This window comes from Pedobacter sp. MC2016-15 (genome assembly GCF_026239695.1).
Lineage (GTDB): Bacteria > Bacteroidota > Bacteroidia > Sphingobacteriales > Sphingobacteriaceae > Pedobacter.
The window spans coordinates 115,344-460,006 of record NZ_JAPIVS010000005.1; the positions used below are offsets into that span (position 1 = coordinate 115,344).

Sequence of the window (344,663 nt, forward strand, 5' to 3'; positions counted from 1 at the left end):
ACTTCATTCTGATCCCGTGAAGCACAAACCGGTTGCTTGCTTTTTTTTCCAGTTCTCTCTGTGAGGAGATGAACAGGTCACTTATTAATCTTTCATAGTTTGGAAAGTCCTTATATTTAATTTTGACACTGTCTGTCGTGTAAAATGTATTGACCTTTATCGCTGAATCTAATCTCGCAAAAAGGACCTGTACCGTGTCATTTTTAATATCAGGTTTTCTCGCCATTAATGTCATCGTGAGTGTTTTAAAAAGGGTGTCTTTTTTTAGGTTCTGATGAGAAACACTGTCCCTAACCTTAACCTTGATTTTGATATCCTTTTTATAACAGATAGTTTCTATAAAAAACTGCTTACCATTCATAGGAATGCTGGTTCGGAGGCTGATACTTTTTCCATTCAGATGCTGTGCCTGCAATCTGTACGAAGCAAACACAAGAAAAAATGCTAAAACAACGTATTTCATAACGGCAAGATTAATTTTCTTAAGGTAATCATTTTTTTCATAGATTTAGCACTAAGCATAGCAGTCCCAAATAAACCTGTTAAGCCTAAACCTTATGACCACGAAACCAAATGAAATTACTCACAGGCCCGCGGACTCACTATCAATTGATCAGATCATTGAACTCAACCCCCGCTTCAGCCGACGTGAAATGTTGGGGTTAACAGGCCTCGCCGGCATTGCCGCCCTCAATGGCCTGGGCTCCGAAACTTTCGCACAAAATCCACAACGAAAACCCCGCATAGCCTGCCTGGTCAGTTATTGGGGTGCACCAAGGTCGCATGCCGACTGGATCATCACCAAACTCCTTGACGGCTACTGGTGGGAGGGAGCACATACTCCTTCGCGCGTCGAAGTAGTATCCATTTACATCCATCAGCTGCCTGAAAGCGGGCTGGGGCAGAAGATTGCCAAGGCTAAGAACATTCCGATCTTCAAAACCGCGGGCGAAGCCGTCACCATGGGCGGCAAAGAACTCGCTGTCGATGGCGTTGTGATCGTTGCAGAACATGGCGAATACCCTACCAACCTCAAGGGGCAGTGGATGTTGCCACGATGGTGGATTTACCAGCAGGTAGTCCGCGTTTTCGAGCAGAGCAAGCGCTCAGTGCCGGTGTTCAATGATAAACACCTCTCTTACAGCTGGGATGAAGCCAAGTGGATGTTTGATAAATCCAGGGAACTGAATTTCCCCTTAACCGGAGGTTCTTCCATTCCCACTTTCTACCGTACGCCAGATGTAGAACTCGAAATCGATACGCCTCTCAACACCTCAATCGTTGTTGGCGATACCGCCGATGAGGGGGCGCTGTTTCATTGTGTAGACGTCCTGCAGTCGCTCGTAGAACGCCGGAAAGGGGGCGAAACGGGTGTAAAATCCGTTCAGTGTATACATGGACCAGAAACCTGGACCTGGGCAGAAAGTAACCCATGGGCTACTAAGCTGCTGGAATCTGTAAGGAAAAAGTTTGATCTCAAAGCTGGGCACTTTCAGGATAATAAAGCGCCAAATGTATGTATAGTAGAATATAATGATGGTACAAAAGCTGCAGTCTTCTCGGGTAAAGGAGTAGGATGGACCTTCGCAGGAGAGATTCAGGGAAAGAAAGATCCAACCATTATCTCTATCCTGGGATGGCCGGGCCCTTTCGCACAGTACCATGCCTCCAACTCGCAGCCGCACTGGATTACAGAAATGATGGTCAGCAAGAAGGAGCCATTTAATGCTGAGCGACTGTTATTGTCGACCGGCATTGTGTCTTTCAACATGGAATCCAACTGGGAGAACGGCAAATACTCAGCTGTAGGGCGCCGTATAGAGACGCCTTTCATGAACATGAGCTACCGATCTACACGCGGGGCACAGTTCAGCACGGGACAACGTCCGCCGAATACGCCTTATATCCGCGGATTCGAGATCTAAAACCTTTTATACATCAATGAACCACAATTTAATGAAACGCAGAGACTTAATCAAAAGCTTAACTATATTACCACTGGCCGGAAAATTTTTCCCGGTACAATCCCTTTCAGCCGCACCGCTCCCACAATTTAGCCGCCCGCCTTTTGCAGAAGACAAACCCATGCCTGCAATCCATCGCAATGCTTTTGTGATGGACGGACATGTACATGTGATGACGCGCGAGCTGCTGATGAAAACTGATATCGGTCAGCGTTATACCGATGGCAACGTAGATCTGCCAAGGGCGAAGGAAGGCGGCGTAGATGCGATGTTTTTCTCAGTTTACACCCCTGAACACTATTATCCCGGAAGGTTTGAAACAAAAAATACCTTCCGCGTGATCAACCTCGCGCTGGATCAGATCAAAAAGAATCACGCATCAATTGAGCTGGCACTGACGGCTTCAGATATTCAAAGAATCAATAAAAAAGGTAAAATAGCTGCATTCCTGGATCTTGAAGGTGGTTACGATCTGGAGGGGGATATCGATTTGCTGCGGGCTATGTACCGCCTGGGACTGAGATCAATGCAGCTCACCGCACACAACGTGACCAACGCTTTTATTGATGCCTGTAATGATATCAGCTACTGGGGTGGAATCAATGACCTCGGAAAAAAGATCATCAAAGAAATGAACGATCTTGGAATGGTCATTAATGTTGCGCATGCATCCAATGAGGCCATCCTGCAAACTGTCGGGGTCAGTAAACACCCCGTGATTTATAGTCATGGCGGATTTTACAGTATCGTTAACCATCCCCGCTGCATCAGCGATGAAGCCGCAAAAGCCATCGCCGCGAAAGGGGGGGTAATAGGAATCCATTTCGGTAGTCTTTTTAATAATCCAAAATACTGGGAATGGCAGAAACCTCCTGCAACTACCAAACCAACCGTCCCTAAAGGAACAAAACCCGCCTCTTTGGTGCCCAAACCCAATACGCTGACCATCGAAGATGCAGACAGAGAACTGGCAAAAGAGGTGCCTCTGAATTTCAGGGGAACGATTCCCGAAGAATACTGGATGCATGTTGATCAGCTGGCAAAAGTGATCGACTATGGGGTGAAGCTGGTAGGGGAAGACCATATGGCACTGGGTTCTGACCTCGACGGCGGACCAGAACTGCCGCACGAAATCAAGGACATCAGTGATTATCCTCAACTCACGATAGCCATGCAGAAACTGGGGTACAGCGATCTGAGGATCAGAAAGATTCTTGGTCTAAACTGGTTACGTGTGATTAAGCAGGTCACTGAAGGAAAAGGGTAAGACCAAAAATGCCTGGATAAAATAATAAAAGATAAACTTGTCTTTTATTATTTTATCTCTTATGTTTGTTGTATCAAAGTGCAGCGCGCGCGTTTTGTTCATTAAATAAAGGATAAAAAGGTATTAATATACTATTATGACAAACGAACAGAAAACAATCATAACGGCCACAGTTCCGGTTCTAAAGGAAAACGGATTATTATTGACTAAACATTTCTACACCAGGATGTTTACACATCACCCGGAACTGAAAAACTTGTTCAATATGGGGAACCAGAAAACCGGAAAACAGCAAACGGCTTTGGCAATGGCCGTGCTGGCCTATGCAGAAAATATCGCCAATCCGATGGTATTGCTGCCGGTGGTCGACCGTATCGGGCATAAACATGTAAGCCTGGATATTCGTCCTGAACAATACCAGATCGTGGGCCGTCATCTGATTGCATCGATCGGGGAGGTACTGGGCGAAGCGGCAACGCCGGCAATCCTGGATGCATGGACCCAGGCATATAACCAGCTGGCTGCCTTGATGAGTGGCCACGAAGCAGGACTGTACAGTAAACAGGTCTCTCATGAAGGCTGGACTGGCTGGCGCCCCTTCATTGTAAAGCGCAAAGTTGAGGAATCATCGGAGATTACTTCGTTTTATCTGTACCCCGCTGACGGCGGAAAAGTGCCCAAACATCTGCCCGGACAATTCATCAGCCTCAGGACTTTCCTTCCAGAATTACAACTCAACCAGATCCGCCAGTATAGTTTGTCCAGTAAACCGGATGACAACTATTACAGGATCTCGGTGAAACGGGAGTCAGGAACTGAACTAAATACGGATGGAATGATCAGCAACCGGCTGCATGACCATATCCAGGTTGGTGATCTGGTGGATTTGACTACACCTTCAGGGAATTTCACGCTGCCAGAAGATATCAATGGACCTGTAACTTTCCTCAGCGGTGGCGTAGGGCAGACACCTCTGATCAGTATGCTGTCAGACCTGCTGGAAAAAGGGACAGGACATCCCGTAACCTGGTTGCATGGCTGTCGCGGCGAGTCTGTACATGCTTTTAAGGATCAGATAGATCAGTATGCAGAAGTTCACGAAAACTTTAACCATCAGGTGTTTTACAGTCAGGCAGATGCTGCCCACCGCGATGCGGGCATCAGAGAGGGATACCTTGATATTGATGAGCTTCTGCATCTGGAATTTGATCCCGAAGGGCATTACTTTATCTGCGGGCCAACCGGTTTCATCACCAAACAGTACAATGATCTGGTCAGGGCAGGCATCAATAAATGCAATATCCATTTTGAAGAATTCGGACCACAAACCTTAGCCGTTGGTTAGTGGAGCTGTAACCTCAATGTGTCTTTTGATACATTGAGGTTTACTGTGATTTATCTCAACTTATTAATTGATAATCTTAAGATTTCTACTGCTTGCTCCAGCTGCTTTTCCTCTTGTGATGCAAAGCCGAATCTCAAAGCATTATACTTTGCCCTGCTTCCCTCGGCATAAACGCTTCCTGTAAACTTTAAGCCCATTGGCGCCGCCTTTCCAATTACTTTGGCCAGTGGCAAATCAGCCTTGAATTTCAGCCAAAGAGCCATACCTCCGCCGGGTCTCGTAAATTTCAGGGCATCGCCCAATTCTGAACTGAGTATATCCGATAAATGGTGACAGCGACCCCGGTAAAGCTTGTTTGCCTTTTGAATCAACCTTGTCAGATCTCCATTCTCCACCAAACCAGATACCACCTGTTCCGTGAAGACATCACCTCTTAAATCTATGAGCATTCTTTTTTTTGCCGCGGCATGGATGAATTTCTCCGGAGCAACCATATACCCCAGCCTGAAAGGCGTGCCAAGAACTTTAGTCAATGATCCTATATAGATAATGTTGCCTTCATGATCACCACTGGCCAATGGCAGATATGGATCATACTGGAACTGAAAATCATAATCGTAATCATCTTCAATTACGGCTAATTGATAAGCTTTAATTAACCTGAGTAAATGCGTTCTCCGCTCCTTGCTCATGGTGACGGTAGTGGGGTGATGATGGTGCGGAATTACATAGAGTAGTTTTACCCTGTGTTTGCTCAGCAGATCTTCCAGAGTATCCGTACACATCCCATGATCATCTACCGGAACGCGGATCAGCTCTGCGCCAAAATGTTCAAATATGGTGTTTGCGAAAAAGTAACTGGGCTCGCTGACAATGACTTTATCTCCAGGTTTGATGATCAGCGAGGCTGCCACAAAGATGGCCATCTGGGCACCTCTTGTGGTTAACAGGTTTTCCATACGGATATCAAGTCCGCGTGTCTGGTTCAGAAACCCGCACAGGGCAGTTCTGAAGTCGGGAGATCCTTTCATGTCCCAGCCTGAGGCCATACTTTTTAGGGCATGTTCATCCAGTGCCCTTTTATACAGATTGCTCATTGCGCCTGCCGGCAGTAATGAAATATCAGGGAAACCATCATCAATTACCAGGTCTGTCTTTAAGACATTTGATAAAGGGGAAATGATATCCTGAAGCTGATCAAACTGAAAGCCGGGCTCAGTTTCATAAGCAGCCTTGCGGTTGGTATTAAAGGATCTTGGCTTCACTACCGGCAGTTGCGGTGACACCAGATAACCTTTGCGCGGTACGCTGATGATCCAGTCTTCAGCAATCAGCAGTTCATATGCAGCGACAGCTGTTTTTCTATGCAAGTCCAGATCAAATGCCAGCGACCGTGTACTTGGAATCCCTGTGCCGGGTAAAAGCTTCCCTTCCTGTATCAATTTGATGAGCTGTGCTGCAATCTGTTTGAATACAGCTACATGACTGCTTTTATCAATGAATAAGAGGTTTTTATAAGGAAGCATTTCAACAGATATTATCAATCAAATATATAAATATGAGCTGGACTATCAATTTAAAATTATCTGGTACCTCAAAGCGGCTTTCATGAGGGATACCTTTGTTCTGTTAATAGAAAATGATATGAAAAACTCTGCTTCCATGGCCCAACTCCTCCTGCGTTTTTCCTTAGGGATTGGGTTTTTATTACCAGTACTGGACCGCATCGGTGCTTTCGGCCCTGCAGGTACGCCAAATATTTTCTGGGGCAACTGGACAAACTTTGTGGCCTACACACATCAGTTGATGCCATATATCAGCCTGGGGCTGGCATGGTACTTTGCTTTCGCTGCTTCGGCTCTGGAAGTAATCATTGGTCTGCTGCTGATTGTAGGGTACAAAGTCAGATATGCTGCCTGCGGAAGTTTCGCACTCACGCTCATCTTTGCGTTGAGTATGATGTTCTTTCTCCATTTCCGCGCGCCATTCAGCTACTCTGTTTTTGTAGTGAGTTTTTCCAGTTTGCTGCTGGCATCCTTTCCGGATTACCGCTGGAGTCTGGATGATTCTTTCAAATGATAACGATCAAAATTAATTGACATGGCAAACGATATGAATTTAATAGAAGCCACCACAAGAGCACAAATAGCTTATTGCAAAAATGTACTCTTTGATTTCAGAACCAATCTGGATGAATCTACTTACATCGATCTTGTAATGAACATGATCAAAGATGAACGTTTCAAGCTGGTGTATATACTTGCTGATGATGGCTCCAAAGCTGCGGCGTTTATCGGTTACAGGGTTTTACACACTTTACGTACAGGCTGGATGATTTACGTGGATGATCTTTACTCCGATCCCACACACAGGGGCAGGGGGTATGCGGCAGCCTTGTTAAATTATGTAGATCAGGATGCTAAAAAGCAGGGAATAATTTCCGTTCATCTCGATAGCGGTTACATGCTGCACACTGCACACCGGTTGTACCTAAACCAGGGTTATGTGCTTGCATGTAACCACTTTGCGAAAACTTTCAACCGGTAATTTTCAGTGACTGGATAAGGTCGTCCTGATAGGTGAAATGAAAGCTGAGTATAGCAGGACTTCCCGGGAAAGTCCCTGAGACTTCAGCTTTTAATACTGATTCGTTTTCACCGTCTTTATAGCTTACCGGCTTCATCAATGACTGATAATTTTGGTTTGAATGTTCAATCCATTTTTGGATTTCGGCGTTGCCACTATGGTGGTGTCCTTCGTCAAATACAAGGGCTGTTTCTGAGAAACAATCTGCGTAAGCCTTTGCGTTATAATTATTTTGTGCTTTAACTAATTCAGTAACTACTTTTGGTAAGTTCATAATGTTGATTTTAAATTGTTTAAAGGTTTAAGTCAAATTTCTGAAGTACCTTGAATAGTTACAAGTAGGGTAATACGATTCAGATAGGGAGAAGTTTTTCCGTATAGATTGAAACAGGAAATTTGATGACTGTAACTTGCAGTATGTAATTCCTACTTTGGGAGGTGTTTAAGTTAATTGAAAATAGTGTATTTTTGTATTAGGATACCAAAAAGATATGAAGTTATTGGAGAAATACCAGACGGAGATAGACAAGATGTGCAGACTGTACAATGTAAATCAACTTTTTGCATTTGGTTCTGTTTTGACCGACAACTTTAATGATTCCAGCGATGTTGACCTTATTGTTAATTTTAACATCATCAAGATTGAGGATTACGTTTCGAACTATTACAATTTCAAGTATTCACTTGAATCAATTTTGCAACGTCCTGTAGATTTACTCGAAAGTAAAGCCTTAAAAAATCCATATTTTATCAAATCAGTTGATAACCAGAAGCAATTGATCTATGGATGACAAAATCAACGTTTGGTTGTATGATATCTTAAATTCAATTCTGGAGATCGAAAGTTTTTTCTTGGAAGAGATCATTGAATTTGAATTATACGAAAGGGATCTAAAAACAAAGAGAGCGGTAGAACGTAATATAGAGATTATAGGTGAAGCTATGACTCGTATACTACGTGTTGAGCCAGATATTGCACTAACAAATACAAGACAGATCGTCGATACCCGCAACAGGATTATCCATGGTTATGATACAGTTTCAGATGAAATTATCTGGTCCATCGTATTTCAACATCTTCCACTTCTAAAATCAGAAATTGAGAATTTATTAGGTGAGTGATTAATAGCTTTAGTCGTCAAAAGTTAAATCCTCTATATTTGAGCATTTTACTGCTATCGATGTAAAATAAAAATTTTAATATGGTGCTGATAGAAACTGAGCGTTTGTATTTCAGGGAGATTTTTGAAAGTGACGACGCTGATATGCTCGAGCTGGATTCAGATCCTGAGGTCCATCAATATTTAGGAAAGCAGCCGATATCAAATATTATACAAGCCCGGGCGCAGATACAATTCATCAGGAAACAATATGCAGAAAATGGTATTGGCAGATTAGCGATCATCGAAAAAGATACAGATAACTTTGTGGGATGGGGTGGCTTCAAGCTGATCACCAATAAAGTTAATGGTCATCAGAACTATCATGATCTTGGATATAGGTTGATCAAACGATACTGGGGTAAGGGTTACGCTACGGAATCTGCTAAAGCAGCTATTGAATATGGATTTAGTAAAATAAATCTCTCAGAAATTTATGCGATTGCTGATATCAATAACTTGCAGTCCAAAAAGGTCCTAGAGAAATGTGGGTTCATATGTGCCGATGTCTTTGATTATGAAGCCCTGCCACATTATTGGTTTGAGTTAAAGAAGCGATTTCAAACTCTCCATAATTTCTCTTATTTTTAATACTAATTTACGAGTTCAAATGACACTTAAATCCCTGGTACGCAACCGATCTGTCTTTCTGTATGGAGCATCATTGGCTGTTCTGCTGATGTTTTTGAAAGTGCTGGAATGGCGGATGCTCCTGATCAGCCATGCCTATGAATTATATGCCGGGGCAATTGCCATACTTTTCACAGGCCTGGGAATGTGGTTAGCTCATAAATTGACACACCCTAGGCCCAAAACCGTAATAATAGAAAAAGAAATTTTTGTTAAAACCGATTATTTTGTATTTAATCACGCCGAAGTTGCCCGACTTCGTCTCAGTAATCGCGAACTGGAAGTGTTGCAATTAATGGGAGATGGATTGAGTAACCTCCAGATTGCCGATCGGCTATTCTTATCACTGAATACGATCAAAACACATTCATCAAAAATATTTGGAAAGCTCGAAGTGCAGCGACGAACACAGGCGGTTGAAAAAGCACGAAAACTAAGTATCATTCTTTAGCATTATAGGGCTTTTTTTAAAAATCACCCTAAAGTATGAGCCGGGTTATCTGCTTATCACTCAAATTTGTCCTCTGGATTTAAACAAAGAACTTATGAAAAAACTTGTAATCGTCTACGGCTTGATATCTGGTATATGTGTAGCCAGCTTCATGTCTTTCTCAATCGCATTCTGCTACTCCAAAAACTCGTTTGATGGAAGTATGTTCCTGGGCTACACCGCGATGCTGCTGTCGTTCTCAATCATCTTTGTAGGTGTAAAAAATTACCGCGACAAACATAACAATGGCGTCATTAGTTTCGGGAGAGCATTTCTAATGTCATTGTATATGGCACTGATCGCGTCAACGCTCTATGTTGCGGGATGGATGATCGCTTACTACAACTTCTTTCCTGATTTCATAGAAAAGTTAGCAGCTTATCAATTAAGTCCCTCCAGGATCAGTCAGATGCGCCCCGCTGAAGTCGCTGCTATCCGCGGGCAAATGGAAACTTTCAAAGACTGGTACTCTTCACCCGTTGGCGTAGCAGGGGCGACATATATGGAAATTTTGCCCGTAGGAATTCTTGTGTCATTGATAACTGCCCTGATACTGAAGAAACGCGCTTCTTAATTAGTGCTGTAGTTTCAGGCATCTTTGACTGGTATTACAGAAACACTCGTCCGACAGTAGTCCGACTTTAGTCCGACATTTTGCTATAAATCTCGGACTTTTCACGTATCAATAATTTTTACCTCATGTACTCATCCAGACCCAACATACCATAAGGCCCGATCAACATAAATGACACCGCAAAATCACACTAAGCCGATCAGCTTTTTAAATTTTCATCGGAAATAAGCCCATTGTAATCCAACATATAAATGTGATTTTTCATTTTGAGATAAATATCCTTTTTATCATGATTATCTTTGTATACACTTAAAAATCAGTATTATGGCCAGAAGAGAAGGTAATTTTTTAAAAGGCGTAGTAGGTAAAGTAGTATTAAAGGTGGTAAGAGGTAAGCAACATGTTGTGCCAAAGCCTGAACGCGGAGCAGTGAAGCAGACTGTGGCAACAAAAGCTGCGGCGACAGTCTTTGGCAAAGCTTCATCATTGGGAGCCGGCATACGGGAAATTTTTGAAATTAATAATGGATCATATTTTGATTCTACGGTTAATTCAAGACTGGTCAGCGTCATTCGCGATATCCTGACCAAGTGTGAGAACCCTGTAACCAAAGCAATGAAGTTCACAACCACGAATTTCAAAAGTTTGTCAGGCTTCGATTTCAATAAGGAGGCGCTGATGGAAAAACACCTGAGGTTTAAGCCAGGGGTAAAGACGAAAGACGGCGTGATGCAAGTCGCCTTTGACAATTTATCTGTCGGCAGTCAGTTTAAGTTTCCGGCAAAAACGTTCAAATGTGTTGTGAGTTTAAGCCTGGCAGTTTTTAATCTCAAGGAAGGATTGTTATTTAATCAGGTCAGCACACAGCACTTCGAGGTCGACAAAAACATGAAAACTGTACCCGCACAAACTTTCAGTTTTGACCTCCCGGCAGGTTGTCTCTGTTTGGTGAGAATGTCACTTGAATTTTTTGTAGCAGGAAAATCAACCTGGAAACACGTCACTGCTGCAAATGCAAACCCATCCACGATCTGTGCAGCCGTCATTACTCCCGGAGTATTGAAGAAAGCTGAACCCCGGTACTGGCTTTCCAGAGAAAATTTCAAAATGGCGTAATGATGCAGGGTGCCAGCCAAATGGCACCCTGTATGCCAATATCCCACAACTGAGGGGAATAATGCGCCAAATGTCCCTGTTTATCAGTTGCGTAACACTTATATTTATGCTGCTACTATCTACCTGACAGCATGGATCTACTTAACGACTCTCTCTTCAAAGCCCTGTTTGATACAGCCGTTCCCCGTGTGATTTTAAAAGCTGATGTGCCCAACTTCACCATTCTGGCCTACAATAAAGCTTATGAGCTGGCTACATATAACAACGGAAATGATATCAGAGGCAAGACCTTGTGGGAAGTTTATGATCCTGAACTTGCCGTAGGTGAAGGCGCTGTCAAGCTACCCGAGGCACTCACACGCGCAGTGATCAACCGGGAAACGGTATATATGCCACCGTTCCACTACAACATCCCTTCGGCGGAGCCCGGACAGATGGAAACCTCCTGGTGGGAACTGGAGATCATCTATATTCCGGCTTCCGGCAACGCAGAAGCATGTCTGCTTACCACCACCTATAACATCACTGAAAGAATTGTCAGCAGACAGAATGAGAGCAATGCCCTCGAACGTGAAATGGAGATGGGTAAGGAACTCGCTGTCATTAACGAAGAACTTTCCGCTGCCAATGAAGAGCTCAATTCTGCAAACGAGGAGATCACGGTGGCCAATGAGGAACTGTCCAACACCATTGCAGAGCTAGCCTTTCTCAACGATGAACTGGGGATGATGAACGAAGAACTCATGCATACCCAGCTCAACCTCAAAACACTCTATTCAGAGCTGGAGCAACGGGTGGAAGAACGCACGCATGAACTTGCGGAGAGTGAACAGCAGTTCAGGCAGCTTGCAGACTCCATCATACAGATGGTCTGGATAACGGACGAAAATGGAATCCCGATTTACTATAACCAGCGGTGGGAAGATTTTGCAGGTCATCTGGATCCTGAACAGGGTGAAGCCGACTGGTACCGGGTTTTTCATCCCGATGATGCGGACAGGGTCAGGGAGGTCTGGCTGCGCTCTCTGGAAACAGGTGATCCTTATGAGCTGGAATACAGGCTGAAAAATCTTAAGGGAGAGTTTATCTGGATCCTCGGTCGTGCGGCACCCTTCCGGGATAAAGATGGTAAGATCATCCGCTGGTTTGGCACCTGTACAGATATCCAGGAAATGAAAATGGCAGAAGCTAAAAAGGACGACTTCATCAGTATCGCCAGTCATGAGCTCAAAACTCCTGTAACAAGTCTCAAAGCGTCACTGCAACTGCTCAATAAGTATAAGAATAGCGACGAGAAAAAGATCATACCTGCACTGGTAGATCAGGCCTGCAGAAGTTCTGACAGGGTAAGCCGCCTGATTGACGACCTCCTCAATGTGGGTAAGCTTAACCAGGGGCAGCTGAACCTCAGTAAAAAATGGTTTAAACTATCGGGGCTCATTGAAGAATGCTGCGGTTATGTGCAGCTTGCTGGTGAGAACAAAATCTCCATCAGTGGCCATACAGAAGTAGAGGTTTTTGCCGATGCGGGACGTATCGATCAGGTACTGGTAAATTTCATCAATAACGCCGTAAAATATTCAGGTACCTGCCAGGATATCCAGGTAATGATAGAAAAACAAGAGCATACCGTGCGGGTTTCTGTAGTTGATCAGGGGCAGGGGATACCCAAAGAAAAATTGCCACATCTGTTCGACCGCTATTATAAAGTTGATGAAGCGGGGGCACAGTATTCCGGTCTAGGACTGGGCCTTTATATCAGTGCTGAAATCATCAGGAAACATGAGGGTGAGATCGGTGTGAGCAGTGAACTGGATAAGGGCAGTACTTTCTGGTTTACCCTACCGATCCAATAGGTCATTTCAACATATAATCTTCTGGTTTTAACGATTAAAAAGTTATTCTTCCAAACTAGGATATAGCTTTATATCACCATCAGGTTTACTCCTTTTGGCTCTGGATATATTGTGCTTAATGTTCACTAACAAAACCTCTAAAAAATGGAAACTACAACAATTGATGCAGGTTACCAAGTACAGAATTATGCCACGGACGACCATCTGTCGCCTCAGGTACGTGAATTTCTCAAAGGATTAAATTCCGGTGGCCCCACGGTCGAGTCGCTGCCCCCGCTCGAAGCGCGGAAGGTATTGGAAGGTGCACAGGCCAGTGTTACGTTCGACTATTCCGCAGTAACAGAATCTGAAAAAACGATTACTGCCGATGGCTTCGATATCGTGCTGAATATCATGCGCCCTAAAGATGCGAAGGGCGTATTGCCTGTCTTCATCTTTATTCATGGCGGCGGCTGGATCCTCGGTGATTACCCTACACACAGGCGAATGGTGCTTGATCTGGTCAATAACTCAGGCCTCTGCGGTGTCTTTATTAATTACACCCGTACTCCCGATGCGGCTTTCCCGAGAGCAATTGAGGAAATTTATGCTGCTACAAAATGGGTAGCAGAGCATGGTGCTGAGATTGAGGTAGATGGCTCACGTCTCGGCGTAATCGGTAACAGTGTAGGGGGGAACATGACGGCGGTAACCTGCCTGAAGGCGAAGGAGAAAGGTGGACCGGACATCAAAGCTGCAGTAATGATGTGGCCGATTGTGGATGCTGATTTTACTACAGCGTCGTACCAGAAATATGGTGCCGACAGGTTCCTGACTACCCCGCTGATGAAATGGATGTATGATATGTATATCCCGGAACCACAAAATCGTTCCGATATCTATGCCTCTCCGTTACAAGCTACTGTTGAACAGCTCAAAGGTCTGCCGCCAACGCTGATCCAGGTGGCTGAGAACGACGTGCTCTGCGATGAAGGTGAAGCCTACGGCCGGAAGCTGCTGGAGGCGGGGGTTGAAGCTACTACAGTCCGCTACAATGGTGTGATCCATGATTTTGGCCTGCTCAACGGTCTTGCCCATATCCCGCAAACCAAAGATCTGTTTATACAGGCAGCAGCACAACTATCTAAGTACCTCAAATAGGTTAGTATAAAAACAGGTGTGTTTTAAATGCCCTCATCAAAAATGATTGAGGGCATTTTTATGTTTTAAAAGCTTAAATCTACTTTTTGAAAGGCTGTATTTTTGACCATGTTAAACTGTGCAATAACCATTCAAAGGGACCTGATTTGAAATGCCGGAGCCATATCGTGCTAAAAAGCAGCTGAAAGATCCAGATAAAAACAAGTACTTCATAAATCTGGTACCGTTCAATATTGCCAAACCATCCAAAGGCAAGAAATATCCCCGGTGTAATCAGGCCCTGCAGGAGATAGGTACTCAATGACATTTTTCCCAGTGGGATGAAGAGATCAAAAAGCGCTGTCAGTGATGGTATCTTGTAGAGCAATAGAAGCAGACTCAGATAAGCCATCGTTTGCGCAATGCGTCTGATCTGGTAGAGATCTGCAAAGCTTCCTTTGGCAATCTCAATTTCGTTGAACCTGGATACATATCTCAGATTCAAATCGAAAAATGCAATCAGCAATGCAATCGTAAGACCTGCTACAGCAATGGTCACATATATTCGGGTGGGGGCAAGTCCCAGTATAAAACCATTTTTGCAGAGGGCCATGCCGATCAGGAAGAGTGGTAGGATATCCCACCATGCATAATAGCCACTTATAGGATAGTCCCTTTCAAACTCCCAGCAGTAAGCCACCAGCGCAGGGTAGCTGGCCTGTGTGAGAAATTCGACTTCCTTTTTTGCATCGCTGGCTATAGTTCTTTCATCATGCTGTTCCCGGAACTGTAACCAGATATCCAGATCTTTTTTTTGCGTTATGCTGAGCGCTTTTCCTGCACTGTACTGACGTTCGAGCTGTTCTCCCTTGCTGATGAACTCCTTCTTTTGACGGAGAATTGATGTTTCGTGAAAAACTCCGTAAAGTAGCATCAGGGAAGCCGCAAAAATTAAAATCCTGGCAGAAAGATTCCGTATGGGATAGAGTACCAGAGCGAAGAGGGCATAGGCACAGAGAATATCTCCCGGCCACAGGAAGACGTAAGCGTTGATAAACCCAAATACAAACAACCAAAACAATCGCTTGTAATAAATCAGGGCGGGGTTTTGTACATTGTTCCGGCTCGAAAAACGTTGCATGAACAGCAGGAAGCTGGCACCAAAAACTAAAGAAAGCAAGCCGCGCATGGGCCCCTCAAACAAGCCCATCTCTACTACCCAGCTCAGCAGGTTTGCTCCTGTGATGGATTGTTCCAGATTCATACTTTTCCAGTAAACCGTTGGCTGCGCCTGGCTCAGTACATTGGTGATGGTAATCCCAAGAACTGCCATGCCTCTTAAGACATCGATGAAATTTATTCTGTTTCCGGATGATGCAACTGGCGGATAGGGTAAATTTGTAGCTGACATTTTCTATGCTGTGTATAAAGCAAATGTAGAGGGCAGAAACATGGTTCTAAATCCCCTTTATCGGTGAAAATATTCTGGATGCATAGATATCAGTATATATCAATATCAGTAGCTTTTCTGCTAAAAGGAAACAGCATCCAATTTTATTTTTTTTATTCTTTTATAAAAAATAAAGCAGAAATTCGAATCAATAATGCATTGATAATCATGCTGAAATCGCTCCCGAAAAGAAAGACTACATGGCTGAATTATCTGGATAAGTTAAAGGATAATCCGGGCCAGGAACTGAAAATGCAGCTCATCCATTTTCAGGGATTCTTCAGGATCAACCGCTTCGCTAATTCGTTTTTCAAACACTGTACGCCTTTTGTATATCTGCTGGATTACAGGAGGAGCGAATACATCAGGATGTCTGAAAGTTTTGCAGGTTATCCCTCAAAAGCTTTTGTCAATGGCGGTATCGGACATATGCTCGATATCTATCATCCGGACCATCTCAAATTATTTGATGAAGACATTTTTCCGGAGAGACTGCGTATTTTATCAGCTATCTCAGCAGCTGATCACAGCAATTATCTTTTTACGTATAACCTGTGCCTGCGCAATGATAAAGGGAAGTACGAGAATTTCCTGCAGCGCAATTGCTTCTTTTCGGATTCTCTGGGCAACCCGCTGCTGAGCATGGGCATACTCACACCCCTGAATGATCACAGGGTAGGAACAAGGATCGTACAGACGGTAGACCGTATCAGCATGAACGGGTTGGTAGAACAACGGGTGATCGACCGGGCTGTCTTTCACCTGAATGATGAAGATAAGCTATTCTCCAAGCGGGAGAAGGAGATTCTTCAGTGGATGGCTGACGGCTTCAGCAGCAAGATGATCGCCGGAAAGCTCCACATCAGTGAACATACGGTCAACAATCACCGGCGGAGTATGCAGGACAAAAGTAATATGCCAAATGCAATTGCTCTGGTCAGTTTTGCGATCAGAAAAGAGATTATTTAATAGCAAAAGATATATAAAGTAATTTTCTAATTTCTAGGATTATAGACATTTCATGACTATTTTAGACGCTATAAATCACCCTAACCGTTTTCTGCTATTGCGCTCCATTTTATCCGTCATATACAAGCATTTAAGATTTTTCGAGGAGTTGCTAAATTCCCTTTCTGTTGCCGTACTGCTGCTTGTAATCATGTATTTCTGGTCTAACCTGCCATTGAACTTTATCATGGAGGAAACCTTCACGAAGTTCACCGTGAAAGTTGCCGATAAACTCGACCGACGCTCTTCAGCACCATATGGAATGGATGATGTGATGTTTATCAATGTGTCGCACAGCAGTGCCATTGTAGATGACCCGGAAGGTACACATGTGATTGCCGACAGGCGAAAGCTGGATACGCTGATGCAGGTTCTGCACAGGTACAGCAGCCCGGAACAGATCATTGTGTGCGACCTGTATTTTGATATCCCATCGGCAAATGATTATAAACTGCAGTCCTCAATGTCGCAGTTGCCCAATCTGCTTTCGGCCGTAAAAACAAATTGGTATGGCGAAATCACCCCTAACATCCTTCGTGCAGGCACCAGTGGTACCACTGGTTTCAGACCCCCGCGGGTACCATTTATGATCTTTTCCAACTCGATGGTGAAGTTCCACCTCACGGACCACAATTGTGTGAAGACTATTCCTGTGCAGATGTATGAGCGGGTAAACAAACAAAAGGCCTCATGTCTTGGAGATGCTTTGCAGATTGGGGGCGACTGGTTTTTTAATACGATTCTGATCAATGAAGAACTCAGCCGCGGCATACCCAAAGCTGTATATGAAGATCAGGTGGTAACGATACAAAATGTGATTAATGGGGTCAGGGAAAACAACGAAGAGTATGTTTCGCATCTTAAAAAGAGCAAATTTATTATGATCGGCAGTTATGACACTGATATCCATCATACCACCTTTGGGGATAAGCCGGGTACAATGATACTTTTTGATATCTTTTTATCATTGCAGCAAAAGGAAAATGCCATCACTGCGGGCTGGTTGCTGCTCACAGTAACCTTCCTCACCATGCTGATCTATAACCGTTATTACCACTTCAATTTCCTGAAAAAATATATGATCTGGCTGGATGAAAGAACTACCGTCCTGGGCTTCAAAGCCCTGCCGGCGATCGACTGGATTCTTTTTTACCTGATGATCTTGTGTTCCGCGGTGTTCTTCCATGTCTATCTCGAAGCCGTTGCCGGGATTTTTTTCCTCGCCGTATTTGCATGGACACGTATTTACATGAAAGCACGTTATGTGAAGCTGCAGCAATTCAAAAGAAGTGGCAGAAGATGGAGTGCGAGGGCACTGTTCAGTTTTCTGTTTATTAAACCCGGATTTAAGAACTAAAAGCGATAACATTTATAGATGTAGCAGAGGGTTTCTGATCTTTGGATCATAAATGTTTGAGAAAAAGCAAACAAATGGAGAATAATCCTTGTTTACAGTTTTAGTTTAACCATTAGACAAGGCTCCTCCAGTTTGATTGCTAGTTTACAGCTAGTTCAAGATCTTTTTACGCTCTCATTCCTATATGTATTCGTGATTTCTCCCGCGGCATTAAGCATTTATTTCGCGTAAATGGGTTTTGCAACAAAGATGCAGAAGTTGTACTGGCATCCTCCTTGTCAACCCTGAATGGTGAAACACGCAAAATAAATCGTTTTCCGTTTAAATTTTGCAATAAAATATCGCTGCTCTTATGATTACCAAGGTTAGAAAAATTCCGATACTCAGATATGCTTTGATAGTTTCCCTGATAGTGGTACTATTTATCAGCGCTTTCTACCTGTATATTTATTACAGAAGGGCTGAGAACGTTCGGTACAATGTCCATCAGATGATTTTGGCACGTGAAAGTGCCTCTATGATTGACAATTGCCTGATCAGTCTGTACAGCGCGGAAAATAACAGCAGGCTCTATAGTCTCACTTCAGATATCAAATATTTCAATCAGTTTTCTGCGGATATCAAATTTGTAGACCAGATCATCATCCAACTGAACCTGAAAGGTCAGCCCGTACAGGCCGACAGTAACCTCAAACATCTCATCATTGAGAAAACGGAGAAAACAACTGATTATACAAAACTCAAGTTATTATCTGATAGTCTGCTGGGCTCTGCCGGAAAGCTCAATATCATCATGGATCAGGCAGCAGCGGTTCCGGTGAAAGTTCCGGTGGTAAGAAAATATGTGAGCACGGTAAAGATTGATACCATCAAATCAAAGCCCAAACCCAAAAAGAAGTTCTTTAAACGTTTGCTTGATTCCTTCTCTTCAAAAAAATCCGATGAGGAATCACAGCAGGCACAGTTGCGTTCGCGTACTATCGTCAGGAAGAGAATAGCTACCAAGGTGGAGAGCACGACGATCATTCCCCGGGAGGCTACCGCTGCACGCAGACATTTCCAGGAAATTTCTGAGGCAAACAATCAGCTCAAAGACTCGGAAAAAGAAATTTTAAAGATCAATACGAGCCTGATCAACCAGATTATCAGTCACCTTAAAGCCTACAAACTCGCTGAAGAACAGTATATCGCCGATGGCAAAACCGAACTGAACAACAGTCTGCGTGATGTGATTTTCAGATTTAAAAGTTTATCAGGGGTCACCTTCATCTGTCTGATCGCGATGGTGATTGTGATCTTATATAATATCTGGAAGATCTTCAGAAATGAAGAGGAAATTATCAGTTACAGCCAGGATGCCGAACAATATGCGCAGTCTAAAAGTGCCTTCCTCGCAAGCATGAGTCACGAAATCCGCACACCGCTCAACTCAGTAATCGGCTTTTCCGAACAACTGGGCCAGAGTCAGCTCAATGAAACACAGCGGGAGCAACTTCAGGCCATCAGCAGTTCTTCACGCCTGCTGCTGGATGTGGTAAACGAAATCCTGGATTTCTCCAAATTCGAAACGGGGAAGATGAGTTTTGACAGTGCAGCATTCATGCCTCAGCACACGCTGGAAGAGGTATTTATCAGCTTGAGACCTCAGGCGGAAAGCAAAGGCATAAAAATAGAAAAAGAGCTGGACCTCGATGTGGATACTTGTTTCACGGGTGATGCTTTCAGGCTGAAACAGGTGGTACTTAACCTGATGAGTAATGCCATTAAGTTTACCACTGATGGAAAGGTTACGCTCAGAGCCCATGTCAGCAAAGGTCAGCAAGGTATGAAAGTGCTGCATGTTTCTGTTAAAGATAGCGGCCTGGGTATCAGCAAGGAGAATATTCCCTTAATTTTCGGAGAGTTTGCACAGATTGATTCTGCCCAGAAGCAGGCTTCACAGAAAGGTACCGGACTGGGGCTGGCGATCTCCAAAAAAATTGTCGAGCTGCAGGGTGGTTCCATTTCGGTGACGAGTGAGCTGAAGAAAGGTTCGGTTTTTAGTTTTCAGATTCCTTTTGAAACGGCAGACTTGTCCGCCTGCAAGAAAAAGAGCATACCGGACAACTTCCTGGCAGAGGAAATTTTACTGGGCAAACATATCCTGGTGGCTGAAGACAACCGCCTAAATGTATTGCTGTTAAGTACGATCCTGAAAAAATGGAAGGTTACCTACGATATCGCTGAAGATGGTGTACAGGCTTTATCGCTCTTTGCATCCCGCGACTATGACCTGGTGCTTACCGATATTGAAATGCCGGAAATGGGTGGGGTAGAGCTGGCCCGTAAAATCAGGAATTACGACCACATCGGCAAATCTCTGACACCTGTACTGGCACTGACAGCGAATGCTTTGAAAGAAGACCGCGACAATTACATGAAAGCAGGGATGAATGGTGTGATCCTGAAACCCTTTTCGGAACAGAATCTTCTGGATACGATTACTGATGCATTGAAAGATCCCTTGCTGGAAACGGAAAAGCTGTAAAGACAAAAACCTTTTCTGGCTTTCAGGGCTTTATTAGATAAATCTTTCATCATGAGTTTATCAAAGTATAATGCCAAGCGCGATTTTAATAAAACGGCAGAACCCAAAGCCGGAAAAAGCAAGGACAAAAATTCTTTGCTCTTTGTGATCCAAAAGCACGATGCCTCACGTTTACATTACGATTTCAGACTGGAGATGGATGGCGTGCTCAAAAGCTGGGCCGTGCCAAAAGGGCCTTCTACAGATCCGAAGATGAAGCGACTGGCCATGATGGTGGAGGATCATCCCTATGACTACCGTAGTTTTGAAGGCATTATTCCCAAAGGGGAATATGGTGGGGGCACAGTGATCGTCTGGGATGAAGGAACATACGAGCCTTTAGAAGAAATCAAGGGGAAGAAAGCCCAGGAAAAACATCTGCTGAAGCAGCTGGAATCAGGTTCGCTGAAGATTAAACTTCATGGCAAAAAGCTCGAAGGGGAGTTTGCCTTTGTCAAAACAAAGGGGATGGGCGAAAATGCCTGGCTGCTGATCAAGCATAATGATGAGTTTGCATCAAAGAAAGATATCACTAAACAGGGAGATTCCGTATTAACGGGGAAAACAATAGAAGAGGTGGAGAAGAGCAGTAATGCAGTCTGGAAAGACGGGCATGAGGAGAAAATCAATAAAAAGACAGCACCCGCTGCTGCAAAGAAGAAAGCGGCTCCGGCAAAAAAAAAAGCAGTATCGAAAAAAAATCCTGATGCTGAACAGCCTGCAGATACTGCTGCAGCATTAAAGAAAATAAAAAAATCCAATATCCCGATAGGCATGAAGCCGATGCTGGCCACGCTTGCCTCTGAGCCATTTGATGACCCGGGCTGGACCTACGAAGTGAAATGGGACGGTTATCGTGCGCTGGCCTTTGTGAAAAAAGGCGATGTACAGTTATTGTCGCGCAACAACAAGAGTTTTAATGATAAATTTTACCCGATTTATGACCTGCTGAAAACCTGGAAGCTCAACGCCGTGTTTGACGGAGAGATCCTGGTGCTGAATGAAAAGGGGATTTCCAACTTCGGCGATCTCCAGAACTGGCGCAGTGAGGCGGATGGCGACCTGGTGTTTTATGTGTTCGACCTGCTCTGGTATGAAGGCAAAAGCCTGATGGAGCTGCCTTTGTCGCAACGTCAATCCATACTGAAAGAGGTACTTCCGATTGATGATGACAGCGTCCGGCTGAGTAAGGTTTTTGAAGCCAGTGGTATAGAGTTTTTCGAAGCCGCAAAAAAAATGGGACTTGAGGGGATCATGGCTAAGAAAACTGACAGTCTTTATGCTGCCGATTCACGTTCCAGGGAATGGCTGAAGATAAAAATTAATAAACGCCAGGAAGTGGTTATCGCAGGTTTTACAAAAAATGAAGATACTTCTAAAAAGTTCAGTTCATTGCTGCTGGGGGTATACGAAAAGGGTAAGCTGCAATATGTGGGAAAGGTAGGAACTGGCTTTTCTGATGCACTGCAAAAAGAAATGATCGCACAGTTTAAGCCGCTGATTGTAGATAAGAGTCCTTTTGAAACGCTGCCTGATGTAAACAAACCTTCAAGATTCCGTCCCAACCCTCCAAAGGCGCAGGCCACATGGCTGAAGCCAGAACTGGTATGTGAGGTTGCTTACACAGAAATAACCAGTGATGGTGTGTTCCGCCATCCTTCATTTCAGGGTATGAGGATCGACAAAAATCCCAAAGAAGTGACCAGGGAAAAGGCGGTCCCTACAGTTGAAGTGGTTGAGGAAGTGGAGGCAGGATTTGAAGATGCTGCAGATGATATGGTAAAGCCTGCAAAAGATAAGAATAAGAAAACGCTGCTCAATCCCACAGATGAAACCCAGGTGAGGAAGGTAAAGGGACATGAGCTCAAGTTTACACATCTGAGCAAAATCTACTGGCCGGAAGATAAGGTGTCCAAGCGTGATATGTTCAATTACTATTATCAGATCGCTGAATATATGATTCCATATATCAAAGACCGGCCGATGTCACTGAACCGCTTTCCCAATGGCATCCATGGGGCTAGCTTTTATCAGAAAGATGTGAAAGGTAAGGCGCCCGACTGGGCAAAGACTTTTCCCTATACCAATGGGGAGGGAGAAAAGAAAGAGTATCTGGTGGGGACGGATGAGGCAAGCCTGCTCTGGATGGCCTCTTTGGGCTGTATAGAGATGAACCCCTGGTTCAGCCGCGTGCAATCAGAAGACAACCCGGATTACTGCGTGATTGATCTTGATCCTGATAAAAACACTTTTGATGAGGTGATAGTAGCAGCCCTTGAAGTAAAGAAAGTGCTGGATGCATTGGATGTGCCCAGCTTTTGCAAAACCTCGGGCTCCACGGGAATGCATATCTATATTCCGATGGGAGCTAAGTACAATTATGATCAGTCACAGTTGTTTGCCAAAATCATTGTGAATCTCGTGCATGAGCAGTTACCGGATTTTACAACACTGGAACGGACAATTGCAAACCGGCATGGAAAAATGTACCTGGATTTCCTGCAAAACCGCCCCGGGGCTACTATCGCCGGCCCTTACTCCTTACGCCCGAAAGTTGGTGCCACGGTATCGATGCCACTGCATTGGGATGAAGTTAAAAAGGGATTGAAAATGAAAGATTTTACGATACACAACGCTGTGGAGCGGGTAAGAGCCGAAGGGGATCTTTTTAAAGGGGTATTGGGAAAAGGAATTGATCTGGAGAAAACGATCAAAAAGTCTAAAAGTATCTTTGGATAAATGATAATTTTGATAAAAAAATGTCTGACCTGAATATCAAAAGATATTGAGGTCAGACATTTTCGTAAGCCTCACTAATAAGTAGGCTCGTCATAAATCCTTCTTTCTGCAATGAAATCGTCCTTCATGCGTTTGGCTTCATCAGCCCATTTAGGCGCATTTTCCTTCAGATCATCAACAAGTGATTTGCCATTGATATCCTTTTTGGTAACGTACTTAATTGCGCCATAAACTGCTGCGCCAATTATTGCTGTCTTTAACAATCCCATAGTTATATCGTTTTGTGATTTAGTGAATAACAGTATAACGCTGAAAATGTTCAGTTTATTTCTTTAACTTCTTTACAAGCATGTTAAAGTCGTATCCAAACACAGGAACGCGCTTCCACTTTCCTTCTTTAAATTCATAGGAGCCGCCATTGAAAACTCCAATGGCAAAACCCGGGTTAGGGCCGCTCAGGGTTTCCAACCATTCTATCGTCACCAGCAGATCTTTTTTAACCTCGATATGAAAAGGTTCAAGATCTACGCTCACGCGGTTTTTACCTGTTGGTATTGCACCGATAATATCCTTTTTTACATAATTTTCACCAGAGAGGATACCATTAAATTCATATACATTTACCTTGAATTTCAGACTTTCTTTACTCCTGTTATCAACTCCAAAAGAAAGGTTAATTAATTCTACAGGTTTGCTTCCGGCGCTCATTTTGATTCCCAGCTGATTGCCCTTGATCACACTGATAGTACTATTGGAAGAGCCGTTTCTCGCCTTATTGCCAATGACTTTGGTTTTTTCCTGAGCATGGAGGACACCGGCAGAGAGGAATAGAATTAAGAAAGAACAGAAGAGTGGTTTTAATACTGAGTTAGTTTTGATCATTTGGTTTGAGCTTTATGTTGAGTTTTGTTAAGATGACGATATCATGTGGATAAAGGTTGCAAAGAAATTACGAAATGTCAATACTAAATCACTTAATAACGATATATCGTGAGATAATGTGACATGTTACCGGCGTAATCAATTGATAATTAGTTGATTAATGATATGGCACAAAACTTGTCTTTAGAGTTATCAAATTATATCTTATGAATTGCCTCATCGTTGACGATAACCCCATTGCCAGGGCAACCTTGTGCGAACTGGCTTCACAATTGCAAACCATCAGCATCTGTGCCGAGTGCGCCAATGCGATGGATGCTTTCAATTACCTGCAGGAAAAACCAGTCGACCTGATCTTTCTGGACATTGAAATGCCTGGTATGAGCGGACTGGAATTGATCCGCAACCTTGGTCAGCTTCAGCCTGTCATCATCTTCACAACTTCCAAGAAAGATTATGCCGTTGAAGCTTTTGAACTCGATGTTGCCGACTACCTCGTGAAGCCATTGCGACCGGCGAGGTTTATCCAGGCCATCAACAGGGCAAATGAGATTCTGGCTTCCAAAAAAATGGAATCCAGACCCGGCAGCGATGAATATATTTTTATCAGAGATACCAATGTAGTGAGGCGATTGAAACTGGATGATATACTTTTTGCAGAAGCTATGGGCGACTATGTGAAATTATATACACAGGAGAAGCTGTATGCCATTCACACCAAACTTAAAACCGTTGAAGAGCGATTGCCCTCCTGTAACTTCCTGAGAGTGCACCGTTCCTATATCGTTGCACTTAATAAGATCGATGCTTTCCAGGACGGGGCCTTAAAAATTGGCAGTAAATTTCTGCCCGTGACGGACACCTACAGAAAGATATTAAATGAGCGTATGAATATACTTTAACTTTTCCCCTGTATGACCAAGTACCTGGATAAAATGAACCTTAAACAGTTTATTGCACTGATCACCATCCTGTTTGTGACAGTTATAATATTACTTGCCCTGGTTCAGTACCAATCATCCGCCAACATCTTAATTCTTCTGCTTATCATGCTGATCAGCGCTACCCAGTACTGGTTAACTATTGTCCGTCTCAAGCGAAAAAACAAATTGATAGCATTGCTGGATGCCTCGGAGAAGAAGTCGATCAAGGCCGCTTTGATCAAGGAGAACTTTATGGCCAACATGAGCCACGAAATCCGTACGCCCCTAAACGCGATCCTCGGTTTTACCAATCTGCTCAGCATGCGCAAGCTGGAAGCCGAACCTAAAGAATTTGTACATTCTATCCAGAAGGCGGGAGAAAACCTGCTGGCTATTATCAATGATATCCTGGACCTCTCCAAAATTGAGGCAGGCATGATGCGTATAGAAAAAACTCCCTTTAGTGTGAGGGGGCTCTTTCATTCCGTAAAAACGTTGTTTTGCGAACGCATCAGGGAAAAGCGGCTGGAAATTAAACTGGAGATTGATGAAGATGTGCCGGATACGCTGATCGGGGATGCTACACGGCTTACACAGATCCTGGTCAACCTGATCGGCAATGCCGTAAAGTTCACAGAAAAGGGCTTTGTATTGGTCAGGGTATATAACCTGAAGATTAATCAGGACCGAATTGAACTGGGATGTTCGGTCTGCGATACAGGCATCGGTATATCAAAAGATAAGATAGGAGGGATATTCGAACGCTTTCACCAGGCAGAAGAATCTACCACACGCAATTATGGTGGCACCGGCCTCGGACTGGCGATCGTCAAGGACCTGCTGTTGTTATTAAATGGCAGTATAGAGGTGGAGAGTGCCCCCGGAAAAGGAACCGCCTTTCATTTCTCCATTCCCTATGTCGTGTCATCATCACAGGTAAACGAGACTGAACCTGCAGCAGAATTTGTACTGGAAAGTTATCCTACAGGCATCATCAATCTGCTGGTGGTTGATGATAATCAGATGAACCAGAATCTGATGAGATATCTGCTGAAAGGCTGGAACTTATCTTTTGATATTGCAGGAAATGGCTTGCAGGCACTGGCATTGTTAAATGAGAAGAAGTACGATGTAGTATTAATGGATATCCAGATGCCCGGCATGGATGGTTATGCCACTACCCAGCGTATCCGGACGCAGCTCAGGCTGGATGTTCCGATTATTGCCATGACTGCTCATGCATTGGCCGGGGAGCGCGAAAAATGCCTGAGCTTTGGAATGAACGACTACCTGTCGAAACCGATCAATGAGCGGCAGTTGTACAGTTATATTTCAAAATTTGCGGCATTGCATCAGGAAAATAAAATTGTTGATCCCGTTCAGGCAGCGCCGGAGGTGGTTTATGCGTATATCGATCTGAGCTACATGAAAGAGATCAGCAAAGGAAACATTCAGTATGAACTACAGGTGACGGCCCAGTTCCTGGAACTGATACCAAAAGCTATTGCAGGTATTGATGAAGCAGTGCTGAATCATCATCCCGCTGCAATCAGAGCGATTGCCCATGAGCTGAAAACCAGTATTTCCATTATGGGCATGACCGATGAGATGGAGCTGATCCTGGATCAGCTGGAGTACAGCGAGGGGGAGCAGCAAATGGTGATGAACATCAGCCTGCTCAAAAAGTACTGTAGCCTGGCTCTGAAAGAAGCAGCGCATTATTACGATTTGTTAAAACATAAAAACTCTGAATTATGATCGTTACCCCAAAAAAACACAGAAGCCCGGAGCAGCGTGTCACGCTGATCACGATGTGGCTTGCAGCTGCCGGCGCGGTAATTCTGCAGCTCTTCAGTTTGATGTACTAAGTAAATTATGTAAAAACTGATCATAATTATGTAATCTGAACAGCAGCTCAACGCGTATTTTTGCTGTATCAATTAGATCATTATGAAAATATTAGTTTTAGCATTGGCCCTTGTAACGGGCATATTTACACAAACTGTATCCGCACAGGAAAACCATAAAGAATCACTGCTCAGCGCATATTATGGTATCAAGAACGCATTGGTGAACGCTGATTCAGCTTCCGCATCTGCAAAAGCCGGAGAATTGATGAGTCAGCTTAAAGCTGCAGAAATCAGGGAAAATAAAGAAAATCTGCTTTCAGCTGCGGCTAAGATTGCCGAAAATAAGGATCTTGTGAAGCAAAGAGAGGCTTTCGCAGGTCTGTCTGCAGACTTTTTTAAACTCGCACAGACCGCAAAACTATCAGCACAACCTGTCTACTATCAATATTGCCCGATGAAGAAAAGCTACTGGCTTTCAGCAAGCAAGGATATCAAAAATCCATATTATGGCAAGCAGATGCTGACCTGCGGCAGGGTAGAAGAGACGATCGAATAAGCATTCCAGCAGATTCAAAAATAAAATTAAAAAAAAATAGTTATTTTCTGAACACCATTCAGTATGTTTGCACTGTACATTTTCATATAGGGATTTGCTGCAAACATACATGGGAATATCTGAAAGAAAAGAACGCGAAAAACTGGACAAGAAACAGCTGATCAGATCTGCTGCCATGAAGATGTTCCTGGAGGATGGGTATGCAAAAACTTCCATCCGTAAAATCGCTGATGCTATTGAATACAGTCCGGGTACCATCTATTTGTATTACAAAGACAAGGATGAGTTACTTTATGATGTGCAGCATGATGCCTTCAATCAACTGCTCGAAGCTTTCAAAACCAAGGCTAAACACAAGGATCCTGTGAAAAGGCTGATGCAGATCGGACAGACCTACGTGTCTTTCGGGCTGCAGAACCCTGAACTGTACGACCTCATGTTTATCATCCGCGCACCTACCAATGTAGATGAGGAATTGCATAAAGATAATGGAGAGCCTACCTTTGATTATCTGGTAGACTGTCTGAAAGAGTGTATCGATAAGGATCTGCTAAGGATGAATGATGTGCAGTTATGTGCATTGCAAACCTGGTCGGTGGCTCATGGACTGGTTTCGCTCGATCTCCGCTGCCGCCTGAAAGTGATGTCTGCCGATATAGATAAATCCAAAGTATTAAACAGTGCGATTGAATCTTACGTAAAACTATTGATAAAATAGTTTTTTTTGTAACATTACTGAACACTGTTTAGTCTATATACAGAGTTAATAAAAATCAATGAAAATAGAAGAAATTACCCCTTTTTTTGCCTTAATACTAAACACTGTTTATTATGTACACATCATTTATTAAAGTATCCCTGTTGCTGCTTGGCATCTCCGGCCTTGCTGCCCCCGCTGCCTCGGGGCAGTCGGCCCCCGGCCAGCTGGACGGCTACATCGCCACTGCTTTTGCCAGCAACCAGGGATTAAAACAGCAGCAGTTTGATCTGGATAAGTCGCTGGCTGCATTGAAAGAGGCCCAGGCCATGTATCTGCCCACCGTAAGTGTACTGGGCAGCTATACAAAATCTTCGGGCGGACGAACCATTGACGTGCCCCTTGGAGATCTGCTCAACCCTGCCTACACGGCACTGAACCAGCTGACGGGAGCTAGCTTTCCACAGCTGCAGAATGAAGCTTTCCTGCTGAATCCCGACAATTTCTATGACGCGAAAGTGCGTACCTCATTGCCACTGATCAATGCAGAGATCCGGTACAACAAGCTCATTAAACAGGAGATGATCAGCAGTCAGCAGGCCGCAGTAAATGTCTACAAGAGGGCATTGGTTAAGGACATCAAAACTGCCTACTACCGCTATTACCAGGCACTGCAGGGAGTAGGGGTGTACAACAGTGCCCTGCTGCTGATCAAAGAAAATATCCGCGTCAACGAAAGCATGCTGCGTAATGGATTGCGTAACGGAACTGCCCTGCTGCGCTCACAAACAGAGCAGGAAAAAACTACTGCTGCACTCGTACAGGCACAGCGTAACACACAAAACGCGCGTTCCTATTTCAATTTCCTTCTCAACCGCCCCTTAACTGATACGATCTATACGGAGAACGTTGTGAAAGATGTCCTGCTAAACGATCCTGATACTTTGGCAGGAGTGAAGGGACGTGAAGAGCTCAAACAGCTGGAAAGCATCAGGCAGGTGTATACCCTGAATGAGAAGATGCAGAAATCCGGGTTTATCCCAAAACTAAACACCTTCATCGATCTGGGCTCACAGGGTTTCGACTGGAATGTGAACAGCAAAACCCGCTACTACCTCTGGGGTGTCAACCTGCAATGGGATGTATTTACCGGAGGACAACGCAAGTACCGCGCACAGCAGTCGCGCGCCAATGTAAATGCCGCTGCGGCACAGCTCGACCAGACCCAGCAGTCGCTGCTACTGCAACTGGAGCAGTCGTACAACAACTACCAGTCGGCCAGAGTGGCCTACAAAAGCGCTGGTTCTCAACTCAGCTTCGCCCTCAAATATTACAACGACCAGCTCAAGGCTTACCGCGCCGGGCAGCTGCTGTACCTGGAACTGATTGACGCCGAGAATCAGCTCACCGGGGCAAGGCTCCAGCTGGCAGATGCCCAGGCAAACCTGCAAATCACTTTAGCCGAGCTGGAACGCGGTCAGGCTACTTATCCAATCCATAACCCAAACTAATATTCTTATGAAAAATCTGATATACTTAAGCCTTGCGCTGTGCCTGCCACTGCTCAATTCCTGCAGCGGTCCTGCAGAGTCTGCAAACACCATCTCCGATACTATTCCTGTACAGGTAATGGTGCTGCAGCAACAAAATAACCGCAGTTCTATGGCTGTCTCCGGACAGTTTACTACTGATGATGAGGTCATGCTTTCCTTTAAAACAGGTGGCATCATCAGCAGCCTGCATGTGAAAGAAGGCGACCGTGTTAAGAAGGGGCAGTTGCTGGCAACGCTCAATCCTACAGAGATCAATGCGCAGGTTCAGCAGGCAAAACTTTCTGTTGAGAAAGCACAACGCGATTATCAGCGCAGCCAGAACCTGTACAAAGATAGCGTAGCTACGCTGGAACAATTGCAGAACAGCAAGACCATGCTGCAGCAAAGTCAGGAGCAACTGCGGATGGCTACTTTTAACCGTCAGTACTCAGAGATCCATGCGCCGGAGGATGGCTTTATCCTGAGTAAACTTGCCAATGCCGGACAACAGGTTACTGCCGGCACACCGATCCTGAAGACCAATGGTGCAGCCTCGGGAAAATGGATGCTGAGAGTAGGGATCAGCGACTATGAATGGGCTACGCTGCAGCTGAACGATAAAGCGGAGATCCAGACTTCTTCCTTACCGGGCCAAATCTTTGAAGGGCGCCTCAGCAGGAAATCGGAGGGTGTTGATGCTGCTACAGGAACCTTTTCTGCCGATATTGTTTTCAGTGGTAAAAAACCTGATGCGATCGCTGCCGGGATGTTCGGAAAAGCCATCATCAAACCCTCAGCACTGAGCACAGGCAGCAGCAGCTGGCAAATTCCTTACGAAGCCCTGCTGGACGGAAATGGTAGCAACGGGTATGTATTTGTGACGAACGACCGCAAAACTGCGAAAAAGCTCAAAGTGACAATAGGTGCTATTGATAAAAACACCGTCACCATCACGCATGGTCTCGAAGATGCCACTGCATTAATTATTTCCGGATCAGCTTACCTGACCGATCAAAGTCCCATTACTGTCAAATCATCTAAAACTGCTGCCCAATGAAGATCTCAGATTACGCCGTAAAAAACGGCCAGTTTACCCTGGTGATTTTTGTGATGATCATCGTATTGGGGATCACCACCATGCTCAATATCCCGCGCTCAGAAGACCCGGAGATGCATGCCCCGTTCTTCTCGGTAATCATCAGCTATCCCGGCACCAGTCCCAGGGATATTGAAGACCGTGTGGTTACACCGCTGGAGAAAACCATATCCGGTTTAGATGACGTGAAGAGGCTGCGTACCAATATAGCCAATGGTGTAGCCGTAATCCGTGTGGAATATGATTACAGCAGTAACGTAGATTCCAAATACCAGGAGATCGTCCGTGAGGTAAACAGCAAGCGGCCGGAGCTGCCTGCAGATATTGCCGCTATAGAAATCCAGAAGCAGCAGCCTTCAGATGTGAATGTGATGCAGGTGGCACTGGTGTCAGAAAATGCGGCACGCAGCAAGCTGCAGCATTACGCGGAAAGGCTGCAGGATGAGCTCGAAAAAGTTCCTTCACTGAAGCAGGTCAACATTTTTGGGTTACCCGGGCAGCAGGTACGGGTAGAGCTTGACCTGGAGAAAATGGCACAGATGCACCTGCCGGTGAGTGCCATCGTCAACAGTCTGCAAAGCGAGATGGCCAGCATCCCTGGAGGAAGTATTGATGCCGGTAAAAAGACCTTCAATGTGAAGTCGAACGATTACAGAACGCTGGATGCCGTAAATAATACCATCGTTTATTCTGCCGGTGGTAAGAATATAGCGCTGAAAAACATTGCCCGTGTATATTATGGCTATGGTGAGGAGCAGTATATCGCCCGCCTGAACGGCCACCGCTGCGTATTTGTGGTGGCTGCCCAGAAGGAAAAAGAGAACATCAGCAAAACACAGCTGGCCTACAAGGAGGTGCTGGCAAAATTTAAAAAGCAGCTGCCTTCAAATATCGAACTGACACAGAATTTTGATCAGGCAGATAATGTGAACAGGCGACTGACGGGTCTGGGCCATGATTTTATCATCGCTATCCTGCTGGTGGCTGTTACACTGCTTCCGCTGGGTTTCCGTCCGGCACTGATCGTGATGATATCTATCCCACTGTCGCTGGCCATCGGCATCGTCTTACTGCAGTTGTTTGGCTTTAACCTGAACCAGCTGAGCATCGTCGGACTGGTCGTAGCACTCGGCTTGCTGGTAGATGACAGCATTGTGGTGGTGGAGAATATCGAGCGCTGGATGCTCGAAGGGCATAGCAGGCTGGAGGCCACCCTCAAAGCCACCAAACAGATCGGTATGGCCGTTGTGGGCTGTACAGTGGTGCTGATCATCGCCTTTATGCCGCTGGTATTTTTACCTGAAGGTTCAGGAGATTTTATCAGATGTTTGCCGCTGGCAGTAATTTTCTGCGTGCTGGCTTCGATGTTTGTCTCCCTGACCATCATTCCATTTTTATCCAGTCGCCTTCTGAAGAACCATGTTGGCAACCCTGAGGGTAATTTCCTGATGAGGGGATTAAAAAGGATGATCCATGGCAGCTATGCGCAATTACTCGATAAAGCACTGAAAAGGCCATGGCTGACAATTGGTGTTGCGGCAGTACTTTTTTCAGGATCAATTTATCTCTTTGGAGTAATCGGGTTCAGCTTGTTCCCCGCTTCAGAGAAACCACAGTTCCTGATCAATATCACCACTCCCAGCCAGTCGAACCTGCCATATACGGATACCATCACGAGGGCGATAGAGAAGGAGCTGAAAAAGGAGCCTCTGATCAAATATTATGCAGCCAACGTAGGAAAAGGAAACCCGCGTATCTACTATAATGTCATCCCTGAGAATAACCGCGACGATTTTGCACAGCTCTTTGTGCAGCTCGATGAAGATACCAAACCGGATGAAAAACTGGCGCTGATCCAGAAACTGCAGCATCGCTGGGCGCACTATCCCGGGGCAAAAGTAGAAGTGAAGAACTTTGAACAGGGACCTCCGGTAATTGCTCCGGTAGAAGTACGGCTGTTTGGCGAAAACCTGGATACCTTGCGTACGCTGTCGCTAAAGGTAGAGCAGATGCTCCAGAAAACTCCCGGGACGATGTATATCAACAACCCCGTGAAGCTGCTCAAAAGCGATATCCGCATTGCAGTAAATAAGGATAAAGCACAGCAATTGGGTGTTTCCTCGGTGAATATCGACCAGATTGCAAGGCTTGCTGTAGTGGGACTCAATATGGGAACGTATTACAACAATGATAATAAATATGGATATACGGTGCTGCTCACGCGAATGAAGGAAGGGCGACCAAACCTGGATGCTTTTCGCAACCTCTATGTAAATAATGCGCAGGGGAATGCCCTGCCACTGAGCCAGCTGGCAGAGCTGAAGCTGGAAGCCTCACCTGCGCTCATCAACCACCAGGAGAAAAAACGCGTGGTATCTGTACAGGCCAATCTGCGTGAAGGGTACCTGGCCAGCCGTGTGATTCCGGATGTGATCAGTAAAATGGATAAAATGAAGCTGCCTGACGGCTATAGCTATGAAATGGGCGGAGAACTGGAATCTCAAAACAATTCCTTTGGCGGTTTCATGAGCATTATCCTGGTGACGGTATTTATGTTTATCGCTGTCCTTGTGCTGCTGTTCAAGACTTTCAAAAGTACGCTGATCATTCTGTCTGTGATACCTTTAGGTATTGTAGGCGCTGCAGTAGCACTTTGGATCACAGGAAACTCACTATCGTTTATTGCTGTCGTGGGACTGATTGCGCTGGCAGGGATAGAGGTGAAGAACACGATTTTGCTTGTAGATTTTACCAACCAGCTGCGTAAACAGGGCATGAGCCTGCAGGATGCGATCCGAGAAGCTGGGGAAGTGAGGTTTTTACCCATTGTACTTACTTCGCTGACAGCAATCGGAGGATTGATTCCCATCGCAGTATCTACCAACCCGCTCATCGCCCCGCTGGCCATCGTACTGATCGGCGGCCTGATTAGTTCTACCTTGTTATCAAGGATTGTGACACCGATTATTTATGAGCTGATACCGCCTGCGGTAACGCCTGATGAATAGCTGCTTAACCGCCCGGATAGAAGTCCGGGCGGTTAAATTATGATTGCTGACTTTGAGTCGACTGGCGTAAAACATCTTCTGCTTTTCTGAGATTGATGCGCATTTCTATGTTATCCATCACGATATGGGCCATATGTTGCAGCATATCCTTTTCTTTATCCGTAAATTTTCTCTTTTCGAAGCCCATTACGCAGATTGTGCCAATGCAAAATCCGTCGTGGGTAATGAGCGGGGCGCCTGCATAGAATTTAAACCCAATTTCTGCTGCAAGCATTGAATTGGAAAGGAAACAGGGATCTGCACATGGCAGGGTTTCAAATACGGTAACCTCTTTACTCAGGATCGCCAGGGAGCATAAACTGGAACCTCGCGGTGTGAAACTCTGGGCACCCTCGATGTCCATACTGGTTTTAACGAATACCTCTTCGGTATCTACGAAGTTGATGAGCGCAATCGGAACATTAAAAAAAAGGGCAGCCAGATTGGAAATATTATCAAAAGATTTTTCAGGAGCAGTACCTATAATATGATAACGTCTCAGCGCTTCTACACGCTGCTGGTCATTTTCAGGAATTGTCATGTTTCCGAGATTTGTTTCCATGGAACTCAGTTTGCATTTCAGCTGGATTGCTGATTTCATATATGTGTGTCAACATATATACGGGAAAACTACACAAACCAGATGAAAACCATAACAATCATTTCATTCATTCTGATTATCAATATCTTCCCTCAATATTATGAGTAATGTCATTGATTGAAGCCATTATCTGGTGTACTTCGTTGTTATCATCAAAAATTGGCACATAGCTGATATTCAGGATCATGTCTCGGGAGCCTGAGATACTGTTCACGGTGATTTTGATTTCTGATAAGGTTGCCGTTTTGCGTGTATCAAAAATCTGGCGCAGGACATCGGTAGATGCGATCGAGTCAAAGTCAGGATAGAGATCAAATAAGGATTTTCCAAGGACTTCAGCGGCTGTTTTGCCCATGATCTCGCACATGGGCTGGTTCACTGTTTCTACAATGAGTTCCCTGCCGCCATAGATTGCCATTCCCGTTGCAGAGTTCATCACCATAGTTTCCAGTTGCAATTTGTGATTCTGTAAGACCTGGCGTGCCTTCATTTCCTCTGTCACTTCGGTTGCCACGATCATAATACTGCTGGTCATACCCTCGTCATCCTGCAGGGGTTGATAAACAAAGTTAAAGTACACATCTTCCAGATGACCATTGCGGATCAGCAACACGCATACTTCTTCCCCGTAATAAGGGACACTGGTAGTGAAAACCTGATCCAGTATCTGCAAAAATGCCTGTCCCTCCAGTTCCGGCAAAGCCTCCTTCAGCGGTTTACCTATCACTGCTTCACTTTTTCCCCACACTTCAAGAATCCTTGGGTTGGCCAGTTCTACAATGAGTTCTCTGCCTCGCAGAATGCCAATCGCCATAGGTGCATTGGCAATGAGAGATTCGTTATTAAAATTCTGCTGAGCAATACGTGCCGCATCCAATACCTTCTTTTCGGCGTCAAATATTCCGCGCAGCCGCAGCTCGATCTCGTCCATCACGATCCTTGCGAGTCCCTTGAGCATCAAGGTTTCCTTTTCGGTAAAGGTTCTGGCGTCGCGGCCGATTACGCAGATGGTACCTATCGTAAATCCATCATAGGTGATTAGCGGAGCGCCGGCATAAAATTTAAATCCCATCTCTGCCACAAGAAGTGGGTCGGCCAGCAGATGCTGATCCATCTTTGGAATATCCTCAACAACAGTAACTTCGTCCTTACCCAGCGCCATGGCACAAATACTATTGCTCCGTGGACTGTTGCGAATCTCCTCAACACCCATATTGGATTTCAAAAAGACGTTTTCTGTATCAATAAAAGAAATCAGAGATACCGGAAGATCAAATATTTGAGTAGCTAATCTGGCGATGTTATCAAATGATTGCTCGGGAGGAGTATTGAGAATCTGATAACGTTTTAGTGCCTCAACACGACGATTATCGTCTGCTGAAAGATTACCTGCTGCCAACTTATTTTCCATTTGTCTCATTTAGAAGCATCGGCTCTACAACCAATAGCTATTGTGCGGGGAATAAGATAGTTAATAATATTTCTGAATATTCAGACGTAACCAAATTAAAACGCTTTTTTTAACTAAAAGGCTGGAATTGTAATCTTGGGATGAATAAATTTCGGTCCATACAGGTCTTAACTGTCGATAGTGAGGGTAAAACAGGTCTGCTCATCGGTAGAAGTTACACTCAATTCTCCATGATGGGCACGGGCGATTTCTGAAGCAATGTACAGCCCCAGTCCGAGTCCGTCCTTACTGTTTTCTTCAGGTCCCCGGGAGAAGGGCTGAAACAGACGGGCCATTTTGGTATCGGGGATTTTCTCACCACAGTTGGCTACAGAAAGATTAAGTTTGCCATTCTGGCTCAGCAGTTTCACCGTCACCGGTTCATCGGCTTTGCCATAAGTAAGTGCATTCCCGAGGATATTTGAAAACAGCTGAGCAATCCGTACGGCATCACATTTTACTGGTTCCCTGAGTTTAAATTCGATGTCAATGCTGCGGTTTGGCCATATTGCTTTGAGCTCAGTAATCACCTGTGCCAGGGTAGCCTCCAGGGCTGCGTTTTCTTTGATATTCAGCGTAATGCCTTCTCCAAGGCGTCCACGGGCGAAATCCAGTACATTTTCAATCAGTCCTGTGATACGGAAAGAACTGTCCTGAATGATATTTGCCAGTCGCAATGCACGGTCGTCCAGCGGCATCCTTAACAGCAACTGAGCGCTATTCCTTATGGCACCAACAGGGTTGCGAAGATCATGACCAAGGATAGCAATAAACTGATCTCTCAGTTCAGAAGTTTTTTGCTCTTCAATCAGATCAATGGTAGTCAGTTCAATCTGTTCCAGGGCATTGAGGTGAAAGGCGATCAGATCCGCAAATAATTTGAACATCCCCAGAGTTTCGGGAGTATTGAGTAAGGCAGGGTTAGGATCTATTGCGCAAAGCGTACCAAAGAACCGGTTGCCGCTGAGGGTAATTGGTGTAGAGATATAACTTTGAAAACCATAGAGCAGGGGAGTATGATGATGCGCATATACTTTGTCAGTTGCCACATGATCAATCACTACTGTTTGCTTATTCTGCTCAATTTCCTGGCAGATGGTGGTACTGATATCAAGTTCACCACCTGGAATTAGTCCGAAGTTGATGTTGTCTTTTACCGCACATGCCACCCACCTTTTTTCAGTGACCCGGGCTACCGCTGCAAAGCCCATACCGGTAATCCGGCAGATCACTTCCAGGATGCTATCCACTGCGGGAATCTTTTTAAACACTTCTACTTCTGCCTGCAAAGTGGCTTCGGCATTATCTAACATGTATTGTCCTCTAAAATATTTACTGCAATTTAATCATAATAGTACCTTAAACAAGAAATAAAGTTCATTACACAGTCATAACAATGTACGTAAATCCGATTAGCTCAGTTCTGCGTAAGTAGTATGAATATCTACTATCTGTTTATGAGCATTGGAAAAGAAAAAGTGAAATTAGAAAAGCTATTGGTCTCAGTAGCGAGTGTAAAAAACATAGATGAACTTAACCTGGAAATTGTCAATGAAGGATACCGTGAATATGCGGTCATCATCAAAAATTTATACAACAAGCAACCTAATATTTTTGGGAACCTTTACAATTACGATTTGAAGGAAATCAAAGAGAATAAAAAGTTTACGAAAGAAAGTTACACGGCTAAAGCTAAACAAACCAACTTTACGGCATATCGCGACTCAGTGGTGGAGGCTATTGAGAGAACCATGGAATATATTACCAGTTACGTTCAGTAACCATAATGTAGCAGCTGTAATCAGCTGTATTTTATAATAGAATATAGTCAGTAATATATTCTATCGCACTTTCGATGGCATGATGAAGCGCATCTTTGTACGCCTCAAAATGTACTTTTTGTGCTTCATCTGCAAAATCTTCCGTCACATTTTTCTTATTACTCCTGATTTCAGCAAGATCATAATTGTACAGGTTAGCAAACACATTAGGATTATTTTTGAATAAAACCCTGATGACTTTGGTATACTCGATAAAACCTTCATTTACGATCAGGAGATTCGCTTCATTAAAGCTATCAATTTCTGATAATGAGGATAAAATCCTGGTCAGTTTAATTTTTTCTTTACTTGATGCCATAGATGAATCTAATGTAATACAATTTACTGAATTTTTTGCCAGCGGTTAACCAACTCATTGAGTTCATCGCGGTCAAAAGGTTTCCTGAGATAGCCATCGGCACCTGCTTCTGCGGCTTTACTCTCAATTCCCAGCAGTGCAGACATCATCACAATCGGGATGTGAGAAGTTTCTTTTTTTGCTTTCAGCATTTTGCAGGCATCACTACCTTTTTCGTTGCCGAGCAATTCATCCAGCAGAATTAAATCGGGTTGAAGAGTGACTATATCTTTAGTAATTTCCAAATCCGATGCATGGATAACTTCATGACCTTCTTCGGTTAACAGGAGATAGACAATGTATAAAATTTCTGCATCGTCTTCAATCACCACTATTTTTAATCCCATAATTTAAATTTGGTTAATGACACCTTAGTGTTTAAACAACAATAACACCTTTGAAAAAGTTCCGCATTTTTATACTTATTTGTGTAACGGTCATTTTTCTGTGGTTTTCTTCTGGTATTTCTTTAGTCTCAGTGCTTTCAATTCTTCCAGATCTTTACTGAGATCAGTGATCAGATCTTTCAGCAAGGCTACATTGTGATCGTCCTGGTTTAGCAACCGGAGCGACTCTGCTCCAGGGAGGTCAAACTGTCGTTTCAGGATCAGGGGTATTTTAAAACTTTTTGCAGTAAAAGCACAGGCATAAGAGTATAGGCAGGAGATATATTCGCTGAGCGCACGTTCGTAGTATGCTGTCAGCCTTTTATAACTTTTAGATTTTTTAAATAGCAGAAGGTATGGCCGGAATCGCGTTGACTGAGCAACGATATAGGGATCAGCCAGTTCCTCCTCTTCATCGATTCCCCATCTCAGGGAAAGTTCACGTTTAGCGTTGATCAGTTTCAGAGTCGCACTGTAAAGGTTAAGCACAAAGGGGTCGCCGGTTTCCAAAAAAAAGTCCAGGTTATCGATATGTGGTGCCCAGGCGTCACTGAATTCTTTCTGATGCGATTTCATTGAACGCTTAAATGTCAGGTAATACATATACTCATACAGGTCTGAGTGCATATAAGTGATGATTACACCCAAACCCCTGATAGAAAGATTTAAGTCGAAGGGATCATTCCTGGAAACTTTCATACGATCATAATTAGTAGCTGGTGTTGTGTCTATTAGTTAAATATAGTGCTAGGTAATGAAACAAATAGTTCGACATTAAAGTTATCCAATTTAATAATTCAATAAAATTAAATTTTACCTTTTATCAGATGAACGAAGCGCTTACGCCCCTTTCCGATCTTAAACTTTATATGTTATTACTGGGGTCTAAAGCCCCGCAGAGAAATGTTGAACAGCATGACTATTACTTCGGCATTGCGCGCTCATTAAAAGAGCTTGTTCCGGAAATTAAGGCCTTCTGGCCCGAAGCAGGAAACAGCATTCATATCGATGGATGGCGCGAAGTGAATAGTGTAGAAGGATATCAGATCAAGGCAGTACTCCGGGAAAACGAAGACGATGCCACAGGAAAAAGTCTGTTTTTTATCAACCTGGGTGGTTATCAGCAGAACATCCTGGAGGAGCAGCATTATATCGTACTAACGGTGCAGGACGACCGTGCGCAGGCTACACAACACGCGAAGAAAACTGTGTTTTTTAAAACCAATAGTATCAAAGGCGCAAATTCACATATCGATGAAAAGTATGGCGTGGATGTAGATGATATCTATAAAATCGAAGAAATCCTGAGTGCTTCGCAAAAGGCAAGGTTTCAGCTGACGATCAGTCCGGCGGCCGACTTGCCTGCAGACGCGGTCCACCTGGGATATTTTAAGCTGGATAAGTTGTAAGTTTTGGGCAAAACCAAATACATTATCAGTTGTTACAGCCTGCAATTACACACTCATCATTATTTTACATCCATTGAAAAACAAAATTCGGATAGCAATTCTTGGCGGTGGTCCAAGTGGATTGTTTATGTTTAAAAGATTCGTAGACGCAAATAGTACCGATTATGCAATAGACATTTTCGAAAGGAAAAACAATCTCGGTGCTGGCATGCCCTATAGCCTTGAGGGGGCCAATGACGAACATATCACCAATGTATCAGGCAATGAAATACCTGAACTCGTAACCAGTATTGCCGAATGGATCAAAACTGTACATCCGGATACGCTGAGACATTTTCATATCGATCCGCATGATTTTAACGATTATAAGGTTCTTCCACGATTGCTCTTTGGTCAGTATTTGACGTCACAGTTCAACCTGTTAAAGCAAAAAGCTGCAAAGGCAGGTATAGCTACCCATATACATTTCAATAGTCCGGTGACAGATATCATTGATCATCCACAACGGGGAAAGGTAGCGGTGGAGATCGCCGGACAGGAACGATTTGAATACGATCATGTGATCGTGTGTACAGGGCACAACTGGCCGGTCCATCATGAAGGTAAGGTCTCCGGATATTTTGATTCGCCTTATCCGCCCTCCAAATTAGCTTTCCATGTCAATCATCCTGTAGCCATCAAAGGATCGTCGCTTACCGCAATAGATGCCATCAGGACATTGACGCGCTATAACGGATCATTTCGCAGGAACGATGAAGGTTTACTTTCCTATCATGTTGCTGATGACAGCAGTGGTTTCAAACTGGTGATGCATTCCAGAAATGGGATGCTGCCGGCGGTGAGGTTTCATCTGGAAGACTCCCATCTGGGGAAAGAAACCGTTTTGAGCAAAGAAGAGGTAGACAAACAGCGCGAAGCTAATGATGGATTTCTGTCATTGGATTACGTTTTTGAGAAGAACTTTAAGGATCACCTGATCGATAAAGAGCCTGAATTTTATGCCAGGATAAAGGATATGAAGATGGAGGCTTTTGTGGAGCTGATGATGGACCTTCGTGAACGCCTCGATCCTTTCCAGCTGTTGCGGGCGGAGTATGCAGAAGCTGAAAAGTCTATCAAAAGAAAAGAGTCGGTCTACTGGAAGGAGATGCTGGGCGTATTGAGTTTTGCGATGAATTACCCGGCAAAGTATTTTTCAGCTGAAGATATGCAAAGATTGCAGAAGGTGCTGATGCCACTGATCTCCATCGTGATTGCTTTTGCACCGCAAAGTTCTGTGGAACAATTGCTCGCTTTGCATGCCGCAGGCGTATTGGAGATGGTATCTGTGGGAGATGACAGCCATATCGAAGTCAATCCTGAGGGCGGAATTGTTTATCATTATACCGATGAAAATGGCGCAAGCCATGCGGATGCTTACCAGACTTTTGTCGATGCCGTTGGTCAGCCACACCTTTCATTTCAGGAGCTCCCATATGAGGGCTTGCTTGCAGGAAAGACGGTTAGCCCGGCGCGGTTGCTGTTTCAGGATCCTTTACAGGGAGAGAAAGCGCTGGAGAATGGTGATGAGCATGTGGAGCGCGATCAGAAGGGTAACTATTACCTGAAAGTTTCAGGAATAAGTATCAATGATCATTTCCAGGCCCTGGATGAATACAATGCACTGAATGAAAGGATTTATGTCATGGCTGTTCCGTATATAGGAGGTTTTAATCCGGATTACTCGGGATTGGATTTTTGTGAAGCGGCTTCTGCAACGATTATTAAAAGTATACTCCAAACCACGGTATACAGTAGGGTAGCGGGTAGGTTGTAGTAAAAAGTATACACTTTTATTCACGCGCACCGGATTTTCTAATTGTCATAAAATGCTGTCTCAATGCTGATAAACAATGTTCAGACTGAAATTTATACCCCTAATGGTTGTGTGGCTTTATTATTACTCATGGTGTGTATCTATCAATTATAAAACAAAACAAATGAGAGCTACAATTACAAAATCGGCATTGGTACTATCCCTGGTAGGGTTATCAACGTCATTATTTGCTCAGGATATGAATTCTGACACCACTAAACGTTTCGATAAAAAAGAATTCCGTACCTGGTCGATCGGACTGAACGGCGGTATGTTAACACACTATACACCTTTCAATGGGAGCAGCAACGGAGATTTCCGCACACCACAGGAGAGCTGGGGTTACGGCGGTTATATCAAGAAACAAATCCTTCCGGGATTTGGTATCCAGGCAGACTTCCTTGCAGGTAAGGTAAAAGGCTTCAGAGCTAATTCATTGCCTTCACCAACACCAGCACAAGAGGCCAGCAGCTTCGAAACAAAAATCGACTGGTCGGCAGCAGTAAGTGCAAATTTCACTATCGCTAATCTGAGCTTAAACCAGAAACGTAACTTCCTTTCACCGTACGTAACTGCCGGTGCGGGTTACATGTCGTCCAGCGCCAATGTACAAAACACACCAGCGGGAGCAAGTACAGGATATAACGAAAACTGGTTTATTCCAGTTGGAGCAGGTTTCAAACTGGGTGTATCCAAAGGTGTAAACATCGATTTAGGATATACAGTGAACTTCATGAGAACAAACAACTTTGACGGTGTTCGCAGCGCAGCAAATGATAAGTTTTCTTATGCACACGCTGGTGTGGAGATCGCCCTGGGTAAAAAAGGAACTTCACAGTTACAGAACTATAGCGCTGTTGCCGCTATCCGCGAGGAAAGTGCAGCTGAAAGTGCTGAGTTAAGAAGAGCATTGTCAACTTCTGAGCAGAACAGACTGAGAGATCAGGAACAATATGCTAAAGATATGGGCGATGACGATATGGACGGTGTAGCTAACAAATTCGACAAATGCCCTGGCACTCCTGCAAATACAGTTGTTGATGGAGCAGGTTGTCCTCTGGTAGCGCCTAAACCTGTGATCAGGGAAAAAGTGATCATCACAGAATCGGATCGTAAAGTAGTAAGCGAAGCGATCAAAAACCTGGAGTTCGACCTGGGTAAATCTACGATCAAAGCGAGTTCATACACTACATTAAACAGAGTTGCCGCTTTATTGGTGGAGAAAAACTTCAGCCTGAAATTAGCAGGACACACAGATAATACTGGTTCTATGGCCTTAAACTTAAGCTTATCAAAAGACAGAGCTGAAGCGGTTAAATCTTACCTGGTTTCTCAGGGAGCTAACGCCTCACGTGTTGAAGCTACAGGTTACGGACCAAACCAGCCGATTGCTACCAACAAAACAGCAGCCGGACGTCAGAAAAACAGAAGGGTAGAATTTACGCTTTATTAATCAATAACACACACTATCATTAAAGCCTGCAAATCCTGCAGGCTTTAATTTTATACGGCTATATTTATATCTTAATATTATCCTCACGCTCATGGATTTAAAACTACAAAAAAATCTGCCCTTTCATCTCAAGCTGTCATCAATCCTGATCAGTCTGGTGATCCTGGTTTACATCACCATCGTTGCCAAAGAGATTCTTTCACCATTGATTTTTTCCTGTCTATTTTCCATTTTATTGCTGCCTCTGGCTACATTTCTGGAAAACAAATTGAAGCTCCCACGAAGTGCAGCTTCTATGATTTCGATAATCCTGCTCTTAACCGGGATCGGCCTGGTATTGTATGTAATCGGATCGCAGATGAGCGAACTGGCCAAGGACTGGCCACAGTTTCAGGAGCAATTGCTGAAGACGATCAATAGCCTGCAGGACTGGATTGCAACTACTTTTCATGTTAATGCGGATAAACAGCTCACCTATGTGCATTCTGCTACCAGCAAGGTCATGGCTTCAGGCACTACAGTTCTTGGTGCTACATTATTGTCTTTATCAGGATTGATGTTATTCTTTGTCTTTACTTTTATCTATACCTTCTTTTTCCTGCTTTACCGCAGGCTGATCATGAAATTCCTGGTTTCGGTATTTCTGGATGAAAATAAAGAAGTGGTACATGAGATTATCGAACGCGTACAGTATATGATCCGGAAATATATCATCGGATTGCTCATTGAAGCGGCAATTGTATCGCTGGCGGTTTGTTTGGCTTTCTGGGTATTGGGTATCAAATATGCAGTGCTGCTCGGACTCATAACAGGCTTGTTCAATATTATTCCTTACATCGGTATTTTTTCTGCACTTGTCATCAGCGTTCTGGTTACTTTTGCTACGGCCACAGTGTTCTCTAAGGTGATCCTGGTGATTGTTGTGCTGATTGTGGTGCATCTGATCGACAGTAATATCTTACTGCCTGTGGTGGTGGGCTCAAAGGTGCGGATCAATGCACTGGTAACTGTACTGGGAGTAATCATCGGAGAAATGATCTGGGGTATACCGGGGATGTTCCTGTCTATACCTGTGATCGCAGTGCTGAAGATTATTTTCGACAGGGTAGAGGGGCTCGAAGCCTGGGGAATTATCCTCGGTGATGAGGAGCTGAAACAGAACAAGCTGGCCACAAGACTTACAGCAAAAAGGAAACAATAAGGCATATCAATGAATTTTAAAGAGATCGTCCAGCATATCGCAGCTGTACCTGAGGCATCATTTAAAGCTTTAGAGAAATTTACGACGCAGGTGACCTTACCAAAAGGTCATCTGCTGTTTAAAGCGGGGCAGATCAACAACAATATTTACATGATCAGCAGCGGTATCTCCAGGGCTTATGTAGATCTGGAGTCTACAGAGCTCACTTTCGCCTTCTGGGGACCAGGAAAGGTCTTGCTCTCCATACAAAGTTATGTAGCAGGAACTGCGGGTTATGAGACCATTGAATTGCTGGAAGATTGTGTACTCTATCAGTTCAAAAAAGCGGACCTCGAAGAATTGTATGCCAAAGATATCCATCTGGCAAACTGGGGCAGGAAGCTCGCAGATCAGTCGTTCGTAGATACGGAGCGGCAGCTGATTGCCAAACAGTTCAAAACAACAGCAGAGCGGTACGATGATTTTCAGCGGGATTATCCCGAACTGATGAACAGGGTTAAACTGAAACATATTGCCTCTTACCTGGGCATGACCCAGGTGACGCTGAGCCGCATCAGGGCAAAAAAGTAGTATCTGTTATTAAGATACTACTTTTAAACCTATTACAGACCCTACCAGCGTAGCGATAAAAAACAGGCGCGCCATAGAAAGGGGTTCATTAAAGAAATAAGCACCAACGATTACTGTTCCTGCGGCGCCCAGGCCAGTCCATACCGCATAAGCTGTGCCTAAGGGAATGGTTCGTGTCGCCATGTTAATCAGGTAGAAGCTCAGTGAGATACAGGCAATAAAGGCAGCAGTCCATTTATGATTGGTAAAGTTGTTTGACATCTTCATTGAGGTGGTAAAGCCCACTTCAAACAGGCCGGCGATAATTAAGAAAATCCAGTTCATATCTATTTTATTTGAACACAAAGGTATCCGGCTGCCGCCTGAAAAAACTTTACCAATGTTAAAAAATAATTGTACTCTGCTGGTGTATTAAATAAGTCAGAAAATGTCAATTCAGAACTACCAGAGAAATTTTGAGTGAGATTTGCGTTACTAACCGACAGACTATTAGAGAAATTTTGCTGCTTAAAGCTGATTTTTTACCTTTCTTTGTGCGGAATATATTACCTTCCTTTCAATATACGCATCATATACTATGTCATCATTGCAAACATCACCAAATAATACAGAAACCCCTTTAAAAACATTACCCAAAACTCCATCCGGAATCAATGGTCTTGATCAGATCACGATGGGAGGTTTGCCTACAGGCAGACCGACACTAATCTGTGGTAGCACTGGTTGCGGAAAAACTTTATTTTCCTTAGAATTTTTGATTAGAGGAGCTCAGGAGTTTGATGAGCCCGGCGTTTTTATGGCTTTTGAAGAGAAGCCACAGGAACTTGCCATGAACGTTGCCTCGCTCGGTTTTGATCTTGAAAAACTACAGGCTGAGAAAAAGATCAAGGTTGACTATGTACATATTGACCGAAGTGAGATTGAGGAGACAGGGGAGTATGATCTGGAAGGTTTGTTTATTCGTTTAGGCTATGCAATTGATACTATCGGCGCAAAACGCGTTGTGCTGGATACTATTGAAAATTTATTTGCTGGCTTGACCGATGAGGGTATTTTGCGTGCCGAAATTCGCAGACTCTTTGGCTGGTTAAAAGAAAAGGGTGTAACGGCGATCATCACTGGAGAACAGGGAGAAAAAACATTGACCAGACAGGGCCTGGAAGAGTATGTTTCTGATTGCGTAATTTTGTTGGATCACCGGATCATTAACCAAATCTCGACACGCCGGTTAAGAATAGTAAAATACCGGGGTACTGTTCATGGCACAAATGAATATCCTTTCCTTATTGATGAGGAGGGGATATCAGTGCTACCGGTAACCTCGCTTCAATTAGATAAGCCTGTCTCTTCCACAACGATACCTACAGGAATACCAGCACTGAACGAGATGTTCAGTGGAGGCGGATTTTACCGAGGCAGTAGCGTGCTTGTATCCGGCACAGCTGGCACTGGTAAAACCAGTGTGTCTGCCAGTTTTGTAAACCAAGCCTGTCTGGATGGACACAAATCTTTGTTTTTCGCTTTTGAGGAATCTCCTCAGCAAATTATCAGGAATATGCGTTCCATAGGCATGGACCTTCAAAGTCATATCGATGCCGGTTTGCTGCAGTTTTATGCCTCAAGGCCAACACTTTATGGATTGGAGATGCATCTTGTAGCCATACATAAGGCGATTAAAAAATTTAAGCCGCAGGTGGTTGTACTGGACCCTATTACCAATCTAATCACTATCGGATCAGTAAGTGAAGTGAAAGCTATGTTGGTACGTTTGATTGACTTCTTACAGGAAGAACAAATAACAGTGATGTTTACTGCATTGACACTTAACAATATTGTTAACGAGCAAACAGATGAAGGAGTATCTTCACTGGTTGATGCCTGGATACTGATAAAAGATATTGAGATGAACGGCGAACGCAATAAAGGTTTATATGTGATGAAATCACGCGGTATGCGCCACTCTAATCAAGTACGTGAGTTTGTGATAGGAGAAGACGGACTTGATCTTCTTGATGTTTATCTTGGACCTGATGGCATTCTTACGGGATCTGCCAGGGAAGCGCATAAATTGGAAGAGCAAACAGGCGAAATGATCTACACTAGTGCAATTAGCAGGAAGGACCGTGAACTGGAGCGCAAACGGAAAGTTTTAGAGAGCAAAATTGATAGCTTAAAAGCCGAATTTGAATCAATCGAAGAAGAGCTGAATAAAGTTTACACCGAAGAAGAGATAAAAAGAGATATTACCAATCAGACGCGAAAAAAAATTACAAACTTGCGCAGTACCACCACGCCGTCTGCAGGTGAACAATCGTAGACCATACATGAAAGAACAATACGAACTCAGATTATATATAGCGGGAAAAACGCAAAAATCAGTTACGGCCCTAAATAACCTAAAGAAATATTGTGAAGAACATTTGCAGGATCAATATGTTATAGAAGTAATAGACCTTCTGGTAAATCCTCAGCTCGCTGAAGGAGACCAGATTTTTGCAGTGCCTACACTCGTAAAAAAAGTGCCGGAACCAGTTAGAAAGATCATTGGCGACTTATCAAATGAAGAGAAAGTACTAGTGGGATTAAACATACGCCCTAAACAAGCACAATAAGACTTTCAATGAACGATAAGGATCATGACGTAACCAACCTGGAGATAGAAGAAAATTCTATTCTTCACTTACAATTATTTGTTGCAGGTACATCGTCTTTGTCGGTCCGCGCAATTAATAATTTAAATGTTATTCTCGCCGAAAACCTGGAAGGGCAATATGAACTTGATATCATTGACGTGTATCAGCAGCCACAGATTGCTTTGCAGGAGGATATTACTGCAGTACCCATGCTCGTAAAGAAATTTCCATCGCCCAATAGAAAATTGATTGGTGATATGTCAAATAAAGCTAAGGTATTACGTGGTTTGGGAATTAAATAATACTCAGAGGTGTTAAACGCAGATAAATCAAAAGAGGAATTGCTGTATTTATTACAGGAGGCAGAATATCGGCTTGAGGAAGCGAATGATACGATAGAAGCTATACGTTCAGGGGAGATAGATGCGCTGATCGTGAGAAACGATGATGGTCATTCAATTTTTACCTTACAGGCGGCTGATCGATCGTTCAGGATTTTTATTGAGCAGATGTCCGAAGGTGCAGTTACACTCAATCATTCAGGTATTATCCTCTACGCCAATTCCAGCTTCGCCGATATTACTGGTCTTGCACTGGAGAAAATTATCGGACAACCTTTTCAGCGCTTCATTCCAGACTCAGCGCAGCAGAATTGGCTAATCATAATGAATGATGCATGGGAGCACCATATTAAACTGGAGTTAATTATTTATTCAGGCGACAAGAAACAGATACCAGTACTTTTATCACTGAAAAGATTAGAATTGACTGAAGGTTTGTGCATGAGTGTTATCATCACTAATCTTTCAGAACAACAGGAAAATCAAAGACTATTACAGGAAAAGAATGATTTACTGATTGAAGCTCAAAATGCCGCCAATCATCTCAATGCTACCCTTGAACGAACTGTAGAAGAAAGAACCCGGGCATTAACAATAAATATTGCTGAAAAGGTTCAGGTTGAAAAGAACCTCCGGACAAATGAAGAACGGCTGACGCAGATTCTGGAAACCATGGCTGAAGGAGTCGTGATTGTTAATCGCGACAGGCAGACTACGTATGCAAATCCGATGGCCAAAAAAATCATGGCAATAAGTATGAATGCGGCCAATGAATATGTGCAGGCCCCGTGGAAAATTTGCTGGGTAAATGGCGATGCTCTTCCGGCTGACGAATACCCTACTGTAGTGACTATGCGAACCGGTAGCCCGGTGTACGATTACGAAATTGCTGTACTGCCCGATGATGCCGAGCGCTTTTACATTTCAATAAATGCGGCACCATTACGGGACTCAGAAGGCAAAATCAGTGGTGCGATCGCAACTTTCATGGATGTTACTAATCGCAGGAAAGCAATCCAGCAGAAAGATGATTTTATCAGTGTTGCCAGTCATGAACTGAGAACACCAGTTACTTCATTGCAAGCGTCATTGCAGTTAATGCAGAAAATGCGTGACCGTCTTGATTCACCAATAGTTCCTAAATTGATACAGCAGGCGAATAAAAGTATGGATAAAATGAGGGCGCTCATCGATGATCTCTTGAATGCTACCAATATGACAGAGGGGCAGCTCCACCTTAAGAGACAGTGGATTAACTTACGCGATTTGATAGAGGATTGTTGCCAGGAAATTAGATCTGATGATTCATTTGACATCCAGATCGTGTGCGAACCAGATGTTAAAATTTTTGCTGATGAACACAAAATTGAGCAAGTATTGGTAAACTTTATCGGTAATGCTGCCAAGTATGCACCTGAGTCAAAAGAAATAAAAATTTGTATTACTCAGGATCCAGAATTAACAAAGGTCTCTGTTATTGATGAGGGACCGGGCATTCCTCCCGCCAAAATACCGTATCTGTTTGAACGATATTATCGTGTTGATAATGATGGTAGTCAGTATTCTGGACTTGGACTAGGTCTCTACATCTGCTCCCAAATTATTTATAAACACGGCGGAGATATTGGTGTAGAAAGCGAACTGGGCAGGGGCAGTACCTTTTGGTTCAGCCTCCCTGCTGACAAGACTACATAGCTCTCTACGGGTTGCCACGGGCCGGCCATTTGCCGCTCACACTGGTATCTGGTTTTTTGCCATCTGCATCTGTTCCGGGTGATACCATCCTATCTCCGGTGCCTACACTTTTTTCTGGTTCTGAACTTGGCGCATAATTACCTGTGCCGGGTGTACCAGTATTGGTACCGCTTAAACTGCCGGTTCCTGAACCTTGTCCATCACCAGTTTGACTTTCTTTCTTTTCTTCCATAATTCTTTCTGAGGTAATTAGGGTGTCATTTTGATTATAGTGCGCCTTGGGTTTGTCTGAAGAGCAACCCAGCATAATTGCAACTGTCGATATGCTGTAGATTAAGGTTTTTAATGTCATACAATTTGAGTTAATGAACAACAGCATAACCTAGAATTTCAGAATTTTGTTTGAAGACGTGCAAATTTCATTATTATTGAGAGTAAATAAAATCTCTCAAACAGATAAATTTATGAATACTTTTACGACTTTAAGGTTTGGGTCCTATATTTGAACTAAATTTATAGGTATGCTGACTACTCTAACTATTATCGCCTGCGGCTTTTTTTTAGCCCATCTTGTACTACTGCTTTCCTCATTTCCAAAATTTCAGCTTGCGCCAATTAGATATTTCTATTCTCATCTTACCTTATGGATCACGGGCATAATTGTTTTTGCTATGGCGGTTTCATACAGTGGTGACGGTCAGTCGTCTTTTCTGGATTATTTTGACAGCACATTCAAAAGAGCGATGATTTTAGTTTTTACGGTCGTACTTTCTACTCTGGCTCATTTTGTTGTGAAGTTATTAATCGTACCAGCACTCCGCAAAATGAGATAGTATTCGTCGTCATCGAATAGTACACTGTTTCAAGCTACCCAAGGGTGGCTTTTTTTATGCTGTAATGGTTTGCGAATTATAGAACATTTTAAGGATTAACATGTTCTACGGTCACATCTATACAACCATCTACTTTATGATAACAAATCTAAACTCAGATCCTGAGCTACGCTTTAGGGAATCAGCGCAGTCTGCTTTGCGATTATCAGTAATTGTGCCTGCAAAAAACGAAGCTGAATATATCAGCAGCACGCTGGATGCTTTGCGTCTGCAATGTGATGAACTGGGAAACCCCGTGTCATATGATCTGTATGAGGTCCTCGTACTGGCAAACAACTGTTCAGATGAAACCTATGAAATCTGTAAGCAGTATCAGATCAAATATCCGCGTTTCAGGATGTATGTCCAATGCATGGAAATTCCACAACCTATTGCTCATATAGGCACTGTAAGGCGCTTGCTGATGGATGCAGCATATCACCGTTTGGTCAGTGTTGCTGGCGAAAGGGGGATTATTGTCTCTACGGATGCAGACAGTGAAGTAGATCCATACTGGGTTCATCACATTCTTGCAGAAATGGACAAAGGTGTGGATGTTGTGGGTGGAAGGATTTTGCCGCGCGATACGCCGGCATTATCAAAAATACATCACCTCCGGGATGTTACCTACAGATTTTTACGCTCCAAACTGGAGTCTGAACTTGATCCATGTGCTTTAAATCCCTGGCCAAGACATTTTCAGTGTTATGGGCCAAGCCTTGCTGTCACCTGCGAAATGTATGAGAAGGCAGGTAAACTACCCATGATTCCCTTTTTAGAAGATGAAGAGTTTCGAAAAGCACTGAAGCGTGTGGATGCAAGAATCAGGCATTCTCCAAAAGTGCGCATCTATACTTCATCAAGGCTGGAGGGCAGAGTTGGATTTGGCTTCTCGGTGCAGCTGCAGCAATGGAGCGATATGAGTCTCAAAGCAGAACAGCAATGCGTAGAGTCGCTGGAGACAGTTACTTTTCAACTGAGCCTCAAAAATGAGCTGCGTAAATTATGGACTGCTGTAAGGGAGGGCAGAGAGGTGATCATAGAGCTAAAATCCATTGCCTTTAAAATTCATTTCAATGCGGATGATTTATATTCGATTATTCGCCATGGTGTTTATTTTGAACCTGTTTGGGAGCAAATCTATGATAACGTTGTTCAAAAAAGCCCGGCATTACTCCATGTTGAGCCTATCTCCGAGGCAATTCAAAGGTTACGTCAGTATTTTTCATTCAGTGGTCATGCGGAAATTCCTGCAGCTTTAGAAAAACAGACTCCAATAGCTGTGTAATATGGGCATATCAATATTAACATTAGTGAAGGGGAGGGAGAAAGCAATGGAGAATATGATCAATGGATTGGTCAGAAGCAGCAAATTACCTGACGAACTAATCATCATTCTGATCAATGAACAACTACGGAGGCTGCCTGAAACCCCTTTCCCGGTAAGGCAGATCATCATGAGTACAAAAATGGATCTACCTCTTGCGGCTGCACGAAACCTGGCTGCCCGGCATGCTGCGGGATCATTGTTGATCTTCCTTGATGTGGATTGTATTCCTGCTACGGATCTCATTGCCCAATACCATGCGCATCAACAGGAAGGTATTCTCATCAATGGAGAGGTAAGGTATCTGAGTAAAGACGCTGCTTCGCAACCACAAATGCTGGATGAACTTGATCAGCTGAGTGAGCCCGATCCTGTAAGATCAGATATGAACCAGCTGCCACATGAACTTTTTTGGTCGCTGAATTTTGCCTGTACTTCTGAAGATTATCATGTGATAGGTGGATTTGATGAAGATTACACTGGCTATGGAGCTGAAGATACAGATTTCGCATTTATGGCACGCAAAGCTGAAATTCAGATGTTAAAGATTCCTGCAATAGCTTATCACCAATATCATGACAGCTATTCGCCGCCGCTTAACCATTTTAGGGATATCGTGGCTAATGCGCGGACCTTCTTTTCCAAATGGGGAACATGGCCGATGGAGGGTTGGTTGTATATGTTTGCCGATATGGGACTGATCAGATACGATCATCAGCAACTTGTAATCATACGCGAACCTCAGGAATCTGAGATCCTGCAGGCAAAAAAATAATTTATTAGCACACTACCTTATGAAAATCGGCATCATTGCACACCTGAAACATCCTATAACAGCACCTTTCGCTGGAGGACTTGAGGTTTTTACCTATCAGATTACTACTGCTTTGCAGTCGAGAGGGCACGAAGTTATACTTTTTGCCAGTTCGGGCTCGGCACCTCTGCTACCACTACAGCCTATCCTTTCTGACGAAGCATACGACAAAAATACTGGCTTCAGAATAAAGAGGAAGGATTTACCCTCAGAATATATCGCAGAACATCATGCCTATTTTGGTTTGATGATGAACATTGATGACTACGGGTTAGATGTGATTTTTAATAACAGTCTGCATTATATTCCTATCACCATGGCGGGAACCGTAAACACTCCAATGGTTACAGTGCTGCATACACCCCCTTTCTATGAACTGGAAATGGCTATTGCAGCTGCTAAACCAAATCCCCGGATCGACTTTGTAACGGTTTCCGCGAAAAATGCGCAAAACTGGAGTAAATACGTTGATGATTGTGCTGTAATCAGCAATGGCATTTCAGTGGCAGAATGGGAGTTTTATGAGGAAAGTACTGAAGAAAGTTATGCCTTCTGGTTTGGCAGAATCCATCCTGATAAAGGTTTGCACCTGGCAATTGTTGCGGCACGCAAGGCAGGCATCAGGCTCCGCATCGCAGGTGGCATTGCGGATCAAAAGTATTATGATAAAGAAATTACTCCGCTTCTGGGAGAAGATACGGAGTTACTTGGCTTGCTGGATCAAAAAGAGCTGAACCGGGAAATTGGGCAGGCCATCGTCTGCCTGATCACTCCCTGCTGGGAAGAACCATTCGGATTGGTAGTGGCTGAGGCCATGGCATGCGGAACGCCAGTCGCTGGCTTCAGGATAGGTGCTTTACCGGAGTTGATTACTAATGAAACTGGTATTCTAACAGATTTTGGGGATACCGATGGCCTCGCAGAGGCGATCAAATATGCAACACAACTCAACCGGAAAACAGTACGGGATTATGCAGATTCTCATTTTAGCGATGAACAAATGATCAGTGCTTACGAACAATTACTGGAAAAATCCAGTTTAAAGAAAAGAACATTTAGATACGCCATATGACGCAACAGACAAACACCATACATCAAAATGAGACATTTAGTCTGGAGCAATTTGAACAGGTACTTCATGATATTGCAGAAAGAGCATCTGCCTGCGATCAAAGTCCCGATGGCCCGCGCACAGAATTCCGATGGCTGAGGGCATGCGGAGCATTACAGCTGGTACTGCCAGGTAACCTGCTCGACTTTAACCATCCCAATACGCCTTTGCTGCTCAAGCTGCTGCGGGATGTTGGAAAAGCGAACCTCAGTGTAGGACGAATTTTTGAGGGACATATTAATACGCTTTACCTTATCCATCTCTATGCTACAAAAAGACAGCGCGAACAATGGTACGCCGGGGTCATTGAGCATGGTCATCTTTTTGGTATCTGGAACACTCAGGATCAGGATGTGCTGACCTTCGAGGAAAACGAGCATATCATGGAGCTCAAAGGTTCTAAAACATTCTGTTCAGGTGCAACGCTGGTAAACAGGGCGCTCATTACCGGAAACATTAATAATGATGATCGCCAGGGATGGCAGATGGCAATCATCGATATGGATCATATTTCTCCATCACGTATAGATCTTGAAAGCTGGAAACCGTTGGGTATGAAAGCATCCGGGAGTTACAAGGTTGATTTCAGCGGTTATCATCCCGATGATGCTGAACTGCTGGGGCAACCGGGAATCTACTTAAACCAGCCTTATTTTAATGCCGGTGCAATCCGCTTTGCCGCGGTGCATTTAGGCGGGGCAGAAGCGGTATCGCAGGCTACGCTTGCTTATCTGGCAGAGTTGGGCCGCACAGATGACCCCTTCCAAAAGCTGCGGATTTCAGAAATGATGTCGGCTGTTATCAACGGCAGACTCTGGATGGAGCAGGCGGGGAGATATTTTGACTCCTGGGTTGATGAAGGCGGGCATGATGATGATCTGATCGCATTTGCCAATATGACCCGTGTAAACATAGAAGAGATCTGCCTGAAGGTGATGGATATCAGTAATCGCTGTGTGGGTGCGAGAGGGCTGATGGAGCAATATGAACTGGGACGTATTTTCCGCGACCTTACCTTTTACCTCCGCCAACCAGCACCAGACGCAACAAGAATAAAAATAGCCGAATTTTTCATCAGTCAACCCGCTGCCTTCAATGAAAAATCTTTTTGATAAGAATACGTTCTGGGAGCAGGCTATACCTGCTGATCCGGATTTTCTCCAGAATGTACGAAGCTGCCTGATTATGGCACCGCATCCTGATGATGAATCGCTGGGATGTGCCGGATTGATTGCTACTTTACAAGCGCAGGGAACTGCTGTAAATGTTATCCTGACTACTGATGGCAGTCGTTCACATCCTAACTCCTTGAAATTTCCTGCCTCTGTGCTGGCAACGCTTCGCTTATCAGAAATGAACCAGGCGATGGAACTGCTCGGCTTAGAGACGCAGCATTTGAGATATTACGAAGCACAGGATGCCAGTATGCCTGCCAAAGGGATGCCTGGTTTTGATGAACTATTGATGCGTTTAACAGAGGATTTGAAAGATCTGCAGCCAGACCTGATACTGGTACCCTATGAGCTTGATCCGCATTGCGATCACAGGGCTACATGGCAGCTCCTGATAGCGGCATTGGAAAAAGCTAAAATCCGGCGACCGCGAATATGGGAATACCCGATATGGCTCTATGAACATGCGGCAGCAGAGGATATTCCGGAACTGGAAACAGGAGAACTGCTGGTGCTTGATATCAGTGAATATGCGAGCTTAAAGGAAGAGTGTATCCATGCCCATCAATCGCAAACCACCCGTTTGATAGACGATGATCCCAAAGGGTTTATCCTCCTGCCGCAGGTCATTTCCAACTTCACCAAAGGCAGGGAATACTTTATGGAAAGGAAACGGATCAATCCTTCGGATACGCTGCATCAACAGTATTTTGAAAACATGTATCATGACAATAAGGACCCATGGGGTTTTGAAACCAGCAGTTATGAGCGGGAAAAATATACAGCTACAATAGGGGCTATCCCTGCCGGACAATATGCCCGTGCTTTGGAACTGGGTTGCTCCATAGGAGTTTTAACTGCGATGCTTGCCGAACGATGTGAACATTTATTGTCGATGGATATCAGCGAAACTGCACTCGCACAGGCTCGGCAGCGTTTGTCGGGCAGCTCAAATGTAGAGTTCTTACATGGGGGTATTCCAGGTGATTTTCCTGCGGGCAACTTTGATCTGATCATCATGAGTGAAGTAGGATATTACCTTTCTTCAGGCGATTTGAAACGCACGAGAGACCTGATCCTGCAGGCACTGGCTCCGAAAGGGCTACTTATTCTGGTGCACTGGACACATTTTGTCGCCGATTATCCGCTGACCGGTGATGAAGTGCATGAACTATTTAGTACAATTGGTCTGACCAACATACATGCAAACCGTACGGCCGACTACCGTATCGATGTTTACCAAAATTCCTGATATGTCATTTACCATTGCTTTTTATGTGCATCATCACGGATCAGGTCATCTCATGCGCTGTCTGCAAATTGCGTCTGCCTTAAAAGGCTATCGGATTATCTTTATGGGGACTGGATTGCAGCACGTTGATCCTTCCATTGAGGTGATCGATCTTCCCTCAGACCTTCCTGAGGGTAATGAGCAGGATGATATCAGTAGCATGCTGCCTGATTCTTTTCATTATGCACCTACCGGACTCAAAGGCATCAGAGACCGTACAGTAATCATGACTTCAGTGTTTCAACGTTCGTACCCGATGTTGCTGATAGTGGATGTATCTGTGGAAGTGACTTTGCTGGCGCGTTTGTGCGGTATCCCAACTATCGTGATGAGGCAACATGGTATTCGTACAGACCTGCCTCATCTGCTGGCCTACCAGAGTGCAGAGCTGTTGCTTGCACCTTTTTCAGATAGTTTGTATCGCGGAGCAAAAGACTGGGCTTATAAGAAAACGCTGTTTTCCGGTGGCTTTTCAAGACTTGACGGTCTTTCGGGATCTGGTGAAGAGCGTAGGGGGCATGTTGGGATTTTAATTGGAGCGGGAGGTACGTCAATCGATATTCAACTAATTGAAAAAATAGCAGTTCAGGCTGAGGGATATACATTTCATGTTCTGGGTTGTAGGGCAGAACACTCTTCGGTTGCCAATATACACTGGCATGGTAAAGTGGAAAACCCGTTGACGATACTCAGTGATTGCGGGCTGCTTTTAGGAAACACGGGGCATAATACCGTGATGGAGGTGGCCGCACTGAATAAGCGCTTTATCGGGATACCCGAAGAAAGATCCTTTGCTGAACAGGAGGAAAAAGCTGCGGCGATTGCTGAGCGCTCAGGTATAAGGATCATTCAGCCCGAAGATTTGGCTGGGCAGGACTGGAAAAACGTTTTTGATGAACTTTCTGCTGAACAAGCGGACTGGAATGGCGTAATTGATGAAGACGCTTTATCCAATATCGCGCAGGCGATTATCAAAACAGGAACCACACTGTTCAATAATCAGCTGCTGCGATAGGAATTATTTTAACCGTTAACTACCTCGCCACCATTAACATGGATGACTTGTCCAGTGATAAAAGATGAATCCTCTGATGCCAGGAATACATATGCGGGTCCGAGTTCTGATGGCTGCCCGGCACGTTTCATGGCAGTTTCAGTTCCAAATTCCTTGATCTTTTTCTCATCAAATGTTGCTACAATCAGCGGTGTCCATACCGGTCCGGGAGCTACAGCATTGACACGTATTTTTTTTTCCGCCAGGTTGGTAGCCAATGAGCGTGTGAAACTGGTGATCGCTCCTTTGGTTGATGAATAATCGATGAGGTTTGGTGAGGAGCGGTAAGCTGTCACCGATGTGGAGTTAATGATCGTATCTCCCTCGCCCATATGTTCCAGTGCCTCGTTGGCAAAATGGAAATAGGCAAATATATTGGTGCGGAAGGTGAGATCCAGCTGTTTCTCATCGATAGCCTTAGGATCCTTTTGCGGGAACTGCATACCGGCATTATTGACAAGTATGTTGAGCTTTCCAAATTTCTTTACGGTACCGGCTACTGCTTTTTTACAGAATGCAGCCTTGCTGACATCACCTTTGATCAGGAGGCATGCTCGGCCTTCAGCCTCAATCAGCCTTTTTGTTTCTTCAGCATCCACATCTTCATTGAGGTAGACAATTGCTACATCGGCTCCCTCACGGGCAAAATGAATACTTGCGGCACGGCCGATACCAGAATCACCTCCGGTTACCAGGGCAACCTTGCCGGCTAGTTTCTCAGCACCCTTATAGCTGCTTTTGATATACTCCGGTGCGGGATTCATTTCCGCTTCTATCCCTGGTTGCTTGTTCTGTTTTGCTGGGGTTTTTGCCATGATATTCTGTTTTTATAGGTTTGATTGGTATAACCCTGCTGAAATGATATTGTTTATAGTTATTTGATCCGCTGTTCCGGGCTTCTCCGAAACATTACAAATTGCGAAACGTTATTAAGTACATAACCAAACCAGATACGATGAAAGATCTCGCTAGCCGTTTCCCGCAAAATCCTCTGCTATTACCAAAAGATGTGAGCCCCAGTGCTGAAGGTTTACAGGTGATCTGTCTGCTCAATCCCGGAGTATTCCGCTTTGAAGGAAAAACCTGGTTACTGGTGCGTGTTGCTGAAAGTGTGAAACAGGTTGAGGATTGGGCTTTTATACCCACATTGAATGACGAGGGGAAACTGGAAATTCTCGAAGTACCTTTGAATGACCCGGATTTAATCGCGACAGATCCGCGTATTTTTAATTATAAAGGACTGGATTATCTGAGCACTGTGTCGCATCTGCGACTGATGAGCAGTAAGGACGGCGTCAACTTTACAGAGGAAGAGGAGTACCCGGGCTTGTTTGGAACAGGTAAACTGGAGCGTTACGGGATTGAAGATTGCCGGGTTACTTTCCTCGAAGAGCAGTACTTGCTGACATATACTGCGGTGTCTGACAGCGGGGTCGCAGTAGGCTTACGGACAACGCGCGACTGGAAGATCTTTGAGCGCAAAGGTCTGATGCTGCCACCTCACAACAAAGATGTCTGCATCTTTGAGGAGAAGATCAACGGCAAATACTATGCGTTGCACCGTCCAAGTAGTAAGGATCTGGGAGGGAATTACATCTGGCTTGCAGAATCGCCTGATCTGTTGCATTGGGGTAATCATAAATGTATCGTAAAAACCAGGGCCGGCTTGTGGGACAGTGCCAGGGTTGGAGCAGGTGCGGCTCCCATTAAAACTGAGCAAGGCTGGCTGGAGATCTATCACGGTGCTACAGCAGAAAACAGGTACTGCCTTGGTGCCTTTCTCATGGATCTTGATAATCCTTCAATAGTAAAAGCGCGAACGGTTGAACCTATTATGGTGCCCACAGAAACGTATGAGCTGAGTGGTTTCTTTGGTTTTGTAGTCTTCACCAATGGACATATTGTCGATGGTGATCAGCTGACCATATACTACGGTGCGGCGGATGAATTTGTCTGTGGGGCGACCTTTTCAATCAGCGAAATCATGTCGACGCTGGATTATACAAGCTCCAACTTATAGTCCTCAAAGTTCTACAAAAATTTATTTTATAAAAAACAATCAGGTAGGGCTGATGTTGTTACCGTACAAAACCTATAAAGAAAAACATTATGGCAACTACAGGAACCGGAGTATTAAACGACCTAATTGAAATTAACAACGACAGAGTAGCTGGATTTGAAAAAGCTATTGCTGATATCAAAGATGAGAACATTGATCTGAAAACTTTATTTCAGGGATACGCAGAACAAAGCCGTAAAAACGGACAGGAACTGGCAGCACTTGTTGGTGCAGTAGACGAAGTTGAAACTGGAAACAGTGTTAGCGGAACTTTACACCGTGCATGGATTGATGTGAAAGCATTATTTGGCGGAAGCGACCGCGCAAGCATCTTATCAGAAGCTGAGCGTGGCGAGGATGCCATCAAAAAAGCATACAAAGATGCTTTGGCAAGCGGAGAACTAGCTCCAAATGCTGTGGATACCGTAAGTAGCCAGGCATCAGAGATTAATGCTGCGCATGATCAGATCAAAGCTTTGCGCGATACTGCAAAAGCATAATACAAAACACACCGTTTGGAAGGCCGCAATGTGCGGCCTTTTTTTTTGGAATAACTTTTTCCTGATTTGGTTAAATATCCTTCTTTTCGCGAATTTACGATATATTGTGGAATAAGAAGATGGAGTTTTGTTGTAAGGTGCTGTAAATTAGTGATATGTGGGTTGGTGTGCTTTTTGAAAGCTGGGACCTAATCTTAAAATCATAAATTATGGAAGCCAAAATTGGAATCAATGCAGAAAACCTTGCTGCGGTAGCACATTCATTAAGTACAATCCTCGCAGACGAGTATGTCTTGTATACAAAAACCAGAAAAGCACACTGGAATGTCGAAGGACCATACTTTTATAACAAACACAAATTCTTTGAGGAGCAATATACCAAGCTTGAAGAGATTGTCGACGAGGTGGCAGAGCGTATCCGCAAACTTGGCCATTATGCTCCGGCATCGCTGAAGCAATTCCTGGAGCTGACGCATTTAACCGAAGATGACCGTGGTAAAAATGACGCCCTGACTTACATTGAAATATTGCTGGCAGACCACGAAAGTATTCTGATCCACCTCAGAGAAAACATCAATAATTATGTGTCTGCTCTCAAAGACGCCGGAACCAGCGATTACATCACAGGCCTGATGGAAAAACATGAGACAATGGCCTGGATGTTAAGGGCGCATTTATCATAAAACATTTATAGCGGCAGCTTTGGTATTGAAAAATAAAATAACTTTACGGAAGCCGCCGCCTTAAATCTTATCTTTTATGATCAAAAAAATAGTCAGTCCAAAAAATGTATTACTGCTAACTATCCTGATATGCTCATCACTCCTGAGCAGCGCCCAGTCGGGCACTACTGACAAAGCCACAAAACTAAATGAACTGCAGCAGAAATTTGTGGATCTGCGATTCGGCATGTTTATTCACTACAATATCCCTACCTATGCGAATGCCGACTGGCCTGATCCGGATGCATCTCCAAAATTATTCAACCCCAAAAAACTAAATGCTGATCAATGGGCAAAGGCAGCTAAATCTGCCAACATGAGCTACGGCTGCCTCACCACAAAACACCATAGCGGTTTCTGCATCTGGGATACCAAAAGCACTGACTACAATGTGATGAACAGCTCCTATGGCAAAGATATAGTCAAGCAGTTTACGGACGCTTTTCGTGCCAATGGTTTGAAAGTTATGCTCTATTATTCCATCCTGGATACCCATCACAAGCTAAGGCCCAACCAGATTACCCCCAAACATATTGATATGATCAGGCAGCAGATTACCGAACTTTTAACCCGGTATGGCAAAATTGAAGCCCTGATTATTGATGGTTGGGATGCTCCCTGGTCGAGGATTTCTTATGATGATGTGCCATTTGAAGATATTTACACCCTGATTAAAACGTTGCAGCCCGATTGTCTGGTGATGGACCTGAACGGCGCAAAGTATCCCGCTGAAGGACTGTATTACACTGACATCAAGACCTATGAGATGGGCGCCGGACAAAGGATGAGCAAAGATAGTAAGGTGATGCCTTCGCTTGCCTGTTTACCCATTAATACCTCCTGGTTCTGGAAAACCGATTTCCCTGAAGTACCTGTCAGAAAACCCCAGGAAATTGTAGAAAACCTGATCAAACCCTTAAATGTCGCCAGCTGCAATTTTATTTTAAATGTAGCACCCAACCGCGATGGTTTGATTGATGATAATGCTGTCCAATCACTGAAAGAAGTGGGTAAACTATGGAAGAATGAGGGGCCGGTAGCTATTTTGCCTCCTTTGGCTTTACCTGTCATCTCCAGTAATCTGGCGATCAATCAGGCCGCTAATTCCAGCTGGAGCGATGATATGGATATTATGGATTTTGCCAACGATGATAACTATAAATCTTCCTGGAAATCAAGTAAGTCTGTTGAGGAGCCATGGTATGAGGTAGATTTTGTCAAAGAAAAAGATATCAATATGATTGTCGTGGCCGAACAGAAATCTAACATTGATACTTACGTACTGGAGTATTGGAATGGTGCGGCCTGGAAAAAGGTATTTGAAGGGACAAATGAAGACCGGATAAAAATCCACCGCTTTGACCGCATCTGGACGAGTAAAGTGCGCATGAGAATCAGCCATTCCAAAGAGGTGGCTTCCATTGCTGAATTTCAGGTTTTCAATGAACGAAGGTCATAAGTTGAGTATGTTAAATTTTTAAATTCATCGCTCAATACATAGCAGTCTTTTAAATATATCAGTAAATCTGGTAGATGAAACCGTATTTTGTATCAATAAATAAATCTAAGATGTCTAAACTCAAGTATCTCAATTGGGCACTGGGGCTCATTTTAATGATGGCTACTGAAAGTATCAGTGCACAAAGTAAAAGCTTAAAAAGTGCTGCTGAGAAACCTGTACCGCCTCGCGCATCCCCGGATATGATCGTGCGTATTTCGGAGATTGAAATAGTCGCTGAACATCTTCAAGAATACAAGGCTATCCTGAAAGAAGAATCAGCAGAATCAATGAAAATTGAACCCGGAGTAATCTCCTTATTTGCAATGTATCAGAAAGAAAACCCTCTTCAAGTTAGAATATTGGAGATCTACGCCAACAAGGAGGCTTACCAGTCGCACTTGAAAACACCACATTTCCTGCATTATAAAACAGCTACACAGAAAATGGTCAAATCTCTCAAGCTGGTAGATATGACGGGCTTTGATACGAATACAATGCCGGGTATCTTTAAGAAACTAAATTGAAATCCAAGATTAGCCTGCAGCTGCTAATTTTTGCGCAGGCTGCCTTACCGAAAAGATAGTCTGTAAGGCAACTGAGGCCATTACAAACAGCAATCCGATGTAAAAGGAAATGTTAAGCTCCTTGCTTTCATTGAAAAACAAAAAGGCAAGGATGATAGAATATACAGGTTCAAGATTGAAACTTAAGTTGACTGTAAAAGCTGGTATTCGCTTTAAAGATTCAGCAAAAAGAACATATAAGCCAACAGTACAAACTGAAGCGAGGACAATCAGAGAAATGATATCTTTAACACCAGGAATAACGGTGCTCACAGGAAAATAGTGAAGGTATAGCGGAAGAAATAATCCTAAAACCACCGTGCCCGCAATCATCTGATAATAATTGATGAGCCTGCTGTCATATTTCTTCACCAGGCGCTCATTATAGATAGTGTATAGCGCAGCAAAGACAGACGAAATCATGCCTAATGTAATACCCAGCTGATAGGAGGAATCAAAATGAAAGATCAACGCAATTCCAAAAAGGGTTAAACAGCTGAGCAGAAGCTCTGTAACATTAAACTTCCGCCGGTTGATCAGCGGACTAAAAATGGCAGTAAAGAAACTGGTCAGGCAGTAGCAGACCACACCGATCGAGATATTTGAATACTTGATGCTGGCATAAAAGAAAAGCCAGTGAATGGTGATAAAAAGACCCACCTTGCCGATGTTAAACTTCTCCTTTGACGGAATATTAGTGCTGACTTTAAATACTTTTAATACCAGCAACAACATGAGTGAAGAGAAAAGCACCCTGTACCAAACCAAAAGTCCTTCGTTCAGGGATATGAGCTTGCCAAAGATGCCAGTGAACCCAGCGATAATAACCGCGACATGTAATAATAAATATGATCTTTTCATGGAAATCACAAACATAATAATTACAAGTAAGCTACTGGGTTTTCTGACTCATTTATTTGTAATATTGTTGGATAGAAGAATTTTACGATGAACAGATCCGATACACCAAAAGCAACTAATGAAGAAATCCGGGACAGGTTTGATAATGATGTTGAGCGCTTCTCCAACCTTGAAACCGGTCAGCTAACCACCATTGATGCTCAGGTAACGATGGAGTTATGTACTGAGGCAGCTAAATTTGCCAATCCGGATGCCAAAAATCTCCTGGATATTGGATGTGGTGCGGGTAATTACACGCTCAAAATGCTCAGTAAGATACCCAATCTCAATTGTACCTTAAATGATTTGAGCGCGCCAATGCTGGAACGGGCAAAGGAGAGGGTTTCTTCTGCGACCCAAGGCGAAATTATAACTATACATGATGATATGCGTAATCTCGATCTCCGGGATCATCATTATGACATCGTTCTGGCTGCTGCTACTTTTCATCATCTACGCACTGATGCCGACTGGGACCATATGTTTGCCAAGGTTTACAAAGCGTTAAAACCTGGGGGCAGCATTTGGATTTCAGACCTGATTACCCATGAATCTGAAATTGTGAACTCTCTGTTCCATGAAAAATATGGAGCATACCTTGAAACCCTTGGCGGCAAAGAGTATAGTCAGAAAGTGTTCGACTATATTGAATATGAGGATACTCCACGATCCATAAATTATCAGCTGGATCTCTTAAAGAAAGTAGGATTCAGTGCTACCGATATCCTTCATAAAAATTCATACTTTGCTGCTTTTGGTGCGATAAAATAGTGCTATAGAGTGCCTAAAACAACTACATCCTCGTCCTTGTTGATCGCCGGAGTTCCGATGATTAACAGGATCAGGCCATCTTCCTGCGCATAAAACTTTTCCACGGTTTCACCAAAGTAATTTGTGGTGTAGCCGAGTTGCATTCCTTTTTTTACATGCTCACGAGCTTTTTTTAGCGCGTAGAATATGCCGGTTTGTTTGGAGCTGTAATACATTCTTCCTTTAATCATAACGGGTGCTTGTTGTTGCACCTCAGCATGCTCATCTGGCATAAACTTCAGGTGCTTCAGCATGTTCAAAACACTGCTTTCTACTTTTTTCACCGGTGCTTCTTCCACCATTCCCAATCGTCCGCATTCTATATCTGCAGCGGGAATCCCCCGTTTGAAGGCTTCGGCTGTGCAGTATAAAGCTGGTTCATTTTTGTTCATGTAGTTTTTGCCGTCTGTATCGAAAGTCACTACATAGTCGAATCCCATGGACACGGCCATCTCTTTTCCGGTCTTGGAAATCGCAGGCATTGAGCTATTTGAATAGTAAGCGCCATAGGCTGTTAAATCCTCAGGTGCATCTCCCGAATGCGTATCAAGGAAATAGTCAGATTTGACAATGATATTTTTTGTGATATAATCAGCTACGCGTTCAGTGATCGTGCCGTTCGCTGATCCTGGAAATACTCTGTTCAGGTTTTTACGGTCTGCCGGACTGATATAAGGTGATCTTCCTCTAAAGCTTTCCATGTTTGCGATCTGAACCAAAATGATTACACCGCTCAGGTTCTTCGGATCAATGGAGCTGATCAACTTTTGCGCAGCTAAAATAGGAGCGTATTCATATCCATGGACACCGGCAGTAATTCCTAATGTTTTTCCTTTCTTCAGGCCATTGAAAACCGTTACAGGGATGATAGTTGTATCCTTTCCGGAAACAATTGGAATGGTAAAATGCTGTTTAGTGCCCGGTTTGATTTGCCTACCATCAAATTGATAACTGGATTGAGCGAAGGTATTTTGTAAAGAACAAATCAGGAGCAGTAGAGGGCACAGAATTTTTAGCATTTTGAAAAATTTATGAGCGCAAAACTAGTATTTCAGAATACTGCGGCAGTTTATAAAATTGGAAATGGCATTTCTGTGGCATTATGAGGAGTTTGTTCATAAACCTTTGTATATGGCACTTTGTTGATAAAAGAGATGTAATAGCAGGTTACATTTACACCTAAAATTGTATATGGCTGATTTAAAAACAATTCTTCATATAGATTACCCGATAGTGCAGGCGCCAATGCTGGGAGTGACTACACCTGCAATGGTGGCAGCAGTATCCAACGCAGGTGCCCTTGGTTCATTGCCCCTTGGGGGCTTATCAAGTGATAAAGCACGAGAACTGATCAGACAGACAAAAGCGCTGACAGATCGTCCATTTGCAGTCAATCTCTTTGCGCATGCTCCTGCTAAAGAAGTAAACAGGGGTGACATTGCCATAATGCAGGAATTTCTTCAGGAGCTTTGCCTGGAATTTAATTTCCCATTCGAGGCTCAAAACCCTGACACCTTCCAATTCCATTACTATCAGGAATTGATTGATGTGCTTTTGGAAGAGAATGTGCCTATAGTCAGCTCCACTTTTGGCGTTTTAAATGAAGGAATAACCGCTGCATTTAAACAAAAGGGAGTGGTCTTAATTGGTACAGCTACATCTGTCGCGGAGGCCAAAGTATTGGAGCAAGCCGGAGCAGATATCATCACCGTGCAGGGCATCGAGGCAGGTGGACACAGAGGAAGCTTTCTATCAGAAGATACTACACCGCAGGTCGGGCTTTTTTCGCTTTTACCACAAGTTGCCGATGCAGTAGACTTACCACTACTTGCTGCGGGTGGGATTTATGATTCGCGAACTGTAAAATCAGCATTTGCGCTGGGAGCTGCAGGTATACAGGTAGGAAGTATGTTTATTGCTGCAGATGAAAGCGCAGCAAGTAATGCTTATAAAGAAGCTGTGTTAAATGCTCATGATACCTCGACAGTGCTTACGCAAGCCTTTTCCGGAAGATGGGCACGCGGTATTGAAAATGAATTTATGCGAAGAATGGACGCAAAAGGTATTACAATCCCTTACTACACCATTCAAAATCAACTCATGAGTTCGATAAGAGCCTATGCACAAAAAAACAACCTGCCTGATTTTGTAGCCATGTGGGCAGGTCAGTCTGCGGGCAAAAGTGCCCGCGCGAGCAGCCGGGATATTACAACCAAATTGATAAGAATGTTGCCGCCTAACTGATAAAAGCTATCAGCTAAGTTATAAATGATAATCTCTGATAATTAATAAATTGTATACAAATTATAGATATGAACCCGACATCATTCAAATAATGATTATGCCTGGAGGCAATAATTATTTGAATGATCAAAGGCTCCATCTGACAACTAAAAATCAATAAATAAATAGATGAACAAGATAGCAATTTACGGTTTTGGCCGCATCGGCCGACAGTTATTAAGAATCGCACTTGACAAAGGATTATTTACTCCGGAGGCTGTGGCTGATGTGAAGGATCTGAAGACACTCGCCGCTCTGTTTTCTGTAGACACTAATTATGGGCGCTGGCCCGGAAGCGTTGATACATCTACATCGGGTTTTGTTCTCAATGGGAATGAGATCGCTTATGTAGATTCCTCAAAAGGTATACCTGACTGGGGTAAAATGGGGGTAGATCTTGTTGTCGATTGCTCAGGAAGGGCGACAAAACGCGAAGGCGCACAGGCCCATATTGATCAGGGTGCCAGCTATGTGCTGGTGAGTGCTCCAAGTAAATCGCTGAACGATTGTGATGCGGTACTACTGAAAGGAATTAATCTGGAGCAATTTGACGCCTCCTCACATCACATCATCAGTATGGGGAGTTGCACTACCAATGCGCTGGCTGTACCGATCAAGGTGATCAGAGAGGAATTCGGGATAGAATACGGGCTTTTTTCAACAGTTCACTCTTACACGAACTCACAATCGCTGACAGATCAGCCGATGGGGGATATTCGGGACTCCTGGGCAGCAGCAGAAAACATCATCCCTTCATCATCTGGCGCCGCAAAAGCATTACAATTTATCTGGAGCGATCTGAAAGTGACCGGCAAAGCGTACCGGGTGCCTACAAGGACTGGAAGTATCGCTGAGCTAAACCTCATCACTACCAAACCCTGTACAGTAGAGGAAGTCAACAATGCCTTCAGGAAAGCTGCTTCAGACTCAGCATTAGCAGGGGTTATAGATGTTCTGGAAGACCAGTGGACATCGGCCAGGATTGTTGCCGACCCGCATTCATCAATAATCGATCTCAACCTTACAGCCAAACAAGGGGATCTATTGTCTATCGCCACTTGGTATGATAATGAGTGGGGCTTTAGTAACCGTCTGGCTGAGGTCGCGCAATATATTGCCTCAAGAATTTAACTTTTCAAGGTCAGCGGGATGTCCGTTGACCTTTCCTGCTCATTGGGAGTTTTTACAACATGAAACTAAAGAACCTTATTTTACGATCACAGCGCAACTAGGGAATCCTGATAGATTGTGATTAAGAGATTGTCGATTGCTAATGCCTTTTGGACGATTTGTGCTTTTAATACCAGATTGGAAAGTTATACTTGCTTTCTAGATCACAGAGATGAAAAATATTTTTAATCCATCACGACGAAAATTTATCAGCACCATGGCATTAGCAGGAGCAAGCACTGCGCTTCTAACTCATCCCTTAGCTGCCTGGACATTTGAAGATATAGACCCACGAGTTGCCGGTATTGTTGCGAACACATTCGGTATTGACACGCATAATCACATTGATGTTCCTCTGGTAAAGTCTGAGGTACCCGGTCAGGATATCAAACTTGCTGAGGCAATGAAAACATCCGGCCTATCTGCTATTTGTATGACCTTTGCTGTCGACTATCAACGTCTGGATACACCTGGACAGGCTTACGAAAGGTTTTTGAACGGACTGACGTCCATGGACCAGCAATTGAAAAACAGTGGAATCCACCGTACCTTAAACATGAAGGAAATGCTTGCAGCTCATCGAAAACATCAGCCGACAGTAATACAGGCTGTTGAAGGTGCTCATTTTCTGGAAGGAAACCTGGATCGTATGCAGGTGGCCTATGACCGTGGCTTAAGGGTACTGACCTTATTACATGATAGTGATGCTTCTGTACCATTGGGGGATGTATTTACCAATCCGGTTCGCTATAATGGTTTGACTGAATTTGGTGCAGAAGTGATCAGGGAATGCAACAGACTTGGAATTGTTGTAGACCTGTCACATGGCAATGAAGATATGGTAAGCGCTGCGCTCAAAATTGCAACGAAGCCAGTGCTGGTCTCTCATACAGGATTAAACTCCCGTACCGTTAACAATCCGATGATGGCGAAGATGATGGCCCCGCGATTAATCAGTAAGCAACATGCGCAATTTGTCGCCAGCACCGGTGGTGTAATTGGTGTCTGGACACATTTGGCAGATTCAGCACTTGCATATGCTGAGAATATCCGGGCGATGGTGGATGCAGTGGGAATCGACCATGTGTGCATAGGAACGGATACGAAGCTCACCAGATCTTCCGGCAGGCCGGGGGAAAAAGGTTCCAATCAGCAATGGCCGGAGCAAAAATCAGGGTTTTATTACACAGTAGTGGAAGCGATGCTCAAAACCGGCTTCAATGCAGAAGAAATAGGGAAAGTAGGAGGTGGCAATTTCTGCCGGGTTTTTAAAGAGGCAACTGCTGCATCCAAAAGTTAAAATAAATTGATCCTATATATTTCATAGTTTTGCGGAAATATTGATGGTTTACTGATGATATGGTGGATCATTTTATAAGATCAATTAATGAAAAGAATAACTGTATTTTGTGGTTCCAGCTTTGGAACTGAAAAGGAATATGAAGCTCAGGCTTATTTATTGGGAAAAACGTTTGCAGAAAAAGGAATTACCCTTATTTATGGTGGTGCCAATGTTGGTTTGATGGGGGCTGTTGCAAATGGCACTCTGGAAAATAATGGTGAAGTTATTGGTGTGTTACCACATTTTCTCCAGAACAAAGAAATCGCCCATCAGGGATTATCAGAGTTAATTCTGGTTGAGACCATGCATGAGCGTAAAACAAAAATGAATGATCTGACGGATGGCGTGATTACCTTGCCTGGAGGTTTCGGAACTTTAGAAGAATTTTTTGAAATGCTTACCTGGGCGCAACTTGGTTTACACAAGAAGCCAATCGGGATTTTAAACATCAATGGTTTTTATGATGAGTTGATTGCTTTGGTAGAGACCATGGTGAAAAAAGGATTTCTCAAAGCCGTAAACCAGAGTATGTTGCTGGTGAGTGACAACATCGATGATTTACTTTCAAAGATGGCAAGCTACGAAGCCCCGGCTGTTGGTAAATGGATAAATAAGGACGAAGTATAAGCTAGAATCTAGCTTCCGGCTGTAGGTTCTTGATTAAACTGAATCTTAAAGTACAAAAGAGCTGTCAATATGTACAGCTCTTTTGCTTTTATTATAGCGCTAGATCTCTTCGGACAGAATAATTTGTTCTGCTATTTTGAGTAAATAAACGCTGAGGTCCGTTTCTGATACAGGTTCCCGACTGATCCATAACTCTACGAAGACTTGCTGCACAATCGACTCTGTCATTGTGATTGACAAAGTACATTCATAAACTACATTATAAAGCATCTTCCAGTTTTTAATGTAGATGAAGTCGAAAGCTGAACGGTCATTTTGTCTGACGGCACAAATCAGCTCGAGGTCGGTCATATCAGAGTTGTACATATGATTAAATTTATAAATAAATCAATGACTGTATAGGACTAGTAAAGTGGAACAAAATTATAAGGTAAAACTTACTTTGACCTGTACATTATTTACAGGAATTTTTTCTTTACCAAAACTCATCCCCGTATTATCCTGCGCTTCATAATTGCTTTTAACATTTCCGGATATATGGTCGATTGACAATCCAATTGCTTTTCTTCGGACCGTCAGCCCAAAAGATTTTTGAAATCCAAAAGCAATTCTATTTTTGACAGATTCTGCATCAAAGCTGTCGTCCCCGCTGGTCTCATTTGTAAATGAAAAGGATCTGCTTGTTCCATTATTAGTATTTTCAGCATAGCTAAAGTCAAAGTATCTCGCCGTCGGAGCAATTTGCGCTCTCAAGTCAATCACTAATTTTTCAATCGGATTGACAGATAAGACTGGTCCAAGTTTGCCAGAAATCGCAGCTGCGATTTTTGTTCCATCAATGGAAAATTCCGGAGATCCCGTAGCATTCTTACCATACGTTGTCCATTTGTCCATTTTGTTGTAAGTTAAGGAGATGTACGTCCAGTCAAGCCCAAAATTAACAAGTTTTTTGGTGTCCTTTTTCATAAAATAAAATACTCGTCCGGATTCGAAAACAAAACCAGAGCCTGCGCCATAGTTTCCTTTGAAAATGTTTTCTTTAGGAGATAGTGATTGGTTTAGCTCATTTCCAAGTCTGTTTATTCCCAGCCGGAAATAACCAGAACGAAAGGTCTTTAGGTCCTGAGCTTTTGATGAAATTGTAAACAGGGAAAGGGTAATGAACAAGATTACATTAATCTGAATTTTGAGGGCAGTAATTTCTTTTGAAGATTGCATTGTTTTGAGAGTTTGTTTTATGGAAATATATTTGGTGGTTGGTTTTATACACTTAACTAGTCCGATATTATTGGGTTATTTGTTATAAGAAAAATAGACGTTTATGACGAAACGAATAATTATATGTAATTCAGTTAGTTATAAACTAAATCGATTAATTTAGGTCGGGAATTTGACCGGAGATTTTAGAAAGGCAGCATCTGTATTCTAAACTTATAATGTAGAAACCCTATCCTTTCATGGATTTCTGGAAATACAGATAGGTTGCTCATTGTATTTCAAACATTAGGGCAAGCTACAAAGGATGAGCTGTAGGTAGATAGATAAGAAAGGACGAAGTATAAAACTATTGTTTAGCTCGTCATGTATTTTGATGAAATGAGTAATAATAAAGTTCGGTCAGATTTTGCCTCAATGTAATTTTCCTCCAGCAACTTGCTAACCTGCGAATTTTTAATTTTAACAGCGGCCATCTGGAGAATCTGAAAAGAAGCCATTTCCACACTTTCAATATTTTGCAAATAAAAGATGATGGATAAATCCTGAAGTTCCGGTTCACCAGACTGTTCTTCAATCGCTTCGTAAGCGTCATTGATGAGACCTGTCAGGCCATGTATACTTCCTGTGTTAACTTCGGCATCCAACAGTGTATAGATCATTTGCATCCTTGCAATCTGCTTCTGGATATTCTCTGTCGTTTCTGCAATTGCGTTTTTCAGATCCGGAAATTCTGCCTGAAATACCATTGAAGGGAGTTTTGAAAGGAGGTGCATCTTGGCAGCATAAATGCGGTCGAGATGTGTCACAAAGAATTTTTGCAGCCCTTCTGAACTTAAATTGATACGATCCCACGAATTTGGTCTGCCAGTTTTTTCAGCCATAATATTAATTTGTTGAATGTAGCAATTTGTTTACTCTATTTACAAGTGTTCCAATATCAAATGGCTTGTTTATGAAATCATCCGCTTTACATTCACTTGCAATCATCGCCAGATCGTATTCTGCTGATAACAGCACTACTGGGATTTGTCCTGTCTCTGAATCTGCTTTGAGCTCCCGACAAATTTCTGCACCGCTTTTCGGTGATCCCACGATTCTGATGTCCATAAGAATCAAATCTGGATGTATTATATTTACCTCATCAAGTGTTGTGCCTGTTGAGTTTATTACTGTCTGAAATCCCTCGTCGGTCAAAATGATCTTAAGAATGGCCAGGATGTTTGGATCGTCTTCAATAATTAAGATCTTTTTTGTCATAGGTTATTTTTTAATAAATCATGTGATCATGATCTACAGTTTTTTATGTTTTCATAACAACTCTGAAATATCGATGCCGTAGACCTGATGAAACAGTGTTTTAAAATGGGCGGTAGAAGTATATCCTGCAATAGCGGCAATCTCACTGATTGTCCGGTATTTACCATATGAAATAGCTTCCCATGCTAAATGCAGGCGTATAGTTCTTACCAGTTTATTAGGCGTTGTTCCAAGAATCCTTTGTACCTGTCTGAACAATTGTCGTTGACTACAAGCCATATCTGAACTTAACTTCTTCAGGCTGATATCCTGGACTGCGGCATATTGTCGTACCAGCATCTCAAATCTATTTAACCAAAGCTGGTCCTTTTGATCTACGGCTGAACTAGAGCCAATCCACTTCAGATTAGAGTCGTCTGGACTGAGTACAGGTAAGATGATATCGATATCTGCAGCAAACATTTTCATCTGCTCGGTATTGAGCTGAGAGATGATCTCTGCTACACGATCCACACCATTTGTTTTTTTGATGGATGTTACGTTTTTCGCAATCGCGAAAATCAGATTGTCACGTTCAACTGGCACTGCAGTCCAAAACAACCAAACTGTGGATTTATCCTTCGCAATAAATCTGTTTTCAAAACTTAGTACCGTTTCTCCTCTGCGCAGTCTTTCTGCTGTTTTTGCAGCTAATTCACGATCACCGGGGTGAATAAATGTGTCAACAGGTGAATTGAGCAGTTCAGATGTCGGATAACCAAGTGTAGTAGCTACTGCCGGGTTAATTTTTTTAAAGTATCCATCAAACCCTACGATGCATATCAGGTCGGGTGATAATTCAAAAAAATATTCCAGGTCGAACTGGTCGTCTCGTGTTTTCGTTCTCATCTGGATCGGTGGTTCAGGGCCCATTTTCTTCATTAGCAAAAACGGCAAATTAGTGTTATTGTTTCGAAACTGATACCCTGCAACGTATTTTGGCAAGTTTGGGAAAGATTAGGCAATTTCGCTCTCTATCCTTCTGCCGGGAGTCTCAATTATATACCGTAACACTTATAGGTGTTCTCGAAAAAATCCTGTAACTCATGTCCCGGTTTTTTACATGAAGGCTATTTTGGAATGCTGTTTAGTTCATACAGGGCTGAGCTGCTATCGTTGAAATAGTGTGAGATTGTATGAAATTCTCCTGCCACTTTCAGAAAAAAATATGCGAGATGTAAACGAATGTTTAAAGGTGATAGTTCCTGTTGGCAACATCGTGCCTAATAGAAACAGCTGCCTCCTTAACTGCAATATCGGCAATATTAACACCCATTTCTGTAAGCTATATCAAATCTTGGCACAAAAACATGAGCACACATTGATCCTCACAGCTGATTTAGATGGTGCTCCATATGCTGTATATAATCCAGGATTAAAAACTCGAGCGTCAGGGGATCACCATTTCCAGTGTAAACAATTTCGGTGCTGTAAGATACTTAAATATCTCACAAGTGATCGAAAGTCAACTACTTAAATCTTATGCTATTTTTAGATGCTTAAGAAACACATCTGATGTAGAAGTTTCTGGTAAAAATAATAGACTTTTAGTACTAAGCTCCAGATCTCTCTTGAGTTTCTGCAGGATTTTGATTGAGCGGAGACCGGCGTAAATGTAACCCGACACAGTACCGATTAGAAAAAAGTGCCTTCTGATCAAATATTGATTTAAGAGCTCATTGTATTCAGAATATATTTTGCTGTATTCTGGACTATCGTTACAGGCAAGTTGTAGACGGTCCTCAAAAGCTATGAGCTGAGGATCATCTTTATGGGTTTTGTAAAGATATAATGCATGAAAAATATTGAGCGAACTCAGATTATTTTTCATTTTCGAAATGGATGAATCCAGATATAGAAACATCCAATCATCACTGCTTACGAAACCATTAATCGCCTGATCACGTAGTTTGTATTTTAAACGGGACAGAAGTATTTCGAACTTTCTGTTGTTGTAAATTCGATATTGTTGTAATGCGTAATGTATGATGAATGCAAATAAAAAAGTGATAATGTAATTCATGGTAATCCTTTAGTAGATTTCAATTTTTTGATAATTAATCTTTCGTGGTATATTTCAATTTCCGTCCTGAGGCGTTCAATTTCTGCTTTGTCCATGGCTCTGAGAGTTAGAAAAGTGAACCATTGTATAATGTAAATGATCGTTGAGAATATTAAGGTTACAATCGTTAATGATTGTAAATGGGAGTTATTTTTTAAAAGTATCCATTTATCGATCATCTCAGCTTTTTGTAGATCACTGGAAAAGCTATATGTACCTCCAACTATCGAAATAATAATAAATCCTGGCAAGCCTATTCTGGAGATAATGTCCGTGCCTAAAAGAATAAATCCTGAGAAGGGATCATGGACCCGCTTTCTGTTATGTGACTTATTTGCTTTATGAGGTCTAATATTCGACATTCGCTTACATTAAACTCAAATATACAAAATTACATATTTAAGAAACAAATTAATTTAATAAGATTATTTAGTTCTTCAAGTATTACACTGTTTGCTGTAAATCTTGCTTTGGAGAACTGATCTCAGATCATGACGCACCTCTGTTAAACCCAATAGTCTCCCGGTAATTCTGAGGCGAGATATCCGTTTTACTTTTAAAAACCCTGCTAAAATAATACTCATCCTCATATCCAAGCTCCCAGGCAATGGCCTTTACAGTTTTTCCTGTCAGGTACAATTCCCTTTTTGCTTCAACAATAATCCGCTCAGTGATCAGGTCTGAAAGCGTTTTATTAAAATGGCTTTTCGTCATCCTCGTGAGGGCTACCGGTGTCACATTCAATAGATCAGCATAATCACTTGCTGAATGTTTTAACCTGAAATTCTCCTCAATCGCATTCCTCAGATTCTGTATCATCAGCCGCTGCTTTCCGCTGAGTTCATCTGTTTCCTGAATAGACTGCTGGGCAACCTTTATCCTCGTGGCCTGCACCAGCAGAATTTTCATGTAGGAGACGATCACTTCATCAGATCTCAGTTCGTCCCTTTTCAACTCATCCACAATCTGACTGACGTTAAACAAAAGACTTTTCCTTGCACTTTCTTCGAGTTGGATAAACGGTTCATCATAGATATTGTTAAACAAAATACCATTGCAGGCAATCTCTTTATGGTGCCTGTAGATGCAAAAGAAATCGTGGTGGAACTGTATGCAAACCCCTGTAAGCACTCCTTTTGTCTTCAGCATGAATGGCTGATAGGGGTAAAATGCAAACATCGTATTTTCGCCGAAATGATATTCAGTAAGATCAACCTTAGCCAATCCTTCACCTGCATTGATAATGATCAGAGTGAAATAATTATTGCGTTGCATGTGATCAAAATAGCTGTCATTGTCAAACTCAAAAACTTTGAAAGACAAATTCCCATTCTGCTGGTTTACAAGTGTATAAACAGATTGTGATAACATGATTATTATTTATTTAAGGTCGCTGAAAATTGTGAATTGAGTAGATTACACTCTTCCAGGCAGATGCCCCCTGTGATCATTGGTTTGCTGCCCCATTTGGGAACATCCTCTGTAGAGAGAAGACTGAACTGTGATGTTAGTCCGCCAATATAAGGCACTGCCGTCCCGTAAACTATCTCCGGGATCCTGTGGTGTCTGATCATGTAGGAGCACATGATGCAAGGTTCATGCGTTGTAAACATATAGGCTTCATGTAAATGATCAGCATATCCATTACCTATTGCCGACCTGATCGCCAGAATTTCTGCATGATTAGTAATGTCGCCCGTAGATTTACCTGATTCTATCCCTGTTCCAATGATATTTCCGTCAAGCACCAGTATCGCGCCCACAGGTGGATTGCCAGCTGCAAGCGCCATGTTGGCAAGGCTCAGGCATTGGTGCATATAATATTCAGCTTCCTTGTGCATAGTTTTATAATTCAATCTCCATATCTGATAAAGGTCTTGCGCAGCAAATAAAGATTTTACCGTCCAATGGCTCCATAAAAGGCTCCGGATCATACTCATAATCACCAGTAACAAGTTTTGTTTCGCAGGTACCACAGGTTCCCATCCTGCAATTATTGGGAGGAGTTAATCCTACCGATTCACACAACTCCAGTACGCTGCCTTTACTTTGATCCCAGATTATGGTCATATCTGATTTGAGCAGCTTTATTGTGTGCGTCAGATTCCCCTCAGCAATATGATCATTGGCCGTAGCAAAATACTCATTATATCTCTGAGAATCATCAGCGCTCTGTTGTTTCATTTCGCCCGGCAAATTCTCAGGATTTGTCTTATCGTCATTTTTATCTATTGATAACATTTTGTTAAGGATTAAATGGTGAATACTCTAAAAAGCTCCATCCTACACGATGATGTTCAAGCGTATGTATCCAGCGTGCAGGTTTGAATAGCCAGAAACGGCCGGTACCTTTGGTTCTAAGCAGGTCATCCTCAGCGTTCTGATCAAAAAGCAAACTCGCAGTACCAGTCAGCTGCAGCGTCTCTCTTTTTTCAAAGTCAATAAAGAGCAGTCCCACTTTAGGATTCTGCAGTACATTGCCGAAGGTATTGAAGAAGCTGGCACCCGGGTAATCCGGTATCTTCAAAACACCATCCTCATCTACCTGCAGAAAACCAGGATTACCACCGCGGTGTGAAACATCCAGATGTCCGTCTTCTCCTGCGCTGGCTACGAAGAAAGTATCAGTATCCCTGATCCAACTGATCATCACCTCGGTAAGCCCAACACCTTCGCTAGTCCCCGATTGTGTTTTTTCAAAATATTCAGGCATGGAGATGACCCTGCGCTGGATATATTTAGGGCAATTGGGATAAGACTGATCCACGCTAAGCTCGATCTTTGATCCCTCCATAGTAACACTTCCGTTAACCCTCAGTCTTTTACGGGAGTCCAGTTCAATAAAGAGGCTGCCGATCTGGTTGTCCGTACTGATGTTCCCGTAAAAGATATCATCGGGATTACTCACCAGCTTTTCCCTGTCGAAAACCACCAGTGCAGGATCTGCGACTTTCACAAAGCCAAAGTTGCCAATCAGGATTGATGCCCACAGTTCGCCTTCCTGATTTCTGCTGCCCACGACTGCCATGGGTTGCTTTTCTACAAAATTGATGGCCCCCTTAACAATGAAGGGAGTAACGAGCTTCTTGTTCTGATCGGCTATCTCTGCTTCGCCGACACGCTTCTGGATTTCAAGCTCACCATCGTGATACACATTTTCCATATGTTATGAATAAATCACCGCCTCCCGGAAAGAGAGAACGGTGATAAGTAAAGACTAAAAAATAAGGACATCGTAGCCGTCTTTCCTTAGGTTAAGGAAACTTGGGAGACCGGCAGTTCCGGGAACCTTGTTGTCATCCAGATGGTCATATCCGGAGATATCAGCCCCAAATACGGCGGCACATCCTGTAGAAATTCCTTCTACCTTATCTTTTACTTCGAGGAAAAGACCGTGCACAGGGTGATCTGATTTCTCCAGCTGCTCCGGCCATCTGGTTCCGGTGCCCTGGAAGATGATTTTCACCTCTTCAGCTGCATGTTTGAAGTCGTACGCTGCTGCCAGTGCATTAAATACTCTTCCGAGTGCTTCTTCTGAGCCTGCTTTGGGATCAGAAAGAATGACGATTGCTGTTTTACTCATGTTTATCGATTTATTTACAGTACAAAGATGGGCCGCCCGGGACTGGCAGAGAATGGAGATTTTTTACAATTTGATGGATGAATTAGCGATCAGATTTGTCCATGGGATAGTTTGATTTGTCCATTCCCGGTCGAGGGCTGATGATGCATATTTACCGTATGACGAAGGATCTCCATTGCAGCACAATAATAAAAGACAATCCTGATGTATTATCCTGGAATGAGGATATTTATATGTTCCATTACCGGCAGTTGCATGAAATAGAAAAAGCCAACATGTGCGTGCATATGAACCTCGTCAGTATCGTTGTTCATGGAACAAAGGAAATCCTGGATCAGGGGAGTAAGCTGATAGTACCAGCAGGGTCAGGCTAATTTATGAAAAAGGGCTGCTACCTCGTTACAGATAAAGTAGATCCGGATAGGGGATATGAATCGATTATTATATTTTTTTCAGATGCCTGGCTGCGTACGCAGGTAGATAGTATATTGGCTTGTTCCAGCGGTGCTACATCAGAAACAATGCAATCCACTGTGGTATGCAGGTAAAGAGAAATATAAATAATTTATTTTCTTTATTGTTTAATTAAATCTTTGTGATTACATTTGTGATGTTAAAATAAACTGTATATGAGTAATTGTTAAATAATATATTAATTTTGTAACATCTCAAAATATTTGAGGTGTTCTACTAAGAACCTCGTGTAAGCAAATGTGGAAATTTACAGGATACGAGCGGTAAGTAGAGCACCGGGTTGCCTATATTTGCATATATAGGTCCGGCGCAGCTTATTGTAGGATCCGAATAGTTTACTATTCCCCGATTTCCACCGGGAAGCTTACACTACAAGAACTGTTGCCGGACCTATGTTTTTTAAGGCCTTCTTTCATTTCTTGTACAATGGTTCTATTGAAAAATAAGTCAATAGCATCCAAATGAAAAAGAAGAAATTCAGTACCGCCAGCAGTGACCACTTTCCTTCCAGCTACAGCCAGATCAGCGTGAAGCCGCCTGATTGATCCATCCTTTTTTGCCTTTTTTTCTAAAGTTACGCTAACGATGAAATACTCGTAATGGCCGCGCTTTGTCCAAAATGTCCAATTACCAACCCTAAACCAAAATCATTCAAAACCTTAAACAAATGAAAAGAGAATTCACACAAAAAGAACACTTTGACGACTTTATCGAAGTTCTTGCAGAGCGATTTGAGCCTTTATACATTTACTGTTTTGGCACTGCCGCACAATCAAACAAAAAAACGGGATGTTTTATTGATCATGTTGATGAAGAAACTAACCGCTATTTTTTATTGATGATCACTGAAAGCTCAACCAGAATTGAGCATGAGGTGCAAAATTATGTCAATGACCATTTTCATCATGGTACGATCACTGCGTTGGTACACGGCAAAGAAACATTGATCGAAGCTGTGAGGGCCAATAGCAAGTTCTTTATCACAGTTGCCAACAATGCTGAACTCATATACAGCAAGGATTCAACGATCAAATCCTTTCAGGTCCCTGCCTTTATTCCGACACAAGCGGCAATTAAAGCCAAAAAACATCACAATCACCGGCAGATGCTCGCAACCGGTTTTTTGGAAAGTGCGCTTGAATGTATTCACAAGGGAAAGCATAACCTGGCAGCTTTTATGTTACATCAGGTGGTTGAACAAAGCTGTATTGCGCTGATCAGGGTTCATCTGGCTTACCGATCTGATATACACAACCTGTACCGCCTGCTCCGTCTATGCGATAGCTTTTCTCCCGCTATCTCTGGCTTCTTCCTGGACGAAAGCGAAGAGGGCAGGAGGCTGTTTGATATCCTGGCTAAAAGTTATTCCGGTGCCAGATACAAAGACGATTTTTGCGTAGGTCCGGCAGATGCGACGAGGATGTATTATCAGGTCGCTGCCTTTCTAAGACTTACAACAGCATTGTGCAATGATAAAATCGAGTCGCTGGCTATAGAAGCAGAGGTGTACAAACAACTGCAAAAAGAAAGAGAGGTAGTTTATGGATAGTTTTTTCAGTCTGCCATTTAAACCAGGGACAAGGATACTCACTTTAAATACTTTAGACCAACACTCCAAATTCAGGAAACCAGAACGGGGTTATATGCCCATCCACGACCGGGAGATATCTTTTGCCAATGAGCTGCTAACCGTGGGGGTGAAAATTTATGATGAACCCGAAGAAAAGGTTTATATCAAAGTAACTGAGCATGCACTCCTGGTCAGTTGCAGTGTGGATACCGACGAAAGCTATTTGAGTCGTTACGCTTACTTTGCCTTAACGGAGATGATGGATTCTATGAAGCAATGTAACTTTGACCAGTGGTTCTGGCCGGGATGTTTTGACCCGGCAACAGGGAAATCCAAGTTTCTTTCGATTGCGAGAATGGGTAAGATCGTGTTCTGCCGCTTAAAACTTGCATACCGTGGCCTGGTCAAACCGGGACATACGTTTCCAATTTTATCTGATGAAGATGCCATTCCACGGAGCGCCTCTGCGGTGATCCATGAGCGTATTCCCGCCGATGGTGATCCGATAGTTGGATTCTCGCTGGCATACCGAGATTTAGGAAAACGTTATGATGAACATGTGCCCTTTGTGGTTCCCTATCTCGGCATCGCCAACAAAGCAAAAACTGTAATCATAGGATTTCACAAGTATATCTCAAGTGAAGAAGATCTTTTCCTGCAGGACCTCAGCGATGAACAGCGGCAGCTGGTAGATATCTGCCTCGATATGAGACAGCAATCAAGAGTGAGATACATCAGTTCTTATGATAATATCGGGGAGATCGAAGAAAAACGGCAGTACAACAGCCAGATTTTAAAATATGTATTTGCACTGTGGCAGCAGGCAATGCCCTTACTGGCGGGCAGGTTGTTTACGCACTACCAGTACAGCTACGGCATGCGGCGTCTGAAGGGCAAGCCCTACCGGGACAGGCTGTCCAAATGTGTATTCCGGAATGAATCGCCGGAACTGTGTTTTGTATGGAAAGATTTCGGGGATCACTATAAGCTTGAGCTGCGGTTCAAGATCGATAAACAGATTTGGATGCCCTCTTATGAGTTCAATGTAATCTTCCTGGCTAATACACAAAAGAACCCGAGAACATTTTACCTGCTCAGAAGTTATATGGACTCAGTTTTAGTAAGTTATTTTCATGAGGATAAGTTTCAGCTGGTGATTCTTAAGGAGCATTATGAGGGGAGGGTTCAGGAGTTTGTAGAGGGGCTGCGCAGCAGGTATAAGTTTGTGGAGAGGTAGATATACTTAGAAGTCGGCACTGCTTTTAGTGGCAGTGCTGAACTTTCATTTTAAAAGTATTGGTTAACTATGGGTAGGTTATTGTTTTTTTATTTAAGATTTTGTTAAGAAATCTCTTTCTTAAAAATTAATTTTAATTTGTTATTTAAATTTCAAAGCAGGTAAATATGACATTTCCAATCTATCAAATACAGCCCCAAAGCATCTCTGAAACAGGAATTAAATATTTTTTTATCAGTAAAGGGCCTAATGATGTTGTTAAAGCAGTAGAGTACTTCTACTTTGCCGACTACAATGGCAGAAAAGTGTACAATTTAGGATTGGGAGACTATAATATAGCTACTGACAAAATTGATGATAAAAATTGTACTGATAATGGGGATGCATACCATGTATTTAATACGGTATTAAGTACTGTACCAGAATTTTTTAATTCTTTTGCTGATGCGGCAGTGATGGTTACAGGAAGCGATAGCTCTGACGAATTTGAACAAGGATGCAGACAGACATGTAGAAGAAAAAACTGCAATAGTATATGTAGAAAAAAGCATCAGAGAATCAGAACATACTGTTCATATGTTAGCAGAGAATACGATTCTTTACTTAAGGAATTTGAATTTTATGGAGGAATTCAAACTCGGGATGGTACTGTAATTGAGCGTTTTATCAAAAATAAACTTTATGAATCCGTACTTTTAATTAAGAAATAATTATTAATTTTGAAATATGAAAACTAAAGAAAAAGATGTAGAGCAAATGGTTCAGATTACTGAATCAGGGTTGTTGTCTTTGGTTGCAAGTAAATTAAAAGACAGATTACTCTTCCCTGAAAAAGTAGAAGAGGCAAAAAAAATCTTTACCAAGATTAAATTTAGTGAATTATAAATTATAAGAGGGTCTACAAGATCCTTTTATAGTTTATTGAGAGATTTAATGCTTTCAAAGCTATCATACGATCCTGTTTTCCAGAAGTGTTAAACACCTTGAAATCTTTAGCAATATTTCAATGAGGAGTTTAATAATATGATTAGCCCATCAAACTTATTCTTAGAATTGCTTCATCTTCTCACGTAACTAATATAATCTGTATTAATCGGCTCAATACCACTCCCCCTCAATTCCGTGGGAATCTGTGCCGGGTGATATGTGCCATGATTCAGCACATGAATGAGTATATCATAACGGGAATTATGAAAAGTTTTACCTGTAGAATTTTTATACTCAATAATCGCTGATTGCTGTTCTGCAGATAGGGGTATCTGCTGTTCCAGCAGGGGGGAAGCTTCATTATGCATCATTGTACAGGTTGCTAAAGTATGCTCGTCCCAGGCACCATATAATTGAGGCGTACCCGCAAGCCTGCTTAACCACACACTTTGTGTATTTACAATATGGCTGAAAAGTCGCAGACATTCCGGGGGCAGGATCGCAGACTGCTCTGTAAATAAATGAATAAGCGCCTGATTGGCCCAATTATTATACTGCCAGAGTTTATTTAGGGTATCCATATAGATATGACTTTACTTCCACAACTTACAACATGCCTAAGAAGCTAGTTCGATTGGTATCTCAAACCAGAACTCAGAACCCTCGCCAATATCACTGATCACACCAATCTTACCCTGATGTCTTTCAATGATCTGTGCAGAGATGTATAAGCCCAGGCCAAGTCCCGAGAAATGGTTGGAGCTTTCTTCAACCCTGAAAAAACGATCGAATATAAACTCTGCCTTGTCGTTAGGAATGCCAATTCCCTGATCTTTAACAGATATACGCACATTGCCGGCGCCAGTCTTCTTCGCTTCAATAAACAGTTGCTTCCCGTCTGGTGCATACTTAAGGCCATTGGAGATAAAGTTAGAAATCACCTGTTCAATCCGATGGCGGTCTCCGTTAACAGTCAGGTCTTCTATATCAGTAATGATTTCCTGATGAGTAAGGTTGCTTTGCACACCATCTATAGAGTCCTGCAGCACTTCTCTGATGTTAAATTCAGACATCGTAAAGGTCATTTTTCCCGCTTGTATCTTGGTGACGTCCAACAAATCATCTACGAGCGCAGTAAGTTTGCCCACTTGTTTGTTCGCTTTGTCGATAAAGCTGAAAATATTATCAAACTTCCTTTGCTCAGCCATTTTTAGCGCAAACTGTAAAAAGCCCTTGATACTTGTAACAGGCGTTTTCAACTCATGACTTGCGATACTCATAAATTCATCCTTTTTACTCATTAGCGCTTTCGTAGTAATCTGGGCGGTGATCAGATCAGTAACCTCGAAGCCAAAGAAAGATACACCGTCAATCTGACCTTCGGACGAATACACAGGATTCAGGATCAAGTCAAACCATGCCTCCTGCGCCTCAGCATGTTCAGTTGCTGGTCGCGTAAATTTATAGCTGTTTGCCACCAGCGTTTCGCCGGTACGCACTACCTGTTCTTCCAGGGCGATCAGTTCAGGAGATTCGAACTGGGAACCATGACCTAAAGTTTTCTTGCCGATGTATACCCGGCCGCCATCAAACTGCTCAAATGCTTCGTTTACGAACTCATAAACCAGGTCTTTGCCTCTTCTGATGCTGATCAATGCCGGGGCTTTTTTGAATATGCTATGGAACTCATCCTGCTGTCTCTTTATCAGGTGCTGCAGTTCATCACGTTTTTTATCACTTTCTTTTTGGGTAGTGATATCAATAATGTATGTTACGGCATCTTCCGGCACGTCATCATCCAGTATTGCTGAACCAATCATTACATCTACAGCATGACCATCTTTATGATAATACTGCTTTTCAAATGGTGGGCAATAGCCCTGTGTACGCAGTAATTCTGCCGAAGCGGCACTTGCTGCCATTGCCTCCGGAGGGGTAATATCTTTCCAGCTGATTGCGCCATTCTCAAAATCTTCAACGGTGTAGCCCAGCATTTCAAGAAAAATGCCATTCGCATTTTCGATCCTGCCGGTAACAACATTGGAGAAGATCATCCCGATCACATTGGAATCGAATATCTTACGGAATTTCCTTTCTGAAGAGTTTAGTTTATCCTGGGCAGCGATCAATTGAGAAATATCCAGCATTGAGCCTACCATACGGTAAGGAACAGCATTCTCATCAAAGAGAATACTACCTCTGTCCAGGATAGTAGCATAGCTGCCATCAGCCTTTTTCAACCGGTACTGGCAGGTCCACTGTTGTTCTCCCTTATTGATCGCATTATTTACACTTTCCTGAACCCGTTTGAGATCTTCGGGGTGAATAATTGTAAAGGCAAAGGAAATACTTCTCTTTTCTGGTTTATCCTCGTATCCGAAGATAGTTTTAAAACTGGCGCTGCGCCATATCGTATTGTCCGATAAATCCCAATCCCAGATCGTATCATTCGTAGCCTGTGAAACGAGGTTAAATCTGCTTTCGCTTTCCGATAGGAGGAGGGTGCGTTCTTCGATTTTTTGTTCCAGCTCAGAATTCAGCTGCTTTAGATTCTCGCGTGTACCCAGCAGCTCATTATAGTTATGCTTTAACTTCTCCTGTGCAGACTTTTGTTTAGTGATGTTTGTGATCGTAGCGGCGAAACCGTCAGACATTTTAACGGCCACAATTTCTACCCATACTTTCTCATAGAGCTTATACTCTACCTGGAACGAATTTCCCTTTTCAACTACTGCCCTGTAAGCCTCCAGAAGATTTCCTCCCGAAATTTCCGGGATATCCTTGATGATGGATGCCCCGGTCAGTTCTTCTGCATTTTTCCTTAACAGGGTACCTGCAGATTCATTGAAAGTGATACATTCAAAATCTGTGATCACATTCTGTTTGTTTCGTACCGATTTAAAGGCCATGACGCCATTTAAGCTGGCATTAAAAACACCTGTGATAATATTATTTAATTCGGTGAGCTGAGAAATGTTGACGAAGGTGATTACTACGCCATCTACCTTGCCGTCTTTTTTAACGTAAGGCATAATCCGCATCAGGCTCGTATCACCATTTTTTATTCTGACCTCTTTCTCAACTGCGACACCATCATCCAAAACCTGTTGTATATCACTGTTGAGATCAGTTCCCTGTAAGTTGTTGGATATCTGCTGAATTGATCTGCCAATATCAGCGATAATCAGGTTCACCATCCCCACGGCTGCGGTATTGAATTTACGGATATAAAGACTGGAATCTACAAATACCTGTCCGATGTCTGTACTACGGAAATAATTATCCAGGTCGTCATTCAGGTCGATCAGTTCACTGATTTTAACCTGATGCTCAGTATTGAGGGTGTGTAATTCTTCATTGAGCGATTGCAATTCTTCGTTGCTCGACTGCAGTTCCTCATTAGCAGACAGCAGTTCTTCGTTTGTGGATTGCAATTCTTCATTGGTGGTTTCCATTTCCTCAGTTGCCAGCTGCAGGCTATTTCTGGCCTCATTGAGTTCGGCTTCGAGCTCAAACACATAGTCGCTTGTTGTTTGGTCAAGATGCATTTCTCCAAAAGTACGTTCTTCCTTCTCATAAGAACCTTCAGGGGTACTTTCACCAAAGACTACGAGCGTCAATCCGATGCCATTATCCTCTTCAGGAGGTTGCACAGAGATCTTCACATAGAATACTTCGTTGTTCTCTTCAAACCTTACCCTTCTTAAATGCACAGTAGTATTGCTGTTCCATGCTTTCCTGATGGCAGTATTCAACAGAACTGATACCTGTTTGGGTACCATCTTTAAAACATTCAACTCAATCTTGTCGCTAGGTAGTGACAGATATTTCCGGTAGTTACCTATCGCGTCCTGCATGATGTAAGATTTATCAATATATACACCAGCATAGGCAAGTTCACGGGTAAGGAAGCTGTTGAATCCTTTTTCTATGGGGCTCATCGCAAACTCTGTCGACTTGCCTTTGCTTTTATCTGGCTGGCCGGATGTTCTTGAACCGGTATTGTAGGTATTATAAGACGCATAGTTGAGCACGCCGGTCTTCCTGAAGAACTTCAACTTTCCTGAGATCTCTGTAAAGCCCTCCTTCAGAGGGGCTACCGATTCGCTGGAACCAAGAAATAATAGTCCCCCGGGGATCAGCGAGAAGTGAAAAGTTGAAAGAATTTTTTCCTGCAATATGATATTCACGTAGATTAACATATTACGGCAGGTTACAATATCATTTTTGATAAAGGGAGGAGATTTCGTAACATCATGTTTGGCAAAAACAATCATCTTACGTACTTCGGGGATGACGCTGTAATATTTGCCATCTTGTGTGATATACTCCTTAAAAAAGCTGTCCGGAATTTCTTTTTTTATGCTGAGCGGATACTGATTTTTTGCAGCAATATCGATGCTTTTATCGTCTATATCCGTCGCGAAAATCTTTACATCAACCTTTTTACCAGATTTCTTTAAGCAGTCTTGTGCGATAATCGCGATAGTATATGCCTCCTGACCAGTGCTGCAGGCGCAGACCCACATTCTGATGCTATCTCCATCTGATTTGCGGTCAAGGATTTCTTTAAACTGGGTACTGAACATCTCAAAGGCATCTGTATCACGGAAAAATCGGGTTACTCCAATCAGGAAGTCCTGACTAAGTATGGCCAGCTCTTTTTCATCTTTCCTGAGTAAGGAAACGTAATCACCAAAGTTTTGCATATTGTTCTCATTCATTCGTCTGCCGATACGCCGAATGATTGTTGGTGTTTTATACAGATTAAAGTTATTCCCTGATAAGCCATGCACCAGCCCAAATAGTTCCTCCAGCAGCTTCTCGTCTATCTTTCCATCCTGCAGAACGCTGAGTGGCTCTTCATTGGCATAGCTAAAAAGCTCCTGACTCATTTCTGCAGGGGAGAGGATGAAATCTGCACAACCTGTGGCAATTGCACTGTTGGGCATCCCGTCAAATTTCGCCGTCGCAGGATCCTGAACAATGACCATACCCCCATGATCTTTTATTTTTTGTATTCCTTTTGTACCGTCGGTGCCGGTTCCGGAAAGGATGATCGCTATGGCTTTATCTTTTTTGTCTTCAGCAAGCGTAAAGAGAAAATGGTCAATTGCAGAATTGGGAACTTTATGCTGTGTCTTGTCAGCTAGTTTTAATCTCCCGTTTTTAACGGTCAGTAATTTGTCATTAGGGATAATATATACACAGTTTTGCTGTATAGCCATGTGATTTTCGGCTTCGAAAACCTTCATGTGTGTATGTTTGCCTACCAGTTCCACCAGTAAGCTTTTATGTTCAGAAGATAGATGCTGAATGACAACAAATGAGAAACTCGCATTTGCAGGCATATTGTCAAAAAATAGATGAATGGCTTCCAAACCTCCAGCGGAGGCACCAATTGCAACTATATAATTGTCGTATCTTTTTGCTTTATTTACCGTTTTGCTTTCGGTCATTCTACAGTATTAATTGAATGTCTGATCCGCGTCAAACTGGTATAAAAAATTCTTAAATGATTCGGCAATGGCAAGCTCCGCTTCAGTCCAGACTTTTGACTGCCCGAAAATGGTTTGCTGCCATAGTTTGAATGAGTTCCGCGGATGATATTTAATTCCATCCTTTTCGAAATTCACCGCTTCGTTGGGATTACCTCCCCAACTGATATCTTTGATCCGTTCAGGTCTGAAGCCGATTACAAAATCACCTTTATGACTATTAATTGGAATAATGACTACGCCACTGGCAATATTCTGATAGTGACGGGCATCATCGTAAACTTCTCCAAACTCATGACTTGAAAAAACCGTGCCGAGCGATTTACTATTGGCCCAAAGCAACATGTTTTCAATTTCATCCTGTTCAGGTACAATGCCATGGGATACTATATCGCCATTTATGCTAACGGAGAACCCATCTAAATCAAGTAAACTGAGGAATTGCTTTCCTTCATCTTCCATCAGGCCTTTGGCCATATCTCCCTTAGAAAATATGCATTGAATGATATCTGCTTTTATATCTGAGAGTCTGCCTGATTCTATCAGGGCTTCCTGCTTGATAATTGCCGCGATCCGGTACGAAATTTCGATGCTCAGCCACTCGAAAATGGACCTGTTTTCAAGACTCAGGTAGTTGGGAGTGATATGATGGCAGGAGATCAGGCCCCATAGTTTTCCTTCAACCATCACCCTGATAGACATCGATGCTGCGACATGCATATTTGCCATATATTCGAGGTGAACAGCTGCCACGCTACGTAAATTGCAGTCTGATAAATCTATAAATCCACCAGCAATCGGGTTGATCACTGGATACAGGCGGTGGGTGATGTAATCTTTATTTGGTATTAACCTGAAAGGATTTTTTACGTAAAGATCTCTGGCTTGTTTGGGAACATCTGAGGCAGGAAATGTCTGTCCCAGATAGCTTTCTAAAGTGCCTTCAATTTCTTCAGCAATTACTTCGCCATTCCAATGTTCATCAAAGCGGTACATACGGATGCCATCAAATCCTGCAATGCGACGTATCTCGTGGATACTGGCTTCACATACTTCCTGCAGGCTTTTTGTATTTTCAATACTGGCAATAAAAGATCTTACCTCCTGAAAGACTTCTGAAAACACACGTTCAGGAACTTCATCATCTTTCTCGATTTCCAATATCACCATATCTTCTTTGATATGGCATAACAAGGTTACAGGTACTGGTGTCGCCTTGGTGACGAAACTTGATTTAAAGGGTACTCTGTTTCTGATGCCTTTATCAAATTCAGCCTTTAATGCATCGAATGCGTGTTCGGGAATACAATTTGAAAAGTGCAGCCCGATTAGCTCTTCAACAGGATTTGAATATAATTCGCTTATATTTTCGCTTGCCTGTATGATGTTCAAGCTGTTGATATCCAGCACGATCAGGTAGCCGTAATCCTGGATGGAGTTTGTTTTATGAATGGCAAGCTTGCCACAAAAAGTAGCATCGAAATTAGTGTTTACGCTCATCGAAATAGAATTACTTTTAATGCTGGCACTCAGGATTACAAGTTATACACGATCCTTTAAACATAATGTTGATGGACTATGTTTGATAAAAGTAGTAAATTATTGAACAAAAAGTCTTTTGCCATAGCATTCTTACAATGGCCGATATTCCGGAAAGTAAATATTACACTGAGTTTCAGTTATCAATGATTTTGAATGGTTTTGTGGTACAACTATCGGGGGTGATTTTGTAAAGTAGTATTAATAAAATAAAATACTCAAACCAGGCATGGTCTCTAAGCCTTCTGGATGAGTTCTGGATGTGCTAATGATGCCTTCGAGGCAGTTTTGTTTGTTAACTTGTCCATTGTTTATGTGTTGATATTATACATATATAACAGTGATAACGGAAAACTGCCCGAGCTTAGGTTGTGACTAATTGAACATTTGTTAGCACAATGTGGAACTATACTTTGATCGCGATTGCATTAATGAATAAATCCACCCCAGATATAGCCGTCGAATATTTTCACTGGGTGCCTGCCAATCACATTGTACTGATCTATACTTAGATTTTGAGCCAGGTTTGAAACAGTTTTTAAATCGCTCTCAGTGGCAGTTTCCTTGACTTCAAAACATGCTTCCTTATTTAGGATAAAATCGATCTCTTTGCCGGTTTTGAGCTGGAAATAAGAAATAGATCCTTTGTGGAGTAATTGATTAAATACTGCATTTTCAAACATGGCTCCGCTACCAGCATCTGCTGAGATTGATGCAATACCATTATCCAGAAAATAGATCTTTCTTGCTTTAGTGATTTCACGATCAGGGCTATTCGATAATACAGGGATGGTCCTTATCAAATAGCTTTGCTCTAATAAATCCAGGTAATTTTCTATGATTATACGCGAAATACCCATCATATTCGCAAGTTTTGAAATATCGAGTTTCGTCCCTATTCTTAAAGATAATAATTTTATTAATTTATAAAGATTGGCAGGATCCCGAATATCTGACAGCAGAGCGATATCGAAGTTGATGTAAGAACTGATGATATCTTGAATCATATCTTTTTTATCAGCTATTGTCGTAGACAAAACTACTTCAGGAAATCCTCCATAGTTGATATATGTTTCGTAGTAGTCCTTTAAACGTCCGTATTCTGCTTTACTAAAAATACCAGCCTGAGACAAAGGAATTTCAGAAAATGAGATTCCATTAAAGGCAAGTAATTCAGAAAAGCTAAGAGGATAGACCTCGAAAATTTTCTTCCTTCCAGCCAATGATTCAGAGAACATATTTTTCATATAATAGGCACTGGAACCTGTAATGATAAATTTGATATCATAAGTGTCATAAAGATATTTTAATACACTTGGTAAATTCTTAACCAACTGAATCTCGTCTATTCCAATTAATACTTTCTCGCTAAAATCAGCTCCTCTCTGGCTGAGAGCATAGACGATAGATTCATAGTTTTCTTCGGAAAATAACGACCGGTTATCCATCCGCTCAAGATCAAAGTAAAACTGCTGTTTGATTTTGGAATCTTCCATCAGCTGTTTTACCAAAGTTGTTTTACCGGTGCGCCGCATTCCTGTCAATACAGTAATTTGCTTCTTTGAAAGGTGGTCTGATAAAGACTTGTATATGAATCTGCTGTGAAACTCCATAGCTATGAAAATTTATTATAGTCAAATTTAGCATTACTATTTTTAATTAACAAATGTAAAATAGTAGTACTAGTTTCATCTTAATTATTAAAATAGTTATTTTTATGCTTGATTTACAGACTCAGATGAAATAGAATGGTACGTACACAAAAAATCCCCCGATGATTGTCGGGGGATTTGAGGGCATAGAAATAGACTTATAAACTAAACATATTCTTTTTGTTGCCCGATATCGGATAACTTTTATCCTTCCAGACAAAGTTTCCCGAAACATCTGCAGGTAGCTGAATCTCAATATTCCATTTTTTACCGTTTTGACGATACGATACGGAGAGTGGCCCTTTGGGATGCGGTATCGTACCACTGGCATTGCTGAGTTTTCCTAATGCCGGTTCAATCTTCACTTTTGAAAATCCGGGTCCGTCCGTTTCTATACCCAGTACGATACGATATAGCTCAATATTTGGACTTGCGCCCCAGGCGTGGCAATCTGAGCGCGTGGTTTTGGTGTCACTAATCTCTGCCCAGGTGCTGAGTCCGCTTTTGATATGATCACGCCACACATCCAACTGATCCAGGTAGCGATCTGCATAACCCACTTTTTTTAGCGCCAGCATCTGATAATATCTGAAATAAATGGTAGTTTGCGCCAGTGATTTATCTGATAACACGCGGTCCATCAGCTCCCGCGATTGTTTTTCAGGTACCAGATCTGTAAGTATAGCAAGCACATTTGTATGCTGCGAATACAAATCACGGGTATCCACATCCGCAAAAAGCCCCTTTTGCTCAGACCAGTATTTTTTCTTAATCGTAGTTTTCAGCTGGCTGATTTTTTCCTGATATTTAGTGTCTATAGCAGGTACTCCAAGTTCCTTTTCGAGGCTGGCAGCAACCTGGTAAGCCCATAACAACTGTAAATCCATCATGGCGCTCCCGCCTGCCTGGCCTTTCGGGGGAACGCCAAAATTCCAGCCCTTGTTGTTAGACCAATCGGTAAAATTCCAGTAAGGCATTTCTCCCAGAGATCCGTCTGCTTGCTGGTAGGTTTCAAAAAACGCAACTACTTGTCTTACACCAGGGAGCAAGCTCCTGACAAACTGCTCATCGCCTCTGTACATCCAGTAATCATGCACCATGCCTATCCACCAAAGCGAAAAGGGTGGGATCTGCTGATCATAATTGGTAGGGTAGCGACTCAAGGTTATTCCCTCGGCCATCCGCGAATTGTCGAACTGCTGCAAGGCTTGCCTCAGCAGTCGGTCGTCACCACTATTATACAATGATACCAAGCCCTGGATGCGTGTATCACCGATATATTGCAGTCGCTCGTAGTAGGGGCAATCCATATAAGTTTCCATTGCGCAAAGTTTCGCCGTACGCCATCCAATAGTTAACATCGTGTCCAGAATGGAGTCGCTGGCCTTGAATGAGGCATTGTAGTCGAAAGGATATTCTGCTTTAACAGCGTGAAAATCAGTGATCTCCAGCGGCTGATCTTTTGTTTGAACCGATAGCTTCAGGTATCGGAATGTCCTGTACCAGAGCGGTGTATAAGAAATTGGGTTCCCTGAAGCGATCAGTCCGTCCTGAAAGCCCCTGAATCGTCTTCCTTCAATCTCATCACGCTGACCTTTCTGATTGGCTTCGTCGTAAAGCGCTTCTGCATAGGCAAGATGTACTACCGCATTTTTGCCCTTATTGAGCAGCAGTACCGGATAAGCATTGGTCAGTACTTTCTGGTCTATCAGCCACTCTACCTTTGTATTTGCAGGGATGATAAAAGTACTTTTCTTTTGCAGGGAATTTTCCTTGACAACAAGTCCGCTACTTTTTCGGATGGTAGCGAAGCGAATGGGTTCCATTCGCATAGGAGGGATAGTCCGCGGAACAAGAAAACGTCCCGGTTGATTAAAAACCGACCATTTTGTTTGTCCATGACTGCCTTCTGTTGCGGCTTTCCAAGTGTCTTTACTGACTAAATCCCTGGCATTCCAGTCCGCAGTATATTTGGAAAAATCCACCATTTCTGCCGGACCGATATCTGTACCGCGGCTCCAGCTTGCGACAGCATTATATCCTTCATTTCTGCATGATAACCAGCTGGAATCAGTATTCAGGCCGTATGATTTTTCCAGATTGTCTTCCTGGATGATGAACCCTGTTTCATAAGAAAGATGGGCCATCGCCCGCCTTCCCCCGGAGTTCCAGACTTCTGCCGTCACATAGTTTTTTCCGGCCTTCAGGAAAGGGGCAATATTTAGGGTTTCAAACTGCCAGTGGCGCAGATCTGCAGCTGCTGGTCCGTGACTTACCCAGGTACCATTCACATACAGACGGTACCTGCTGTCAGCCGAGACATGAATCCAGAGGCTGTCGGGCACAGACTGAAGAGAGATCTCTTTTCTGAAATGAAATACAGCTAACTCGCTCCGGTCGTTTGCAGGATGGCTGATCCAGCGGGCAGGCCAGCTTTTTCGCAGCAGCACCGGATTAACCGGTACTGGCGATTGAGCAGCATATATTGATTGTATGGTTAACATACATACGAACAGGTAATAACATATTTTCCGCATATCTTTTGACATTTATAATTATAATTTAATACCTATTCAAGTAACAAGACTTCTCTTCTCGGGTACTGAAATAATGGACGAATTGTGGAGTATCCTGCCGCTGGAATAAAGCTTTTGGATGCCTTCTCTCTTACAGCATGTGCTTTCATCACATTTTCTGCCTGTCCTGTTCTTAATAGATCAAGCCAGCGATGGTTTTCAAAGGCCAGTTCAATCTGACGCTCATGCCATACTGCGGTTCTGAATGCCTCTTGGGTAGTGACATTTTGCGCCGTTAAAGCTGGCAGACCAGCCCTGCTGCGAACCCGGTTCAATAATTCAAAAGCCTGACCACCGGTTACATAGCCTATCTCATTCAAAGATTCTGCTGCCATCAACAAGGCGTCGGCAAAGCGGTATACCGGAAAGTTATCATTGGTTTGATACCGGACTGCATGGGGGCTTTTATATTTGATAATATAGGGAACCACCTGCCTGGTTACAGGATCTGTAAAAGTTCTGCTGATCGATTTGTCCAGACGCTGGTCGCCCGCTTCATACTGCGCAATCAGGTCTGCGGTGGGAATATTCCAGCCTGAGTCGGCACCCGTATACAGCGCAAACCCTGTGATGCTCGTTCCCGCGTTGTATGGAGCAAAAGTATACATGAAGTTACTGGACATGGAATAGGGTCCTTCCAGGAATTGGACCTCAAAGATAGACTCCACAGAGTTTTTTGCCGTAGAATTAAAGTTATCCGAGTAATTGGCGTTTAGAGCCCTTCCCGACTGCAAAATCAGGTTGAGCTGTTCCATCGCAGGGTTAAACTGTTTCTGAACCATGTACACCTTGGCCAATAACATGCGGGCGGCAACACTGGTCACCCTTCCCAGGTCATTAGCTGAAGTATACCTTTGTGGCAGATTCTCAATCGCCATTTTAGCATCCTTGATGATCGCATCATAAACTTCATTCACAGGTCTTCTTTTAGCCTGGGCAAAAGCATCACTTGTGGATGAGATTTCGCTGAGCACCAAAGGCAGCTCCCCAAAGAGCTGTACCAGGTTAAAGTAATAGTAGGCACGCAGGAAACTCGCCTGACCGATAATCTGTTTTGCAGCGTTCTCATCATTGATCTTATCCGGTGCATACCGGTTGATGATCACATTACATCTTCCTATACCGATGAAAGAATTGGAAAAGAAAGAGTATACAAAGGAATTATCGTCAAGCTCCAGGAACTGATCGATTTGTTCCCTTCCCAACGCGGATCGGTCTCCGGTGTTGTATTGAAATGCCGTGTTGTCTGATCTCATTTCTCCCAGTTGCCAGAAGGAATCCGTAAATACTGGTCGCAGGGGAGCGTATGCGCCATTCACTGCCTGCACAAAGTCCTCCTTAGTTTTAAAGAAGTTCTTTGCATTCTGCAAGTATTCGGGATCTGTATTCAGATATTCTTTCTGACAGGATACAGTTAAGCTGGCCAGGAAGATGAGTATATATTTGATTTTCGATGTATTCATGTTTAAATAATTTGTTTGCGTTAAATGCCGAAATTGACACCAAAGGTATAAGTAGCCGCTACCGGATAAGCAGTGAAATTCACGCCAGGGGCCAGCGAGTTGGATCCTGAAAAACTCACTTCGGGATTGCCGCCTTTATACGAGGTAATAAAAAGTACATTTTGCCCGCTGCAGTATACCCGCATCGACCTGCTGAATGAAGTCTTGAAATTGTAGCCCAGGGTGACATTGCGTAAAGAAAGGTATGAACCATTTTTAACCCAGTGAGAAGGGCGGAAATCACGCGCCAGATTCGTGTTTGATACCGTTGTTGGCAAAATTCCTGCTCCCGGTTGCTCCGGAGAACGGTAGCGGTCCATCACCTCGCGCTCCACGTTGAACACCCCGTCCAGGTTGGTCGTAAACTGTTTATACTGATCCAGGATCTGTGCACCATAAGAGCCGCTGATCAATACCGAAAGGTCAAAACTTTTATAATTAAACCTGTTAGTCATCCCGAAAATAAAGTCGGGATGCGGATTTCCTATCACCGTCTGGTCATTGGCATCAATCACACCATTGCCATCCACGTCTTTGTAACGCACCGTACCAACCACCTGACCATTGATATGCGGATAGCGTTGCAGTTCTTCCTGTGTCATAAATAACCCTTCAGATACATAGCCATAGAATAAGCCCATCGGCTGACCTACCATGGTGATGTTTGTTCCGCCTGCACCGGCAACTCCTGTGATGATTCTCTGCTTGCTTCCGATATCCAGGACTTTATTCCTGTTAAATGAAATATTGAAATCTGTTTCCCATTTCAGGATGCCCTGGGTATTTTTAGAGTTTAATGAAAATTCCCAGCCCCTGTTCCTCACGTTTCCAAGGTTGGTAATACCCTGACTAAATCCTGAGCTGATCGGGATGTCAATAGTCTGCAGCATCTGCTGTGTATTACGTGTATAATATTCCGCTGTAAAATTCAGACGCCCCTTGAATAAACTCAGGTCCATTCCCACATCCAGCTGCCGCGATGATTCCCAGCCCAGGCTTTGGTTGGCCAGGGAGTTGAGGATCACACCATTGGCCAGCGTGTTTCCAAAGGCATAATTACTGGCTGCGATCAATGGGATTGCGGTATAATTTCCGATGGCATTATTACCTGCTATACCATAACTACCACGCAGTTTCAGGTCGTCCAGCTGAGGTATTTTAGGGAAGAACTTTTCCTCTGATAAGCGCCAGCCGATGGAACCGGAAGGGAACGTTCCCCATCTGTTATTGGTCCCAAATCTTGAAGAACCGTCCCGGCGTACCGTACCCGAAAGGATGTATTTGTCTTTAAACGTGTAATTTACACGAGCCAGGTAGGAGAGAAGTTTCCATTTCTGCACTTCGCCGCCCGGCGTTACCAGCGTTGCCGCATTGATGGTTTCTATGGCATCATTTGGATATTGCGTGCCGATGATGGAATTGCGGTCTGCCCGTTCCTGCTGCATCGTATAACCTGCCAATGCGGTTACATGGTGATCCTTCCAGCTTTTTACATAAGTGACAGTATTCTCATTGAGCCAGTTCAGCAGGACGCTGGAATCAAACTGTCCCCGTGCAGGTTGTGGTGGTGGATTGCGAAAGGCACCCACGTAGGAAGGCTGGAATACATCGAACTTCCCATCCTGCCAGTCGACATTAAAAGAGGTCTTTACAGATAACTCGGGGAGGATCTGCCAGTTGAGGAAGGTGTTCACCAGTGCCCTTACATTTTTAGACTGCCTTTTGGTATTGAGCAGTACATTCAGTGGGTTGGAATTTGCAAAAGCGTCAGGTGAAGTAACGATAGGATTGAAGCTGCCATCCGCTAAGCGTACCTGAGACACTGGAGTAGTGAGAAGAGCCTGAGTCAGCACACCCGTTTCAAAATGTCCTTCCGAATCTGATAGCTTTCTTAGTGTATAACTCGGAGCCAGGTTCAGGCCGAGTGTCAGGTTTTTTGCCAAAGTAGTTTCCAGGTTCATACGGAGTGAGTACCTTTCAAATCCTGTATTACGAACCACGCCCTGCTGGTTAAAATATCCTCCCGAAGCCATGATCCTGGTTTTATCTGTACCATTGGTCACCGTAACATTATAGTTCTGCATCGGCGCATTGCGCGTGAGCTCATCCAGCCAGTCGACACCCTTTCCCAGTGCTGCCGGATTTCGGTATAACTCAGGTACATCATTAATATTGAAGGGCTTATTGTTAAAGCGTGCCAGGTCTTGCCTGTGCTCTACACGCCATGTAGCAAATTCTTCTGCGCTCATCATATCCAGTGTCCTCGAATCCGGGATATGCTGCAAACCTGTGTAAAAAGAAAAGTCGACCGTTGATTTACCGCTTTTCCCTTTCTTGGTGGTGATCAGGATTACACCGTTGGCGCCCCTTGAACCATAAATGGCGGAGGACGCAGCATCCTTCAGCACGCTGATGTTTTCAATATCATCAGGATTCAGCGTACTCAGCGGATTCTGGAACTTATCGTAACTATTGTTGATAGGAAAACCATCAACGACATACAGGGGGTCGTCACCGGCCCCAATGGAGCCTGCGCCGCGCACACGGATCACCATTCCGCCACCCGGAGTTCCCGAGGCCTGGTTTACCTGCACGCCAGCCATTTGTCCGGATAGTTTCTGATCGATACTTGTTACCGGCAGATCTTTGATCACACTTTGGTTAATCGTAGATACCGCACCGATAACATTCCTTCGCGTTTCACTGCCATAGCCTACAACAACGACTTCATTCAACGCAGATATGTCTTGTTTGAGGACAATGCTGAAGTTTCTCTCCGCGCCCACAGCCACTTCCTGTCGCTGAAATCCGAGATACGTGAATACCAGGGTAGCATTTGATGGCACCTTCAGGGAGAATTTACCATTGCCATCTGTTCGTGTACCCACATTTACATTGGTAAGCACCGTTACAGAAACACTGGGAATAGGTTTTCCATCTATATCGTTGACCTGTCCCTGTACAGTTATCTCCTGACTGGGCGCAGATCTGGAACTGGTTTTCTCACGGATAACAATCGTGCGGTCCTGCTGATAAATAATATCAAAATCAGCATCGTTCAGGATCGCGTTCATGAGCTCCGGAACGCTGCAGTCCTTTCGTTTGATGGTGACAGGAGGGATTTTGGCGAGGATGGCGCCCTCACTGATGAAGTTGTATCCGGTTTGTTTGGTAATCTGCAGAAACACCTGCCGGATGGGCATGTCCTTAACCTTTAGCGTCACTTTACTTTGCGCAAAGCTGCCAGCGTTGGACTGGAATGTCGTGATTAATATTATTGCAAGTATAGCTTTTATCATAAATAAGCTTTTGAAAAGGCCATAGAGGCTTATGCCGCTAAAAGCGGCGTATTTTTTATACATTTGGTTAAGATTTATTTGTTAGTCAAAATTTGGCTAGTCATTGTTGGGGGGTATCCTGCAAGAGCCCTCCCAAATCTGCCGGAAGTGCTAGTAACACTTCCGGTTTCATTTTATCTCTAGGTGTAGCTGATTCTAATCTTTATCCTCCTTTCTTTATGATTTTTATCTGATAGAATGTCAAACTGAACTTTGCCTGTTTTTTCTAAATTCTGTAAGAGAAACTTCAGGGATTTGCTGCGGGAATAGATTCCGAAAAACTCTACAGACTTGGCTTTGCCGGCATATTCCAGGTCTACATCATACCATCGTGCTACCTGATCCATGATCGCTGGCAGAGGTTGGTTGTTAAATAAGAAATAGCCTTCCTTCCATGCTGTAACCTCTTCCAGGTCCACGGTTTTTACATTTACAGCTCCAGCAGCGCTCACTGCAGCCTGCTCACCTGGTTTAAGGATTTGTTCATGCTGCTGTAATGGTCCCGATGCTTTGCCGATTTTTACGACCCCACGTACCAATGTTGTAAAAGCGTGTTTTTGCTGAGGGTATGCCTGTATATTGAAAGCTGTTCCCAATACCTTTACGTCATGGTTTTCTGTGTGGACAATGAATGGAAGTTTCTGTTTCTGATTGAGGTCTTTATGTTTGATATCAAAAAAACCTTCTCCGCTTAGTGCCACGCGCCGTTCAGACTTTGAAAATATGTCTGGAAAACTGAGTGAACTTGAGGCATTTAGCGTAACAAGCGATCCGTCCGGCAGTGTTACTTTATATTCTCCTCCACGTGGTGTGCGTATAATGTTGCCGCTGAGCTGCGTATAACTGGGAATTGCAGAGTTTATGTTATTACCTATAACTATCCAGCCTTGTTGTTTTTTCCTGATTGTTAGGTTGCCAGCATTTACAATTTCATTGTTAACTAATTTTTCCAGATCGATCTTTATTCCATTGTCCAGGATCAAAACAGCGTTGTCCTTGCCGGGCGGGACATCCGCAATCCGAGTGTAGGTTTGAGCTGTATTGACTTTGCTATCTTTTGTTCTGGTTTGGAAAAACTGTATGGAAAAAAATACGGCGATCACTGCGGCAGCAGCATAGGCATACCAATTTCCTGATTTACGATTCTTTGTTTTAGGGTGCTTTAATACAGCTTGTTGCAGTCGTTCGATGCTGTCAGCAGATAAGGAATCAGCTGAATTTTCCTGGTTGTTCCATGATTGATCGATCATCGTGGCGAACAAATCCTCATCTTCCAGGTAAGTCATCAACTCCTCCCATTCTTCGGGAGTGCAGCGATTATCGCGATAGCGGCTATACAAATACTTTATTCTGTCGTTCATTGGTCTGCGCAGGGCTTTGATAGACATGATGCTATCATTTGCTGATTATATACATGACCCATCCCGGAACCAACAGGAGTAATGGAAAAGAATATTTTTTTTTAGAAAAATATGAAATGGGAGTAAAGCAGTGCCAAAGCGATTTCTGTATGGGCCTTCATATACTTCCTGATGAAGCGCAAGGCCAGTTGCATGTGAGTTTTTACGGTTAGCTTTGAGAGGGAGAGATGCGCAGCTGCTTCTTCATACTTTTTACCTTCTACATGACATAGCTGATACACGGCTTCCTGCTGTGGAGAAAGTTTTCGCACAGCCTCGTCCAGTAATCTGCTGGTCTCATTAAACAAAATTGAATCTTCTGTATTCCGGTCTTCCAATTTGTGATGAACTTGAAGATATAAGTTCCTGCGCTCCTCAATCTGCAGGCTTCGCCATACTTTTAAGGTTTGGTTTCTGGTGGTTACACGCAGGTATGCTCCAAATGAATCAATCTGATTGAGGTGCTCATGTTGCCAGATCTTTAGAAAAACCGTGAATACGATTTCTTCAGCTAATTCGTGAGATTTGATAATTTTTAAGGCGTTTGTATAAACTTGCGCCTGATACCTGTTTAATAAGACGCTGAAAGCAGTTTTATTACCTTCACTTATACGGCTCAGAAGATCCTTATCATCGGATAACATATAGTTCAGGGGCTTATTGCTCAAGGTTGAAATGGTATTTGGTTAGGTTGTACTTAGGTAACCGAAAATAAATCTTTCTTTGAAATTCGGCATCCTGTACTATCCTGCCCTGGTTCTCTGATTTTTTGAATATATGAGTGATTTTTATTTTGTTCGTATCTCGTTCGTATCTCGTTGTTTGTTGGTATAAGCCTGGGAGATTTTTCCCTTATGGTTGGTGTATAGTTGCTATATCCATTTGATAAAGCAACTATATACCAACTATAAGGAGCGGATAAGGCAACATATACCAGTATACGAGCAATACACGACCAATACCTAAGCAACTTGAACCTAATAAGATGATCAGCAAGGCCAGATCCATACTTATTATAATTAGCATTATTGTTGTTCTTAGTTTTAATCACTATCTTTGAGTGAGATAACGATTTTAGTTATGGCAATATCAAAAGCATTAAGAACTAGATTATCTGGTGCGACCGGTAAACAAAATCAACTTGAAAAGGTTGATAGTGCGAGGGTAATCAGTGCTGCTTTCATGGGAATTTCAAATGTAATACCATCCAATCCAAAATTAAAGCCGTTCAGCACTAAAACTGAGAGTGATGAGACTTCAAAAGTGATCATACTTAAGGTGAATCCAAGTTTAAATAAACTTACAACAGATCCTTTGAATCCTAAAGCTTTACAAGCCAAGAGTATGTTTGCGAATTACCGCAAAAATAATTAAGCCTCTTTTCAGGTGAATATCAATGCGTTGTAATTAGTTCCAGCCTGAAAGGCTTCTCTGAGTGTAAGATCTTCATTATCATCTATTATTAAACCCTCAAGATCGAACATTTTTGTAAGAACGTCTAGATGCTTATTTATGCCCATCTGATATTTTCTGGAGCGGGCAACCGTGCTGCCTCTAAAATAGATCTTCCGTGTAGGAAACTCGTCACTATATATTTTTGCAATGTGAGCCACAGTTTCCAGAACCATATCCATATCACCATTTTTTGATTCTGTATCAAAATCTTCAGTCCCATCTGGTGCTACAGTACAAAGAGCTAAGTTATATAGCTGTTCCTCTTCATCAATTAGATCAAACAGCGCCCTTTTCTTCAGGGTGGTCTTACCCACACTTTCAAAATCGAAGACCCGAAAATCGCTGGATGTTTCTAAATTTAGATAGGAATTTATGGACATGGCCTAAATGTATTTATACTGATAACTTACTACTTACTTCGTTGAATTATTTCGCCTTGGGTTCCAGGCGAACGAATAGCATAAAAACAAAACGTCGGTTTTTGAGATTCTGGTCACCGTCAATAGCGAAAAATGGTAATTAATCAGAATATTTTAAATTTGTTCCTTTAAATTAAAACCTTTTAATTTAATTAGTTTCTGATTTAGCTATTTTTAGTGGTGTGCATAGATACGTATTCTTCATTTAGTATACTTTGTTGTGTGAAAGTAGATATCTACATTTGTGTAGATGGAGGATTACTTGTTGTAGAAGGTTGTTCTGAATCAAAGGTTATTATGACCGAGTACATTGAATAGATTCCAGCTAAATGACTTACTACTGGATCAAGAGAAGAATCATCTGTGGATAGCGGTCAATAATGTAGGAATCATCAGATATGATCTTACCTCAACAATAACAAAACGATCGCCACTGAACTAAAACTATAAAAGCAAATCACGCTCACATGAAACACAAATTTAAATTATCCCTATTTCCTGAGTCGACGTTCACCATTACAACGTCTATCTGGACTGGCAAAATGAAGCTTTTTAAAGATGATATTAAGTTGGAGCAGTCAAAGGATCCAGGTAAACCATATCTTATCCCGACTGAGGATGGACAGTACATCAAAGCCTTTCGGAACAGATCTTTCGCCAACTTAACACCGGGCTTGATCATCAACGATCAGGTGATCCAGGTTGTTGAAAAGCTAAAATGGTATCAGTATACTATGGCCATTGTACCATTATTACTTTGTTTGATAGGCGGCGCGATAGGGGGATTGATTGGAGGGCTCTGTGCATACTTAGTGCTATACATTTTTATGAAAGAGCAAGATAATGCTATCGCATACGTTAAAGCAATAATTCCTATAGCGGTGTCTTATGTATTATATTTCTTTGCAGCATTAGAATTCATGAAATTAATACAATAATCTGCTTTCAATTCAAATTTCTAATCAGTCAAAAGGTTATTACAGTAATGTTAAATCTTTAAAAAAAACCATGTCAACTGATATCAGGAATAACCCACAAAATAGGCCTTGCTGTACCTTGTAAAGGCGTTTCTTAGGCATTGCTAAGGCCTTGGTTAGGGGTTGGATAGCCCCTTGGCCTAAACAACACCTAAAAAACGCCTTTCCAGTGCCTTTAAAGCCCCTTTTTTGCCCAAAAGAAAGACCGATCAGTGATACCGCAAAAATCACTCTGCCCAAGTCTTCACCGACACAATCCCCCGGTTCATCGTCACATTTCTTCGATCAAAAAAAATCCAGAGATCTTCATATCACAACAACAAAGATCATGGAAAGAAAGAAATTTTTAAGAAGCCTGCTGATTGGCGCAATGGCAGGGCCCGCAGTCCTGGCAGCCTGCAGCAAAGATGAGGAAACAACAGTTACAGATCCATCGGGGACAGGCACCGTCACCAGTACCGGAAGCAGCTCTTCGTCATGTACGGTAGCACCTACAGAAACCGAAGGTCCGTTTCCTACAAAAGTAGCTGCCTCTTACAGCAGAAGCGACATCACCGATGGACGTACAGGTTACAAAATGACTGCAAAAATCACCATCAACAGCAGCTGTGTGCCCCTGGCTGGAGCGATCGTTGATATCTGGCACTGCGATGCCGAAGGCAATTACTCCGAATATGGAGGCTCCGGGATGCAGTCCACCAATTACCAGTCAGTACATTTCCTGAGAGGCCGCCAGGTAACAGATGCCAATGGAATCGTCAACTTTACCAGTATCTTTCCCGGATGGTACTCCGGCAGGGCAACCCATATACACGTACATGTTTACAGCTCCAATGGTAACTCACTGAAAGTAACTCAAATTGCTTTCCCTGAGGGATCAGGTACAGCGGTAGCACTGGTTAACGGTTATAAAAAAGGCATGACGGGGTATACTTATAATGCAAATGATAACGTCTTCAGTGATGACATGCTGAAGATTGAAGTCGCCACTGTCAGTGGAAGCCTGACTGATGGGTTCGCACTCGAAATGAAAATTAACGCCGCTTAATATGACCACCTTACCAGCACGCATATTCCTGGCTGAGCAGCTGGGAAGACGATTCTTCGCCGGGGAAACAGATTCCTTTGGCCCCCTGCAGTCTTTGCGGAACGAGTTCCTGGCAGCAAAGGATGAAATCAACCTGGAGGCTCCGGCAGATTCGACGATGATTCTAATCCCTGTAACAGGGGATCTTATCTACAAAGATAATCGCGACAACATGGAGAAGGAGCTGATGGTAGGGCAGGTCGCTACCATCAGCTCTGCCAGCTCATTGAACATCACAATCGCCAATCCATATGATGAAGAAGGCATCAATTTTATCATACTCTCACTCGCACATCAGCTGAGCCCTGAGGATTATCTTTTCAATATCGTTGATTTTGAGTTGTCTGAGAGCAATGGCAGTATGCTAAAAATCATGTCCTCAAATATTGCTCATCTCTGGATGGGGATGTTTCAGGGCCGGCATGAAACAACTCATCATCTTACAGGAAAACGCTGCTTTTACTACGTGCTGTCCGGTGCTTTTGAAGTGCAGGAGCGGCTCCTTCATGCGAATGACGGACTCGCCCTATGGGATATCACTGAAACAGAAATGGAAGCATTAAGTAATAATGCCGTACTGCTTGCTTTAGAATTACCTTATATTTGATGATGATCAGTATCAAAAGATCTTTGGCATTGCTGCACCTTATCGCCTGGTTGATATTTCTGACCATTCCCGTGATCTTTATGACCCAAAACGGCAGATCTGATATCTTCCAGATTGCCACTTCATCCAGGTACCTGTTGTTCAGCAGTATCTACATCTTTGTTTTCTACCTGCATACAGAAATCCTGGTCCCAAAGCTCTTCCTGCAGCAAAAATATACCGCCTACTGGCTGGCGCTGCTGCTGCTGCTTTTTGCTATTGTTTTAATCAAACCTTTTGATCAGCTGGTGTCTCAGAACAGAATGGATAATCGCCCCCAGCCACATGAGATGCCTCCGCCTCCGCCGCCCGGGAGAAGTCATTTTGAAGGCCTGCCCCGACCAGGCATTGAAAGGGCAATTCCTGGCAGATTCCCGGCGATGCAATTGGATATCACCGCGATCTTTATTTTTGTCATGATGATAGGCCTGGGATCAGCCATGCGCTCAATGAAGCAGTGGCAACTATCAGAAAAGCGCGCCCTTCTTGCTGAAGCCGAAAAAGCCACGGCAGAGTTATCATTTCTAAAAGCACAGATCAATCCTCACTTTTTGTATAACACACTGAATAATATTTATACCCTTTGCATCACAGGCAGCGAACATGCTGCGGAAAGTGTGATGAAGTTATCAAAGATCATGCGTTATGTGACGGATGAATCGGAGGCCGACTTTGTACCGCTGCAGGATGAGATCGACTGCATCAGCAATTATATCTCCTTGCAGCAACTACGATTGGGCAAAAAAGTTACCTTGAATTACACCATAGCAGGAGATGTTGCCAACCGCCTCATCACACCCCTTGTATTCATGACTTTCATTGAAAACGCCTTCAAGTACGGACTGAGCAATCATCAGGAAACACAAATCGATATCTCCATCACTATGGAAAAATCCAGGGTCATTCTCCTGACACAGAATCCTGTTTTCGCAGACAGAGCGGCAAAAGAAAGAAGGGGTATAGGCATTGCAAACACAAAAAAACGTCTGGAATATTTATATCCCGGTTCTCATGACCTTCAGATCAGTTCTGATAATGGAATTTTCAAGGTCGCTCTGATTCTCGAAGATAAATGATATCTTTAGGTAAGCAGAAGAGGTTAGATGATATTAAAATGTATTGCAATTGATGATGAACCGCTTGCACTGGAGCTGATCAGAACATACGCCAGTCGTGTGCCCGGCATCAACCTCGTGGAGACATTTGAAGATGCTATTTCAGCGATCGAGTATTTGAAAAAGTTCCCTGTTGACCTCCTGTTTCTGGATATCAATATGCCGGATATTTCAGGTGTTGATCTCGCAAAGGCATTGCTGAACAAACCTATGATCATCTTCAGTACTGCCTACAGGCAGTTTGCCTATGAAGGTTTCCAGCTGGAAGCGGTCGATTATCTGCTGAAGCCTATTGATTTTGATACTTTCCTCAAAGCGGTAGATAAGGCTGTAGCTTATAAAAATTATACTGATCATAAAGAAGTAACGTCTGAGAGCTCTTTCATCTATGTACATTCAGAATACCGCCTCATCAAAATCATACTCAGTGAAATAGAATATCTGGAAAGTATGGAAGATTATGTGAAAATCCATCATGGTAAGGAAAAGCCTACGCTAACGCTGATGACCCTCAAAAAGATCACGCAAATGCTGCCTGAAGAACAGTTTACCAGGATCCACCGCAGCTATGTCATCAATACGCGAAAAATTAAAGCGATACAGCACAAGAAAGTACAATTAATTAACGTTCAGCTCCCTATTGGGGATAGCTACGCCTCCCAGTTGAATTTCAGATAATTTACAGGGGCAAAGTGAACCAGAAGGTACTACCTTCTCCAACGGTACTTTCCACGCCGATTTTACCGCCATGTTTCTCAATGATTTTTTTGCAGATATACAATCCCAGGCCAAGCCCGTTGTATACTTTCTCAGTCTGATCAACCCTGTAGTATCGGTCAAACAGATTTGGGAGGATATGTTCGTTGATACCTGGACCGAAATCGGTTACGGAAACCTTTGCAAAGCCTTCAACTGAACCAACCTGCATGTGAATTTCCTTTGATTCTGATGCGTATTTTATCGCATTGTTCACAAAGTTAACCACCACCTGGTCAATTCTGTGTTCATCAGCATATACAAATAGTTCCTGATCTCCCTTCAGTATCAATTCATATTTCCCTTCCAGTCTGACGTGGCTGCAAGACATAGCCATCATGTCATGAAGGTTAAAGCGTGTGCGCTCCAGACTAAGCTGCTCACCGGTCAGACGACCGATGTTTAATAGTTCGCCCACGAGGTAATTCATTTTATTTACGCTTTTGCTGGACTGCTCAATCAGTTTGATATGCATGTCAGAAAAGGGCTTGTCTTTGATCCTCTCCAGCAATTGGAGCGAAGCTTTGAGGGAAGTAATAGGTGTTTTTAACTCGTGACTGGCAACGCTGAGGAAATCATCCTTGCGCTGCTCGTAAAGCTTCGCCTCCGTAATGTCCAGCGTCATACCCACCATCCTGTCGGCCTTGCCATTTTCATCATATCTCGGGCGCCCGTGTGCCTGTATCCAATGTACAGAACCATCACGCCAGCGGATCGGATACTCAGTTTTGTATACCCCGTTGGTGGCCATCGCCTCTCTGACTAATCCACGCACACGTTCATGGTGCTCCGGGAACATTGCGGCAAACAAGTCCGCATAAGTGAATTCCTCATCGGGTTCATAGCCATAGTTGCGTTTAAACTGCGCAGTGCTCTGCATTACTCCTGTAGCGATCGCGACCTCTGTTGATCCAAGTTTACTGGCATCAAGGGCGATTTCCAGTCTGGTATTCAGTTCGTCAACAGCTTTACGTGCAAGAACCTGGTATGTAATGTCATTTGCAACAATAAGGATGGAGTCGGTGTTGCCATCATTGCTTTTTACGGGCTGATACACAAAGTCGAGATAACGGTCGGTAAGCTCCCCGCCAACATTAAGCGTTGCCTTAAGTTCTTTACCGAAGAATGGAATTCCGGTGTCAAAAACCTCCTGCAGGATGGGAATAAACTGCTGGCCATTCAGTTCAGGTAAGGCTTTTTCAAGTGTTTTACCAAGAACCGAACTGTCCTTGCCCCAGATCTCCAGTACCTTTTTATTGACTACTTCTATATTGAATTCACGCCCCTGCAGCGAGGCCATAGCAACCGGTGCCTGCTCGATTAGCGAACGGAACCGCTCCTCACTTTTCATCAGATCCTGATTCAGCAGTTGGAGCTGCTCCTGAGTACTCAGCAATTCTTCATTCGTCACCTGAAACTCTTCGTTTAATACGGCTAGATTCTCATTGGAGGTTAGATATTCCTCATTCAAAGCATGGAGGTCCTCATTAGCCGTCTGGAATTCCTCATTTAAGGCTGTCAGTTCTTCCATCAATTTCTGCTCAGCGATAGATTTCTCTTCAGCAAGTTTCAATGCACGCATACGTTGTGAAACCTCGAAAGCTGTATGGAGAATATATTTGGTTTTACCATCCTCATCCAGGATGGCCTTGTATTCAAAATCAAAGTAAAACAGGCGCAACCTGCCTTCTACCTGCAACGTTGCAGGCTGATCCCTGGCAATAAACGTTTCCCCTGATCTCCATACCTGCTGTAAGATGCCGTAGAATGGCTGATCAATCAGTTCTGGAAGAGCATCTTTAAAAGAATTGCCGATCACCGTTTTATCCCTGCCCCAAAGTGCGAGCATCGCTGCATTGGCACTGAGTATCGTTATAGTATCATTAGCATATACGGCAGTTGCATTAGGCGATTGAAAGAGCACTTCCAGTAGCTCTTCTGCCTTGATAAAATCTGGTGCATTCATATTTAGGATAGAAAGCTGCAAATATAAACCACGATGCAGCAAATCCCTAATGAAAAGCTTCTTATAGAGGCAAAGAGAGTGAAAATTATTTGAACAAACAGGTCAACTACCATTTTAAAGATATTTACAGTACTTTCGCCCTAATTTTTGAAGTTTAAGTCATCCTGAGCCTGTCATATCCATGCTGAAAGCAGAAAATCTAACCAAGAAATTTGGAAACCATACCGCCCTGGACCAGCTGAATCTGGAAATAAAAAAGGGTGAAGTGTTTTGTCTTCTGGGCTCCAATGGAGCAGGTAAGTCGACCACCATCAATATCTTCCTTGGGTTTATACCTGCAAGCAGCGGCCATGCTTTTATCGACGGACAGGAAGTTACGCTGAACAATCATGCCACAAGGGATCTTGTTGCTTACATCCCTGAAGTGGTTAACCTGTACGCTACCTTGTCAGGAATGGAAAACCTGGAGTTTTTCAGCGGTCTTTCGGGTTACAACTATTCCAAAGAGGAACTCAGCCATTTCATGGAAACTGCAGGTTTGCAGCGCTCTGCCATCCATAAACGTGTGTCATCGTATTCCAAAGGGATGAGGCAGAAGGTTGGCATCGCCATAGCACTGGTGAAAAAAGCAAAGGCCTTGTTCCTGGATGAACCTACCTCGGGCCTGGATCCTCATGCCAGCTCCGAGTTTTCGCAGATCATCATGAACCTGAGTGAACAGGGCGTAAGTACCCTCATGGCGACGCACGATTTGCTGATGGCGAAGAACCTGGGTACAAGAATCGGCATTATGCACCAGGGTGCTTTAAAACACAACCTTTTATCAGATGAAGTATCTCACGCCGACCTGACGAGACTATACATTGATATCGTAAAACAGCATATATAGATGACTGGTCTGATACTTAAAAAAGAATTAAAGGAGCTCTTCCGTACTTCCAAAGTGATGTGGATGCTGGGAGGGATAATTGTACTGATGGCATTGGCTTTATACAATGGTACTTCCTATTATCAAACGCATAGCCATCTGATCAGGGAATCACAGCAGGTAACCTATCAGCAGTTTATCTCCCAGGGGGATAAAAACCCGCATCTGGGTGCCCATTTCGGTTTTTACGCCTATAAACCTACGGCTGATATGGCGATGATAGAAAATGGTATCGAAGATTATACCGGGAACTCCTTTTATCTGGAACCGCACAAAAGGGGGGTGGTGAGATTTAAGGAAATCAGCGATGCTACGGGGCTGAGAAGTTTCGGCTTCCTGAATATCGGTTTCTTCACAGAATTTATCCTGCCGCTTTTTATCTTTCTGATCTGCCACAATATCTTTTCCAAAGAATGGGAGAATGGTACGATCAAAATGCTGCTGAGTTCCAAGGCCAACCCGCGACAAATTTTTATGGGAAAGTTATTCGCCTGCCTCTCCCTGGTGATGGGGATTGTAGTGCTGATCGCTGCCGCCTCCTTCATCCTGTTTATCTCAGAAACTGAAACTGTGGGTTTTATCAGCAGAGTGCTGCCTGCTTATGCCTGTTATCTTGCGGGCCTGATACTATTTTCCACCATGATGACTACCATTGGCGTAAGTGTGTCACTGCTGACCAGAACTGCGAATCTCTCACTCATCATCCTGTCCGGTTTCTGGCTCATCGGTGTTTTCCTGTTGCCAAGGTTAGCAGGAGAGTTATCAAAGAATATCCATCCCTCAACCACCTCACTTGAATTTGAGAACAACACCTTTAATGAGAAACAGTATGGTGTAGGAGATGAGGGACATAAAGATGTCCGCCGTGAGGCTTTATTACAGAGGACCATGGCGCAGTATCAGGTGAAAAGGATTGAAGATCTGCCTGTTTTTTTTATTCCCATCACGATAGAGTTTTTTGAAGATTCTGATGGCCAGGTCATGGACAGGGCTTATCAGGCGGTTGACGACAATGAGGCAAAACAGGACCGGCTGGTATTGAACAGCGCCTGGCTGACGCCATTTCTCGCTTTCAGGGATTTCTCTATGCGCATTACAGCCACAGATATGAAAACCCATAACGACTTTGCCAGCAAAGCTGAAGCACACAGACGCAAGATAGGGGTCATCGTTGATGATTTCTATCAGAAAAACACCGTCGCCGGCAATGCCTTCTGGAAAACCGTACCGCAGTTCTCTTATACTGCACCAGGCATTGGCTGGCGCATTTCGAATGCTACAGATTCTATTTTTATCCTTCTGGGCTGGACAGTATTTGCCACAGGTCTGATGGTTTACGCATACCGAAAAATGACTGTTTAAAGATGAGACTACCACTGATCAATATATTATTCAGGCATGAACTCAAAATCCTGTCGCGCAACAGGGTACTGCTTTCATTATCAGCGCTGATTATCTTTATCCTGGTTTCGGCGCTATGGATTGGCAGCAGCATGCTACGCAAACAGGAGCAGACGATCATAAAAATCAGTCAGTCTGAAAAAGAGAGTCTGGATAGCTTGAAAACGCGGATCAAGCGTATTGAGGCTCATCAAATGGTGTATCCCGGGTTTATATGGGACGATCCCACATTTGCCTACAATACCGCCAGAAACGAAGGACCAAATTATGCGGTTAAAAAACCCTTCCCGCTGCAGGTGCTCAGTATCGGTCAGAGTGATGTGCAGCCATTTTACTACAAAGTATACATCAATAAAAAACAATACCTGACCTATGAGTCGGAGATAGAAAACAGCTTTTTGCAATTTATCGGCAATTTCGACTTTGCTTTTGTGGTGATTTATCTTTTTCCCCTGCTGATCATTGTATTTAGTTACAATGTGTTGTCAGCTGAAAAGGAGCAGGGAACCTGGGTATTGCTGAAGACCAGTAACCAGTCCATCGCGCAGATGATGATCTGCCGGATGGGTATCCGCTACCTGTTATTTACCAGCTTCTTCTGGCTGATCGTGATCCCCGTGCTGATGATTACTATCGGCGGTGATGCTCTCTTTACCGTAAACTGGACCTGGATCATGGCAGAAGTGTCACTGTATTTTGCCTTCTGGTTTGCATTGGCATTGCTGGTAAACAGTTTTTCCATGACATCAAATGTAAACGCGATGGTGCTGATCTTTATCTGGTTGTTCACAGGAATTATCATTCCCAATCTTTTACAGATCGGTCTGAACAAAGTATATCCGATACCGAGCCGGATTGATATGCTGACAGCAGAGAGGGATGCCATCAATGCTTATTTCGAGAAAGATGGTCAGGATCTGACTAAAGAGGTATTCAGCAGTCCGAAGTCGATGATCAGACAGGCTTCTGTAGTTACGCCGGGCATGGTATATGGCTATGGGGTGATTGTTTACAAAAGCCAGGAAATCAAGGACCAGGCTACAGCTGTGGCTGAAGAAAAACTGTACGGGCAAATCCGGAAACAGCAGGAAGGCATCAGGCAATTGCAGTTGTTGAGTCCGGCATTGATGATGCAGGAGCGCTTATCTGCGCTTGCAGGTAGCCATTGGTACCAGTTTAACCAGTTTAGTATGGACACTGACAGATTCAGGAAGAAAACGCAGGAATTCTACTATCCAAAAATGGCTGATGAAAATACCTATCGTACATTCAGTATTGCTGATGCAGATGCGATACCTAAATTTAATGCGAAAGACTACCACGACTTTTCATGGTTAAAGATCTGGCAGAGTTTTCTGATCTACCTGGGGATTATCATTTTGCTGCTGGTATCTGGATACAGGCGATTGCTGGAAGCCAGAAAGTAATCTAACTTTCTGCTGCGGTATAGGCGATGATGACAACTGCGCCCAGGAGAATAAATGCTCCGGCAGCTATACTGCCGCCAACAGCGAGAAAATGCCATGGGGTATGTTGCCGTTTATAACGTTTGTAAGCTTCCACGCGGTAGGCCTCCACATATACAGAATCCTGAAGCAGAACAGGGTTTTTGATGTCAGCGGTATCTGGTTTGAAATAATCTGAAGTATGGTTGAGTTTAAGACGGTATTTTTTCCAGATCGCATTGTCGAGCCTGGAATGTTTTGCGTCAGCACGTGCAGCTTTGACCATGCTGCGGTTGTGCTCTTTCTGCTTACAAAAAGATTCTGATATGAAAAGGAAAATTAAAAGAAAAAGAATGCCTGTCTTTAACATTTTATCAAAATATTGCGGAGAACAAGATACTTATTCTCCGCAATACGAAGAAGTTTAACCTACTAAAACTTCTTCGGCGGCAATCGACTGTATTTGTTGTTCTGTGTACGTAAACCTGCCTGTATTGGCAATGAATACATCTTTTTGTTCCAGCAGATCTTTATTGGCCAGCAGCGATTTTAAACTCACACTGCCAATAACATATTTGTAATCGTTTCTTGAGAAACGCTCCACGATATTTTCAACCTTCAGTTTGTCCAGCGTGTACTCATGTGTGTATCTCAGATAAACCTCAATATTTACATTGTCGGTATGAATTAAGCCGTTGTGCTGGTGGTATTTTTTATACTCATAACGGTATCCATATCTCAGCGCTGCAATGTCTGACAGTACAGCCGCACCTGTAGGGTGGCCACCGGCACCTTTCCCAAAGAAAAACTGCTTATCAGCAAATGCGGCCTGAACGGTAACGCCATTGTATTCGTTTTCTACATTGAACAGGAAATCATCAGACTTCACAAACTTTGGCAACACATAGGTAACCACCTGTTTCGTGCTGATCTTGCGTGCCGTAGGTACCAGTTTAATCTTGAAGTTCTTTTCTCTTGCATACTGGATATCATGTTCCGAGAGGTTCTGGATACCTACATTCAGGATCTTCTCAGGATTGATAAACAAACCATAGGCATGTGCCGTAGCGATAGCAAGTTTAAACTTGGGATCATAACCTCCCACATCCATAATCGGATCAGTTTCTGCAAAGCCCAGGTCCTGCGCCTGCTTCAGCGCCTCATCATAAGGCATGTTTTCATTAAATATTTTCGAAAGGATATAGTTGGATGAACCGTTGAAAATACCGCTGATACCATGCAGCAACTCATTGTCGTAATACTCCTCCAGGTTACGGATGATCGGGATACTACCGCATACCGCGCCTTCATACAATAGCGAAGTGTTATATTTTTCCTGTAACTCCACCAGTTCTTCGAGGTGGTTGGCAATCATCTTTTTATTGGCAGAAACGACGTGTTTACCATTGATCAGCGCTTTCTTTGTGATTTGGAAAGCTGCATCCGCATCGTCAATCAGCTCCACAATCGTATTGATCTCCTCATTGTTCAGGATCTCATCATGATCTGTCGTAAAGAGGTTAGCGTCAAGGCTCCGTTTCTTATCTGGGTTTTTGATGGCAATCTTGATGATCTCCAGGTTCAGGTCCTGACCACGGATAATATCGTGCAGTCCCTGTCCAACCACTCCAAAACCAAATATTCCAATTTTAAGTTTCTTACTCATTATGCTATTTTATGCAGTTTAACAATTTTTTTATTTGCGCTTTCCTTCAGGAAGGTCCCGATAATGTTGGTCAGGATATCCGTTTCGATCAGGAAGCCGTCATGGCCATAGGCCGATTTGATGCTGTGGAACTCAGCTCCAGGAATATGTTTTCCCAGAAATTCCTGTTCATTGATAGGGAAGAGGAAGTCGTTCTCAATCCCGATCACCAGCGTATTTGCTTTGATCTCTTTCAGTGCATCCACTACGCTTTTTCTTCCGCGGCCCACATTGTGGCTGTCCATGGCCTTGGTGAGGTACCAGTAGCTATAGGCATTAAACCTTTTGCATAACTTCTCGCCCTGGTATTTCTGGTAAGAAGCTGCGCGGAAATCGCCGGTTTTGTCATTTACACTCTCCACCTGTGTGGCGTTGTAAGCCTCGTAGGTACGGTAAGAAAGCAGGGCAATACTTCTTGCTGCCTGCAGACCCTTCATGCCGCCATCTGCCTGCTGGTTAAAGAAACTGCGGTCGGCAGTAATGGCCAGACGCTGACTCTCATTGAAGGCAATCCCCCAGGGAGTTTGAAATGCGTTGCAGGCTACCAGAATCAGATTATCAATTGCGATCTGATTGGAAATTGCCCATTCAGCAGCTTGTTGTCCACCCAGAGAACCACCAATCAGCACTTTCAGTTTGCTGATGCCCAGATGATCTGCCAGCAGCTGGTGTGCCTGTGCAAGATCACGGATGGTAAATTCCGGAAAAGAAAGATAGAAAGGATTTCCTGTCACCGGATCAACATCCAGCGGACTCGTACTGCCATAGTGCGATCCTAAAACATTGGCACAGATGATAAAGTGCTCCTCAGGATTGAACAAATAATTGACACCGAAGAGACCCTTCCACCAGTCGGCCACATCTGCATTAGCGGTTAAAGCATGGCAAGCCCAGATCACATTATCCTTTTTGGCATTGAGTTTACCATAGGTATGATAGGCGATACGCAATTCGCGCAGCTTTTTCCCGTTTTCTAATTTAAATGATTTTTTGTGATGGTATACGGCTGTTGATGACATTAGGTTATTCTGGTATGTAGAGTACAGAAAGTTGCAACTCTGCTGAGCGCTCTTCCTGCTGAATGATACAATGGATGATGATTGCTTAGTTATGGCAACAGCACATACAGGCGAAAGCTGCTGTGTGTAACATGACCTGATTCTCTACGCTGGTTAGCGATTGTTTTGTTTGTGTTTTCATTTGTCTAAATTTATCTTTCCAGAAAGCAATACGCTAACTGGTCAGGAATTGGCACCTTCTCCATAAGGGAGGGTTGCCAGTGGGTCACAGAGCCTGTCTCTCGCCACTTCTTTATAAATCAAACCTGTAAAATGCCGGGGTTGACTCGAAAAGCTTTCGCTTTATGTCCACAAATGTAAGGCAACTCTTTTTATTTTCAAAATATTATTCGGAAATTTTGATATAATATTGTATATGAGAATATTAACTCTTTTACTTTTTGATGTTGTGCTGCCTTTTTCTTTCATAAATTTCAAAAGACTGATCTGATCGCCTGATGGGCTCCTCTGATTTTCCGGAAAATACCATCTATAGTTATAGAAGTATGAATGACAAAATTTAATTCTGTGAGGCCTGACCTGACAAGTCAACACCTGAAACATTTTCCGGACAAAATGCACTTATTCCTGAGATCTCTCATCTGATGGCATTACTGAAGTTAATTTTCAGATCCTGTGCCGCAATAGTTTAGGATATAACAGGATTTGCCAGTACCATTTTTGGCAGGATTTATGTAAGTTGTAAAATCAAAAAAGACTTTTATGAAAAGAATATTAGTAATAGCAGCCATTTTATGCAGTTCATTGATGGTTTTACAAAGTTGCTCCAGCACAAAGAGTTCTTCTGCCAGTACAAACCTGAGAAGGGGAGCAGTAACAGGTAACTGGGTTTTAAACGACGTAACCTTTGAAGGTGTCCCTGCATCAAATGTGAGATCGCTGTTTAGCGAAGCTTCGTACAAATGTTTTATCGGAAGTACCTGGAGACTGACAAACAGCGGAAATGGTAGTTATACTTTACCAGGAACTGCAGATTGCCCTGCAAGAACACAAGACATTTTCTGGTCGGTAAGCACTGCTGATGAAACCTTCCAGTTTAAAAAACTAAATGAAGGCGACAAAGCGAAAAATGTTGCTGATGGTTACAGATTGATTCTGGCTTCAACATCCGGAGATCAGCTGATCCTGAAATCTCCTGTTGAGTACGGAAACGGACCAGCTAATATCGTTTTAAACTTTACTAAAGCTGCAAAATAGCAGCTCAGGAGCTAATCTCGATAGGGATAGTACATCTATATATATAAGGCCTGCCTTCAGAAATCCTGGAGGCAGCTTTTTTTTACAGGCAAAATTCTGTATTTTAATAAAATTAATACGAATAGGGAATAAATTTAATCCCATGTTCAAGTATTTCATTCTATGGCAAAAATTTCCATTATTGGTAGCGGTTTTTCTGGTTTGGCGGCCTGTTGTTTTGCAGCAAAAGAGGGACATCAGGTAACTGTCTTCGAAAAAAATAGCGCTATAGGTGGTAGAGCAAGGGTTTACAGCGCCGAAGGCTTTACGTTTGACATGGGCCCCAGCTGGTATTGGATGCCCGATGTGTTTGAAAACTTTTTCGCCGCCTTTGGTAAATCTGCTTCAGATTATTACGAACTGAAACAGTTGGATCCCGGCTTTCAGATGATCTTTGGCCAGGAGGATGTCATTGAAATACCTGCCAGCATGAACGAGCTGGAACAGATCTTCGAATCTATTGAGCCCGGCAGCGCCGTCGCCCTGCGCAAATTTCTGAAAGAGGCTTTGTTTAAGTATGAAGTCGGCATGAAAGACCTGGTGTACAAACCAGCTTTCTCCTGGATGGAATATGCAAATATGGATGTCGTAAAGGGCATGCTGAATGCCAATCTCTTCAGTTCTGTCAGCTCTTATGTGGGCAAATATTTTAAAGATAAACGTTTGGTAGCACTGATGGAATTCCCTGTGCTCTTTCTCGGAGCGATGGCGAATAAGATTCCGGCGCTCTACACAATGATGAACTACTCTGCTCTTGTACAGGGAACATTTTACCCTGTGGGCGGTATGTGCAAAATTGTGGAAGGAATGAAAGACCTGGCTGTCTCCTTAGGTGTAGAATTTAAAACCGGCATTCAGGTTGATCATATTGAAGTTTCAGGTGGCAGGGTCTCAGGCTTGAGAACAGGTGCCGGACTTTTTCCTGCCGACGGACTGATCGCGGCAGCAGATTATCACCATGTAGAACAGCATTTGCTGGATGCAGCCTACAGGAATTACGATGAAAAATATTGGGATAAAAAGACTTTTGCACCTTCCTGTCTGATCTTTTATGTGGGAGTAAGCAAAAAACTGAATAAACTGCTACACCATAACTTGTTTTTTGATGCTGATTTTGAACAGCATGCACATGATATTTACAGTACCCCGCAATGGCCGGAAAATCCGCTGTTCTACGTCTGTTGTCCTTCAAAAACTGACCCCGGAGTAGCTCCCGAAGGGATGGAAAATGTCTTTATCCTGGTGCCGGTGGCTGCAGGACTAAAAGACGATGAAGAAACCCGGGAGGGATATTTTGACGGAATTATCAAAAGAATGGAAAGTTTTTGTGGCGAAAGCTTTAAGGAACAGATTGTTTATAAAAAGAACTATTGCATTAACGATTTTACAGAAGATTATAACGCTTATAAAGGAAATGCCTACGGACTGGCGAACACACTCATGCAAACTGCAGTTTTAAAACCCTCCCTGAAGAACAAAAAGGTGAAAAACATGTTCTATGCAGGACAACTTACTGTGCCCGGACCGGGCGTTCCACCGGCACTGATCTCTGGTCAGGTAGCTGCAAATGAATTGGAGAAGTATTTTAAGAACACACAATTATGAAAGAACTCTTCGATCAGATATCTATAGCGTCCAGCACGATAGTGACTAAAACTTACAGCACCAGCTTTTCGCTGGGCATCCGCTGTCTGAATAAAAAGTTCCACAACGCCATTTATAGTATATATGGTTTTGTCCGTCTTGCAGATGAGATCGTGGATTCTTTTCATGGCTATGACAAGCAGGAGCTGCTGGCTGACTTTAAGACCGGAACCTACAGGGCTATAGAGCAGGGGATCAGTTTGAACCCTATCCTCAACAGCTTTCAGCAGGTGGTCAATGACTATGGTATCGAACGCGAGCTGACCGACTGCTTTCTGGCGAGTATGGAAATGGATCTCGACCAGACTGCACATTGTGAAGATTCCTATGAAACATATATTCTGGGTTCGGCAGAAGTGGTAGGCCTGATGTGTCTGCGGGTATTTACAGAAAATAACAGAGAGCTCTATCAACAACTGAAACCTGCTGCCATGAAACTTGGTGCGGCCTTTCAGAAGGTGAATTTCCTGAGGGATCTGAAGAATGACTATGAAGTGCTGGGAAGGGTTTACTTTCCGCAGGTTGATCTTTCCGTGTTTTCAGAGAAGGAAAAAAAGGAGATTGAACAGGATATTGAGGCCGACTTTGTTGCGGCATTAGCTGGAATTAAGGAGCTGCCGCGCAGTTCGAGGTTTGGGGTATATGTAGCATACATCTATTATAAAAGCCTCTTCAATAAGATTAAATCTGTATCTTCTGTAAATGTCATGTCTGAACGTATCCGTATTCCTAACGCCAAAAAACTGGGTCTTCTGGCAGGATCGTACGTCAAACATAGCTTTGGAATGATATGAGGTTAGTTTTGTTGATGCTGCTGTCCTTTTATACTTCCGTTCCTGAACTTAATGCCTGCCGCAAACTTTTGGATCAGTCGCTCGCAGATGAGAAGGCTGCAAATGTATTTTATTCGCAGCTCAAAAATATTAAACAGACAGATACACCGGTAATGGTGGGTTTTCAGGCGATGTCTGAGTTTATGCTCTGCAAACATATGATAAACCCGGTAAGCCGTGTCAGGCATTTTAACCGTGGAAAGAAACTCCTGGAATCAGCCCTGCAGAGGGACCCAGACGCTGCCGAACTACATTATTTCAGGTTAACTACGCAGAGCAATGTTCCCTCGCTGCTGAGGTACAGTTCAAATATCAAAGCCGACAAAAATTTCCTGATCAGTTACCTGAAAAATGAGCAGGCACACGCAGATCACGAATTATATAAAAGAATAAAAAACTATCTTTTGATCAATCCATACTGCAGTGCAGAAGAGAAAAACCTGATCAAAACATTATAAATACTGATAGAATATTGAATATGACTGAATACGTTTCACTGGTTGATGAACAGGATAATGAAATAGGGGTAATGGAAAAGCTGCAGGCACACCAGGAAGCTTTATTACACCGGGCGATCTCGGTGTTTATCTTTAATGACAGGAAAGAACTGCTCCTGCAGCAAAGGGCAGCGGAAAAATACCACTCTCCTTTATTATGGACCAACACCTGTTGCTCACATCCCCGGCCGGGGGAGGTGGTGATAGAAGCGGCCAACAGGAGGCTGATGGAAGAGATGAGAATGGCCTGTAATTTGACGTATGAGTTTAGCTTTACCTACAAGGCAGTTTTGACAGAGGAACTGACGGAGCATGAGTTCGACCATGTGTTTTTTGGCGAAAGCAATGAGACGCCTGTGCCAAATCCTGCTGAGGTGGCCGACTGGAAGTACATGGCCCTGGATGATATCGAAGCCGATATGGAGGAAAATCCGGGTGTGTATACAAGCTGGTTCAAATTAATGTTGGATAAAATAAAGAGTGTGAGAAATGACCATACTGATTAATATAGGAATTGTACTGATTACTTTTTGCCTGATGGAATGTGTAACCTGGTTAACACATAAGTATATTATGCATGGTCTGCTTTGGGTATTGCACGATGATCACCACAACAAATCGCCAAATTTCTTTGAGAAGAACGATTACTTCTTTGTGATCTTTGCCTGCATCTCCATGGGATTTTTCCTGCTGGGTACATTCATCGCGGGACTTAACTTTCTCTTTTATATCGGCGTGGGTATCACCTTATACGGACTGGCGTATTTTATGGTGCACGACATCCTGATCCATCAGCGCTTTAAATTGTTCAGCAGGACGAATAATTTCTATTTTCGTGCATTGCGCAAAGCCCACAAGGTGCACCACAAGCATCTGGGAAAAGAAGAGGGAGAGTGTTTCGGAATGCTGTTTGTGCCGTTAAAGTACTTCAGAGAGGCACTGAGGACTTCAAAATAGTCTACCCGACGCCAGCTTTGACATAAGTCTGACAGCTTAACAGGGCTGTTACGCAGCTATCTATTGATTTTATCTTACTTTTGATCTTTAATCAAACCTATGGATACCAAGCAAAAGTTGACTTTTATATTGAATGATGCCGGTCTGGCTCAGGAATTAAAAGATATCGCGTTAAAAGTCCAGCATAAAGAGAGAATTACATTTGATGAGGGTGTTTACTTATACGAACATGCCGAACTGGGTTTTCTCGGCGTCTTAGCCAACTATATCAGAGAAGTAAAACACGGTGACAGAACTTACTTTAATCGTAACTTTCATATTGAGCCTACCAACGTTTGTGTCTATACCTGCAATTTCTGCTCTTACTCGCGCCTGATCAAAAATAAGGAAGAGGGATGGGAAATGAGTGTGGATCAGATGATAGATTCATTGAAGAAATACGATGATGAGCCTGTTACTGAAGTACATATCACCGGTGGTGTGGTGCCTAAGCAAAATCTGGATTTCTATGCGGAGTTCTTCAGAAGAACTAAAGCTCACCGCCCCGGGCTTCATATCAAGGCGTTGACGCCTGTAGAATACTATTACATCTTCAAAAAAGCTAAGCTGAGTCATTATGACGGGATGAAATATATGCAGGAGGCTGGTCTGGATTCTATGCCGGGTGGGGGTGCAGAGATTTTTCATCCCGAAGTAAGGGAGAAGATCGCGAACGACAAATGTAACGCTGAACAATGGCTGGACATCCACGAGCAGGCGCATAAACTGGGTATGCGTACCAACGCAACGATGTTATATGGCCATATCGAGCAGTTCTGGCATCGCGTAGACCATATGGAAAGGCTGCGTCAGCTACAGGATAAAACGGGTGGTTTTCAGGCTTTCATTCCATTGAAATTCCGTAATCAGAATAACCAGATGGACCATGTGCCTGAGGTTTCTGTGATTGAGGATCTGAGGAACTATGCGATTGCGAGGATATATATGGATAACTTTGACCATATCAAAGCATACTGGGCAATGATCAGCAGACAAACGGCACAACTATCACTGAATTTTGGTGTGGATGATATCGATGGTACGCTTGACGATACCACGAAGATCTATTCTATGGCTGGTGCAGAAGAGCAAACGCCGGGTATGAGTACCAAAGATCTGGTAGAGCTGATCAAAAAGGTGAAACGCCAGCCCATAGAAAGAGATACGTTATACAATGTAGTTACCGATTATACTGATTTTGTATTTGAAGAAGATGTAAAACCACAGTTTTATAAGTTGCCGGTCATCAATTAATTAATGGATAAGGAATTATATATCATCCGTCATGGAGAGACGGATCTGAATAAACAGGGAATTATACAGGGCCGTGGTATCGACAGTGATCTGAATGATACCGGCAGGGCACAGGCTGCTGCGTTTTATAACTTATACAAAGATCTCCCTTTTGATAAAGTTTATACTTCAGCACTCAAACGTACACAACAGACTGTTCAGCAATTTATTGACGCAGGTCTTCCCTGGGAGAAACACCCTGAGCTGGACGAGCTGGCCTGGGGCGAATGGGAAGGGACTCAAACGAGTGAGCATACCATTGGTGCTTTCAAAGACATGACGGAGAAATGGCAGGCGGGCGACTTTGATGCGCATTTTGAAGGTGGCGAAAGCCCTAACGATGTGGCGCTGAGGTTGAAGGAGATCATCGAAGTGATCAAAAGCAGACCTGAGGAAAAACTAATCCTGGTATGTATGCATGGCCGCGCATTGCGTTTGCTGATGTGTCTTTTCAGTGGCAGGCCACTGTCGGCGATGTACGATTTCCCGCACCAGAATACCGGACTTTACAGAGTAAGTTTAACAGCTGATCTCTTCACGATCACTGATTCAAACAATACCGATCATTTAAATGGATAAGATTAAAATTTCTGCCGTTGCCTATACCAATACCAAGGCATTCATTTACGGCATTGAAAGTTCTGCAGTAGCAGAAAAGATAGATTTAAGCCTGGATATACCGGCGGATTGCGCTGCAAAGGTGATTGACGGATCGGTAGATATGGGATTGATGCCTGTGGCGGGGATTCCATTTGTCAGTAACGCACATATCATTTCTGATTACTGCATTGGCTCTGTAGGTGCTGTAAACTCGGTGTTTATATTTAGCAATGTGCCTGCAGCGGAAATCAAAACGCTGAAGCTCGACCCGCAATCAAGGACTTCCAATAACCTGGCGCAGGTGTTGCTGAAGTTCTATTTCAAAACAGAGTTTACCGTTACTACCGATCAGGATGCCGAAACTGATGCCATCGTATTGATTGGCGACAGGACTTTCGGTAAAAAGGATGATTATAACTTTGCCTATGATATGGGGGAGGAGTGGATGAACTTTACGGGATTACCATTCGTATACGCAGCCTGGGTTGCCAACAGGGAAATTCCGGAAGCTTTTGTTACGGAGTTTAATGCAGCGCTGAAAATGGGGCTGGCAAACCGTGCAGCTGTCTTGCAAACGCTGCCTCAGCATCCTCAGTTTGATCTTGAAGATTACCTGATGAACAAACTGGATTTTGAGCTGACTGATAAAAAGCGTGAGGCTCTGGCTTTGTTTTTAAGTTATATCAAACAACTGTAGCCTCGGTCTGAATGCTGCTTAGGTCATATTAGGCGGGGATAAGTACCCCCGCTTCGAGGATCGAAATCGCTTCTTCTGCCAGTTCATCGGTTAATCCGATCATGGAACTTGTCATCACCAAATTCTTTTTTAATTCTTGAGGTAGTGCATTCAGAGATTTATCATCATCAATGATCACAAGATTTTCATCAGAATGATCAGTTGAAGTGTACCAGCTTAAAATTTCATCTTTCCGGCTTAGATTCTGCTCATTTTTTGGCAGACGGTCAATGTCAGCTATAACTATACCTCTTCGGATAAAAATATCTTTCCATTCAGCAATGCTGTAACTTGCCTTATGGGATGTTGTTAAAATGATGGATGCGTGTGTATGATCAATTATTTTCTGCAGCGCCTGGATTGATTTCGGACTGAACACAGGAAATCCGTCCCGAAGAAATTCAGGCTTTTTCCAGGATTGCACAGGAACCATTACACCGTCTATATCCAATAACACATTCATCAATACAAATTTAAAAATTATTTCTAATAAGATATTATTCTCTTTAAAGTTTCTAGATCTACATCGTTATACGCTGCATCTTGCTTATTGAGATAACTAATTCTTAAAGGCGTATCCCAATCATTGTCATCAAACTCCACATTGTGCCATTCATATGCCCGTGTAGCATGACTCTTAAGTCCTGGCACTGATATGATACCAAAGTCCGTGATGAGTGACGATACATATCGATGATGCCCGTCTATAATCAGGTTGTCACATACTTTAATGTCTTCAAATTTGATTCCGTATCTCATTTTTTTACACATGCGACTTATTATAGGGGTACACAATTTGGTCTGAGTAGCCCTCAGATCAAATTCTTTTTTCTGTATAAATTGTCTGATATAAGTACTGTTAATCTGTTCCAATAGATTTTATATGAGGTTTAAATTTTTAAATTAATTTATCTACTGTCTGCAAACGTAATTCTGTTGGATTTAAAAGTCAATAATCAATTAATTTAATTTATATTAACAACAAGATAAGGGGGCTATTGATGGCTTCAGAGCTTGTTCTTGTTGCTTAAAAATCTCTATTTTTCAAAAAAAAGCCCAAAGCTTAACCAGAGGTAGTATATTTACATTTTTGTAACGTAATATATATTTTGGCTAAAGAAAAGACTAAGGAAACACCGTTAATGGGTCAGTACAATACGATTAAGGCGAAATATCCTGGCGCATTGTTATTGTTTAGAGTAGGTGATTTTTATGAGACTTTTGGAGCAGATGCGATCAAAACCTCTCAGATACTTGGCATTACACTTACCAGGCGCGCCAATGGCTCCGACAACAGCGAGCTCGCCGGTTTCCCGCATCACTCTCTGGATACTTACCTCTCCAAACTCGTGCGCGCAGGTCAGCGTGTAGCGATATGCGACCAGCTGGAAGATCCTAAAACGACCAAAACTATCGTAAAAAGAGGTGTAACTGAACTGGTTACTCCCGGTGTAGCAACCGGTGATAACATCCTCAACCAGAAATCGAACAATTACCTTGCTGCTGTATACTTTGATAAATCATCCATAGGTGTATCATTTGTTGATATCTCTACCGGTGAGTTTCACGTAGCGCAGGGAAATGCAGAATATATTGATAAGCTCCTGCTTGGTTTTAAACCTACGGAGGTGGTTTTTCAAAAGAGCAAGCGCCAGCAGTTTGTAGAGCAGTTTGGTGATAAATTTTACACGTATGCATTGGACGACTGGGCTTTTACCAGCGACTATGCCAATGAAATATTGAATAAACACTTCGAAGTCAGTTCTTTAAAAGGCTTCGGTGTAGATAAGCTGCAATCCGGTATTGTTGCAGCAGGTATCGTGCTCCATTATCTCAATGAAACGGAGCACCGCAACCTCAAACATATCTCTTCTATCTCGAGGCTGGAAGAAGATAATTATATGTGGCTCGACCGCTTTACGGTGCGTAACCTGGAGCTGGTGAGCTCTGCCAACGAGAATGCCATGACGCTTTTCAACGTGCTCGATCAGACTTCGACGCCGATGGGAGCAAGGATGCTGCACAAATGGATCGTGATGCCACTAAAGGAACTGAAACCTATACAGGAACGTCTGGGTGTGGTAGAGTTTATGGTGAAACACGAGGATCTCATGAGCAACTTCCTCACGCATATCAAACAGATAGGCGATCTGGAAAGGCTGATCTCTAAAGTGGGAATGCAGAAATGCGGCCCGCGAGAGCTCTGCCAGCTTAAGAAATCGCTGTACTCTATTGAAGAAATAAAAAACATTGCCCTAAATACCAATAACCCTTATCTGAAGCAACTGGCTGATCAGCTTGACCCTTGTCTCAGCATCCGCGAACAGCTGGAACGCGAGCTCCAGCAGGACCCGCCGGCTTTGCTGCTGAAAGGAAATGTGATTGCTGACGGTATTGATGAAGAACTGGATAAACTCCGTGCCATCTCGGTGGGGGGTAAAGATTACCTTGTAGAGCTCCAGAAACGGGAGGCAGCCAATACTGGCATCCCTTCATTGAAGATATCTTTTAATAATGTATTCGGTTATTACCTGGAGGTAACGCATACACATAAAGATAAAGTGCCTGCCGAATGGACGCGTAAACAGACGCTGGTAAACGCAGAGCGATACATCACTCCGGAGTTAAAGGAATACGAGGAGCAGATTCTTGGGGCAGAAGATAAGATCCAGATGATTGAGGTCCGCATGTACGAGGCCCTGGTAAAACAGGTGGCAGCCTATATGCGCCCGATACAGCTAAACGCTTACCTTACAGCGCAGCTGGATGTACTGCTGTGTTTTGCCCAGCTTGCCATCAGCAACCACTATGTGAAACCTGAACTGGATCGCTCTAAAGTACTTGACATCAAGGGTGGAAGACATCCTGTGATTGAAAAGCGTCTTGCCACTGGTGATGAGTATATCACCAATGATGTATATCTTGATAACGACAGCCAGCAGATTATTATCATTACTGGTCCGAACATGTCGGGTAAGTCGGCCATACTCAGACAAACAGCCCTCATCGTACTGATGGGGCAGATGGGTTCTTTTGTGCCCGCCAAAGCTGCCACATTTGGCCTGGTAGATAAAATATTCACCCGTGTGGGGGCCTCAGACAACCTTTCATCGGGAGAAAGTACCTTCATGGTGGAGATGAATGAAACCGCCAGCATCCTGAATAATATATCCGACCGCAGTCTGATTTTGCTGGACGAAATCGGTCGGGGAACGAGTACTTATGATGGTATCTCCATTGCCTGGGCTATCGCAGAATTTCTGCATACACATCCTTCGGCAAGGCCGAAAACCCTGTTTGCTACGCATTACCACGAGTTGAATGAACTTGCTGCAACAATGCCGCGGATCAGGAACTTCAATGTCTCTGTGAAAGAGATGTCCAATAAAGTGATTTTCCTCCGTAAACTGATCCCTGGTGGTAGTGAACATAGCTTTGGTATCCATGTGGCCAAGATGGCCGGGATGCCTCCAAAGCTCATCAGCCGCGCCAATGAAATCCTGAAGAAACTGGAAATTGACAGAACGGAAGGTCAGAGTATCAAAGATAGTATCAAGAAGGTACAGAACCAGGCCTATCAGCTGCATATGTTTGCCGTGGATGACCCTGTGCTGGTCCAGATCAGAGATATGCTCAACAACCTCGATGTGAATGTGCTGACGCCGGTAGAAGCATTGCTGAAACTGGATGAAATCCAAAGATTGATCAAACAATAATATGAATATACTTAACCTGCGCCGCCAAGACTCTCTCCACCTTGTGATCACCATGGCCGCGCTGGTCTTTCTATCTTCCTGCGGGAGCAGAAGGCCGGCCAGCTACAGCAACAGCACTAAAGCCGCAAAGGCTGCAGAAGCAATGGCTGATCTGAAAAGCAAATCATTGTATAAGTTTATTACCGACTGGACGGGTGTCCGTTATAAATTGGGAGGATTGGACAAAAGGGGCATAGATTGTTCAGGATTTGCCTTACTTTTGAACAGGGAGATTTACGGACTGGAACTCCCAAGGCGATCGAGAGATCAGGCAGAGGTAATCAAAGACAAAAACCCGGGACAACTAAAGGAAGGAGATCTGGTGTTTTTCTCGTTTGGAGGCAATGAGATAGACCATGTGGGCGTTTATTTGAATCATGGATTCTTTGTACATGCGTCGACAACACGAGGAGTAATTGTGGATGATATGAGCCTGCCCGCTTACCAGAATGTCCTGAAAAAAGCAGGTCCGGTAAAAAATTAAGTGATTTAAAAGACCATGAAACCGAAGCACGAGATTTCTTTCTGGACTAAATATAAAAAATTTGCTACAACCGAAATATTGATGTATCTTATTATGATCATAGGTATAGGGTTAGGGATTATTTTTCTGAGCTAAGTACAAAACCGACAACAAAAAATTGAAATTATAATGAAGTTAAATTTAATCCGCCCTCTTGCATTTTTTGATCTGGAAACCACCGGTGTCAATGTAGGCGCTGACCGCATTGTTGAAATTGCAATCTTAAAGGCCATGCCAGACGGAACTGAAGTGGTGAAAACTATGCGCATTCATCCTGAAATGCCTATTCCCCTGCAATCTTCACTGATCCACGGGATTTATGATGAGCATATCGCTGAAGCCCCGAAATTTTCTGAGGTAGCGGCAGAACTGGCCGAATTTATCGGCGATGCTGACCTTGCCGGATATAACTCCAACCGTTTTGATATCCCTGTGCTGCTGGAAGAATTCCTGCGCGCAGGTGTAGATTTTGATATGAGCGACAGGAAGTTTGTAGATGTACAAAATATCTTCCACCAGATGGAGCAGCGTACCCTGCGTGCAGCATACAAGTTCTATTGTGATAAAGATATTATCAATGCACACTCTGCAGAAGCTGATATCACAGCAACCTATCATGTATTGCTGGCACAGCTGGAGCGTTATGAAAATGCAGACTTTGAGGACAAACAGGGTAACATTACGCAGCCGGTAAAAAATGATGTACATGCCTTGCATACCTTTACAAATATGAATAAACCGGTAGACTTTGCCGGCAGAATGGTATTCAATGATAATGGAGAAGAAGTATTCAACTTCGGAAAACATAAAAACCGTTCTGTAGAATCTGTTTTTGATTCGGAGCCAAGTTATTATGCCTGGATGAAACAGGGTGATTTCCCGTTGTATACAAAAAAGAAACTGGAAGAGATCTGGTTGAGATGGAACAAAAAGAAAGATTTGGCAAGGGCTGCAAAACATCAGACACCAAAACCTGCGGAAGCTGCGAGATCTAATGAAGGGGTAAAACATGCAGACCATGTGAAGTCGGCCGAAAATGCCAAATCAGGCGATGGCGCTAAGGGTGCTGAAAATAAAAATTCCGGTCAGCCGAGGAAATCATTCCAGCAGCAGCCGAAAAAAGAAAAACCTGCCGTTGAAGTTACTTCTGACATGCTGGAGCAGCTAAAAATGAAATTTGGAAAGTAATCTATTTTAATGAATAAATTGATATTAGTCAGCCTCATCAGTACGATGGGGCTGTCTGCATTTGGACAACAATCATTACCTGTACCCGCGACTGTGCAGCAGGCCTATACTAAAGGAACAAGGGATATCAGCGGCAGACCGGGAGCAAAATACTGGCAGAACACGGCCGATTATGACCTGAAGGTTAGTTTCGATCCCTCAACACGTATCTTAAAAGGTACGGTTGCCATCAGTTATAAAAACCAGAGCCCGGATGTGCTGAAGGAACTCTGGTTTAAGCTTTATCCAAACTTGTATAAAAAAGGTGTTCCCAGAACTTCAAAGATCGCAGAGAAGGACCAGAATGAGGGAGTAGTGATCAGTGCGATGGAACTGAATGGCAAAACTATTGATGCCTCAGCGATCAACATCGATGGTACAAACATGCATACTGCGATTACACCACTGGCACCGGGAGCCACCGCAAAATTGAATATCAGCTACCAGTATACGGTAAACAAAGGTTCCCATACCAGAACGGGACAGGTAGATGAAGGAGCATTTTTCATTGCTTACTTCTTCCCGAGGATCGCTGTGTACGATGACATTGACGGATGGAACAAGTTTCCGTATCTGGGTGATGCCGAGTTCTACAACGACTTCTGTAACTTCAAGGCAGCTGTAACGGTGCCGGGCGACTATGTCCTTTGGGCTACGGGCGACCTCACGAATACTAAAAGTGTGTTCAACCCTGCAATTGCCGGCAAGATTGCGCTCGCTGAGAAGGTGGATTCTGTAGTGAATGTGATCAGCCCTGCCGATCTGGCTTCAGGAAAGATAACCTCAGGAAAGGGTAGCCAGACCTGGAAATTTGAAGCGGAAAACGTGACGGACTTTGTATTTGCCCTCAGCAACCACTACCTCTGGAAATCCAGCAGCCTGGTGGTAGACCCAAAGACAAACAGAAGAACACGCGTAGATGCAGCGTTTAATGCCAGCCATAAGGACTATTATGAAGTGATCGACTTCGCGCGGAAGACTGTAGAGGCCATGAGTTACCAATTCCCTAAATGGCCTTTCCCATACCAGCATGAGACTGTTTTTGATGGCTTAGACCAGATGGAATACCCAATGATGGTGAATGACAACCCCACATCGAAACGTGAGGATGCCATTACGCTGACCGACCATGAGATTTTCCATACGATGTTCCCCTTTTATATGGGCATCAATGAAACCAAATACGGATGGATGGATGAAGGCTGGGCCACGATAGGGGAATGGACGATCTCTCCAATGATTGATTCTTCAATTGTGGATGACTACGGAATCTCCGCTACTTCAATATCATCGGGTACCAGCAGTGATACCCCTATCATGACACTCACCCCGGATCTGAAGGGCGTAGCATCTTTCACCAATTCTTATCCCAAACCAGGTTTGGGTTATCTCTATATCAAAGATTATCTCGGCGACGAGCTCTTTACCAAAGCATTACATCACTATATTGAGCAGTGGCATGGTAAACATCCAATGCCTTTTGACTTCTTCTACAGTATGAACGAAGGTGCCGGCAAAAATATGGACTGGTTCTGGAAACGCTGGTTTTTTGAGGGCGGCGTGAATGATCTTGGTTTGGTATCCGCTGAGAAAACTGGCGGAGGTTATACCATAAAGGTAGAAAATAAGGGAGGCAGACCGCTGCCGGTAGACCTGAACCTGACCTATTCAGATAACAGTACACAAAAACTACACCAGTCGGTAGGTGTCTGGGAATTGGGAGAAAAAGTGATATCAGTTCCTTTAACCACCACAAAGAAACTGAAACGCATTACTTTGGGCAGCTCGCATGTGCCTGATAAGTTTGATAACAATAACTTTCTGAACGTCAGATAAACCTTATTCTCCTGGTTGACCCGGAAGCTGTTTGATAAAATCAATATTCCGGGTCAGCCCTTTAAATTTTGTACGTTTCACGGCTGAGTTCTTAAATATCTTTGAGAACACCTCCTCAGTAATATCCAGCCAGTCTTCCCTTTTCATTTGCAGCAGATTTTCATTAGGCTGGAAAGCTGGTTCCGTATGCGGGGCAGAAAACCTGTTCCAGGGACATACATCCTGGCAAATATCACAGCCAAACATCCAGTTGTCCATCTTCTGGTCAAAACTTTTGGGGATCTCCTCCCGTAGTTCAATGGTGAGATAAGAGATACACTTGTTTGCATCAATAATAAATGGAGATAGAATGGCATCCGTGGGGCATGCATCGATGCACTTCGTACAGGTACCACAATGGTCGGTGGCGAAAGGTTCGTCATAACTCAGGTCCAGATCGATGATCAGCTCTGCCAGGAAAAAAAAAGAGCCGCTTTTTTTACTGATGATATTGCTGTTTTTTCCTACCCATCCAATGCCCGCACGTTTCGCCCAGGCACGGTCCAGCACCGGCGCCGAATCTACAAAGGCCCTGCCGCTCACTTCACCAATATGCTCATTGATGAAATTGAGTAACTGGAAAAGTTTGTCCTTGATCACTGTATGGTAATCTGCACCATATGCGTATTTGGAGATCTTTGGTGCATTGGGATCGGCCTGCTGCTCTGCAGGAAAATAGTTGAGCGTGAGCGAGATGACCGATTTGGCGTCGTCTACCAGCAGCCGGGGATCCAGGCGTTTGTCAAAATGGTTCTCCATATAAGCCATCTGACCGTGGTGACTGTTTTTGAGCCATTTCTCCAGTCGGGGCGCCTCTTCTTCCAGGAAATCTGCTTTGGCAATACCGCATTGCATAAAACCCAGGCGAAGTGCTTCGTCTTTGATCAGCTGGCTGTATTTTGCGGCATTGTTGTACATCTTAGCTGCAAAGGTAAGCTTTCGTTTGAAAACCTTTTGCGGATAGTTTTGTTATCTGAATGTAACCACAATCTAAATTTTATGGAAAATACAGATCCCAAACACTCGGAAAACCCTGATGGGAACGCAAAACCGGTAGAACATGATTATGCAAAGCATGAACAGGACCCGGGGCCCTCGCCCCAGGCTGTAAATGAAGACAATGACAAAGGTGCCGGACCAACAATGAAATGGATCATTCCGATCCTGATTATTATCCTTGCCATATTGTACTGGATATTCTTCAAAGACCGACCATCAACAAACTAATAATGATCAAGAAACAAAAAAGCCAGCTTTAGCTGGCTTTTTTTTATTTCAATAGTTTTACCTGGTATAAATCTCTCCGTCGGTCCTTCAGGATCTTTACCGTACCAAAATGGTGCAGCTCATCCAGCAGGTGCAAGTCAACATCCACCACCAGCATCATTTCTGTATTTGGCGTAGTCTCTGCCTTTACTGCATTGGTAGGGAAGGCAAAGTCGGAAGGCGTGAAAACGGCCGACTGTGCGAATTGGATATCCATGTTGTTTACCTTAGGCAGGTTACCCACACATCCGGCAATTGCCACATAACATTCGTTCTCTATCGCACGTGCCTGTGCACATCTGCGCACGCGTGTATATCCATTTTGTGTATCCGTTAAGAAAGGCACAAAGAGAATCTGCATCCCCTGATCGGCATAAAGCCTGCTCAGCTCAGGAAACTCCACGTCATAGCAGATCAGGATTCCGATTTTACCGCAGTCGGTATCAAATACCTTAAGTTTATCGCCACCCACCATACCGTAGTATTTCTGCTCATTCGGCGTAATATGTATCTTTCTGTATTCTTCAGTTTTTCCGCTCCTGTGGCACAGATAGGTAGCATTGTACAATTTATTGTTTTCCAGGATCGGCATACTGCCTGATATGATATTCACATTGTAAGAAACAGCATATTCCTGGATCTTCTCTACAATTTCTGCAGTCAGTTCGGCAAGCTTGCGCATCGCCTCCATTTCAGGCAGGTGATTATAGGGTTGAAGCAGAGGTGTGTTGAACAATTCCGGGAACATCAGGAAGTCCGACTTATAGCCACTCACTGCATCTACGAAAAATTCTACCTGCTCATAAAAAGCCTCCATATCCGGGAACAATCGCATCTGCCATTGCACCAATCCAATGCGGATGGTCTTTGCTGAGCGTGCCGAGGCATCCACTCCCTGGTAGTAAATGTTGTTCCATTCGATCAGGGTAGCAAATTCCTTAGATTCGTGATCTCCCGGCAGGTAGTTTTTTAATACTTTACGTACGTGGAAATCATTGGAAATCTGGAAGGTTAGCGTAGGGTCATAAAGCTCTTTGGCTTTCACTTTGTCAATATATTGACGCGGACTCAGTGTTTCTGCATGCGAATGGTATCCCGGGATGCGACCACCTGCGATGATACTTTTTAAGTTCAGACTCTCGCAAAGCTCTTTCCTTGCTTCGTATAACCTGCGGCCCAGACGCAGTCCGCGGTATTCCGGTGAAACAAAGATCTCGATCCCGTACAGCGTATCACCATTAGCATCATGTGTAGAAAAAGTATATTTTCCGGTGATCATTTCATAAGTATGTTTATCACCATACTCATCATAATCTACTATTATAGACAGCGAGCAGGCTACCACCTTATCATCAACAGCAATACACAACTGACCTTCGGGAAAAAGCTTCAGTAGCTTAGCGATCGTTTGCCTGCTCCATATTTGTCCCCCCAGCGTATCGTAAGCCTGTTCCATCGACTCTTTCAGGTCGGCGTAATCCTCAAGAGTTAGTTTTCTTGTTTCAATATTCATTGTAAGCGTTATTTTTTTATGGATGGTGCAGAGATCGTGCCCGGATGTCTGAAAGCGCTAAAAAAGACGTCCTGACTGTGCCGCAAAGGACCTGCCCAAATGTTTGTAGGCCGCTTCCGTCACTTCTCTACCACGTGAAGTACGCATCATATAACCCTCCTGGATCAGGAAAGGCTCATACACCTCTTCAATGGTACCTTCATCTTCGCCCACTGCCGTGGCAATCGTTTTAAGACCTACAGGACCACCCTTAAACTTGTCGATGATCGTCAATAGAATCTTATTGTCCATCTCATCCAGTCCGTGCTCATCTACATTCAATGCCGTAAGCGCATACTTTGCAATTGCCGTATCAATCGTTCCATTGCCTTTGATCTGCGCGAAATCACGTGTACGTCGCAGCAGGGCATTCGCAATCCTCGGCGTACCGCGGCTTCGGCGGGCAATCTCATAGGCCCCTTCTTCCGTAATCGGCGTTTTCAGGATCTGTGAGGATCGCAGCACGATCGTCGTCAGCAGTTTCGCATCATAGTAAGCCAGACGCGAGTTAATACCAAACCTGGCACGCAAGGGAGCAGTCAGTAATCCTGAGCGCGTAGTAGCGCCAACCAGTGTAAAAGGATTTAACGTAATCTGCACGGAGCGGGCATTGGGGCCACTCTCCAGCATGATATCTATTTTGAAGTCCTCCATGGCAGAATACAGATATTCTTCTACCAGCGGACTCAAACGGTGTATCTCATCAATAAAAAGGATATCTCCCGTTTCCAGACCTGTCAGCAATCCTGCCAGATCTCCGGGTTTATCCAGCACAGGACCGGAAGTAACTTTAATACCTACACCCATTTCGTTGGCCACGATGTAGGAGAGCGTAGTTTTACCCAATCCCGGGGGGCCATGAAGCAGCACATGATCTAAAGGTTCGCCACGCAGTTTTGCGGCCTTCACAAAGATCTTCAGGTTTTCCATGATCTTTTCCTGACCTGTAAAATCCTCAAATGCCTGTGGACGCAAGACTTTCTCTATATCCCTTTCTGCAGGGCTCAGGCTTTCTGAAGAAGGATCAAGGTTTTCGTTCATGATGTAAAGTTAAGATAAAAACTTTGCTGCCGGGAGGGCATCTTTGCTGCCATTGGAATAATCGTAAAACCCTTCACCCGATTTTATGCCTTTTTTACCCGCCATCACCATATTTACCAGCAGAGGGCAAGGCGCATACTTCGGATTCCCAAAGCCTTTGTGCAGCACATTCAGTATCGCCAGGCAGACATCCAGTCCGATGAAATCCGCCAGCTGCAGTGGCCCCATCGGGTGAGCCATCCCCAGCTTCATCACCGTATCGATCTCCGCAACCCCGGCAACCCCTTCAAATAAACTGAAGATCGCCTCGTTGATCATCGGCATCAGGATACGGTTGGCAATAAAGCCCGGATAATCATTCACCTCTACCGGTTCCTTGCCCAGTTTACGCGAAAGCTCCATGACATCTGCCGTAGTTTCATCTGATGTCGCATACCCGCGGATTACCTCCACCAGTTTCATCACCGGTACAGGGTTCATGAAGTGCATCCCGATCACCTTTTGGCCCCTGCAGGTTACCGCGGCAATCTGTGTAATAGAAATGGACGAGGTATTGCTGGCCAGAATCGCCGAAGGCTTGCAGTAGGTGTCCAGCTCACGGAAGATCTTCAGTTTGAGCTCCAGGTTTTCTGTAGCTGCCTCTACCACCAGATCTGCCATTGAAACGCCGTCCTTCAGCTCCGTGTAGCTATGGATGCGTGCCAGTATATCCGTTTTTTCTTCTTCCGTCAGTACACCCTTAGCTACCTGACGGTCAATATTTTTAGCAATAGTGTTTAATCCTTTGTTCAGGCTTTCCTGGCATATATCCACCAGGTTCACCTGATAGCCAAACTGGGCGAAGGTATGGGCAATGCCATTACCCATCGTTCCAGAACCGATGACTGCAATTGTATTCATTTTATATCTCTTTCTATGGTGCAAGTCTGTTGATGTTCCACACGCCATTCTCCTGCGTATAGGTAATCCTGTCGTGCAGGCGGCTGGAGCGTCCCTGCCAGAACTCGATGTGCGAGGGCTTCAGGATATAGCCTCCCCAGTGCTCAGGACGCGGAACTTCCTTATCGGCATAGGCCGATGTAAGCTCCTCTACGCGGTTTTCCAGCACCTCGCGGTCCGGTATCACTGCACTTTGGGGAGAAGCCTTGGCGCCGATCTGGCTGCCCTTGGGGCGGGAGTGAAAATAAGCAGTAGATTCTTCAGCAGACACCTTGGTGATCGTCCCCTCAATGCGCACCTGGCGTTCCAGTTCTGCCCAGAAGAATACCATCGCTGCCTGTGGATTCTCCTCCAGCTGGCGTCCCTTGTTGCTGGCATAGTTAGTGTAAAAAACAAAGCCATTGTCGTCAAAGCCTTTGAGCAATAATATACGTGCCGTGGGCTTGCCCGACAAATCCGCCGTGGCCAGCGTCATCACATTTGGCTCATACAATTGTGCCTCCAGGGCCTCTTTAAACCAATGCCCAAACTGCGCTACCGGGTTTTGGTCAACATCCGCCTCTGCGAGTTGTGCAGAGCGGTAATCTTGTCTCAAATTTTGAATACTTTCTTTAGTCAGCTCCATCTGACAAAAATAGGTTTTAGTTTTTTTAAAATTATCAGTAATTTTCGGAATGATAAGTCGACTGGCACCTTCAGCAGGGAAACTGCTTATTTCTGAACCATTTCTGAATGATCCTAATTTTGCAAGGTCTGTAGTTTTACTGACGGAGCACAGTGAAACCGGCACCCTCGGCTTCGTAGTCAACCATCCAAGCCTCCTGATGGTGGATGATCTGATCGCAGATTTCGGTGGCAAAAACTTTCCGGTATTCTATGGTGGCCCCGTAGCAACGGACACGATTCATTTCATCCACCGTTGTCCCGACAGGATCACTGATGGTGAAGAAATCAGCAAGGGCATCTACTGGGGCGGCAATTTTGAAACACTGAAAACGCTGATCGGGCAGGGGGAAGTGTCTAATGAAGAGCTGAAATTCTTTGTAGGTTATTCCGGATGGGGAGAGCAGCAGCTGCAGGATGAAATCGAAGCGAATACCTGGATTGTGTCAGATCAATACGATTCTGATATGCTGTTCTCTGCCGATGAGGAGCAGTTATGGAAGGATGTGATCATCCATCTGGGTCCAAAATACGCCCACATCAGTAATTTCCCGCAAAACCCCAACTTAAATTAGTCATAGTACTCGGATTGGAATTGGAATTGAAGCAGGAAAAGGTATTGGAATGGGTTAAGCACCCTGCATAGGATAACCTTTTCAAAAAAAACAAAACTCCTTTATCGATGCCTTATGCTGTTCTTCAGCAGCATACAGCATCGATAAAGGAGTTTGTTTTTTTAAACGTAGTTGCTAGTTAAATATTAAGAAGCGGAATAATTAACCCTCCAGCGTAGCTGCTGACTCTTCAACAGCTTGTCTCAGCTGATCTTTATACTCCTGCATCTGAGCTGCAAGTGATGAATCTGCTGTAGAAAGTATCTGTACCGCCAGTAACCCTGCATTCTTAGCTGCATTCAGTGCAACAGTTGCTACAGGTATCCCATTTGGCATCTGCAAAATTGACAAGATAGAATCCCATCCGTCAATAGAATTGGATGACTTTACAGGAACTCCAATAACAGGAACTACTGTAATTGAAGCTACCATGCCCGGCAAATGCGCTGCGCCACCTGCGCCAGCAATAATTACTTTTATCCCTCTGCCAGCAGCTTCTTTAGCATAGGTAAACATTCTCTCTGGCGTGCGGTGTGCAGATACCACCGTCATTTCAAATTCTACTCCAAATCCTTTTAAAATATCAGCCGCGTCGTTCATGATATGTAAATCAGACTTGCTGCCCATAATTATTCCTACTTTCACGCTCATTAAGATATTACTTTTAGTGTTTCTTTGATATAGTTTGCTTTTTCAATAGCCGCTTCACGGTTCTGGTCAACGATTGTAACGTGTCCCATTTTTCTGAAAGGCTTCGTATATTTCTTGCCATAGAGATGTACGTAGACCCCCTCAAGTGCCAGAATCTTCTCCATACCCTGGTATTTTGCCACCCCTTCATGACCTTTCTCACCCAGCAGGTTAATCATTACTGCATTGCTGATCGAACGCGTATCGCCCAATGGCAAGTTAAAGATCGAGCGAAGATGCTGACCAAACTGTGAAACATAATTACCCTCGATCGACTGGTGCCCGCTGTTATGCGGTCTTGGTGCCAGCTCATTTACCAGTATCTCACCATTCCTCGTAATAAACATCTCCACTGCAAGCAGTCCCGTGATGTTCAGGGCAGCAGCAATATTTTTCGCGATCGTCTCGGCACGCTCCTGGATATGATCCGGATAGGTAGAAGGAGAGATCAGGAACTCTACCAGGTTAGCCTCTGCATTAAACTCCATCTCTACGAGTGGGAAAGTCTTCACCTCACCATTTGAGTTCCTTGAAACGATCACCGCAATTTCTTTTTCAAAATCCACGATCTCCTCAATCAGGCAGTGACTTTCAAAAGCACCCTCAAGATCTGCCGCAGAGTTGATCCTCATCACGCCCTTGCCATCATAACCATCCCTGCGCTGTTTCAGCATATAAGGAAATGGAATATGTGAAGTTAGCATATCTTCTTTAGTATTTGCCAGCTGGAAAGGAGCTGTAGGAATATCATTTTCCTTGAAGAACTGTTTCTGAACACCCTTATCCTGGATCAGCCTGATCACCCGCGACTGCGGATATACCAGTTTGCCCTCTTTTTCCAGTTGTTCCAGCGCTTCAATGTTAACTTTTTCAATTTCAATTGTAATTACATCAGCTTTTTTACCGAATTTATAAACTGTATCGTAGTCGGTAATTGAACCACACTCAAAGTAATTCGCAATGTGTTTACAGGGAGCGTCAGTATCAGGATCCAGAACCAGTGTAGTCAGGTTATAATTAATAGCTTCCTGAATTAACATTCTGCCTAATTGTCCCCCGCCTAAGATCCCCAATTTTGAATCACTTATTTGTTTTGCCATATCGATATGAAAAAGTTATGCTTATTTTGCACAAAAATAACAATATAAACGGATTTGATGGATGCAGATGCTATAATAATTGGTGCAGGGGCCTGTGGATTGATGTGTGCGGTGCAGGCCGGATACCTTGGAAAGAAGGTAGTTATACTCGAAAAAGCGAGTAAAGCAGGTGCCAAAATATTAATCTCAGGAGGAGGAAGATGCAATTATACCAATTTGCTTGCCAGTGATGAACAGTTCATTTCCGGGAACAAACATTTTACTAAATCCGCTTTCACACAGTGGACAGTTGCCGATACCATCAGTTTTTTTGAAACTTATGGTATTGAGGGCAGGGAAAAAACCCTGGGACAACTCTTTCCTGCCGACAAGAATGCTAAAGCTATTGTAGATATGTTTACAGCGCTGTGTCACGATCTTGGGCAGGAGATCAAATGCGATACAGATGTTACTGATATCGTCAAAGGCGATGAAAGTTATACCGTCGTTTATCAGCGTGCAGGAAAAGCATATTCCTTGAAAGCAGCAAAGGTAGTCATCGCTACCGGCGGACTCCCGATTCCCAAGATGGGCGCCAGCGATTTCGCCCTGCGTTTTGCAAGGAAACACGGACTCAACATTGTGGAGACCGCACCTGCACTCGTGCCACTTACCATTACCGGAAAAGATGAAGACTGGTATGCACAGCTCTCCGGCAATTCTGTATTTGTAGAAATCAGCAATGACAGAATCTCCTTTGAGGAAAACATCCTCTTTACACACTGGGGCCTCAGCGGACCTGCAGTGCTGCAGATCTCCTCTTACTGGCGTGCCGGCGAAAGCATCAATATTAACCTGCTGCCCCATGAAGAGATAGCCCTGCTGATAGAAGAGGAGAGAGCCGCCAATGGGAAAACCCTCCTCTCAACCTTGCTGAACAGATACTACCCCAAGAAATTTACCGATGCCCTCGGCAAATTCCTGCCCCTGGCTAAGACCGTAGCTTCCCTGACCAAATCTGAAATGGAAACAATCCATTCTACCATACATTTGTTTAAGGTAAAACCTGCGGGCGATAAGGGATATGACAAGGCCGAAGTGATGCGCGGCGGCATAGACACCGCAGAGCTGTCGTCAAAGACCCTGGAAGCAAAAAAACTTCCCGGACTCTATTTTGGCGGTGAGTGTGTAGATATAACCGGCTGGCTTGGGGGGTATAACTTCCAGTGGGCCTGGGCTTGTGGTTTTGTCATTGCGCAGGGCATATAATATGAACGAAACAGAGATCTTAAAACATTACTGGGGCTTCAGCTCCTTCAGACCCTTGCAGGAAGATATCATCAGCTCCGTCATGAACGGGCAGGATACCCTTGCGCTGCTGCCAACCGGCGGCGGGAAATCCCTGTGTTTTCAGGTGCCCGCATTGGCGAAGGAGGGCATCTGTATTGTAGTTTCCCCATTGATTGCCCTTATGAAAGACCAGGTGGAGAACCTCAAAGCCAAAGGCATCAACGCCGTGGCCATTTATGCGGGCATGGGCAAGCGCGAGATCGATATCCTGCTGGACAACTGCATCTATGGACCTGTCAAGTTTCTGTATTTATCCCCCGAACGACTCCTGTCAGATCTCGTGAGAACACGGATTTCCTACATGAATGTCAACCTCATCGCCATCGATGAAGCACACTGTATCTCCCAGTGGGGATATGATTTCAGACCCCCATACCTTCAGATCAGCTCATTAAGAGAAATCCATCCCGATGTGCCATTCATTGCACTTACCGCTACTGCTACCGCTTTCGTCAGACAAGATATACAAGAGAAGCTCGAGCTTAAAGATCCAAAGGTATTTGTGCAGAGCTTTGCACGTAAAAACTTAAGTTATGTCGTTTTTGATCTCGAGGATAAGTACAAAAAACTCATCGGGATCATCAATAATGTGAAAGGCAGCGGATTGGTGTACGTACGTAACAGGAGGGAAACCTCTGAAGTTGCCCTGTTTTTGAAGAGGAATAATATTTCGGCAGATTTTTATCACGCCGGACTCGATAAAGACGAGCGCTCCCGCAAGCAGGCCGGGTGGAAGGAGAATAAGATCCGCGTCATGGTGGCCACCAATGCATTTGGTATGGGCATCGACAAACCCGATGTGCGTTTTGTGGTGCATTTGGATTTACCGGAAAGCCTTGAGGCTTACTATCAGGAGGCCGGACGTGCCGGGAGAGACGGACGCCGTTCTTATGCCGTGCTGCTCGCCAATCAATCTGATCAGATCGCCCTTAAAGCTAAGTATACTGATAGTTTCCCTTCGGTGGAGGAGATCAGGAAAACCTATCACTACCTAGGTTCCTACTTTCAGCTCGCCTACGGTGCCGGTGCGGGTGTCAGCTTCAGCTTCGACCTCGCCGATTTCTGCAAGCGTTATCAGCTCGGCGTGATCAAAACCATTGGCGCACTTAAATTTCTGGAGCATGATGGCTATCTCACTTTGTCAGAAAATATATTCCTGCCCTCAAGGCTCATGTTCACCGCCGGCAATGAAGATGTATATCGCTTTCAGATCGAAAACTCAGGCTACGATCCCCTGATCAAAACAGTTTTAAGATCCTATGGCGGGATGTTCGACCATTTTGCACCCATCAGCGAGAGCGACATCGCCAAAAGGCTGGGCATCTCTTTCAATGATGTCGTGCGGCAACTGGGTACGTTGCAGGAGCAGGGACTGCTCTCATACCTCCAGCAAAGTGACCAGCCACAGCTACAATACCTGATGGCCCGGGTAGACCAGCTGCACCTCGATACCGATGTAAAGTACATCGAACTGCGCCGGAAGATCCAGGCGGAGCAGATCAGCGCCGTCCTGGCTTATGCAGGCACGCCGGTATGCCGCAGTATTCAACTGCTGGCTTATTTTGATGAGCCCAACGCCGATAAATGTGGGGTTTGTGATGTCTGTCTGGCGGAGAAGAAAGCAGAGGACCTGGCAGAGCTGAGCGACAAAATAGATTTTGAAATCGCTACCCTGCTGCAGACCGGATTAAGGCCCCTGGATGAGCTAGTTCAGGAAGTAAAGACGGGTAGCGATCAGGAAAAGCTGAACCGCATACGCGAACTGCTTGATGCAGGTAAAATTAAAACTGATGGCAAAAACTATTATCTTTGATTTAATGTTCCTTCAAATATGAGAAAAACAAACCTACTCTACTTATTAGTTCTTCCCGTACTTTTTACGGCATGTAACTCCAAATGTGTTGAAGATCTCGGTATTCATTCTACCAGAGAGACTACAGTGAAACCTTTTGATGAAATTAAGCTGAGCGGCCCTATCAGGCTGGTGATGCGTCAGGACAGCAGCTTTAAAGTAAACGTTCAGGCAGACTCTGCGGTCATAGACCTCGTAAAAGTAAATGTAAGCGGACATGAGCTGGAACTAAAACTGGATGCCAAACAGTATTGCGGTAAGGACTCGATCATTATCAGTGCCGGTATCGGGGATCTCAAAAAACTTAAAGCTGATGGCGCAGGCCATATCTATACTTCTTCCCTCATCAACGTGAATGAGCTGGAAATGAACTTATCCGGTGCAACGTCGCTGATGATGCAGATGAATGCCGGAAAACTGAGCACCACTACAGATGGTACAGCAAACCTGGCACTATCCGGACAGGCAAGTGTCTACACCCTGAAAAGTAAGGGTGCGGTAGACCTTACCGCCTTTGATTTTGTAACAGGTCTTTCTGATGTCAATGTCGAAGGGGTAGCCAGGCTAAAGATCAACGTGCTAAACGAACTCAAGATCAACAGCACAGGTTCGGCAACGATCAGTTACAAAGGAAATCCTAAAGTAAATGAGAAAAAAACAGGTACATATAAACTGGAGAAAGTTAATTAAACCCATATTTCTTCTGCATCAATGGAACCTAAAAATGACAAAAAGCTAATTCGTTCATGGGCATTTTTCGACTGGGCAAATTCGGCTTATAACCTGGTTATTACCTCCACGATATTTCCGGCATATTATACCATAATTACTTCAGATAAAAACGATCAGACGATTGACTATGTGAATTTTATGGGTTTCAGATTTATCAACTCTGTACTCTATAACTATGCCCTGGCTTTTGCCTTTCTTGTCATTGCAGTATTGTCGCCCATCCTGTCCTCCATAGCAGATACCAGGGGCAACAAGAAGCTGTTTATGCAGATCTTCACCTATATCGGATCGCTGGCCTGCTGCGGGCTTTACATTTTTGAAATTGATACCCTGCAGATCAGTATCGTGCTGTTTATGCTGGCCGCCTTAGGTTACTGGGGCAGTCTCGTATTTTACAATGCCTACCTGCCTGAGATCGCTAGCCTTGAAACACAGGACAGCGTAAGCGCCAAGGGATATGCTTACGGATATATCGGAAGTATCATCCTGCAGCTGATCTGTTTTGTATTTGTATTTTTCCCCGGCATCTTTGGTTTATCGGGCGAAGCCCAGGCATCACGTCTTTCCTTTCTGCTGGTAGGAATCTGGTGGATGCTGTTCGCCCAGATCCCTTTCAGGAACCTGCCCAATGGCAAGCCGGATCCGCAGAAAGCCAAAGCGAACTGGCTTACCGGTGGTTTTGCGGAGTTAAAGAAAGTATGGAGGCAACTGCAGCATATGCCTTATCTTAAGCGATTTCTGACGGCATTTTTCTTTTACTCGATGGGGGTGCAGACCGTCATGCTTGTTGCCACCATTTTTGGTGAGAAACAACTGCATCTGCCCACCTCCAAACTGATTGCAACGATCTTACTGCTCCAGTTTGTCGCCATACCGGGAGCCATGCTGATGTCATGGTTATCCCGCAGATATTTCGGTAATGTCAAAGTACTGATTGGCGTTGTGATCATCTGGATCGGCTGCTGTGCCGGAGCCTATTTTACCACTACAGAAATGCAGTTTTATGCACTCGCCGCAACAGTTGGCCTGATTATGGGAGGGATACAATCTTTGTCCCGCTCTACCTACTCCAAGTTTTTACCGCAGGAGAGTCAGGACCATACGTCCTTTTTCAGTTTCTACGATGTGACGGAGAAAGTAGCATTGGTGATCGGGATGTTCAGTTTTGGCTATATCGAAGAATTTACGGGCAGCATGCAAAACTCGCTGATTGCCCTGGCTTCGTTTTTTGTCATAGGACTCCTATTTTTGGTGCTGCTGCGCAAAGTAGAGCCTGGTACGGTGGCGGCGCCGTCCAACAACTAAATACAAAAATTATTAGATGAAAGTAGACTTATTTATCCCTTGTTTTGTCGATCAGTTATATCCTGAAACCGCATTCAGCACCATCAAACTTTTAGAAAAGGCAGGATGTGAGGTCAGCTATAACCCTGGTCAGACCTGCTGCGGTCAGCCGGCTTACAATGCCGGGTACTGGGAGCAGGCCAAAGAAACGGGAAATAAATTTCTGAACGACTTCTCCGGATCCGATTATATCGTTGCGCCTTCTGCCTCCTGCGTAGGAATGGTGAAAAATGGCTATAACGATTTATTTACGAACTCCATGGTACATAACAAATGCAGGACCCTGCAGGGCAATATCTTTGAACTCTCAGACTTCCTGATCAACGTGCTGAAGAAAGATTACTTCGGCGCTGAGCTGGAAGGCAAGGCTGTGTACCACGACTCCTGCAGCGGTCTGCGCGAATGCAAGATCAGGGAGGAGCCGCGACTGCTGCTGGAAAAGGTTCACGGACTGGAGATGCTGGAAATGAAGGATACGGATATGTGCTGTGGTTTTGGCGGTACCTTTGCGGTGAAGTTTGATGCCATTTCATCGGCAATGGCGGAGCAGAAAGTGAACCATGCCCTGGATCAGGATGCCGACTATATCATCTCGACCGACTTGTCCTGCCTGATGCATTTGCAGGGCTATATCGACAAAAATAATCTCTCTGTAAAAACCATGCACCTTGCCGATGTACTGGCAAACGGATGGCTGGAAAGTACCGAGTATTAAAACAAGTTATCCACATCCTTCGGCAACTTTTGAGCGCCTGCGTTTTTAACTCAATATTCTTTTTTCGAGTGGGTTGCGAAACGCGGGAACTTAAGCATAACTATTTTTTTGTGTCTGCAGGTAAACAATCTGTCACAATCCGGGGCTTCTTTTCCACTGGTGTTGATAACATTTAGAATCATTCCACGTCAGAATTTGCATTTTTGATCTCCGCCAAAACAGGTCGGCAAGACCGCTGCTTGGCACATTTTAAATCTTCTAACATGAGCACAAAAAGAATCATCAAATTCGAAAAAGACGATTGCAATCCATGCAACATGGTTTCAGAATACCTTGACAGAAAAGGTGTTGTCTACGAAACAATAAATCCATTCAACCAGCCGGAGCTGGCGATGCAGTTCAGAGTACGTTCCGTTCCTACGGTAATCCTGGTAGAGCAGGAGCAGGAGCTGCAACGCGTGATTGGCTTCAAACCAGAGGAATTATCGGCATTGCTGGCCAGTTAAGCATTCAAAGTAGCTGAAGCCAATGACCTGGATTTATTACGACAGTAAAACGGGGAACGTAGAGCGTTTTGTGAACCGGTTAAAGCTGCAGCGCGACTGGCGCGTGCAGAAGATCGGTGATTCTTTCCAGCCGGAGTTTGCCGGGCACCTGATCACTTATACCACAGGCTTTGGGGAAGTACCGCTTTCAACGCAGCGTTTTCTTGAAGAGAACAGCAGCATGATCAAGTCGGTCACCTCAAGCGGCAACAAAAACTGGGGTCCCAACTACGCAATGGCAGCAACAAAGATCTCTGCACAGTTTAACCTGCCGGTGCTGATGCAGTTTGAGCTCTCGGGCACAATGGCAGACATTCAACAATTTATTGACAATATAGAGGGCTGATAGATATGGTAACTAAAAAATGGATCTTGTTGAACAACGAGATCATGGTAAAAAACGACGACGAATTTAGCCTTCACAAAGATAAAGAAGCTGTACGTTCGTACTTTCTTGACTTTGTAAACAAAAACACGGTTTTCTTTTATACGCTGAAAGAAAAAATCGACTACCTGATTGAGCAGGAATATTATATCGACTTCTACCAGTGGTATACTTTTGAGCAGATGCAGGAAGTGTATGACTCGGTGTACGCCAAGAAATTCAGGTTCCAGTCGTTCATGAGTGCATTCAAATTCTTCCAGAGTTATGCACTGAGGGACGACAGCGGGGAGAAATTCCTGGAGCGTTATGAAGACCGCGTAGTAGCGGTATCATTGTTCCTGGCCAGGGGCGATGTAAAACAGGCGCTGGAGTACGCAGAGATGCTGATCAACCAGGAATACCAGCCGGCAACACCAACGTTCCTTAACTCAGGTAAGAAACGCTCAGGTGAGCTGGTATCATGTTTTCTGGATGAGATCGGGGATAACCTGAACGGTATCGGCTATGCAATTGACTCGGCAATGAAACTTTCTTCTATCGGAGGAGGTGTATCTTTCAACCTGTCGAAAATCCGCGCCAGAGGTGAATCGATCAAGGATGTTGAAGGCCGCGCAGGTGGTGTGCTGCCAATCATGAAAATCCTGGAAGATACTTTCTCCTATGCCAACCAGCTGGGCCAGCGTCCGGGAGCAGGTGCGGTATACCTGAACGTATTCCATACGGATATTGAGGAGTTCCTGGATTGTAAAAAGATCAACGTGGATGAGAAAGTAAGGATCAAATCGCTCTCCATCGGTGTTGTGGTACCTGATAAGTTCATGGAACTGGCCGAAAAGGACGAAGCTTGCTACCTGTTCCATCCACATACGGTATTAAAGCAATACGGCAAATACCTGGATGAAATGGATATGGACGAGATGTACGAAGAGCTCGTGACCAATCCGGCAGTGAAAAAGAAAAAAGTGAATGCCAGACACCTGATGGTGAAAATTGCGCAGACACAAAAGGAAAGTGGATATCCTTACCTGTTCTTCAAAGGGAATGCAAACAGGGGACATGCATTAAAAGATCTTGGTAATGTGAAGTTCTCTAACCTGTGTACCGAGATTATGCAGATTTCGGATGTTTCTGATATCGAGATCTATGGTACTGAAGATAAAATCCGTTACGGTATCTCCTGCAACCTGGGGTCACTGAACATTGCTACGGTAATGGACAACAAGAGGATCAAAGAAGCGGTGAAAACCGCAATGCGCTCGCTGACTATCGTTTCTGATATCACCAACATTGCAATGGTGCCTTCGGTACAAAAAGCAAACAAAGAGCTGCATAGCGTTGGTCTGGGTGCCATGAACCTGCACGGTTTCCTCGCCAAAAACTTCATCATGTATGAAAGTAAAGAGGCGCTGGATTTCTGTAATGTGTTCTTTATGATGGTGAATTTCTACTCACTGCAGAGCTCTATGGAGATTGCCAGGGAGAGAAAAGAAACTTTTGTAGGATTTGAGTCTTCTGAGTATGCAAACGGGAATTACTTTAACCAGTACATCACTAAGGACATCGTTCCTGTAAATGATAAAATCGCTGCCTTGTTCGAAGGTGTGGAGATCCCTACGGCGGCCGACTGGACGCAACTGATGAATGATGTGAAAGAACATGGTGTTTTCCATGCTTACAGGCTGGCTATCGCACCAAACCAATCTACATCGTACATCATGAACGCAACGGCTTCTGTAATGCCTGTAGTGGATGTAATTGAGGTAAGGGAGTACGGCGACAGTACCACATATTACCCGATGCCATACCTGGATAACGATAATTACTTCTTCTATAAATCGGCCTATGATATGGACCAGAAGAATGTTCTGCGCCTGATCTCAGTGATTCAGAAACACGTTGACCAGGGGATTTCGACGATCCTGCATACGAATACGAAAGATACTACGCGTGATATTGCCAAGTACTACATTTATGCGCATAAAATGGGATTAAAATCCCTGTATTATACCCGTACACGTAAAGCAGGAATTGATGAATGTGTGTCTTGTTCAGTGTAAACCAATAAATTAAGAAAAACGATGAGCAATTATAAAGCGGTAAACTGGAATACACCTGAGAATGATTACGCCGGCATGTTCTGGGAGCAGAACTTACGCCAGTTCTGGGTGGATACAGAATATATACCTTCAAAAGATATTGATATCTGGAAAACTCTGGCTCCGGAAATCCAGGAAGCATACAAGAGGGCATTGGGAGGGCTGACGCTGCTGGATACGCTGCAAAGCCATACTGGTATGCCGAAGTTGCTGGACCATATTGACGGTCTGCAGAACAAGGCGGTATTGTCTTTCATGTGTATGATGGAGGCTATCCATGCCAAATCTTACTCTACGATCTTTACTACGGTGGCAACTACAGCGGAGATCAATGAGCTGTTTGAATGGGTAGAGAACAATAAGCTGCTGCAATTTAAGGCTGCTACGATTGATAAATATTACAGAAAGCTGGATGCAGATAAGGTGAGCAATGAGACGCTTTTCATGGGTCTTGCAGCGTCAGTGCTGCTGGAGACTTTCCTTTTCTACAGTGGCTTCTTTATGCCGCTGTGGTTATCAGGGCAGGGGCAGATGGTGGCGAGTGCTGATATCATCAAAAAGATCGTGGCAGACGAATCTATCCATGGGGTATTCGTAGGGCTTCTTGCGCAGGATGTTTACAAAAAACTTCCGAATCCGGAAAAGAGCAAAGCTGAACTGGTAGAGCTGTTGATGGAGCTTTACGAAAATGAGTTGAAGTATACTGATGAGTTGTATACTGAAATAGGGCTTACAGCTGACGTGAAGGAGTATATCCGTTATAACGCCAACAAGGCGATGATGAACTTAGGTTTTGAAGAGATATTTGAGGTGAAAGCTATTAACTCAATTGTATTGAATGGCTTAAATGGTGAAACTACTCAGCATGATTTCTTCTCCAAGAAATCTACGAACTATGAGAAGAGTACGGAGGTGATCTATCTGAGGGATGAAGATTTCCAGATGGATGCAGATCCGGTATTCTAAAAAAATACTGCTTTTAAAGCCCGCCTGAGTAAATCAGGCGGGCTTTTTGTTTAGAAAACAGCTTCAAATAAGGGCCAAAATACCCCTGACATTATTATTGTAATTGATTACATTTGTTTCATATACAAATATTTAATGCGCTTTCTACTGGGTTTCCTTTTATGTCTGATTACGTTTACCTCGCAGAGCGAAGTGATAGTGATTGGGAAAAAATTGCCTTATGAGAGCCTTGGAAAATCTGTAACATACTTCAGGGATCAGCAGGGAAAGCTGACATTGCAGGAGATCATCTCGGCAGACCGGAATCATCAATTCTCCAAATCCAAAGCAGATGTTTTAAATTTCGGTAATTCCAAAGACGCCTGCTGGATAAAAATCTCTTATAGCAATCCGGTTGGGGATGCGGCGCATCTGGTTATTGATAACTCCAATATTGAGGAGATAGATTACTATGCAGAAGCTACACCGGGCAAATTTGCGCATATCCATACGGGTAGTATTGCGCCGATAGATCCTCGTGTGGTCACCGGGAGTAAGTATATTTTTAATTTACCTGAAGATGTACAAGGTGATCAGGTACAGGTAGTTTATCTTCGTCTAAAAAGCAATAATATATTGCTGGCACCGGTCAAGATCGGGCTTTCACAACATCTGATCTCAGGAATCGACCGCATTGACAGGTTTGAATCTATCACGATTGGCATTCTGCTGGCGCTGTTTCTTTTCAATGTTTCAGTGTATATCAAATCCAGGGATCTGACTTATCTTTTTTACAGTGTACGCATTCTGGCGCTGGTGACTTACCTGGTATGTTATTTCCTTGGCTACGCATATCTGCTGGGTCCTGATGCACGGTATTGGATCAATACGCATCCGCATGTTTTTCTGGGCATAGGCTCTCTTGCGGGAATTGCTTTTTCCTACAGGTTCCTCACTGTGGAGGTTACGCTGCCCTGGGCTGCTAAATGGCTTTATCTGCTTGGGGCAGGTTGGGTTTTTCTCAGTGTTGTTTCGCTGCTGGGCTATAAAAGTCTGGGTTCTGATATCTCACAGCTGCTTTCGCCGGTAACGATCATCGGTTTATGGGGACTGGGACTCTGGGCTTACCTGAAAGGGTATAAGCTTGCGATGTATTTTGTGGTTTCCTGGTCCTTTGTCTGTATCAGTACAATTGGACTGGTGCTGAGTCTGGCAGGCATCATTCCCTATTACGATAACTTCCTGCATTTTGTACCGCTGGGCTTTATCTTTGAGTTGCTGATGCTTTCGCTGGCTCTGGGCGACAGGTTGAAGGAGATGAAGAAGCTGCGTCTGCAGGAACATGGAGACAAACTGAGGGTGCAGGAGGAGAACTTGTATCTGATCAGCAGCCAGAATGAGCGTCTGGAGCGGATTGTAGAGTCGCGGACACGTGCACTGAAAAAAATGGTGCAGTCGCTCGAAGCAGCAAATGCGGATAAAACACGGATATTTTCGATTATAGCGCATGACCTCAGAAGTCCGTTTAATAGCCTGATCAGTCTGTTTTCTCTGAATGATATGGATCTGCTGACTTTCGAGGATGTGAAGATGCTGCTGAATGACAGCAGGAAGAATATTGATAACATCCACAATACGCTGAATAACCTCTTATACTGGGCGCAGAGCCAGATGAAAGGGATTACTACTGCACCTTCGAGGTTTAACATCAGGGCGATGGTAGAGGACCTGATTATGGTGTATCAGCCACTGATCAACAAAAAGGATATCAGGATTGACCTGGTGGTGGATGACGATTCGGATGTTTATGCCGACCTCAATCAGATCAACCTGGTCGTGCGAAACCTGATAGATAATGCAATTAAGTTCACACCGCTGGGATACTATATCCGGATCAGAATATGGGGCAGTGTCAATCATATCTTTATCGATATCTGTAATCCTGTGACGGATGTGATGAATATCGACAGGTTCGTCAGTAAGGAACATCATGAACCTTCTTATGGCACTTCCAATGAGCGTGGGGTAGGACTTGGACTACACCTTTGCCGCGACTTTGTAGCCAAAAACAAAGGGGTGCTGAAGGTAAGCAAGGAGGAGGAATGTGTAGTGCTGCGCTTCAACCTGCCAAAATTCGAAGATGAATCTCCTTCAGCAGTGCAAGTGCAGCACATGGAAGAGGTTTAAGGCTATTTCTTATTGAACATCCTGCTGAGGTTGGGCTTGATTCCGATCGTCAAAGGAACGGCGTTAAATGGTCTTCCTCCAACATCTCCAAGGCCATGCATGAAGCTGGATTCCAGAAATAGGTTTGCACCTCCAAGATTGAATTCTACACCGGCTCCGGGTTCTATGATTCCCATGTGGTTTGTCTTGTTGTTAAGAAGGACGGTATTAGTCGCCTGGTCGACTGCAACCCTTGGTGTGAGTATAAATCCTCCGCCACCATTAACGAAGCCGTAGAAGGCCACTTTTCCAATGATTCTTCTGTAGCCAAGTCCGACAGTGAGTAAATAGGTGGTTGATCTGCCTTTATCAAGCTTGTAATTAAACTCGGGATCGGTATCCAGATCATCATAGCCAAATACGTGGAGGCTGAACTTAGGGTAGAGGAAGATTCCGCCTTTACCATTTCCCTGACCGAGGCCAATGTTGGCCCCAATGGTGGTAGAGAATTTTGGTCGCATAAAATCACTGGCTGATCCCATAGGGAAGGAAAATCCAAAGCCGCTCATGGAGTAAAATTTGTCGATGCGCGGAGGAAGATCTTGACTGAAGGAATGGGTAGAAAACGTCAGAAGGAGGAGGGCACTTAGCAGAATACGGAGGTAGATTTTCATGTATAGAGTTAGGGTGTGGTCTTACAACACCATGTTTGTATTTATGTTTAAATTGATGTACTTCTTAGCCGTTTAAGGTGGATTTTTTTGTAGTTTAGCTTTGTCTTCAGCTTCTTAACTCTGGAGGGTATAATTGTAAAAACAGAATTATATTTGGCATTTTTAGAGTTCGGAATTTAATTCTGTGTGTACATTTAAATTATTGATATTCTGATATCTAAATATATTGAGATAAACTATTGATTTCTTTAAGCCCTCCTTCAGGATTGCTTTTTATGTCTAAATGCAGAATAAAATTCTGATTGAGTTATTTATATGCTTTATTACAGTGTTTTATATATCTCAATTCAATTAATACTGCTGTCTCTTGTAAGCGGCGGAAAAATCGGTTCTCATGCCCTTGAATTTTTCTACAACGGTAGCGATAAACTCTTCGTCGAGGATCTGAAATATTTCATTTACGCCTCCTCCACTCAGGTCGAGCTCAGACAATTTGTAACTTTGCTCCAGGCTTCCCTGTTCAAATTTGATGATGTATTTTTGGTTCATATTGAACAGGGTGATCTTGCATTCAGGGTGTGGCAGTTCGGCTATAACTCTCATAAATATGGAATCTGTTTTTTGGATGATAAATGGCCAAATCTAACAATATTACGCATGGTTTACACCGATGTATAATCAATTACTTAATTTTAGCATTTTAAGTTTATCTATAACCATGGCTGAAGATTTAGTAATTATAAAAAGTGAAAGTAAGGAGCAGCAATACCAATCACTGTTGCCGCAGATTGAAGGATTGCTGACCGGAGAAGATGATCTGATCGCTAACCTGGCAAATGTTGCTGCCGCGCTGAAAGAGCAGTTTGGCTGGCTTTGGATTGGTTTTTACCTGGTCAAACAGGATGAGTTGGTTCTGGGGCCATTTCAGGGGCCTGTGGCCTGTACCAGGATCAGGAAAGGTAAGGGTGTGTGTGGTGCAGCATGGTTGGAAGCTAAAACTTTTATTGTGCCGGATGTGGAGGAGTTTCCGGGGCACATTGCATGTAGTTCTGCATCGAGATCAGAGATTGTGTTGCCGCTCATTAAGGATGGGGAAGTTGTAGGGGTGTTGGATGCGGATAGCGCGGATCTCTCAGCCTTTGATGAGGTAGATCAGGAGTACCTTACAAAAATTATTGCCCTGATTAGCTTGTAGGCATTACAAACAAATCTCTCAGGCGTATGTTTATTAGGGAAATCTATAAGCATATGAAAAACGAGAAAAACATCGAAATATTAAAAAGTAAAATCGAAGACGTAAGGATCTGTCTGTTTACTACTGTTAGCGACAAGGATGAATTTTCCAGTCGCCCGATGGCTACAGCAAAAGTTGAAGAGGATGGTAGTATCTGGTTCTTTACCAATGAGTATTCATTAAAGTCTAAAGAGATTTCTAAGGAGAATCAGGTTATACTAGGCTACAGTGATCCTTCTTCCAATACCTATGTCGCGGTTAATGGGGTGGCTGAATTGGTAGATGACCGTGTGAGAAAGGAAGCCTATTTCTCGGCTCCTGTCAAAGCCTGGTTTCCTGATGGTATTGATGATCCGAGACTGATATTGATTAAAGTTACGCCGGAGACGGCAGAGTATTGGGATGGTACTTCATCAAAGATTGTACTTGCGTTTAGTTTGTTAAAAGCTATCGTTACCGGTGATCAGCCTGATGCAGGAACGCATGATAAGATAAATTTTTAATCACTTAAACTGATCTACATTCCTTAAGCTGACCAACGCTTCTTTGGTAGATCAGACTCTTTAAGCTATCCAAAGCTGCGCAAAAAAAGAGCCCTGCCTTATTGATGCTGTATGTTGCTGAAGCGCAACATAAGGCAATCAATAAGGCAAGGCTCTTTTTTTAGTTTGTCCTGTAGCAGGGTGGCTTTGCAGGGCTTACTTTGAAAATTCCTTGTCAAGGAATTTATAACGAGCTGTATTGCTTTCTGTTTCTGCTTTTGTATTAATGTCCAGGTTGATGTAATTTGTCTGATTTCCAGTGTTGATCTCCGGCCAGTTAGGTAATCCCTTTGCATTTGGGTTGCCGGTTTTTACGAAGTTAGCGAAGTAACCCAGCATCGTATCCGAGACCTTCTGATCATCTGCGGTCCAGGCATACACCTTGTTACGGTGGAGATTTCCGAGCGCGTATTCAATTTCAAAGGCGTGAGGCGCCCCTTTTGGGATGATAGGTTTTTGGGTGTCGGCACCTTCTTTTCCCTTCGTGAATCCCCCTGCCAGACCCGGCACAGCGCCCTTCATACTTTCGGTCATTGCAGGTTTTGATTTTGAGAAGAGGTATCTGTATACAGGTTTATTGCCGGTTTTACGATGGAGGTCGGCCCATTTCCAGGTACTGTACACAATAAAGCGGTCGCTCGACAGAGCCGTTGCCGATTCCACAACCTCTTCATCTGTTTTGCCGGGATACAGTTGCATCACCTCTGAGCTCTTCTCCTTGTATAGGTCCTGGATAGCTTTGGTATAGTTTTCGGGGGTTGGTGCAGCGTTTTTAAGCACCCCCTGGTAGGATATTTCGGCAGAGTTCCAGCCTGCAAGCAAGGGTACCTGTGCCTGTTTGCCAGCTTCGAATGTTTTTACCGGCAGCTCCGGGAAGAAATAACCATCAACAGTCGTTGTGGCACCACCCATGTTGTTCTTGTAGGCCACATCAAGGAGTTCGGTTGCCGGGATTTTGCGGAGAGCGTCCAGTGAGTTTGCCCCGATTTTTGCTGCAAATGCTTCGCCCTTGCTTTCTCCTTCGGCTTTCATTACTGGTGCCAATGTAGGATAGATAGCGGCGCCACTTTCACCGATGGCACCCGCAAAAAGACCCTTGCTTAAAGGAGATGCCATCTGGGCAAATACAGAAATAGATCCTGCAGATTCACCTGCAATCGTTACGCGCGAAGGGTCACCTCCAAAGGCCGCAATGTTTTGCTGCACCCATTTCAGCGCAGCATTTTGGTCCATGTAGCCATAGTTGCCGGAGGACTGATGTGCTGATTCCTTGCTGAGCTCAGGATGGGAGAAGAAGCCGAAAATCCCGAGACGGTAGTTTACGGTTAAGGCCACAATGCCTTTTTTGGCCATGCTTTCCCCGTCGTAACGCGGTTCAGATCCGTCGCCCGCAATCAATCCGCCGCCATAAAAATAAACCAGTACCGGGAGGCGCTCCTTGCCGGTTTTCGCTGGGGTCCATACGTTCAGGTAAAGGCAGTCCTCGCTGCTGCTTTCAGCCCTGAAGCCCATGTCGCCGAAAACGGGTTTCTGCATGCCCTTGTTGCCAAACTGATCCGCTTTGCGGATGCCTGTCCAATTTTGCACAGGTTGAGGTTCTTTCCACCTCAGGTCGCCCACTGGTGGCGCTGCGAAAGGAATACCCTTGTAGACACTGATGCCTGATCCTTCGGCGCTGCCTTCAAGGATGCCATTCGCTGTAGTGACGCGTACGGGCTTTGCTGTCTGCGCATTTGTGCGCAGGGAGATAGTTGTGCAGCATAAAGCCAGCACGATGGCTATAGTTTTTTTCATAAGTACGATATAGAAGCTGTTAAGATTTTCCCAGTGCAATGATCTCTTTGCCTTCGATGACCCTTCTGGCGGTGCCGAGATTGACCGTCTTGATCATTGCCCGACCCAATTCATTCATTTTAGCAAAGCCCTGCGGGTATAGGGCACGCCCAAGTGGGAACATCCAGGAGATGTATTTGTAGAAGGAATGTGTTTTAGTGAGGTTAGGTGTAGGCAGGATAAAGCCTGGTCTGAAAGCGTATACCTGTTTGAATGGCAGTTTCATCAGGTCATTTTCTGTTTTTCCCTTTACTCTGGCCCAGTGCATGCGGCTTTTTTCAGTACTGTCGGTGCCCGCTCCGGAGACATAACAAAAGGTCATTTCCGGGTTCAGGCGGCTCAGGGTATGGGCAATGTGCATGGTGAGGGTATAGGTGATATGGTAATATTTGTCTTTATCAATTCCGTTGGAGCTGATTCCCAGACAAAAGAAGCAGGCATTAAAACCTTTCAGCTGTGATTCAATCGTAGAGAAGTCGTAAAAATCATCATGGATAATTTCTGTTAATTTAGGGTGGCTGATACCCAGGGGCTTTCTGTTGATGATGGTTACAGCCTCAACTTCAGGAGCCAGCAGACATTGATGGAGAACGCCTTCCCCAACCATACCTGTGGTACCTGTAATTATTGCTTTGATAGGAGTAGTCATGATGTTTGTCTTTGTACTAATATACTTTTATTATATGCCCTTATCAAATTTGTATGTAACTATATCAATAGATGAATAATAAATGGAGGCGAAAATTTATATTCGGTTGAAAATCAAAAAACCTTAACAAAAATTATCTACATGTCTTTATTTTCTGCTCAAATACGATCCAGGCTGCCGCTGTTGATCGTGTTCTCTCTATTATTGCCCTTTCAAAGGAGCGCCGCACAGCAGCCCTTTCAGTTTGAAAAGGGTCTGGTTGTTGGAAATGCGTACCACTATGGTCGTGAAGCATTGTATACGGATCAGCTTGCCTGGACGATGTACAATGGCAAACTCAATACGCCGCAGGAAGGTGCAGAATTTGGTAAAGATGAAAAGGGTCAGTCACTGCAGTGGAAGCTGTCTGTGGCTGATACAAAGAAACGCTTCATCAACATGGGCAGCCGGAATGCCTACCTGTATCTGACCTATACAGCTGATAAAGAACAAACAGCTTTACTTAATATCAAAGGTAATAGCGCGTTGTATTTCAATGGAGTATTGCATACTGGTGATCCCTATGCGTTGACCTGGATGTACATTCCCGTGAAACTCAGGAAAGGATTGAATGAGTTATATGTGCGGGGTCAGAATATCAGTGCTGCCCTGTCATTTCCGACAAAGCCGGTTACGCTGAATACTGAAGATGCCACGCTGCCGGATGTGGTTGCAGGGAAAAATAACAGTGTCCTGCTGGGCGCAGTGGTGGTCATCAACAGTACCAATGCGGTCCTGAAAAACCTGTCTGTACAAACTGAAGCAGCAGGAAAAAAAGCTTCCACAGGCATCCCGGACGTACTTCCTATGACAACAAGAAAGGTGTATTTCAGAATTGATGGTTCGGGAATGACTGCAAAATCTAAGTACAGGACCGTGCTTAACCTTAAACAGGGCAGCAGGCTAATGGATACAGCATCGGTTGTGATGGAGTCGCTGGCTCCTTCATCGTCTTATAGAAATACGTTTATCAGTCAGATTGATGGTAGTTTACAGTACTATGGGGTGACGCCGAAATTGGGAGTAACCAAACCAGGTGATGCGCTGTTTTTCTCTGTACATGGTGCAGGTGTAGAAGCTATTGGACAGGCTAAGGCTTACAAATCGAAGGACTGGGGAACGGTGGTTACACCCACAAACCGCCGTCCGCGAGGGTTTAACTGGGAGGACTGGGGCAGGCTGGATGCACTGGAGGTCTTAGGACAGGCAACGGGTTTGTTCAAACCGGATTTGCAGCATATCTACCTGATGGGACACTCTATGGGCGGCCATGGTACCTGGTTTCTGGGGGCTACGTACCCGGATAAATGGGCTGCTATTGCTCCCTGTTCGGGATATCCGACACTGAAGGGTTATGGTTCTGCAGATGGGTTGATTCCTGAAACAGGAAGCACGCCACTGGAATCCATGCTGATCAGGGCAAGTAACCAGAGTGATGTGGTTAAACTTGCGCAGAACTACAAATCGCTGGGGGTATACGTCTTGCATGGGGACTCAGACAAGGTGGTTTCTGTGGATTATGCCCGCCAGATGAAAAAAGTGCTGGCCGACTTCCATCCGGATTTCAGCTATTATGAATATCCGGGTGGTGAACATTGGTTTGGCGACCAGAGTGTCGACTGGAAGCCAATCTTCGACTTCTTTAAATGGCACCAGCTTAAAGCCGATAGCAGTGTTAACCGTATCGACTTTACAACGGCCAATCCCGGGATTTCTTCCAAATACCACTGGGCAGCGGTGATCCAGCAGGAAAAGCCTTTGGAATACAGCCGTATCCAATTAACCAGGGGAAGTAAAGAACTCAGCATCACTGGTCATACTGAAAATATCGCTTTGCTAAAACTTAACCTGAACGAATTTGCTGCGGGAAAGACCTTAAAGCTGACGATTGATCAATCTGATTTAAGTTACACTACCAAAACGGCATCCGACAGCATCTACCTGCGTAAAGAAAACAAGGCTTGGGCATTGACAGCTAAGCCTGGCAGCCATGACAAAAATCCTCTGCGTAATGGTACGTTCAAGGAGGGGTTCAATCACCGGATGGTCTTTGTATATGGTACGGCAGGAACAGCCCTGGAAAACGAATGGAGCTTAAACAAGGCCAGATATGATGCTGAAACCTGGTACTACCGTGGTAATGGGGCAGTGGATATTATTGCAGATAAAGCTTACAGTCCTGCGCAGTTTAAAGGTCGCAATGTCGTGCTTTACGGAAATTCTGTAACCAATGGTGCCTGGAAGCTTTTGCTTGGCGACAGCCCGGTACAGATAGACCGTATGGGTATTCAGGCAGGAAAGAAGACTTTCAAAGGGGATGATCTGGCTATCAACTTTGTATGGCCGATAAAGGGAACCGAAAAGAATTCAGTATCGGTAATTGCCGGAACGGGATTGAAGGGATTGAATGCGGCCTTTGCCAACCAGTATCTTGCCGGGGGTAGTGGCTTCACTGACGTATTTATCTATAGGCTGGATATGTTAAAAGAAGGCGCCAGGCGTATTGAGATGGCCACCTTCTTTAACAATAACTGGGAACTTTAAAGTAAAACCTTTTTGCCGCTGGCCGCCGAGCGTTTAGCGGCATCAAGGATTTCCATCACAATCATATTGTATTTCAAAGAGGAGAGATCCTCTGTAGCAGGCAATTCGTTGCGCAATACTGCCGCCAGGTAAGCCATGGGATTACTGCTGTTTGCCGGTAGTGGAGAAGCTGTTTTGCTGCTTACTTTATTTTCACGCATTCTGGTACTGATATTCTTATCGTCGAAGGCATGGATGTAGCCTGTTTCAGCAAATACTTCCATGTCCTTGATAGAGAAAGGCCAGTTCCAGGAAGCCTCGATCAGTCCGGTAGAACCTGGATACTCTACAATGATCGTCGCATCGTCTTCCACTTTAGGATATACTTCGGGTTTGTAATGTCTGAGGACGGCAGTAACCGCGAGGGGCCTCTGTCCCTTCATCAGCCATGTCATCAGATCGGCTCCATAACATCCGAAATCATTGAGAGCTCCGGCACCATTTTTCACCGGGTCGGTCAGCCAGCTGAGAAACTCCGGACTGCAATTGATCTCTTTTGGTCCCTGGTGACCGTCATGAACGACCATCTTTTTGATTTTCCCCATGCTCTGAGTGTTCAATGTCTGATACAGATCATGATAGGAGGCATACCAGGTGGTTTCATAATTGGTAAGTACCTTCACATTGTATTTGAGCGACAGAGCTTCAATCTGTTTTGCCTGCTGCAGCGTGGCCGCCAGAGGCTTTTCTACCATCACCGGAACGCCCAGCGGGGCACATACCTGTACAATGGACAGGTGATCTGCCACAGCGTTGTAACCCAGCACTGCATCTGGTTTCTTTGCAATCACAACCGCTTTCAGGTCAGAATAAAAGAGGGAGTCTGGCAGCTGATATTGTTTTCCGAATTTGAGCTGCAGCGTTTTGCTGGGCTCTACAATGCCAACAATGTTCACCTTGCCATCCTTAAATTCATGCAGGATATTGTGAATATGGTCATGATTCAGACCGGCAACCACCACCCGTATTTTCGGCTGTGCAGCAATGCTGCTGGATAATCCCACCAGCAGCACAAATATTAAACGTCGTATGACCATATTCCTGAATTATTTTAAAATTTCAACATCAATATAACTATCATTAAAGACGGTATGTGTGGCAGTGATATAATCGCTCTTCTCTGCTTTGTAAGGGTTCACTACAAACTTCTGAGGGTTGCGTGCAAACAGAGGGAAGGCCGTGCTTTGTACCTGGATCATAATGCGGTGTCCTTTTTTGAAGGTATGCAGCACATCCTGCAGCTGAAAGTTCACCTCTGTTTTCTGATTGGCTACAAAAGCCTCAGGTTTCTCAAAGCTGTTGCGGAACCTGCCCGGCATCACTTCTGAACGTACCATCTGCCAGTAGTTAGCCATCAGGATATTCTTGTTCGGCAGGTAAGGGTGGTTGGGCTCATCGCCAGGGTAGACATCAATAAGCTTCACGATCCAGTCGGCATCAGTACCTGTAGTAGCTACCTTAAGGTGTGACATAATCTCGCCACCCAGGGTCATATCTTCTGTCAGTACATCAGTCTGGTATACCAATACATCTGGTCTGCGACCGGCAAAACGCTGGTCTTCACTCATGTAGTTATGTGGGGTGAAACCTTCTGTAGTGGTGTTATCTTCAGTGTAAGGAACGGGTTTCATCGGATCGCTGATAAAGTTAACAGCGCCTGTAGCTGCTGGCTGACTGAAGCTGATCTTTCCGTCGCTACCCAGGAACATTTTCTGGTGAGCAGCATTTTTGGCAGGCCATTGGTTAAAGGTGTTCCATTCTTTCTTTCCGGTATCGTACATATAGGCATTCGGCAGACCTGAGTTTTTGTCGCCCTTGCCTTTCAGGAAGTGATTGAAGAACTTTGCCTCGATATCCTTCTGGTAAAAAGTAGCAATGCTGTCGCCAAAATATACATTGGAATGTAAAGTATGACCGGTCTCGCGCGACCAGCGGCCGTGACCAAAGGGACCCATGACGATGGTATTATAGGCATTCGGATCTGATTTCTTGATCGCTCTGTGTATAGCCAGCGGACCTGTAAGGTCTTCTGCATCATACCAACCGCCAACAATCATCACCGCTGGTTTTACCTTTCCATAATGTTTTGGGAGTGCACGTTTTTGCCAGAACTCATCGTAATTGGGGTGGTTCATCGTTTCCTGCCAGTAGAAATTATTCTGATACCATTGGTTAAAGTTCTTCAGTGGCCCTACGTCCAGCAGGAACTGGTAGCCATCGGCAGAGGTTTTTTTGATATTCTGTGCATTGTACCAGGCTTTGCTGGTGGTATCGGTCTTCTGCACTCCAAAAACTGGGAAGGTGAAAATATAACTTTCCAGGAATGAACCATTGTGGTGGAAATCATCAAAGAAGAAGTCTGAAATCGGTGCCTGTGGCGAAGAAGCTTTTAGCGCCGGGTGGTTAGACAGGATGCCGGCAGCAGTGTAAAAACCAGGATAGGAGATACCCCATTGCCCCACACGGCCGTTATTGCCGGTCACATTTTTTACCAGCCAGTCGATCGTGTCGTAGGTGTCAGAACCTTCATCTACATCGTTTTTGCTCTTTTTATTGTCGATCACCGGCGTCATGTTTGTCCAGCTGCCCTCGCTCTTATAGCGTCCGCGGACATCCTGGTAAACTACGATATAACCTTCCTTCATCATGATGTCCGAAGGGCCCAGTCTGGCGGGAAACTTATCCTCGCCATAAGGGGCGATGCTGTAACAGGTACGCTGCATCACCACCGGGTATTTCTTTTTTGCGGAGGCATCCTTGGGGCTGTAAATGGAAGTGAACAGCTTTTTGCCATCCCTCATAGTGATGTAAACATCTTTTTTCGTGTAATTCTCTTTAGCATAGCTGCTTGCTGCATTGCCCTGGGCAAAGATGCTGCCGGTAAAGAGGGTAAAGCTCAGTAGACAGGTAGTAAATAATCTCATGCGTTTGGTTTAGATAATAAAACCAAATTTAAGAGTTTTAGTGCCCCTTTTCTACTTTTTCGAGATCATTGTGGATATTAGTTTTAAAGTTATAGTTCATGAAATCTTCATCCTGAGGGATAGACAGATGGAAGTCTTTGATTTTAGCAATTTCCACGGTTAAATCTCCCGCAGAGAAATCAAGCACATGGCCACCTTGACTTTTGTCGTCCGACAAAAAATGGAAATGGTAGCCCTCAATGCTCAGTCCGTTGAGGTATGGAGGAAGCTTATAACCTACAATGACTCCGGTGGTATTTCTGATATCAAAAAACTTTTGTCTGTCCAGCAAGGTAGCCAGCGGAGGGTATGGCTTTTGGGTGTATGGCGGGAAGGCTCTGGTCTTTATGGTATTGAACTTTCCTGATATCCTGATCGCGTAAGCAGCATTTTTGTGCTTCGCATATTGCTCAAGCTGCGCCAGTGCTTCTTTCTGATTTGCTGAAGCCTTGATATGGAAGGTGGTATCGGGCTTAAAGAAGGTGACAAAAACCAGAGCCGTTTTAAAGCTGTCCGGTACTTCAGTCGTTTTGCCGGTCGCCTGTGTCTGATAGGCATGTCCATTATGGATCACCAGCTCGCCATCCAGTAAGCCGGGGGCGCCCAGCCCAAAATCACCATGCTCTTTTAAATCTTTGAGAGGCAGTGTTGCCTCGAACAGGCCACCAATAAAGCTTTCAGCGGTTCCAGACTGGTAAAGTGTATTGTAGTTTTTTGTTGGGTTGTCTTTTAATTTCGTTTGAGACATAACATTTAGAGTTAGCAGGGAGCAGAGGATAAAGATTAAAGCTTTCATAGCTGTTTAATGATAAAGTTTTCCCTATAACGTAAAATATATCTAAATAATATATCTTTTAACCTGTTTGTTATCATATTTCATTATATTTATACGTTAGTATCTGAAAAAAATATAATTCATATGAACAAAACAGTTATTCTTGCATGTGTTTGTGCAATCTTTGCACTAAGTTTCTCCCCACTGGCTGCCCGGCTGCAGACCAAACATGAGAGCGCGGATAAATCCTGGATCCTGAAATCCAACCAGTACACCGCGCTGCTGGTGGAGCTCGACAAAAAATATTCCCCGGAATATGGCTCTTCACAGGGGCTTGCTCAGTATGATACCCAGGTGAGCGTGCCCACACTGGCAAATGACCTGGCCCAAAGGAAAGAGAAAGAAGTATTACTCGGAAAGTATACTGCTCATTTAGGTACTGAAAAAGATCTCGCTGTTTTGCAGGATCTCAATATCCTGATCAATCACTTAAAGCTGAGCTTCCGTCAGGAGGACTTCGAAAAGCAGAGGAAAGTACCTTTCATCAATGCAACACCCATGATTTATGGGGGACTAGAGATATTACTGGATGAACAAACCGCTGAAGAAAGACGCCCTGCTGCCGTGGAACGCATGAAGAAATACGCCGGCCTGACCAGCGGCTATCGTCCGCTGACCAAAATCCTGCAGGAAAGAATCGCTGAGCAGATTGCTAAAAAGAATATGATTTACCCATCAGCTCAGGAAATGCAGACGGAGCTGTCCAGGAATAAAAGTATCGTTGAAGGTATTGCGGAACTCTGCAAAAAATACAAATTGAAGGGATGGGAAGCACCTTATGAGAAACTAAAGACACAATTAAACGAGTACGATCAGTGGCTGCGTACAAATGTGCTTAGGAAGGCAAGAAAGGATTTTCGTCTTGCACCTGAAGAATATGCTTTGGCACTGGAATCTTTTGGTGTCAATATCCCTCCCGCAGATCTTGCCGTGATGGCACACCAGGCCTTCACTGCTATCCAGGCAGAGATGGCTCCGATAGCGAAAAAGATAGCTGAGCAAAGAAAGCTTCCATCAGCAGACTACCGCGATGTGATTGCTGAACTCAAGAAGGAGCAGGTTCATGGAGATTCTATCATCCCTCTTTATGAAAGGCATCTGAAGGATATCGAAGGCATCATTCGTCAGCAACAGCTGGTTACACTGCCGGGCAGGCCAGCCATTATCCGTCAGGCTACGGCAGCAGAAACTTCGAGAAGTCCCGCGCCGCACATGGTGCCACCGCCTTTCTTAAACAATACGGGGCAGCGTGGCGTATTTGTACTGCCTCTGAATATGCCTGCGGCACCCGGAGAAACGGAGGTCAGCAAGTATGACGACTTCACCTTTGATGCGGCTTCATGGACGATCATTGCACACGAAGCAAGGCCCGGCCATGAGTTGCAGTTTGATAAAATGGTGGAAGAGGGTGTTTCCCAGGCGCGTTCCCTCTATGCGTTTAACTCTACCAATGCCGAGGGCTGGGGTTTATATGCAGAATATATTACGATTCCTTTTATGCCCCTGGAAGGACAGCTGGTATCGCTCAATTACCGATTGCTGAGAGCCGGACGAGCATTTCTTGATCCGGAAGTACAGTCAGGAAAGCTGACGCAGCAGCAGGCGCTGGACATACTGATGAGGGATATGGTGCTGTCAAAAGCCTTTGCACAGCAGGAAGTGGAGCGCTACTCGCTCAAAATGCCGGGACAGGCCAACAGTTATTTTTATGGCTTTACGAAAATGATTGATTTGAGAAAAGCTACAGAAGCCGCTCTGGGTACGAAATTCAATGCATTGCGTTTTCATGACTTTATCCTTTCACAAGGTTTATTGCCACCGGCATTAATTCGTGATGCTGTAATGAAAGAGTTTATTCCGGCTGAAAAAGCCAGATAGCATATAAGGCTGAACGTTTGATGTTCCTGAACCGCCATCCAGTTGTTCAGGAACGATAAAGTTTCAAAGACAATAAAAATCAAACGATAGGTTTATACCTATAATTTTATAGTACGCAGGGCTGATTTCAGCTCTGCAATTTCCTTTTTTCTTTTTTTCGCAAAGACGCTGTCGATGCAGAGCTGGGCTACTGCCAGTACAAGTATCGGTATAAGCCTGCTGCGTCTCTTTATTTTCATCTTGTTTACAAAGGAACGGCTATCCATTCTTCCCTCAAATCGCCAAAAGGGATGATATGCATCACCAAAACTGGGGGGATCTCTGCAAATGCCGCAACAGATCAACGCTCCCCATATGAGGCTAGATTATTCCTGTTTTTTGGGGATTTACTCAGAATAATGTGTTCAGTTACTTTGCTTCATGAAAAATCGAACACTAATTATTGCCGGAATTATTTCCATTTTTATCTACTCTCTGTCCTCATGTGGAGGCAGTTCTCCAGAAGAACGGGCAGTAAAAACTACAGGTCCTGTGAGGGATACCTCTGCCAAACGCGGCGCTTACCTCGTCACCATTATGGGATGTAATGATTGTCATTCGCCAAGAATCATGGGCCAACACGGTCCGATGTGGGACCCGGAAAGAATCCTGTCGGGGTATCCTTCACATATCCCTGTCAAGGTTCCTGATATCAAAAATCTTGTGCCTGGTTCAGCAGTTTTTGATCCAACAGGTACAGCGGTTACCGGTCCTTGGGGAATGTCATTTGCAGCAAATATAACATCCGATGGTACAGGAATTGGAAACTGGTCATTAAGACAGTTTAAGAATGCATTCACACGCGGCAAACATAAGGGCATTGATGAAGAGAGAAGTCTGTTGCCCCCAATGTCCTGGGAAAATTATAAAGAGGTGAGTGAAGAAGATATCAAGGCGATCTTTGCCTATCTTAAATCCACTAAACCTGTACGTAACAATGTACCAGATCCAATAGCTCCGGGAAAAGTAAAGTAGAACTTTCCGGCAAAAAAAAAGCAAATGACCACATGATCATTTGCTTTTTCTATAGATGGAAATCACTTATGGATTCGCATTCGGAGGTGTTGCATTTGCAGGTAGCTTCAAACCAGAAATTCCGGTTACCACCTCTTCTTCCTCATCTTTACTGTGCTTTTTCTTCTTTTTCTTGTTTCCGCCTCTGAGTTGCTCCTCAAGGAAATTATCATAATCAGTCTGCTGATCACCTTTCAGGATATTCCTGATATTTTTGGTAGTTTCATTCTGCATCCTGTAGAATTTGGCGATATCATCATCGTTATATCCACCGGTCTGCTGTTTTTTGGTGAGGGCAAGCTGCTCCCTGTACATATCCATGGTATAGTTGTAAATGATGTTCCGCTGCGTAGGATTCATCTTTACTTTTTTATCCAGGGCTTCCATATTTTTATTAGTTAACTCTGAAAGGGTAGGGATTTTTTGTTGTGCTGTGGCAAAAAAAACTGTACCCAGAAGCATGGACAGAATTAAAGTGATTTTTTTCATTGTGCTATTGAAGATTAAAGGCGCCTGTTGTTAGCACTGACACCTGTTTTATACCGCGCAATTTATAAAATATTCCTCAATTCTTTGAGTACCTCAACTTTATTTATACATATTCGTCTGGCCCGACTGCTTGATCATTCTGTCCAGCTCCTCCACGCTTACCAGCAGCATATCCAACAGGTTTTTTACTTCGTCGCACACATCCTCATCCTGCATGAGCTTAGCCAAACCCAGGATATTGGCCAATGGTCTTCTGATCATGTGCGACTGGTTCATGGCGATGGAAACAAAACGTTCCTGATTTGCCGCCAGGGTCTCATAGGCCTCAGAAAGACTGAGTTTTTGTTCGGCCTGATTGGCTATCTGAAGCATTTTTTGTCTGTGGATATTGGTGCTCGACCAAAACCACATTTCTATCTGACCTTTTTTATTGCGGTAAGGCTCTCCGACAACCATAAACCATTCCGGTTGGTTTTTTACCCCCTGAAACCTCACTTCGCCCTGAAAGGGGTTTCCGCTGGCCAGTGCCCGCCTCCAGATGTTCAGGTATTTCTGTCGGTCTTCAATAAAAATACCTGATGGCCCTTCGATATTTGTCGCTTCGGCAATGCCAAAATAATCCTTCACCCGCTGGTTGGCAGTTAAGGTTTTTCCAGTATTGTCGGTGGTCCAGATCTGATTTGGCGCAGAATTGAACAGAAATTCATATTTTCTTTTTTCCTCTTCTGCAAATCGCATGTCGCGCAGCAATTCATTCTCATGAAGTTTTTTATTACTGATTCTTTGGATCGTGGCATTGACCAACATCAGTTTACCCTGCTCATTTTTATAGCTTTCTGCATTCAGAAGCGCATCGAAAGAGCCATTCTTACCACTAAACCTCAGATTGATTTCGCTGACGACGGATTCGAGGTTTAATAGGGGATGTACAACGATGTTGTAATACAACTTGCTCGACTTGGTCATGAGGTTTTTAAAGTTGAGAATCTGGACATCCATAAAATTGATCCCTATCCATGAAGCCATTGTCTTATTGATCGATAGTACCTGTCCATCCGGACTAAATGAAATGAAGCCGCATAACATTTCATCCATTACAAAATCCTTATTTAAATACTTGTTTAGTTTTTGTGTCTTCATAGTATATACGATTTAAATAAATGATTTTACCGCTTCTTGTTTAACTGTTCAAGTATAAAATATTGTCGCACTGTGAATTACAGTGCTATTTACGTGCCTATATTCTCAAAAAAGTGAAAAATCATACAATATGTTGAAATATTACACTTATATGTATAATAAAAAAAGGGCTGATCATTAGACCAGCCCTTTTGCTATTGGATTTCGATTTAGCTACAGTGTAGCCATGTCAATCACAAACCTGTAACGTACATCGCCCTTTTCCATGCGCTCGTACGATTTGTGGATATCCTTGATGTCAATCAGTTCAATCTCGGATACGATATTGTGTTCTGCACAGAAATCAAGCATTTCCTGAGTTTCGGCAATACCACCGATTCCAGAACCGGCAACGCTTTTTCTGCCACCCAGTAAGCTGAAGGCTGATATTTCTGCAGGTGTTGAAGGTGCACCCACGCAAATCATCGTGCCATCTGTAGACAGTAAAGAAAGGTACATATTGAAATCATGCTTTGCGGATACAGTATCCAGTATGAAGTCAAAAGTACCCAATGCAGCTTTAACCTGTTCTTTATCACTCGTTACCACAAAGTGATGTGCGCCAAGTTTTTTTGCATCTTCTTCTTTTTTAGGTGAAGTACTCAGTACGGTAACTTCTGCGCCGAAGGCAACACCAAATTTAACCGCCATATGTCCTAAGCCACCAAGTCCCAGTACGGCAAGTTTATGTCCTTTGCCCACTTTCCAGTGTCTCAGAGGAGAATAGGTAGTGATACCTGCACACAATAGGGGTGCTACTGCTGCTAAATCCAATTTCTCTGATACATGCAGAACGAACTCTTCGCGAACTACAATCGTATTGGAATAACCTCCGTATGTTGGTGTTTTACCATCACGCTCCAGGCTGTTGTAAGTTCCTGTATTGCCTTCCAGACAATATTGCTCCAAGTCTTTTTTACAGTTTACACACTCCTGGCATGAATCTACCATACAGCCTGTACCAGCAAGATCACCAACTTTAAAGTTTTTTACATGATCTCCCACTTTTACCACGCGGCCTACAATCTCATGTCCTGGTACCATAGGAAAGATCCCCGGAAACCAGTCATTATTGATTTGGTGTAAATCCGAATGGCAAACACCACAGAACAGAATGTCGAACTGTACATCATGTGGGCCTACTTCGCGACGCTCGAATGACCAGGCTGCTAACTCTTCGCCTGCACTTTGTGCTGCGTATCCTTTTGTCTCTATCATCATTATTTAGTTAAGTTGAGATAAAGGTAGGTAGTTGTTGGAACAACAGACAGCGTAAATCAAACAATTAATTATAAAATTCAAACATATCAGTCCTGCTAAAACGTCTTCCACAGCCCGGGCCGGACTGCTGATTTCTCCAATAGCTATAATTCATGTCGTGAAAGTTTGCTAAAACGATAATGAACAGAATGAACAGAACTTTCAGATAAAAAACGACTTAATTTTATATCGTCAAAACGTCTCAAATACACGATCTGTATCCAAGATATTATTAACAATCAGAAACTTACCTATTATGTCGAATCTTACAGCGGAAATCAAACCCTTTAAAAGGGTGATGTGGATAGATTATGCAAAATTTATCGGAATTGTTTTAGTGATCTGTGCGCATCAGACCACCAATAAAGGATGGTTTGATTTTATATCAGCATTTGATATTCCTTTGTTTTTCTTTCTATCCGGTTTTTTATTCTCCTTCAAGAAATTTGATAATTATCAGCAGTTTTTAAAAGCACGTGTCAGACAGCTTTTGGTGCCGTATTTTCTGTTAAACTTCGTGGCTTATTTTCTCTGGCTGTTCTTCTTCAAGTTCTTTGATCAGATGTTTGTGTCAAGCGGTCCATTCTATAAATCTTTCTTTGGAATATTTTATGGGAACGGCTATGGCGACTGGCTGATCCACTGCGTGCCAACCTGGTTTATTATCTGCCTTTTTACCCTTGAAAATATCTACTTCCTTGTCTTTCGCAGGCTGAAGATGGTCTACAGGTATATTGCATTAGCCTCATTTCTGCTGATCTGCTGGCTGGACCGTAACTATACACCGGTATGGTGGCCATGGGGCTTAAATATCGCTTTCGTAGGTATTATTTTTTATGGTGCTGCAAACCTGTTCAAGGAGAGGGTTAACCAGATGATACAATTACATCCTGTGGTCTTGTTTCTAATTTCGGCATTGTCTTTTGCCGTACTGGTCTATATCTCCCGTCATGTTCACTCTGATATGAACCAGCATCAATATCAGGATTTTAAGCTGTTTTTTGCGGGTGCATTTGCAGGAATAGCCTTCGTGCTTACGCTTAGCAGGCTCATTGAGTTGCTGGTGGGAACCGTTAGTATACTCCAGTTTATTGCACAAAACACACTTTTCATTATGGCTTTTCACCTGATGGTGATGAGTCTGGTGAACAGGTTTATCCTCAATGTCTTTGATTTTTCATCCAAGGAGATCGCTGCCAATGGTTATGTCGGTGCTATCGTGGTGATTCCAACGCTGATACTACTCATCCCTCTGATCAATTTGTGTAACAAGTACTTCCCGATGATGGTAGGTAAACCTGCCCCTGAAAAGACTACTGTTATTCCGAAAGGAAAAGTGGTTGTGGCCAGATAACCTTAAATATATTGAGCAAAAAAAAACCTGAGATCATTGACCTCAGGTTTTTTTTATTCGGCTGATGCTACTTTTTTACCGCGGCATCGATCTTTTTTTGCAAATCGCGCCAGTCGTAGAAGTGGAATACCTTCCCGTTAGACATCGCTACAAACATACCTTTTGGAAATTTAGGACCCAAGTTCAGATTGTTCACTTCAGATCCGTCACTCTCCAGCGTAGATACCGGAATCTCTGTAATCAGCTGATGGTCGTTCGGGTTTTTAGAATTACCCTCTCTTGGGTAAACCATAAAGGTGTTCTTCTGCTGGTTTGATACCAGGATATATCCGGTATCTTTCCCGGTTTTGTAGATGGAAATCCCTTCATGGTCATCTGTAAAGCCTTCCTTTGCGAATAGGGCGAGTTCTTTATCTCCCTTTGCCGGATCAGCATAGTACTTGTGAACACCGTTTTGCTCGTCGGAGTAATAGATATAACCCAGCTCATTGTCGGAAGCAATGGATTCAATTTCCTTTTTGCCGCTGTAAGCACCAAACTTGCGTACAACCTTTCCGGTTACCATCCCTTTTCCATTATCGCTCAATTGATATTGCCATAAGTAGGAGCCCGAAGGACCGGTTTTACGACCAACAATAGCATAAATGGTCTGATCTGCCGCCGTGTAAAGGGAAATACCCATAGGTGAACGTTCCGTTTCGCCATCGAAAACTGAAATACCACCATTGTCGATGGCTTTCATCTCCGGCAACTGGTAGATTCTGATCTTACTGGTTTCTCTTTCAGTGACCACTGCGATATCTGTGGCTTTACCATTGATTTTCAATCCGTAAGCAATATCCACATTGTTTGGTCTTTTCAATCCGGGAACACTGTCCACGATCTTGCCTTCGAGATTGAAAACATACAGCGCACCGGCACTGTCTTTATCGGTACCAACGATCAGACTTTTCGCAGGGTCTGAAGGATTGATCCAGATTGCAGGATCGTCTGTATCGTGTTGCACGGTATCAGTAACCACAACCGGCTTTAATACAGCGGTACTGTCTGTTATTGATTGCTGCCCCGAATTCTGGCTTGAACTTGAGGAACTGTTACAGGCATTTAGTGTGAGCAGCAGGGGTACTATATAGTATATTCTATTCATTATAATCTTAATTATCTCGTCAGGTCGAACTTCAGACCCAGGTTGAATCGTGTTGTGTAATATTCCATTTGCATGGTTTGGGAAGGAGTTCCCTGGTAGTAGCGCAGTGGCTGATTGGTGATATTGTTCACCTCGGCAAAAATACGCAGTGATTTCAGCAGGGTATAGGAAGCATTGGCATCCAGGAACGTTTGTTTGTCGTAATAACGGTCTTCAAAGTTATTTCCACCTAGCTCATCAAGATACGAAGCTGCATAGTTTAGTGAAAGCCTTGCAGAGAACTTTTTGTTCTCCCATGACAGAGAGGCGTTAAACATGTGTGGAGCTGTTCCAGGTAAAGTGATACCCGTTCTTCTTTCGCCATCTTCATTATAGATACCATCCGCTTTAGACTTGGTATACGTGTAGTTGGTGTAGACACCAAAGCCTTTCAGGAAGCCGGGAAGGAAATCCAGCTGGCGCTGCAGGGCAACTTCAAATCCGTAAACGCTTACACTTTCACCATTTCTTGCTTGTGTTAAAGTCCAGTTTTCACCTGCAGGTACCGGATTTGGCAATCCAGGGAACTGACTGGCAAAAGATTCGGTAGTCAGGTTCTCATCACGGAACTGGTAGATGAAATCATTGATCTTTTTATAGAACACACCACCTGAGATCAGACCTACAGATTTGAAGTAATATTCACCCATCAAATCGTAATTCCATGCGTAAGAAGCTTTCAGATCGGCATTACCTGCATCGATAGCGTTATCATCCAGGATCGTATTTACATATGGAGACAGTGCATAGTAGTTCGGACGTGCAATACCTGTAGTTGCGGCAGCTCTTACAATGAAGTTTTCCAGAGGTGTATATTTAAAGGTTACACCAGGCAATACATTCAGGTAGCTGTTTTTAACAGTACGTGTACCTTCCAGGGATTCTTCGTTCTGGATCAGGTTTCCTTCATAATTGATACTTGTGTTTTCCAGCCTTAAACCTGCAATCATGCTCAGTTTACTGCTTAAGTCCTGATCAAAACGCAGGTATCCTGCTGTGATTGTTTCTTTAGCATGGTAGTTTACAGCCAGGTATTCTCCCGGTACATCTTCCTTGTCAAACAAAGCTGAGTTGTTAAGGGCCAGACCGCCGAGATACCTTTTTGAAGCGAAAGTTCCCGGTACATATTTGGAATCCGGATTCCATTTCTCGCCACCCCAGTACTGCTGCACGGTTTGCGACAGATTATCCATGTCATTGCCAACAGGGGAGTACTCCGAGTAACTGTTGTTTCTGTCTTTAGTTTTCAGACGCAGACGGCCTCCAAAACGGATACGACCTTTCTGATCTTTGATGAGGCTGAAGGGAACCCTGAAATTCAGTTTGATACCCAGCTCATCTTCTTTAGTTTTATCCGTATTCTCACTGATTGTTCCCAATTGATAATCACTTAACGCAAGGGCAGAGGTCGGTTTGAGTAATGGGAACTGAGGTGAGTCGAAGTTATTAGAAAAAGTTACACCTTCAGTTTCGTAATTGATGTAACGCTCATTAGGACGGTATTCACTGGCCGTAGAGTAGCTTACTGCCCAGTCGAGATCCAGCTTGGAACCGATCAGGTGATCTCCACGCAGGGAGTAATTCTGAACTTTCTGTTCTTCCAGACGTGCACTTTTCACACGACCACCATTGATACCACCTTTTGTTTCACGGTCGACAGCACCTTCAAAACCAGTAATGTTGTTGCTCGCATCGTATAGAGGTTCAATATCCTTATAAGATAAGCGGTAACGGTTTTCCCTGTCATCACGCCAGTTGTACATCGCGTTAAAGTTGATCCTGTTTTTCTCGTTGAACTTGTAATCAATCGCTGCTGCGGCACTGCGGCGTATACGTTGTACATCGTATTTTCTGATGTCCTGCTCTTCAACATAAGTATTTCCGAAATCATCGCGTTTCCATACCGCCTCTACGTTATCAGAACCATAGTTATTGCTATTCAGTGATCCGCTCAGCACGATACCCAGTTTTTGATCCAGGAACCTGTTTCCATAGATAAAGCTGGTGTTATATATAGGTTTCTCACGGATGGCGCTGTAACCTCCGGAAAGCGTTGCCGATATACGTTCACCATTTGGTGCAGCCCTGGTCACCAGGTTTACCGAACCACCGATTGCATCGGCATCCATATCTGGAGTCAGCGTTTTGTTCACCTCAATCGTCTGGATCATGTCTGAAGGGATCAGGTCCATCTGCACACGGCGGTTATCGCCTTCGGCGGAAGGAATACGGTCGCCATTCAACGTTACAGAGTTGAGTTCCGGTGCTAAACCACGGATGATAATGTTCCGTGCTTCACCCTGATCGTTCTGCATCGTTATACCAGGGATACGTTTTACCGCATCACCAATGTTGGCATCCGGGAAACGCCCCACCTGATCTGCAGAAACGATATTGGTGATGTTAGGGTTGTTTTTCTGCACGTTCAGCGCTTTTGCCTGTCCGCGGAGACGATCTCCCATAATCACCACTTCTTTTCCCTGCACTGCAGCTTCATTCATGGTAATGTTTACTCCCAATGCTTTACCTGCGGTAATTTTTACAGTTGTAGAATAGGCATTGTAACCAATATAAGTAACCACGAGCTCGTAATCACCAGTTGGCACATTTAGAAACTGGAATTTACCATAAGCATCTGTGATGGTATGAATGTTTCCCGGGCTCAGTTTCAGCACCGCACCAGGCAGGGAAAGTTTCTGACCATCGGCAACCTGTCCGGTAAGCAACCCGCTTTGGGCGTAACTTACGATCGACATGACTGTCATTAGAATCGCTAATAATAGAATTTTTTTCATGAATTTTGATTTGATATGCGTTGTCATTTCTTTATTCAAGGCTACCTGTATTGGAGCTTGTTTTCTTGATGGCAGCAAGTTGTAATTGTGCAGAAGATTAAACAAATTCTGCGTGTTATATAAAGTAAACAAGTGATTTTATAGCGTATACGCTGAGTTTATTACAGCTCTTAATAATCTAATTATCAGTCTATTGTAATTTAAAAAATCTCCATTAAGTTATTGTTAAGGCTAAGTTAGCTGCTGATGAAGGCACTAAATTGACTGCAAAAATGCAATGAGGTTATCACCCTGGCCAAGGTTGAGTTTCTTTCTCAAACGATATCGTGCAATGCGCAAACTGTCCTGCGAGATGGCCAGCATGGAAGCCATATCTGTAGAATTCATATTCATCTTCAGGAGCGATACCAGCTTCAGGTCTGTTGCGGTGAGATTGGGGAACTGTTGATTGAGTTTTTCAAAAAAGGACTTGTGGATCTGCTCAAAGACATTGCTGAAGTCGTTCCAGTAATTGTCGTTATTGAAATCCTGGTTGATTTGCGTGATCAGCTGCTTCAGCTGTTTTTTCTGGTCGCGCTTATCGTCTTTAACCAATTCCTCGAGCTGCGCTTTTAGGGTTTCGAGTACCTGGTTCTTCTGGATGATATGTAAAACGTGGGTGCTGAGTTCTTTGGATTTCAGCTCTATTTCCTGTTTGAGCTGGATCTCCTCCATATTCTTGTTTTTTAACCCAGCTTCTATCAGCTGTTTTTCGGTTTCGAGAATAGCGATGTTCTGCTGACTTGCCTGCTGCTCCGCTTTGAGCTTGATCCTGTGTCGGCTCAGCATGAGTAGCCCGGCAATGACGAGCAGCACAATGATCACAATTGTAGCCACCGTAACGATCAGGGTTACCTTTCTTTCATTCTGCAGGAACCTGATCTCTTCATTCTTTTTCTCCTCATCATTGAGCGCCTGCCTGAAGGCCATCTGCCTGCTGGTTTCCAGAGAATAGATTTTCATCAGGTAAGTCCGGGCGATTTCCGCATAATAGAAAGCGCTGTCGTTTTTGCCCATCAGGTTATACGTTTTGGAGATATCCCTGAAGGCAGAGCTGACCTGGTAGATTTCATTGCTTTGCTGCGCGAGCTTTAGTGCCTGCTGCGTGTGCTGCATCGCTTTTTTAAGGTCGCCCGTTTTGCGGAAGATGTCTCCGATGTTGTTTTCAACCTCTATGGATTGGGTAATCTGTTTGGAGTTGTTGTAAATGTTTAGGGCCGACAGGAAGTAGGACATGGCTGCTTTATACTGACCGAGGTCTTCATGGATGCTGCCGATATTCTCAAAGATTGCTGCTTTTCCTTCATTGTTATTGATGGAAGTATAGGCTGCGAGTGCTTTTTGCTGATAGAAGAAAGCACTGTCATAAAGCTGTTTTTTCTCCATCAGGTGACCGATCTGGCCCAGGGTGACGGCAACGCCCTGCTGATCTCTGAGGGATTGGTAGATTTTTAGCGCCTGGTTAAAGCTGCTTCTGGAGTTGCGGTGATCCTGATGGTAATAGTATAGTGTGCCGAGGTTGATATAGGTGTCAGCGAGCAGGTCGTTGCGTTTTTCCTGCTCAAAGAGCTTTTTGGCGTCGAGGCCATATTGCAAAGCGCGGGTGAAATCGCCCAGGTGAAAGCAGATCATGCCCATATCTTTGAGGCAGATGCCCTGGGTAATCAAATCTCCGGAGCTGATGGCGTCAAGATGTCTTTTTTTTAGCGTCAGGAATTGCGCATCCGGGGCCTTCGGGATGTTCAGTTTGAAGGCTTTTGGTTCAAAATCATCATCTATAACTTGTGCAGCACAGGTATTGATGCATATTAATGCGATGCAAAAACAGATAAAAGAACGGATTGCATTTTTATAGCAGGGCATATCTACTGGCACTTGTATGTATTTAGAATCTGCCACAAAATAGTGAAGCTAATATTAACATAATGTTAATTTAAACATATACTCACGCGTGTTAACCTTTTAAAAGATTAAACTTTTTTTGATCGTGTTTGTTATTTGCTCAAAGGAGGAGCATAATGGGATTTATAAAAAACGCCCTGGTGGGCATTGCGCTGTATGAAGCGACGAAATACTTTATCAAACTGGCGGATCGTCAGGAAGCTGGTTTACAATTAGAACATGAGCAAAATCATCTGCTGTCTAATTATGATACTGCTCCGGAGGAGAATGATCCCTGGAAGAATTCATTGGCAAATGATGATATGAGAGCACCTGATTCTTAGGGATCGGGTAGATATAATAGTTAAGAAGCCTGTTAGTTTTAGCAGGCTTTTTTTATTATCATTACGATTAATTCGCTATACTGTATTCTTATCTTATTTATACACACATCGTCATATGAAAAAATACTTATCCTGCCCGCTGGCCATTATGTTAATCTTGGCATCCTTTAACCCTAGTACCGCTAATATTAAATCTAAGCAATTCGACCTCAAATGCAATTTGCTTGAAGATTCGATTACATATTCAGCTAAAACTAGCACTACTATAAGTAAAGACAAGCAAAAGGTCACTCTTGTAGGAAATGCTCAGTTTCAGTGTAAAAATTTCAAGATCACTGCTCATCAAATTATCTTCGATAAAAAATTGCAAAAATTATATGCTGAAAATTATATTGCTTATGATGAGAACGGCCAGATTGTAAAAAAAGGAGTTTCCGGTGAATTCAATATTGATAAGAAGATATAGAATCGTATGCTTTTACTACTTCAATAGAAAGCCTGTTTTCCTAAAGAAAATAGGCTTTTTGCATTTTTAAGTTGTTTTTTTGCATACGTCATAACAGTCTTTTTAGCGATGAATTGGCATGTACCACAGCCTAAAAAACGAAACCCGGAAGCTTGAATAATCAGAGGCTAACGGGAATAAGATAGACAAACTTAAATGAAGAGTTTGAAAATTACAATTTCATTTACAGACTATTCAGTGGCAAAATCAGATCAGAGTGGTTATTATGCACTTTATTGATCACGGTACTGTTCACCTTAGTAGATACTTGTGTAGACCTCATCAGGTCATCAGGATAGGGATTGCAGAGACTCAATAAATCAGGAATACTTAAATCTTTGCTTAACCACAGTGCTTCCTCATTTTTATCCAGGATGACCGGCATTCTGAATTTGGGATCATGTACTTTACCCACCGTGCTGTTAGAATTGGTAGTCATAATCGTAAATGAGCGGTACAACTCACCCGTTAACTTACTCTGCCACTGGCTCCACAAGCCCGCAAAAGCGAATACCTCACGATCGGTAATCGTAAACCTGTAGGGGATAGAAGCCCCACTTTTCCTGTCCCATTCATAAAAACCATCGGCCAGCACCAAACAGGTTTTATGGTGCTTCAATAAGGGCGACCAGGTACGGTTTCCGGCAGCCTCTTCACTTCTGGAGTTTAAGGTAGAAAAATTCAGCTTTACCGATTCTGCCCAATGCGGAACCAATCCAAAGTGCATCTGCTGTGCCGTATCTGGTACATCGGCGGTAATTACCAATCCATTTTGTGTAGGCGCAAGATTAAAATTAGGAGCGTAATCATTTGGGAGTTTCACCTCGTAAGCTTTTAACAGATCTTTTTCTTTTTTGGTCAGCGTATATCTCGCACACATATTTTCGGAATAAAAAGGAGCACCAGGCATCCATCGGTCACAGATACCAATATAGCATAAAAATCCTTTTCTTTTGGGACGGATGCACTTCAAATAGGAGTGCTAATATAGTTAGTTTTACTAAATTGAATAGCTAAAATGTTATAGTTTTGCGCTAACTAAGATTTACCATCATGAAGGAATTGCTGTTGTATGAAAAAGGAGAGAGTGAAACGCTGATTCCTCTGTTCCTGGAGAAGATCCATGCGGGCTTTGAAAGCCCCGCTGCAGATTACGAAGAAGAACGGATAGATCTAAATACCTATGTGACCAAGTACCCTCACGCTACTTTTTATGCAAGGGTTGTGGGCGATTGCATGACAGGTTCCGGCATCTATCCTGACGATCTTTTAGTAGTGGACCGCTCCCTTAATCCTACGAACGGTGATATTGTCGTAGGTATTCTGGACAACGAATTTATCCTGCGGTCGTACTTTAAAACGGGAACGAAGGAATACCTTATGCCAGATAATGTAGCTTATCAGCCGATAGCGCAGAACCCTACTACCCATTTTGAAATCTGGGGTGTGGTACCACATAGTATTTTAGATCAGAGAAGGAGGATCAATGCTCGCCTTAATAGATTCCAACAATTTTTACGTTAGTGCTGAGCGGGTATTTCAACCTGCATTGCGTGGCCGGCCAGGCTGCGTATTGAGTAATAATGATGGATGTGCCATATCCAGGAGCAACGAAGCGAAGGAGATAGGCATCAAGATGGGCACTCCATATTTCGCCATGCAGGAACAGCAGCAGCTGGGGGAGATCTGGTGGCGCTCTTCAAATTATACTTTGTACCAGGATATGATGCGAAGGATTACCGGCATCGTACGGGATACTTTTCCTGATCAGGAAATATATTCTATTGATGAATGTTATTGTGACTTAAGCAGTTTTGCATATCATGATATCGAAAAGCAGGCGATTTTACTGAGATCCAAAATTCTTCAATATACCGGTGTTCCTGTTTGCATCGGCATTGGTGCAACTAAGACCCTGGCGAAAATCGCCAATAAGATCGCCAAAAAAGAACATGCCAGTACCGGAGTGTTTTTCATGGATACACAGGAGAAAATCGATTATAGTTTACAGGAAACCGCCATTGAAGATGTCTGGGGAATCGGGCCACGTTACGCCATTAAGTTAATTAAACAGGGTTTCTACACGGCTTTAGATTTTGTCAATCTGCCAGAAGACTATGTATTAAAACTGATGACTATCCAGGGCCGCAGAACCTGGCGCGAGCTGCAGGGGGAGCGCTGCATCCCGATGGAATATGAACCACCCGCTAAAGAAGGTATCTCCACAGGGCGGTCTTTTTGCAAAATGGAAACGGAACTGGCGCCCATAGAAGAAGCACTGGCATTTTATGTAGCCAACACTGCGGTCAAGTTGCGCAACCAGCAATGTGTATGCAGCAGGATGTTTGTTTACCTGCAGACCAGCCAGTTTGCTGTAGTCCATAGAAAATACTGTGCAGAGATAGACCTCAAACTTTTGGTGGCCACGGCAGAAACAGGGAAACTGATCAAGGAGGCCCTTGCGGGATTAAGGAAAATATACAAGCCTGGTTTCAGGTACCAGAAGGTAGGCGTAGAGCTGCGGGGACTGATACCTGACACACAAGTGCAGGCGTCGTTATTTGAAGCGGTACCGGATGCGAAGGAGCTTAAGATGCAGCAGGCATTGAAGGTGATCGACCAGCTGAATAGCAGTTACGGGCGGGATATGGTGAGGTATGGAACAATGGGGTTCAGCAAATCCTGGGCGATGCGGCAGGAGTTTTTATCCAAGAGATATACCACGAGAATTGAAGATGTGATTAAGGTTAAGGCTTATTGATGATTTAATTATCATTTGGATTGAGCGCACGTATTAATATCTGTCTAGGTTGAAAGTTAGCCTATAGATGACCATGCTTCCTAAAATGTTGATCGTTTAATATTTGATTTTTTTGGTAAACAAGCTGGCTGCTTGTAATTGAGTGTTTTTGGAACGTTAATTGTCGTAAATTTAAAGCTCAATATTTAAATTGTTAATATGGAATTGGCTAATATAAAATTCGGAGACTTTGTAAGGCATCGTCTGATCAACAGGTCAAAAAAATTGGCAGTCATCACCCTAAAAGAAGACAGAGTTTTTGTAAGATATGAAAACAACGGTATCTTTTATGAAACAGAGTTTTTTCTTTTTGAGCTTGAGCCCTTCAGTGAAGAGTCTCCTGGTCAGATAGGACAGGTTGCAAAGCCTTTCAAAATGTACTAGAACTGACAACCCGAAATCGGTGCTGCTAGTCACAGTATTTCTGAGAGGAAATGGCATATTTATTTTCCTGTGTTTCAAGGAATCGTTAGTTAACGATCTGACAAAACACGTATTAGATAATTTCCTTATCTTATCCAACATATGAAAATTATCCTTGCCGCCATTGTTTCTGTTTTCCTATCGTTAAATACCAGCGCTCAGTATGTAAAGCCAAAACCCGGTTTGGTAGAAACACCTTATCAGGAACTACCTCTTGGTTCTATCAAAGCCAGAGGATGGCTGGAGGAAATGCTTATCCGCCAGAAAAACGGCGCAACTGGTAATCTGGATAAACTTTATCCACTGATGAATAAACGGAATGGCTGGCTTGGTGGGGATGGGGATCAATGGGAGCGTGGTCCTTACTGGATTGACGGATTACTTCCGTTAGCCTATATATTAAATGATAAGGCGCTGATTGCCAAAGTAAAACCCTGGATAGAGTGGTCGATCAAAAGCCAGACAGCTGATGGATATTTCGGGCCTTCAAAAGATTACCCTGAAGAAGCCGGTCTGCAGCGTGATAACAGTCGGGATTGGTGGCCTAAGATGGTGATGCTGAAAGTACTAAAGCAATATTACTCGGCTACGGGAGATAAAAGAGTCATCAACCTCATGACCCGTTATTTCAGGTACCAGCTGGCAGAATTACCTAAAAAGCCACTAGACAACTGGACCTACTGGGCAAAGTATAGAGGCGCAGATAACCTGATGGTAGTTTACTGGTTGTACAACATTACAGGTGAAAAATTCCTGCTTGAGCTGGGAGAGCTGATCCACAGGCAGACCTTTGATTTTACCAATGCTTTTTTGAATACGGATCTGTTAAAGAAAAAAGGCAGTATTCACACTGTTAACCTGGCCCAGGGAATGAAAGAGCCCCTGATCTATTCACAGGCTCATCCGTCTGCCCGGTACATCGATGCGGCAAAGAAGGGATTTGAGGATCTCCGGATCTATAATGGCACGGCCAATGGGCTATACGGAGGTGATGAGGCCCTGCATGGCAACAATCCGACACAAGGCGCTGAGTTGTGTGCCGCGGTTGAAATGATGTTTACTCTGGAGAGTTCACTTCAAATTACCGGTGCAGTAAATTATGCTGACCAGCTGGAGAAGATCGCCTTTAATGCATTGCCTACGCAAGTTTCCGATGATTATTCTGCTCATCAATATTTCCAGCAGGCTAACCAGGTGATGTTAACCCGGCAGATGCATAATTTTGGTGATAATCATGGCGGTACTGATATCTGTTATGGTCTCCTGACCGGATATCCATGCTGTACTTCAAATATGCATCAGGGCTGGCCTAAGTTTACCCAAAACCTATGGTATGTAACCCCGGATAATGGTGTTGCGGCATTGGTTTATGCACCGAGCGAGGTAACAACCAAGGTAGCAGGAAATGTACCGGTGACGATAACCGAGGAGACATCTTATCCTTTTGAAGAAAGTATTCAGTTTACCATCAAGACGAAGGCTGAAGTAAAATTTCCCTTTCAGCTCAGGATCCCTAAATGGTGTACAACAGCGGTCGTGGAGGTAAATGGAGAGAAAGTTTCAACGTATAAAGGAGACCAGGTGATCAAACTGGAGCGCACATGGAAATCAGGAGATGTGGTGCAGCTGAAGCTTCCAATGCATATTTTCAAAAGCAACTGGCATGAAAATTCAATGGCAGTTGAGCGTGGGCCAATCACCTACGCATTAAAAATAGGTGAGGAGTTCACTAAGGTAAGTAATATTAAGGACCCTGAAGTATATGGAAACTATACAGAAGTCCGTCCCTCTACAGCCTGGAATTACGGATTATACGATGTGACTGAGGCTAAACTGAACGACTATTTCAAAGTGGAACAGACAGGGAAAAAATCTTTATACCCATGGAATCTGGAAAATGCACCTCTGCAGATCAGGACAACAGGCAGGAAAATCCCATCCTGGAAGTTATACAATGATATGGCAGGTCCTATCCCTTACAGTCATATATATGGTTTGGAAAGCGATGCGGCGGACGAGAATATTGTTTTGGTTCCTTACGGATGTACAACGCTGAGGATTTCGCAGTTTCCGCAGGTCGGTCGAAAATAAGAATAGATTCTTACCATAAACTGTGTTAGGTATCCGAAGATTTGGCCTGTCGCATAAAATTTATATCTATTATACCATTTGATATATCATTTAGTTTTTTCTCAATCAGCGGGTCAAGCGGCTGTTTGAGCCTATCAATAAATAACGTGCCTTCTATGTGGTCGTACTCATGCTGTATCACACGTGCCGCCAGTCCGTCAAAGGTGTCCTCCTGCGGGTTCCAGTCTTCGTCATAATAGGAGAGTTTCACATTTGGTCGACGATAAACCTCCTCCAGGATACCTGGGATGCTCAGGCATCCTTCTGTGAAGGGCGATTCTTCACCTGTCTCCTCTAAAATAGTAGCATTGATAAACGCTTTTTTAAAATTGATAGGTTCTGGTGCATTATCGGCGGGTACTGTAAAATCGATTACAAATAAGCGGATGGGCATGCCGATCTGCGGGGCAGCAAGGCCGATACCCTGAGCCGCATGCATCGTTTCGAACATATCTGCAATCAGCTCTTTGATGTTTGGGTAGTCAGTAGGTACAATTGGAGTAGCTTTTTTTCTTAGTACCGGATCTCCGTAGTTTATAATAGGATATATCATTTTTTGATGTAGTTATTAAGCTTGCAGTGATTGAATAATTATTCTTCGCAGCAAGATTAATAAAATCCCGGCTGGTTTACCATCCCTAAATCCTTGGATAGTGTAAACATGCCAAGCAGGGCGGAACAAAGCGATCCCCAAATTAATAAGGCACTGAATATAAATCCAGTGCCTTAAACAAATTATTCTGCTGCTGCAGCCTCATTCACGAGACCTTCTGCAACTTCAGTTAAAGCTACATCCGTCGCTTTTTCATTGTCAAGTGTCAATTGCAATAATTCTGCGATGTCTTCGCGGTTCATATTTCTTGCGAAAACTACAAGCGTTCCGTAGGTAGCAATTTCATAGTGTTCTACTTTTTGGGCAGCAAGTATCAAACCTGCATCACGGATCTGAGTACCTTTCTCAGTATCTTCAATGATGCTGGAGGCTTCCTTTAGCAAACCTTCCATTGCATCGCATTTTTTCGCCTGTGCTTTTTCATCCAGTAATGCAAAAACCTGCTCTAAAGTTGCAATATGAGCATTGGTTTCTTCTGTGTGTTTAGTGAAAGCTTCAGCCAGTTCAGGATTAGTGGCTGCTTTTTTTAATTTAGGTAGCGCTTTTACCAGATGTTTTTCCGCCCAGTAGATATCTTTTAGTTCATCAACGAAAAATTCATGGAACTCTGAATCCTCGATTTTAGCTGCTGACGGAGTTTGTTTTTTTGATGATTTAGGTGCAGCAGTTTTGCTGGTACTCGTTTTCTTTGCTGTAGCAGGCTTTGTGCTGCTTGTTTTTGTAGTTGCCATAGGTTTGTTTTTATAGTGTAGATTGGTTGCTATAACCAAGATGTATTTAGAATGTTTTTGCAATTGATAAATCATCTGAAACATCAGCACAGTTCTATCCTTATCAAATTTTTTCTTTTTTTGCATCCAGTAACTTATTTTTATGGCTGATAAAATTCCCTTAATTCTATTTGCAAACGCTACAATCAAAATACCTATGAACTTTTATCTGATTTATATAAGTGATGCCACATACCTGATGGATTCTGGTGAGCTCGATGACATCCTCGCGGCGGCATCTACAAACAATCCGCGTAGGAATGTTACTGGTATGCTACTTTATATAGAGGGGTTATTTACAGTAGGAGGAAAGAAAAAGCTGGCTAAGGATATCAAAGGGAAATTCATACAGCTGCTGGAAGGGAATGAAAAAGATGTTAGAAATGCTTTTGAAGTGATTGAGCAGGACACCAGACATCGCAATCTAATCATCATGAAGGAGGGCACTGGATCTCAGCGTTACTTTAAAGATTGGTCGATGGGATTTAGACACTATCAGGTGAACGCGGAGGGAGAGCTGGAGAGTTGCACAAATTTAAGACATGATTTTCTGGATCAGCCGCTAACAGATGATGAGGAGAGTCCTTATCACTTTTTGAAATCATTTTATCAAATGAGTAAGTCTAAAAGAGTAATTTAAGCTGGGAAACCATGTAGTTATAAAACCCTCTGGCCTACACGGTTGCGATAGGTTACTTCACGTTCCTGCAAACTCGTCTGCCGCAGGTCAACAGTGATCAGCATATCAATGCTCACCTCAAAAAACTCAGAAAGCCGCTTCAAAATAACCAATGGCGGTTCCGATAAAGCTTCCTCGTACTTGGAATAACGTGCGCGACTGATGATTAAACTGTCAGCAATTTTTTGTTGTGAAGAGTTTCTAAGCGCTCTTAAATACCGTAAATTATCTGAAAGAATGGACATGATTTTAATGTTAGCTGTCCAAAAGTAGAAAATAAATACTAAATATAATAGTAAATAGTATACTAATTAAAATAGCTTTATAGTTTTTGCTTAGCTGCCCATACCACAATTACCCCTAATCAACACACGCGCAAACTACTACCTTAACGCGCAATTCTCCTAAAGATCCGGCAAATTTATCTCCTTCAAATTATATCATAGCCCGATGGCCAGGTTTTTGAAGCGATAATAACCAGAATATGAATCAAAAACTATTACTTACCTTATTTATTTCTGCCTGTTTATTCGTCGCCTGCGGCGATAAAGACCGTGAAAAGCAACTCGACGCTCGGGAACAGGCCATTGCTAAACAGGAAACCGACTTTGCTGCAAAAGCAGCAGACTACCAGTCCCTGATAAAAATGCGTGACAGCCTGCGTTCTAAAAAACCTGACACCCTCGCCCTTCAACAGTGGCCGGAAGGTATTCCCGGCAATTGGAACGGCAAAACCCTATGCAGAGAGTCTGACTGTACTGATTATGTAGTAGGAGACCAGCGCTCAGATACCTGGGTATTTGAGGGAGATTCCACAGGCATCTTTATGAAAGTAATAAATAAGGATAAAATTCTGCGTGTATATAATGCTCAGGTTGACAGCACCGAGATTCGTCTGCATTACAAAACCGACTCCACTGCCACCAGGCAAGTTGATATCAGCGTAGTGCTCAACCGCGCGGGGAACGACCTCATGAAGGGCAGCCAAACCATTTCTGTTAATAATAGTTGCACCGCCAAGTTCTCTGTTGAGTTAACACGCAATTCTAATCCTTAAGACATGCCCTTACTTAGCATACAACACCTGACGCTGCCGATTGAAGATCCGGTGTTAAAGTTCCTGCTGGAATTGATCATCATTCTCAGCGCGCCGCTTCTGTTAAATAAAATTAAGGTTCCCCATTTACTCGGCTTAATCATCGCCGGCGCTGTAGTGGGACCAAATGGATACAACCTTTTGTCGCGCGATAGCAGCGTAGTCGTAACTGGTACCACCGGTCTGCTTTATATCATGTTTCTTGCCGGACTGGAGATTGATATGGGTGATTTCAAAAAGAACAAATGGAAAAGTCTCGGCTTCTCCGTTTACACCTTTGCAGTGCCTTTTATCCTGGGCTTAGTCGCTGGTCTTTACGTACTACAGTTTAATCTGTTAACATCCGTACTGTTCGCCAGTCTCTTTTCTTCGCACACCTTGATTGCTTACCCACTGGTGAGTAAGCTTGGCATCGCCAAAAACCTCGCCGTCAACGTAACCGTGGGAGGGACAATGGTCACCGACGTACTTTCTTTATTGGTGCTGGCCGTGGTAGTAGGAATGACCCAGGGCACCGTGGGCCCGGCATTCTGGATCACACTATCAGTATCGATGGTGGTTTTCAGTGTTGTTGTGCTGGTGCTCTTCCCAATTATGGCGCGGTGGTTCTTCAAATCTGTTGAGGATAAAATCTCGCAATATATATTTGTACTGGTGGTAATTTACCTGGCGGCAATGGCTGCCGAACTCGCCGGAATTGAAGCCATCATTGGTGCATTTTTCGCCGGTCTGGCATTAAACAGGCTCATTCCGCATTCTTCCTCACTTATGAATCGCGTAGAGTTTGTAGGTAATGCCATCTTTATCCCGTTTTTCCTGATCAGCGTGGGAATGCTGATTGACGTTTCTGTATTTTTCAAAAGCTGGGAAACCATCGCTGTGGCGGCGGTTATGCTAGTATGTTCCATTGGTGGAAAATACCTTGCTGCAATACTTACTCAAAAGACATTTAAGTTTACGAACGATGAAGGGCAGCTGATCTTTGGTATGAGTGCTGCCTCTGCTGCGGCGACGCTGGCATCGGTAATGGTTGGCTATAACATCGTCATTTCCGAAACTGCATCCGGGGAGCCTATCAGGCTTTTAAATGAACATGTGTTGAATGGAAGTATCCTTCTAATCCTGGTTTCCTGTACAGTATCATCGTTCAAATCGATGTCCAGCGCGCAGAAGATTGCGCAAGCTGAAAATGAACAGACCGTGGCGGATAACAATCCTGATGAGGAGAAGATCCTGCTGGCGGTAAACCATGAAAAAACCGTGGAGAGCATGGTCAACCTGAGTTTGCTGATCAAAGCGGAGCAAAACAAGGAAAGGTTGTTTGCGCTGAATGTGATCAATGAAGATAAAAACGAGTCTTCCGTAAAGAATGCGGACAAGATATTAAGCTATGCTGTAAATGCTGGGGCAGCGGCCGATGTGAAGCTGATGCCACTAACGCGATACGATAATGACGTGATTGCCGGAATTACAAATGTGCTGAAAGAACAAAAGATTACTGACCTGGTGATCGGCTTGCAAGACGAGAAAGGTTTCTCCAGCTCGTTCATAGATAACCTGCATGATGGGTATCTTAAAAACGCACATGTTAATGTGATGGTTTACCATGCCGCACAGCCCATTGCCACGGTGCAGAAATACCTGGTGTTTATTCCACCAAATGCGGAGAAGGAACCTGGATTTTTCTATGCCTTGTTAAGGATCTGGAACATCGCTAAGCGTTCGGGATCTACTGTTGAGTTCCGGACTACAAGCTCAATCATCACTATACTGAAGAGGATTCAGGAGAAGGCTAATATAGAAGCCAGCTACAAAATCCTGGAGAAATGGGATGTGCAAAGTACTATTGCTTCGGAATTGGGTGCTGATACCGGCTTGATTGTGATGATGGCGAAGAGGGGCATGATATCTCATACTCCACTGATGAATAGCCTGCCGTACCTGCTGAACCAGAAACTACAGCAAAACAACTACCTGCTGATTTATCCTTTCTCGGAAATGACGGCCGTAGCGACTGAAAAAAGGTCTATCAGTAACCATGATGATTTTGCTGATATTGGGCAGACTATAGGGAAGCTTTTTAGGTAACGGCTGGGTTTTAGGGGGTCTTTGGTATTCAATCTGGGTTTGTTTTGTTACAAAATCTTGGTGAACTGGGTTTGCTTTGTTACAAATAATGAGCAGATTTGGGTTTGTTTTGTTACAAAATCTGGATAATCTGGGTTTGCTTTGTTACAAATACTGAGCAGATTTGAGTTTGTTTTCTATTTTTACATTGCATCAGCAGCTTAATAATATGTCAAATTTAGAGCTTGAAAAACAGCGTGAGAAATATTTGATTACCATCAGAAATTAAGGGCAAATAATTTCAGCAAGGATCTACCGTTCCTTATTCTTTCTGAAAGACTAACCCAAAGGACAAGTCTACATAGAATACGCTGATGGTCGCATAGAGATCCAGGAAGTCGCATCTGCAGGAAAAAAGTTCCGTACACGTGTAATTAAAGTTCTGAAAGGAATACAGGCAGATAGCGTCCGTAAAACCTATGGATTACTCTAAGCCAATAAATCTGATTGATGTTTTTAAAAAAAATCGACACAGCTAGTTATTTACTAACTTAAAAACAGTGTTTTTATAATGGAAATTGGAGGGGTGAGGTGATGAGTACGTTAGGGATGGCTTCGACCCAATGACCGATTAACAAGGGGCCAATAGCGGACCGGAGGCGGTGCTCAGGCGGTGTATAGGCGGTGCTGAAGCGGGGCTTGTATACCCCCCGGCCCTTTAAGCACCACTAGAGATCCGCTGCTGAACCGTTTTTGATGCGTTATTGCCTCGAAGCCATCCTTAACTGATCCAGAACTCATCCTTAATTGGCTGGGCGTATGCGAGGAAAACCTGCGTGCCATCAGCATTTACAAAAAGAACGGCTTAAATTTATGTATCATGGATCACTTAAAAATAAGGTCATTTACCCTGCGAATTTCATGGTTTACGTAATAAACTTTAAAATAAATCAATCATCTGCTTTCATGTTAAGAATAAATCTAATTTAGCGCAAGAAACATGAATTAATAGATTTAAGAAATGAATAGATTTTTAGGTTTAAAGTGCAAAGTCGTCGTGCTAATATTCCTACTTACGGGATGCAAAAAAGATGACTCAACTGATGAAATACAAAAAACTCTTAATGGGAAATATTCCATTTTGAGCGCCACTGCTGATAAAAAAATAGATGTTAATTTTGATGGTGTTGAGAGTTCAGATCTTTTAAAGGAAATAGCAACTTTAAAAGAGTCTTTTCTGGAATTGATTATACGAGACAATGATCAGTCTTATGTGTTTTCTCAATTTTGGCAAAACCAGTATTTCAACACATCGGATGAAAATATCCCAATTGCTTACGATCCTAAGGTGCTTGTCAATTATATGAATCAGGCAACTGTATCCTCTTTCACTATTAATCCAGATGGCTCAAAGCTGCTTTTAGACCGTAAGGTTTCAGACGCCTCATTCCCTCTGCCGGAATCCGTAGCAATCTTGAAGAACCAAGATGTAAAAATAACGATGGCAAGGTCATTATATACAAGTAGTGGATGGCAAAAAACAAGTGTAATAGTAGTATATCACAAATTTAGTAGTGATTTTTAGGCCACTATGTTATCGGGTGACGAGGAACAGAGAAATATCATGATGAAAAAACAAACAGTCAAATCCATAGATCTTCAACCAACATTGGAAAATGAGCAAATCGCGCTCTATCCTTTACAAGATGGTGATTTTGATGTCTTGTATGCGGTTGCATCCGACCAGGAAATTTGGCGACAACACCCAAACAAAGACCGCTGGAAAAAGGAAGTATTTCAAACATTTTTTGAAGGAGCTATGCAAAGTAAAGGCGCGTTCAAAATACTTGACAAGACCAGTGAAATGACTGTCGGTAGTACTCGCTTTTATGATTATGATCCTGAAGACAAAAGTATCTTTATCGGTTATACCTTTTATGCTACATCATGCTGGGGGAAAGGTGTCAATCCACAGGTCAAGGCTATCATGTTAGATTATATTTTTCAGTTCATAGAGCGTGTTAACTTCCATATTGGAGCAGAAAATATCCGTTCACAAATTGCTATTGCTCGTTTGGGTGCAACAAAAGTTGCTGAACAGGAAGTAACATATTTCGGTGAAAGCTCTAAACTCAACTTTGTATATGAAGTGAAAAAAACTTCATGGCAGAATGTAGGGAATAGATAAATAGCCTAATTTCCATATAAATTCCACAGTGCTATCATTCCTTTGAAGATTTGGGAGTATCGCCCTGATGATGTCTGGCATTCCATTCCGTCAGCATATTTAATATCGGCAAAAGTTCCAAACCTTTATCTGTGAGTGTATATTCAACCCTTGGTGGCATTTCTTTAAATGCATTTCTCAGGATGATTCCATCTTCTTCCAATTCCTTCAATTGTTCAGTGAGAATTTTCTTACTGATCAGACCCATTTTGGCATGTATTAGCCCAAATCTCTGCGATTTTAAACCAATGGTGTAAATTATAATAGGTTTCCATTTGGTTCCTATGGTTGCCATTGTTCTGGTCATAGGGCAATTGTGACAGATAAATATTTCTTTAGCCATGTTAGTTACAAAAAGGTATCCGCTATTCTATAATCCTACTTTAAAGGTAGTTCAATAATAGGTTACTTTGTGTAACTAATATAAAAAAAAATGAAAAGATCTAAAGTATTTCTCTTATTTGGGTTGTTCCTCAGTTTAATGTCAGGTTTTGTTAAAGCACAGCCAAAAGAAAATCAGGCAGGATATTACCACATGTCTATTGGCAAATTTGAAGTCATTGCCTTATCAGATGGAACAGTTCCTGTAAATGCAAAGGAATTACTAAATCATGACGCCAAAATTCCGGATCTATTAGCAAAGCAATTTCTTTCTGAGACGGTTGAAACATCAATTAATACATACTTGATTAAGTCGGGTACAAAGTTGATTCTTGTGGATGCAGGAGCAGGTAGTCTTTTCGGCCGTCAACATGGGGGTGGTCTGATTAACAGTCTTAGAAAAGCAGGCTTCAAACCAGATGAGGTTACTGATATTCTAATTACCCATATTCATCTTGATCACACCGGAGGCCTGAGTAATGCCGGTGAAATGTTATTTCCTAATGCAATGCTTCATGTCAATCAGAAAGAGATCGATTTTTGGAAAGTACATGAAAAGGAAAGTCCTTTGGATACAAGAGGGATCAAATCTAACCGGTCATCATATATAAACTTTAAACCATATCTGAAAGCGGGCAAAGTTTTGGCCTTCAAAAGTGATACACTGTTGTTTCCGGGGATAAGCAGTCATGAATATGCCGGACACACAGCTGGTCATACAGTTTATGAATTGTCCAGTGAGGGACAAAAACTCCTATTCTGGGGAGATCTGATCCATATCGCTGCAGTACAGTTTAGCGGCGCAGAAATCCCTAATGAATTTGATTTTGATAAACTAAAAGCTGCAGGGCAGCGTAAAAGAGCTTATGCTGATGCGGCGGATAAAGGTTATCTGATTGCGGCAGATCATATTTCTTTTCCGGGAATAGGCTATCTCAGAAGTGATCATAATAGTTATGTGTGGGTACCGGTTAACTTTAGTGTTAAATGACACCCCACTAAAAGTCGGTCTTAATAGGATTATCGAAACTTGATATCACAAAATGTGATATCAAGTTTCGATTCCAGCTCAACTTGATGTTCCATTTTGGAACATCAAGTTTTTTAAGTCATCTTTTTTAAACTGAACCATCCGACCTTCTTGTGGAAATTGTTTCAGATTTCTATTCAGCGCTTTATTTGCTATCTTGTTTGGGCAAAAACAACCTACAAATAATGACGACGCCTCAAATCCTAATCAAATATTTTACATTTAGTCTGTCTATCGCTTCTATTTCCTGGATTGTTGGCATGATCATCACTGCCGTACTTTCAAAAACTGATTTCTATAAGCAAAGGTTGTCGGGCTTATACTTGGTCAAAGATGATAATATCAATAAAATGCTTGGCCTTGAAGCTTTTAGATGGATAATCATGCATAGCTTTTTTAAATATTTTAATCCTAAGCTTTCAATCCCGAAAAGAATACTAAAAAGCGAACTGGAGGAATATAGGTTAGAAATGACTAAGGCTGAACTTAATCACATTTTTGCATTCCTGTTCATGGGGATTTTCATTTTGGTAAAGGTATATCACGGTCTATATTTGTTTGCATCAGTGATGCTGCTTGTCAATGTCTTAATGAACTTGTACCCGAGTTTGCTGCAGCAAAAGAATAAAAGACGGATCGATCGGTATCTAAATGTATTGCATCAAAGAACACTTCAGAAGGTTGGTAGTTCGTGAGAAAGAATAAAGGTTGATCAAATAAAAATGCCCTCGGTAGCGGTTCAGCATTATGCTGAAATGCTTAAAGCGTTGAAAATTAATCGCTTTGTTTGAACTTCGTTAAAAGATAGTCGTATAAGAACTGCTTATTAAATCTCCGATTCAACACTAAATTTGTCAATCTTGAATAATTTTACCTGTAAATTATTTTTTACATTCGGAGACAAGAGTCGAAAGTTGAACCCGTACTAATTACCAAGTATTTTATGGATTTACAGGCGTTTTATAAAGACCAATATGATAAATCTCTGGCTAGTAAGAGTGAGATTAATTCTTCATTATCTACGCATATTGGTATACTCACCGCCTTAGTAGCAGCACTGTATTATGCTTCTACTAATTTTGATTTAAATGACAGTCTTATTTTGAGTATATCTTTTATAGTATTTACATTATTAGCTGTTGCTTTTTTGTCGATCTCTACGTATCGTCTCATTAAAGCATTTTCGGATTTTCATAATGGACAAGAATATGCCTATCTTAATGACACTGATTATTTGGATAATTATTACACTGATTTAGTGACATTCTATAGTACGGCGCCTGATGTAGACCGTGAGTCGGCTGAAGAGTTAGCTGTAAACGAATTTAATTCGTACCTTACTAAGGAATTAATCAAGAATACGGCAATAAATCAAATCAATAACAGACTAAAAACCTATCATAGGTTTAAGTGTCATCAGTTTATGATTTATGCCTTAATTGTATTAAGTTTGCTAGTAATTCCATTTGGTATTGATTTTGGAATACATAAGGGAGAAGAAAAAGTTCATAAAGTCAAAATTGAGTACCCTCTATCTTTGATTCTATCTGTAGAATATAAAGATTCAGTTCAACGTTTAACTTTCAAAACATCAGATTATGGCAAATCAAACCGTAAAAAAACCGACACCACCGCCATCATTACTAATAAGAGACGGCGTTAATCCAACAATTTACAGACCTAATCCTATTGTTAAGAGCGGAACTAAGAAATAATTGTTATTTCAATTTTGTGGATAATGTCACAAAATAGTTTTCGATAGCAATTTGTAGAATAATAAGAATATCAGAACTCATCTAGATCTTTTTTAGGTGAGTTTTTTTATTAACTCCGCTTTTTGTAAAAGCGATGTTTTTCCCATAGGAGAGATTCATTCTGTATTGAAAGTGAGGACAGGCGCTAACAGGAATTATTGGATTAGCTCCTTACTCTCGCTGATCCCTGAAGGACAGAGTCCTGAAACAAAAAATGCCACCCAAACTGGGCAGCATTTGTGTTTTGGCGGAGAGTGGGGGATTCGAACCCGCGGACCCTTTGACAAGTCAACAGTTTTCAAGACTGCCGCAATCGACCACTCTGCCAACTCTCCGCGACAAAAGTACAAATAAACTTCATTTACCCAAATAATCCCCCTTAACTATCTTTTAAATGCCTCATAATGAATCTGAAATTTTTATCTGAAGCCCTTTTAAACGCATATTTTGCACATCCATCCCAAATTGAGATCTTGCACCACAAAACAGAGTAGATGTTTGAATTTTGTAATTATTGGTTTGATTAACGCAATCGGAATTAAGAGAGCGAAAGTAAATTTGTATCAGCAAATTTTAGTAAATTCATTCTTATGGAAAAGACGCAGACATTAGAGAACTTTTATCAGCATAAATTTAACACCACACCACCAATCGTACAGCATGGGGTAGGGCACTTTAATGTTTTCCGTCTCGAAGAATGCATGGGGCCCAATGCCAAGCCTGTATCCTACAGCAGACGCGATTTTTACAAAATCAGCCTTGTCCGCGGAAAGTACAGATTCCACTACGCAGACAAAAGCATCTCCAGTGAAGGCACAACACTGATGTTTTTCAATCCCAACGTTGCCTACACCGTAGAATCACTGTCAGAGAATAACACCGGCTTCTTCTGCATCTTTACAGAATCCTTCTTTATCGAGAAAATCAGAGGCAGCCTCACCGATCTGCCCATGTTTAGCAACGGCGGTAAACCTGCCTATTTCCTTGACCAAAAGCAAGATGACATCGTATCCGCTATTTTCACGAAGATGCTCGATGAAATTGAGTCTGAGTACGTTTTCAAATATGATCTGCTGCGCAACTACGTGACTGAGCTCACGCATTACGCACTCAAATCACAACCTTCAGAAACACTTTACCAGCATCCCGATGCCAAGTCCAGGATCACCTCTGTGTTTACAGAACTACTCGAGCGTCAGTTTCCGATAGAAACACCCTCACAGCGCTTCTCTATGCGTTCGGCAAAGGATTTCGCGGAGAAACTCGCCGTGCATGTGAATCACCTCAACAGATCCGTTAAAGAGACCACAGGAAAGACCACAACCGATATCATTACACAGCGTCTGCTGGCCGAAGCAAAATCACTTTTGAGACATACCGACTGGAACGTTTCCGAAATAGGATACTGCCTGGGTTTTGAAGAGGCCGCACATTTCAATAACTTTTTCAAAAAACAGACTGCCTATACCCCGGGTTCTTTCAGGAATGTTTGAATTTAGTAATGATGTGATTGATTGTTGCAATCTAAGACATCACTTCCTGAAGTAGATTTGTTTTCAAATTTACAATCATGGAAAATCAATCAAAAGTTTGGTACGTTACGGGTGCCTCTGATGGGCTGGGATTAAATTTAGTAAAACAATTACTGGCAGCAGGTTACAGAGTTGCTGCAACTGCAGAAAGCAAAGCTGAGCTCGAAGATGCAGTACGAGATAACTCTTCCAATTTCCTTGCGCTCGAAGTAAACCTCTCCAGGGAAGACACTGTCATCGCATCTTTGCAAACTGCAGCTGATACTTTCGGCAACATCGATGTGGTGGTGAATAATGCTGCACAAAAACCGGCCGGTAGGTTTGAGGAGTTCAGCGACAAACAAGCCAGGGCTAACTTCGAAATCAATGTCTTCGGGATGATGAATGTCATCAGGAACGCCATGTCTCATTTCAGACCTCAGCAATCAGGTCACATCTTTAATATCTCATCGGCAGCAGCCAGCAGCGGGAAATATTCAGGCTTAAGTATCCACTGCGCTACCAGGTTCGCCGTTGCCGGCCTGTCAGAATCCCTCGCTGCAGAAGCCAAACCTTTTGGTATACACGTGACCGTAGTGTTGCCCGATCAGTTCAGAAGCAGTCTCGCAAAGGAGGAAGCCACGACTACAGCAGAGCCAGCAGTAGCAGGAAATACTGCATCGGCGATGATCAGCATTGCACAAAATGAAGAACCACCACTATACCTCTTCCTGAGCAAAGCTTCATTCCTGGCAGCAACTGAAAGATTGGAAAGTATAAAAAAAGACATGTGCCTCTGGCCGCATACCTGAAAAATAGACATCTGCGACCATTTTTAGAGACATCCGTAAAATAGTTCTAAATAATTTTCAATTTAATTTGTATCCAGTCTTAATAATGTGAATATTTGTAGCATAATCAATCCCAGTAAATGCAAAACGTCATTACCGAAGCACCTGTTGCAGAATTCACAGAAGTATTCAGAACCCATAACGGCTCTGTATTCCAGTCTGACAGAGAAAATTGCTGGTATATTGACTTTGTAGGCAAGCTTGCCCGTTTTGACTACAGGAGCATCATGAAGCTGAGAAAAGCGATTTACGCGATAGATATCGAAGCGCTGTTGCTCAATTCTGAAATTACTCCTGATCTTGAAATCGTATTTATCTGTGCATGTGACCATTGTTATGTATTGACCTTGCTGGAGATCATTGATTTCAAAAAACTGCTGGAAGGTACCTTTGTCATGCTGGAGTTAAATCGCATCATTCATGACCGTGTTTACCGCTTAAGTGTCTGAACTTCTTTAGACTTAGAATCTTTCCATATTTCGTTGTAATGCTGTAAAGTTGATTTTATGCACTATTTTTGCAGGAGTCAAACAGAGAATTACAAATTAAAAATATATGAAAGACATCACACGCGTACAGTGCCTGCTATCAACAGAGGTAGAAGCATTGTTAAATCAGCAAATAAAAAAAGAAGCTCAATCTGCATCTGCATATCTTGCGATGGCATCATGGTGTGACAGTAACGGATTCGATTATTCATCAGAATATTTCTTCAAACAATCTGAAGAAGAAAGAGAACATCAATTAAAGATCTTTAAATATGTTCTGGATATGGGCGGTACCGCTATCTCTCCGGAAGTAACTAACATCCAAACTGAGTTTAACTCTTTCAGAGAAGTTTTTGAAGAAGCATTGGATGCAGAAATCAGCGTTACTCAATCTTTGAAAAACATCGCTGCGAACTGCTACAAAGAGCAGGATTACGTTACTATCGAATTCCTTAACTGGTTCTTCAAAGAACAACGTGAAGAAGAGTACAAAGCAAGACGTGCCCTCGAATTGTTCGACGTTATCGGCGAAGCAGGTACAGGAAGATGGGAAATTGACAAACACGTTAACGACATTAAATACGATAGCGAAGGATAATCTTAGCTATTTGATGATCAAACCGCTCAGCAAACTGAGCGGTTTTTTTATGCCCAAAAATTTGTATCAATTAGGATATGTATACTTTTTCAAACTAAAAATTGAATATCATTGTTATAACTAGATATACATTTCTAAACCTAAACCAAAATGTAAAGTATGGGACTATTTGATATATTTAAGTCGAAGAAGGAAAACGATGCTGAAGACCTGAATACCACCGATCAACTGGTGGGAAATACAGACGATCTGAGCCTCGATGAACTTCTGGAAATGACTGTAAAGGACCCTGCATATAAAGGCGCATTTTACAAACGGATACTAACCGACGAGATCATCGTCATTTCAGTGAACGTTAATGTTTCTGACGGCTATCAATACCTCGAAGTTGGAACCAGCGTGGAGTTATTCTCACTGGAGGACGGCAGTATCCCTTTATTCACTACCATAGACAGGATCTTCGATAACGGAATCGTGAAGGATGACGTAGAGTTTCTAAAAATGAGCGGAACTGATCTTTTCAGCGTAGCACAGGGTGAGAAATTTATCGTCAACCCACATAGTGACTATAACAAAAAAATCTCAGCAGCAACGGTAGAAACGCTGCTGGATAGTGATCTGTAGCATCTATACAGGCAAAAAAAAGAACTTAGCAAAACGCTAAGTTCTTTTTTTTTGCCTGAGCCTTTTTTACTGAGGCTGCTGTTGCTCTTCCTGAGCTTTTTCTTTAGCCTTCTCCTCAGCCTTTGCTTTTTTCCTGAAGAAACCTCTCAGCAGGAAGTTATGTTGCAGTGCCTCCATATTTTCATCTAGTTTCTTAGTGCTGGATTCCAGGTTGGAGACAGTAGTTTTTAATTTTGCACCAGTGGCTTCGTCATTCAGCAATACGCCGACAGCATTTTTATCTGAAGTCAGTTTCTGACTGGTGGCATTTAGGTTACCTGTCATCTCTGAAGCAGAAGCAGCAGTAGCCTGTAAACTTTTTACTGCTGTCTTCAGGTTACTGAATACGGTTGTATCTGTAAGTAGTTCCGTGGCCAGTGTACCTTTGTTATTCAGTTTCGAAGTATATTGTGATATCGCTGAAGTCACCCTTGCAGTGGTAGCGGAAGCATTTTCCAGGTTTACCGACATCTGGCGCAGGCGGTCAGCCATTACAGAATCTGTCAGCAGTGCACCTAAGGCACCTTTTCCTTTTACCATTTCCGTACTAACTACTTTAAAATCATTGGTTATCGCCAGGATGTTCTTGTTGTTGTCCTGTAGTGTCTTCATGATATCATCCGGACCGAGTGCAGCTGCCACATCCAGTCTGTCGCCATCTTCCACAACCGGTGTGCCCGCCGGACCTGCGATGATTTCGATCATCTTATTTCCTATAAATCCTTCAGAGCTTAATTTCGCCAGTGAGTTTTTATGGATATACTGCTGTGCTTTTTCTTCAACGTGCAGCGTTACCTCTACCTGGGCATTGCCATAGAAAGCAACTTTGCTTACTGTACCAATTTTAACACCCGAGAAAAACACGTTATTACCCGCTGTAATCCCGTTTACGTTGTTAAATATCGCTTTGAGAGTAATACTGCTGACAAATCGTTTTTGTTTTCCTCCCAAAGTAAGGACACCTGCAATAAAGATAATTACACCGATGACGATGAAAATTCCTACTATAATTGACCTTTTGTTTTCTGAAGCGCTCATTTATTTTGTAAAGTTATAATTGTAAAAAGATTGAACACGGGCATCTTCACTCGCAAAGACCTCCTCAAAGGTTCCCTGTATCGCAAATTGTCCGTCCAGTAGCATAGCAATTCTGTCGCCAGTTTCCTTGGCACAAGTCAGATCGTGTGTAATAATGATCGCTGTTGTTTTATATTTTTCCTGAACTTCGTTGATCAGGTTATTGATTTCAATACAGGTAATAGGATCCAGACCCGCCGTAGGTTCATCATATAACATGATCTCGGGTCTCAGGATCAGCGTTCTGGCAATACCAATCCGCTTTCTTTGACCGCCGGAAAGTTCCGAAGGCATCTGCTCAATCGTTTGCAGCAGACCTACGGCATCCAGCACGCTTTCTACTTCATCATTGATCTGGCTGCGTTTCAGGTTTCTTGAATTCCTTACCAATGGGAACTCCAGGTTTTCCCTCACAGTCATACTATCATACAGTGCACTGTTCTGAAAAGAGAAACCTACTTTAAGCCTCAGCTCCATCAGCTCGCGCGAACGGAGTTCTGCAACTTCCTGCCCGAGCACATTCACCATTCCCTGATCGGGAAGGAGCAGTCCGGAGATGATTTTGATCAATACTGATTTCCCTGTACCGGAACGGCCAAGAACAACGAGGTTTTCTCCTTTATATACATCCAGATCTACACCCCTCAGGATATGCAGGCTTCCGAATGCTTTTTGTAATCCCCTGATAGAAATGACAGGGTTGTTTTTATCTATTGCTTTCTCTGCTTGTATCATGATGGCTTAACGGAATGCATTTACGATTGCAACAATAACGATCTCTTCTACGAAGATCAGGAACATGGCGGCCACTACCGCAGAGTTGGCGGCTTTACCTACACCTTCAGTACCTTTGGTAGAGTTGTAGCCACAATAACAGCCAACAACACCTATGGTAAACCCAAATACGGTAGATTTAAAGGAAGTACTGAACAGATCCAGGAAACTCAGTGAGTCAAATACCTGTGAGAAAAACATGGCAAAGCTGGTTTGCTCATTGGTATGTACACTCAGATAAGCGCCCATCAAAGCCACAAATGCAGTATACATCACCAGTAAAGGAATCATAAACGTAGTGGCCAGTATTCTGCTTACTACCAGATATTTGAAAGGATTGGTTGCCGATACTTCCATAGCATCAATCTGTTCTGTAACTTTCATTGAACCGAGTTCAGCACCCATATTGGAGCCCACTTTTCCGGCGGCAATCAATGCGGTAACCAGAGGAGCGAGGGCACGCACAATCGCGATGGAGATCAGCGAAGGCAGCCATGAGGTAGCGCCAAAGTTGGCCAGTGAGGGTCTCGACTGGTTGGTAAACACCACTCCGGTGATGAAACCCGTCAGTGAGATAAGCGGAAGGGATTTAAAACCTACCTCATAACACTGATGGATGATTTCTTTAAACTCATATGGAGGAAGGAATACTTCCTTAAAAAAACGGAGGATAAACTGGTATATGTCGTAAACTGTGAGAAATATATCGTCCAGCTTTTTGGAAACTACGTATTTGGTAGGCTGTATATTGGGATTGTCTGAGTTCGGATCCATTCGTTGTTATTGATGCTGCCAAATATAATTTAAATCATTATTATATTGAACCTATATTAAGAAAGCATCAAAACAGGAAAATTGTTTTTGTTTTATGCTGACTAAATATGCATTTTGGTCAAATGTAAGATATCAGGGAAGATTAGTCAATCTGGTATCTGAAAATGACAAAATAATGATTTGCCGAAACACAATAATTCTAACTGATGAAAAAACTACAAAACTTACTCAAAACATTGCTTCCCCTTCTGCTGCTGATATCGGTCGGCAGTTCTATATCCGCACAGGAAAAAGCGCCTTTCCAGGATGATGTAAATGTGATTAAAGCGTACGACAGGATTTACGCGCCTCCCGCAAATCCAATACTCTTTATCGGCAGTTCTTCTATTCGCCTCTGGGTGGATTTTGCGAAGACCTTTAAAAACTATCCTGTGCTCAACAGGGCGATAGGAGGTGCGGTTACGGCAGATGTAGACCGATACCTGGATGATCTTGTTTTTCCGTACAAGCCCAAACAACTGGTGATCTATGTAGGGGAGAACGACCTGCTGAAATCTCCCGATGCGGCAACAGTCTTTAACGATTTTAAAAAACTATATACTGGTATCAGGGCAAAGCTTCCCAATACGCCTATCGTATATATATCTATCAAGGGAAGCCCTTCAAGAAAACAATACCAGGCTAAAGCGCTTGAGGCCAACCGCCTGATCAGTGCTTATATTAAAAGTCAGCAGCACATTACCTTTATAGATGTTTATAAGCCGATGCTGGACAAAAACGGAGCTATGCAGCCACATCTTTTTAAAGAAGATATGCTGCACATGAACGGCTCCGGATATGCGATCTGGAACAAACTGCTCCTGCCGCATCTACTAAAAAACTAATCTTTCCCTTACAACCGCATGGCATGGTCAAATGACGCGCGGTTGTAAGGTAAATACCTGTGCAGCACGGCCAGGTAAGCTCCGTAAATCATCTGGATAAATACGCTTTCCCAGCTTTCTATCAGTGAAGACCCGAAAATCAGGATGAGGATCAGGATAAATCCCAGTAAAATTCCGGCCCTTGTAAATAAGCCGATCAGAATAAATATCCCCACAATCAACTCCAGGACAGGCAGTATAAAGCCAAAAGCATGTACGAGTGAAGCAGGTAAGAAAGTTTTGCTAAGCAGGCCTACCATCCACTGGCTGAAAGCTTCCAGTTTGGGCAATCGTGCCAGGCCATGTCCAAAAAAGCTGAGTCCAATAGGTAGCCGGGCCAGGAAATAGCTGAATTCTTCATTTTTCATAAGCTCAATTTTTTCTCAATATAAGGATATCCCCATTTGAGCACCTGTGCAGCTGACCCATAATCAGAACCGCCGGATAAAAATCCATGTTCGTCGGTATATTCTCCATCTTCGTCTAGTATGACTTTCCCTGTTTTTTTTATTTGGTTGATTTGCTGTACATGCAATCGCTGACGAAGAAAACACACATATGAAGATGAACATACAGATGGGGCTCCTGCTCCTCACAGGAATCACCCTCGCCTCATGCGGCGGAAACAACAAAGAGCAGGCCGGACAGGCAGGTGCCGCGCAGGTACAAGAATATAAAGTGCTAACGCTTCAGCCCCGCTCGGCTACGCTAAACACAGATTTTCCGGCGAGTATCCAGGGTCAGGAAAATATAGAGATCAGACCGCGGATTGAAGGTTATCTGGAGAAAATCTATGTGGATGAGGGCGCAGTCGTCAAAAAAGGCCAGCCGCTGTTCAAAATTAATGATCCTCAGTATGAGCAGGCTGTACGTACCGCCAATGCAGGTATCAAAACCGCAGAGGCGCAGGTAAGTACTGCGAAGCTGGCGGTGGTGAAGGTGACACCACTGGTGCAGAAGGAGATCGTCAGCAAATATGAACTTGAATCCGCACAATATACCTATAAGTCTGCACTGGCCAGCCTCGCCTCTGCGAAAGCAGCGCTGGTAAACGCACAGACCAACTTAAGTTATACAACAGTGACGAGCCCTGTAAATGGGGTAGTGGGATCGATTCCCTTCCGGCTGGGTAGTCTGGTCAATTCCAGCAATACGGATCCGCTGACCACGGTTTCCAGCATCGGAAATGTCTATGCCTACTTTGCACTGAACGAGAAACTGCTGCTTGAATTTACAAAAGACAGCACCGGAACCACCTTTTCGCAGAAGATCGCCAAAATGCCAAAAGTATCGCTATTGCTCTCGGATGGCTCGCTGTACAGGGAACAGGGGCGTATTGAAACGGTAAACGGGCTGATCAATACGGCCACAGGTTCAGCAAATATCCGCGCGCGCTTCCCCAATGCACAGGGTGTGATCAGAAGTGGCAGCAGTACTACCGTGAGGATCCCCAATGCGGTGAAGGATGCGATTCTGATTCCTCAAAGCGCAACCTACGAATTGCAGGATAAGCGTTTTGCGGTGGTGGTAGATAAGGATGGTAAAACCAAAACGGTGGCTATCACGGTGATGGAGAATACTCCCGGAAACTATTATATCGTGGAAAGCGGGCTCAAGGCAGGTGATCAGGTGGCGCTCGAAGGGGTAGCGACGCTAAAAGATGGTACGCAGATCAAAGCAAATGTGCAGCAGGCAGATGCTGTTTATGCAGACTTAAAATAAAAGCAGATGTTTAAAATATTTATACAGAGACCAGTTCTCTCCACGGTGATCTCGGTGATCATCGTTATTCTGGGGGTACTCGGACTCACTTCGCTGCCTATTGCGCAGTATCCGGATATTGCACCACCGACGGTGAATGTGGCCGCCAGTTATACCGGTGCCAATGCCGATGTGGTTTTGAAAAGTATTATTATCCCGCTCGAGGAGCAGATCAATGGGGTGGAAAACATGACCTACATGACTTCCACGGCAACAAACGACGGGGCAGCAAGCATCAAGATCTTCTTTAAAGTGGGTACAGACCCGGATCTCGCAGCGGTTAACGTGCAGAACAGGGTGTCACGGGCAACGAGCCTGCTGCCTTCAGAGGTGACTCAGGCAGGGGTAACGGTGACGAAAAGCCAGAGTAGTAACCTGCTGATCTTCTCGCTGTACAGTGAGGATAAAACCTACGACCAGACTTTTCTGCAGAACTATGCCAAGATCAACCTGGTGCCGGCAATCCAAAGGGTAACGGGTGTAGGGGATGCAACGGTTTTTGGTTCCAAAGATTACTCGATGCGGATCTGGCTGAAACCGGATATCATGCAGCAGTATGGTTTGATACCCAGTGATATTTCTACGGTGCTGGCAGAACAGAATATTGAGGCCGCACCGGGAAAATTTGGTGAGAACAGTAATCAGGCATTTCAATATGTCATTAAGTATAAAGGACGCTTAACGCAGCCGGCAGAGTTTGGAAACATGATCATCAAGTCCGTAGGTCAGGGGCAGGTGTTGCGACTCAAAGATGTGGCAAAGGTAGAACTGGGTTCGTTGACTTATTCCTCTACGATCTCCATGAACGGCAGGGAAGCGGTAGGTATGGCCATCAGTCAGACGCCGGGTTCCAACGCCAGGGATGTGATCAACAATTCCAAAAAGATCATTGAAGAGGCTTCGAAGACTTTCCCCAAAGGGATTAAGTATACCTATATGGTAGACGTGAATGAGAATCTGGATGCCTCAATTGAAAAGGTAATTCACACGCTCGTGGAAGCCTTTATCCTGGTATTTATTGTGGTGTTTATCTTCCTGCAGGATTTCAGGTCGACCCTGGTGCCGGCAATAGCGGTTCCGGTGGCGATTGTAGGAACGTTTTTCTTCCTGAATTTATTTGGGTTCACGATCAACCTGCTGACGCTCTTTGCACTGGTGCTCGCAATCGGTATCGTAGTGGATGACGCGATTGTGGTGGTAGAGGCCGTCCATGCAAAACTTGATCATGGGTATAAGTCGGCCAGAAAAGCGACGATCCATGCGATGGACGAGATTTCCGGGGCTATCATTTCGATTACACTGGTCATGGCCGCAGTGTTTATCCCGGTTACGTTCATCACAGGATCAACGGGTGTTTTCTACAAACAATTTGGGGTAACGCTGGCCGTTTCGATTATCCTTTCGGCAGTGAATGCACTAACGCTGAGTCCGGCGTTATGTGCCTTGTTGCTCAAGCCGCATGCGGATGATCACAAACACCAGAGCTTTATCCAGCGCTTTTATACTGCCTTTAACGTTGCATTTGATAATATCACGCAGCGGTACAAACGTTCTGTGGAGTTCCTGTCGGTAAAAAAATGGATTGTACTGGGTGCTGTGGTCATTTCAGGGGCCGGTTTGTTCTATATGATGAAAACGACGCCTTCGGCTTTTGTACCCGCAGAAGATCAGGGAACTATCTTTGCCAATATCAGTCTGCCGCCATCCTCATCTATGGAGCGCTCTACGGCTTTATCGAAACAGGTGGACAGTATTGCTCATACAATTCCGGAAGTGAGCAACACGCTGCGTATCGTGGGACAAAACTTTACGGCAGGGGCCGGAAGTGCCTACAGCATGGTAATTGTGCGCTTAAAGATATGGGATGAACGTAAACGTACGGTGGATGATGTGGTGGGCGATCTGTTCAAAAAAACTGCCGGCATCCGTGAAGCGAGTATTTTCTTTATCTCGCCGCCTACCATCCAGGGTTTTGGGCAGAGTGGTGGTTTTGAGTTCCAGCTGCAGGATAAAACCGCACACAGTACGGCCGACTTCTTTAAGGTGAACAATGAGTTTCTTGCAAAGCTGTCGCAACGAAAAGAGATCCAGTATGCGACAACGCCTTTTAACCCGAACTTTCCTCAGTATATGATGGATGTGGATCTGGAAAAAGCGAAAGAGGCAGGGGTGACGGTAAATTCTATTCTGCAAACAATGCAGGGATACTATGGTGGTCTGTACGCCTCAAACTACAATCAGTTTGGAAAGCAGTACCGGGTGATGGTACAGGCCTCGGAAGAATACAGGATGAACCCTGAAGGCCTGAGCAAGATCTTTGTGCGCAATACAGCAGGCACCATGGCGCCAATTACGGAGTTCATCAAAATGCGCAGGGTATTCGGCCCTGAATCTATTTCGAGGTTTAACTTATTTAGTTCGATCGCCATTACGGGATCTCCAAATGTGGGTTACAGCTCGGGAGATGCAATCAAGGCCATTCAGGAGGTGGCTGCAGAGCTGCCCGCCGGTTATGGGTTTGAGTTCTCAGGGCTGACGCGCGAAGAGCTGGCATCGGGTAGTGAAACGATCTTCATTTTTATCCTCTGTCTGGTATTTGTGTACTTCCTGCTCAGTGCGCAGTACGAAAGTTATATTCTTCCATTTGCGGTGCTGCTGGCCATTCCCTTTGGTCTTGCCGGAGCTTACCTGTTCTCGATCATCTTTAAACTCAACAGTAATATCTATCTGCAGATCTCTTTGATCATGCTGATTGGTTTGCTGGCGAAAAACGGAATCCTGATCGTAGAGTTTGCGCTGGACAGGAGAAGAAACGGGATGGGCATCGTGAAATCTGCAATAGAAGGTGCTGTAGCACGTCTGAGGCCAATTCTGATGACCTCCTTTGCCTTTATCTTCGGACTGCTGCCGCTGATGTTCTCCACGGGAGCGGGAGCTGTAGGTAATAAATCGATCGGTACAGGTGCTGTAGGCGGGATGCTGATCGGTACAATCATCGGCGTCTTTGCCATTCCTGTGCTGTTTATCATCTTCCAGTCGCTGCAGGAAAAAATCTCCGGTCCGGCAAAAAATGGCTACGACGAAGACGAGGAGGAAGAAGAAGCAGATCAATCATCAACAATAACGACATCACATGAATCATAGATATAGCAAACAGGTATTCGGATTACTGATAGCGGCTTCACTTTTTAGTGCCTGCTCGGTAACCAAAACTTATAAAAGTCCGGAGCTAAAAACGGATGGCTTATACCGCGACCAGGATGCTGCAGATTCTGTAAGCATGGCGGATATGCCCTGGCAAAGTCTGTTCTCTGATGAGAAGCTGAAGGCCCTGATCCAGAGAGGTCTGGATCAGAATGTGGATCTCAAAAATGCGATCCAGAACATCGCACAGGCCCAGGCTACGCTCAAACAAAGTAAACTGGCTTATCTGCCAACGCTGAGTGCCAATGCAGATTATACGAGGACAAAATCCTCTTTATCTGCACTGAATTTTCCGGCGGGGATCAATATCAATACGCTGACGGATACCTACCGTCTGTACCTGAGTACGAGTTGGGAAGCTGATATCTGGGGAAAACTGAGCAGCTCGAAAAGGGCAGCCCTGGCGAGTTACCTGGGCACGGATGCAGCGCGAAAAGCGGTGCAGACACAGCTGATTGCTGATATCGCCAACAATTACTTTACACTGCTGTCGCTGGATAAGCAATTGAAAATTACGGAGGAAACGCTGAAAAACAGGATTGCCAGTGTAGCTACCATCAAGGAGCTGAAAGAGGGTGCTGTAGTTACCGGAGCGGCCGTAGTGCAAAGTGAAGCAAACCAGTATGCTACTGAGGTGACGATCCCGGATCTCAAACAGAGCATCCGTGAGACGGAAAATGCGCTGAGTATATTGCTGGCACAGACTCCTGGTCCAATCGACAGGGGCAATATGGACAATCAGGTGGTACCGACAAACCTGTCGCTCGGACTGCCATCACAGTTACTGCATAACCGCCCAGATGTGGAGCAGGCAGAACTGGCATTCAGGAGCTCCTTTGAAAATACCAATCTCGCAAGGACGTATTTTTACCCGAGCTTAACGTTAACGGCAAACGGGGGATTATCTACGCTGCAGCTGAAAAACTTCTTTGATCAGTCGATTTTCTACTCGCTGGTAGGTGGCCTGACGCAGCCGATCTTTAACCAGGGGATCAATAAGGCAAGGCTGACCACAGCGCAATCCCAACAGATCCAGGCGATGAATAGCTATCAGCAGACTTTGCTGGTAGCGGGGCAGGAGGTTTCCAATTCGCTGTTTGCTTATCAGCAGGCTTCGGCCAAGCAGAGCTCGCGGGCCAAACAGATTGCCGCACTGAGCAAAGCGGTGGATTACACACAGGAACTGCTGCGTTACACCTCGGCCACAAACTATACGGATGTATTAACCTCGGAGCAGAGTCTGCTGGCAGCTCAGCTGAGTGCCGTGAGTGACCAGCTGCAAAAGCTGCAGGCTGTGGTTAATCTGTACCGCGCATTGGGCGGAGGATGGAAGTAATGTACTACCAGTCGAGCCCCTGCAGGGAGGCATGATATTTATCAGGGTCGAAGCTGTAAAGGTTGGGTGATTTATGCGCCCCGCCTTTACGCTGGTCCTCATGTTTGATGAGCACATCAAAACGCATAATCCTGCGGTAAAAGTTCCCCCGGTTTAGTTTCCTGCCCAGGATGGTTTCATAGAGATGCTGCAGATCTGACATGGTAAAACGTTCGGGCAGAAGGTTCATCCCGATAGGTTTGTAGCTCAGCTGCTGCCGTAAGACGGTGAGGGCAGTATCAAAAATTTCCTGATGGTCCATCGCCAGTGGCGGCATCTCTTCAATGGATTTCCATTCACAGCTATCACTGTAATGATCGATCTCCAGGTTCACTTGTGTGTAGTCTACCAGGGCGTAGAAACCGATGGAAATAAATCGCTGTTTATGCCAGAGGCTTTCTTCATACTGCTTAAAATACTCTTCAGAGCGGCTGGTATTGCCAAATACTCCAAACTCCTGCAGGTAAATCCGTTCGGCGCCGGTACGTTCTTTCAGGACCCGTTGCGCTGCATCATCAAGGTTTTCTTTCTTGAAAACATAGCCACCGGGCAACAGCCAGTCCTTGCCTGTAGCCATTCTTACCAACAGAACTTTCAGCTGGTTTTCATTGAAACCAAAGACAACGCTGTCTACGGAGATATGGGGCAAAGCTTCTTTCCAAAGCAGGCTGCTCATCTCGAGGATCTTTTGATCTTTTTCCATCTTCCGCAATAATAAGCTAAAATAAATATTTAATCTCTGTTTTTCTGCCGGTCATCTTACAATTTTCCCCTTCTGCCTCATTTAACATTTCGTAACAATTAGCAGGGTACATATTTCTGGAATTTAGGGAAATATTAAACCCCTTTATGAAGAGATTTTATTTACTATTACCATTGTTTTATGGCCTCATTTCCATACAGCAGGCCAAAGCCCAGAACGGGCCGGAGTTCCATAACGATACTGCGCGGGTCAATAAGTTTATCACTGCACCACTGGACGAAGTGCTGGATGAGTTTGCGGCCAGCTACAAGATCAGGTTTGTATTCGACCGCCCGCAGATGCACAGATACAGTGTGAGCGACCACTATTTTCAGGATAAGGTGAAGGATATCATCCGTGGCATCTGCCGCGCCAATGATATCTATTATGCCAAACAGCCTGATGGTACCTATTTTATCCTGGTAAAGCCTGAGGATATCACGCGGCTGCGGAGGATGCCGCCAGAGGCGATGAAACCGGCCTTGGCAGCAGAGGAAAAGCAGGGTTTTACTGAGGAGTCAGTAAAGAGGGCTGAGGTACTTAAGCCGCTGACCACCAACAACGAACCTGTAGGGATGAGCACTGATAAGACGCTGCATGAGGTGGTGATCAGCGGGGAGAAAAAGGAAGGTGTGATGAACACAGATACGCGTAAGGTGAGTGTAATCCAGCTGACGCCGGCAAAACTGGCAGTGCTGCCCAACATCGGAGAAAGGGATATCCTGCGGGCTTTCCAGCTGATGCCTGGTATCAGCGGAAGTAACGAATCTTCTTCAGGTGCCTATGTGCGGGGTGGTACGCCCGACCAGAACCTGGTGCTCTTTGATGGTTTCACCGTTTACCAGGTGGACCACCTTTATGGCTTCTACAGCGCCTTTAACGTAAATGCGGTGAAGGATGTGCAGATGTACAAAGGTGGTTTTTCTTCGAGATTTGGAGGGCGGCTTTCCAGTGTGACGGATATTGCGGGTAAGGATGGCAGCAGTAAAACGGCTGGATTTGGCGTAGACCTGAGTTTGCTGAGTGTGAATATCTATGGCGAAACGCCGGTAGGTGATAAATCTTCGCTGCTGTTCAGCTTAAGAAGATCTTATCAGGGACCCCTATATAACAAGATTTTTAACAAGCTGACCAACACGACGACGGCCACCTCTGGCGGGGCTGGTGGATTTGGCGGTCCCGGTGGTGGTGGCAGGGGAATGGCCAACTTCCAGACGCAGGTTTCTTCCTGGTTTTATGACCTCAATGGGAAATATACTTTCAGGCCGGACGACAAAAATACGTTCTCGCTGAGTTTTTACAGCGGAAAGGACAAGATGGACAACAGTCACGACCTGGGGATCCCAACTGCGCTGGCAAGTTCTGTAAATAGCTCGAGCATTACGGATCTGACAACCTATGGTAACGTAGGATCGAGTGCCAGATGGTCGAGGAAGTGGAGTGACAAGCTGCAATCGCATACGCTGGTCAGTTATTCCAGGTTCTTCAGTGAGCGTAACAGGGGCATGGCCAGCTCAATCACAGACTCTACAGGGACGACGGCCAATACCAGCAGTGGTACGATAGAGAACAATAACCTGCGGGATATCACTGCGAAATCTGACTGGGAACTGGAGATCAGCAATACGGGAAAAATCCTGTTTGGAGCTTTCGCCTCGAGGCAGGGGGTGAAATACGATTACAAGCAGAATGATACAACGAGGTTGATCGACCAGAATAACCGGGCGCTGACCGCAGGTGGATACCTGGAGCTGGAGCAGAACTTCGGTGCGCTGAGGCTGACTCCGGGTCTGAGGTATACGCATTATGATCTCACACGTAAAAACTACATCGAACCACGGTTCTCTGCGAGTTATGCCCTCAGCGACAAGCTGATGCTGAAAGCAGCCACAGGTCGTTTTTATCAGTTTACCAATAGGGTGGTACGCGAAGATATCCTTTCCGGCAGTAAGGATTTCTGGGTGCTGGCCAATGGCAGCAGCATCCCTGTCCAAAGTGCAATCCACTATATCCTGGGTGCAAGTTATGAAACAAATAAGTTCCTGTTCAGCATAGAAGGTTATTACAAACGCCTGAGTGATCTCACGGAATATTCACTACGGCAGACAGGTACAGGTGGCATGGGCAATCCAAATTCTACGGTTACGCTGGAGCAGAATTTTTATAATGGCAAGGGATACGCTAAGGGAATTGAATTTATGGTTCAGAAAAAAGCGGGTCAGTATACCGGATGGGTAGGCTACACGCTGGCAAGTGCCTTTAACCAATTTGATGTATATGGTACGGATTATTTTCCTGCTGCGCAGGATGTACGCAACGAGTTTAAGTCCATCAACATGTACCAGGAGGGGCGATGGACATTCTCGGCTACCTGGATCTATGCCAGTGGACGTCCTTATACGGCGCCCGTGGGTAGCTACACGATCAACAAAGCGGGATCAGGTACAGAAACTTATTTCGTGATCAGTGGTAAAAACACCGAGCGCTTCAGGGCCTATCACCGGTTGGATGCTGCGATTACCTACGATCTGATCAAAACCAATACGAAGAAGATCGGCAGCATCGGCTTCTCTTTCTTCAATATCTATAACCGGTCGAACACCTGGTACCGCGAGTATTCTATCCAGGGAAACCAGGTGATTTCTACCGATGTAAACTACCTGGGATTTACACCTAACTTAACGTTGAGCTTAAAATGGTAACAAATTATAAAAACATCATATTCAGCAGTATAGCGATACTGCTCCTGTTCGCAGCAGCATGTAAGAAAGACGGTTCCTCAGCAGATTACAGTGCTCTGCCTGTAGTAGAGGGCTATCTTATGCCCAATAAAATTGTACAGATCAGGGTATCGCTGCAAAAAGCACTTGTAGATACCAACGCCTACGGCACGGCGATTTCGGGCTTAACACTAAGCATATCGGATGGCAGCAGCACAAAAACCCTGACCGAAGATAAGGCCGGGCACTATATCCTGAACGACAGCAGTTTTATCAAAACTAATGGCAGCTATACTCTATCATTTACCTACAATGGCCTCCCTGTATCCGCGACTACGGTGGTGCCGGGGAAACCTTCGGGCATTACCAGCTCGGCAGATACGGTGATTATCCCCAAAATGACCTTTGGCAGTACAGAAACGGCTTTTATTCCTGTATATATCCGCTGGAACAATCCTTACGCAGATAATCATATTGTAGTATTCAGGTACCAGGAAACCTGGAAATCCCTGATCTCTGACCGATTTAACAGCGACACCTCTACCAGTGTAGAACTGAATGCGGTTAAAGCAGCAGAATTTGAACTGAATGCGCGTACATTTAAATATTATGGAATTTATAAGGTGATTGTGACGCGGGTAAACCAGGAATACCTGGATATGCTCAACAATACGAGCAAATCTTCACAAAATTTAACAAATGCGCCGACAAATGTTACCAATGGATTGGGTATTTTTACCGGAATGCAATCCGACACCCTTTCCAAAAATTTGCTTGTTAAAGCGGAAGAGTAATTTTTAAGATCATGAAGCGTTTTTCCAGACTGATTTCCAACAGATATGTGATCTATGCAATCCACGTATTGTTCTGGATGCTGCTGATCTTTCCCTTTTTATCAGGACCTTATCCTTCTTCAGATTTTAAAGAGGTGAGGTACAGGATAATCTTCAACAATAGTATGCTGATTATCCTGTTTTACTTCAATGCTTATTATTTATATCCGAGGTTATATAAAAAGAAAGGCTGGCCGGCTTATATATTAGGTACCATAGTATCAGTAGCTTTTCTGGTGTACTTTTCTTTTTATATCGAACGGAAGTGGTTGCCTCATCATATCCCACGCAACCCCGAATGGCAGCACCGCCAGCATCCCCGTCCGATGGGGCCGCCACGGGGTAACTTTCCTATAGCGATGTACCTCTTTATCATCGGTATCAGTTTCAGCTACCGGCTGATATCTGACCACAATATTGAGGAGAAGAAACGCAAGGAGCAGGAAACGGAGACCCTGAAAACGGAACTTGATTTCCTGCGTTCGCAGATCAGTCCGCATTTTATGTTCAACGTGCTCAACGCGCTGGTAGCCATGGCGAGGAAGAAGTCGGATTTGATGGAGCCTTCGCTGATCCAGCTTTCTACGCTGATGCGCTACGTGCTCCAGGAAAGTAATTACAACAGAATCCCACTTAGCAGGGAGCTCGAGTACCTGCAGAATTATATTGAGCTGCAGTCGCTGCGCTTTGGGGACGACCTTAACCTGCGGCTGGAGATTTCCTCCGAAACTGAAGGCTTTGAAATTGAACCGATGCTGCTGATTCCATTTGTAGAAAATGCATTTAAGCATGGAATGGGCACAGGAACGGAAACGCAGCTGCTGATACGCCTGCTGATCGACAGGGGCTTATCCAAACTGGTATTCAGGGTAGAAAACGAGATATCTCCCTTAAACGACAGTAAGGATGCGAGCTCAGGAATAGGGCTCAGGAATGTGAGCCGCAGGCTTGAATTAATATACAAAGATAAATACGACTTACAAACGATGATAGTGAACAATGTTTTTATTGCAAACCTTACAATTGAATTGAGATGATCCGTTGCCTGATAGTTGATGATGAACATTTTGCGCGGGAGCTGATCGCCGACAATATCGGTATGATTCCGTTTTTGGAGCTGGTGGCGAGCTGTAAGAATGTGGAAGAAGCCATGAGGGTGATGGCCAGCGAACAGATAGACCTGGTATTTCTGGATATTCAGATGCCGGGATTATCAGGTATCCAGTGGCTGTCCGCGGGACTGATCAATTCTCCGATGGTGGTCATGGTGACGGCATACGAGAATTATGCACTGGAGGGCTTTAACCTGAACGTGCTGGATTACCTGGTGAAACCTGTGGCCTTCGACCGGTTTTTAAAAGCTGCCAATAAGGCGATGGAGCTGTACCTGCTCAAAAACAAACAGGTAGCTGCCCCTTCATCCGATACGAATAGTTTGTTTGTCAACTCTGACTATTCCCTGGTCAGGATCAGCATGGATAACATTACGCATATCGAAGGGCTTAAAGATTATGTCAAGATCTTCCAGTTATCAAATGATAAACCGATTATCCCGAGGCTTACGCTTCATTATATGGAATCAAAACTACCCGCTTCTTCCTTCCTGAGGGTACACCGCTCGTACATCGTTGCCCTGGACAAGATCGTTTCCATTAAAAGGAACCGGCTGTACCTGCCGGATGCTGATATTCCTTTTACGGACAACTACCGGCCGGTACTGATGGAATACATAGGGCAGCATAGCTAGCCCTTAATCCCAAACTGGCTGGCAATCCTGTTTAAGTTGCCCTCAATCTGCAGGGTCAGATTGTTCTGGTTATAATCGGCTGTCAGCTTTTGCAGGTTGCTCAGTACATACAATCCCATGCGTATATTCTGCATCTGTGCCCGCTGATACCGGGGCTCTAAACTCTCGATATACTTCAATTCCTGGGAAAGATAATCTGACGTATCTTTTGTGATGATGTTGGCCTCTTTGGTATGTCCAAGCGCATACAGGTTCTGGATCGTGCTGATCCTGCCTACGGTATCCCGGATGCTGTAATTCCTCAGTGGCAGCTCTTTCAGGCTTTTCCTGATCACCCGGTTGGCCTGCGCTGTTTTTCCTTCGATGATCAGGTTGGTGCTCAGCGTATTGTTCATGGCCCAGGTGCCATTCATAAAGGCACGGCTTTGAGGATCAAGATAACTGGCTTTTTTAAAACCGGAGAAATCCATGTTGTTAACCACATGATCATACATCACATCAGTGTTGGTCCTGTCAAATTTGTCGCGCTGATCACCGGCTTCCACACTGAAAGGCAGCAGTCGGTAGGCATATCCCTCCAGGTGTAAATATTTGTCGAGTCCGATATAGGTATCTTCCGACACTGAAGTTGCGAAATAGATCGGTCTTTCCCAGTTGTTGTGCACCAGGATATCAAAGATAGCAAGGTCGCCTTTACTGGCGTAAGATTTATTGAACACCCATTCCATACTTTTCGCCGCCCTGGCTCTTTCGGTAGCTTTAATGGTATGCGTTTTCACCAGCTGGTCTGTGTCTACAGTCAGTTTAAGCTTTTTTGAAGGCAGGAAATTCATGTATTCACCACTGGCCATCTGCACCTGATCTGCCTGATTGTCTGAAGTCATCACTGCAAACAGGTCTTTCAGCTCCACACTATCCGTCAGTCCATAGTCTACAAAAGGAAGGTAGTCTCTGGTGCCATCCGCATACTGACTTTGCTGCATAGATACCGGTAGCGGGGCGGAGGCATTCATTTGTTTTTTTAGCTGGTCGATATAGGCTGCATCAGGCATAAACTGCACGCAGAGTACACGTACATCCGTTCTTATCCCTTCCACCTCCTGCGCATACCATAGCGGGTAGGTATCGTTATCCGCATTGGTAAAAAGAATCGCATTTGGCGCACAGGAGTTCAGGTAGTTCCGGGCCCAGTCGCGCGCAGTAGTTTTATGCGAGCGGTCATGATCATCCCATCCCTGAGATCCCATCAGCGCAGGAACAGCCATGCAGATGACTGCGGCCAGTGCAAGGCTCAGCTTTGGAGAGGCAAAGCGCGCGATCATGTCTTTTACTGCCAGCATGCCAAGGCCGATAAAGATCGAAAATGCATAAAACGATCCGATATAGGCATAATCACGTTCACGTACCTGAAGAGGATCCTGGTTGAGGTAAAGAATAATGGCGATTCCTGTAAAGAAGAACAGTGTAAGCAGTACCACTGCTTCTTGTCTGTTCCGGCGGTAGAGCCAGATCAGTCCGGCAATGCCCAAAATCAGCGGGAGACCGAAATAGATATTGTGCCCTTCGTTATCCCGCTGGCTTTCTGGAAGAGCATGCTGGTTCCCTAAACGTACTGAATCCAGGATCTTTATTCCCGTCAGCCAGTTTCCGTTCTCCGGCTCTCCCTGTCCTTCAAAGTCGTTTTGCCGACCGGCAAAGTTCCAGAGGAAGTACCGCCAGTACATAAATCCGAGCTGCCAGGAGGTAAAGAACTTTATGTTTTGTGCAAATGAAGGCGTTTCTCCTTCATTCATCTCCAGCCATTGACGGTAGTAAGCCTGATGATTATCTTTCTGGCTATAGGTTCGTGGGAAAAACAGATTTTTGTCGTAGGTGTTTTTGTAGGTACTGCCGGAAATTTCATATTGATTTTTTCCTTTTCTAAAAGTATGACCGGTCTCTTTCTGGTCGGTCACCTTTGCATCAAACGTATTTCCATATACCAAAGGGGTGGAGCCGTAATTAATCCGTCCCAGATAACTGTACAGGGAAAAAGGATTGTCAGGATTACTCAGGTTGATGTTTGTTTTGGCATCGGCTCTGATCAGGATCATCATATAGGAGCTGAAACCGAAAAGCAGGAAAACCAGGCAGAGCAGCCCGAGGTTCAGGTTGTACTTTCTGTTTTTTATCGAGTACCAGATCGCCCGGGAGATCAATCCGGCGAAGCCGAAGAGAAAGAAAACCGCGCCCGAACCAAAAGTAAATCCAAGAGTATTGACAAAGAACAGGTCTGTTTTAGCAGCAAAAAGTACAAAGTACTGGATGATAATGAACTGTACCAGAGCCACGATGAGGCAGCCGCAGAGCAGTGCTTTGAGTGTGCCGGCGATGGTACGTTGTTCAGATTTTTTAAAATACCAGGTCAGTGTAACAGCCGGAATCACCAGCAGACTCAGCAAATGTACCCCTGTGGACAGACCCACGATAAAAGCGATCAGCACCAGCCAGCGGTCGTTGTTCTGCTGTTCCCATTTCAGGATTGCCCAGAAGGTGATGGCAGTAAATAAAGAGGAGAGCGCATAGACTTCGGCTTCGACTGCCGAAAACCAGAAAGTATCAGAAAAGGTATAGGCCAGGGCACCAATGGTACCGGCAGCCATGATGCTGAAAGTTTTTGTCCTGAGTTTCTCGTTGCTGAAAACCTTAGCAGCGATGGCAGTGATGGTCCAGAAAAGAAAAAGAATAGTGGCTGCACTGGCGAGTACGGCGCTGAAGTTGATCCAGTACGCGATTTTGGCAGTGTTCCCCATCGCTAGCAGGCTGAACATTTTGCCGATCATCAGAAACAGAGGAGCCCCGGGCTGATGGCCGACCTGCAATTTAGCAGAAGTGGCGATGAATTCCCCGCAGTCCCAGAAACTTACCGTAGGCTCCATCGTGAGCCAGTAAGTGATCAGTGCTATACAAAACACGGCAAATCCCGTTAGGGTATTGATGCGCTGATGTTTCTTTATTTCTGTGGGGGTGTTAACCAGCTCTTCGAATTCTGTATGGATAAATTCCTTTACCTCAGTGAGATTAAATGCTCCTGGCTGATGTTCCAGTGAAGTCAGGATATGGTCGTAAAGTTCATCAAATGAGCTATCTCTTACATTTACTTGCAGGAGATGACGGCGGACATCCAGCTGCTGCGCTGCGGTAAGTTTCATGACAGTTTACAGTTAAGATTGAGGAGGAGTTCGAGATTGACGATGAACTTTTTGGCTTCCTGCAGCTTGGATGCTACAGCTACCTGACCATTTTTGGTTAAAGAATAGTACTTGCGAACACGGTTGTCCACCATTTCTGTACTGGTCGTCAGCATGCCTTCGGCTTCCATTTTATGGAGCGAGGGGTACATGGAACCTTCGGTTAACAGGATTTCACCATTGGTGATTTCCTTCACCTTCTGGGTGATCTCATAACCATACATTTTCTCATTTTCCTGCAGCAGCTTTAAAATAATTGTTTGCAGGCTTCCTTTTAACATACCGTTTGCTGTACTCATATTACAAATGTATAATTTTCCTACATACATAGGAAAATTATGCATTATATATTTTCAGCGTTAGCAGATCAGAGAGCTGCTTTACAAATTTTGTCCGCCGGAAACTTCGATCCGCTGTGCGGTGATCCATTTTGCATCTTCGGTGCAGAGGAATGCAACTACACTACCGATATCATCAGGGCGGCCAACACGTCCAAGTGCGGTAACACTGGCAATATGTTTGTTCACTTCTGCATTGTCCCTAACAACACCACCACCAAAATCAGTTTCTATCGCTCCCGGTGCTACAATGTTTACCGTAATCTGGCGTGAGCCCAGTTCTTTGGCCATATATCTGGTCAATGTTTCCACTGCACCTTTCATACTCGCATACAGCGAATAACCCGGATTGGCAAAACGTGCAAGTCCGCTTGAAATATTGACGATTCTTCCGCCGTCGTTGAGCATAGGCAGCGACTTTTGTGAAAGGAAGTACACGCCTTTGTAATGAATATTAAGCAGACTGTCAAACTGTTCTTCTTTTGTTTCTGCAAAAGGAGCAAGAACTGCCGTTCCGGCATTGTTAATCAGGAAATCGAAATGATCAGTATCAAAATTATCTTTTAATACTTCTTTGACCTGAGCAAGAAAACCGTCAAAACCCGCGATATTAGCAGTGTCCAGCTGCAGGGCATAACCTTTTTGTCCGGCCTGCTCAATGTCAGCAATGACGGCAAGCGCCTCATCTTTTTTGGAATGGTAGGTAAGGATCACATCAAATCCTTTTTTTGCAAGGCTCTGCGCCATGTTCCTGCCCAGTCCGCGGCTACCGCCGGTAACTAAAGCAATTTTACTTTTTTGTTCCATCGTTATAAGTTTTAATTCGATGGTAAAAGTACGGGCAGAAGTGCTGCCGGAGTTTGCAAACTTCAATCTGTTGTTTGCAAATATCAATCTCAGGCCCTGAACAGGTTGGGAGCGATGGAGGTTTGTTTCCTGAAGAAGTTGGAGAAATGCGCCAATTGTTCAAATCCCAGGCAATAGGCAATCTCAGAGATATTCCAGTCGGTCTGCTTCAGCAGGATCTTAGCCTCCTGGGTGATCCTGGAGCTGATGATTTCTGTAGTGGTCTTGCCGGTATTTTCTTTCAGCACCTTGTTTAAGTGATTCACATGTACAGAAAGCCGGTCGGCATAATCCTTGGCCGTGCGGAGCGCCAGTTTCTGATGCTGTGATTCGATAGGGAACTGACGTTCAAGCAATTCTATAAATAGAGACGAAACACGTACAGATGCATTATGCGTAGGATAGAGGGAGGAGGCAGGCTGCAATTTCTGACCGGAGTGGATCAGTTCCAGCACATAATTGCGGATCAGGTCGTACTTATACGCATAATCTGAAGACAATTCCTTCCGTATTTTTTCGAATATCGCCGTCAGCTCTTCTGCTTCTTCATCACTCAGCTGAAATACGGGATAACCTCCTGGCTGAAAGATAGGAAGCTCCTCCAGTACAACCCCACTTTTGTTTTTGATTAAAAACTCATCGGTGAAGATACAGAACTGTCCTTTTTGATTTTCCTCCTGTGGCAGCCAGTTATACGGGATCTTTGGCGTTGCAAAAATCAAAGCATTCTTTTCTATTTCTACCACTTTGTCGGCGTATTCTGCCCTGTTCTTGCCCTTAATAAGGCCTATCTTATAATAGGCCCTGCGGTTGTAAGGCATCACAGGCTTGGCATTGGTCGCCTTGCTGATCAGGTCTTCATTTCTGAAAATGTTAAAATGACCGATTTCCCTGGAGAGGCCTTCAGGAATGACAGTGGAGATGGACTGATAAAATTCTTCTACCGAGATGATTTCCATAATACGTCGATTTGCGAAAATCAAATATAATAAATTATAAAGAAGTTATCCGTAGTAACATAGATAGGCTACGTCGTCATCACAGCTGACATCAAATGATACCCCTGAAGGAACATCAAACTCTTCACCTGCTTTATATTTTTTGAAACTGCTTTCTTCGAGTTTAACACCCAGAATACCCGTGATGATCACCATTTTTTCTGGTGAAGAGGTAGAAAATGTATAGTTTCCTTTTTTCATCACACCTACAGTGGCACTTCCTCGCTCTGTTTCCAGTCCCAGGCTCTGCACTTTGCCTGCAAAATATACATTATGGCTTACGGTTTCTTCTTCTTCAGAAAGTTGTATTGAATTACTCATGGTTTTGGTTTTCCGGTTTGATTTTAAAACCAAAAATAACTTTTTTATCAGAAAACTATCAAGATATTATCAATAAAACGCATTTGTCTGAGCAAAACAAATTCATACATTTACTGCCGGTGCGACAGGCAATAACAGGAGCATCTTTGAAAGATGAAAAAAGTACATGATTATAAATTGTCCCTGAAATGGAAGGGCAATCTGGGTGAAGGAACATCGACCTACAGGTCGTACACCAGGGAATATCTGCTGCAGATAGAGGGTAAACCTGAGCTGCAGGGTTCATCGGATCCTTATTTCAGAGGTGATAAAAGCAAACACAACCCCGAGGATATGCTGATTGCCTCTTTGAGTGCCTGTCATATGTTATCATACCTGCATGTATGTGCAGTGGGAGGAGTGGTTGTAGTAGATTATGTAGATAATGCTACGGGCAAGATGGAAAGTACCTCTGATGGTTCGGGGCGATTCCTGGAAGTAACGCTTCATCCAATTGTTACGGTTGCCGACCCTGCCATGATCGAGAAAGCCAATGAACTTCATGCTAAGGCTAACCAGTTGTGCTTCATTGCCAATTCGGTGAACTTCCCCGTAAAGCATGTGCCTGAAGCCAGGCTGAAACCTAATGTGACCTTCAAAGATTAAAAGCCGACTGCCCATGGCGGGCAGTCGCGCTTAAACTATATTTTTACGCCTTCCATTCCGTATTGTTTCAATACGTCCTGTGGTACACCTTCCCATCTATTGGGCTGGTTACCGGCGTATCCGATATCCTTCACGCCAATCTCGCTCGTGAAGAAACCAGAAGCAGTGAGGTCGCGCATCAGGTTAAAGAATGCCACACCCTGTACCATATTTGGCTTTGCCTTTTCAGGATAAGCAATCTCATCGATCAGGCTCAGCTGCTGCGCAGATGAAGCTTTGATGAAAGGATGCTCAAATCTGTTATAGCTTTGCAGGTCCAGCCATTTTAGTCCGCCACGCATAGGCGTCTGGTGTTTTGGCATATCCTTCACGATAAACTCAATGAAGTCAGGCACCTTTGCATCTGTCGCACTGCCGGATTTATCGTCCTTCGGAATAATGATATCGGATAAAACAGCGATAGTCGCCATTTCATGTTCATTGAAAAATTTGGCTTCTTTCAGCGCCTTATCGCGTTCTACCTCATAGTCCTGTCGGCCAGGCTGAGGTTTACTGTCTTTGGCTACCGGTACTTCTGTGGTCTCTTTACCCGGTTTGCAGGCTTCAAGCAATAAGCCTGTGCTTACTGCTGTGAGGCCTAAAGCTTTTAATGATTCACGTCTGTTCATCTTATTATATGATAATTAAAGCAGATTAATAACAATTGATTACTTAGCTCAGGTTTACTTTTTTCTTCTGCGCAAGGATATATTCAGCCGTGCGCATTGATAAGGCAAGGATGGTCCAGGTGGCATTTTTATCGCCCTGCTGTACAAAAGGACCCGCATCTACCACAAACAGATTCTTGCAGTCGTGCGCCTGGCACCATTTGTTCAGTGCAGATTTCTTAGGATCATTACCCATCCTCACTGTACCTACCTCATGGATGATTTTTCCCGGTGCTTCCAGACCATAGTTCGTGTCTGCACCCGGAATGTCTGAAGTGATGATGGCCCCCATGTTATGCATGATCTCTTTAAAAGTTTCCTGCATATGTTTAGCCTGTTTTACCTCTTCAGGAGCCCATTTGTAATTGAAGCGCAGCACAGGAATACCATATTTGTCGACCACCTTAGGATCGATCTCACAGTAATTACTTTCCCTTGCGATGGCCGTACCACGTCCGGCCATACCCACGTTTGTTCCAAAGAACCTGCGGTAATCATCTTTTAGTCCGGCACCGTAACCTCCGGCTTCCTTTTTCTTGCCGTCTCTTCCCGGAACAAGACCATTGATCTTATGGATGTTTGAGCCAATGCCATAACCCGGCATGTGCAGTCCGCCACCATATTCAATATGATATCCCCTTGGGAAATCCAGTTTCTTATTGTCGAGCCACCATGGCGAGTAGATGTGTACACTACCCACGCCATCTTCGTTGTAACGTTTACGGTCCATCAGCTGTGGCAGGAAGCCACTCAGGTTTGCTCCTGTAGAATCGTGCAGGTATTTACCTACGATACCGCTGCTGTTCGCAATTCCGTCCGGGTGAGCCACAGATTTTGAGTTGAGTAATAACCTGGCTGACTCGCAGGCACTGGCGCCCAGGATCACGATTTTACCTTTAACCTCATATTCCTGCAGATCTTTGGTATTTACATATGATACGCCCGTTGCCTGTCCGCTTTTGTCGGTCAGCACTTCACGTACCATCGCATCGGTGATCACCGTCAGGTTCCCTGTTTCAACAGCCGGATTAACCAGGCATGATGATGACGAGAAATCTGCATACACCTTACATGACCTTCCGCATTGTCCGCAGAAGAAGCATTGTCCGCGTTTGTTATTTCCCGGTAAAGCTTCTGTTAAAACCGATCCGCGGCCTGGGATAACTTTCACTCCGGCTTTGGTAGCACCCTTCTTGATGAAGAGCTCATGGAGTCTTGGTTTTGGTGGTGCTAGGAAGATTCCATCGGGTTCACTTTCGATACCTTCGGCAGTTCCATAAACACCAATTAACCGGTCTACCTTGTCATAAAAAGGTTTTAGCTCATCATAAATGATAGGCCAGCTATCAGTAAGTCCGTCCTTAGGCTGAAAATCTTCGGGGCCCATTCTCAGAGAGATTCGTCCCCAGTGATTGGTTCTTCCACCCAGCATTCTGGAGCGGAACCAGGCAAACTCTGAACCGTTTTTTTGTGTGTAAGGTTCGCCTTCCAATTCCCATCCGCCATATGCGGCATCAAAATCCCCGAAAGGACGGGTAGTGCTTGCACCGCGGCGTGGAGATTCCCATGGCCATTTAAGCTGCAGGGCATCTGTTCTTGGGTCAAAATGGGCTCCGGCTTCAAGCATTAGTACTTTCTGGCCGGCATGGGCGAGGACATAGGCAGCCATACCGCCACCTGCTCCTGAACCTACAATAATTGCATCGTACTCGACAGTTGATTTTTTAATCTGAAATTCGTTCATCCTAAATTTTAGGTTATAAAAAGTATCTACATCTGGTATTCTCAGCCCTAAAGTAGAATTAAATTTTAAAACTTTGGTGCTATTTCGATAACATTATTGTTGTAACGTGTTCGTAAATGAAAAACCCTGCATACCAAAAAATATGCAGGGTTTCGTGATTTTGGCAGCTAAAGTGCTGATATAATTGGACTTGCTGTCTGTTTCCCGGAGGCTTAGAATGTATAGCGTAAAGTAACACCATAAGTTCTCTGATCGCCGAGAACGGCAGCATAGTGACCGGCATTTCCACCAGCCGGCAGCAGTTGTTCAAAGTAGTTTTTGTCGAACAGGTTACGTCCCCAGATATAGGCAGAAATACCTGTAGTGGCTTTGTATCCCAATCTTCCGTTAAGTAAAGTATACCCATCCACATTCAGGAATGCCGAAGGCGACGGACTTGAAGAGAAACCTGAGCGTGAAGAAGCATCAAAGGCAGTGAAGAATTTCGATTCCTTACCAAAGAACCTGGCCGGAATAGCGAATTCACCACCCAGTGAACCTGCCCATTTCGATACACCCGGAAGTCGGCCCCCCGAGATATCCTTAAACGCTACCTGTGCACCATTCACCGTTAATCCTGTTTCTTCAAGAGGCAGCGGGGCATTGGTGAAACGGATGTATTTGGCATCTGTATAGGCAGCATTTCCATAAAATGAGAAATACTCATTCACCCTTACACTTGCATCCAGCTCAGCACCACGCACGCGAACTTTCTCGGCATTTGCCAGGTAACCACGGTTTACACCGATTTCTGGTGACTGTACGTTGGTTTGATAATCTTTGATATCTGAGTTATGGAAAGTTACGTTCAGCGTGATATTATCAGTAGGGTTTGATTTGATACCAAATTCATAATGTTTGGTATCCTCCGGTTTGATCACCGCAAGGTCGGTCGCTGCTGCACCATTAACTGTAGGCAATCCCGAAACGTTTACACCGATAGGTTTGAAACTGGTGGAGTAGGTAGCGAAAGTATTGATACGTTTGTTAGGTCTGTAAGCTGCAGTAACAGAGTAGGTGAAATTGTTTTCATCGGCATCTGCCACGTACGACTGGTTGGAATATACCAGGTTTTTAAGTGCCAGCAATGCCGGGTCAGTAGTTTGGAGGCCGCCATATGTTTGTCTGTCGAAGGCTACGTCTTTTTTGTCGTAGTTATAACGTATACCCGGTAAGATGTGTAAGCCAGGTAGCACCTCGTAGTCCAGATTGGCGAAAGCCGCTGCACTTGTAGATTTGATGGAGAACCTGTTTCTGATACCGAAACCTTCAAATAAACCTGGTGTTTTCCAAAGATCACTGGTTGTGCTTTGCGAGAAACGCCATGTAGCTGATCCTGATTCTTCGATCGCTACAGGGTCAGTTTGAACTTCCTGGTTGATATAGTACAAGCCAACTACACCACTGAGTTTTTCTGAAAGCTCACCAGCATAGCGTACTTCCTGCGACCAGTTATGGTGTTTTGAATAGTTGTTGGATTTGGCAAGAGATTGCAGTCCGGTGAAGTCCCTGTCGTTCGAAGGTTCCCATTTCCAGTAGCGGTAGGCTGTGGTTGAAGTCAGCGTTCCAGGGCCAATTTTCAGGTCGGCATTCACCGAGACACCACCCAGTTCATTGTTAGAAATCCATGGTGTATCGTGATCAATTTTACGGTCGAACGCATTCAGGCTTGGCAGAGAATAACCCAGATCAGCGATGATCGCATTGAACTGGCGGTATGACGGGCGCTGTGTAGTGACTACACCTGCTACCACCTGCGCATAACCATCAGGACGCTGGCGCGAGTTATCAGCGGCAACCAGAATGGATAAGTCCTCAGTTGGCTGGAATAATAACTGACCACGGAAACCTAAGTTATTCAGGTCGTTCGTATTTTTTAAAGTTCGTATGTTTTCTATTAGACCATCACGCTGTGTACCAGAAAATGATAAACGACCAGCTATCTTTTTTGTCAGCGGACCAGTGATGGATGCCTTGGCCTGGATATATCCAAAGTTACCGTAGCTGCTTTCGAAACTGCCGGAAGGAGTGAAGCTAGGTTTGCGGGTAGTGATGCTGATTGCACCGGAACTTGTGTTTTTACCAAACAGCGTTCCCTGTGGTCCACGCAGTACTTCGATACGTTCAACATCGATAAAGTCAAGTGTTCCTGCTGCAGGTCTTGCATAATATACTCCGTCTACATAGAAACCTACTCCCGGATCGATACCATCATTGGTTAAGCCGAAGGTAGAACCTAAACCACGGATATTTAAGGTAGTGTTACGCGGGTTGGAAGAGTAAAACTGTACCGAAGGCACCAGTTCTTTTACCCTGTTCACATTGAATGCACCGGATTCTTCAATCTGTTTACCGCCAATAACGGAGATTGGGATTGGTACATCCTGCAAAACTTCTGTACGTCTCCTGGAAGTTACCACGATCTCATCGAGCAGGGCACTTTCCACAAGTACAATATCAATAGGAGTATCTTCGATTTTTAAAATCTGGAAATCCTGTGCTTTAAATCCTACTGAACTCACCTGCAGGTAAAAAGGAGTATCCTGTTTGGGATCAATACTGAATTTACCATCTGCATCGGCGATGACGTATATTTTTGTGCCTCTGATTTTTACAGTTGCGCTTGGCAGAGGGGAGCCATTGCTTTGCTTGACGATGCCCGTCAGAGGTTTCTGGGCAAATGCAAAGCCTGCCGTAAGTAATAAAGTAAGGAGTAGGAGTAAAGATTTTTTCATAGTCGTAAACGAGTGTTAATGGGCAAAGATATAAATATATTTATTATAACACATTAAATATATAGAATTGGTAGACTATGTCTCCTTTTACCCTCTAAGCCCCTTTTTGTGATATAAAAAGCCGGCAGAGTGATAAGTAATCTGGATGGATGAGATTGGCTGAGTAATTGATGTATACTGATAGAATTGACTAAATGCCTAATCTAAAACCTATAGAAAATGATAAAAGTAGCAATTATTACAGGTAGTACACGTCCTGGAAGAGTTAACCTTCAGGTGGCCCAGTGGGTGCAGGAGCTTGCGTCGAAACGCAACGATGCAGAATTTGAACTGGTAGATATAGCAGAATTTAACCTGCCACTGCTTGATGAACCCGTACCGCCATCTATGGCTGAGCCTCAGCATGAACATAGTAAAAAATGGTCGCAAACAATCAGTAAGTTTGATGCTTATGTTTTCGTAACTCCAGAGTACAACCATTCCACTTCAGGAGCTTTAAAAAACGCACTTGATTATCTTTTCTATGAGTGGAATAACAAGGCTGCGGGCATCGTCAGCTACGGAAGTGCATCCGGGGTACGTGCAGCAGAGCACCTGAGATTGATATTTGGGGAGCTGATGCTGGCAGATGTGCGAACTCAGGTAACGTTATCTTTGTCGACTGACTTTGAAAATTATACCGTTTTTAAACCAGCCGCAACACATGAGAAGAACCTCAATACTTTATTTGACCAGGTGATATCATGGGGAACAGCGCTGCAATCTGTAAGATCAGAAAAGTAGAACTTTCCTATATTTTGATAAAAAAGAAGCCCCTGCAGAATGCATGGGCTTTATATTTTATATAGCTGTCTGTAGTTTTTGGCGCTGCCGGACTTTGTAAAAACTGATCAATCCAACGATCGCAATTGATAAGCTGAACAGATCAATAAATAGAATGTCAGTTGCACCGCTGGCATAGGTCTTCCAGATCCAGTTTCCTGTACAAAATCCATTGGCGAAAGGGATGGCCAGGCTGAAGATACTGCCCAGCAGCAAGGTTTCGCGGTTGGTGCGGTTCAGGTTTTTGCGGATGATATAATATACCGAAAGCAATAACCAGCTGTAAAAATAGACCCTGTAAATATAAGTCATGTCTACCGCGCTGTTTAGTTTAATGGCTACAAAGGTCAGTGCCGTCACCGGGAACATCGAAAGACAGATGGCGAGGAAAATATTAGCCAGCCATAAATTGAATTTACGTTTATGTTCCGGAACGTTCTTTTTATCACGGGCAACAAGCCAGATCAGAATTCCTGAAATGATCACTACGCAACCCATCATCCCTAAAATGAAATAGATGATTTTGAGTCCGTATCCACTGAAATCCCCGAAATGGAGATGGTAGATGAGGCTTTTTACCTTACTGATATAAGTGCTTTCGCCCAATGGTGAACGATGAAATGCTACCTTATCATTTTTGAGTTCATAGATAATCTTTCCCGCACCGGAGAAACTGCGCTGCGGATCAGCTGCTCCTTCAATTACCAGTGCCATGGATGCGTCCCCATAGTTTTTGATCATTACACGGGTGATGTCAGAGCCTTCCCAAAGCTTTTCAGTCTTGTTGATGTACGACTGGATATCAATTTTGCCGGGCAGTTCCTGATAAGTATAATCATATACTTTTGAATCGGCATATTCCAGATCGGCATACATCTTATCGGCTTTGCCCTCATAAAACAGGAAGGTGAATGGCATCAGCAGAATCGTATTGACAATCAGTACTACTCCTGTAACAGCATAGACCAGCTGAAAGGGGAACCCAATCAGACCCAGTGCGGTATGGGCATCTGTCCAGACAGTTTTTACTTTAGACCATGGCCTGAAGACAAAGAAATTGGAGACGATCTTGTCCCAGTGCAGCAGCAAGCCCGTGATCAGCGCGAATAAAAAGAAAAATGAAACCAGTCCTGCCAGTAGGTAACCGAATGGTGTACCTATTCTGATGGGTATCTGGTTCAGCTGCGCAAGGAAGTGCAAACGGTAAAGAAACTCACCTAAATCATAAGTTTGCTCATAGGTTTTGCTGTCGCCCTTATAAAAGTTGTATTTGAAGTATGCACCGTCACCATCGCCACGACGGCCACGTTTACGACCTTTAGCTTCTGCTTCCGGTTTCTTTTTCGGGATCAGCGTGCTGTCTTTGGAAGCCGTAACTTCTACATAAGTATCAAAAGTGTTTTTCTGGAAAAAGAAATTGATATCCCGGCCTTTCAGGTTGTGCTTCTGATTTAGCGAGTCGAGTAAATTGTTGTAGTTTAATTTTTTATCCGCATGTGCCTGAAAAGAGGTATTACTCTGCCAGGCAGAGATCTCGTCTTTGAAGAGGGTATAGGAACCTGCGAAAAAGATCACGAATAATATCGCGGATATGATAATACCGCTGATGGTATGGGTATTAAAATATATATTATAGTTTCTGTTTTTCATTGTCAGGTTACATTTTTAAAAGAAAGGGAATGGAGAAAATGGCAGTCAGCACAATATAGTATAGCCATATTTTCCAGGCGCTTTTTGAGAGAAAGGCGACAAGCATTAGTGTGGCCCAAAGGATATAACCTGTAAAAGCTGCAGTGATGATGACGTTCTTTGGTTCGAAGATGCAACACAACAGCTGGTGGAAGGAAATCATGACGCAGTATCCGCCAATGAATCCTGCAGTGATTTTCAGGAATTTTTGAAAAGGGGATTTGGTAAGGTATTTTTTATTGGCTGGCATAACTAGAAAATTAACTTTTCAAAAACGATAAAAAGCAAAACCAGCAGTGCCATTTGCTTAACAGATACATAGCGGAAGGGGAAAAGCAAGACAATGAGGCTGCCCATAGCCATCAGAATAACGACTAAGCTAAAGATCCCTGAAACAATACCGTTTTCGAGCTCTAGCAAGAATGCGGCTATGATGATCAGCAGAGCGCTGAGCACTGTAGATAAGCTGCGCTTTTTCTCAAAATAGCTCGCCCAGACGGGTTTATTTGACCATTCGGTTTTCTTTGACAGATTGTATAACAACAAAAAGGCAATAAAGACCAGTAAAACAATGATAGTGTACATGAAATCTAATTATAATGAGCCGTTATTCTCATCTAAATCTGAAGATATGACTTCTTATTTAGATTGATTAAATGCAAATATATAATTGTACAGTCATTTATCAAATGTTTTACCGGTTTAAAATTTGGACTGATCTGACAAGAATTATCGGCTGTTCTGTACGCTTGCCAGTAAATCATGGGGATAGCCTAAAGAAACCTTGCTCAGGTCATCGAGTTCTTTAAGAGTCTCCGGGCTTAAATTCAGATCAGCGGCCTGTAAACCTTCTTTTACATGTTGGATGCTGCGGGCTCCGATGATGGGGAAAGTATTTTTTGATAAGATCCATGCTTGTGCAACCTGGCCGGCAGTTGTTTCCATTTGTGCTGCCAGCAGTTGTAACTTATCTATAATCGCTTTTACGTTTTCATTTTCCTGGTAATCCTGATTAGAATTATTGATCCGTCCGCTTTTACCTTCCCGGTATTTGCCTGTAAGCAATCCCCCTGCGAGCGGGGAGTACATCATAATTCCCAGGCCAAAGTGGTTAGCCATTGGAAGAAGTTCCCGGTCGGCCGTTCTCTGGGTCAAATTATACTCCATCTGGATAGCGCTGATTTTCAACTGGCTTGCTATTGCTGCTGCCTTCCAGGCTGGGAAGTTGCTAAGACCTGCATACAACACTTTTCCCGATGTGATCAGGTCTTCCAGTCCTCTGCTGATTTCATCTGCTGGGGTGACACCATCATCATAATGAGGCATATAAAGATCGATGTAATCTGTGTTCAGCCTTTTCAAACTGGATTCTACTGCCTGTCGCATCGCTTTGCGGTGGTTTCCGAAATTGCTTTTCGCAGGACTTGCCTCATGGCTTTGGGTATATTTGCTGCTGACAATAAAGTTGCTGCGCTGCTGTGCGATAAATTTTCCTATCAGCTCTTCCGACTCCCCGAGCTGGTAGCGGTCTGAGGTATCAATAAAGTTTCCTCCTGCATCGGCATAGGTCTGGAGAATCTGTGTTGCTTCTTCGGGGCTTGCGCCATAACCGCTGCGTGTGCCCAGCATGGCTGCTCCCAATATCATTTCACTGGCATATAATCCGGTGTTTTTTCCAAATAATTTGTATTTCATGGTGTTTTATTTAGGGTTCAAATTTGAGTAATGGATAGGCTGCAGTCAAGTATGGCTGAATTTATCCGTATCTGATACTTTTACATGACCTATCTTTGTATACTAAACTGTTACTGATGTATAAGAAAAAGATACCTGTTTCACTGGATTGCGGACTGCATTTGTTTTTAGCAGTGATCAACGGAAAATGGAAGATCAGCCTGATCTGGTGTATTCATTCAGGTATCAAACGTCCGGGGGAGCTGCAGCGAAAAATGCCCGGAGCCTCCAGAGGGGTGTTGGATACGCAGCTGAAACAACTGGTTGAGCATGGTATTCTGAATAAGATTACTTATGATGTGCTGCCTTTGAAAGTGGAATATGAGTTGACAGCTCTTGGTGAATCACTGATACCGGCGATTGCTTATACTGCGCAGTGGGGGGAAGATCATCGGGAAGAGTTAGAAAGTGTAGTTTCTAAATAAAATGCACATCTATCGGTTGTAATATAATGCCTAATTGCTATATTACTTTCGAAATCAGCTTAATAAGCTCAATTAGATACTGCTTTTTCCATGAATGATGATTTTAACGCTCTCCTGGACTTTTATAAGCCCAAAATTTACAGTTATGTGCTCAGTATTTCAAAATCTGAATATGCTGCTGAAGATCTGACACAGGATATCATGATTAAATTATGGTTGAAAAAGGATGAACTGACGGAAATCAGGAATCTGAACAATTATATTTTTATCATGGCGAAGAACCTGACCTTAAATTATTTGATGAAGGTGTCATTTAATGAAAAGATGGCGACCCAAATGATCCGAAATGCGACTGCTTATCAAAACCCGGCAGACAGCAAGGTCACGATGCGGGATTATAACAAGCTCATTGAGGAAGCAGCAAAGGGACTGACGCCTCAGCGCCGGCTGGTGTTTCAGCTGAGCAGGCAGGAAGAGCTGAATTATGATGAAATTGCATCACGGCTGAATTTGTCCCGCTTTACGGTAAAAAATCATTACCTGACCGCGCTTTCTGTAGTGAGGGCATACCTTGTTAAACATGGTATAAGTACCATTCCTGTCGCTCTGATTTTATTTAAATACTACCTGTCATGAAATCCAATCAGAAGCTACCAGAACTTTTTAAAAAGCTTGTTGACGATGGGGCAACGGAGCAGGAAGTGGCTGATTTTCTGGGTCAGATCAGAGAGCCGGATGCTGCTGCAGAACTTCATGAAGTCATGGAAGAGCATTGGAACTTTATCCTCAGCGATGATACCAGTTCTCAGAAAGCTGCTAGAGAGAAAAGCTCTTTTCCAACTCTGTTAATTGCGTCCATAGCAGCGCTTATTTGCGTTGTCTTTGTCTCATTTTATCTCTGGTCTGGAGCTGATATTGCACCAAGGCCTGACAGGAAATCTGATTTTGTATCACGCGCTGCCGGTAAATCCAAAACGGAGATCGTGATGCTTAATGATGGAAGCAGGGTGATCTTGAATTCGGGTGCTGTACTACGTTATCCTCTGAAATTTGATGGTGATAAAAGAGAGGTTTTTCTTGAGGGGGAAGCCTATTTTGATATTAAACATGAGTCTGCGAGATCATTTCTTGTGCATACCGGAAAGCTGACAACGAGTGTACTGGGTACGACATTCAATATTATGGCTTACAAGGAGCTTTCAAAAATTGCGGTGACCGTGATTTCAGGAAAGGTGGCTGTAAAAGATACCAGCAACGCTGAGATGGTGATGCTTACTCCGGGGCGTCGTGCTGAAATGCGTAACAATCACAAAAGTTTTGTATGTGACTCCCTATACAATCCCGCGGATGTGATTGCATGGCAGAGGGGAGATCTAGTGTTTGATGATACCCCGCTGGAAGAAATTGCCTTAAAACTCTACTACCGTTTTGGTACTCAAATTATCATTCAAAATGCAGAGAAAAGACAAATGAAGTTTAGTGGAAGCTTCAAAACTCAGGATTTGCCTGATATTCTCGCTGCTATTGCAGAAATATCCGGGGTGAAATTGAAAATTCGTAACAATAATTATGTGCTTTATTAAGAATTCTCAGTGATTTCATCTTATAGGAATGTTGATTTCTGCATTTTCTGCTCTCTTTTACAAAAAAAAGAATAAAAATATTGATTTTATTGGTTCGCTGGGTTTGGTTATCTGTCTTTAAGGAAACTAAACCTAAAACCAACTATGCCTATGGTAAGATAGCGACCGAAAAAAAAGGCTGAATGTGCTTCCGACACATCCAGCTTTCTGTGAAGAGCAATCGCTCCCTGTAATCTTGTAGACCTCTCTGCCCGAGAGGTAATCTTAACACAAAATTATCTTCAAATTTATGACAAAAAAAATTAGTAAGAGATTTCTTCCTTTTAAACTATTCCTATGCCTTTTTCTGCTCCAGGCATTATTATTAACCACATTGCAGTCCCGGGCCAACAATCAGCTTCCCGCGAACCTGGATACCAGAATCTCCTTAAAAGCTACAGACCTGCCTGTAAGGGAGGTGCTCCGGAAGATCAACCAGATGGTAAAAATTGATATCATTTATGGCTCAGAAGGGCTGAAGCCTTCCAGTAAAATCAGTGTGGATTTCAAAGATGAAAAGTTATCAGAGGTACTTCGCCAAATTCTGAATCCACTGAATCTCACCTTCAGTTATTCCAAAAACCTGCTCATCATCAAGGCTATGCCAACTTCAACTGCCACTGCAAAGCCTGAAGCTGAAAAAGAGCAGGCACGTCTTACCGGAAAGGTTACAGATGCACAGGGCATGACGCTTCCGGGAGTAAGTGTAAAAGTAAAGGAATCAGGCCAGGTAACAAGCACCGATAGTAAAGGTCAGTATTCCCTGAATATGAGTCCGGCGGGACAGACATTGGTTTTCACCTTTATCGGTTATCTCACACAGGAGGTATCCATAGATGGAAGATCTGTAGTGAATGTTTCGCTGAAGGAGGAGTCTAAAGCTTTAACAGAGGTGGTGGTGACGGCATTGGGTATCGCCAGAGAAAAGAAAGCCTTAGCCTATGCAGTAACCGAACTGAATGGCAGTGAATTTACCAAAGCCAGAGAGAATAACCTTGGAAATGCACTTGTGGGTAAAGTAGCAGGAGTAAATGCGACAAGTACTGCGACAGGAGCCGGCGGATCCAGCAGGGTGATCATCAGAGGAAACGGGTCACTCAGCGGCGAAAATCAGCCTTTGTATGTGGTAAATGGGGTGCCTGTGACCAATGCCACACCCAGCAGTCCCGGAACATACGGTGGTGTAGACCGTGGGGACGGACTGAATAGTATCAATCCTGATGACATTGAATCTATTTCAGTGCTCAAGGGTGGTACTGCAGCAGCTTTATACGGTTCAAGAGCAGCCAATGGTGTGATCCTTATTACCACAAAAACCGGAAAAGGACAAAGAGGCCTGGGCGTAGACTTCAATTCAACTTTTACTGCCGAGACACCTTTGTCGACGCCCGACTGGCAATATGAATATGGATCCGGAAACCGTGGGGAAAAGCCTACATCTCAGTCTGAGGCTGTAGCAAACGGACGTATCTCCTGGGGTGCCCGGCTGGATGGCTCTTCCGTCATCAACACGGATGGAACCGCAAGACCTTACAGTGCTCAGAAGGATAATATCAAAAATTTTTATAATACCGGTACGACGCTTTCCAATACCCTGGCACTAACGGGGGGCGACGAGAAGGCTAACTTCAGGTTTTCGGTATCAAACATGGATAACCGGGGCATTCTTCCTAACTCTTCGATCAACAGGAAAACCTTTAACCTCAGTGCCAGTGCTAATCTTTCCAAAAAGATCATCTTCGAGGGTACAGCTCAGTTCAATATCGAGAAAAACAAAAACAGAAGTTATATTGCCGACTTCACCAAAAACCCAAACGCTTCTGTAGGCTTGATTGCCACCAGTCTGGATGTTCGCAGTTTGTCGCCCGGATTTGATGAAAGAGGTTATGAGGTACCATGGAATGATTACGTTTTTGTAGTTAACCCTTATTTTGCTGTAAACAAAGTTAAAAATGAAGATAACAGACGTCGGTTTATAGGATCCTTCAGCACACGTTATAACATCACTGAAAACTTATATGCCCGCGGGCGACTGGGTATCGATTATATCAATACTGACGCATTTGATCTGGATCCTACGGGGATTCTGACCAATACACAAGGCAGCATGACGACCGACCGTAGTGCGCGTTTTGAAACCAATGCCGAGGCCATCATCGGATTTGACAAGACCTTTGGAAAGTTTAGCACGAATATCCTGGTTGGTGGAAACCAGATGCATACTGAAACCAGGTCCGGAGGTTTGTCCAGTGGACTATTTAATGTGCCTTTCAGCTATTTCATAGGCAACGGCAGTAGCCAGACCTTCACCGATCTCTTCATGGCCTCAGCCATCAACTCGCTTTTTAGTGCTGCAGATATTGGCTTCAATAATTTTCTCTACCTGAACCTGACAGGAAGGAAAGACTGGTTCTCTACTTTGTCAAAAAGTAAAAACAGTTTGTTTTATCCATCAGCAGGTTTGAGCTTCATCGTTTCCAACGCCTGGAAAACAAAACCAAACTGGTTATCCTATGCTAAAGTGCGTTCTTCATGGGCGCAGGTTGGCGGTGGCGCACCAAGTCCTTATTCACTGCAGCTGAGTTACAGCGCTCCTTCAGTAAAACATCTCGATCAGTCGCTCATGTACATTACCGGAACGAATATACCACAGGAGCTAAAACCTTATACCTCAACTACTACTGAAGCTGGTATCGAAACCCGTATGTTTAACAGCAGGATTGGTGTTGATCTTACGCTCTATAACAGGGTGACTACCAATGATATTGTAAATGCGGCGGTAGCTGTTTCATCAAGCTTCAATTCAGTATCACTGAACGTAGGTAAAATGAGAAATAAGGGAGTGGAACTGTTGCTGACGGGCAATCCTTTGCGTAATCCCGAAGGCCTGAACTGGGATGTCAGTTATAATGTGGCTTACAATGATAATAAGGTGATCAGGCTGGCAGAAGGTCTGGATAAGTTAGCGCTGCCGGGAGCAAGTCCAAGGACTGAGAATGCCTACATCTATCATTATGAAGGAGAATCCTTTGGTATGATTGCCGGAAATAAAGCCAGGAGGGATGTAAATGGCAACATTATCTATAACAATGCAAACGGAATTCCGCTTCAGAGTGAAATTGTGGCGCTGGGAAAAGGTGTGCCTCCTTTAACGATGGGTATTTCCAACACTTTTGGATATGAAAATTTCTCTCTGGGATTTCTTGTTGATGGAAAGTTTGGGGGTAGCTTATATACCTCTACAAATGCTTATGGCACCTATTACGGTCTTGATAAAAGGACAACCGCCAATGGAGTACGTGAGAATGGCGTAGCTGTGAGTGGGGTAGATCAGAATGGGGCACCCTACAGCGCTGTCGTGCCCGCGCAAACGTATTACCAGGGTATTGCCTATACGCTCAGTGATCAGTTTGTTTACAAATCGGATTTTATCAAGTTGCGTCAGCTCACTTTCGGATATGCCTTGCCAAAAAAGATGCTTGCCAAAACCCCTCTGCAGTCGGCCTCGGTTTCGCTGGTGGCACGTAATCTCTGGCTGATCTACAGTGCTGTGCCAAACGTTGATCCGGAATCAAGCTATAATAACTCCAATGCGCAGGGCCTTGAAAATTTCGGTGTTCCTACCACGAGAAGTTATGGTGTAAACTTATCTGTTAAATTCTAATCTGCTCAATTATGTATATGAAAATAAATCAACATAAATCGTATTCCGCAAGGCTTTTAGCGCTGGTGTTTGTCTTTTTGCTTTCGGGATGTGACAAGGGTTTTGAGGAGCTGAATACAAACCCTAATGCCTACACGGAACCAGTAGTGGCCAATCTGTTTTCCTATAACCTGATAAAAACGGCTGGTGAAAGTGATGGCAACACGCTGTACCCTAATGATAAGCTTGCAGGGGCGATGATGCAGTATTTTGCATCATTGAATGCTTACCAATGGACTGGCGATAAGTACCTCGCCAAGGCCGGATATACTGATGGCCTCTTCGGCTCAGTGTATGGAGTGGAGCTCAAGGAGAATTCGCAGATCATTGCGGAGACAGCCGGGAGCCCCGATCAAATCAACCTGCACCATATTGCTCAGATATGGAGGGTCTTTATTTTGCACAGGGCGACAGATTTTTATGGCGATGTTCCCTATTCAGAGGCAGGTTTGGGATATGTCTCGGGGATATATAAGCCGAAATACGACAAGCAGTCTGATATCTATCCGGCGATGCTAAAGCAGCTGGAGTCATCTGCAGCTTTACTTGATGCAAGCAAGCCCAGCTATGGAGCGGCCGACTATGTTTACAACGGTAACGTCGCCAAGTGGAAGACTTTTGCCTATTCAATGATGCTGCGCTTGGGAATGAGGCTGACTAAGGTGGATCCTGCACTGGCAGAAACATGGGTGAAGAAGGCGATTGCGGGCGGCGTGATGCAAAGTAATGATGATGTAGCACGATTGAATCATACCGATGGTACGGAGCTGAATTTTTACTGGTCTGGTCGCGAGTTGAGGGGCGGCGAAGGAGTGCCTCCATCAGCAAAAGGTACAGGTTATGGCAAGATGGGACAAACATTTGTGAACCATCTGAAAAATACGGGAGACCCGAGACTGCCTTTCTATATCACGCTTTGGCCTGGAAATGCTGATCCTACGCAGCTGCCCACCAGCACGATTGCTGCGAACCAGAAGGGGCTGCCGCATGGGTATGACTATTCGTCGATTAAGACCTTGATTCCGGGATGGACTGATGGTATGCTTGCAGATTATTCTGAAATCAACCTGAACACTGTTGCCAGCAATTCTACGCCAAGTGTATTTCTGAGTTACAATGAAGTGGAGCTGTATCTGGCAGAAGCGGCATTGAGGGGCTGGGGAACAGCGGATCCGAAGGCTCATTACGAAAATGCAGTGCGGGCATCAATGAAGATCCAGAGTATTTATCCGGGGGGCAGCAGCGTATCAGATGCGCAGATCAATGCCTACCTGGCACAAAATCCGTATACCGGCGGTAGCTTTGAGGACCAGATGAAGCAAATCCATACGCAATTCTGGGCATCGCAGTTTATGAATAATATGGAGGTATATGCGAATTGGCGTCGCACAGGCTATCCGGTGTTGATTCCTACCAATTATCCTGGTAACGAAACAGGAGGGACCATGCCCAGAAGGTTACCTTATCCGCAAAGCGAGGCCAGCTTGAATAGTGAAAACTATAAAAATGCTGTTGCCACGCAGGGACCGGATCTGTGGACTACAAGAATCTGGTGGGATAAGTTGTAATTTTTTGCTCTTAAAGCAGGTGAAGGGGGAGGATCTGTAGCAGGCCTTCCCCCTTATCCATGCAGAAGACCTCCAATTTTATTTACGTATCTAATTTAAAAATCATCATATCTTTGTTCGTACTTTGCTCGGGGTTTGTTATGGGTTAAGCTATGGTTTAGCTAATGTTGAGCTATGCTTGAACTATACCATGTTTACCCCATGTAGACTCCAACTTTACCAGAACTTTACTTAAAGGGTAAATATGGGGTTGAGTTGGTGTAGAGTTCTGGTAAACATAGGGTAAACATGGTATAGCGTGACTATAGTTCGACCATAGTTGAGGGATAGTTTAACCCATAACAAACCTCGAACGAATACAGAGTAAAAGCAAGTTCTGCTCTCGCGATAGTGATGTTGTATCTAGTACTTGGCTCGTTTTTAATTTGGATTGGAGTTTATTTTGTATATTAGCGTATCAGGACCTAGAGAGTTGTACGACTCTTGATGGCCTTGAACAAATCCTCGGTTTGGAACCGGGGTTTTTTTATATCCCATTAAATGAGTATAATTCTGAAGTGTTCACTAAGCTCAGATCACTAGCATACTCCCGATAAGCCTTTGCCTCTGCTTCAAGACACTCAATTTTATTTAAACACATCGTTTTCGTCAATTTCACAAATGATCTTACGCGATCTTGCAGCTGATTTGCTTCAGCCTCAGTTACCGCAAAATCACTAGCATATCGGGCACCAGAATAACTTTTTACCAGGATGTCAAATAACCTTTGATCTTCCTTACTGCCTGTTAGAAATAGCTTATATGGCCGATTGGAAAAGCATCGGCATATGCCCAGCAACCGGTAAAGATTGTGCACTTCAGATCTATAACCAAGCTGGACCCGGATTAAAGCAATGCAGCATTGTTCAACTACCTGATGCAGTAAAAAGGTGCCGACGGTAAACTGTTGCTTATTTATACATGCAAGGGCGCCTTGTAGGAAGCCCCCAGCCAAGGCAATTCGGTGATTGTAATTCTTGCTGGCCTTTGCAGCCGCATCTCCCGGGATGTATTGAGTCTGGCAGCTACAATTTGAGTACCCATCGGAAGTATATAATAAATTGGCCGAGCTGTAGGCTTTGATAAAAAACCTGCTGTTCGCTTTGATAGCATCCGCAATGGCCTCCTTACCATGAGTGATGATTGTGACCGTACCCTTTTTGAAATAGTTATTCGAAAAATCCTGCACTTGATGATCCACCCGGGTAATGGATTCAGTAACCATCAGCAGGAAATAATGAGCAGTATGATCAAATTCTGGTATTTTGAAACAACTATCAGATACATCGGAAGTAATGTTCTGGGATAGACACAGAATTTGCAGAGGCTGAAACTTCTGTACCAGAGCTTCAATGAATGTTTTTAAATAGTACGCCTGATCATTGGCAGGCGTTAGAATTCGCATTTCCATATGTTGATCTCATTTAAGTTTACAAAATAAAATGAGTCAGATATAAGAGGGTTAAACAAAAAACAAGGCGTGAAACCCACCTACCGTCTTAGAGGCCCTGAGAAGCCTTGGATACGGAAAGCAGGCCCACGCCTATGACGTGAGCACTACACTTACCTCTCGTATCCTTGTGAAATTTCTCAGGTTTCTAAGACGAGACTCAAAGTGCGAATGCTTCAAAATGTTGTATGAAGTAAACGCTAAAAATAATTTTTAATCAATCATTATCCAAACTTACGAATATGGAAACATATAAACAAACTAAAAGTACTTTATAAATTACTAATCGTTCTTTTTTAGGAAGGAATAATATCTGATTAACGACTTTAGTGAGTAAATATTAAAATATGAGTGATTGGAATCTTATGAATAATGATCCCGAAAAAGATCTATCATCAATAGGTGCATTATTTGAAACAGGCAAGATCAAAAAGATGTATGATATTGCTGAATTGTACCCGACAAAGATTATTAAATTACTAGGAATAAATTCAGAACGTTATTCTGTAAAATTAGCCGATCCCGAAAAATTTACGGTGTCAGAGGTGTTGAGAATGGCATATATCTTTAATATTGATCCAAACCTGATCCTTAATGTGATTCAGGTCGAAAGCGAAAAGAGAATCATAACTAAGATCAGTCATCATAAGAGCAAAAATGCTAAATAGGAGACTCACCTTGTAGTATAGCTATGTAAACACCAAACTTTTCGTCCTATGTAAATCCGCTGGTCATTCCAATCTGAGTAGTTCTGATATCGGCACGGAAAAGCATCTTGCTTACACTTTCAATAGGTAAACCATTGCCTAATGTTACTGTTGTCACATATGTATGCCGCGCAATATGAAACGTTAAATGTTTTGTGATACCGCATAGGTCGGCGATCTCTTTCAGATAAGCATTCATCTTCTGGTTGCTATTTAGTAGCAAAACCCTTTCACTATGTACATACAACGGATGATCAGGATACCTATGAACAATATCCTTTGCAATCGGCAATAATGGAATATGAGAAGCAACGGATGTTTTATGCCGCTTCTTCATAATCCATGATGCACCGTCTAATCTTTTTTTGATCTCTGATAAGCTAACTTCAATAAGATCATGTCCTAATTGATGATGATAAGATTTTTAAATTGTGGGTACTGTTCCACCGTCGATAACGAAATTTGTTCCTGTCAAGTAATTGGCTCTTGGTGAAACTAAAAAGCCCACCAATTCGGCTACTTCTTCCGGTTCGGCAGGTCTGCCATAGGGTATTCCACCCAATGCATCCATAACACTTTGCTGCGCTTCCTCTACTGTACTATTTGCCTTTCTTGCAATCTCGCCCAACCAGTCTATAGAAGCTGTTGTATTGATCCAGCCTGGCGAAACAGTGAGCACACGGACACCCTTTGGCGTAACTTCATTTGATAAACTTTTACTGTAATTGATAAGTCCTGCTTTTGAAGCAGCATAAGGCAAGGTAGAATCATATAAAGGCAATTTGCCCTGAATGGAAGCAATGTGGATAATAACACCACTTTTACGGTTGATCATTTGTGGTAAAAATCCTCTGTCAAGCCTGACAGGAGCAAGTAGATTAGCTTGTAGGGTTGAGATCCAATCCTCATCATTCAATACTGAAAAACCACCGGCGGGTGTTGATGAAGCACCAAGGTTGTTTACCAGAATATCCAGCCTGCCAAAAGTTGACAGTACTTCGCTAATTACTTTTTGCGCATCATCTGCCTTACTGAGGTCAGCAGAAATAAAATAAAGGTCCGGATCTGGCTGTTCGGATTTGTTTCTCGCGGTAATCACTACTGTTGCACCAGCGGACTTTAAACGTTCTGCGATTGCTTTTCCTGCACCCTTTGTGCCTCCTGTTACTAAGGCGATCCTGCCGGATAATTCGTTGCTGTAATTGAATTGCTGTTCCATATTTTCTTTGTTGATAGTACAAATTTCGATAGTATGCGGATGACAAACAATTACGGTATTACGATTCAAATAGGGATAAATTTATCCGTATTGATTCTGACCGCTGGCAGGGATGACTAAGAATGTTTAAAAAAGGATATAAATGCAAAAAGCCCCGACTTTTGTTGAGGCTTTAGCGGACCGGACGGGTCTTTATGAAAGTAGCCTAACGGCCTTTAGTTTACGTTTTTTATGCTTTTTCGATTTTGACTCATGAATTATTCACTAATTTCATTGTATAATATAGCTGCAATGCTTTGATAAAAATATACGAATTATTCTGTTATTTATTTACCACCTCAATTGCATTATGCTAAGATTAAGCATAAACAATTAGCTTACTATCAACACGGATTTATTAGAAGAAACATCAAGCCTATAATTATCTTCTTACCTATGATGTAGCCGTCCAAGCCTATCAGTTCTTTTATATTGATCTCTAATTATGGCATTGGAGTTGCTATTTGTTCAAGATACTATCCAAGTTTGTCCGTAGTCTTTCATCTTGGTCTTTTACTTGGACATTATTCATACTATTTGTCCGAGTAGGTGTCCAAGTTCAGCAATAATTTCTCATCTTGCTCTCTTACTTGGACATTATGTATATTATTTGTCCGAGTAGGTGCCCAAGTTCACTACTAGTCTTTCATCTTAGTCTCTTACTTGGACATTACTTATGTTATTATGTCCAAGTAGGTGTACAAGCTTAGTCATAATCCCTCATCTTGGTCTCTTACTTAGACATTAATTATGCTATTATGTCCAAGTAGTTGTCCAAGTTCTTCATTATTCTTTCATCTTAGTCTTCAACTTGAACTTACCACCACACATGCCGATACACAAATTTATTAACCCTTATTTATCGTGATGAATTTTAATAGTTTTATACTTATAATTAGGAGAATTTATAGACTCTCCATTATCTATGACAAGTCCTATTGTCTTTAATTTCGTAATAAAACGTTGTGCTGTCTTATATCCGACATTAAAATGTGATGAATAATCTCTGGTGCTTATAGGCTCATTTTCTTGTATCCATCTGAAGCCAACTTTTTCAGCCGCATTTAATACAGGCGGTAAATCTTTATCTTTTAATTCAACTGCCACTTCTTGACTTCTAGGAAAAGTCATAACCATATAAGGTGCATCGTAAGTAACAATAGGCAATGGTAATTCATACTTATCAGGCAATTCTTTTATTGTCAGAAACCCAAATCCCCTTTGTTCTACAAGTTTTAACTGGTCAAATACATACATTATTTTTGGATTACGACTTAAGGATGGGGCAGAGAAGGATCTTATCTGTTCAAACTTTAGAGGTGCAACAGGTTCACCAGGGCTTTTAATAATTATAGCATCATCATTGATTTCAAAGTAAATAGGGGCACCTTCAATATCATAATCACGATGAACAATAGCATTAATAATTGCTTCACGAAGGACTTCGAGAGGAAAATCAAACTTTACTTCTCTTTCAACGTGTGACCTATCAATTTGGCTAAAAATGTGGCTCTCATACCATTTTTGTATTTTATCTGCTTGCCGAGTAATTGCACCTTCTATAGTTATGATTTCTTCTCCACGCCCCTTTGTCTTAAAGGTAGCACGAATCAAGGCATTTTGATAGATAAGTTGCGGTCTATTGCCAAATAACAATAACCCCAAACCAGTAGGTTTCCATACATTATCTTTTGACTCTATAAACCCTAATTGAGCAAAAACTTTATAATATGCTGGAGTATTAATTTCTACTTCAATATTAGCCGATGCTAAAAACCAATTTAAATCTTCAATTGAAAGATCGTTTAATTCCGCTCTAATCTCAACCTTTTCCTTAAGACTTAAAATCAAATCTTTTGCTTCCTCTTGTGATTGTGTAACCCCTCCTAAAAATCGGACTGTATAAGAGGCGAAAATTCGTAACTTTAAAACAGGAAGATGAAAAAGTCAGTAATTAGTGAAAGCCAGATCGTGGCAGCAATCAAGGAACAAGAGTCCGGTAAAAAGGTGGCAGATATCTGTCGCGCTTTGGGCATACACCAAGCGACATTTTACAACTGGAAGAAAAAGTATTCTGGGATGGATAATCAAGAGCTACGCCGTTTGAAGGAATTAGAGGAAGAAAACCGCAGACTTAAGCATATGTATGCTGAGTTGGCCTTGGATAATAAGATTCTGAAAGACGTTCTTTCAAAAAAGTTTTAAAGCCCTGCCAGCGCAGAAACATGGTTGCCTATGTGATGGAATATCATCAGATCAGCATCAGCAGGGCTTGTCGAGTAGCTTCTCTACCGAAATCCATGTATTACTATAAATCTAGAAAGGATGATTCAGAAACGATTACAAAGCTTCAGGAATTGGCTGGATCTTATCCAACCGAAGGTCAGGACTTATATTATGGGCGAATTCGAACGGAGGGATATAAATGGAATTATAAACGTGTAAGACGGGTGTATCTACTTCTGGGGCTAAATCAGAGAAGAAAAGCGCGCAAGCGTTTACCAAAGCGTGTAAAAAACCCGCTGTTGCGTCCATCAGCTCCGCTGGAGATGTGGTCTGTCGATTTTATGAGTGACGTGCTTACAAATGGGCGGAAATTCAGAACGCTAAATGTGATAGATGATTATAACCGGGAGGCTATTGCCATTGAAGTTGCCCATTCTATGCCAGCCCTGCGGGTAACAGAACTATTAGAACGAATAATTCAAGAGCAAGGAAAGCCAAAAAGCATCAGGACTGATAATGGTCCGGAATTTATAAGCAAGGAATTTAATACCTGGTGCGAAGAGAATAATATTGAAATACAATATACTCAACCAGGTAGGCCGATGCAAAATGGATACATAGAACGTTTTAACAGGAGCTTCAGGGAAAGCATTCTTGATGCATATTTATTTGAAGATATCATGCAGGTACAAATACTCGCAGAAGAATGGGTGGCCGATTATAATTCTAAGAGGCCACATGAAGCCCTAGATGGTAAAACACCTTTGGAATATAGAGCACAATGGAGCCTCAGCATGGAGTCAGCTCCGCGGGAGCTGACTCCATGCTGAGGGATGAAAAATAATATATAAATTTGAATTCTCGCCTCCTAAACCGGTTCGAAAAAAGGGAGGGTTACAATTGTTTTGCACGATCCTCTGCTTCTTGTATGAAAGTCTTATTTGCATTTCGAATTTCTAATTGAAGATCAGAATCAAACATCTCCACTTCTACACCGTTATCAATTAAAAATTGTATCCCTTTTCTATCAACTGTCGGATCTGGATCTTCAATTCCGATCCACACTTTTTTAATCCGTGCATTAATAATCCGTTCTGCGCATCCTAATTTTGGATGCTTTCTTGCACCTGGCGCACAGGGCTCCAGCGTTGCAAATAAGATTCCTCCATCAAGTGCCGTTGATCTATTTTTTCTTTCTAATAACGTAAATTCCGCATGATCTCCATGACGAAGTTCACCACGAAATGCCGTTTCCACCACGCCATCAGATTTAATTAATACAGCTCCAACTTTGGGACTGGACTTGTCATCTCTTGGCTCCTGAATAGACTGGTTCATGACTTTTATAGCCAATTTCATATATTCTCTAGGATCAAATGACTTATTTTCTTTATCCATAGTTAATGTTTGTTGAAGGACGAGTCATACCTGTTTAAGTTGAATGGTCTAATTTTGCAAAAAAAACCGAGAAAGAAAGTAAATCTATAATAAATAATTAACTAGAAGTTTTCCTAATCATTCAAAAAAAACAGACATATTGTTTTTAACTCAAATATTTAGAGTTCTCAATTTCATTTTACAATCTCTATCACAAATTGGTAAATGTTCTTATATATTTCCTGTTCGCGAAACAGTAACCATGAGCTATTTCTTTATGAAAAAATAGAATTTATAGTGGATAAAGAGGTTTAAGCACCATTAGCTCGTATAACATCTGTATTTTCCGTAAATGCCAAAGCAAATCCCTTAGGATTTGCAGGCCGCAATGAGCCGTTGGGTAGGTTATCACAATTTGTGATAACCTCCTGCCACGCCTTTTTAGTTAATTGAAACATGAAATCTTCTGGAAAACGCAAGATATTGCGTCTCACTGATTGTTTTAGTATCCGCGTTTCAACCTCATAATGGATTGCAAGATCAAAGTCTAACATCACCTTCTGTCCTCGAATTTGAAATATCTTGTTCACGACAAGTTCATCTGGAATAAGTGCATTGTTGTTATGTTGTTCCATAATGTTTATGCTGAACCCAATATATTTGGGTAAACAAGTTCTAACTTATTTCAAGTTATCCTACCGATGTTAATTTATTTTTCAACATTGACAGATCAGCGCCAACCTTGGTATCAAGAATTTTCGCGTAGTGCTGGGTGGTTTTAATATTTGTATGCCCGAGCATTTAAGAAACACTTTCAATCGGCACGTCTTAAGACAAGGTGATTATAGTGGAGTGATCATGATGTTCGATTTTGAACTAACTAATAATTAGTATAATATAAGTTTTTGGGGGACGAAGTTATCCCTTGTCTTTCCAGTAGTTAATATAGCTATCATGAATGATTTGTAAGAAATATGTAGATTGTTAATTTTCTGCAATCCTCTAAATCAAAAAAGCCTCTAATCTTTCAATTAAAGGCTTCTCGATATTTTCAAGATTAAATCTTGCGGACCGGACGGGTCTTTATGAAAGTAGGCTAACAGCCTTTAAATGAGGTTTTTTAAGCTTTTTCGATTAGTGACTCATGGATTACTCACTAATTTCATAGTACAATATAGCTGCAATGCTATGGTACTAATATAAGGATAATTTGATACATAATTGCAACTATAATTTCTTCAGCAATGGCACCACCGATTCAGGAAAGTCCTTCATTTGAAGACGCAGTTCGCTATCAAAAAATATACAATTTACTTATTTCTTCTAGTCGATTAGACAGGTCTATTTTGTATTTATCATCTAAGCATTTGTCTAATGCGAGATTAGCATGGTTTCTAGCTTCTTCCTTCATCCCATTCATTAAAGCGCATTGACTAATCAAATCATGATATATTGATAGCATATCTTTTGCGTAAGAATCTTTTTCCGCTAATTCTAAAGCTGTTTTAGCAGAGTTGTAAGAATCTGAGACTTTACTTTTCAGCTGCGCTTTCGATTTTTGATATAAAAACCAGTGATCATGCAACTCAACGGGGACTTTTTCTGCTACAATTAAGGCTTTATCATCCATATCTGCTGTAGAATATGCCTTAATTAACGCTCTGCCATTAAAAGATTTAAATTTCCCTTTTTCAAATATCTTGTCTGCAAAGGGAATGCTTGTCAATGCAATCTTTTTAGACAAGTCGTTTTTACCTTCTCTTGAAGCAGATATTGCCAAATTTGTCAATCCTTCACAGGCGTTCAACCAATTTTCTTCATCAATTGATTCCGGTGTAATGGTCAGAAGTACAGGCAATTCTTCTATGAGTGATAAACATTCTGAGCCATGGCGGTAGTTAAAAACTGATGTAAAAGAAACAAATGCCTCAAAAAACTGCCCAAATCCCTCAAACAAAGATACCGCAATAACATTTGCGAGTTTTCTAACCTGTTCTTTATTACCATTAATTTTCTTACTGAGTTTTTTATATGTTCTCAATCTTGCAAACGCTCCCAATGAAACTCTTAGAGGAACAGTTGTGTAGTCTTCAATAACCGCATTGATAAGCTTTTCTAAATAGTGTTCACCTAATTCCTTAATTTCTTTAGATATACCATAAAGTGTACCGACATGAGCTATTTGAAGAAACGTAGCATGTAAGTTAGGATCTATTGTCAATACTTTCAAGAAACTGTCTATCGATTCGTGTGGAGAATCTGTGCGCCTCAACACTTTTCCCAGATGATGTAATATTTCAATCTTTATTTTGTCATTCTGAATTGTATTGATTACATCAGTATATTCTTTAGCGCAAGCTTTAAAATAATTATTCCTTTTTTCATTATCATCAAATGAATAGGCGTGAGCTTCCCTTGAATCAACTAAACATCTAGTAGCTGCCAGATCAATAGTTGGCAAAATTGGTTTATTGTATAACTCTTCTTGAATTTCATTTCTAACGCCAGATTCGATCTGGAGAAGTGCGTAAGTAACCCAGCTCGGATTATTTTTATCCCTTGCACGATATTCTCTCATTAACATCTGGTAACAAAGATGAATCTGCCTCATTACACTTGGAGACATTGAAGCATCCTGTCTGGAAATATAATCTTCAATGGATTCTGATATTTCTATAGTATTTAAATTATCTTGAACAGAGGCGCAAACCAAATCATGTATTTTCAAACAACTTGGCACACCTGCAGCAAGTAATAAGGAAAGACGCTGTAAATTAGTTCTGCCTATTGTACCGATATAATGGCTTAGGAAATCTGAATCGTGGATTGTAGAACCAGAATTTGCTATTTTTTTTAGCGCTTTTAATGATTTAGGCTCCAATTTTCCTAGTATAGCCCCCATTATTGACATTCCTCCATTATCACTCAAATCATTAGGATAATCAAGTACTTCCCTGTACAACTCTTCTCTGCTGATTTCTTCTTCCCTAACCAGATTTCTGATAGTTGATAAAATTAATGGCAAAGGCTTACATAGCTTAATGACATCCATGCATACTGAAGATTCTTCTCCTTTTATTTCACCAATGATTTGTAATGCAATATCATCTGAGATTTCTGGTATCGGGAGGTACATCTCATCGTTTTTTGATAACTGAGAAGTTATGATGACTTTGCCACCTTTTGAAAAACCAACATTCAATTCCGATAAATCAATACTGCTAAAAGTCCTTTCCAAGCTGTCTATAACTAAAATAGTCTTTGAAGCATTAAACAATCCTGGAATATTTATTGGAGCTCCGCCTCTTGTTCGCTGGATGCTAGAAAGCGACGTGTCTTTTTTCCAATCTTCTCCCATAATCCAAATATAATTTTCAAAGTCTCTCTTCTCATGATGGATAAAATCAATAACCAACTGTGTTTTGCCAGAGCCGCTAATTCCAGATATCACAGCAATATTAAGTTTGGTTAGGTGATTTTTTATTTCATCAATTGCATGTTCATGTGTTATATGTATGTCACAAAAACAAGGAACTCGCCCATAGTATTCGTAATTATCTAAGTTTTGAGAAAAATCGGGAAAAAACTGTTTATAAAAAGATGCATCATCTATTGATTTTATAGACTGTTCATAGATGTATTTAGCTAATTCACGGGCATCATATAGCATTACAATGTTTGAATTCTTTTGGGCAATTTCCGTTTTGTTGAATTCAGCTCTGAATGATGGTGGTTCTACCTCAGAAGATAATAGGTAAATTCTATGTGGTTTTTTCTCAATGTTATGAGCTATTGCATGTTGAATATCATTTGTGATTTTTTCAAAAAAAGGGATAGTATCAGACTTTTTCGCTTTATTTTCAAAATAACTTTTATCTGTACTGTATTCAGCAATAGTTAAAGAATCACTAGTGAAGCTATCCACTGTATAACCACTAGATTTGTAATCTTTATTTAAACCATGATGAATCATTTTTTTATTTTCAATAATCGATACCATATAATGTCCGACTAATTCGAGATTAGTCGGACTTATGCATTCGATTTCTTCAATTAACTTTTTTAAAATTCTTTGTTTAATATATTCGAACATTTATTCTCTGTTATTTCTAGTGTTTGGTTGTGTAATATTTTTAAAAACCTTACTTGTGTGCTCACAATAAAGACAATAAATTCAAGGCACTAGTGCTATTTGGGACTTACGCCTTTACGTATTTGTAGGGTTTTACCTTTTTCCACAATTAAAGAGTCTTTGCATCCGACAATTTCCCCATTATCATAAATCAGAGTAATAGGGTCAGAAAAATTGAAAGTATAGAACTCTAAATTGTGTGAGTGCAGGCCATCTTTGCTCGCCGGATAACTGTTATATAGTAATTTATTGTGTTTAGGTTTTAGCGCTTTTATAAGTGCTTTTTCCGCATCTAAATAGATTACGTTATCATCAATGGGCTTTTCACCCATTAACACTTTGACTGCAATATCCATTTCATCGTCGTCCGGAGAAAAAGTATTCATAAAGATGTTGTCCTTAAATGATAAGAACAGGATCGCAATTTCTTCCGTAGGCAAGGTTCCGTAGTGAAATGGCCTTTCTATTGATAATATATCTTGCAGGTGAGAATGACCTGTTAATCTTTTTATTACATCTTGTTCAGTTGCTTTACCTATATAGTGAACTTTATATTTCAAGAAGTGAGTAATATCACCCTTTATTCTAATGTCTAAAACATCTCTCAAATAATGGTAAATTAATTTCTCTGGTGATATCCAATAGTAATCGTTCCCGGTATTAACTACAAAGTTAGCCATTGAAGAAAATGGCATAGGATGTTGGAATAACACTTCTGATTTAGGATAAGTATAATTAATAGCAATATCGCAGCGGCTACCATACGGCACATTAAATTCCTCCTGAAATAGAGGAAACTCGCACTCTAATTTTTCATCAGAACCTTTTTGATGAACTTCAAACTTTAAAACAGGATTTTCAATATCGTCGCTATCCAGATAGAAATTTTCAAAGGTTAAAACTGGTCGCTGTGCAATTACATATAATTTTCCCGAATTAATAAATTGCTGAATGATAGCATCGTCTTTCACCATCACAAAATCATAATTGCTTAAAGGGGTATAAGCTAATTGTAATACATTAAATAGTCGTTGCTCAGCCATAACCTATTTTGGATTTGCTAGATTTTTCTTTGCTTGTTCAGCAGCCATCTCCAAGGGGCGCTTCACCATAACACTATACCATATTTGTTCGCTTACAACCATAATTTGATTGTCACTAGTTTTTACATTGGTAAAATCTGCCATGAAGTTACCAGCAACATCCTTATCAGCTTTAAAGATATAAAAGCCAAATTTATCAACATGTAAGGACGCGGGATTTTCAGCATTTATTGCAGCTAAGACATTGGCTGTCTCATCTTTGAATGAACCGGAGGTCATAGATGCGTATGGGTGTAATATAATTTCCTTCGCTTTTACATGGGCATCCAAATCCCCCATCGTCAGTGCTTTAAATTCTAACAAATTGTTTCTTAATGATTCTTCTAACTCGGGGTCAAGTTTATAACTGTTAAATGTTTCTGTTGATGAAATACTTGCTCTCCAAAACATAGAATAAACTAGTAATCGCATAACTGTAGGCTCCGGAGAGTTAAGTTGTACTAATTTAAGAAATGGTTTTATCGTTATTTCTTTAAATTCCCCCGCTGCTATTTTTGCCTGCCAGAATTTGAAAGACGGTGCCGAGGCAGTTTCAAGTATACTAAAATAAGCCTCACACTCATCACAAAGGATGTGATCTTCTTTGGGAGAATCTTGTGCAGTTTTTGGTTTAGAAGTAAGTTCATTTTTACCGTTTAATAAATAGCCCTTTCTTGGAACCCCTTTTGCCCCCAAAAAACCTGTTGATATAAACCTTGGTAAAATATGTGAATTGGTCTTAGTTGCAGCATTAATCCTGCATAGTAAACATTCGTCTGCTGCTTTCCTCATTTCCTAATTTAAATTGTTTCGCGTGTTGTATGAACAGCAACATATCTGCTACTTTCCCTAAAACCGATTTTTGGGAACATTTTGATTATAATTGGATCACTCGCATCCGAGACTATTCCGCATCCCCCATTACCATCGGTTGTAATTTGTCTTGCAATTTCATGCACCAGGCACTTCGCATAACCTTTTCCACGATCATCGGGATTAGTTTATAAACTACCAATAATTGGTAATTCCTTATCGGCATCTAACACACTAGCTATAGTTGTGATTTTGCCATTTAATTCCCAATGGCAATTAGTTTCCTGCAATATTGATTGATAGGAAAGTTGCCGGGCATGATCTAAATCCCTTCCTTCTCGCTCTCCCCATTCTTCAATACCATATTTGTAGGTCATTTCTGATACTGTCTCCAAATCATCGGTTGTACTTAAAAATGCTACTCCTTCACATTGCCTGTTTAAAAGCTCGACACTTTCGCATTCATATTATAGTCGCTCTTTAAAAATTTGAAACTCTAAACCACTTTTATTAAATAAATAAAGCACCAGTTTGTTAGTATCGCAAAAAGAAAATCGCTTAGTGTATTTATCCACATTTATTTTACTTAATAAACCGTCTATTACAGCGTCTGACCATTTCAATGAATATAGGTAATATGCTGAATCGCCCCAAACTGCAATTACATTTCCACCATCTTCGTCTACAACGTTATAGGCTTCGTAAATGGATTGTCTACCTGCGTTTAATTCGTCGAAATACTGAATCAAATGGTAGTGTGCCAATCTATTTTTATAAATGACTTTTTTATTTTCATTAAAGAAATCTTGAACCTTCGGATATTCTACGATTTTAAACATGTTTCATAACATTTGATTAAATGTACAAAAAGATATTCTGACACTTACGGACTTATTGAGTAAATTTTAAACCTTATTTGGGTAATACATTACGGATTCCCGTAGCATACTTGCTAAGTAAATTTATTTCCACTAGTGTATTTTCCAATTTTTTATAAAGAATGTTTCCAAGATTTGGCAAATATTTCTTGATTTGTAATAATTGAATAAAATATGAAAATAGCAATTTTATGCCTCTGTCAAAGTACCAAAATATTTTTCACCTCTAGTTAGTTATAACAACTAAAAGGTTAGACTCAATTTTCGTAAATTATTTTTAAACTTTTAATACATTACCACTGAATAAATTCTTAGCATTGTCAATTATCTGTTGGCTGGGATTATGATAAAAGACTACTAGATTCTCTTTAGCCCTGGTACAACATACATAAAATATTTTCTGGGTTCTGGACAAAATACCCGGATATGATTTCTTTTTTGATGCGTCTAAAGTGCTAAAGATATTGGTGTCAAATAAGTATTCAAAGTTATATTTATTCCATCCTCCATTATCCAAAACAACCAAAACATTATCAAATTCAGCACCTTTAATTTTATGTTGGGTCGAAAATGGAGTATATCCTTCTAAATAATTATATAGGTTGATGAATTCTGAAAATAACACATTCTTAACACGTTCATATAAATATTCGTTATTTTCAATGAATCTATTAAAGCTATCATCTTTAAAACAAATTCTTCTTTCATGAGCAAACTCAATGACCTCTCCAATGGTTAAATGGGTACGAGAGCTCATAAGTTCAATAATTGATTTCAATTCGATTTTACTTTGAATCGAAACAATAGGAAATTGAGTAGTCCGGATAAATTCATTATACTGCTTGTTTTGGTAAAGATTAACATTATGATAAATTTTAAATAGATGCCTTATTAATGAATCTCGTTTCGACCCTGTTCTGTTTTCATCACTTTTATTTTCTTTTTTATCATCTAGGAGGTTGTCTTTGTCCAAGTATATTTTTCGTACCGTAGTAAAAGGTAAGTCCTTAACTTTATTGTATAAGTCAGAATGAAGTGCAATGATTTGTGTTTTCCTTAGGTTCTTTTGACGATCTTGTAGGGCTACTATATCTACAACATCACCAAACGTAGCTTCTTCACTAATAGAATCTGGATTTCCTTTTTTTTCATTGTCTTTTATCTTTTTTACAATGTCGATTTTCAAATTCATAATAGGATCTTTATCATAAATTTCCATCAAGTTTCCAAATCCTGCTTTACTAGCAATTAGATTATGAGTAAGATTTAATTCTTTGGTTTCCTTTGCATTAGAAAAATTCCATTCGATTTTTGATTTAATATAATTTAAATCATTATTATCTGAATAAATAAATCGAATTGAACCTTGCTTCACTTGCCCACTAATCATATTAGGAGCGTTTAAATCCGCGGATGGCTTTTGCTGAATACCATCATTACGGAGTGTATTTGCTAAAGTAATAATGGACTGCGGATTACGTCTATTTTGTATCTTTTTGACCTCTAAGATCTTTCCTGAATCTATATAACTATTAACATCACCAACTCCTTCATCATATATTGATTGCATAGCATCACCAAAAAGACCAACAATATTTCTTTTACTATCTTTATTTGATAGGTTTAGCAAAATTTCAATAACAGCCGGATGTGTATCTTGATATTCATCCACAAATATGAATGGATATTTATCTTTTAAAATTTCTCCAAGTTTAGCGTACTTTTTAAACATATAACTCGCTAATTCGATTACCTCGTCATGAGAGATAATTCCATCTCTTATTCTTGCACCTTGCCTATAACGAATAGGCTCAGTAAGATTATCGTAATAATCCATGCCAACTGTTCCATCTGGACTCTTCGTTTTATAATTTTCGTCATTGATTATCTCAATCAATGACGACTGAATATCTTTATGAAAGCTCTTGATGTTATCCCACAAAAAGTCGTGGATAGTGCTAACTTTCAGATTTGAATGGTTTACACGTTCCTCAATTTCCCTTACAGCAGAATTAGTATAGGTCATGCAAGCCACAATTGAAATAGGGGATATCTCTATCACTTTTTTAATTACTTGTACAAGCGAATAAGTCTTTCCTGAGCCAGCCCCCCCACTTAAAAGAAAATTGTTTCCACTTTGAATGTGAACTAATACTTGGCTTACTTCGTTTTCTATTTCTTCAACCACAGTAAACCTCCTTTAATATATGATGGAATTCTCCAATTACTATATTTTTCATCACTTACATACAAGATATCTAGCGCAAAAGAAGTTTTCTTTGCGATGCATTTGTCTGCTATATCATATGGATCTAAATCGTCAATATCTTCCACGTTTTTTAAGCTTTGAAATTTTTTAATATTATTTTTAATAAAATCCAAATTCAATGAAATGAATGCATCTTCATAGCTCCTAGCATGGTATTCTTCTTCTTTGAGTTGGAAAGCTAAACACAAATTTCCATCAGGTGCAACGTTCCACTTGCTGCCAGTCTTTTTAAATATGGTATCTCCAACGTTTAATTTCTTTAAAGATGCCAATAACATACTGCCGGTAAATAATTTTATAGCATTGTTGCCATAATCAGTCGCGTCATTAACGGGGCATTTTGCCGGAACCATTCTTGGATCGTTATTCTTTTTAACCTTTAAATTTCCTGATGAATCCGTCAATTGCACCATCTTATATGTATCAATGTCTGTAATTATTAGAGTCTTTATATCCAAGAATATAATCAGTTTTTCAAAAATTTGTGAATGCGCTCCTACTTCAACTATCGATATATTTTGTGAAAGTAAAGGCATTACACCATCTTCTTTATGTTCCAAATCAAGTTTTCTCATTATAGTAGACAGCAGAAGTCTTTCCGTGTCTCCTTCTATAAAAATGGCTTTATCTGCAAAGAATAGTTCTGTTCGATTGATTGTAAGATATTGCCTCAAAAAATCATACTGTTCAGTTTCTTGACCATATTCTATCCTTAAATCCTTAAGGTTTTTTGCAACAACTGTATTCTCACTAATTTTTGCGAAGTATTTAAGATCATCAAATTCACTTTCCGCAGTAATATGGGAAGAATGAGTTGTAATAATTGTTTGTAGTGAAAATGGTATTTTACCTGTTTTCCCAGATGAAGCCCTAGTCAATATATCCTTAATATTCTTAATAAAAACATACTGCATCTGCGGATGCGTATGTGCTTCTGGTTCCTCGATAAATAGGATATTTAGAACCGCAGGTTTTTCATTGTCTTTGTTATCTTTTCTAAAATCGCTAAGCAAAACTTCGATCTGAAAGATAATGCCTATTAGATTCATATAGCCTAATCCATTATAGCTTTCAGGTAAAGCATGGTCATTATTATGATCATACATAACAGTTGTATTGCCCTTTAAAAGTTCTCTATGCTGAAGGGTTGAAATAATTTTTATGACTGAATCTCCTGCCTTCGTTCCACCGAATTGTTCAACAGTATCAATAATATCTTTAAACAAATCTACATACACGGTATCTAAATGTTCATCCGTTGCCTCTAAAGTGTCTTTAAACTGTTTAATAGGCAGTGAATCTTTATTTTGGTTCTCCTTTATACTATAATATTCAGATGACAAGACTGAAAGCGTTTTATCTGATTCACGGTTTGAAACATCGCGTTTGGCTTGTATTATCTTAAAATTGATGATTTTATCCAATTTGATATTTTCTTTTATTAGATCAATATAATTATCATCAATCTCTCTGCTTAATTCCAGGCTATAAAACAAGGTTTTCTTGCTTAAAGAAAAATAATCTTGGTGGTATTTTTTGAAAAAATTATAAAAGGATTTTTCAATTTTAGATGCTATAAGTTGAGCAGATAGCGCAGTTTTAAGCTTGCCTTCTTTTATCTGTATAGATGCATCTTCCTTAACTTTTAAAGAATATTCCCTTTTGAACTCCTTAAAATCGGTTCGAAAGTTATAAAAAAGATCTGGGGTTAAACTATATTCAAAGGCCAAAACAATTACTTTGTTCTCCGGATTAAGATCCATTATTAGATTGCTTACCTGTGATAGGTCATCAGTATCATCATAATTTATAAATAATTTCATGGTGATTCCAAGTGATTTTTCTGGGAAGTCTGCTTCTCCGTCGGTCATTGTTTTTAATTCCTTTTGAAAATCGATATTGAAATCATCGCAGTGGAACCTTGCCGAAGTTGACTTTTCATTTAGAAATTTATTCAAAAGCGTCAACAGTGAAGTTTTACCACAATTATTTTTACCAATTATTAGAGAGAGATTATCCTCCAAATCAAGTTCAAAATCTTTTAACAGCCTAAAGTTGTTAATTTTCACCTTTTTGATATTCATATTTGGTTTTATAATGATGAGGATAACTTAATTTAACTACAACTGTTGATTAGTCTTTAAGTTATCATACAATAATAACAATTTTTCACAGCTTCTTGTAACCATACTTTAATCTTGAAATATTCATTGGAAATTGATTTCCTAATTATTTTTGATAACTTACTTCAATGATCACTTAAAAAACGTAAAATGAGTAAACCAATTATTGAAAACCTGAAAACTTGGCCGCATAATTTAAGCACTCGACTTAGAGGTGGCCTATCTAAAGGTTTAAAGGGAGGTATGTATACTGGTTTATATGGTGGTTTGAGTAGTGGATTATATGGAGGGTTGTCAACGGCCTTATATGGAGGTCTTTCAACAGGTATTTACGGACGACTATCAAAAGGTCTGGGAGGAGGGATGTCTACATCATCATCCAATGTTTACCATAGTAATATACCGCCATGGCCTGTGTTTCTGAGAGAATTGGATCTGAGAGGTTATAAAGCTCAAGCAGAATTAATAAGAAAACACCTGCCGGAACAATTTTGGCCAGAAAATTTCTTCTAATATTAGAATTCAGCAGTCAACATTGGCACATTGCAGGGAATACCTGTTTTATGACGTTTTTTAATAATCCATAATGAACCGTCAACCCACTTGATGATCTCTGACTTTTTCAGTTCAATCAAATCAATAAAACTCATTCCTGTATAACAGCAAAAGATAAAAGCATCACGAACGATTCTTAGACGTTCTATGGCGAAATCTTTTTCATAGATGGCTTGTATATCGCTTGGGGTTAAAATGACCTGCTGAACCTTTGTGATCTTGTTTTTATTTCCGCTAAACGGGTCATAGGTCATTCACCGATTGGCGAGGCAGATACGTATCACTTTGCCTAAATTTTTAAGGTGTTTTACTGCTGCGTTGTTTTCACATCCGCATTTGCTTCTCAAATAAAAATCAAACTCGGAAATAAAATAGTTGTCCACTTTATCCAAAACCACATCAGTAAGTTTAAACTTAAACATGATAAATGATTTAGTATGTTTGAACGTGGTGTTGTACTTGGTTAGTGTGCCCTGTGTAAATCCCTTTCCGATCAGTGCCTTTACCTTATCATTATGATCTTGAATAGCTGTGATTATGGTGTGCGCTTCTTCTTCAACGCCTAAATATTTATTTTTAAGTGATAGAGCGGTGATTTCATTCCCGGCTTTATATAGATCAGTATGTGCCTGATCAACTTTGTCCTCAATGGTTTTCAAATGGCAGTTGATGGTTCTGGCATCTTCCTTCTTTCCGTCTAAACGAAGGGTCTTGGCGTTCCAGCGTTCAGGCTCGCATTGTTTCCCGGTTGATAGTTCTTTAGGTATTCCATCAACAGTAATACACATGTAAATAGGCACTGATCCGGCAACATATTTTTTTGGCTTCTTCAAAAAGAAGAGCAGGCTAAAAGTGTTATTCATCTTTCATCAGATTAGAGTTAAACAAAAGTAGCGTTGCAGCTATGGGCAGTCAAGACGTTTATATTCTGAATTAGCTTGTAAATCAATTGCTTACAAGCTTTTCAGTGAGTAGGGCATCCAATTTGATTGACTCACTGAATTACTCATCGATATTATGAGAATAATTGAATATTTCTGAAATCCTCTAAATCAAAAAAGCCTCTAATCTTTCGATTAAAGGCTTTTCGATATCTTCAAGATTAAATCTTGCGGACCGGACGGGACTCGAACCCGCGACCTCCGCCGTGACAGGGCGGCATTCTAACCAGCTGAACTACCGGTCCGTTGTCCCTTGCGGGGCTGCAAAGATAGAAAACAGATATTCAAATACAAATATTTTTGAAAATTTATTTGAAATAAAATCCAGCCCCCATAAAAACCTCCAAATTTCCCGTTAATCCCCTCAAAGTAATTTCTTACGATATGATAAGATTTATCAAAACCCGAAGGAGTAAATTTGTTTAAACAAAAAAAGGAGAAAGCAACAGCGTTGTTCACTCCGCAAAAAAAACAGAAAGGTTCATTATGGAAAACTCAATTTTAGGTCTGCACCACATCACTGCAATTGCAGGTAATGCAAAAGTTAATCACGATTTCTACACCAGGATTTTAGGACTGCGCCTGATCAAAAAAACCGTCAACTTCGATGACCCTGAAACATACCACTTATATTATGGTGATGAAGCAGGTTCTCCGGGAACGATCCTAACCTTCTTCCCATGGGGAAGCATCGGTGCCGGCAGGAGAGGCACCAGACAGGCAACAGAAATCGGATACAGCGTTCCTGAGGGCAGCCTTGATTTCTGGCAGGAGCGTCTGGAGAAAAACCACGTGACCTATAACAAAGCTGCGGAGAAATTCGGAGAGAAATACCTCACCTTCCTTGATCCGGATGGACTTAAATTCGAACTCACCGTTGCAAAAAACAAAGATAACAGGACACCATTTGTAACTCCTGAGATCAATGCGGATCACGCGATCCTTGGTTTTCATCAGATCACGATCACGACCAACAAGATTGATAAAACTGCAGAGATACTAACAAACATCTTCGGCTACAAACTGATGGAACAACATGTAAACCGCTACCGTTTTGTTACTGATGCTGTAGAACAGGCCGCTATTGTAGATCTTGTTGAGGCTGCAGGAGAAACTGCCGGACATGTTGCAGGCGGATCGGTACACCATGTAGCGTTCAGGGTGAAAGACGAGGCAACGCTGATGTATTTCAGGGATAAAATCGTTGCTGCAGGTTTGAATATCACTGAGAAAATCGACCGCAATTACTTCTATTCACTGTATTTCCGTGAACCAGGAGGAGTGCTTTTTGAACTGGCTACAGATAATCCGGGCTTTACAGTTGATGAGCCATTGAACGAGCTCGGTACAAACCTGAAGTTGCCGGCACAATATGAAAGTCAGAGAGCAGAGATAGAACGTATATTACCAAGTTTAATATAACATGTATCAACATTCAAAAAATATCATCACTGCAGGAGTACCTGTAGAAAATGCTAAAAGCGCCCTTGTCATGATTCATGGCAGGGGGGCTTCGGCCCAAAGTATCATCTCCCTGAGCAGCCATCTGGATCTGAAAGATGTAGCGATATGTGCCCCGCAGGCCACTAACCACAGCTGGTACCCTACGAGTTTCATTGCGCCTGTTGAAGAAAACCAGCCCGCCCTGGATTCAGCATTGGAAATCATCGGAGAGCTGGTAGAGGATATCATCAAAGCAGGTATTCCTGAAGAGAAAATCTACTTCCTCGGTTTCTCACAGGGGGCCTGTCTCACGCTGGAGTATGTCACCCGCAACGCGATGAAATACGGAGGAGTGATTGCCTTTACCGGCGGACTGATCGGGGAGGAGCTCAACCTGGAAAACTATAAGGGCGACTTCGCAGAAACTACGATCCTGATTACTACCGGAGATCCTGATGCCCATGTGCCAGTGCGCAGAGTCAGAGAAAGTGCTGCCATCCAGGAAAAGATGAATGGAAAGATGCATGTCGTCGTTTATCCCGGCAGACCACACACCATTACCAATGAGGAAATCGCAATCGCTAAGGACCTGTTTTTCAAAATATAAAAAGATGATGATCAAGTTATGGCTGTCCCTCAGGGACAATTTAATCGGCTATTACGTTTCATTGCATTTTAAAATGTATTAGATTTACGCCCCTAAACGGGATAAATCTATTACATTTTGAGTACAGCAGACGAACCAATTTCGCATTACAACAAACGTTTTGAAAACATCAACTATGAGGATAAACACCTTGTGGGCAGGTATTTCGATAACTGTGTTTTTTATAAATCCACCATCAAAGGCTGTCTGTTTGACGACTGTACTTTTAACAAATGCACCTTTGAGGAAACCGATCTATCGCTGATCAAATTGAAGGAAACATACATCAGTGATTGTTCACTCATCAATTGTAAAGCGATAGGGATCCTCTGGTATGACACGCAAAATCCATTTTCGCTGCAGGCCAAAGGGTCTATCATCAGCTACTCCAGCTTCTTTGGAAAAAACCTGAAAAAAATAAAGCTCCTGAACTGCGTGGCCCGCGAAGTAGATTTTACCGGATGTAATATGGCCAATGCCGATTTAACGGGTACCGACCTGATGGGGGCAACGTTCTCTGATACTGATCTCCGGATGGCGAACTTTACAGGCGCTCAGAATTACCATATCGATCCCTCAGGAAATAAGATCAAGGGTGCGATTTTTCAGCTTCCGGCAGCGATTTCCTTCCTCGATAGTCTCGGCATTACCATCGTGGATTAAGCGCAAATATCAATCTTTACCGATTGTCCGTACTTTTATGAAAACGTTTTCATAAATTCGTTGAGTTCATGATTCAGCAGTTTATGAAGGATAGTCAACAGCACAATACCATTCTTGATCTCGCAGCAGCGCTGAACTTATCGCCTGCTACGGTATCCAGGGCGCTCAATAATACCTCTTACGTAAAGAAGGAGACCAAAGAGCGCGTGCTGGAAATGGCGCTGAAGCTGGGCTACCGCAAAAATAAAATGGCTGCAGGACTCAGGAACAACAAGACCAACACCATCGGACTGATCCTGCCCAAAATTTCCATGTATTTTCATGCAGAGGTAGTTACGGTTGTGCAGAATCTTTTGCACGCAAAAGGCTATAACCTCATCATCGGGCAGTCGAACGACGATCCTGGTATGGAAAAGGAACTTGCAGAAACATTTTTCTCCTCAAGGGTAGATGCGATCATTGTGTCCTGCACCCTGGAAACCGAAGATTTCAGTCCTTTCGATATCTTCTCTACACACCAGATACCCATTCTTTTCTACGACCGTGTACCGCCCGAAACATACCGGGCAAGAGTGATCAAGGGCGATGATTTTAACGGCGGTTTCCTTGCCGGCAAACATTTGGTGGAAGCTGGTTGTAAACATATAGGAATGATCAACGGGCCAATGACATCGAACATCTACGAGGCGCGCGCCGCTGGTTTTATCGCCGCCTTGCGGATGCTCCAGGGCAAAGAAGAGCCGAAACTGTTTTTTCAGCAGCAGCTGCAAGCTGAGGAAACACGGGAGGCGCTGAAAAAGATGTTTAAAGGAAAAAGTAAACCCGACGGACTGTTTGTAACGAGCGACAGAAATGCGGTGACGGTGCTGCAATATGCAAAAGAAAATGGGATCAAAATCCCTCAGGAGCTACGCCTGGTCGGTTATTCCAACGATCCTGTCACTGCTGTCGTCAGTCCCTCCATCACTACAATAGATCAGTATCCTGCTCTGTTTGGCGAGAAACTCGTGGCAACATTGATGGAAATGATAGAAAGTCCTCCGACAGATGAGTATCAACCTGCTGTAATTACTCCCGTCAGTTTGATAGAAAGGGAGTCAGCCTAAATAAATCAATTAAATAAGCACATACAAACATTATTATGGAAAATCGTTTTGAAAGTCGTTATGCAGTAAGTCCTGTTGAAGCCAAAGGAATGGATACCGCTACATTGCGCAATAATTTCTTAATCAGCTCAATATTTGAGGCAGATCAGGTCAATCTTACCCTGTCTCATTTCGACCGCTATATCGTTGGAGGAGCAATGCCGGTGAATGGTAAACTGGGACTGCCCAATCCGGACGACCTGAAAGCGCCATATTTCCTGCACCGCCGCGAGCTGGGGATCATCAACGTTGGTGGTGATGCGATCGTTACTGCGGATGGAGAAGAGTATAAACTGGCTTACAAAGAGGCTTTATATATCGGAAAGGAAACCGCAGACGTGCAGTTTGCCTCGGCCGATCCCTCAAAACCTGCAAAGCTGTATATCAATTCCGCACCTGCACATCATAAATTCCCTACAAAGAAAGTGACTAAAGCAGAGGCTGATATCGTTGAGTTGGGCTCGCTGGAAACTGCTAACCACCGCATCATCAATAAGTTGATCGTTAACAGTGTGATCGAAACCTGCCAGCTGCAAATGGGGATGACGGAATTAAAAGCGGGGAGTGTCTGGAATACGATGCCGGCACATACGCACGACAGAAGGATGGAAGCTTATTTCTATTTCGAAGTGCCTGAAAAACAAAGCATCTGCCACTTTATGGGACAACCGCAGGAGAGCAGACATATCTGGATGCAGAATGAAGAAGCTGTAATCTCGCCAAACTGGTCGATACACTCGGGAGCAGGAACCAGCAACTACACCTTCATCTGGGGTATGGCGGGCGAAAACCTGGATTACGGAGATATGGACCACTGTGCAATAAACGATTTAAAATAAGAACGATGTCAGTATTAGATACATTTAATTTACAGGGAAAAACAGCACTGGTTACAGGCTGTAAAAGAGGAATGGGTAAAGAGATGGCCATTGCACTGGCAGAAGCGGGTGCAGACATCATCGGTGTTTCTGCCAGCCTGGAGCTGGAAAACTCTGAAGTGGAACAGGCTGTAACTGCGCTGGGCAGAAAATTCACTGCCTATCAGTGTGATCTGGGTAATCGCGAAGCGCTGTATGTTTTCATCGAAAAGGTAAAGACAGCCCATCCGGTGATCGATATCCTGGTAAACAATGCCGGTACTATCCTGCGTCAGCCTGCGGCAGAACATACCGATGCGTACTGGGATGAAGTGATCAATGTGAACCAAACCGCACCATTTATCCTGACGCGGGAGATAGGCAAGGGAATGATTGCTGCCGGAGGCGGAAAGATCATTTTTACAGCTTCCCTGCTTTCTTTTCAGGGAGGAATCAACGTTCCAGGATATGCCGCAAGTAAAGGTGCGATCGCATCCCTGACCAAGGCTTTTGCCAACGAATGGGCATCCAAAGGCATCAATGTCAACGCTATTGTACCGGGATACATCTCTACCGACAATACTACTGCGCTGAGAGCCGATGAAAACCGTAGCCGCTCTATACTGGAGCGTATCCCTGCAGGACGCTGGGGAGAACCTGAGGACTTCAAAGGACCTGTATTGTTCCTGAGTTCAAAAGCTTCGGATTATATTCATGGCACATTACTCACCGTTGATGGTGGGTGGATGGGCCGCTAAAAAAATGCTGATGAAGGGATTTCAAAAAGGAGTGTTCATGCTGTTGCTCGGATGTGGCAGTATGAACGCAAGCGCCCAGCAGATCATCATTCAGTTGAAAAACCAGCTGCCTGTAGCGCGCAAAAATGAGCTGATTGAACTCGATCGTTCCTTTCTGGAAAAGAGACTGGGCAAGCTTTCAGAAGATGTACCGCTGGAGATTATAGGACGTAAAGCCCCTGGTGCGGTTCAGTTTGACGATCTTGACGGTGATGGCAAATGGGAAAAAGCTGTGCTGCTTTGTGATTTCAAAGCCCGGGAAACAGTAAAACTGAAACTCGCCCTAACCGGCGATATCGTTGTTTCCGCTGGGGTGCTGGCCCATGTACGGCAGCGTCGTAAGCGCTATGATGACTCGTTCGGAAAAGACTTGCTGGCGGATACCGTCCCGGCAGGTCAGCCAAATACTGATTTTACGAAGGTCAAACTTCCGCCATTCCTTACCGAAGGGCCAGGCTGGGAGAATGATAAAGTGGGCTTCAGGATCTACATGGATGTCAGGAACATCAAGGATATATGGGGTAAAACCACGTCCGCAATGATGATGGACACGGTAGGAGTAGACCCCAGCAATGTCTATCACCACCTGGCACCCTGGGGAATGGATATCCTTGCCGTAGGCAAATCACTGGGGGCGGGTTCGCTGGCTCTCAGCGTACCAGTTGCCGGGAAAGCCGATACCCTGGTCAGATTAGGAGGGATTCATATGGGTAAGATCATTTACAGGAGAATTGCGGATGGCCCGGTACGTGCGGTTTTTCAGATGCAATATCCTGCCTGGAATGTCCTTGGAAATGGAAAACTGACAAGTCTCACCGAGCAGATCAGCATCTGGGGCGGGCAGTACTTTTACGAGAGTAAAGTATCCCTGAAAAATGCGCCTCCAGGTGCCCGACTGGTGACTGGCATTGTGAACCTGAAAAGCAAAAAGGCAGTACGTGATAGCATCAGCAACCCCTCCGTCCTTTATACTTTTGACCAGCAGAGTGAAAACAATGACAATCTGGGAATGGCAGTGATGTTGAAAAAAACGGACCTGATCGCATTCGGGCAAGCGCCAAATGCTGGAAGTGATATTCTGAATACTTACACCGTGAAAATGAAATTACCTGCCGCAAAGCAAAGTGTCTCCTTCCGTTATTATGCGGCCTGGGAACATTCTGATCCGGCTTTTTCTGCTGAAGGAGGGTTTAAGAAATTTCTCGGCAATCAGGCGAAGGCATACAACAGCCCGATCCTGATCAAATAAAAATATGATCTGCTTTTCAGAAGCAGGTCATATTACCTGATATATAACCTGGTATGCAGGATTTCCCTGTCGAACTCTGTGACAGGAAACTTGGCTTCGATCAGTTCCAGCAGCTTTTCTGTCGCCAACTGCCCCATGTCAAAAGCGGGCTGAAATACCGATGTAATAGGAGGGTTGAACAGATCCAGCACATCCGAATTACTGAATCCGGCAATAGCGATCATGGTAGGGTTCAGCATATTCAGCTTTTTCAGGACATGCATGCAGCCCATCGTCAGACGGTCTCCGGCGACGAAGATGGCATCAGGTTTATCCTGAAGACTCAGCAATTCCTTTACGGCAGTTTCTACCTCATCCTGTATCATTCCGCCATGCGGACAATTCTTAATGTGTTCAGGATTAATGGATAATCCATTTTCATGTAAAGCTTGTGTATATCCTGTTAAGCGCTCGATGCTGATGGAAAGATGTCCTGAGCTGGAGATATGTGCGATCTTTTTAAACCCGGACTGGATCAGATGATTAGTCGCTTCGTATGCCCCTTGTGCGTTATCGGCAATGACTTTGTAGGTATTGATGCGTTCCGGTACCCGGTCGAAAAACACAATGGGCAGACCGCGCTCATGTAGTTGTTCCAGGTGGCTTACATCATTTGTTTCCGCAGAAAGGGAGATCAGCAAGCCGTCTACCGAGCGGGATGCCAGGTGCTGAACATTGGTTCGCTCTCGTTCAACAGATTCATGGGTTTGGGTGATGATCACCGTATAACCGCGGCTGTTTGCTATAGACTCTATTCCATTGATGGCCTGTGAAAAATAGTGGTTTGCCACCTCACTGACCACAATACCGATAGATTTGCTCCTCCGTTCCTTTAAGCTTAAAGCATTGGGATTGGGGCGGTAATTAACCTGCTGCGCATAGTCCATCACCAGCTTTTTGGTACCTGCACTGATTTCGTAACTATCTCGCAAGGCCCTTGAAACGGTAGAAGTGGACAGGTTCAGGGCCCGGGCAATATCTTTTATGGTAGAGCTCTCAAACATTTGGTTAAACTGGGTCGACTTTTGGTCGGTAATAGGGTTGGACTTTACAAGTTTAATGAAATAATTTGAATTTTGATGAAACTCAAAATGTTTTCGGCAACGTTTGCGTAAATTAATACGGCTCCTGAAAATCTTTCTGCCAAAAAACTGCTTAGAATTGCAGCAGACACTCCAAAAACCAAATAATCTGTATGACAATGCATCGCTCGTTCCCTTACGTTAGCAGGAAATTCCTGTTCCAGCTCTCTCTTCCGACGCTATTTTTCAGTACCACCCTCGCCCAGCAAAAGCCGCTGCAGCAGCAGTCTTCCTCTAACACAATTTCAAAAGTTTGGGTATCAGACCTGGGTAATGGCAAATTCAAAAACCCTGTACTCAATGCAGATTATTCCGATCCTGACGCCATTCGCGTAGGTGACGATTACTATATGATATCCTCCAGTTTTGATGGAATCCCTGGTTTACCGATCCTGCATTCCAAAGATCTGGTGAACTGGACAATTCTTTCGCATGCCTTAACACGGCAGCCACCGTTTGAGCATTTTTCGAAAACACAGCATGGTAATGGTGTTTGGGCACCAGCCATCCGTTACCATAACGGCGAATATTATATCTATTACCCGGATCCTGATTTCGGAATTTACCTGATTAAAGCTACAGACCCTGCGGGGAAATGGTCTAAACCACTGCTGGTTGCTCCGGGAAAAGGTCTGATTGATCCATGTCCGCTTTGGGATACAGATGGCCGCGTCTATCTCGCACATGCCTATGCGGGCAGTCGCGCAGGGATAAAAAGCGTGATTACGATTAAGGAACTGAATAAAGCGGGCGATAAAGTGCTCGATCAGGGGGTAATCGTATATGACGGTCATGAAAGTGATCCTACACTCGAAGGACCAAAATTTTATAAAAGAAACGGATTCTACTACCTCTTTGCTCCGGCAGGTGGGGTCGCAACAGGCTGGCAGATCGTGCTGCGCTCGAAGAACCTGTACGGGCCTTATGAAAGGAAAATCGTAATGGCACAGGGTAAATCCGATACCAATGGTCCGCATCAGGGCGCATGGGTAGATACCAAAACCGGAGAAGACTGGTTCCTGCATTTCCAGGATAAATATGCCTATGGCAGGGTGGTACATCTGCAACCGATGAAGTGGGTTAACGACTGGCCGGTTATCGGAACAGATGCCGACGGAGATGGTACCGGAGAGCCGGTTGCTGTCTATAAAAAGCCGAATGTGGGCAAGGTTTATCCGGTAGCGACACCTGCAGAAAGCGATGAGTTCAATACCGTAAAACTGGGACTGCAATGGCAGTGGCAGGCAAATCCTGAAGGTACCTGGTCATTCATGAACAGTGCCGCAGGAACGCTCAGGCTCTACACGATGAAGGTACCGGATTCAGCGAAAAACTACTGGGATGTACCCAATATCCTGTTGCAGAAAACACCGGCCGATGAATTTATGGCCACCACAAAAATCAAGTTTAGTCCTAATCCGAAACTCGAGAATGAGAAAGCAGGATTGATTGTTATGGGCCAGAGTTATGCCGGTATTGCCTTCAAAAGCAGCAGCAAAGGTTTGTCGCTCGTCTACCTCTTATGCAAAAATGCAAAACAGGGAAAATCTGAAACAGAAAAAGAACTGCTTGATATCAAACAGAAAGAAGTTTATTTCAGAGTTAAAGTTCAGAAGGGCGAAATCTGCCAGTTCAGCTATAGTCTGGACGGCCAAAAATTTACTGATGCCGGAGCGCCTTTCCAGGCTGAGGCCGGTCTCTGGATCGGTGCTAAACTCGGGCTCTTTGCTACCAGGATTACACAAATCAACGATAGCGGATACGCCGATGTGGATTGGTTCAGGGTAGAACCGCTGCAGTAAAACGTTTATGCAAGCGTTGCCGGGAACGTTTGCACATTTATTTTCCCCCGGTTTACAGAGATTAAACTTTAAAACTTTGTAGACTTGCCTAATACAGGTAATGATAAATTCTTTGTCCCGAAAGAAACACAGGATTTATCATTCACCAATGCATTCTAACCAAATCCGTATGAACAAATTTTATCTTCTAATGGCTGCATTGTGTCTGCTCGTAAGCAGTATCGCAACAGCCCAAAATCGCACCATTTCCGGCCGCGTGGCCGATGGGAAGAACGGGGAAACACTGATCGGCGTAAGCATTAAGGTCAAGGGTAGTACCCAGGGAACAAGTACAGATTCTAAGGGAAACTTTAAGTTGAACATCCCTGCCGGCAATAATGCGGTGGTGCTGACGGTCAACTATGTGGGTTATGTGACCCGCGAAATCCCTGTAGGAAATCAAACTAACATCAACGTCGATTTAACCTCCAACGAGACGGCCCTTACAGAGGTGGTAGTGATCGGTTATGGAACTGTGAAAAAGAGAGATCTCACAGGATCTGTAGTTTCCGTAAAAGGGGAGGACATCGCGAAGGTGCCTACCGCAAATCCACTGGAATCTATCCAGGGTAAGGTTCCTGGGGTGGATGTTACGCGTAACAGCGGGGCAGCCTCTTCAGGCGTTTCCATCAACATCCGCGGTACGCGTTCTATTTCTGCTGCAAATGGTCCCTTAATCATCGTAGACGGGGTACAGTACCCGAGTCTGCAGGATATCAGTTCCAATGATATCGCTTCTATGGAGGTACTCAAGGATGCATCCTCAACGGCCATTTATGGTTCCAGGGGTGCCAACGGAGTTATCTTAGTGACTACAAAAAAGGGTGTTGCCGGAAAAGCTGACATCACATTTAACTCTTACTATGGTATTTCCAATGTTGCCAGATATCCTTCGGTCCTGGATGGAGATCAGTACATTCAACTGCGCCGTGAAGCTTACCGCACTACGGGAAACTGGGCCTCGCCCGCAGATGATGCTGCTATCTTCAATTCGGCAGAGCTTGCCGCCGTACAGAACAGGGACTTTGTAAACTACCAGGACCTGCTCATACATAACGGCCATCAGCAGGATTACCAGTTGGGTGTACGTGCAGGATCAGAAACTACAAAAGCTTATTTTTCACTGGATTACCTTGATGAAAAAGGAATTGTAAAACTCGACAGGTCGAAACGTTATACCGCACGTCTGAATCTGGATCAGTCGATCGGTAAATATTTCAGCACAGGGATGCAGGGGCAGTTTACGCATTATGAAGTGGATAACCGCCGCGATCCCCTCAACCAGGGAAACAAGGTGAGTCCGCTGGGACGGGTTTATGACGATCAGGGTAACTTCATCGTGTATCCTTTGCAGGGAACATTTGTCAACCCACTGGCAGATGAGCAGCCAGATGTATATGCAAATCAGTCTGTAATCAACAGGACGCTCATTTCTGCGTACATGGAGCTGAAACCTTTTAAAGGACTGGTAGCGCGCTCTAACTTTGGGGTTAACCTGAATACCAACAGGGCAGGTACTTATTCAGACCGCTATTCGATCGATAGAAATGGCTCAGTGCCAAAAGCAACGTACAGTGCTGCGAACAGTCACCTGATCAACATTGAAAACTTTATCACCTATAATAAGGAAATTAAAGATCATTCCTTCACCCTGACGGGAATCAACAGTTTGCTGTATAACCGATCTGATAATATCGCGGCCTCAGGAGAAAACCAATTGCTGAAATCACAGCTTTTCTACGGTCTCGGCAATACGCAGAACCAGGCTGTAACTACCGCTTACTCGATGAGTAACCTGGTTTCTTTCGCAGGTAGGTTAAACTATGCCTATAAAGGAAAATACCTCCTGACAGCGACGGGCCGTACTGATGGTTCCTCGAAACTTGCGGAGGGCAACAAATGGGCATTCTTCCCATCAGCAGCTGTGGCATGGAGGATCAGTGATGAGGATTTCCTGAAGGACAGCAAGGTGGTGAGTGACCTGAAACTGAAATTTAGTTATGGTGTTGCCGGTAGTGATAACATCGATCCGTATTCTACGCAGAGCAGCCTGACCAGGATTGCCTTTGCCTATGATGACAACTCGGCACCTGCCTACACCTATTCTCCTGCAATAGGAAACCTGGCGCTCACCTGGGAGAAGACAAAAACAAGTGATATCGGTATCGAAGCAGGTTTCTTTAAAAACAGGATTACAGCAGCGATTGATTATTATGATTCACAAACTTATGACCTGCTGCTTAAACGCAGTCTACCTCCATCAGATGGGGTGACCTCTGTCATCCAGAATATTGCCAAAACGCGCAACAAGGGTCTTGAGGTTCTGATCTCTACAAAAAATATTGACAACAGGGATTTCCAGTGGACCAGTAATATCAGCTTTTCCAGAAACAGGGAAAGGATTGTGGAGCTTGCCGGTGGAGCACAGTCCGACGTGGCGAATGCCTGGTTTGTGGGCTCGCCGATCCAGTCTTTCTATGATTACAAAAAGCTGGGTATCTGGCAGACCAATCAGGAGGCTGAGGCCGCAAGGTATGGTCAGAAACCCGGTGATATCCGCGTGGAAGACCTCAATAATGACGGCAAGATTGATGCAACAAATGACAGGATGATCGTGGGAACAAACAGACCTAAATGGACTGGTGGTTTCGAAAATACCTTCACTTATAAGTCATGGGACCTTAATGTGTATGTCTTTGCTAGAATGGGTCAAACGATTTATGCCGACTTCCTGAGACGATATAACCCGCAGGGTATTGAAAATACTGCCCAGGTGATCAACTACTGGACGCCGGAAAATCCAAGCAACGATTACCCTCGTCCCAATAAAAACCTTTCACTGGCTTCCATGCTGTATTCAAGCTCGCTGGGTTATGTGGACGGCTCTTTTGTGAGGCTCAGAAACATCACCCTTGGGTACAAAGTGCCAAAGGCGATATTGGAAAAAACTTTTGTAAGGAGCATCAGGGTGTATGCAACAGCAAGAAACCCTTTCACCTACACCAAATCGAGTAAACTGAAAGAATATGATCCTGAGCGCGGCGGTTCTGAGAACGGACCTATGACCAAGCTGTATACTTTCGGACTGAACGCTAATTTTTAACTGATTGACCATGAGAAATTTTATTTATAAAGGACTGATCATTTTTGCCGGGATAACCGCACTGGCTTCCTGCAAGAAGGATCTGATTGAGAAAAACCCTTCGGGAATTACTGCTGAAAGTGTATTCACCACGCCTGCGGGTTTCGAATCACTGGTAAATGCTGCTTATTCTTACCAGCGCTGGTGGTATGGCAAAGAAGAAGGATACAGTTTATCTGAAATGGGTACTGATATTTGGGCGAGTGGTGCCGGAGATGTCACAACGGATCTTACAAATTATATCAACCTGCAGGGTACCAATGGTGCGATCACCACTGAATGGCAGGCGCTATACGCAGCAGTAAACCTCTGTAATGCAGGAGTGAACAAAATTGCTGGTGCAGGTTTGTCGCCCACCGTTCGTCCGGTAAGGGAAGCTGAACTAAGGTTCCTCAGGGCTTTCTATTACTGGCATATCGTAGAGGCCTGGGGCGGAGTACATTTTACGCTGCAGGAAACACAGGGTGTAATTACAACTGCAAACAAAACTCCTGTAGAAACTTTCAATAAACAGATTGTAGATGATCTGCTATTTGCTGTAGCTAATCTGCCTGCAACAACAACAGATTATGGCAGGGTGACCAAACCGGCAGCGCAGGCTTTTCTCGCCCGCATGTATCTCACACAAAAGAAAAATGCCGAAGCAAGGGATATGGCGCTCGCAGTAATTAATGGAGGGTATGGTTTTACGCTGCTGCCTGCCTATGCAGATCTCTGGAAAATGGCCAATCTCAAAAACCGGGAAGTGGTATACGCGGTGAATTATTCCACCAACCTGATCCAGAATGATTTGAGGGACGATATCCTGAACCCGCTGGGACATAGCCGCGGCAGTAATAATGGTCACCTGATGTTCGCCATGAAGTATGACGACCAGCCCGCGATGATCAGGGATATCCTCAATGGAAGACCTTTTAACCGTTATATGCCAACCCGTTTCCTGCTGGATCTGTACAGTGCCAGTGATTCGAGATACGAAGGTTCCTTTAAAACCGCATGGCTGGCAAACAGCACGATTCGTCCTGCGGGAATGCGACTGGGTGATACTGCGATCCTGGCCAGTAAGGCCGTGGTGCCGGCAAGCGGAAAACTATATAAGATTTATGACAGAAATGCGGTGTATAATGCCAATGGTACTGTTAAAGATCAGCTGCATTTTGTCACACTGAGTAAGTTTGACGACCCAACCCGTACCAGTGCGAATGAAGCCCAGAGCGCACGTGATGTGTTTGTGATTCGCTTCGCGGAATTGTACCTCATTGCTGCCGAAGCGGAGTTTAACCTGGGAAATCCCGGAGCAGCGGCAACCTACCTGAACGTGGTAAGAACAAGGGCTGCAAAGCCTGGAATGGTTGCTGCGATGCAGGTGACAGGGGCTCAGGTTACCCTGGACTTTATCCTGGATGAACGTGCCCGCGAGTTTGCCGGGGAGCAGATCAGGTGGTTCGACCTTAAGAGATCCGGTAAGCTGCTGGAGCGTGTGAAAACGTACAATCCAAATGCGGTCGCGATACAGGATTTCAACCTTGTAAGGCCTATTCCAAGGGCGCAGGTGGATGCTGTAACCAATAAAGATGAATTTAAGCAAAATCCTGGGTATCAATAATGCTACTGTTGAGGGGGCTGATTTTTGCCTCCTCATTTCCTATATTTAACCATCAAATATGAACAAATTGAACTTTTTACGCCAAACCGTTTTTTCAACGCTGATCCTCGTGTCTGCCTCGCAGGCCATCGCTCAAGTGAAGCCTTATTCTTTTGATCACCTTCCGGAAGTAAAGGAAACAAAATTCAAAACTGATACGATTCGTATTACTTCCTTCGGAGCTAAAAATGATGGAGTCACTTTAAACACAAAAAGTATCAATGATGCAATTGCCGCTGCCAGCAAGAAGGGCGGTGGTGTGGTGGTCATCCCCGCAGGACTCTGGTTAACAGGTCCGGTGGTGCTGCTCAGCAACGTAAACCTGCACCTGCAGAAGAATGCGCTGCTGCAGTTTACCAAAGACTTTAGCCAGTATAAACTGGTGAAGGGCGACTGGGAGGGGATTCCTCAGATGAGAAATCAATCGCCTATATCTGCTAATGATGCTGAGAATATCGCGATTACCGGTGAAGGGATTGTCGACGGAAACGGCGACGCCTGGAGGATGGTGAAAAAAGATAAGATGACGGAGAGCCAGTGGAACAAGATCGTGGCCTCTGGCGGTACAGTCATCCCGGAAAAGAAAATGTGGTATCCCTCAGAACAATCGGCCAAAGGCTCGATGCTCAAAAATGCCGGAGCGATCTCACCGGAGAAAACACCGGAGTTTTATGCTTCTGTAAAGGACTTCCTGAGACCAAACCTGGTGGTGCTGAACAACTGTAAACGGGTACTGCTGGAAGGGGTAACCTTTCAGAACTCACCTGCATGGAACCTCCATCCGCTGCTTTGCGAAGACCTGATTGTGAGGAACGTATATGCGAAAAACCCATGGTATGCGGCCAATGGCGACGGAATAGATATTGAGTCCTGCAAAAATGTGCTCGTAGAAGGCAGTACTTTCGACGTAGGTGATGACGGCATCTGTATCAAGTCGGGCCGTGATGCCGCAGGGCGTAAACGCGGTCTGCCAACAAAAAATGTAATTATCCGCAACAGCACAGTTTATCATGCCCATGGTGGGGTGGTGATCGGCAGTGAAATGTCTGGTGGTGCAAACAATATTTTTATCTACGATTGTTCTTTTATCGGCACTGATATCGGACTCCGGTTTAAAACTACCCGCGGTCGCGGTGGTGTTGTAGAAGCGATCTACGCCAAAGACATCGTGATGAAAGATATTGTAGGGGAGGCGATCCTTTTTGATATGTACTATGCTGCGCAGGACCCGATTGCCTTGAAAGGTGAAAAAAGGGATGCCCCAAAAGTGGTTAAATATCCGGTTTCCGAGGAGACGCCGATCTTCAGGGATTTCCATATCAGCAATGTGGTATGTGACGGTGCCAAAAGAGCGGTATTCATCCGCGGACTTCCGGAGTTAAATATCAGCGATATCTTCCTTGAGAATCTGACCATACAGGCTCAGGAAGGGGTGGAAATCCAGGAAGCCAAAAATGTACAGCAGAAAAACGTAAAAATCATATTGACAGGAAATAAAAAATAAGACATGATGAACTACTTGAAATTTACAGCAGTTTGCCTGGTGACAACCTTTGCAGGCACAGTGAATGTAAGTCGGGCGCAAACCCAGCCTTTATCCGAGCAGATGTCGGCCACAGTGATGGACATCTGGAAAGACTCCCTGTCCATGGGCGGTAATCCGGTACGCTGGTCCTACGACCAGGGGGTGATCCTGGAAGGCATCGACGCCGTTTGGCGCCGCACCGGCAATGCAGATTACTTCAGGTATATGCAGAAAAGTATGGATCATTTTGTGACTGCCGATGGCAATATCAGAACCTACACGCAGGATTCACATAATATTGATAATATCAAAAACGGCCGCTCGCTGTTAACGCTGTACAAAGTGACAGGCCAGCAGAAATATTTCAAAGCGGCTACCATATTGTGGGAGCAGCTGAAAACGCAGCCCCGGACCAAAGAAGGTGGTTTCTGGCATAAAAAGATCTATCCTAACCAGATGTGGCTGGATGGTCTGTACATGGGTGAGCCTTTTTATGCGGAATATGCGGCGCTGATTAAAGATGAAAAGGCTTTTGACGACATCGCCAACCAGTTTATCTATATGGAAAACCATTCCAGGGATGCAAAAACGGGTTTGATGTACCATGGCTGGGACGAATCCAAAGAACAGCAATGGGCAGATCCAAAAACAGGTACTTCTCCTCATTTCTGGGGCAGGGCCATGGGCTGGTATGCAATGGCATTGGTAGATGTGCTGGACAATTTTCCTGAAACACATCCCAAAAGAAAAGAGCTGCTGGCGATCTTATCACGCGTAGCGAAGGCTGCAAAAGACTACCAGGATCCAAAATCCGGTGTCTGGTATGACATCCTGAATCTGCCGGACAGAAAGCCGAATTACCTGGAATCCTCGGCCTCGGCAATGTTTGTTTATGCGCTGCAGAAAGGTGTAAGAAAAGGATATCTGCCGCTGAGCTATGCTGCGGTAGCAAAAAAGGGTTATGAGGGAATGAAAAAGGAGTTTGTAGAACAACGCAGTGCCGGCAAGATCAACCTGAAAGGCACGGTGACAGTTTCCGGCCTGGGAGGTAAACCTTACCGTGATGGCTCGTTCGATTACTATATGCGGGAGAAGGTGATCACCAATGACGGTAAAGGTGTAGGTGCATTTATCCTTGCCGCCAATGAAATGGAGCTCGCAGAAATTCCGAAAAAGGGAATGGGCAAAACGGTGATGCTGGATTACTTCTTTAACAGTGAAACAAAAAAAGACCAGAGTGGAAACGAGATCCAGTGGCACTATAAATGGGAAGAGATGAGCAACGGAGGGTTTTCTCTCTGGGGCGAAATCTTTACACAGAGGGGCTTTAAACTGAAGAGTTTGCCTGTGGCGCCAACAGCAGCGAACCTGAAGGATGCCTCGGTGTATATCATCGTGGATCCTGATATCGAAAAGGAAAATCCTAAACCGAACTTTATTGGTGCTGCACATATCGCAGCGATTACGGACTGGGTAAAAGCTGGTGGGGTGCTGGTGATCATGGCTAATGACACGGGAAATGTGGAGCTGGACCATCTTAATGAACTGAGCTCAAAGTTTGGCATCAGCTTTAACAAAGACAGCAAAAACAGGGTGACAGGGAGTAAATTTGAAATGGGCAGCCTGATGATCCCTGCTTCAAATGCGATCTTTAAAAACACCAAACAGATTTATGTAAAGGAATATAGCACACTGGCACTGAAGGCGCCGGCAAAATCCGTTCTGCAGGACAAAGAAGGTAATGCGGTGATGGCAGTTGCGAAATTGGGCAAAGGGACGGTGTATGCGATAGGCGACCCATGGCTGTACGACGAGTATACTGATGGCAGGAAAATTCCCGCAGAATTTGAAAACTTTCAGGCCGCTGTAGATCTCACCAACTGGATTGCAGCGCAGATTCCTGCAGGCAGTAAAAAGTAGAAAAATCTCAATTTCCAATGTTACGATAACGATTGCGTAGATTATTGCAACCATCTTGAGGTTATTATTTCTATTTAATCGTTAGAATTGCTGTCAAGCAAATATTTGATCTGTTACATGATACTATCTAAAGAAAATTTAAAAAGCATAGATACTGCTAAAGTTATTGTTCCTGCTGAGGCTTTATTTGGTCTTCCAGAAAAAGTTTTACAGTTTGGAACTGGTGTCTTACTACGTGGGCTTCCTGACTACTTCGTAGATAAAGCAAACAGACAGGGGATTTTTAATGGTCGCATTGTGATCGTTAAATCAACCGGTAACGGTGATACTGCTGATTTTGATAACCAGGACAGCTTATATACAATTGGTGTCCGTGGTATTGAAGAGGGAAAAAATGTTGAGGAGAACATTGTTTCTTCTGCGATCTCAAGGGTAATCTCGGCAGAGCAGGACTGGGCAGCGATACTGGAAGTAGCAAAAAGTCCTGAGCTGAAAATTGTGGTTTCCAATACTACTGAGGTGGGTATCCAGCTGGTAAATGAACCTGTAACGGGCAATCCTCCGGCTTCTTTTCCGGCTAAACTACTTGCGGCACTATATGAAAGATATAAAGTTCTCGGCAACACTGCTGATGCGGGTCTGGTGATCATTGCTACGGAACTGATTCCTGAAAATGGCAAGAAACTGGAAGCCATCGTTTACGAACTGGCAACCTATAATAAACTGGAGGATGAATTTATCAGCTGGTCGAAGGCCAACAACATCTTCTGTAATTCGCTCGTAGACCGTATTGTTCCGGGAAAACCTGATGCTGCAAAACTTGCTGAACTGGAAACTGAACTGGGCTACGAAGACCAGCTGCTCATCCTTGCCGAACCCTATCGCCTATGGGCTGTGGAAGGCAACCAAAAGGTCTCTGAAACATTGAGTTTTATGCAGGCGGATAAAGGGCTGATCGTAAAACCGGATATTGAGATCTACCGCGAGCTGAAGGTGCGCCTGCTGAACGGTACGCATACTTTAACCTCGGGAATCGCTTGTTTGTCGGGCATAGACACGGTGAAGAATGGTATGGACAATGCTGATATCGTTAACTTTGTGGAGCAGGTGATGCGCAAGGAGATTGCCCCGGCGATCCCGTATGAGGTATCTCTGGATGAAGCGCTGGTGTTTGCAGGTACGGTGATCGACCGCTTTGCAAATCCGCATATCAAACACTTGTGGCTGAGTATCACAATGCAATATGCGATGAAGCTGAAGATCCGTGTATTACCGGTACTGTTCAATTATCATACGTTAAACAATAGTATTCCTCCGTTTATCACTTTCGGCTTTGCCGCATTCCTTCATTTTATGCGCACTTCAAAACAGGAAGGCGGAAAGTATTATGGTTCCTATAATGGACAGGAGTATCTGATCAATGATGACAGCGCGCCGTACTTCTACGCAAAAACTACGGAAATTGATCAGGCCGACTATGTAGAAGAGGTATTAAATGATACTGAATTCTGGGGAGCGGACCTGAACGAGATTCCTGGCTTTATTGAGGTGGTACAGAATGATTACGACAACATCCTTGAAAATGGAATTACAGCAGCTTTGGAAGATCTCAACCTTAAACTGAAAGCTGTTAAATAGCACACCATGGAAAAGAAAATACTGAAGGTCCATCCCAAAGATAATGTGCTGGTGGCCCTGGTGGATCTGGCCGAAGGGGAGACGATCACTTATGGGGATGAGGTCTATATCCTGAAAGACCATGTAAAGGCAAAACATAAATTTGTAACGCAGGACCTGAGGACTGACGATCAGGTGATCATGTATGGGGTGCTGGTGGGGAAGGCGAAACTGCCGGTTCCGAAAGGAGCGGTGCTGACCACTGCCAACCTGAAGCACGCTGCAACGGGTTTCCATACGGGGGAGAATCAACTTGACTGGCATGTGCCTGATATCACGGCCTGGAAGGATAAAACTTTCAACGGCTTTCACCGTAACGACGGACAGGTGGGTACAGCCAATCACTGGCTGGTGATCCCGATGGTTTTTTGTGAGAACAGGAACCTGGATGTGATACAGGAGGCGTTGCTCAACAACCTGGGGTATGGCAGGAATGAAAACTACCAGGCACAGGCGAAAGAACTGATGGCGCTCTACGAAAAAGGAGCCAGCGTTGAGGAGATCCTCAATTCCCAAACGAGTTTCACGGAAAAAGCTGAGCCTAAAAACCGGATGTTTCCAAATGTGGACGGGATTAAATTCCTGAACCACAACGGTGGCTGTGGGGGCATCCGCCAGGATTCACAGACTTTATGTGGCCTGCTGGCGGGATATATTACACATCCCAACGTGGCCGGGGCTACGGTGCTGAGCTTGGGTTGCCAGAATGCACAGGTGAGCATCCTGATGGAAGAAATTGAAAAAAGGAGTCCTGATTTTGATAAGCCTTTATATATCCTGGATCAGCAAAAGACGGGTACGGAAGCAGATTTGCTCTCCGATGCCATCAAACAAACTTTTGCAGGCCTGATACAGGCAAACGCCAATGTGCGCCAGCCGGCACCACTGAGTAAACTGTGTATCGGTCTTGAATGTGGTGGCTCTGATGGTTTCTCGGGTCTGTCAGCGAATCCCGCAATAGGTTATACTTCAGACTTGCTGGTGGCTTTGGGCGGATCGGTGATCCTGGCAGAGTTCCCTGAACTGTGCGGGGTCGAACAGAATATTATCGACCGCTGTGTGGATCCTGCAGATGCAACGCGCTTTGCTGAGCTGATCAAAACGTATAGCGACCGTGCGACGGAAGCGGGTTCTGGTTTTGATATGAATCCCTCTCCGGGAAATATCAAAGACGGGCTGATCACTGACGCTATTAAATCTGCGGGTGCCGCCAAGAAGGGTGGTACCTCACCAGTGGTAAATGTGCTGGATTATCCTGAAAAGGTGACGAAGCCAGGGCTGAACCTGCTATGTACACCGGGCAATGATGTGGAATCTACTACTGCCGAAGTGGGCTCAGGCGCAAACATTGTTTTGTTTACGACAGGATTGGGCACGCCTACAGGAAACCCGATCGCTCCGGTGGTGAAGATCTCTACCAATACGGTACTGTACAATAAGATGAATGATATTATCGACCTTGATACTGGTTCTATCATCGCTGGTGAAGAAACTATCGAGGAAGCAGGAGCAAGAATACTGAATTATGTAATTGATGTAGCAAGCGGAAATACCACAGTAAGTGCTGTGCGTCATATCCAGGATGACTTTATCCCATGGAAACGCGGCATCTCACTTTAAAATTTTTATGATGAAACCTTTTTTAGACGAAAACTTCCTATTAAATACTCAAACTGCACAAGATCTTTATCACCAGTTTGCCAAAGACATGCCCATCATCGATTACCACTGCCATCTTCCGCCGGATCAGATTGCTGAGGATAAAAACTTTGAAAACCTGACGCAGGTGTGGTTATATGGTGATCATTACAAATGGCGGGCAATGCGTGCCAATGGGGTATCTGAAGATTATATCACGGGCAACAAAAGCGACTGGGAGAAATTTGAGAAATGGGCAGAAACCGTGCCTTACACGCTGCGTAACCCTTTATACCACTGGACTCACCTGGAGCTACAAAGATATTTTGATATCTATGATGTGCTTTCACCAGCCACGGCAAAGAAGATCTACGATGAGTGTACCGCAAAACTGCAGACACCGGAGTATTCCGTAAAAAACCTACTGAAAAAGATGGGTGTGGTGACCGTGGCTACGACAGATGATCCTTGTGACGATCTGGCACATCACCAGAAACTGAAAGCGGAAGGCTTTGACATCAAGATTCTGCCTGCCTTTCGTCCCGATAAGGCGATGAATGCGGATGACCTGATTGCGTTGAATGCGTATATCGCAAAACTGGAGAAGGTAGATGGCGCCGAGATCAAAACCTACAGGCAATACCTGGCTGCATTGAAACGCAGACATGATTATTTTGCAGAAAATGGTTGTGTGCTTTCTGACCACGGACTGGAGCAGCTGTATGCTGAAAACTATACTGAAGATGAAGTAGAGGCGATCTTCCTGAAGATTGGTGCCGGAGATACCTTGTCTAAACTGGAGATCCTGCAGTTTAAATCAGCGCTGCTGCATGTATTTGCGGTGTGGGATCATGAAAAAAACTGGGTACAGCAATACCATATTGGTGCGCTTAGAGATAACAACACGAGGATGCTCAAAAATCTGGGGCCAGATACAGGTCTGGATTCTATCGGTGATTTTTCACAGGGCCAGGCGCTATCCAAATTCATGAACAGGCTGGATACCAGTAACCAGCTGGCAAAAACGATTATCTATAACCTGAATCCTGCAGATAATGAGCTGATTGCAACGATGATTGGTAATTTCAATGATGGCACGATCGCGGGCAAGATCCAGTATGGATCGGCCTGGTGGTTCCTGGATCAGAAGGAAGGGATGATCAAACAGATCAACGCTTTATCAAATATGGGTCTGCTGAGCCGCTTTGTGGGTATGCTTACAGATTCAAGAAGTTTCCTGTCTTTCCCGAGACATGAATATTTTAGAAGAATATTGTGTAATTTATTAGGAGAAGATATTGAAAATGGTGAACTTCCCAACGACATAGCCTGGGTAGGTAAAATTGTACAGGACATATGTTACAATAACGCAAAATCCTATTTCAATTTCTAATGATGAGTAAAGTTTTAAGTTTCGGCGAACTGCTGTTAAGGATTTGTCCTGACTCAGCAGGAAGCTGGCTGGAGGACAACAGCTTTCCGGTTTATGTGGGTGGTGCTGAAGCCAACGTGGCGGCGGCACTGGCACTGTGGGAGATTCCTTCAGCGTACATGTCGGCCATCCCCGACAATTTTATCGCCAGGCAGCTGGTGGGTTACCTGGATGAATTAAATATTGACACCTCTGCCATCCAGTATTCTGGTGAACGTATTGGTCTCTATTTCCTGGATAAGGGAAAAGATCTGAAAAACGCCGGTGTGATCTATGATCGTAAGTACTCTTCCTTTTCTGAACTGGAAGTGGGCACGATCGACTGGGACAAGGTTTTCGAAGGGGTGAGCTGGTTTCACTTCAGCGCCATCTGTCCGGCCATTAACCAGTCGGTAGCAGATGTATGTGAAGAAGCGCTAAAGGCGGCTTCGGCAAAAGGGATTACAATCTCAATAGACCTGAACTACAGGGCTAAGCTCTGGAAATATGGGAAGGAGCCCGTAGAGGTGCTTCCTTCGCTGGTACAATACTGCGACCTGGTAATGGGCAATGTATGGGCAGCAGAGAAGATGCTGGGTATCCCAGTGTCAGAAACGCTGGTGGAAGAGCATGATAAAAGTGCCTACCTGCAGCAGTCGCAGGTGAGCTCAAAAGCGATTATGGAGCAGTTCCCGAAATGTAAATATGTGGCGAATACCTTCCGTTTTGACCATGGATCGGGTATTCAGTACTACACTACGCTATACACGGAGGATGAATTGTTTATCTCTACAGAATATGTAGCAGAGCAGATTGCGGGAAAAGTGGGCAGCGGAGATTGTTTTATGGCAGGGCTGATCTACGGCCTGTACAAGGAGCAGGAACCACAGGAAGTGGTAAACTTTGCCACGGCGGCAGCATTTGCCAAACTATTTACAGAGAGTGATTTTAATACAACAAAACTAGAAGAGATACAGGGAGTAGTTCAAAGATATGAAAACTAAGGAAACGACGTTAAAGGCGATTACAGAACAGGCACTATTGCCACTGTTCTATTATGATGATGCAGAAGTAAGCCTGGAGATTGTACGCACAATATACCGTGCGGGTGTCCGGGTGATAGAATATACCAACAGGGGCCCTGCGGCGCTGGAGAATTTCAAAATCCTGGTAGAGGCCGCTAAAACGGAAATGCCGGATTTACATGTAGGGATCGGTACAATCAAAAATGTGGAGCAGGCAGCAGATTTTATTGCTGCAGGTGCGCACTTTATCGTTTGTCCGGTGGTAGACCTGGAGATCGGTAAACTGGTGCATGAGGCGGGATTGCTGTGGATTCCGGGATGTTTCTCACCTACAGAAATTAACCTGGCTTCACAAAACGGAGCGGGACTGATCAAGTTGTTCCCTGCAAACTTACTGGGTCCGGCATTTATGTCGTCAGTGAAGGATCTTTTCCCCGGACAATTGTTTATCCCAACAGGTGGGGTGGAGATTGAGGCGGCAAACATCAGCGCCTGGTTTAAGTCGGGCGTATGTGGAGTTGGCATGGGCAGCAAGCTGATCAGCAAGGAGATATTAACAAACAAAGATTACGATACACTTTTTACATTAACAGAAAAAACATTTAAAATTATAAGTGAAACCAGGCTGAGTTAAGGATTTAACCCAGCCTGCCAACAACCTAACCTCAAACCAAATATAGACAATGAAAGAAGCTAAAATGAGCAATTACCGCTGGACAATCTGTGCGTTATTGTTTTTTGCCACTACTGTCAACTACTTAGACCGACAAGTATTGAGTCTCCTGCACCCAACGCTGGAGAAAGAATTTAACTGGACGAACAGTGATTATGCGAATATTACTTCTGTGTTTCAGTTTGTCTATGCGATATCTATGCTCTTCGCGGGCAGGATTGTAGATAAATTGGGCACGAAATGGGGGTATGCGATTTCGCTGATCGTATGGTCGGCAGGTGCGGTGATGCATGCGCTGGCGATCCCTATCGGGGAGGGCTTGTCGTCTATGCTGAGCTGGGCAGGTCTGGGGTTGATTCCGGTTTCTGTACTGGGATTCAGTGTTTCTAGGGCAGTGCTAGGAATTGGTGAGTCGGGGAATTTCCCTGCTGCCATCAAAGCTACAGCTGAGTATTTCCCAAAAAAAGAACGCTCTTTCGCAACGGGAATTTTTAACTCCGGTGCGAATATCGGGGCGGTGCTTGCGCCATTGACGGTGCCCTGGATTGCAGCGAAATGGGGCTGGGAAAGTGCTTTCATCATTGTAGGCGCCGTAGGTCTGATCTGGCTGGGATTCTGGTTCTTCTTTTATGATAAGCCTGAAAATCAAAAGAATATTACGCAGTCTGAGCTTGACTATATCAATAGCGACCGTCTGGATGATGACGGGATCGTGGAGCCGCAGAGTGCAGAAAGGGTTTCCTGGGTAAGGTTGCTGGGTTATAAGCAAACCTGGGCATTTGTCGTGGGTAAGTTTATGACAGATGGGGTATGGTGGTTTTTCCTGTTCTGGCTGCCTTCGTACCTGAAGGTGCAGTATGGCATGGTAGGTACGGATATTATGCTGCCTCTTACAGTGCTGTATAGCATGACGATGATCGGCAGTGTTGGCGGGGGATGGTTCCCGGTATATTACATGAAAAAAGGTCTGGCACCTTATGACGCAAGGATGAAAGCGATGCTGATCATTGCGCTGTTCCCACTTTTGGTATTGCTGGCACAGCCCTTCGGAGATCTCACCTTCTGGATCCCCGTGATCCTGATCGGTATCGGGACTTCCGCGCACCAGGCATGGTCTGCAAATATCTTTACTACAGTCTCAGATATGTTCCCTAAAAAAACTATTGGAACTGTGATTGGCCTGGGTGGTATGGCTGGTGGATTGGGTGGTGTGACGATCTCGAAACTGGGGGGGGCGCTTTTCGACTACTACAAATCGATGGGACATACACAAACGGGATATACTATTATGTTCGCGATCTGCGCGGTGCTCTATCTCGTGGCCTGGCTGATCATGAAATCGCTTGTACCTAAATACACGCCAATTACAGATCTGTAAACTTTAAACATATTTATAATTTATCTTATGTCTGCAATCGATTTATCCTCAATTTTTGTTGAAGAGAACCAAATTCCTGAGCAGTACAGATTATTGGAAGAGGTAAACCAGCGCGAATATCTGAGCAATGGTGAGATGCTTCCATGGAATGGGGAGGTGCATACGGTGCTTTCTCCAATCTGTATTCAAACTGCAGAGGGGCTCAAGCGCAAGGTGATTGGCACTTATCCCTTATGTACGGAGAAGGAAAGTTTTGAAGCGCTGGACGCTGCTGTAGAGGCCTATGATAACGGTCGAGGGGCATGGCCGACTATGAGTGTATCTGACCGTATAGACTGTGTGGCGCTCTTTACGGAGAAGATGATCACGAAGAAAGATGAGGTGGTGAAATTACTGATGTGGGAGATCGGTAAGTCGCACGCAGATTCTGTAAAGGAGTTTGACCGTACGGTGGAGTACATTTATGCGACCATTGATGCGCTGAAGGATCTGGACAGGCGCTCGGCGCAGTTTAGTATCGAGCAGGGGATTGTGGCGCAGATCAGGCGTTCGCCACTTGGAGTGGTGCTTTGCATGGGGCCGTTCAACTATCCTTTAAATGAGACTTTTACAACGTTGATTCCAGCCTTGATTATGGGGAATACGTTATTGTTCAAACCGCCTAAGCATGGTACCTTGCTGCACTATCCTTTACTGGAGGCTTTCAGTTCGTGTTTTCCAAAAGGGGTGGTGAATACGATTTACGGTCGGGGGAGTAATATTATTCCGGGACTGATGAAGTCGGGCAAGATCAATGTGCTTACACTTATCGGATCCAGCAAGGTGGCGGATGAGTTGAAGAAGTTGCATCCAAAGGTGAATCGCTTGCGGGCGGTTTTAGGGCTGGATGCAAAGAATGCGGCGATTATTACAGCACATGCTGATTTGAAACTTGCTGTGCAGGAGACTTTGCTGGGATCTTTGTCATTTAACGGGCAGCGCTGTACGGCGCTGAAGATTGTGTTTGTGCACCGTAGTGTGGTGGATGAGTTTCTGAAGCTTTTTGCTGAAGCAGTATCGCAACTGAAATATGGGATGCCATGGGAGGATGGGGTTTCTTTAACGCCATTGCCTGAGCCACATAAGCCAGCTTACCTGAAGGAATGTATCGAGGATGCGGTAGAGCAGGGTGCAGCTGTTATCAACGAAAACGGGGGATTGACTAATGAGTCATTTGTCTATCCGGCGATTGTTTATCCAGTGAACAAGGGGATGAAGTTATGGGAAGAGGAGCAGTTTGGACCGGTTATTCCGGTTACAGCTTTTGATGATCTGGAGGAGACTGTAGAGTATCTGATTGAGTCTACTCATGGGCAGCAGGTGAGTATATTCAGCAATGATGATGATGAGCTTGCAGCAATGATTGATCCGCTGGTTAATCTGGTGAGCAGGGTTAATATCAATTGCCAGTGTCAGCGGGGACCGGATGCGTTTCCATTTACAGGCAGGAAGGATTCTGCAGAGGGTACGCTTTCTGTTGTGGATGCGATCAGGTCGTTTTCGATCAGGTCGCTTGTCGCGACAAAATTGAATAAAACTAATAAGGATTTATTGGACGCGATATTGGAAGATAAGACGAGTAACTTCTTGTCAAATAAGTTTTTGTTTTAGGGGTTCGGGAAAAAAAATAGAAGGTCTGGTTTGATGCTGTATTCTGCGGAAATACAGAATAAGGCATCAAACCAGACCTTCTATTTTTTTACTTCTTACAAGGGTTTATTCAACATGCAGGGAGCACAAGCATGGCTTCCTTGCAGGGAGCACAGGCATGGCTTTCTTACTATATCGCCTTGTAAGTTCTCCTTGCAGGGCTTATAGGCATCGCTTTCTTACTATATCGCCTTGCAAGCTCTCATTGCAGAAACTTTGATTCTTAATCTACTAATCTTTTCTCGAGGATTACAGCGCTTTCAACTTTTCTCTTCTTGGAGTTATTCATGATCAGGTTGTATTTACCAAGGAAGCCAGTGCCGATAATGTTTTTTGGTACAGCTGAGCTGATTACTACTTTTTGGTTCTTCAGCGCCATGCCGTTGAAAGTCATGTTCGGAATTACTGCTTCGTAAATCGTGTCTACCAGTTTGTCGGAATGCACATTCGATACTACCGTTCTGGAAGGGCTAAGACGGTACTCATCGATAATCGCCCTTCCTATGGCCGTAGAGCTGCTCACCAGGAAGCCGGCGCCTGAACCCAGATCCAGGATAAATTCAGAGTTTACATTACTGATGTTAACCACTGCCGTTGGGGCAGTATTGTTCTTGTAGTTGATTGTCGTATAGGCCTGTTCCGGGCTGAAAGGAGTTTTGGAAACGAAAACTTCGTTTCTGTCATTATTGATCTTCCAGTTGTACTGATACACCATCAGCGTTCCTGTAGAGCCAGTGGCAATCGTATCGGGAAAGGCCTGGTTGATGACCGTCTCTTCGTTGCGGAACTTCAGGGGGCCTACTTCGATCTTAGGCAGGTAGAATACAGATTTACTGTGGGGGCCTCCGTTTTTGTCGGTAGACATCAGTCGGTCCCAGCTAGGCCATAGTTGCCTGGTTTCGTAGAAGTAAGGGGTGAGTCGTAAAGTTTTGGAGTACGTAGCGAACAGCAGGGCGATGGTGTCTTTGTCTACTCTCGCCGGCAGGTAGATGCGGTTATACTTGTCTTTCTTAAAGCTGATCTTCGTCACTGCTTTTTTCGACTGTGCCAGGGCAGGGCCTGATATTAAAGATCCTGCTGAGATGCAGGTAACTGCAAGCAGGAACAGTATCGTTCTTTTGGATAAAAGATTTTGTGTTTTCATTTGTGTGTGAATTAATAGTACTAAAATAATCAATTTTCAGGAACAAAACCAGCTATAAACAAATAGCGTATTTAAATGTTAATGTTATTAAAATCAACGCTATGCCCTTCTGGTTAAAACGCACCTTTCAAGTCCTTGCTGCCCTTATTGTATTGATAATCATTGTGTTCATAGGATTGGCTATGTATGTGAATGTCAACAAAAAGGAGTTGCTCATTTCGATCAATAAGGAGCTGAACAGGAATATCAACGGAACTGTTACAGTAGGAGCGATGGAACCGACCTTTCTCAGGGGCTTTCCGGGAGTTTCTGTATCGCTTAAGAACGTGGAGATCAGGGATAGCTTATGGAAGGTGCATCACCATAGCCTGTTGACGGCAAAGGATTTTGATATCTCGGTGAATGCCATGGCATTGCTCAGAGGTACCATCGAAATCAGAAAGATAGCCATTAATAATGCAGAAGCTTATCTATATACAGATAGTACGGGCTATAGCAATACCTCGGTTTTCAAGAAGAAGGCGCAGGCTCCTGAGCAGACCAAGGAGGAGAGTGCATCTCCGGCAGAGATCAGGAGGTTCGACCTCAATGATGTCCGGTTTATCCTCGACAACAGGAAGGGGAATAAACTGTTCCTGTTTGCTATACAGGACTTTAGCGGCAAGGTGGATTATCCCTCATCAGGATGGAAAGCTGATGTGAACCTGAAGACACTCGTGCGCAGTCTCGCCTTTAATACCAAGAGAGGAAGTTTCGTGAAGGATAAGCTGATACAGGGCAAGATGGATGTCTCCTATGACAATGAGCTGGGCGAGATTGAGGTTAAACCCAAGGTGTTGAAGATTGGGGAAGATCCTTTTATTATTGGGGCTAAATTTAAAATAGCGAAAGACCCTACAGCCTTTACCATCACGATCGAGGCACGCAGTATCCTTTGGAAAAATGCCTCGGCATTGCTGGCACCAAATATCGCATCACGCCTGAATATGTTCAATCTGGATAAGCCTATTGCGGTGAAATGTATTATCGATGGGGATATGGGTGGAGGTGGAGATCCTTCGATCCTGGTAAATGCCTCGGTGAAGGCCAATAAGCTGACCAGTCCGGGCGGGGTCATAGACCATGTGAATTTCTCTGGTGTCTATACCAACAACTTTATTAATGGCAAGGGCTTTACTGATGCTAACTCTGCCGTAAAGCTATATCGTTTTTCAGGTTCCTATGCAGAAATCCCTTTTACCATTGACACGGCTTTTATCCATAATTTTGATAAGCCAGTGGCAACGGGAGTATTCAAATCCAAATTTGATGTATCCAAACTGAATAATGTGATCGGGGATGATATGCTGAAGTTTACCAAAGGAACGGCAAACCTGGAGCTGCATTATTCTGCAGACCTGGTCAACTTTAAACTGAATAAGCCGATGCTCAGGGGACTGGTGAGTGTCAAAAATGCGGATGTGAGTTATGTGCCGCGGAATCTGAACTTCAAGAATACCTCCATCACGCTGGATTTTCAGAAGGAGGACCTGCAGATTAGGGATATCCGTTTACAGAGTGGTAAGAGTATCGTTTTTATGGATGGCAGTATCAAAAACTTCCTCAACCTGTATTACAATGCTCCGGAAAAGATCATGTTCAACTGGAATATGAGGAGTCCGGATATTTATCTGGCTGAATTCCTGGGTTTCCTGAGTTCAAGGAAGGGACGCAAAGTACAGAAGTCTAAAGGAAAAAGCAATGTCTCCGCAAATCAGCTCAACCAGATGCTGGAGAAAGGGAAGGCGCAGATCAACCTGAAGGTCGCCAGGGTGCATTATGACAAGTTCCTGGGTACCAATGCTACGGCAACGGTATTGTTATCCGATGCAGGTTTAAATCTGACCAATACCAGTCTGAGGCATGCCGGAGGGACAGTGAAGCTGGGAGGCAGTGTTACGCAGATCGGAACGACTAATCATTTTACAGTCAATACAGTAGTATCCAATGTGAACATCAGAGACTTCTTCTATTCATTTGATAACTTCGGCTTGAAGTCGCCCACCTATAAAAACCTGAAAGGCAATTTCTTTACACGTACAAATGTATCCGGAAATATTACCCCTGCAGGAAAAATCGTTCCCGGATCGATGAATGGAACGGTGATCTTTGATCTGAAGAACGGTGCGCTCGTGAACTATCAGGAGCTGCAGAGCGTTGGAAAGTTCGCGTTTCCTTTCAGGGACCTCAACAACATCGTGATCAGTAACCTTAACGGCAAGTTTGATATCAGGGGCGAGAAGGTGAGGATCAACCCGATGAAAATCAATTCCAGCGTGTTGAATATGGATGTCGAAGGCATCTACTCGATGGGAGCAGGAACCAATATATTACTGGATGTGCCGCTGAGAAACCCTAAAAAAGATGAGGAAATTACTGACAAGAAGGAAATCAGGGAAAGACGGATGAAAGGCATCGTGGTGCATATCCAGGCTCTGGATGGCGAGGATGGAAAGATTAAGTTTAAACTGGTGAGGAAAAGGTCACAGGATAAAACAGAATAAGGCATTTCATTATCTTTGTTTCATGAAGTATGCAATCACTATTCTTTGTTGTCTCTGGGCGTTTCAAGGTCATGCACAGAACCTGGAATTAAATCAGCTGAAATCGTTTATCACCAGGCCGGTGGGCAAAGTTACCGACAGCCTGAAGAAAGCGGGCTGGATCGCACATCCCGAGTTGTCGGGGGTCCAGAATCAGCAGATGTATCAGACTTTGTCATTTGGAAAATCTAAAACGGAGAAGGGGAAGGCACTGGCCTGGTTCAGGGTACATGCAGATGTCGGTATCATCAATCAGCTTTATTACCAGTCGCCCGGCATTGCTCAGTTCAATGCACTGCTGGAAGAGATCAAAGCTACCGGAACGCAGAAAAAGGAGGAGCAGAGCATCGAAGATAAGAAGCTGAACACCTATTACGTTTCTCCGGATTATATCTATCAGACCATCGTGGGCGAAAACAGTTTTACGGTGATGGTCATGGCTAACAAGCAGTAAACGCTTTAAAACGCTTCTCCAAGGTTGATCGCGAAACCTTTATAACCCTTGCTCATTCCATAATCTATGGCGATATTGGTATTGGAAGCTTTATTGAACTTGATACGCAGACCTGTTCCTATCGCGGGATGGAGCTTTTTAAACTTATTATCCTGCTCGGTCACAGAGGTTGCATTCGCAAACACCACAAATCCAAATAAGCCATTATCTGTAATATCCCTCCGGTATTCAGTTTCCATATAAATCAAGCCTTTACCCCGGTAACGGTTCTGGTTAACTCCCCGTCCCGACCTGTTATTAGGGTCCCATCCGATGCTAGGCAGGTTCAGGTAGGGAATATCGTTATTCAGGCCTGTCCAGAGGTAAGTCCAGAAGGCCAGGGTGTTTTGCTGATGAGGTTTTGTGTTCAGGGATACATATTTTCTGGCATCAACATAGACCGATCTCCAGCTGGTCTTACTGCCCATGCGGCTGGAGTTATTTCTAACCGATATATTCAGGTAGCATCCCGGGAGGGGATTAATGGAGTTATTGCGCGTATCGTAAAGCAGGTTTGCTGAGAAACCCGCTGAGAATGAATTTTCTCCAACTCCGGTACCTATATCATAGCCACTGAAGTCTGACAGTCCGGGGCCATCTGCCCTCACGTTGATAAAGTAGTCGAGGTTATAGCCGAGACCTGCATACAAATATGGCTTGAGGCGTCTCAAGGCACTTTGGTAAAAGCGGATATACTTATAATTGACCATCACATTGTTGTCTTCCTGTCCGCTTCCAATACCCCAGGTTTCCTGCGGATAAAAGAGAAAACGCGTATCGCCCATCACTACCCATTCGTTGTTCTTCAGCCAGAGGTTTGATCTCAGTGGCAGGCCAAAACGGCCTTTGAAGTTCCAGTATGGCGTAAAGGTCACGTTGGACATATACGTTTTTTTCCTGTCGGCCAGGTAAAAGCCCGCAGTGGTAGAAGTAATCAGGGCACGGCCTCCTCCGGGAACATTACCACCGATGGGCAGCAATGAAAAGAAAACCTTTTTTTCTCCGGGATGCATTTTTGGTTTGCCGGGGATGCTAAACAACGTTTTAGCGATATCTATCAGGTCTTTTTTTATCGCTGTATCACGCACCACATTGTTATTCCGGATCATGTTGCTTGCATTTTGGGCCTGTGCACCTGTGGATAGTACGATAAGGATAAAAAAGAACGTGTGTTTAGTCATATTTTCATGCTAAACAAATGTCGCGCCACTAATGATTAAAAAATGGCCCTGAGCGTGCATAGTAACATATCTTTTGTAGTTTTGCAAAATGCCAGCTTCAAAAGCCCTCTTTGATTTCTCTCAAAAAATAGATTATAAAACTGAAATACTTGCCGGCCTTACCGTAGCCATGACCATGATGCCCGAATCGCTTTCTTTTGCAATTCTGGCGGGATTTCCGCCTTTGGTAGGTTTGTACGCGGCTTTCATCATGGGACTGGTGACCTCTATCTTCGGCGGTCGCCCGGGACTGATCTCCGGTGGTGCAGGAGCGGTGGTCGTGGTACTCATCGCACTGATGAAATCCCATGGTATCGAGTATGTTTTTGCAGCCGTAGCATTGGGGGGCCTTATCCAGATCTGCATCGGCTTATTTAAGCTTGGTAAATTTATCCGTCTCGTGCCGCAACCGGTGATGTACGGCTTTGTCAACGGACTTGCTGTGATCATCTTTATGGCGCAGCTGGAACAGTTTAAAACGGTAGTGAATGGGCAGCTTACCTGGCTGACAGGTAATCCCTTGTATATTATGGGCGGCCTTGTGGCTTTAACCATTGCTATCGTGCTGGTTTTTCCTCGCATCACGAAAGCCGTGCCGCCGTCATTGGTCGCCATCATTGTAGTTTTCCTTCTTGTTCTGGGCTTTCAGATTGATACCAAAACGGTCAAAGATATCGCTTCAGTAAGTGGTGGTTTTCCTCCTTTTCATATTCCGCAGATACCATTGAACATCGCTACCCTGCAGATCATCTTTCCCTATGCGCTGATTATGGCAGGGGTAGGACTTACTGAAGGACTGCTGACATTAAACCTGGTGGATGAAATGACCGCCAGCAGGGGTAACAGCAACAGGGAGTGTATTGCGCAGGGAACGGCGAACATTCTCAACGGATTCTTCTTTGGAATGGGCGGTTGCCCGATGATTGCGCAGACTTTGGTAAACCTGAGTGCAGGAGCAAGGGCGAGGCTTTCAGGCATTGTTGCGAGCCTGACGATCCTGTTGATTATCCTCTTCGGGGCACCCGTAATCGAACGTGTTCCTATGGCTGCGCTGACGGGTGTGATGATCATGGTGGCCATCGGTACTTTTGAATGGGCGAGTTTCAGGATCATCAACAAAATGCCTAAACAGGATATTTTTGTCGGTATCGCCGTGGCTGTCATCACGGTATGGTTGCATAACCTGGCTCTGGCGGTATTGATCGGTGTGATTATCTCTGCACTGGTGTTCGCCTGGGAAAGTGCCAAACGCATCAGGGCAAGAACTCGTGTTGATGCTGCAGGGGTTAAATACTATGAGATCTACGGGCCGCTGTTTTTTGGTTCTGTAACAACGTTTTCGGAGAAATTTGATGTGCAGAATGATCCTTCAGAAATCGTGATTGACTTCAGGGACAGCAGGATAGCGGATATGTCGGCCCTCGATGCACTGCATAAATTGACCATGCGTTACCAGAAAGCCGGGAAGGTACTGCATTTACAAAACTTAAGCGAAGACAGTATTATTCTACTGAAAAATGCGGAAGAGGTAATTGAGGTGAATATCAGGTAATCCTTAGTTATTTACCAGTACTCTGTTATCAGAAACAAGAGTGTTCATTCTGTAGTTGAGTGCTTTACGCGCGAGTTTTATCCTCAACCGTACAATGTCTAGAGGCAACTCCAGGATATAGGCAATCTCACGGTGGCTGAAACCCTCGAACGACTTAATAAAGGGAACATAAAATTCCGTTTCCAGGATATTTAAGTCTTGTAATGCCTGATGTTGCTGAAGTGTAGAATTTTCCATGTTGTACGAATTGTGAATTTGCAATCAGGTTACCTGTTTTATTCATCACAGCACGCTCAATTACTATACCAATAAGACAGCTACTTACGTTAAAAATCGTTTTACCGATGCAAAATTCTTCAAATTGTTTTAGAAAAGTGTTTAGGGGCGCTTTAATTCACACTCTTACAGGTTGTTGAAGTGATGGTCGCTCCGATTATACGTTTTAGCTGAGGTGTGAGACTACAGAAAGCAGCGCTGATGTATTAAAATTGAATCAGTTGCATCTTCTGTTTAAATCAGTACTAAATATGTTACTGGAATAATTTTTTAATTTTTATAGAAATAATTGTCATACTGATATTTCAAATGTATATTAGTACTATAATCAGTTAACATCATGATCTCAAAACGCCTCATTCTTTCCATTCTACTTTGTTTTACCATCTCTGCACTATCTGCTCAGAAGCTCAAATACTTCCAGGGGACATTTGAAGAAGCAAAAGCAGCAGCAAAAAAGCAGCGTAAGCTGATTTATGTAATGGTTGACTGGGGAAACAATACTGAGCCGAATTCTCCGCTTCCCCTGGATGATGAGTTGCTGAAAAAATATCACTCTGGTTTCATCTGTATTTATAAAAACGCGACGGCCAAAGCAGGCCTTAATGATCTTTATCAGAAGTATAACATTTCCACATATCCAACTCATCTTTACCTGGATGCTGAAGGTAGCTTGCTGTTAAAGACGGTAGGTTTCAGAACCAACAAAGAGCCATACCTGACTGAAACCGCGAAGGCGATACAGCTTTCTAAGGAAAAAACGCTCACAAAGTATCAACAAGAGTATGAAAAGGGCAGCAGGAATGAGCAATTTCTGAAAAACTACCTCCTGAAATATGATGAATTGGATATTCCTGTGAACCAGGAGGTGCTGGAGGCCTATGCCAATACCTTACCGGTAAATAAACTGGATGACTTTGAGACGATATCATTCCTCATCCAGAGGGCTCCCGCTTTGTCTAGCATGGCTTATAAAATTACGCGTGTCTACCCTAAACTGACGGACAGTGTCTACAAGTCGCTTCCTTCCGCAAAAAGAGGGATCATCAACAACAGGATCATCAGATCTTCTTTGGCTATTGCCAAATCGAGAAAGGATGAAAAACTCGCTTTGGAAACAGCAGCATTTACACAAAATACCTGGAGCAATAATTGGCAAAGAGGGATGACCGCCCGTACATATAACATGATGGAATATTATCTGGCGGTCAAAGATACCACCAAATACCTGAGCAATGCATCCAGTTATTATCAGCAGTATTATCTGATGCTCCGCGATTCTTTACACAGACAGGAGGGGCAGATGACACTGGGAAACCTGCCAAACCAGGCCAGCCAAAAAACAAGACCTATGATTCCGCAGGAACCCGTTATAGTAAAGTCTGATCCGAAAGCAGATTCTGCAAGGATTGTCACACAAGTCACGATGGTCACGAAAGTCGTAGCTCCCTCGATGGGAATCTCCAACATTGCGCCGAAAAGTCAAAACACCCGCGCGATGGAATATGCAATGACGTTAAATAATGGCGCCTGGACGATGTACACCATGAAAGCAAAAATTCCTGCTTACCTGTCTCAAGCCGTAATTTGGGTATATCGCTCGATTGAATTATTTCCGGAGAATCCGGCATTCCATGATACGCTTGCACACCTGCTTTACCAGCAGCAAAAATATACGGAGGCCTTAACCTATCAGGAAAAAGCAGTTGTCCTTGCCAGAGCTGAAGCCAAAAATATAGCGGAGCTGATGGCAAGGTCAACCAATAAACCTGCGTTAAGCCCTGATCATGGGCAGAAAGCCATCGAAATGTATACCGCAGAGTTGGAAAAGATGAGGTCAAAGACCTTGTAAAGCTTTAATTCTGCTTTCTCACGTACTTCGTCAGAATAACGATGACTTGTCCTTCAATTCTGCCTTCAATCTGATCGGTATTGTTTTCAACCAATCTGATGTTCTTTACTACGGTCCCCAGCTTTGCATTTAAGCTGGATCCTTTCACATCAAGGGTTTTGGTCAGCACCACAGAGTCTCCTGTCTGCAGCGGGCTGCCCAGGGCATCTTTGTGTATTTCATCTGCCTCTGCAGCATCATCGTCGTCAAAAGCTTTTGCCCAGCTCAGTGTCTCATCTTCCAGGTACATCATGTCCAGCAGATCTGCTGCCCATCCCTCAGCGCTGAGTCTGTTTAACATGCGCCAGGAAACTACCTGCACCGAAGGAACTTCACTCCACATGCTTGTGCTCAGACAACGCCAGTGATTTTTATCCATCTCCTGAGATTTTTCGATTTGTGAATGACAGGTTCCGCAAATAAAGATGCTGTTATCAGCGGTCTGTACAGTTTGTGGGGGTACGGCATAAATTGTAAGGGCTGCTGCAGATTGACAGATTTCACAGGTATTATTGCTTCTCTGTTGTAGTTGTTGTTCCAGTAACATCTATTTTCTTAAAAATTCTTTTTGTAAACAATTCGCGAATATAATTAATTTATCATACTAGTATCTACAATGTGACAGCTGCGCCCTTAAAATCTTCTTCTCAGCTTTACATTTTTTCTGTATTTTAGTTTTTTCAGATCATATGAACCGACTTTTATCAGCTCTCCTCCTTTCCGCAACGGTTTTTTCCGCATCGGCACAACAAACTCAGAAACCCGTATTACATGGCCGCAACTGGATGGCCATTACCGGTAAGCCACTGGCCGCCACAGCCGGGGCCATCACTTTTCAGAAAGGTGGAAATGCCGTTGATGCAGCCTGTGCCATGCTTGCCGCAACCTGCACCATGTGGGATACGCTGAGCTGGGGAGGTGAAACGCAACTGCTGATCTATAATCCAAAAACTAAACAGGTGATCGCCATCAATGCGATGGGGGTGGCGCCTACAGGAGCTACGGCGGAGTTTTTTAAAAGTAAAGGGTACAACTTCCCACCGGAGTACGGACCGCTGGCGGCAACTACGCCCGGAACTGTGGGCGGACTGATCTATATCCTTTCCAACTATGGTACCTTAAGTCTGGAACAAGTGCTGGCACCGGCAATGGAGCTTGCTGCAGGTTATCCTATAGAAGCACAGGCAGCCAATGCCATGGAGCGCGGCAAGGCGCTGATCAAACAATGGCCATATAGCTCAAAGGTTTTCTTTACACATCCCGGAGAAAAAAGAGAAGCACCGGAAGCGGGAGAGATCTTTGTACAGAAAGACCTGCTGGCTACGCTGAGCAAATTGGTGGAGGCAGAAAAGAAAGCACTAAAACAGGGTAAGAACCGCAAACAGGCACTGATGGCCGCCTATGACAGGTTCTACAAGGGCGATATTGCTGAGGAGTTTGTGCGCGGTGCCAAAGAACAGGGGGGACTGATCACCATGAAGGACCTGGCAAACTGGAAACCTCTGGAAGAGAAACCGCTGATGGTGAACTACAAAGGTATTGATGTGTACAAAATGCAGCAGTGGACACAAGGTCCGGTGATGCTGCAGGCGCTGAATATCCTGGAAAACTTCGACCTGAAAAGCATGGGCTACAACAGCACCAAATATATCCATACCTTATATCAGGCGATGAACCTGGCGTTTGCCGACCGCGATTTCTATTATGGAGATCCATATTTTACACCGGCAGAGCCGATGAAGGGCCTGCTCAGCAAAGCTTATGCAAAAGAACGTGCGCAGCTGATCAGGTATGATAAAAACGATGCAAACATCGGCCCGGGCAATCCATATCCTTATGAAGGAAAAACCAATCCTTATATCAATTTATTAAAAAGCCGCGGCTTTGAGATGGATACCAGCAAACGCAACTTTGCTCCCAAACATGACATGACCAACAACTCTCCTAAAACTGAGTATCAGGACAGGCTGTGGCGCGGTACGACATCTGTGGAGGCTGCCGATAAAGAAGGATGGGTGGTATCTATTACACCAAGTGGCGGCTGGCTGCCAGCCTGTATTGCAGGAAATACGGGTATCGGCATGAGCCAGCGTATGCAGAGCTTTGTGCTCGATTCGGCGATTAACCCTTTCAACGTTGTTGCGCCGGGCAAAAGACCGAGAGTAACTTTGTCGCCGGCACTGGCACTCAAAGATGGCAAACCCTATTTATCTTCAGCGGTACAGGGTGGAGATACGCAGGATCAGAATCTGCTGCAGTTCTTTCTCAATGTCTCGGAGTTTGGCATGAACGTGCAACAGGCTTCGGAAGCGGCAAATATCAACACGAATCAGTTGTGGTTATCCCTGGGAGGTACAAAAACTTCAGACCGTGAGCCTAAAGCCGGACAAATGCTGCTGAACAGCAATACACCTGAAGCCATACGCACTGAACTGAAGAAAATGGGCTATAACCTGAGTTTTGGTGACCGCACGAGCGGACCGATCAATGCGATATTTTTCGACTGGAAACACAACAGTCTTTGGGGAGGTTCCAGCAATCATGGTGAAGATTATGGCATAGGATGGTAATTTTTTTTCTTACATACATCATTCTATGATTTCTTTGATTACTTTTATCGCCTAATGAAGGGATTTGTATTTTATATATATCTGTGCCTCCTGCTATTCTGCGGAGGGCATGCTGTATATGCAAATACGCATCATCCACTGCATCCGCATGCTGCAGGACGCGACTTCGCCAAGAAGCCTCATAGCAAGCTCAGCAATAACGATCAGACTAATACCTTCTTTGAAGACGCAGAAATTGACGTTGAAGAAGAATACCTGGGCGATCATGATGACCTTGATGCGGGAGCGAACAAGTTTGTGCCGGGTAAATACAGTTTGCCCGACTGGCTTTCTATCACTTCTGCAGAGCTTTTCATTTCCAACTTTTACAACAACAGCTTTAATATCATTCCGCAGATCTGCGGTTATTCTTCTCCTCTGTATATCATACAGCGGGTATTGAGAATCTGAGAGACACCATTGCCACATTTTCATGTCCAATAGAACCCCCGGGTTCTTGTCCTCAAACGCTTATATACCCATTATTATCAAATGAAGAGACTAGTTGTGTCCAATGGCTTAATCGCCTTGTTATGCCTTGCAAGCTGTGCACCTAAAAAAGAAGAAAAAAAAGAAGAAAGTAAGTTTACCGTTACTACTGCCATCAGAATCGATACATCCTTTACCAAACAATATGTATCGCAAATTAAATCCGTAAGAAACATCGAGATCCGTTCTCAGGAAAAGGGTTTCCTTCAGAATATATATGTGGATGAAGGCCAGTTTGTTAAATCTGGTCAGCTCCTGTTCAGAATCATGCCAAAAGTGTACGAAGCAGAATTGCTGAAAGCACAGGCAGAGTACAAATCTGCGGAAATAGAACTGCAGAATGCCAAAACGCTGGCCGACAAAAACATCGTTTCGAAAAACGAGCAGTCGGTAGCACAAGCCAAACTGGAACAGGCAAAAGCCGAAGTTTCTCTGGCTAAATTACACCTGTCCTTTACTGAAATAAGAGCTCCCTTTGACGGTACGATCGACCGTATTCCGCTAAAACTGGGAAGCCTGATTGATGAAGGTGAACTGATGACCAGCCTGTCTGACAACACACAGATGTTCGCTTACTTTAACGTTTCAGAACCCGAATACCTGGAATACCAGCAGAATGTAAAGGGGCGTGCCGACAGTAAAGTGAGTCTGCTGCTGGCCAATAATCAGCAATTGCCCTACAAGGGAAAAGTAGAGATCATCGAAGGTGAGTTTAACAACGAAACCGGAAATATCGCCTTCAGGGCAAAATTTCCAAACCCTGACAAGCTGTTAAAAAATGGGGAAACCGGTGAGGTACAAATGATCGTGCCGCTGCGCCAGGCAATGGTCATCCCGCAAAAAGCCACTTACGAAATCCAGGATAAAACTTATGTATTTGTCGTGGATGCCAGGGGTATCGTACACTCAAAAAACATCACCATCGCCGGCGAAATGCCCGATCTGTATGTTGTTGCCAGCGGTTTAAGCGACAGCGATAAAATCCTGCTGGAAGGTGTGCAAAAGGTGAGAGACGATGACAAAATCAAGTTTGATTACCAGTCGCCACAAACCTGGATTACTTCACTGAGATTAAAAGCTGAATAGTTTCAGCCAGGCTGAAAGTACCATCCCAATTCATTTCATTAAAAAGAACAACCCATGTTTAGTAAATTTATACAGAGGCCCGTACTCTCTATAGTCATCTCCCTGATCATTGTTTTCCTGGGATTCCTGGCTTTAAAGGGCATACCGGTCACACAGTTCCCCTCCATCTCACCCCCAAAGGTGAACATTACAGCAGAATACCCCGGCGCCAACGGCGAGCTCATGATCAAATCGGTAATCATACCATTGGAAAGAGCCATCAACGGTGTTCCGGGCATGAAATATATGGCTTCAGATGCCGGTAACGATGGTGAGGCCACCATTCAGGTGGTCTTTAACCTCGGCACTGATCCCAATCAGGCATCGGTAAACATCCAGAACCGGGTGGCCTCGGTGGTGAACAAACTCCCGCCACTGGTAGTGCGTGAAGGGGTAAAAATCACCCGCGAGGAATCCAACATGCTGATGTATATCAACTTGTTCAGTAAAGATCCCAAGACAGACCAGAAGTTCCTGTACAACTTTGCCGATATCAACATCCTGTCAGAATTAAGAAGGGTTGATGGTGTCGGAGTGGCCAATATTTTGGGTACACGCGAATATGCCATGAGGATCTGGCTCAAGCCCGATCGTATGCTGGCTTACAAAATCTCTGCCGATGAAGTGCTGGAAGCACTGAACCAGCAAAGTCTCGAAGCTTCACCGGGTAAAACGGGGGAGAGTTCCGGAAAAAGATCCCAGGCTTTTGAGTACGTGCTGAAATACTCCGGAAGGTTTACCACCAAGGAGCAGTATGCCAATATTATCCTGAGGTCTACCAAGGACGGGGAGATCCTGCGTCTGAAAGATGTGGCTAACGTAGAATTTGGTAGCGCCATGTACGATATCTATTCCAATCTGAACGGACATCCTTCGGCAGCGATCACGGTTAAGCAATCGTACGGAAGTAATGCGAGCCAGGTGATCAAGGATATCAAAGCCAAGATGGCGGAGATCAAGAAAACGTCTTTCCCCGACGGACTGGATTACGAGATCAGTTATGACGTATCCAAATTCCTGGATGCCTCCATTGAAAAGGTGGTGCATACGCTGGTGGAGGCATTTATATTGGTAGGATTGGTGGTGTTCCTGTTTCTGGGCGACTGGCGTTCTACGATAATCCCTGCCATTGCGGTACCGGTATCACTCATCGGAACCTTCGTTTTTATGCAGGTCTTTGGCATCACGCTCAACCTGATCACCCTGTTTGCCCTCGTGCTCGCCATTGGGGTCGTCGTCGATGATGCGATTGTAGTCATCGAGGCTGTCCATGCCAAAATGGAGGAGAAACATCTTTCACCGCTGAGAGCCACACAGGAGGCGATGCATGAAATCAGTGGTGCGATCATTGCAATTACCTTCCTGATGGCAGCGGTGTTTGTACCTGTAGCCTTTATGTCGGGTCCCGTGGGGATCTTTTACCGCCAGTTCTCCATTACCATGGCCACCGCCATTATCCTCTCGGGGGTAGTAGCGCTCACGCTGACACCCGCACTCTGTGCGATGCTGCTGAAGAACAACCATGGTAAAGCGAAAAAGAAAAATGCGCTGGATAAATTCCTCGATGGATTCAACAATGGCTTTAATAAGCTCACTGGCAGGTACCAGCACGTACTTCGCCTGATTGTGAACCGCAGGATGCTCACCTTTGGGGTGCTGGTTGCTTTCTGCGTCGGCATCTTCTTCCTGAACAACAGCCTTCCATCGGGCTTTATCCCAAATGAGGATCAGGGGATGTTTTATGCCATCATCCAGACGCCTCCGGGATCATCGCTGGAACGTACCAATCAGGTTGCCGAGAAGCTGCAGAAAATTGCAGAAACCGTTGAAGGAGTACAATCTGTATCGGCATTGGCCGGATATGAGATCCTTACCGAAGGTACGGGTGCCAACTCCGGTACCTGTCTGATCAACCTGAAGAGCTGGGAAGACCGCACACATTCTGTGCAGGAAATCATCCAGGAACTGGAAGAGAAAACTGAGGCAATCAATGGGGCCACGATAGAATATTTCCAGCCGCCAGCTGTGCCGGGATATGGTGCTGCCGGTGGATTTGAGCTGCGCCTGCTGGATAAGGCAGGGACAGGAGACTTCCATAAAATGGAAACGATCAGCAAGGACTTCGTGAGGGAACTCAGCAAACGTCCGGAGTTGTCCTCTGTATTTACGTTTTACAGTGCCAGTTTCCCGCAGTATATGCTGAAGGTGGACAATGATATCGCAAAGCAAAAGGGGGTAACGATTGAGAATGCGATGAATACGCTGTCCACGCTGGTAGGTAGTAACTACGAAACCAACTTCATCAAGTTCGACCGTCAGTATAAAGTGATGGTACAGGCTTCGCCAGAATATCGTGCCCTGCCGGAGGATATACTGAAGTTATACGTGAAAAACGACCGTGATGAGATGGTACCTTTTTCTGCCTTCATGAAGATGGAGAAAGTATATGGTTTGTCGGAGATCACGCGTCACAATATGTACAATGCTTCTGAGATCAGCGGTGCATCGGCACCGGGTTATAGTAGTGGTGCCGCGATCCAGGCAATTACCGAGGTGGCTGGTAAAACGCTGCCAAGGGGCTGGGGTATCGACTGGGCGGGTATTTCCAAAGATGAGGTAGCGCGTGGTAATGAAGCGATCTACATCTTTATGATCTGTCTGGGTTTTGTGTACCTCGTGCTTGCCGCACAGTATGAAAGTTTTATCCTGCCTTTCGCCGTATTGCTTTCCCTGCCATGTGGTATTTTCGGCGCTTTCATGCTGCTGAAAATCTGTGGCCTGGAGAATAACATCTACGCGCAGGTAGCACTGGTGATGCTCATCGGCTTGCTGGGTAAAAATGCCGTGCTGATTGTGGAGTTTGCCGTACAGAAGCATGCGCAGGGGGCCACAGTTATTGAGGCAGCGATGGAAGGTGCCGTAGTGAGGTTCCGTCCGATCCTGATGACATCCTTTGCGTTTATTGCGGGGCTGATCCCATTGGTTTTCGCCTCGGGACCCGGTAAAATCGGTAACCGCACCATCGGCTCTGCCGCTGCCGGAGGGATGCTCTTAGGAACACTCTGCGGGGTGCTTGTCATCCCCGGGCTGTACTATATTTTCGGCAAAATCGCCGAGAAAAACCGCCTGGCCAAACATGAAGTTGAAAACCCATTAACAGAAGAAATCGATGACAATGTATAAATTAAAGCTTAATCGGTATACTGTTTTGCTGGCTGTAACGCTTGCAGCAGCGGGATGTAAAGTGCCCGAAGCAGCAGCACCAGCAGCAAACCAGCCGGTTCCCGAATCTTTCGCGGGCAGCCGGGATACGACCAACAGCTCAGTCCTTCCATGGAAGAGCTTTTTTAAAGATCCTTACCTCACAGACCTGATTGATACAGCCCTCAAGAATAACCAGGAGCTGATGGTGACTTTGCAGGACATTGAAATCGCGAAAAACGATATCCGCATGCGTAAGTCGGCCTTACTGCCAAGTGTAGGTTTAAGGGCGGGTGCAGAACTGGAAAAAGTAGGCCGCTACACCAGTCAGGGCGCAGGAGATGCCTCTACGGAGATTTATGAGGGCAAGGAAGTTCCAGATCCGCTGGCAAATTTCACGCTGGCAGCAACGGCCAACTGGGAGATTGACATCTGGAAAAAACTTCGCAATGCAAAAAAAGCAGCAATCAGCAGATATCTGTCTTCCGTAGAAGGCAAAAACTTTGTGCTCACCAACCTCATTGCTGAGGTGGCCAATTCCTATTATGAACTGCAGTCGCTGGACACCCAGCTGGACATCGTTCACCAGAACATCAAGCTGCAGAAGAACGCACTGGAGATTGTGAAAGTGCAGAAACAAGCCATGCGGGCAACCGAGCTGGCCGTGCAGAAGTTCCGTGCAGAGGTGCTTTCTTCACAGAGCAAGGAATTTGATATCCTGCAGCAGATCAAAGAAGAAGAGAATAACCTCAACCTGCTGCTGGGCCGTTATCCGCAGGAGATCAAAAGGGACAAGGGCGATTTCCTGACGCTGCAGCCTATGGCCATCAATTCAGGTATTCCTGCACAGCTGCTGGCCAACCGGCCCGATATTAAACAGGCAGAGCTGGAGCTTGCTGCAGCAAAGCTGGATGTGAAAGTTGCCCGTGCCGAGTTTTATCCTTCACTGGATATCTCTGCTGCCGTTGGTCTTGAAGCATTTAAACCATCTTATCTGTTCAAGCTGCCCAAATCCCTGCTGTACTCCTTAGCGGGTGATTTAGCGGGACCACTGGTCAACCGGAATGCGATAAAGGCAGAGTTTAACAGTGCCAATGCCAGACAGCTGCAGTCGATGTTTAACTATCAGCGGATCCTGCTGAATGCCTATATGGAGGTATCTACACAGCTTTCGAAGATCGATAACCTGGGCAAAAGTTACGATCTGAGGTCGCAACAGGTAGATGCCCTGAACACCTCCATCAGTGTGAGCAACGACCTGTTTAAGTCGGCCCGCGCAGATTATTTCGAAGTGATGATGACGCAGCGCGATGCACTGGAAACCAAGCTGGATCTGGTAGAAACAAAAAAAGCGCAGTTCAATGCTGTCGTAAATGTATACAAACAATTAGGGGGCGGTTGGAGATAGTCATCCGCTCGCTAACACAGCGCCTGTTGGTTTATACCGGCAGGCGCTTTTTTTTTGCTATTTTTGCAGGGAAATACAATCTCCATTTTGAAAACAGATCTCTTCCTTGTTACTCCACCATTTACCCAACTGAATACTCCGTATCCGGCTACAGCTTATATCAAAGGTTTTTTAAATACCAAAGGTATTTCGTCAACGCAGGCAGACCTGGGGATAGAGGTGATCCTGGCTTTGTTTTCAAAGCAGGGACTGGAAGAGCTTTTCCGGTACACAGACCAGCATGCCGGACATCCGATGAGCCAGAATGCGAAAAGGATCTATGCACTGAGGGATGAGTATATCAAAACTATCGATGCCGTGATTCCCTTTCTGCAGGGTAAAAACCCCACTCTGGCTTTGCAGATCTGCCAGGAAGATTACCTGCCAGAGGCTTCGCGCTTTGCGGAGCTGGATGAACTGGACTGGGCTTTTGGCTCCATGGGAACCCAGGACAAGGCTAAACACCTGGCGACCCTGTACCTGGAGGATATCTCAGATTTTATCATTGAGTGTGTCGATCAGAATTTTGGGTTCAGTCGCTACGCCGAGCGATTAGGCCGCAGTGCAAATTCTTTTGATGAGTTGTACCTTGCATTAAATCAGGAGTATACTTACATGGATCAGATCCTGATGCGCATCCTGGAGGAGAAACTTGCAGTCGTTCAGCCAAAAATATTCCTGATCTCTGTTCCATTCCCCGGAAATCTGTATGCTGCCTTCCGCGGTGCGCAATATGTGAAAAGAAATTACCCGGAGATCAAAATCGCGATGGGGGGCGGTTTTGCAAATACGGAGCTGCGCTCGGTTTCTGATCCCAGGGTTTTCGAGTTCTTTGATTTTATTTCTCTGGATGACGGGGAGTTACCTGTCGAGCTGATCTGTAATGCGGTGCTCAAAGGCGGGGAGTTTAACCTCTACAAGAGAACCTTTATGCTGGAAAACGGAGCGGTGACGTACAGAAACGATGCTTTGAGAAGTGATTATAAACAGTCTGATGTGGGCACGCCGGATTACAGTGACCTGAAACTGGACCAGTATATTTCGGTGATTGAAATCGTTAACCCTATGCACAGGATGTGGAGCGATGGCCGCTGGAACAAGCTCACGATGGCGCATGGTTGCTACTGGGGCAAATGTACCTTCTGTGATATCTCGCTTGATTATATCAAAGTATATGAACCTGTTGCAGCTAAACAGATCGTAGACAGGATCGAAGACCTCATCAAAAATACCGGACAGAATGGTTTTCACTTTGTGGATGAGGCCGCACCGCCGGCACTGATGCGCGAGGTGGCACTGGAGATCTTACGCAGAAAGATCTCTGTGAGCTGGTGGACGAACATTCGGTTTGAGAAAAGCTTTACCGGGGATCTTTGTCTGCTGCTGAAAGCTTCAGGATGTATCGCGGTGTCAGGTGGTCTGGAAGTGGCCTCCGACCGCCTGCTGAAGCTGATCGACAAAGGGGTTTCTGTAGAACAGGTGGCGCAGGTGACGCGTAACTTTACCGAAGCAGGGGTGATGGTACATGCCTATCTGATGTACGGCTATCCTACACAAACCATCCAGGAAACCGTAGACAGCCTGGAAATGGTGAGGCAGCTGTTTAAAGCAGGGGTGTTACAGTCCGGTTTCTGGCACCAGTTTGCCATGACCGCGCATAGTCCTGTGGGTTTGTATCCCGAGAAATTCGGCGTCGTGAAAGAAACGGAGGTGATCGGAACTTTTGCAAATAATGATCTCAATTATATCGATAAAACAGGGATCAACCACGACCAGTTCAGCTTCGGCTTAAAGAAATCGCTATTTAACTTTATGCACGGCATCTGTATCGATTACAAGTTGCAGGACTGGTTTGATTTCAAGATCCCTAAAGTAACTATCCCTGCCGATTTTATTGAGCAGGCACTCCGGGGACAGAGTAAATTTGATACGAAAGCTACTGCCAAAATTGTCTGGCTGGGTGGTCAGCCTGATCAGGAAAGTTTTGTAAAGTATAAAAAAGGGAAGGGCATTGATATGATCAACCTGACCTTTCATCATAAAAAAGAAACTTTTGATATCCAGACCAGCAAAGCCGAAGCCAGATGGCTCTGTATGATGCTGCAGAAAATCAGTGTCTCCAATGTTAAGGTTCTCAGTTTCCAGGAGATCAAAGCTGATTACGAAAATCAGATGCCACACTTCGAATTGTTCTGGTACTCAGAACCGGTAAATACCCTGCGGGATTTCGGTCTGCTGGTGTTATAAAGTAATGTTGCAATAGTATTAACGAAGGGGCATTCCGATAAAATATCATAACGATTAGGAAAGATATTATAATACACATTAGTTTCTGATGCTAATTTTGTGTGTTGACCAGATATAATTAATTCCTCAATTGACCTGAATATTAAAATCAATTCCCCGGGTATGAAAAAACTTTATTTTCTTAGTCTTTTGGTATGCTGCATATCTTTTGCGCAGGCACAAACGCGTGCCCTGAGCGGAAGGGTACTGGATGCAGGAAACAGTGATCCTTTGATAGGTGCTACGGTAGCTGTACAGGGAACTGCCATCAGACAAGTGACCGACGTAAACGGAAAGTTTACGCTGAATGTGAGCAGCGGACAGAATGTGGTGCTGGTCATTAAATACATCGGCTATGCCGACCAGACGGTTACTTTTAACGGGAACGATCAGGATATTACCATCAAACTTGCCGCGCAGTCGAACGCCCTGGATGATGTGGTGGTGGTAGGTTTTGGAACAATGAAACGGCGCGACCTGACGGGTGCTGTGGCGACAGTGAAAGCTTCAGACATCGTAAAAGCACCTACGCATAACGCGCTGGAAGCCATACAGGGACGCGCGCCAGGTGTGGATATCACGCGTAGTACAGGAAACGCAGGTGCAGGCGTAAACATCCAGGTCCGTGGTACGAGATCCATACCCAATGCGCTGAACACCGCCGGAGGAATTAACCCCAATGCGCCTTTACTGGTGGTGGATGGAGTACAAAATGGGGGTAGTATCAATAACATCAATCCCAATGATATCGAAAGCATCGAAGTGTTGCAGGATGCCGCATCAACGGCAATCTATGGATCACAGGGTGCCAACGGGGTAATCGTGGTGACCACAAAAAAAGGTGTTGCAGGTAAGGCAAAGATCTCCTACAATGCTTATTACGGGATCAATGGCTGGACAAAATTTCCAACTCCAAGATTAGGAGAGGACTACCTGACGCTGCGCCGGGAATCTTTCCGTGATGCAACAACAGGGGCAATCCCGGCAGATAACGTGGTTTTTACCAATGCCGGTGAGCTCGCCGCAGTGCAGGCCGGGCAGTTTGTGAACTGGATAGACCTGGCGACCAGAAACGGCAGGCAGCAGAGTCATACAGTGAGTGTCCGCGGGGGAAGTGAAAACACAAAAGCTTTTTTCTCCTTCGGTTATTTTAATGAAGAGGGTCAGCTGATCAATAACGACTACAACCGCTACAATTTCCGCTATAACATTGACCACCGGCTAAACAGCTGGTTCAAAACAGGTATCGTAGGGCAGCTGGCATTCAGTAAGACCAATACGCGGCGCGATCCACTTTCCAATGCCTTAACGGCCATTCCTTTGGGCACGGCTTTTAATCCTGATGGTTCAATCAATACCTTTCCCATTGCCGGCAATACCAGCACGATCAGTCCGATCACAGATCAGCGACCAGGTGCGGCAGTAGACCAGACTACAGGCAGTGAGATCAACGCGACGGCCTATGCCGAACTGGCACCCATCAAAGGACTGACCTTCCGAAGTAACCTGGGAACCGTGCTGGGCAGCAACAGACGTGGCCAGTTTAACGACCCTTTCTCTTTGACACAGAATAATGTGCGTTATTCGGCAGCTTCGGTGACGAATGCGAATTCGCGTTATTACAATTGGGATAACGTGCTGACTTACAACCATGAGATCAACAAACATAGTTTTACGGCTACTGCGATTTCCAGCTATATCCACAGCGAAGTGGAAGAGGCCTATGCAGGGGGGATCCGGCAGGTGCTTTCCTCACAGTTGTGGCATAACCTTGCCGGAACGGAATCTACCAGCCGCACCACGACTTCGAGTTTTGTACGGTATGACCTGCTGGCGTATGCGGGTCGTCTGAATTATAGTTATGACGGAAAATACCTTTTCCAGGGAACGATACGATGGGATGGGGCCTCGCGTTTAGCACCGGGCCATAAATGGGATTCCTTCCCTTCGGTATCTGCGGGATGGGTGATCAGCAGGGAGTCTTTCATGAAAGATATGAAGCTGATTGATAACCTGAAACTACGGGCCAGTTATGGGGTAACGGGTAATTCCACGATCAAACCTTATGATACGCAGAGTCTGCTGACTTCCATTCCGATGGGTTTTGGGGATGTTCCAGCTCCGGGGTATATCTTTAACGGAAATATCGTATCTCCGGATCTGGGCTGGGAGAAATCTAAAACGATTGACATCGGTACGGATATCACGGCGTTTAAAAACAGGGTAACTTTGGGGGTCGACTGGTACCTGACGAAAACGTCTGACCTGCTGTACCCGCGGGCATTGCCACAATCTACGGGACAAGGTATTGTTTATCAAAACATAGCGTCGACGCAGAATAAGGGGGTAAATATTATCCTGACGACGGTCAATGTGCAGAACAAGGACTTCAAATGGTCTACCACGGCTACATTCTCGCAGAACAGTGAAAAGATCACCGGCCTGATTGACGGCCGCAATATTATCAATACGGAAGAAAACTCATTGCTGATCGGCTCACAGGTACAGTCGTACTATGTGTATAAAAAGATAGGTATCTGGCAGCAGTCTGATATGCCTATCACCACTACACTTAACGGGGTACCTTTCAAACCGGGAGATATCAAAGTAGAAGATCTGAATGGCGATGGGATCATTGACATCAATAACGACCGTATGGTGGTGGGACATCAGCAGCCGAAATGGTTTGGCGGCTTGCAGAACACGTTTAACTACAAAGGCTTCGACCTGAATGTGTTCCTGATTGCACGTTACGGACAGACGGTGAAAGGGGAGTTTATCGGTCGGTATAACCCTTCCGCCGAAGCAAACGGACCGGCAAATTTCAACTACTGGACGATCAATAATCCCTCCAACGATTTCCCGCGTCCGGGCCGGGGTAGTCTGACGAATCAATATCCGAATACGTATACTTCCTTGTTATACATTGATGGTTCGTTCCTGAAGATCAAGAATATATCATTAGGTTATACTTTGGCAAAAAGCGTAACGGAGAAACTGAAGATCAGTACACTCAGGTTTTATGCAACAGCATCCAACTTATTTACGTATTCGAAAAATTCTTTGCTGAACGATTACGATCCTGAACGTGGCGGTGCAGAATCATCGCCGCTGAGCAGACAATTGGTTTTTGGTCTAAACCTCGACTTCTAAACATTAATACTAAACTGTATGAACAGGAATTTATATAAACTCGCGGGTATCAGCTTATTTACGCTGTCGATGCTGTCCTGCACAAAAAATCTGAATGAATATAACCCTGGTGGTGCCACTTCTGATGCGACATGGACGACTCCTGAGGGCTTCGTAACCGCTGTAAATGGTGCCTACCGCGAACAGCGCGCCTATTACGGAAAAGAAGACGGTACGCTGATATCTGAAGGGGGAACGGATCTGTGGTTTACAGCCAACAAGATCAGCTTCGCGAATCAGGTAACGAAGTATACGGGTTTAACACCGGCATCGCCAAGCTCTGCAGGTACAATCTTCAGGCTGTTTTATCAGGCCATCAACTTATGTAATGCGGGAATCAACCGGATTGATGGTGCCGGGTTTACTGACCAGGCTGACAAAAACCGGCGACTGGGGGAGCTGCGTTTCCTGCGCGCTTTCTATTACTGGCATATCGTGGAGCAGTTTGGGGGTGTGAACTTGCGGACTACAGAAACGCAGACTGTGGAGCTCACTGCCACAAGAAGTTCTGTCAGTGCTTTTTACGACCTGATTATAGGGGATCTCAAATTTGCGGCTGATAATCTGCCGAATGCGAGTTTCTGGGGTGCTGAATATAGCAGGGCTTCCAAAAAATCTGCCTTGGGAATGCTGGCCAGGGCCTATCTGTCAAGGGCATATTATGCCAATGGCGCCGAACGCACGGATTACTTTACACTGGCCAGGACTACAGCAAATGATGTGATCGCGCGTAAGGGCGAGCTGGGTACAGATCTTTGGGCATCCCCGGCAGAGCTCTGGAACTTTGCCAATAACAGGAACAACAAGGAGGCGCTGTATATCATCAGTAATTCCACGAATGTGCAGCTGGATTATGACCTGAATGCCAACCGGCTGCATGCCTGGTATCTTACCACGTACAGCGGCAGACCGGGACTGGTGAGGAGTCTTGCCTATGGTTTCGACGGACAAAAACGTCTGCAGCCGACACGTTACCTGCTGAACTTATTTAATGAACAGGCAGACAGCCGATATGCAGCTTCATTTCAGGAAACATGGACAGCAAACAATGCATTTACCTGGACGGCAGCCAATGCCACAACTTTTGGTAAAGCTGCTTCGGTAGCAGGTGCTACCATGGTGCCGGGAATCAGCAGGGCGATGGAGATTACAAAGCAGGTGGTGGCCGACAAAGCGACGCGGCCCTGGGTCCTTTATGATATCAACGATTTGTACAATGCCAATGGCACGATCAAATCGCTCACGGATTTTGTACCACTTAAGAAATTCCTGGATGGCAGTCGCACAGCGGTTGATGCCCAGCCGGGTTTTGCAGACATCATGGTGATCCGCCTCGCGGAAATGTACCTGATCTCTGCAGAAGCCGAGTTTCAGTTGGGGAACTTCGCGGGTGCTGCCACGCAGCTGAATGTTTTGCGGACACGTGCCGCCATAAAAACACCGGTGAACCAAACAGCGGCGATGCAGACCAGCGCCGCAGAGGTTCAGACCGGGGGGATCAACTTTATTCTGGATGAGCGTGCCCGTGAGCTTTGTGGAGAACACTTGCGCTGGTACGACCTGAAACGGGTGCTTGGGGGCGACCAATTCGTATCCCGGATCAAGCTGGGTAATCCTGACATTACTGATGTACAGCCTTTTCACCGCTTAAGGCCGGTGCCACAGGTGGAGCTGAATGCGCTGACCAATGGTGCAGAGTTTGGACAGAATGCCGGCTACTGATGCAGTTTTTTCAGAAAACTGTGTATCAGGTCCGTTACTTCATGGTGATATTCTTCGAGAAGAAAGTGCCCAGCGTCGAACAGATGCAGTTCGGCATCGGGCACATCTTTCTGATAAGCCAGGGCACCAGATCCGGGGAAGATTTTATCATTCCTGCCCCAGGTAATTAATACCGGCGGCTGATGGTCGCGCAGGTATTGCTGCCATTGCGGATAAAGCGGAAAATTGCTGCCGTAATCCGCAAACAGTATCCGCTGGATCGCTTTAATCCCGGGCTGCTCAAACTGAAAGTGATCCATAAAATAGCTGTCGGGACTAATCCTTTCCGGGTTTTTACTGCCATATACATATTGTTCCCTGATGCCTTCCAGTGACATCATGTAATCGACCACGGCTTCCAGGCTGGCGGTCTCATTCGCGGCAGTAAGCTCACCTATCTTTTGTACATCAGGACCGATGCCTTCCAGATAAACATTGGCATTTTGTATGATCAGGGATTTGACCAGTTCCGGTCTTCTGCTGATGATTCTGAAACCAATGGGGCCACCATAATCCTGCATGTAAAAACTGATGGATCTGAGGTTGAGATGGTCTATAAACTTTTCCATGATGACCGCCAGATGGTCAAAAGAATAACTGAATAAAGAAGCTGAAGGTGCTCCACTGCATCCAAAACCAGGATAGTCGGGCGCTATCAAATGATAGTGTGGTGCCAGTTGTTCAATCAGGTTCCTGTACATGTGTGAGGAAGAGGGAAATCCATGTAAAAGCAGGAGCAGGGGCTGCCGGGGATCACCGGCTTCCCTGTAGAAGATTTCTACATCTTCAATGAGGACTTTACGATAGTGTGTTTGCGTTTTGGTGCTGAGCATAATTGATAGGGTTGGTTATTGAAATCCAGTTTTTGCTGATGATGTCTTCGAGTTGTTTTACTTCTTTGAGGTAGGAAGATTTCTTTTGCTTTCCAAAATGAAGTGTGTTCTCAATGGGATGGCTGTCCGGCCATGGCAATCGGATACTTCCATCGGTAAGGGCCCGACTGCAAAGGAAGTCGGGCACAATTGCAAAGCCCTTATTGTGCGCAATGCAGCGCAATATCGATCCGAAATAAGGTAACACATAGGTTGGCCTGAACCTGGGCAAGGCGTTGAAGCTGGCCATCCAGAACCTTTTCAGGTGCTCTGTATCAGCACCCGTAGCATACCAGGTCTGCAAAGCCAGCCAGTCCTTCAGCGCCTGGCGGTCGCCATTGCCCAAAAGTTCATCCAGTTCCCCGGTATCGGTCTGGCTCCCACAGATGAGCACCATCTTTTCTGTGGTAAATGGCTGATAATCTGCTTTCGACAGATTTCCAGTGCCCGAAGTAAGCACCAGGTCCAGCGCTCCACTATGCAGTTCCTGCAGCAGCTGTGCAGATTCACCAAACCTGGTTACCAGTTTAAAGGGCAGTTCCGAAACGTAAGGTTCCAGCGTATGCTGAAAGATCTCGAAGCCCATGCCGACGCTGATCGTAGGTTTTTCTACCCTCGACTTCCGGTGAAAGATCTGCTCGGCTTCTTCAAGTTTGTTCATATGGTCGACAATGAAATTGTAGAGCATCGTCCCTCGCTCTGTGGCCATCATTTTCCGGGTATCCCGCTCAAACAAGCGGTATCCTGTATAGGTTTCGAGTGAACTGAGGTGCAGACTTACGCCGGGCTGCGAAATGAATAATACCTGTGCTGCCGCTGATAATGTCCCTGCTTCATAGATGACTTTAAAAGTCCTGTACCATTCCAAATTTAGCATTGCTTTGATGAGTTAATGAGCGTAATGATTGAATGCTGCTCGTATAGTCAATTGCGTGCCAGAAAGTTAAGCCAGGAAAATTGTTATGGTAAGAGCTATAAGTTGTTGAATAACAATGCTGTCAGGAGCCGATTGGCGGATAGCGGCAATCGGGGCCTACGAAAATATCGGATAATGCTGGTCTTAACTCCGAAGATTTCAGAGTTTGCTCATCATTCAAAGTCTTCCCTGGTTATTCCAAGTTTTGCGATCCTTGAATCGAGGGTAGTAGGTTTGATGCTGAGTAGCTCAGCAGCTCCACCGGCGCCGCGTATACGTCCTTCCGTTCTTTTCAGTATCGAAATCAGGTGGGCTTTTTCCGTTTCACGCTGTACCTGTTTTACATCTTCCAGCGTCTGTATAGGGGCAGGAGCAGTATTTTCCCTTCTGATCCCGCTGAGGTTTTGTCTGAGCTGCAGTTCTGATTGCCCGTCGTTAAGGATCACGGCACGTTCAAGGACATTTTCCAGCTCGCGGATATTTCCCGGCCAGTGATAGCTGTACATTTCATCCATCATCAGATCAGATATGCCGCTGTAAACTTTATTAAATTCTCTGCAGAACTTGTCGGCAAAAAATGATGCCAGTGCAGGAATATCCGTTTTACGATCGCGCAAAGGGGGCAAAGTGATAGGAAAGACATTGAGGCGGTAATACAGATCAAGCCTGAACCTTCCATCGGCCACTTCCTTTTCCAGTATGCGGTTGGTAGCAGCCACAATCCTTACATCGATCTTCTTTGGCAGATTGCTGCCTACATAATTGATTTCCTTTTCCTGCAGCACCCGCAGCAGTTTCACCTGCATATCCAATGGTAACTCTCCAATTTCGTCCAGGAATATAGTACCTCCATCGGCCTGTTCAAACCTGCCTTTTCTCTTTTCCGTAGCGCCCGTAAAGGCTCCTTTTTCATGACCGAACAATTCCGATTCAATGAGTGCTGCGGGAATGGCCCCACAGTTAACCTCCACAAAGGGGCCGGATTTCCATGGAGACAGCGCGTGGATAGATCGGGCAACTTTCTCTTTTCCCGTACCGCTTTCGCCCAGGATCAGCACAGAGGTATGATAGGGTGCTACCTGTGTGGTCAGTTCCAGTGCATCAAGTAAGAGAGGGTGTTTACCGATAATCCCCTCAAATTCCTGCCTGCCTGACTTATCCTCAGCAATATCCTGGTTCACCGGATCTTTGATTATAGGTGATGCTGCGACCATCTTTTCAGTTACCCGGGTCAGACATGTTCTGAAAAGCTGTAGTATCGACAGATGTTTATAAGTGTAGGTGTCGGACTGGCGGCTGTAAAAACGGTAGCTGAATGGGGTACCGCCATTGATGATAATATCGGTCACCAGAAAGGATTTGATCCTGAACGTATCCAGCCACAGGTTTTGCAGGGAATTGTTTCTGGCCTGATCGTTTGCATCATAAATACCTTCCTTGTTCTCAGTCTGGCTGTTTTGAATGATCTCCGGCAAGGCATCGGTATGCAATCCTGCGATGGTCAGCAGTTCCTTTTCAGCGATATACTGATATTCATCAAATCCAATACGCAGGTATCCTGATTCGGTAAAACTCCCGGCTTCTGCGGAGCTCGTTCCGGCTACCATCAGGTCAAATGGGATGAAGCTGCGGAATGCCTTCGCAACCTTAAGTAACTTGACTTTTGCATCTGAGCTTTCGTTGCCAATTTCCAGCAGTTCCTTTTGCAGCAAGCTCTCCTGTAATAACCTCGCTTCCACAGTATTCTTCTGACGGTACCATGCGATATCCAGTGCTACCAACAGGTCTTTTTCCCTAAAAGGTTTTACTATAAAGCCATAAGGCTCAGTTTTTTTTGCTTCTTCAAGTATATCCTGACTTGAATTGGCAGAAAGATAGATAAAGGCAATGTTGGCCGCACTTAGCTTCCTGGCGAGATCAATGCCGCTGAGCTCACCATTGAGTCGTATATCCAGTAATACCAGGTCTGGTTTCTGTTTCTGCAGATAACTTTCTGCCTCTGCGGCAGAAGCAGCGATACCACATACGCTGTAACCTGCCTGTACCAAAGTAAGGCGTAATGCGGTGGCCACAACATACTCATCCTCAACTATCAGTATATTTTTTTTCATAGTCTGTTAAAATAGCAAAACGCACCGTGATGTGCACGCCATTATCATTGGTGATATCAAAATTACCATTTAATTGTTTCGCGAGACCCTGCATCAAGTCGAGCCCCAAAGAGTTACTGTCTTTGGTATCAAAGCCCGGAGGAAGTCCTATGCCATTGTCAGCTATCTTCAGCAGCAAATGATCAGGCCCGTCATGCTGCAAATATATGCTCACAATGCCCTGCTTGCCGTTTAGAAAAGCATATTTTATGGCGTTGACAATACTTTCTGTAAAAATCAGTCCCAGAGGGATGGCCTGCGAGACATCCAACTCAATCGCTTCTACGGTCTGTCTGAAGATGATCCTGTTATCGGTGTCAAAACTCTCATGCAGGTAACGCACCAGCTCACTGATATATTCAGGCATGGATATCGTACTTGTATTTTCATCCTGATACAGCTTCTGATGGATGAGCGACATGGCCTGCATCCTTCGCAGACTGTCCTTTATCGCGAGTACCGCTGCGGCATCTTCAAGGTATACAGATTGTGAATAAAGCAGGCTGGTGACCATCTGCAGGTTGTTTTTTACCCGATGGTGTACCTCTTTCACCAGCCACTCTTTTTCCTTGAGGAGTTTTTCCTGACTGGTATTCATCTCTTCCAGGAAGATGTTTTTCTGGTCGAGTTTGCGCTGGCTGATCTGAAGCTGACGGTTGGTTTTCTGCTTGAGGCGATAGCGGCTGAAGATCAGTATGCTGATGATGAGCATCAGCAGGGAAACTGCAATGATGCTGCGCTGAATAAACTGATTGCGTTTGATCTGGACATCTTTTGCCAGCGCCATTTTTGTCAATGTATCAATATGATCATTTTTCTTTTCTGTTTCATTCTCAATTTGTAACACAGACACCTGATAGGCTTTTGTGATATTATCAATTGAATCTTTTATTCTTTGAGCGATCAAATGATGGCTGAGTGCCGACTTGAAATTGCCGCGGATGGAATCCAGCTCGTAAGAGCGTTGTTCGGTGATTCGAATTTCAAGGGCATTGTTGATCTTATAGACAATCTCAGCGTAGCGTTCATTGAAAGCAGCTGCATCCTGATAATTTCCGGTTTTTAAATAATACTGTGCCAGTGCCGCATAGGCGCCCCTGAAAAGCTCGTAATTATTCGCAGAAATGCCTGACAGTGATTTCCTGACTTTTACTGCGTATTGATCTGCTGCTTTAAAGTGTCTGGCAAAAGTGAGATTGACGAGGATATTGTTCATTACAGCAAGTTTATCCCGATCATTTTCGCTGTTTTTCTCCAGTTCGTTGAGGAGCGCCATGGCTTTATGCAGCTTGTTGGTATGGGTGTAGGCGGTAGCCAGCACTCTTGAAACCGTGGAGATGTAGTCTTTGGTATTGTAGCGTTTTGCGATCTTCAGGGCCAGCAGGGAATAGGGAATGGCCTGATTGTAATCGTTCATGCTGCTGTAGGTAACAGCCATGGTATGATAGATACTGCAGAGTTGGAGTGTGGTGTCTTTCTGCTCCTTCGCCGTCTTGATGGCCAGCAGGTTGTATTTCAAAGCATTGGGAAAGGCTCCCATCTCATTTGAGGTCCTGCCGATCAGCCAGTAGGTGCTGTGGAGCCGTTTGTATCCGATAGACTTCCCGATGTCAAGTGCTTCAAAAAGCAGTTTTACCGCTTCAGTTTTCCGGTCTGCCAGCAGCAGCAATTCGGCATCATCTTTTAACAGTGAGGCCAGCCGTAATAAATTGCGATCCTTTCTGAACAGGGCAATAGCCTTGTTGTTAAACGCTCTTCTTTTGATCAGCCCGTCCATCGTGGCCACATCGTAACGGTGCCCCATCACAATGTAGGACTCGGCCATGCCAAAGGTGTTGTTCACTTTTCTGGAGAAGTCCAGTACTTTTTGGGCAGTTGCGGTGCCTTTATCATAGTTGCCCTGTTTGTTCCAGCAGAGCGCTGTGAGTATCATGGAATTGATGATGCCATAATTGTAATTCAGGCTGCGGCTCAGTTGAGCTGCCTGATCCGCGAGGGTAAATGAGGAATCGAGACGTGCCTTTCCGATTTCTGCTTTATCGATCATGGCGCGGCCCAGGGCGAGCTGTAGCTGAACTCTGTTGGTGTCGTTTTTACTGTCGGCAAGTTTTCGTTTGAGTGTGGGTAGAGAAAGCTCTTCGAGATCACTGGATTGTGCCCTTACCAATGCTGTTACGCATATCAGCAGCAGAAAGAGGCAGGTTTTTTTCATGAAGAACATATTACGGTACTTGCATTCGAATTTACATAAAATAGATAAAATTTCTTATCATTTTTCTGATAAGAGTGATGATTCATATGATAAGGGTAGCCGGGTAGGGCTACCCTTGGTTTCGTTGATTAGCGACCGACCTTGCGATCCAGGAAATCTTTGATGGTGGCTGCGATTTCATCGCCATGACTTTCCAGCGCGAAATGTCCGGCATCAAATAAGTGGTATTCAAGATTTTTTACATCTTTCTTGTAGGCTTCCGCTCCGCTTTGAGGGAAGATGTAATCATTTTTGCCATATACGATTAGCATCTCAGGATTGTAATCTCTGAAATACTGCTGCCATTTTGGATATTGCGGGGGATTGGTTCCGTAATCGTAAAACATGTCCAGTTGTATCTGATCATTTTCCGGACGTTGCAAATGGCGGAGGTCAATTTCCCAGTTATCAGGACTGACAACGGAAGGATCTGGAACCCCATGGGTGTATTGCCATTTTAGTCCGTCAGGTTGATGAAAAGTGGCCAGTGTGTTTTCTGCCTGTTTGTCGTTCCTGTCTTTCCAGTAAGCTTTGAAAGGATCCCAGAATGCTTCGAGTCCTTCTTCATAAGCACATCCGTTTTGTACAATCAGTGTCTCGATTTTTTCGGGAGCTTTGGAGGCAATTCTCCATCCGACAGGAGCGCCATAATCCATGAGATAAAGACTATATTTTGATATATGCAGTGTATCTAACAGCTTTTCAATAATGTCAGCATAGTTATCAAAAGTATAAGCGAAATCTGCGATAGGGGGCTGTTCGCTTCTGCCGTAGCCAGGGTAGTCGGCTGCTATCAAATGATATTTGTCCGACAGGCTGCTGATCAGATTCCTGAACATAAAAGATGATGCAGGATAACCATGCAGCAGTACGAGTGTTGGCGCATCTTTGGGACCCGCTTCGCGGTAAAAGATGTTCAGTCCGTTGATTTCAGCGAAATGATAGGTTGTTTGATTTTTCATGTTTTTAGGGATTAAGATTATCGATGTCCATTTGGAGCAATTTTATCCTTCAAAACTAGCCTATGAAATTGAATATCAACGCGTTTGCCTGATTACCAGGATGATAGGTTTTATCAGAAATCTGATACTATGATCCTGGCCGCAGGAAAGCGGGATTTGCGGGGGATTTTATGAGATTCTGAAGTTATTAGCAAAATGATATGTCTTATGATCAAACAAATAATGAGATAAATACCTCCTGCTAAAATTGCATCGTTTTAGCAAAATGTGACATGATGTGTCCGTAATATCCCTGGTTTAACAAACAGGACAGGAGTATTCCAAATTGCTCTTTTCTGCCCAAAACTACTAAAGTTAGTCTTTATTCCCATTCCAAAAAATGACAATTTATAACCATTTTTCGGGAATACTATCTTGTTTAGTTTCGTTCTACGATGCCGCAAAAAACGACATCATACAAGACAGGAATACTCTCTGTGAGCCATGCAGAGAGCCCCTGTGAAATTTGTAAATGGACTGTTAAACGCGGGTGAAAGCCGAAAAACCCAAAAGAGTAGGCACCAAATAAAAATTTAACTATGAACACTCTAAAATCTACAATGCTGCTTTTAGGAGCCATGTTTTTCACTGTTACGGCTTTCGGACAGGTATCGCTGAACGTTTCCAAACCATTATCTGAAAGAGATAAAATGGAAGTAACAAATATCCTGAAGTCTTTTGATGCAAGCTCTTATAAAGTAGACATGAAAACTGAAAAAGGAACCTTAATGACTGGCCGCGCAACTGCAAAAGGTTTAGCAGCCGTTGGGCAAAAGAACACCACCCGTCCGGGTGCAGGTTCGGTAGCTGCAACCAACACCAATATCAACATCTTTAAAAACGCTGCTGCAGCAACAAACACTAACATCAACATCTTCAAAACAGGTGCGATGAGTAGCAACACCAACATCAACATTTTTGTACAGGGCAACTTCAACAAAGCCCAGCTTAGCCAAATGGATAAGTTATATAATGTGCTGAGCAAATATCAATAGATAACCCCATTATCTAAAATTAATCATTGTTTAACAGTCCATTTCAATCCATTGAATAAAACAGTACGCATACTATTTCTGATTCATTTTGCCTTCGTCATCATTACCGTATCGCATCTTTACGAACTCATTCACTTTCAGCCTGTAAACTCTCTGATCAACCTCTATTCATCATACACCTACACCAACAGGAACTTCGGCTTTTTTGCGCCTACCGTGAACGATGATTATGAGTTAAGCCTCCGTGCGTTTAAGGAGAAAGATACCGTAGGTCATGAAGTGCAGTTGCATGCTGCAGACAGAGAAAACCGGATCAGGTTCCTCACCATGTTATGGCATTTCAGTGAGGGAAACAGCACTTCGCAAATGGACCTGTTTGCCCGTTCCTGGGGTTTGTACTGTATGAATACCGACCGTACCGTCAGCCAGGTGCTGATATCCGTTTACAAACATGAAGTCCCTACAATGGAAAACTATAGGAGAGGAGAAAGAATTTCAAAAAAACTATATTATCAAACTACGATATATGCCAAATAATCCGGGCAGTCTTTATCAGCGGCTATTTAATTTTATTGAGGTAGAAAAACCTACCTATCCCTTATTGTTTTACCGTACAGGTCTGGCCCTGATTTGTATCGGCAAATTTGCAGTCCTGTATCATAATTTTCTGATCTTTTACGGACAGTACGGCCTCATCCAGTGGAGCATTTCTAAGGTCAATGCCTATCCCTATGCGCCACATATCGGCGATTACAGCATCTTTCTGGGCAGGTTCTTTAATATTTCCTTTGATGATGCTGCCATGCTGGTGATGAAAATATTTTTCTGTTCCAGCCTGTGTCTGTTTTTCGGTTTGTTTACCAGACTGAGCACATTCCTCTGTTTTATGCTCCATCTTGCCTTTATCAATACCGGCAGCGGGATTATTTATGGGGTGGAAGTATTTACGCAGCTCGCCTTGTTCTACGCTTTGTTTTTCCCCTTAAACACCACCTATTCTGCGGATATGGTGCTTGGCCTGAGCAAGTACAAAAAAGAATCTGTTGGCGCAGGAATCGCTATCCGGCTCGTACAATTCCAGATGTGTCTGGTTTATCTCTCTTCGGGAATTGAAAAATGTCTTGGTATACAATGGTTGAATGGCGAAGCGATCTGGCGCACCATGATGATGCCCATCTTTAAACACTATGACTTTTCATGGATGGCCGATTACCCCTATATTCCACTCATTATCGGCCTCTCCGTGCTGATTGTAGAGATCGGCTACGTCGTCTTCATGTGGATGAAAAATGTCAGGGTCTGGTGGCTCGGCATGATCATCGCCCTGCATTTAGGTATAGGAATATTTATGGGGATGTGGTTTTTCGCCCTGGTGATGGTCTTCCTTAGTGTTTTTGCCTTTGGCGACGATGTCATAAAGGATACAGGGCTAAACACTTAATGTATTCAGCCCTGTCTGCCTTACGACTTACTTTTTCTTTGGTTTTGGAAATACCTGATTGGTCTTAGCCCACTGTTGCCATAAACCTTTCAGTTCAGCAACTTTAGAAGGGTTTGAAGCAGCAAGGTCATTCACTTCAGTCTTATCTTTTGAAAGATCAAACAGATGCCATGTACTATCATTGCTCAATGATACCAGTTTCCAGTTTCCGGAGCGTGCATAACGGGCTCCAAAGTGTTCGTTAAACAGCGTATGATGACCCGTAACAGTCTTCCCTGCAAATGATGGCGCAAGACTGATACCTGTAGTAGGCAGGATATCTTTTCCTTTATATTGTTTAGGATACTTCGCACCCGCCAGTTCAGCAAACGTAGCCATGAAATCCATCACGTGTCCCACCTGGTTGCTGTATCCTCCTTTTGGAGCAGTAATACCTTTGGGCCAGTAGGCGATCATAGGCGTATGTATACCACCTTCAAAGGACTCTGCCTTGGCATATTCGTATGGAGTATTGGCCACATTTGCCCAGATTTTACCGATAGAACTGTAGGTAGTCTGCGGACCTGGCATCGCTTGTTTTTCTGTGGCATAGACGATTGGAGAACCCGTTCTCGTTTCGCTCGGGCGGTCGAATCCCGGTCCGTATGCGGCAGCATTTTCAGGACTCGCACCATTATCTGAAAGAAACACAATGATCGTATTATCCAGTTTTCCCGTTTTTTTAAGCGCATCGATGATTCTGCCGATTCCCTGATCCATACGGTCGATCATCGCCGCATGTACCGCCATTGCTTCGGCATCCCAGCCCTGGGTAGGATTATCTTTCCAGCTCGTACCACGTTCAGCTGCCGAAGAAAGTTTAGTCGTCAGCGTATCAATCAGACCCAGCTTAGCCATCCTCTTGTATCTGGCTTCCCTGATCGCATCCCAGCCCACTTTGTAAGTGTCTTTGTACTTCGCGATATCTTCTGGTTTAGCCTGCAGTGGCCAGTGCGGCGCATTTTGTGCTACGTACAGAAAAAACGGTTTGTCAGATTTGCTCCATCCGTTGATGTAAGCTACAGCGGTATCATTGATTGCATCTGTCTGGTAGTAATCTTTTGGTACTTCTTTGATAGGTTTGGTGCCACTAACCAGGCTAAAGGGATCAAAGAAATCCACTACGCCCCAGATCGTTCCGAAGAACTGGTCAAAACCGCGGCTTGTAGGGTACTGTGCGATCGGAGAGAAATCACCATAATCCTTGTGGTGGTTTAACCAGGCCAGTTGTTCTTTAGGATCCTTTTGAACAATCGTATTCGATACATGCCATTTTCCTGACATCGCCGTCTGGTATCCTGCGCCTTTCAGCAGCTCTGCGATAGTGATTGTGTTATCGGCCAGTCGGCCAAGGTAGCTTGGTAATTCCTCAGCTTCAGTCATCTTCCCGATTCCTGCCTGCTGGTTATAAAGACCCGTCAGCAAAGAGGCGCGGGTAGGGCAGCACCTCGAAGTATTGTAAAACTGTTTAAATCTCACGCCATTTTTGGCGAGGAAGTCGAGATTAGGCGTGTTGATCTCACCACCATAACAACCCGCATCAGAGAAGCCCATGTCATCGGCCATAATCAATACGATATTCGGGCGAGGCTTTGCTGCCGGCGGCTGCACAATAGTTTTACCCGTTTTAAATGCCGAGAAGGACAGCAACAAGATCGCGCCCGCTCCCGTGACAGAAAGAAAAATATTTCTGGTTTTGTTCATTTTGATTGTTCTTTTGTTCTTCATTCAATTCTTATTTTTTCTCGTTGAGTGATTTAATCACCCTGATTTCATCTTCGCTGAAAGGTATTTTGTCTGTTCTGTAAATATCATGGAACCACAATTCTGGTTCTTTACCACTGGCAACAGGCGTATCCCATGCAAAAATCGTGTTGGTCTTTCCGGCAACGAAACCCCAGTTGATAGCGCCAACATTTTCATTTTTCAGCATCGGCAGGATCGTCTGGAACAGACTGCCGTTGCGTCGCGCCATGTACTCTGTACAAACCAGCGGGCGTTTATACTGCTGCAATTCCTTAACGCGGTCCAGATGGCGGTCGACATACCCATATTGATGATAAGTGATGATATCAGAATTTTCCAGCTGAACCTTGTTCAGGTTCGCAAATTTATCTTCGAACCTCCATACGCCTGCCGTTAAGGGCTGACTGGGTCTGATGGCCTGAGCCCAGGTAAACACTTGCTTTAACAAACTCAGACTTTTATCTACATAACCCTTGTTTCCAGGCTCATTGTAGAGGTCCCACATCGCAATTCGCTGATCATCTTTAAAGGTCGTGATGATATCTTTTACGTAATGCTCCAGCATCTTCAGGCTGTCCGCGTTATTTCTGATATCCGTTCCCGGATCCTGAACCCATCCGCTGTTGTGGACTCCCGGTTTCGGCGCAGGCTGTTTTCCCGGGGCATACTGAGGATTCCAGCAATCGTCAAAGAACACCAGAATCGTCTTTATTTTATGCTTGTCGGATATCTTCAGATACTCGTTTATCCTTTTCTTGAATCCCTCTTTATCGGAAGTCCAGGCCACATGGTGCAGAAATACCCTCATCGTGTTAAAGCCCAGTTCTCCTGCCCATCCCAGTTCTTTATCAATCCCTGCGGGATCAAATGTATCCGCCTGAAACATTTCCAGCTGATTGATCGCAGTTGCGGGCTGGTAATTACATCCCGTCATCCAGGGTTGAGATTTGTACCACTGTACTGCCTTTTCTTCGGTCCATCGTTTCTGTGCTATGGCAGAAACAGAAAGAATCAGTCCTGCGAGAAGCAGTAAGGTTTTCTTGTGTTTTATGAAGCTCATGATCAAATATATCGATTTAGTATCCGGTATTTTGTGTACATAATTTATTCGCATCTATTTCCGATTGCGGGATAGGGAAGAGCACCCTGTAGTCTCTGGCATTGCTGATACCTCTGGCTGTGGCGTCAGAAATCAGTTTACCCTGACGGATCAGATCTTCGCGGCGTTTACCCTCTGAAATAAACTCCCATCCGCGTTCACGCAGGATCGCATCGCGGAAAGCATCCTTTCCGGAAAGATCTGCGAGCGAAAGCAAGGGGATGCCTGCGCGTTGGCGGATCTGATTGAGGAGCCCAAGACTCTCAGCGCTTGGCCCCGATAATTCATTCAAAGCCTCTGCACGCGTCAGGAGGATATCTGCATAACGCAATACAGGAACATCAGTACCGCTGTTGTTGCCCACTGTCGCATTGTCCCAATACTTGAAGCTGCGTGCATTATCACCTGTAGATAAGTCTACAGTCACATTACTCGTGTTTACATAGCTGGTCAGAATTAATGAACGTCTTTTGTCTGTTGCCGCAATCGTATTCGTGAAAGCCGTTCTGAGGCGGTACATCGTTGCGAAGTTTGACATCGAGGAGGTGTAGTTGTAGGCTGGAAATTGTGGGCTGCTTTTATACGCCGGAGGAAGAGCTCCCGCCTGGAACCAGTTACCGAAGGGATCTTCGGGTCTGCATTGCAGCGCCAGTATGATCTCCCTGTTACGCTCATTTTCTACCCGGAACAGCCCGTCGAAAGCAGCAAAGAGCTGATAGTAAGTGAGATCAATGATCATCTTTGATGCATCCGCAGCTTTCTGCCACTGCTTGGTATTCAGATAAAACTTGGCGAGAATCGCATAGGCGATACCCTTGTTATAGCGGCCGAAATTTGCCTCCGTTCCCGGGGCAGGCAAATCCGGAAGAGCGGCAGTGATTTCAGTTTCTATGAGGTCCAGCATCTGCTGATTGCTTGCCCTGGCCAGGTTTCCCGTTTGTGTTTCCGGTGTTCTGATCGGTACCGGGCCAAAGTTATTGTACAGGTTGGCATAAGCCTGCGCCCTGATCACACGTGCTTCCGCGAGGTATAACTTTTTCTTGGCATCGGTGGTATTTACGGCAGCAATGTTGCCGATTACACTGTTGGCATCACGGATGGCCCTGTAATTTGGAGCCCAGATATCATCAAAAAACGTTGCCGTTGAAGGGTCCCAGGTATAATTGATAATCGTGAGCAGTCCGCCATTTTCGGCTCCGCCAGTATCGAAAGCTACATCGGTACACATTTCGGAATCGTTGATTACCCAGCGGGAGTTCGTTTGCGTCTGGGATTGTGCGTATGCGCTGTAGAGCACAGATTTGATACCTGCATCGGTAGAGAGTACAGTCTCTGGGGAGAATTCTGAGTTTGGTGATACTTCAAGCGTTTTTTCGCATGAGCTGAAGCTGAGTGCTGCTGCGGAAAGTACCGTTGCTATATATAATTTTTTCATGTCGGATTAGAATTGAAGGTTAACGCCTAAGCTATACGTTCTTGAGAGCGGGTAGGAGTTATAGTCTACTTTCAGAATATTGTCGCCCACTGCATTTGCTGCGGGATCAGATCCTGTATATTTCGTCCAGGTGTGGAGGTTCTGTCCATTGGCGAAGACATTGAGACTGTTGATGAACTTGTTTTTTGGGATCGGGACCCTCACCGAAAGCTGGATCGACTGCAGTCTCAGATAAGACGCATCTTCTACCGTTTTCGTATTTACTTGTCGCGCACCCTGTACATCACCGGTCACAAAAGAAGGGAATTCATTTGTAGGGTTTTCTGGCGTCCATCTGTTCAGATAGGGTTCTGCGAGTTTATTTCTTCTTAAATCCACCGGGTAAAAAGCATCAACAAGACTGCTGTTGAGTAAATTAGCGCCATGTGATCCTTCGAGAAGAACGTTTAGCGATACCGCTTTGTAAGTCAGACCCGTATTGAAACCATAATAGAAATCCGGCATTGATTTGCCGATGATGCTCCTGTCCCGGGCATCAATAATCTTGTTGCCATCAAGGTCGCGGTATTTGATATCTCCAGGTCGTACTCCCGCCTGTGCCTGTGAGAAATCGTCTCCGGTTTGCCAAACGCCATCGACAGTATATCCATAATAGGAACCAATAGACTCACCAACTTTAAGGATACCTATAGAAGTGATGTTACCCGCACTGCCGTAGATCACCTGACTAAGATCACCCAGTTTCAGCACTTTGTTTTTAATCGTTGTCAGGTTAAATCCTGCATCCAGTTTAAAGTCGCCTTCATTGATAACCGCAGCTTTCAGCGATACCTCAAATCCAGTGTTGCGCATGCTGCCTACGTTTTGTGTTTGTGTAGGAAAACCAGTACTGGCAGCCTGAGGAATATCATAGATCAGGTCTGAGGTCTTTCTGTTGTAGTATTCCAGACCCCCGCTCAGTCTGTTGCTGAACAAGCTGAAATCCAAACCTACATCCAGTTGGTTGGCAGATTCCCATTGCAGATCTGCATTCGCGCTTCGCGAGGGGTTCAGACTGCTGTATCTTGTACCATCGAAAACTGCATTTCTGCCGGCAGAGTAGGTGCTGTAATAGATATAGTTGGCATTTGGCTGGTTCCCGGTAAGTCCGTAACCCACCCTAAGTTTTAAATCACTCAGCACCTTGCTGTCTTTCAGGAAATCTTCCTCATGAATTTTCCAGGCCAGTGCCGCAGAAGGGAAGTAGCCAAACCTTTTGTTGGGCCCGAACCTCGCTGAACCATCCGCACGGAATGAACCTGTAAGCAGGTATTTTCCTTTGTAAGTGTAATTCACGCGACTCAGAAATGACACCAGGATATTCTCCTGCCTGTTGTTGCTCACCCCGTTTAGCGTATTGTCGCCCGTTCCCAGACCATCATACGCCAAGTCTGGCAGTGCGAATGAACGCGAATTTGCTGTTAGTGAACTGGAAGTATAACGCTCATATGTAGAACCCGCAACCGCATTCAAGCTATGGTCGCCAAATACCTTGTTATAATTAATTGTGGCCTCACCCAGATAGTATCCAAGTTTTCCATTTCTCTGCTCTGCAAACCCATTATAAGATGCGCCAGTCAGGGTAGATGGATCGATCCAGAAGTAACGCTGACTATCATTCAAATCCACACCTGCCCGCACTTTTGCCGAGAGGGAGGGAACAAAAAAGTACTCCGCATAAATATTTCCTATGGTTCTGTAGGTATCTCCGTTTCCGTACTGACCATTGATTACCGCCAGGGGATTGTCCATAGGGTTCATCAGTGCTGAACGGTTGTATCCTCCGTCAGCAGTATAAGGTGCAGCCGTAGGATCATAGTTTTGCGCCATATAAAGCGCACTCGCATTGTCGTTTAATCCTACACCCGTCGCATTGTATTGGTCGCGGCTGTAAGAAGTTTCCAGACTGATGCCGACCGCGTATTTTGAAGCTACGGAATTTTCAACGTTTACCCTTCCGTTGTAGCGCTTGTTACCGGAGTTGAGCATTACACCTTCCTGGTTATAGTAACCTGCAGAAATGTAAAACTTCGTATTGCCGCCACCACCGGAGAAGGAAAGGTCGTGACTCTGTTGTGTCGCATTCCGCAGGAGGAGCGACTGCCAGTCGGTATTTGCATTGGGACCCGTTACGCGCTGATTGGAGAGTCCTCCAAGATCGATGATACCATTGATGGCGCTGGTGTATTCATCGCCAGTCATGTAATCCAGCACGCGGGTGGCCTTTTGCGTACCAAACTGGGCGTTGTAGCTCACTTTAAGTTTGCCTTCCGTTCCCTTTTTTGTGGTGATGATCACTACACCGTTTGCACCCCTTGAGCCATATATCGCTGTTGCGGATGCATCTTTGAGGATTTCAATAGAGGCAATATCTGCGGGATTAAGCGTATTCATCCCGGAACGCAGATTGGGATTGGAGGTGGTACCACTGGGTGCAGAAGCGCCTACAGCAACCCCGTCATTTACGGGAAGTCCGTCGATAACGTATAAAGGATTGTTGTTTCCGCTGATGGAAGTGATACCTCTGACCTGTACGCTCAGTGCAGCTCCAGGTTCTCCGCTTTTCTGATAGATCTGGACACCAGCAGCTCTACCGATCAGCGCCTGCTGAACGTTTGTTTTTTGTCCCTGGTTGAGATCGCTGCTTTTCAGAGAAGTTACCGATCCGGTGAGGTCGCTTTTTCTGACGCTTCCATATCCAACTACCACCACCTCATTGAGGTCAGAGGTTTCGGAAGTCAGGCTCACATTAATGGTAGTTCTGTTGTTGACAGGAACCTCAAGCGCTTTAGATCCCACATAGCTGATCTGTAATACCGCATTTGCGGGAGCGTCGATACTGAAATTTCCATTGGCATCAGTAATGGTTGCGGTAGTCTGATTTTTAACTTTCACAGAAGCACCGATGATGGTGATGCCCTTTTCGTCTGCTACAGTACCTTTGATTTTGATGTTTTGCGCGAAAGCGGAATGAGTGACTAGCAGACCAGAAAGTATCATTATGGTCTGTAAAAACAGCTTGGTGAGGACTTTGTTTATGCCCCCGCGATAACGTGCAGCCCTGTAAAAGCTTTGCTTTAAGGCTTTGAGTGGTTGTTTCATTTTTTAATGGTGGTTGAAGCTTGGTTATATCCTGCCCCTGCCAATCTGTATCGTGCAGATTGGTGTGGTTAGAGCAGTTTGATTTAAGGGTTTTGCTTATTTCTCTACAGCTGTTATGGTATAAATCAACAACATCTGGCTTTTGGGTTGCCTGAGAAAGTTTCTGTGGAGGAAAGTGGGGTTTCTTTGTAAAATCTTTTCATATTCGAATGTATTAGAGCCAAATATATAAAAAGAATGGTATCTCTACGGTATTAGTAGTCTAAATAATTGTAACAGCGATGCAAAAATCTTTAAACTATAGCGGGACAGTTTTACCGGTTAATGTAGTGGGAGAGAAATCTGAAACTCGAAATGTTTGTCATGATAACCGCAGTTCCATCATCCTGAGGCTTTATTTGCAGATCAATTAGTCCGGTTCTTCTTTTCTCCACTTTGGTGTCAGAATAATGCGTGTGCATCACATAATGATACTTGCCCTCGTTGTCCTGGAATAAGTCGCCATGCCCGGTTCCATTATGGCCTACATTGTTTCTGCTGATGATTGGGTTGCCCTGATACTTTGTCCATGGACCTCTAGGAGACAGCGAAGTGGCGTAACCTACTGCATAATCTTTACTTCTGAAATCGTTGGCAGAATAGATCATGTAATAGTATTTTCCACGTTTAAATACTGTGGGACCCTCAGTTACCAGCCATTTCGTGTTTTCTGTGTTTTCCCATTGCGCAGAGGCTGATATACAGAGTTTCGCAGTTCCCGGTATGACATCATTTAAATAGGAATCCATTTCAGATACGAATATTTTGTTGCCCTCCTGCAATTTTACATGGTACAGGAATGGTTTGCCTTTGTCATCAAAAAACACAAAAGGATCGATCTGTTTTCCTGTTCCCGAGATTGCCTTTGGCGTATCCTGAGTGAAGGGACCGAGCGGACTGTCGCTCTCGGCAATCGCAATCTGCTCATTGGCAGTGTAAGCCATGTAGAATTTTGCGCGGTATTTAAAGACTTGTGGTGCCCAAAACCCTTTGTCGCCAAAAGCATCTCCCTTTGCCAGTGCAAAACCATCTTTTTTACCCACAGGGCCAGTCCAGGATGTCAAGTCTTTGGACTGATAAACAAGGAAACCTTTGTCGCTGCTGGTACCATAGAGGTAATAAGTTCCTTTATCATAAAATATAGTAGGATCTGCCAGATTTAAGGATGATGGGGTATTTCTATTCTGCTTCAAATAGCCGTAAACAGACAGCACAGTCAAGGTCAGCGATATCAATAAAAGTATAGACAGTTGATTTGATCTCTTTTTCCTGGTCATTTTAAAATTTCCCGCCTTTCTGCATCCTTACGGATATTCTGCATTGATCTAAATTATATAAATTCGAATAAAAATCGTAGCATTACACTTTATTTTATTAAACATCTATGGCCACAGATATTACAAAAGTCTTCAAAAAAAAACAGTCAGCTATTTTAGAGCGCTGGATTAAAAATCAATTAGCCAATGAAGGTTTGCGGGATGACCTGATGAGCAATGAAGATTTGCGTGCTGATTCAGAGGAATTGGTTGCTGCCCTGGTAAGCAGCCTGAATGAAAAAACATTACTTGACTATGAATCTTCGGAATTTGATCATGTCATTGAAATCCTGAGTGGAATTTCTATTTCACGTGCAAGACAAGGCTTTTCTCCGCGTGAAACAGGAGCATTTATTCTGAGTCTGAGAGAAGCATTGATTGAAGTCTTACAGGAAGAGATCAAAGATACAAAGGAACTTATGGATACCAGTTTAAAACTGTATCGTTTACTGGATCACCTGTCAGTTATAACTTTCGAAACCTTTATCAAAGGCCGCGAAGAAGTTATCCTCCGTCAAACGGATGAGATTACCGAAATTTCTACACCTGTGATTAGGGTGTGGGATGGAATTTTAGCCTTACCAATTATTGGAACACTTGACAGCGCGCGTACCCAGGTAGTTATGGAAAGCCTGCTAACAGAGATTGTTGAGTCGGGCAGCAGTGTTGCGATCCTGGATATTTCAGGCGTTCCAACCGTAGATTCCCTGGTTGCACAACACTTACTGAAAACAGTTAGTGCTACCCGCCTGATGGGTGCAGAGTGTATCATCAGCGGTATCCGTCCGGAAATAGCTCAGACCATCGTGCATTTGGGAATAGACCTGTCATCGATAGTGACCAAAGCATCAATGGCAAGTGCATTACAATATGCATTCAGGACACTGAAATTGGAAGTGAGGAAAACTGTAGTTAAATCGATCTAGTAAATTCTATGGAGAGAATACCTATTTTGAGGATGGGTCAATTTTTACTTGTAACCATACAAGTGGATTTATATGACCGGCTAGCCCTTGATCTTGAAGCTGACCTTGTGAAGATGGTGAGCAAAACCGGAGCCCAGGGCATTTTGATTGATATATCTGCAGTTAGCATTGTAGATTCCTTTATGGGACGCATTATTGGCAATATCGGTGTGATGTCGAAGTTGCTAGATGCTGAAACAGTTGTTGTAGGCATGCAACCAGCAGTAGCCATCACGTTAGTGGAGCTGGGCTTGCCCTTGAAAGGTGTGTTCACCGCTTTAAATGTCGAGAGAGGCATGGATCTGTTAAAGTCAAAGATTCAAATAATTGAAGAAGATATAATAGATCCCGATGATGATTACAGCACTGATCTCTCTTAATAAAGACAACATGTCGGTGATCCGGGAGCAGGATGTTGTTCCTTTCCGTAATCGCGTTAAAGAACATGCAGTGAAGATAAAGATGGGGCTTGTTAACCAGACCAAACTCATTACTGCAGCGAGCGAACTGGTTCGTAACATGTTGCGATATGGTGGTGGCGGTGAGGTACTTATTGAAGTAGTTTCGCGTGGCCGTGACAATGGGATAAGGTTAACATTCAATGACAAAGGTCCTGGTATTGCGGATATTTCATTGGCAATGAAGGATGGTTTCACAACCGGAAAGAGTTTGGGTTTAGGTTTGCCGGGTACCAAAAGATTAGTTAACGAGTTCGATATCAAGAGCGAATTAGGTAAAGGTACCAAGGTGACCATAGTAAAATGGGTTAATGGTTGACGCTACACATAAAAGCTTCAGTGCTTCAGATCGCAGTTATTTCGCTATCATTAAGAAAGAAATTCATAACCTGGCATCCTCGCTTAATTTTGACCTGCACCGTATTGCAGAACTGGATATCATCGTTGCAGAGATTACATCAAACCTGCATAAATATGCTAACGGTGGTGAGTTACTAGTGGGCGGTTTTGAAGTTGATCAAAATTGTTATATCGAGCTTATATGCATCGATAACGGGCCTGGAATGACAGATTTAACTCGAATGATGAGTGATGGGTATTCCAGTTCCAGTACAATGGGACATGGGTTTGGCAGCATAAAACGCTTGTCAGATGAATTTGATATTTTCTCTTCAAAAGGCTGGGGTACCATCTTAGTTAGCCGCGTATTCAAAACGCCGATCGCTAAAAAAGTTAAAAAAGGATTTGAGATCCGGCCGCTGGTTGTTGCAAAACCGGGAGAAAGCACCAGTGGTGACGGATTCTATGTGAAAACAACGGCAGATTATATAAAGATATTAGTTGGAGATGGTTTAGGTCATGGTCCGGAGGCGAATCACGCGGTTAATGAAGCTGTAAAAGCTTTCAAGCAATGTCCGGAACACTCTCCTGTAGAGATATTGAGGTTTCTGCATACTTCGGTCCGGAAGACAAGGGGACTGGTAGCCACCGTTGCTGTGATCGATACTAAAACAAAACAAATGCGCATCGCCGGTGTGGGCAATATTTCAACCAAGCTTTCAGGCTTCCTGGCCAGCAAATCGCATTTATCCTATAATGGCATTGTAGGCCACAATATACCCAATACAATGAATGATCAGATACTTGATCTTAAAGAATATAATTTGTTAACCATGTGCTCTGACGGCATGAAATCAAGGTGGGACATTAATAGATTTCCGAGCTTAATTCGGGCTGATTTAAGTATCCAGGCGGCGGCAATTTATAAAGATTTCGCCCGTCTGACTGATGATATGTCTGTAATAACCGCTAAATTTTAGTTTCATGACAGAACTCGCTAAAATTACCTTAGAGAATGAAATGGACCTGACGCTTGCTTACAAGCGATCTATGTCTATTGCAGCTATGCTGGGTCTTACCTTATCCACACAAACGGCCTTTGCCACGGCCGTTTCGGAAGTTTGCCGGGAAATAATCGACAAAGCTACACAGGGCGTCGCGATACTCGGTACCACCAGTGATTCCGGGCGTTTTTTTATTACGGCAGCTATTGATGCTGAGGTAGATTCTGATTTCAACAGAAGATCTGAAGGATTTGAATATGCCCGGAAATTATTGCCGATGGTGGAGCTGTCTGTAAGCGGGACAAATTTAAAAATTGTACTCCAATTGGGTATTCCACGATCAAACCGTCTCGATCAGCATAAGATATTGTCCATCCGGCAACAAATTTTGGCTAATGGCCCTGTGAGTGCTTACGAAGAGGTGAAACAGCGTAATGCTACATTAGTGGATCTAAACCAACGCAGCGAGTTCGCTTTGGAGGAGGCTCAGTTAATTAATCAGCAGAAAAATGAATTCCTTTCCGTCGCCAGTCACGAACTGAATTCTCCGCTTACTATTCTGCGGTCTTACGCTCAGATTGCGCTGAAAATGAATGCGGACCCCAACTCAAAGGTAGCCGGGTATCTCGGCAAAATCGAAAACCAGACCAACAAACTGGTAAAGCTGGTACGTCAGCTGATGGATATTTCCAAGTTTGAACATGGAGATTTTAGTTATGATTTTCAGCCAGTTTCGATCAACCCATTTCTCCAGTCGAGCATGGAAAGTTTGAGCCTGCTGGTGGATAAACATTATCTTTCTTTACATCTGAATGCAGATACAGATGCAAAGGTCATGATAGATCTCATGCGGTTGGAACAGGTGCTGAGCAATCTGGTGGGGAATGCAGCTAAATATTCATCAGAAGGTAGTGCGATAAAAATCACTTTGGAACTTTCTAAAGATTATCTCAGGATTGCTGTAACTGATCAGGGAATTGGAATGACTGAAGAAAGTCAGAAGATGGTATTTGATAAATTCTACCGCGATAATCAGATTAAGAAGAAATATAGCGGACTAGGTATGGGCCTCTATATCTCTTCACGCATCATTCAGGATCACCAGGGATCACTCCAGGTAAGCAGTGAGATCGGTAAAGGATCCACCTTTTCATTTGACCTGCCAGTCATAGCTATGATCTAGGCTGGCATCAGGGTTGCTGCCAGTTTGTTGCAAGGGCTTTGTTAATTTCTATACTTTGATAGTTCAGCGTCAGTTTGTTTTTTCCGCTGGTCGTTGTGATGGTAAAAGGTAATGTAATACCGTCGACTGTCCTGTTATTGCTGTAGGTATTCGTCAGCTTGGTTTTACCGATCATGTAACTGTCGCCCAGGATCGTGTAATTTTTGTCGATCACGTACACAAATGTATGCCCGTCTATCTGGAAACCTATCGCATAACCGTTTTTTACGGCCTGCACCGTGCCTTTACTAAATGCGGCATTTGTTCCCTGTTGTAAACCCATCACGCCAATATAATCATTGTATTTCGCTTCTTCCAGTCGTTCAGTAGTGCTGGGGATCTTTTTTCCATTGCTCCATAACCATCCACCGGCAGGGCCGATTTGTTCTACGCCTATGAGTTTCCCCCGCTGGAACATCTCATTTCTGAAACGTTTGCCCACAACATCATTGTAAGAGATCACTGTGATCCCGCTGAACTGCGCTTTTACAGTATAAGTTTTCAGATTGTCTATAGCTGTACCTCCGTATCTTTTTCTCAGTTCTGTCAGGATTTGTGCTGCGTTAGGAAGTTTCGTATCTGTTGCGGTTGTAGTACTGGATTTACTTGAAGATGAAGTTTTCTTCGCATTCATATCCTCTGTGAAGTAAAAACTACCATCTATCACCGCCATTGTCTTGTTTTTAGCATCACCAAGACTGGCAAAGAAACTGTGCGTGGTTGTCGTGCCGTTATCATACTGCAGTGTCAGTACTCCATCTTTGATTGCGTATTTGCCACGTCCGTCACTTTTGGAATTGGTACCGCCGCCGATGTTATCGCCCGCAACTACAGTTGTAGATTGCCTGTCGGTAGTGAAATTCCCTGCTCCATCAAAGTTGAGTTCTCGTCTTGAACTGCTTCCTACATAGGTCGTTCCTGTCGCGATCCCGCCGCTTCCGTTAACAAACTTGAAGAGGAAGGAGCCTTTTGGCACTTTATTGTCCAGATCCATCTTGAACATGGTGTAAGAACCTGCATCCAGATTTCCTCCTTTGGTGATGGTAAGGTTGTCCTTGCTTCCTTTGGTATAGTACAGATAAACCTCAGAGCCTTTGATTTCATACTTTCCCCTGACAGCGGTTTTCCAGTCTTTTTTGTCGAGTTGATCGGTAAAGGTTTTGTCTTTTCTAAACAAGATCACTTCGTCTGTTCTGTTCATTCCTCCACCAAGAGGGTTGATACTTAATCTTACACCAGCATACACACCAGGGAAGGTGGTTGAAGACTGACAGGAACTGGAAAGTGTGATGGTGAGCAGGAAGAGCGTTTGTAAGATAAAGTAATGGAGCTTCATACAAATATGGAAATGGTTAAATGCTTCATTCACAGCAAAAACGATGCCTTGTGCCGATAATTGTTTCTTATTTATGCGGATGGTGTGTTCTTTTCGAAATTTTATTGATCTTTATATAAAACTAAAATGAAAACCCTGAGGTTAATTGATGCGGTTGTATTAAATTATAAACACATTCAATATGAATTCTTCCAAAGAAAACCCGGAAAATAAATTTGAGAATTTCCCGGCGATTGGCGGGCTAATGGTTTCTAAACTGGTTGTGGAAGAGCAGATGGAACCTCGATTCATGTATCGTGAAAAAAGCACGCGTCCGGAAGACAGTGGCTGGAGGATCTTTACGGGATTTGAAACTGAGGAATACAATGACGACCCCGACAACACGGGGATTTATAATCCGTCAACAATACTAAATATTGATCCTTCAATTGCGGATATCTTGCTCAAAGGAGTGGGCTCCGTTTATGAGAAAAATGAAGATGGTTCTGCATGGGATAAGGTATATGACTTCGAAATGGAGGATGATTATATGGTCACAAATCAGCTAACTGATAACTGGCAAATAGACATCAATAACTTGTTTGAGAGAAGGGTAGAGGAGAGCCGTGCTTTGCTGTATACCACCGGTGATAAGTCGGTAAGAATGACGATCTGGAATGAGGAAGGTAAGAGTAAAACGACGCTTTCTGCTGAGCAGCAGCAAAATATCGAGGGCAGAGATCAGACTGATGCTGAAACATTGGAAATTTTTGATTTCTCCGATACTGAAGTAGACAGGTTGGGCTACTTGATCCGTGAAGAAGATGGTGATAAAAGTTATGAGGTTATTTACGGATTCTCTATCATAGATAACCAGGTATTAGAGGCTGTGTTTTATTTTGATAACGAGGAAGATCTGGATTGGGCTATTGAGACTTGGAAAAGTATCAGATTGGTAGGTTAAATTTACCTTATTGATCAGCGGATGATCTCAGCACTTATCGTTCTGGCGTTATTCGTATCTTGTTCGTGTATTGCTTTGTATTCATGATGCGTTGGGAGCAGGTTGGAAGCATGTTGGAAAAGGGTTGCTTAGACTCAGGTCTAAGCAACCCTTTTCCAACATGCTTCCAATACATCCTTAAAAAATATACAATACTGGAGTAAATACGAACGATACACGAAGAAAGGATATGGAGTTTGTCTACTAATACAAGTCAAAATCACGAAATGTATTGCTAAATGATGGGCTTGTCATCAAAATTTTTACTTTTGAGACCTATTATTTTAGCCCTTTACATATTTTATGAACTTTTTTAGCCGCACAATGAGATCTTCTGTCTCAAATCTTATCCTCAAATCGTTATTTATCATTTTACCCTCTGCAACTTTCGCGCAGAACGCAAGCTACAATATTCAGGAGCTCGGAGCCAAGGGAGACAACAAAACAGTAAACACCGAGATCATCAATCAGACGATTGCCAAATGCTCCAGTGAAGGTGGGGGAACCGTGGTTGTACCTTCTGGCGTTTTTCTAACAGCTACAGTTTATTTGAAAAGCAATGTCAATCTTCATTTAAACAAAGGTGCTGTATTGAAAGGCGTATCTGATATGAGTCTCTATCATTCTTTTATTCCTGAGACAGACCTTACAAAATATAATACGATCAGTACCGATGGTAATAATTCCAATAGCGCCTACGACACCGAATGGATAAAAGCGCTGATTATAGCTCAAGGGGTAAATAAAGCTACTATCTCGGGAGAAGGCCATATCGATGGAGACCACGTTTTTAATGCTAAAGGCGAAGAAGGAATGCGTGGCCCGCACACCATAGTGATGGCAAACTGCAAAGACCTAAGGTTTGAAGATATTACGATTGAAAAAGCAGCTAATTATGCTATCCTGGCTTACGACCTGCACAATACGATTTTCCAGAAAGTACACATTCAGCAAGGCTGGGATGGAATACACATTCGTGGCGGCAAGGATATTCTGTTGAAGCAATGTGACCTGCAAACCGGCGACGATGCCATTGCCGGTGGATTCTGGGACAATTTCCGTGTAGAAGACTGTAAAATCAATTCTGCCTGTAATGGTATCCGTGTGATCATGCCAGTGAAAGGATTCTATGTGACGAACTCTTATTTTGGTGGCCCGGGAAAATATCCGCACCGTACTTCTGGCGCAGCGCACCGTACCAACATGCTGGCAGGAATTTACATTCAGCCAGGTGGATGGGGTTTGGTGAAAGGGGACCTGGAAGGAATCCGTATTTCAAACCTGAAGATGCATAACATGAATAATCCTTTCATATTTGAATTGCATCAAGGAAATAATGCTAATGATATCGTCGTTGAAAACATAAAAGCAGATGATATCAAAAATCCTATCGCTATACACAGTGATAAGGGGTTCTCATACAAAAACATTCTCTTTAAAAACATTTCTGTCCACTACGTCACTGACGCTAATACCAAAGCTCCATGGGCATTGGGCGCCGCAAATGTAGAGCAGCTGCGATTTGAAAATGTTAAGTTTTATGCAGAAGGCACCAAACCACAAACTGCTGTTCAACTGGATAACATCAAGTCTCCTTCATTCTCCAAAACGAATGTGTACAGCGCTGGTCATACAGAACAGGTTAGAATTGTTAACAGCGGGAAGATCCAGTAATCAACCCGCGCATTGTTATGCCGTGTTTTGCGAATTAAAATTGATCTAGCTTGTCAGGTTTAATATTAAGCGTCTTACAGACATCATACTCGTTGATGACTCCTTCATAAAAAGCGGTTTGGATCGTTGATATGAGCAGTGGAGAGTTTATTGGTTTGGGAGTAGAACCACGCTGAACAATGCCATCCTGTTTATCTAACTCTCGTCGGTTTTTTTCTTCTTCCACTCTGAGCCTAAACTGTTCATCAAAATCAGATTTGATCTGGTTATAGTTATTCGAAGAAATTTGCTTTTGATATAAGAGTCGGGTAAAAAGCGCTATTTTGCTAAGATGTGTATTTGCCGATATAATATCTATGTCACTATGATGATAATCATTGTTACCAGTTGCCATTCCAAGATTTTTGATAACTCCATCATATTCTCCAGCAAGAAAATAGTAAGCAAAATCATTACACCAACGCTCTACTACACTTAAAGTATCGCTGGCCATATTTTGTATATCAAGCTGCTCAACTTCTTCTTCATTCAGCAGATAATGTCCTAGTTCATGGGCAAGTGTGAAAATCTCCCGGCGGAAAGAAATCTGTTGCCTTTTTAGTACGATTACATTAGGATTCAGGAAAAACCCGTCGATATTTGCTTTGTCCTTTTTATTCCAGGTTTCCACAAATTCACAAACCAGAATATTGTACTCGGCAAGTTTTCCAATAAATGCCTTTAAAAAATCTTTGGGCACAGGACAGAATTTGGGATAAAGCAGTTTTCTGATGGTCGCGGCAATTTCTTTGGGATCTTGTTTACTGCTATATACTGGAATTTGTCTTTCCAGTTTTAAATCAGCAAGTTTCGCAATTCCTGAAAGTGAAATTTTAAACTCTTCAAACTGGTTCACAATGCGTTTTGCGCCTAAATTCAAATCCACATTGAAATTGGTCTTTCTGAAAAAGATACTGGCTTCCTTGTTTTGTTCCGGAGCTTTTGGATCAAGATAGAAATGTAGACCCTTGTTAAAGATTTTATCAATGCGCTTAAGATGACTTAATTTGACCTCATCGGCAGTAATTTCTTCTTCTGTGATTGGCTTGGCTAGGCCGTCGCTGATTATCGAAAGCAGATCCTGTATTGTCATCTTATAAAGAGACAGCAGGTACTGTAAGCGTTGTATGTTTTGCTCTACTTTCAATATTGATTTATGGTTAATCACAAAGTTAATTATTTATTCCAAATAGAATTAGAAATACTTCAGGGAGATTCGGTCTTATGCTCAAAGGAGGTTATCACAATTTGTGATAACCTCCTTTCAGTAACTTACAATTGAACTTTCTTTATTTTTCAGCTTGCAGCACCTCTTCCTCAGCGAAACTTTCTTCGAGGATCATTCCGCCAATAGTCACATTACTTAGCGCGCCCGTTCTAAACCAAACCCTGAGTTCAGATTGAGATTGATGAATCTCTATGACCTGCCCATCACCATTTAATGCAATCATAGGATAGTAACCGTCATCATAGTTTTGGCTGTCAGACCAATCAACACGGTTGGCTGCAGCTATCAGGTTACCTGTTTGATACCACAGTCCAATCTTAGCTTCTGACTGGTGCACAGCTAACACACGACCATTATCATCAAGCGCTATGCCTGGATAATAACCCTTATCGCATTTAGAGCTTGTTCCCCAGCTAATAGTTTTATCTGCATTGATCTGACCTACTGACGACCAGAAAGTGGCAGTAGTATTCGATTGATGTATTTCTACCACCTGGTTATGGTTGTTAATAGCCACTCGAGGATGTATTCCGCTACCTTCATACTCATGGCTGTCACCCCAGTCGATCCTATCTGTACCTACAATTCCTACCCTGTAATATAACTTGGTAGCACCAGATCCCTGATGAACTTCTACAGCATAGTTATTGTTATTGATGGCAATGCCTGGATACAATCCTGAATCGTATTTTACACTTCCTTTCCAATCTACATTGTTGTCACCGAGCTGACCAACATGATACCACAGGGTGGAAGCAGACTGTGATTTATGAACTTCAACTGCTAAACCATTGTCGTTGAGTGCCACATCTGGTCCCCATCCCTGATCATACTTATGGCTGTCATTCCAGTTTGCAGTCACAGAACCGCTTCGGTACCACAAAGCAAGTTCCCTGTGCGATTGATGAACCTCGATACTTCCGGACCTGCTCAAGGCTACAGCTGGCGAAGCACCCTGATCGTGTTTTTGACTTCCTCCCAGCGTAAGCAGGGGATAAGCGTAATAAGATGCGTAATCCACTACCAGATACATATAATCGTTAATTCCACAGACATTATATGCGATCCAGAAGTATCCATCTTCGCCCCATCCTGTTCCCCATGAATTCTTACACTTCCAGGCTTGTAATTGCTCACTGTAACCTACTACTGATACAGCATGATAACCTTCTAAATTTGTACTTGTTGGCGAGTAAACTCCTTTTTTATAGGAATAGAAATCGCTGTAAACGGCGAAGGTGGTTACCAATGCACCTCTGCTGCTCAACCATTCTTTCATGTAGTCGGTCGAGGTTGTTCCCTGATAAGTTTCAACTTTTGTACGTAATTGTGATTCGTCTGAATGTACATTGCAGGTTTGATTACCGGCATCATAAGGAAAAGCATTCCATGTGATGGCACCTGTAGATTTGCAGTAGTCCAAAGCCTGGCTTACCCATGTACCAGTAGCGCAATCACCTCCGCATCCGCAAAAGAATACATCTGCTGGTGAAAGTCTTGGCAGCGCATAGCCACCCTCGTCATTTTGTGGTAGTTTGGTCTGTAATCTTAAGGTGGTTTCTAAGGTTGCTGTTACAGCAAATGCGACGCAGGAGCCACATTGCCCCTGGTCTTCAACGGGGTTAACATAGTTGGATCCGGCCATGTTTGTCAGATCGCTTTCTTCAGGAAAAGAAAAATCAAGTTTTTGATCGGTGTCATCTACTCTTTCTTCTGGTTCGGGAATACATCCCAGGCGAAGACGACGCGCCGAATCAGATAATTTGTTGATAGAGGTCGGACCGGCTTCCCAGTTCGCACCGTTTGACTTTAATTCTTCCTGGAGCCTTTTAAGCTCGTTTGAGTTTAGTGCCATACATTAATAGGGTTTTAAGATTTGGTTACAAAGCTTCAAGATTTAGCGCTTTGTAGATAGCCCATTTGACCCAAAAACGTCTGGCTGATAAATATTTAACCTCTATTCAAAAAATCATCTGTGATCCTTCCGGGCTTCAAATTTTGTTCAGTTTCTTCATAGAATTTTGATATTATTAGAGAGTGGTTTCTTAATTGACTTCTATTTCGCTTTCTCCTTTAAGCTCCTGATAGAGCATTCCTTCATGCGCTAGCTCTTCAATTTTCGTTACACACATTGCCCTAACCAGATCCACAAAAGAAGATACCCGGTCAAACAATATCTGGGCATCATGCGCGGAAACCGAAAAACCATCACCATAGCGGGAGCCGGAATAACTTCTCAATAGTAAGTTAAATACTTCTTCGTCCTGCGGACTTCCTGTTAGAAATGTTTTAATTGGCCTGTCAGAAAAGGAACAACATAAGCACAACATGCGCAGCAGATTGTGGATTTCAGAACGGTATGCCAGGTGAACTCTGAGCAGCAGAATACAGCATTGTTCAACTACCTGATGAAGCATGAAAGTGCATACATTGAAGTCCTTACTGTTTAGACATTGAGATGCTCCACGGAAGAATCCTTCAGCCAGCGGCATACGGTGATCGAAATGTTTTTGTGCCTTTTGCGCTGAAAGAGTAGGTATAAACTTATTGCTGAAATCAAAGTGCGTCATACCATCATGGCTGTATAGTAGCTGGCCGCTGGTATAGACGGTCTTAAAAAACCTGTTGTTTAATTTAATTGCCTCTAATATGGTATCCCGGCTATGAGTAATAATAGAAACAGTACCATGGTTGTAATACACATTACAAAATTCCTGTACTTCATGATCAATACGGGTTGCAGTAGCTGTAACCATCAGTAGACAGTAATTACAATCGTAGTTGTTCTGATGATCTTTAAAACAACCATTTGATTCTAAAAGGTGGTTTGTTTTAGCGAAGCAGAAAAGCTGTAAAGGTTTAAATTTATCGACGAGACGCTGAACAAACTTTTTGAAATGGTATGTCTGCTGATCCGCTGCTTTTTGAATTTGCATTTCCATATATTCTCATTTTAGTTGGTACACACTATAAATGAGTCTTGATCGGATTGGCTGACACAATAAATGTGGGGGCTGCCAACCGTGGGAACATATAAAGTTTCTGACGCCTTACGTGACACGGAATTACAGCAGCCCCCACATCTATTTCGAAGCACAAATATAGTACTTCTACACATAGACATGGGTCTTTCCTGCTGTCTTGCATCACGGCGTCAGAATATGTTCCGCAAGACTCTGAATAATTAATTAGTTGTTATGTCATCAGTGTTTTGTAACAGTAAATCTATGTCATCTAAATTAACCTTAATATTTATAATAAAGAAATTTGTTTTTAAATTATTTAAGGGGCGGAGATCAAAGTCGTGATTTGTTTGGGTAGAATGATCCTTATCTTAGATCATGAATGGGGTAGTGGTAAATCCATTACTAAATCAGGGGCTGGTAGAGATTTTTAGTACATGAAAAAAGGCTTTGTAGTATGTTTAAAAGGCCTTCAGAAGACCTTCAGAAGGCATTGGGTAGGGGTTGGATAGCCCCTTGGGCTTTCGAAGGCCTAAAAAAGGCCTTTTAAAGGGCTTACAAGGCTCTTTTTAGGATTATTGATGGGTATAACCAGAATGCCAGAATTCCAAAATCAAAGCTGTTTCAATAGCCCTTCCTAAACATGATTGAGCAATATCTATCTTGGTCACGGACAACGATGTTTGATCTGGAATTTTTTTTAGTTTATCTTTGTAGGCAACTCGGCCACTGTCTATTATCCTCAGACTTTATGATGGAAATTGCAGTATTTCAAGTGCATGTATCGTTCGTATACTGGTCGTATACTGGTTTGTATTGGAACGGTGTTGAGACACTATTGGAACGGCGTTAGAACACGGTTGAGACGCAGTTGGAACGTACTTGAAACGGGTATAGACCTCTCAACGCTGTTCTAGAGCACTTCCAAGGATGTTTTAAGCCCTTTCCAATATACAACAGTATACGACCAGTACCTAAACGGTATACGATCCACATCACTAATCTACAGATGAAGGTTAAATTAGTCCTTTGGAAAATTAATATCCTCTTTCACCTGTTGTATTTGTTGCGTATGCCGATTGGTGTGAGCAGAAATAAGTAAGATCAATTGATACGCATCATAAGTGCCGATAGGTAGTACAGATACATGATTGCGCAGATCGTCCTTTGTATTTTTAACAAACAATATTAGCTTCTCACGATTTTCTTCAAAAGACTCCATTGCTTCATTCCATGTTTTATATGGCGAATTTGCCGGTTCTAAAGCTGAGAAAGTATTTGACTTGTGCGTACGGTCTTTCACGGCATTGATGAGCTCCCGATCATTAAATTTGATTTGTTCTCTTTTTTCAGGGTTTGCTGGTTGCTTCAATGATTCCTCCACTATCGCCCACAGCGTTGTTTCTGCCGCTGCAATATGTTTCACACATTCTTCGATACTCCATTTTTCGGTATCCCCCTTAAAAGTGATCTGGTTATTTTTCAGATTTCTGATAGCACGGAAAAGCTCTGACTTTGTTTCTTCCAGAAATTTTATGGCATCTTCCCTTTCTTGTGCACTGAGAGAATTTTGGTTAGTTGTAGCTGGTAATGTCATAGTATCTTTTTTTTGCTGGTTAGTAGTTTTTTGCTGGGCGTTGGCATCGAAGGTGACAAGGCACAATATTGAAAGTAAAACTTTGATCGTCGTGTTTCTCATGAGAATATTAGGCTTAAAATGTTTCTTATCACAAATGTATTGGCCAAATTTTAATTTCACGGGGTGTTATATAGACAACTTCATGGGTTGATTTGGACATTTCAAAGAATTATCTTTATCTAAAAACAAATTATATGAAACACCTGACCATTGTCGTTCCCGATGGAGAAAATAACCTGAGCAGCATAGTTGGCGCTCTTAAAATATTCACAAGGGCAAATACCTATCAAAAAGAATCAGGCAGGAGAGAGGTATTTCAAATTGAGCTGGCGGGCACTTCGGATGAAGTTGAATTCTATGGTGGATTGTTCATTGCCAGACCAAATAAGCACATCACTGACATCCGTAAGACTGACCTTGTCATCATACCATCACTCAATCATAATTACCAGGAAGCAATAGAAGCTAATGGAAAGTTGATAGATTGGATTGGTAAACAATATCGCAATGGCGCCAGCATTGCCAGTATATGTACTGGTGCATTCCTGTTGGCAGAAGCGGGATTGCTGGATGGGAAAAGTTGTTCAACCCACTGGTCGGCGGCTGATCGGTTAAAGCAGCTATATCCGAAGATCGACTTACGAACAGACCAGCTGATTACGGATGAACAGGGTATCTACACCAACGGAGGCGCATATTCATTCTTGAATTTGATACTTTATCTTGTCGAAAAGTACTATGACCGTGAGACCGCGATCTTTTGCTCAAAGGTTTTTCAAATTGAAATGGACAGGAACAACCAATCATCTTTTATCATTTTCAACGGACAGCGGTTACATGGTGACGAAATGATCAAAGATGCACAGGCTTATATTGAAGGTAAGCTGCAAGAAAAAATTTCCATCGAAGACCTCGCAGCCACCTATGCCATTGGCAGGCGAAATTTTGACCGTCGTTTCATCAAAGCCACAGGAAATACACCTAACGAATACGCACAGCGGGTAAAAGTAGAAGCTGCAAAAAAAGCTTTTGAGACAAGTCGAAAGAGCATTAACGAAGTAATGTACGAGGTCGGTTATTCCGATCTTAAGGCATTCCGTGAAGTATTTAGGAAAATCACCGGGATGTCCCCGCTGGAATACCGGAACAAGTATAACAAGGACGCCATGTATGGTTAGTTCAAAGATTGTATATCAGGGATACTTTTAGCTTTTTAAAGTAAGATGTTAAAAATGGTGAATGTTAAGTGATATAAGTAATTTCCCTTTGAGTCAATTGAACCATTTATGAGCCAATTGGAACGTAAACAGTTCCAGTTACTCTTGCCTTTGATTTCCTATATACTTTTCTCGAAGCTTGCTCGTAGTGAGTGCGTACTGGGTACGATCTGCCTACAATCCACCTCCGTTTATTGGGCTAAAAAACGCTGGTGGACCGTAGGCAGTAGGCACTCATATCGCTATCACCCCGAGCAAGCCTCCCGTAAACATCGACTCTAACGGATAATAAACTAGCGGAACTCCTCAGCAAGTATCTGAATAGAACCTGAAATATGATATTGACAAATTGAAGTAAGAGAATGTATTCTCAAATAACAGGATTCAGTTTGTTGATCGGTATCGCGATTTTATTTGTGAGAAAATGTTAACTATTTTTGAGTATGAATACGGCAGTCCAAAACAAACAATCATTACTATACTTACTGAAAGCCAATGGCCACAAGTTAAGATCTTTTGGTGTTTTGAACATGAGTTTGTTTGGATCATTTATCACTGGTGAAATTCATCAAGCTAGTGATGTCGATCTATTAGTTGAATTCGACACGAAGCAAAAGAGCTATGATAATTTCATAGATTTGTCTTTCTTCCTTGAAGATCTACTAGGCAGGAGGGTTGAAATTATCACACCACAATCCCTCAGCAAATATATTGGCCCAAATATTTTAAAGCAAGTCGAACATGTTGCCTTCTAATGTTAGATGGTTAAAGCATATTTTAGATGAAACTCATTCGTACCTGATTTTACAAACGGACTAATAAGGACGATGTAATTAATTGATTCAATTTTTGCGGATCGTTAATCCATATAGTTTGCTGAATTATTTTTGTATGTATATTACAGTGTGAAAATTTTATTTTAATATTTTTATACATATCTAAAAGAAAATATAGTATGTAACTCATCTTAAAATCAAATAATAAAGAGAGTCTCGCTAAAATCGTCACATTAGCTAAAAAGTTAAACGTAGTGATTGTGAAGAAAGATGGTGACTCACAAAATACAAAAAGGGATGCTCTCATATTTCCTTCGTATCTCGTTCGTGTTTTGGTTTGTGTTGCTATAATACTGGGATATAGTTCCTTAATCGTTGGTGTATAGTTAGTATATCCGTTTGATATACCAACTATACACCAACAATATCCGAAGGATATCGCGACACAAAGCGAAATACGACCAATATACGAACAATACCAAAACAGTAAATGATCCTGATAAGATGTAAAGCATGCTAAAATTGCGACACCCATCCATTCTAAAACGGCTATAAATCTAGAAAACCTAGATGATACTCAGTTACTTGCTCGGGTAACCTTGCCTAGATCTCTACTCTATACTAAAACAATAAACGATTAGTACTTATACGGTATACGATCTTAAAAAGTGATTATTTAAGCTAAGTCACTATTCCGATCCATTCTTAATCTGCTAGTAATTACGAATTCCTACAAAATCTGCATCCCATTTAGCCAAGGCTCGACTAACCTTGCTTTGATTTTCGCTGTACTTTTAACGAACTGCCGGCATGGACAGATTATTTCGACAAGTTTTGGCTTTCTAAACTGAAAAAGTTAAAAAAGGTGAATGTTAAGTGATATAAGTAATTTCCCTTTGACTCAATTGACCCAATTATGAGCCAATCAGAACGTAAACAGTTCCAACCCGACATCACCTTTCCTTATAAGACCATGTATATGAATAATTGGATAGCACGATTGGAGGATTTTATTACATGATAGGCAATGTATTGTTGCAAAATGCAGATATAGTAATGTAACCCCTCCTAAAAATCGGACTGTTACTTATCATCAGAATGTTGCCACTGATTCTCATTAAAATGTTGCCACCTAAAATTACAATAAATCATTCATTTTCAAATCTTTCATCTTGATCGCTTGAATCATTTTGATCTCCATCTTTTCTAGGTCTGCCTCTTTTTGCAGGTTGTTTCTCCTCATTTCTGAATATTTCCTGTACTTCAAGGAGGTTTTTAACGCGATAGCTCGACCCTGTAACTTTCACAATCACTGCATGATGGACAATTCTGTCAATAATTGCTGATGCCATCACCTTATCACCAAACAGTGTTCCCCAGTCCTCAAAGTTCCTGTTTGTGGTGACGATTAAGGAGCCAGTTTCATATCTATGCCTGATGATCTCAAAGAAATCATCCATCCCATATTGAGGCATCTTTTTGAATCCCAGTTCATCGAGGATAAGCAGATCTGGCTTAAGATATTTCTGCATTGTATATCGGTAAGATCCGTCTGCACGTGATGAATAAAGTTTTTCCATCATTTCGTTAGTATGTACAAATAGGACTTTCATACCCTTTTTGACAGCCTCCAGACCAATCGCATTTGCCAAATGTGTTTTCCCAACACCGGGCTTACCCATCAAAATGATATTATTCTTTTGTGTAATAAACCTGCAGGATGCCAGTTCATGAATCATTCTTTTGTCCAGTTCAGGCTGGAAAGAAAAGTCGTAAGTGTCCAGGACTTTTTGAGAATTCAATTTTGACTCTCTTAATCTTGTGTGGTATCCATTCGCCTGTCGCCTGACCACCTCATCCTCTACGAGTAGCTCCAAAAACTCCAGGTAACTTATCTGGTTTTCTAAAGCATGTTTGTTACGCAGTTCCAGCCCATCTACCATCGAAGAGAGCTTAAGTAATCTTAATTGTGTTTTTAAAGCTTCCATATTGTTATGATTGATAATGTGTGAGATTGTCATATACGCTCAGATCATGTCCGAAACCTCCACTTTGGTCAAAGTTGCTTTCAGGCAAAGGAAGTTCATCCTGCAAATAAAGACCTGACTCACAAATTCTTTTAATATGCTGATAGCCTATGGCATTAAAACGCAGTGCTCTTTTACAAGCGCTATTGATAATCTGTTTGCTGTAGCTCTTTTGTAAATTCAGTATGCCTTTAGTCATTGTATGCCAGTACATTGGTCTTGTTTTTTCCAATTGAATGAACACTTCAAGGGTATCGGGCCCAATCGCTAACATGTGTTGATAGTATTCCTCTCTGCTGATATTTCTCTTTTCCTGGGGCCGATGCTCTTCCTGAGAGATGTATAAACCTATTGCATGACTAATGGCATGCATGGCGATTTTTGTGTAACCAGAATAGATCCGAAGCAGCGTTCCGTTGCTTTCCAACCTGACCTGCATTCCTGCAAACTTTGCCGGAACTGAATAGTAGTTATGGCGATAACAGATATGCGCCATTCTGCTTACCTTCCGTGTAGAAACATCTATAATCTGATACCGCCGAAGTGGCAATGGTAATAACGCCTGTTTTTCTACACTTGAAAAGATAGTTTCAGGAACTTTTCTGGTAGTACCATGGATGCGAGTATTACACACTTCTTCGTTCCAGACTTTAAGTTCACAAACTAGTTTATCATAATCTGAGCCACGAAAATTCTTTAAAAAGTTGTTTTTAACATATTTGATCGCTGATTCTACCTTCCCTTTATCTTCCGGCCTGCGTACACGGCAGGTAATGGGCGCGCTATTATAAAATGATAAAAAGCCAGCGTATTGTTCTTGCAAAACTGGCTCATAAAAATCAGGAGTTATCACGCCAGCTTTCAGATTATCCAGCTTAACAGTTCTGGGTACTCCACCAAAGTATTCAAATGCTTTGTAATGACATTCAATGAAGACGCTAATCTTTTGAGTAGTAACCAGCTGATAATATGCATAGCGACTATGGGAAAGGATCATTGCAAAAACCCATACTTTAACAGGTCTACCGTGTCGTTGAAAAAGTCCCATATAACCGAAATCCACTTGAGATTCTTCACCTGGTTTACTGTGCAAAGGCACATAAACTTCCTGTTTCTTCAATCTTTCGACCCAGCGGGCAACGCTGGGATAAGATATGGCTACGCATTTTTCTTGAACAAGTCGTCTATGAATGAGGATAGCGGTCAGGCCTTCCTCATAATATTCATTGATCAAATCTTTATAAGCATCCAGAGACTTCGTTCTGGTTTGTCCCACAGGATGATCATGCCCATTCTCCAGAGCAGTCTTGATCTTGGAGATCGTTCTCCGGCACATACCCAATTCCCTGGAAATCTCTCTGATAGATTTGCCTTGAGACAATAAAGTTTTTACAGTGTAATACATAGCCAATCCATACATCTGTGTCAGGTTTAGAGTTTACCTGACAAGTTAAACCATCAATGTAAGGTGGCAACATTTTAATGAGAACTAGTGGTGACTTTTTATTGATAACTAAC

General features: G+C 43.7%; 297 protein-coding genes, 2 tRNA genes, 1 pseudogene and 1 riboswitch (1 of these 301 only partly in view). Of the genes and pseudogenes, 176 read left to right on the forward strand and 124 right to left on the reverse strand.

The window, feature by feature from the left end; translation table 11 throughout:
• Positions 1-361 carry the 5' portion of a hypothetical protein gene (locus tag OQY15_RS15720; RefSeq protein WP_265792781.1) on the reverse strand. Its footprint begins 137 nt before the window's first position, so the window shows 361 of its 498 coding nt (coding positions 1-361); the start codon lies at positions 359-361; its stop codon lies off the left edge, out of view.
• Between the two features lie 196 nt (positions 362-557).
• Between OQY15_RS15720 and OQY15_RS15725 the strand changes: the two genes are divergently transcribed.
• The 3 genes from OQY15_RS15725 (at position 558) to hmpA (ending at position 4,576) form a co-directional block, all read left to right on the forward strand.
• Positions 558-1,925, forward strand: a complete 1,368-nt coding sequence (locus OQY15_RS15725; protein WP_265792782.1) for a hypothetical protein — start codon at positions 558-560, stop codon at positions 1,923-1,925.
• A 31-nt stretch (positions 1,926-1,956) separates the two neighbouring features.
• Positions 1,957-3,231: a membrane dipeptidase gene (locus OQY15_RS15730; RefSeq protein ID WP_265792783.1), complete on the forward strand. Its 1,275-nt coding sequence runs from the start codon at positions 1,957-1,959 to the stop codon at positions 3,229-3,231.
• Positions 3,232-3,367: 136 nt separating this feature from the next.
• Complete coding sequence (hmpA, locus tag OQY15_RS15735) at positions 3,368-4,576, forward strand: NO-inducible flavohemoprotein (RefSeq protein WP_265792784.1); 1,209 nt, start codon at positions 3,368-3,370, stop codon at positions 4,574-4,576.
• A gap of 50 nt (positions 4,577-4,626) precedes the next feature.
• Here the strand turns inward: hmpA and OQY15_RS15740 are convergent, their stop codons facing one another.
• Entirely contained in the window at positions 4,627-6,102 is a 1,476-nt protein-coding gene (locus tag OQY15_RS15740) for a PLP-dependent aminotransferase family protein (RefSeq protein WP_265792785.1), read from the reverse strand.
• A gap of 118 nt (positions 6,103-6,220) precedes the next feature.
• Between OQY15_RS15740 and OQY15_RS15745 the strand changes: the two genes are divergently transcribed.
• Entirely contained in the window at positions 6,221-6,655 is a 435-nt protein-coding gene (locus OQY15_RS15745; RefSeq protein ID WP_265792786.1) for a DoxX family membrane protein, read from the forward strand.
• A 33-nt stretch (positions 6,656-6,688) separates the two neighbouring features.
• A complete protein-coding gene (locus OQY15_RS15750) occupies positions 6,689-7,123 on the forward strand; it encodes a GNAT family N-acetyltransferase (protein WP_265792787.1) in 435 nt (144 codons plus the stop codon).
• Here OQY15_RS15750 and OQY15_RS15755 read toward each other — a convergent pair.
• On the reverse strand, positions 7,113-7,436 hold the full coding sequence (locus OQY15_RS15755; protein WP_265792788.1) for a nuclear transport factor 2 family protein: 324 nt from the start codon (positions 7,434-7,436) through the stop codon (positions 7,113-7,115). The two genes, OQY15_RS15750 and OQY15_RS15755, sit on opposite strands and share 11 nt — an antisense overlap.
• A 217-nt stretch (positions 7,437-7,653) precedes the next feature.
• On the opposite strand from OQY15_RS15755, the gene OQY15_RS15760 reads away from it, so the two are divergent.
• The 8 genes from OQY15_RS15760 to OQY15_RS15795 all read left to right on the forward strand — a co-directional run bounded on the left by OQY15_RS15760 (position 7,654) and on the right by OQY15_RS15795 (position 14,128).
• Positions 7,654-7,953 carry a nucleotidyltransferase domain-containing protein gene (locus OQY15_RS15760; RefSeq protein ID WP_265792791.1) on the forward strand — a complete coding sequence of 100 codons (300 nt, stop codon included), beginning with the start codon at positions 7,654-7,656 and terminating at the stop codon, positions 7,951-7,953.
• Positions 7,946-8,284, forward strand: coding sequence for a HepT-like ribonuclease domain-containing protein (locus tag OQY15_RS15765; RefSeq protein WP_265792792.1), 339 nt, complete (start codon positions 7,946-7,948; stop codon positions 8,282-8,284). Before OQY15_RS15760 ends, OQY15_RS15765 begins: the two co-directional genes overlap by 8 nt.
• Positions 8,285-8,364: 80 nt before the next feature.
• Positions 8,365-8,913: a GNAT family N-acetyltransferase gene (locus OQY15_RS15770; protein ID WP_265792793.1), complete on the forward strand. Its 549-nt coding sequence runs from the start codon at positions 8,365-8,367 to the stop codon at positions 8,911-8,913.
• Between the two features lie 19 nt (positions 8,914-8,932).
• A complete protein-coding gene (locus OQY15_RS15775; RefSeq protein WP_265792794.1) occupies positions 8,933-9,403 on the forward strand; it encodes a LuxR C-terminal-related transcriptional regulator in 471 nt (156 codons plus the stop codon).
• Positions 9,404-9,497: 94 nt separating this feature from the next.
• A complete protein-coding gene (locus OQY15_RS15780) occupies positions 9,498-10,016 on the forward strand; it encodes a DUF4199 domain-containing protein (RefSeq protein ID WP_265792795.1) in 519 nt (172 codons plus the stop codon).
• A gap of 324 nt (positions 10,017-10,340) precedes the next feature.
• The gene (locus tag OQY15_RS15785) at positions 10,341-11,132 is read left to right on the forward strand and encodes a hypothetical protein (protein WP_265792796.1); all 792 of its coding nucleotides are present in this window, start codon (positions 10,341-10,343) and stop codon (positions 11,130-11,132) included.
• 131 nt (positions 11,133-11,263) lie between these two features.
• Positions 11,264-12,988: an ATP-binding protein gene (locus OQY15_RS15790; RefSeq protein WP_265792797.1), complete on the forward strand. Its 1,725-nt coding sequence runs from the start codon at positions 11,264-11,266 to the stop codon at positions 12,986-12,988.
• Positions 12,989-13,132: 144 nt separating this feature from the next.
• The gene (locus OQY15_RS15795; protein WP_265792798.1) at positions 13,133-14,128 is read left to right on the forward strand and encodes an alpha/beta hydrolase; all 996 of its coding nucleotides are present in this window, start codon (positions 13,133-13,135) and stop codon (positions 14,126-14,128) included.
• Positions 14,129-14,207: 79 nt separating this feature from the next.
• Here the strand turns inward: OQY15_RS15795 and OQY15_RS15800 are convergent, their stop codons facing one another.
• Positions 14,208-15,518 carry a DUF418 domain-containing protein gene (locus tag OQY15_RS15800; protein WP_265792799.1) on the reverse strand — a complete coding sequence of 437 codons (1,311 nt, stop codon included), beginning with the start codon at positions 15,516-15,518 and terminating at the stop codon, positions 14,208-14,210.
• A 207-nt stretch (positions 15,519-15,725) separates the two neighbouring features.
• Here OQY15_RS15800 and OQY15_RS15805 point away from each other — a divergent pair, with 207 nt between their 5' ends.
• The 4 genes from OQY15_RS15805 to ligD all read left to right on the forward strand — a co-directional run bounded on the left by OQY15_RS15805 (position 15,726) and on the right by ligD (position 23,227).
• On the forward strand, positions 15,726-16,526 hold the full coding sequence (locus OQY15_RS15805) for a helix-turn-helix domain-containing protein (protein ID WP_265792800.1): 801 nt from the start codon (positions 15,726-15,728) through the stop codon (positions 16,524-16,526).
• Between the two features lie 52 nt (positions 16,527-16,578).
• The gene (locus OQY15_RS15810) at positions 16,579-17,922 is read left to right on the forward strand and encodes a hypothetical protein (protein ID WP_265792801.1); all 1,344 of its coding nucleotides are present in this window, start codon (positions 16,579-16,581) and stop codon (positions 17,920-17,922) included.
• 352 nt (positions 17,923-18,274) lie between these two features.
• Positions 18,275-20,449, forward strand: coding sequence for an ATP-binding protein (locus OQY15_RS15815; protein WP_265792802.1), 2,175 nt, complete (start codon positions 18,275-18,277; stop codon positions 20,447-20,449).
• Between the two features lie 51 nt (positions 20,450-20,500).
• Entirely contained in the window at positions 20,501-23,227 is a 2,727-nt protein-coding gene (gene ligD, locus OQY15_RS15820) for a DNA ligase D (RefSeq protein WP_265792803.1), read from the forward strand.
• Positions 23,228-23,301: 74 nt separating this feature from the next.
• Here ligD and OQY15_RS15825 read toward each other — a convergent pair whose 3' ends face one another.
• Entirely contained in the window at positions 23,302-23,496 is a 195-nt protein-coding gene (locus OQY15_RS15825) for a YtxH domain-containing protein (RefSeq protein ID WP_265792804.1), read from the reverse strand.
• Positions 23,497-23,551: 55 nt separating this feature from the next.
• Positions 23,552-24,109 (reverse strand): hypothetical protein, encoded by a 558-nt coding sequence (locus tag OQY15_RS15830; RefSeq protein WP_265792805.1) that lies wholly within the window; start codon positions 24,107-24,109, stop codon positions 23,552-23,554.
• Between the two features lie 206 nt (positions 24,110-24,315).
• Between OQY15_RS15830 and OQY15_RS15835 the strand changes: the two genes are divergently transcribed.
• From OQY15_RS15835 to OQY15_RS15865, 7 genes are all read left to right on the forward strand, one after another.
• On the forward strand, positions 24,316-25,011 hold the full coding sequence (locus OQY15_RS15835; protein ID WP_265792806.1) for a LytTR family DNA-binding domain-containing protein: 696 nt from the start codon (positions 24,316-24,318) through the stop codon (positions 25,009-25,011).
• Positions 25,012-25,023: 12 nt separating this feature from the next.
• Positions 25,024-26,790: a response regulator gene (locus tag OQY15_RS15840; protein ID WP_265792807.1), complete on the forward strand. Its 1,767-nt coding sequence runs from the start codon at positions 25,024-25,026 to the stop codon at positions 26,788-26,790.
• Positions 26,791-26,982: 192 nt separating this feature from the next.
• Entirely contained in the window at positions 26,983-27,438 is a 456-nt protein-coding gene (locus OQY15_RS15845) for a DUF3347 domain-containing protein (protein WP_265792808.1), read from the forward strand.
• 109 nt (positions 27,439-27,547) lie between these two features.
• Positions 27,548-28,156: a TetR/AcrR family transcriptional regulator gene (locus tag OQY15_RS15850; protein ID WP_265792809.1), complete on the forward strand. Its 609-nt coding sequence runs from the start codon at positions 27,548-27,550 to the stop codon at positions 28,154-28,156.
• Between the two features lie 113 nt (positions 28,157-28,269).
• Entirely contained in the window at positions 28,270-29,646 is a 1,377-nt protein-coding gene (locus tag OQY15_RS15855; RefSeq protein ID WP_265792810.1) for a TolC family protein, read from the forward strand.
• A gap of 7 nt (positions 29,647-29,653) precedes the next feature.
• Positions 29,654-30,724 carry an efflux RND transporter periplasmic adaptor subunit gene (locus OQY15_RS15860; protein ID WP_265792812.1) on the forward strand — a complete coding sequence of 357 codons (1,071 nt, stop codon included), beginning with the start codon at positions 29,654-29,656 and terminating at the stop codon, positions 30,722-30,724.
• Positions 30,721-33,771, forward strand: a complete 3,051-nt coding sequence (locus tag OQY15_RS15865) for an efflux RND transporter permease subunit (RefSeq protein ID WP_265792813.1) — start codon at positions 30,721-30,723, stop codon at positions 33,769-33,771. Before OQY15_RS15860 ends, OQY15_RS15865 begins: the two co-directional genes overlap by 4 nt.
• A 37-nt stretch (positions 33,772-33,808) precedes the next feature.
• On the opposite strand, the gene OQY15_RS15870 is transcribed toward OQY15_RS15865, so the two are convergent.
• The 3 genes from OQY15_RS15870 to OQY15_RS15880 form a co-directional block, all read right to left on the reverse strand.
• Complete coding sequence (locus OQY15_RS15870) at positions 33,809-34,372, reverse strand: GAF domain-containing protein (protein ID WP_265792814.1); 564 nt, start codon at positions 34,370-34,372, stop codon at positions 33,809-33,811.
• Between the two features lie 118 nt (positions 34,373-34,490).
• Positions 34,491-35,822: a PAS domain-containing protein gene (locus OQY15_RS15875; RefSeq protein WP_265792815.1), complete on the reverse strand. Its 1,332-nt coding sequence runs from the start codon at positions 35,820-35,822 to the stop codon at positions 34,491-34,493.
• A gap of 167 nt (positions 35,823-35,989) precedes the next feature.
• Positions 35,990-37,174 (reverse strand): GAF domain-containing sensor histidine kinase, encoded by a 1,185-nt coding sequence (locus OQY15_RS15880; protein WP_265792817.1) that lies wholly within the window; start codon positions 37,172-37,174, stop codon positions 35,990-35,992.
• 144 nt (positions 37,175-37,318) lie between these two features.
• On the opposite strand from OQY15_RS15880, the gene OQY15_RS15885 reads away from it, so the two are divergent.
• The gene (locus tag OQY15_RS15885) at positions 37,319-37,642 is read left to right on the forward strand and encodes a hypothetical protein (RefSeq protein WP_265792818.1); all 324 of its coding nucleotides are present in this window, start codon (positions 37,319-37,321) and stop codon (positions 37,640-37,642) included.
• A gap of 31 nt (positions 37,643-37,673) precedes the next feature.
• On the opposite strand, the gene OQY15_RS15890 is transcribed toward OQY15_RS15885, so the two are convergent.
• The 3 genes from OQY15_RS15890 to OQY15_RS15900 form a co-directional block, all read right to left on the reverse strand.
• Positions 37,674-38,000 carry a hypothetical protein gene (locus OQY15_RS15890; RefSeq protein WP_265792819.1) on the reverse strand — a complete coding sequence of 109 codons (327 nt, stop codon included), beginning with the start codon at positions 37,998-38,000 and terminating at the stop codon, positions 37,674-37,676.
• A gap of 23 nt (positions 38,001-38,023) precedes the next feature.
• Positions 38,024-38,386 (reverse strand): response regulator, encoded by a 363-nt coding sequence (locus OQY15_RS15895; RefSeq protein WP_265792820.1) that lies wholly within the window; start codon positions 38,384-38,386, stop codon positions 38,024-38,026.
• Positions 38,387-38,476: 90 nt separating this feature from the next.
• Positions 38,477-39,124 carry a hypothetical protein gene (locus tag OQY15_RS15900; RefSeq protein WP_265792821.1) on the reverse strand — a complete coding sequence of 216 codons (648 nt, stop codon included), beginning with the start codon at positions 39,122-39,124 and terminating at the stop codon, positions 38,477-38,479.
• Between the two features lie 128 nt (positions 39,125-39,252).
• Here OQY15_RS15900 and OQY15_RS15905 point away from each other — a divergent pair, with 128 nt between their 5' ends.
• The 5 genes from OQY15_RS15905 to OQY15_RS15925 all read left to right on the forward strand — a co-directional run bounded on the left by OQY15_RS15905 (position 39,253) and on the right by OQY15_RS15925 (position 44,913).
• A complete protein-coding gene (locus OQY15_RS15905; protein ID WP_265792822.1) occupies positions 39,253-39,834 on the forward strand; it encodes a DUF1543 domain-containing protein in 582 nt (193 codons plus the stop codon).
• A 73-nt stretch (positions 39,835-39,907) separates the two neighbouring features.
• On the forward strand, positions 39,908-41,650 hold the full coding sequence (locus tag OQY15_RS15910) for an FAD/NAD(P)-binding protein (RefSeq protein WP_265792823.1): 1,743 nt from the start codon (positions 39,908-39,910) through the stop codon (positions 41,648-41,650).
• Between the two features lie 163 nt (positions 41,651-41,813).
• On the forward strand, positions 41,814-43,142 hold the full coding sequence (locus OQY15_RS15915; RefSeq protein ID WP_265792824.1) for an OmpA family protein: 1,329 nt from the start codon (positions 41,814-41,816) through the stop codon (positions 43,140-43,142).
• Positions 43,143-43,233: 91 nt separating this feature from the next.
• Entirely contained in the window at positions 43,234-44,343 is a 1,110-nt protein-coding gene (locus OQY15_RS15920) for an AI-2E family transporter (RefSeq protein WP_265792826.1), read from the forward strand.
• Between the two features lie 9 nt (positions 44,344-44,352).
• Positions 44,353-44,913, forward strand: a complete 561-nt coding sequence (locus OQY15_RS15925) for a Crp/Fnr family transcriptional regulator (RefSeq protein ID WP_265792828.1) — start codon at positions 44,353-44,355, stop codon at positions 44,911-44,913.
• 9 nt (positions 44,914-44,922) lie between these two features.
• On the opposite strand, the gene OQY15_RS15930 is transcribed toward OQY15_RS15925, so the two are convergent.
• A complete protein-coding gene (locus OQY15_RS15930) occupies positions 44,923-45,237 on the reverse strand; it encodes a multidrug efflux SMR transporter (protein WP_265792830.1) in 315 nt (104 codons plus the stop codon).
• 253 nt (positions 45,238-45,490) lie between these two features.
• On the opposite strand from OQY15_RS15930, the gene kaiC reads away from it, so the two are divergent.
• Genes kaiC through OQY15_RS15950 form a run of 4 tightly spaced genes read left to right on the forward strand, consistent with a single transcriptional unit; the run spans position 45,491 to position 49,582 of the window.
• Positions 45,491-47,230: a circadian clock protein KaiC gene (gene kaiC / locus OQY15_RS15935; RefSeq protein WP_265792831.1), complete on the forward strand. Its 1,740-nt coding sequence runs from the start codon at positions 45,491-45,493 to the stop codon at positions 47,228-47,230.
• Positions 47,231-47,237: 7 nt separating this feature from the next.
• Entirely contained in the window at positions 47,238-47,525 is a 288-nt protein-coding gene (locus OQY15_RS15940; protein ID WP_265792832.1) for a circadian clock KaiB family protein, read from the forward strand.
• An 8-nt stretch (positions 47,526-47,533) separates the two neighbouring features.
• On the forward strand, positions 47,534-47,848 hold the full coding sequence (locus tag OQY15_RS15945; protein WP_265792833.1) for a circadian clock KaiB family protein: 315 nt from the start codon (positions 47,534-47,536) through the stop codon (positions 47,846-47,848).
• 9 nt (positions 47,849-47,857) lie between these two features.
• Positions 47,858-49,582 carry an ATP-binding protein gene (locus tag OQY15_RS15950; protein ID WP_265792834.1) on the forward strand — a complete coding sequence of 575 codons (1,725 nt, stop codon included), beginning with the start codon at positions 47,858-47,860 and terminating at the stop codon, positions 49,580-49,582.
• A 4-nt stretch (positions 49,583-49,586) separates the two neighbouring features.
• Here the strand turns inward: OQY15_RS15950 and OQY15_RS15955 are convergent, their stop codons facing one another.
• On the reverse strand, positions 49,587-49,934 hold the full coding sequence (locus OQY15_RS15955; protein WP_265792835.1) for a hypothetical protein: 348 nt from the start codon (positions 49,932-49,934) through the stop codon (positions 49,587-49,589).
• Positions 49,935-50,103: 169 nt separating this feature from the next.
• Between OQY15_RS15955 and OQY15_RS15960 the strand changes: the two genes are divergently transcribed.
• The 7 genes from OQY15_RS15960 to OQY15_RS15990 all read left to right on the forward strand — a co-directional run bounded on the left by OQY15_RS15960 (position 50,104) and on the right by OQY15_RS15990 (position 57,184).
• Positions 50,104-50,415 carry a hypothetical protein gene (locus tag OQY15_RS15960; RefSeq protein ID WP_265792836.1) on the forward strand — a complete coding sequence of 104 codons (312 nt, stop codon included), beginning with the start codon at positions 50,104-50,106 and terminating at the stop codon, positions 50,413-50,415.
• Positions 50,416-50,551: 136 nt separating this feature from the next.
• On the forward strand, positions 50,552-51,742 hold the full coding sequence (locus OQY15_RS15965; RefSeq protein ID WP_265792837.1) for a glycosyltransferase: 1,191 nt from the start codon (positions 50,552-50,554) through the stop codon (positions 51,740-51,742).
• A gap of 1 nt (position 51,743) precedes the next feature.
• Positions 51,744-52,556 (forward strand): galactosyltransferase-related protein, encoded by an 813-nt coding sequence (locus tag OQY15_RS15970; RefSeq protein WP_265792838.1) that lies wholly within the window; start codon positions 51,744-51,746, stop codon positions 52,554-52,556.
• 19 nt (positions 52,557-52,575) lie between these two features.
• A complete protein-coding gene (locus OQY15_RS15975) occupies positions 52,576-53,667 on the forward strand; it encodes a glycosyltransferase family 4 protein (RefSeq protein ID WP_265792839.1) in 1,092 nt (363 codons plus the stop codon).
• The gene (locus tag OQY15_RS15980) at positions 53,664-54,818 is read left to right on the forward strand and encodes an acyl-CoA dehydrogenase family protein (protein ID WP_265792840.1); all 1,155 of its coding nucleotides are present in this window, start codon (positions 53,664-53,666) and stop codon (positions 54,816-54,818) included. Before OQY15_RS15975 ends, OQY15_RS15980 begins: the two co-directional genes overlap by 4 nt.
• A complete protein-coding gene (locus OQY15_RS15985; RefSeq protein WP_265792842.1) occupies positions 54,802-56,130 on the forward strand; it encodes a bifunctional PIG-L family deacetylase/class I SAM-dependent methyltransferase in 1,329 nt (442 codons plus the stop codon). The genes OQY15_RS15980 and OQY15_RS15985 overlap by 17 nt, the downstream gene beginning before the upstream one ends.
• Position 56,131: 1 nt before the next feature.
• Positions 56,132-57,184: a glycosyltransferase gene (locus tag OQY15_RS15990; RefSeq protein WP_265792843.1), complete on the forward strand. Its 1,053-nt coding sequence runs from the start codon at positions 56,132-56,134 to the stop codon at positions 57,182-57,184.
• Between the two features lie 8 nt (positions 57,185-57,192).
• Here the strand turns inward: OQY15_RS15990 and OQY15_RS15995 are convergent, their stop codons facing one another.
• A complete protein-coding gene (locus OQY15_RS15995; RefSeq protein WP_265792845.1) occupies positions 57,193-58,038 on the reverse strand; it encodes an SDR family oxidoreductase in 846 nt (281 codons plus the stop codon).
• Positions 58,039-58,178: 140 nt separating this feature from the next.
• On the opposite strand from OQY15_RS15995, the gene OQY15_RS16000 reads away from it, so the two are divergent.
• The 5 genes from OQY15_RS16000 (at position 58,179) to OQY15_RS16020 (ending at position 62,529) form a co-directional block, all read left to right on the forward strand.
• Positions 58,179-59,243: a glycoside hydrolase family 130 protein gene (locus OQY15_RS16000; protein WP_265792846.1), complete on the forward strand. Its 1,065-nt coding sequence runs from the start codon at positions 58,179-58,181 to the stop codon at positions 59,241-59,243.
• Positions 59,244-59,332: 89 nt separating this feature from the next.
• Positions 59,333-59,782, forward strand: coding sequence for a PA2169 family four-helix-bundle protein (locus tag OQY15_RS16005; RefSeq protein WP_265792847.1), 450 nt, complete (start codon positions 59,333-59,335; stop codon positions 59,780-59,782).
• A 209-nt stretch (positions 59,783-59,991) separates the two neighbouring features.
• Entirely contained in the window at positions 59,992-60,465 is a 474-nt protein-coding gene (locus OQY15_RS16010; RefSeq protein ID WP_265792848.1) for a DNA starvation/stationary phase protection protein, read from the forward strand.
• A 76-nt stretch (positions 60,466-60,541) separates the two neighbouring features.
• On the forward strand, positions 60,542-61,963 hold the full coding sequence (locus OQY15_RS16015; RefSeq protein WP_265792850.1) for an alpha-L-fucosidase: 1,422 nt from the start codon (positions 60,542-60,544) through the stop codon (positions 61,961-61,963).
• Between the two features lie 110 nt (positions 61,964-62,073).
• On the forward strand, positions 62,074-62,529 hold the full coding sequence (locus OQY15_RS16020; RefSeq protein WP_265792852.1) for an antibiotic biosynthesis monooxygenase: 456 nt from the start codon (positions 62,074-62,076) through the stop codon (positions 62,527-62,529).
• Positions 62,530-62,538: 9 nt separating this feature from the next.
• Here the strand turns inward: OQY15_RS16020 and OQY15_RS16025 are convergent, their stop codons facing one another.
• Positions 62,539-63,429 carry a DMT family transporter gene (locus tag OQY15_RS16025; RefSeq protein WP_265792854.1) on the reverse strand — a complete coding sequence of 297 codons (891 nt, stop codon included), beginning with the start codon at positions 63,427-63,429 and terminating at the stop codon, positions 62,539-62,541.
• An 87-nt stretch (positions 63,430-63,516) separates the two neighbouring features.
• On the opposite strand from OQY15_RS16025, the gene OQY15_RS16030 reads away from it, so the two are divergent.
• Positions 63,517-64,239: a class I SAM-dependent methyltransferase gene (locus tag OQY15_RS16030; protein ID WP_265792856.1), complete on the forward strand. Its 723-nt coding sequence runs from the start codon at positions 63,517-63,519 to the stop codon at positions 64,237-64,239.
• 2 nt (positions 64,240-64,241) lie between these two features.
• Here OQY15_RS16030 and OQY15_RS16035 read toward each other — a convergent pair whose 3' ends face one another.
• Positions 64,242-65,297, reverse strand: a complete 1,056-nt coding sequence (locus OQY15_RS16035; protein WP_265792858.1) for a M14 family metallopeptidase — start codon at positions 65,295-65,297, stop codon at positions 64,242-64,244.
• A gap of 172 nt (positions 65,298-65,469) precedes the next feature.
• Between OQY15_RS16035 and OQY15_RS16040 the strand changes: the two genes are divergently transcribed.
• The 4 genes from OQY15_RS16040 to OQY15_RS16055 all read left to right on the forward strand — a co-directional run bounded on the left by OQY15_RS16040 (position 65,470) and on the right by OQY15_RS16055 (position 69,700).
• Positions 65,470-66,522, forward strand: coding sequence for a nitronate monooxygenase (locus OQY15_RS16040; RefSeq protein WP_265792859.1), 1,053 nt, complete (start codon positions 65,470-65,472; stop codon positions 66,520-66,522).
• 168 nt (positions 66,523-66,690) lie between these two features.
• Positions 66,691-67,692: a glyceraldehyde 3-phosphate dehydrogenase NAD-binding domain-containing protein gene (locus tag OQY15_RS16045; protein ID WP_265792860.1), complete on the forward strand. Its 1,002-nt coding sequence runs from the start codon at positions 66,691-66,693 to the stop codon at positions 67,690-67,692.
• A gap of 211 nt (positions 67,693-67,903) precedes the next feature.
• Positions 67,904-69,031, forward strand: a complete 1,128-nt coding sequence (locus tag OQY15_RS16050) for a membrane dipeptidase (RefSeq protein WP_265792861.1) — start codon at positions 67,904-67,906, stop codon at positions 69,029-69,031.
• 87 nt (positions 69,032-69,118) lie between these two features.
• Complete coding sequence (locus OQY15_RS16055; RefSeq protein ID WP_265792864.1) at positions 69,119-69,700, forward strand: TIGR00730 family Rossman fold protein; 582 nt, start codon at positions 69,119-69,121, stop codon at positions 69,698-69,700.
• Positions 69,701-69,799: 99 nt separating this feature from the next.
• Here OQY15_RS16055 and OQY15_RS16060 read toward each other — a convergent pair whose 3' ends face one another.
• The 10 genes from OQY15_RS16060 to OQY15_RS16105 all read right to left on the reverse strand — a co-directional run bounded on the left by OQY15_RS16060 (position 69,800) and on the right by OQY15_RS16105 (position 77,859).
• Positions 69,800-70,066 carry a hypothetical protein gene (locus OQY15_RS16060; protein ID WP_265792865.1) on the reverse strand — a complete coding sequence of 89 codons (267 nt, stop codon included), beginning with the start codon at positions 70,064-70,066 and terminating at the stop codon, positions 69,800-69,802.
• Between the two features lie 57 nt (positions 70,067-70,123).
• On the reverse strand, positions 70,124-70,918 hold the full coding sequence (locus OQY15_RS16065) for a hypothetical protein (RefSeq protein ID WP_265792866.1): 795 nt from the start codon (positions 70,916-70,918) through the stop codon (positions 70,124-70,126).
• 353 nt (positions 70,919-71,271) lie between these two features.
• On the reverse strand, positions 71,272-71,799 hold the full coding sequence (locus OQY15_RS16070; protein WP_265792867.1) for a DUF892 family protein: 528 nt from the start codon (positions 71,797-71,799) through the stop codon (positions 71,272-71,274).
• 4 nt (positions 71,800-71,803) lie between these two features.
• On the reverse strand, positions 71,804-72,175 hold the full coding sequence (locus OQY15_RS16075; RefSeq protein WP_265792868.1) for a response regulator: 372 nt from the start codon (positions 72,173-72,175) through the stop codon (positions 71,804-71,806).
• A 51-nt stretch (positions 72,176-72,226) separates the two neighbouring features.
• Complete coding sequence (locus tag OQY15_RS16080) at positions 72,227-73,096, reverse strand: helix-turn-helix domain-containing protein (protein WP_265792870.1); 870 nt, start codon at positions 73,094-73,096, stop codon at positions 72,227-72,229.
• Between the two features lie 1,669 nt (positions 73,097-74,765).
• The gene (locus OQY15_RS16085; RefSeq protein WP_265792872.1) at positions 74,766-75,647 is read right to left on the reverse strand and encodes a helix-turn-helix transcriptional regulator; all 882 of its coding nucleotides are present in this window, start codon (positions 75,645-75,647) and stop codon (positions 74,766-74,768) included.
• A gap of 5 nt (positions 75,648-75,652) precedes the next feature.
• On the reverse strand, positions 75,653-76,117 hold the full coding sequence (locus OQY15_RS16090) for a nucleoside deaminase (protein ID WP_265792873.1): 465 nt from the start codon (positions 76,115-76,117) through the stop codon (positions 75,653-75,655).
• Between the two features lie 4 nt (positions 76,118-76,121).
• Entirely contained in the window at positions 76,122-76,517 is a 396-nt protein-coding gene (locus OQY15_RS16095) for a 2Fe-2S iron-sulfur cluster binding domain-containing protein (protein ID WP_265792875.1), read from the reverse strand.
• A 4-nt stretch (positions 76,518-76,521) separates the two neighbouring features.
• A complete protein-coding gene (locus OQY15_RS16100; protein WP_265792877.1) occupies positions 76,522-77,439 on the reverse strand; it encodes a pyridoxamine 5'-phosphate oxidase family protein in 918 nt (305 codons plus the stop codon).
• Between the two features lie 54 nt (positions 77,440-77,493).
• Entirely contained in the window at positions 77,494-77,859 is a 366-nt protein-coding gene (locus OQY15_RS16105) for a hypothetical protein (RefSeq protein WP_265792878.1), read from the reverse strand.
• Between the two features lie 158 nt (positions 77,860-78,017).
• On the opposite strand from OQY15_RS16105, the gene OQY15_RS16110 reads away from it, so the two are divergent.
• The 5 genes from OQY15_RS16110 (at position 78,018) to OQY15_RS16130 (ending at position 82,025) form a co-directional block, all read left to right on the forward strand.
• The gene (locus OQY15_RS16110; protein WP_265792881.1) at positions 78,018-78,233 is read left to right on the forward strand and encodes a hypothetical protein; all 216 of its coding nucleotides are present in this window, start codon (positions 78,018-78,020) and stop codon (positions 78,231-78,233) included.
• A gap of 767 nt (positions 78,234-79,000) precedes the next feature.
• Complete coding sequence (locus OQY15_RS16115; RefSeq protein WP_265792883.1) at positions 79,001-79,882, forward strand: HEPN domain-containing protein; 882 nt, start codon at positions 79,001-79,003, stop codon at positions 79,880-79,882.
• Entirely contained in the window at positions 79,875-81,140 is a 1,266-nt protein-coding gene (locus OQY15_RS16120; RefSeq protein ID WP_265792885.1) for a hypothetical protein, read from the forward strand. Before OQY15_RS16115 ends, OQY15_RS16120 begins: the two co-directional genes overlap by 8 nt.
• Before the next feature lie 167 nt (positions 81,141-81,307).
• Positions 81,308-81,850, forward strand: coding sequence for a hypothetical protein (locus tag OQY15_RS16125; protein WP_265792886.1), 543 nt, complete (start codon positions 81,308-81,310; stop codon positions 81,848-81,850).
• A gap of 16 nt (positions 81,851-81,866) precedes the next feature.
• Complete coding sequence (locus OQY15_RS16130) at positions 81,867-82,025, forward strand: hypothetical protein (protein WP_265792887.1); 159 nt, start codon at positions 81,867-81,869, stop codon at positions 82,023-82,025.
• 173 nt (positions 82,026-82,198) lie between these two features.
• On the opposite strand, the gene OQY15_RS16135 is transcribed toward OQY15_RS16130, so the two are convergent.
• From OQY15_RS16135 to OQY15_RS16175, 9 genes are all read right to left on the reverse strand, one after another.
• Complete coding sequence (locus OQY15_RS16135) at positions 82,199-82,648, reverse strand: DinB family protein (protein WP_265792889.1); 450 nt, start codon at positions 82,646-82,648, stop codon at positions 82,199-82,201.
• A 36-nt stretch (positions 82,649-82,684) separates the two neighbouring features.
• Positions 82,685-87,526, reverse strand: a complete 4,842-nt coding sequence (locus tag OQY15_RS16140) for a chemotaxis protein CheB (protein ID WP_265792891.1) — start codon at positions 87,524-87,526, stop codon at positions 82,685-82,687.
• A gap of 9 nt (positions 87,527-87,535) precedes the next feature.
• The gene (locus OQY15_RS16145) at positions 87,536-89,065 is read right to left on the reverse strand and encodes a GAF domain-containing protein (protein WP_265792892.1); all 1,530 of its coding nucleotides are present in this window, start codon (positions 89,063-89,065) and stop codon (positions 87,536-87,538) included.
• A gap of 467 nt (positions 89,066-89,532) precedes the next feature.
• On the reverse strand, positions 89,533-90,717 hold the full coding sequence (locus tag OQY15_RS16150; protein WP_265792894.1) for an ATP-binding protein: 1,185 nt from the start codon (positions 90,715-90,717) through the stop codon (positions 89,533-89,535).
• A 197-nt stretch (positions 90,718-90,914) separates the two neighbouring features.
• Positions 90,915-93,260, reverse strand: coding sequence for an alpha-L-rhamnosidase C-terminal domain-containing protein (locus tag OQY15_RS16155; RefSeq protein WP_265792895.1), 2,346 nt, complete (start codon positions 93,258-93,260; stop codon positions 90,915-90,917).
• Between the two features lie 65 nt (positions 93,261-93,325).
• Positions 93,326-94,795 carry a RagB/SusD family nutrient uptake outer membrane protein gene (locus OQY15_RS16160; RefSeq protein ID WP_265792896.1) on the reverse strand — a complete coding sequence of 490 codons (1,470 nt, stop codon included), beginning with the start codon at positions 94,793-94,795 and terminating at the stop codon, positions 93,326-93,328.
• 20 nt (positions 94,796-94,815) lie between these two features.
• Complete coding sequence (locus tag OQY15_RS16165; RefSeq protein ID WP_265792897.1) at positions 94,816-98,133, reverse strand: TonB-dependent receptor; 3,318 nt, start codon at positions 98,131-98,133, stop codon at positions 94,816-94,818.
• Positions 98,134-98,312: 179 nt separating this feature from the next.
• Entirely contained in the window at positions 98,313-99,560 is a 1,248-nt protein-coding gene (locus OQY15_RS16170) for a FecR family protein (RefSeq protein WP_265792898.1), read from the reverse strand.
• 74 nt (positions 99,561-99,634) lie between these two features.
• Positions 99,635-100,240, reverse strand: coding sequence for a sigma-70 family RNA polymerase sigma factor (locus OQY15_RS16175; RefSeq protein WP_265792899.1), 606 nt, complete (start codon positions 100,238-100,240; stop codon positions 99,635-99,637).
• A 388-nt stretch (positions 100,241-100,628) separates the two neighbouring features.
• Between OQY15_RS16175 and OQY15_RS16180 the strand changes: the two genes are divergently transcribed.
• Complete coding sequence (locus tag OQY15_RS16180) at positions 100,629-100,946, forward strand: hypothetical protein (protein ID WP_265792900.1); 318 nt, start codon at positions 100,629-100,631, stop codon at positions 100,944-100,946.
• 8 nt (positions 100,947-100,954) lie between these two features.
• Here the strand turns inward: OQY15_RS16180 and OQY15_RS16185 are convergent, their stop codons facing one another.
• Positions 100,955-101,407, reverse strand: coding sequence for a hypothetical protein (locus OQY15_RS16185; protein WP_265792902.1), 453 nt, complete (start codon positions 101,405-101,407; stop codon positions 100,955-100,957).
• A 506-nt stretch (positions 101,408-101,913) separates the two neighbouring features.
• On the opposite strand from OQY15_RS16185, the gene OQY15_RS16190 reads away from it, so the two are divergent.
• The 5 genes from OQY15_RS16190 (at position 101,914) to OQY15_RS16210 (ending at position 105,949) form a co-directional block, all read left to right on the forward strand.
• A complete protein-coding gene (locus OQY15_RS16190; RefSeq protein WP_265792903.1) occupies positions 101,914-102,384 on the forward strand; it encodes a hypothetical protein in 471 nt (156 codons plus the stop codon).
• A 367-nt stretch (positions 102,385-102,751) separates the two neighbouring features.
• Positions 102,752-103,471: an intradiol ring-cleavage dioxygenase gene (locus OQY15_RS16195; protein ID WP_265792905.1), complete on the forward strand. Its 720-nt coding sequence runs from the start codon at positions 102,752-102,754 to the stop codon at positions 103,469-103,471.
• 1 nt (position 103,472) lies between these two features.
• Positions 103,473-104,117 carry a hypothetical protein gene (locus OQY15_RS16200; protein WP_265792907.1) on the forward strand — a complete coding sequence of 215 codons (645 nt, stop codon included), beginning with the start codon at positions 103,473-103,475 and terminating at the stop codon, positions 104,115-104,117.
• The gene (locus OQY15_RS16205; RefSeq protein ID WP_265792909.1) at positions 104,117-105,232 is read left to right on the forward strand and encodes a sensor histidine kinase; all 1,116 of its coding nucleotides are present in this window, start codon (positions 104,117-104,119) and stop codon (positions 105,230-105,232) included. The genes OQY15_RS16200 and OQY15_RS16205 overlap by 1 nt, the downstream gene beginning before the upstream one ends.
• A 27-nt stretch (positions 105,233-105,259) precedes the next feature.
• The gene (locus OQY15_RS16210) at positions 105,260-105,949 is read left to right on the forward strand and encodes a LytTR family DNA-binding domain-containing protein (RefSeq protein WP_265792911.1); all 690 of its coding nucleotides are present in this window, start codon (positions 105,260-105,262) and stop codon (positions 105,947-105,949) included.
• A 1-nt stretch (position 105,950) separates the two neighbouring features.
• Here OQY15_RS16210 and OQY15_RS16215 read toward each other — a convergent pair whose 3' ends face one another.
• Positions 105,951-107,993, reverse strand: a complete 2,043-nt coding sequence (locus tag OQY15_RS16215; RefSeq protein WP_265792912.1) for an ATP-binding protein — start codon at positions 107,991-107,993, stop codon at positions 105,951-105,953.
• A 181-nt stretch (positions 107,994-108,174) separates the two neighbouring features.
• On the opposite strand from OQY15_RS16215, the gene OQY15_RS16220 reads away from it, so the two are divergent.
• Genes OQY15_RS16220 through OQY15_RS16230 form a run of 3 tightly spaced genes read left to right on the forward strand, consistent with a single transcriptional unit; the run spans position 108,175 to position 111,749 of the window.
• Positions 108,175-108,882, forward strand: coding sequence for an ABC transporter ATP-binding protein (locus tag OQY15_RS16220; protein WP_265792913.1), 708 nt, complete (start codon positions 108,175-108,177; stop codon positions 108,880-108,882).
• Positions 108,883-110,283, forward strand: a complete 1,401-nt coding sequence (locus OQY15_RS16225) for a DUF3526 domain-containing protein (RefSeq protein ID WP_265792914.1) — start codon at positions 108,883-108,885, stop codon at positions 110,281-110,283.
• Positions 110,284-110,285: 2 nt separating this feature from the next.
• Positions 110,286-111,749, forward strand: a complete 1,464-nt coding sequence (locus OQY15_RS16230) for an ABC transporter permease subunit (RefSeq protein WP_265792916.1) — start codon at positions 110,286-110,288, stop codon at positions 111,747-111,749.
• Position 111,750: 1 nt separating this feature from the next.
• On the opposite strand, the gene OQY15_RS16235 is transcribed toward OQY15_RS16230, so the two are convergent.
• The 3 genes from OQY15_RS16235 to metX form a co-directional block, all read right to left on the reverse strand.
• Positions 111,751-112,053 carry a hypothetical protein gene (locus OQY15_RS16235; protein ID WP_265792917.1) on the reverse strand — a complete coding sequence of 101 codons (303 nt, stop codon included), beginning with the start codon at positions 112,051-112,053 and terminating at the stop codon, positions 111,751-111,753.
• Between the two features lie 138 nt (positions 112,054-112,191).
• Positions 112,192-113,433 carry a homoserine dehydrogenase gene (locus OQY15_RS16240; protein WP_265792919.1) on the reverse strand — a complete coding sequence of 414 codons (1,242 nt, stop codon included), beginning with the start codon at positions 113,431-113,433 and terminating at the stop codon, positions 112,192-112,194.
• Entirely contained in the window at positions 113,433-114,491 is a 1,059-nt protein-coding gene (gene metX / locus OQY15_RS16245; RefSeq protein WP_265792920.1) for a homoserine O-acetyltransferase, read from the reverse strand. Before metX ends, OQY15_RS16240 begins: the two co-directional genes overlap by 1 nt.
• Positions 114,492-114,679: 188 nt before the next feature.
• Positions 114,680-114,792: riboswitch (SAM riboswitch) on the reverse strand.
• Between the two features lie 461 nt (positions 114,793-115,253).
• Between metX and OQY15_RS16250 the strand changes: the two genes are divergently transcribed.
• The 9 genes from OQY15_RS16250 (at position 115,254) to OQY15_RS16290 (ending at position 122,347) form a co-directional block, all read left to right on the forward strand.
• Positions 115,254-115,748: a hypothetical protein gene (locus OQY15_RS16250; protein WP_265792921.1), complete on the forward strand. Its 495-nt coding sequence runs from the start codon at positions 115,254-115,256 to the stop codon at positions 115,746-115,748.
• 162 nt (positions 115,749-115,910) lie between these two features.
• Positions 115,911-117,392, forward strand: a complete 1,482-nt coding sequence (gene crtI, locus OQY15_RS16255; RefSeq protein WP_265792922.1) for a phytoene desaturase family protein — start codon at positions 115,911-115,913, stop codon at positions 117,390-117,392.
• Complete coding sequence (locus tag OQY15_RS16260; RefSeq protein WP_265792924.1) at positions 117,389-118,225, forward strand: phytoene/squalene synthase family protein; 837 nt, start codon at positions 117,389-117,391, stop codon at positions 118,223-118,225. Before crtI ends, OQY15_RS16260 begins: the two co-directional genes overlap by 4 nt.
• Positions 118,222-118,722: a hypothetical protein gene (locus tag OQY15_RS16265; RefSeq protein WP_265792926.1), complete on the forward strand. Its 501-nt coding sequence runs from the start codon at positions 118,222-118,224 to the stop codon at positions 118,720-118,722. The genes OQY15_RS16260 and OQY15_RS16265 overlap by 4 nt, the downstream gene beginning before the upstream one ends.
• Positions 118,723-118,742: 20 nt before the next feature.
• Positions 118,743-119,267, forward strand: coding sequence for an isopentenyl-diphosphate Delta-isomerase (gene idi, locus OQY15_RS16270; RefSeq protein WP_265792927.1), 525 nt, complete (start codon positions 118,743-118,745; stop codon positions 119,265-119,267).
• Positions 119,251-119,718, forward strand: coding sequence for a sterol desaturase family protein (locus tag OQY15_RS16275; RefSeq protein WP_265792928.1), 468 nt, complete (start codon positions 119,251-119,253; stop codon positions 119,716-119,718). Before idi ends, OQY15_RS16275 begins: the two co-directional genes overlap by 17 nt.
• 99 nt (positions 119,719-119,817) lie before the next feature.
• Positions 119,818-121,011, forward strand: a complete 1,194-nt coding sequence (gene mqnE / locus OQY15_RS16280) for an aminofutalosine synthase MqnE (RefSeq protein WP_265792930.1) — start codon at positions 119,818-119,820, stop codon at positions 121,009-121,011.
• 3 nt (positions 121,012-121,014) lie between these two features.
• Positions 121,015-121,629: a histidine phosphatase family protein gene (locus OQY15_RS16285; RefSeq protein ID WP_265792931.1), complete on the forward strand. Its 615-nt coding sequence runs from the start codon at positions 121,015-121,017 to the stop codon at positions 121,627-121,629.
• The gene (locus OQY15_RS16290) at positions 121,622-122,347 is read left to right on the forward strand and encodes a menaquinone biosynthesis protein (protein ID WP_265792932.1); all 726 of its coding nucleotides are present in this window, start codon (positions 121,622-121,624) and stop codon (positions 122,345-122,347) included. Before OQY15_RS16285 ends, OQY15_RS16290 begins: the two co-directional genes overlap by 8 nt.
• Before the next feature lie 28 nt (positions 122,348-122,375).
• Here the strand turns inward: OQY15_RS16290 and OQY15_RS16295 are convergent, their stop codons facing one another.
• A complete protein-coding gene (locus OQY15_RS16295; RefSeq protein ID WP_265792934.1) occupies positions 122,376-122,849 on the reverse strand; it encodes an HAD domain-containing protein in 474 nt (157 codons plus the stop codon).
• A gap of 646 nt (positions 122,850-123,495) precedes the next feature.
• Between OQY15_RS16295 and mutS the strand changes: the two genes are divergently transcribed.
• The 4 genes from mutS to OQY15_RS16315 all read left to right on the forward strand — a co-directional run bounded on the left by mutS (position 123,496) and on the right by OQY15_RS16315 (position 129,727).
• A complete protein-coding gene (gene mutS, locus OQY15_RS16300; protein ID WP_265792935.1) occupies positions 123,496-126,102 on the forward strand; it encodes a DNA mismatch repair protein MutS in 2,607 nt (868 codons plus the stop codon).
• Position 126,103: 1 nt separating this feature from the next.
• Positions 126,104-126,625 carry an NlpC/P60 family protein gene (locus tag OQY15_RS16305; RefSeq protein WP_265792936.1) on the forward strand — a complete coding sequence of 174 codons (522 nt, stop codon included), beginning with the start codon at positions 126,104-126,106 and terminating at the stop codon, positions 126,623-126,625.
• Between the two features lie 168 nt (positions 126,626-126,793).
• Entirely contained in the window at positions 126,794-127,852 is a 1,059-nt protein-coding gene (locus tag OQY15_RS16310) for an exonuclease domain-containing protein (RefSeq protein WP_265792937.1), read from the forward strand.
• A gap of 9 nt (positions 127,853-127,861) precedes the next feature.
• Positions 127,862-129,727 (forward strand): M1 family metallopeptidase, encoded by a 1,866-nt coding sequence (locus OQY15_RS16315; RefSeq protein WP_265792938.1) that lies wholly within the window; start codon positions 127,862-127,864, stop codon positions 129,725-129,727.
• A gap of 3 nt (positions 129,728-129,730) precedes the next feature.
• On the opposite strand, the gene queG is transcribed toward OQY15_RS16315, so the two are convergent.
• Positions 129,731-130,684, reverse strand: a complete 954-nt coding sequence (gene queG / locus OQY15_RS16320; protein WP_265792939.1) for a tRNA epoxyqueuosine(34) reductase QueG — start codon at positions 130,682-130,684, stop codon at positions 129,731-129,733.
• 81 nt (positions 130,685-130,765) lie between these two features.
• Here queG and OQY15_RS16325 point away from each other — a divergent pair, with 81 nt between their 5' ends.
• Positions 130,766-130,993, forward strand: coding sequence for a hypothetical protein (locus OQY15_RS16325; protein WP_265792940.1), 228 nt, complete (start codon positions 130,766-130,768; stop codon positions 130,991-130,993).
• 43 nt (positions 130,994-131,036) lie between these two features.
• Here OQY15_RS16325 and OQY15_RS16330 read toward each other — a convergent pair whose 3' ends face one another.
• The 4 genes from OQY15_RS16330 to pdxH are packed head-to-tail and all read right to left on the reverse strand — an operon-like array spanning position 131,037 to position 135,189.
• Positions 131,037-132,545: a bifunctional GNAT family N-acetyltransferase/carbon-nitrogen hydrolase family protein gene (locus OQY15_RS16330; protein ID WP_265792941.1), complete on the reverse strand. Its 1,509-nt coding sequence runs from the start codon at positions 132,543-132,545 to the stop codon at positions 131,037-131,039.
• Positions 132,546-132,602: 57 nt separating this feature from the next.
• The gene (ruvB, locus tag OQY15_RS16335; protein WP_265792942.1) at positions 132,603-133,625 is read right to left on the reverse strand and encodes a Holliday junction branch migration DNA helicase RuvB; all 1,023 of its coding nucleotides are present in this window, start codon (positions 133,623-133,625) and stop codon (positions 132,603-132,605) included.
• A gap of 9 nt (positions 133,626-133,634) precedes the next feature.
• Complete coding sequence (locus tag OQY15_RS16340) at positions 133,635-134,525, reverse strand: 3-hydroxybutyryl-CoA dehydrogenase (protein WP_265792943.1); 891 nt, start codon at positions 134,523-134,525, stop codon at positions 133,635-133,637.
• A 13-nt stretch (positions 134,526-134,538) separates the two neighbouring features.
• Complete coding sequence (pdxH, locus tag OQY15_RS16345) at positions 134,539-135,189, reverse strand: pyridoxamine 5'-phosphate oxidase (protein WP_265792944.1); 651 nt, start codon at positions 135,187-135,189, stop codon at positions 134,539-134,541.
• Positions 135,190-135,238: 49 nt separating this feature from the next.
• Here pdxH and OQY15_RS16350 point away from each other — a divergent pair, with 49 nt between their 5' ends.
• On the forward strand, positions 135,239-135,802 hold the full coding sequence (locus tag OQY15_RS16350; RefSeq protein WP_265792946.1) for a YqgE/AlgH family protein: 564 nt from the start codon (positions 135,239-135,241) through the stop codon (positions 135,800-135,802).
• A gap of 201 nt (positions 135,803-136,003) precedes the next feature.
• Here the strand turns inward: OQY15_RS16350 and purE are convergent, their stop codons facing one another.
• Together purE and OQY15_RS16360 are read right to left on the reverse strand one after the other, a co-directional pair.
• Positions 136,004-136,492 (reverse strand): 5-(carboxyamino)imidazole ribonucleotide mutase, encoded by a 489-nt coding sequence (purE, locus tag OQY15_RS16355; protein WP_265792947.1) that lies wholly within the window; start codon positions 136,490-136,492, stop codon positions 136,004-136,006.
• Complete coding sequence (locus OQY15_RS16360; protein WP_265792949.1) at positions 136,492-137,631, reverse strand: 5-(carboxyamino)imidazole ribonucleotide synthase; 1,140 nt, start codon at positions 137,629-137,631, stop codon at positions 136,492-136,494. Before OQY15_RS16360 ends, purE begins: the two co-directional genes overlap by 1 nt.
• A 57-nt stretch (positions 137,632-137,688) precedes the next feature.
• Between OQY15_RS16360 and OQY15_RS16365 the strand changes: the two genes are divergently transcribed.
• The 10 genes from OQY15_RS16365 (at position 137,689) to OQY15_RS16410 (ending at position 149,761) form a co-directional block, all read left to right on the forward strand.
• Entirely contained in the window at positions 137,689-138,879 is a 1,191-nt protein-coding gene (locus OQY15_RS16365) for an aminoacetone oxidase family FAD-binding enzyme (RefSeq protein ID WP_265792950.1), read from the forward strand.
• Position 138,880: 1 nt separating this feature from the next.
• Entirely contained in the window at positions 138,881-140,773 is a 1,893-nt protein-coding gene (locus OQY15_RS16370) for an ATP-dependent DNA helicase RecQ (RefSeq protein WP_265792951.1), read from the forward strand.
• 18 nt (positions 140,774-140,791) lie between these two features.
• Positions 140,792-141,502, forward strand: a complete 711-nt coding sequence (locus OQY15_RS16375; protein WP_265792952.1) for a head GIN domain-containing protein — start codon at positions 140,792-140,794, stop codon at positions 141,500-141,502.
• 21 nt (positions 141,503-141,523) lie between these two features.
• Positions 141,524-142,849, forward strand: coding sequence for an MFS transporter (locus OQY15_RS16380; protein WP_265792953.1), 1,326 nt, complete (start codon positions 141,524-141,526; stop codon positions 142,847-142,849).
• A 16-nt stretch (positions 142,850-142,865) separates the two neighbouring features.
• Complete coding sequence (locus OQY15_RS16385; protein WP_265792955.1) at positions 142,866-143,603, forward strand: (Fe-S)-binding protein; 738 nt, start codon at positions 142,866-142,868, stop codon at positions 143,601-143,603.
• A 263-nt stretch (positions 143,604-143,866) separates the two neighbouring features.
• On the forward strand, positions 143,867-144,109 hold the full coding sequence (locus OQY15_RS16390) for a thioredoxin family protein (RefSeq protein WP_265792956.1): 243 nt from the start codon (positions 143,867-143,869) through the stop codon (positions 144,107-144,109).
• Positions 144,110-144,131: 22 nt separating this feature from the next.
• The gene (gene nrdI / locus OQY15_RS16395; RefSeq protein WP_265792957.1) at positions 144,132-144,494 is read left to right on the forward strand and encodes a class Ib ribonucleoside-diphosphate reductase assembly flavoprotein NrdI; all 363 of its coding nucleotides are present in this window, start codon (positions 144,132-144,134) and stop codon (positions 144,492-144,494) included.
• A gap of 5 nt (positions 144,495-144,499) precedes the next feature.
• Complete coding sequence (gene nrdE / locus OQY15_RS16400; protein ID WP_265792958.1) at positions 144,500-146,590, forward strand: class 1b ribonucleoside-diphosphate reductase subunit alpha; 2,091 nt, start codon at positions 144,500-144,502, stop codon at positions 146,588-146,590.
• 21 nt (positions 146,591-146,611) lie between these two features.
• Positions 146,612-147,595 carry a class 1b ribonucleoside-diphosphate reductase subunit beta gene (nrdF, locus tag OQY15_RS16405; RefSeq protein ID WP_265792959.1) on the forward strand — a complete coding sequence of 328 codons (984 nt, stop codon included), beginning with the start codon at positions 146,612-146,614 and terminating at the stop codon, positions 147,593-147,595.
• 135 nt (positions 147,596-147,730) lie between these two features.
• Complete coding sequence (locus OQY15_RS16410; RefSeq protein WP_265792960.1) at positions 147,731-149,761, forward strand: sensor histidine kinase; 2,031 nt, start codon at positions 147,731-147,733, stop codon at positions 149,759-149,761.
• A gap of 2 nt (positions 149,762-149,763) precedes the next feature.
• On the opposite strand, the gene OQY15_RS16415 is transcribed toward OQY15_RS16410, so the two are convergent.
• Together OQY15_RS16415 and OQY15_RS16420 are read right to left on the reverse strand one after the other, a co-directional pair.
• Entirely contained in the window at positions 149,764-150,414 is a 651-nt protein-coding gene (locus OQY15_RS16415) for a hypothetical protein (RefSeq protein WP_265792961.1), read from the reverse strand.
• Positions 150,415-150,765: 351 nt separating this feature from the next.
• The gene (locus OQY15_RS16420) at positions 150,766-151,017 is read right to left on the reverse strand and encodes a hypothetical protein (protein WP_265792962.1); all 252 of its coding nucleotides are present in this window, start codon (positions 151,015-151,017) and stop codon (positions 150,766-150,768) included.
• A gap of 115 nt (positions 151,018-151,132) precedes the next feature.
• Between OQY15_RS16420 and OQY15_RS16425 the strand changes: the two genes are divergently transcribed.
• Positions 151,133-151,609: a GAF domain-containing protein gene (locus tag OQY15_RS16425; protein WP_265792963.1), complete on the forward strand. Its 477-nt coding sequence runs from the start codon at positions 151,133-151,135 to the stop codon at positions 151,607-151,609.
• Between the two features lie 53 nt (positions 151,610-151,662).
• Positions 151,663-152,151: a pyridoxamine 5'-phosphate oxidase family protein gene (locus tag OQY15_RS16430; protein WP_265792964.1), complete on the forward strand. Its 489-nt coding sequence runs from the start codon at positions 151,663-151,665 to the stop codon at positions 152,149-152,151.
• Between the two features lie 195 nt (positions 152,152-152,346).
• Here the strand turns inward: OQY15_RS16430 and OQY15_RS16435 are convergent, their stop codons facing one another.
• Positions 152,347-153,984, reverse strand: a complete 1,638-nt coding sequence (locus OQY15_RS16435; RefSeq protein WP_265792965.1) for a carboxylesterase family protein — start codon at positions 153,982-153,984, stop codon at positions 152,347-152,349.
• A 19-nt stretch (positions 153,985-154,003) separates the two neighbouring features.
• Entirely contained in the window at positions 154,004-154,672 is a 669-nt protein-coding gene (locus OQY15_RS16440; RefSeq protein ID WP_265792966.1) for an epimerase, read from the reverse strand.
• A 141-nt stretch (positions 154,673-154,813) separates the two neighbouring features.
• Here OQY15_RS16440 and OQY15_RS16445 point away from each other — a divergent pair, with 141 nt between their 5' ends.
• Entirely contained in the window at positions 154,814-157,255 is a 2,442-nt protein-coding gene (locus tag OQY15_RS16445; protein ID WP_265792967.1) for an alpha/beta hydrolase-fold protein, read from the forward strand.
• Here the strand turns inward: OQY15_RS16445 and OQY15_RS16450 are convergent.
• The 3 genes from OQY15_RS16450 to budA are packed head-to-tail and all read right to left on the reverse strand — an operon-like array spanning position 157,252 to position 161,005.
• On the reverse strand, positions 157,252-158,331 hold the full coding sequence (locus tag OQY15_RS16450; RefSeq protein WP_265792968.1) for a Gfo/Idh/MocA family oxidoreductase: 1,080 nt from the start codon (positions 158,329-158,331) through the stop codon (positions 157,252-157,254). The genes OQY15_RS16445 and OQY15_RS16450 overlap by 4 nt on opposite strands.
• Before the next feature lie 9 nt (positions 158,332-158,340).
• Complete coding sequence (locus OQY15_RS16455; protein WP_265792969.1) at positions 158,341-160,218, reverse strand: CocE/NonD family hydrolase; 1,878 nt, start codon at positions 160,216-160,218, stop codon at positions 158,341-158,343.
• Between the two features lie 37 nt (positions 160,219-160,255).
• Positions 160,256-161,005, reverse strand: coding sequence for an acetolactate decarboxylase (gene budA, locus OQY15_RS16460; RefSeq protein WP_265792970.1), 750 nt, complete (start codon positions 161,003-161,005; stop codon positions 160,256-160,258).
• 171 nt (positions 161,006-161,176) lie between these two features.
• Here budA and OQY15_RS16465 point away from each other — a divergent pair, with 171 nt between their 5' ends.
• Complete coding sequence (locus tag OQY15_RS16465) at positions 161,177-162,970, forward strand: DUF885 domain-containing protein (RefSeq protein ID WP_265792971.1); 1,794 nt, start codon at positions 161,177-161,179, stop codon at positions 162,968-162,970.
• 98 nt (positions 162,971-163,068) lie between these two features.
• On the opposite strand, the gene OQY15_RS16470 is transcribed toward OQY15_RS16465, so the two are convergent.
• Positions 163,069-163,209: a hypothetical protein gene (locus tag OQY15_RS16470; RefSeq protein WP_265792972.1), complete on the reverse strand. Its 141-nt coding sequence runs from the start codon at positions 163,207-163,209 to the stop codon at positions 163,069-163,071.
• A gap of 181 nt (positions 163,210-163,390) precedes the next feature.
• Here OQY15_RS16470 and OQY15_RS16475 point away from each other — a divergent pair, with 181 nt between their 5' ends.
• Complete coding sequence (locus OQY15_RS16475; RefSeq protein ID WP_265792973.1) at positions 163,391-163,984, forward strand: c-type cytochrome; 594 nt, start codon at positions 163,391-163,393, stop codon at positions 163,982-163,984.
• Between the two features lie 66 nt (positions 163,985-164,050).
• On the opposite strand, the gene OQY15_RS16480 is transcribed toward OQY15_RS16475, so the two are convergent.
• The 3 genes from OQY15_RS16480 to OQY15_RS16490 all read right to left on the reverse strand — a co-directional run bounded on the left by OQY15_RS16480 (position 164,051) and on the right by OQY15_RS16490 (position 166,909).
• Complete coding sequence (locus tag OQY15_RS16480) at positions 164,051-164,512, reverse strand: hypothetical protein (protein WP_265792974.1); 462 nt, start codon at positions 164,510-164,512, stop codon at positions 164,051-164,053.
• Between the two features lie 99 nt (positions 164,513-164,611).
• Positions 164,612-165,652, reverse strand: coding sequence for a PAS domain-containing protein (locus OQY15_RS16485; protein ID WP_265792975.1), 1,041 nt, complete (start codon positions 165,650-165,652; stop codon positions 164,612-164,614).
• Positions 165,653-165,865: 213 nt separating this feature from the next.
• Positions 165,866-166,909, reverse strand: coding sequence for an NAD(P)-dependent alcohol dehydrogenase (locus OQY15_RS16490; RefSeq protein WP_265793130.1), 1,044 nt, complete (start codon positions 166,907-166,909; stop codon positions 165,866-165,868).
• A 298-nt stretch (positions 166,910-167,207) separates the two neighbouring features.
• On the opposite strand from OQY15_RS16490, the gene OQY15_RS16495 reads away from it, so the two are divergent.
• Complete coding sequence (locus OQY15_RS16495) at positions 167,208-168,305, forward strand: acyltransferase (protein WP_265792976.1); 1,098 nt, start codon at positions 167,208-167,210, stop codon at positions 168,303-168,305.
• 67 nt (positions 168,306-168,372) lie between these two features.
• Here OQY15_RS16495 and OQY15_RS16500 read toward each other — a convergent pair whose 3' ends face one another.
• From OQY15_RS16500 to OQY15_RS16510, 3 genes are all read right to left on the reverse strand, one after another.
• Positions 168,373-169,452, reverse strand: a complete 1,080-nt coding sequence (locus OQY15_RS16500; protein WP_265792977.1) for a phytase — start codon at positions 169,450-169,452, stop codon at positions 168,373-168,375.
• Positions 169,453-169,463: 11 nt separating this feature from the next.
• Positions 169,464-172,286: a TonB-dependent receptor gene (locus OQY15_RS16505; protein WP_265792978.1), complete on the reverse strand. Its 2,823-nt coding sequence runs from the start codon at positions 172,284-172,286 to the stop codon at positions 169,464-169,466.
• A 255-nt stretch (positions 172,287-172,541) separates the two neighbouring features.
• Entirely contained in the window at positions 172,542-174,188 is a 1,647-nt protein-coding gene (locus tag OQY15_RS16510; RefSeq protein WP_265792980.1) for a tetratricopeptide repeat protein, read from the reverse strand.
• A gap of 155 nt (positions 174,189-174,343) precedes the next feature.
• Here OQY15_RS16510 and OQY15_RS16515 point away from each other — a divergent pair, with 155 nt between their 5' ends.
• On the forward strand, positions 174,344-174,550 hold the full coding sequence (locus tag OQY15_RS16515; protein ID WP_265792981.1) for a hypothetical protein: 207 nt from the start codon (positions 174,344-174,346) through the stop codon (positions 174,548-174,550).
• A gap of 115 nt (positions 174,551-174,665) precedes the next feature.
• Entirely contained in the window at positions 174,666-175,016 is a 351-nt protein-coding gene (locus tag OQY15_RS16520) for a hypothetical protein (RefSeq protein ID WP_265792982.1), read from the forward strand.
• A gap of 223 nt (positions 175,017-175,239) precedes the next feature.
• Here the strand turns inward: OQY15_RS16520 and OQY15_RS16525 are convergent, their stop codons facing one another.
• Complete coding sequence (locus OQY15_RS16525; protein ID WP_265792983.1) at positions 175,240-175,935, reverse strand: SOS response-associated peptidase; 696 nt, start codon at positions 175,933-175,935, stop codon at positions 175,240-175,242.
• A 173-nt stretch (positions 175,936-176,108) separates the two neighbouring features.
• On the opposite strand from OQY15_RS16525, the gene umuD reads away from it, so the two are divergent.
• The 4 genes from umuD to OQY15_RS16545 all read left to right on the forward strand — a co-directional run bounded on the left by umuD (position 176,109) and on the right by OQY15_RS16545 (position 180,369).
• The gene (gene umuD, locus OQY15_RS16530; protein ID WP_265792984.1) at positions 176,109-176,579 is read left to right on the forward strand and encodes a translesion error-prone DNA polymerase V autoproteolytic subunit; all 471 of its coding nucleotides are present in this window, start codon (positions 176,109-176,111) and stop codon (positions 176,577-176,579) included.
• Positions 176,542-177,816 (forward strand): Y-family DNA polymerase, encoded by a 1,275-nt coding sequence (locus OQY15_RS16535; RefSeq protein WP_265792985.1) that lies wholly within the window; start codon positions 176,542-176,544, stop codon positions 177,814-177,816. The genes umuD and OQY15_RS16535 overlap by 38 nt, the downstream gene beginning before the upstream one ends.
• Positions 177,817-178,014: 198 nt before the next feature.
• Positions 178,015-178,239, forward strand: a complete 225-nt coding sequence (locus tag OQY15_RS16540) for a hypothetical protein (protein ID WP_265792986.1) — start codon at positions 178,015-178,017, stop codon at positions 178,237-178,239.
• A gap of 141 nt (positions 178,240-178,380) precedes the next feature.
• Positions 178,381-180,369, forward strand: a complete 1,989-nt coding sequence (locus tag OQY15_RS16545; RefSeq protein ID WP_265792988.1) for a beta-L-arabinofuranosidase domain-containing protein — start codon at positions 178,381-178,383, stop codon at positions 180,367-180,369.
• Between the two features lie 25 nt (positions 180,370-180,394).
• On the opposite strand, the gene def is transcribed toward OQY15_RS16545, so the two are convergent.
• Entirely contained in the window at positions 180,395-180,961 is a 567-nt protein-coding gene (gene def / locus OQY15_RS16550) for a peptide deformylase (protein ID WP_265792989.1), read from the reverse strand.
• Positions 180,962-181,143: 182 nt separating this feature from the next.
• Positions 181,144-181,752 carry a ferritin-like domain-containing protein gene (locus OQY15_RS16555; RefSeq protein ID WP_265793131.1) on the reverse strand — a complete coding sequence of 203 codons (609 nt, stop codon included), beginning with the start codon at positions 181,750-181,752 and terminating at the stop codon, positions 181,144-181,146.
• A 196-nt stretch (positions 181,753-181,948) separates the two neighbouring features.
• On the opposite strand from OQY15_RS16555, the gene OQY15_RS16560 reads away from it, so the two are divergent.
• Entirely contained in the window at positions 181,949-182,431 is a 483-nt protein-coding gene (locus tag OQY15_RS16560) for a BLUF domain-containing protein (RefSeq protein ID WP_265792990.1), read from the forward strand.
• Positions 182,432-182,448: 17 nt separating this feature from the next.
• Here OQY15_RS16560 and OQY15_RS16565 read toward each other — a convergent pair whose 3' ends face one another.
• Positions 182,449-182,715 (reverse strand): helix-turn-helix transcriptional regulator, encoded by a 267-nt coding sequence (locus tag OQY15_RS16565; protein WP_265792992.1) that lies wholly within the window; start codon positions 182,713-182,715, stop codon positions 182,449-182,451.
• Between the two features lie 239 nt (positions 182,716-182,954).
• On the opposite strand from OQY15_RS16565, the gene OQY15_RS16570 reads away from it, so the two are divergent.
• The 4 genes from OQY15_RS16570 to OQY15_RS16585 all read left to right on the forward strand — a co-directional run bounded on the left by OQY15_RS16570 (position 182,955) and on the right by OQY15_RS16585 (position 187,821).
• Positions 182,955-183,527 carry a hypothetical protein gene (locus OQY15_RS16570; RefSeq protein ID WP_265792993.1) on the forward strand — a complete coding sequence of 191 codons (573 nt, stop codon included), beginning with the start codon at positions 182,955-182,957 and terminating at the stop codon, positions 183,525-183,527.
• 3 nt (positions 183,528-183,530) lie between these two features.
• Positions 183,531-185,654, forward strand: coding sequence for a cation:proton antiporter (locus OQY15_RS16575; RefSeq protein WP_265792994.1), 2,124 nt, complete (start codon positions 183,531-183,533; stop codon positions 185,652-185,654).
• 1,000 nt (positions 185,655-186,654) lie between these two features.
• The gene (locus tag OQY15_RS16580; protein WP_265792995.1) at positions 186,655-187,218 is read left to right on the forward strand and encodes a hypothetical protein; all 564 of its coding nucleotides are present in this window, start codon (positions 186,655-186,657) and stop codon (positions 187,216-187,218) included.
• Between the two features lie 39 nt (positions 187,219-187,257).
• The gene (locus OQY15_RS16585) at positions 187,258-187,821 is read left to right on the forward strand and encodes a GNAT family N-acetyltransferase (RefSeq protein ID WP_265792996.1); all 564 of its coding nucleotides are present in this window, start codon (positions 187,258-187,260) and stop codon (positions 187,819-187,821) included.
• A gap of 34 nt (positions 187,822-187,855) precedes the next feature.
• Here the strand turns inward: OQY15_RS16585 and OQY15_RS16590 are convergent, their stop codons facing one another.
• Positions 187,856-188,167, reverse strand: a complete 312-nt coding sequence (locus OQY15_RS16590; RefSeq protein ID WP_265792998.1) for a helix-turn-helix domain-containing protein — start codon at positions 188,165-188,167, stop codon at positions 187,856-187,858.
• Between the two features lie 126 nt (positions 188,168-188,293).
• On the opposite strand from OQY15_RS16590, the gene OQY15_RS16595 reads away from it, so the two are divergent.
• The 3 genes from OQY15_RS16595 to OQY15_RS16605 all read left to right on the forward strand — a co-directional run bounded on the left by OQY15_RS16595 (position 188,294) and on the right by OQY15_RS16605 (position 190,934).
• Positions 188,294-189,232 carry an MBL fold metallo-hydrolase gene (locus OQY15_RS16595; protein ID WP_265792999.1) on the forward strand — a complete coding sequence of 313 codons (939 nt, stop codon included), beginning with the start codon at positions 188,294-188,296 and terminating at the stop codon, positions 189,230-189,232.
• Between the two features lie 224 nt (positions 189,233-189,456).
• Entirely contained in the window at positions 189,457-189,966 is a 510-nt protein-coding gene (locus OQY15_RS16600) for a hypothetical protein (RefSeq protein WP_265793001.1), read from the forward strand.
• A gap of 248 nt (positions 189,967-190,214) precedes the next feature.
• Entirely contained in the window at positions 190,215-190,934 is a 720-nt protein-coding gene (locus OQY15_RS16605; protein WP_265793002.1) for a hypothetical protein, read from the forward strand.
• A gap of 336 nt (positions 190,935-191,270) precedes the next feature.
• Here the strand turns inward: OQY15_RS16605 and OQY15_RS16610 are convergent.
• Positions 191,271-191,360: transfer RNA gene (locus OQY15_RS16610), tRNA-Ser, on the reverse strand.
• 255 nt (positions 191,361-191,615) lie between these two features.
• Between OQY15_RS16610 and OQY15_RS16615 the strand changes: the two genes are divergently transcribed.
• From OQY15_RS16615 to OQY15_RS16635, 5 genes are all read left to right on the forward strand, one after another.
• Positions 191,616-192,518: a helix-turn-helix transcriptional regulator gene (locus tag OQY15_RS16615; RefSeq protein WP_265793003.1), complete on the forward strand. Its 903-nt coding sequence runs from the start codon at positions 191,616-191,618 to the stop codon at positions 192,516-192,518.
• Positions 192,519-192,595: 77 nt separating this feature from the next.
• A complete protein-coding gene (locus OQY15_RS16620; RefSeq protein ID WP_265793004.1) occupies positions 192,596-193,348 on the forward strand; it encodes an SDR family NAD(P)-dependent oxidoreductase in 753 nt (250 codons plus the stop codon).
• 119 nt (positions 193,349-193,467) lie between these two features.
• A complete protein-coding gene (locus tag OQY15_RS16625) occupies positions 193,468-193,836 on the forward strand; it encodes a hypothetical protein (RefSeq protein ID WP_265793005.1) in 369 nt (122 codons plus the stop codon).
• A gap of 106 nt (positions 193,837-193,942) precedes the next feature.
• Complete coding sequence (locus OQY15_RS16630; protein WP_265793006.1) at positions 193,943-194,473, forward strand: ferritin; 531 nt, start codon at positions 193,943-193,945, stop codon at positions 194,471-194,473.
• Between the two features lie 159 nt (positions 194,474-194,632).
• Positions 194,633-195,097, forward strand: a complete 465-nt coding sequence (locus OQY15_RS16635) for an SseB family protein (protein WP_265793007.1) — start codon at positions 194,633-194,635, stop codon at positions 195,095-195,097.
• 66 nt (positions 195,098-195,163) lie between these two features.
• Here the strand turns inward: OQY15_RS16635 and OQY15_RS16640 are convergent, their stop codons facing one another.
• From OQY15_RS16640 to OQY15_RS16650, 3 genes are read right to left on the reverse strand one after another with little or no spacing between them, the layout of a single operon-like run.
• Entirely contained in the window at positions 195,164-196,174 is a 1,011-nt protein-coding gene (locus OQY15_RS16640) for an MCE family protein (RefSeq protein WP_265793008.1), read from the reverse strand.
• Complete coding sequence (locus tag OQY15_RS16645) at positions 196,175-196,948, reverse strand: ATP-binding cassette domain-containing protein (RefSeq protein WP_265793009.1); 774 nt, start codon at positions 196,946-196,948, stop codon at positions 196,175-196,177.
• A 6-nt stretch (positions 196,949-196,954) separates the two neighbouring features.
• Positions 196,955-197,761 (reverse strand): ABC transporter permease, encoded by an 807-nt coding sequence (locus tag OQY15_RS16650; RefSeq protein WP_265793010.1) that lies wholly within the window; start codon positions 197,759-197,761, stop codon positions 196,955-196,957.
• A gap of 206 nt (positions 197,762-197,967) precedes the next feature.
• Between OQY15_RS16650 and OQY15_RS16655 the strand changes: the two genes are divergently transcribed.
• Positions 197,968-198,645 carry a GDSL-type esterase/lipase family protein gene (locus tag OQY15_RS16655; protein ID WP_265793011.1) on the forward strand — a complete coding sequence of 226 codons (678 nt, stop codon included), beginning with the start codon at positions 197,968-197,970 and terminating at the stop codon, positions 198,643-198,645.
• Between the two features lie 8 nt (positions 198,646-198,653).
• Here the strand turns inward: OQY15_RS16655 and OQY15_RS16660 are convergent, their stop codons facing one another.
• Positions 198,654-199,052 carry a DoxX family membrane protein gene (locus tag OQY15_RS16660; RefSeq protein WP_265793012.1) on the reverse strand — a complete coding sequence of 133 codons (399 nt, stop codon included), beginning with the start codon at positions 199,050-199,052 and terminating at the stop codon, positions 198,654-198,656.
• 190 nt (positions 199,053-199,242) lie between these two features.
• Between OQY15_RS16660 and OQY15_RS16665 the strand changes: the two genes are divergently transcribed.
• From OQY15_RS16665 to OQY15_RS16675, 3 genes are read left to right on the forward strand one after another with little or no spacing between them, the layout of a single operon-like run.
• The gene (locus OQY15_RS16665) at positions 199,243-200,406 is read left to right on the forward strand and encodes an efflux RND transporter periplasmic adaptor subunit (RefSeq protein ID WP_265793013.1); all 1,164 of its coding nucleotides are present in this window, start codon (positions 199,243-199,245) and stop codon (positions 200,404-200,406) included.
• Between the two features lie 6 nt (positions 200,407-200,412).
• Positions 200,413-203,589 carry an efflux RND transporter permease subunit gene (locus OQY15_RS16670; RefSeq protein WP_265793014.1) on the forward strand — a complete coding sequence of 1,059 codons (3,177 nt, stop codon included), beginning with the start codon at positions 200,413-200,415 and terminating at the stop codon, positions 203,587-203,589.
• The gene (locus OQY15_RS16675; protein ID WP_265793015.1) at positions 203,579-204,985 is read left to right on the forward strand and encodes an efflux transporter outer membrane subunit; all 1,407 of its coding nucleotides are present in this window, start codon (positions 203,579-203,581) and stop codon (positions 204,983-204,985) included. The genes OQY15_RS16670 and OQY15_RS16675 overlap by 11 nt, the downstream gene beginning before the upstream one ends.
• A gap of 4 nt (positions 204,986-204,989) precedes the next feature.
• On the opposite strand, the gene OQY15_RS16680 is transcribed toward OQY15_RS16675, so the two are convergent.
• On the reverse strand, positions 204,990-205,727 hold the full coding sequence (locus tag OQY15_RS16680) for an NUDIX domain-containing protein (protein ID WP_265793016.1): 738 nt from the start codon (positions 205,725-205,727) through the stop codon (positions 204,990-204,992).
• Between the two features lie 146 nt (positions 205,728-205,873).
• On the opposite strand from OQY15_RS16680, the gene OQY15_RS16685 reads away from it, so the two are divergent.
• Genes OQY15_RS16685 through OQY15_RS16700 form a run of 4 tightly spaced genes read left to right on the forward strand, consistent with a single transcriptional unit; the run spans position 205,874 to position 211,066 of the window.
• Positions 205,874-208,468, forward strand: coding sequence for a TonB-dependent receptor plug domain-containing protein (locus OQY15_RS16685; RefSeq protein ID WP_265793018.1), 2,595 nt, complete (start codon positions 205,874-205,876; stop codon positions 208,466-208,468).
• Positions 208,462-209,280, forward strand: coding sequence for a DUF4249 family protein (locus OQY15_RS16690; RefSeq protein WP_265793019.1), 819 nt, complete (start codon positions 208,462-208,464; stop codon positions 209,278-209,280). The genes OQY15_RS16685 and OQY15_RS16690 overlap by 7 nt, the downstream gene beginning before the upstream one ends.
• 11 nt (positions 209,281-209,291) lie before the next feature.
• Positions 209,292-210,356 (forward strand): histidine kinase, encoded by a 1,065-nt coding sequence (locus OQY15_RS16695; RefSeq protein WP_265793020.1) that lies wholly within the window; start codon positions 209,292-209,294, stop codon positions 210,354-210,356.
• Entirely contained in the window at positions 210,353-211,066 is a 714-nt protein-coding gene (locus tag OQY15_RS16700; RefSeq protein ID WP_265793021.1) for a response regulator transcription factor, read from the forward strand. Before OQY15_RS16695 ends, OQY15_RS16700 begins: the two co-directional genes overlap by 4 nt.
• Here the strand turns inward: OQY15_RS16700 and OQY15_RS16705 are convergent.
• The 5 genes from OQY15_RS16705 to OQY15_RS16725 all read right to left on the reverse strand — a co-directional run bounded on the left by OQY15_RS16705 (position 211,063) and on the right by OQY15_RS16725 (position 216,799).
• A complete protein-coding gene (locus OQY15_RS16705) occupies positions 211,063-214,257 on the reverse strand; it encodes a DUF2723 domain-containing protein (protein ID WP_265793022.1) in 3,195 nt (1,064 codons plus the stop codon). The genes OQY15_RS16700 and OQY15_RS16705 overlap by 4 nt on opposite strands.
• The gene (locus OQY15_RS16710) at positions 214,254-214,595 is read right to left on the reverse strand and encodes a PadR family transcriptional regulator (RefSeq protein WP_265793023.1); all 342 of its coding nucleotides are present in this window, start codon (positions 214,593-214,595) and stop codon (positions 214,254-214,256) included. The genes OQY15_RS16705 and OQY15_RS16710 overlap by 4 nt, the downstream gene beginning before the upstream one ends.
• Positions 214,596-214,676: 81 nt before the next feature.
• A complete protein-coding gene (locus OQY15_RS16715; protein WP_265793024.1) occupies positions 214,677-215,441 on the reverse strand; it encodes an SDR family oxidoreductase in 765 nt (254 codons plus the stop codon).
• A gap of 89 nt (positions 215,442-215,530) precedes the next feature.
• Positions 215,531-216,439, reverse strand: coding sequence for an AraC family transcriptional regulator (locus OQY15_RS16720; RefSeq protein WP_265793025.1), 909 nt, complete (start codon positions 216,437-216,439; stop codon positions 215,531-215,533).
• Between the two features lie 45 nt (positions 216,440-216,484).
• Positions 216,485-216,799: a pyrimidine/purine nucleoside phosphorylase gene (locus OQY15_RS16725; RefSeq protein ID WP_265793026.1), complete on the reverse strand. Its 315-nt coding sequence runs from the start codon at positions 216,797-216,799 to the stop codon at positions 216,485-216,487.
• A 153-nt stretch (positions 216,800-216,952) separates the two neighbouring features.
• On the opposite strand from OQY15_RS16725, the gene OQY15_RS16730 reads away from it, so the two are divergent.
• Positions 216,953-217,444 (forward strand): OsmC family protein, encoded by a 492-nt coding sequence (locus OQY15_RS16730; protein WP_265793027.1) that lies wholly within the window; start codon positions 216,953-216,955, stop codon positions 217,442-217,444.
• Between the two features lie 35 nt (positions 217,445-217,479).
• Here the strand turns inward: OQY15_RS16730 and OQY15_RS16735 are convergent, their stop codons facing one another.
• The 3 genes from OQY15_RS16735 to OQY15_RS16745 all read right to left on the reverse strand — a co-directional run bounded on the left by OQY15_RS16735 (position 217,480) and on the right by OQY15_RS16745 (position 222,669).
• Positions 217,480-218,112 carry a gluconate 2-dehydrogenase subunit 3 family protein gene (locus OQY15_RS16735; protein ID WP_265793028.1) on the reverse strand — a complete coding sequence of 211 codons (633 nt, stop codon included), beginning with the start codon at positions 218,110-218,112 and terminating at the stop codon, positions 217,480-217,482.
• Positions 218,113-218,155: 43 nt separating this feature from the next.
• Positions 218,156-219,895 (reverse strand): GMC family oxidoreductase, encoded by a 1,740-nt coding sequence (locus tag OQY15_RS16740; protein WP_265793029.1) that lies wholly within the window; start codon positions 219,893-219,895, stop codon positions 218,156-218,158.
• 212 nt (positions 219,896-220,107) lie between these two features.
• Entirely contained in the window at positions 220,108-222,669 is a 2,562-nt protein-coding gene (locus tag OQY15_RS16745) for a TonB-dependent receptor (protein WP_265793030.1), read from the reverse strand.
• A 219-nt stretch (positions 222,670-222,888) separates the two neighbouring features.
• Between OQY15_RS16745 and OQY15_RS16750 the strand changes: the two genes are divergently transcribed.
• Complete coding sequence (locus OQY15_RS16750; RefSeq protein WP_265793031.1) at positions 222,889-223,452, forward strand: NAD(P)H-dependent oxidoreductase; 564 nt, start codon at positions 222,889-222,891, stop codon at positions 223,450-223,452.
• A 57-nt stretch (positions 223,453-223,509) separates the two neighbouring features.
• On the opposite strand, the gene OQY15_RS16755 is transcribed toward OQY15_RS16750, so the two are convergent.
• From OQY15_RS16755 to OQY15_RS16770, 4 genes are all read right to left on the reverse strand, one after another.
• A complete protein-coding gene (locus tag OQY15_RS16755) occupies positions 223,510-225,141 on the reverse strand; it encodes a PepSY-associated TM helix domain-containing protein (protein ID WP_265793033.1) in 1,632 nt (543 codons plus the stop codon).
• Between the two features lie 7 nt (positions 225,142-225,148).
• The gene (locus OQY15_RS16760) at positions 225,149-225,430 is read right to left on the reverse strand and encodes a hypothetical protein (RefSeq protein WP_265793035.1); all 282 of its coding nucleotides are present in this window, start codon (positions 225,428-225,430) and stop codon (positions 225,149-225,151) included.
• A 2-nt stretch (positions 225,431-225,432) separates the two neighbouring features.
• The gene (locus OQY15_RS16765; RefSeq protein ID WP_265793036.1) at positions 225,433-225,765 is read right to left on the reverse strand and encodes a hypothetical protein; all 333 of its coding nucleotides are present in this window, start codon (positions 225,763-225,765) and stop codon (positions 225,433-225,435) included.
• Positions 225,766-225,909: 144 nt separating this feature from the next.
• On the reverse strand, positions 225,910-226,875 hold the full coding sequence (locus OQY15_RS16770) for an aldo/keto reductase (RefSeq protein ID WP_265793037.1): 966 nt from the start codon (positions 226,873-226,875) through the stop codon (positions 225,910-225,912).
• A gap of 116 nt (positions 226,876-226,991) precedes the next feature.
• Here OQY15_RS16770 and OQY15_RS16775 point away from each other — a divergent pair, with 116 nt between their 5' ends.
• From OQY15_RS16775 to OQY15_RS16795, 5 genes are all read left to right on the forward strand, one after another.
• Positions 226,992-227,339, forward strand: a complete 348-nt coding sequence (locus OQY15_RS16775) for a helix-turn-helix domain-containing protein (RefSeq protein ID WP_265793038.1) — start codon at positions 226,992-226,994, stop codon at positions 227,337-227,339.
• 90 nt (positions 227,340-227,429) lie between these two features.
• Positions 227,430-227,975 carry a sigma-70 family RNA polymerase sigma factor gene (locus OQY15_RS16780; RefSeq protein WP_265793039.1) on the forward strand — a complete coding sequence of 182 codons (546 nt, stop codon included), beginning with the start codon at positions 227,430-227,432 and terminating at the stop codon, positions 227,973-227,975.
• Complete coding sequence (locus OQY15_RS16785; protein ID WP_265793040.1) at positions 227,972-228,922, forward strand: FecR domain-containing protein; 951 nt, start codon at positions 227,972-227,974, stop codon at positions 228,920-228,922. Before OQY15_RS16780 ends, OQY15_RS16785 begins: the two co-directional genes overlap by 4 nt.
• A 289-nt stretch (positions 228,923-229,211) precedes the next feature.
• Entirely contained in the window at positions 229,212-232,625 is a 3,414-nt protein-coding gene (locus OQY15_RS16790; RefSeq protein WP_265793041.1) for a SusC/RagA family TonB-linked outer membrane protein, read from the forward strand.
• A 17-nt stretch (positions 232,626-232,642) separates the two neighbouring features.
• Entirely contained in the window at positions 232,643-234,232 is a 1,590-nt protein-coding gene (locus tag OQY15_RS16795) for a SusD/RagB family nutrient-binding outer membrane lipoprotein (protein ID WP_265793042.1), read from the forward strand.
• 526 nt (positions 234,233-234,758) lie between these two features.
• Here the strand turns inward: OQY15_RS16795 and OQY15_RS16800 are convergent.
• Positions 234,759-235,682, reverse strand: coding sequence for a HEPN domain-containing protein (locus tag OQY15_RS16800; RefSeq protein WP_265793043.1), 924 nt, complete (start codon positions 235,680-235,682; stop codon positions 234,759-234,761).
• 386 nt (positions 235,683-236,068) lie between these two features.
• Between OQY15_RS16800 and OQY15_RS16805 the strand changes: the two genes are divergently transcribed.
• Positions 236,069-236,389, forward strand: coding sequence for a hypothetical protein (locus OQY15_RS16805; RefSeq protein ID WP_265793044.1), 321 nt, complete (start codon positions 236,069-236,071; stop codon positions 236,387-236,389).
• A gap of 46 nt (positions 236,390-236,435) precedes the next feature.
• On the opposite strand, the gene OQY15_RS16810 is transcribed toward OQY15_RS16805, so the two are convergent.
• From OQY15_RS16810 to OQY15_RS16820, 3 genes are all read right to left on the reverse strand, one after another.
• Positions 236,436-236,765 carry a tyrosine-type recombinase/integrase gene (locus OQY15_RS16810; protein WP_265793045.1) on the reverse strand — a complete coding sequence of 110 codons (330 nt, stop codon included), beginning with the start codon at positions 236,763-236,765 and terminating at the stop codon, positions 236,436-236,438.
• Between the two features lie 87 nt (positions 236,766-236,852).
• On the reverse strand, positions 236,853-237,647 hold the full coding sequence (locus OQY15_RS16815) for an SDR family oxidoreductase (RefSeq protein WP_265793046.1): 795 nt from the start codon (positions 237,645-237,647) through the stop codon (positions 236,853-236,855).
• 894 nt (positions 237,648-238,541) lie between these two features.
• Positions 238,542-239,537 carry an ATP-binding protein gene (locus OQY15_RS16820; RefSeq protein ID WP_265793047.1) on the reverse strand — a complete coding sequence of 332 codons (996 nt, stop codon included), beginning with the start codon at positions 239,535-239,537 and terminating at the stop codon, positions 238,542-238,544.
• A gap of 87 nt (positions 239,538-239,624) precedes the next feature.
• Here OQY15_RS16820 and OQY15_RS16825 point away from each other — a divergent pair.
• Positions 239,625-240,742, forward strand: a pseudogene (locus OQY15_RS16825) (IS3 family transposase).
• A gap of 64 nt (positions 240,743-240,806) precedes the next feature.
• On the opposite strand, the gene OQY15_RS16830 reads toward OQY15_RS16825, so the two are convergent.
• The 9 genes from OQY15_RS16830 to OQY15_RS16870 form a co-directional block, all read right to left on the reverse strand.
• Positions 240,807-241,310, reverse strand: coding sequence for a deaminase (locus tag OQY15_RS16830; protein WP_265793048.1), 504 nt, complete (start codon positions 241,308-241,310; stop codon positions 240,807-240,809).
• A gap of 290 nt (positions 241,311-241,600) precedes the next feature.
• On the reverse strand, positions 241,601-241,924 hold the full coding sequence (locus OQY15_RS16835; RefSeq protein ID WP_265793049.1) for an ORF6N domain-containing protein: 324 nt from the start codon (positions 241,922-241,924) through the stop codon (positions 241,601-241,603).
• Between the two features lie 659 nt (positions 241,925-242,583).
• Entirely contained in the window at positions 242,584-245,382 is a 2,799-nt protein-coding gene (locus OQY15_RS16840; protein ID WP_265793050.1) for a hypothetical protein, read from the reverse strand.
• A gap of 95 nt (positions 245,383-245,477) precedes the next feature.
• Positions 245,478-246,464, reverse strand: a complete 987-nt coding sequence (locus OQY15_RS16845; protein WP_265793051.1) for a hypothetical protein — start codon at positions 246,462-246,464, stop codon at positions 245,478-245,480.
• A 3-nt stretch (positions 246,465-246,467) separates the two neighbouring features.
• Positions 246,468-247,295: a hypothetical protein gene (locus OQY15_RS16850; RefSeq protein ID WP_265793052.1), complete on the reverse strand. Its 828-nt coding sequence runs from the start codon at positions 247,293-247,295 to the stop codon at positions 246,468-246,470.
• Between the two features lie 209 nt (positions 247,296-247,504).
• Complete coding sequence (locus OQY15_RS16855) at positions 247,505-247,711, reverse strand: hypothetical protein (protein ID WP_265793053.1); 207 nt, start codon at positions 247,709-247,711, stop codon at positions 247,505-247,507.
• A 72-nt stretch (positions 247,712-247,783) separates the two neighbouring features.
• Entirely contained in the window at positions 247,784-248,155 is a 372-nt protein-coding gene (locus OQY15_RS16860) for a hypothetical protein (RefSeq protein ID WP_265793054.1), read from the reverse strand.
• A gap of 316 nt (positions 248,156-248,471) precedes the next feature.
• Entirely contained in the window at positions 248,472-250,382 is a 1,911-nt protein-coding gene (locus OQY15_RS16865; RefSeq protein ID WP_265793055.1) for a UvrD-helicase domain-containing protein, read from the reverse strand.
• Positions 250,367-252,547 carry an ATP-dependent endonuclease gene (locus tag OQY15_RS16870; RefSeq protein WP_265793056.1) on the reverse strand — a complete coding sequence of 727 codons (2,181 nt, stop codon included), beginning with the start codon at positions 252,545-252,547 and terminating at the stop codon, positions 250,367-250,369. The genes OQY15_RS16865 and OQY15_RS16870 overlap by 16 nt, the downstream gene beginning before the upstream one ends.
• A 189-nt stretch (positions 252,548-252,736) precedes the next feature.
• Here OQY15_RS16870 and OQY15_RS16875 point away from each other — a divergent pair, with 189 nt between their 5' ends.
• Positions 252,737-253,099, forward strand: coding sequence for a hypothetical protein (locus tag OQY15_RS16875; RefSeq protein WP_265793057.1), 363 nt, complete (start codon positions 252,737-252,739; stop codon positions 253,097-253,099).
• Positions 253,100-253,101: 2 nt separating this feature from the next.
• Here OQY15_RS16875 and OQY15_RS16880 read toward each other — a convergent pair whose 3' ends face one another.
• The 3 genes from OQY15_RS16880 to OQY15_RS16890 all read right to left on the reverse strand — a co-directional run bounded on the left by OQY15_RS16880 (position 253,102) and on the right by OQY15_RS16890 (position 254,327).
• On the reverse strand, positions 253,102-253,395 hold the full coding sequence (locus OQY15_RS16880) for a hypothetical protein (RefSeq protein ID WP_265793058.1): 294 nt from the start codon (positions 253,393-253,395) through the stop codon (positions 253,102-253,104).
• Entirely contained in the window at positions 253,396-254,004 is a 609-nt protein-coding gene (locus OQY15_RS16885) for a phage integrase SAM-like domain-containing protein (RefSeq protein WP_265793059.1), read from the reverse strand. It lies immediately after the preceding gene.
• A 249-nt stretch (positions 254,005-254,253) separates the two neighbouring features.
• Positions 254,254-254,327, reverse strand: a tRNA-Asp gene (locus tag OQY15_RS16890).
• Positions 254,328-254,568: 241 nt separating this feature from the next.
• Here OQY15_RS16890 and OQY15_RS16895 point away from each other — a divergent pair.
• The 7 genes from OQY15_RS16895 (at position 254,569) to OQY15_RS16925 (ending at position 260,882) form a co-directional block, all read left to right on the forward strand.
• A complete protein-coding gene (locus OQY15_RS16895) occupies positions 254,569-255,504 on the forward strand; it encodes a ring-cleaving dioxygenase (RefSeq protein ID WP_265793060.1) in 936 nt (311 codons plus the stop codon).
• 1 nt (position 255,505) lies between these two features.
• Positions 255,506-256,132: a dienelactone hydrolase family protein gene (locus OQY15_RS16900; RefSeq protein ID WP_265793062.1), complete on the forward strand. Its 627-nt coding sequence runs from the start codon at positions 255,506-255,508 to the stop codon at positions 256,130-256,132.
• 117 nt (positions 256,133-256,249) lie between these two features.
• Complete coding sequence (locus OQY15_RS16905; protein WP_265793063.1) at positions 256,250-256,834, forward strand: pentapeptide repeat-containing protein; 585 nt, start codon at positions 256,250-256,252, stop codon at positions 256,832-256,834.
• A gap of 68 nt (positions 256,835-256,902) precedes the next feature.
• The gene (locus OQY15_RS16910) at positions 256,903-257,940 is read left to right on the forward strand and encodes a LacI family DNA-binding transcriptional regulator (protein WP_265793064.1); all 1,038 of its coding nucleotides are present in this window, start codon (positions 256,903-256,905) and stop codon (positions 257,938-257,940) included.
• A 35-nt stretch (positions 257,941-257,975) separates the two neighbouring features.
• Positions 257,976-258,818: a 5-dehydro-4-deoxy-D-glucuronate isomerase gene (kduI, locus tag OQY15_RS16915; protein ID WP_265793065.1), complete on the forward strand. Its 843-nt coding sequence runs from the start codon at positions 257,976-257,978 to the stop codon at positions 258,816-258,818.
• A gap of 5 nt (positions 258,819-258,823) precedes the next feature.
• Positions 258,824-259,594: an SDR family oxidoreductase gene (locus OQY15_RS16920; protein ID WP_265793066.1), complete on the forward strand. Its 771-nt coding sequence runs from the start codon at positions 258,824-258,826 to the stop codon at positions 259,592-259,594.
• The gene (locus OQY15_RS16925; protein WP_265793067.1) at positions 259,551-260,882 is read left to right on the forward strand and encodes a DUF4861 family protein; all 1,332 of its coding nucleotides are present in this window, start codon (positions 259,551-259,553) and stop codon (positions 260,880-260,882) included. The genes OQY15_RS16920 and OQY15_RS16925 overlap by 44 nt, the downstream gene beginning before the upstream one ends.
• 32 nt (positions 260,883-260,914) lie before the next feature.
• On the opposite strand, the gene OQY15_RS16930 is transcribed toward OQY15_RS16925, so the two are convergent.
• On the reverse strand, positions 260,915-261,925 hold the full coding sequence (locus OQY15_RS16930; protein ID WP_265793068.1) for a LacI family DNA-binding transcriptional regulator: 1,011 nt from the start codon (positions 261,923-261,925) through the stop codon (positions 260,915-260,917).
• A gap of 191 nt (positions 261,926-262,116) precedes the next feature.
• Here OQY15_RS16930 and OQY15_RS16935 point away from each other — a divergent pair, with 191 nt between their 5' ends.
• The 12 genes from OQY15_RS16935 (at position 262,117) to OQY15_RS16990 (ending at position 281,528) form a co-directional block, all read left to right on the forward strand.
• Positions 262,117-263,805 (forward strand): glycoside hydrolase 43 family protein, encoded by a 1,689-nt coding sequence (locus tag OQY15_RS16935; RefSeq protein WP_265793069.1) that lies wholly within the window; start codon positions 262,117-262,119, stop codon positions 263,803-263,805.
• A gap of 169 nt (positions 263,806-263,974) precedes the next feature.
• Entirely contained in the window at positions 263,975-266,947 is a 2,973-nt protein-coding gene (locus OQY15_RS16940; RefSeq protein ID WP_265793070.1) for a TonB-dependent receptor, read from the forward strand.
• Between the two features lie 10 nt (positions 266,948-266,957).
• Positions 266,958-268,592 carry a RagB/SusD family nutrient uptake outer membrane protein gene (locus OQY15_RS16945; protein WP_265793071.1) on the forward strand — a complete coding sequence of 545 codons (1,635 nt, stop codon included), beginning with the start codon at positions 266,958-266,960 and terminating at the stop codon, positions 268,590-268,592.
• Positions 268,593-268,650: 58 nt separating this feature from the next.
• Complete coding sequence (locus OQY15_RS16950; RefSeq protein ID WP_265793072.1) at positions 268,651-270,135, forward strand: glycoside hydrolase family 28 protein; 1,485 nt, start codon at positions 268,651-268,653, stop codon at positions 270,133-270,135.
• Between the two features lie 3 nt (positions 270,136-270,138).
• Positions 270,139-272,076 carry a glycoside hydrolase family 88 protein gene (locus OQY15_RS16955; RefSeq protein WP_265793073.1) on the forward strand — a complete coding sequence of 646 codons (1,938 nt, stop codon included), beginning with the start codon at positions 270,139-270,141 and terminating at the stop codon, positions 272,074-272,076.
• Between the two features lie 117 nt (positions 272,077-272,193).
• Positions 272,194-273,714, forward strand: a complete 1,521-nt coding sequence (locus OQY15_RS16960; RefSeq protein ID WP_265793074.1) for a tagaturonate reductase — start codon at positions 272,194-272,196, stop codon at positions 273,712-273,714.
• A gap of 6 nt (positions 273,715-273,720) precedes the next feature.
• Positions 273,721-275,373, forward strand: coding sequence for an altronate dehydratase family protein (locus tag OQY15_RS16965; protein ID WP_265793075.1), 1,653 nt, complete (start codon positions 273,721-273,723; stop codon positions 275,371-275,373).
• A 10-nt stretch (positions 275,374-275,383) separates the two neighbouring features.
• Positions 275,384-276,784 (forward strand): glucuronate isomerase, encoded by a 1,401-nt coding sequence (gene uxaC / locus OQY15_RS16970; RefSeq protein WP_265793132.1) that lies wholly within the window; start codon positions 275,384-275,386, stop codon positions 276,782-276,784.
• A complete protein-coding gene (locus tag OQY15_RS16975; RefSeq protein ID WP_265793076.1) occupies positions 276,784-277,806 on the forward strand; it encodes a sugar kinase in 1,023 nt (340 codons plus the stop codon). The genes uxaC and OQY15_RS16975 overlap by 1 nt, the downstream gene beginning before the upstream one ends.
• Positions 277,796-278,461 carry a bifunctional 4-hydroxy-2-oxoglutarate aldolase/2-dehydro-3-deoxy-phosphogluconate aldolase gene (locus OQY15_RS16980; RefSeq protein ID WP_265793077.1) on the forward strand — a complete coding sequence of 222 codons (666 nt, stop codon included), beginning with the start codon at positions 277,796-277,798 and terminating at the stop codon, positions 278,459-278,461. Before OQY15_RS16975 ends, OQY15_RS16980 begins: the two co-directional genes overlap by 11 nt.
• Before the next feature lie 49 nt (positions 278,462-278,510).
• The gene (locus OQY15_RS16985) at positions 278,511-279,878 is read left to right on the forward strand and encodes an MFS transporter (RefSeq protein WP_265793078.1); all 1,368 of its coding nucleotides are present in this window, start codon (positions 278,511-278,513) and stop codon (positions 279,876-279,878) included.
• A 27-nt stretch (positions 279,879-279,905) separates the two neighbouring features.
• Entirely contained in the window at positions 279,906-281,528 is a 1,623-nt protein-coding gene (locus OQY15_RS16990) for an NADP-dependent glyceraldehyde-3-phosphate dehydrogenase (RefSeq protein ID WP_265793079.1), read from the forward strand.
• 262 nt (positions 281,529-281,790) lie between these two features.
• On the opposite strand, the gene OQY15_RS16995 is transcribed toward OQY15_RS16990, so the two are convergent.
• Entirely contained in the window at positions 281,791-282,711 is a 921-nt protein-coding gene (locus OQY15_RS16995) for a hypothetical protein (protein WP_265793080.1), read from the reverse strand.
• A 101-nt stretch (positions 282,712-282,812) separates the two neighbouring features.
• On the opposite strand from OQY15_RS16995, the gene OQY15_RS17000 reads away from it, so the two are divergent.
• Both OQY15_RS17000 and OQY15_RS17005 read left to right on the forward strand, forming a co-directional pair.
• Complete coding sequence (locus tag OQY15_RS17000; RefSeq protein ID WP_265793081.1) at positions 282,813-285,254, forward strand: AsmA family protein; 2,442 nt, start codon at positions 282,813-282,815, stop codon at positions 285,252-285,254.
• 22 nt (positions 285,255-285,276) lie between these two features.
• Positions 285,277-285,747: a hypothetical protein gene (locus tag OQY15_RS17005; RefSeq protein ID WP_265793082.1), complete on the forward strand. Its 471-nt coding sequence runs from the start codon at positions 285,277-285,279 to the stop codon at positions 285,745-285,747.
• 5 nt (positions 285,748-285,752) lie between these two features.
• Here the strand turns inward: OQY15_RS17005 and OQY15_RS17010 are convergent, their stop codons facing one another.
• On the reverse strand, positions 285,753-286,967 hold the full coding sequence (locus OQY15_RS17010) for a BamA/TamA family outer membrane protein (RefSeq protein WP_265793083.1): 1,215 nt from the start codon (positions 286,965-286,967) through the stop codon (positions 285,753-285,755).
• 88 nt (positions 286,968-287,055) lie between these two features.
• Here OQY15_RS17010 and OQY15_RS17015 point away from each other — a divergent pair, with 88 nt between their 5' ends.
• Complete coding sequence (locus OQY15_RS17015) at positions 287,056-288,558, forward strand: SulP family inorganic anion transporter (RefSeq protein ID WP_265793084.1); 1,503 nt, start codon at positions 287,056-287,058, stop codon at positions 288,556-288,558.
• A gap of 3 nt (positions 288,559-288,561) precedes the next feature.
• On the opposite strand, the gene OQY15_RS17020 is transcribed toward OQY15_RS17015, so the two are convergent.
• On the reverse strand, positions 288,562-288,795 hold the full coding sequence (locus OQY15_RS17020; RefSeq protein ID WP_265793085.1) for a hypothetical protein: 234 nt from the start codon (positions 288,793-288,795) through the stop codon (positions 288,562-288,564).
• Between the two features lie 379 nt (positions 288,796-289,174).
• Between OQY15_RS17020 and OQY15_RS17025 the strand changes: the two genes are divergently transcribed.
• Complete coding sequence (locus OQY15_RS17025; RefSeq protein ID WP_265793086.1) at positions 289,175-290,686, forward strand: hypothetical protein; 1,512 nt, start codon at positions 289,175-289,177, stop codon at positions 290,684-290,686.
• Positions 290,687-290,690: 4 nt separating this feature from the next.
• Here the strand turns inward: OQY15_RS17025 and OQY15_RS17030 are convergent, their stop codons facing one another.
• Entirely contained in the window at positions 290,691-291,104 is a 414-nt protein-coding gene (locus OQY15_RS17030) for an alkylphosphonate utilization protein (RefSeq protein WP_265793087.1), read from the reverse strand.
• A gap of 310 nt (positions 291,105-291,414) precedes the next feature.
• Here OQY15_RS17030 and OQY15_RS17035 point away from each other — a divergent pair, with 310 nt between their 5' ends.
• From OQY15_RS17035 to OQY15_RS17070, 8 genes are all read left to right on the forward strand, one after another.
• The gene (locus OQY15_RS17035; protein WP_265793088.1) at positions 291,415-293,295 is read left to right on the forward strand and encodes a gamma-glutamyltransferase; all 1,881 of its coding nucleotides are present in this window, start codon (positions 291,415-291,417) and stop codon (positions 293,293-293,295) included.
• 54 nt (positions 293,296-293,349) lie between these two features.
• A complete protein-coding gene (locus OQY15_RS17040) occupies positions 293,350-293,745 on the forward strand; it encodes a hypothetical protein (protein ID WP_265793089.1) in 396 nt (131 codons plus the stop codon).
• 81 nt (positions 293,746-293,826) lie between these two features.
• On the forward strand, positions 293,827-294,909 hold the full coding sequence (locus tag OQY15_RS17045; protein WP_265793090.1) for an efflux RND transporter periplasmic adaptor subunit: 1,083 nt from the start codon (positions 293,827-293,829) through the stop codon (positions 294,907-294,909).
• Positions 294,910-294,963: 54 nt separating this feature from the next.
• Complete coding sequence (locus tag OQY15_RS17050) at positions 294,964-298,131, forward strand: efflux RND transporter permease subunit (RefSeq protein ID WP_265793091.1); 3,168 nt, start codon at positions 294,964-294,966, stop codon at positions 298,129-298,131.
• Positions 298,124-299,557 carry a TolC family protein gene (locus OQY15_RS17055; RefSeq protein ID WP_265793092.1) on the forward strand — a complete coding sequence of 478 codons (1,434 nt, stop codon included), beginning with the start codon at positions 298,124-298,126 and terminating at the stop codon, positions 299,555-299,557. The genes OQY15_RS17050 and OQY15_RS17055 overlap by 8 nt, the downstream gene beginning before the upstream one ends.
• 87 nt (positions 299,558-299,644) lie before the next feature.
• A complete protein-coding gene (locus tag OQY15_RS17060) occupies positions 299,645-301,843 on the forward strand; it encodes a radical SAM protein (protein WP_265793093.1) in 2,199 nt (732 codons plus the stop codon).
• Positions 301,844-302,005: 162 nt separating this feature from the next.
• Positions 302,006-305,035: a TonB-dependent receptor gene (locus OQY15_RS17065; protein WP_265793095.1), complete on the forward strand. Its 3,030-nt coding sequence runs from the start codon at positions 302,006-302,008 to the stop codon at positions 305,033-305,035.
• Positions 305,036-305,053: 18 nt separating this feature from the next.
• Positions 305,054-306,796, forward strand: a complete 1,743-nt coding sequence (locus OQY15_RS17070) for a RagB/SusD family nutrient uptake outer membrane protein (RefSeq protein WP_265793096.1) — start codon at positions 305,054-305,056, stop codon at positions 306,794-306,796.
• Here OQY15_RS17070 and OQY15_RS17075 read toward each other — a convergent pair.
• The 5 genes from OQY15_RS17075 to OQY15_RS17095 all read right to left on the reverse strand — a co-directional run bounded on the left by OQY15_RS17075 (position 306,790) and on the right by OQY15_RS17095 (position 313,986).
• Positions 306,790-307,668, reverse strand: a complete 879-nt coding sequence (locus OQY15_RS17075) for an alpha/beta hydrolase (RefSeq protein WP_265793097.1) — start codon at positions 307,666-307,668, stop codon at positions 306,790-306,792. The genes OQY15_RS17070 and OQY15_RS17075 overlap by 7 nt on opposite strands.
• Positions 307,634-308,584, reverse strand: coding sequence for a LysR family transcriptional regulator (locus OQY15_RS17080; protein WP_265793098.1), 951 nt, complete (start codon positions 308,582-308,584; stop codon positions 307,634-307,636). The genes OQY15_RS17075 and OQY15_RS17080 overlap by 35 nt, the downstream gene beginning before the upstream one ends.
• Before the next feature lie 212 nt (positions 308,585-308,796).
• Positions 308,797-310,734: a sigma 54-interacting response regulator gene (locus tag OQY15_RS17085; RefSeq protein WP_265793100.1), complete on the reverse strand. Its 1,938-nt coding sequence runs from the start codon at positions 310,732-310,734 to the stop codon at positions 308,797-308,799.
• Entirely contained in the window at positions 310,709-312,985 is a 2,277-nt protein-coding gene (locus tag OQY15_RS17090; RefSeq protein WP_265793101.1) for a histidine kinase dimerization/phosphoacceptor domain -containing protein, read from the reverse strand. The genes OQY15_RS17085 and OQY15_RS17090 overlap by 26 nt, the downstream gene beginning before the upstream one ends.
• A gap of 128 nt (positions 312,986-313,113) precedes the next feature.
• Positions 313,114-313,986, reverse strand: coding sequence for an alpha/beta hydrolase (locus OQY15_RS17095; protein ID WP_265793103.1), 873 nt, complete (start codon positions 313,984-313,986; stop codon positions 313,114-313,116).
• A 578-nt stretch (positions 313,987-314,564) separates the two neighbouring features.
• Between OQY15_RS17095 and OQY15_RS17100 the strand changes: the two genes are divergently transcribed.
• From OQY15_RS17100 to OQY15_RS17110, 3 genes are read left to right on the forward strand one after another with little or no spacing between them, the layout of a single operon-like run.
• Positions 314,565-315,020, forward strand: coding sequence for a hypothetical protein (locus OQY15_RS17100; protein ID WP_265793105.1), 456 nt, complete (start codon positions 314,565-314,567; stop codon positions 315,018-315,020).
• A 51-nt stretch (positions 315,021-315,071) separates the two neighbouring features.
• Positions 315,072-315,557 (forward strand): hypothetical protein, encoded by a 486-nt coding sequence (locus tag OQY15_RS17105; protein ID WP_265793106.1) that lies wholly within the window; start codon positions 315,072-315,074, stop codon positions 315,555-315,557.
• Positions 315,547-316,461: a hypothetical protein gene (locus tag OQY15_RS17110; protein WP_265793107.1), complete on the forward strand. Its 915-nt coding sequence runs from the start codon at positions 315,547-315,549 to the stop codon at positions 316,459-316,461. Before OQY15_RS17105 ends, OQY15_RS17110 begins: the two co-directional genes overlap by 11 nt.
• Positions 316,462-316,488: 27 nt before the next feature.
• Here the strand turns inward: OQY15_RS17110 and OQY15_RS17115 are convergent, their stop codons facing one another.
• The 5 genes from OQY15_RS17115 to OQY15_RS17135 all read right to left on the reverse strand — a co-directional run bounded on the left by OQY15_RS17115 (position 316,489) and on the right by OQY15_RS17135 (position 325,153).
• Positions 316,489-318,228, reverse strand: coding sequence for an arylsulfatase (locus OQY15_RS17115; protein WP_265793108.1), 1,740 nt, complete (start codon positions 318,226-318,228; stop codon positions 316,489-316,491).
• A gap of 7 nt (positions 318,229-318,235) precedes the next feature.
• Positions 318,236-319,306, reverse strand: coding sequence for a glycoside hydrolase family 2 TIM barrel-domain containing protein (locus OQY15_RS17120; RefSeq protein WP_265793109.1), 1,071 nt, complete (start codon positions 319,304-319,306; stop codon positions 318,236-318,238).
• Between the two features lie 16 nt (positions 319,307-319,322).
• Entirely contained in the window at positions 319,323-320,780 is a 1,458-nt protein-coding gene (locus tag OQY15_RS17125; protein ID WP_265793110.1) for a RagB/SusD family nutrient uptake outer membrane protein, read from the reverse strand.
• A 6-nt stretch (positions 320,781-320,786) separates the two neighbouring features.
• Positions 320,787-323,921, reverse strand: a complete 3,135-nt coding sequence (locus OQY15_RS17130; protein WP_265793111.1) for a TonB-dependent receptor — start codon at positions 323,919-323,921, stop codon at positions 320,787-320,789.
• A gap of 314 nt (positions 323,922-324,235) precedes the next feature.
• Positions 324,236-325,153 (reverse strand): glycoside hydrolase family 43 protein, encoded by a 918-nt coding sequence (locus tag OQY15_RS17135; protein ID WP_265793112.1) that lies wholly within the window; start codon positions 325,151-325,153, stop codon positions 324,236-324,238.
• 191 nt (positions 325,154-325,344) lie between these two features.
• Between OQY15_RS17135 and OQY15_RS17140 the strand changes: the two genes are divergently transcribed.
• From OQY15_RS17140 to OQY15_RS17160, 5 genes are read left to right on the forward strand one after another with little or no spacing between them, the layout of a single operon-like run.
• On the forward strand, positions 325,345-326,202 hold the full coding sequence (locus tag OQY15_RS17140; RefSeq protein ID WP_265793113.1) for an STAS domain-containing protein: 858 nt from the start codon (positions 325,345-325,347) through the stop codon (positions 326,200-326,202).
• 8 nt (positions 326,203-326,210) lie between these two features.
• Complete coding sequence (locus OQY15_RS17145; protein ID WP_265793114.1) at positions 326,211-326,621, forward strand: STAS domain-containing protein; 411 nt, start codon at positions 326,211-326,213, stop codon at positions 326,619-326,621.
• Positions 326,593-327,018 carry an anti-sigma regulatory factor gene (locus OQY15_RS17150; RefSeq protein ID WP_265793115.1) on the forward strand — a complete coding sequence of 142 codons (426 nt, stop codon included), beginning with the start codon at positions 326,593-326,595 and terminating at the stop codon, positions 327,016-327,018. Before OQY15_RS17145 ends, OQY15_RS17150 begins: the two co-directional genes overlap by 29 nt.
• On the forward strand, positions 327,011-328,018 hold the full coding sequence (locus tag OQY15_RS17155) for a SpoIIE family protein phosphatase (RefSeq protein WP_265793116.1): 1,008 nt from the start codon (positions 327,011-327,013) through the stop codon (positions 328,016-328,018). The genes OQY15_RS17150 and OQY15_RS17155 overlap by 8 nt, the downstream gene beginning before the upstream one ends.
• A gap of 4 nt (positions 328,019-328,022) precedes the next feature.
• Positions 328,023-329,225 carry a HAMP domain-containing sensor histidine kinase gene (locus OQY15_RS17160; RefSeq protein ID WP_265793117.1) on the forward strand — a complete coding sequence of 401 codons (1,203 nt, stop codon included), beginning with the start codon at positions 328,023-328,025 and terminating at the stop codon, positions 329,223-329,225.
• A gap of 7 nt (positions 329,226-329,232) precedes the next feature.
• Here the strand turns inward: OQY15_RS17160 and OQY15_RS17165 are convergent, their stop codons facing one another.
• Entirely contained in the window at positions 329,233-330,600 is a 1,368-nt protein-coding gene (locus OQY15_RS17165) for a hypothetical protein (protein WP_265793118.1), read from the reverse strand.
• Between the two features lie 181 nt (positions 330,601-330,781).
• On the opposite strand from OQY15_RS17165, the gene OQY15_RS17170 reads away from it, so the two are divergent.
• Positions 330,782-331,543, forward strand: a complete 762-nt coding sequence (locus OQY15_RS17170) for a DUF2185 domain-containing protein (protein ID WP_265793120.1) — start codon at positions 330,782-330,784, stop codon at positions 331,541-331,543.
• Between the two features lie 363 nt (positions 331,544-331,906).
• Positions 331,907-333,256, forward strand: a complete 1,350-nt coding sequence (locus tag OQY15_RS17175; protein ID WP_265793121.1) for a glycosyl hydrolase family 28 protein — start codon at positions 331,907-331,909, stop codon at positions 333,254-333,256.
• Positions 333,257-333,290: 34 nt separating this feature from the next.
• Here the strand turns inward: OQY15_RS17175 and OQY15_RS17180 are convergent, their stop codons facing one another.
• The 4 genes from OQY15_RS17180 to OQY15_RS17195 form a co-directional block, all read right to left on the reverse strand.
• A complete protein-coding gene (locus tag OQY15_RS17180) occupies positions 333,291-334,442 on the reverse strand; it encodes an ImmA/IrrE family metallo-endopeptidase (RefSeq protein ID WP_265793122.1) in 1,152 nt (383 codons plus the stop codon).
• 142 nt (positions 334,443-334,584) lie between these two features.
• Positions 334,585-336,378, reverse strand: coding sequence for a C1 family peptidase (locus OQY15_RS17185; RefSeq protein WP_265793123.1), 1,794 nt, complete (start codon positions 336,376-336,378; stop codon positions 334,585-334,587).
• A gap of 190 nt (positions 336,379-336,568) precedes the next feature.
• Positions 336,569-337,465, reverse strand: coding sequence for a HEPN domain-containing protein (locus OQY15_RS17190; RefSeq protein WP_265793124.1), 897 nt, complete (start codon positions 337,463-337,465; stop codon positions 336,569-336,571).
• 1,042 nt (positions 337,466-338,507) lie between these two features.
• Complete coding sequence (locus tag OQY15_RS17195; protein WP_265793125.1) at positions 338,508-339,185, reverse strand: DinB family protein; 678 nt, start codon at positions 339,183-339,185, stop codon at positions 338,508-338,510.
• 134 nt (positions 339,186-339,319) lie between these two features.
• Here OQY15_RS17195 and OQY15_RS17200 point away from each other — a divergent pair, with 134 nt between their 5' ends.
• A complete protein-coding gene (locus OQY15_RS17200) occupies positions 339,320-340,303 on the forward strand; it encodes a helix-turn-helix domain-containing protein (RefSeq protein ID WP_265793126.1) in 984 nt (327 codons plus the stop codon).
• A 482-nt stretch (positions 340,304-340,785) separates the two neighbouring features.
• On the forward strand, positions 340,786-341,097 hold the full coding sequence (locus OQY15_RS17205; protein WP_265793127.1) for a nucleotidyltransferase domain-containing protein: 312 nt from the start codon (positions 340,786-340,788) through the stop codon (positions 341,095-341,097).
• A 1,169-nt stretch (positions 341,098-342,266) separates the two neighbouring features.
• Here OQY15_RS17205 and istB read toward each other — a convergent pair.
• A complete protein-coding gene (istB, locus tag OQY15_RS17210) occupies positions 342,267-343,106 on the reverse strand; it encodes an IS21-like element helper ATPase IstB (RefSeq protein WP_265793128.1) in 840 nt (279 codons plus the stop codon).
• Positions 343,107-343,110: 4 nt separating this feature from the next.
• Complete coding sequence (gene istA / locus OQY15_RS17215; protein WP_265793129.1) at positions 343,111-344,565, reverse strand: IS21 family transposase; 1,455 nt, start codon at positions 344,563-344,565, stop codon at positions 343,111-343,113.
• Positions 344,566-344,663 lie beyond the last annotated feature (98 nt).

What these genes read in the sequence shown, in the direction of transcription:
- OQY15_RS16850 (WP_265793052.1), bottom strand. Translation starts at nt 247,295, where the DNA reads ATGAGGAAAGCAGCAGACGAATGTTTACTATGCAGGATTAATGCTGCA.
- OQY15_RS15915 (WP_265792824.1), top strand. Translation starts at nt 41,814, where the DNA reads ATGAGAGCTACAATTACAAAATCGGCATTGGTACTATCCCTGGTAGGG.
- OQY15_RS15880 (WP_265792817.1), bottom strand. Translation starts at nt 37,174, where the DNA reads ATGTTAGATAATGCCGAAGCCACTTTGCAGGCAGAAGTAGAAGTGTTT.
- OQY15_RS15985 (WP_265792842.1), top strand. Translation starts at nt 54,802, where the DNA reads ATGAAAAATCTTTTTGATAAGAATACGTTCTGGGAGCAGGCTATACCT.
- OQY15_RS16415 (WP_265792961.1), bottom strand. Translation starts at nt 150,414, where the DNA reads ATGAAAATCTACCTCCGTATTCTGCTAAGTGCCCTCCTCCTTCTGACG.
- OQY15_RS16375 (WP_265792952.1), top strand. Translation starts at nt 140,792, where the DNA reads ATGAGAAAAACAAACCTACTCTACTTATTAGTTCTTCCCGTACTTTTT.
- OQY15_RS16695 (WP_265793020.1), top strand. Translation starts at nt 209,292, where the DNA reads ATGAAGCGTTTTTCCAGACTGATTTCCAACAGATATGTGATCTATGCA.
- OQY15_RS16500 (WP_265792977.1), bottom strand. Translation starts at nt 169,452, where the DNA reads ATGAATAGAATATACTATATAGTACCCCTGCTGCTCACACTAAATGCC.
- OQY15_RS16630 (WP_265793006.1), top strand. Translation starts at nt 193,943, where the DNA reads ATGAAAGACATCACACGCGTACAGTGCCTGCTATCAACAGAGGTAGAA.
- OQY15_RS16050 (WP_265792861.1), top strand. Translation starts at nt 67,904, where the DNA reads ATGAAAAATATTTTTAATCCATCACGACGAAAATTTATCAGCACCATG.
- OQY15_RS16160 (WP_265792896.1), bottom strand. Translation starts at nt 94,795, where the DNA reads ATGAATACATCGAAAATCAAATATATACTCATCTTCCTGGCCAGCTTA.
- OQY15_RS16845 (WP_265793051.1), bottom strand. Translation starts at nt 246,464, where the DNA reads ATGGCTGAGCAACGACTATTTAATGTATTACAATTAGCTTATACCCCT.
- OQY15_RS15785 (WP_265792796.1), top strand. Translation starts at nt 10,341, where the DNA reads ATGGCCAGAAGAGAAGGTAATTTTTTAAAAGGCGTAGTAGGTAAAGTA.
- OQY15_RS17080 (WP_265793098.1), bottom strand. Translation starts at nt 308,584, where the DNA reads ATGCTAAATTTGGAATGGTACAGGACTTTTAAAGTCATCTATGAAGCA.
- OQY15_RS15725 (WP_265792782.1), top strand. Translation starts at nt 558, where the DNA reads ATGACCACGAAACCAAATGAAATTACTCACAGGCCCGCGGACTCACTA.
- OQY15_RS17130 (WP_265793111.1), bottom strand. Translation starts at nt 323,921, where the DNA reads ATGAAACAACCACTCAAAGCCTTAAAGCAAAGCTTTTACAGGGCTGCA.
- nrdI (WP_265792957.1), top strand. Translation starts at nt 144,132, where the DNA reads ATGACCTGGATTTATTACGACAGTAAAACGGGGAACGTAGAGCGTTTT.
- OQY15_RS16690 (WP_265793019.1), top strand. Translation starts at nt 208,462, where the DNA reads ATGGTAACAAATTATAAAAACATCATATTCAGCAGTATAGCGATACTG.
- OQY15_RS16960 (WP_265793074.1), top strand. Translation starts at nt 272,194, where the DNA reads ATGATACTATCTAAAGAAAATTTAAAAAGCATAGATACTGCTAAAGTT.
- metX (WP_265792920.1), bottom strand. Translation starts at nt 114,491, where the DNA reads ATGTCATCAACAGCCGTATACCATCACAAAAAATCATTTAAATTAGAA.
- OQY15_RS16265 (WP_265792926.1), top strand. Translation starts at nt 118,222, where the DNA reads ATGAGGTTAGTTTTGTTGATGCTGCTGTCCTTTTATACTTCCGTTCCT.
- OQY15_RS16750 (WP_265793031.1), top strand. Translation starts at nt 222,889, where the DNA reads ATGATAAAAGTAGCAATTATTACAGGTAGTACACGTCCTGGAAGAGTT.
- OQY15_RS16230 (WP_265792916.1), top strand. Translation starts at nt 110,286, where the DNA reads ATGAGACTACCACTGATCAATATATTATTCAGGCATGAACTCAAAATC.
- pdxH (WP_265792944.1), bottom strand. Translation starts at nt 135,189, where the DNA reads ATGGAGCTGACTAAAGAAAGTATTCAAAATTTGAGACAAGATTACCGC.
- OQY15_RS16140 (WP_265792891.1), bottom strand. Translation starts at nt 87,526, where the DNA reads ATGACCGAAAGCAAAACGGTAAATAAAGCAAAAAGATACGACAATTAT.
- OQY15_RS15860 (WP_265792812.1), top strand. Translation starts at nt 29,654, where the DNA reads ATGAAAAATCTGATATACTTAAGCCTTGCGCTGTGCCTGCCACTGCTC.
- OQY15_RS16290 (WP_265792932.1), top strand. Translation starts at nt 121,622, where the DNA reads ATGGATAAGATTAAAATTTCTGCCGTTGCCTATACCAATACCAAGGCA.
- OQY15_RS16165 (WP_265792897.1), bottom strand. Translation starts at nt 98,133, where the DNA reads ATGATAAAAGCTATACTTGCAATAATATTAATCACGACATTCCAGTCC.
- OQY15_RS16735 (WP_265793028.1), bottom strand. Translation starts at nt 218,112, where the DNA reads ATGAACAGACGTGAATCATTAAAAGCTTTAGGCCTCACAGCAGTAAGC.
- OQY15_RS16780 (WP_265793039.1), top strand. Translation starts at nt 227,430, where the DNA reads ATGAATGATGATTTTAACGCTCTCCTGGACTTTTATAAGCCCAAAATT.
- OQY15_RS16985 (WP_265793078.1), top strand. Translation starts at nt 278,511, where the DNA reads ATGAAAGAAGCTAAAATGAGCAATTACCGCTGGACAATCTGTGCGTTA.
- OQY15_RS16895 (WP_265793060.1), top strand. Translation starts at nt 254,569, where the DNA reads ATGGAAAACTCAATTTTAGGTCTGCACCACATCACTGCAATTGCAGGT.
- def (WP_265792989.1), bottom strand. Translation starts at nt 180,961, where the DNA reads ATGATATATCCTATTATAAACTACGGAGATCCGGTACTAAGAAAAAAA.
- OQY15_RS16585 (WP_265792996.1), top strand. Translation starts at nt 187,258, where the DNA reads ATGATGAAAAAACAAACAGTCAAATCCATAGATCTTCAACCAACATTG.
- OQY15_RS16590 (WP_265792998.1), bottom strand. Translation starts at nt 188,167, where the DNA reads ATGACCAGAACAATGGCAACCATAGGAACCAAATGGAAACCTATTATA.
- OQY15_RS17090 (WP_265793101.1), bottom strand. Translation starts at nt 312,985, where the DNA reads ATGAAAAAAACCTGCCTCTTTCTGCTGCTGATATGCGTAACAGCATTG.
- OQY15_RS16955 (WP_265793073.1), top strand. Translation starts at nt 270,139, where the DNA reads ATGATGAACTACTTGAAATTTACAGCAGTTTGCCTGGTGACAACCTTT.
- OQY15_RS16685 (WP_265793018.1), top strand. Translation starts at nt 205,874, where the DNA reads ATGAAGAGATTTTATTTACTATTACCATTGTTTTATGGCCTCATTTCC.
- OQY15_RS16065 (WP_265792866.1), bottom strand. Translation starts at nt 70,918, where the DNA reads ATGCAATCTTCAAAAGAAATTACTGCCCTCAAAATTCAGATTAATGTA.
- OQY15_RS16075 (WP_265792868.1), bottom strand. Translation starts at nt 72,175, where the DNA reads ATGACAAAAAAGATCTTAATTATTGAAGACGATCCAAACATCCTGGCC.
- OQY15_RS17035 (WP_265793088.1), top strand. Translation starts at nt 291,415, where the DNA reads ATGAACCGACTTTTATCAGCTCTCCTCCTTTCCGCAACGGTTTTTTCC.
- OQY15_RS15920 (WP_265792826.1), top strand. Translation starts at nt 43,234, where the DNA reads ATGGATTTAAAACTACAAAAAAATCTGCCCTTTCATCTCAAGCTGTCA.
- OQY15_RS15740 (WP_265792785.1), bottom strand. Translation starts at nt 6,102, where the DNA reads ATGCTTCCTTATAAAAACCTCTTATTCATTGATAAAAGCAGTCATGTA.
- OQY15_RS15990 (WP_265792843.1), top strand. Translation starts at nt 56,132, where the DNA reads ATGTCATTTACCATTGCTTTTTATGTGCATCATCACGGATCAGGTCAT.
- OQY15_RS17170 (WP_265793120.1), top strand. Translation starts at nt 330,782, where the DNA reads ATGAATTCTTCCAAAGAAAACCCGGAAAATAAATTTGAGAATTTCCCG.
- purE (WP_265792947.1), bottom strand. Translation starts at nt 136,492, where the DNA reads ATGAGCGTGAAAGTAGGAATAATTATGGGCAGCAAGTCTGATTTACAT.
- crtI (WP_265792922.1), top strand. Translation starts at nt 115,911, where the DNA reads ATGGCAAAAATTTCCATTATTGGTAGCGGTTTTTCTGGTTTGGCGGCC.
- OQY15_RS16095 (WP_265792875.1), bottom strand. Translation starts at nt 76,517, where the DNA reads ATGTTATCAATAGATAAAAATGACGATAAGACAAATCCTGAGAATTTG.
- OQY15_RS15745 (WP_265792786.1), top strand. Translation starts at nt 6,221, where the DNA reads ATGAAAAACTCTGCTTCCATGGCCCAACTCCTCCTGCGTTTTTCCTTA.
- OQY15_RS15830 (WP_265792805.1), bottom strand. Translation starts at nt 24,109, where the DNA reads ATGATCAAAACTAACTCAGTATTAAAACCACTCTTCTGTTCTTTCTTA.
- OQY15_RS16760 (WP_265793035.1), bottom strand. Translation starts at nt 225,430, where the DNA reads ATGCCAGCCAATAAAAAATACCTTACCAAATCCCCTTTTCAAAAATTC.
- OQY15_RS16120 (WP_265792885.1), top strand. Translation starts at nt 79,875, where the DNA reads ATGGATAGTTTTTTCAGTCTGCCATTTAAACCAGGGACAAGGATACTC.
- OQY15_RS16675 (WP_265793015.1), top strand. Translation starts at nt 203,579, where the DNA reads ATGAATCATAGATATAGCAAACAGGTATTCGGATTACTGATAGCGGCT.
- OQY15_RS16645 (WP_265793009.1), bottom strand. Translation starts at nt 196,948, where the DNA reads ATGATACAAGCAGAGAAAGCAATAGATAAAAACAACCCTGTCATTTCT.
- OQY15_RS16480 (WP_265792974.1), bottom strand. Translation starts at nt 164,512, where the DNA reads ATGAAAAAAATCACTTTAATTCTGTCCATGCTTCTGGGTACAGTTTTT.
- OQY15_RS16330 (WP_265792941.1), bottom strand. Translation starts at nt 132,545, where the DNA reads ATGAATATTGAAACAAGAAAACTAACTCTTGAGGATTACGCCGACCTG.
- OQY15_RS15890 (WP_265792819.1), bottom strand. Translation starts at nt 38,000, where the DNA reads ATGGCATCAAGTAAAGAAAAAATTAAACTGACCAGGATTTTATCCTCA.
- OQY15_RS17100 (WP_265793105.1), top strand. Translation starts at nt 314,565, where the DNA reads ATGAACACTCTAAAATCTACAATGCTGCTTTTAGGAGCCATGTTTTTC.
- OQY15_RS16510 (WP_265792980.1), bottom strand. Translation starts at nt 174,188, where the DNA reads ATGCCCTGCTATAAAAATGCAATCCGTTCTTTTATCTGTTTTTGCATC.
- OQY15_RS16730 (WP_265793027.1), top strand. Translation starts at nt 216,953, where the DNA reads ATGAAAAAAGTACATGATTATAAATTGTCCCTGAAATGGAAGGGCAAT.
- OQY15_RS16575 (WP_265792994.1), top strand. Translation starts at nt 183,531, where the DNA reads ATGCCCTTACTTAGCATACAACACCTGACGCTGCCGATTGAAGATCCG.
- OQY15_RS15895 (WP_265792820.1), bottom strand. Translation starts at nt 38,386, where the DNA reads ATGGGATTAAAAATAGTGGTGATTGAAGACGATGCAGAAATTTTATAC.
- OQY15_RS15780 (WP_265792795.1), top strand. Translation starts at nt 9,498, where the DNA reads ATGAAAAAACTTGTAATCGTCTACGGCTTGATATCTGGTATATGTGTA.
- OQY15_RS16205 (WP_265792909.1), top strand. Translation starts at nt 104,117, where the DNA reads ATGATGATCAGTATCAAAAGATCTTTGGCATTGCTGCACCTTATCGCC.
- OQY15_RS16515 (WP_265792981.1), top strand. Translation starts at nt 174,344, where the DNA reads ATGGGATTTATAAAAAACGCCCTGGTGGGCATTGCGCTGTATGAAGCG.
- OQY15_RS16555 (WP_265793131.1), bottom strand. Translation starts at nt 181,752, where the DNA reads ATGGCAACTACAAAAACAAGCAGCACAAAGCCTGCTACAGCAAAGAAA.
- OQY15_RS17110 (WP_265793107.1), top strand. Translation starts at nt 315,547, where the DNA reads ATGCCAAATAATCCGGGCAGTCTTTATCAGCGGCTATTTAATTTTATT.
- OQY15_RS16200 (WP_265792907.1), top strand. Translation starts at nt 103,473, where the DNA reads ATGACCACCTTACCAGCACGCATATTCCTGGCTGAGCAGCTGGGAAGA.
- OQY15_RS16725 (WP_265793026.1), bottom strand. Translation starts at nt 216,799, where the DNA reads ATGAGTAATTCAATACAACTTTCTGAAGAAGAAGAAACCGTAAGCCAT.
- OQY15_RS17190 (WP_265793124.1), bottom strand. Translation starts at nt 337,465, where the DNA reads ATGGAAATGCAAATTCAAAAAGCAGCGGATCAGCAGACATACCATTTC.
- OQY15_RS15815 (WP_265792802.1), top strand. Translation starts at nt 18,275, where the DNA reads ATGATTACCAAGGTTAGAAAAATTCCGATACTCAGATATGCTTTGATA.
- OQY15_RS16485 (WP_265792975.1), bottom strand. Translation starts at nt 165,652, where the DNA reads ATGAAGACACAAAAACTAAACAAGTATTTAAATAAGGATTTTGTAATG.
- OQY15_RS16560 (WP_265792990.1), top strand. Translation starts at nt 181,949, where the DNA reads ATGAACTTTTATCTGATTTATATAAGTGATGCCACATACCTGATGGAT.
- OQY15_RS17005 (WP_265793082.1), top strand. Translation starts at nt 285,277, where the DNA reads ATGAAGTATGCAATCACTATTCTTTGTTGTCTCTGGGCGTTTCAAGGT.
- OQY15_RS16125 (WP_265792886.1), top strand. Translation starts at nt 81,308, where the DNA reads ATGACATTTCCAATCTATCAAATACAGCCCCAAAGCATCTCTGAAACA.
- OQY15_RS16930 (WP_265793068.1), bottom strand. Translation starts at nt 261,925, where the DNA reads ATGTTTGAGAGCTCTACCATAAAAGATATTGCCCGGGCCCTGAACCTG.
- OQY15_RS16540 (WP_265792986.1), top strand. Translation starts at nt 178,015, where the DNA reads ATGGAATTGGCTAATATAAAATTCGGAGACTTTGTAAGGCATCGTCTG.
- OQY15_RS17010 (WP_265793083.1), bottom strand. Translation starts at nt 286,967, where the DNA reads ATGACTAAACACACGTTCTTTTTTATCCTTATCGTACTATCCACAGGT.
- OQY15_RS17120 (WP_265793109.1), bottom strand. Translation starts at nt 319,306, where the DNA reads ATGAGCTTCATAAAACACAAGAAAACCTTACTGCTTCTCGCAGGACTG.
- OQY15_RS16310 (WP_265792937.1), top strand. Translation starts at nt 126,794, where the DNA reads ATGAAGTTAAATTTAATCCGCCCTCTTGCATTTTTTGATCTGGAAACC.
- OQY15_RS16145 (WP_265792892.1), bottom strand. Translation starts at nt 89,065, where the DNA reads ATGAGCGTAAACACTAATTTCGATGCTACTTTTTGTGGCAAGCTTGCC.
- OQY15_RS16380 (WP_265792953.1), top strand. Translation starts at nt 141,524, where the DNA reads ATGGAACCTAAAAATGACAAAAAGCTAATTCGTTCATGGGCATTTTTC.
- OQY15_RS17025 (WP_265793086.1), top strand. Translation starts at nt 289,175, where the DNA reads ATGATCTCAAAACGCCTCATTCTTTCCATTCTACTTTGTTTTACCATC.
- OQY15_RS16080 (WP_265792870.1), bottom strand. Translation starts at nt 73,096, where the DNA reads ATGAAGAAAATGGGCCCTGAACCACCGATCCAGATGAGAACGAAAACA.
- istB (WP_265793128.1), bottom strand. Translation starts at nt 343,106, where the DNA reads ATGGAAGCTTTAAAAACACAATTAAGATTACTTAAGCTCTCTTCGATG.
- OQY15_RS16945 (WP_265793071.1), top strand. Translation starts at nt 266,958, where the DNA reads ATGAGAAATTTTATTTATAAAGGACTGATCATTTTTGCCGGGATAACC.
- OQY15_RS16595 (WP_265792999.1), top strand. Translation starts at nt 188,294, where the DNA reads ATGAAAAGATCTAAAGTATTTCTCTTATTTGGGTTGTTCCTCAGTTTA.
- OQY15_RS15765 (WP_265792792.1), top strand. Translation starts at nt 7,946, where the DNA reads ATGGATGACAAAATCAACGTTTGGTTGTATGATATCTTAAATTCAATT.
- OQY15_RS16060 (WP_265792865.1), bottom strand. Translation starts at nt 70,066, where the DNA reads ATGTACAACTCTGATATGACCGACCTCGAGCTGATTTGTGCCGTCAGA.
- OQY15_RS16020 (WP_265792852.1), top strand. Translation starts at nt 62,074, where the DNA reads ATGTCTAAACTCAAGTATCTCAATTGGGCACTGGGGCTCATTTTAATG.
- OQY15_RS16580 (WP_265792995.1), top strand. Translation starts at nt 186,655, where the DNA reads ATGAATAGATTTTTAGGTTTAAAGTGCAAAGTCGTCGTGCTAATATTC.
- OQY15_RS16010 (WP_265792848.1), top strand. Translation starts at nt 59,992, where the DNA reads ATGGAAGCCAAAATTGGAATCAATGCAGAAAACCTTGCTGCGGTAGCA.
- OQY15_RS17065 (WP_265793095.1), top strand. Translation starts at nt 302,006, where the DNA reads ATGAAAAAACTTTATTTTCTTAGTCTTTTGGTATGCTGCATATCTTTT.
- OQY15_RS16605 (WP_265793002.1), top strand. Translation starts at nt 190,215, where the DNA reads ATGGATTTACAGGCGTTTTATAAAGACCAATATGATAAATCTCTGGCT.
- OQY15_RS16860 (WP_265793054.1), bottom strand. Translation starts at nt 248,155, where the DNA reads ATGTTTAAAATCGTAGAATATCCGAAGGTTCAAGATTTCTTTAATGAA.
- OQY15_RS16875 (WP_265793057.1), top strand. Translation starts at nt 252,737, where the DNA reads ATGAGTAAACCAATTATTGAAAACCTGAAAACTTGGCCGCATAATTTA.
- OQY15_RS16170 (WP_265792898.1), bottom strand. Translation starts at nt 99,560, where the DNA reads ATGTCTATCAAAGCCCTGCGCAGACCAATGAACGACAGAATAAAGTAT.
- OQY15_RS16090 (WP_265792873.1), bottom strand. Translation starts at nt 76,117, where the DNA reads ATGCACAAGGAAGCTGAATATTATATGCACCAATGCCTGAGCCTTGCC.
- OQY15_RS15865 (WP_265792813.1), top strand. Translation starts at nt 30,721, where the DNA reads ATGAAGATCTCAGATTACGCCGTAAAAAACGGCCAGTTTACCCTGGTG.
- OQY15_RS16625 (WP_265793005.1), top strand. Translation starts at nt 193,468, where the DNA reads ATGCAAAACGTCATTACCGAAGCACCTGTTGCAGAATTCACAGAAGTA.
- OQY15_RS17145 (WP_265793114.1), top strand. Translation starts at nt 326,211, where the DNA reads ATGGAGAGAATACCTATTTTGAGGATGGGTCAATTTTTACTTGTAACC.
- OQY15_RS16105 (WP_265792878.1), bottom strand. Translation starts at nt 77,859, where the DNA reads ATGAGTAAAACAGCAATCGTCATTCTTTCTGATCCCAAAGCAGGCTCA.
- OQY15_RS16130 (WP_265792887.1), top strand. Translation starts at nt 81,867, where the DNA reads ATGAAAACTAAAGAAAAAGATGTAGAGCAAATGGTTCAGATTACTGAA.
- OQY15_RS17140 (WP_265793113.1), top strand. Translation starts at nt 325,345, where the DNA reads ATGGCCACAGATATTACAAAAGTCTTCAAAAAAAAACAGTCAGCTATT.
- OQY15_RS16525 (WP_265792983.1), bottom strand. Translation starts at nt 175,935, where the DNA reads ATGTGTGCGAGATATACGCTGACCAAAAAAGAAAAAGATCTGTTAAAA.
- OQY15_RS15750 (WP_265792787.1), top strand. Translation starts at nt 6,689, where the DNA reads ATGAATTTAATAGAAGCCACCACAAGAGCACAAATAGCTTATTGCAAA.
- OQY15_RS16325 (WP_265792940.1), top strand. Translation starts at nt 130,766, where the DNA reads ATGGAAAATACAGATCCCAAACACTCGGAAAACCCTGATGGGAACGCA.
- OQY15_RS15965 (WP_265792837.1), top strand. Translation starts at nt 50,552, where the DNA reads ATGATAACAAATCTAAACTCAGATCCTGAGCTACGCTTTAGGGAATCA.
- OQY15_RS17160 (WP_265793117.1), top strand. Translation starts at nt 328,023, where the DNA reads ATGACAGAACTCGCTAAAATTACCTTAGAGAATGAAATGGACCTGACG.
- OQY15_RS16535 (WP_265792985.1), top strand. Translation starts at nt 176,542, where the DNA reads ATGCTCGCCTTAATAGATTCCAACAATTTTTACGTTAGTGCTGAGCGG.
- OQY15_RS15810 (WP_265792801.1), top strand. Translation starts at nt 16,579, where the DNA reads ATGACTATTTTAGACGCTATAAATCACCCTAACCGTTTTCTGCTATTG.
- OQY15_RS16115 (WP_265792883.1), top strand. Translation starts at nt 79,001, where the DNA reads ATGAAAAGAGAATTCACACAAAAAGAACACTTTGACGACTTTATCGAA.
- OQY15_RS17205 (WP_265793127.1), top strand. Translation starts at nt 340,786, where the DNA reads ATGAATACGGCAGTCCAAAACAAACAATCATTACTATACTTACTGAAA.
- OQY15_RS16000 (WP_265792846.1), top strand. Translation starts at nt 58,179, where the DNA reads ATGAAAGATCTCGCTAGCCGTTTCCCGCAAAATCCTCTGCTATTACCA.
- OQY15_RS15850 (WP_265792809.1), top strand. Translation starts at nt 27,548, where the DNA reads ATGGGAATATCTGAAAGAAAAGAACGCGAAAAACTGGACAAGAAACAG.
- OQY15_RS16005 (WP_265792847.1), top strand. Translation starts at nt 59,333, where the DNA reads ATGGCAACTACAGGAACCGGAGTATTAAACGACCTAATTGAAATTAAC.
- OQY15_RS17075 (WP_265793097.1), bottom strand. Translation starts at nt 307,668, where the DNA reads ATGCTCAGCACCAAAACGCAAACACACTATCGTAAAGTCCTCATTGAA.
- OQY15_RS16775 (WP_265793038.1), top strand. Translation starts at nt 226,992, where the DNA reads ATGTATAAGAAAAAGATACCTGTTTCACTGGATTGCGGACTGCATTTG.
- OQY15_RS16995 (WP_265793080.1), bottom strand. Translation starts at nt 282,711, where the DNA reads ATGAAAACACAAAATCTTTTATCCAAAAGAACGATACTGTTCCTGCTT.
- OQY15_RS15875 (WP_265792815.1), bottom strand. Translation starts at nt 35,822, where the DNA reads ATGGAAAATAAGTTGGCAGCAGGTAATCTTTCAGCAGACGATAATCGT.
- OQY15_RS16155 (WP_265792895.1), bottom strand. Translation starts at nt 93,260, where the DNA reads ATGTTAACCATACAATCAATATATGCTGCTCAATCGCCAGTACCGGTT.
- OQY15_RS16100 (WP_265792877.1), bottom strand. Translation starts at nt 77,439, where the DNA reads ATGGAAAATGTGTATCACGATGGTGAGCTTGAAATCCAGAAGCGTGTC.
- OQY15_RS16965 (WP_265793075.1), top strand. Translation starts at nt 273,721, where the DNA reads ATGGAAAAGAAAATACTGAAGGTCCATCCCAAAGATAATGTGCTGGTG.
- OQY15_RS16910 (WP_265793064.1), top strand. Translation starts at nt 256,903, where the DNA reads ATGATTCAGCAGTTTATGAAGGATAGTCAACAGCACAATACCATTCTT.
- OQY15_RS17015 (WP_265793084.1), top strand. Translation starts at nt 287,056, where the DNA reads ATGCCAGCTTCAAAAGCCCTCTTTGATTTCTCTCAAAAAATAGATTAT.
- OQY15_RS15975 (WP_265792839.1), top strand. Translation starts at nt 52,576, where the DNA reads ATGAAAATCGGCATCATTGCACACCTGAAACATCCTATAACAGCACCT.
- OQY15_RS16385 (WP_265792955.1), top strand. Translation starts at nt 142,866, where the DNA reads ATGAAAGTAGACTTATTTATCCCTTGTTTTGTCGATCAGTTATATCCT.
- hmpA (WP_265792784.1), top strand. Translation starts at nt 3,368, where the DNA reads ATGACAAACGAACAGAAAACAATCATAACGGCCACAGTTCCGGTTCTA.
- OQY15_RS16700 (WP_265793021.1), top strand. Translation starts at nt 210,353, where the DNA reads ATGATCCGTTGCCTGATAGTTGATGATGAACATTTTGCGCGGGAGCTG.
- OQY15_RS16840 (WP_265793050.1), bottom strand. Translation starts at nt 245,382, where the DNA reads ATGTTCGAATATATTAAACAAAGAATTTTAAAAAAGTTAATTGAAGAA.
- OQY15_RS16715 (WP_265793024.1), bottom strand. Translation starts at nt 215,441, where the DNA reads ATGGAACAAAAAAGTAAAATTGCTTTAGTTACCGGCGGTAGCCGCGGA.
- kduI (WP_265793065.1), top strand. Translation starts at nt 257,976, where the DNA reads ATGGAAAATCGTTTTGAAAGTCGTTATGCAGTAAGTCCTGTTGAAGCC.
- OQY15_RS16785 (WP_265793040.1), top strand. Translation starts at nt 227,972, where the DNA reads ATGAAATCCAATCAGAAGCTACCAGAACTTTTTAAAAAGCTTGTTGAC.
- OQY15_RS16040 (WP_265792859.1), top strand. Translation starts at nt 65,470, where the DNA reads ATGGCTGATTTAAAAACAATTCTTCATATAGATTACCCGATAGTGCAG.
- OQY15_RS16275 (WP_265792928.1), top strand. Translation starts at nt 119,251, where the DNA reads ATGACCATACTGATTAATATAGGAATTGTACTGATTACTTTTTGCCTG.
- OQY15_RS15790 (WP_265792797.1), top strand. Translation starts at nt 11,264, where the DNA reads ATGGATCTACTTAACGACTCTCTCTTCAAAGCCCTGTTTGATACAGCC.
- OQY15_RS15940 (WP_265792832.1), top strand. Translation starts at nt 47,238, where the DNA reads ATGAAAGAACAATACGAACTCAGATTATATATAGCGGGAAAAACGCAA.
- OQY15_RS17030 (WP_265793087.1), bottom strand. Translation starts at nt 291,104, where the DNA reads ATGGATAAAAATCACTGGCGTTGTCTGAGCACAAGCATGTGGAGTGAA.
- OQY15_RS15980 (WP_265792840.1), top strand. Translation starts at nt 53,664, where the DNA reads ATGACGCAACAGACAAACACCATACATCAAAATGAGACATTTAGTCTG.
- OQY15_RS16240 (WP_265792919.1), bottom strand. Translation starts at nt 113,433, where the DNA reads ATGAGTAAGAAACTTAAAATTGGAATATTTGGTTTTGGAGTGGTTGGA.
- OQY15_RS16810 (WP_265793045.1), bottom strand. Translation starts at nt 236,765, where the DNA reads ATGAAGAAGCGGCATAAAACATCCGTTGCTTCTCATATTCCATTATTG.
- OQY15_RS16410 (WP_265792960.1), top strand. Translation starts at nt 147,731, where the DNA reads ATGCGCTTTCTACTGGGTTTCCTTTTATGTCTGATTACGTTTACCTCG.
- OQY15_RS16470 (WP_265792972.1), bottom strand. Translation starts at nt 163,209, where the DNA reads ATGAAAATAAAGAGACGCAGCAGGCTTATACCGATACTTGTACTGGCA.
- OQY15_RS16190 (WP_265792903.1), top strand. Translation starts at nt 101,914, where the DNA reads ATGAAACACAAATTTAAATTATCCCTATTTCCTGAGTCGACGTTCACC.
- OQY15_RS17070 (WP_265793096.1), top strand. Translation starts at nt 305,054, where the DNA reads ATGAACAGGAATTTATATAAACTCGCGGGTATCAGCTTATTTACGCTG.
- OQY15_RS16620 (WP_265793004.1), top strand. Translation starts at nt 192,596, where the DNA reads ATGGAAAATCAATCAAAAGTTTGGTACGTTACGGGTGCCTCTGATGGG.
- ligD (WP_265792803.1), top strand. Translation starts at nt 20,501, where the DNA reads ATGAGTTTATCAAAGTATAATGCCAAGCGCGATTTTAATAAAACGGCA.
- mqnE (WP_265792930.1), top strand. Translation starts at nt 119,818, where the DNA reads ATGGATACCAAGCAAAAGTTGACTTTTATATTGAATGATGCCGGTCTG.
- idi (WP_265792927.1), top strand. Translation starts at nt 118,743, where the DNA reads ATGACTGAATACGTTTCACTGGTTGATGAACAGGATAATGAAATAGGG.
- OQY15_RS16800 (WP_265793043.1), bottom strand. Translation starts at nt 235,682, where the DNA reads ATGGAAATGCGAATTCTAACGCCTGCCAATGATCAGGCGTACTATTTA.
- OQY15_RS16770 (WP_265793037.1), bottom strand. Translation starts at nt 226,875, where the DNA reads ATGAAATACAAATTATTTGGAAAAAACACCGGATTATATGCCAGTGAA.
- OQY15_RS16950 (WP_265793072.1), top strand. Translation starts at nt 268,651, where the DNA reads ATGAACAAATTGAACTTTTTACGCCAAACCGTTTTTTCAACGCTGATC.
- OQY15_RS16455 (WP_265792969.1), bottom strand. Translation starts at nt 160,218, where the DNA reads ATGAGATTATTTACTACCTGTCTACTGAGCTTTACCCTCTTTACCGGC.
- OQY15_RS15805 (WP_265792800.1), top strand. Translation starts at nt 15,726, where the DNA reads ATGCTGAAATCGCTCCCGAAAAGAAAGACTACATGGCTGAATTATCTG.
- OQY15_RS16250 (WP_265792921.1), top strand. Translation starts at nt 115,254, where the DNA reads ATGAAAAGAATATTAGTAATAGCAGCCATTTTATGCAGTTCATTGATG.
- OQY15_RS16600 (WP_265793001.1), top strand. Translation starts at nt 189,457, where the DNA reads ATGACGACGCCTCAAATCCTAATCAAATATTTTACATTTAGTCTGTCT.
- kaiC (WP_265792831.1), top strand. Translation starts at nt 45,491, where the DNA reads ATGTCATCATTGCAAACATCACCAAATAATACAGAAACCCCTTTAAAA.
- OQY15_RS17195 (WP_265793125.1), bottom strand. Translation starts at nt 339,185, where the DNA reads ATGAGAAACACGACGATCAAAGTTTTACTTTCAATATTGTGCCTTGTC.
- OQY15_RS15925 (WP_265792828.1), top strand. Translation starts at nt 44,353, where the DNA reads ATGAATTTTAAAGAGATCGTCCAGCATATCGCAGCTGTACCTGAGGCA.
- OQY15_RS16055 (WP_265792864.1), top strand. Translation starts at nt 69,119, where the DNA reads ATGAAAAGAATAACTGTATTTTGTGGTTCCAGCTTTGGAACTGAAAAG.
- OQY15_RS16795 (WP_265793042.1), top strand. Translation starts at nt 232,643, where the DNA reads ATGAAAATAAATCAACATAAATCGTATTCCGCAAGGCTTTTAGCGCTG.
- OQY15_RS16815 (WP_265793046.1), bottom strand. Translation starts at nt 237,647, where the DNA reads ATGGAACAGCAATTCAATTACAGCAACGAATTATCCGGCAGGATCGCC.
- OQY15_RS16520 (WP_265792982.1), top strand. Translation starts at nt 174,666, where the DNA reads ATGAAAAAATACTTATCCTGCCCGCTGGCCATTATGTTAATCTTGGCA.
- OQY15_RS16340 (WP_265792943.1), bottom strand. Translation starts at nt 134,525, where the DNA reads ATGAATACAATTGCAGTCATCGGTTCTGGAACGATGGGTAATGGCATT.
- OQY15_RS16545 (WP_265792988.1), top strand. Translation starts at nt 178,381, where the DNA reads ATGAAAATTATCCTTGCCGCCATTGTTTCTGTTTTCCTATCGTTAAAT.
- OQY15_RS15730 (WP_265792783.1), top strand. Translation starts at nt 1,957, where the DNA reads ATGAAACGCAGAGACTTAATCAAAAGCTTAACTATATTACCACTGGCC.
- OQY15_RS15755 (WP_265792788.1), bottom strand. Translation starts at nt 7,436, where the DNA reads ATGAACTTACCAAAAGTAGTTACTGAATTAGTTAAAGCACAAAATAAT.
- OQY15_RS16980 (WP_265793077.1), top strand. Translation starts at nt 277,796, where the DNA reads ATGAAAACTAAGGAAACGACGTTAAAGGCGATTACAGAACAGGCACTA.
- OQY15_RS17050 (WP_265793091.1), top strand. Translation starts at nt 294,964, where the DNA reads ATGTTTAGTAAATTTATACAGAGGCCCGTACTCTCTATAGTCATCTCC.
- OQY15_RS17165 (WP_265793118.1), bottom strand. Translation starts at nt 330,600, where the DNA reads ATGAAGCTCCATTACTTTATCTTACAAACGCTCTTCCTGCTCACCATC.
- OQY15_RS17125 (WP_265793110.1), bottom strand. Translation starts at nt 320,780, where the DNA reads ATGAAAAAATTATATATAGCAACGGTACTTTCCGCAGCAGCACTCAGC.
- OQY15_RS16430 (WP_265792964.1), top strand. Translation starts at nt 151,663, where the DNA reads ATGAAAAACGAGAAAAACATCGAAATATTAAAAAGTAAAATCGAAGAC.
- OQY15_RS16670 (WP_265793014.1), top strand. Translation starts at nt 200,413, where the DNA reads ATGTTTAAAATATTTATACAGAGACCAGTTCTCTCCACGGTGATCTCG.
- OQY15_RS16900 (WP_265793062.1), top strand. Translation starts at nt 255,506, where the DNA reads ATGTATCAACATTCAAAAAATATCATCACTGCAGGAGTACCTGTAGAA.
- OQY15_RS16885 (WP_265793059.1), bottom strand. Translation starts at nt 254,004, where the DNA reads ATGAATAACACTTTTAGCCTGCTCTTCTTTTTGAAGAAGCCAAAAAAA.
- OQY15_RS16420 (WP_265792962.1), bottom strand. Translation starts at nt 151,017, where the DNA reads ATGAGAGTTATAGCCGAACTGCCACACCCTGAATGCAAGATCACCCTG.
- OQY15_RS15970 (WP_265792838.1), top strand. Translation starts at nt 51,744, where the DNA reads ATGGGCATATCAATATTAACATTAGTGAAGGGGAGGGAGAAAGCAATG.
- OQY15_RS16925 (WP_265793067.1), top strand. Translation starts at nt 259,551, where the DNA reads ATGGCACATTACTCACCGTTGATGGTGGGTGGATGGGCCGCTAAAAAA.
- OQY15_RS16315 (WP_265792938.1), top strand. Translation starts at nt 127,862, where the DNA reads ATGAATAAATTGATATTAGTCAGCCTCATCAGTACGATGGGGCTGTCT.
- OQY15_RS16880 (WP_265793058.1), bottom strand. Translation starts at nt 253,395, where the DNA reads ATGACCTATGACCCGTTTAGCGGAAATAAAAACAAGATCACAAAGGTT.
- OQY15_RS15835 (WP_265792806.1), top strand. Translation starts at nt 24,316, where the DNA reads ATGAATTGCCTCATCGTTGACGATAACCCCATTGCCAGGGCAACCTTG.
- OQY15_RS16705 (WP_265793022.1), bottom strand. Translation starts at nt 214,257, where the DNA reads ATGAAACTTACCGCAGCGCAGCAGCTGGATGTCCGCCGTCATCTCCTG.
- OQY15_RS16465 (WP_265792971.1), top strand. Translation starts at nt 161,177, where the DNA reads ATGAACAAAACAGTTATTCTTGCATGTGTTTGTGCAATCTTTGCACTA.
- queG (WP_265792939.1), bottom strand. Translation starts at nt 130,684, where the DNA reads ATGTACAACAATGCCGCAAAATACAGCCAGCTGATCAAAGACGAAGCA.
- OQY15_RS17175 (WP_265793121.1), top strand. Translation starts at nt 331,907, where the DNA reads ATGAGATCTTCTGTCTCAAATCTTATCCTCAAATCGTTATTTATCATT.
- OQY15_RS16740 (WP_265793029.1), bottom strand. Translation starts at nt 219,895, where the DNA reads ATGAACGAATTTCAGATTAAAAAATCAACTGTCGAGTACGATGCAATT.
- OQY15_RS15905 (WP_265792822.1), top strand. Translation starts at nt 39,253, where the DNA reads ATGAACGAAGCGCTTACGCCCCTTTCCGATCTTAAACTTTATATGTTA.
- OQY15_RS16940 (WP_265793070.1), top strand. Translation starts at nt 263,975, where the DNA reads ATGAACAAATTTTATCTTCTAATGGCTGCATTGTGTCTGCTCGTAAGC.
- OQY15_RS16650 (WP_265793010.1), bottom strand. Translation starts at nt 197,761, where the DNA reads ATGGATCCGAACTCAGACAATCCCAATATACAGCCTACCAAATACGTA.
- OQY15_RS17095 (WP_265793103.1), bottom strand. Translation starts at nt 313,986, where the DNA reads ATGAAAAATCAAACAACCTATCATTTCGCTGAAATCAACGGACTGAAC.
- OQY15_RS16505 (WP_265792978.1), bottom strand. Translation starts at nt 172,286, where the DNA reads ATGAAAAAAATTCTATTATTAGCGATTCTAATGACAGTCATGTCGATC.
- OQY15_RS17020 (WP_265793085.1), bottom strand. Translation starts at nt 288,795, where the DNA reads ATGGAAAATTCTACACTTCAGCAACATCAGGCATTACAAGACTTAAAT.
- OQY15_RS16215 (WP_265792912.1), bottom strand. Translation starts at nt 107,993, where the DNA reads ATGAATGCACCAGATTTTATCAAGGCAGAAGAGCTACTGGAAGTGCTC.
- OQY15_RS16185 (WP_265792902.1), bottom strand. Translation starts at nt 101,407, where the DNA reads ATGTCCATAAATTCCTATCTAAATTTAGAAACATCCAGCGATTTTCGG.
- OQY15_RS16220 (WP_265792913.1), top strand. Translation starts at nt 108,175, where the DNA reads ATGCTGAAAGCAGAAAATCTAACCAAGAAATTTGGAAACCATACCGCC.
- OQY15_RS15825 (WP_265792804.1), bottom strand. Translation starts at nt 23,496, where the DNA reads ATGGGATTGTTAAAGACAGCAATAATTGGCGCAGCAGTTTATGGCGCA.
- OQY15_RS16360 (WP_265792949.1), bottom strand. Translation starts at nt 137,631, where the DNA reads ATGGCAAAACAAATAAGTGATTCAAAATTGGGGATCTTAGGCGGGGGA.
- OQY15_RS17085 (WP_265793100.1), bottom strand. Translation starts at nt 310,734, where the DNA reads ATGAAAAAAAATATACTGATAGTTGAGGATGAGTATGTTGTGGCCACC.
- OQY15_RS16150 (WP_265792894.1), bottom strand. Translation starts at nt 90,717, where the DNA reads ATGGAGTTTCACAGCAGATTCATATACAAGTCTTTATCAGACCACCTT.
- ruvB (WP_265792942.1), bottom strand. Translation starts at nt 133,625, where the DNA reads ATGAACGAAAACCTTGATCCTTCTTCAGAAAGCCTGAGCCCTGCAGAA.
- istA (WP_265793129.1), bottom strand. Translation starts at nt 344,565, where the DNA reads ATGTATGGATTGGCTATGTATTACACTGTAAAAACTTTATTGTCTCAA.
- OQY15_RS15945 (WP_265792833.1), top strand. Translation starts at nt 47,534, where the DNA reads ATGAACGATAAGGATCATGACGTAACCAACCTGGAGATAGAAGAAAAT.
- OQY15_RS16975 (WP_265793076.1), top strand. Translation starts at nt 276,784, where the DNA reads ATGATGAGTAAAGTTTTAAGTTTCGGCGAACTGCTGTTAAGGATTTGT.
- OQY15_RS16755 (WP_265793033.1), bottom strand. Translation starts at nt 225,141, where the DNA reads ATGAAAAACAGAAACTATAATATATATTTTAATACCCATACCATCAGC.
- OQY15_RS17055 (WP_265793092.1), top strand. Translation starts at nt 298,124, where the DNA reads ATGTATAAATTAAAGCTTAATCGGTATACTGTTTTGCTGGCTGTAACG.
- OQY15_RS17185 (WP_265793123.1), bottom strand. Translation starts at nt 336,378, where the DNA reads ATGGCACTAAACTCAAACGAGCTTAAAAGGCTCCAGGAAGAATTAAAG.
- OQY15_RS16260 (WP_265792924.1), top strand. Translation starts at nt 117,389, where the DNA reads ATGAAAGAACTCTTCGATCAGATATCTATAGCGTCCAGCACGATAGTG.
- OQY15_RS16235 (WP_265792917.1), bottom strand. Translation starts at nt 112,053, where the DNA reads ATGGTCAAAGCTGCACGTGCTGACGCAAAACATTCCAGGCTCGACAAT.
- OQY15_RS17000 (WP_265793081.1), top strand. Translation starts at nt 282,813, where the DNA reads ATGCCCTTCTGGTTAAAACGCACCTTTCAAGTCCTTGCTGCCCTTATT.
- OQY15_RS16720 (WP_265793025.1), bottom strand. Translation starts at nt 216,439, where the DNA reads ATGGAAATCATCTCGGTAGAAGAATTTTATCAGTCCATCTCCACTGTC.
- OQY15_RS15885 (WP_265792818.1), top strand. Translation starts at nt 37,319, where the DNA reads ATGAGCATTGGAAAAGAAAAAGTGAAATTAGAAAAGCTATTGGTCTCA.
- OQY15_RS16305 (WP_265792936.1), top strand. Translation starts at nt 126,104, where the DNA reads ATGAATATACTTAACCTGCGCCGCCAAGACTCTCTCCACCTTGTGATC.
- OQY15_RS15845 (WP_265792808.1), top strand. Translation starts at nt 26,983, where the DNA reads ATGAAAATATTAGTTTTAGCATTGGCCCTTGTAACGGGCATATTTACA.
- OQY15_RS17040 (WP_265793089.1), top strand. Translation starts at nt 293,350, where the DNA reads ATGAAGGGATTTGTATTTTATATATATCTGTGCCTCCTGCTATTCTGC.
- nrdF (WP_265792959.1), top strand. Translation starts at nt 146,612, where the DNA reads ATGAGCAATTATAAAGCGGTAAACTGGAATACACCTGAGAATGATTAC.
- OQY15_RS15795 (WP_265792798.1), top strand. Translation starts at nt 13,133, where the DNA reads ATGGAAACTACAACAATTGATGCAGGTTACCAAGTACAGAATTATGCC.
- OQY15_RS16025 (WP_265792854.1), bottom strand. Translation starts at nt 63,429, where the DNA reads ATGAAAAGATCATATTTATTATTACATGTCGCGGTTATTATCGCTGGG.
- OQY15_RS16920 (WP_265793066.1), top strand. Translation starts at nt 258,824, where the DNA reads ATGTCAGTATTAGATACATTTAATTTACAGGGAAAAACAGCACTGGTT.
- OQY15_RS17150 (WP_265793115.1), top strand. Translation starts at nt 326,593, where the DNA reads ATGATGATTACAGCACTGATCTCTCTTAATAAAGACAACATGTCGGTG.
- OQY15_RS16370 (WP_265792951.1), top strand. Translation starts at nt 138,881, where the DNA reads ATGAACGAAACAGAGATCTTAAAACATTACTGGGGCTTCAGCTCCTTC.
- OQY15_RS16365 (WP_265792950.1), top strand. Translation starts at nt 137,689, where the DNA reads ATGGATGCAGATGCTATAATAATTGGTGCAGGGGCCTGTGGATTGATG.
- OQY15_RS15955 (WP_265792835.1), bottom strand. Translation starts at nt 49,934, where the DNA reads ATGACATTAAAAACCTTAATCTACAGCATATCGACAGTTGCAATTATG.
- OQY15_RS16450 (WP_265792968.1), bottom strand. Translation starts at nt 158,331, where the DNA reads ATGGTCATACGACGTTTAATATTTGTGCTGCTGGTGGGATTATCCAGC.
- OQY15_RS16085 (WP_265792872.1), bottom strand. Translation starts at nt 75,647, where the DNA reads ATGTTATCACAATCTGTTTATACACTTGTAAACCAGCAGAATGGGAAT.
- OQY15_RS15840 (WP_265792807.1), top strand. Translation starts at nt 25,024, where the DNA reads ATGACCAAGTACCTGGATAAAATGAACCTTAAACAGTTTATTGCACTG.
- OQY15_RS15775 (WP_265792794.1), top strand. Translation starts at nt 8,933, where the DNA reads ATGACACTTAAATCCCTGGTACGCAACCGATCTGTCTTTCTGTATGGA.
- OQY15_RS16135 (WP_265792889.1), bottom strand. Translation starts at nt 82,648, where the DNA reads ATGGATACCCTAAATAAACTCTGGCAGTATAATAATTGGGCCAATCAG.
- OQY15_RS16350 (WP_265792946.1), top strand. Translation starts at nt 135,239, where the DNA reads ATGATAAGTCGACTGGCACCTTCAGCAGGGAAACTGCTTATTTCTGAA.
- OQY15_RS16195 (WP_265792905.1), top strand. Translation starts at nt 102,752, where the DNA reads ATGGAAAGAAAGAAATTTTTAAGAAGCCTGCTGATTGGCGCAATGGCA.
- OQY15_RS16790 (WP_265793041.1), top strand. Translation starts at nt 229,212, where the DNA reads ATGACAAAAAAAATTAGTAAGAGATTTCTTCCTTTTAAACTATTCCTA.
- OQY15_RS16445 (WP_265792967.1), top strand. Translation starts at nt 154,814, where the DNA reads ATGTCTTTATTTTCTGCTCAAATACGATCCAGGCTGCCGCTGTTGATC.
- OQY15_RS16935 (WP_265793069.1), top strand. Translation starts at nt 262,117, where the DNA reads ATGACAATGCATCGCTCGTTCCCTTACGTTAGCAGGAAATTCCTGTTC.
- OQY15_RS16805 (WP_265793044.1), top strand. Translation starts at nt 236,069, where the DNA reads ATGAGTGATTGGAATCTTATGAATAATGATCCCGAAAAAGATCTATCA.
- OQY15_RS16070 (WP_265792867.1), bottom strand. Translation starts at nt 71,799, where the DNA reads ATGGCTGAAAAAACTGGCAGACCAAATTCGTGGGATCGTATCAATTTA.
- OQY15_RS16490 (WP_265793130.1), bottom strand. Translation starts at nt 166,909, where the DNA reads ATGATAGAGACAAAAGGATACGCAGCACAAAGTGCAGGCGAAGAGTTA.
- OQY15_RS15960 (WP_265792836.1), top strand. Translation starts at nt 50,104, where the DNA reads ATGCTGACTACTCTAACTATTATCGCCTGCGGCTTTTTTTTAGCCCAT.
- OQY15_RS17200 (WP_265793126.1), top strand. Translation starts at nt 339,320, where the DNA reads ATGAAACACCTGACCATTGTCGTTCCCGATGGAGAAAATAACCTGAGC.
- OQY15_RS16570 (WP_265792993.1), top strand. Translation starts at nt 182,955, where the DNA reads ATGAATCAAAAACTATTACTTACCTTATTTATTTCTGCCTGTTTATTC.
- OQY15_RS16440 (WP_265792966.1), bottom strand. Translation starts at nt 154,672, where the DNA reads ATGACTACTCCTATCAAAGCAATAATTACAGGTACCACAGGTATGGTT.
- OQY15_RS16870 (WP_265793056.1), bottom strand. Translation starts at nt 252,547, where the DNA reads ATGAATATCAAAAAGGTGAAAATTAACAACTTTAGGCTGTTAAAAGAT.
- OQY15_RS15900 (WP_265792821.1), bottom strand. Translation starts at nt 39,124, where the DNA reads ATGAAAGTTTCCAGGAATGATCCCTTCGACTTAAATCTTTCTATCAGG.
- OQY15_RS16710 (WP_265793023.1), bottom strand. Translation starts at nt 214,595, where the DNA reads ATGAGTACAGCAAACGGTATGTTAAAAGGAAGCCTGCAAACAATTATT.
- OQY15_RS16435 (WP_265792965.1), bottom strand. Translation starts at nt 153,984, where the DNA reads ATGAAAAAAACTATAGCCATCGTGCTGGCTTTATGCTGCACAACTATC.
- OQY15_RS16225 (WP_265792914.1), top strand. Translation starts at nt 108,883, where the DNA reads ATGACTGGTCTGATACTTAAAAAAGAATTAAAGGAGCTCTTCCGTACT.
- OQY15_RS16425 (WP_265792963.1), top strand. Translation starts at nt 151,133, where the DNA reads ATGGCTGAAGATTTAGTAATTATAAAAAGTGAAAGTAAGGAGCAGCAA.
- OQY15_RS16765 (WP_265793036.1), bottom strand. Translation starts at nt 225,765, where the DNA reads ATGTACACTATCATTGTTTTACTGGTCTTTATTGCCTTTTTGTTGTTA.
- OQY15_RS16285 (WP_265792931.1), top strand. Translation starts at nt 121,015, where the DNA reads ATGGATAAGGAATTATATATCATCCGTCATGGAGAGACGGATCTGAAT.
- OQY15_RS16565 (WP_265792992.1), bottom strand. Translation starts at nt 182,715, where the DNA reads ATGTCCATTCTTTCAGATAATTTACGGTATTTAAGAGCGCTTAGAAAC.
- OQY15_RS16655 (WP_265793011.1), top strand. Translation starts at nt 197,968, where the DNA reads ATGAAAAAACTACAAAACTTACTCAAAACATTGCTTCCCCTTCTGCTG.
- OQY15_RS16745 (WP_265793030.1), bottom strand. Translation starts at nt 222,669, where the DNA reads ATGAAAAAATCTTTACTCCTACTCCTTACTTTATTACTTACGGCAGGC.
- OQY15_RS15760 (WP_265792791.1), top strand. Translation starts at nt 7,654, where the DNA reads ATGAAGTTATTGGAGAAATACCAGACGGAGATAGACAAGATGTGCAGA.
- OQY15_RS15870 (WP_265792814.1), bottom strand. Translation starts at nt 34,372, where the DNA reads ATGGAAACAAATCTCGGAAACATGACAATTCCTGAAAATGACCAGCAG.
- OQY15_RS16495 (WP_265792976.1), top strand. Translation starts at nt 167,208, where the DNA reads ATGTCGAATCTTACAGCGGAAATCAAACCCTTTAAAAGGGTGATGTGG.
- OQY15_RS16390 (WP_265792956.1), top strand. Translation starts at nt 143,867, where the DNA reads ATGAGCACAAAAAGAATCATCAAATTCGAAAAAGACGATTGCAATCCA.
- OQY15_RS16210 (WP_265792911.1), top strand. Translation starts at nt 105,260, where the DNA reads ATGATATTAAAATGTATTGCAATTGATGATGAACCGCTTGCACTGGAG.
- OQY15_RS16015 (WP_265792850.1), top strand. Translation starts at nt 60,542, where the DNA reads ATGATCAAAAAAATAGTCAGTCCAAAAAATGTATTACTGCTAACTATC.
- OQY15_RS17155 (WP_265793116.1), top strand. Translation starts at nt 327,011, where the DNA reads ATGGTTGACGCTACACATAAAAGCTTCAGTGCTTCAGATCGCAGTTAT.
- OQY15_RS16640 (WP_265793008.1), bottom strand. Translation starts at nt 196,174, where the DNA reads ATGAGCGCTTCAGAAAACAAAAGGTCAATTATAGTAGGAATTTTCATC.
- OQY15_RS16030 (WP_265792856.1), top strand. Translation starts at nt 63,517, where the DNA reads ATGAACAGATCCGATACACCAAAAGCAACTAATGAAGAAATCCGGGAC.
- OQY15_RS15930 (WP_265792830.1), bottom strand. Translation starts at nt 45,237, where the DNA reads ATGAACTGGATTTTCTTAATTATCGCCGGCCTGTTTGAAGTGGGCTTT.
- OQY15_RS16045 (WP_265792860.1), top strand. Translation starts at nt 66,691, where the DNA reads ATGAACAAGATAGCAATTTACGGTTTTGGCCGCATCGGCCGACAGTTA.
- OQY15_RS16635 (WP_265793007.1), top strand. Translation starts at nt 194,633, where the DNA reads ATGGGACTATTTGATATATTTAAGTCGAAGAAGGAAAACGATGCTGAA.
- OQY15_RS16615 (WP_265793003.1), top strand. Translation starts at nt 191,616, where the DNA reads ATGGAAAAGACGCAGACATTAGAGAACTTTTATCAGCATAAATTTAAC.
- OQY15_RS16680 (WP_265793016.1), bottom strand. Translation starts at nt 205,727, where the DNA reads ATGGAAAAAGATCAAAAGATCCTCGAGATGAGCAGCCTGCTTTGGAAA.
- OQY15_RS16295 (WP_265792934.1), bottom strand. Translation starts at nt 122,849, where the DNA reads ATGAATGTGTTATTGGATATAGACGGTGTAATGGTTCCTGTGCAATCC.
- budA (WP_265792970.1), bottom strand. Translation starts at nt 161,005, where the DNA reads ATGTCTCAAACGAAATTAAAAGACAACCCAACAAAAAACTACAATACA.
- OQY15_RS17115 (WP_265793108.1), bottom strand. Translation starts at nt 318,228, where the DNA reads ATGAAGAACAAAAGAACAATCAAAATGAACAAAACCAGAAATATTTTT.
- OQY15_RS16830 (WP_265793048.1), bottom strand. Translation starts at nt 241,310, where the DNA reads ATGGATAAAGAAAATAAGTCATTTGATCCTAGAGAATATATGAAATTG.
- OQY15_RS16035 (WP_265792858.1), bottom strand. Translation starts at nt 65,297, where the DNA reads ATGCTAAAAATTCTGTGCCCTCTACTGCTCCTGATTTGTTCTTTACAA.
- OQY15_RS15800 (WP_265792799.1), bottom strand. Translation starts at nt 15,518, where the DNA reads ATGTCAGCTACAAATTTACCCTATCCGCCAGTTGCATCATCCGGAAAC.
- OQY15_RS17045 (WP_265793090.1), top strand. Translation starts at nt 293,827, where the DNA reads ATGAAGAGACTAGTTGTGTCCAATGGCTTAATCGCCTTGTTATGCCTT.
- OQY15_RS16835 (WP_265793049.1), bottom strand. Translation starts at nt 241,924, where the DNA reads ATGGAACAACATAACAACAATGCACTTATTCCAGATGAACTTGTCGTG.
- OQY15_RS16665 (WP_265793013.1), top strand. Translation starts at nt 199,243, where the DNA reads ATGAAGATGAACATACAGATGGGGCTCCTGCTCCTCACAGGAATCACC.
- OQY15_RS16660 (WP_265793012.1), bottom strand. Translation starts at nt 199,052, where the DNA reads ATGAAAAATGAAGAATTCAGCTATTTCCTGGCCCGGCTACCTATTGGA.
- OQY15_RS16990 (WP_265793079.1), top strand. Translation starts at nt 279,906, where the DNA reads ATGTCTGCAATCGATTTATCCTCAATTTTTGTTGAAGAGAACCAAATT.
- uxaC (WP_265793132.1), top strand. Translation starts at nt 275,384, where the DNA reads ATGAAACCTTTTTTAGACGAAAACTTCCTATTAAATACTCAAACTGCA.
- nrdE (WP_265792958.1), top strand. Translation starts at nt 144,500, where the DNA reads ATGGTAACTAAAAAATGGATCTTGTTGAACAACGAGATCATGGTAAAA.
- OQY15_RS15855 (WP_265792810.1), top strand. Translation starts at nt 28,270, where the DNA reads ATGTACACATCATTTATTAAAGTATCCCTGTTGCTGCTTGGCATCTCC.
- OQY15_RS15995 (WP_265792845.1), bottom strand. Translation starts at nt 58,038, where the DNA reads ATGGCAAAAACCCCAGCAAAACAGAACAAGCAACCAGGGATAGAAGCG.
- OQY15_RS16475 (WP_265792973.1), top strand. Translation starts at nt 163,391, where the DNA reads ATGAAAAATCGAACACTAATTATTGCCGGAATTATTTCCATTTTTATC.
- umuD (WP_265792984.1), top strand. Translation starts at nt 176,109, where the DNA reads ATGAAGGAATTGCTGTTGTATGAAAAAGGAGAGAGTGAAACGCTGATT.
- OQY15_RS16110 (WP_265792881.1), top strand. Translation starts at nt 78,018, where the DNA reads ATGACGAAGGATCTCCATTGCAGCACAATAATAAAAGACAATCCTGAT.
- OQY15_RS15770 (WP_265792793.1), top strand. Translation starts at nt 8,365, where the DNA reads ATGGTGCTGATAGAAACTGAGCGTTTGTATTTCAGGGAGATTTTTGAA.